329 protein-coding genes, 4 tRNA genes, 8 pseudogenes and 3 riboswitches (1 of these 344 only partly in view) are annotated in these 379,208 nt (G+C 64.1%); of the genes and pseudogenes, 152 read left to right on the top strand and 189 right to left on the bottom strand.

What is annotated here, in order from left to right:
• Positions 1–427 precede the first annotated feature (427 nt).
• The 7 genes from BBA01S_RS40625 to BBA01S_RS08765 all read right to left on the bottom strand — a co-directional run bounded on the left by BBA01S_RS40625 (position 428) and on the right by BBA01S_RS08765 (position 8,069).
• Positions 428–2,629 (bottom strand): O-linked N-acetylglucosamine transferase, SPINDLY family protein, encoded by a 2,202-nt coding sequence (locus BBA01S_RS40625; RefSeq protein ID WP_052391705.1) that lies wholly within the window; start codon positions 2,627–2,629, stop codon positions 428–430.
• A 201-nt stretch (positions 2,630–2,830) separates the two neighbouring features.
• Complete coding sequence (gene metF, locus BBA01S_RS08790; RefSeq protein ID WP_027816096.1) at positions 2,831–3,661, bottom strand: methylenetetrahydrofolate reductase [NAD(P)H]; 831 nt, start codon at positions 3,659–3,661, stop codon at positions 2,831–2,833.
• Between the two features lie 52 nt (positions 3,662–3,713).
• A complete protein-coding gene (locus BBA01S_RS08785; protein ID WP_027816095.1) occupies positions 3,714–4,067 on the bottom strand; it encodes a phage holin family protein in 354 nt (117 codons plus the stop codon).
• A 157-nt stretch (positions 4,068–4,224) separates the two neighbouring features.
• Positions 4,225–5,643, bottom strand: a complete 1,419-nt coding sequence (gene ahcY, locus BBA01S_RS08780; RefSeq protein ID WP_027816094.1) for an adenosylhomocysteinase — start codon at positions 5,641–5,643, stop codon at positions 4,225–4,227.
• A 33-nt stretch (positions 5,644–5,676) separates the two neighbouring features.
• Positions 5,677–5,796, bottom strand: a riboswitch (S-adenosyl-L-homocysteine riboswitch).
• Positions 5,797–5,871: 75 nt separating this feature from the next.
• Positions 5,872–6,642: a glycosyltransferase family 2 protein gene (locus BBA01S_RS40620; protein ID WP_042296394.1), complete on the bottom strand. Its 771-nt coding sequence runs from the start codon at positions 6,640–6,642 to the stop codon at positions 5,872–5,874.
• 169 nt (positions 6,643–6,811) lie between these two features.
• Complete coding sequence (locus tag BBA01S_RS08770; protein ID WP_027816093.1) at positions 6,812–7,534, bottom strand: LrgB family protein; 723 nt, start codon at positions 7,532–7,534, stop codon at positions 6,812–6,814.
• Positions 7,535–7,607: 73 nt separating this feature from the next.
• Positions 7,608–8,069 (bottom strand): CidA/LrgA family protein, encoded by a 462-nt coding sequence (locus BBA01S_RS08765; protein ID WP_027816092.1) that lies wholly within the window; start codon positions 8,067–8,069, stop codon positions 7,608–7,610.
• A 170-nt stretch (positions 8,070–8,239) separates the two neighbouring features.
• On the opposite strand from BBA01S_RS08765, the gene BBA01S_RS08760 reads away from it, so the two are divergent.
• Entirely contained in the window at positions 8,240–9,187 is a 948-nt protein-coding gene (locus BBA01S_RS08760; RefSeq protein ID WP_027816091.1) for a LysR family transcriptional regulator, read from the top strand.
• Positions 9,188–9,292: 105 nt separating this feature from the next.
• On the opposite strand, the gene BBA01S_RS08755 is transcribed toward BBA01S_RS08760, so the two are convergent.
• Both BBA01S_RS08755 and BBA01S_RS08745 read right to left on the bottom strand, forming a co-directional pair.
• Entirely contained in the window at positions 9,293–11,053 is a 1,761-nt protein-coding gene (locus BBA01S_RS08755; RefSeq protein WP_027816090.1) for an OmpA family protein, read from the bottom strand.
• Positions 11,054–11,300: 247 nt separating this feature from the next.
• A complete protein-coding gene (locus BBA01S_RS08745) occupies positions 11,301–12,932 on the bottom strand; it encodes a GMC family oxidoreductase (RefSeq protein WP_027816089.1) in 1,632 nt (543 codons plus the stop codon).
• 397 nt (positions 12,933–13,329) lie between these two features.
• Here BBA01S_RS08745 and BBA01S_RS40615 point away from each other — a divergent pair, with 397 nt between their 5' ends.
• Together BBA01S_RS40615 and BBA01S_RS08735 are read left to right on the top strand one after the other, a co-directional pair.
• Positions 13,330–15,096, top strand: coding sequence for an isovaleryl-CoA dehydrogenase (locus BBA01S_RS40615; RefSeq protein WP_084161992.1), 1,767 nt, complete (start codon positions 13,330–13,332; stop codon positions 15,094–15,096).
• A 43-nt stretch (positions 15,097–15,139) separates the two neighbouring features.
• Positions 15,140–16,591 carry a coniferyl aldehyde dehydrogenase gene (locus BBA01S_RS08735; RefSeq protein WP_027816088.1) on the top strand — a complete coding sequence of 484 codons (1,452 nt, stop codon included), beginning with the start codon at positions 15,140–15,142 and terminating at the stop codon, positions 16,589–16,591.
• 16 nt (positions 16,592–16,607) lie between these two features.
• On the opposite strand, the gene BBA01S_RS40610 is transcribed toward BBA01S_RS08735, so the two are convergent.
• From BBA01S_RS40610 to fliE, 5 genes are all read right to left on the bottom strand, one after another.
• Entirely contained in the window at positions 16,608–16,991 is a 384-nt protein-coding gene (locus BBA01S_RS40610) for an EscU/YscU/HrcU family type III secretion system export apparatus switch protein (RefSeq protein ID WP_084161989.1), read from the bottom strand.
• On the bottom strand, positions 16,988–18,493 hold the full coding sequence (gene fliK, locus BBA01S_RS08725; RefSeq protein WP_027816087.1) for a flagellar hook-length control protein FliK: 1,506 nt from the start codon (positions 18,491–18,493) through the stop codon (positions 16,988–16,990). The genes BBA01S_RS40610 and fliK overlap by 4 nt, the downstream gene beginning before the upstream one ends.
• A gap of 170 nt (positions 18,494–18,663) precedes the next feature.
• A complete protein-coding gene (locus BBA01S_RS08720) occupies positions 18,664–18,996 on the bottom strand; it encodes a flagellar protein FliT (protein ID WP_027816086.1) in 333 nt (110 codons plus the stop codon).
• Positions 18,993–19,439, bottom strand: a complete 447-nt coding sequence (gene fliS, locus BBA01S_RS08715; protein ID WP_027816085.1) for a flagellar export chaperone FliS — start codon at positions 19,437–19,439, stop codon at positions 18,993–18,995. Before fliS ends, BBA01S_RS08720 begins: the two co-directional genes overlap by 4 nt.
• Positions 19,440–19,591: 152 nt before the next feature.
• The gene (fliE, locus tag BBA01S_RS08710; RefSeq protein WP_027816084.1) at positions 19,592–19,933 is read right to left on the bottom strand and encodes a flagellar hook-basal body complex protein FliE; all 342 of its coding nucleotides are present in this window, start codon (positions 19,931–19,933) and stop codon (positions 19,592–19,594) included.
• A 321-nt stretch (positions 19,934–20,254) separates the two neighbouring features.
• Between fliE and fliF the strand changes: the two genes are divergently transcribed.
• The 15 genes from fliF (at position 20,255) to BBA01S_RS08635 (ending at position 33,621) form a co-directional block, all read left to right on the top strand.
• Entirely contained in the window at positions 20,255–22,045 is a 1,791-nt protein-coding gene (gene fliF, locus BBA01S_RS08705; RefSeq protein WP_027816083.1) for a flagellar basal-body MS-ring/collar protein FliF, read from the top strand.
• The gene (gene fliG / locus BBA01S_RS08700; RefSeq protein ID WP_027816082.1) at positions 22,035–23,030 is read left to right on the top strand and encodes a flagellar motor switch protein FliG; all 996 of its coding nucleotides are present in this window, start codon (positions 22,035–22,037) and stop codon (positions 23,028–23,030) included. Before fliF ends, fliG begins: the two co-directional genes overlap by 11 nt.
• Positions 23,023–23,712 carry a flagellar assembly protein FliH gene (gene fliH, locus BBA01S_RS08695; RefSeq protein WP_027816081.1) on the top strand — a complete coding sequence of 230 codons (690 nt, stop codon included), beginning with the start codon at positions 23,023–23,025 and terminating at the stop codon, positions 23,710–23,712. Before fliG ends, fliH begins: the two co-directional genes overlap by 8 nt.
• A complete protein-coding gene (fliI, locus tag BBA01S_RS08690; protein ID WP_027816080.1) occupies positions 23,706–25,349 on the top strand; it encodes a flagellar protein export ATPase FliI in 1,644 nt (547 codons plus the stop codon). Before fliH ends, fliI begins: the two co-directional genes overlap by 7 nt.
• Before the next feature lie 40 nt (positions 25,350–25,389).
• Positions 25,390–25,839, top strand: a complete 450-nt coding sequence (fliJ, locus tag BBA01S_RS08685; RefSeq protein ID WP_027816079.1) for a flagellar export protein FliJ — start codon at positions 25,390–25,392, stop codon at positions 25,837–25,839.
• Between the two features lie 140 nt (positions 25,840–25,979).
• Positions 25,980–27,506, top strand: coding sequence for a flagellar hook-length control protein FliK (locus tag BBA01S_RS08680; protein ID WP_027816078.1), 1,527 nt, complete (start codon positions 25,980–25,982; stop codon positions 27,504–27,506).
• Between the two features lie 344 nt (positions 27,507–27,850).
• On the top strand, positions 27,851–28,354 hold the full coding sequence (gene fliL / locus BBA01S_RS08675; RefSeq protein ID WP_027816077.1) for a flagellar basal body-associated protein FliL: 504 nt from the start codon (positions 27,851–27,853) through the stop codon (positions 28,352–28,354).
• A gap of 45 nt (positions 28,355–28,399) precedes the next feature.
• Positions 28,400–29,398: a flagellar motor switch protein FliM gene (gene fliM / locus BBA01S_RS08670; RefSeq protein WP_027816076.1), complete on the top strand. Its 999-nt coding sequence runs from the start codon at positions 28,400–28,402 to the stop codon at positions 29,396–29,398.
• Complete coding sequence (fliN, locus tag BBA01S_RS08665) at positions 29,391–29,918, top strand: flagellar motor switch protein FliN (RefSeq protein WP_027816075.1); 528 nt, start codon at positions 29,391–29,393, stop codon at positions 29,916–29,918. The genes fliM and fliN overlap by 8 nt, the downstream gene beginning before the upstream one ends.
• Positions 29,915–30,493 (top strand): flagellar biosynthetic protein FliO, encoded by a 579-nt coding sequence (gene fliO / locus BBA01S_RS40605; protein WP_084161987.1) that lies wholly within the window; start codon positions 29,915–29,917, stop codon positions 30,491–30,493. The genes fliN and fliO overlap by 4 nt, the downstream gene beginning before the upstream one ends.
• 60 nt (positions 30,494–30,553) lie before the next feature.
• Complete coding sequence (fliP, locus tag BBA01S_RS08655; RefSeq protein ID WP_042296505.1) at positions 30,554–31,372, top strand: flagellar type III secretion system pore protein FliP; 819 nt, start codon at positions 30,554–30,556, stop codon at positions 31,370–31,372.
• A gap of 11 nt (positions 31,373–31,383) precedes the next feature.
• Positions 31,384–31,653 carry a flagellar biosynthesis protein FliQ gene (gene fliQ / locus BBA01S_RS08650; RefSeq protein ID WP_027816073.1) on the top strand — a complete coding sequence of 90 codons (270 nt, stop codon included), beginning with the start codon at positions 31,384–31,386 and terminating at the stop codon, positions 31,651–31,653.
• Between the two features lie 55 nt (positions 31,654–31,708).
• On the top strand, positions 31,709–32,500 hold the full coding sequence (fliR, locus tag BBA01S_RS08645; RefSeq protein WP_027816072.1) for a flagellar biosynthetic protein FliR: 792 nt from the start codon (positions 31,709–31,711) through the stop codon (positions 32,498–32,500).
• A gap of 183 nt (positions 32,501–32,683) precedes the next feature.
• Positions 32,684–33,301 carry a type VI secretion system amidase effector protein Tae4 gene (locus tag BBA01S_RS08640; RefSeq protein WP_027816071.1) on the top strand — a complete coding sequence of 206 codons (618 nt, stop codon included), beginning with the start codon at positions 32,684–32,686 and terminating at the stop codon, positions 33,299–33,301.
• Positions 33,298–33,621 carry a hypothetical protein gene (locus tag BBA01S_RS08635; RefSeq protein ID WP_027816070.1) on the top strand — a complete coding sequence of 108 codons (324 nt, stop codon included), beginning with the start codon at positions 33,298–33,300 and terminating at the stop codon, positions 33,619–33,621. The genes BBA01S_RS08640 and BBA01S_RS08635 overlap by 4 nt, the downstream gene beginning before the upstream one ends.
• A gap of 160 nt (positions 33,622–33,781) precedes the next feature.
• Here the strand turns inward: BBA01S_RS08635 and flgL are convergent, their stop codons facing one another.
• The 12 genes from flgL to BBA01S_RS08570 form a co-directional block, all read right to left on the bottom strand.
• A complete protein-coding gene (gene flgL / locus BBA01S_RS08630; protein ID WP_027816069.1) occupies positions 33,782–35,023 on the bottom strand; it encodes a flagellar hook-associated protein FlgL in 1,242 nt (413 codons plus the stop codon).
• Positions 35,024–35,037: 14 nt separating this feature from the next.
• Positions 35,038–37,056 carry a flagellar hook-associated protein FlgK gene (flgK, locus tag BBA01S_RS08625; protein WP_027816068.1) on the bottom strand — a complete coding sequence of 673 codons (2,019 nt, stop codon included), beginning with the start codon at positions 37,054–37,056 and terminating at the stop codon, positions 35,038–35,040.
• A gap of 321 nt (positions 37,057–37,377) precedes the next feature.
• Positions 37,378–38,133, bottom strand: a complete 756-nt coding sequence (locus BBA01S_RS08615) for a flagellar brake protein (RefSeq protein WP_027816067.1) — start codon at positions 38,131–38,133, stop codon at positions 37,378–37,380.
• 328 nt (positions 38,134–38,461) lie between these two features.
• Positions 38,462–39,469 carry a flagellar assembly peptidoglycan hydrolase FlgJ gene (gene flgJ, locus BBA01S_RS08610; RefSeq protein ID WP_027816066.1) on the bottom strand — a complete coding sequence of 336 codons (1,008 nt, stop codon included), beginning with the start codon at positions 39,467–39,469 and terminating at the stop codon, positions 38,462–38,464.
• Positions 39,470–39,480: 11 nt separating this feature from the next.
• Positions 39,481–40,680 (bottom strand): flagellar basal body P-ring protein FlgI, encoded by a 1,200-nt coding sequence (locus BBA01S_RS08605; RefSeq protein WP_084161985.1) that lies wholly within the window; start codon positions 40,678–40,680, stop codon positions 39,481–39,483.
• Positions 40,674–41,345 carry a flagellar basal body L-ring protein FlgH gene (flgH, locus tag BBA01S_RS08600; protein WP_027816064.1) on the bottom strand — a complete coding sequence of 224 codons (672 nt, stop codon included), beginning with the start codon at positions 41,343–41,345 and terminating at the stop codon, positions 40,674–40,676. Before flgH ends, BBA01S_RS08605 begins: the two co-directional genes overlap by 7 nt.
• 179 nt (positions 41,346–41,524) lie before the next feature.
• Positions 41,525–42,313 carry a flagellar basal-body rod protein FlgG gene (gene flgG, locus BBA01S_RS08595; protein ID WP_027816063.1) on the bottom strand — a complete coding sequence of 263 codons (789 nt, stop codon included), beginning with the start codon at positions 42,311–42,313 and terminating at the stop codon, positions 41,525–41,527.
• 57 nt (positions 42,314–42,370) lie between these two features.
• Positions 42,371–43,129, bottom strand: coding sequence for a flagellar basal-body rod protein FlgF (gene flgF / locus BBA01S_RS08590; RefSeq protein ID WP_027816062.1), 759 nt, complete (start codon positions 43,127–43,129; stop codon positions 42,371–42,373).
• A gap of 32 nt (positions 43,130–43,161) precedes the next feature.
• Positions 43,162–44,424, bottom strand: a complete 1,263-nt coding sequence (gene flgE / locus BBA01S_RS08585; protein WP_027816061.1) for a flagellar hook protein FlgE — start codon at positions 44,422–44,424, stop codon at positions 43,162–43,164.
• A gap of 32 nt (positions 44,425–44,456) precedes the next feature.
• Positions 44,457–45,101, bottom strand: coding sequence for a flagellar hook assembly protein FlgD (locus BBA01S_RS08580; RefSeq protein ID WP_084162014.1), 645 nt, complete (start codon positions 45,099–45,101; stop codon positions 44,457–44,459).
• Positions 45,102–45,244: 143 nt separating this feature from the next.
• Complete coding sequence (gene flgC, locus BBA01S_RS08575) at positions 45,245–45,670, bottom strand: flagellar basal body rod protein FlgC (protein ID WP_027816059.1); 426 nt, start codon at positions 45,668–45,670, stop codon at positions 45,245–45,247.
• Between the two features lie 79 nt (positions 45,671–45,749).
• Entirely contained in the window at positions 45,750–46,265 is a 516-nt protein-coding gene (locus tag BBA01S_RS08570) for a flagellar basal body protein (RefSeq protein ID WP_027816058.1), read from the bottom strand.
• A gap of 227 nt (positions 46,266–46,492) precedes the next feature.
• Between BBA01S_RS08570 and flgA the strand changes: the two genes are divergently transcribed.
• The 3 genes from flgA to BBA01S_RS08550 all read left to right on the top strand — a co-directional run bounded on the left by flgA (position 46,493) and on the right by BBA01S_RS08550 (position 48,854).
• Positions 46,493–47,827, top strand: a complete 1,335-nt coding sequence (gene flgA / locus BBA01S_RS08565; protein ID WP_052391704.1) for a flagellar basal body P-ring formation chaperone FlgA — start codon at positions 46,493–46,495, stop codon at positions 47,825–47,827.
• Positions 47,828–47,997: 170 nt separating this feature from the next.
• On the top strand, positions 47,998–48,348 hold the full coding sequence (gene flgM / locus BBA01S_RS08555) for a flagellar biosynthesis anti-sigma factor FlgM (protein ID WP_027816056.1): 351 nt from the start codon (positions 47,998–48,000) through the stop codon (positions 48,346–48,348).
• Positions 48,349–48,407: 59 nt separating this feature from the next.
• Positions 48,408–48,854: a flagella synthesis protein FlgN gene (locus BBA01S_RS08550; RefSeq protein ID WP_027816055.1), complete on the top strand. Its 447-nt coding sequence runs from the start codon at positions 48,408–48,410 to the stop codon at positions 48,852–48,854.
• Positions 48,855–48,985: 131 nt separating this feature from the next.
• Here BBA01S_RS08550 and BBA01S_RS08545 read toward each other — a convergent pair whose 3' ends face one another.
• From BBA01S_RS08545 to flhD, 23 genes and pseudogenes are all read right to left on the bottom strand, one after another.
• On the bottom strand, positions 48,986–49,561 hold the full coding sequence (locus BBA01S_RS08545; RefSeq protein WP_027816054.1) for a PIN domain-containing protein: 576 nt from the start codon (positions 49,559–49,561) through the stop codon (positions 48,986–48,988).
• Complete coding sequence (locus tag BBA01S_RS08540; RefSeq protein ID WP_027816053.1) at positions 49,558–50,025, bottom strand: helix-turn-helix domain-containing protein; 468 nt, start codon at positions 50,023–50,025, stop codon at positions 49,558–49,560. Before BBA01S_RS08540 ends, BBA01S_RS08545 begins: the two co-directional genes overlap by 4 nt.
• A 179-nt stretch (positions 50,026–50,204) precedes the next feature.
• Positions 50,205–50,936, bottom strand: a complete 732-nt coding sequence (locus BBA01S_RS08535; RefSeq protein ID WP_027816052.1) for an RNA polymerase sigma factor FliA — start codon at positions 50,934–50,936, stop codon at positions 50,205–50,207.
• 374 nt (positions 50,937–51,310) lie between these two features.
• Positions 51,311–52,093: pseudogene (locus tag BBA01S_RS40600) on the bottom strand (MinD/ParA family protein); the annotation flags it as partial.
• Positions 52,086–54,155 (bottom strand): flagellar biosynthesis protein FlhF, encoded by a 2,070-nt coding sequence (gene flhF / locus BBA01S_RS08525; protein WP_027816051.1) that lies wholly within the window; start codon positions 54,153–54,155, stop codon positions 52,086–52,088. The pseudogene BBA01S_RS40600 and the gene flhF, both read right to left, overlap by 8 nt.
• Positions 54,156–54,466: 311 nt before the next feature.
• Complete coding sequence (flhA, locus tag BBA01S_RS08520; protein WP_027816050.1) at positions 54,467–56,566, bottom strand: flagellar biosynthesis protein FlhA; 2,100 nt, start codon at positions 56,564–56,566, stop codon at positions 54,467–54,469.
• A complete protein-coding gene (flhB, locus tag BBA01S_RS40595; RefSeq protein WP_084161979.1) occupies positions 56,566–57,861 on the bottom strand; it encodes a flagellar biosynthesis protein FlhB in 1,296 nt (431 codons plus the stop codon). Before flhB ends, flhA begins: the two co-directional genes overlap by 1 nt.
• A gap of 251 nt (positions 57,862–58,112) precedes the next feature.
• Positions 58,113–59,351 (bottom strand): DUF3443 domain-containing protein, encoded by a 1,239-nt coding sequence (locus BBA01S_RS40590; protein ID WP_042296497.1) that lies wholly within the window; start codon positions 59,349–59,351, stop codon positions 58,113–58,115.
• A 101-nt stretch (positions 59,352–59,452) separates the two neighbouring features.
• Positions 59,453–59,974, bottom strand: a complete 522-nt coding sequence (locus BBA01S_RS08505) for a DUF2844 domain-containing protein (protein WP_027816049.1) — start codon at positions 59,972–59,974, stop codon at positions 59,453–59,455.
• A gap of 429 nt (positions 59,975–60,403) precedes the next feature.
• On the bottom strand, positions 60,404–61,135 hold the full coding sequence (cheZ, locus tag BBA01S_RS08500) for a protein phosphatase CheZ (RefSeq protein ID WP_027816048.1): 732 nt from the start codon (positions 61,133–61,135) through the stop codon (positions 60,404–60,406).
• A 1-nt stretch (position 61,136) separates the two neighbouring features.
• Positions 61,137–61,532: a chemotaxis response regulator CheY gene (cheY, locus tag BBA01S_RS08495; protein ID WP_027816047.1), complete on the bottom strand. Its 396-nt coding sequence runs from the start codon at positions 61,530–61,532 to the stop codon at positions 61,137–61,139.
• A 161-nt stretch (positions 61,533–61,693) separates the two neighbouring features.
• Entirely contained in the window at positions 61,694–62,830 is a 1,137-nt protein-coding gene (locus BBA01S_RS08490) for a protein-glutamate methylesterase/protein-glutamine glutaminase (protein ID WP_042296494.1), read from the bottom strand.
• Between the two features lie 5 nt (positions 62,831–62,835).
• A complete protein-coding gene (gene cheD / locus BBA01S_RS08485) occupies positions 62,836–63,672 on the bottom strand; it encodes a chemoreceptor glutamine deamidase CheD (RefSeq protein ID WP_027816045.1) in 837 nt (278 codons plus the stop codon).
• Positions 63,669–64,658 carry a CheR family methyltransferase gene (locus tag BBA01S_RS40585; protein WP_042296387.1) on the bottom strand — a complete coding sequence of 330 codons (990 nt, stop codon included), beginning with the start codon at positions 64,656–64,658 and terminating at the stop codon, positions 63,669–63,671. Before BBA01S_RS40585 ends, cheD begins: the two co-directional genes overlap by 4 nt.
• Positions 64,655–64,831, bottom strand: coding sequence for a hypothetical protein (locus BBA01S_RS46745; RefSeq protein ID WP_156965891.1), 177 nt, complete (start codon positions 64,829–64,831; stop codon positions 64,655–64,657). Before BBA01S_RS46745 ends, BBA01S_RS40585 begins: the two co-directional genes overlap by 4 nt.
• 59 nt (positions 64,832–64,890) lie before the next feature.
• Positions 64,891–66,726, bottom strand: a complete 1,836-nt coding sequence (locus tag BBA01S_RS08470; RefSeq protein WP_027816043.1) for a methyl-accepting chemotaxis protein — start codon at positions 66,724–66,726, stop codon at positions 64,891–64,893.
• 235 nt (positions 66,727–66,961) lie between these two features.
• Entirely contained in the window at positions 66,962–67,501 is a 540-nt protein-coding gene (locus BBA01S_RS08465) for a chemotaxis protein CheW (RefSeq protein WP_027816042.1), read from the bottom strand.
• Between the two features lie 72 nt (positions 67,502–67,573).
• On the bottom strand, positions 67,574–69,901 hold the full coding sequence (gene cheA, locus BBA01S_RS40580) for a chemotaxis protein CheA (RefSeq protein WP_042296385.1): 2,328 nt from the start codon (positions 69,899–69,901) through the stop codon (positions 67,574–67,576).
• A 123-nt stretch (positions 69,902–70,024) separates the two neighbouring features.
• A complete protein-coding gene (locus BBA01S_RS08455; protein ID WP_027816041.1) occupies positions 70,025–70,399 on the bottom strand; it encodes a response regulator in 375 nt (124 codons plus the stop codon).
• Between the two features lie 123 nt (positions 70,400–70,522).
• Positions 70,523–71,680, bottom strand: coding sequence for a flagellar motor protein MotB (motB, locus tag BBA01S_RS40575; RefSeq protein ID WP_084161974.1), 1,158 nt, complete (start codon positions 71,678–71,680; stop codon positions 70,523–70,525).
• A gap of 10 nt (positions 71,681–71,690) precedes the next feature.
• Positions 71,691–72,551, bottom strand: a complete 861-nt coding sequence (motA, locus tag BBA01S_RS08445; protein WP_027816040.1) for a flagellar motor stator protein MotA — start codon at positions 72,549–72,551, stop codon at positions 71,691–71,693.
• Positions 72,552–72,831: 280 nt separating this feature from the next.
• Positions 72,832–73,455, bottom strand: coding sequence for a flagellar transcriptional regulator FlhC (gene flhC / locus BBA01S_RS40570; RefSeq protein ID WP_042296383.1), 624 nt, complete (start codon positions 73,453–73,455; stop codon positions 72,832–72,834).
• Positions 73,456–73,560: 105 nt separating this feature from the next.
• On the bottom strand, positions 73,561–73,878 hold the full coding sequence (gene flhD / locus BBA01S_RS08435; protein ID WP_027816039.1) for a flagellar transcriptional regulator FlhD: 318 nt from the start codon (positions 73,876–73,878) through the stop codon (positions 73,561–73,563).
• 601 nt (positions 73,879–74,479) lie between these two features.
• Between flhD and BBA01S_RS08430 the strand changes: the two genes are divergently transcribed.
• Complete coding sequence (locus tag BBA01S_RS08430; protein WP_027816038.1) at positions 74,480–75,547, top strand: glycosyltransferase family 4 protein; 1,068 nt, start codon at positions 74,480–74,482, stop codon at positions 75,545–75,547.
• A 196-nt stretch (positions 75,548–75,743) separates the two neighbouring features.
• Here the strand turns inward: BBA01S_RS08430 and BBA01S_RS08425 are convergent, their stop codons facing one another.
• Positions 75,744–76,046, bottom strand: a complete 303-nt coding sequence (locus BBA01S_RS08425; protein WP_027816037.1) for an H-NS histone family protein — start codon at positions 76,044–76,046, stop codon at positions 75,744–75,746.
• 300 nt (positions 76,047–76,346) lie between these two features.
• Here BBA01S_RS08425 and aqpZ point away from each other — a divergent pair, with 300 nt between their 5' ends.
• Together aqpZ and BBA01S_RS40565 are read left to right on the top strand one after the other, a co-directional pair.
• Complete coding sequence (gene aqpZ, locus BBA01S_RS08420) at positions 76,347–77,093, top strand: aquaporin Z (RefSeq protein ID WP_027816036.1); 747 nt, start codon at positions 76,347–76,349, stop codon at positions 77,091–77,093.
• Positions 77,094–77,240: 147 nt separating this feature from the next.
• Positions 77,241–77,966 carry a histidine phosphatase family protein gene (locus tag BBA01S_RS40565; RefSeq protein ID WP_156965890.1) on the top strand — a complete coding sequence of 242 codons (726 nt, stop codon included), beginning with the start codon at positions 77,241–77,243 and terminating at the stop codon, positions 77,964–77,966.
• A 15-nt stretch (positions 77,967–77,981) separates the two neighbouring features.
• Here the strand turns inward: BBA01S_RS40565 and BBA01S_RS08410 are convergent, their stop codons facing one another.
• Complete coding sequence (locus BBA01S_RS08410; protein ID WP_027816035.1) at positions 77,982–78,806, bottom strand: Cof-type HAD-IIB family hydrolase; 825 nt, start codon at positions 78,804–78,806, stop codon at positions 77,982–77,984.
• A gap of 81 nt (positions 78,807–78,887) precedes the next feature.
• Positions 78,888–79,778, bottom strand: coding sequence for a BadF/BadG/BcrA/BcrD ATPase family protein (locus tag BBA01S_RS08405; protein WP_027816034.1), 891 nt, complete (start codon positions 79,776–79,778; stop codon positions 78,888–78,890).
• Between the two features lie 187 nt (positions 79,779–79,965).
• Between BBA01S_RS08405 and BBA01S_RS40560 the strand changes: the two genes are divergently transcribed.
• Positions 79,966–80,619, top strand: a complete 654-nt coding sequence (locus BBA01S_RS40560; protein ID WP_084162010.1) for a DNA-3-methyladenine glycosylase I — start codon at positions 79,966–79,968, stop codon at positions 80,617–80,619.
• Between the two features lie 301 nt (positions 80,620–80,920).
• A complete protein-coding gene (locus tag BBA01S_RS08395) occupies positions 80,921–81,370 on the top strand; it encodes a hypothetical protein (RefSeq protein WP_027816033.1) in 450 nt (149 codons plus the stop codon).
• A gap of 130 nt (positions 81,371–81,500) precedes the next feature.
• On the opposite strand, the gene rpsU is transcribed toward BBA01S_RS08395, so the two are convergent.
• Together rpsU and BBA01S_RS08385 are read right to left on the bottom strand one after the other, a co-directional pair.
• On the bottom strand, positions 81,501–81,713 hold the full coding sequence (gene rpsU / locus BBA01S_RS08390; RefSeq protein WP_006401410.1) for a 30S ribosomal protein S21: 213 nt from the start codon (positions 81,711–81,713) through the stop codon (positions 81,501–81,503).
• Between the two features lie 474 nt (positions 81,714–82,187).
• Positions 82,188–83,129, bottom strand: coding sequence for an aldo/keto reductase (locus BBA01S_RS08385; RefSeq protein ID WP_027816032.1), 942 nt, complete (start codon positions 83,127–83,129; stop codon positions 82,188–82,190).
• 354 nt (positions 83,130–83,483) lie between these two features.
• On the opposite strand from BBA01S_RS08385, the gene BBA01S_RS08380 reads away from it, so the two are divergent.
• The 12 genes from BBA01S_RS08380 to BBA01S_RS48430 all read left to right on the top strand — a co-directional run bounded on the left by BBA01S_RS08380 (position 83,484) and on the right by BBA01S_RS48430 (position 98,871).
• The gene (locus BBA01S_RS08380; protein ID WP_027816031.1) at positions 83,484–84,647 is read left to right on the top strand and encodes a flagellin; all 1,164 of its coding nucleotides are present in this window, start codon (positions 83,484–83,486) and stop codon (positions 84,645–84,647) included.
• A 142-nt stretch (positions 84,648–84,789) separates the two neighbouring features.
• A complete protein-coding gene (gene fliD, locus BBA01S_RS08375) occupies positions 84,790–86,361 on the top strand; it encodes a flagellar filament capping protein FliD (RefSeq protein ID WP_027816030.1) in 1,572 nt (523 codons plus the stop codon).
• A gap of 30 nt (positions 86,362–86,391) precedes the next feature.
• Positions 86,392–86,691 (top strand): flagellar protein FliT, encoded by a 300-nt coding sequence (gene fliT / locus BBA01S_RS08370; RefSeq protein WP_027816029.1) that lies wholly within the window; start codon positions 86,392–86,394, stop codon positions 86,689–86,691.
• A 278-nt stretch (positions 86,692–86,969) separates the two neighbouring features.
• Positions 86,970–90,113 carry a tetratricopeptide repeat protein gene (locus BBA01S_RS40555; RefSeq protein WP_052391703.1) on the top strand — a complete coding sequence of 1,048 codons (3,144 nt, stop codon included), beginning with the start codon at positions 86,970–86,972 and terminating at the stop codon, positions 90,111–90,113.
• 142 nt (positions 90,114–90,255) lie between these two features.
• Positions 90,256–91,029 carry a glucose-1-phosphate cytidylyltransferase gene (gene rfbF, locus BBA01S_RS08360; protein WP_027816028.1) on the top strand — a complete coding sequence of 258 codons (774 nt, stop codon included), beginning with the start codon at positions 90,256–90,258 and terminating at the stop codon, positions 91,027–91,029.
• An 11-nt stretch (positions 91,030–91,040) separates the two neighbouring features.
• Entirely contained in the window at positions 91,041–92,129 is a 1,089-nt protein-coding gene (rfbG, locus tag BBA01S_RS08355) for a CDP-glucose 4,6-dehydratase (protein ID WP_042296489.1), read from the top strand.
• Between the two features lie 14 nt (positions 92,130–92,143).
• Positions 92,144–93,538 carry a lipopolysaccharide biosynthesis protein RfbH gene (gene rfbH, locus BBA01S_RS08350; protein WP_084161971.1) on the top strand — a complete coding sequence of 465 codons (1,395 nt, stop codon included), beginning with the start codon at positions 92,144–92,146 and terminating at the stop codon, positions 93,536–93,538.
• A 26-nt stretch (positions 93,539–93,564) separates the two neighbouring features.
• Positions 93,565–94,731, top strand: a complete 1,167-nt coding sequence (locus tag BBA01S_RS40550) for an NAD-dependent epimerase/dehydratase family protein (RefSeq protein WP_084162006.1) — start codon at positions 93,565–93,567, stop codon at positions 94,729–94,731.
• Positions 94,668–95,669, top strand: coding sequence for an FkbM family methyltransferase (locus BBA01S_RS08340; RefSeq protein WP_084161968.1), 1,002 nt, complete (start codon positions 94,668–94,670; stop codon positions 95,667–95,669). The genes BBA01S_RS40550 and BBA01S_RS08340 overlap by 64 nt, the downstream gene beginning before the upstream one ends.
• Entirely contained in the window at positions 95,666–96,472 is an 807-nt protein-coding gene (locus BBA01S_RS08335) for a transketolase (protein WP_027816024.1), read from the top strand. The genes BBA01S_RS08340 and BBA01S_RS08335 overlap by 4 nt, the downstream gene beginning before the upstream one ends.
• A gap of 4 nt (positions 96,473–96,476) precedes the next feature.
• Positions 96,477–97,388 (top strand): transketolase family protein, encoded by a 912-nt coding sequence (locus BBA01S_RS08330; protein WP_027816023.1) that lies wholly within the window; start codon positions 96,477–96,479, stop codon positions 97,386–97,388.
• A gap of 10 nt (positions 97,389–97,398) precedes the next feature.
• Complete coding sequence (locus tag BBA01S_RS48430; RefSeq protein ID WP_027816022.1) at positions 97,399–98,871, top strand: glycosyltransferase; 1,473 nt, start codon at positions 97,399–97,401, stop codon at positions 98,869–98,871.
• Between the two features lie 130 nt (positions 98,872–99,001).
• Here the strand turns inward: BBA01S_RS48430 and BBA01S_RS08320 are convergent.
• Positions 99,002–99,077 (bottom strand) — tRNA-Arg (locus BBA01S_RS08320).
• Positions 99,078–99,406: 329 nt separating this feature from the next.
• Between BBA01S_RS08320 and BBA01S_RS08315 the strand changes: the two genes are divergently transcribed.
• Entirely contained in the window at positions 99,407–100,306 is a 900-nt protein-coding gene (locus BBA01S_RS08315; RefSeq protein WP_027816021.1) for a c-type cytochrome, read from the top strand.
• A 91-nt stretch (positions 100,307–100,397) separates the two neighbouring features.
• On the opposite strand, the gene BBA01S_RS08310 is transcribed toward BBA01S_RS08315, so the two are convergent.
• Positions 100,398–102,488, bottom strand: a complete 2,091-nt coding sequence (locus BBA01S_RS08310) for a UvrD-helicase domain-containing protein (RefSeq protein ID WP_027816020.1) — start codon at positions 102,486–102,488, stop codon at positions 100,398–100,400.
• 389 nt (positions 102,489–102,877) lie between these two features.
• Between BBA01S_RS08310 and BBA01S_RS08305 the strand changes: the two genes are divergently transcribed.
• From BBA01S_RS08305 to BBA01S_RS08265, 8 genes are all read left to right on the top strand, one after another.
• Entirely contained in the window at positions 102,878–103,927 is a 1,050-nt protein-coding gene (locus BBA01S_RS08305; RefSeq protein ID WP_027816019.1) for an oxidoreductase, read from the top strand.
• Positions 103,928–104,103: 176 nt separating this feature from the next.
• Positions 104,104–104,460: a hypothetical protein gene (locus tag BBA01S_RS08300; RefSeq protein WP_156965889.1), complete on the top strand. Its 357-nt coding sequence runs from the start codon at positions 104,104–104,106 to the stop codon at positions 104,458–104,460.
• Between the two features lie 267 nt (positions 104,461–104,727).
• Positions 104,728–104,817, top strand: a riboswitch (glycine riboswitch).
• A 37-nt stretch (positions 104,818–104,854) separates the two neighbouring features.
• Positions 104,855–104,982, top strand: a riboswitch (glycine riboswitch).
• 101 nt (positions 104,983–105,083) lie between these two features.
• Positions 105,084–106,202 carry a glycine cleavage system aminomethyltransferase GcvT gene (gene gcvT / locus BBA01S_RS08290; RefSeq protein ID WP_027816017.1) on the top strand — a complete coding sequence of 373 codons (1,119 nt, stop codon included), beginning with the start codon at positions 105,084–105,086 and terminating at the stop codon, positions 106,200–106,202.
• A gap of 92 nt (positions 106,203–106,294) precedes the next feature.
• Positions 106,295–106,675, top strand: a complete 381-nt coding sequence (gcvH, locus tag BBA01S_RS08285; protein WP_027816016.1) for a glycine cleavage system protein GcvH — start codon at positions 106,295–106,297, stop codon at positions 106,673–106,675.
• Between the two features lie 72 nt (positions 106,676–106,747).
• Positions 106,748–109,720, top strand: coding sequence for an aminomethyl-transferring glycine dehydrogenase (gcvP, locus tag BBA01S_RS08280; protein ID WP_027816015.1), 2,973 nt, complete (start codon positions 106,748–106,750; stop codon positions 109,718–109,720).
• Positions 109,721–109,899: 179 nt separating this feature from the next.
• Positions 109,900–111,051, top strand: a complete 1,152-nt coding sequence (locus BBA01S_RS08275; RefSeq protein ID WP_027816014.1) for an alginate lyase family protein — start codon at positions 109,900–109,902, stop codon at positions 111,049–111,051.
• 104 nt (positions 111,052–111,155) lie between these two features.
• Positions 111,156–112,544, top strand: a complete 1,389-nt coding sequence (locus BBA01S_RS08270) for an L-serine ammonia-lyase (protein WP_027816013.1) — start codon at positions 111,156–111,158, stop codon at positions 112,542–112,544.
• A gap of 85 nt (positions 112,545–112,629) precedes the next feature.
• Entirely contained in the window at positions 112,630–114,357 is a 1,728-nt protein-coding gene (locus BBA01S_RS08265; protein ID WP_027816012.1) for a thiamine pyrophosphate-binding protein, read from the top strand.
• Positions 114,358–114,485: 128 nt separating this feature from the next.
• On the opposite strand, the gene BBA01S_RS08260 is transcribed toward BBA01S_RS08265, so the two are convergent.
• The 4 genes from BBA01S_RS08260 to hemE all read right to left on the bottom strand — a co-directional run bounded on the left by BBA01S_RS08260 (position 114,486) and on the right by hemE (position 124,072).
• Positions 114,486–115,634: a branched-chain amino acid ABC transporter substrate-binding protein gene (locus tag BBA01S_RS08260; RefSeq protein ID WP_027816011.1), complete on the bottom strand. Its 1,149-nt coding sequence runs from the start codon at positions 115,632–115,634 to the stop codon at positions 114,486–114,488.
• A 93-nt stretch (positions 115,635–115,727) separates the two neighbouring features.
• Positions 115,728–119,666, bottom strand: coding sequence for a trifunctional transcriptional regulator/proline dehydrogenase/L-glutamate gamma-semialdehyde dehydrogenase (putA, locus tag BBA01S_RS08255; protein ID WP_027816010.1), 3,939 nt, complete (start codon positions 119,664–119,666; stop codon positions 115,728–115,730).
• Positions 119,667–120,265: 599 nt separating this feature from the next.
• A complete protein-coding gene (locus BBA01S_RS08250; RefSeq protein WP_027816009.1) occupies positions 120,266–122,545 on the bottom strand; it encodes a primosomal protein N' in 2,280 nt (759 codons plus the stop codon).
• 438 nt (positions 122,546–122,983) lie between these two features.
• Entirely contained in the window at positions 122,984–124,072 is a 1,089-nt protein-coding gene (hemE, locus tag BBA01S_RS08245; protein ID WP_027816008.1) for a uroporphyrinogen decarboxylase, read from the bottom strand.
• Between the two features lie 216 nt (positions 124,073–124,288).
• On the opposite strand from hemE, the gene BBA01S_RS08240 reads away from it, so the two are divergent.
• The gene (locus BBA01S_RS08240) at positions 124,289–125,089 is read left to right on the top strand and encodes a transporter substrate-binding domain-containing protein (protein WP_027816007.1); all 801 of its coding nucleotides are present in this window, start codon (positions 124,289–124,291) and stop codon (positions 125,087–125,089) included.
• 753 nt (positions 125,090–125,842) lie between these two features.
• Here BBA01S_RS08240 and BBA01S_RS08235 read toward each other — a convergent pair.
• The 27 genes from BBA01S_RS08235 to BBA01S_RS08100 all read right to left on the bottom strand — a co-directional run bounded on the left by BBA01S_RS08235 (position 125,843) and on the right by BBA01S_RS08100 (position 157,398).
• Positions 125,843–127,594 (bottom strand): AMP-binding protein, encoded by a 1,752-nt coding sequence (locus BBA01S_RS08235; RefSeq protein ID WP_042296373.1) that lies wholly within the window; start codon positions 127,592–127,594, stop codon positions 125,843–125,845.
• A gap of 334 nt (positions 127,595–127,928) precedes the next feature.
• Positions 127,929–128,354, bottom strand: a complete 426-nt coding sequence (locus tag BBA01S_RS08225; RefSeq protein WP_042296371.1) for a F0F1 ATP synthase subunit epsilon — start codon at positions 128,352–128,354, stop codon at positions 127,929–127,931.
• A gap of 79 nt (positions 128,355–128,433) precedes the next feature.
• Positions 128,434–129,828 carry a F0F1 ATP synthase subunit beta gene (gene atpD, locus BBA01S_RS08220; RefSeq protein ID WP_027816004.1) on the bottom strand — a complete coding sequence of 465 codons (1,395 nt, stop codon included), beginning with the start codon at positions 129,826–129,828 and terminating at the stop codon, positions 128,434–128,436.
• An 86-nt stretch (positions 129,829–129,914) separates the two neighbouring features.
• Complete coding sequence (atpG, locus tag BBA01S_RS08215; RefSeq protein WP_027816003.1) at positions 129,915–130,799, bottom strand: F0F1 ATP synthase subunit gamma; 885 nt, start codon at positions 130,797–130,799, stop codon at positions 129,915–129,917.
• A gap of 84 nt (positions 130,800–130,883) precedes the next feature.
• On the bottom strand, positions 130,884–132,425 hold the full coding sequence (gene atpA / locus BBA01S_RS08210) for a F0F1 ATP synthase subunit alpha (RefSeq protein WP_027816002.1): 1,542 nt from the start codon (positions 132,423–132,425) through the stop codon (positions 130,884–130,886).
• Between the two features lie 67 nt (positions 132,426–132,492).
• Positions 132,493–133,032 carry a F0F1 ATP synthase subunit delta gene (locus BBA01S_RS08205; protein WP_027816001.1) on the bottom strand — a complete coding sequence of 180 codons (540 nt, stop codon included), beginning with the start codon at positions 133,030–133,032 and terminating at the stop codon, positions 132,493–132,495.
• A 2-nt stretch (positions 133,033–133,034) separates the two neighbouring features.
• The gene (locus BBA01S_RS08200; RefSeq protein WP_027816000.1) at positions 133,035–133,505 is read right to left on the bottom strand and encodes a F0F1 ATP synthase subunit B; all 471 of its coding nucleotides are present in this window, start codon (positions 133,503–133,505) and stop codon (positions 133,035–133,037) included.
• Positions 133,506–133,640: 135 nt separating this feature from the next.
• Positions 133,641–133,919, bottom strand: coding sequence for a F0F1 ATP synthase subunit C (gene atpE, locus BBA01S_RS08195; RefSeq protein WP_027815999.1), 279 nt, complete (start codon positions 133,917–133,919; stop codon positions 133,641–133,643).
• A 74-nt stretch (positions 133,920–133,993) separates the two neighbouring features.
• A complete protein-coding gene (gene atpB, locus BBA01S_RS08190) occupies positions 133,994–134,845 on the bottom strand; it encodes a F0F1 ATP synthase subunit A (protein ID WP_027815998.1) in 852 nt (283 codons plus the stop codon).
• Positions 134,846–135,041: 196 nt separating this feature from the next.
• The gene (locus tag BBA01S_RS08185; protein ID WP_084161965.1) at positions 135,042–135,653 is read right to left on the bottom strand and encodes an ATP synthase subunit I; all 612 of its coding nucleotides are present in this window, start codon (positions 135,651–135,653) and stop codon (positions 135,042–135,044) included.
• A gap of 297 nt (positions 135,654–135,950) precedes the next feature.
• On the bottom strand, positions 135,951–137,078 hold the full coding sequence (locus tag BBA01S_RS08180; RefSeq protein WP_027815996.1) for an SLC13 family permease: 1,128 nt from the start codon (positions 137,076–137,078) through the stop codon (positions 135,951–135,953).
• Positions 137,079–137,128: 50 nt separating this feature from the next.
• Complete coding sequence (locus BBA01S_RS08175) at positions 137,129–138,016, bottom strand: ParB/RepB/Spo0J family partition protein (protein ID WP_027815995.1); 888 nt, start codon at positions 138,014–138,016, stop codon at positions 137,129–137,131.
• 19 nt (positions 138,017–138,035) lie between these two features.
• A complete protein-coding gene (locus BBA01S_RS08170; protein ID WP_027815994.1) occupies positions 138,036–138,806 on the bottom strand; it encodes a ParA family protein in 771 nt (256 codons plus the stop codon).
• Positions 138,807–138,925: 119 nt separating this feature from the next.
• Positions 138,926–139,624, bottom strand: coding sequence for a 16S rRNA (guanine(527)-N(7))-methyltransferase RsmG (rsmG, locus tag BBA01S_RS08165; RefSeq protein WP_027815993.1), 699 nt, complete (start codon positions 139,622–139,624; stop codon positions 138,926–138,928).
• The gene (gene mnmG, locus BBA01S_RS08160) at positions 139,621–141,594 is read right to left on the bottom strand and encodes a tRNA uridine-5-carboxymethylaminomethyl(34) synthesis enzyme MnmG (protein ID WP_027815992.1); all 1,974 of its coding nucleotides are present in this window, start codon (positions 141,592–141,594) and stop codon (positions 139,621–139,623) included. The genes rsmG and mnmG overlap by 4 nt, the downstream gene beginning before the upstream one ends.
• A 184-nt stretch (positions 141,595–141,778) precedes the next feature.
• Positions 141,779–142,528 (bottom strand): ABC transporter ATP-binding protein, encoded by a 750-nt coding sequence (locus BBA01S_RS08155; protein WP_027815991.1) that lies wholly within the window; start codon positions 142,526–142,528, stop codon positions 141,779–141,781.
• A complete protein-coding gene (locus tag BBA01S_RS08150; RefSeq protein ID WP_052391701.1) occupies positions 142,525–144,312 on the bottom strand; it encodes a branched-chain amino acid ABC transporter ATP-binding protein/permease in 1,788 nt (595 codons plus the stop codon). The genes BBA01S_RS08155 and BBA01S_RS08150 overlap by 4 nt, the downstream gene beginning before the upstream one ends.
• Positions 144,313–144,316: 4 nt before the next feature.
• Positions 144,317–145,372, bottom strand: a complete 1,056-nt coding sequence (locus tag BBA01S_RS08145) for a branched-chain amino acid ABC transporter permease (RefSeq protein WP_027815989.1) — start codon at positions 145,370–145,372, stop codon at positions 144,317–144,319.
• Positions 145,373–145,520: 148 nt separating this feature from the next.
• Entirely contained in the window at positions 145,521–146,684 is a 1,164-nt protein-coding gene (locus tag BBA01S_RS08140) for an ABC transporter substrate-binding protein (RefSeq protein WP_027815988.1), read from the bottom strand.
• Positions 146,685–147,013: 329 nt separating this feature from the next.
• Complete coding sequence (locus tag BBA01S_RS08135; protein WP_027815987.1) at positions 147,014–148,180, bottom strand: ABC transporter substrate-binding protein; 1,167 nt, start codon at positions 148,178–148,180, stop codon at positions 147,014–147,016.
• 665 nt (positions 148,181–148,845) lie between these two features.
• Positions 148,846–149,817 carry a branched-chain amino acid ABC transporter permease gene (locus BBA01S_RS08130; RefSeq protein ID WP_027815986.1) on the bottom strand — a complete coding sequence of 324 codons (972 nt, stop codon included), beginning with the start codon at positions 149,815–149,817 and terminating at the stop codon, positions 148,846–148,848.
• Positions 149,817–150,701, bottom strand: a complete 885-nt coding sequence (locus tag BBA01S_RS08125) for a branched-chain amino acid ABC transporter permease (protein WP_027815985.1) — start codon at positions 150,699–150,701, stop codon at positions 149,817–149,819. Before BBA01S_RS08125 ends, BBA01S_RS08130 begins: the two co-directional genes overlap by 1 nt.
• Before the next feature lie 144 nt (positions 150,702–150,845).
• Positions 150,846–152,063, bottom strand: a complete 1,218-nt coding sequence (locus tag BBA01S_RS08120) for an ABC transporter substrate-binding protein (protein ID WP_027815984.1) — start codon at positions 152,061–152,063, stop codon at positions 150,846–150,848.
• 118 nt (positions 152,064–152,181) lie between these two features.
• A complete protein-coding gene (locus tag BBA01S_RS08115) occupies positions 152,182–152,955 on the bottom strand; it encodes an ABC transporter ATP-binding protein (protein ID WP_027815983.1) in 774 nt (257 codons plus the stop codon).
• Complete coding sequence (locus BBA01S_RS08110; RefSeq protein WP_027815982.1) at positions 152,952–153,731, bottom strand: ABC transporter ATP-binding protein; 780 nt, start codon at positions 153,729–153,731, stop codon at positions 152,952–152,954. The genes BBA01S_RS08115 and BBA01S_RS08110 overlap by 4 nt, the downstream gene beginning before the upstream one ends.
• Positions 153,732–154,137: 406 nt before the next feature.
• Positions 154,138–155,859, bottom strand: a complete 1,722-nt coding sequence (locus BBA01S_RS40545; RefSeq protein ID WP_042296364.1) for a GMC family oxidoreductase — start codon at positions 155,857–155,859, stop codon at positions 154,138–154,140.
• A gap of 15 nt (positions 155,860–155,874) precedes the next feature.
• Positions 155,875–157,398, bottom strand: a complete 1,524-nt coding sequence (locus BBA01S_RS08100; protein WP_027815981.1) for a CoA-acylating methylmalonate-semialdehyde dehydrogenase — start codon at positions 157,396–157,398, stop codon at positions 155,875–155,877.
• Between the two features lie 152 nt (positions 157,399–157,550).
• Between BBA01S_RS08100 and BBA01S_RS08090 the strand changes: the two genes are divergently transcribed.
• Together BBA01S_RS08090 and BBA01S_RS08085 are read left to right on the top strand one after the other, a co-directional pair.
• Entirely contained in the window at positions 157,551–158,438 is an 888-nt protein-coding gene (locus BBA01S_RS08090; RefSeq protein WP_027815980.1) for a LysR family transcriptional regulator, read from the top strand.
• A gap of 216 nt (positions 158,439–158,654) precedes the next feature.
• Entirely contained in the window at positions 158,655–159,182 is a 528-nt protein-coding gene (locus BBA01S_RS08085) for a class IV adenylate cyclase (protein ID WP_027815979.1), read from the top strand.
• A gap of 45 nt (positions 159,183–159,227) precedes the next feature.
• On the opposite strand, the gene BBA01S_RS08080 is transcribed toward BBA01S_RS08085, so the two are convergent.
• Positions 159,228–159,719 (bottom strand): Lrp/AsnC family transcriptional regulator, encoded by a 492-nt coding sequence (locus tag BBA01S_RS08080; protein ID WP_027815978.1) that lies wholly within the window; start codon positions 159,717–159,719, stop codon positions 159,228–159,230.
• A gap of 151 nt (positions 159,720–159,870) precedes the next feature.
• Between BBA01S_RS08080 and phhA the strand changes: the two genes are divergently transcribed.
• Together phhA and BBA01S_RS08070 are read left to right on the top strand one after the other, a co-directional pair.
• Positions 159,871–160,767, top strand: a complete 897-nt coding sequence (gene phhA / locus BBA01S_RS08075; RefSeq protein ID WP_027815977.1) for a phenylalanine 4-monooxygenase — start codon at positions 159,871–159,873, stop codon at positions 160,765–160,767.
• A 196-nt stretch (positions 160,768–160,963) separates the two neighbouring features.
• On the top strand, positions 160,964–161,308 hold the full coding sequence (locus BBA01S_RS08070) for a 4a-hydroxytetrahydrobiopterin dehydratase (protein ID WP_281176948.1): 345 nt from the start codon (positions 160,964–160,966) through the stop codon (positions 161,306–161,308).
• A gap of 154 nt (positions 161,309–161,462) precedes the next feature.
• Here BBA01S_RS08070 and BBA01S_RS08065 read toward each other — a convergent pair whose 3' ends face one another.
• Positions 161,463–161,693, bottom strand: a complete 231-nt coding sequence (locus BBA01S_RS08065) for a DUF3717 domain-containing protein (protein ID WP_027815975.1) — start codon at positions 161,691–161,693, stop codon at positions 161,463–161,465.
• A 136-nt stretch (positions 161,694–161,829) separates the two neighbouring features.
• Here BBA01S_RS08065 and BBA01S_RS08055 point away from each other — a divergent pair, with 136 nt between their 5' ends.
• Together BBA01S_RS08055 and BBA01S_RS08050 are read left to right on the top strand one after the other, a co-directional pair.
• On the top strand, positions 161,830–162,516 hold the full coding sequence (locus tag BBA01S_RS08055; protein WP_027815974.1) for a response regulator transcription factor: 687 nt from the start codon (positions 161,830–161,832) through the stop codon (positions 162,514–162,516).
• A 191-nt stretch (positions 162,517–162,707) separates the two neighbouring features.
• A complete protein-coding gene (locus tag BBA01S_RS08050) occupies positions 162,708–164,234 on the top strand; it encodes a sensor histidine kinase (RefSeq protein WP_027815973.1) in 1,527 nt (508 codons plus the stop codon).
• Positions 164,235–164,358: 124 nt separating this feature from the next.
• Here BBA01S_RS08050 and BBA01S_RS08045 read toward each other — a convergent pair whose 3' ends face one another.
• The 7 genes from BBA01S_RS08045 to mnmC all read right to left on the bottom strand — a co-directional run bounded on the left by BBA01S_RS08045 (position 164,359) and on the right by mnmC (position 174,268).
• A complete protein-coding gene (locus BBA01S_RS08045) occupies positions 164,359–164,862 on the bottom strand; it encodes an SET domain-containing protein (protein WP_027815972.1) in 504 nt (167 codons plus the stop codon).
• A gap of 318 nt (positions 164,863–165,180) precedes the next feature.
• The gene (locus tag BBA01S_RS08040; RefSeq protein WP_027815971.1) at positions 165,181–166,293 is read right to left on the bottom strand and encodes an NADH:flavin oxidoreductase/NADH oxidase; all 1,113 of its coding nucleotides are present in this window, start codon (positions 166,291–166,293) and stop codon (positions 165,181–165,183) included.
• Positions 166,294–166,490: 197 nt separating this feature from the next.
• On the bottom strand, positions 166,491–167,228 hold the full coding sequence (locus BBA01S_RS08035) for a glutamine amidotransferase (protein ID WP_027815970.1): 738 nt from the start codon (positions 167,226–167,228) through the stop codon (positions 166,491–166,493).
• A 276-nt stretch (positions 167,229–167,504) separates the two neighbouring features.
• Positions 167,505–168,143, bottom strand: a complete 639-nt coding sequence (locus BBA01S_RS08030) for a MarR family winged helix-turn-helix transcriptional regulator (RefSeq protein ID WP_027815969.1) — start codon at positions 168,141–168,143, stop codon at positions 167,505–167,507.
• Positions 168,144–168,896: 753 nt separating this feature from the next.
• On the bottom strand, positions 168,897–170,012 hold the full coding sequence (locus BBA01S_RS08025; protein ID WP_027815968.1) for a YbdK family carboxylate-amine ligase: 1,116 nt from the start codon (positions 170,010–170,012) through the stop codon (positions 168,897–168,899).
• A 110-nt stretch (positions 170,013–170,122) separates the two neighbouring features.
• On the bottom strand, positions 170,123–171,328 hold the full coding sequence (locus BBA01S_RS08020) for a cation:proton antiporter (protein WP_027815967.1): 1,206 nt from the start codon (positions 171,326–171,328) through the stop codon (positions 170,123–170,125).
• A 963-nt stretch (positions 171,329–172,291) separates the two neighbouring features.
• Positions 172,292–174,268 (bottom strand): bifunctional tRNA (5-methylaminomethyl-2-thiouridine)(34)-methyltransferase MnmD/FAD-dependent 5-carboxymethylaminomethyl-2-thiouridine(34) oxidoreductase MnmC, encoded by a 1,977-nt coding sequence (gene mnmC / locus BBA01S_RS08010; protein ID WP_027815966.1) that lies wholly within the window; start codon positions 174,266–174,268, stop codon positions 172,292–172,294.
• 422 nt (positions 174,269–174,690) lie between these two features.
• On the opposite strand from mnmC, the gene BBA01S_RS08005 reads away from it, so the two are divergent.
• Complete coding sequence (locus tag BBA01S_RS08005) at positions 174,691–174,969, top strand: HU family DNA-binding protein (protein ID WP_027815965.1); 279 nt, start codon at positions 174,691–174,693, stop codon at positions 174,967–174,969.
• Positions 174,970–175,089: 120 nt separating this feature from the next.
• Here BBA01S_RS08005 and BBA01S_RS08000 read toward each other — a convergent pair whose 3' ends face one another.
• Together BBA01S_RS08000 and BBA01S_RS07995 are read right to left on the bottom strand one after the other, a co-directional pair.
• A complete protein-coding gene (locus tag BBA01S_RS08000; RefSeq protein WP_027815964.1) occupies positions 175,090–176,484 on the bottom strand; it encodes a GTP-binding protein in 1,395 nt (464 codons plus the stop codon).
• A 162-nt stretch (positions 176,485–176,646) separates the two neighbouring features.
• Entirely contained in the window at positions 176,647–177,090 is a 444-nt protein-coding gene (locus BBA01S_RS07995) for a lytic transglycosylase domain-containing protein (protein ID WP_027815963.1), read from the bottom strand.
• 533 nt (positions 177,091–177,623) lie between these two features.
• On the opposite strand from BBA01S_RS07995, the gene gspD reads away from it, so the two are divergent.
• The 3 genes from gspD to gspF are packed head-to-tail and all read left to right on the top strand — an operon-like array spanning position 177,624 to position 182,677.
• Positions 177,624–179,960: a type II secretion system secretin GspD gene (gspD, locus tag BBA01S_RS07990; RefSeq protein ID WP_042296359.1), complete on the top strand. Its 2,337-nt coding sequence runs from the start codon at positions 177,624–177,626 to the stop codon at positions 179,958–179,960.
• The gene (gene gspE, locus BBA01S_RS07985; RefSeq protein ID WP_027815961.1) at positions 179,957–181,432 is read left to right on the top strand and encodes a type II secretion system ATPase GspE; all 1,476 of its coding nucleotides are present in this window, start codon (positions 179,957–179,959) and stop codon (positions 181,430–181,432) included. Before gspD ends, gspE begins: the two co-directional genes overlap by 4 nt.
• Before the next feature lie 27 nt (positions 181,433–181,459).
• Entirely contained in the window at positions 181,460–182,677 is a 1,218-nt protein-coding gene (gspF, locus tag BBA01S_RS07980) for a type II secretion system inner membrane protein GspF (RefSeq protein ID WP_027815960.1), read from the top strand.
• A 61-nt stretch (positions 182,678–182,738) separates the two neighbouring features.
• On the opposite strand, the gene BBA01S_RS07975 is transcribed toward gspF, so the two are convergent.
• On the bottom strand, positions 182,739–183,152 hold the full coding sequence (locus tag BBA01S_RS07975) for a hypothetical protein (RefSeq protein WP_027815959.1): 414 nt from the start codon (positions 183,150–183,152) through the stop codon (positions 182,739–182,741).
• Positions 183,153–183,408: 256 nt separating this feature from the next.
• On the opposite strand from BBA01S_RS07975, the gene gspG reads away from it, so the two are divergent.
• The 8 genes from gspG (at position 183,409) to BBA01S_RS07935 (ending at position 189,494) form a co-directional block, all read left to right on the top strand.
• A complete protein-coding gene (gene gspG, locus BBA01S_RS07970; protein WP_027815958.1) occupies positions 183,409–183,855 on the top strand; it encodes a type II secretion system major pseudopilin GspG in 447 nt (148 codons plus the stop codon).
• Between the two features lie 160 nt (positions 183,856–184,015).
• Positions 184,016–184,528, top strand: a complete 513-nt coding sequence (locus BBA01S_RS07965) for a GspH/FimT family pseudopilin (RefSeq protein ID WP_042296354.1) — start codon at positions 184,016–184,018, stop codon at positions 184,526–184,528.
• A 10-nt stretch (positions 184,529–184,538) separates the two neighbouring features.
• Positions 184,539–184,961, top strand: coding sequence for a type II secretion system minor pseudopilin GspI (gspI, locus tag BBA01S_RS07960; protein ID WP_027815956.1), 423 nt, complete (start codon positions 184,539–184,541; stop codon positions 184,959–184,961).
• The gene (locus BBA01S_RS07955) at positions 184,939–185,631 is read left to right on the top strand and encodes a PulJ/GspJ family protein (protein ID WP_027815955.1); all 693 of its coding nucleotides are present in this window, start codon (positions 184,939–184,941) and stop codon (positions 185,629–185,631) included. The genes gspI and BBA01S_RS07955 overlap by 23 nt, the downstream gene beginning before the upstream one ends.
• Before the next feature lie 2 nt (positions 185,632–185,633).
• Entirely contained in the window at positions 185,634–186,749 is a 1,116-nt protein-coding gene (gspK, locus tag BBA01S_RS07950; RefSeq protein ID WP_084161963.1) for a type II secretion system minor pseudopilin GspK, read from the top strand.
• A gap of 46 nt (positions 186,750–186,795) precedes the next feature.
• Complete coding sequence (gspL, locus tag BBA01S_RS07945; protein ID WP_027815953.1) at positions 186,796–188,166, top strand: type II secretion system protein GspL; 1,371 nt, start codon at positions 186,796–186,798, stop codon at positions 188,164–188,166.
• Complete coding sequence (locus BBA01S_RS07940) at positions 188,163–188,693, top strand: type II secretion system protein M (protein WP_042296352.1); 531 nt, start codon at positions 188,163–188,165, stop codon at positions 188,691–188,693. Before gspL ends, BBA01S_RS07940 begins: the two co-directional genes overlap by 4 nt.
• Positions 188,694–188,714: 21 nt before the next feature.
• Positions 188,715–189,494: a type II secretion system protein N gene (locus BBA01S_RS07935; protein ID WP_027815951.1), complete on the top strand. Its 780-nt coding sequence runs from the start codon at positions 188,715–188,717 to the stop codon at positions 189,492–189,494.
• 18 nt (positions 189,495–189,512) lie between these two features.
• Here BBA01S_RS07935 and BBA01S_RS40535 read toward each other — a convergent pair whose 3' ends face one another.
• Both BBA01S_RS40535 and BBA01S_RS40530 read right to left on the bottom strand, forming a co-directional pair.
• Positions 189,513–191,054: an efflux transporter outer membrane subunit gene (locus BBA01S_RS40535; RefSeq protein ID WP_042296350.1), complete on the bottom strand. Its 1,542-nt coding sequence runs from the start codon at positions 191,052–191,054 to the stop codon at positions 189,513–189,515.
• A 207-nt stretch (positions 191,055–191,261) separates the two neighbouring features.
• Positions 191,262–191,615 (bottom strand): hypothetical protein, encoded by a 354-nt coding sequence (locus tag BBA01S_RS40530; RefSeq protein WP_042296348.1) that lies wholly within the window; start codon positions 191,613–191,615, stop codon positions 191,262–191,264.
• A gap of 278 nt (positions 191,616–191,893) precedes the next feature.
• On the opposite strand from BBA01S_RS40530, the gene BBA01S_RS07920 reads away from it, so the two are divergent.
• Both BBA01S_RS07920 and BBA01S_RS07915 read left to right on the top strand, forming a co-directional pair.
• Positions 191,894–192,406: a MarR family winged helix-turn-helix transcriptional regulator gene (locus tag BBA01S_RS07920; protein WP_027815950.1), complete on the top strand. Its 513-nt coding sequence runs from the start codon at positions 191,894–191,896 to the stop codon at positions 192,404–192,406.
• Between the two features lie 184 nt (positions 192,407–192,590).
• A complete protein-coding gene (locus BBA01S_RS07915) occupies positions 192,591–194,159 on the top strand; it encodes a DHA2 family efflux MFS transporter permease subunit (RefSeq protein WP_027815949.1) in 1,569 nt (522 codons plus the stop codon).
• 54 nt (positions 194,160–194,213) lie between these two features.
• Here BBA01S_RS07915 and BBA01S_RS07910 read toward each other — a convergent pair whose 3' ends face one another.
• The 5 genes from BBA01S_RS07910 to ada all read right to left on the bottom strand — a co-directional run bounded on the left by BBA01S_RS07910 (position 194,214) and on the right by ada (position 199,898).
• Positions 194,214–194,927, bottom strand: coding sequence for an OmpA family protein (locus BBA01S_RS07910; protein WP_027815948.1), 714 nt, complete (start codon positions 194,925–194,927; stop codon positions 194,214–194,216).
• A 236-nt stretch (positions 194,928–195,163) separates the two neighbouring features.
• Complete coding sequence (locus tag BBA01S_RS07905; protein WP_027815947.1) at positions 195,164–195,646, bottom strand: hypothetical protein; 483 nt, start codon at positions 195,644–195,646, stop codon at positions 195,164–195,166.
• 190 nt (positions 195,647–195,836) lie between these two features.
• Positions 195,837–197,459, bottom strand: coding sequence for a glutamate--cysteine ligase (gene gshA, locus BBA01S_RS07900; protein WP_027815946.1), 1,623 nt, complete (start codon positions 197,457–197,459; stop codon positions 195,837–195,839).
• Positions 197,460–197,751: 292 nt separating this feature from the next.
• Complete coding sequence (locus BBA01S_RS07895) at positions 197,752–198,645, bottom strand: DNA-3-methyladenine glycosylase family protein (protein ID WP_156965898.1); 894 nt, start codon at positions 198,643–198,645, stop codon at positions 197,752–197,754.
• 86 nt (positions 198,646–198,731) lie between these two features.
• Entirely contained in the window at positions 198,732–199,898 is a 1,167-nt protein-coding gene (ada, locus tag BBA01S_RS40525) for a bifunctional DNA-binding transcriptional regulator/O6-methylguanine-DNA methyltransferase Ada (RefSeq protein ID WP_084161957.1), read from the bottom strand.
• 405 nt (positions 199,899–200,303) lie between these two features.
• Here ada and BBA01S_RS40520 point away from each other — a divergent pair, with 405 nt between their 5' ends.
• Complete coding sequence (locus BBA01S_RS40520; protein ID WP_042296345.1) at positions 200,304–200,759, top strand: VOC family protein; 456 nt, start codon at positions 200,304–200,306, stop codon at positions 200,757–200,759.
• A gap of 4 nt (positions 200,760–200,763) precedes the next feature.
• Here the strand turns inward: BBA01S_RS40520 and BBA01S_RS07880 are convergent, their stop codons facing one another.
• Both BBA01S_RS07880 and sap1 read right to left on the bottom strand, forming a co-directional pair.
• A complete protein-coding gene (locus BBA01S_RS07880) occupies positions 200,764–201,318 on the bottom strand; it encodes a YaeQ family protein (RefSeq protein WP_027815944.1) in 555 nt (184 codons plus the stop codon).
• A gap of 156 nt (positions 201,319–201,474) precedes the next feature.
• Positions 201,475–201,810 carry a surface attachment protein Sap1 gene (sap1, locus tag BBA01S_RS07875; RefSeq protein ID WP_027815943.1) on the bottom strand — a complete coding sequence of 112 codons (336 nt, stop codon included), beginning with the start codon at positions 201,808–201,810 and terminating at the stop codon, positions 201,475–201,477.
• Positions 201,811–202,157: 347 nt separating this feature from the next.
• On the opposite strand from sap1, the gene BBA01S_RS07870 reads away from it, so the two are divergent.
• From BBA01S_RS07870 to BBA01S_RS07860, 3 genes are all read left to right on the top strand, one after another.
• Positions 202,158–202,784 carry a LysE family translocator gene (locus tag BBA01S_RS07870; protein WP_027815942.1) on the top strand — a complete coding sequence of 209 codons (627 nt, stop codon included), beginning with the start codon at positions 202,158–202,160 and terminating at the stop codon, positions 202,782–202,784.
• A 204-nt stretch (positions 202,785–202,988) separates the two neighbouring features.
• Positions 202,989–203,150 carry a hypothetical protein gene (locus tag BBA01S_RS47515; RefSeq protein ID WP_027815941.1) on the top strand — a complete coding sequence of 54 codons (162 nt, stop codon included), beginning with the start codon at positions 202,989–202,991 and terminating at the stop codon, positions 203,148–203,150.
• A gap of 393 nt (positions 203,151–203,543) precedes the next feature.
• Positions 203,544–203,912: a hypothetical protein gene (locus tag BBA01S_RS07860; RefSeq protein WP_027815940.1), complete on the top strand. Its 369-nt coding sequence runs from the start codon at positions 203,544–203,546 to the stop codon at positions 203,910–203,912.
• A gap of 37 nt (positions 203,913–203,949) precedes the next feature.
• Here BBA01S_RS07860 and BBA01S_RS07855 read toward each other — a convergent pair whose 3' ends face one another.
• The 3 genes from BBA01S_RS07855 to mnmE form a co-directional block, all read right to left on the bottom strand.
• Complete coding sequence (locus BBA01S_RS07855; protein WP_027815939.1) at positions 203,950–204,987, bottom strand: S1C family serine protease; 1,038 nt, start codon at positions 204,985–204,987, stop codon at positions 203,950–203,952.
• Between the two features lie 419 nt (positions 204,988–205,406).
• Positions 205,407–205,622, bottom strand: a complete 216-nt coding sequence (locus tag BBA01S_RS40515) for a hypothetical protein (RefSeq protein ID WP_042296343.1) — start codon at positions 205,620–205,622, stop codon at positions 205,407–205,409.
• Between the two features lie 614 nt (positions 205,623–206,236).
• On the bottom strand, positions 206,237–207,637 hold the full coding sequence (mnmE, locus tag BBA01S_RS07845) for a tRNA uridine-5-carboxymethylaminomethyl(34) synthesis GTPase MnmE (protein WP_027815938.1): 1,401 nt from the start codon (positions 207,635–207,637) through the stop codon (positions 206,237–206,239).
• Positions 207,638–208,000: 363 nt separating this feature from the next.
• Here mnmE and BBA01S_RS07840 point away from each other — a divergent pair, with 363 nt between their 5' ends.
• Positions 208,001–208,423 (top strand): transcriptional regulator, encoded by a 423-nt coding sequence (locus BBA01S_RS07840; protein WP_027815937.1) that lies wholly within the window; start codon positions 208,001–208,003, stop codon positions 208,421–208,423.
• A gap of 202 nt (positions 208,424–208,625) precedes the next feature.
• On the opposite strand, the gene yidC is transcribed toward BBA01S_RS07840, so the two are convergent.
• The 4 genes from yidC to rpmH all read right to left on the bottom strand — a co-directional run bounded on the left by yidC (position 208,626) and on the right by rpmH (position 211,348).
• Complete coding sequence (gene yidC, locus BBA01S_RS07835) at positions 208,626–210,296, bottom strand: membrane protein insertase YidC (RefSeq protein WP_027815936.1); 1,671 nt, start codon at positions 210,294–210,296, stop codon at positions 208,626–208,628.
• Positions 210,297–210,326: 30 nt separating this feature from the next.
• Positions 210,327–210,557 carry a membrane protein insertion efficiency factor YidD gene (gene yidD, locus BBA01S_RS45805; protein ID WP_027815935.1) on the bottom strand — a complete coding sequence of 77 codons (231 nt, stop codon included), beginning with the start codon at positions 210,555–210,557 and terminating at the stop codon, positions 210,327–210,329.
• 107 nt (positions 210,558–210,664) lie between these two features.
• The gene (gene rnpA / locus BBA01S_RS07825; RefSeq protein WP_042296480.1) at positions 210,665–211,126 is read right to left on the bottom strand and encodes a ribonuclease P protein component; all 462 of its coding nucleotides are present in this window, start codon (positions 211,124–211,126) and stop codon (positions 210,665–210,667) included.
• Positions 211,127–211,213: 87 nt separating this feature from the next.
• The gene (gene rpmH / locus BBA01S_RS07820) at positions 211,214–211,348 is read right to left on the bottom strand and encodes a 50S ribosomal protein L34 (protein WP_004198824.1); all 135 of its coding nucleotides are present in this window, start codon (positions 211,346–211,348) and stop codon (positions 211,214–211,216) included.
• Positions 211,349–211,804: 456 nt separating this feature from the next.
• Between rpmH and dnaA the strand changes: the two genes are divergently transcribed.
• The 5 genes and pseudogenes from dnaA to BBA01S_RS40510 all read left to right on the top strand — a co-directional run bounded on the left by dnaA (position 211,805) and on the right by BBA01S_RS40510 (position 219,733).
• Complete coding sequence (gene dnaA, locus BBA01S_RS07815; protein WP_027815933.1) at positions 211,805–213,430, top strand: chromosomal replication initiator protein DnaA; 1,626 nt, start codon at positions 211,805–211,807, stop codon at positions 213,428–213,430.
• Positions 213,431–213,741: 311 nt separating this feature from the next.
• Positions 213,742–214,845 carry a DNA polymerase III subunit beta gene (gene dnaN / locus BBA01S_RS07810; protein WP_027815932.1) on the top strand — a complete coding sequence of 368 codons (1,104 nt, stop codon included), beginning with the start codon at positions 213,742–213,744 and terminating at the stop codon, positions 214,843–214,845.
• A 114-nt stretch (positions 214,846–214,959) separates the two neighbouring features.
• Positions 214,960–217,431: a DNA topoisomerase (ATP-hydrolyzing) subunit B gene (gene gyrB, locus BBA01S_RS07805; protein WP_027815931.1), complete on the top strand. Its 2,472-nt coding sequence runs from the start codon at positions 214,960–214,962 to the stop codon at positions 217,429–217,431.
• 243 nt (positions 217,432–217,674) lie between these two features.
• Positions 217,675–217,839 (top strand): annotated as a pseudogene (locus BBA01S_RS07800) (integrase); the annotation flags it as partial.
• Between the two features lie 52 nt (positions 217,840–217,891).
• On the top strand, positions 217,892–219,733 hold the full coding sequence (locus BBA01S_RS40510; RefSeq protein WP_322787814.1) for a TIGR04141 family sporadically distributed protein: 1,842 nt from the start codon (positions 217,892–217,894) through the stop codon (positions 219,731–219,733).
• A 152-nt stretch (positions 219,734–219,885) separates the two neighbouring features.
• Here BBA01S_RS40510 and BBA01S_RS48030 read toward each other — a convergent pair whose 3' ends face one another.
• Both BBA01S_RS48030 and BBA01S_RS48025 read right to left on the bottom strand, forming a co-directional pair.
• On the bottom strand, positions 219,886–220,149 hold the full coding sequence (locus BBA01S_RS48030; protein WP_042296338.1) for a hypothetical protein: 264 nt from the start codon (positions 220,147–220,149) through the stop codon (positions 219,886–219,888).
• The gene (locus BBA01S_RS48025) at positions 220,146–220,265 is read right to left on the bottom strand and encodes a hypothetical protein (RefSeq protein WP_245641443.1); all 120 of its coding nucleotides are present in this window, start codon (positions 220,263–220,265) and stop codon (positions 220,146–220,148) included. The genes BBA01S_RS48030 and BBA01S_RS48025 overlap by 4 nt, the downstream gene beginning before the upstream one ends.
• Before the next feature lie 778 nt (positions 220,266–221,043).
• On the opposite strand from BBA01S_RS48025, the gene BBA01S_RS07785 reads away from it, so the two are divergent.
• The 18 genes and pseudogenes from BBA01S_RS07785 to BBA01S_RS40485 all read left to right on the top strand — a co-directional run bounded on the left by BBA01S_RS07785 (position 221,044) and on the right by BBA01S_RS40485 (position 242,586).
• Complete coding sequence (locus BBA01S_RS07785) at positions 221,044–222,537, top strand: sigma-54 interaction domain-containing protein (RefSeq protein ID WP_027815929.1); 1,494 nt, start codon at positions 221,044–221,046, stop codon at positions 222,535–222,537.
• A 66-nt stretch (positions 222,538–222,603) separates the two neighbouring features.
• Positions 222,604–224,865 (top strand): type I restriction endonuclease subunit R, encoded by a 2,262-nt coding sequence (locus tag BBA01S_RS07780; RefSeq protein ID WP_027815928.1) that lies wholly within the window; start codon positions 222,604–222,606, stop codon positions 224,863–224,865.
• A gap of 25 nt (positions 224,866–224,890) precedes the next feature.
• Positions 224,891–226,534: a type I restriction-modification system subunit M gene (locus BBA01S_RS07775; RefSeq protein ID WP_027815927.1), complete on the top strand. Its 1,644-nt coding sequence runs from the start codon at positions 224,891–224,893 to the stop codon at positions 226,532–226,534.
• Complete coding sequence (locus tag BBA01S_RS46740) at positions 226,531–227,829, top strand: restriction endonuclease subunit S domain-containing protein (protein WP_156965888.1); 1,299 nt, start codon at positions 226,531–226,533, stop codon at positions 227,827–227,829. Before BBA01S_RS07775 ends, BBA01S_RS46740 begins: the two co-directional genes overlap by 4 nt.
• Positions 227,826–229,562, top strand: coding sequence for an AAA family ATPase (locus BBA01S_RS07765; RefSeq protein WP_027815925.1), 1,737 nt, complete (start codon positions 227,826–227,828; stop codon positions 229,560–229,562). The genes BBA01S_RS46740 and BBA01S_RS07765 overlap by 4 nt, the downstream gene beginning before the upstream one ends.
• Entirely contained in the window at positions 229,555–230,484 is a 930-nt protein-coding gene (locus BBA01S_RS07760; protein ID WP_027815924.1) for a hypothetical protein, read from the top strand. Before BBA01S_RS07765 ends, BBA01S_RS07760 begins: the two co-directional genes overlap by 8 nt.
• 317 nt (positions 230,485–230,801) lie before the next feature.
• A pseudogene (locus BBA01S_RS48610) lies at positions 230,802–230,999 on the top strand (transposase); the annotation flags it as partial.
• Positions 230,948–231,402 (top strand): annotated as a pseudogene (locus BBA01S_RS45790) (transposase); the annotation flags it as partial. The pseudogenes BBA01S_RS48610 and BBA01S_RS45790, both read left to right, overlap by 52 nt.
• 455 nt (positions 231,403–231,857) lie before the next feature.
• On the top strand, positions 231,858–232,286 hold the full coding sequence (locus tag BBA01S_RS07745; RefSeq protein ID WP_245641442.1) for a helix-turn-helix domain-containing protein: 429 nt from the start codon (positions 231,858–231,860) through the stop codon (positions 232,284–232,286).
• A 277-nt stretch (positions 232,287–232,563) separates the two neighbouring features.
• Complete coding sequence (locus BBA01S_RS07740) at positions 232,564–233,202, top strand: TnsA endonuclease N-terminal domain-containing protein (RefSeq protein ID WP_245641441.1); 639 nt, start codon at positions 232,564–232,566, stop codon at positions 233,200–233,202.
• 13 nt (positions 233,203–233,215) lie between these two features.
• Complete coding sequence (locus BBA01S_RS07735) at positions 233,216–235,177, top strand: Mu transposase C-terminal domain-containing protein (RefSeq protein WP_027815919.1); 1,962 nt, start codon at positions 233,216–233,218, stop codon at positions 235,175–235,177.
• A complete protein-coding gene (locus tag BBA01S_RS07730; RefSeq protein ID WP_027815918.1) occupies positions 235,167–236,105 on the top strand; it encodes a TniB family NTP-binding protein in 939 nt (312 codons plus the stop codon). Before BBA01S_RS07735 ends, BBA01S_RS07730 begins: the two co-directional genes overlap by 11 nt.
• Before the next feature lies 1 nt (position 236,106).
• On the top strand, positions 236,107–237,606 hold the full coding sequence (locus tag BBA01S_RS07725) for a TniQ family protein (RefSeq protein ID WP_167336004.1): 1,500 nt from the start codon (positions 236,107–236,109) through the stop codon (positions 237,604–237,606).
• On the top strand, positions 237,603–239,327 hold the full coding sequence (locus tag BBA01S_RS07720; RefSeq protein WP_156965886.1) for a hypothetical protein: 1,725 nt from the start codon (positions 237,603–237,605) through the stop codon (positions 239,325–239,327). The genes BBA01S_RS07725 and BBA01S_RS07720 overlap by 4 nt, the downstream gene beginning before the upstream one ends.
• 151 nt (positions 239,328–239,478) lie before the next feature.
• Positions 239,479–239,745, top strand: coding sequence for a hypothetical protein (locus BBA01S_RS40495; RefSeq protein ID WP_156965885.1), 267 nt, complete (start codon positions 239,479–239,481; stop codon positions 239,743–239,745).
• Positions 239,742–240,590, top strand: coding sequence for a metallophosphoesterase (locus BBA01S_RS40490; protein ID WP_052391698.1), 849 nt, complete (start codon positions 239,742–239,744; stop codon positions 240,588–240,590). Before BBA01S_RS40495 ends, BBA01S_RS40490 begins: the two co-directional genes overlap by 4 nt.
• A 137-nt stretch (positions 240,591–240,727) precedes the next feature.
• A complete protein-coding gene (locus tag BBA01S_RS07705; RefSeq protein WP_027815915.1) occupies positions 240,728–241,030 on the top strand; it encodes a hypothetical protein in 303 nt (100 codons plus the stop codon).
• 212 nt (positions 241,031–241,242) lie between these two features.
• Complete coding sequence (locus BBA01S_RS40485) at positions 241,243–242,586, top strand: hypothetical protein (RefSeq protein ID WP_052391697.1); 1,344 nt, start codon at positions 241,243–241,245, stop codon at positions 242,584–242,586.
• A gap of 359 nt (positions 242,587–242,945) precedes the next feature.
• Here BBA01S_RS40485 and BBA01S_RS46735 read toward each other — a convergent pair whose 3' ends face one another.
• Both BBA01S_RS46735 and BBA01S_RS07685 read right to left on the bottom strand, forming a co-directional pair.
• Entirely contained in the window at positions 242,946–243,764 is an 819-nt protein-coding gene (locus tag BBA01S_RS46735; RefSeq protein WP_156965884.1) for a hypothetical protein, read from the bottom strand.
• A 683-nt stretch (positions 243,765–244,447) separates the two neighbouring features.
• Positions 244,448–245,341, bottom strand: coding sequence for a WYL domain-containing protein (locus tag BBA01S_RS07685; protein WP_027815912.1), 894 nt, complete (start codon positions 245,339–245,341; stop codon positions 244,448–244,450).
• Positions 245,342–245,507: 166 nt separating this feature from the next.
• Here BBA01S_RS07685 and BBA01S_RS40480 point away from each other — a divergent pair, with 166 nt between their 5' ends.
• The 6 genes from BBA01S_RS40480 to BBA01S_RS07660 all read left to right on the top strand — a co-directional run bounded on the left by BBA01S_RS40480 (position 245,508) and on the right by BBA01S_RS07660 (position 251,115).
• Entirely contained in the window at positions 245,508–246,188 is a 681-nt protein-coding gene (locus BBA01S_RS40480) for a multiubiquitin domain-containing protein (RefSeq protein WP_042296324.1), read from the top strand.
• Positions 246,185–246,571, top strand: coding sequence for an E2/UBC family protein (locus tag BBA01S_RS07675; protein WP_027815911.1), 387 nt, complete (start codon positions 246,185–246,187; stop codon positions 246,569–246,571). The genes BBA01S_RS40480 and BBA01S_RS07675 overlap by 4 nt, the downstream gene beginning before the upstream one ends.
• A complete protein-coding gene (locus BBA01S_RS07670) occupies positions 246,568–247,890 on the top strand; it encodes a HesA/MoeB/ThiF family protein (protein WP_027815910.1) in 1,323 nt (440 codons plus the stop codon). The genes BBA01S_RS07675 and BBA01S_RS07670 overlap by 4 nt, the downstream gene beginning before the upstream one ends.
• A gap of 8 nt (positions 247,891–247,898) precedes the next feature.
• Positions 247,899–249,404 (top strand): aminoglycoside phosphotransferase/kinase family protein, encoded by a 1,506-nt coding sequence (locus BBA01S_RS07665; protein WP_027815909.1) that lies wholly within the window; start codon positions 247,899–247,901, stop codon positions 249,402–249,404.
• Entirely contained in the window at positions 249,397–249,933 is a 537-nt protein-coding gene (locus BBA01S_RS46730) for a DUF6527 family protein (protein WP_156965883.1), read from the top strand. Before BBA01S_RS07665 ends, BBA01S_RS46730 begins: the two co-directional genes overlap by 8 nt.
• 75 nt (positions 249,934–250,008) lie before the next feature.
• Positions 250,009–251,115, top strand: coding sequence for a hypothetical protein (locus tag BBA01S_RS07660; RefSeq protein WP_027815908.1), 1,107 nt, complete (start codon positions 250,009–250,011; stop codon positions 251,113–251,115).
• Positions 251,116–251,311: 196 nt separating this feature from the next.
• Here the strand turns inward: BBA01S_RS07660 and BBA01S_RS07655 are convergent, their stop codons facing one another.
• The 13 genes and pseudogenes from BBA01S_RS07655 to BBA01S_RS07600 form a co-directional block, all read right to left on the bottom strand.
• A complete protein-coding gene (locus BBA01S_RS07655; RefSeq protein ID WP_042296467.1) occupies positions 251,312–252,214 on the bottom strand; it encodes a plasmid partitioning protein RepB C-terminal domain-containing protein in 903 nt (300 codons plus the stop codon).
• Positions 252,211–253,113, bottom strand: coding sequence for a plasmid partitioning protein RepB C-terminal domain-containing protein (locus BBA01S_RS07650; RefSeq protein ID WP_027815906.1), 903 nt, complete (start codon positions 253,111–253,113; stop codon positions 252,211–252,213). The genes BBA01S_RS07655 and BBA01S_RS07650 overlap by 4 nt, the downstream gene beginning before the upstream one ends.
• Entirely contained in the window at positions 253,110–254,687 is a 1,578-nt protein-coding gene (locus BBA01S_RS07645) for a recombinase family protein (protein WP_042296319.1), read from the bottom strand. The genes BBA01S_RS07650 and BBA01S_RS07645 overlap by 4 nt, the downstream gene beginning before the upstream one ends.
• A 159-nt stretch (positions 254,688–254,846) precedes the next feature.
• Positions 254,847–255,290, bottom strand: a complete 444-nt coding sequence (locus BBA01S_RS07640) for a hypothetical protein (RefSeq protein ID WP_027815904.1) — start codon at positions 255,288–255,290, stop codon at positions 254,847–254,849.
• Positions 255,291–255,772: 482 nt separating this feature from the next.
• A pseudogene (locus BBA01S_RS40475) lies at positions 255,773–256,666 on the bottom strand (recombinase family protein); the annotation flags it as partial.
• Between the two features lie 167 nt (positions 256,667–256,833).
• Positions 256,834–257,277, bottom strand: a complete 444-nt coding sequence (locus BBA01S_RS45785) for a hypothetical protein (RefSeq protein ID WP_084161948.1) — start codon at positions 257,275–257,277, stop codon at positions 256,834–256,836.
• A gap of 491 nt (positions 257,278–257,768) precedes the next feature.
• Positions 257,769–258,578 (bottom strand): annotated as a pseudogene (locus BBA01S_RS40470) (plasmid partitioning protein RepB C-terminal domain-containing protein); the annotation flags it as partial.
• A pseudogene (locus BBA01S_RS40465) lies at positions 258,575–259,478 on the bottom strand (plasmid partitioning protein RepB C-terminal domain-containing protein). The pseudogenes BBA01S_RS40470 and BBA01S_RS40465, both read right to left, overlap by 4 nt.
• A complete protein-coding gene (locus BBA01S_RS07620; protein ID WP_027815903.1) occupies positions 259,475–261,040 on the bottom strand; it encodes a recombinase family protein in 1,566 nt (521 codons plus the stop codon). The pseudogene BBA01S_RS40465 and the gene BBA01S_RS07620 overlap by 4 nt, the downstream one beginning before the upstream one ends.
• Before the next feature lie 925 nt (positions 261,041–261,965).
• Positions 261,966–262,784: a nucleotidyltransferase domain-containing protein gene (locus tag BBA01S_RS07615; RefSeq protein ID WP_027815902.1), complete on the bottom strand. Its 819-nt coding sequence runs from the start codon at positions 262,782–262,784 to the stop codon at positions 261,966–261,968.
• Between the two features lie 35 nt (positions 262,785–262,819).
• Positions 262,820–264,043 (bottom strand): RtcB family protein, encoded by a 1,224-nt coding sequence (locus tag BBA01S_RS07610; protein ID WP_027815901.1) that lies wholly within the window; start codon positions 264,041–264,043, stop codon positions 262,820–262,822.
• Between the two features lie 103 nt (positions 264,044–264,146).
• Positions 264,147–265,283, bottom strand: coding sequence for a slipin family protein (locus BBA01S_RS07605; RefSeq protein WP_027815900.1), 1,137 nt, complete (start codon positions 265,281–265,283; stop codon positions 264,147–264,149).
• Positions 265,284–265,543: 260 nt separating this feature from the next.
• Positions 265,544–265,616, bottom strand: a tRNA-Cys gene (locus BBA01S_RS07600).
• Between the two features lie 338 nt (positions 265,617–265,954).
• Between BBA01S_RS07600 and rtcR the strand changes: the two genes are divergently transcribed.
• Both rtcR and BBA01S_RS07590 read left to right on the top strand, forming a co-directional pair.
• Positions 265,955–267,559: an RNA repair transcriptional activator RtcR gene (rtcR, locus tag BBA01S_RS07595; RefSeq protein WP_027815899.1), complete on the top strand. Its 1,605-nt coding sequence runs from the start codon at positions 265,955–265,957 to the stop codon at positions 267,557–267,559.
• A 45-nt stretch (positions 267,560–267,604) separates the two neighbouring features.
• Positions 267,605–268,465 carry a hypothetical protein gene (locus BBA01S_RS07590; RefSeq protein WP_245641440.1) on the top strand — a complete coding sequence of 287 codons (861 nt, stop codon included), beginning with the start codon at positions 267,605–267,607 and terminating at the stop codon, positions 268,463–268,465.
• A 355-nt stretch (positions 268,466–268,820) separates the two neighbouring features.
• Here the strand turns inward: BBA01S_RS07590 and BBA01S_RS07585 are convergent, their stop codons facing one another.
• The 3 genes from BBA01S_RS07585 to adh form a co-directional block, all read right to left on the bottom strand.
• Positions 268,821–269,300: an AraC family transcriptional regulator gene (locus tag BBA01S_RS07585; protein WP_027815897.1), complete on the bottom strand. Its 480-nt coding sequence runs from the start codon at positions 269,298–269,300 to the stop codon at positions 268,821–268,823.
• A 123-nt stretch (positions 269,301–269,423) separates the two neighbouring features.
• Complete coding sequence (locus tag BBA01S_RS07580; RefSeq protein ID WP_042296318.1) at positions 269,424–269,804, bottom strand: DUF779 domain-containing protein; 381 nt, start codon at positions 269,802–269,804, stop codon at positions 269,424–269,426.
• A gap of 86 nt (positions 269,805–269,890) precedes the next feature.
• Positions 269,891–271,411, bottom strand: a complete 1,521-nt coding sequence (adh, locus tag BBA01S_RS07575; RefSeq protein ID WP_027815895.1) for an aldehyde dehydrogenase — start codon at positions 271,409–271,411, stop codon at positions 269,891–269,893.
• 324 nt (positions 271,412–271,735) lie between these two features.
• On the opposite strand from adh, the gene BBA01S_RS07570 reads away from it, so the two are divergent.
• Positions 271,736–271,933 carry a hypothetical protein gene (locus tag BBA01S_RS07570; RefSeq protein ID WP_027815894.1) on the top strand — a complete coding sequence of 66 codons (198 nt, stop codon included), beginning with the start codon at positions 271,736–271,738 and terminating at the stop codon, positions 271,931–271,933.
• A 24-nt stretch (positions 271,934–271,957) separates the two neighbouring features.
• Here the strand turns inward: BBA01S_RS07570 and BBA01S_RS07565 are convergent, their stop codons facing one another.
• Positions 271,958–272,275, bottom strand: coding sequence for a hypothetical protein (locus BBA01S_RS07565; protein WP_027815893.1), 318 nt, complete (start codon positions 272,273–272,275; stop codon positions 271,958–271,960).
• Between the two features lie 315 nt (positions 272,276–272,590).
• Between BBA01S_RS07565 and BBA01S_RS40460 the strand changes: the two genes are divergently transcribed.
• Positions 272,591–272,875, top strand: a complete 285-nt coding sequence (locus tag BBA01S_RS40460; protein ID WP_063750528.1) for a hypothetical protein — start codon at positions 272,591–272,593, stop codon at positions 272,873–272,875.
• 102 nt (positions 272,876–272,977) lie between these two features.
• Here the strand turns inward: BBA01S_RS40460 and BBA01S_RS07555 are convergent.
• Positions 272,978–273,053 (bottom strand) — tRNA-Lys (locus BBA01S_RS07555).
• Between the two features lie 281 nt (positions 273,054–273,334).
• Between BBA01S_RS07555 and BBA01S_RS07550 the strand changes: the two genes are divergently transcribed.
• Complete coding sequence (locus BBA01S_RS07550; RefSeq protein WP_027815892.1) at positions 273,335–273,739, top strand: PaaI family thioesterase; 405 nt, start codon at positions 273,335–273,337, stop codon at positions 273,737–273,739.
• 35 nt (positions 273,740–273,774) lie between these two features.
• Positions 273,775–274,656 (top strand): patatin-like phospholipase family protein, encoded by an 882-nt coding sequence (locus BBA01S_RS07545; protein WP_027815891.1) that lies wholly within the window; start codon positions 273,775–273,777, stop codon positions 274,654–274,656.
• An 85-nt stretch (positions 274,657–274,741) separates the two neighbouring features.
• Here BBA01S_RS07545 and BBA01S_RS07540 read toward each other — a convergent pair whose 3' ends face one another.
• Positions 274,742–275,755, bottom strand: a complete 1,014-nt coding sequence (locus BBA01S_RS07540) for a D-2-hydroxyacid dehydrogenase family protein (protein ID WP_027815890.1) — start codon at positions 275,753–275,755, stop codon at positions 274,742–274,744.
• Between the two features lie 468 nt (positions 275,756–276,223).
• On the opposite strand from BBA01S_RS07540, the gene BBA01S_RS07535 reads away from it, so the two are divergent.
• Positions 276,224–278,074, top strand: coding sequence for a phosphoenolpyruvate carboxykinase (GTP) (locus tag BBA01S_RS07535; protein ID WP_027815889.1), 1,851 nt, complete (start codon positions 276,224–276,226; stop codon positions 278,072–278,074).
• Between the two features lie 157 nt (positions 278,075–278,231).
• On the opposite strand, the gene BBA01S_RS46725 is transcribed toward BBA01S_RS07535, so the two are convergent.
• A complete protein-coding gene (locus BBA01S_RS46725) occupies positions 278,232–278,444 on the bottom strand; it encodes a hypothetical protein (protein WP_156965882.1) in 213 nt (70 codons plus the stop codon).
• On the opposite strand from BBA01S_RS46725, the gene BBA01S_RS07530 reads away from it, so the two are divergent.
• Positions 278,443–279,561 carry a LysR family transcriptional regulator gene (locus BBA01S_RS07530; RefSeq protein WP_027815888.1) on the top strand — a complete coding sequence of 373 codons (1,119 nt, stop codon included), beginning with the start codon at positions 278,443–278,445 and terminating at the stop codon, positions 279,559–279,561. The genes BBA01S_RS46725 and BBA01S_RS07530 overlap by 2 nt on opposite strands.
• A 94-nt stretch (positions 279,562–279,655) precedes the next feature.
• Here the strand turns inward: BBA01S_RS07530 and BBA01S_RS07525 are convergent, their stop codons facing one another.
• From BBA01S_RS07525 to dprA, 3 genes are all read right to left on the bottom strand, one after another.
• Positions 279,656–282,319 (bottom strand): DNA topoisomerase III, encoded by a 2,664-nt coding sequence (locus BBA01S_RS07525; protein ID WP_027815887.1) that lies wholly within the window; start codon positions 282,317–282,319, stop codon positions 279,656–279,658.
• Between the two features lie 305 nt (positions 282,320–282,624).
• Entirely contained in the window at positions 282,625–283,002 is a 378-nt protein-coding gene (locus BBA01S_RS07520) for a thioredoxin family protein (protein ID WP_027815886.1), read from the bottom strand.
• Positions 283,003–283,081: 79 nt separating this feature from the next.
• Positions 283,082–284,302 (bottom strand): DNA-processing protein DprA, encoded by a 1,221-nt coding sequence (gene dprA, locus BBA01S_RS07515; RefSeq protein WP_042296316.1) that lies wholly within the window; start codon positions 284,300–284,302, stop codon positions 283,082–283,084.
• Between the two features lie 364 nt (positions 284,303–284,666).
• Here dprA and def point away from each other — a divergent pair, with 364 nt between their 5' ends.
• The 14 genes from def to BBA01S_RS07445 all read left to right on the top strand — a co-directional run bounded on the left by def (position 284,667) and on the right by BBA01S_RS07445 (position 297,662).
• Complete coding sequence (gene def / locus BBA01S_RS07510) at positions 284,667–285,170, top strand: peptide deformylase (protein WP_027815884.1); 504 nt, start codon at positions 284,667–284,669, stop codon at positions 285,168–285,170.
• Between the two features lie 41 nt (positions 285,171–285,211).
• Positions 285,212–286,210 (top strand): methionyl-tRNA formyltransferase, encoded by a 999-nt coding sequence (fmt, locus tag BBA01S_RS07505; protein ID WP_027815883.1) that lies wholly within the window; start codon positions 285,212–285,214, stop codon positions 286,208–286,210.
• Positions 286,211–286,351: 141 nt separating this feature from the next.
• A complete protein-coding gene (locus BBA01S_RS07500; RefSeq protein ID WP_027815882.1) occupies positions 286,352–286,999 on the top strand; it encodes a LysE family translocator in 648 nt (215 codons plus the stop codon).
• Between the two features lie 151 nt (positions 287,000–287,150).
• A complete protein-coding gene (gene htpX, locus BBA01S_RS07495) occupies positions 287,151–288,008 on the top strand; it encodes a zinc metalloprotease HtpX (RefSeq protein WP_027815881.1) in 858 nt (285 codons plus the stop codon).
• 197 nt (positions 288,009–288,205) lie between these two features.
• Positions 288,206–289,696 (top strand): 16S rRNA (cytosine(967)-C(5))-methyltransferase RsmB, encoded by a 1,491-nt coding sequence (rsmB, locus tag BBA01S_RS07490; RefSeq protein ID WP_084161943.1) that lies wholly within the window; start codon positions 288,206–288,208, stop codon positions 289,694–289,696.
• Positions 289,693–290,283 carry a DUF4390 domain-containing protein gene (locus BBA01S_RS07485; RefSeq protein WP_027815879.1) on the top strand — a complete coding sequence of 197 codons (591 nt, stop codon included), beginning with the start codon at positions 289,693–289,695 and terminating at the stop codon, positions 290,281–290,283. Before rsmB ends, BBA01S_RS07485 begins: the two co-directional genes overlap by 4 nt.
• On the top strand, positions 290,273–292,711 hold the full coding sequence (locus BBA01S_RS07480; RefSeq protein ID WP_027815878.1) for a sensor histidine kinase: 2,439 nt from the start codon (positions 290,273–290,275) through the stop codon (positions 292,709–292,711). The genes BBA01S_RS07485 and BBA01S_RS07480 overlap by 11 nt, the downstream gene beginning before the upstream one ends.
• Positions 292,712–293,401: a response regulator transcription factor EsaR gene (gene esaR / locus BBA01S_RS07475; RefSeq protein WP_027815877.1), complete on the top strand. Its 690-nt coding sequence runs from the start codon at positions 292,712–292,714 to the stop codon at positions 293,399–293,401.
• A gap of 84 nt (positions 293,402–293,485) precedes the next feature.
• A tRNA-Phe gene (locus tag BBA01S_RS07470) sits at positions 293,486–293,561 on the top strand.
• Between the two features lie 253 nt (positions 293,562–293,814).
• Entirely contained in the window at positions 293,815–294,549 is a 735-nt protein-coding gene (queC, locus tag BBA01S_RS07465) for a 7-cyano-7-deazaguanine synthase QueC (RefSeq protein ID WP_027815876.1), read from the top strand.
• 250 nt (positions 294,550–294,799) lie between these two features.
• The gene (gene queE, locus BBA01S_RS07460) at positions 294,800–295,432 is read left to right on the top strand and encodes a 7-carboxy-7-deazaguanine synthase (RefSeq protein ID WP_027815875.1); all 633 of its coding nucleotides are present in this window, start codon (positions 294,800–294,802) and stop codon (positions 295,430–295,432) included.
• A gap of 29 nt (positions 295,433–295,461) precedes the next feature.
• Positions 295,462–295,905, top strand: a complete 444-nt coding sequence (queD, locus tag BBA01S_RS07455; RefSeq protein WP_027815874.1) for a 6-carboxytetrahydropterin synthase QueD — start codon at positions 295,462–295,464, stop codon at positions 295,903–295,905.
• Positions 295,906–296,151: 246 nt separating this feature from the next.
• The gene (locus tag BBA01S_RS07450) at positions 296,152–296,934 is read left to right on the top strand and encodes an HpcH/HpaI aldolase family protein (RefSeq protein WP_027815873.1); all 783 of its coding nucleotides are present in this window, start codon (positions 296,152–296,154) and stop codon (positions 296,932–296,934) included.
• Positions 296,931–297,662 (top strand): tetratricopeptide repeat protein, encoded by a 732-nt coding sequence (locus BBA01S_RS07445; protein ID WP_042296313.1) that lies wholly within the window; start codon positions 296,931–296,933, stop codon positions 297,660–297,662. Before BBA01S_RS07450 ends, BBA01S_RS07445 begins: the two co-directional genes overlap by 4 nt.
• An 83-nt stretch (positions 297,663–297,745) precedes the next feature.
• On the opposite strand, the gene rodA is transcribed toward BBA01S_RS07445, so the two are convergent.
• The 5 genes from rodA to BBA01S_RS07420 all read right to left on the bottom strand — a co-directional run bounded on the left by rodA (position 297,746) and on the right by BBA01S_RS07420 (position 304,360).
• Positions 297,746–298,912: a rod shape-determining protein RodA gene (gene rodA, locus BBA01S_RS07440; RefSeq protein ID WP_027815871.1), complete on the bottom strand. Its 1,167-nt coding sequence runs from the start codon at positions 298,910–298,912 to the stop codon at positions 297,746–297,748.
• Positions 298,913–298,921: 9 nt separating this feature from the next.
• Entirely contained in the window at positions 298,922–301,378 is a 2,457-nt protein-coding gene (gene mrdA, locus BBA01S_RS07435) for a penicillin-binding protein 2 (RefSeq protein WP_027815870.1), read from the bottom strand.
• A gap of 104 nt (positions 301,379–301,482) precedes the next feature.
• Positions 301,483–301,995 (bottom strand): rod shape-determining protein MreD, encoded by a 513-nt coding sequence (gene mreD / locus BBA01S_RS07430; protein WP_027815869.1) that lies wholly within the window; start codon positions 301,993–301,995, stop codon positions 301,483–301,485.
• Positions 301,995–303,074, bottom strand: a complete 1,080-nt coding sequence (mreC, locus tag BBA01S_RS07425; protein ID WP_027815868.1) for a rod shape-determining protein MreC — start codon at positions 303,072–303,074, stop codon at positions 301,995–301,997. Before mreC ends, mreD begins: the two co-directional genes overlap by 1 nt.
• Before the next feature lie 242 nt (positions 303,075–303,316).
• On the bottom strand, positions 303,317–304,360 hold the full coding sequence (locus BBA01S_RS07420) for a rod shape-determining protein (RefSeq protein WP_004189550.1): 1,044 nt from the start codon (positions 304,358–304,360) through the stop codon (positions 303,317–303,319).
• Positions 304,361–304,741: 381 nt separating this feature from the next.
• On the opposite strand from BBA01S_RS07420, the gene gatC reads away from it, so the two are divergent.
• The 5 genes from gatC to BBA01S_RS07395 all read left to right on the top strand — a co-directional run bounded on the left by gatC (position 304,742) and on the right by BBA01S_RS07395 (position 309,987).
• Positions 304,742–305,041 carry an Asp-tRNA(Asn)/Glu-tRNA(Gln) amidotransferase subunit GatC gene (gatC, locus tag BBA01S_RS07415; RefSeq protein WP_027815867.1) on the top strand — a complete coding sequence of 100 codons (300 nt, stop codon included), beginning with the start codon at positions 304,742–304,744 and terminating at the stop codon, positions 305,039–305,041.
• Between the two features lie 171 nt (positions 305,042–305,212).
• On the top strand, positions 305,213–306,703 hold the full coding sequence (gatA, locus tag BBA01S_RS07410) for an Asp-tRNA(Asn)/Glu-tRNA(Gln) amidotransferase subunit GatA (RefSeq protein ID WP_027815866.1): 1,491 nt from the start codon (positions 305,213–305,215) through the stop codon (positions 306,701–306,703).
• Positions 306,704–306,706: 3 nt separating this feature from the next.
• A complete protein-coding gene (gatB, locus tag BBA01S_RS07405; protein ID WP_027815865.1) occupies positions 306,707–308,182 on the top strand; it encodes an Asp-tRNA(Asn)/Glu-tRNA(Gln) amidotransferase subunit GatB in 1,476 nt (491 codons plus the stop codon).
• A gap of 116 nt (positions 308,183–308,298) precedes the next feature.
• On the top strand, positions 308,299–309,144 hold the full coding sequence (locus BBA01S_RS07400; protein ID WP_027815864.1) for a polyphosphate kinase 2 family protein: 846 nt from the start codon (positions 308,299–308,301) through the stop codon (positions 309,142–309,144).
• Positions 309,145–309,204: 60 nt separating this feature from the next.
• Entirely contained in the window at positions 309,205–309,987 is a 783-nt protein-coding gene (locus BBA01S_RS07395) for an exodeoxyribonuclease III (RefSeq protein ID WP_027815863.1), read from the top strand.
• A 41-nt stretch (positions 309,988–310,028) separates the two neighbouring features.
• Here BBA01S_RS07395 and BBA01S_RS40455 read toward each other — a convergent pair whose 3' ends face one another.
• The 7 genes and pseudogenes from BBA01S_RS40455 to argB all read right to left on the bottom strand — a co-directional run bounded on the left by BBA01S_RS40455 (position 310,029) and on the right by argB (position 317,503).
• On the bottom strand, positions 310,029–311,168 hold the full coding sequence (locus BBA01S_RS40455; protein WP_084161940.1) for a M48 family metallopeptidase: 1,140 nt from the start codon (positions 311,166–311,168) through the stop codon (positions 310,029–310,031).
• Between the two features lie 71 nt (positions 311,169–311,239).
• Positions 311,240–312,694, bottom strand: a complete 1,455-nt coding sequence (locus BBA01S_RS40450) for an AmpG family muropeptide MFS transporter (protein ID WP_084161937.1) — start codon at positions 312,692–312,694, stop codon at positions 311,240–311,242.
• A gap of 81 nt (positions 312,695–312,775) precedes the next feature.
• On the bottom strand, positions 312,776–313,384 hold the full coding sequence (gene metW, locus BBA01S_RS07380) for a methionine biosynthesis protein MetW (RefSeq protein ID WP_027815862.1): 609 nt from the start codon (positions 313,382–313,384) through the stop codon (positions 312,776–312,778).
• Positions 313,381–314,526 (bottom strand): homoserine O-succinyltransferase MetX, encoded by a 1,146-nt coding sequence (gene metX / locus BBA01S_RS07375; RefSeq protein WP_027815861.1) that lies wholly within the window; start codon positions 314,524–314,526, stop codon positions 313,381–313,383. The genes metW and metX overlap by 4 nt, the downstream gene beginning before the upstream one ends.
• A 255-nt stretch (positions 314,527–314,781) precedes the next feature.
• A complete protein-coding gene (slmA, locus tag BBA01S_RS07370; RefSeq protein WP_027815860.1) occupies positions 314,782–315,447 on the bottom strand; it encodes a nucleoid occlusion factor SlmA in 666 nt (221 codons plus the stop codon).
• A gap of 186 nt (positions 315,448–315,633) precedes the next feature.
• Positions 315,634–316,424: pseudogene (locus BBA01S_RS40445) on the bottom strand (pyrimidine 5'-nucleotidase); the annotation flags it as partial.
• A gap of 179 nt (positions 316,425–316,603) precedes the next feature.
• Positions 316,604–317,503, bottom strand: coding sequence for an acetylglutamate kinase (gene argB, locus BBA01S_RS07360; protein ID WP_027815859.1), 900 nt, complete (start codon positions 317,501–317,503; stop codon positions 316,604–316,606).
• 324 nt (positions 317,504–317,827) lie between these two features.
• Between argB and BBA01S_RS45775 the strand changes: the two genes are divergently transcribed.
• Positions 317,828–318,055, top strand: coding sequence for a cysteine-rich CWC family protein (locus BBA01S_RS45775; protein ID WP_084161934.1), 228 nt, complete (start codon positions 317,828–317,830; stop codon positions 318,053–318,055).
• 23 nt (positions 318,056–318,078) lie between these two features.
• Here the strand turns inward: BBA01S_RS45775 and BBA01S_RS40440 are convergent, their stop codons facing one another.
• Positions 318,079–319,731, bottom strand: coding sequence for a hypothetical protein (locus tag BBA01S_RS40440; protein ID WP_042296309.1), 1,653 nt, complete (start codon positions 319,729–319,731; stop codon positions 318,079–318,081).
• Between the two features lie 116 nt (positions 319,732–319,847).
• Between BBA01S_RS40440 and BBA01S_RS07345 the strand changes: the two genes are divergently transcribed.
• Positions 319,848–321,200, top strand: a complete 1,353-nt coding sequence (locus BBA01S_RS07345) for an ATP-binding protein (protein WP_027815858.1) — start codon at positions 319,848–319,850, stop codon at positions 321,198–321,200.
• 105 nt (positions 321,201–321,305) lie between these two features.
• Entirely contained in the window at positions 321,306–321,848 is a 543-nt protein-coding gene (locus BBA01S_RS07340) for a response regulator transcription factor (protein WP_027815857.1), read from the top strand.
• A 95-nt stretch (positions 321,849–321,943) separates the two neighbouring features.
• Here BBA01S_RS07340 and hslU read toward each other — a convergent pair whose 3' ends face one another.
• The 9 genes from hslU to BBA01S_RS07295 form a co-directional block, all read right to left on the bottom strand.
• Positions 321,944–323,293 (bottom strand): ATP-dependent protease ATPase subunit HslU, encoded by a 1,350-nt coding sequence (gene hslU, locus BBA01S_RS07335; protein ID WP_027815856.1) that lies wholly within the window; start codon positions 323,291–323,293, stop codon positions 321,944–321,946.
• A gap of 24 nt (positions 323,294–323,317) precedes the next feature.
• Positions 323,318–323,854, bottom strand: coding sequence for an ATP-dependent protease subunit HslV (hslV, locus tag BBA01S_RS07330; RefSeq protein ID WP_027815855.1), 537 nt, complete (start codon positions 323,852–323,854; stop codon positions 323,318–323,320).
• Between the two features lie 379 nt (positions 323,855–324,233).
• Positions 324,234–324,653 carry an RNA polymerase-binding protein DksA gene (gene dksA / locus BBA01S_RS07325; protein ID WP_027815854.1) on the bottom strand — a complete coding sequence of 140 codons (420 nt, stop codon included), beginning with the start codon at positions 324,651–324,653 and terminating at the stop codon, positions 324,234–324,236.
• A 630-nt stretch (positions 324,654–325,283) separates the two neighbouring features.
• Positions 325,284–326,390: a CobW family GTP-binding protein gene (locus tag BBA01S_RS07320; protein ID WP_027815853.1), complete on the bottom strand. Its 1,107-nt coding sequence runs from the start codon at positions 326,388–326,390 to the stop codon at positions 325,284–325,286.
• Between the two features lie 208 nt (positions 326,391–326,598).
• Positions 326,599–327,801: a class I SAM-dependent rRNA methyltransferase gene (locus tag BBA01S_RS07315; protein ID WP_027815852.1), complete on the bottom strand. Its 1,203-nt coding sequence runs from the start codon at positions 327,799–327,801 to the stop codon at positions 326,599–326,601.
• 126 nt (positions 327,802–327,927) lie between these two features.
• Positions 327,928–328,881, bottom strand: a complete 954-nt coding sequence (xerC, locus tag BBA01S_RS07310; protein WP_027815851.1) for a tyrosine recombinase XerC — start codon at positions 328,879–328,881, stop codon at positions 327,928–327,930.
• A gap of 55 nt (positions 328,882–328,936) precedes the next feature.
• Positions 328,937–329,620 (bottom strand): DUF484 family protein, encoded by a 684-nt coding sequence (locus BBA01S_RS07305; RefSeq protein WP_027815850.1) that lies wholly within the window; start codon positions 329,618–329,620, stop codon positions 328,937–328,939.
• A gap of 201 nt (positions 329,621–329,821) precedes the next feature.
• The gene (gene dapF, locus BBA01S_RS07300; RefSeq protein WP_027815849.1) at positions 329,822–330,688 is read right to left on the bottom strand and encodes a diaminopimelate epimerase; all 867 of its coding nucleotides are present in this window, start codon (positions 330,686–330,688) and stop codon (positions 329,822–329,824) included.
• 180 nt (positions 330,689–330,868) lie between these two features.
• Positions 330,869–331,753 (bottom strand): lipid A biosynthesis lauroyl acyltransferase, encoded by an 885-nt coding sequence (locus tag BBA01S_RS07295; RefSeq protein WP_027815848.1) that lies wholly within the window; start codon positions 331,751–331,753, stop codon positions 330,869–330,871.
• A gap of 277 nt (positions 331,754–332,030) precedes the next feature.
• Here BBA01S_RS07295 and metK point away from each other — a divergent pair, with 277 nt between their 5' ends.
• Positions 332,031–333,218, top strand: coding sequence for a methionine adenosyltransferase (gene metK / locus BBA01S_RS07290; protein WP_027815847.1), 1,188 nt, complete (start codon positions 332,031–332,033; stop codon positions 333,216–333,218).
• A 120-nt stretch (positions 333,219–333,338) separates the two neighbouring features.
• On the opposite strand, the gene BBA01S_RS07285 is transcribed toward metK, so the two are convergent.
• On the bottom strand, positions 333,339–333,671 hold the full coding sequence (locus tag BBA01S_RS07285; RefSeq protein WP_042296305.1) for a hypothetical protein: 333 nt from the start codon (positions 333,669–333,671) through the stop codon (positions 333,339–333,341).
• A gap of 592 nt (positions 333,672–334,263) precedes the next feature.
• Between BBA01S_RS07285 and BBA01S_RS07275 the strand changes: the two genes are divergently transcribed.
• Positions 334,264–335,028, top strand: coding sequence for a phytanoyl-CoA dioxygenase family protein (locus tag BBA01S_RS07275; RefSeq protein WP_027815844.1), 765 nt, complete (start codon positions 334,264–334,266; stop codon positions 335,026–335,028).
• A 33-nt stretch (positions 335,029–335,061) separates the two neighbouring features.
• Here BBA01S_RS07275 and BBA01S_RS07270 read toward each other — a convergent pair whose 3' ends face one another.
• Positions 335,062–335,268: a DUF3185 family protein gene (locus tag BBA01S_RS07270; RefSeq protein ID WP_027815843.1), complete on the bottom strand. Its 207-nt coding sequence runs from the start codon at positions 335,266–335,268 to the stop codon at positions 335,062–335,064.
• Positions 335,269–335,377: 109 nt separating this feature from the next.
• On the opposite strand from BBA01S_RS07270, the gene BBA01S_RS46720 reads away from it, so the two are divergent.
• The 3 genes from BBA01S_RS46720 to BBA01S_RS40435 all read left to right on the top strand — a co-directional run bounded on the left by BBA01S_RS46720 (position 335,378) and on the right by BBA01S_RS40435 (position 337,816).
• Positions 335,378–335,539, top strand: coding sequence for a hypothetical protein (locus BBA01S_RS46720; RefSeq protein WP_156965881.1), 162 nt, complete (start codon positions 335,378–335,380; stop codon positions 335,537–335,539).
• Positions 335,517–336,560 carry an L-glyceraldehyde 3-phosphate reductase gene (gene mgrA / locus BBA01S_RS07265; protein ID WP_027815842.1) on the top strand — a complete coding sequence of 348 codons (1,044 nt, stop codon included), beginning with the start codon at positions 335,517–335,519 and terminating at the stop codon, positions 336,558–336,560. The genes BBA01S_RS46720 and mgrA overlap by 23 nt, the downstream gene beginning before the upstream one ends.
• Positions 336,561–336,766: 206 nt before the next feature.
• Positions 336,767–337,816 (top strand): fatty acid desaturase, encoded by a 1,050-nt coding sequence (locus tag BBA01S_RS40435; protein ID WP_042296302.1) that lies wholly within the window; start codon positions 336,767–336,769, stop codon positions 337,814–337,816.
• A gap of 61 nt (positions 337,817–337,877) precedes the next feature.
• Here BBA01S_RS40435 and BBA01S_RS07255 read toward each other — a convergent pair whose 3' ends face one another.
• Positions 337,878–338,063, bottom strand: coding sequence for a hypothetical protein (locus BBA01S_RS07255; RefSeq protein WP_027815841.1), 186 nt, complete (start codon positions 338,061–338,063; stop codon positions 337,878–337,880).
• Between the two features lie 292 nt (positions 338,064–338,355).
• On the bottom strand, positions 338,356–339,597 hold the full coding sequence (locus BBA01S_RS07250; protein ID WP_027815840.1) for an MFS transporter: 1,242 nt from the start codon (positions 339,595–339,597) through the stop codon (positions 338,356–338,358).
• A 725-nt stretch (positions 339,598–340,322) separates the two neighbouring features.
• Between BBA01S_RS07250 and BBA01S_RS07245 the strand changes: the two genes are divergently transcribed.
• Together BBA01S_RS07245 and BBA01S_RS07240 are read left to right on the top strand one after the other, a co-directional pair.
• Positions 340,323–340,535 (top strand): hypothetical protein, encoded by a 213-nt coding sequence (locus tag BBA01S_RS07245; protein ID WP_027815839.1) that lies wholly within the window; start codon positions 340,323–340,325, stop codon positions 340,533–340,535.
• A 156-nt stretch (positions 340,536–340,691) separates the two neighbouring features.
• Positions 340,692–341,756 (top strand): serine/threonine protein kinase, encoded by a 1,065-nt coding sequence (locus tag BBA01S_RS07240; protein WP_407668294.1) that lies wholly within the window; start codon positions 340,692–340,694, stop codon positions 341,754–341,756.
• Positions 341,757–341,801: 45 nt separating this feature from the next.
• Here the strand turns inward: BBA01S_RS07240 and BBA01S_RS40430 are convergent, their stop codons facing one another.
• Positions 341,802–343,772, bottom strand: coding sequence for a DUF3857 domain-containing transglutaminase family protein (locus tag BBA01S_RS40430; protein WP_042296300.1), 1,971 nt, complete (start codon positions 343,770–343,772; stop codon positions 341,802–341,804).
• A 331-nt stretch (positions 343,773–344,103) separates the two neighbouring features.
• Between BBA01S_RS40430 and BBA01S_RS40425 the strand changes: the two genes are divergently transcribed.
• From BBA01S_RS40425 to BBA01S_RS40420, 4 genes are all read left to right on the top strand, one after another.
• Complete coding sequence (locus BBA01S_RS40425) at positions 344,104–344,778, top strand: PepSY-associated TM helix domain-containing protein (RefSeq protein ID WP_245641445.1); 675 nt, start codon at positions 344,104–344,106, stop codon at positions 344,776–344,778.
• A gap of 333 nt (positions 344,779–345,111) precedes the next feature.
• On the top strand, positions 345,112–346,515 hold the full coding sequence (locus tag BBA01S_RS07225) for an L-lactate MFS transporter (protein WP_027815837.1): 1,404 nt from the start codon (positions 345,112–345,114) through the stop codon (positions 346,513–346,515).
• Between the two features lie 13 nt (positions 346,516–346,528).
• The gene (locus tag BBA01S_RS07220; RefSeq protein ID WP_027815836.1) at positions 346,529–346,669 is read left to right on the top strand and encodes an MFS transporter small subunit; all 141 of its coding nucleotides are present in this window, start codon (positions 346,529–346,531) and stop codon (positions 346,667–346,669) included.
• Between the two features lie 176 nt (positions 346,670–346,845).
• Positions 346,846–348,207, top strand: a complete 1,362-nt coding sequence (locus BBA01S_RS40420) for an HdeD family acid-resistance protein (protein WP_042296297.1) — start codon at positions 346,846–346,848, stop codon at positions 348,205–348,207.
• A 12-nt stretch (positions 348,208–348,219) separates the two neighbouring features.
• Here BBA01S_RS40420 and BBA01S_RS07210 read toward each other — a convergent pair whose 3' ends face one another.
• The 14 genes from BBA01S_RS07210 to BBA01S_RS45770 form a co-directional block, all read right to left on the bottom strand.
• Positions 348,220–349,242, bottom strand: coding sequence for an XdhC family protein (locus tag BBA01S_RS07210; protein WP_027815835.1), 1,023 nt, complete (start codon positions 349,240–349,242; stop codon positions 348,220–348,222).
• Positions 349,215–349,808, bottom strand: a complete 594-nt coding sequence (locus tag BBA01S_RS07205) for a CoxG family protein (RefSeq protein WP_027815834.1) — start codon at positions 349,806–349,808, stop codon at positions 349,215–349,217. The genes BBA01S_RS07210 and BBA01S_RS07205 overlap by 28 nt, the downstream gene beginning before the upstream one ends.
• Complete coding sequence (locus BBA01S_RS40415; protein WP_084162001.1) at positions 349,799–351,082, bottom strand: vWA domain-containing protein; 1,284 nt, start codon at positions 351,080–351,082, stop codon at positions 349,799–349,801. Before BBA01S_RS40415 ends, BBA01S_RS07205 begins: the two co-directional genes overlap by 10 nt.
• A 5-nt stretch (positions 351,083–351,087) precedes the next feature.
• Entirely contained in the window at positions 351,088–351,975 is an 888-nt protein-coding gene (locus BBA01S_RS07195) for an AAA family ATPase (protein WP_027815833.1), read from the bottom strand.
• A gap of 117 nt (positions 351,976–352,092) precedes the next feature.
• On the bottom strand, positions 352,093–352,893 hold the full coding sequence (locus BBA01S_RS07190; protein WP_027815832.1) for an FAD binding domain-containing protein: 801 nt from the start codon (positions 352,891–352,893) through the stop codon (positions 352,093–352,095).
• 13 nt (positions 352,894–352,906) lie between these two features.
• Positions 352,907–355,303: a xanthine dehydrogenase family protein molybdopterin-binding subunit gene (locus BBA01S_RS07185; RefSeq protein ID WP_027815831.1), complete on the bottom strand. Its 2,397-nt coding sequence runs from the start codon at positions 355,301–355,303 to the stop codon at positions 352,907–352,909.
• 12 nt (positions 355,304–355,315) lie between these two features.
• The gene (locus tag BBA01S_RS07180) at positions 355,316–355,837 is read right to left on the bottom strand and encodes a (2Fe-2S)-binding protein (RefSeq protein WP_027815830.1); all 522 of its coding nucleotides are present in this window, start codon (positions 355,835–355,837) and stop codon (positions 355,316–355,318) included.
• A gap of 416 nt (positions 355,838–356,253) precedes the next feature.
• The gene (locus tag BBA01S_RS07175; protein ID WP_027815829.1) at positions 356,254–357,657 is read right to left on the bottom strand and encodes an amino acid permease; all 1,404 of its coding nucleotides are present in this window, start codon (positions 357,655–357,657) and stop codon (positions 356,254–356,256) included.
• Positions 357,658–357,986: 329 nt separating this feature from the next.
• On the bottom strand, positions 357,987–358,643 hold the full coding sequence (gene rqpR / locus BBA01S_RS07170) for a response regulator transcription factor RqpR (protein ID WP_027815828.1): 657 nt from the start codon (positions 358,641–358,643) through the stop codon (positions 357,987–357,989).
• Positions 358,640–359,644 (bottom strand): sensor histidine kinase, encoded by a 1,005-nt coding sequence (locus BBA01S_RS40410; protein WP_052391694.1) that lies wholly within the window; start codon positions 359,642–359,644, stop codon positions 358,640–358,642. Before BBA01S_RS40410 ends, rqpR begins: the two co-directional genes overlap by 4 nt.
• Before the next feature lie 466 nt (positions 359,645–360,110).
• Positions 360,111–360,881 carry a ferredoxin--NADP reductase gene (locus BBA01S_RS07160; protein WP_027815827.1) on the bottom strand — a complete coding sequence of 257 codons (771 nt, stop codon included), beginning with the start codon at positions 360,879–360,881 and terminating at the stop codon, positions 360,111–360,113.
• 590 nt (positions 360,882–361,471) lie between these two features.
• On the bottom strand, positions 361,472–362,125 hold the full coding sequence (locus BBA01S_RS07150) for a LysE family translocator (protein ID WP_027815825.1): 654 nt from the start codon (positions 362,123–362,125) through the stop codon (positions 361,472–361,474).
• Between the two features lie 164 nt (positions 362,126–362,289).
• Positions 362,290–363,093, bottom strand: a complete 804-nt coding sequence (locus BBA01S_RS07145) for an endonuclease/exonuclease/phosphatase family protein (RefSeq protein ID WP_027815824.1) — start codon at positions 363,091–363,093, stop codon at positions 362,290–362,292.
• Between the two features lie 64 nt (positions 363,094–363,157).
• Entirely contained in the window at positions 363,158–363,745 is a 588-nt protein-coding gene (locus BBA01S_RS45770) for a hypothetical protein (RefSeq protein ID WP_407668298.1), read from the bottom strand.
• A gap of 449 nt (positions 363,746–364,194) precedes the next feature.
• Between BBA01S_RS45770 and BBA01S_RS07135 the strand changes: the two genes are divergently transcribed.
• From BBA01S_RS07135 to BBA01S_RS07125, 3 genes are all read left to right on the top strand, one after another.
• On the top strand, positions 364,195–364,434 hold the full coding sequence (locus BBA01S_RS07135) for a DUF4148 domain-containing protein (RefSeq protein ID WP_027815823.1): 240 nt from the start codon (positions 364,195–364,197) through the stop codon (positions 364,432–364,434).
• A gap of 236 nt (positions 364,435–364,670) precedes the next feature.
• Positions 364,671–365,777 carry an NAD(P)/FAD-dependent oxidoreductase gene (locus tag BBA01S_RS07130; protein WP_027815822.1) on the top strand — a complete coding sequence of 369 codons (1,107 nt, stop codon included), beginning with the start codon at positions 364,671–364,673 and terminating at the stop codon, positions 365,775–365,777.
• A gap of 207 nt (positions 365,778–365,984) precedes the next feature.
• On the top strand, positions 365,985–366,296 hold the full coding sequence (locus BBA01S_RS07125) for a high-potential iron-sulfur protein (RefSeq protein WP_027815821.1): 312 nt from the start codon (positions 365,985–365,987) through the stop codon (positions 366,294–366,296).
• A 35-nt stretch (positions 366,297–366,331) separates the two neighbouring features.
• On the opposite strand, the gene BBA01S_RS07120 is transcribed toward BBA01S_RS07125, so the two are convergent.
• Both BBA01S_RS07120 and BBA01S_RS07115 read right to left on the bottom strand, forming a co-directional pair.
• Positions 366,332–367,846, bottom strand: a complete 1,515-nt coding sequence (locus BBA01S_RS07120) for an amidase (RefSeq protein WP_027815820.1) — start codon at positions 367,844–367,846, stop codon at positions 366,332–366,334.
• 144 nt (positions 367,847–367,990) lie between these two features.
• Positions 367,991–368,689 (bottom strand): dienelactone hydrolase family protein, encoded by a 699-nt coding sequence (locus BBA01S_RS07115; protein WP_027815819.1) that lies wholly within the window; start codon positions 368,687–368,689, stop codon positions 367,991–367,993.
• Positions 368,690–368,969: 280 nt separating this feature from the next.
• Here BBA01S_RS07115 and BBA01S_RS07110 point away from each other — a divergent pair, with 280 nt between their 5' ends.
• Positions 368,970–370,070 (top strand): NAD(P)H-dependent flavin oxidoreductase, encoded by a 1,101-nt coding sequence (locus BBA01S_RS07110; protein WP_027815818.1) that lies wholly within the window; start codon positions 368,970–368,972, stop codon positions 370,068–370,070.
• 578 nt (positions 370,071–370,648) lie between these two features.
• The gene (locus BBA01S_RS07105) at positions 370,649–371,794 is read left to right on the top strand and encodes a branched-chain amino acid ABC transporter substrate-binding protein (protein WP_027815817.1); all 1,146 of its coding nucleotides are present in this window, start codon (positions 370,649–370,651) and stop codon (positions 371,792–371,794) included.
• A gap of 120 nt (positions 371,795–371,914) precedes the next feature.
• Here BBA01S_RS07105 and BBA01S_RS07100 read toward each other — a convergent pair whose 3' ends face one another.
• Positions 371,915–373,072, bottom strand: coding sequence for an MFS transporter (locus BBA01S_RS07100; RefSeq protein ID WP_042296442.1), 1,158 nt, complete (start codon positions 373,070–373,072; stop codon positions 371,915–371,917).
• Positions 373,073–373,383: 311 nt separating this feature from the next.
• On the opposite strand from BBA01S_RS07100, the gene BBA01S_RS07095 reads away from it, so the two are divergent.
• From BBA01S_RS07095 to BBA01S_RS40400, 3 genes are all read left to right on the top strand, one after another.
• The gene (locus BBA01S_RS07095) at positions 373,384–374,052 is read left to right on the top strand and encodes a HugZ family pyridoxamine 5'-phosphate oxidase (RefSeq protein ID WP_027815815.1); all 669 of its coding nucleotides are present in this window, start codon (positions 373,384–373,386) and stop codon (positions 374,050–374,052) included.
• A 436-nt stretch (positions 374,053–374,488) separates the two neighbouring features.
• Positions 374,489–374,797: an H-NS histone family protein gene (locus BBA01S_RS07090; protein WP_027815814.1), complete on the top strand. Its 309-nt coding sequence runs from the start codon at positions 374,489–374,491 to the stop codon at positions 374,795–374,797.
• Positions 374,798–375,071: 274 nt separating this feature from the next.
• Entirely contained in the window at positions 375,072–376,238 is a 1,167-nt protein-coding gene (locus BBA01S_RS40400; protein WP_042296293.1) for a cation diffusion facilitator family transporter, read from the top strand.
• Between the two features lie 97 nt (positions 376,239–376,335).
• Here the strand turns inward: BBA01S_RS40400 and BBA01S_RS07080 are convergent, their stop codons facing one another.
• The 3 genes from BBA01S_RS07080 to BBA01S_RS07070 form a co-directional block, all read right to left on the bottom strand.
• Positions 376,336–376,794, bottom strand: coding sequence for an Lrp/AsnC family transcriptional regulator (locus tag BBA01S_RS07080; protein ID WP_027815813.1), 459 nt, complete (start codon positions 376,792–376,794; stop codon positions 376,336–376,338).
• A 102-nt stretch (positions 376,795–376,896) separates the two neighbouring features.
• Entirely contained in the window at positions 376,897–377,532 is a 636-nt protein-coding gene (locus BBA01S_RS07075) for a 3'-5' exonuclease family protein (protein ID WP_027815812.1), read from the bottom strand.
• A gap of 56 nt (positions 377,533–377,588) precedes the next feature.
• Positions 377,589–378,260, bottom strand: a complete 672-nt coding sequence (locus BBA01S_RS07070; RefSeq protein ID WP_027815811.1) for an MBL fold metallo-hydrolase — start codon at positions 378,258–378,260, stop codon at positions 377,589–377,591.
• Between the two features lie 831 nt (positions 378,261–379,091).
• Here BBA01S_RS07070 and BBA01S_RS07065 point away from each other — a divergent pair.
• On the top strand, positions 379,092–379,208 hold the 5' end (the start) of the coding sequence (locus tag BBA01S_RS07065; protein ID WP_027815810.1) for a septal ring lytic transglycosylase RlpA family protein. The gene runs 489 nt beyond the window's last position; only the first 117 of its 606 coding nucleotides appear in the window; it begins with the start codon at positions 379,092–379,094; its stop codon lies beyond the right edge, outside the window.

Raw genomic sequence — 379,208 nt, 5'->3', positions numbered from 1 at the left:
GTTTCCTCCAGTTCGGTGCCAGCCTGGGCCAGCGTAGCGCGATCTTACAAGAGCGGGCCCCGCGCTCACAAGGTAGCCAAAAAGGCCCGTCTCTCGTGGAAAACGCCTGGTTGACAGGCTCGTCCAGGCCCGCCTTTGGTGCGGTTTTTCCGCCGTATCCTGCGGCTTGTTGTGCTTCGCCTCCTCCTTGCGGCAAGGTTTTTGCGTCTGTAGCGCGAGTTTGGGGCGGCCAATGCACACGATTGCCGCTGCATCGGCCGTTTTGCCTGCTTTTGCGTGCTAATTCACATTGCTGACGGCTTTGCGCCGCGCACTGCGCAAGCGCTGCGCCAGCCCGGGCCAGTAACCCGGAATCTCCTGCAATAACCTGCAATAACCTGCAATAACCTGCAATAACCTGAATACCCGACCTTATCGCACCGATATTTCACGCGCCCCGAGGCGTGCCGCGACCGTCCTGCCCGCACCAGTCGCGCCACATCAGGCGATAAGCCGCCTCGATATTGCGGGTGAAACGCTCGGCGTCCATCAGCGGCGAGGCCGCCATGCGTGCGCGCAGCCCAGCCCGCAACGCGGCCAGACGCGGCAGGTCGCGCGCGAGCGCCACGACGGTACGCACATACGCGGCATCGTCGCCCGCTGCCAGTTCCGTCAGGCCAAGATTGCTGAGCAGCGACAGCCCCGCGCGGCTCGCCGCCGAGCGACCCACGCGCGTGGGCACCGGCACGCCCATCCAGAACGCATCGAGACTCGTGGTGTGGCCGTTGTAGGGGAACGTGTCGAGCGCGATATCGACCTGCGCCCATGTCGACAGATAGTCCGCGCGCGGCTGGAAGCCCACGAAGCGCACGCGCGCCGCCTCGATGCCGTGCGCGGCCAGTCGTGCGAGCAGCCGCTCGCGTGCAGCGCCCGCGGGCGCCATCAGCACGAGCCGCGCGTCGGCAAGCGCCGCGAATACGCCCGCCCACAGCGCGAAGGTGGCATCGGTGAGCTTGCAGGGATTGTTCAGGCAGCCGAAGGTGATGTGCCCCGCCGTCAATGCGGGCAGTTCGTTCATGCTTTGCGCGGCCTCGAACGGCGCGTAACACCAGAAGGTATCGGGCAGGCGCAGCGACCGTTCGGTGTACTGCGCATCGATACCGGGCTCGCCGAGGGGATCGAGCCACGGATCAGTGAGCCGCCAGCCTGTCGCCGGACTGCCCGTCGTGCCGGGATAGGCGAGCCACGCGACCTGCACCGGCGCGGGCCGGCGCGCGAACAGCGCCCGCCGCGTGTCGGCCATATGCATGGTGAGGTCGACGAGGATATCGATGCCGTCATCGCGGATCTGCTGGGCAAGACGCGCGTCGTCGAAGTCGCGCACGTCGCGCCAGAGATCGACTAGCGTGCCGAGTCGCGCCGTCACGTCGTCGGGCTGCGCGACGCTTGCATAGCAGACGATCTCGAAGGCCGCGCGATCGTGCTGCGCGAACATCGGCAACGTGAACAGCGACTGGCAGTGATTGCGAAAATCGGGCGAGACATAGCCGATGCGCAGGCGCCGCGCCGGATCGGGCACATTCGCATGCTGCGCCGGAGCGGCCAGATAAGGCGCATCGTGGCGCGCCGCGTAACGCTGCGCCTCGGCGCGGATCGCCATGCCGTCATCTGTGGCGAACATCGTCGCGTAGACGAGATTGCAGTGCGCGCCTTCATTGTTCGCATCGCACACCAATGCGCGGCGGTAGGCGTCGATCGCGGCCTCAAGGTCGCCTGCGGCCTTCAGGGCATTGCCGTAGTTGCTCCACGCATGGGCGAAATCGGGGCGTATTTCGAGCGCGCGCGCGAATGCCTGTAGCGCGGCATCGGAGTCGCCCAGCTCGATAAAGACGTTGCCGTAGTTGTTCCAGGCATTGGCGTTGCCGGGCGCGAGCTCGACCGCGCGAGCGAGCAGCGCTTTCGCTTCGTCCATGCGGCCCACGTTGCGCAGCAGGACGCCGAGGTTGATCAGGACGTCGATGGAATCCGGCGCGAGCGCATGGGCATGCTCCAGCAGCGTCTGCGCCTCGGACTTGCGGTTGCCCGCGATGAGTACGCTCGCCAGGTTGTTCCAGGCGCTCACGTGGGCCGGTGCCAGTTCCACCGCGCGGCGCAATTCGGCTTCCGCGCGCGCGAGATCGCCCAGCGGCAGCAGCACACTGCCCAGGTTGTAATGCGCTGCGGCATAGTCCGGCTCCAGCGTCACCACGCGTTCGAGCAATGCGGCGGCCTGCGCGCGCTCGCCACGCGCGTCGTACAGATTGGCGAGATTGTTGAGCGCGTGCGTGAAATCGGGCTTCAAAGCCAGCGCGCGGGTCAGCGCGGCAACGGCCATGTCGTTCTCGGCGTGACGGTCGCAGGTGAGCGCGAAGTTCACCAGGAAATGCGGATCCTCGCGCAGCGCGATGGCGCGTCCGATCAGCGCGCGGGCCGCGAGACGGTCGCGCTCCAGGTCGCACACGCCGGCCAGATGGAGGGCGTCCGCGTTGTGGGGATCGGCGGCGATCAGTTGTGCGCAGTGGCTGCGCGCTGCGTCGTGTGCGCCATTGCGCCAGGCGGCGAGCGCATCGGCGAAGGTCGGTACGGCTTCTTGAGCGGAAGGAGACGTCATGAGAGCGGCCCGCATCGCATGGGAACGCCCTAGCGCGATCAGGCTATCCAGGAAAGATAACCTTCGATTATCGGCACCGTCTCATAAGTTCAATCTTGATGAACGTCAATGAGCGACCTGAAGCACAAACAAAAACCGCGCGGCCCGGACGTCCGGGAACCGCGCGGTTCGTATTGGCTGCAAAGTGCTGCCGGGATGCTATCAGAGCGCAAGCCGTTCGCAGATCGCCTTGGTCGCACCCGCCGCGTTGAGCGTGTAGAAGTGCAGACCCGGTGCGCCTGCATCGACGAGACGGCGGCACAAATCCGTCACCACGTCGAGGCCGAACGCGCGGATCGACTCGCGGTCGTCGCCGAAGCTTTCCAGACGCTTCGCGACCCAGCGCGGCACTTCCGCGCCGCACATTTCCGAGAAGCGCATGAGCTGCGAGTAGTTCGTGATCGGCATGATGCCGGGCACGATGGGGATATCGACGCCCTGCTTCTTCGCGTCTTCGACAAAGCGGAAATACGCGTCCGCGTTGAAGAAGTACTGCGTGATCGCCGAATCCGCGCCCGCCTTCACCTTCTGCGCGAACGCTTCCAGATCGTGGCGCGGCGAGCGCGCCTGCGGGTGGTATTCGGGGTAGGCGGCCACTTCGATGTGGAACGCGTCGCCGGTTTCCTCGCGGATAAAGGCGACGAGATCCGACGCGTAGCGCAGCTCGCCCATCTCGCCCATGCCCGAAGGCAGGTCGCCGCGCAGCGCCACGATGTGACGGATGCCGTGCGAGCGGTACTGGGCGAGGATTTCGCGCAGGCTGTCGCGGGTCGCGCCGATACACGACAGGTGGGGCGCCGCATCGACGCCTTCCTTCGCGATTTCGGCGACGGTGTCGAGCGTGCCCTGCTGCGTCGAGCCGCCCGCGCCGAAGGTCACCGACACGAAGCGCGGCTTGTGCGTGAGCAGTTGCGCACGCGTGGCGCGCAGCTTCTCGACGCCTTCCGCGGTCTTCGGCGGGAAGAATTCGAATGAGAGTTCGATCGGTTTCATGATCGCTTTTTGGAGAAGCAGGCCGAAGCGCGGGGCTTCGGCCATGCGAGCGTCAGCCGAGGCTGCGGTTGCCGAAGATCAGCGCCGACAGCAGCCACGAGACGATGCTGTAGAGGATCGAGCCAAAGAACGCCGACCAGAAGCCCGACACCTCGAAGCCCTTGAGCAGCGACGCGGCCAGCCAGAAGCACAGTGCATTCACCACGAGGATGAACACGCCGAGCGTGAGGATGGTCACGGGCAGCGTCAGCACGATGAGCACCGGGCGCAGCACGGCATTGATGAGGCCGAGCACGAGCGCGACGATGAGCGCGGTGCCGAAGCTGCGCACATGGATCGACGGAACGAGCCAGGTGATGATCAGCAGTGCCAGCGCATTGATCAGCCAGGTGAGCAGCACGGTCATGGATAGGTCCTCTTGCGTCGTGGTTATGCGGTGCGCCCGCGCACGTTAAAAATAGCGCGCGGGCGTGAGCACAGCATCGGGCTGGTCGCTTAAAGGTGGCTTAAAAAATCGGGCCACCTCGTAGCGCTTTTGTATCGAGCCGTAACGAGCCGCTTGCTTAGTAGCGGTAGTGGTTCGGCTTGAACGGGCCGTTCTTGTCGACGCCGATGTACGAAGCCTGATCGTCCGACAGCACCGACAGGTTCGCGCCGATGCGAGCCAGGTGCAGGCGCGCGACCTTTTCGTCGAGGTGCTTGGGCAGCACGTAGACCTTGTTTTCGTACTTGGCGCCGTCGACGAACAGTTCGATCTGCGCGAGCGTCTGGTTCGTGAACGAGTTCGACATCACGAACGACGGGTGGCCCGTGGCGCAGCCCAGGTTCACGAGGCGGCCTTCGGCCAGCAGGATCACGCGCTTGCCGTCCGGGAAGATGATGTGGTCGACTTGCGGCTTGATGTTGTCCCACTGGTACTGGCGCGTCGACGCAACGTCGATTTCCGAGTCGAAGTGGCCGATGTTGCAGACGATGGCGTTGTGGCGCATCGCCTTCATGTGGTCGTGGTTGATGACGTGGTAGTTGCCCGTCGCCGTCACGAAGATGTCGGCCTTGTCGGCGGCGTATTCCATCGTCACGACGCGGTAGCCTTCCATCGCGGCCTGCAGTGCGCAGATCGGATCGATTTCCGTGACCCACACGGTCGCGCCCAGACCACGCAGCGATTGCGCGCAGCCCTTGCCCACGTCGCCGTAACCGGCCACGACCGCGATCTTGCCCGCGATCATCACGTCGGTCGCGCGCTTGATGCCGTCCACGAGCGATTCGCGGCAGCCGTACAGGTTGTCGAACTTCGACTTCGTGACCGAGTCGTTGACGTTGATGGCCGGGAACGGCAGGCGGCCTTCCTTTTCCATCTGGTACAGGCGGTGCACGCCCGTGGTGGTTTCTTCGGTCACGCCCTTGATGTGCGACAGGCGCGTCGAGTACCACGCCGGGTCGATGTCGAGGTGAGCTGCGATCGACTTGTACAGTGCGACTTCCTCCTCGTTCGTCGGCTTCGAAATAACCGAGCGGTCTTTTTCAGCCTTCGCGCCGAGGATCAGCAGCAGCGTTGCGTCGCCGCCGTCGTCCAGGATCATGTTGGCGAATTCGCCGTTCGGCCATTCGAAGATGCGGTGCGAGAATTCCCAGTATTCGTCGAGCGATTCGCCCTTGAATGCGAACACCGGCGTGCCGCCCGCAGCGATGGCGGCAGCAGCGTGATCCTGCGTCGAGAAGATGTTGCACGAGGCCCAGCGCACGTCGGCGCCCAGTGCCGTCAGCGTTTCGATCAGCACGCCCGTCTGGATCGTCATGTGCAGCGAACCGGCGATGCGCGCGCCCTTCAGCGGCTGTTGCGCCTTGTATTCTTCGCGGGTCTGGACGAGACCGGGCATTTCGGTTTCGGCGATATCGAGTTCCTTGCGGCCCCAGGCGGCAAGCGACATATCGGCGACGACGAAATCGTTGGCTTGATCTTGCGGAATTGCGGCGTTCATCACGCCCTCCTTTCTAAAAGTGACTAGAAATTAAAGACGTGAGCGCCGTTTTTTCAGTGCGGGAATTCTGTGGAATTCACCGGATTGAGCGCCTTCGAGCCTGGCAGGTCATGCGGCTATGTACCGCGTCCTGTCGCAACGCTCCTCGAAGACGAGGCGTGATTGTAGCAAAACGAGATGACAGCCGCGCGCACGAATAGGGGCAGCGCGGCATTTAATGCAGCAGATTCAGGTGGCGTGGCTGACCCGTTCGACCGCTTGCAGCTGGCGCAGGTTGGCGAGCGCTGCATCGAGGAACGCCCGCGATGCATTCAGGGTCTCGTCGCCCGCAGGCGGGTCGACTTGCGCGAAACCCATCTGGATATTCATGAATTTCTCGGCGTGAATGCCGTCGTGGTAGTGCATTCGCACACGTTTCGCGTCCGTGAGGCGATGCTGCGCGAAGATCTCGCTGAGCGCCCACGACAGCGCGCCGTCCTCTCCGCCGTGGCGACGGAACACTTCGTCCATCGGGAAGCCGCCAAGCGCGAGAAAGACGCTGCGACGCATCACGAGACTGCTCGGCACCGTGTTGCTGAGCACGGCCGCATGACGCGCGAAGTCGGGATGCTGATTCAGCCGCGCCGGGAAGCCGACGAATTCGACGTCCAGGCGTACGACAGCGGCGCCCGGATGCTGCGCCAGGTAGTCCAGTGCCGGGCCCAGCGCGCCGGGCACATATTCGTCGTTGGCGTCGAGAAAGGCGATGAGCGGCGTGCCCGCATGCAGTGCCGCCCAGTTGCGCGCGCGAGCCGGGCCGCCGTTGCGCGCGGTCTGCAGCAGCCGGATGCGGCTGTCGTGCATGGCATAGGTGCGCACGATCGACGCCGAAGCATCGGTCGAGCCGTCGTCCACGACGATAATCTGCGCAACGTCGGGTTGCGAAAGACAGCTTTGCAACGCACGCGCAATCGTGGCGGCGCCATTGAAGCAGGGAATAACGATGGAAATGGGGGACATGATGGCAACGCGTATGAACCCGGCCAGCCATTCGGGCCGTTTGGGCCCGCTGCCGGAATGCCCAGCATCATAGGCGCGTCGCGAAATGACCGGCGGGCCTGGGCGTGCGTAGCAACTGCCCGAACCCGCAAATCGAATTTGCTCTAGACGCGGGCGGCCCGCGTCGGGCTCATACCGGCAGGAAACCCAGCGCCGGCGCGAGCAGCACCATCACCACGCCTGCAATCATCATCGTGAGGCTGGCAACGACGCCCTCTTCGCGTCCCAGTTCGCGGGCCTTCGCGGTGCCCACGCCGTGCGCCGCCGCACCGAACAGCGCGCCGCGCGCGAGCCGCGTGCGCAGCGGCACGAGACCCAGCACCAGCTCGCCGAACAACATGCCGCACACGCCCGTGGCGATCACGAACAGCGCAGTGAGGTCGCGCGGCGCGTGAATCTTGTCGGAGACGGCCAGCGCGAAAGGCGTCGAGATCGAGCGCGTCATCAGGCTGCGCTGCAGTTCCGGCGAGAGATGCAGCAGCTTGGCGAGCGCCAGCGAACCGCCCACCGCCACGATGATGCCGACCGTCACGCCCACCGTCAGCGAAATCCAGTGGCGCTTGAGCAGGTCGCGGTATTCGTAGATCGGCACGGCGAAAGCGACGGTCGCCGGGCCCAGCAGCCACATCAGCCAGCGCGTGTCCTGGAAGTAGACCGGATACGGAATATGCAGCAGCAAGACGAAGGCGGCCAGCACGGCGGGCACGGCCACGAGCGGCGTGAGCCAGGGCGAGCGAAAGCGCGCATAGAGCGACTTCGACGCGAAATAGAGCGCGACCGTCAGGATGAAGCAGCCTGCGGCGATCAGCCGCGAGGCATCGTCGGCGAACAGGGATGCGTAAAACGTGTTCATGACGGGATCATCCTTTGGGAGTGCGTAAGGTCAAATCAGGACGCGTCGATTCAGATGCGCGCTAGTCCAGCGCTCAGGCGCGCGCAAGATGGCGTGCGTGGCGCACGTTCTGGACGCGGCGCAATTCCAGGCGGCGTTCCAGTCGCGCTGCCTGCTCGACGGCGAAGGCCACGGCGAACATCACCATCAGCGTGCCGCCCACGACCACCAGCGCGAGGCGCCAGCCATCGGCGCGAAACAGGCCGCCGTACTGCACCGCCGCCACGGCGGCCGGGATGAAGAACAGCAGCATGTCCGAGAGCAGCCAGTCCGCGCCCGCCTTGACCCAGCGCGGCGTCACGCCGCCGCAGAACAGCAGCACGAGCAGCAGCACGAGGCCCACCACCCCGCCCGGCACCGGCAGATGCGCGGTGCGCGTGAGCGCGTCGGCGATATACCAGACACCGGCGAGCAGAGCCGACTGCGCCGCGATCCGGCCAGCGCGCGCCATCAAACCCTTTGCGGGGACGGAAGCGGAGGGAGTCGGAGCAGTCATGGCAAACCCTAAGTGACAGTGGAATGGATCTGAGTATAGGGTGCAGCGCAGCATAAATATAATGACTTGTAATCATCAACTTCATTCCATAATGGAATGCGAAGGGGTGCTTATCGGGTGTTTATCGGGTACGCATCGTCCGTGCGGGCCCAGAACAAGGAGAGACGACCGTGGAATTGCGCGCGCTACGCTATTTCATCGAAGTGGTGCGGCAGCAGAGCTTCACCGCCGCCGCCGAAGCGCTGCACGTCACCCAGCCCACCATCAGCAAGATGGTGAAAGCGCTGGAAGACGAGACCGGCACGCCGCTGCTGCTGCGCGACGCGCGCCAGATGGTGCTCACCGACGCCGGGCGCATCGTCTATCAGCGCGGCCAGGACGTGCTCGCCGCGCATGCGCAGTTGCAGGCCGAACTCGCCGATCTCGGCACGCTCGGGCGCGGCGAGGTCACCATCGGCATTCCGCCGATGGGCGGCTCGCTCTTCACGCCCGCCATCGCCGCGTTTCGCCAGCGTTATCCGCGCATCGAACTCAAGCTGTTCGAGCAGGGCTCGCGCGCGATCGAGGCCGCGCTGATTTCCGGCGAGCTCGAACTGGGCGGCGTGCTGCTGCCGATCGACCCGGAGCAGATCGACGTGCTGCCGATCTCGCATGAACTGTTGTGGCTGGTCGCGCCGCGCGGCTCGCGCTGGGACGGCGCGACGAGCGTGCCGCTCGCGGATCTCGCGACGGAACCGTTCGTGTTCTACGGCGAGAGCCTCGCGCTCAACGACGTCGTGCTCAACGCCTGCCGCGCCGCCGGGTTCACGCCACAGATCGTCGGGCGCAGCGGCCACTGGGACTTGATGGCCGCGCTGGTGCTCGCGGGCGTGGGCATTGCGCTGCTGCCCGCGCCGTATGTGCGCAGGCTCGACGCGGCGCGCTTCACCTGCCTGCCGGTCGCCGATCCGCAGATCACCTGGGACATGGCGATCGGCTGGAAGCGCAATGGCTATCTCTCGCATGCGGCGCGCGCGTGGCTTGCGGTCGCGCGTGAGGAGTACGGCAAGCCATCGACGTTCCTCGACGATTTCGTGCGCCCGCCCGGCCTGGAAAAGCCCGCCGACGAAGCGCGATAACCAGGCACGATAAATAAGCGCGATAAAAGTGAAAAAAGCCGCCCGGCTCGCGCCGGACGGCTTTTTCGCTTCTGCAGTTTCTACGGCCTGCGTCGCTCCGGAGGCTTACTTCGCGGCGAACGCAATGCGGCGGTTGTGGAAACGCCCGCCAGCGGTGTCGTTGCTGTCGACCGGGTTGGCTTCGCCGTAACCGGCGGCGCTCAGCGTCGATGCGCTCACGCCCTGCGCGACCAGATACGTCAGCACGGCCTGCGCGCGGCGCTTCGAGAGCGTGAGGTTAGCTGTCTTGTCACCCACGTTATCCGAGTAACCGGCCACTTCCAGGCGCACCGGCTTGCCCTGCTTCGCGCACGCCTTGAGCACCTTGGCCGACTGACGCAGATCGTCGCCCGCCGATGCCGGGATCGTCACGCTGCCCGTGGTGAAGTTCACGACTTGCAGGTTGAGCACCTTCGCCACGTCGTCGCCCGCACACGAAGCGTTGGCGCCGAACAGGCCCTTGAGTGCATCCTGGAACGACTGCGTGGCGTCGGCCACGGCCTTCTGCACATTGAACACGCCGATGTCGAAGCCCGAGCCGAACAGCGCCTTGAGCTTGTCGAGCCAGCCGAGTTTCGCGTCGGCGGCCGTGCCGCTCAGCTCGACGTGCGAGCCGTCGATCTTCACTTCCGCGCCGGGCAGCGCCATCAGCGGCAGCAGGCCGTCAAGGTGCGCGAGCCAGCCAGCGGGCTTCGTCGCCGGATCCACCGTCACGTTGGCCGTGAACTTGCCGTCGCCGAACTTCTTCGTGAGCGCATCCAGCAACTGCGCCTTTTCAGCGTCCGAACCGACCGTCGCGGCGATCGTCGGCACGCCGGCCTTGTCGACCGTGAACGACAAGTGCGAATCCTGCGTCGGCGCGGGTGCGGCGTCGCTTGCGGACGAAGCTGCAGAAGCTGCCGCAGCAGCGGGCACCGCCGAGGCATCCGACGCAGCCACCACGGCCGCCGATGCTGCCGATGCCTCGACCGGCGCGCTGGCGTCGGACGCGGCGACAACCGCGGGGGCGCTTGCCGTCGAAGCCGGCGTGGCCGCTGCGGTGTCCTGCGCGGCGTCGTCCTTCTGGCACGAGCGCAGCGCGAAGAACGCGAGAATCAGCGCAATGGCGGCCAGCAGCCACCAGAGCCACGAATGCTTGCGCTTTTCCGGCTCGATCGGCGGCGTCGACGTGCCGACGGTCTGCGGCGGCGCGGCGACCGGCACCGGACGCGCGACCGGCTGCGGATGCTCCAGATGCGCCGACGCGTCCTTCAGGCGCGTGAGAATCGAGCCTGCGAACGCTGCAGCCGTCCCCAGCCCGACCGCATGCGCGAGGCGATCCGACAGGCTGGCATTGACCGACGACAGTTGATGGCCGAGCAGCGTAGGCAGATGGCCCACCGCGCCCGACGACGACGTGAAGTGCTGCTTGAGAATGCCCATCAGCACCGCGCCGACCACGCCTGTCAGCGAGAACGCCGTTGACTGCGCCGCGCCGGTTTGCGCCGCGACCGCATCGGACAGCGCGCCCACGTTCACGCCTGCGGCGCGCTGGATCAGTTCGCGGCCCGTGGTTTCGAGCTGGTTCAGTCCCGTCGTGCTCGACAGCATCTCGGGGAGCTGCTTGCCGATCAGCGCGTTCGTGTCCGGCGACATGATGGTGGAAAACAGGCCGCGTGCGCCTTCGGCGGTGCTGCCGCGGTGCATGATGGCGGCGACGATCGCGGGCGCGGCGGCACCGGTGACCTTGCGGGCGAGATCCGGCGTAAGGCCGAAACGACCGGCCAGGGTGCGGACCACGTCATCGTTCATGACGGTGTCCAGCAGTTGAAAAACGTTGATGCTCATCGAGGCGGTTCCTCCAGTTCGCGGACGCGCCAACTGACACGCCCAAAGTGCCGCGCGATTATAGGGAGTCCGAAATCTCGAAAAAGCGGGAGGCGCTTATGCCGCACACTCTTTGACGAAAACCCCATGAAAAAGGCGGGTTTTCGTCAATGCAACGTCAAAAGCGAGGCGGCGGGTGCGGCCACCGCCTCGCGCTTGCATCGCTTTTGAGTCGTTAGTGTGGAGTGGGAATAGTCGAAGTCGCCTGTCAGGCAACGACGCCTGTGTCGTGAGTCGCCGTGCCCATGCGCCGGGTCTCGGCGATCAGGTCTGCCGCGCGCTCGCCGATCATCACGGTCGGCGCGTTGGTATTGCCGCCGATCAGCGTCGGCATCACCGACGCATCGGCGATGCGCAGATGCGTGACGCCGCGCACGCGCAACTGCGTATCGACGACCGAACGCGCATCGCCGCCCATGCGGCAGGTGGCGACGGGGTGATAGATCGTGTCGGCGTGGGCGGCGATGGTCTCGCGCAGTTCGGCGTCGCTCTGGCCCGCGTGCGTGTAGATCTCGCGCCCGCCCATCTGCGCCAGCGGCGCGGCGTCCAGAATGCGGCGAGCGAGGCGCGTGCCTTCCACCAGCAGGTCGAGGTCGCGCGGATCCGAGAAAAAGCGCGGATCGATCACCGGCGCGACGCGCGCATCGGCGCTTGCTAACGTGACCGTGCCGCGGCTCGCCGGGCGCAGCACGCACACATGCAGCGAATAACCGTGGCCCCAGTGCAGGCGCCGGCTATGGTCGTCGACGAGCGCCGTGCAGAAGTGCAGTTGCAGATCGGGCCGGTCGAGCTCCGGGCGGCTCTTGATGAAGCCGCCCGCCTCGGCGACGTTGCTCGTGAACATGCCGCGCTTTCTGGCCAGATAGCGCACAAGGCCCGGCGCCATCTTCGCCGCGCCGCGCAGCGAGTAGCCGACGGTCTCGCTCGAATGCACGCGCTTGTTATAGGTGAAGTCGATGTGGTCGATCAGGTTGCGGCCCACCTCGGGCGCATCGTGCAGCACGCCGATGCCGTGCGCGCGCAGTTGAGCGGCAGGGCCGATGCCGGAGCACATCAGCAGTTGCGGCGAATTGAACGCGCCTGCCGCGAGGATCGTTTCGGCGCGCGCGCGCAGTATTTCGGTGCGGCCGCCGCGTGCGACTTCGACGCCGCTTGCGCGCGTGCCGTCAAAGACGACGCGCAGCACGGTCGCATCGGCAATCAGGTGGAGATTCTCGCGCGGCTTGCCGTACAGATAGGCGCGCGCGACGGTGCAGCGCTCGCCGCCGCGCTGCGTGACCTGGTAGAAGCCGACGCCTTCCTGCTCGGCGCCGTTGAAATCGTCGTTGGCCGGGAAGCCCGCCTCGCGCGCGGCGGCGACGAAACGCTCGGCCACCGGATTGCGCTCGCACAGATCGGACACGCCCAGCGGCCCTCCCGCGCCGTGCCAGGCGTTGGCGCCGCGCGAGTTGTCCTCGGCGCGGCGGAAGTACGGCAGCACGTCGTCCCACCCCCAGCCCGCGCAGCCCATCTGCGCCCACTCGTCGTAATCGAGCCGATGGCCGCGCGTGTAGATCATCGCGTTGATGGCGCTCGATCCGCCGAAGCCGCGCCCGCGCGGCTGATAGCCGCGACGGCCCGCGAGACCCTGCTGCGGTTCGGTCTGGTACGCGTAGTTGTTCTTCGTGCGGAACGGCACGAGCGCCGCCACGCCCATCGGCATGTTGACGAAGAGATTGCGTTCGGTGTGCGGCCCGGCTTCGATCAGCGCGATGCTGACCTCGGGACACCGCTCGGCCAGACGCCCGGCGAGCGATGCGCCGCCCGAGCCGCCGCCTACGATGATGTAGTCGTATTCCATGCTGCTGCTTGCCTCCCTGTCTCCAGCGTTGCACCTGGCGTCGGGATGAGGCACGCTAGATGCACGCTCGTTCGATTTCGTTGTATCGCGCATTGTAGGAAGCGTCTGAAGCCTGGGTCAGCATTTATGTCAGAGCGCATCCTCTAATTCTGACGGGCTATCGGTGGCCAATCGGCGGCTACCATGAAGGACGGTTCAGCCGACAGAGCTGAAAGGTTCCGGCAAGCATCACAGGGAGCGTCGGGCCATCTTCGTGCCGCCATTTGCGGCACGTCCTGCCTCGGGCGCGTATCGCGCGAACCCGCAGCCGCCTCCCTGCCGCCAGACAGCATCGAGAACATCACGACAACACGACAGGCCGCGCCCAGCAGCGCGCCGCCGATGGAGACAGGTCACGATGGAACCGCTCGACTTGACGAAAACCGTGACGCAAAGCGCGACGCAGCCCGTCCCGCACCGTCCCGGCACGACGCACGAAGTCACGAATCAGGCGCCGCCGCTCGCCGATTACAACCTTTTTGCCTGCGACACCGCGCTGGGCGAAGCGCTCTCGCGCGCAGGCGCCGAATGGCATCGCGACGCGCTGACGCAACATGGCGCGAAACTCGGCGCGGCGGCCACGCTGGAACTCGCCGATCTCGCCAACCGTCACGCGCCCGAGCTGCACACGCACACACCGCGCGGCGAGCGCATCGACGCCCTCGAATTCCATCCGGCCTGGCACGAACTGCTCGCGCTGCTGCGCGCAGAAGGCCTGCACGCGCTGCCGTTTTCTGACCCGCGTCCCGGCGCGATGGCCGCGCGCTGCGCGGGCTACTTCCTGCACGCACAGCTCGAATCGGGCTCACTCTGCCCGCTGACCATGACGTTCGCGAGCATTCCCGTGCTGCAAAACGAGCCCGCGCTGTTCGACACGCTGCGCGAGCAGCTCTACACGCGCGAGCACGACGCGCGCGACGTGCCGCTCGCGCACAAGCGCTCCATGATGATCGGCATGGGCATGACCGAGAAGCAAGGCGGCTCGGACGTGCGCAGCAACCGCACCGAAGCGCGCCCGGCCGGCGCGGCGAGCGGACGCGGCGCGGACTATCTGCTGACCGGCCACAAGTGGTTCTTTTCCGCGCCGCAGTGCGACGCGCATCTGGTGCTCGCGCGCACGACCGAACAGGCGGGCCTGTCGTGCTTCTTCGTGCCGCGCTTTCGCCCCGACGGCACGAAGAACGCCGTCAACGTGCAGCGCCTGAAGGACAAGCTCGGCAACCGCTCGAACGCCAGCAGCGAGGTGGAATTCTTCGACGCCTACGGCGTGATGATCGGCGACGAAGGGCGCGGCGTGCCGACCATCATCGAAATGGCCAACTACACGCGCCTGGACTGCGTGATCGGCAGCGCGGCGCTCATGCGCGCGGCGCTGGTGCAGGCGATCCATCACGCGCGCCACCGCAGCGCGTTCGGGCGCGTGCTCGCGCAGCAGCCGCTCATGCAGAACGTGCTTGCCGACCTCGCGCTGGAATCGGAAGCCGCGACCGTGCTGTTCATGCGCCTCGCGCAGGCCTTCGAGCAAAGCACGCCCGATCGCGCCGATGAAACCGACCTCGCCCGCGTCGCGCGCGCCTGGCGGCGCATCGTCACGCCCGCCGCGAAGTTCTGGGTCTGCAAGCGCGCGCTCGCCTTCACGGGCGAGGCGATGGAAGTCTGGGGCGGCAACGGCTATGTCGAAGAAGGGCCGATGGCGCGCTTTTACCGCGAAGCGCCGGTCAACTCGATCTGGGAGGGCTCGGGCAACGTGATGTGCCTCGACGTGCTGCGCGCGCTGGAGCGCGAAGCCGATGCCGCACAGGCGCTCTTTCTGTCATGGCGGCGCGAGGCGGCGGGCCACCCGGTGCTGAGCGCGGCGCTCGACCGCCTTTCGGCGTTACTGGGCGGCGCGCCCGGCACGCGCGAAGCCAGCGCGCGCCGGATCGCCCAGCAGATCGTGCTGATCGCGCAGGCGATGCTGCTGCGCGGCGCGTCGTCCAAAACCGCGCCCGAAGTCGCCGAAGCCTTTATCGCCACGCGCCTGGACGAACACGACGCCGATTGCGGCCGCGTCTTCGGCACCCTGCCCGCGCGCTTCGATCTCGCCGCGCTGATCGAGCGCGCGTTTCCCGCTGCCGCCGGCTAAGGCGCGCCCGACGCCCTCACACACGGACTGACAAGGACTGACCATGAAGCACGATCTGCCCGAAGCCGTCGCCCGCGCCAGCAGCGATCCCGCCGATGCCTCCCCGTCGACGCTGGGCGCGCGGCTCGCGGCGCAGCGCGAAGCGTATCTGCGCGCGCCCTTCCCCGCGTGGAGCGAACGCGCGCGCAACCTGCGCGCGCTGCGCGACGTGCTGTTCGCCCACCAGGACGCGCTCGCCGACGCCATGAACGCCGACTTCGGCCAACGCTCCAAGGCCGAAGTCGCGCTCGCGGAATTCGTCGTGCTCAAGCAGGAAATCGACTCGGCGCTCAAGCACGGCGAGCGCTGGATGCGCGTGCAGCGCCGCCGCGCCGGCAAATGGCTGATGCCGGGCCGCGCGCGCGTGGTGCCGCAGCCGATCGGCGTCGTGGGCATTGTCGTGCCGTGGAACTATCCGCTGCTGCTCGGCGCGGGGCCGCTCGTGTGCGCGCTCGCGGCGGGTTGCCGCGCGATGATCAAGATGTCGGAGCTGACGCCGCGCACCTCGGCGCTGTTCGGCGACCTGCTCGCGCAGGCCTTCGCGCCCGATCACGTCACGGTCGTCAACGGCGACGCCGCCGTGGGTGCGGCCTTCACCGCGCTGCCCTTCGACCACCTGCTCTTTACCGGATCGACGCGCATCGGCCATGAGGTCATGCGTGCGGCGTCGGCCAATCTCACGCCGGTCACGCTGGAGCTGGGCGGCAAGTCGCCCGCGCTGATCGGCGAGCATGCGCGCTTCGACTACGCCGTGGACAGCCTGCTGCTCGGCAAGACGCTCAACGCGGGGCAGACCTGCATCGCGCCCGATTACGTGCTGCTGCCGCGCGGCAAGGAAGACGCCTTCATCGCCCGCGCGCGCGTGCGCTTTAACCAGCTTTATCCGGATTTCGCCAGCAACCGCGACTACACCTCGATCATTTCGACGCGGCACTACGAACGGCTGGAACGTCTGGCCGACGAAGCCCAGGCCGAAGGCGCGCGATTGCATGCGCTAGGCCCCCGCGACGCGGCCACGCGCCAGTTCGCGCCGGTGCTCGTGACGGGCGCGCCCGCGCACACGCAGTTGATGCAGGAGGAGATTTTCGGGCCGCTATTGCCGATCGTGCCGTACGACTCGCTGGACGAGGCGCTGCGCTACGTGAACGCGCGGGCGAGGCCGCTGGCGCTCTACCTCTACGCCGACGATGCGCGCACCGTCGATCGCGTGACGCACGAGACCATCGCAGGCGGCATGTCGGTGAACGAGACGCTCATGCACATCGCCGCCGAAGGGCTGCCGTTTGGCGGCGTCGGCGCGAGCGGCATGGGTTCGTATCACGGCTACGAGGGCTTCTGCACGTTTTCGAAGATGAAGCCCGTGTTCACGCAGGCGCGGCTGAACGCGCGCCACCTGATCGCGCCGCCCTACGGCAAGCTCTTCAACACGCTGATCCGCGTGATGCTGAAGTTTTAGCCGGCTTTCAGCCCTTTCAGCCCTTGAGTGCAGGGAAGCGGAACGGATTGACCGTCAACGCCTTGGCGTCGGGCGTCCTGGCTTGCGGCGACGGATCCTGTGCCTGCTTTTCGGCGATTTTCGCGTTGAGGTCTACTGCTTCTAGTCCATGCAGCCACGCGAGCAGTTCCGCCACGGCCTGATAAAGCTGCGGCGGAATCTGCGAGTCCAGATCCACCTGCATCAGCAGCGACACCATTTCCGGCGCCTCGTGCACGTAGAGGCCAGCTTCCCTCGCGCGCTGCACGATCATCTCGGCGACGAGGCCATAGCCCTTCGCGACCACGCGCGGCGCGCCGTCGCGCGAGGCGGGATCGTCGTAGGCGAGCGCCGCGGCGCTCTTGCGGCTTGTGCGGCTCATTCGCGCTCCCAATCTGTCGTGGCGGTGGTCGCGGAGGCCGCGGCGTGCGCCGTGGGCGCTTCCTGCGCCGGGGCCGCGGCGTTGCGCGCGTAGGCATCGGCGGCGCGCGCGGCGTCGGCGGCGCTCGCATGTGGCGACAACCCGCCGATCTCGCGGATCGACAGTCCGGCGAGCGACAGGCCGAGCGCTTCCAGCCGTCCACGCAGCGCTTCGCTGTTGTCGGTGAGGCGTTGCGCGCCGCCCGGGCTCGCCTGCACGCGCACTGCGAGCGTCGCACCGGTGAGCGTCAGCTCCGCATCGACGGTGCCCAGCGACGGCAGCGACAGCGTGAGCCGCGTATGCCACGGCGTCGCGTCGTCGTCCGGGTCGCGGCCGCCGTGCGGATCGCGCGCGTCGTAGTCTTCGGGCTGAATCGTCCAGTCGAGACGCACGCCCGGCCACGCCTCGCCAGTCCAGCGAAATTCGCCGGTTGCGAGCAGGTCGAGCTGCTGGCGCACCAGCGGCAGCAGCGACTCGTGCACGCCGACACCCGCGCCTGCGCCGCTCGCTACATGGACGGGCGGCAACAGCGTGTCGCCAAGCGCAGCCGCCGTGCCGCGCGCATTGTCCTGCGCGAATGCGGCGGCGCTGGCTTGCGCGCCCCGCGCGAAGGCGGCGGCTGGCTGCTGCTGCGCGCCCTGCGCGGCATTCGCCGCCGCGCGCGCGCTCTGCTGGCCCGCACTGGGCAGGTCAGTCCAGAAGACGTCATCGATATCGTCGGCGGCGTCGTGCCAGTCGAGCGGCAATTGCGAGCCGCCGGTCAGCCGGTTCTGCGGCTCGTCGGCGAGATCGCCGGGCGTGCGCTGGCCGCGCAGCCATTGAGCCAGATGGGATTCGTAGAACAGGCCGCTGGTCGCGACGGTCTGCGCCAGCGATGCGGCAAGCGCGGCAACCGGCCCCGATTGCGCCGCGAGCGCGACGCCTGCTGCGTTCTGCGCGCCTTGAGCCGTACTGGCTTGCGCGTTCTGGGCCGTCTGTGTGGCGGAGCCGTTGGCGCCATTCGCGCCATTGGCTCCATCGGCGCCTTCTAGATCCTGCGCACCGCCCGCCAGCCCAGCCTGAGCTTCGAGTTCGGCGAGCAGCGCGGCTTCCAGCGCCTGTGCGGCGGCGCTCGCGGAATTGGAATTCGTGAGCCCCGGCAACGGCAGCGTCTGCGCGTCGCCGCTTGAGGCATCGGCTTCGGGATCGGCCCAGACGGGCGCGCGGCCCACCACGGCGGGCGTGGCCTCGCCGCCCGAACGGATGATCGCGTCGAGCGCCAGCGCGACCGCCGACAGCACGGTCTGCGCCGATGCCTGCGGCGAGTCGGCGGCGCTTTGCGCGTCGGGCAGCGTGACGGCGCCGCCCGCGAGCGCCGAAACGCCCGTCTGCGCGGTGCCGGCGCTGCCTTGCGCGCCATTGGGGCCAAGCGCCCCTATGCGGCTCGCGAGCAGCGACGCGGCGCTGGTGTCGATTCCGTTCATCCGGAGCGTGGGCCTGGTCTAGCGCCGCGCGAGCCCGTCAATGCGGGCGGCGGCGCGGCTTTATTGTGTTTGCAAAGCGGAAAACGAGCCGTCCTGACCTGACGCACCGAAGACGCGGTGCCGGGGCGCAGAGGTCGATACAAAACCCCCAGCGCAACCCCAGCACAGCCTCAGCGCGCCCCGTACATCTCCTGCAACACTCTTGCAGGGTGCGCGGTGCCGTGAAAGAGCGCCGACAGGCGCGCCATGCACGGGCTGGCGAGGTCGCGGATCGCAGCGTCGTCAGCGAGAATCTGCCGGATCAACTCGAATTTGCGCGTCCGTTCGGCGATGGTCAGCCGCACGCCGAAATCGGCGTCCTTGAGCGCGTCAACGAGGTGCCGGTATTCCTCCTGAAGGCCAATCAACTCGTTCCAGTGTGCGTCGCGCGCGGCACTGAGCATCTGCCCCGAAACCGTCGCGATTGCTTCGTAGTGGGCGAAGTAGTCTTGTTTCGAACTCATCTCGTCAGTGAGCCGGACGATGGCCCGGAGGCCTGTGCGGCCATCCTTGCCACTTCCGGCGCAATCCCCAACCAGGCTTCCTCGAGCGTTGCCAGCAGGCCATCGACTTCGACCAGCATGGACTCGCTCTGTTGAATATTCGCTTCCAGGAGGCGTCGCGTCATGTAACTGTAAAGAGCGTTCAGGCGCTGGGCGATTTCGCCGCCCGCCTCGACGTTCAACGCCAGCTGGAGCCCGCTTTCGACAATCCGGATCGCCTTTCCGATTGCCTCGCCACGTGGCCCCACGTTGCCCATCTGCAAGTGCATGCGGGCCTGCGCAATCGCCTTGCGCGCACCTTCATAAAGGAGCGCGATCAGCTTGTGCGGACTCGCGCCCATCACCCCCGTTTCGACACCGACGCGTGCATAGGCGTTGGCTCCAGACTGGGCAGGGGAAAACATCGGCGCTTCTCCTTCAAACGTGCGGCTATGGATACGGTGCATCCGGCCCTTTGCGTTGACGCGCGAGCCGGTTCTAGCCGGGTTATCGGAAGAAGAAGCGGGAAGCTTTAATGAACATGGCAGACGCACGCGTGGGGACGCGTTTTTTTTCCTTACACCTGGATCTGCATGATGTCGGTGTAGGCGGCGACAAGCTTGTTGCGGACCTGGAGCCCGAACTGGAAGCCGATATTGGCCTTCTGCATGTCGACCATCACGTCGTTGAGCGACACGTTGCTGGCCCCCAGCTCGAACGCCTGCGACTCGCCGACGGCCTTTTGCTGGTCGCCGCTGATCTTGTCGATGGACGCCTTGAGCGCCGAGGCGAATTCGCCCGCGGTCGCCGCGCCCGAGCTGCCATCGCTCGCCGCTGCGGCCGAAGCGCCTGCCGCCTGCGTGGCCATCGCCTGCATCTGCGCGAGGGCCGACGTGAGTGGGTTGACTGGCACAGTCATGATTACTCCACGATTAAGAGTGTGTGCATGGCGGGCGGCGCTCGGCCGGGTTCCGGCTCGACTCGTGCGGCCCCGGTCCGGCCCGCACGGTGAGCTGATCTCGCCCGTCAGACCCGGCCTGCATACACATTTCCGAGTCTGGTCGAGAGCATATCAGCGCGCTATTTCCGAAAGCCCCGAAACTAGGGGGAAAACCCGGCTCTATTCGCGCAATCGGGTTGCCACGGGCTCCGGATAATCCACTGTCGTGAAAGTCTCCGCCGCAAGCCTCGATTCCTGAGCCCCGGCGGGACATGCAAGTCTCCCGGAGATACCCGTCGCATGGATTCGTCTGCCAACTCTTTGATCAACCCCGACGCCCGCATGGGCCTCGCCACCAGCGGCGCCGCGACCGGCGCGGGCGGCGCCATGCCCGGCGCGGCGGAGGACCTCGGCGGCGGCTTCGCGCAGCGCCTGGGTTCGCTGTCGTCGCTGCGCAGCGTGCGCGGCAACCCGCGTGCGCCGCTCATCATCGCCGTGGCGGTGCTGGTCGCCGTGGTCGCGGGCCTGATCCTCTGGTCGCGCGCGCCCGACTACAAGGTGCTCTACAGCAACCTGTCGGATCGCGACGGCGGCTCGATCATCACCGCGCTGCAGGCCGCCAATGTGCCCTACAAGCTGTCCGAGACCGGCAGCGCCATCCTGGTGCCGTCCGACCAGGTCGGCGAAATGCGCCTGCGCCTCGCCCAGCAGGGCCTGCCCAAGAGCGGCTCGGTCGGCTTCGAGCTGATGGACAACCAGAAGTTCGGCATCAGCCAGTTCGCCGAGCAGGTGAACTACCAGCGCGCCCTCGAAGGCGAGCTGGAGCAAACGATTCAGTCGATCCAGAGCGTGAAGTCCTCGCGCGTACACCTGGCCATTCCGAAGCCGTCGGTGTTCGTGCGCGAGCGCGAAGCGCCGTCCGCGTCGGTGCTCGTCAACATGTACCCGGGCCGCGTGCTCGACGACGGCCAGGTCGCCGCGATCACGCACATGGTCGCGTCGGCCGTGCCCGACCTGCCGGTGCGCAACGTCACCGTGGTCGACCAGGACGGCAACCTGCTGACCCAGAGCACGACCAGCGCGGGTCTGGACGCCTCGCAGCTCAAGTACGTGCGTCAGGTCGAACACGACACGCAGTCGCGCATCGACCAGATCCTCGCGCCGCTGTTCGGCTCGGGCAACGCCCGCTCGCAGGTGAGCGCCGACCTCGACTTCTCGCATCTCGAACAGACTTCGGAAAACTACGGCCCGAACGGCAACCCGCAGCAGGCCTCGGTGCGCAGCCAGCAGCAGAGCATCGCCACCGATTCCGCGCAGTCGAGCGCGGGCGGCGTGCCGGGCGCGCTGTCGAACCAGCCGCCGCAGCCGGCCTCGGCGCCGATCGTCGCCCCGGCGGGCGCGAGCGGCGCAGCGGCTTCGACGCCGATCTCGGATCACCGCGACACCACCACGAACTACGAGCTCGACAAGACCGTGCGCCACTATCAGCAGGCCGCGGGCGACATCAAGCGCCTGTCGGTGGCCGTGATCGTGAACTATCAGTCGAAGGTGGACGCCAAGGGCCACGCGACGATGCAGCCGCTCGACGACAAGCAGAAGGCGCAGGTCGAGCAGCTCGTGAAGGACGCGATGGGTTACGACGAGAAGCGCGGCGACTCGGTGAACGTCGTCAACGCCGCCTTCCAGCAGGACGTCGACCCGAACGCCAACCTGCCGTGGTGGCGCCAGCCGGACATCCTCGCGCTCGCCAAGCAGGTCGCGACGTGGCTCGGCATCGGTCTGGTGGCCCTGTTCCTGTACTTCGTGATGGTGAAGCCGGCACTGCGCCGCGCCTTCCCGCCGCCGGCCCCGCCCGTGGCAGCCGCGGCCCTGGGCGCAGACGGCAGCGAGCCGCTGCTGCTCGACGGCCTGCCGCAGGTCGAGAAGATCGAAGGCACGGGCGGCGAAGTGGAAGGCGATCCGACCCTCCTCGCCCTCGAAAACGAGAAACACAAGTTTGAACGCAACCTGGAATTCGCCCGCAGCATCGCGCGCCAGGATCCGAAAATTGTCGCAACCGTTGTCAAGAGCTGGGTGAACGATGAGCGCTGAAGGAGCTGTGAAGAGCGCGCTGCTGCTCATGTCGATCGGCGAGGAAGAGGCCTCTCAGGTCTTCAAGTTCCTCGGGCCGCGCGAAGTGCAGAAGATCGGCGCGGCGATGGCCGCGCTGAAGAACGTCAAGCGCGAGGAAATCGACGTCGTGCTGCAGGAGTTCGTCAAGGAAGCGGAGCAGCACACGGCGCTCTCGCTCGACTCGAACGACTACATCCGCAACGTGCTGACCAAGGCGCTCGGCGAGGACAAGGCGGGCGCGGTGATCGACCGCATCCTGCAGGGCGGCGACACGAGCGGTATCGAGGGCCTGAAGTGGATGGACTCGGGCTCGGTCGCGGAACTGATCAAGAACGAGCACCCGCAGATCATCGCGACGATTCTCGTGCACCTCGACCGCGACCAGGCGTCGGAGATCGCTTCGTGCTTTACGGAGCGTCTGCGTAACGACGTGCTGCTGCGTATCGCGACGCTCGACGGCATCCAGCCGCAGGCGCTGCGCGAACTCGACGATGTGCTCACGGGCCTGCTGTCGGGCAGCGACAACCTCAAGCGCAGCCCGATGGGCGGCATCCGCACGGCGGCCGAGATTCTCAACTTCATGACGAGCCAGCACGAAGAAGGCGTGATCGAGAACGTCAAGCAGTACGACGCCGAACTCGCCCAGAAGATCATCGACCAGATGTTCGTGTTCGAAAACCTGCTCGACCTGGAAGACCGCGCGATCCAGCTGCTGCTCAAGGAAGTCGAGTCGGAATCGCTCATCATTTCGCTCAAGGGCGCCCCGCCTGCGCTGCGCCAGAAGTTCCTCGCGAACATGTCGCAGCGTGCTGCGGAACTGCTCGCCGAAGACCTGGACGCGCGCGGCCCCGTGCGCGTCTCGGAAGTCGAGGCGCAGCAGCGGCGTATCCTGCAGATCGTGCGCAACCTCGCCGAGAGCGGCCAGATCGTTCTAGGCGGCAAGGCAGAAGACGCTTATGTCTGACGAAGCAACCCGGGAGGCTGCCCAGCGGCGCGCGCGCTCGGCGTATCAGCGCTGGGAGATGGCGTCGTTCGACCCGCCTCCTCCGCCCCCGCCGCCGCCCACGCCCGACGAGGAAGCCGCGTTCGCCGCGCAGCTCCAGCGCCTGCGCGACGACGCCCATCAGCAGGGCCTCGCGTCCGGCCACGTGGCGGGCCAGGCGCTCGGCTACCAGGCCGGTTACGACCAGGGCCAGAAGCAGGGTTTCGAGCAAGGTCTCGAACTCGCGCGCGGCCAGGCGAACCAGCTTGCGCAGCTCGCCCAGCGTTTCTCGGACGCGCTTCAGACTGTCGAGGCCGGTGTCGCCGAGACGCTCGTCGAACTGGCGCTCGATATCGCACAACAGGTGGTGCGTCAGCATGTGCAGCACGACCCCACGGCGCTGCTGGCCGCGGCGCGCGAAGTGCTCGCCCATGAGCCGCAACTGAGCGGTTCGCCCCAGCTCGTGGTGAGCCCCGCCGACCTGCCGGTGGTGGAGGCGTACCTGATGGAAGACTTGCAGGCGCGCGGCTGGACGGTGCGCACCGACGCCACGCTGGAGCGCGGCGGCTGCCGGGCGCAGGCTGCGACCGGCGAAACCGATGCGGGCATCGCGACGCGCTGGGAACGCGTGTCGGCGGCGCTCGGCAAGGCACGGCCATGGTAAATACGTCCCTCCATCAGACCGTGCAGCAGGCCATCCACACGGGCGGCCTGACGCCGCTCGAACAGGAACTGGCGCTCGCGTCGTTCGGCCCCGCCGCGCACGACCCGGCGCAGACGGCTGCCGTGCTGGTGGGCGACGAGGACGCGTCGCCTGAAGCGCAGGCCGACGCGACGACTGACAAAGCAGAAGGCGTAAGCGCAGCGGCTGAAATCCCGCCCTACGTGCCGCCCGCGAATTACGACCCGAACAATCCGCACCTGGGCGTCTGGAACGCTCACCTCAACGCCGTGCGCGCGCGCAACGCCCTCGCGCTGCCGCTGCGCGGCTGCGGTCGCCTCACGCGCGCAGCGGGCCTCGTGCTCGAAGCCGTGGGCCTGCGTCTGGCCGTGGGCGCGGAAGTGATGATCGAATTGCCGCCGGGCAGCTCGCTGCCGATGGCCGAAGCCGAAGTGGTCGGTTTCGGCGGCGACAAGCTGTTCCTGATGCCGACCACCGAAGTCTCGGGCCTGTTGCCCGGCGCACGCGTCTGGCCGCGCGAAAGCGCGCCCATCGCCGACCCGAAAGCGGGCGCGAAGCGCCTGCCGGTGGGCTGGGGCATGCTCGGCCGCGTGGTCGACGCGTCGGGCAGGCCGCTCGACGGACTCGGCCCGCTCAATACGGAAGCCGACGCGCCGCTCACCGCGCCCGTCATCAACCCGCTGAACCGCGAGCCGATCCACAAGGTGCTCGACGTGGGCGTGCGCGCGATCAACGCGCTGCTGACCGTCGGACGCGGCCAGCGCATGGGCCTGTTCGCGGGCTCGGGCGTCGGCAAGTCGGTGCTGCTCGGCACGATGGCGCGCGCCACCAGCGCCGAAGTCATCGTGATCGGCCTGATCGGCGAACGCGGCCGCGAAGTGAAGGAATTCATCGAGCAGATCCTGGGCGAGGAAGGCCTCGCGCGCTCGGTCGTGGTGGCGGCTCCGGCCGACGTCTCGCCGCTGCTGCGCATGCAGGCGGCCGCGTACACGACGTCGCTGGCCGAATACTTCCGCGACCAGGGCAAACACGTCCTGCTGCTGATGGACTCGCTCACGCGTTACGCGATGGCGCAACGCGAGATCGCGCTGGCGATCGGCGAGCCGCCCGCGACCAAGGGCTACCCGCCTTCGGTGTTCGCCAAGCTGCCCGCGCTCGTCGAGCGCACCGGCAACGGCCCGGAAGGCGGCGGCTCGATCACGGCGTTCTACACCGTGCTCACCGAAGGCGACGACCAGCAGGATCCGATCGCCGATTCGGCGCGCGCGATCCTGGACGGCCATATCGTGCTCTCGCGCGCGCTTGCGGAAGCGGGGCACTATCCGGCCATCGATATCGAGGCCTCGATCAGCCGGGCGATGACCGCGCTGATCGACGACCAGCACCTGAACCAGACGCGCGCGCTCAAGCAGATGCTGTCGCGCTACCAGCGCAATCGCGACCTCATCAATGTGGGCGCGTATGTGACGGGCCGCGACGCGGTGCTCGACCGCGCGATCCAGCTTTATCCGCGCATCGAGGCGTTTTTGCAGCAAGGTTTCCGCGAATCGGCGGACTATGACCAGAGCGTCGGCATGCTCGGCGCACTGCTTGGCAATGGCGGAGCGGGCCGCGCTTGACATCCCTGACGCGCCCGTCCACTGAGCGAGGAATTTCGACATGACCCAACAGACCGCGTTGCAGACCCTCATCGGCCTCGCGCAGGACGACGTGGACGCCGCGACGCAGCGCCTCGGGCGCGTGCAGCGCGAGCGCGGCGAAGTCGAGCAGCAGCTCAAGGCGCTGATCGACTACCGCGAGGAGTATCACGTGCGCTTCACCGAGTCCGCGCGCGCCGGCATGGCGGCGGGCAATGTACGCAATTTCCAGGCGTTCATCGACACGCTCGACGCCGCCATCGAGCAGCAGCGACGCATGCTCGACCAGGCGACCCAGCGCGTGGAAGCGGCCAAGCCCGAATGGGCGCGCACCAAACAGAAACTCGGTTCGTACGAAGTGCTGCAGTCGCGCCAGGACGCCGTGCAGGCGCGCAAGGAAGCCAAACGCGATCAGCGCGATTCCGATGAGTTCGCGGCCCGCGCGCTGCGCATGCGGACTTCGCCGCTGTAAGGCTGTGTGCTTTTTGCAGTTGCCTGTGCAAGACCAGCAAGACCTGCAAGACCGAATCCAAAAATTGACGCCGGCGCCCGCATCGCATAGCGTGCAGGGCGTCGCGATTTACACCGATCAAGTTATCCGGGGCAGACCTCATGTCGCTTCTTTCCGCAGTCAGTTCGCTCTTCGGGGCCGTGGATCCCGCCACGAGCGGCAACGCCACCGCCAGCCAGGCGGACCAGGCGAGCCAGGGCTTCGCGCAGACCTTGCAGCAAAGCATGGCCGCGCAGGCCAGCCAGGCCAGCAGCAATAGCCAGCAGGCGATCCAGCAGCAAAGCTCGCAGGCCTCGCAAAGCTGGAACAGCGCCAGCAATGCCGCGCAGCAAAGCTCGCAGGCTTCGCAATCGTCGAACTCGTCGCAGTCATCGCAATCGACGCAATCCAGCCAGTCGAGTGCTTCGTCGGGCAGCGGGTCGACGCAAGGCACGAAGCACGCGTCGAAGACCGACCATCGCGCCGACGATGCGCGCGCGCAGCAGGCGCAAGCCGATGCGGCCGGCCAGTCGGCTGCCGCGCAAGCCCAGCAGGCGCAACAGGCCCAGCAGGCCGCGCAGCAAGGCCAGGATCCGTCGTCGAGCGACGACGGCAGCGACGCCAGCCAGGCCAGCACCGACGCCACGCTCGCCAGCGTCGCCTCGGCGGCGGCTGCCGCAGGTGCGAACGCCGCCGGCACGGCAGCGGACGGCTCCACGGCCACCGCAACGGCATCGAAATCGGCCAGCGACGCACTGACGGCCGCACTCAACACGCTGCGCAGCGGCGCGGCCACGCTGAACACGCGCGGCGCGGCGACCACGACGGACGCCAGCGCGGCGGCAGGCGGCGCGAACATCGCCAGCAGCTTCGCGACTCATTTGGGCACGCAGGCGAAGGCGAAGACGCTCGACACCGCCATCGACGACAAGAGCGCCAGCGCCGGTGCGGCCAAGACCGTGGCGGGCGCAACCACCGCCGCGACCACGCAGACCGCCAACGCGGCGCTCGCTGCGGCGGCGCAGGCAGGCACCCCGCAGACCGATACGTCGAGCGCGACCAACGCCGTGACCGATGCGCTCGCCGCCGCCCAGGCCGCCGCTGCTGCGGCGCAGGCGCAGGCCACCCAGGCCGCGACTTCGGCGACCAACCCGACGGCCGCCGCCGCCGCGGCATCGACCACGATTTCGGCGCAGGTGGGCACCCCGGACTGGGAAGATTCGCTCAGCCAGAAGGTCGTGTTCCTGTCGAACGCGCATCAAAGCTCGGCGGAACTCACGCTCAACCCGAAGGATCTCGGCCCGCTTCAGGTCGTGCTCCAGGTCGCGGACAACCACGCCCACGCCCTCTTCGTCTCGCAGCACCAGCAGGTGCGCGAAGCCGTCGAGGCGGCCCTGCCCAAGCTGCGCGAGCAGATGCAGGAAAACGGCATCGGTCTGGGCAGCGCGAGCGTCACGGACGGTTTCTCGCGCCAGATGAACCAGCAGGCGCAGCAGGACAGCGGCAGTGGCAGCGGTTCGGGCAGCTCGCGTTCGTCGCGCTCGGGCAGCGGCGGCCTGGCCTCGACGGGCGGGGTGGACGACGTGGCGAGCAGCGCCGCCACCACGGCCACGACGCGCACCGTCGGCCTGATCGACACCTTCGCATAAAGCAACAAAGCGGCAACCAGACGGCAGAACCCGGGCGGCCCGGCGCGATATTCGCTACGCGCCGCGCGCCGCCATCCTGCCCGCAAATACAAGGAAAGGCACGGGGCTCGCCCGCTCCCGGCCTTCCTGCTACGCTCCTCCCCCCATTCCCGCAGCATCGTTTGCCTGGCATCCCGCACAAAGCCACGAGATAGCCGGAAATCCCCCGTCTATTCTTCCCATCGCTGTAAGGCAAAAGCCGGAACAATGCAGGCTGCCGGAAGAAATGCGAGCGCCGCGCCGACAAGGCCTGGCCCGCGATCCGAACCCCGACGTAATCGAACGCACCAGATCCGCACACCGACATGGCGACCACGACCGCAAACCAGCAAGCCGCCCCGCAAGGCGCAAAACCCGGACCGCTGAAGCGCATCCTTCTTATCGCGATCATCGCGATCGTTGCCGCCGGCGCAGCCGGCGCGGGCGTGTGGTTCTTCATGTCGCGCCACGCCGCGAGCGCCCCGGCTGCTGCTGCCCCGGCGGCGCCTGTCGTGCCCGTCTACTACGCGCTGGAGCCGATGACGGTGAACCTCCAGTCCGACGATGGCGAAACGCATTACCTGCGTATCGGCCTCACGCTCAAGCTCGACAGCCAGGCGACCCAGGACGCGCTCGTCGCGCGCATGCCGGAGATCCGCAGCCGCGTGCTGCTGGCGCTTTCGAACAAGCATCCGTCCGACCTCGCGCCGCTCGACGGCAAGCGCACGCTCGCCGCCGAGCTCGCGAAACTGATCGCCCAGCCGTCCGATCCGCGCGCCGAACCGGCCAAGGTCGAGGACGTCCTCTTCACCGAATTCGTCGTGCAGTAAGACCATGCACAGCGCGCAGTCAACAGAGGACACGGCATCATGAGTATGGGGCACGACGAGTTCATGTCGCAGGAGGAGGTCGATGCCCTCCTCAAAGGCGTCACCGGCGAAGTCGATACGGAATCGAGCCAGTCTGAAAAGCAGGGCGTACGTCCGTACAACATCGCCACGCAGGAACGCATCGTGCGCGGCCGGATGCCCGGTCTCGAGATCATCAACGAGCGTTTCGCGCGTCTGTTGCGCGTAGGCATTTTCAATTTCATGCGCCGTACCGCCGAAATTTCGGTCGGGCCGGTGCGCGTGCAGAAGTACAGCGAGTTCACGCGTAACCTGCCGATTCCGACGAACCTGAACCTGGTGCACGTGAAGCCGCTGCGCGGCACGTCGCTGTTCGTGTTCGACCCGAATCTGGTGTTCTTCGTGGTGGACAACCTGTTCGGCGGCGACGGGCGCTTTCATACGCGCGTCGAAGGCCGCGACTTCACGCAGACCGAGCAGCGCATCATCAGCAAGCTGCTCAACCTGGTGTTCGAGCATTACACGACCGCCTGGAAAAGCGTGCGCCAGCTCAATTTCGAGTACGTGCGCTCGGAAATGCACACGCAGTTCGCGAACGTGGCGACGCCCAACGAAATCGTGATCGTCACGCAGTTCTCGATCGAGTTTGGCCCGACGGGCGGCACGCTGCACATCTGCATGCCGTATTCGATGATCGAGCCGATTCGCGACGTGCTGGCCTCGCCGCTGCAAGGCGAAGTGCTCGACGTCGACCGCCGCTGGGTGCGGGTGCTTTCGCAGCAGGTGCAGGCCGCCGAGGTCGAACTCACCGCCGATCTGGCGCAGGTGCCCATCACCTTCGAGCAGATCCTGAACATGAAGAAGGGCGATGTGCTGCCGATGAACGTTCCCGAGCACATTGTCGCCAAGGTGGACGGCGTGCCGGTTATGGAATGCGGCTACGGTATTTTCAATGGTCAATATGCGTTGCGGGTCCAGAAGATGATCAGCGCAGCCGACACGATGAAGGAAGGTGGATATGAGTGACATCAACGGTACGAGCGCTGACGAACCGGTGCTCGATCCCAACGGCCCGGAGGCCGCGGCGCAGGCAGCAGCGATGGAAGCAGCGATGGAAACCGCCGGAGCTGCAAATACAACGACGAGTGCAACGAGCACGGAAGACGAAATGGCGATGGACGATTGGGCTGCCGCACTGGCCGAGCAGAACAGCAACGACGTACCCGCAGCACAACCCGCGGCGGTGTTCCAGCCGCTGTCGAAGGTCGATCAGAACTCGACGCGCAACGACATCGACATGATCCTGGACATTCCCGTCCAGATGACCGTCGAACTCGGTCGCACCAAGATCGCTATTCGCAACCTGCTGCAACTCGCGCAGGGTTCGGTGGTGGAACTGGACGGCCTGGCGGGCGAGCCGATGGACGTGCTCGTGAACGGCTGCCTGATCGCCCAGGGCGAAGTGGTGGTCGTGAACGACAAGTTCGGCATCCGCCTGACGGACATCATCACGCCGTCCGAACGGATCCGGAAACTCAACCGATGAAATCGCAGGCCGTGGCCGCCATGTTGCGCAGAACTTTTGCTTACGCCTCAGTCACAGTGGTCTCGCTTGCCAGCGTCGCGGCTCACGCCGCCGACCTGCAAGCCGTGAACCAGGCGGCACATGCGGCTTCGGGCGCTTCGGCTGTGGTCACCGGCAGCGCGGTGCCGTCGCTCGGCTTCGGCGCGGTGCTGCAAACGGTGTTCGGCCTCGTGCTGGTGATCGCCGTGGTGTTCGCCTGCGGCTGGCTCGCTCGCCGCCTGGGCTTGCAGCACGGCCCGAAGAACGCGCTGGTCAAGACCGTGGGCGGCGCATCGCTCGGCGGCAAGGAGCGCGTGGCCGTGGTCGAGATCGGCGATACCTGGCTCGTGCTGGGCGCAGCGCCCGGCAGTGTGCGCCTGTTGCACACCATGCCCGCGGGCGAATTGCCGAACGCGGCCGGTGTTTCCAATCCGGCAGGCGCCGGCGGCCCCGCACTTCAAGGCAGCTTCGGCCAGCGCTTTCGTGACGCGCTGAAACACGAAGCGGGCAAACGGTTCAACCCGCGTTTCAGGCGCCCCGACGACGGAGCGCAGTAAATGCACGGCCGTTCCCTTTCCGACGCGGCGGCGCTCGCACCCGCCCGCGCTCACTCCACCATGATCGTGACGCCTCAATCCGGCTTCTTCTCGCGCTTCAAGGCGCGCCTTTCGCGCTCGGCCCTGCCGCTCGCGCTGCTGTTCGCGCTGACCGTGGTCGTGCTGATGCTGCCGCATCTCGCGCACGCCCAGGCCGCGCAGCCGCAGGGCCTGCCCGCATTCAACACGAGCCCCGGCCCGGGCGGCGGGACGACCTACTCGCTGAGCGTGCAGACGATGCTGCTGCTCACGATGCTGTCGTTCCTGCCCGCGATGGTGCTGATGATGACGAGCTTCACGCGCATCATTATCGTGCTGTCGCTGCTGCGCCAGGCGCTCGGCACGACGACCACGCCGCCCAACCAGGTGATCGTCGGCCTCGCGCTGTTTCTCACGCTGTTCATCATGTCGCCGGTGCTCGACAAGGCCTATAACGACGGCTACAAGCCGTTCGCGGCCGGCACCCTGCCGATGGACGAAGCCGTGACGCGCGGCGTCGCGCCGTTCAAGACCTTCATGCTGCGCCAGACCCGCGAGTCGGATCTCGCCCTCTTCGCGCGCATCTCGCACGCGCCGCCCATGCAGGGCCCCGAAGACGTGCCGCTCACGCTGCTGGTGCCCTCGTTCGTGACGAGCGAGCTGAAAACCGGCTTCCAGATCGGCTTCACGATCTTCATTCCGTTCCTCATCATCGACATGGTGGTGGCGAGCGTGCTGATGTCGATGGGTATGATGATGGTCTCGCCCGCGACGATCTCGCTGCCGTTCAAGTTGATGCTGTTCGTGCTGGTGGATGGCTGGCAATTGTTGATCGGCTCGCTCGCGCAGAGCTTCAGCTAAGGAGACACGCGATGACGCCCGAAATGGTCATGACCCTCTCGCACGAGGCGATGTACGTCGCGCTGATGCTGGCCGCGCCGCTGCTGCTCGTGTCGCTGGTCGTCGGCCTGGTGGTGAGCCTGTTCCAGGCCGCCACGCAGATCAACGAAAGCACGCTCTCGTTCATTCCCAAGCTTGCCGCGATCGCGGTGACGCTCGTGATCGCCGGGCCGTGGATGCTCACCACGATCCTCGATTACATGCACCGCATGTTCACGAGCATTCCCGCACTCGCGGCCTGAATCCGCGCTCGCGCGCACGGCATTGCGCCGGCGCGAGCGCTCTCCTCCTCACGCGATGTTCACCGTCACCTACGCGCAGCTCAATCTCTGGCTCACCGCGTTCCTGTGGCCGTTCACGCGCATCCTGGCGCTGATCGCGACCGCGCCCGTGCTCAACAACCGCTCGATCTCCACGCGCGTGAAGATCGGCCTGGCCGCGTTCATCACGCTGATCGTCGCGCCCACGCTCGGCGCGATGCCGCAGGTCACGGTGTTCTCGGCCGAAGGCGTGTGGATCCTCGTGAACCAGTTTTTGATCGGCGTGGCGCTCGGCTTCACGATGCAGCTGGTGTTTGCCGTCGTGACGGCCGCCGCCGACCTGATGGGCTCGGGCATGGGCCTGAGCTTCGCCTCGTTCTTCGATCCGCAGGCCAATACGTCGTCGCCCGCGCTGTCGTCGTGGTTCAACATGATGGCGATGCTGACGTTTCTTGCCTTCGACGGCCATCTGCAGATGATCGCCGCCATCGTCGAGACGTTCACGAGCGTGCCGGTCTCGGCCAATGTGCTCAACGGCAACGGCTTTCGCCTGCTGGTGGGCTGGGGCGCGATGGTGTTCAATTCGGGGCTGCTGCTCTCGCTGCCCGTGGTGGTGGCGCTGCTCATCACCAATATCTCGCTGGGCATCCTGAACCGCGCCGCGCCGCAGATCGGCGTGTTCCAGATCGGTTTCGCGGTGACGATGCTGGTCGGGCTGCTGCTGATCCAGTTGATGATGCCTAGCCTGATTCCGTATTTCTCGCGGCTGTTCGACAGCGGGCTCGATCAGATGGGGCGGGTCGCGGCGGCGTTGAAACCGCCGGGGTGAGCGCCGAGGGTCGGCCGCCCTCGCGTTCCAGGATTTTTCTGATATCTCCTTCGCACGGTTTCAATCGACCATGCGCGGACAGGTGAAGCCTCACCTGCCCGCGCCGTCCGCGCTTTTCCGCGCCCGGACGGCTTCTGCCATGCAATCAGAACGCGCTCGCGAAGCGAAGCCGGAGATCCGCAGATGCCGAACCCCCGCACCGTTGTCAGAACGAACAACATTCCCGGTTCAATCAAACACGTGCAGTTACGCGTCGTCACCTTCCAGGAGTTATGGGACGCGTATCCGTCGGGCAATCCTTACGACAATCCCGACTACAAGGATCAGTGCGCGATACGCATGAGCGTGATGTTTCATCGCGTAGGGATCGAGATGAAGTCGTTCACGGACAGGCTGATCAAGCCGCTATCGGGTCAGCCGACCATCGGGCGCATTCTGCTCGACGGCAAAGCCACGGCCACGCGCGCCGACGAACTCGCCGAGTGGCTGAAGTTGCAGCCAATGGCGAGTCTGCCCAAGCCCGAGGACATCACAGGTTCCGATTGGCAAGCGAAGATCAAGGGGCGTACCGGCATCATCCAGTTCTCGCATTACTGGGCCCGCAAGGGTGAAACCGACAAGAATCCGAGCGGTGGCCATATCGATCTGTGGGACGGCAGGCGTTTGACGGTCAGCAGTCCCTTCAATGCCGTTGCCACGGTGAGCCGGATGTTTGGCCGTAGCTCGTTTCTTCCTGGTAGCCTGATCGGCTGGTCTGACCTCGGGAAGTCCACGCGCATTCTCTTTTGGGCAATCAAGTGAAGCGTCTGTTCTACGCGGCCACTTTCGCGGCGCTCGGGATCTTGAGCCTGTGGTACTGGATGGCTGCCGACGCATTGATATGCCGTCGCTTTCCGCAGTTCTGCGAAGTCCACGGATGTCGGGATATCGACAAATGCCCGATCGGCTTCTGGGAGGGTGCCGCGTTTTTGGCCGTTCTGGCCGGCCCGCCGATTGTGTTTGGCCTTACGGCATTTTTGTTTGCGAAACGACAACGAAGCTGGCAGGGCTGGTCGGCGCTCTCGGGCGGACTTGTGACACTGCATTGGTCGATCATGCTGATCGACAGGCTCTTCGGTTGAAAACGCGACGCGATTCTGGCAATGGCCTCGCCGTCGTGCGCCGCCATGTAGGGTTCAAAGTAGGGTTCCCGCCCATCGCCCCCCAAAAACAAAAACGGCGGCAGGCCCAAAGGCCTGCCGCCGTTTTTTTCACCGTTAAACCGCTACAACAACCGCGCTATCAAGGATTGATGTACTGGAACAGCGAGAGCTGCTGCGTCGCCGCGAAGCTCTTTTGCGACGCCGACAGCGCGTTCGTGATCTGCTCGTACTGCGTGATCGCCGCCACCGTATCCGTGCTCACCAGATCGTCGAGATTCGACGTCACTTGCAGCGAATTCGTCGACGTCACGGTTTGCAGCGCCTTCACTTCCTGCTCGCGCCCGCCCACCGACGCCTGCATCGTAATCACGTTCGACGTCGAGTTGCCGATCTGCGTGAGCCCAGCCTGCAACGCGTTCTGCAGGTTCGCCGTCGCGCTCGGGTTGCCCGTCGCGGAGGTCTGCAGCGCGGCAATCACGCTGTCGATGCTCGAAAACACGCTGCTGTTCTGCGCCGCCGTGGCCGGCGTCACGCCAAACTTGTCGCCCGCGACCGGCGTGCCCGTGATCGTCACGTTCATGCCCGAGCCGAGGTCGATCGTGCCGCCATCCGTGTACGGCTGGTTCGAGGCGAGCGTCGTGGCCGGCGAAGTCGAGTTGTCGGTCACCGTGTAGGTGAGCGCGCCGCTCGTGCCGCCGAACTGGATCGACAGGTTGTGGCCGTTGGTCGCCTGGGTCGGGTCGGTCACCGTGACGCCGCTGATCAAGCCGGTGCCGGTATTGCCCGAATCGCCCGCGGCCACCGCCGACGTGCCCACCGACGACACGCTCTGGAACACCGCCGCACCCGTGTCGCTAATGGCGATCGAGCGCGAACCCGCGACCTGCACCGTGCGCTGGCCGAGGTCGCCGTTGTACGTCACGCCGCCGCCCGACTGGTTCGTGAAGACCTGCGACGTGCTCTGGTAGCCCGAGAACAGGTAGTTGCCCGCGCCGTCCGTCGTATTGGCGAGCGTGAGCAACTGGCTGCGTTCGCCTTGCAGCTGCTTGGCGAGCGCCTGGCGGTCGGAGTCGTTGAGCGAGCCGTTGATGGCCGACTGGATCTGCTGGCTCATCGCCTGCAGCGTGGTCGTCACGCTGGACAGCGTCGAGTCCTCCAGCTGCAGCGACGACAACGCCGTGTTCTGGTTCGCCGCGTACTGCGTGAGGTTGGCGCTCGTCGCCGAAAGCTGCACGGCCTGCGCCGCGCCGAGCGGATTGTCGGCCGGGTTCGAAATGGCCACGCCCGTCGAGATCTGCTGCTGGACGGCCAGCAAACTGGACTGCTGGTTTTCCATCGTCGAGAGGCTCGACGCGTAAATCTGGGAAGTCGCGATACGCATGGTTGGTCAGCGCCTCACTGGAAAATGCCGATCAGGGTCTGGAACAGCGAAGCCGCCGTCTGGATCACCTTGCTGTTGGCCTGATAGAGCTGCTGGTACTTGAGCAGGTTGGCTGCTTCTTCGTCGAGGTTCACGCCCTGCACCGACTGCTGCTGCGACGTCAGCTGGGTGACGAGCGAGGTCTGCGAGGTGCTCGACGCCTTGAGCTGCGCCGCCGTGTTGCCGATGGCGTTCACGTAGTTCGAGTACGCGTTGGTGAGCGTCTGCGAATCGGTAAACGACGTGCCCGAGGTCAGGTTCGCCAGCGCCAGCGCGTTGCGGCCGTCCTGCGTGCCGCTCGTGTTCTTGCCGATGGTGAACGTGTCGCCCGTCGACGGCGTGCCCGACATCGTGAAGCTCACGTTGTTGGTCTCGCCCGCCGTGCTCGACGTGATCGTGAAGGTCGCGCCCGTGCTCGGGTCGTAGCTCACCGGCGTGTCGCCCGCCGCGTCGATCGTGTAGGTCGTCGGCGTGCTGGAGCCCGGCACCGTGACGGACACCGTCGAGTTCGGCGGGAAGCCGGACAGCGTGCCGCCCGTACCGGACGTGGCCGCCGTATAGGTGAGCGTGGTGGTGGTCGAGGACACCGTGTAGCCCGCGCTCACCGAGCTGCTGGTGATGTTGGCCGTGCCCGCATTGCCGGTCGCGCCCGCGACCAGCACCGGCGCCGCCGCCGCGATTGCCGAAGGATCGCTCGTCGCGACACTGAAGCTGTCGAGTGCGCCCGCGGTCGGCTGGATCGCGTAGGAGTCGCCGTTGGCCATCGTGCCCGTCGAGGTGATCGACAGGCCCGCCGCCGTGAACGGATTGGTCGAGCTGGGCTGCGTGGTCGTCGTGCCGACCACCGTGTTGGTGCTCGAATCGGTCAGCGTCCAGGTGCCGCCGGCCGTGCTCGAATACGACAGCGTGTAGTTGTCGGTCGGCGGGCTGACGGCGTTGGTTAGCGTCGCCGCCACGGTCGCGCTGCCGGTGTTGTTGCGGTTGCCCGTGACGACCGGCGCGCCCACGTTGAACAGATTGCCGCCCGCCGAGCCGCTCAGCGTCAGGCCGAGCGAGTTCTGGCCGTTCACCTGCGCGGCAAAGCTCGTGGCGATCGCGCCAAGCTGCGATTCGGCCGGGTCGAGCGTGTTCTGCATGAACGACACGAGGCCGCCCACCGTGCCGCCCGTCAGCGCCGCGCTGGACAGAGACTGCGGCGAGCTGGTCGAGCCGGGCAGGCCTTGCCACGCGACCGTCAGCTCGGACGGATTGGTGTCGGACGCCTGGGTCGTGAGGTTGTAGTTCTGGCCGCTCACCACGAGCGGCTGGCCGTTGCCGAGGAACACGCTGTAGCCGCTGCTGTTCTGCACGACCTGCACGCCCACGAGCTGCGAGAGGTTCGAGACCGCCAGGTCGCGCTGGTCGAGCAGCTGGTTCGGCGACTGGCCCGACGCGCTCGCCGTGGCGATCTGCGTGTTGAGCTGCGCGATCTGCTGCGAGTAGGTGTTGATCTGCGAAACGGCGTTGGTGAGCTGCGTGTTCACGCTCTGGCGCAGCGAGTCGTACTGTTCGCCGGCCGCGTTGATCTGGTCGGCGAGCGTCTGCGCATCGGACAGCGCGGTCTGGCGCACCGAGCTGCTCGACGGCGAATTCGACACGTTCTGCATGCCGGTAAAGAACGACGTGATCGACGACGAGATGCCCGACGTCGGGCTGCCGACGAGATTCGCGAGCGACGTCGCCAGCGTGTACGACGCGGTGAGCGAGCTGTTGCTCGACTGCGCGTTGTTGAGCGCGGTCGTGATGTACTGGCTATACGCGCGCTGCACGGTCGCCGTGTTGACGCCGCCGCCGAGATAGCCCGAGCTGGTCGCCTGGCCATTCGCCTCGCTGTACACCGCGCTTTCCACGTTGTAGCCCGCGGTCGACGAATTGCTGATGTTCTCGCCGGCTGTGGCGATGCCGATCTGGGCCGCCTGCAACCCGGAGAGACCGATCGAGAAAATGTTGGACATGCGTAATCCTCGTGGACGGCCTGCCCGACGTCTCGGTCGGAGGGGCCGCGTGGGTGAACTTATGTGATAACGGCAGCGCAGCGCCGAAATTAAGCTGCGGTAAGGGAGAATTTCGCGGGGGAAACGTTTGGCATGAAGCGCGTGCTGCGCCCCGCCGTGCGCCGTGAAGCACAAGCATGGGTGGCGCATCGGCGATGCACGCGGCGCACACGAATGGCGCGCCGCGAAGTACGGCACGAGGTGCTGTACGAAGTACTGCGGATCGACCGCGAACCTGAAGCCAGGCGGCAGCCGCGATGGCCGCCGCCGCGGCGTTGCCGCTTAAGCGCGCTGGAACGCGCGGCGCTTCATTTCGAGCTGCGTGATGTAGCGCTGCAGGCTGTTTTCCGCGGCGCCAGGCAGCGTCTCGAAACGCAGGCCCAGGTGATAGCGGCGATCGCCGTTGGGCAGGTCGATGAAGCGCAGCACCACGAGCGCGAGATCGACGCGCAGCGTGCCGTGACCGCGCAGCTCCAGCTCCACGTCCACGAGCTTCAGGCCCATGTCGAGCGCTGCCGCGCGTTCGTCCGTCGTGCGCAGACCCAGGCCGCCCAGCGAGATGTCGTGCACCTCGAACTGGAAGCGCTGGCCGTCCATCGGCAGCGCGCCGCGCACGATGCACGGCTCCATCACCGGCGTATCGACGCGGAAATACTCGCGGCGCTGCACGTAGTAGAGCACTTCGGGGAACGTGGCTTCGAACGCGGGACGCCCTTCGAAGGTCGTTTCGCGCGGCATGCCGGTCGTGAACTCCACGCGCACGCCGTCCGGCGACGCGTGAAACTGGCATTCCTGGGTGCCGAGCACCTCGCGGTTCTGCTCGGACACCGCGCCCCAATCGAACGTGAAGGTGCGCTCGCGCGAGTTGACGTCGAGGATGCGGGTGACCAGCTGGCCCCCGCGATATTGCAAGGTCAGGAAATCGCCGCGATTGGCGAGATTGCGCAACTGCACCCCGACTTCGAGCGGATTGCGACGGCCATAGTCGGGGCTTTCGCCATCGACTTCTTCCTGTTGATTCGACTGAGCGGTATTCATCGGCCTGCCGGAATTTCGTGGACATGCCGGCGCGCCTCGGAAGGTGTCGTGACGCGCCGTCCGGGCGGTCTTCGCCGCCCCTGATTCTTTTGGATCTCGCCTGCATTAGCGGCAGACTAGCGCGGAAATTTAGGGTTTCGGCGTAAAAATTCTGTGTCCTGCGAATCCGTCCGGCGAACGCCGGGCCAGCTTCTTGCGCGATCTTGCTGCGTTTGGCCGCCAAATCACCACCAACGCCGCAACGGCAACGTTTGCCGCCGATAAGCGAAGCGCGCGACATATTATGCGCGGCGCGTAGGTATTTCAGGCGGGGATCAGGCCGCGGCCATCAGGCCATGCGCTGCATGATCGACATGAGCTTTTTCGCGTAATGCGGGTCGGTGGCGTAACCGGCGCGCTGCATGCCCTGGGCGAAGCTTTCGGCGCTGCGCGAACCGTTGATGACCGAGGCGTAGCGCGGGTTGCTCTTGAGCACGGTGGCGTAGTCGGTCATCGCGTCTTCGTACGAGTCGTAGGCGCGGAACTTCTCCACCACGCGATGCGGCGCGCCGTTCACGTATTCGGTCGTCATGGTCGACACCGTCTTGCCCGTCCAGTCCTTGGTCGCCTTGATGCCGAACACGTTGTAGCTGGTCGTGCCGTCGGCCTTCATGATCTCGCGCTTGCCCCAGCCCGATTCGAGCGCGGCCTGGCCGACGATGAAGCGCGCCGGGATGCCGGTCGAGGCGCTCGCCTGCTGCGCGCCGTTGGCGAGCTTGTTGACGAAGGCGTCGACCTTGTCGTCGCCGCTGCTGCGCACGGGCGGCGTGAGCGCGCTGTTCGCGTCCCAGCCCTGGCCCTTGCCGAGCGCGCCGTTCGCCGAGGCGTTGCCGTACGCGCGACCGAGCGCGCTCAACATCGCCATGTTGCCTTCGTTGCCGCTGCCGCCCGAGCCCGACAGGCCCTGCATCGCGCCGGCGATGCCGCCCGCGCCGCTTGCACCACCGGCGCCGCCGAGGCTGTTGGCGTCGCCGCCCATGCTGCGCATGAGCTGCTTGATCATGGCGTTGGCCACGCCAATGCCCTTGTTCGACATCTGCTGCGAGAGCTGCTGATCCATCATCGACTGGAACGTCGCGCCGTCGTTGGAATCGAGCGGGCCGTCCGAGGGCGTCGCGTCGCGCATGCTCTTGAGCATCATCTGCGTGAACACGGCGTCGAACTGCTTGGCAGCCGCCTTCACGCCCTGTTGCGGCGAGGCATTGGCCGCGGCGCGCATCGCGTCGAAGCCCTGCACGTCCAGCGCGAAGCGGTTCGTGAGATCGAGATTGCCGTTGCCGATATTCGAGTTATCCATTTTTCACGTCCTTAGATAATTTCGAGGTCGGCACGCAACGCGCCCGCCGCCTTCATTGCCTGGAGGATCGACATCAGATCCGCCGGCGTCGCACCCAGCGCGTTGAGCGCCTTCACGACTTCCGCGAGATTGGCGCCCGCCGTCACGAGCTTGAGCGCGCCATTGTCCTGCTTCAACTGGATCTGCGACTGCCGCGTCGCGACCGTCTGTCCGTTCGAGAATGCGCCCGGCTGGCTCACCGCCGTCTGCGTATTCACGACCACCGAAAGATTGCCGTGCGCCACCGCGCAGGATTCGAGCGTGACCATCTGGTTCATCACGATCGAGCCGGTGCGCGCGTTCAGGATCACCTTCGCCGCCGGCTGGGCCGGGCGCACGTCGAGATTCTGGATCTGCGCGATGAAGCCCACCTGCGACGCCGGATCGGCCGGGCCGTGCACCTGGATCGTGCGGCCATCGACCGCCGCCGCCGTGCCCGCGCCGAACATATTGTTGACCGCCGCCACGATGCGCTGCGTCGTGTCGTAGTCCATGTCGTTGACTTCCATCTGCAGGAGACCGCCCGGCTGCGAGACCGGCGACGGCACCGCGCGCTCGACGGTTGCGCCTGCCGCGATACGGCCTGCCGCAAGCTGGTTCACCTGCACCTTGCTGCCGTTGGCCGACGCGCCCGCGCCGCCCACCGCCACGTTGCCCTGGGCCAGCGCATAGACCTGGCCGTCCGCGCCCTTGAGCGGCGTGAGCAGCAGCGTGCCGCCGCGAATGCTCTTGGCGTTCGCGAGCGACGACACCGTCACGTCGATCTGTTCGCCCGGACGCGCGAACGGCGGCAGCGTCGCCGTCACGATCACGGCCGCGACGTTCTTGAGCTGCATGTTGTTGAGCGTCTGCGAGGAACCGCTTGAGCTCGACGTGTTGTTGATCGAGATGCCCAGGTTCGCGAGCATGTTCGCGAGCGTCTGCGTCGTGAACGGCGCCTGGGTCGTCTGGTCGCCCGTGCCGTCGAGACCCACCACGAGGCCGTAGCCGATCAGCGGGTTGTCACGCACGCCCGCGAACGAGACGAGGTCTTTCACGCGCTCCGCGCGCGCGGGCGTGGCATACGTGAGCAGCGCCGAGCACACGACCACGAACCCTGCCAGCACGCCGAAGGCGGTCAGCAGGTCTTTCACGCGCGAGCGGCGCGTGCGCTGGAAACGGATCTTTACCATGGCGCGACATTCAGGAAAAAGCGTTGCAGCCAGCCCATGGTCTCGGCCTCGTCGATTACGCCTTTCGCGGAGTATTCGATCTTCGCATCGGCGACATCGGTCGAGAGCACGGAGTTGTCTCCGGCAACGGTGTTCGGGTTCACGACGCCGGAGAAGCGTACGAATTCATTGCCCTGGTTGATCAGCATCTGCTTTTCGCCCGATACCACCAGGTTGCCGTTGGGCAGCACGTTCGTGACCGTCACGGTGATGACGCCCGTGAACGTGTTGGAGGCGTTCGCGCCGCCCGTCGCGTCGAACTGGTTCGCGCCGGTGGCCGAGAGGTTCGCGCGCGAGAAGAAGCCCGGTGCGAAGCCCGCGGTCGGCACGTTGAAGCTCGTGCTGCCGCCACGCTTGGTGTTGGCGCCCGAGGACTTCGTCGCGTTGATGTTTTCGGAGATGACGATGGTGAGGATGTCGCCGGTATTGCGCGGACGCTGGTCTTCGAAGAGCGGACGCCCCACGTAGCCCGGGTTGTAGATCGAACCCGGCGAGGTGTTCATCGGCGGCTGCGGCGGCACGGCCGTCATCGGCTGCTGCACGATCGGCTGCCGGTTCGGGATATAGGCACAGCCCGCCAGCGCGGCAAGCACGAGGGACGCCGTCGCCATCGCGGCGCGCGGCATCGCCCGGCGCAGCGTGTGCTGCCGCCGCGAGCGAAAGTTGACTTGAACGGACTGGCCCATATTCCTCACCACTTCTCTTCCGTACTGCTATTGCTGTTGCTTCAGGTTCCCGGCGGCGCCGGGATCGTGCTTCAAAGCTGCGCTTTAACCTGCGCCTGAACCTGCGCCTGAACCTGCGCTTACACCTGCATCTGGCTCAAGGTCTGGAGCATCTGATCCGACGTCGTCAGCGCCTTGCTGTTGATTTCGTAGGCGCGCTGCGTCTGGATCATGTTCACGAGTTCCTGCACCACGTTCACGTTCGACGATTCGACGTAGCCCTGGTTGAGCGAGCCCGAACCGTTCAGGCCCGGCGTCGTCACCGTGGGCGCACCCGACGAAGCCGTTTCCGACACCAGGTTTTCGCCGTTGCTCTGCAGGCCGGCCGGGTTGATGAACATGGCGACCTGGAGCGAGCCGATCGTCGTGTTGCCCGTCGAGCCCGGCGTCGTCACCGTCACCACGCCGTCGCTGCCGATGGTGAGCGAGGTCGCGTTGGCCGGCACGGTAATGGCGGGCAGCACCGGATAGCCGCTCGCCGTCACCAGCTGACCCTGCGAGTTGGTCTGGAACGAGCCGTCGCGCGTGTATTGCGTCGTGCCGTCGGGCATCTGCACCTGGAAGAAGCCCGCGCCGTTGATCGCCACGTCCTTCGAGTTGCCGGTCTGCTGCAGGTTGCCCTGCGTGTAGAGGCGCTCGGTCGCGACCTGCTGCACGCCGGTGCCGACCTGGCTGCCCGACGACATTTCGGTGGTCTGCGTGGAGTTCGCACCCGGCTGGCGCAGCGTCTGGTACATGAGGTCCTCGAACACGGCGCGCGAACCCTTGAAGCCATTGGTGCTCACGTTCGCGAGGTTGTTCGAGATCACGTCCATCTGCGCCTGCTGGGCGTTCATGCCGGTGGCGGCAATGTAGAGCGATCGGTTCACGGTGTCTTTCTCCCGGCGCGTAGTCTGCTTCTTGCGAGACCGGCGGCCTAAATATGCTTAGCTGAAATTGAGCAGCTGGTTAGCGCTCTGGTCGTTCTGGTCGGCGGTCTGCAACAGCTTGGTCTGCATCTGGAACTGGCGCGCGTTGGTGATCATCGAGACCATCGCGGCGACCGGGTTCACGTTGCTGCCTTCGAGCGATTCCGTCGCGATCTTGACCGTCTGGTCGGCGTCGGCCGGATTGCCGTCGGACGTGCGGAACAGGCCGTCGTCGCCGCGCTGCAGCGACCCTGCGGCCGGGTTCACGAACTTGATCTGGTCGATCATGGCGATCGCGCTGGCCGGGCTTCCCGGGGCGAGCGCCGAAACCGTGCCGTCCGAGCCGATCGTCACCGCCGAACCCGGCGGCACCGCGATCGGGCCGCCGCCGCCGATCACCTGCTGGTTGCTGGCCGTCACGAGCTGGCCGTTTTCGTCCACGTGCAGGTTGCCCGCGCGCGTGTACGCTTCGTTGCCGTCGGCGGTCTGCACGGCCATGAAGCCGTTGCCCTGGATCGCGATATCGAGCGGATTGCCGGTCTTCGAGATCGCACCGGGCGTCATGTCTGCGCCTGGCGTCGCCGACAGCACGAACGTGCGCGTGGTCGAGTCGTTGACGGTGGAACCGTCGCCGAACGACATCGGCACGGAGCGGAAATTCGCCAGCTGCGCGCGAAAACCCGTGGTCGAGACGTTGGCCAGGTTGTTCGCGACGACGGCCTGCTGCTCGAGCGCCTGGCTCGTGCCCGTCATCGCGGTATAAATCAGTCGGTCCATGATGTACCCGGTGCGTAATTAGACAAACGTACTTACATCTGCAGCAGCGTCTGGTCGACGGTCTGCTGCGTCTTGATGGTCTGCGCGTTAGCCTGATAGTTGCGCTGCGCCGTGATCAGGTCGACGAGCTGGTTGGTCAGGTCGACGTTCGACGACTCCACCGCGCCGCCCGTGAGCGTGCCGTGGTTCGTGCTGCCCGGCGTCGAAACCTGCGCCACGCCCGAAGCCGCCGTTTCCTGGAACTGGTTGCCGCCCAGGTTCTGCAGGCCGTTCGGGTTGTTGAAGTTGGCGAGCACGACCTGGCCGAGCGTCTTGGTCTGGCCGTTCGAGTAGTTGCCCGTGATGGTGCCGTCCGAGCCGACCGTGAAGTTCGACAGTGTGCCGCTGGCGTAGCCGTCCTGCGCGAGGTTGTTCACGCCGTTGGTGCCGCCGTATTGCGTCGTGCCCTTGAAGTCGAGCGTGACCGCCATCGAAGCCGCGCCGTCCGAGAGCTTGCCGCCGGCCGTGCCGATCTGCAGCGTCATCTGGCCCGTGCCCGTCGCCACGCCTGCCGTGTCGGTCGACGACACCAGCGAGCCCGACGAATTGAACGACATCGTGCCGACTTCCGAAGTCGTGCCGCCCGAGACGCCCGAGTACACGGTGTAGAGCTGGTTGCCGCTCGCGTCCGTGCCGCCCTTCACGAAGTACATGTTGACCTGCTGCGTGCCGCCGAGCGAGTCGTAGGCCGTGATCGAGGTCGAGTAGTTGTAGCTCGCCGAATCGGTGGCGCTGAAGGTCGAGTCGGTCGGCGTCGCCGCCTGCGCGTTCAGGTTCAGCTGCGCCGTGACCGTCGAGGTCGTGACCGGTGCGATGTTGGTCGTCGGCACTTGCAGCGGCACGGTTTGCGCCGTGTTCACCACGCCGCTCGTACCGGCTGCGTAGCCCATCAGGTCGTTGCCGGCGGCATCGGTGATGTAGCCGTTCTTGTCGAGCTGGAACACGCCGTTACGCGAATACGTGACGGTGCCGTTGTTCGACATCTGGAAGAAGCCGTTGCCGTTGATGGCGACGTCGAGCGCCTGGCCGGTCGTCGTGATCGTGCCTTGCGAGAAGTTCTGCTGCACTTCCGAAAGTGCCGCGCCCAGACCGATCTGGGTGTTGACCGAGGTCGCCACGGTGTTCGCATACACATCGGCGAATTGCGCCTGGCTTTGCTTGAAGCCAACGGTATTCGCGTTGGCGATGTTGTTGCCAATGACGTCGAGGTCGTTCGACGAAGCGGCGAGGCCGCTCAATCCTTGCTGGTAGCCCATGAGTGTTTACTCCGCGCTGTCGTTTATCGGGTTCAGAGAATGCCGGCCACGCTCGAGAGCGGAACCGTCTTGCCGTTGGCGAGCGAAAGGCCCGCCGTGCCATCGGATTGCTGGATCACGGCGCTGACCTTGCTCGCGACGAGCGCCGTCGCGGAGGTGGCCTGACCGTTGACCGTCGCGCTCGCGCTGATCGTGTAGTTGCCGTCGGCCACCACTGCGCCCGACGAGTCGGTGCCGTTCCAGGTGACCGGCACGGTGCCCGCCGACTGCGCGCCCAGGTCGAGCGTGTTGACGACCTTGCCCGTCGAATCCTTGATCGTGAGCGTGACGTCCGACGCCGCCGACGTGAGCTGCACGCCGAGTTGCGGCGAGGTGCCGCTCGACACCGCGGCCGTGCTGCCGGCCGCCAGTACCGTCGAGCCGATCAGCAGCGCCGACTGGGCGTTCTGGCCCGCGGACAGCTGCGTCGACAGCGACGTGAGCGACGTGTTCAGGTTCGCGATGCCCGACACCGTATTGATCTGGGCAAGCTGCGAGGTCATCTGCGAGCTGTCCATCGGGCTGGTCGGATCCTGGTTCTGCAGCTGCGTCACGAGCAGTTGCAGAAAGGTCTGTTGCAGGTCGCTGCCGCTGGTCGCACTCGACGAGGTCGACGAACTCGCCGACGTGCCGTTCATGGTGTCGAGCAGCGTCTGCGATACGGTGGCGGAACTGCCGCCGATGGTGGTGTTGCTGGAGGTCAACGCGTTCTCCTCGGATACGCTGTCTGTAGCGGGTTAGCGTGTGGTGTGGTTCTCGTTCCTGCGCCGGCTTAGGTCTTTCAGGTGCCGATCGTCAGGGTCTTGAGCATCAGGGTCTTGGCGGTGTTCAGCGTCTCGATGTTGGCCTGGTACGAGCGCGACGCCGAAATCATGTTCACCATTTCCTGCACCGGATCGACGTTCGGCATGCTCACGTAGCCGTTCGCATCGGCCGCGGGGTTGTCCGGGTCGTAGGTCTGCTTCATCGGCGTCGGATCGTCGATCACGCCCGTCACCTTCACGCCGCCGACCTGCTGGCCCGACGCGCTGCGCGCGCCGCCAAGCGGGTTGACCGCGAACACGACCTGCTTGGCCTTGTAGGGCTGGCCGTCCGGGCCGGTCGTACTGTCGGCGTTGGCGAGATTGGACGCCGTCACGTTCAGGCGCTGCGATTCCGCCGACATGGCGGAACCGGCAACGCTGAAGATATTCATGAGGGATGGCATGGTTTCGTTGACCTCGGGTCGGTGCGTCTTGCTGCTGGCTTAAAACGTTTGCTGGGTGGCGCGACTAAAAGGCTTCGGTTTAGCTCGAACCCGACTGGATCGCCGAGAGCATCGTCTTGATCTGGCTCGATACCACGGTCATGCCCGATTCGAAGTGCAGCGCGTTATCGGCGAACTGCACGCGCTCGGTGTCGAGATCGACCGTGTTGCCGTCGAGCGCGGGCTGCGTCGGCGTGCGGTACATCACCGGGCTCGAATACGTATCGGCCGGGCCGCCGGTCGCCGCGAGCTTCACGTTGCCCGCGAGGTGGCCGGCTTCGGTGGTCGCCATCGACATGCCGCTCGTCACGCCCGCCGGCTGCGCCAGCGCGAGCGGCTGGAAGTTGCCGCCGGTGGACGGCGCCATGCCGCTGGGCGTCGCCGCGCCCGCGTGCTTGAGCGCACCGGCGAGCGAAGCCGAGAAGTCGACGTCGCGCGCCTGGTAACCCGGCGTGTCGGCGTTCGCGATGTTCGAGGACAGCAGCGCCTGGCGCGTCGCGCGCACATCGAGCGCTTCGCGGCCAAAGGCGAATTCGGCGTCGAGTTTGTCCAGCATCGGGCGTTCTCCGTTACACGTAATGAAAGGCTGCGTCGGCGCACTCATCGCGCATCCGTCATCCGGATCGATCGCGCAGGCCTTTTTGCATGGAGTTGAATGTTAGGCGCGCGACGCAAGAACCAATCGGACGAATAGCCGGTAACTCGCCCCTCTATTCGACGCCAGGATGCGCGGCGCGCCACCTAGAATGCGAGGCGTGTCAATGCAATAGAGGGAGAACGACCATGCCGCAGACAGCCAACCTCCGCGCGCGCCGCGCGGCAGCGCCAAGGCTCGCGCTCGGCCGTTCAGTTCGTCGCCTGGTCGGCCGGTCGGCGCTGCGCGCCGCCGTAGCCGCGCTGGTGGCGGCTTCTGGCGCGCTCGCGAGCGGCGCCGCCTGCGCGCAAAGCGACGCGGCAAACCAGCAGATTTATATTGCGGGCCCCGGCGACCGCGCCGGCGAGGACGCACAGCGCATGAGCGCGATGCTCGCCGAGCCGTCGAAGAGCAAGGCCGCGGCCAACGCGAATGCTTACGCGGAAATCGCGAAGTCGCTCGCGTATCGCGCGAACGTCCAGGCCCAGCAAGGGCAAGCGCCCGAATCTCAGGCCGGCATGATTTCGATTCCCGGCCCCGGCGAGCGCGGCACGGCCGCCGCCCAGAATGCAGCCGCTGGCGAAACGCCGCAGATCGTCACGATTGCCTCGCCGGGCACGCCTGCTCAGCCTGCGGTGCAGCGCCCCGCGATCGTGCGCGCCGTGCAGCCGATGCGTGCGACGCCCGCCACGACCCAGAACGCCAGCGCAAACCCCAACGCCGGCGGCTTCCAGCGCGTGAGCATGGCCGCGCCGTCGCGCGCGGTGGCGCCCGTCGTCGTGCAGAGCGCGGCGGCTTATGGCCAGGCCGCGCAAGCCGTCCAGGCGGCGCAGGCCGTGCAGCCGGCTCCCGTGCCGCCGGGCCAGGAAGACGGCGAGCGCATCCGCGCCGCTGCCCTCGCCTACTTGCAGCAACAGTCGGCCGGCCTGCCCGGCAAGGTCGAAGTGAGCGTCTCGCCGGTGTTCCCGCGCGGCCTCGCGGCCTGCGACGCGCTCGAACCGTTCATGCCGCCTGGTGCGCGCAGCTTTGGCCGCACGACGGTCGGCGTGCGCTGCGTGGGCGCGAAGCCGTGGACGCTCTACGTCCAGGCCCGCGTGGTCGTGCAGATCACCTATTACGTCGCGTCGCGCCAGATCAATCCGGGCGAGGCGCTCTCAGCCGTCGATTACGTGCCGCGCGACGGCGATCTCTCGACGCTGCCGCAAACCGTCGTCACCGATCCGAGCCAGGCCAACGGCGCCATCGCGCTCATGCGCATCACCTCGGGGCTGCCGCTGCGCTCCGACATGCTGCGCAGCGCCTCGTCCGTCGTGATCGGCCAGACGGTCAAGGTGATCGCGGTCGGCTCGAATTTCACGATTTCCTCGGAAGGCAGCGTGCTCAACAACGCCGCTCCGGGCCAGCTGGTGCGCGTGCGCACCCCCAACGGACAGATCATTAGCGGCGTGGTGAAGGACGCCGCAACGGTGCAGGTGCAGATCTAGGGATGAATCACGAGGCATTCGATGCCCGATGCATCGCGATCGGGCCCGAAAATGTTCAGGATGGCTATGTGCGCAAGCACACGTAACATCGTGTAACGGCTGGAGATTCGCGCTAAAGTTCGCGCGGCCCCTTGCCGTTATAAAGGCCATACGGATCAGGAAGCCCCATCGTGAAAATCGACACCTCCACCCGCAATGACGCGCTGCCGCTGCAGGATGGCCTCGCGCGCACGCAGCAAGGCGAAACCGCAAGCACCGCGACGACCGGTGGCACGGCGTCCAGCGCCGCGCCCGCAAGCGCCGCGAGCACTAGCGGAGACGCCAACGTGAGCCTTTCCACGCTTTCTTCCTCGCTGCGTTCGCTCGCGGCGAGCGGCTCAGCCGACATCGACACGGCCCACGTGCAGTCGATCAAGGACGCCATCAAGAACGGCACGCTACAGATCGACACCGGCAAGATCGCCGATGGCATTCTGGAAACGGCGCGCGGCCTGGTGAAACCCGCTGCTTCGGGCAGCTAGAGAGCCAGACAGCGCGGCGGCGGGCCGTCCCGCACAACCCGCTTTAACGGTGGTACCCGATGAAAGACGCTCTTCTCGCCACATTGATCGACGAACACGCTGCGGTGGAGGCGTTCGCCTCGCTGCTCGCCTTCGAGGAGAAGGCGCTCACCACGGCTGACGGCATGGATTCGCTGCCGCAGATCGTCGAGCAGAAGACGACGCTCACGCAGCGCATGGCCGGTCTTGAGAAGGTGCGCGACGCGCAGCTCAAGGGTCTGGGCCTGCCGACCGGGCGCAAGGGCATCGAAATGGCCTGCGACGGCGACGAACGCCTGTCGGGTCAATGGGCGCTGCTCAAGGGTTCGACCGAGCGCGCGCGCCGGCAGAACCTGACCATCGGCATGATGGTTCGCACGCGCATGGAGCACAACCGCCGGGCGCTGGCGATCCTGCGCGGCGAGACGAATACGGGCACGTCGATGCTGTACGGGCCGGATGGGCGCCTGCCGCAGTTCGGGCTGTAAGCTGGGCGAGTGATTCGATTGATGTGATTGATGCGATTGATGCGCGGGCAGCGATAGCCGCGCGACGCAGATGAGAAAGCCGAAGCCGGGGTGCTTCGGCTTTTTGCTTTTGGGGCGGTGCGGCCAGGCGCTCAGAGTAGCAGCCGGAAAGGCGCGAGCGATTTGCAGGTTTGCACCAGGCCCTGCTTGAGCAGGATCTCGAGGTAGCAATCGGCATCGATGGGCGGCTGACGAAGGCCGCGCCGCTGGCGTTGTGCGGCAAGCAATACGGCCGCCGCATCAAGATCGAAAAGATCGTCGATAAATACATCGGGATGCTGTGCTTCGATCCCGTAAGCCGCCAATATTTCGGCGGGAAAATCACGTCCATTGAAGGTGACGATCACGCTTGCATGGCAGCGGATCGCAGCAGCAAGAACATGGCGATCATCCTGATCGGGCAACGTCAAACCAGCGATCAAGTCTTCGTAGCCGGTGACGAGGCAATCCGGCACAGCCTCGTCCATCAAATCGGAGGTTCGATCGAGGCGGCGCTTATCGATATCCGGACGATTTTTGAGCAGATTGCGCTTCCATTCGTGATGGATCTGCGTACTCCACCGCGCACGAAACTTCCCGGTCTGGCTCAACCGCACCAGAAAATCCCGCAGCGGCGCGGGATACAGGACGCACGCGTCATAGACGGCCGTGAACGGTGAACTACTCATTCGTAACCCAGCCCTAGTTCTTGTGCTTCACGCGTGAGCTCGTCCATCGCTTGCTCGCTCCTCTGGTCGCGCTCGGCTTTGTAGCGCATCAGATCGTCAAAGCGCACGCGGCGGTGCTTGCCTGCCTTATGGAAGGGCAACGCATTGGCCTCCAGCAATTTCACCAGATGCGGACGCGAGACGTTGAGCAGATCAGCGGCCTCCTGCGTCGTCAGTTCAGCATGCACGGGCACCACCTTGACGGCATTGCCATGCGCGAGCTCAGCCAGGATGTCCACGAGCAGCCGCAACGCCGAAGTCGGCAACTCAACGACATGAGCGACATTGTCGCCGTCAAAAATCTGGATGCGCTGCGTGTCGAGGCCGGTCGTCAAATATGCCGCAAGAGCACGCTGGCCCGCCGCCGCTGCATGAACTTCGCGCTCGATCGGCAGCGCAGCTTCGGCCTGGTTGGAATGGGGCATGACGAACTCCTGGGAATCAATAACGACAATTCGACATTGTATTCGAAATATTCAACAAACGAAATAAACGAAACATCGACGACTTTGTCACACCAATTAAAAAAGCCGAAGCGCTCGCACGCTCCGGCTTTCCCCTCCCTGCTACCCCGTCAACGCCGTTGTTGCGGCGTCTTGCTTATTCAGTTCTCCGTGCCCGCCCACGCCATTTCGCGCAGACGCGTACGCAGACGCGCGACCGCCTGGCTGTGCAGCTGGCACACCCGCGATTCGCTCACTTCCATCACCGCGCCGATTTCGCGCAGGTTCATGCCGCGCTCGTAGTAGAGCGACATGAGCAGCTTTTCGCGCTCGGGCAGTCGCTCGATCGCCTCGACCAGCGCGCCGCGCAGGCTGTCGTCGAGCAGCGCCGACAGCGGATCCGAGTGATCGACACAATAACGGTCGAGGAACGGCTCGTCGTCGGCGGAGCGATCGAAGTCTTCGTAATAGATCAGCTGGCTGCCATGCAGGTCTTGCAGCATCGACTGGTACTCGTCGAGCGGCATTTCCAGATGGTCGGCGATCTCGGTTTCGCTCGCCGCGCGGCCCAGACGCTGTTCGACCTTGTGCACCGCGCTCTCCACCTCGCGCGAGGTGCGGCGCAGGCTGCGCGGCAGCCAGTCGTTGCTGCGCAGCTCGTCGAGCATCGCGCCGCGAATGCGCTGGCTCGCGTAGGTTTCGAATTGCGCGCCCTGGTCTTCCTTGTAGCGGTTGGCGGCGTCCATCAAGCCGATCATGCCGGCCTGGATCAAGTCATCCAGGTCCACGCTCGCGGGCATTTTCGCCACGAGTTGCAGACCCAGGCGCCGAACGAGCGGCGCGTATTTCGCGAGCACGTCGGCCTGCGAAATCTTTCCTTGAGCGTTATACATCGTGCTCTCCTGTCGACCGCAGCCTGGGCTTGTTGCCCCGCTGCGATCCCATGCAAATTAGTTGCTTGTTTCCCTTGCTGCGCTCTCGAAACCCCACGTCAAGCGTGCTGGGGCGTCGGGCGCGGCACGGGCGGGTCCGCCCGCCATCCTGCATGGGCCGACGCGGGCGCGGATGGAACGCCAGTGACGGTCGAAACAAATGATTCAGCGGCATTGCCCTGCCCGCTTGCCAGCGCCGATACCGCTGCCGCCGCCACGCCCGCAGGCGCGGTCTGCACGCCAACCTGCTGCGCAGGCGCCGAGCAGCTATCGGCCGCCACCGCTTCGGCGAAACTCGTCGAGCGGCCCGCGCCCGTCGAACGGGCCGACAGCGCGGGGCGCATCGGCCAGTGCGGCAGTTCGGCGGCCACGTGGCGGAAGTCGCGTGCGGCGGCCGTCGACGGGAACGCATCGACGATGCAGCGCGACAGTTGCACCGCGCGCGGCATGTGCGGATCAGCGGCCACGCAGCCCGCGTTTTCGAGCGACACGGCGAGATAGCGGCTGGCCACCCCGGCGAGGTTCTCGAACGCGGCCTGCGCGTCGGGAGCGTGTTCGATGTGGTTCACCAGCACGCGGAACTGGCCGATCGCATGCGCGAAGTGCAGCCGCTTCATGCAGGCGTAGGCATCGGTGATCGCCTGCGCGGACACGCGCATCACGATCAGCAGGTCGTGCGCGTGCATCGCGAGCGGCGACAGCGCGCCTTCGGCGTCGAGCTGCGCGTCGATCAGCACGAAATCGGCGGGGCCGCTCAGCACCTTGTTCAACTGCGCGCCGGTGTACTGCGCGCGGTGTTCGCGGGAAGCGGCCAGCACGCCGAAGCCGAGGGCGTGACGCCCGATTGCCTCGTCGAGCGCCATCTCGCCGCGCATCACCGCCGCGAAGTTGCCCGCGCCGCGCACGCCGCCGAGCAGTCCGCTGACGGAGCGCGGCCCGAGGCATTCGTCGATGACGAGCACGTCCTTGCCGTGGGCGGTCAGCGCGGCCGCGAGGTTGATGACGGTCGTCGTGCGTCCCGGCGCGCCGGGCCCGCCGGTCACCGCGATCACACGCGAACCTTCGCGCGCCAGCAGCCTGCGCAGGCCTTCTGCCTGATCGATCACAAACTTATCCAAACCGGACCTCGTGGGCTTGCGAATTCGAGCGGTTCGACAACGCCGACAGCAGCGCGGGAATGTCGTCCTCGTGCGGCACGAACGGCGAGCGGTCGCGCGGCACGCAGAAGGCGCTGCGAACCAGGAAGCGGCGCGTGGCCACATACAGGTTCTCCGGCACCTTCTGGCCGGTCGAGACGTAGTGCACCGGCAGCTTGTAGCGCAGGACGGTGTCGAGCGTGCTGCCGAGGTTGGTCGCCTCGTCGAGCTTGGTGAGAATGCAGCCGGTCAGCGGCGATTCGTCCGGGCCGCTCTGGTAGGCCTGCACCACTTCGTTGAGCGTGTCGCCGTGATTGGTCGCCGAGAGCAGCAGCAGTCGCTGCACCGGACGGCCCGTGCCGCACAGCATGGCGATCTGGTCGGCCACGGCGCGGTCGCGCTGGCTCATGCCGATCGTGTCGATCAGCACGATGTGCTTGCTCTTGAGTTCGGTGAGCGCGAGTTCCAGGTCCGCGCCGTCGCGCACCGCGTGCACCGAGACGCCGAGGATCTTGCCGAAGATACGCAGTTGCTCGTGGCCGCCGATACGGTAGCTGTCAGTCGTGAGCAGCGCGACCTTGCTGGCGCCGAAGCGCATCACGCAACGCGCCGCGAGCTTCGCCGTGGTCGTGGTCTTGCCCACGCCCGTCGGGCCCATCAGTGCGAACACGCCGCCGCGTTCCATCAGCGCTTCTTCGTCTTCGAGCACTGGCAGGTTCGATTCGAGCACCGACTGGAGCCACTCCATGCCGGCTTCTTCGGTTTCCACGTTGGGCAGGCGCTCAATCATCATCTTGACGAGCTGCGCCGAGAAACCCGCCGCGAAAAGCTGCTTGGTGAGCGCGCCCTGCACCGGCGTGCGGCGCTGGCGCTCGCCCCACAGCAGGCCGGCGAACTGTTCTTCCATCATGCCGCGCATCGACGCGAGCTCGTTCATCACGGTCTCGTTGACCACTTGTTCGATGCGCGAGCGGATCGCTTCGCTGACCGTTTGCGCCGTGTTCGATGCGGCGGCAGCGGCGGCTTCCGCGCCGGGAGCCGGGCCAGCGGCGTCGGCGCTCTGGCCGATGCTGCGCGCGGCGCGGCGGGCGGCGGCGTGGGCCGCTTCGAGCGCCCACTGCGGCTGGCTCGCTTCGACATCGGCGGGATGCACGGGGTCGGCGGTCATGCCCAGGCCCTTGGCCATCGCGGCGGACGGCGACATGCCGGGCGTCTTCGTGTTTTCTTGCTGGCTGGCGATGCGGCGCGCGTGGTCGATCAGCCAGGGGTTGGTATCGGCCATCGTGCGCGGCGCGCTCGCCGAGTCGCCGAACGGCTGCGCGACGGCTTGCTCCAGCAGCGCGGCGGCTTCGCGCGCGGCGGCCTGGTTCGAGACGGGACGGCTTGCGGCGTTCGCGGAAAACGTGCCGAACGGCGAGGCGGCCATCGTCTGCGAGGTCGGCGGCATGGTCGTTTGCTGCGCGGCCTGGCCGGCGGCGGCACGCGACGCGGCGAACGGCTGGCTGCCCGCTTGTGCGCCCGCCGATGCGCCGAGCGCGGCTTCCAGCGCGCTGGCAGCGGCCTTCGAGGGCTTCGGCTGAAGCGATTGTGCGAGCGAAACGGAGATGTCGTCGGCATGGTCGCCGTCGTCATCGCTGCCGGCGGCGCTCTGGCCATCGGCGCCTGCTGCGCCCGGCTCGACGCCCACTTCCGGGCTCGCGCCGAACACCGACGAGAACACGTCGGGCATGCCGCCGCTTGCGTACGGGTTGCCGAAGCTCGCCGCGGCCGCCGATGCGGCGGCTGCGCCTGCGCTCATCGGCGTGCTCATTGGCGTGCTCACGCCGGGCAGAGCGGGACGCTGCGTGCGCGGCGCGAGCGCTTGCAGCTGCGCCGCATCCGCCGGTGCGATCGCGGCGAGGTCGCTGTCCGCGAGTGCAACGATTTCGACACTACCGTCGTCGAGCGTGCGGTTCGACAGGACGACGGCGTCCGCACCCAGCGCTTCGCGCACGAGGCGCAGAGCGTCGCGGCTATTGCCACCGATGAATTTGCGAATGTTCAAGCTATGCCCCTGATGAGGTAAGCGGCCGTGCCGCCTGTCGTATGCCGATGAATGCGTCTGGATCACTGCAGGTTCCCGCACTGCGTGAACCCTTCTCCGATGTTGGAATTATTTCGAAGGTGAGCCCTTCACGATCGGTGGATCAGGAAGGGGAAATGTGGGCAATTCGGCCAATGACATGACGGGGGGGATGGGGGTGCGACCGTCACCATCGAGATCGACGCCCCCCGGAAACGCAAAAGCCCGCGACTGAGCGCGGGCCTTTGCCGATGAACCTGAAGGTGCGTTAAGCGCGTCAGCCGCGCCTACCCTCAGCCCACCCCCACCACATTCACCACCTTCACGTTGCGCGTATCCGGCACCTCGGCGTACGAGAGCACTTTCAGCTGCGGCAGGCTGCGGCGCAGGAAGCGCGAGAGCATCGGGCGCAGCGCGTGCTGCACCAGCAGCACCGGCGCCAGTCCCAGCACCTGCTGACGGCCCATGGCCATTTCGGTCTGCGTGAGCAGCGTGTGCGCCAGACCCGGCTCCAGCCCCGGGTTCGGGCCGGAGGTGAGCGTTTGCGACAGCACGCGCTCCAGGTTCGCGTCGAGCCCCATCACCTGCATGTCGCCGCTGCCCGGGAACCACTGCTGCGTGATCGCGCGGCCCAGCGAGATGCGCACCACCGCCGTGAGGTCGTGCGCGTCGGGCATGCGCTGCGCGTGTTCGGCGAGCGATTCCATGATCGTGCGCATGTCGCGGATCGGCACGCCTTCTTCCAGCAGGTTCTGCAGCACCTTTTGCAGCGTCGTGACCTGCAGGATCTTCGGCACGAGATCGTCGACGAGCGACGGCGTGTCCTTCTGCACGCGCTCCAGCAGCGCCTGCACTTCGCGGCGGCCCAGCAGCTCGGCGGCGTGCGTCACGACCAGGTGGTTCAGGTGGGTCGCCACGACCGTGCTCGAATCGACCACGGTATAGCCGAACACCTGCGCCTGTTCGCGCATGTTCGAATCGATCCAGATGGCCGGCAGGCCGAACGCCGGATCGGTGGTCGGCGAGCCCGGCAGCACCGCGCTCACCTGCCCCGGATTGATCGCGAGCCATTGGCCCGGATAGGCCTCGCCCGAGCCCACTTCGACGCCCTTGAGGGTGATGCGGTAGGCGTTCGGACGCAGTTCGAGGTTGTCGCGGATATGAATGACCGGCGGCAAGAAGCCGATTTCCTGCGCGAACTTCTTGCGGATGCTCTTGATGCGCTTGAGCAGTTCGCCGTCCGTGTTCTTGTCCACGAGCGGAATGATGCGGTAGCCCACTTCCAGGCCCAGCGTGTCGATGAGCGCCACGTCGTCCCAGCTCGCTTCGGTGTTCTCGACCGGCGCGGCCGCGGCCGGCAGGACGTCCGCCAGCACGGCGCTGGCCTTCTTGGCCTCGGCGTTCTTCTTCATCACGCGGCCAAGCTGGATCGCGCCGCCGCCCAGCAGCAGAAACGCGAAGTGCGGCATGCCGGGAATCAGGCCCATCATCAGGATGATCGAGCCCGTGATCATCAGCACGCGCGGGTTCGTGAACAACTGGCCCGTGAGCTGCGTACCGATGTCTTCGTTGGTCGCCACGCGCGAGACGATCACACCCGCGGCCGTCGAAATCACCAGCGACGGAATCTGCGCGACGAGGCCGTCACCGATGGTCAGCAGCGTGTAGGTCTCGCCCGCCGCCGCGAACGGCATGCCGTGCTGCACCACGCCCACGATCAGGCCGCCAATGATGTTGATCGCCATGATCAGCAGGCCGGCGATCGCATCGCCGCGCACGAACTTGCTGGCGCCGTCCATCGAGCCGTAGAACTCGGCTTCCTGGGCGATTTCGGTACGGCGCTTGCGAGCGGCTTCTTCGTTGATGAGGCCCGCGTTGAGGTCGGCGTCAATCGCCATCTGCTTGCCGGGCATCGCATCGAGCGTGAAGCGCGCGGACACTTCCGCGATACGCCCCGCGCCCTTCGTGATCACCATGAAGTTGATGACCATCAGGATCACGAACACCACGATACCCACGGCGAAGTTGCCGCCCACGAGGAAGTGGCCGAACGATTCGATCACCTTGCCCGCGGCGTCGGGGCCGGTGTGGCCCTCTAGCAGCACGATACGCGTGGAGGCCACGTTCAGCGACAGGCGCAGCAGCGTGGAGAACAGCAGCACACTCGGGAAGGCCGCGAAGTCGAGCGGCTTCATGGTGTACATGCTGACGAGCAGCACCATCACCGACAGCGCGATGTTGAAGGTGAACAGCAGATCCAGCAGGAACGGCGGCAACGGCAGGATCATCATGCCGAGGATCATGCAGATCAGGACAGGCCCGGCGAGTGCGCGCAGATTCGTGCCTTGCAGCATCTCCGGGCGCCGCGCGAGGAAACCAGTGCGGGCGTTCATTACGTTGCTCCTTCATTGCCGTCGCGCGCGGTGCCGGCGCGACCTGCGGTGCTTGCTTGATCCGTCGCTGCGCTGGCAGCGTTGTTCTTTGCGGCGCTCTTTGCCGCGCCTTCTTCAGGCGACAGCGTTTCGTCGGCTTCTTCGGCGGCGTCTTCGTCGCTCACGCCGCCCTTGTCCAGCTCCGCTGGCACGTCGAGATCGGTCGGCGCCATCGGCACGTCGCCGCCATGCTCGCGAAAGCGCTTGAGCTGATAGACCCACGCGAGCACCTGGGCGACCGCGCCGTAGAGCGGGCCGGGAATTTCGCGGTTCAGGTCGACGTTGTGATAAAGCGCGCGGGCGAGCGGCGGCGCTTCGAGCAGCGGGATGTTGTTCTCGGTGGCGATTTCGCGGATCCGCGCGGCCACCAGGTTCACGCCCTTGGCGACCACCTTCGGGGCGCGCATTTCGCCGTCCGCGTATTGCAGCGCGACCGCGAAGTGCGTCGGGTTGGTCACCACGACGTCGGCCTTGGGCACCTGCGCCATCATGCGGCGGCGCGCCATGGCGCGCTGCTGCTGGCGAATGCGGCCTTTGACGTGCGGATCGCCTTCGCTTTCGCGGTGCTCGCGCTTCACTTCTTCCTTCGTCATGCGCAGCTTGCGGTGGTACGACCACAGCTGATACGGCACGTCGATGGCGGCCAGCAGGAACATGCCCGCGACCGTCATGCCGCAGCACACCACGATCAGGTGGAAGGCATCGGCAAAGGCGCGCGGCGCGGGCTGCATGCCGAGTCCCAGGATCTCCTCGCGGTGGTTCCACAGCGCCGAGCCGCCGATCGCGCCCACCAGCAGCGTCTTCACCATCGACATGCCCAGTTGCACCGGCCCGTTCAACGAGAAGATGCGGCCCAGGCCCGTCATCGGGTTGAGGCGGTCGAACTTCACGCCGATCGACTTGGTCGAGAACAGCCAGCCGCCCAGCGCCAGCGGCGCGAGCAAGGCCGCCACGCCGGTCAGCGCCAGCACCGGCAGCACCGCGAAAATCCCCTCGCGCGCGGCGACGCCCGCGCCCGTGAGCATGCGTTTGGTCTCGAAGGCGCCCGCGTGGTCGAACGTCAGCGCGCCGCGCAACATCGCCTGCAGATGCCCGCCGATGCTGTCCGACAGCAGCCAGGCGCCGAAGCAGCCCGCCGACAGCAGCGCGAACGTGGAAAGCTCCCGCGAACGCGCAATCTGCCCCTCCTCCCGCGCCTTTTCGAGGCGCTTGGGAGTGGCTGATTCGGTTTTTTCGAGGTCGCTGTCCTCTGCCACAGATGCTCCGGTCGGCGGCGCACGCGGCCCGCCACCCATGTGGTGACGGCGTACGCCCTTTTTTCAGTGAGAGCGATTATTGCCTTGCGGCGCAAGCGACGATTGACGGAGTAAGGCAGGGAAACCCGGGTATTTCGCCGGATGGGGCTGCGCGGGCAGCCATGCGGAGGGAATAAGGGCGCGACCGGCGGTCTGCGCGGGGAACCCCTGCGCGCCGCCGCCGGATTGCCCGTGGCGGCGCGCAGGCCGGATCAGAACGCGACGTAAGGCGTCTGGGTGCCGCCGGTGGCGGTCTGGTCGATCCCGTAATAGACGTAGCGGCCGTAGAAGAACGGCAGGCCGAGGTCGAGGGACGAATTCGAGCCGAACTGCCCCGCAAGATCGTTGAACGCAAAGAAACTGCTGTTGCCGAGCAGCGCAGAGGCGTTCACCACGTTGAAGGTGATGCTGCCCGAGTCGTTGTTCTGGTCGACGAGCGTGGTGGTGAACGTGAGCGCCGTGGACGGGCAGTAGAACGAGCCGAGATTGCCGCCGCACTGGGCGATGGCGCTATCGGCGAAGAAAATGCCGTTCGATCCCGAATCGAGGAAGGCCGTCAGCGAGCGGCTGTTGAAGGTCGTCGACAGGTCGCCCCACGCGGTGGTCGTGAAGCGCTGCGAGGCCGCCATCGTGTTGTTCGACTGCGTGCCGATGCCGAACACCAGCGTGCCGGTGGCCGTGGCCTGGCCGCTGTTGGACACCGGCGGCATCTGCAGGATCACGCCGTTGTTGTCGGTGGCGAAGTGCGCGACCGGGTTGGCCACCTGCTGCTTGAGCGCGACCGCCGTCTGGCTGCAATTCGTGCCGTTCGGGCAGGCGAAGTAGTTGCTGTTGCCAGCCGTCACGCAATTCGCGCCGCAGTCCCACGGCGCGACGCCGATACCCAGAATGCCGTTCGCCCCCAGCGCCGAGGTCGTGTTCTGCGCCGCGCCGATGTTCGAGCACACCTGCGGCACGGTGGACGTGGCCAGGTCGCCGATCACCTGGATCGGGATGGCGCTGGCCGTTTCGCCGCTGATCTTGACGTCGGCGGTGCGCACCGTGCCCCAGGTATAGCCGTCCGCGAACGCCGTACATTCGGCGAGCGTGCTGGTGCCCGAGGTGACCTTCGGCAGCGCGCCCTGCATCGTGCTGTTGAGCGCCGAGTTCAGCACGCGCAGACCGTAGGAGCCGGTATCCACCTGCACGTTGCCGATCGTCTGGCAGGTGCTGGTGTTGGCCACGCACACCGTCACGCTGACGGTGGGAATGTTGGGCATCGAATTGGTGACGCCGCTGTTGACCGTCACGGCGACGGTGTTCGCGGCGGTCGCGGCGATCGGCTGCTGGGTCGGGCCGGCGGGCAGTGACGAGGTATCGCCGCTGTTGCTGGAGGTCGAGCTGCTGGAGCTGGAGCCCGAGCTGCCGCCACCGCCGCCGCAGGCCGCGAGCCCCGCCGCGAGGGCGAACAGCGCAGCGAGAGCGAAGTGACGGCCAGTGTTACCCGGCTCGCGCGAAAAGCGAGCGAGGGCGTTGAGGATTCCGTAGTTGGACACGCGTCGCCTCCCGTTCGTCATTGAATATCGGACGTGCTGAAGCCCGACGGCAACGCCGACGGCAGCCACGCCTGGCCCGAGAACGCGCCCATGTGGCCGCCCGAATGGACGACGAGCGCGCTGTTCTCGACCATGCCCGGCCCGCGCACGCCATTGGCGCGGCTGGCCTGCACGCCTGCGACGTATTGCGGGAAATACGTGCCGAGCAGCGCGGAAAGGTCGGGCATCTGCGGCCCGCTCCACGCGACGGCGAAGACCGTGCCCGCAGTCGTGAGGTACTCGCGCACCGCCGTGCCGTTGGCCAGCGTGGTTTCGCGCACGGTGTAGCTGCTCGACGTGCTGGAAGACGAGGTGCCCTGGGTGGCCTGACGCGCCACGGCAGCCGCACTCGGGCCCGACGTCGTGTTGACGTTCGCGCCGGACGGCGTGGTCATGGGCGCACCGCCTAGCGCGGCGCTGGCCGGTTGCGCCGCGCCCAAAACACCCATTGCGCAGATGAACGCGACCGCAGCACGCGATGCTGCGCCGCGCAAAGGCATGGGCGCGGGCGTGGTGCGATCGGAAAACGAGGTAGATGAAGCAGATGTGCCGACGGGTGATCCCGTCGCACCGGACACAATGGTCGATCGTTGCGGATTCAAGGCGGCCCTCCCTCTTTCGATGGCGCGTTCCTCCGCTCGGCGCACGACTCGCGCCAGTCCGCCAGCCCGGTTCAACACAGCAGGCGACGGCAGAAGGCGGACGACGGCTCGGCAGGGAACGGCAGGCTTCGCTTCGTTGCGCCGCCGCAGCATTCATGGATGCGGGCGTGCGGCGACCTTGAGCGAACGTCCTCTAGTATGCCTGTCCCACATGACATGCAACAGCATCCCAGCGGGCCGGAATACACCTGGCGAGAAGGTTGTTAAGCGCCGCGCATCATCCAGGGGCATTCCCCGGCAAACGCGGCGCCCAACTCCGCTAGCGCATCAGAAACCGAGGCTCGCGAGCAGGTCGTCGACCTGCGCCTGGTCCTGCACCACATCGGCCTTGCCTTCCGGATTGATCTGCGGGCCGTTGAGCAGGCCTTCGGGGCTGCCCGTGCTCGCCTGCACCTCGGCCAGCGCGGCCGCCGTGGCCGCGAACTGCTCGCGCCGCTCGGGCGCGATGTTCTCGACCAGCACCGTCAGCAGTTGCTGCTCGATCAGGTAGACCACGTCCATGATCTTCTTGATCACCTGGCCGGTCAGATCCTGGAAATCCTGCGCGAGCATGATTTCGAGCAGGTGCTGGTTCGTCGCCGCGGTCGCCTGCGGCACCACGTCGAGGAACTGGCGCGTGTCGTCCATCAGCGAGCGCACTTCCTCGCGCCCGATCGGTGCGCCGTACCAGGTCGACCAGCGCGCCGACAGCTCCTTCGCATCGGCCTCCAGCTTTTCCTGCATCGGCTTGGCGAGTTCGATCGCGGTGAGCACGCGCACGGCGGCCTGCTCGGTCATGTCGGCGACGTAGCGCAGCCGGTCGCGCGCGTCGGGCACCGCTTCGGCGGCACGCTCCACGGTCTTGTCGAGACCAAGCTCGCGCATCGAGTCGCGCAGCGTGCGCGTCAGCTGGCCGATGCGCGCGAGAATGCGGTCAGACGCGAACTCGCCCGAATCGGCGCCAGCGTCGTCATGCTGCCCGGCGTGCAGCGCCGCGGACGCATCAATGGGCTCGTTCACGTCAGCTCCCGGTCTTCGCCATCTTTTCGAGAATCTTGTTGAGCTTCTCGTCGAGCGTCGCCGCCGTGAAAGGCTTCACGACGTAGCCGCTCGCGCCGGCTTGAGCGGCGGCGATGATGTTTTCCTTCTTCGACTCGGCGGTCACCATCAGCACCGGCAGGTGCGTAAGCGTCGCGTCGGCGCGGATTTCCTTGAGCATCGCCAGACCGTCGAGGTTCGGCATGTTCCAGTCGGAAATCACGAAATCGTAGTTGCCGCCGCGCAGGCGCGCGAGGCCCGCTGCGCCGTCTTCGGCTTCGTCAACGTTCGCGTAGCCCAGTTCCTTGAGCAGGTTGCGGACAATCCGGCGCATCGTCGGAAAATCGTCCACCACCAGAATCTTCATTCCCTTATCCATCTCGGTTCCATTCTCCAGGCTAAAACCCGGGCAATTATCCAGACAAGCGCCGTGCCTATCCAGATAAATTAATCGTGATCGATCGCAGAGTCCTTACAGATTCGTGCGATCTCTCGAAATATTGGCCGACGGCGTAGCGAGCAACTGCCGCGCCGCTTACGTCAAACGCGCTGGACGCGGTCGCCCATCGAGGCCAGGCGCGTCATCACGCGACGGCTCATGTCCGACAGCGAGGCGATTTCATCGGCGGCGCCGAGGGCAATCGCTTCACGCGGCATGCCGAACACGATACAGCTCGCCTCGTCCTGCGCGAGCGTGAACGCGCCCGCCTTGCGCATCTCCAGCAGGCCTGCCGCACCATCGCGGCCCATGCCCGTCAGGATCACGCCGATGGCGTTCTTGCCCGCATGCTGCGCCGCCGAGCGGAACAGCACGTCCACCGACGGACGATGCCGGTTCACCGGCGGGTCGTCGGACAAATGGGCGATGTAGTTCGCGCCGCTACGCGCGAGCAACAGGTGAGCGTGGCCCGGCGCGATGTAGGCGTGGCCGGGCAGCACGCGTTCGCCGTGCTCCGCTTCCTTCACGGTGATGCGGCACAGGCCGTTCAGGCGCTGCGCGAACGACTTCGTGAAACCGGGCGGCATGTGCTGCGCGATCAGCACCGCGGGCGCGTCGGGCGGCAGCGGTTGCAGCACTTCGCGGATCGCTTCGGTGCCGCCCGTCGATGCGCCGACGATGATCAGCTTTTCGGTCGACAGCAGCGGGTTGTTGATCATCGGCGCGGCGGCGACCGGCGCATGCGCATGCGCGCCATGCGAGGCGTGTGCGCTGGCCTGCGGCGCTGCGCCCGTCGCGGCGGGTGCTGCGGCACGCGCGGGCGCGGCCGGACGCACGCGGGCGCGCGAGGCGGCGCGCACCTTGTCGGCGAGCTTTTCCGCGTAATCGAGCATGCCGTCGCGAATGCCGACCTTGGGCTTGGTCACGAAGTCGACCGCGCCCAGTTCCAGCGCGCGCAGCGTGATTTCGTTGCCGCGCTCCGTCAGCGACGACACCATCACGACCGGCATCGGGCGCAGGCGCATGAGCTTCTCGAGGAAATCGAGACCGTCCATGCGCGGCATTTCCACGTCGAGCGTGAGCACGTCGGGGTTGTGCTGCTTGATCAGCTCGCGCGCCACGAGCGGGTCGGGCGCGGTGGCGACGACGGTCATGTCCGGCTGGCTGTTGATGATCTCTGTCATCAGGCTGCGGATCAGCGCCGAATCATCGACGCAGAGAACCTTGATTTTTTGCACAGCGTTCACGCCTCCTCTACTGTCCTGGCGTTGTCATGGCCGAAGCCAGGACCTTGACTGGATGGCCGCGTGGCCGATGCACCCGTGCCGAACAACTCGATGCGCGGGCGCGCCGGCTGCGGCGCAGATGTTGAAAATGGGTTGCCGCCTGCGCTGGCCGCACCGGCACCGGCACCGCCAGCGCCGCCGCTACGCGACGCGCCGTTCAGGCCGAACAGCTCGACGCGGGCGCGGGCTCGCGCAAGCCGCTCGGCGCGCGCTTCGGCGCTTTGCTGGGCCAGTTGCTGCTCACGCTCGGCGACGCTCGTCTCCTGCGACAGGCGCAGCTTCTTGACCATCACCTGGCCCGTGCGCGGCAGGAACGCGACCTTGCGGGGGTGCGAGCCTTGCAGATCTTCGGCGGTGATGCGAATGCTTTCGGTCGCCAGATAGCGGCGCACGAAGGCGGAGTTGCGATCGCCGATGTTCATGGTCGTCATGCCCGCCAGCACGGCTGCGCCGCCGAACACCTTGGCTTCGAAACGCTCGCGGCGTCCGCCCGCCTTGATGAGCTCGTTGATGAGCATTTCCATCGCGTAGGCGCCGTAGCGCATGGCGTCGGAGGCGGCGTGCAGCGTGTGGGCGGCATCGGCGCCGTCATCGGGCAGCATGAAGTGATTCATGCCGCCAATGCCGGCGGTGCGATCCTGGATGCAGGCGGCCACGCACGAACCGAGCACGGTGACGAGCACCATGTCCTCGTTCGTGGTGAAGAATTCATTGGGCAGCAGCTTCACGCCGGGGCGGTGAAAGTGCGTGTCGAAATAGCGGTTGGTCGCGATGGGCAGACGGGCGGCGCTCATGCAGTCGCTCCCAGCACTTCGGCTTTCGCGGCCGGCTTCGCGCCGGCGCCCGTCGCGGCATTCGCGGCGGCTTTGCCGCGCGTCAGCTCGTAGACGGTCTGGCCGCGCAGACGGAACGCCTGCGTCACATACGTGAAGTTCTCCGAATGGCCCGCGAACAGCAGCCCGTCCGCCTTCATCAGCGGCTCGAAGCGCGTGAGCACCTGCGCCTGGGTCGGCTTGTCGAAGTAGATCATCACGTTGCGGCAGAAGATCGCGTCGAAGGTCTGGCGCAGGCCGTAATCGGCGTCGGTCAGGTTCAGCTGCTCGAACTTGATCATCTGGCGCAGTTCCGGGCGCACCTTCACGAGGCCCGCGTGCGAGCCCGTGCCCTTCAGGAAGAAGCGCTTGAGGCGTTCCGGCGAGAGGTGCTTGACCTGGTCGTAGGCGTACACGCCCGCGTCGGCCTTGGCGAGCACCTGGGTGTCCAGGTCGGTGGCGAGCACCTTCGCTTCGCGCGCGGCGCGGTCTCCCAGCGCTTCGATCAGCGTCATCGCGATCGAATACGGCTCCTCGCCCGTCGAGGCCGCCGAGCACCACACCGAAACCGGCTGCGAGCGACGCTTCACGAAGTCCGCGAGGATCGGGAAGTGATGCGCCTCACGGAAAAACGCCGTGAGGTTGGTGGTGAGCGCGTTGGTGAACGCTTCCCACTCGCTCGCGTCGTTGCGCTTTTCGAGTTCGTCGAGATAGTCGCGAAAGCTGTCGAGGCCGAGCGCGCGCAGACGCCGCGCGAGACGGCTGTAGGCCATGTCGCGCTTGTGGTCGGACAGCGAAATGCCGGCGCGTCGGTGGATCAGCGAGCGGATGCGCTCGAAGTCCGCCGAGGTGAAGTCGAAGTCGCGCGCGGCGCCTTCGCCACCCGTGCCGGGCGCACCGGCGCGCGGGGCATCGGCACGCTCGCCGCGCTCGTTGCGATCATTGCGGGAAAAACGCAGCGCGTTCATGCTGCCGCTCCAGCGCGCATTGCGCGCATACCTGCTGCGTTCATCGAATCATTCATGGCCGTTGCCGCCTGGCCGCCCGCCTGCAATGCGTGCGGCGCATACGCGGCGCGCGCCGCTTCCGCCGCCTTGCGGGCAGCGGCGCGGGACATCTCCGGCCGTCTCTGTGCGCTCATGTGCATTGCTGTGCTCGTCGCGATATCAGTGGTTCAAGGGTTCCGCTCGACGCGGCGCTTCAGAACGTTTCCCAGTCGGAGTCGTCCGATGCGGACGGCGCCGTGCTGGCAAGCTGCGCGTCGCTACGCGCAGCCGCTGCGGGCTTCGGCATCGGCTTGGCTGCTGCCGTGTCCGCGGCCGGTTTGGCCAGCGGCGCGCGCCTGGCTGCTGCGGGCTTCGGTGCTGCGGCCTTGACAGCGGGCGCGGCAGGCGCTGCCGATGCCACCGGAGCGTGTACCGCGGGCGTGGCCGCCGCGCGCACTGCACGCGCTTCGCCACCATTGCCACCACCGTTGCTGCTGCCATTCGTGCGCCACGTACCCAGCACGTTCTGGAGATTGCGCGTTTGCTCTTCGAGCGAAGCCGCTGCTGCCGCCGCTTCTTCCACCAGTGCCGCGTTCTGCTGCGTGACGGTGTCCATCTGCGTGACGGCGCGGTTGACCTGTTCGATGCCGCCCGACTGCTCTTCCGATGCAGCGCTGATCTCACCCATGATATCGGTCACTCGACGCACGGCCTGAAGGATGTCGTCCATCGTCGTGCCCGCGCGGCCCACCAGTTGCGACCCGCTTTGCACCTTCTCGGCGGAATCGTTGATGAGTTCCTTGATTTCCTTCGCGGCGCTCGCGCTGCGCTGCGCGAGGCTGCGCACTTCGCCCGCGACCACCGCAAAGCCGCGGCCCTGCTCGCCCGCACGCGCCGCTTCCACGGCGGCGTTGAGCGCGAGAATGTTGGTCTGGAACGCGATGCCTTCGATCACGCTGATGATGTCCACGACCTTCGCCGAGCTTGCGGCGATGTCCTGCATCGTCGACACCACTTCGCCCACCACCGCGCCGCCACGCGTCGCGATATCGGAGGCATTCACGGCGAGCTGGCTCGCCTGGCGTGCGTTCTCGGCGTTCTGGCGCACGGTGCCGGTCAGCTGCTCCATGCTCGACGCCGTTTCCTGCAGCGACGCGGCCTGCTGCTCGGTGCGCTGCGACAGGTCGGTGTTGCCCATGGCGATCTCGCGCGCGCCCACGTCGATCGAGCCCGCGCCGTTGTGCACGGCGGACACGAGCGAGACGAGCGCGTCCTGCATGCGCTTGATGCCCGCGAACAGGCGGCCAATTTCGTTGTTGCTGTAGACCTCGATGCGCTCGGTCAGGTCGCCGTGCGCGATGCGCTCGAACGACTTCACCGCGTCTTCGAGCGGCTGCACGATCAGGCCGCGCATCGCGAAGCGGATCGCCACCACCAGCACCAGCGCCACCGCGATCACGCCGCCGATCAGCGAGCGCATCAGTGTGATCTGCGAGCGCGCGCTTTCCTCGCGCGCCTGCGCGCCGTCCTGCAACTGCTGGGCGATGGGCGCGGCCGCGTTGTCGTAATCGACGAACATCGGGCTGATCTTCGTGTCGGCGATCGCGTGATAAGCGGCCTGGTCGTTCGCGCGCAGTGCGGCGAATTCGGGCTGCACGCCGTCCTGCAACAGCGACGAGCGCTTTGCGTTGAGCGCGTCGAGCGACGCGGCGTCGATGCCGTTCTTGGGCGCGGCGACAAACGTCTTCCACGCGTCGTTCGACTTGCCGAGCAGGAAGTCGGCGCGGTCGATGACTTTCTTCGCCTCGTCGTTCTGGCCTGCCGCGTACAGCGAATTCACGCGGTCGAGCGACACGCGCGAGCGCAGCAGATATGACGATGCGTCATTGAGCGAATGCATCGCGACGAGATCGCCGCGTGCGATGGTCGCGAGCGAATCGCTCGCGTTGCCGAGCGCGATAAGCCCGAGTGCGCCGACCAGACCGGTCAGCGCAAGGAGAATGACCCCTACGCCCGTGAGCGTCGTGCGGATCGACCACTTGTGCAGCATCTCGTTTGCTCCTGTCCTGTGCGGCTGAATCGGCGAATCGCGGGAAAAACGCGGGGAAATCGTGGTTGATTGCGGAGCGCACTGGAAGGAAGCGTGACAGCGTGGCGGTTTGGCCGCTCTTTGGCGGCGGCTTGTCCGCTCTTCCTCTAGCGCGGGCCTTGCGGCCTCACCCCCGTCGCAACAACCTTGCTCCGTCCCTGATGTCGATGTGCCTTGTCTCTTGCTGTCACGCGTCTCAGACGCCCAGCGCTTCGATCAGCGCCATTTCGCGGCTGGTCATGAGCTTCTCGATGTCCATGAGGATCAGCATGCGGCCGTCCACCGTGCCGAGGCCCGTGAGGTACTCGGTCGTGAGCGTCGCGCCGAATTCCGGCGCGGGCATGATCTGGTCCATCTGGAGCGTGAGCACGTCCGACACGCCGTCCACCACCATGCCGACCACGCGATGCGCGACGTTCAGGATGATGACCACGGTCTGGTGGTCGTACTCCACGCGGCCCAGGTGGAACTTGATGCGCATGTCCACGATCGGCACGATGATGCCGCGCAGATTGATGACGCCCTTGATGAAATCCGGTGCGTTGGCGATGCGCGTGACGCTCTCGTAGCCGCGGATTTCCTGGACCTTGAGAATGTCGATGCCGTACTCTTCCGCGCCCAGCGTAAAGACGAGGAACTCCTGACCGCCTGCGTCGGCCTGTTGCGCGTCGCGGCGGTGCGCGCCAGCGACAGCGCCCTGCGCGCCGCCGCCCTGGATGGAATGGACTTCTGCCACGTTAGCCCCTGAACGGTTGGGAAATGGTTGGTTGATGCTTGCTCATGCGTGTGCCTGTCTGCCGGCTCATGCTCAGGCGAATTCGGCGAACGAGCCGGAATTCGCGCCGCCATGCGAGCCGACGGCAACACCGTGCGACGCACGCGTTTCGCGGTTGAGCGCGGCCACGTCGACAATCAGCGCGACACTGCCGTCGCCGAGGATCGTCGCCGCCGAAATGCCGTGCACCTTGCGGTAGTTCGTTTCGAGGTTCTTCACCACGACCTGCTGCTGGCCGACCAGTTCGTCGATCAGCATGGCGAAGCGACGGCCCTCGGTTTCCATGATGGTGACGATGCCCTGCGTCGGGTCGGTGCGCGCGCCTTCGACGTTGAAGACGTTATGCAGCGCGACGAGCGGCAGGTATTCGCCGCGCACGCGCACCACGCGGTCGCCGTTGGTGACCGTGTAGATGTCCTCGTGGCGCGGCTGCAGCGACTCCATCACGAAGTTCAGCGGCAGGATGAAGATTTCGTTGCCGACCTTCACCGACATGCCGTCGAGAATCGCCAGCGTGAGCGGCAGCACGATGCGCGTGGTGCTGCCCTTGCCTGCGTGCGAGGTGATTTCGACGTGACCGCCCATCGACTGGATGTTGCGCTTGACCACGTCCATGCCGACGCCGCGGCCCGACACGTCGGTGACCTGTTCGGCGGTCGAGAAACCCGGCAGGAAGATGAGGTTCCAGACCTCGTCGTCCGACATCGTGTCGCTGACCTGCATGCCCTGCTTGGCCGCCTTGGCGAGAATCTTGTCGCGGCGCAGGCCCGCGCCGTCGTCGCTCACTTCGATCACGATATTGCCGCCGTGGTGCGCGGCGGAGAGCACGAGCTGGCCCGTGCCGTCCTTGCCCGCGGCGCGGCGCGCTTCGACGGTTTCGATGCCGTGGTCGAGCGAGTTGCGCACGAGGTGGGTGAGCGGATCGATGATGCGCTCGATCAGGCTCTTGTCGAGTTCGGTCGCCTGGCCGAACGTGACGAGCTCCACTTCCTTGCCGAGCTTCGACGCGAGGTCGCGCACGAGACGCGGGAAGCGGCTGAACACGTAGTCCATCGGCATCATGCGAATCGACATCACCGCTTCCTGAAGATCGCGCGCGTTGCGCTCCAGTTGCGCCATGCCGTTGAAGAGGCGGTCGTGCAGCGCCGGATCGAAGGTGCTGGTGGTTTCCGCCAGCATTGCCTGGGTGATGACGAGTTCGCCTACCAGGTTGATGAGCTGGTCGACCTTTTCCACGCCCACGCGAATCGAGCTGCCTTCCGCCGATGCGGCGGCGGCCGCGCGCGGCTTGCGCTCGTTGTCGACAGCGGCGGCCGGTGCTGCGGCAGGCGCGGCCGGAGCCGGTGCAGCGGCGACCGGCGCAGGGGCGGCAACCGGTGCCGGCGCAACCGGTGCGGGCGGCGCGACCGGGGCAGCCATGACGGGCGCAGCAGCGACCGGCGCTGCAGCTTGCGCGGCAGGCTCGGCGTCGCCCTGGGGCGCGGCGCCACGGCCAATCGAAATCTGGCTTTCGTCGATCACGAAGCAGCACACGGCGATGATGTCGTCCGACGACACATCGGACTCCAGCCACAGCGTGAGGTCTTCGCCGGTCTTCACCTGGCCGATGATGCGGCCCAGGTTGCCGAGTTCTTCGGCGAGCAGTTCCTGGTCCTTCGCGTCCACGCGGCGCAGCGTGATGCGCAGATGTGGGCCCTCGGCCGCTGCCGCCGCCGGGGCAGCCGCAGCCGTGCCGGCAGCCGGTGCGGCGGCGAGCGCTTCGTCGACGACGTGCTCGGGCACCTTCGCTGTGATGGCGAATGACGACGGACGGTTCGCTTCGAACGCGGCTTCGAGGTCTTCTTCCGAGTCCATGGCCGGTGCGGACGCAGCCATCACGGGCGCCGGGATCGGCACGATGGGCGCCGGAGCGGGCGCCACTTCGGGCGCGGCCATCGCGACCGGCGCAGCAGCCGGTGCGGGCACGCCCTGGCTTTCCGCGTTCAGGCGTTCGAGCTTGGCGCGCATCGCGGCGGCCGTCGCCGCATCGGGCTCGGCGCTCGCGCGGTAGGCCGCAAGCTGGTCGGACAGCACGTCCTTGGTTTCGAGGAACACGTCGACCATGTCCGTGCGCAGCACGATTTCGTTGTTGCGCGCGCGGTCGAGCAGCGATTCGAGCACGTGGGTCGTCTCGGTGAGCGCCGTGAAGCCGAACGTCGCCGCGCCGCCCTTGATCGAGTGCGCCGCGCGGAAGATCGCCGCCAGGTCCTCAGGATCGGGCTGGCCGACGTTCAGGTTCAGGAGAAGCTGCTCCATTTGCGCGAGCAGCTCGTCCGCCTCGTCGAAAAACGTCTGGTAGAACTGAGTGATGTCGAGAGTCATTGCTCTTTCACCGCGATTAATGCGTGGGGGGCGCGCCGCTGGTTCGCTTCCGGGTCCTGGTCCCTGCACTGCCGTCAGTGCAGAGGCAGGATCTGCGTGCGAACTACTGCAGAGCGCCTGATGTCATGGTTGCGTTTCGCCGAGCGCGCTCGCCAGGTCGACGAGCAGCTCGGGATCCACCGGTTTTTCGATCCAGCCAGTCGCGCCCGCTTCGCGCACGGCTGCCTTGAAGCCTTCGTCCGATTCCGTGGTGAGCACGAGGATGGGCGTTGCCTGGTACGACGGGTTCGCGCGCAGGCGCTTGATCAGGTCGAGCCCGCCCATGCGCGGCATGTACAGATCGGTGAGCACCAGGTCGAAGCGTTGCGCAAGCGCATGCTCCAGGCCGTCTTCGCCGTCGTTCGCCGTCGTCACTTCGTAACCCGCCGAGCCGAGCGCCGCACACAGGATCTCCCGCATGGACGCCGAATCGTCGATCGCCAGAATGTTTCTGATCATCCGTTCCTCGTTCGCGCTATTCGTTTGTTCGGTCTGTTCGGTCTGTTCGGTCTGTTCGGTCTGTTCGGTCAATCCGCTCTGTTCGCTCGCTGCTGCGCCCTGCTTTCCCGCGTGGCCCTCGCCTTACGGCGCGGTGGGCTTGCCGGGAATGCTGAGCGCGACGCCTGCCGCCACCGGCGCGAGCTTCACGCCCGCGGGGGCGACCGGCGCCACGCCAGGCGGCGCCTTCGTCACATCCGGCCCGGGAGCCGCTGCTCCGGGAGCCGCTGCTCCGGGAGCCGCCGCTCCGGGCGCCGCCGAAGTGGCGGGCGTCGCGCCCTGCGAAATCGCGGGCAGCAGCGACTTGCCCGAACCCGCGGCATCGTCCGAGAGCGTGGTGGCCGTGGAGTCGTCGTGCTCCAGAGCGTCTTCCGACTTCTTGTTGAGCACGATGATGCTGATCCGGCGGTTTTCCGGATCGAGCGGATCGGCCTTGTTCAGGTTCTGCGTGGAGGCCAGGCCCAGCACACGCAACACCTTCGATTCATCCATGCCGCCCGCGATCAGCTCGCGGCGCGAGGCATTCGCGCGGTCGGCGGACAGTTCCCAGTTGCTGTAGCCACTCTCGCCGCCGGCGTACGGCACGGCGTCGGTGTGGCCCTGCACGACGATGCGGTTGGGCACGTCGTTGAGCGTCTTGCCGATCGCCTGCAGGATGTCGCGCATGTACGGCTCGACCACATCGCGCGCCGTGGCGAACATCGGGCGCTTCTGCGAGTCGACGATTTCGATGCGCAGGCCCTGCAAGGTCGAATCGACGCGAATCTGCTGCTTGAACTGACGCAGCACCGGGTTCGCCTCGATCGCGGCCATCAGCTTGACCTGGAGATCGTGCAGGCGCACTTCTTCCTTGCGTTCGAGCGAGCCTTGCTGCTGCTTCGTCGCTTCGTCGTCGTTGTGCTTGACGCTGCTGCGGTCGGTGCGCTCGGTCATGCCGTCGCTGCGGCGCGTGATGCCGTCCTGCTCCGACGAGATGTCGCGCCCGCCGCCCTTCACGATCGACGAATCTTCGGCGCTGCGGTCGCCGCCCCAGAGCGTGACCTTCAGCGGCTGGTTGAAGTAATCGGCAATGCCCTTCAACTGCACCGTCGAAGCCGAGCTGAGCAGCCACATCAGCAGGAAAAACGCCATCATCGCGGTCATGAAGTCCGCGTACGCGAGCTTCCATGCGCCGCCGTGGTGACCGCCCTTCTTGGGGGCGGCACGCTTGACGACAATAGCGCGATCCTTGTTGTTGCTCATGGCGCGATCCTTACTTCGCCTTCACGCGGCGCACGTGCTCTTCGAGTTCCGAGAACGACGGACGCTCGGTCGAGAACAGCACCTTGCGGCCGAATTCGACGGCAATGGCCGGCGCGTAGCCGTTCAGGCTCGCGAGAATGGTCACCTTGATGCACTGGAACATCTTGGTGGACTCGGTCACGCGCTGCTCGGCGAGCGAGGCGAGCGGGCCGATCAGGCCGTACGAAAGCAGAATGCCGAGGAAGGTGCCGACGAGCGCCTGGGCGATCATCTCGCCAAGCACCGCAGGCGGCTTGTCCGCCGACGCCATCGTGTGCACCACGCCCATCACCGCCGCGACGATACCGAATGCCGGCATGGCGTCGCCTACCTTCGACAGCGCATGCGCGGGCGCTTCGCCTTCGGCGTGATGGGTCTCGATTTCCTCGTCCATGAGGCTTTCGATTTCGAAGGCGTTCATGTTGCCGCCCACCATCAGACGCAGGTAGTCGGTCAGGAATTCGACGATGTGATGGTCGGCGAGGATCTTCGGGTATTGCGTGAAGATCGGGCTCTTTTGCGGATCGTCGATATCGGCTTCCAGCGTGAGCGTGCCTTCCTTGCGCGCTTTCGCGAGCAGGACATAGAGCAGCGCGAGCAGCTCCATGTACACCTCTTTGCTGTACTTCGAGCCCTTGAAGAGTGCCGGCAGCACGCGCAGCGTGGCCTTGATCGTCTTCATGCCGTTGCCGAGGATGAACGCGCCGAGTCCCGCCCCGGCGATCATCAGCACTTCGACGGGCTGCATGAGTGCGCCAAGGTGGCCGCCCTCCATGGCATAACCGCCGAAGACGCAAACGAGCGTCACGAGTGTTCCAACGATAATCAGCACAGACGGGTCCTCACTGGAGAGATTGCGCTGCGAGCCGCCATTGGCCCGCGCCCTTAGATGGGTTTACGGCACAGGCGCGAAAAACTTTGGGCTTGGATGGGGTTGCGGATTACACCTGGCCGATATGCGGCTGATCTATCGCAAGCGAATCCGCAAAAGAATCGGGGCCGGTTCGTCGAGCCGCGCCGCACGGGCGTGGGGCGCAGGCGCAGCGGGGGTATTTGTCGGTGGAATGCAGCGTGAGTCTGTCGCCATTTCCCGGGATACCGGCGCGCCTGCGTCACAGGCTGCCGGTGCCCGACTGGAATGGAGCAGACAGTGACGAAACTGCGGGCGAAACCGCGGCCGAAGCCGTGGTCAAAGCCGCGTCGCCGGAAGCCGCAAGCGCATTGCGCCGTGTGCGCCCGGCGCGCGACGGCGGCTGGCACAGGCCGCACACGTAATGGCGCTGCGGCTCGTGAGCGTGCGCGACAAAACGCCCGCCGCAACGCGTGCAGCGCGTCATCTGCAACAGCCCCGAGGCAAAGTAGCGCACCAGCGTCCACGCGCGCGTGAGGCTCAAGGCGGGCTCGTCTTCCTGGATGCGCACGTGTTCGAGATAGAGCCGGTAGCTCTTCACGATCGCGCGGATCGAATCGCAGCGGCCCTGGCCGCTCATGAACAGATACGTGTTGTAGAACAGCGAGGAGTGGACGTTGGGCTGCCACGTCATGAACCAGTCGGTCGAGAACGGCAGCATGCCCTTGGGCGGGGATTCGCCCTTCACTTCCTTGTAAAGCCGGATGAGGCGGTCGCGCGAGAGCGAGAGTTCCGCTTCGAGCAGTTGCAGCCGCGCACCCAGTTCGATCAGCTCGATCGCGAGCGCGATCTCCTTGACCTCAAGCACCACACTCTTTGTCGCCATCAGGCTCCCGCATCGACCCGCTTTGGTACCCAAACGGTCCGCGCGCGGATCCGGGTGGAGGTGTGCGCGCGCTCGGCCCTGACGGGCGCCGCGGCGGCGCGGCCGTCAGCCGACCTGCTCGACGCTCTGGCCGGCCATCAGGATGGCGGAATGGGTCTGCGCGGATTTGCCCTTGTCGGCGAGCGCGCCCAGGATGGCGTGATCATCGAAACGGAAGCGGCAAAGCAACTGGTTGGACGCGGCAAGACGTGCGGTCTGCGCGAACGTGAGATTGGCCAGCACATCGGCCAGCTGGGCCGAGATGCCCATGCGGAACATGCCGGTCGGCCGGTCCTCGCGCAGCAGTCGTTGCGCGAGCAACAAGTACGACAGATTGACTTCCTTGATCTCGCTGAGCATGTCGCTTGGCGTCGTCGCGCTCATGGATTCCCCCGAATTCGAAACGTAGCGGCTGGTCAGGCCTGATACGGAAACGTTTGCCCGTCAAATACAGTGCGAAATGGGCGCACGGCAAAGCAAACGGCCCGTTTAGTGGTCGTGCCTGCATTGTGGCGAGCGCACTCGCAAAAGAAAATCGGAAGGATGCCGCGACGCGATGCCAGAAAAACTTCCCTTTTTGTGTAGGAATTTTTCTGACAATCAACGGAAAAGGAAGGTGGGAGGCCGAAAGATTAATGCCGGTGGCATATCAGGCAAATCCTCTGCTGATTATAAGAGGCTTTTCACGCAGGCGTAACAATCGGCAAGACGCATAAGCCAATGTATTTGCAGGGGTCGAAACGGTTTAACGCTTTCGGGTACGGGAATTGCGTTCCGCCCCCGCCGACAGGCGTCACGTCTTGCAACGCCCGCTTACAGCCGCTGTATCCCGCTGTAACAACTTTAAGCGTTTGCAAAACAGCTCGTCACACAGATTCAGACGTCCATAATCGGAATCAGGGATAACCCGATACCGCAGTGCCTACGTTTTTCCGAGGGATTTTCGTTGTCGTCACACGCGGTTTTTGCCAAGGAGATCAAGCCCATGCGAATCGCACAAATTGCGCCACTCTACGAAGCCGTCCCGCCGAAGCTCTACGGCGGCACCGAGCGCGTCGTGTCTTATCTGACCGAAGCGCTGGTCGAACAAGGCCACGAGGTGACGCTGTTCGCCAGCGGCGATTCGGTCACCTCGGCAAACCTGGAGGCGGCTTGGCCGCGCGCCCTGCGCCTCGACCCGACGGTTCGCGACGCGCTCGCGCCGCATATCGTGCTGCTGGAGCGCGTGCGCCGCATGGCGCATGAGTTCGACGTGCTGCACTTTCACCTCGACTATCTGCCGTTCCCACTGTTCTCGACGCTCGACACGCCGTTCGTGACGACGCTGCACGGCCGTCTCGACCTGCCCGAGCTGCAGCCGGTGTTCGATTCGTTCCCGCAGGCGCCCGTGATCTCGATTTCGGACTCGCAGCGCCAGCCGCTTGGCCAGGCCAACTGGCTCAACACGATCTATCACGGCCTGCCGAAGGATCTGCTCACGCCGCGTACGGACAAGAAGCCCGAGTATCTGGCCTTCCTTGGCCGCATCTGCCCGGAAAAGCGCGTCGATACGGCCATCAAGATCGCCGCGCTGTCGGGCTTGCCGCTGAAGATCGCCGCGAAGGTGGACAAGGTCGACCAGGAGTATTTCAAGAACGAGATCGAGCCGCTGCTGTCGATGGCGCACGTCGAGTTCATCGGCGAGATCAATGAAGCGCAGAAGCCCGAATTCCTGTCGGGTGCCAAGGCGCTGCTGTTCCCGATCGACTGGTCGGAGCCGTTTGGCCTCGTGATGATCGAGGCGATGGCCTGCGGCACGCCGGTGGTGGCGTTCAACCGCGGATCGGTGCCGGAAGTGATCGACCCGGGCGTGACCGGCTTCATCTGCGAAGACGTCCAGGGCGCCGTGGCGGCGCTTCAGAATATCGACTCGCTTTCTCGCGAAGCGATTCGCGCACAATTCGAGCGTCGTTTCACTTCGCACACGATGGCCAGCAATTATGTCGAAAGCTATTCGACATTGATCGAAGCCGCCCAGCGTCCGGTGCTGCGCCGTGTTGCCGCGGGTGCCTGAGGTTTGCCGAATCTGCATGCCAGATGAAATAAATCTGGCATTCTTGAGATAAAAGCACCACAAATGGGCAATGTGAATCGTTTGCGCACGCGTTAATCGCGCAATTATTCATCGTTTGTGAAAAGAGCCGCATGCTTCATGCGGCTCTTTTTTATTTCGCGATGTAACGCGATGTGCGCTGCTGTCTGCCGATTCGTCAGGCAATCAGATAGCGTTCGCGGTTCTTGCCGGCGATCCATTTGGGCGGCTTGCCGCGCCCGCTCCAGGTCGCGCCGGTCTTCGGATCCTGGTAGCGCGGCGGCAGCGGCGCCTTCTTGGGCGGGCGTCCGCGCCGGGCGGCGACTGCGACGGCGAAGCCGAGATCCTGGGCCGACAGCCCGTATTCGGCGATCTTCTCCCGGATCATGGCGATGACATCGGCGATTTCGGTGCGCCGGGCTTCGTCGGCCTGGGCCTGAAGCCGGGCGATCTGTGCCTTGAGTTCTGAATATTGCGACATTTTTTCCCTCCCCCCCTTCATTGTCGATCTAACTGACTCGATCGGAGATTAGACGTAAATAAGAGAATTAGCAATCGCTGCTAATACTGTTTTATCGCGATATTTCTCTAATTAAGGACGCAATGCCAACTGAATGCGGACTGCGAAATCCGGAACGCATCCAGCGCAATAATGAGAGCAATTACATCGGAATTGACAATCCTTGACACCCGTGCTTTTCACGACTGCCTAGAATCTGGCATTTCCCGGTGCCGGTGCTTTATTCGGCTCCCCGTCAAATGACTTTCGAGGCGTCTAACAATGCACTTATCCAAACGACTTCTGGCCGAAATGTTCGGCACCTTCTGGCTGGTTCTCGGCGGCTGCGGCAGCGCAGTGCTCGCCGCCAACTTCGCGGGCCCGGTTCATGGCCTCGGCATCGGTTTCGTGGGCGTGTCGCTCGCCTTCGGCCTGACCGTGCTCACCATGGCATTCGCCATCGGCCATATCTCGGGCTGCCACCTGAATCCGGCTGTCAGCGTCGGCCTCACCGTCGCGGGCCGCTTCCCGGCGCGCGACCTGCTCCCGTACATCGTCGCGCAGGTGATCGGCGCCGTGCTCGGCGCGGCGGTGCTCGCGTGCATCGCCACTGGCAAGCCGGGCTTTGATCTGGTCGCCAGCGGCTTCGCCACCAACGGCTACGGCGATCACTCGCCGGGCCACTACACGCTCGCCGCCGCCTTCGTCTGCGAAGTCGTGATGACGGCGGTGTTCCTGTTCGTGATCCTCGGCGCAACCGACGTGCGCGCGCCGGCCGGCTTCGCGCCGATCGCGATTGGCCTGTGCCTCACGCTCATTCACCTGATTTCGATTCCGGTCACCAACACCTCGGTGAACCCGGCGCGCTCGACCGGCCCGGCGCTCTTCGTCGGCGGCGAAGCAATCTCGCAGCTCTGGTTGTTCTGGATCGCGCCGATCATCGGCGCCGTGATCGCAGGCGTGGTGTATCCGGCGATCGCCGGCCGCCGCGAAGCGGTGGCGGAACTGGCCGCGCGCGTGAAGGCCTGAATACGCGCAGTGCTTGAGTGAGGGAAATGGGCGCTTCGGCGCCCGTTTTCTTTTGGCGCGGCGCTGGCGTGCGAGCCTCGCGATGAGCAGGACGACGCCACTGCTAGAATCGGCGCACCCTCCAAACTTCCAGGCAAGGCGCACGGCATGAAGCAATCACGATATTCACTGGGCCTGGGCCGCCTCGCCGTGATGCTCGCTGCGCAATGCTTCGCAGCGGCGGGCGGTCTTTACGCGGGCGCGGGCGTTGCACACGCCGCCAGCGCTTCGGGCAACGTTGCGGACGACACTTCGGACAACGCGAACGTCACGACGCTCATCTTCGTGCGTCACGGCGAAAAGCCCGCCGAAGGACTTGGCCAGCTCGACTGCAAAGGCTTGAACCGCGCGCTGGCCTTGCCCGCGGTGATCGCCGCGAAATACGGCAAGCCCGATGCCGTCTACGCGCCGGATCCCGGCGAGCAGAAAGACGATCGCGGCCACGCTTACTACTATGTGCGTCCGCTCGCGACGGTCGAGCCCACGGCAATCCAGTTCGGACTGCCGATTCAAACGCCGTACGGCCACTCTCACACCGACGCGCTGGAAAAGACGCTGCTCGATCCGTCCTTGCGCAATCGCACGGTGCTGATCGGCTGGGAGCATCGCGAGATCGAAACGATGGTGCGCAAGATCGTCGCCGGGCATGGCGGTGCGGCGTCCGATGTACCCAAATGGAAGAGCGCGGATTTCGACAGCATCTACGTCGTGCGCGTCGACTGGAGCAGCGGCGCGCCGGTCGTGCGCTTCAAACACGACCGCGAAGACCTGGACGGCGTGAGCGACGATTGTCCTTGCGCGGGGCTGCCCGCGCCCAAACCGTCCGCGCAGTAGTCGCTTCGGACTCGATCAGCCTGCGATCTCGTCGTCGATGGCAAACAGCTTGCGCAGATGATGCGCGACGCCGGCCTCGAAGTTGTTGCCGATGCGCGGCACCTTCGGCAGGCGTTCCATCAGCAGCGGATTCGCGTTGTTCATCATGAACGGATGGCCCGCTGTTTCGAGCAGGTCGATGTCGTTCATGTTGTCGCCGAAAGCGACGCAACCCGCCGTATCCAGATCGAGGCGATCGAGCACGACGCGCAGCGCGCGGCCCTTCGACACGCCCGCGACCATCACTTCCAGGCAGTCGGGCAGCGAGTACGTGATATAGAGCGCGTCGCCGAATTCGCGCGTGAGGCTCGCTTCGACATGCGCGAGATCGGCGGGCTCCCCGATATACAGCGCCTTGGCAATGCCCGCGCCGCCAAGCGCGCCCAGATCCCCAGTCACGCGGTAGGTGAAGCCCGAATCCTGATGGAACGCGAGCAGCTCGGGCGCGTCGCGGTCGATGAACCACTCCGTATCCGTATAGAGACTCACGATCACGCGGCCATGCTCGCCGACCGTATCGGGCGCGACGAGGCGGCGCACCATCGGCTCGGGCAGGTTGCTCGCATGGAGCAGCGCATCGTCGGGGCCGTGCACGCGCGCGCCGTTCGACGTGATCAGGTAGGCGGGGATGCCGAGAACCTCACGGATTCCGGCCACGTCGCTGTAATGGCGGCCGGTGGCGATGATGAACTTCAGGCCTTGCGCATCGAGCCGGGTGAGCGTGGCGACCGTGAACGGATCCAGCTGATGGTCGGCGTTGAGCAACGTTCCGTCGAGATCGGTGGCGATGACCTTGTACATGGCAATTCGGGCGGCTAGCGGGAAACCGTCAATGCTAGCACCCGACGACTTCCGCTGTGTTTTGGGATGGTCGCCCGCGCTTTACACGCCGCCCGCGCGCCTTTGCTGCCCCTCGCGCCATGCGAGCCGCAATGCGCCACTGGCCGAATCCGCAAGCGGCGCGCGCAGGCGCTCGCGCATGTCTTGCGGCACCCATTCGCGCAGCGGTTGACCCAGGCCGCCGGCGAGCGCCACCGGCAATGCCGCCGTGGGATCGAGCGCCGAGATCATGCGCGCGACCGCCTCGCCAGCTTCCGCCAGCAGTTTCGAGACGAACGGATGGTCGCGATGCGCGAGCACCACGGGCGCAAGGCTCGCGTAGGCGGTCTGATTGGCCGCGCACAGCCACACGATCAGGCTATCGCGGTCATTGGCGCCCGTATGGGCGAGCAACGCCTGCGAGAGCGCGTCGGGCGCGATGCGGCCGTCGAGCGACTGCTGCGCCCAGACAATCGCGCGCAGACCGAACCACGCGCCGCTTGCCTCGTCGCCCGACGGAAAGCCGAAGCCGCCTGCGATATGACACGCCCCCGACGCATCGAGCGCCGCCGCGATGCTGCCCGTGCCGAGCGCCACGACCACGCCCGCCTCGCCACCGTGCGCACCCAGCAGCGTCGTATAGGCGTCGCTTTCGACCGCCAGACCCGCCACGGGTGGCGCGGCGGCGCGAAACGCCGCGAGCCAGTCGGGATTGTTCACGCCCGCAAGCCCGCAGCCGAGCACGCACTGCGACCAGTCGAACGCGATGCCCGCCTGCGCGAACGCGGCACGCGCACCTTCCTCGATCGACTGCCAGGCGCGCTCGATCCCGAGCCCCAGCCCCGACGGGCCCGCCGCCGCACGCGCGAGCTCCTTGCCCTGCGCATCGCCGAGCGCGACGCGCGTGCCCGTACCGCCGCCATCGACGCCGATCAACCAGGAATATGTCTGCATATTTGAGGGACTGTGAGAATCGTTGAAGATCGAATCGTGCCGCAGAGACTAACGGCTCGGCGTGATTCGCACAATTGGCCGGATGGCCAGGTGGCGGCGCGCGGGCGATCCGCTATTCTTGCGAGGCTCGATTGACACACTGCCGCCGTACGCCGCACCGCCAGGGAGAACACAAGTGACGCAACGCGTGACACAACGCTGTAGCTGGGCGACAAGCGAAGCCCTTGCGCAATACCACGACGAGGAGTGGGGCGTGCCGTCGCGCGACGACCAGCATCTCTTCGAAATGCTCATTCTGGAGGGCGCGCAGGCCGGGCTCTCCTGGTCAACGATCCTGAACAAGCGTGAAGGTTACCGGCGCGCCTTCGCAAATTTCGATATCGACAAGGTCGCGCGCTTTACGCCGAAGCACGTCGAAAAACTCGTGGAAGACGCCTCGATCGTGCGCAACCGCGCGAAGATCGAATCCGCGATTCTTAACGCGCGCGCCGTGCAGCAGATCCAGGCGGAACACGGCTCGCTCGCGGCGTTCGTCTGGTCTTTCGTCAACGACACGCCGCTGCAAAGCGATCTGGCGTCGTATCGCAATGCCCCTGCATCGACCGATGTGTCGGACGCGCTCAGCAAGGCGCTGAAAAAGTACGGCTGCAAGTTTGTCGGCACCACGATCTGCTATGCGTTCATGCAGGCCGTGGGCATGGTCAACGACCATCAGCGCGATTGCGATTGCCGCGCGACCTGCGCCGCGCTCGGCGGCGGCAACGGTGGCGACGGGAAAACTCCAACGCAGGCGAAAGCCAAAAGCAAGGCGGCGAAGCCACACGCGGCACACAACGCCTGACACGGCGGATAGCCCGGGAAAGTCCCAGGCACAGCGAAGCGAATAGCGCCCGACCTTGCGCATCAAGGTGCGGCGCGATGGCGGCCGGTTTGCGCGAGGCCAGGATCGCATCGATTTCTCGCCGCGTGGGTGCGCAGGCCAACGGTTTTCCCACGGCACGCCGTTATAACTGACAACGGATGCGTCCGGGGCCATTCGTCATGACGAGCCGCAACAGGACGCAGGACGGGGAGCGCGCCGGAGGGCGTGCGACGGCGCGTCCGGGGAGACCTAACCGCTGTGCGATGCGCAGGGGGCAGACATGAAAAACGTACACTTCCTGAGCCACCAGGAAATCTTCGACCGCGCCGTGGCGCACCTCTTCGGCCAGGGCAGCGCAGCGCTGCTGCCATGCGGCGGCGGGGCCTATCGGGGCGGCTATAGCGGCGGCAGCTCGCATAACTACGGCGGCTGTCCGGTCGGCAGCTTTATCCGCCCGCGCGACTACATGAGCGCGATGGAAGGCATTCCCGTGCGCTACATCGCGCGCGATGCGGGCGAGGTGCCCGCCTATATGGATGTGGGCGTCGCCGCGCTCAGGAAGGCGCTGCTGCGCGCCCACGTCAACGTCTACGATCCCAACACCGTCAACCTGCTCAGCTGCCTGCAAAACGTTCACGACGTATTCGGCGTCTGGGAATGGCGCGAGCGGCTGCTCTCCATCGCCGCGCAGTTCCGGCTCTCGCCGCAGCGGCTGCTGGACGCCGCCTGAGCACGTGCGCGCCCGGTTTTTCGACAGAAACGGGCGCAAGAACGGACGCAAAACCGGACGCACAAATGCAAACGGCGGCGCAGCTTCTTTCGAAGCATGCGCCGCCGTCTGGCGGAAGCTGAATCGGCTCTTAGTGGAGCTTCTTCGGCAGCATCTGGCTACGCAGACGCTTGTGCAGACGCTTGACTGCAGCTGCCTTCTTACGCTTACGAACAGCCGTCGGCTTTTCGTACGATTGGCGCTCACGCAGTTCTGCGATCAGGCCGTTCTTTTCGATAGCACGGCGGAAGCGGCGGATTGCCACTTCGAACGGCTCGTTTTCCTTCAGGAGAATCGTCGTCATGTATGTCCTAACTCAATCACTTGATACGGTACAAAGGCGTAAACACAAAGGCGTTCACGCACCGGCCCTCCGGTCGTTCACCAACGTGGGGGTGTAACGAGAGGCAAGGCGGCCACGGAGGCCGGAAAAGAGAAGTAGGGGGTTCACAGCGGAACGCGGCCAGGTTGACCTTGCAGCAACACGCCTGACCGCCGGTTTGCGGCCGCCAACAGTAACGAACACGGCAACAAAACAGGCAAAGATCTCAATTCACTCTCAATGATATCAGGAAAAAATCCTGCCGACCAGGGGTTTCTCGCCTGGTTTTTTGAGTCTGTTCAGGCACTTGCGTGGCGGCCGCGGCCCGCGGGCGCGCCAAGCACCTTCAGGAGTCCTGGGTTAGCTCGATCCTGCCCGAGCTAAACTCGCCTGGATCCCCGCTTTAGACCCGCTTCACGCCGCCTCGGACGATCCGCCCCTTTGTTCCATCAACACTCATGCGCTCGCGTCGTTGAGCGCCTGAATGTCCGCCGGGTCGAGCTTCAGGCGCACCGCCGCCGCAAGGCTGTCGAGCTGCTCAAGGGACGTTGCGCTGGCGATCGGCGCCGTGATGCTCGGGCGCGCGATCAGCCAGGCCAGCGCCACTGCCGCGAGCGTGCTGCCGTGGCGCTGCGCCACGAAATCGAGCGCCGCAAGGATGCGGATACCGCGATGATCCAGGTACTTCTCGACGCGCGAGCCGCGCGCACTCTTGGCGAGATCTTCGCGCGAGCGGTATTTGCCCGACAAAAAGCCGCTCGCCAGACTGTAGTAGGGCACGACCGCGATTTTCTGCGCGAGCGCCACCGGCTCGATATCGGCTTCGTACTCGGCGCGGTCATACAGGTTGTATTCGGGCTGGACGATCTGATACGCGGGCAGACCGGTCTTGTGCGCCAGCGCCAGCGCTTCCTCGATGCGCGCGCCGGTGTAGTTCGACGCCCCCACCACACGCACCTTGCCCGCCTCGATCAGCTTCTGATAGGCGCCGAGCGTCTCTTCAAGCGGCACCTTGTGATCGTCCTCATGCGAGAAATAGACGTCGAGGTAATCGGTCTGCAGACGGCGCAGCGAATCTTCCACCGCCGCCGCGATATTGGCCGCCGAGAGTCCCGGCCGATGCGCGCTCTTGGCCACCTTGGTGGCGATCACCAGCTTGTCGCGCTTGCCGGTCTTCGCGAGCCACTTGCCGATGATGGTTTCCGATTCACCGCCCTGGTTGCCCGGCACCCATGCCGAATACACGTCGGCGGTATCGATGAAGTTCAGGCCGGCGTCGACGAAGGCGTCGAGGATCGAGAACGAGGTGGCTTCGTCGGCCGTCCAGCCGAATACGTTGCCGCCGAACATGAGCGGTGCGACCTGCAAGGAGGAAGTGCCGATCCTGCGTAGTTCCATGATGTCTCCAAAGTAGGGCGAGAGCAGAACCATCGAGGATACGCCGCCTTGGGCGTGGTTGCAGCGACGCGCAAACAGGAAGCGGAAATTGCACTAAATCGTTTGCGAGTGCTGCCGTAAACAGTCTTGCAAGAGGGAGAAAGCGGCAGGCAACCCGGCAGTACGCAGGAAGCCAGCGGTGCGCAGCGGGCTTTGATGCGTGTTGCAAAAGAGGTCTCGATAGTTTGCGCTTCCCCCTCAAGTTTTTTGCACCCACGCCGTCAACCTTTACTGAGGCGGCCAGCAGTGAACCAAGGCTTCCGCCGAAGTCATTGTGGCTTGTAACGGGCTAATCGCCCGACTAGGAGAATTTCCATGCTCGGAATTAACAGCAACATCAACTCGCTCGTCGCGCAACAGAACCTGACGAGCTCGGGCAGCGCACTGTCGCAAGCTATTACCCGTCTGTCGTCGGGTAAGCGCATCAACAGCGCAGCTGACGATGCAGCAGGTCTGGCAATCTCGAACATCATGCAGACCCAGATCAACGGTCTGAATCAAGGTGTGTCGAACTCGAACGACGGCGTGTCGATGGTGCAAACCGCATCGAGCGGTCTGTCGTCGCTGACCAGCAGCCTGCAACGTATCCGTTCGCTGGCAACGCAAGCGACCAACGGCTCGATGACCGACACCGACCGTGCAGCACTGCAACAGGAAGTCTCGCAGCAAGTTTCGGAAATCAACCGTATCGCTTCGCAGACGACGTACAACGGCATGAACGTGCTGAACGGCACGCTCGGCACGGTGTCGTTCCAGGTCGGCGCGAACGTCGGCCAGACGATCAGCCTGAACCTGTCGCAAAACATGTCGGCAGCATCGGTTGGCAGCGGCGTGCCGCAAGCTGGCCAGACGCTCGGCACGTTCAGCAACCTGAGCCTCGACGCAAGCGGCGGCGCAGTGACGAGCGGTTCGGCAGCAATCACGTCGATTAACGTCGTTTCGGACGGCAGCGGCGGCTTCTCGTTCACCGACCAGAACGACACGGCTCTGTCGTCGACGGCAGTCAGCAACCTGTTCTCGGGCGGCACGGTCAGCGGCAACAGCATCGTCGGTTCGGGCACGGCAATCACGCTGGGCGACTCGGGCCTGTCGGCTCTGGGTACGGCTGGCGGTTCGGCAACGGACGCAGCAGTCGTTTCGCAAGTCAACTCGTACAACCAGCCGACGACGGTTGCTAACGTCGACATCAGCACGCAAAGCGGCGCGTCGATGGCAATGGAATCGATCGACAACGCACTGAACGTCCTGAACAACCTGCAAGCAACGCTGGGTGCAGCCCAGAACCGCTTCACGGCAATCGGCACGACGCAGCAAGCTCAGTCGACCGACCTCTCGACGGCACAATCGTCGATCCAGGACGCTGACTTCGCACAAGAAACGGCTAACCTGTCGAAGGCTCAAGTGCTGCAACAAGCAGGTATCTCGGTTCTGGCGCAAGCGAACTCGCAACCGCAACAGATCCTGAAGCTCCTGCAGTAATCGCTTCTCGTAGCACGCGCCGCCTGCACCGCCCGCCATACCCGGTGCAAGTGGCGCAAACCAGTCGGGAGGCTCGCCTCCCGATTGGCATTTTCCCGATCTGAACCGATTCACAAGACTTCGCCCAAGCACGGAGCCTGTCATGTCCACCGTAAATTCGACCGCCAGCACGATCGCGAGCACCGTCGCGGCTACGACTGCGTCGTCCAATGCCGCTCTCCAGCAAGCCGCCCAGTCGATCATCAGCGGCTCGACCGGCAACTCGTCGATGGACGTGAGCTCGCTTGTTTCCGCGCTCGTGAATTCAAAGATTGCAGGCCAGGCCGCCACCATCGCGGCGTCGCAATCTTCCGATAACACCCAGATTTCCGCCTACGGCGCGCTCTCGGCAGCGCTCGGGGCACTCCAGGCGAGCCTCAGCACGCTTTCCGACGGCACGACCGTCAACGCCTTCTCGGCCAGCACGAGCGGCACCGGCATCACCGCCACGGCCGCCAGCGGCGCGGTGGGCGGCACCTACTCGCTCGACGTCGCCCAGGTGGCGCAAAACCAGGTGCTCACGTCGAAGGCCTTTGGCACATCGACCGCACTCGTCAGCGGCACGGGGACGATGACGCTGACCGTCAACGGCGCCAGCACCACGATTTCGCTGAACAGCTCGAACAGCACGGTTGCCGGCATTGCGTCGGCGATCAACAGCGCAAGCAACAATCCGGGCGTCACGGCTACCGTCGTCAATGGCGCGGACGGCGCCCACCTCGTGCTGCACTCGACCACGACGGGCTCGGGCAACGGCATCAGCGTCGCCGTCAGCGACTCGACCTCGGGCGACGGGCTGAACAGCCTCGCCGTGAACACGACCGCCGGCACGTCGCTCAGCGGCAACGCCAGCGCGACGTCGGCGAACCTCAAGGCGAACCAGTCGACGATCGACAACACGACGTCCTGGACGCAAACGTCCGCGGCGCAGGATGCGTATTTCACGATCGACGGCACCGGCGTGACCAGCTCCAGCAACACCGTGACGTCCGCGTTGTCGGGTGTGACGCTGAGCCTGTCGGCAGCATCCGTCGATACGACCGGCACCTCGCCCCAGACGCTGACGATTTCGCAGAACACCAGCGCGCAGTCGAGCGCGATCAACAACTTCGTCACGCTCTACAACACGCTCGTCACGACGATGGGCACGCTGACGTCGTTCAGCTCGACCTCGACGTCGCAAGGTGTCCTGCTGGGCGACTCGACGCTGAACCTGATCCAGAACCAGCTCGCGACGATCGTCTCGACCGGCGTGAAGAACGGCACGACGTCGACCGGCCTTTCCTCGATCGGCGTTTCGCTGGGTGCGGACGGCACGCTCTCGATCGACAGCACGGCGCTCAACAACGCGCTGCAAAACAACCAGTCGACGATCGCCACGCTGTTCAACTCGACCAATGGCGTCGCCGAGCAGCTGAACACGAACATCACGAGCTATCTGTCGAGCACGGGCGCCATCGCGACGCGCACCAACGCGCTCAACACCGACCTGACGAGCCTGACGACCCAGCAGACCAACCTGACGGACTATCAGACCCAGCTCACCAGCATGTACACGGCGCAGTTCACGGCGCTCAACACGCTGATGGCGACGATGAACAACAACCAGCAGTACCTGACGCAGCTGTTCGGCGGCACCAACAGCGCGGGCGCGCTGGCCACCAACAAGAGCTAACGCGAGCTAAGGGCACAAGGGGCGCGAACCATGGACGCACTGACCAGCATCGAACGCATCTGGCAATTCACCAAGGCCATCGAACAGGCCGCAGCCGTCGGCGAGTGGGAACGCGCCGCCGTGCTGGTGGACGAGCGCTCGCCGCTCCTGATGTCCATGGGTGCGAAGCAGCCGCCGGCCGTGCTCGCGCAGCTCCGGGAGATCATGGCGATCGACGCGCGTATCGCCGAAGCCGCGCAAGAGGCACAGCGCACGCTCGGCGTCGAGTACCAGGCGAGCATGCGCGCCACCCGCAACGCCAACCAGTACCAGCGGATCGCGCAGTTCTGACCCTTGCTTGAACCCTGCTTGAAACCCACGAGAGCGCCGTCCGCGGTGCACTCGAAGCATCCAGCCCGCCTAGCGCGGGCTTTTTGCTTTTTGGTTTTCGCTTTCTGGCCTTAGCGCCCTTTTTTGTCGCGCGCCCGGCGACGCCGCGCAACCTCGGTGCGCCGGACTACGCGTCAAATTGGCGGTCATTTTGACTCCATCTCGGCGCATCGCGGCTTGGCGCGCCCCCCCATAATTCCTCCAACTTCCGCTCCAGGACGCGTTCGCGCGCCTTCGTCATGACCGCTTTCCCCACTTTGAACGACACGACTACGCTCACCCCCGACGCGCAGCGGGAACAGGACATCGATCTCGTGATGCAGGCCGCGATCGAACATCATCGCAAGCAGGAATACGCCGAGGCTGCGGCGCTCTACGCGACCGTCCTCGACGCCGATAGCGACCACGTGGACGCGAACTACCACATGGGCGTGCTGCGCATGCAGACGGGGCTGCCCGCCGAAGCGGTTCCCCATTTCGAACAGGTGCTCGGCCACACGCCGAATTTCGCGCAGCTCTGGGTCTACTACTTCAATGCGCTGACCGGCAGCGGCCAGTACGAAGCGGCACGCGTCGCGCTCGAACTCGCGCTGCAATGCGGCGTGCCGGCGGACGCCATCGCCATCCTGCGCGAGCGTCTTGCCGAGGAAAGCAAACAGCCCGCGCTCGCTACCCCGGCGCCCGGCCAGCCGCAAAAGCAGCACGACGAACCGCCGCCGCCCGCCAGCGACGCCGATCCGCGCCGCGCCACGGCGGCGCAAATGCAGGAATACGCGGATCTGTTCAATGCCGGCAAAACCGAAGCGGCACTGGAAGTCGCCCGCCGCCTGAGCGAAGCCAATCCTGGACACGGCGAGTGCTGGCTCGCCCTTACGCACGCGCTGCAACGCAACGGCCGCTTTGCGGAGTCGGTGAGCGCCGCCGCATCGGCCGCGCGGCTGCTGCCCGACCAGGTCATTGCGCAAACCATGCTGGCCGACGCGCTCTACATCACGCGCCAGTTCCAGCGCGCGCAGGAGCACTGCCGCAAGGCGCTTGAACGGCATCCCGAATGCGCCGCCCTGTATCGCACGCTGGGCGCTACCTTGCAGGTGATCGGACGCAGCGCCGAAGGCATCGCCAATATCCGCCGCGCCGTCGAGCTCGCGCCCGACGATGCGCTCGAACTGGACGCGCTGGGCAACGCGCTGTCGCAACACGGCGAGTACGACGAAGCCGAAGTGACGTTCCGCCGCGCACTCGAAATGGCGCCGAACCAGGCGCCGACGAACAGCAACCTGCTGTTCAGCCTGATGCACAAGCATGACCTTGACGCGCCGCGCGCCTTCGCGGAGTTTCGCGCGTTCGCCGAGCGCTTCGAAGCGCCGCTGCGCGCCCAATGGCCGCAGCACGCCAATGAGCGCAATCCGGCGAAGCGCCTGAAAGTGGGCTTCGTTTCGGGCGACCTGTTCGATCACCCGGTTGCCTACTTCCTGCTTTCGGTGGTCGAGCACCTGGCGCTCGATCCCAACCTCTCGCTGCACTTCTATTCGAATTACGCGGCCAGCGATTCCTTTACCGGAAAGATCCGCGCCCACGCCGCGAGCTGGCGCGAAGTCTTCGGCATGAGCGACGCCCTGCTCGCGCAGACGATCCGCAATGACGGCATCGATATCCTCATCGATCTGTCGGGCCACACCGGGCGCAACCGCCTGGTCGCATTCGCGCACAAGCCGGCGCCGGTGCAGGTCGGCTGGATTGGCAATCCTGCGACGACGGGCCTCACGGCGATCGACTATTACATGTCGGATCGCTTCGTCACGCCGCTCGAACAGTTCGCCAGCCAGTTCTCGGAAAAGCTCGTCTTCCTGCCTGCGCTCGCGCCGTTCAAGCCGCATCCGGACGCGCCGGAGGTCAATGAACTGCCCGCACTGAAAAATGGCCACCTGACCTTCGGCAGCTTCAGCCGGATCGTGAAGATCGGGCCGGAAGTCGTGGCGCTGTGGGCCCGCGTGCTGCGCGAGCTGCCCACGTCGCGCATGCTGGTTGGCGCGATTGCGTCGACCGAACAGATGAGCAAGATCGCCGGCATGTTCGCGAATGAGAACATCGACGCGAGCCGCATCAGCTTCATGCAGCGCAAAGGCGTGACCGACTATCTGCGCCAGCATCACATGGTGGACGTCTGTCTCGATGCGTTCCCGTTCGCGGGCTCGACCACGACCATGCACGCGCTCTGGATGGGCGTGCCGACCATGACGCTGCCGGGCTATTCGATGGCAAGCCGCGGCAGCACGGGTTGGCTTTCGCATCTCGGCCTGGAAGATGCATTCGTCGCGACCGACAAGGACGATTTCGTGCGCAAGTGCGCCGCGCTCGCGGCCGATCCCGAAGCGCTCGCGGCCGTGCGTCGCGAGCTGCGTGCGCACTGCATGCAGTCGCCGATCGTCAGCGCAAGCACCATCGCCAATGCCGCTTCGCGCGCGCTGCGCACGATGTGGCAGCGTTGGTGCGATGGCCTCGCGCCGGAGCATTTCGAAGTGCAGGCGCAGGCGCAGGACGCATCGGTCGCGCAAATCGAGGCGCTCGCGCGCGACCTGCAGTCGCACATCGCCGCGCCCGCTCCCGTGACAACGGCGGTGACGTCGCCTGCTGGCGCTGCCACGCGCGCCAGCGCGCCAATCACGTCGCTCGCCATGACCACGGTCATGCCGTCCACGCGCAAGCCGATCCGTCTCGTGTGCGCCACCCGCAGCAGCCGCGACCGCTTCTCGACCGACACCGCGCTGGGCCGCTCGCTCAAGCTCTACGCGCAACTGCCCGACCTCGAGCTGCAGCTGTTCGACAGCAACTCGCGCGGCCTGTCGAGCATCTACAACGCCGCCATCGAGGACGCGAAGCAGAACCCCGCAATCCTCGTGTTCATTCACGACGATGTCTGGCTGCAGGACTTCTTCTGGGCCGAACGGATCCGCGAATCGCTTGCTCGCTTCGACGTGGTGGGTCTGGCCGGCAACCTGCGCCGCGTCGCGCGTCAGCCGTCGTGGGCTTTCACGCCGGAGTTCCAGTGGGACGAGCGCCAGTACCTGAGCGGCACCGTGGGCCACGGCAAGGGCTTTCCGTGCGATATCGCCTCGAACTTCGGCCCGTCCGGCCAGGAGTGCAAGCTGCTCGACGGCCTGTTGCTGGGCGTGGACAGCGAGACCCTGTCACGCAGCAGCCTGCGCTTTGACGAGCAGTTCGAGTTCCACTTCTACGATCTGGACTTCTGCCGTCAGGCGGAACTCAAGCGCCTGCGCATGGGCACCTGGCCGATTTCGGTCGTGCATGAAAGCGGCGGCGCGTTCAACTCGCCGGGATGGCGTGCAGGCTACGAGCAGTACCTGCGCAAATACGGCAACTAAGTCCGTCGCACACACGGACGTCAAAGCGGCGAAGCACATGCCATTAGCGCGATTTCCGGGGCATTCCGGCCTCTGACTCGCGCTTTGAACAGGCGGCTCGCCGCTTATGCTGCAACTATCAAATCAGTCTGAAAGGTGGCCAGTGAAAGCGGTAATTCTAGCGGGGGGACTTGGCACCCGGCTCATGGAGGAAACCGTCCTGAAGCCGAAGCCATTGGTCGAGATCGGCGGCAAGCCGGTGCTGTGGCACATCATGAAGATGTACGCCGCGCACGGCATCACCGAGTTCATCGTCTGTGCCGGTTACAAAGGCTATCTGATCAAGGAATACTTCGCGAACTACATGCTGCACAACGCGAATGTCACCTTCGACATCGCGCAGGGCAGCATGGAAGTCCATCGTCATAGCGCCGAGCCGTGGCGCGTCACGGTGGTCGACACCGGCGACACGACGATGACCGGCGGCCGTCTCAAGCAGATCCGCCCGTATCTCGGCGATGACGACTTCTGCATGACTTACGGCGACGGCGTGAGCGACGTCGATATCACGACGCTGATCCGCTATCACCGCAAGCATGGCTGCCTGGCGACGTTGACCGCCGTGCAGCCGCCAGGACGTTTCGGCACGCTGGAGCTTGAGCGCGATGTCGTGCTGTCGTTCAAGGAGAAGCCCAAGGGCGACGGCAGCTGGATCAATTCCGGCTTTTTCGTGCTCAATCCGCGTGTGCTCGACTACATCGACGGCGATCACATGCCCTGGGAACACGAGCCGATCGAGCGCATCGCCAATGAAGGACAGTTGCGCGCGCACTTCCACGATGGCTTCTGGCATCCAATGGATACCTTGCGCGACAAGAACTACCTGAACGAGTTGTGGGACAGCCGCGCCGCGCCCTGGAAGACCTGGGAAAAATGAGCCTGCAGAACATGAGCACATCTGAATTCTGGCGCGGCCGCCGGGTGTTCCTGAGCGGTCATACAGGCTTCAAGGGCGCATGGCTGGCATTGTGGCTCGCCGGCATGGGCGCGCGCGTGACCGGCTACGCCCTGCCCGCGCCGACGTCCCCGAGCCTCTACGAACTCGCCGGCATCGAGCGGCATCTGGAACGGTCGATCGTCGGCGACATCAACGACGCGAACCGGCTCGCCGGCGCGCTGGCTGCGGCCGAGCCCGAAATTGTGTTTCACCTGGCCGCCCAGCCGCTCGTCAAGGAAAGCTACCGCCAGCCCGCCGCAACCTTCGCGACGAACGTGATGGGCACCGTCAACCTGCTCGAAGCGGTGCGTGCGACGCCCTCGGTGCGCGCGGCACTCGTCGTGACGACGGACAAGTGCTACCTGAACCGCGAGTGGGTGTGGGGCTACCGGGAAACCGATCCGCTCGGCGGCCATGATCCGTATAGCGCGAGCAAGGCGGCGGCCGAGATTGTCGCGGCGTCGTATCGCGCATCCTTTTTCGAGACCGGTGCCGATGTCGCGCTCGTGACCGCCCGCGCCGGCAACGTGATCGGCGGCGGCGACTTCGCGCCCGATCGCCTGCTGCCCGACGTCGTGCGCGCAATCGAGCACAACGCGACGCTGGAAATCCGCTATCCCGACGCGGTTCGTCCATGGCAATACGTGCTCGAACCACTGCGCGGCTATCTCGATCTGGCGCAGCGCGCCTATGCGCGGGAAGCCGGTATTGCGGACGCCTGGAACTTCGGCCCCAGCGAAACCGGCGCACGGACGGTGCGCGACGTCGTGCAGCGCTTTGTCGACGTCTGTGCGGAACAACGCCCGGCCGTCGTCCAGTTCGGCGCGACGCAGCCGCACAGGCACGAAGCGAATCTGCTGCGCCTCGACATCTCGAAGGCGCGCGCGCAGCTTGGCTGGCACCCGTGCCTGGGCTTTGACGAAACGCTCGCCCTCACCGCCGACTGGTATCGCGCCTGGCTCGCGAAGGACGACTTGAAGGTATTCACCGAACGGCAGCTCGAGCGCTATCTCGACACCGTATCGAATTTCAGCATTTAGCGGTTCTCAAGACGATGGAACAGCACATCATCCCCATTCAGCCCACCTCCAGCGAACCGGCCCGTGCAGCGCAAGCGCCTACCGGCCGCGATACCCAGCGCGAGCAGGAACTGCGACGCGAAATCCTGGAACTGGTCGATCGTTACGCACAACTGAGCTGTGCGCCAGCGCCCTTCGTGGCGGGCGTGACGCCTGTGCCGCCCGCCGGCAAGGTGATCGGCGCGAGCGAGTTGAAGAACATGGTCGAAGCCTCGCTGGACGGCTGGCTCACCACGGGACGCTTCAACGACCAGTTCGAAGCCGATCTCGGCAAGTTGCTGGGCGTGCCTTATGTGTCGACCGTGAATTCCGGTTCCTCGGCGAACCTGCTGGCGTTTTCCGCGCTGACCTCGCCGCGGCTGGGCGATCGCGCGATCCGCCCTGGCGACGAAGTGATCGGTGTCGCGGCGGGCTTTCCGACCACCGTGAACCCGATCCTGCAGTTCGGGGCGGTGCCGGTCTTCGTCGATATCGACATCCCGACCTACAACGTCGATCCCGCGCTGCTCGAAGCGGCCATTTCGCCGAAAACCAAGGCGATCATGCTCGCGCACACGCTCGGCAACCCGTTCAATCTCGAAGTCGTGACGGCGTTGTGCCGCAAGTACGGGCTGTGGCTGATCGAGGACTGCTGCGACGCGCTCGGCGCGACGTATCAGGGCCAGCTGGTGGGCACGTTCGGCGACATCGGCACGCTGAGTTTCTATCCCGCCCACCACATCACGATGGGCGAAGGCGGCGCGGTCTTCACGCGCAATCCGGAACTCAAGGCAATCGTGGATTCGTTCCGCGACTGGGGACGGGACTGCTATTGCCCGCCGGGCCGCGACAATACGTGCAACAAGCGCTTTTGCTGGAAGCTCGGCGATCTGCCGGCGGGTTACGACCACAAGTACACGTATTCGCATCTTGGCTACAACCTGAAGATCACCGACATGCAGGCGGCCTGCGCACTGGCGCAGCTCGACCGTGTCGAGGAATTCATCGCCACGCGCCGACGCAATTTCGCCTTCCTGAAAGAGCGCCTGCGCGACAGCGAAGAGTTCCTCGTGCTGCCCGAAGCGACGCCGGGCAGCGACCCGTCGTGGTTTGGCTTCCCGCTCACGCTGCGCGACAACGCGCCGGTAACGCGCACCGACCTGCTCGGCTACCTTGAGCAGAAGAAGATCGGCACGCGCCTGCTGTTCGGCGGCAACCTGCTGCGCCAGCCTTATATGGCGGGACGCAACTACCGTGTCGCGTCCGAACTCACGCAGACGGATCGCGTGATGCACAACACGTTCTGGATCGGCGTCTACCCGGGCCTCGACGACGAGCGGCTGGATTTTGCCGCACGCGCCATCGAGGAATTCCTCGGCGTCGCGTTTTGAGCGCGCACGTCGCAAAGGCTTGGCGCATGCTGAATACGCAAAAGACCGAAGTGGCCGATGTAGCCGATGTAGCCGATGCGGCCAGTCTGGCCACTCAACCCGCAAGCGGCTTCGCTGCGGGCGGCGCGACGATGCTGTCGGTCTGGCAAGACGACGTTCGGAACATCGCCGCGCAGCCGCTGCCCTGGGAAAAACTGAGCGGGCGCCGCGTGCTGGTGACGGGCGCCGGCGGATTCCTCGGCGGCTATCTGGTGCGCACGCTGCTCGCGCTGCATGCGCTCGGCAAGGTGGCCCAGCCGGTCGAAGTCGTGGCCATGGTGCGCGATGCTGCGCGCGGCCGCGCACGTTTCGCGGATATTGCCGATGAAGCGGGCGCACAACTGCAGCTGCTCGAATGGGACTTGAATCGCATCGCGGTGCCGGAACTGGATGCCTGCGACTACATCCTGCATGCCGCCAGCCAGGCAAGCCCGCGCTACTACGGCTCGGATCCCGTGGGCACCCTGATGCCCAATGCGGTGGGTACCGCGGCGCTGCTGGAACTGCTGCGGCGCAGCCCGTCGGCGCAAGGCATGCTGTTCGTGAGCAGCTCCGAAGTGTACGGCTCGGTCGCGGGCGAACAGGCCCTCGCGGAAAGCAGCTATGGCGTCGTGGATCCAACAGCCGTTCGCTCGTGCTACGCGGAGAGCAAGCGCGTCGGCGAAGCCATGTGCGCGGCCTGGCATCATCAGCACGGCATTCCCGCGTACATCGTGCGGCCGTTCCACACTTACGGCCCCGGACTTCAGGCCGACGACGGACGCGTCTTCGCGGACTTCGTCTTCAATATCCTGCGCGGCGAGAACATCGTCATGAATAGCGACGGCAGTGCGCGACGCGCGTTCTGCTATGTCGCGGACGCGATCCTCGGCTTCTTTACCGTGCTGCTGCTCGGCGCTCCCGGCCAGCCCTACAACGTCGCGAACCCGGCCGGCGAACTGTCCGTGATGGAACTCGCGGAATTGCTGGCGGGCCTCTATCCGCACAAGAACCTGCGCGTGGAGCGGCGCGCACCGGCTGGCCAGAACGGCTATCTGCTGAGCACCTTCAACCGGCTCGTGCCCGACGTGAGCCGTCTCGAAGCACTCGGATGGCGCGCCAGCACGACACCCGAAGCGGGCTTCCGTCGCATGATCGAGGCTTATCAGGCATGACATCGACCACTATTGCCCAACTCAAGGCCCGCTACCGCGATGGCAGCCTTTCGAAACCAGACTTCATTCGCGAGGCACTGGACGTCCATCGCGCGCTGTTTCACTACATGGACGTGATCCAGACCACGGATATCCGCGAGATCAGGATTGGCGCGGACTCCGTCGTGTTCGTCATCGGCGAGGAAGGCATCCGGCTTCATTGTCCGGCGAACGAGGCGCGCGTCGCGCCCATTGAAGTGATGAATTTCGACCACTACGAGATTCACGAAACCCGCGTGATGGACTGCGTCGCGCAGGACTGCCGGAACCTTGTCGACATCGGCGCGAACATCGGCATGCATACGGTGCGCTTCGCGAAGCGTGCGCCGCAAGCCCGCGTTTTCGCGTTTGAGCCCATGCCGGGCAGCTACGCTTTCCTGCAACGAAACGTGGCGGAAAATGAAGTCGGCAGCCGGGTCTCATGCTTCAACTACGGCCTTTCCGACAAGACCGGAACCATCGAGTTCTTCATTGCGCCGACGGCAGGCACCAACGCGTCGCTGCTGAACGTCGCAGGTTCGGAGGACGCACAGCGGGTAGTCGGCCTCACCTTGACGCTGGATCAGTGGGCGGCCAATCAGGGCGTCGCACCGGACTTCATCAAGTGCGATGTCGAAGGCGCAGAGCTTCTGGTATTCCGTGGCGGCCAGTCGACGCTTGCACGTCATCGCCCCGTGGTCTTTACCGAGCTCCTGCGCAAGTGGTCGAAGCCGTTTGGCTATCACCCCAACGACGTGCTCGCCTTCTTCAACGCGCTCGGCTACGAGTGCATGGCGGTCGGGGAGTCAGGCGTGCGTCGCCTGAGCGCAGTAACCGATGAAACCATCGAAACGAACTATGTGTTTCTGCACCGCGAAGCGCATGCCGAAAAGATTGCCCGCCTTGTGAGCGCCGCGTGAAAACTCCGACGACCGAACTCGCCCGACGCATGCGCGTGGAAGCGCTGCACATGGTGCAACGCGCGCGTGCCTCGCATATTGCCAGCGCGCTGTCGATCTGCGACATCGTGGCGGTGCTCTATGGCGACATCCTCAACGTAGACCCGGCCGCACCCGACGCAGCCGGGCGCGACCGCTTCATCCTGAGCAAAGGACACGCGTGCGTGGCCGTCTACGCGGCGCTGGCCGAGTGCGGCTTTTTCGAGCACGCCGACCTGCTGTCCTATGGACGTGACGGCTCGCCGCTGATGAATCACATCAGCCACAAGGTGAGCGGCGTCGAGTTTTCCACGGGCTCGCTCGGGCACGGCCTGCCGTTCGGCGTGGGCAAGGCGCTCGCCGCAAAACGCAAGCGCGCGCCCTGGCGCACCTTCGTCATCCTGAGCGATGGCGAACTAGGCGAAGGCAGCAACTGGGAAGCGATGCTCTTTGCCGCCCACCACCAGCTCGACAACCTGGTCGCGATCGTCGACTACAACAAGCTGCAAAGCCTGACGAGCGTCGACCAGACACTGCGCCTCGAACCGCTCGCGGACAAGTTCACCGCGTTCGGCTGGAGCGTGCAGGAAGTGGACGGCCACGACCACGACGCGCTTCGCGCGGCACTGGGCACCACGCCCTGGCAGCCGGGCAAGCCCTCCATGCTGATCGCCCACACCATCAAGGGCAAGGGCGTCAGCGCGATGGAGAACAAGGTCGAGTGGCATTACCGGTCGCCGAGCGCGGATCAACTGGCCGGGTTCCTCGAAGAACTGAAGGATTAAGACGATGCGCAACGCGTTCATCGAAGAACTGGTGGCTCTCGCGGCCGACCATCCGCACGTCGCGCTCATCGTCGGCGATCTTGGCTATTCCGTTATCGAGCCCTTCGCGGATCGCTTTCCGGATCGCTTCATCAATGCGGGCGTCGCCGAGCAGAACATGACGGGCCTCGCTGCCGGCATGGCGTCCGAGGGCTATCACGTCTTCACGTATTCGATTGCGAATTTCCCGACCTTTCGGTGTGCAGAGCAGATTCGCAATGACGTGGATTATCACCGCCTGCCGGTCACCGTCGTGTCGGTGGGCGGCGGTCTCGCCTATGGTGCGCTGGGATACTCGCATCACGCAGTCCAGGACTACGCGCTGATGCGCAGCTTCCCGAACATGCTGATCGCCGCTCCCGGCGACCCGATGGAGGTACGCGCCTGCATGCGCTATCTCGTCGAGCACCCGCAGCCGTCATATCTGCGCCTGGGCAAAGCCGGCGAGCCGAATTTTCACGCGACGGTGCCGCAGGTCGCGCCCGGAAAATGGCTCAAGGTTGCCGACGCGGCGACGCCCGGCCCCGCACGCAAGACGCTGCTTTCGACGGGCGCAGGCATGGGTATCGCGATGAACTGGCGGCAACATCCCGACTATGCGGGACACGAAGTGCATTCGCTGCCGCTCTGGAGCATGGCGGCAAAAGCCGGACAGCCTGCCACGCTGAAGGACTTCGCTATCGTCGAAACGCTTGAGGATCATCTCACCGATGGCGGCTTCGGCTCGTGGCTCATGGAGTCGGCCATCAGAGCGCGCGGCGTTGCGGAGCTCAACATCCACGCCCTTTCCCACGCGGTGTGCGGAACCGTGGGATCGCAGGAAAACCTCAATGCGCTGGGCGGCTTGCCGCTGCGATTGCCCGAAGCGACCTTGTAAAAGCGACACCATGCAAACTGGCAACATCCTTCTCTCCCTCTGCATTCCGACTTACAACCGCGCCGCGGTTCTCAAGACCACGCTGGAGAGCATCGTCACGCAGGAGGCATTCCTCGCGACCGACGAAATCGAAGTCGTCATCGCGGACAACTGCTCCAGCGACAATACGGCGGCGCTCGTCACGGAATACGTGCAACGCTTTCCCGGCAAGTTCGTCTTCCATCAAAACGAAGTCAACATCGGGCCGGAGAAGAATTTCCAGCTGGTGTTGAGCAAGGCACGCGGACAGTTCCTCAAGCTCCACAACGACAGCCTGCTGGTGCGCAACGGCAGCCTTGCGGAAATCGTGAAGGTCGTCAGGGCGAGCGCAAACCTGAAGCCCACCATTTTCATGACGAACGGTGCGAAAGAGGCGCCGAATCCGATCGAACCGTTGGCCGACCTGGACAGCTTCATCCAGCGCGTCTCGTATGTGTGCACCTGGATTGGTGCATTCGGGCTCTGGCGCGAGCAGTTCCAGTCGATTCCGGATTTCCTCGCGAACGAGTCGTCGCGCCTCATCCAGACCGACATCCTGCTTAAGCTGATCTCGACGGGCAAAGGCGTCCTCGTCCTGCACGGCAACTACTTCTTCTCGCAGGAAGTCGGCCGCAAGAGCGGCTACAACCTCGCCGAGGTGTTCGGCAAAAACTATCTCGGGATGCTCAAGAAGTATGTCGCCGCGGGGAAGATTTCGCCGCAGACCTACGCAAAGGAAAAGCAGGATCTGCTGCTCAACCACATCCTGCCGTACTACATGGATAGCACCAATGGTTTCGGGAAGACCGACTTCTTCGAAAACATGGAGGACTATCGCGACGAGCCGTACTTCTACAAGGCGCTGGAAGGCCGCGCGGCACTGTTCTGGCGGCTGTCGAATCCGCATAACGCAACGAAGCTGGTCAAGCTTGCCCTGACGACATCGCTGCGCAAGATCAAAGTCGGCCGTCGTACCTATGGCGACCTGATGGTGCTCGATTTCGGCCATGAGGACGAGCGCCTGAGCATCGGCAACTTCGTGTCGATCGCCGAAAACGTCCGCTTCATTCTGGGCGGCAACCATCCACACGGCGGCCTGTCGACGTTCCCCTTCACCTTCAGCTACCACGGCAAGCTGGAGGCGCAAACCAAGGGGCCGATCACGATTGGCGACGATGTCTGGATTGGCTACGACGTCATGATCCTGTCGGGCGTCACCGTCGGCCAGGGCGCGGTGATCGCTGCGGGCAGCGTCGTGACGCGCGACGTGCCGCCTTACAGCATCGTGGGCGGGAACCCGGCGAAGGTCATCAAGTACCGCTTCGAGCCGGACGTCATTGAGAAGCTGTGCGCCTTCGACTTCTCCACGCTTTCCGACCAGAAGGTTCTGGCCATGGGCGAACAGATCTACGACAAGCTGGACAGCAGCAATGTCGATGAGGTGCTGGCGAAGCTCAGGGCGTAACAGGCGTTGACTTGCTGGGCGAAGCGGGAGGCGGCGTCATGCTGCTGACTTCGGCTTCGCCTGGCGCGACTGGACAGCGCAAAGCAGCAAACACGAAGAAGGGACGAAAACGGGAAATCGGTCTGAAGGGTGGCGCGCCCGGCTGGGATCGAACCAGCAACCCCTGCCTTCGGAGGGCAGTACTCTATCCATTGAGCTACGGGCGCGTTGCCATTTGAGCGTTGCGGCCGATCCGAAGAAGACGTAGGGCCACAAGCGTCGAGGAGACCGAGAGAATACCCGGTTTCGGTTAAACCGTCCACCGCGCGGGGCTTGCGGGGCGGTGCGGCGGCGAATCGGGGCCAGACTGGGCGCGGCAAGCCGAAACATGCGCCACCACGGCGCGGGCTTCGGGTAAACGACCGCTGAACACCCCTCGCGCGTGGCAACCAGCCGCAAAACCTTCCGTCTATAATCGACCCTGTTTGCTCAATCGCAAGGCTAATGCCGTCCTGCTGTACCGCTCACCAAAAAACCAACGGGAGACGAGACAAGCATGAGCGAAGCACCCCACGGAGCCCCGATCAAAACCCCCGGCCAGCTGATCGCCGCTGTCGTTGCCGGGTTTGCCGTCCCCATCGTCATCATCATTCTGCTCGCCTACTACGTCGACAACACGACGCGTACCGGCGCAGGCACCGACGAGCTTTCCGTCCAGCAGGTCACCTCACGCATTGCGCCGATCGCGCAGGTGTCGATTCGCGACGCCAACGCGCCGCGCGTCTACAAGACCGGCGAGCAGGTCTATCAGGCGGTCTGTTCGGCGTGTCACGCGAGCGGCGCGGCGGGCGCACCGAAGTTCGGCAACGCGGGGGACTGGGCGCCGCGCATCGCCCAGGGCTACGACACGCTCTGGCACACGGCGCTGTCCGGCAAGGGCGCCATGCCCGCGCGCGGCGGCACGAGCCCCGACGATTATTCCGACTACGAGATCGGCCTGGCCGTCGCCTATATGGCGAACCACGCGGGCGCGAACTTCCAGGATCCGCCCAAACCTGCGCCCGGCGCGGCCAGTGCAGCCTCGGGTGCGGCAGCAGCAGCGCCGGCGTCAGGCGCCGATGCCAACGCCGCCCAGGCAAGCGCCGCCGCAGCGGCCATCGCAGCGATCCCGCAAGCCGGTTCGGCTCCGGCAGACGGCGCGGCTAGCGCGGACGCCTCGCAGGCTGGCAAGGCGCTTTACACGCAGGTCTGCCAGGCGTGCCACGCAGCGGGCGTGCTGGGCGCACCGAAGTTCGGCAACAAGGCCGACTGGGCTCCGCGCCTGAAAGATCCGATGGACACGATCTATAACTACGCGCTGCACGGCAAGGGCCAGATGCCTGCCAAGGGCGGTTCGAACGCCTCGGACGCCGACGTAAAGGCCGCCGTCGACTACATGGTCAGCGCGGCGAAGTAAGCGACCAGCACGCACGTTCTGAAAAACAAAGGGCCGCATCGTCAACCGATGCGGCCCTTTCCTTTTTCTTTTGCCAGTGAGCCCAGCCCGCTCAGCCCTTCTGCAACAGCGCCTTCAGGCTGGCCAGCCGATCCTTCGGCGACATAGGCGCTTCCTCAGGCGTGGGCGGCGGCGCATCGTCCAGCTCCATTTCCGGAATAAAGCGCGACGCCTCGCACACCACCGTCTCGCGCGCCCGCTTGCGCTTCTTGCACCAGTTCAGATGCAGGCTGCGCTGCGCGCGCGTGATCGCCACGTACATGAGGCGGCGTTCTTCCTCGATGCGCCCTTCGTCGATGATGTCGTCTTCCGAGCCGCCGCGGTGCGGCATGATGCCTTCCTCGACGCCCACCAGGAACACGTGCGGATACTCCAGCCCCTTCGACGCGTGCACGGTCGACAGGCGCACCGCATCCGGATCCTCTTCCTTGCCTTCGAGCATCGACATCAGCGCGACGGTCTGGATCAGGCCCATCAGGTTCTTGCCGGTGTCGGCAAGCCCGTCGGTGTTGTCGTAACCCGTGGCCTCGCTGTCTTCGCCGATTTCCTGCTCGGGCTTGGTGCCCTTGCGCTTGAGCCACTCCAGGAATTCCAGCACGTTCTGCCACTTCGACTGCGCCTGGCGCTCGTCGAAGGCGTCATACAGGTACGCCTCGTAGTGGATCGCGTCCATCAGTTCGTCGAGCACGACCGTCGCCGGATCCTTGACCGCACGCTCGGCCAGACGCTGCATGAAGTCGCAGAACACGCGCATCGGCTCGACCTGGCGTGCGGACAGCCGCGCCTCGATACCGCCCATGTACACCGCCTCGAACAGCGACACCTTGGCCTGTCCCGCAAACGAGCCGAGCGCTTCAAGCGTCGTGTTGCCCACGCCGCGGCGCGGCGTCGTGATCGCGCGGATGAACGCGGGATCGTCGTCGTGGTTCGCGATCAGGCGCAGGTACGCGCAGATGTCCTTGATTTCGGCTTTATCGAAGAACGACTGGCCGCCCGAGAGCACATACGGAATGCGCTCGCGGCGCAGCACCTGTTCGAAGATGCGCGCCTGGAAGTTGCCGCGATACAGAATCGCGTAGTCGCGGAACTGCGCGCGGCGCTCGAACTTGTGCGCCGACAGCCGGAACACCACCGATTCGGCTTCGTGCTCTTCGTCGTTGCAGGGCGTGACGGTGATCGTGTCGCCCATGCCGTGCTCCGACCAGAGCTTTTTCTCGAACAGCTTCGGGTTGTTGGCGATGACGTTGTTCGCCGCCGTGAGAATGCGCACCGTCGAGCGGTAGTTCTGCTCCAGCTTGATGACGTGCAGCTTCGGGTAGTCCTTGCCGAGCTGCGCGAGGTTCTCGATCGTCGCACCGCGCCAGCCGTAAATCGCCTGGTCGTCGTCGCCCACGGCCGTGAAAGCGGCGCGCGGGCCCGCCAGCAGCTTGAGCAGCTCGTACTGGCAGGTATTGGTGTCCTGGTATTCGTCGACCAGCAGGTAGCGCAGCTTGTTCTGCCAGCGCTCGCGCACCTGCTCGTTCTTCGCGAACAGCTCGGCGGGCAGGCGGATCAGGTCGTCGAAGTCCACCGCCTGGTAGGCGTGCAGCGTCGCCATGTAGTTGCGGTAGACGATGGCGGCCTGGTGCTCGTCCTCGTTCGACGCGGTCGCGAGCGCCTCTTCGGGCATCACGAGACCGTTCTTCCACAGCGAGATGATCGACTGGATCTTGCGGATGAAACCCTTATCCGTCGAGCCCACCTGCTCCTGGATCATCGAGAAACAGTCGTCCGAATCCATGATCGAGAACTGGGGCTTGAGCCCAAGATGCTCGGCTTCCTGACGCAGGATCTGCACGCCCAGCGAGTGGAACGTACAGACGGTGAGCTGGTGCGCCGGCACCTTGCGGCCTTCCTTGCCAGGCGTCGTGAGCGTCTTGCCTTCGAGCAGCTTGCCCACGCGCTCGCGCATTTCGGCGGCGGCCTTGTTGGTGAAGGTCACGGCCGCGATATGGCGCGGCTCGAAGCCTTTCGCTTCGATCAGGTGCGCGATCTTCTGCGTAATGACGCGCGTCTTGCCGCTGCCCGCGCCTGCGAGCACGAGACAAGGGCCGTCGAGATAGCGCACCGCTTCGTTTTGGGCGGGATTCAGACCTGCGGACATCGTTGCCTGGATTTGGAAAAACGGGTGGTACGGCTGGGAGGCGCGGGCTTTCGTGGCGCGCGCTCACGCCGATGGACGGCGCAGCGCGGCGAGCCGCGCGGGCGAAAGGCAGACCGAAGTTACCAAGAAGCATCGGGCGCTGCCTGCATGGCGCACCCGCGTGGGCCGGCCTCTCGCGCGAGAGGTGCGATGTTAACACGCTCCGCCTTCCCGCCGATGTCGCCCCGCTAAGTGCAAATCGGGCACTTCGGGCGTCCGTCATCTGTCCCTTGCGCGCTGCCACGCACCGTGCGGCGCATGCCAAAATAGCCAGTTCCCTCCCCGGGGGCGTCGCTATCCGCGCCGCTGCCGGACATGCTGCATAACCTGCTGGAAAGAGGACGCGCTTCATGACTGCACCGCTGCAAATCGGCCTGATGGGCTACGGCTTCGCCGGCCAGACCTTCCACGCACCCGTGATCGCTCACAGCGGCGCAGCCACGCTCGCCGCCATCGCCACGAGCCAGGCCGAGCGGGCGCAGGCCGACTATCCCGACGCGGCCATCGTCCCCGATATCGACGCGCTGCTCGCGCTCGACGCCATCGAGTGCGTCGTGATCGCCACGCCCAACGACACGCACTACGAGCTCGCACGCCGCACGCTGGAGCGCGGCAAGCACGTGCTGGTCGACAAGCCGGTCACGCTCACCGCCGAAGAAGCGCGCACGCTCGCGGCCATCGCGAAGCAGCGCGGTCTCGTGTTCGCGCCCTTCCACAATCGCCGCTGGGACGGCGACTTCCTCACCGTCAAAGAGCTGATCGCCAACGGCGAACTGGGCCGCGTCACGCATTACGAATCGCACTTCGACCGCTTCCGTCCGCAGGTGCGCCAGCGCTGGCGCGAGGACGCCGCGCGCGGCGGCGGCCTGCTCTACGATCTCGGGCCGCACCTGATCGACCAGACGCTGGCGCTCTTTGGCGCGCCGGAATCGGTGACGGCCTTCGTCCATACGCGCCGCGACAACGCGAGCGCGCCCGACTATGCGCATATCGTGCTGCGTTACGACGGCCTCGACGCCGTGCTGCACGCGAGCGCGCTGGCGGCCTATGCGCCGCGCTTCGCGATTCACGGCACGCGCGGCAGCTACCTGAAGAACGGTCTCGATACGCAGGAGGATCAGCTGAAGGCGGGCCTGCGCCCCGGCCAGGCCGGTTTCGGCGAGGGCAACGAAGCGGGCCGCCTGCACGCCATGGCCGACGACGGCCAGGAGTCGGATCGCGAAGTCCCCAACGCGGCAGGCAATTACGCCGATCTGTACCGCGCGCTGGCGGCGGCGATCCACGACGGCCAGCCGTTCCCGGTGAGCCCGCAGGACGCCATCGACGTCATGACGATCGTCGAACTGGCGATGCGCAGCGCCGCGGAAGGCCGCTCGATCCCGTTTTCGCGTTCGGTCTGAGTCCGGTCTGAGTCCGCTCTGAGTCCCGGTTCCTTGCATTCGTCCGACACGACTGAAAGCTCCATACAAACGGTTACATCTGCGGCGCAGTGCGCCGTCATCGTCTCGCACGCGCGGGACGTTTGCCGACGTACAACGCCAAAAAGAGCAGCAATGACCACAGGAGAGTCACAACAATGACCCGTTTGAACCGTGCATTCCGGATTGCAGCAGCGAGCGCGCTTGTTTCCACGCTCGCCGCCTGCGTCGTCAATCAACCGGCGCCGCGCCCCGGCCCGAACCCGCATGAAGTGGCAGTAGACCGTCTGCACCAGATCGACGCCCGCATCGACAACCTGAGCCGCCGCATCGACATGCGCGTGAATCAGGGCTACTACCCGCCGCCCCAGGGTGGCGCGCTGCATCATCGCCTCGACACGATCCGCGGCGAAGCGCACGACATGGCGGCCCAGCATGGCGGCGGCATTTCCGGCGACGAGCAACACGTGCTGAACCAGGAACTCGATACGGCTGCGCGCGCCATCGGCGAATAAGCGCTTGTCGCGCAGTCGATCTGCATTAAGTCTGCAGTACGCCGAACGGGCCGCCTCGCGCGGCCCGTTTTCTTTTGCGCTGGCAAAGAACCTGAACGGGCCTAAGCGGGCCACATCCCAGGCCCAATTTCGCCTGCCCGCGCGATCCGCGTGTCTGCCGCGCAAGCCACGCCAGTGGCCGCTCCCGCGCTCGCGCCCCGTTCTCGCCGCGCGTTCCCGACCAGTTTTTTCCGCATTGACACAGCCCCGCGGCGTCCCGCACAATCGCTGCGCGCGTCGGGAGAGCGTGCCGTCGAATCAGGATGGCGCCGCCGAAGGGGCAACCCACAAACTCTCAGGCAAAAGGACCGTACGCGCCGAACCGCTGGATCGCCACAGGCGAACCGGCACTCAGGTTCGCAACTCTGGAGAGCGGCAGTAGGACGGCGGAGGGATCGTAACCCTGGCGTTCAGGCTGCCCACCGAAGGGGCGCGCGTCGACCACGACGCAATCTCTCAGGTATCGAGGACAGAGGGGCCATGCAGGAAACGACCACGGGCATTGTGCCGGCGGCGTTTCCTGCATGGCCTTTTTCGTTTTCGCGCGAAATGGCGCAAGAACGCTCGCGACCGCCTGAGGCCCCATGACCGAACTCAAACGCACCCCGCTGAACGATACGCACCGCGCGCTCAATGCCCGCATGGTCGACTTCGGCGGCTGGGACATGCCCGTCAACTACGGCTCGCAGATCGACGAGCATCGCGCCGTGCGCACCGACGCCGGCATGTTCGACGTCTCGCACATGTGCGTGGTCGACTTCGAAGGCGCCAAGGCGCGCGAATTCTTCGCCCGCGCGCTCGCCAACAACGTCGGCAAGCTGACGGTGCCCGGCAAGGCGCTCTACTCCTGCATGCTCAATCCCGAAGGCGGCGTGATCGACGACCTGATCGTCTATTACTTCGCCGACGACACCTTCCGCACCGTCGTCAACGCGGGCACCGCCGAAAAAGACATCGCCTGGTTCGAGAAGCTCAACGCCGAAGGCGGCTTCGGCCTGACCATCACGCCGCGCCGCGACCTGGCGATCGTCGCCGTGCAGGGCCCGAACGCCCGCGAAAAGGTCTGGCAGGTCGCGCCCTCCTCGCGCAGCGCCACCGAACTCCTCAAGCCCTTCAATGCAGCGAAGATCGAAGCAACGCCGTTCGGCGAGCTGATGGTCGCGCGCACCGGCTACACCGGCGAAGACGGCTTCGAGATCGTCGTGCCGGCTGCCGCCGTCTGCGAACTCTGGGACGCGCTCAAGCGCCAGGGCGTGACGCCGTGCGGTCTGGGCGCGCGCGACACGCTGCGCCTCGAAGCGGGCATGAATCTGTACGGCCAGGACATGGACGACAGCGTCTCGCCGCTCGACGCGGGCCTCGCGTGGACGGTCGACATGAAGGAGCCGCGCGAGTTCACCGGCCGCGCCGCACTCGAAGCCAATGGCACGCGCTCGACCTTCGTCGGCCTCATCCTGCAGAAGGAAAACGGCAAGGCGGGCGGCGTGCTGCGCGCCCATCAGAAGGTGCTCACGCCGCACGGCGAAGGCGAAATCACGAGCGGCACTTTCTCGCCGACGATGCAGGAATCCATCGCCTTTGCGCGCGTGCCCGTGGGCGTGCAGCCGGGCGACCTGGTGCAGGTGCAAATCCGTGACAAGGCCCTTCCCGCAAGCGTGGTAAAACTGCCGTTCGTGCGCAATGGCAAGGTGCTGGTCGCCTGATTCCGCAAGCATTTTTCAGCCGCTTGCAGCAATCGCGCCGCGCACGCCTCCCTCTTTTCTAGCCATACAAGCAACCACGCACTGGAGCAACCATGAGCATCCCGGCCGACCTGAAATACACCGAATCGCACGAGTGGATCCGCACCGAAGCCGATGGCACCCTGACCATCGGCATCACCGACCACGCACAGCAGGCGCTGGGCGACATCGTCTTCCTGGAACTGCCGGAAGCCGGCCGCACCGTCGCCGCCGGTGACGCCGTCGCCGTGATCGAATCGGTCAAGGCCGCATCGGACATCTACGCACCGGTCGCCGGCGAAATCGTCGCCTCGAACAGCGACCTCGCCGACGAACCCGAAGAAGTGAACAGCGAGCCGTACGCATCGTGGCTCTTCAAGATCAAGCCCGCCGCCGACGCGAAGTTCGACGGGCTGCTCGACGCCGCCGCCTACGAAAAGGCAATCGGCGCTTAACCCCCGCAACCGCAACGGCGCGACGACGCGAGGCTCTCACCGGTCTCACGCCGCGCGCCGGCAGGAATCTTCATGAAGCTCGAACACCCGGATCGTCTGATGAACACCTCGCCCTCGGCTATTTCGCTCGCGGCGCTCGAAGCCCACGACGCCTTCGCCGCCCGTCATATCGGCCCTGACTCGGCCGACCAGCAGGCGATGCTCGATGCGCTGGGCTTTGCCTCGCGCGCCGCGCTGATGGATGCGGTGATTCCGGCGCAGATCCGCCGCAAGGAAACGCTGCCGCTCGGCCCCTTCGCGCAGCCGCGCTCGGAAGCCGAAGCGATCGCTGCCCTGCGCGCGCTCGCCGACAAGAACCAGGTGTTCCGCTCGTACATCGGGCAGGGCTACTACGACACGCATACGCCGGCCGTCATCCTGCGCAACGTGCTCGAAAATCCGGCGTGGTACACGGCTTACACGCCGTACCAGCCGGAAATCTCGCAGGGCCGCCTCGAAGCCCTGCTCAATTACCAGCAGATGATCGTCGACCTAACGGGTCTCGCGATCTCGAACGCTTCGCTGCTCGACGAAGCCACCGCCGCCGCCGAAGCCATGACGCTCGTGCAGCGCGTGGGCAAGTCGAAGTCGAACGTGTTCTTCGTCGCCGACGACGTGCTGCCGCAGACGATCGAAGTCGTGAAGACGCGCGCCAAGCCGATCGGCATTGAAGTGAAGGTCGGCCCGGCTGCCGAAGCCGCGCAGGCTGGCGCGTTCGGCGTGCTGCTGCAATATCCGGGCGCCAACGGCGATGTGCGCGATTACCGCGAACTCGCCCAGGCCGTGCACGCGGCTGGCGGCTCGGTGATCGCCGCCGCCGACCTGCTCGCGCTCACCGTGCTCACGCCGCCGGGCGACTGGGGCGCGGACGTGGCCGTGGGCAACTCGCAGCGCTTTGGCGTGCCGATGGGCTTCGGCGGCCCGCACGCCGCTTACCTCGCGGTGAAGGACGAATTCAAGCGCCAGATGCCGGGCCGCCTCGTGGGCGTGACCATCGACGCGAACGGCAACCCGGCGCTGCGCCTCGCGCTGCAAACGCGCGAACAGCATATCCGCCGCGAAAAGGCCACCTCGAACGTCTGCACGGCGCAGGCGCTGCTCGCCATCATGGCCAGCATGTACGCGGTCTATCACGGCCCGCAGGGCCTCAAGCACATCGCGCTGCGCGTGAACCGCGTCGCGGCGATCCTCGCGGCAGGCGCGCAAAAGCTCGGCTACACGCTCGTCAACGCGTCGTTCTTCGACACGCTCACGTTTGAAGCCGGTTCGCGCACCCAGGCGCTGCACGACGCGGCGCTCGCACGCGGCATGAACCTGCGCCGCGTGAGCGAAACGCGCGTGGGCGTGTCCGTTGACGAAACCACGACGCGCGCCGACCTGGCCGACCTGCTTGCCGTCTTCGCGCAAGCTGCGTTCGCAGGCGAAACGCCGTCGGTCGACGCCATCGACGCCGAACTCGCCGCCGCCAGCGCCGCCACGTTCCCGGCCTCGCTCGTGCGCGAAAGCGCTTACCTCACGCATCCGGTCTTCAACCGCCATCATTCGGAAACGGAAATGCTGCGCTACCTGCGCAGCCTGTCGGACAAGGATCTCGCGCTCGACCGCTCGATGATCCCGCTCGGCTCGTGCACGATGAAGCTCAACGCCACGTCCGAAATGCTGCCGGTCACGTGGCCCGAGTTCGGCCAGATCCACCCGTTCGCGCCGACCGAGCAAACCGTCGGCTATCGCGAGATGGTCGACCAGCTCGAACAGATGCTCGTGGCCGCGACCGGCTACGCCGCCGTTTCGCTGCAACCGAATGCCGGCTCGCAGGGCGAATACGCCGGCCTGCTCATCATCCAGGCGTACCACGCCTCGCGCGGCGAAGCCGATCGCAACGTCTGCCTGATTCCCGCTTCGGCGCACGGCACCAACCCGGCGTCGGCGCAGATGGCCGGCATGCAGGTGGTCGTGGTTGCCTGCGACGCACAAGGCAACGTCGATCTCGCCGACCTGAAGGCCAAGGCCGAACAGCACGCCGCGAAGCTCGCGGCCATCATGATCACGTATCCGTCGACGCACGGCGTGTTCGAGCAGAACGTGCGCGAAGTCTGCGACATCGTGCACGCGCACGGCGGCCAGGTGTATGTGGACGGCGCGAACATGAACGCGATGGTGGGTCTCGCAGCGCCCGGCCAGTTTGGCGGCGACGTCTCGCACCTGAACCTGCACAAGACCTTCTGCATTCCGCACGGCGGCGGCGGCCCGGGCGTCGGCCCGGTCGCGGTCGGCGCGCACCTTGCGCAGTTCCTGCCGAACCAGCTTTCGTCGGGCTACAAGCGCGACGAACACGGCATCGGCGCTGTCAGCGCGGCGCCTTATGGCTCGGCGTCGATCCTGCCGATTTCGTGGATGTACATCGCCATGATGGGCGCGGCCAACCTCACCGCCGCCACGGAAACCGCGATCCTCAACGCCAACTACGTCGCCAACAAGCTCGCCCCGCACTATCCGGTGCTGTACAGCGGCCCGGGCGGGCTGGTCGCGCACGAGTGCATTCTCGACCTGCGCCCCATCAAGGATGCAAGCGGCATCACCGTGGACGACGTCGCCAAGCGCCTGATGGACTTCGGCTTCCACGCGCCGACCATGAGCTTCCCGGTGCCGGGCACGCTGATGGTCGAACCGACCGAATCGGAATCGAAGGAAGAACTCGACCGCTTCATCGACGCCATGGTTGCAATCCGCGAGGAAATCCGCGCTGTCGAAGACGGCCGTGCGGACAAGGAAGACAACCCGCTGCGTCACGCGCCGCACACGGCTGCCGTGGTGGTCGCGAACGAGTGGAACCACGCTTACTCGCGCGAACAGGCGGCCTACCCGGTCGCTTCGCTCGCCGCGCGCAAGTACTGGCCGCCGGTCGGCCGCGCCGACAACGCGTATGGCGACCGCAACCTGTTCTGCTCGTGCGTGCCGGTCGGCGAATATGCCGACGAAGCGGCCGCACAGGGCGCGGGCGAGTAACACGCGCCCTGCGCCGCGTCCCTTCGCGCCAGCCAGCCGCCCTTGCTGCAAGGCGCTCACACCGCCGCGCGCCCTTTGCGGGGCCGCGGCGGTTTTCGCGCAACGCACATTTGCTGCCGCAAACGCCTGCCAAACCGTTAACATCACACACCTGTCAGCCTTGAATCAGGGAGTCGCGCATGGCGCGGAAGGTGGGAACGGCGTTTGCCGGGCATGCTCATTCGGCCAATCAGGCAACGCCCGCGCGCAGCGCGCGCAAGCATCTGGTTGCCTGTCTCGTGAGCATGGGTCTTGCGGCCCTGGGCGCGGCGCAACCGGCGCGCGCGGCGATGAACTTCTGCGCGGCGCCCGCCTTGCAGACAAGCGAGCGCACCAACGCCGATCCCGGCGTCAAGGCGCTGGTCGCCGAGGTGCAGTCGCACGTGAACGACACGCCGCATCCGCTTGCGAAGCTGCATACGGAAGGCACGCTGCCGCACGAAGGCATTTACGACCAGAGCGTGGAGGCCGAGAAAGAACTCGACCTGATGCGCAATGCGGCGCTTGCCTGGCGCGCGACCAGCGACGACCGCTACCTGAAGCTCGTCGACCGCTTTCTGTTTGCGTGGGTCACGACGTATCAGCCGAGCTTCAACCCCATCGACGAAACCCGTTTCGAAGGACTGATCCTCGCCTACGACATGACCGCGAGCGCGCTGCCCGTGAAGACGCGCAACGCGACGATGGTGTTCCTGAACAAGTTCGCCAATGGCTACATCCAGCAGGTGGATTCGCAGCCGCGCCCGCTCAAGGGCACTTTCGCGAACAACTGGCAGAGCCATCGCGTGAAGCTGATTTCGATGATCGCGTTCACGCTGGACAACCGCAAGATGATTGCGACGGCGCAGCGCCTGTTCATCGAGCATATCGGCGACAACGTCGCGCCCGATGGCTCGACGCTCGATTTCACCGAGCGCGACGCGCTGCACTACGTCACCTACGATTTGCAGCCGCTCGTGACGGCCGCGCTCGCCGCGCGCCGCCACAACCGCAACTGGTTGCCGGAGCGCGCCGCCAACGGCGCGACGCTGGCGGGCGCGCTGGACTGGCTCACGCCCTATGCCACGGGCGAGAAAACGCACGAGGAATTCGTGCATTCGAGCGTGCCGTTCGACGCCAAGCGCCGCGAGGCCGGATTGCCCGGCTACACCGGCGCATGGGACGCGAAGAACGCCGCCGAGCTGTATCACCTTGCAGCGCGTCTGGACGGCCGTTACACGCCGATCGCGCTCAAGCTGGCGCCCACGCCACCCGCGTGGCTCGCCGTTTGCCTGCCGTTGCCGGCGCGCTGACCAGCGCGCGAGGGGTTGCAGCGGTGGCGCATTGAATTCGATGCCGCGCACCGCACCGTGCGGCATCCCCTGAAAACCGACACGATCAAGCAGGAGCAGTACCCATGGCAGTAAGCGTTTTCGATCTCTTCAAGATCGGCATTGGGCCGTCGAGCTCGCACACCGTCGGCCCGATGCGCGCCGCCCTGATGTTCGCCGAAGGGCTGGAGCGCGACGGCCTGCTCGCGCCCACCGCCTCGGTGAAAGTCGAGCTGTACGGCTCGCTCGGCGCCACCGGCAAGGGCCACGGCACCGACCGCGGCGTCATGCTCGGCCTGATGGGCGATGCACCCGACACCGTCGATCCCGACAGCATCAACGAACGTCTCGAAGCCGTGCGCACCTCGCGCCTGCTCGCGCTGCTCGGCCATCACACGATTCCTTTCGTGATGAAGGAGCACATCGCGTTCTATCGTCAGGCGCTGCCCGAGCACCCGAACGGCATGAAGCTGCGCGCCCTCGACGCCAACGGCGAGACGCTGCGCGAGAGCACGTATCTCTCCGTGGGCGGCGGCTTTGTCGTCACGGCCGGCGCGCCGAACACCAAGGTGCTGTCGGCCGCGCAGCAGATGCCGCATCCGTTCCGCTCGGGCGCCGAACTGCTCGCGCTGTGCGCGTCCACGGGCAAGAGCATCGCGCAACTGATGCTCGAAAACGAACGCGTCTGGCATAGCGACGAGGAAATCCGCAGCGGCCTGCTGCGCATCTGGGACGTGATGCAATCGTGCGTGTCGCGCGGCTGCGGCATCAACAATCCCGAAGCAGAAGGCACGCTGCCCGGCCCGTTCCAGGTCAAGCGCCGCGCGCCGCAGCTCTATCGCGCGCTCACCGCGCATCCGGAGCGCGCGTTGCAGGATCCGCTGTCGATGATCGACTGGATCAACCTCTACGCGATCGCCGTCAACGAAGAAAACGCCGCGGGCGCCCGCGTCGTCACCGCGCCGACCAACGGCGCGGCCGGCATCATCCCCGCCGTGCTGCACTACTACGTGCGCTTTACGCCCGGCGCGAACGAGCAAGGCGTGATCGACTTCCTGCTCACTGCGGCGGCGATCGGCATTCTCTACAAGCTCAACGCATCGATCTCGGGCGCGGAAGTAGGCTGCCAGGGCGAAGTGGGCGTGGCCTGCTCGATGGCGGCGGGCGCGCTCGCGGCCGTGCTCGGCGGCACGCCGCTGCAAGTCGAGAACGCCGCTGAAATCGGCATGGAACACAACCTTGGCCTCACCTGCGATCCGGTCGGCGGCATGGTGCAGATTCCCTGCATCGAGCGCAACGCCATGGCGTCGGTGAAGGCCGTCAACGCGGCGCGCATGGCGCTGCGCGGCGACGGCGCGCATTACGTCTCGCTCGACTCCGTCATCAAGACGATGCGCGAAACCGGCGCTGACATGAAGACGAAGTACAAGGAGACTTCGCGCGGCGGCCTCGCGGTGAATATCGTCGAGTGCTGATCGTGCGGTGACCTGAAGCACGGCAAGACCATATCGAAGCAGGATCGCAAAACCCGATTCAGGACTGAGAGGAGACAGCAACGCCATGCAGCAGCAGTCGAACGAAACCGCTTCAAATCTCGCATCGCAGACCGTCACCGGCGCGCGCCTCGTGGTGGACGCGCTCGTCGCCAATGGCGTCGAGCGCGTGTTCTGCGTGCCCGGCGAGAGCTATCTCGCCGTACTCGATTCGCTCGCGGACGAGACCGCGCGGATCGACACCATCGTGTGTCGCCACGAAGCGGCCGCAGCCAATATGGCAGAAGCGACCGGCAAGCTCACGGGCAAGCCGGGCATCGCGCTCGTCACGCGCGGGCCGGGCGCGACGCACGCGTCGATTGGCGTGCACACCGCCTTCCAGGATTCCACGCCGATGATCCTGCTGATCGGCCAGGTCGCGCGCGAGCAGATGGATCGCGAGGCGTTCCAGGAGATCGATTACCGGCGCATGTTCGGGCAGATGGCGAAGTGGGTCGCGCAGATCGATGACGCGCGCCGCGTGCCCGAATACCTGAGCCACGCGTTTCATATCGCGACCTCGGGCCGTCCCGGCCCCGTCGTGCTGGCGCTGCCCGAAGACATGCTCAGCGGCGCGATTCCCGCAGCCGAAGCACAGCGCACGCCGCCTGCGGCGCAGCGCGTGCAGGCCTCGCCCTCGGCCGCGCAGATGGTGCGTCTGCGCGAGTTGCTGGCGGGCGCGAAGAAGCCCTTTGTGATCGCGGGCGGCCATGGCTGGACGCCCGCAGCGTGCGCCGACCTGCAACGCTTCGTCGAGAACTGGCAGTTGCCCATCGGCCTCGCGTTCCGCTTCCAGGACACGCTGAGCAACGATCATCCGAACTACGCGGGCGACGTGGGTCTCGGCATCAATCCGGCGCTGTCGGCGCGCATTCGAGAAGCCGACGTGCTGCTCGCACTCGGCCCGCGTCTGGGCGAATCCACGACGGGCGGCTACACGCTGTTCGACATCCCCAAGACGACGCAGACGCTCATCCACGTGCATCAGGGCGCGGAAGAACTCGGGCGCGTCTATGCCGCCGATCTGCCGATCGTCTCGGGCCTCGCGGAAATGGCAGCGCTACTCGCGGCGCTGCCCGCGCCCGACATGCCCGCGTGGACTGGCGCGGCCACCGAAGCGCACGAGGCGTATCTCGCGTGGCGCACGCCGCGCCCGATGCCCGGCGACGTGCAGCTCGGCGAAGTGATGCAACAGTTGCGCGCACAACTTCCCGACGATGCCATCGTCACGAACGGCGCAGGCAACTACGCGACGTGGCTGCATCGGCATTTTTCGTATCGGCACTTCCGCTCGCAGCTTGCGCCCACCAGCGGCGCGATGGGCTACGGCGTGCCCGCAGCGATTGCCGCGAAGTCGCTGTATCCGCAGCGCGCCGTGGTGGCGCTCGCGGGCGACGGCTGCTTCATGATGGCTTCACCGGAACTCGCAACGGCCATGCAGTACGGCCTGAACGTGGTGTTCATCGTCGTGAACAACAGCCACTACGGCACGATCCGCATGCACCAGGAGCGCCACTATCCAGACCGCGTGCATGGCACGCAGCTCACCAATCCGGACTTCGCGGCCTTTGCGCAGTCGTTCGGTGCGCATGGTGAAGTGGTCACGGCGACCGCGCAGTTCGCGGGCGCACTGGAACGCGCGCTCAAGGCAGGCAAGCCCGCGCTCATCGAGATCCGCGTGACGAAGGAAGCGAGCACGCCGGCCGCGACGCTCGAACAGGTGCGCGACGCCGGCAGAAAATCACGCGGCGAATGACTGACAAGGAATCCTGAATAAGCTCACCTTTGCCGTTGTAGAAGGCGGGCACACAAAACAAAAGCCCCGCGGATCTTGCGATCTCGCGGGGCTTTTTACTTCTTCGCAGCGAAAGCTAGCTCAACAGCTTACTTGCCGCCCACGCTTTGCAGCGTCGTCCACTTGCCGTCGACGACCTTGTACAGCGTGATGCCGCCGTTCTTCAGGTCGCCCTTCGGGTCATACGCGAGGTCTTTCGACGTCACAGCCGGCATGCTGGTCTTCGCGAGGAACGGCAGGTACTTTGCCGGATCCGTCGAGTTGGCCTTCTTCATGGCGTCGAACAGGGCCATTGCGCCGTCGTAGGCGTACGGCGAGTACGTCTGCACGTCTTCACCGAAGCGCTTCTTGTACTTCGCGACGTAGTCCTTGCCGCCCGGCATTTCTTCCAGCGGCAGGCCGGCGAGCGATGCCACCGTGCCGTTCGCTGCGTCACCCGCGATCTGCAGGAAGGTCGGCGTGTGAACCATTTCGCCGCCCATCAGCGGAGCCTTCAGGCCCAGCGACTTCATCTGCTTGACCATCGGCGCAGCCTGCGAATCGGCGCCGCCGTAGTAGACCAGATCCGGGTTCAGCGACTTCACCTTCGTCAGGATCGACTTGAAGTCGACAGCCTTGTCGTTGGTGTATTCGCGGTCGATGATGTTGCCGCCCGCAGCCTTCGCAGCCTTGGCGAATTCGTCGGCGAGACCCTGGCCGTAAGCCGTGCGGTCGTCAACCACGACGATCTTCTTCATGCCCAGGTTCTTCACTGCGAACGTGCCCGCGACCGAACCTTGCTGCGTGTCCGAAGTCATCATGCGGAACGTCGTCTTGAAGCCTTGCTGCGTGTATTCCGGCGCCGTGGCCATGGCGATTTCGGGGATGCCTGCGTTCGCGTAGATGCGCGAAGCCGGGATCGTCGTGCCCGAGTTGAAGTGGCCGAGCATGCCCTTGATACCGTCGTCGACGAGCTTCTGCGCGACCGTCGTGCCCGTGCGCGGGTCAGCCTGGTCGTCTGCCGAATCCAGCACGAAGCGCACCGGCTTGCCGCCGATCACCGGCTTGGTCGCATTCATGTCTTCGACCGCCAGCGTGATGCCGTTCTGGAAGTCCTTGCCGTAGTGCGCCTGCGCACCCGTCATCGGACCTGCGAAACCGATCTTGACGTCGTCGGCCTGCTGCGCGTTTGCGGTCCCCGCCAGCGACAGGGCCGCAACCAGCGTTGCGCCTGCCAGCTGCTTCATCGTGTGTTGCATAGCTTCTCCTTGGTACCAGGTATCAAATGAGCGGCTTCGGCTCGTAGCTTTGCCGCTTCCTTGTCTTGAGACGACCGACAGTATGGACTGTGCTTAACCGATCGTCATCAGATTTGCATTGCCGCCAGCCGCAGCGGTATTCACGCTCACCGAACGCTCCGTGAGCAGTCGTTCGAGTGCGTAATCTTCGTCGCCATTGGCGAGCGCGTGTGCCGCCACGCCTTGCACCGACACGATCGGGCCAGCACGTTTAGCCACTTCCTTCACGAGGCCGAGCAGCTCGTCACTGTCGCCTTCGAACAGCACTGCGTCGAAGTCGGCATCAGCCGTTTTCTTGATCGCGACGTGTGCCTTGAGCGATGCGGGCAGCGCATTCACCAGCGCTTCACCCGCCGCGCCCTGGAACAGCGCACGATTGCCCGTTGCCAGAACGACGGCGAGTTGCGCACGTGCACCCGTCGGCGTCGAGGCCACGCACAGCACCGTGCCGCGCGCCGACAGCGTGTAGGTGTTGCGCTCGCCAGTCGGGCCAGCGAGCACCGCCGTTGCGCCTGCCAGCACGTATTGCAGATAGCCGTCGCAACGCGCTGCGAGTGCTGGTTCGCGCTCGCTGATGAGCCAGTCGCGCAGCGTCGTGAGATTCGCGTGCGCCGAATTGCCCGAAGCGTCGCCTTGCGGCTGGTCGACGATCAGCGAATCGGACAGCGACTTCGGCAGACCGGCCGGACGCTTGGCGAGCAGGCGCTGCAGATAAAGCGCACCACCGGCCTTCGGGCCCGTGCCCGACAGACCTTCGCCTCCGAACGGCTGCACGCCGACCACCGCGCCGATCACGTTACGGTTCACGTAGATGTTGCCCACATGTGCGCGGCCAACGACGTGCGCGATGGTTTCGTCGATACGCGTGTGGATGCCGAGCGTGAGGCCATAGCCCGTTGCGCGGATCTGTTCGAGCAGCTTGTCGAGCTGGCTGCGGCGATAGCGGATCACGTGCAGCACCGGGCCGAACACTTCGCGCTTGAGTTCGTCGAGGCTCTCGATTTCGATCAGCGTCGGCGGCACGAAGGTGCCCTTCGCGCAGTCGTCGCCCATCGCCATTTGCAGAACCTTGCGGCCCTTCTCACGCATCGTGGCCACGTGGCCATCGATGCCGCGCTTGGCGTCGGCGTCGATCACCGGGCCGACGTCGGCGGACAGGCGATCGGGGTTGCCCACCGCCAGTTCCTGCATCGCGCCCGTGAGCATTTCGAGCGTGCGATCGGCCACGTCATCTTGCAGGCACAGCACGCGCAGTGCCGAGCAGCGCTGGCCTGCCGAGTCGAATGCGCTTTGCAGCACGTCGGCGACGACCTGTTCCGCGAGCGCCGACGAATCGACGATCATCGCGTTCTGGCCGCCGGTTTCGGCGATCAGCGGGATCGGACGGCCGTCCGAATCCAGACGCTGCGACAGCGTCTTGTTGATGAGGCGAGCGACTTCCGTCGAGCCGGTGAACATCACAGCACGCGTGCGTGCATCGGCAACCAGCGCTGCGCCCACGGTTTCGCCGTCGCCCGGCAGCAGTTGCACGGCGCCTGCGGGCACGCCCGCTTCGCGCAGGATGCGCACGGCTTGTGCGGCAATCAGCGGCGTCTGCTCAGCGGGTTTCGCGAGCACGGTGTTGCCAGCGGCGAGCGCGGCGGCCACCTGGCCCATGAAGATCGCCAGCGGGAAGTTCCACGGGCTGATACAGACGACCGGGCCGAGCGGGCGATGCGTGTCGTTCGAGAATTCCTCGCGGATCTGCGTCGAGTAGTAGCGCAGGAAGTCGATGGCTTCGCGGATTTCGGCGATGGCGTTCGGCAGCGACTTGCCTGCTTCGCGCACGATCAGGCCCATCAGCGTATGCATCTGCGCTTCGAGCAGATCGGCGGCGCGCGACAGGCAATCGGCGCGCGCTTCCACGGGCGTGGCTTGCCAGATCGGCGCAGCGGCCACGGCGTGCGAGAGCGCGGCGCTCACGTGCTCGCTCGTGGCTTCCACCACGGTGCCCACCAGATCACGGAGATCGGACGGGTTGCGCACGTCGCGCGCGACGCCATCGGCGATATCGATATCGGCGAGCATCGGCGCAGCGCGCCACGGATGATGCGCGCTTGCCAGCAGCGCCGACGACAGCGACGCGAGACGATGTTCGTTCGAAAGATCGAGGCCCATCGAATTCAGGCGCTCGCTGCCATAGAGTTCGCGCGGCAGCGGGATCTTCGTGTGCGGCGCGCCCAGCGGCACGACCTTCGCGGCATCGTCCACCGGGTTCGTGACGAGTTCCGCGACCGGCACGGTTTCATCGGCGATGCGGTTCACGAACGAGGTGTTTGCGCCGTTTTCGAGCAGGCGGCGCACGAGGTACGCGAGCAGCGTTTCGTGTGTGCCGACCGGCGCGTACACGCGGCACGGACGGTTCAGCTTGCCTTGCGCGAGCGGGCCGGTGACTTCTTCGTACAGCGGCTCGCCCATGCCGTGCAGGCACTGGAATTCGTACTGGCCAGGGTAGTAGTTGTTGCCCGCGAGGTGATAAATCGCAGCCAGCGTGTACGCGTTGTGCGTGGCGAACTGCGGATACACCGCGTCCGGCGCGCCCAGCAGCTTCTTCGCGCAGGCGAGGTACGAGACGTCGGTGTAGATCTTGCGCGTGTAGACCGGATAGCCTTCGAGGCCATCGACCTGCGCACGCTTGATTTCCGTATCCCAGTACGCGCCCTTCACGAGACGCACCATGATGCGGTGACGGCTGCGGCGCGCCAGATCGACGATGTAGTCGATCACGAACGGGCAGCGCTTCTGGTACGCCTGCACCACGAAGCCGATGCCGTTCCAGCCCGCCAGTTCCTGGTCGAAACACAGCGCTTCGAGCAGGTCGAGCGAGAGTTCGAGACGGTCGGCTTCTTCAGCGTCGATGTTCAGGCCGATGTCATAACGGCGCGCGAGCACAGCCAGCGCGCGCACGCGCGGCAGCAGCTCGTTCATCGTGCGTTCCTGCTGCGCGCGCGAGTAACGCGGGTGCAGCGCGGAAAGCTTGATCGAGATGCCGGGGCCTTCGTAGATGCCACGGCCGCCGGCCGCCTTGCCGATTGCGTGGATCGCCTGCTCGTAAGCGGCGTAGTAGCGCTGCGCGTCGGCTTCGGTCGTCGCGGCTTCGCCGAGCATGTCGTACGAGTAGCGGAAACCGCGTGCCTCGAACTTGCGGCTGTTGGCCAGCGCTTCGGAAATGTTTTCGCCGGTGACGAACTGCTCGCCCATCAGGCGCATCGCCATGTCCACGCCCTTGCGGATCAGCGGCTCGCCGCCCTTGCCGATCATGCGCGTGAGCGCCGACGACAGGCCGGTTTCGCTATTCGTCGTCACCAGCTTGCCGGTGATCATGAGGCCCCACGTAGCGGCGTTCACGAACAGCGACGGCGCGTGCCCGACGTGCGACTTCCAGTCGCCCTTGCTGATCTTGTCGCGGATCAGCGCGTCACGGGTGGCGCGGTCGGGAATGCGCAGCAGCGCTTCGGCCAGGCACATCAGCGCCACGCCTTCCTGGCTCGACAGCGAGAACTCGTGGATCAGGCCTTCCACACCGCCGCCGGTGCGCTTGGCGCGCAGCGTCTCGACCAGCTTCGTGGCCAGCTTCGTGACGTCGCCGGTCAGGTTGGCGGGCAGGCGCGCTTCGCCGATCAGGAACGGCACGCACTCCGGTTCCGGGCGGCGGTACGCGGCGGTGATGGCCGCGCGCAGCACCGACTGCGGTTGCACGTTCTGGGCGAATTCGAGGAACGGGTGCGACGCGTACTCGTCGGGGCCGTCGGCGGTTGCGCCATCGGCCAGATCGGCGGCGCTCACGTGGCCGTTCAGTTCCGGCGGCAGCTGGCCGTGCTCGATCTTTTCGAGGTACGCGAAGATGGCTTGCTTGATGAGCCAGTGCGGGGTGCGCTCAAGGCGCGTTGCGGCATCTTTGAGCCGCGAGCGGAGGAGGTCGTCGACCTTAACGCCAAGGGTGGTGCTAGCCATGATTCCTTCGTATGCCGGCTGACCCGCACCGGCCAAAGACTAAAAAGTTGGCGAATCGTACCCCTCCCAAAAAAAAGGTGCAACCAATTTCGCGGATCGGTTGCACCCCGCCGAAAGCCCCGTGCAGCCTGGATTTGCGGCCGGTAGCGGCCCTCGGGGCGGGCGCAGGTTGCGCTCGGTATTTTCCCTGGGCGTGAATCTTTTTTGTCACCCTGTTCAAAACGCATCGTTTGCCGATATACAGGCATAACGGGGAGCCGGTCAGTCCGGCGCGAGGACCAAAAAATGGAAAAGTGGATGGTGGTGGCAGGTGTGTGGAGCATGTGCGCTGTGTGCGCCGTGCTGTTTATCCGGGGCGCGGCCGCAACGGCGTCCCGACGCGTCCGTGTGGCGCAACCTGAGAGCGGCGAAGCGGCCCACGCGGCCCAGCGCTGAAGCGTCGCCAGCGGGCCGCCCTTCGTCGTCTGGCGCGGCTTCGCGGCGACTAGCCGCAAGAATGGTGCAGTCCGGCGCATCGGCCATTGCCAGGGCCATCGCACCGGGAGCCCGTCTTGAGGGCGCATCGCGCGCCCTGCTCAGTCCATCGAGCGCTTCACTGCTCAGATATCGAGCGGATCGACTTCGAGATTCCAGCGCAGCACGCCGCGCAAGCCGCGCAGCGTGGGCAGCCACGCCCGCAACGTGGCCTGGAGCGCGGCGCGCGAGCCGCTCTCCACGAGCAGTTGCGCCCGATGGACGTTCATCACTTTCACGATCGTCAGCGGCACCGCGTCGTAGGCCATCACGCGCGACGCCGTGGGCATCGTCGTGAGCGCCTGCGCGGCTTCGGCGAGGAACGCCAGGGCCGCTTCCAGCGTGCGCCCTTCTGCGCGCAGCAAAGCCTGATAGACGAACGGCGGCAGGTGCGCGTCCCTGCGCTCCGCGATCTGCGAATTCGCGAAACCCACGTAATCGTGGCGCGCCAGCGCGTGATAGATCGCGTGGCGCGGATAGCGCGTCTGCACCATCACCTCGCCGGCCAGCCCGGCGCGGCCCGCGCGGCCGCTCACCTGCATGAGCTGCGCGAACAGGCGCTCGCTCGCGCGAAAGTCGTGCGAGAACAGTGCGTTATCGGCGTTCATCACCCCCACCAGCGAGACGCGCTGGAAGTCGTGCCCCTTGGCGACCATCTGCGTGCCGACGAGGATATCGACCTCGCCCGCGTGCACGTCCGAAAAGAGCGCCTGCGCGCTGCCCTTGCGGCGCGTGCTGTCGGCGTCGATGCGCAGCACCCGTGCGCCCGGCACCGCGCTCGCGAGCGCTTCTTCGATGCGTTGCGTGCCCCGGCCCATCGGCGCGATATCGACATTGCCGCAGTCCGGGCACGAATGCGGAATGCGCGATTCCCAGCCGCAGTGGTGGCAGCGCAGCGCGCGCTCGGGCTTGTGCAGCACCACGTAGGCGCTACAGCGCGGGCAGCCCGCCACCCAGCCGCAGGCGTCGCACGAGAGCACCGGCGCATAGCCGCGCCGGTTCAGGAAGATGAGGCTTTGCTCGCCGCGTTCGAGCCGGGCTTTCATCGCCGCGATCAGCGGGCCGGACAGCCCTTCGAACGACGCACGGCCACGGCGGCGCTCCTCCTCCAGGTCGATCAGCTTGACGGTGGGCAGCACGGCGGTGGCCACGGCGCGGCGCGACAGCGTGAGCCGCGTATAGCGCCCCTGCTCGGCCTGCCACCAGCTTTCCAGCGAGGGCGTCGCCGATCCCAGCACGACCGGCAATTCGAGCTGCTTGGCGCGCCACACGGCCAGATCGCGCGCCGAGTAGCGCAGCCCTTCCTGCTGCTTGTAGGCGGGATCGTGCTCTTCGTCGACCACCAGCATCGCCAGCCGCGGCAACGACGCCATTACGGCCAGCCGCGTGCCCAGCACGATGCGCGCACGGCCCGTGTGGGCGGCGAGCCAGTGACGCGCGCGCTCGCCTTCGGCAAGCCCGCTGTGCAGCGTGACGATGGCGTCGTCGGGCAGCACGCCCGCGAAACGCGTGCGGAAAGCCGCTTCGAACTGCGGCGTCAGATTGATTTCGGGGACGAGGACGAGCGCCTGGGCGCCGGGTTCGCGCTCAAGCAAACCGGCGAGCGCGCGCAGGTAGACCTCGGTCTTGCCGCTGCCCGTCACGCCGTGCAGAAGGAACGGCGCGAAGCCGCGCGATTCGAGGATTGCCTCTACGGCTTCGGCCTGCTCGTCGCTCAGTTGGTGCAGTGCGACTTGCGTACTGGATTGCGCGGCCGCGTCGGTAGTTTTTGCGGCCACGTTCGCGTGCGCCTGCGCCGCGCCGAACTCGACGCACTCGTACTCGACCCAGCCCGCTTCGCACCAGGATTCAAGCGTCGCAGCGGCCTTCGGATGCAGCGCGCGGGCGTCGGCCAGATCCAGCGCGCCGGCGGCCACCAGCGCCTCGGCGAGCCGTCGCAAGGCCTGCGCGCGTGCGGGCAGCGCATCGGGCAACGCCTCGCGTCCGGCAGGCAGCACGCGATAGCGCTCCTCGGGTGCGAGGAGGCGCGCCCAGCGCGCCGGATCGCGCAGCGCCTGCGGCAACGCGGGCAGCGCGACTTCACCGAGTCCGCGCTGGTAGTAATCGGCGGCAAAACCCACCAGCGCGAGCCATTGTTCCGACAGCGGCGGGCACGACGCGCAGACGGCACTCACGTCGCGCAGCTTGTTCGCCGGCACGTCACTGTGAGTGCTCACTTCGAAGATCAGGCCCACCGCCTCGCGCCGGCCAAATGGCACGCGCACCAGCATGCCGGGTTGCGGCGCTGGCGCATCGGGCGGATAGCGATAGTCGTAGAGCGCGGTCAGTGGATGGTCGAGCGCCACGCGCACGAAGCACGGCGTCATGCGCTACCCCATTGCCGACGACGCGTGGACAGTGCGCTGGCGCACGGACGGGCGAACTTCAAGCAGAACGTCACTTGTCGCGCTAAGTTTTGGATTCCGCTGAACAATCGCGCTCCGCGCCGACGCGCCTGTGGATAACTTTGTTAAGAACTTGGCTTGAGCGCCCGGCTGTCCGCCTGACGACGTCATTATGTGGGACACCGCACAAATGGCCGTGGAGCGGCGAAAGCCTTATCTGTCAAGGGTCTGATTAATTGTTCACAGCCCTTGATATCGCCCTGCGGCAATTTTTCCCTGTTGCGCGCCGCAACGAGACAAGTGTGTATAAGTCAAGTCTTGACAGCGGCGCGATGGCGTCTGGATGGCCTGTTGCGCCGCACGCGTCCCTGATGCCGAGAGCCCAGCTCGCTGCGGCGCAACAAAAAATTCACACTGAATTCACCCTGCCGCGTGCAGTGCGCGGCTGTGGCGATGCACCTCGTCGACCAGCTCAGCGACGCTTTCAGGCGGCGTGAACTGCGAGATGCCGTGGCCCAGGTTGAAGACATGGCCGGGGTGCGCGCCAAAGCTGTCGAGCACCGCACGCGCCTGTTCGCGGATCGCCGCAGGCGAAGCGAACAGCACGTTCGGGTCGAGGTTGCCTTGCAGCGCCACGCGGTCGCCCACACGCTCGCGCGCGCGGCCGAGGTTGACCGTCCAGTCGAGGCCAACCGCATCGACGCCGGTTTCCGCGATTTCGTCGAGCCACAAGCCACCGCCCTTCGTGAAGGTGATGACGGGCACGCGCTCGCCGTCATGTTCGCGCTTGAGTTGCGCGACCACGCGGCGGATGTACTGGAGCGAGAAGCGCTGATAAATACCATCGGCGAGCGCCCCGCCCCACGTATCGAAAATCATCACGGCCTGCGCGCCCGCTTCGATCTGCGCGTTCAGGTAGGCCGCCACGGCCTGCGCGTTGACTTCGAGGATGCGCGTCATCAGATCCGGGCGCGCGTAGAGCATCGACTTCACGGTGCGGAAATCGTCCGAGCCGCCGCCTTCGACCATGTAGCACGCGAGCGTCCACGGGCTGCCCGAGAAACCGATCAGCGGCACGCGCTGGCGCCCCTGGCCGTCGGTGAGCGCACGGCGGATTTCGCGCACGGCGTCGGTCACATAACCGAGCGTCGCGCCGATGTCAGGCACCGCGAGCTTCGCGACGTCTTCCTCGGTGCGCACCGGGTGCGCGAACTTCGGCCCCTCGCCCTGCTGGAACGACAGGCCCAGACCCATCGCGTCGGGAATCGTGAGGATGTCCGAGAACAGGATCGCCGCGTCGAGCGGATAGCGCTCCAGCGGCTGCAGCGTCACTTCGGTCGCGTAGTCGGGATTCTTCGCCAGGCCGAGAAAACTGCCTGCGCGGCTGCGCGTGGCGTTGTACTCCGGCAGGTAGCGGCCCGCCTGGCGCATCAGCCAGATCGGCGTGTACTCGGTCGGCTGGCGCAGCAAGGCGCGCAGGAAGGTGTCGTTCAGAAGAGTATGGGCCACGTGCGGAGGGCGCTTGCGCGCTAGATTCGGAAGCAGTCGGTCATTTTACCGGAGCTACCGCCGGCGCATGGCCCTGATGGCCGGGATAAGCGCAGTTGGCGCGCTGGCCTATCCGGAGTGTCCATGGTTATCGCGGGTGCGCACGCGGCATAAGATCGGCGATCAGTGCGCTTTAAAAACGTCGATATCAACCTCGCGCACGTGGAGACATCCGCTATGAAAAAGAACAGGATCGCCGCGGCTTGCTCGCTGCTTTGCATTGGTGTTGCGGCGCTGGCCGTCACGCCGTCCGCCTTTGCCGAAAGCGCTGCGCCTGCCTCGCGGCTTGACGACGTGATCGCGCGCGGCACGCTGCGCGCCTGCACGACCGGCGACTACAAGCCGTATTCGTTCTACAAACAGGACGGCACGTTCGAAGGCATCGACATCGACATGACCGAGTCGCTCGCGAAGTCGCTGGGCGTGAAGGCCGAGTTCGTGAAGACCACGTGGTCGAACCTGATGAACGATTTCCTCGCGAAGTGCGACGTCGCGGTGGGCGGCGTGTCCACGTCGCTCGAACGACAGAAGCGCGCGTTCTTCACCGAGCCGTATCAGGTCGACGGCAAGACGCCGATTGTGCGTTGCGACGACGTCAGCAAGTACCAGAGCGTTGCGCAGATCGACCAGCCCGCGACGCGTGTCATCGTGAATCCCGGCGGCACGAACGAGCGCTTCGCGAAGCAGTTCTTCACGCACGCGAACATCACCGTCTATCCCGACAACGTGACGATCTTCAAGCAGATCCTCGCAGGCAAAGCCGACGTGATGGTGACCGACGCCTCTGAAACGCTCCTGCAACAAAAGCTCAATCCAGGCCTTTGCTCCGTGCATCCCGACAAGCCGTTCCAGTACGGCGAGAAAGCATGGATGGTGCCGCGCGGCGATGTCGTCTTCCAGCAATACGTCGACCAGTGGCTGCATCTCCTGCGCGCGAGCGGCGAGTACCAGGCAATCTCGGACAAGTGGCTCAAGTGATTTCCAGTGCATCGATCATGCACAAGCGCTGCGTTTCGCAGCGCGACATCATTCGTTAAACCATATGACGAGTTGCAACCACTCGTTGCAATTGGGTATGACGAATCCTTGCATCGCACACATGAATGCGAACGTGAATGCCCGCTGCATCTGCGCTATGCGTAGGGCGTTTCATGTGACGTATCGCGCGTTTCGCCCATATTGCGGGGCTTTCATCATGCACGCGGAATGGCGCGCTGCAATGTGCTTTTTTAAGGCCTGCCAGCGCATTAAATTGCAGGTAAAAATGACTTCCGCAAAACGATCAGGATGGCAAAAAATCCCGCGGAGCCTTATAGGACGGGCGTTACAACCTGAAACACTTTGTTACCGCCAAGGTTCATTAATTCGCCCACAATGCCTTCAACGGTTTCAACACGGATGTGGCTCGGTGCAAAGTGTGAGCGGACACGATCACCGGCCGGTCGGCAGCATGCCGAAGCCCTTGCTTAAGGGGCATCCCTGCTGGAGCCGTGACCGGCGTTTTATACGTTTCTAGCCGGCTCCTCCTTTGGTCTCCTCGCGCTAACCCCGTAGCGTGTGGTTTTTAGCGGGCTCCAGGCCCGCTTTTTTTTCGTCCGCAGTTTCCCCACCCCATCGTTTCAGCGCCATCTGTCGATGCGATTCGACGCATTGGCAACGCCATCATTGCGAGCTTTGGCTTGAATGGGCTGACTTTATTGCCAGCCCATTCTTTCGGCATCCCGATTAATTTCAGGCGGTCTTCTGCTCGCTGATCTTGAGTTCGTCGATCATGCGCGCGCGCATTACGAACTTCTGCACCTTGCCGGTCACCGTCATCGGCAGCTCATCGACGAAACGGATGTACTTCGGGATCTTGTAGTGCGCAATCTGCCCCTGGCAGAACGCCTGGATCTCCTCGGCCGTCGCGCCTTCGCCGGGACGCAGCACGATCCACGCGCACACTTCCTCGCCATACTTCGCATCGGGTACGCCAAATACCTGCACCGACTGCACCTTCGGATGGCGGAACAGGAACTCCTCGATTTCGCGCGGATAGATGTTCTCGCCGCCGCGGATCAGCATGTCCTTGAGGCGCCCGACGATGTTGCAGTAGCCCTCGGCGTCGAGCGTTGCAAGGTCGCCTGTATGCATCCAGCCATCGACGATCGACTCGGCCGTTTTGGCGTCGTCGCCCCAATAGCCGCGCATCACCGAATAGCCCTTCGTGCAAAGCTCGCCGGTTTCGCCCACGGGCACGATGTTGCCCAGCGCATCGACGATCTTCACTTCCAGGTGCGGCTGGATGCGTCCCACCGTGGTCGTGCGCTTGTCGAGCGGATCGGTGGTCGCGCTCTGGAACGACACGGGGCTCGTCTCCGTCATGCCGTAGGCGATGGTGATTTCCGCAAGATGCATCTTCGAGACCACGCGCTTCATCGTTTCGATCGGGCACGGCGAGCCCGCCATGATGCCGGTGCGCAGGCGCGAGAGATCGAAGCTCGCGAAGTCGGGATGATCGAGTTCGGCGATAAACATGGTCGGCACGCCGTGCAACGCGGTGCAGCGCTCGTCGGAAACGGCCTCAAGCGTCGCGCGCGGATCGAAAGCCTCGCCAGGAAACACCATGTTCGCGCCCACCGAAACGCACGCCAGCACCGCGAGCACCATGCCGAAGCAGTGATAAAGGGGCACCGGAATGCAGAGCGAATCCTCTTCGGTCAGGCGCATCGCCATGGCGATGAAGCGCCCGTTGTTGAGCACGTTGCGATGCGTGAGCGTTGCGCCCTTCGGGTTGCCCGTGGTGCCGCTCGTGAACTGGATGTTGATGGGATCGTCGGGGCTCAGCGTCGCACCGATCGCCTCCAGCTCACCCTTGCCTGTTTGCGCGAGCCGCTCGCGGCCCTGCTCGATCACGTCGCTGAAATTGAGCATGCCGGGCGTATCGGTGTCGCACATGCGGATCACCGCGCGTAGCTCCGGCAGCTTCGCCGCATGGAGGTCGCCCGGCGTCGCGTGCGCGAGTTCGGGCGCGAGCGCCTGCAGCATCTCCAGATACTTCGAGGTCTTGAAACTCTGCGCCGCGACGATGGCCTTGCAGCCCACCTTGTTCAGCGCGTATTCGAGTTCGGCGAGCCGGTACGCCGGGTTGATGTTGACCAGCACCGCGCCAATACGCGCCGTCGCGAACTGCGTGAGCAGCCATTCCACGCGATTAGGCGACCAGATGCCGACACGATCGCCGGGCTCGATGCCGAGCGCGAGAAAGCCCGCTGCCAGCACGTCCACTTCGTCGGCGAACTCGCGCCACGTCCAGCGGATACCCTGCTCGCGAAACACAACGGCCGGACGTTCGGGAAAGCGCTGCGCGGTGTCGAGCAAGAACACGCCGATGGTCGCGTCGCTCAGAGGCGTGGCGGTGCTGCCGCGCACGTAGGAAAGCCCGTCCTTCGGCGCGATGAGCGCTTCGCGCGGGGCGTTCGCTGCGGCTGCGTCGATTGCCATGGTGGCTGTCTCCTGGGATTGTCGTTCCCGTTTGAAATCGATTTGAAATTCATTGTGCCACCGCCCTTGAGGCCAGCAGCATCAAGTTTTACCCGCAGCGCGTCCTTTGCCGGACGGCCTGCGAATCGCGTCGGTCAAGAAAGTCGGCGCCGGACACGAAGGCATGATTTCGCATTACCTTTCCGTAAACGTCAAGTGATTTTCCGATGTCGCTCCAAAGTTGGCCCGAAAGCCCGGGAAGTCCCTGAAATGCGTGGGCGAAAAAAAACGGGCTCCCGTTGGGGAGCCCGTTTCAAGCGACCAGCGTGCGCCCGAAGGGCACGCATTCGCGTATTTAGTGCTGGTTCATCTTGCGCAGGCGCTGGATCGCCGCGAGTTGCGCCACTGCGTAGGCCAGTTCAGCCTGCGCCGTAGCGTACTCGAGGTTCGAACCGGCGTTCTGCAGCGCCTCTTCGGCGCGCTTGCGCGCTTCGGCGGCCTTCGCTTCGTCGAGATCCTTGCCGCGGATCGCGGTGTCGGCGAGCACCGTCACGGCGCCCGGCTGCACTTCGAGAATGCCGCCTGCGACGAACACGAACTCTTCGTCGCCGTTTTCGGCCACGATGCGCACCGCACCCGGACGGATCCGCGTGATGAGCGGCGTGTGGCCCGGCAGAATGCCCAGCTCGCCGGCTTCACCCGGAAGCGCGATGAACTTCGCCTGGCCGTTGAAGATGCTCTCTTCGGCGCTGACGACGTCTACCTTGATGGTTGCTGCCATATGTGTCGACTCCTTGGGGATTAATTGGCTGCTGTAGCGAACAGGCCGCATGACCTGTTCGCACTTAGGCAACTAACCCTTACTGGATCTTCTTGGCCTTTTCGAAGGCTTCGTCGATCGTGCCGACCATGTAGAACGCCTGCTCCGGCAGGTGATCGCATTCGCCATCGACGATCATCTTGAAGCCACGGATCGTTTCCTTCAGCGGCACGTACTTGCCCGGCGAGCCCGTGAAGACTTCCGCGACGTGGAACGGCTGCGACAGGAAACGCTGGATCTTACGAGCGCGCGCAACCGCGAGCTTGTCTTCCGGCGCCAGTTCGTCCATGCCCAGAATCGCGATAATGTCGCGCAGTTCCTTGTAGCGCTGGAGCGTCTGCTGCACGCGGCGCGTGATCGAGTAGTGCTCTTCACCGATGACGTTCGGGTCGATCTGACGCGAGGTCGAGTCGAGCGGATCGACTGCCGGGTAGATACCCAGCGAAGCGATGTCACGCGACAGAACGACGGTTGCGTCAAGGTGGCCGAAGGTCGTAGCCGGCGACGGGTCGGTCAAGTCGTCCGCAGGGACGTACACGGCCTGAACCGACGTAATCGAGCCCTTCTTGGTCGACGTGATGCGCTCTTGCAGCTTGCCCATTTCTTCAGCCAGCGTCGGCTGATAGCCCACTGCCGACGGCATACGGCCGAGCAGTGCCGACACTTCCGTGCCAGCCAGCGTGAAACGGTAGATGTTGTCGACGAAGAACAGAACGTCGAGGCCTTCGTCACGGAAGTGCTCAGCCATCGTCAGACCGGTCAGCGCGACGCGCAGACGGTTGCCCGGCGGCTCGTTCATCTGGCCGTAGACCAGCGCGACCTTGTCCAGGACGTTCGAGTCCTTCATTTCGTGATAGAAGTCGTTCCCTTCGCGGGTACGCTCGCCAACACCGGCGAACACGGAGAAACCACCGTGTTCCTTAGCGATGTTGTTGATCAGTTCCATCATGTTGACGGTCTTGCCCACACCGGCGCCACCGAACAGGCCAACCTTACCGCCCTTTGCGAACGGGCAGATCAGGTCGATAACCTTGATGCCGGTTTCGAGCAGTTCAGCCGACGGCGACAGTTCGTCGAATGCCGGAGCCTTCTGGTGGATCGAACGCGTCGTTTCGCTGACGATCGGGCCAGCTTCGTCGATCGGGCGACCGAGCACGTCCATGATACGGCCGAGCGTCGGCTTGCCGACCGGCACGCTGATGGGCTTGCCCGTGTTCTTCACCATCGTGCCGCGGCGCAGGCCGTCGGACGCACCCAGACAGATCGTACGGACAACGCCGTCGCCGAGCTGCTGCTGCACTTCCAGGGTCAGTTCCGACCCGTCGAGAATCAGCGCGTCGTAGATCTTCGGCATGTGTTCACGCGGGAATTCCACGTCGATCACCGCGCCGATGCACTGTACGATCTTGCCTTCTACCAAAGCAGTTGTACTCATCGATTTTCCTTTAGATACCTGAATTCTTCACTCGCCTACCGGATACACCGGCGCGGTTTCGCAATCGGTTCGCGTCTATGCGTCGATCAAACGGCTGCTGCGCCGCCGACGATTTCCGAAAGTTCCTTCGTAATCGCGGCCTGGCGGCTCTTGTTGTACGAGAGCTGCAGTTCGTTGATGACCGTCTTCGCGTTGTCCGACGCTGCCTTCATCGCGACCATACGTGCGGACTGCTCCGACGCCATGTTTTCAGCCACGGCCTGATAGACCAGTGCTTCGACATAGCGAACCAGCAGTTCGTCCACGACGGTTTGCGCGTCCGGCTCGTAGATGTAGTCCCATTGCGACTTCGGCGTCGCGCCATCGTCTTCACCAGCGGCCAGGCGCTCGTTCGACAGCGGCAGCAGTTGCTCGATCACCGGCTCCTGCTTCATCGTGTTGACGAAGCGGGTGTACGCCAGGTAAACCGCCGAGATCTTGCCTTCCGAGTACTGGTCGAGCTGCACCTTGATGGCGCCGATCAGCTTTTCGAGGTGAGGCGTGTCGCCGAGTTGCACGACGTTCGAGACGACCTTTGCGCGCAGACGGTTCAGGAAACCGAGGCCCTTCGCGCCGATCGCAGTTGCCTCGATCGACTTGCCGGACGCTTCCAGTTCCTTGAACTTTTGCAGCGTCGCGCGCAGCACGTTGGTGTTCATCCCGCCGCACAGACCCTTGTCGGTCGTGACGAGAATCACGCCAGCGACCTTCGCATCGTTGTTTTCCACCATGAACGGGTGGCGATACTCGGGGTTCGCACGGCTCATGTGCGCAGCGATGTCGCGGACCTTGTCGGCATACGGGCGAGCAGCGCGCATGCGCTCCTGGGCGCGGCGCATCTTCGATGCCGCGACCATTTCCATCGCCTTGGTGATCTTGCGCGTGTTTTGCACGCTCTTGATCTTGCCGCGAATTTCCTTCATTCCAGCCATTGCTTGCTCCTTTGTCGACCTGAGTCAGCGCTAGAACGCCGACTCAGGCCCCAGTCCGTTTATCTAGATTGATTCCCGGACGGATCAGTATGCGCCGGACTTCTTGAAGTCCTTGAGAGCGGCGTGGAGCGCGTTCTCGTCGTCCTTCGACAGGTCCTTCTTGTCCTCGATGCGCGCGACGAGGTCGGCGTGCTTCGACTTCAGGTATTCGCGCAGGCCCTTTTCGAACGGCAGGACTTCGGCAACGTCGATGTCGTCGAGGTAGCCGTTGTTCGCCGAGAACAGCGCCACAGCCAGTTCCCAGACTTGCAGCGGCTGGTACTGGGGCTGCTTGAGCAGTTCGGTGACGCGGCGGCCGCGCTCGAGCTGCTTGCGGGTCGCTTCGTCGAGGTCCGATGCGAACTGGGCGAATGCCGCCAGTTCACGGTACTGCGCGAGGTCGGTACGGATACCGCCCGACAGCTTCTTGATGACCTTGGTCTGAGCCGCACCGCCAACACGCGACACCGACACGCCGGCGTTGATTGCCGGGCGGATGCCTGCGTTGAACAGGTCGGTTTCCAGGAAGATCTGGCCGTCGGTAATCGAGATCACGTTCGTCGGAACGAATGCGGTCACGTCGCCAGCTTGCGTTTCGATGATCGGCAGTGCCGTCAGCGAACCCGTCTTGCCCTTGACTTCACCGTTCGTGAACTTCTCGACGTAGTCGGCCGACACGCGTGCAGCGCGCTCAAGCAGACGCGAGTGGAGATAGAACACGTCGCCGGGGTAAGCTTCGCGGCCCGGCGGGCGGCGCAGCAGCAGCGAGATCTGACGGTATGCCCAGGCTTGCTTGGTCAAATCGTCATAAATGATCAGGGCGTCCTGGCCGCGATCGCGGAAGTATTCGCCCATCGTGCAGCCGGCGTACGGTGCGAGGTACTGCAGCGCAGCCGATTCCGAAGCCGAAGCAGCGACCACGATCGTGTACTCGATCGCGCCCGTTTCTTCGAGCTTGCGCAGCACGTTCTGGATCGACGAAGCCTTCTGACCGATGGCGACGTAGATACAGATGAGATCCTTGCCCTTCTGGTTGATGATCGTGTCGACGGCCACTGCGGTCTTGCCGCACTGACGGTCGCCGATGATCAGCTCACGCTGGCCACGGCCGATCGGCACCATTGCGTCGATCGACTTCAGACCGGTTTGCACCGGCTGCGACACGCCTTCACGCCAGATCACGCCCGGAGCGATCTTTTCGATCGCGTCGGTCGCCTTGGCGTTGATCGGGCCCTTGCCGTCGATCGGGTTGCCGAGCGGATCGACCACGCGGCCGATCAGTTCCGGGCCAACCGGGACTTCCAGAATGCGGCCCGTCGTCTTGACGATGTCGCCTTCCGAAATGTGTTCGTATTCACCGAGAATCACGGCGCCGACCGAGTCACGCTCGAGGTTCAGCGCGAGACCGAAGGTGTTGCCCGGGAATTCGAGCATTTCGCCTTGCATCACGTCCGACAGGCCGTGGATGCGCACGATGCCGTCGGTCACGGAGATCACGGTGCCCTGGTTGCGAACGTCTGCGCTCGCTTCAAGGCCCTGGATCCGGCTCTTGATCAGCTCGCTGATCTCAGAGGGATTGAGTTGCATTATTCGCTCCTGATGTTCAATTCTGTTGCGTGCCAGCCGCCACGCCCGATCCTTTGGATCGAGGCGTTCAGGCGGTCAGAGCCGACTGCATGCTGGCGAGCCGCGCGCGGACCGAGGTATCGAGCACTTCGTCGCCGACCGTGACGCGTACGCCGCCGATGAGCGACTTGTCGATCTCGACGGTCGGCTTCAGCTTGCATTTGAACTTGCGTTCGAGGCTGGCGACGAGTTCGTCCAGTTGCGCGCCTTCGAGCGGGAACGCGCTGACGATCAGCGCGTCAGCTGCACCGGCCTTGGCGTTCTTGAGCGCTTCGAACTGCGTGTGGATTTCCGGCAGCAGTTCCAGGCGGTGATTCGCGACCAGCATCTGCACGAGGTTTTTGGCCTCGGCCGAATCCTTGAGCGGGGACTTCACCGCCGCGAGCAGCAGCTCGACGACCTGGGCATGGCTGACTTTCGGGCTCGACGCGACCGACATCACGTCGGGCACGGACGCAACCTGTGCCAGCTCCGTAACGAGCGTGGACCAGGCAGCGAGGTCCCCTGCTTCGGCTACGCCAAAGAGGGCTTCTGCGTACGGGCGGGCGATGGTTGCAAGTTCGGCCATGATCAGAGCTCGGCTTTCAGTTGATTCAGCAGTTCGGCATGAGCCGACTGATCGACTTCGCGCTTCAGGATCTGTTCAGCGCCTTGCACGGCGAGAGCGGCGACTTCGGCGCGCAGTGCTTCGCGAGCCTTGACCACCTGCTGGTCTGCGTCCGCCTTCGCCGTAGCGATGATGCGGGCCGCTTCAGCTTGCGCCTGGGCCTTGATTTCTTCTGCGACAGCCAGTGCACGCTTCTCAGCGTCGGCAATACGGCTTTGGCCCTCGTTACGGGCCGAAGCGAGTTCTTCGCCTACGCGCTTGTGCGCCGCTTCGAGTTCCTGCTTACCCTTTTCAGCAGCCGCGAGGCCGTCAGCGATCTTCTTCGAGCGCTCGTCGAGGGCGTTGATCAACGGCGGCCACACGAACTTCATCGTGAACCACGCGAGGATCAGGAACACGACCATTTGCGCAAACAGGGTTGCGTTGAGATTCACGGTGTTTCCTTAATCAGCTATTCCGGGGAATTGAAACGGCAAGGCGCTCATCGGTTGTGAAACTCGATCAGCGCCTCGTCACCCGTTCCGCTCTGCGCCATTCCGTTATAGGTCAGGCGCATCCTTCCAGGGAACTTAGCCCGCGACCGCGGCGAGCTTCGACAGCAGCGGGTTCGCGAACGCGAACAGCATTGCAACACCAACACCGATCAGGAACGCTGCATCGATCAGACCAGCCAGCAGGAACATCTTCGTTTGCAGCGGGTTCATCAGTTCAGGCTGACGTGCGCACGCTTCGATGTACTTGCCGCCCATCAGGCCGATACCGATACAGGCGCCAATTGCACCCAGGCCGATGATGATGCCGATACCGATGGCCGTGAAACCCTGGATGTTGGCGATGAAAGCTTGCATGATCACTCCTTTGTGAGATTTTCTGGAACTGGGGATTTGAAACTTAAAACTGCAATTCTTGGTTCGACTGCCGCTTAGTGGCTGTCGTGTGCCTGGCCGATATACACCAGCGTCAGCATCATGAAAATGAACGCTTGCAGCAGGACGATCAGAATGTGGAAGATCGCCCAGACGCTACCTGCAATCACGTGGCCGATGAAGCCAAGCACCGTCGTGTCCGCACCGAAGGTCCAGAGACTGCCCAGCAGGGCGATCAGCAGGAACAGCAGTTCGCCTGCATACATGTTGCCGAACAACCGCAGGGCGAGCGAAACCGTCTTGGCGACGAACTCGATGATGTTAAGTGCAAGGTTCGGGATCCACAGCAGCGGGTGCGAGCCGAACGGAGCCGACAGCAGCTCGTGAGCGAAGCCGCCAGGACCCTTGATCTTGAGGTTGTAATAGATCATCAGCACGAACACGCCGAGCGCGATGCCGAACGTGCCGTTGAGGTCGGCGGTCGGGACGATACGCTGGTGCGGCAGTGCTTCGGACAGACCCAGCCAGCCGATCACGCGGCCCGGCAGGTCGACGGGGATGAAGTCGAGACAGTTCATCAGTGCAACCCAGACGAACACGGTCAGGGCGAGCGGCGCGATGAACTTACGATTGCCGTGGATGATGGACTTCGACTGGTCTTCGACCATTTCGACCAGCATCTCGATAGCGCACTGGAAGCGGCCCGGAACACCCGAGGTCGCACCGCGCGCTGCGAGACGCAGCAGGAAAATGGTCACGAGGCCGCAGAGAATCGACCAGAACAGCGTGTCGATGTTCCAGACGTGAAAATCGACGATCGACGTCTGATGCGAGGTGGAAAAGTTCTGCAAGTGGTGCGCAATGTACTCTGACGGATCCAGAGCGCGCGTGCCTTCGCTAGCTGCCATATCGTTAAAAGCCACCCAAATTGTCGAAAATCGGTTCCGGCCGCGCCCGCAATGCTGTATTGCGGGAACGCACCGCCGCGGAGTAAGTCTTATCTCCGCATGTGTCGCCTACGCGCAGTCCAACCGTGCACCGCTTCGATCGCCTCGACGCCTTCTACGTTGGCTACGTAGTGGGCGGCGCGATGTCGGCAGTGGGTCAGCGCAACGCGAGCGCGATCCAGTATGTCTTTAGTGCGATCAGGTACGTGACAAGCAACGGAATCCACTGCACGTCGTGATACCCAAACGCGATGGCGACGAACATCGCTATCGTCGCCCCCATCTTGAATGCTTCGCCGAGCACCCAGTTGAACACGGTCGCTGCACGGCTCAACTGCTTGAGGCGCGCCGCGAACAGCGCACCAGGCACCCAGCAGATCGCTCCGCCCAGAAATGCCGATAACGCAACGGCATTCGGCGCATGCACACCCGGCGGCTTATAAAACAGCCACCAGACCAGCGTAGCAACCAGGGACAAAACTACTTGCGCCGCCACGACACGAAAAGGTGTGACGCGGGAGGGGCGACTCACCTGTGCGCCGAAGATCTGCTCGGCTTCGGCCCGGGTGAGCGGAACGATGTCGTTGTTATCTTGCTGGTCGGCGTCCCACTCTGCGTTGTGGTCAGTGCCTGCGGCACCCACTCGCACAGTGGCGTCTGCTGCTTCCGGTTTCACATCCTGCCCCCGGCGGGATGTTTCGTTCTTGCGTTGCGGACCTTCGGGCCCTTCATGCGCCTGCGGCGCTTCGTCTGGCCTCTGACCCACCATCGTTTGATTCCGGATATTTGCCTTGCACGCGCTTTCTTGCAACGTGCTTACAGCATCGCCAACCAAATAAATCCGGGCGATTGTAAGCGATAGTTGCAGCCAATTCAAGACTTTAGCCCGCTCAATAACACCCGTGAAATGCTACTCCATCATGCGGAAAACACGCCATTACTCCGGGGGTAACGGAAACTGTAAGGCGGTGTCCTGCACGCGGTCTGCACTCAGGAGAGCCAGGCAAAACGGGGCGCGATTTTACCGTGGAACGGCGTCTGTGTCGCCGCTCTTGTCGTATTTCCGTCAGAAAAAAGACAATAAAGCTGCGCCGCCCAATACCGCAATTAACCAGAACGGTATGGAGATGAGGTGGAACGGCAGCCACACGCCACGCTCGCCCGACAGGCGCACGGCAATCAGGTTCGCCAGCGAGCCGATGGCGACACCAAAGCCCCCCACACTGACGCCGAAGGCGAGCGCACGCCAGTCGTGTGTGAAGCCCGCAAGCACGATTGCGGCGGGAACGTTACTGATAGCTTGCGACAGTACGGCGCCTGCGGCATAAGCGCGCAGTGGCGTCTGTAACGCGAGATCGGCGAGCGCGTGATGGATCATCGGCAATGCGGCAGCGCTTCGCAAAACGACGAACATCAGGACGAAGATCAACAAAAGCAGCCAGTCGATCTTCAAAACGATGCGCGCACGCCACAGCAAAAAGCCCGCCCCTACTCCGGCCAACGCAATGCCGGCACGATGCGCGTCGGCGAGCAGCACAAAGCCGACGAACAACACAGCGGCGACACCGGCCAACGCGCGATCGACGGGATGTTCGTCGGCGTCCTGGGTGAGGTCGAGTTGCTGCGGCTTGAACAGAAACGCCGCGAGCACGAACAGCAGCGCCATCAGCAACGCGCACAACGGCGCGAGCGCGGCGACGAACTGTCCGAACGACGCGCCGCTCAGTTGCCAGAGAAACAGGTTTTGCGGATTGCCGAGCGGCGTCAGCACCGAGCCCGCATTCACGGCCAGCGCAATCATGATGATGAGACGCTTGAGCGGCAGCGGCGTGAGCTGGTTCAGCGAGAGCACGAGCGGCACCACGACAAAAAGCGCCACGTCGTTCGTGACAATCGTCGAAAGCGCGGCCGCGAGCCCGATCAGCAGGAACGCGAGCGCGCGTTCCGAGCGGATCCGGTGCACCAGCCGATGCGCAGTCCAGGTCAGGAATCCTGAATATTCCAGCGCCTTGGTCAGGATCAGCAAACCGGCGAGCGTCATCACCGTTTGCCAGTCGACCAGCGCAGGCAGCCTGGACAAAGGCTGCGGTGCGAAAACCTGGAGCAGCACCAGCGCGACGACGAGAATCGACAGCACCGGTTCGCCGAGCATGAACGCGCCGACCCGCCGCAGCAGGCTCGGCGTCGCGTTCATGGAGCCGCGCTTCGCGGCATCGGATTCTCGCACCGGGAGCGCGTGGCGCGTCAGACTGCGGCTTCGCCGCGCAGGCGCAGCAGAATGCCCTCGAGAGAATCGAGGTCGCCGAAATCGACGGTCAACTGTCCGCGACCGCGGCGGCCAACCTTGATCTTCACCGTGGCGGCCAGGAGGTCAGACAACTCCTCTTCGAGACGGCGCGTGTCACGGCCACCATCCTGTGCGACTTTCGCCTTGACCGTGGGAACGGCTTTGGTTGTGGCCGCAACGAGTTTCTCCGTTTCACGCACCGACAGGCGTCGATTGACCACCTGATGCGCGAGCTGAACCTGCGTGGCCGCATCCACCGCGAGCAGCGCGCGTGCATGCCCCATGTCGAGATCGCCCGCAAGCAACATCGTCTGCACCGCCGTCGCCAGGTTCAGCAGGCGCAGCAGGTTCGACACGGCGCTGCGCGAACGCCCTACCGACTCCGCCGCCTGTTCGTGCGTGAAATTGAATTCGTCGAGCAGGCGCTGGATACCCTGCGCCTCTTCGAGCGGATTCAGGTCTTCGCGCTGGATGTTCTCGATCAGCGCCATTGCGGCGGCGGCCTGATCGGGCACGTCCTTCACGAGCACCGGCACTTCCGTCAGCCCCGCGATGTTCGCGGCGCGGAAGCGTCGCTCGCCCGCGATGATCTCGTAACGATCCGCTCCGATCGGACGCACGAGAATCGGCTGCATCAGTCCCTGCGCACGAATGCTCGCGGCGAGTTCCTGGAGTGCGCCTTCGTCCATGCGCGTACGAGGCTGGTACTTGCCCGCCTGCATCTGCGTGAGCGGAAGCGTGTTGGGTGCGCCTTCGATCTTCACCGCTTCGGTGATGTCCGCGCTGCCGCCGAGCAATGCCTCAAGTCCTCGGCCCAATCCTTTCTTACGTGCTACTGCGTTCATCGTGCTTCCCCAGTCTGCGTCAGAGCGCGCGCACGCGCTCGATCATTTCCGCGCCGAACTGCACGTAGGCCTGCGCACCGCGCGATGCACGATCGAACACCACGCCCGGCAAGCCGTAGCTGGGTGCCTCAGCAAGACGCACGTTACGCGGGATCACTGCGTCGAACACCTTGTCGCCGAAGTGTTCCTTGAGTTGCTCCGACACCTGTTGTTGCAGCGTGATACGCGGATCGAACATCACGCGCAGCAGGCCGATGACCTTCAGGTCGCGATTCATGTTCGCGTGCACCTGCTTGATCGTGTTGACGAGATCCGAGAGACCTTCGAGCGCGAAGTACTCGCACTGCATCGGGATCACGACGCCGTGCGCAGCGCACAGGCCGTTAAGCGTGAGCAGCGAGAGCGCAGGCGGGCAATCGATCAGGACGAAGTCGTACTGATCGTCCACCTGGGCCAGCGCATTCTTCAAGCGACGTTCGCGCTGCTCGACCGAGACGAGTTCCACTTCGGCGCCGGCGAGTTCGCGGTTCGCGGGCAGCACGTCGTAGCCGACATGCTCCGGGCTCTTGCGTGCGTCAGGCACCGAGATGCCGTCGACGAGCACTTCATAAACGGTGTAGTCGCAGGCGGCCTTGTCGATGCCGCTGCCCATCGTGGCATTGCCCTGCGGGTCGAGATCGATGAGGAGGACACGCTGTCCCTGCGATGCGAGGCTCGCGGCGAGATTGACCGTTGTCGTCGTCTTGCCGACGCCGCCCTTCTGGTTCGCAACGCAGAAGATTTTTGCCATCTTGTGTGTGTCCCTTTACTGCCTAAAAGTTTGCTTACGTTAGCGCAGCCAGAACGGCTGCGCTATTCGGCCTTTCGGCCAATGCTGCTGTGTTTCTGTGACGTTGCCGTTTACCGCAATCACGCTTGCGGCAACGGCTCAACCAGGACTTCGCTGAGGTGACGCTCCGCTTCGAGCATCGGCACCGAAAGACGAATCGTCTTCACTGCGCGCGCGCCCTCAGGCAAGCGTTCGATCTCACCATCCGGGCGTACGCCCTTCATGGCCCAGATCGCGCCACCGTCCGCGACGAGGTGACGGGCCAGTGTAACGAAATCGGTGAGTTCCGCGAATGCCCGCGAGACGATCAAGTCGAATTTTTTTGGCACTTCGATGCCAGGACGCAGTGATTCCACTCGCCCCGTCACCACGGCCAGGTTCGCGAGTCCCAGTTCGGCCTTGGCCTGCGACTGGAACGCCGACTTTTTGTGCACGATGTCGTTCAGCGTCACGTGCCAGTCCGGACGTGCTATCGCCAGCACGATACCGGGCAGGCCGCCGCCCGAACCGACGTCGAGCACCGTCGCGTTTTCACGTGAAGGCAGATGCGGCAGGATCGAAAGCGAATCGAGGATGTGCTGAATCATCATCTGGCGCGGGTCGCGGATCGCCGTCAGGTTGTAGACGGCATTCCACTTCGCAAGCAGCGTGACGTAGTCCAGCAGTTGTTCGTGTTGACGCTCGGTCAGTTCGACGGAGAGCGCGGCTGCGCCCTCCTTCAGCATGTGTGCGAGACCGTCGCGATCCGCGACGCCAGGTTGTCGTGCGCGTCCCGTCATTGAGCCACCGGGTTGTTATCGCCAGCCGCTGCGGGAGCAGCAGCATCAGCCGGGTTTTGACGACGACGACCGAGGCCGCGCTTGAGATGCACCATCAGCAGCGAAATCGCAGCGGGCGTGATGCCCGAGATACGCGACGCCTGGCCGATCGTTTCCGGTCGGTGCTGGGTGAGCTTCTGGCACGCTTCGAACGACAGACCGCGCACTTCCTTGTAGTCGATGCCTTCCGGCAGGCGCGTATTTTCATGCGCGCCGTTGCGCTCGATCTCATCGGCCTGACGGTCGATGTAGCCCTGGTACTTGATGCCAATTTCGATCTGCTCCTTGATCTGGTCGAGCAGGACCGCGTCGTCAGCAAGCGGAGCATCGGGTGCGCATGCGCCTTCGCGTAGGCCGACCACACCGTCGTAGCTCACGCCAGGACGGCGCAGCAAATCGGCGAGATTGTATTCGCGGTCAATCGGCTTACCGAGCAAAGCCGTCGCCTCTTCCGCGCCCAGCGTCTTCGGGTTCACCCACGTCGACTTCAGTCGTTCGGTTTCACGTGAAACAGCGTCGCGCTTGCGGCTGAACGCGTCCCAGCGCTCGTCGTCCACGACGCCGAGTTCGCGGCCGATCTCCGTGAGACGCATATCTGCGTTGTCTTCGCGCAAGCTCAGGCGGTATTCGGCGCGGCTCGTGAACATACGATACGGCTCGGAAACGCCACGCGTCACCAGGTCGTCGACCAGCACGCCGAGGTAAGCCTGGTCGCGGCGCGGGCACCAAGCGTCCTTGCCCTGCACTTGCAGACCAGCATTGATACCGGCCAACAGACCTTGCGCTGCCGCCTCTTCGTAGCCCGTGGTGCCATTGATCTGACCCGCAAAAAACAGACCGTTGATCACCTTGGTCTCCAGCGATGCCTTCAGGCCGCGCGGATCAAAGTAGTCGTATTCGATGGCGTAGCCAGGGCGCAGGATGTGCGCGTGTTCGAGGCCGCGCATCGAGTGCACCAGCTCCAGTTGCACGTCGAACGGCAGGCTCGTGGAGATCCCGTTCGGGTAGAACTCGTTCGTCGTCAGTCCTTCCGGCTCCAGGAAGATCTGGTGCGATTCCTTAGAAGCGAAGCGATGGATCTTGTCCTCGATCGACGGGCAGTAGCGCGGCCCTACCCCTTCAATCACGCCGGTGTACATCGGCGAGCGATCCAGGCCGCTACGGATGATGTCGTGCGTGCGCTCGTTCGTGTGCGTGACCCAGCACGGAATCTGCTGCGGGTGCTGCTCAGCGCGACCGAGGAACGAGAAGACCGGCACCGGATCGAGGTCGCCCGGCTGCTCTTCGAGCACCGAGAAGTCGATCGTGCGGCCGTCGATACGCGGCGGCGTGCCCGTCTTGAGGCGGCCTTGCGGCAGCTTCAGTTCCTTCAGGCGTGCCGACAGCGTCACGGCAGCTGGGTCGCCAGCGCGGCCACCCGTGTAGTTATTGAGGCCCACGTGGATCTTGCCGTCGAGGAACGTCCCGGCGGTCAGCACCACGGCGCGCGCGCGGAAGCGCAGGCCAACCTGCGTCACCGCGCCGACCACGCGATCGCCCTCAACCATCAGGTCCTCGACGGCCTGCTGGAACAGCCAGAGATTCGGCTGATTTTCCAGGCGTCGACGGATCGCGGCCTTATAAAGGATGCGGTCAGCCTGGGCGCGCGTGGCGCGCACAGCCGGGCCCTTGGACGAGTTGAGGATGCGGAACTGGATGCCGCCCTCGTCCGTCGCTGCGGCCATGGCGCCGCCGAGCGCATCGACTTCCTTGACCAGATGGCCTTTGCCAATACCGCCAATCGACGGATTGCAGCTCATCTGACCGAGCGTCTCGATGTTGTGCGTGAGCAGAAGCGTCTTCACGCCCATGCGGGCAGCGGCAAGCGCGGCCTCGGTGCCGGCGTGACCGCCGCCGACGACGATTACGTCAAACTCAGTTGGAAAAAGCATGGCGGGGATCTCACGCACGGACGAATTGACCGCGTGAGCCTTCTCAGAAAAAGTGGTATGCGCGAATTATAACGGTTTAGGGTTTTCGACCGATCACGCCCGTTTAAGGTTTAATCGCCGAAATAAAAAAAAAGGCGTGTTTCACGTGAAACACGCCGCCGATTTCTACAGAGCCTGACGAGGACTAGACCGGTTTCTTCACCAGCCCGAGGTATGTCTCGATCACCCGAGGATTTTGCGCCAACTCAGTTGCCGGGCCTTCCAGCGCCAGATCGCCGGTCTCCAGGACGTAGCCGTAGTCGGAAATCTGCAACGCCGCACGTGCGTTTTGCTCGATCAGCAGCGTTGCGACGCCAGTCTGCCGCAACGCGCTGATGATGTGGAAGATCTCCTTCACGATCAGCGGCGCCAATCCGAGGCTCGGCTCGTCCAGCATCAGCAGATCCGGCTTGCCCATCAGCGCCCGGCCAACGGCAAGCATCTGGCGCTCGCCGCCCGACAGCGTGCCAGCCGCCTGCGCGCGCCGCTCCTTCAAGCGCGGGAAAAGCTCGAACACGTGATCGAGCTGGTCGAGGAAGTTGCGCTCCCCTGCCCGCTTGCGTCGGTACGCGCCGAGCACGAGATTGTCCTCAACCGTCATCGACGCAAACAGCTCGCGCTTCTCTGGTACGAGGCACATGCCGCGCGCCACGCGGCGCTCGATGGGCATTGCGCCCACATCATCGCCGAGATAAGCGATGCGCCCGCTCGCGTGCCCCGTCACCGGCAGCGCGCCCATGATGGCGTTAAGCAGCGTGGACTTGCCCGCGCCGTTCGGGCCGATCACGGAGACAATCTGCCCCGCGCCGACCTTGATCGACGCCTTGTGCAGCGCCTCGATCTTGCCGTAGCGCACCGCAAGACCCGAAACTTCGAGGATGGGTGTCGTCATCATTCCACCCCGCCCAGATACGCTTCCAGCACCGCAGGATCTTGCTGCACATCCTGCGGCAGACCTTCGGCGATGCGCGTGCCGAACTCCATCACGACCAGGCGATCGGTGAGGTTCATCACGAAGTCCATATCGTGTTCGACCAGCAGCACACTCATGCCCTCTTCTCTCAGCTTGCGCAGCAAGGCGGCCAGTTGCTGCTTCTCCTGATAACGCAGGCCCGCAGCCGGTTCGTCCAGCAGCAGCAGGGTTGGATCGCAGCACAACGCGCGAGCGATTTCCAGGATCCGCTGCTGGCCGAGCGCCAGGCTGCCCGCTTCTTCATACATATGCTGCTCAAGGCCGACACGCCGCAGCTGGCGCGCTGCCTCGCTCATCAGCCTCCCCTCCTCCGCCGCATTGAGCTTGACGACGCTGCGCAGCACACCGGAATGGCCGCGCAGATGGGCGCCAATTGCGACGTTCTCCAGCACCGTCATCGTCGGCAGCAGCTTGACGTGCTGGAACGTGCGACCGATGCCACGCGCGACGATTTCACGTGAAGTCAGCTTGTCAATGCGCGCGCCACGGAAGGTAATCGCGCCGCTGGTAGGCTGAAGCACGCCCGTGACCAGGTTGAACGTCGTCGACTTGCCCGCGCCGTTCGGCCCGATCAGGCCGATGATCTGCCCGGCCTTCACCTCGAAGCTCACGTCGTTCACGGCGACCAGGCCGCCGAACTGCTTGCGCGCCTTGTCGACGCTCAGCAGCAACTCGCCAGGCGCTGGCTTGCTGCGTTGCGGCAAAGGCTCCGCGTGCTCGGGCACATGCGCCTGCGGCCCACGCGGGAAGAAGCGCGCCACAAATGGCCAGACGCCGCGCCGCGCGTACTGCAGCAGCAGCACCATCAAGATGCCGAAGACGATGATCTCGAAGTTGCCGTTCTCGCCGAGCAGCTTGGGCAGCAGCGTCTGCAGCCAGTCCTGCAGCACCGTGAGGATTGCCGCGCCCAGCACTGCGCCCCAGACGTGCGCGACGCCGCCCACGACGGCCATGAACAGATACTCGATGCCATGGTTCAGGCCGAACGGCGTCGGATTCACGGCGCGCTGCAAATGCGCGTAGAGGAATCCCGAGACCGCCGCCAGAACCGCCGCATAGACGAAGATCACCACACGCATCCAGGCCGTGTTGACGCCCATCGCCTCGGCCATCAGCCCGCCGCCACGCAGCGCCCGAATCGCGCGGCCCGTGCGGCTGTTGAGCAGGTTCTGGACAGAGATCACCGACGCCAGCACCACGACCCAGATCAGGTAATAGATGTGCCGCCCCGACTCCAGCTCGATGCCCAGCACGTTGAGCACCGGAATCCCGTTGATGCCGTCGTACTTGCCGAGCATGTCCAGGTTGCCGAACAGGAAGAACAGCGCGAGCCCCCAGGCGATCGTGCCAAGCGGCAGGAAGTGGCCCGAGAGCCGCATCGTCACGAGCCCCAGCACGAGCGCAACGAGCGCTGTGATGACGACGCCGACGATCAGCGCGAGCCACGGCGAGACACCGTACTGCGTCGTCAGATAAGCCGTCGCGTACGCGCCCAGGCCAACGAACGCGGCCTGCCCGAAGCTCGTCATCCCACCGATGCCGGTGAGCAGCACGAGGCCAATCGCGACAATCGAATAGAGCCCGATGTAGTTGAGCAGCGTGATCCAGTACTCGGGCACGCGCACGGCGCCGGGCAAAACCGGCAGCGCGAACATCACCACGAGGAACAGCCAGAAGAAGCGGTTATGCAGGACGAGTCGTTTCATCGCGTCACTCCTCTTCCTCTTCGGCGTGCGGCGTGGACAGGCTGCGCCACAGCAGCACCGGGATGATCAGCGTGAACACGATCACTTCCTTGTACGAGCTTGCCCAGAACGACGAATACGACTCCAGCAGGCCCACGAGCACCGATCCAGCCGCAGCCAGCGGGTAGCTCACCAGGCCGCCGATGATCGCGCCCACGAAGCCCTTGAGGCCGATCAGGAAGCCCGAGTCGTAGTAGATGGTGGTGAGCGGCGCGACCAGCACGCCACACAGCGCGCCCAGCCCTGCCGCAAGCGTGAACGCGAGCCTCCCGGCCTGCGTCGTGCCGATGCCGACGAGCCGCGCGCCCAGTCGGTTCACCGAGGTCGCGCGCAGCGCCTTGCCCGAAATCGTGCGGTCGAAATAGAAGTACAGTGCGACGATCAACACCACGGCCGTGCCGGTCACCCAGAGGCTCTGCCCCGAGATCGATAGCGCGCCGATGTTGAACGTGGCGTCCGAGAACGCCGTCGTGCGCGAACCTTCCGCGCCGAACATCACCAGGCCGAGACCGACCATCGCGAAGTGCACCGCCACCGCCACGATCAGCAGCAGCAGCGTGGTGGCCTCGGCGATCGGCTCATAGGCGAGGCGATAGATGAACGGCCCCATCGGCACGACGATGGCGAGCGTGAGCGCGATCTGCGCGAGCATCGGCAATGGCTGGCCGGCCACGCCGCGCGTGAGCGCATAGAGCGCGATGGGAAACAGCAGGTACTTGCCCGCAAGCGTGACGAGCGTGCGCGCGGCATGGCGGCGGCGTTCGGCATGACGCACGAGGCCGCCCGTCTCGACGAGGAAGCAGGCCGCCCCCAGCGCGACAAGCAACCAGCAGGTGGCGGGAAACTTCTGCGATTGCAGCGCGGCGAGCGTCAACGCGCCATACGAGACGAACTCGCCCTGCGGAATGAAGATCACGCGCGTGACGGAGAACACCAGCACCAGGGCGAGCGCGAGCAGCGCGTAGATCGCTCCGGTGGTGATGCCGTCCTGCGCAAGGATCGCGGCGATCGATAAATCCATAACCCCTCTTTCCTGAAACACATGAAACCAGCAACGTCAGGACGACGTTGGGAGCGATGCGGGAAGTTGCGGTACTGCGGGAAAACGCGCGGCGCAGCCAACCGGGCTGCGCCGCTTCAGGGAAAAGCAGACAGGGACGTCGCGCGGCTTAGTCGCCTTGCAGCTTCCACTTGCCGTTGACCACTTCGACGATCACGCGCGCACGATCGTCGAGGCCGTTATGGTCGCTCGGCGAGGTGTTCATGATGCCGTGCGAGACCGGCAGATCCTTGATGTTCTCCAGGGCGTCGCGCAGCGCTACGCGGAACGCCTCGGTGCCCGGCTGCGCCGTCTTGAGCGCAGCGGGAATCGCACGCTGGAGCATCTGGCCGGCGTCCCATGCGTGACCGCCGAAGGTCGCGACCGTGCCTGCGCCGTAGGCCTTCTCGTAGGCCGCCTTATAGGCGAGCGCCGACTTCTTGACCGGGTTCGAATCGGGCAACTGGTCGGCGACGAGAATCGGGCCGGCGGGCAGCAGTTCGCCCTCGCAGTCCTTGCCGCACACGCGCAGGAAGTCGTTATTGGCGACGCCATGCGTCTGATAGATCTTGCCCTTGTAGCCGCGATCCTTGAGCGTGGTCGCGGGCAACGCCGAAGGCGTGCCGGAACCGGCGATCAGCACCGCATCCGGATTCGCCGACATCAGCTTGAGCGCCTGCCCCGTCACCGACGAATCCGTGCGGTTATAGCGCTCGCTCGCGATGATCTTCAGGTTGTGCTTCGCGGCGGCCGCGGTGAACTCCCTGAGCCAGCTGTCGCCATAGGCATCCGTGAAGCCGATGAAGCCCACCGTCTTCACGCCATGCTTCTCCATGTAGCCCGCAATCGCGTCGGCCATCAGGCTGTCGTTCTGCGGCGGCTTGAAGGCCCATTTACGCTTGTCGTCCATGGGCTGCACGATCGCCGCCGATGCCGCGAGCGAGATCATCGGCGTCTTGCCCTGCGCGACGACGTCGAGCATCGCCAGCGAGTTCGGCGTCACCGACGAACCGATGATCGCATCGACGTGATCCTCGTCGATCAGCTTGTGGGTGTTCTGCACGGCCTTGCTGGTGTCGGAGGCATCGTCGAGCACGATGTACTGCACGCTCTTGCCGCCGATCTCCTTGGGCAGCAGCGCGATTGTGTTCTTCTCCGGAATGCCGAGCGATGCCGCAGGCCCCGTCGCCGACAGCGTCACGCCGATCTTCACCTGTGCGGCCGCGACGCCCGCCATGCTCATCAAGGCCGCTGCGAGTCCGGCATTGAGTGCGTTCACCGACCACTTCTTCATCGCCAACTTCGTTTTCATTGCGCGTCTCCAAACGCTTGGTCTGCGTGTCGATATTTGTTGTGCCGACGTCGTGTTGCTGCTTGCGGCTCAATGCGCCAAGGTGCCCGCCGCCGCGCCGGCCTTTGAGTGTAGTAACCGGGATCGCGCGTGTGACGCATGGTTTTCCCTGCCTGCGGCACTGCACAAGCCGCTGCGCGATCCTGCTGCTTTACTGCCGCCCTGCTCGCTTCACGCTTGAACGCATCGTTGCGACAGCAACAAAAAAGGCACGTCCCGGGGGAGCGTGCCTTTTGATGTCGAGTGCGATGCGTGTGCGTTCCTCGTGAAACTCAGTCGCCAGCCAGCTGCCACTTGCCGCCGACGATCTGCACCATCACGCGCGCCCGTGCATCGAGGCCCGCATGATCGGTCGCGCTCATGTTGAAGATGCCGTGCGCGCCAGCCACATCGTGCGAGCCTTCGAGCGCCTTGCGCAGCGCCTCGCGAAACGCCTGGGTGCCCGGCTGCCCCGCCTTCAGCGCGGCGGGAATCGCATGCTGCAACAACAGGCCCGCATCCCAGGCGTGACCGCCGAAGGTGGAAATGGAGCCCGCGCCATATGCCTTCTCATAAGCGGCCTTGTAGGCGAGTGCCGACTGCTTCACGGGGTTCGAATCGGGCAATTGATCGGCGACGAGGAGCGGCCCTGCGGGCAGATACGTGCCTTCGCAATCCTTGCCGCACACGCGCAGGAAGTCGTTGTTGGCAACGCCGTGCGTCTGGTAGTACTTGCCAGCGTAACCGCGCTCCTTGAGCGTCTTTTGCGGCAACGCGGCGGGCGTGCCCGCGCCGGCGACCAGCACGGCGTCCGGATGCTGCGAGATCATCTTGAGCACCTGGCCCGTGACCGACGCGTCGTTGCGCGCGAAGCGCTCGTTGGCGACTACCTTGATGCCCTGCTTCGCCGCTGCCGCGCTGAACGCCTTGTACCAGCTCTCGCCGTAGGCATCCGAGAAACCAATGAAGGCTACCGTCTTCACGCCATGCGCGGCCATGTGCTGTGCGATCGCGCCAGCCATCAGCTGGTCGTTCTGCGGCGTCTTGAAGACCCAGGCGCGCTTCGCATCCATCGGCTCGACGATCGAGGCGGCGGCGGCCATCGAGATCATCGGCGTGGAGGTCTCTGCGGCGACGTCGATCATCGCCAGCGAATTCGGCACGACGGTCGAGCCGAGCAACGCGTCCACGTGATCTTCGCTTGTGAGCTTGCGCGCGTTCTTTACGGCCTGGGTGGAATCGGTGGCGTCGTCGAGGACGAGATAGTCGATCTTCTGGCCCGCAATTTCCTTCGGCAGCAGTGCGATCGTGTTCTTTTCCGGAATCCCCAGCGAAGCCGCCGGCCCGGTGGCGGACAGCGTCACGCCAATCTTCACGTCTGCGTGTGCCATGCCTGCCGTGGCGGCAAGCATCCCCGTGGCGGCCATGGCCGCACTCATCCAGCGCCAAACCAACTGCATCTCCACTCCTTCGATCGTCGTTTTCTTTATTGCGCCGGAAAACCAGCATTTTCCGGGTTCGAATCAGGCAGGGGCCGCGCACCGATGCGCCAAAAAGCGAAGGTCGATAATGCTGACCGCATGGTCGGCGAATGGCGAGTGTAACGGAGCGATGTTTCGCGCGGCAAGCGCTTTCCATCGGCTTACAGCGTGGATGCAACGGTGGGTAAAACGAGCGAAAGACGAAGCGGTAACGACGATGTTTGGCGAATGCCAGAGAACAGCAGAAAGGGGGATAAAACGGAGGGGGGACGGATGAGAATGGAGAACGAGGCGCCTTGGCGATATGAGCCAAAGCTTGAATATTAAAAGCGCAGTTGGACTCTCATCCAACTGCGCTTCCTTGTCCGGGCACTTTGTGCCTCAGTTGTCTCCTCGTTCTCCACCTGCAAATTCGGTGCATCAGAACTAGGTGAAACTTTAACTTTCGCACCCCCGACGGGCAACTAGCATTTACCCTAGTGGTGCAGTGCGGCACCGAATTGGGGCGCACTGACACAGATTTGTCGCATTCCTTCGACGCATCCGGAGGCCGTGTGGGTCGCACACGAAGGCGCTTATTCTCACGCGAATTTCCACGTGAAGCAAGCCTCCATAACGCATCAATCAGACACCTCAGAGACACTTCAGGCGCGCAGCGGCCGCACCCGCGCCACGATCTCGCCGACAATGCCGCGCCGGAACGCCAGCACGCAGGCAATGAAAATCAGCCCCGTGACGATGGTTGCAGACTCACCCAGCGAGCGGAACCAGTCCACGCCCGTCACCGAGGCCAGCGCGGTGCCGATATCGCCCAGCCGGTCTTCGAGCGCGACAATCAGCGCCGCACCCAGCAGCGGCCCGAACAGCGTGCCCATGCCGCCCACGAGCGTCATCAGGATCACGAGGCCGGACATCGTCCAGTAGGCGTCGCCGAGCGTCTCGAAGCCCAGCACCAGCACCTTGAGCGATCCGGCCAGCCCCGCAAGCCCCGCGGACAGCACGAAGGCAAGCAGCTTGAAGCGGTCGGTGTCGTAGCCCAGCGAAATCGCGCGAGGCTCGTTCTCCTTGATCGCCACCAGCACCTGGCCGAACGGCGAATGCACGATGCGCACGATCAGCATGAACGCCAGCACCATCACCACCAGCACGACGTAATAGAGCGCGATATCCGAGTCGAGCGACAGCAGCCCGAACAGCTTGCCGCGCGGCACGCCTTGCAGGCCGTCCTCGCCGTGCGTGAACGGCGCTTGCAGGAACACGAAGTAGACCATCTGCGCGAGCGCGAGCGTGACCATCGAGAAGTAAATGCCCTGCCGCCGGATCGCGAAAAGGCCGACGATCATGCCCAGCAGCGTCGCCACCGCCGTGCCGCCCAGCACGCCCAGCTCCGGCGTGAAACCGAGCGACTGGATCGCGTAGCCGGTGGTGTAACCCGCGCTCGCAAGAAACATCGCGTGCCCGAACGACAGCAACCCCGTATAGCCGATGAGCAGGTTGAACGCCGCGGCGAAGAGCGCGAAACACAGCACCTTCATCACGAAGAGCGGATAGCCGCCCGCAAAAGGCGCTGCGACCAGACCGATCAGCAGCAGCGCATAGAGCACTTTTCTTTGCATCACCGTTCCTTGCCGAAGAGGCCAGCGGGGCGAACCAGCAGCACGATCGCCATGATGACGAACACCACGGTCGCGGACGCCTCCGGCCAGAATACGCGCGTGAAACCCTCGATCACGCCGAGCATCAGCCCGGTGAGGATCGAGCCCATGATCGACCCCATCCCGCCGATCACGACCACGGCGAACACTGTGATGATCATGGGCTGCCCCATGAGCGGCGACACCTGGATTACGGGCGCGGCCAGCACGCCCGCAAACGCGGCGAGCGCCACGCCGAAGCCATAGGTCAGCGTGATCATGAGCGGCACGTTGATGCCGAACGCCTCGACGAGCTTGGGGTTTTCCGTGCCCGCGCGCAGGTACGCGCCCAGCCGTGTTTTCTCGATCACGAACCACGTCGCGAAGCACACGGCCAGCGACGCCACCACGACCCAAGCGCGATAGTTGGGCAGGTACATGAAGCCCAGATTGGTTGCGCCCGCAAGCAGATCGGGCACATCGTAGGGCTGCCCGGACGCACCATAGATCGAGCGGAACACGCCTTCGACCACGAGCGTCAACCCGAATGTCAGCAGGAGTCCATACAAATGATCGAGCCGATACAGCCAGCGCAGCATCGAGCGCTCGATCAATACGCCGATCAACCCCACCACGAGCGGCGCGACGAAAATCATCACCCAGTACGGCAGGTTGAAATACGCGAGGCCCATCCATGTGAGCATCGCGCCCAGCATGAACAACGCGCCGTGCGCGAAGTTGATCACGTTGAGCATGCCGAAAATGATGGCGAGGCCGAGGCTCAGAATCGCGTAGAACGAGCCGTTCACAAGCCCGAGCAACAGCTGGCTGAGCATTGCCGGAAGCGGAACGCCAAAGATCGTCATGAAAACCGCCTCTGAAGGCACTGATAACAACGGTGTACGTACTCATGCGGCGCCTGGCGCGAAACGCTGCGCCGGGCACCGCATGCCACCCCGTATTGACGGCCCCTCACGTCGCGCGCGTGGGCCCGATGAAGATTGCGATGCTTACTTCCACAGCGCGCACTTCGATTCGGCCTTCGTCGTGTAGGCCTGCTCGCCCGGAATCGTCTGCACGACCTTGTAGAGATCCCACGGCCCCTTCGACTCGGACGGCTTCTTCACTTCGACCAGGTACATGTCGTGAATCAGCACACCGTCCTGGCGGATATAGCCGTTGCTCGTGTAGAAGTCGTTGATCTTCGTCTTCTTGAGCTGCGCCATCACCTTGTCGGAGTCGGTCGAACCGACGGCCTGCACCGCCTTCAGGTAGTTCGTCACCACCGAGTAATCGGCGGCCTGAAGCTCGGACGGCATCTTCTTGTTCTGATCAAAGTAGCGCTGCGCCCACTTGCGCGTCGCGTCGTTCTGATCCCAGTACCAGCCGCTCGTCAGCACGAGGCCTTGCGTCGTGTCGAGCCCGAGGCTCTTCACGTCGGGCAGGAACATCAGCAGCGCGGCGATCTTCATCGTCTTGGTGATGCCGAATTCCTTCGACGCCTTGATCGCGTTGACCGAGTCGCCGCCCGCGTTCGCAAGGCCGAGCACCTGCGCCTTCGACGCCTGCGCCTGCAACAGGAACGACGAGAAGTCCGATGCCGACAGCGGGTGGCGCACTTCGCCCAGCACCTGGCCGCCGTTGGCCTTCACCACGTCCGCGGTGTTCTTTTCGAGCGACTTGCCGAACGCGTAGTCGGCGGTCAGGAAGAACCACGACTTGCCGCCCTGCTTGAGCACCGCGAGGCCCGTGCCCTTGGCGAGCGCGACCGTGTCGTAGCCGTAGTGGATCGTGTACGGCGTGCATTGCTCGTTGGTCAGCGCATCGGTGCCCGCGCCCGTGTTGAAGTAGACGCGCTTCTTCTCCTGGGCGACCTGGTTCATCGCCAGCGCGGTCGCCGAATTGGTGCCGCCGAGCAGCATGTCGATGCCGTCGCGATCCATCCATTCGCGCGCCTTCGACGCGGCGATATCGGCCTTGTTCTGGTGATCGGCGTAGACGATCTCGATGGGCTTGCCGAGCACTTTTCCGCCAAAGTCCGCGACCGCCATCTTGATCGCCGCGAGGCCGCCCTGGCCGTCGTCGTCCGCATAGAGTCCCGACATGTCGGTGATGAAGCCGATCTTCACCGCGTCGTTCGCGGCCTGCGCACTCCCCGCGCAAAGCGCCGTAGCCGCTGCCGTGGCGGCTGCATAGGCCGCGAGCCGCGCGAACGTGGTTTTCTTCATTGCTGTCTCCTTCACTGGTGGCGTTGTGATGCAGCGTTGTTATTCAGGCAAGGCAAAACAGGACACAACAGCAGCCGTCGCGTGGCGCAAGCGCCCGCGCGTCGTGCTAATCGGGAAACTAGACCCCAAGCAGATCGTGCAGCACGGGCATTTTTCCTTCGAGTTCGGCGATGCCGAAGCGCTCGACGATGCGCCCGTGCTCCATCACATAGAAACGGTCGGCAAGTGGCGCCGCGAAACGGAAGTTCTGCTCGACCATCACGATCGTGTAGCCGCGCGACTTGAGCGTGATGATCATGCGCGCGAGCGTCTGCACGATGACGGGCGCGAGGCCCTCGGAAATCTCGTCGAGCAGCAGCAGGTTCGCGCCGGTGCGCAGGATGCGCGCGACGGCCAGCATCTGCTGCTCGCCGCCGGACAGGCGCGTGCCCTGGCTGTGACGCCGCTCCGCGAGATTGGGGAACATCGAATAGATCTCGTCGAGCGACATGCCCTGAACGCCGCCCTTGCCCCCTTTCGCGCCAATGGCCGGCGGCAGCAGCAGGTTCTCTTCGCAAGACAGGCTCGCGAAAATGCCGCGCTCCTCGGGGCAATAGCCGACTCCGCAATGCGCGATGCGATAGGTCGGCATCTGGATGGTTTCGCGCGCACCCACACGGATCGACCCGGTGCGCCGTCCCGTGAGGCCCATGATCGCGCGCAGCGTTGTCGTGCGACCCGCGCCGTTGCGCCCAAGCAGCGTCACGACTTCGCCGCGCTTCACCGATAGATCGACGCCATGCAGGATGTGCGATTCGCCGTACCACGCCTGCAAGCCCGCGATCTCCAGCGCGCTTTCGCCCTCCCCGGCCACCGCTTCCTGGTCGCCCCGCTGTTCGGTCACGGTGCTCATGCGTGCGCCCCTGCGAGCGCCGCGTCGGCGCTGCCCATATAGGCTTCGGCGACGAGCGGATTCTTCGAGACTTCAGCGTAACTGCCTTCGGCCAGCACCTCGCCGCGTTGCAGGACGGTGATGGTGTCGGAGATGCCCGCGATCACGTTCATGTTGTGCTCGACCATCAGGATCGTGCGACCCGTCGACACTTTCTTGATGAGCGCCGTCACACGATCCACGTCCTCATGGCCCATGCCCTGGGTCGGTTCGTCGAGCAGCATCAGTTCGGGTTCCATCGCCAGCGTCGTGGCGATTTCAAGCGCGCGCTTGCGCCCATAGGCCAGCTCGACGGTGGGCACATCGGCGAAATCGGTGAGGCCGACCTGGGTGAGCAAGTCCATCGCGCGATCGTTGAGTTCGGCCAGCGTACGCTCGCTTTTCCAGAAGTGATACGCGGTGCCCAGCTGCCGTTGCAGGCCGATGCGCACGTTCTGCAACGCCGTCAGATGCGGAAATACCGCCGAAATCTGGAACGAACGGATGATGCCGCGCCGCGCGATCTGCGCGGGCCGCTCGTTAGTGATGTCGATGCCGTTGAAGACGATGCGCCCCGCACTCGGCACGAGAAATTTAGTCAGGAGATTGAAGCAAGTGGTCTTGCCCGCGCCGTTCGGCCCAATGAGCGCGTGTATCGAACCGCGGCACACACGCAGGTTCACGCCGTTCACGGCCGTAAAGCCCTTGAACTGTTTCGTGAGGCCGCGCGTCTCCAGAATCGTGTCGCCGAGAATCATGTTCCCTTCCACGCGAAGTAAAGGCTGATGCTTCGACTGGCTTCGATGGGTTCGTGCGTGCTTCAGTCGCGCACGACGATGCATGACGCGCCATGTTCCGGCGCATGCCTCCCCCGCTTTTGTCATTCCGCGCCATTGTCTCGCCATTGATGCAGCGCAATCATTGGGATTTGCACTTACGGGTGAGCGGCAATTCGTATGAAATTCCGCCCGGCGATTTAGCGTCAAATAGACGCCCGATGACAGCACGATGCACGCAAGTTAAATACGTTGCACCTGCACCGTGGACGTGCAAAAGCACACGCGCCGCCGACGCGGCGCGTGTCCTGGATAGTGCTCCGAAACACCCGCTTTGCTGCGCGTCGCTCAGCCACCGCGGGCCGACGCGCACAGTTAAGCGCGCGCTTCAGCCGACGGGCGCGACGGGCGCGCGAGCCACGTCCTGCGTATTCACGGACACACCCGTCGTTGCACGCCGATCCTCGCGCATCATCTGCGCGGCGCGTTCGGCGATCATCAGCGTGGGCGAATTCGTGTTGCCCGAGGTGATGAACGGCATCACCGACGCATCCACCACGCGCAAGCCCTGCACGCCGCGCACGCGCAGACGCGCATCGACCACGGCATCGGCGTCGTCGGCGCGGCCCATGCGGCAGGTGCCCACCGGATGGAAGATCGTCGTGCCGATGTTGCCCGCCGCCTCGCGCAACTCGCTTTCGCTCTGGAACGCCAGGCCCGGCAGGATTTCATGCGGCTGATAACGCGCAAGCGCCGCCGACGCCGCAATGCGGCGCGTGAGACGCAACGCGTTGGCGGCCACGCGCAGGTCGTGTTCGGTCGAGAGGTAGTTCGGTGCGATCGCGGGCGCGTCCTCGGCGCGCGCGGAAACCGCATGAATGCTGCCGCGCGACGTGGGCCGCAGGTTGCACACAGACGCGGTGAACGCATTGAAGCGATGCAGCGGCTCGCCGAAGCGATCGAGCGAAAGCGGCTGCACGTGATACTGCAAGTCGGGACGCGCGAGCCCTGGATCGCTCGTATCCGATCTCGCGAACGCACCCAGTTGCGAAGGCGCCATCGACATCGGCCCGCTTTGCAGCAGCGCGTACTCCATGCCGATCATCAGCTTGCCCCACCAATGCGCCGACGCCGTGTTGAGCGTGCGCACGCCGTTCACGCGAAACGCCATGCGCAACTGCAGATGATCCTGCAGGTTCTCGCCGACGCCACGCAGATCCTGCACGAGTTGCACGCCAAGCTGCGCGAGGCGCGCGGCATCGCCAATGCCGGAGCGCTCCAGCAATTGCGGCGAATTCACCGCGCCCGCGCTCAAAATCACCTCGCAGCGCGCACGGGCGCGATACGGCACGCCAGCGGGTTGGGCCAGATAATCGACGCCCACGCAACGCTTGCCTTCGAAGATCACGCGCTCGGTGAGTGCGCCCGTTACGACGGTGAGATTGGGCCGCTTCATCGCCGCACGCAGGAACGCCTTCGACGCATTCCAGCGCACGCCGCGCTTCTGGTTCACGTCGAAGTAGCCGACGCCTTCGTTATTGCCGCGATTGAAGTCGTTCGTCGCGGGAATGCCCTGCTCCTGCGCGGCCTGTGCGAAGGTTTCAAGAATCTTCCATTTGAGGCGCTGTTTTTCCACGCGCCATTCGCCGCCCGCGCCGTGGAACTCGTTCGCGCCGCCGTGGTAGTCCTCGCTGCGCTTGAAGACCGGCAGCACCGCGTCCCACGACCAGCCCGAATCGCCCGTCACGCGCGCCCAGTTGTCGTAGTCCTCGCGCTGGCCGCGCATGTAGATCATGCCGTTGATCGACGACGATCCGCCCAGCACGCGCCCGCGCGGATACGACAGCGAGCGCCCGTTGAGCCCCTTCTCCGCAGCGGTCTTGTACAGCCAGTCCGTGCGCGGGTTGCCGATGCAGTGCAGATAGCCGACGGGAATATGGATCCAGTGATAGTCGTCCTTGCCGCCCGCTTCGATGAGCAGCACGCTCACGTCGGGGTCCTGCGTGAGGCGGTTGGCGAGCACGCAGCCCGCCGTCCCCGCGCCGACAATCACGTAATCGAAGTCCCCTTCGACGCGCCGCCCGCCTGAAGCCTCATGAGTGGCTGACATGATGACGCGCCCCGCTTACTTCGCCACCGGCATGGTGAATTCGGCGCCCTTGGCGATGCTGTCCGGCCAGCGCTGCATGATGCTCTTGTAGCGTGTGTAGAAACGCACGCCTTCCTCGCCATACGCGTGATGGTCGCCGAACAGCGAGCGCTTCCAGCCGCCGAACGAATGCCACGCCATCGGCACCGGAATCGGCACGTTGATGCCGACCATGCCCACCTTGATCTGCCGCGAGAACGCGCGCGCCACCCCGCCGTCGGAGGTGAAACACGACACGCCATTGGCAAACTCGTGCGCGTTGATGAGCTCGACCGCGCTCGCGAAATCGGGCACGCGCACGACCGAAAGCACTGGCCCGAAGATCTCCTCGCGATAGATCGACATATCGGTCTTCACGTCGTCGAACAGCGTGCCGCCGAGGAAGAAACCGTTCTCGCGACCGGCGACCGTATGGCCGCGCCCATCGACCACGAGCTTCGCGCCCGAGGCGACGCCCGCATCGATGTAGCCCTGCACCTTCGCGCGATGTGCCGCCGTCACGAGCGGCCCCATCTCCGACGCCTCGTTCATGCCGTCGCCGATATTGAGCGCTTTTACGCGCGGCGTGAGGCGCTCGATCAGTTCGTCGGCGACATGGCCCACGGCCACCGCCACCGAGATCGCCATGCAGCGCTCGCCCGCCGATCCATAGGCCGCGCCGATCAGCGCATCGACGGCCTGGTCGAGATCGGCGTCCGGCATCACCACGAGGTGATTCTTCGCGCCGCCCAGCGCCTGCACCCGCTTGCCGTGTTTCGTGCCTTCCGTGTAGAGGTATTCGGCGATCGGCGTGGAACCGACGAACGACAGCGCGGCGATGTCGGGATGCGCGATGAGCGCGTCGACGGCCATCTTGTCGCCGTGCACGACGTTGAAGACGCCATCGGGCAAGCCCGCTTCCTTGAGCAGTTCCGCAAGCCGCAGCGACGCCGAAGGATCGCGCTCCGAAGGCTTCAACACAAAGGTATTCCCGCACGCCAGCGCGACCGGAAACATCCAGCACGGCACCATCATCGGGAAGTTGAACGGCGTCACGCCCGCGACGACGCCCAGCGGCTGCCGCAGGTTCCAGTTGTCGATGCCGCCGCCGATCTGGTCGGTGAAATCGGTCTTGAGCAGGTTGGGAATGCCGCACGCGAATTCGACGATTTCGATGCCGCGCATCACCTCGCCTTTCGCGTCGGAGAACACTTTGCCGTGTTCGCGCGTGACGAGTTCGGCCAGTTCGTCGTGATGACGGTCGAGCAGTTCCTTGAACTTGAAGAGAACGCGCGCGCGCTTGATGGGCGGCGTTTCGCTCCAGGCGGGAAACGCGGCCTGCGCGGCGGCGACGGCCGCATCGACTTCGGCCACGCTCGCGAGCGGCACGCGGGCGCTGACTGCGCCAGTGGCGGGATTGAAGACGTCGGCGTAGCGGCCGCTGGTCGATTCCAGTGCACGGCCATTGACGAAATGCGTGAGGTCGCGCACGGGCGCCTCGCTTCGATGTGTCTCGCTCATGTATCCCTCTTCGATGGAGGTTTATCTGGTCGCGCGCCAGGCGCGCTGGCCTGCGCAAGATGCGCAGATCGGACTCAAGCGTAATCTCACGGCCCCGCGCCGATCCAATGATTAATCCTCAAATGCGATATAAGGCGCGTTAATATCAGTGCATGGATCTGACCTTGTTACGGGCGTTCGTGACGGTCGCGCGCGAGGGCAAGCTCACGCGCGCAGCCACCCATCTGCATCTCACGCAGCCCGCCGTGAGCCTGCAGATCAAGCATCTGCAGGAGACGCTGGGCGTCACGCTCTTCACGCGCACCGCGCATGGACTCGCGCTCACGCGCGACGGCCAGGCGCTGCTGCCGCACGCCGAGCGCGCGCTAGCGGCCGCTAGCGACGTGCAACGCGCCGCTGATGCGCTGCGTCATGAAGTTCGCGGCACGCTGCGCATCGGCACGATCCTCGATCCGGCGTTTCTGCGCCTGGGCGGCTTTCTGCGCCAGCTCGTGGAAACCTGGCCGCAGATCGAAACGGCGCTGCGCCACGGCATGTCGGGCTGGGTGCTCGACCAGGTGCGCGCGAGAGAGCTGGACGTGGGCTATTACATCGGCCAGCCCGCGCCCGATGCGGATGTGTTCCATACGCTCACGCTCACCCGCTTCCAGTACCGCGTGCTCGCGCCCGCCGGCTGGAAAGACCGCGTGAAAGGCGCACGCGACTGGCGTGCGCTAGCAGCGTTGCCGTGGATCTGGACGCCGCCTGCGTCTGCGCACAACCGCCTGTTGTCGGGACTGTTCGAAGCGGCAGGCGCGAAGCCCAACAAGGTGGCGGAAGTGGATCAGGAACCGTCGATGCTCGACCTCGTGAAATCGGGCGTGGGCCTGACCCTCGCTCGCGACGCCACGGCCATCGCGGAGGCGCATGCGCACGCGCTCACCATCGTCGAAGGCGTGACGGTGCCGACCGAGCTCACCTTCATCACGCGCGCCGACCGCCGCGACGAGCCCGCCATTGCAGCGGCGCTCAAGGCCATCGAAACACAGTGGACGATATGAGCCCCGCTCATGAACGTGGAGCATCGCTGCATTACGTCTGACCTTAACCGCCCGGCATCGGCAATCGATGAAACTGTCATCGATGTAACAGCGCGGTCACGCAAGTTTTGCTAGATTCGACATTCGCGCCGCGTTTTTTGCATGCTCCCTGCGGGAGGTTCGCTGCGGCGCGTTCGAGCCTCGCCCATCGTTCCCTCGTTCCAACAGGAGCCTTGCATGGCCCGCAACATCGAAATCAAAGCCCGCGCCCGTCACTTCGACGCCCTGCGCGAGCGCGCCGCCCAGCTCGCATCCGATGCGCCGCTGATCTTTCGCCAGCAGGACTTCTTCTACGATGTGCCGCGCGGACGCCTGAAGCTGCGTCAGTTCGACGACGGCACGCCGGCCGAACTGATCTTCTACCAGCGCGACGACCGCGACGGCCCCAAGGCCTCGTACTACACGCGCAGCCCCGTCACGAACGCCGAAGCCATGCACTCGCTGCTGGCCACGGCCCTGACCACGCGCGGCATTGTCTCGAAGGAGCGCCACGTCTACCTGGCGGGCCGCACCCGTATCCACCTGGATCGCGTGGACGGGCTGGGCGATTTCGTCGAACTGGAAGTGGTGCTCGCGCCCGATGACGACGAGCAGGGCGGCGAAGCCGAAGCGGCCGCCGTGTTCAAGAAGCTCGGCGTGGACGAGAGCGACCTGGTAGCCGTGGCTTACGTCGACCTGCTCAATACGCCGGCTCAAGCGGCCTGAAACCGCCCAGGCCAGGCAACAACGCGGCAACCGCGCGGCGCGCCTTCAAAGCGGCGCCGCGCCCGGCTCCAGATGCCCGAGCGGCAGCGGGCCATTGCGCTTGAAGGTCGTGAGCACGATGTTCGAGCGCACGCTGTCCACCCCGGGCACGCGCATGAGCTTCTTCATCACGAACGACGACAGCGCGTTCAAGTCCGGCGCCACGATACGCAGCAGGTAATCGGCGTCGCCCACCACGGCATGGCATTCGAGCACTTCCGGCAGCACGTCGATCTGCTGCTGGAACTGCTCGATGATCGAATCGCCGTGGTGCTTCAACTTCAGGCTCGTGAACGCCGTGACGCCCAGACCCAGCTTTTCGGGCCGCAGCACGACGCGATAGCCGTCGATCACGCCCGACGCCTCCAGCCGCTGCAAGCGCCTGCCGATCTGCGACGGCGAGAGCGGCACCTGCTCGCCCAGTTGCTGATGGGTGGCGCGGCCAAAGCGCTGCAATACGTCGAGCAGCGCGAGATCGAAGTGATCGAGTTCGAGCATGAAAATATCCTGCATTGAATAACTATTTGATGCACGATTATCGCATGACAAGCCGATAAGACACCCGAAACGCGCACCTCCCGCACGCACTCCGCTCTACACTTTCCTGTCAGCACATGTCAGCAAGTTGCTTTTAGTGGAGCGTCAAACAATGGCCATCGCCGCCACCGCCAAACTGCAGGAACAATTCGATGCGGGCCTGGAAACCCGTGCGGATTTCACCATCGACCAGCCGCGCGAGCGCTATGGCGCGGTCGATCACGCGGTCTGGGATCAGCTTTACCAGCGGCAAATGGCCTTGCTCGAAGGCCGCGCCTGCGACGCCTTCATCGAGGGCGCGCAGCGCATCGGCCTGAACGTCGCGCACGTGCCCGATTTCGAGGCCGTCAGCGAGCGCCTGATGGCCGCCACGGGCTGGCGCATCGTCGCCGTGCCGGGTCTCGTGCCCGATCGCATTTTCTTCGAGCACCTGGCCAACCGGCGCTTTCCGGTGACCTGGTGGATGCGTCGCCCCGACCAGCTCGACTACCTCCAGGAGCCGGACTGCTTCCACGACCTGTTCGGCCACGTACCGCTGCTCACGGATCCCGTTTTCGCCGATGCGATCCACGCATACGGACGCGCGGCGCTCGCCGTCGACGAATCCGCCCTGCCGCTGCTCGCGCGGCTCTACTGGTACACGGTGGAATTCGGCCTGCTGCGCGACGCCAGCGCCGCGCATGGCGTGAAGATCTACGGTGCGGGCATTGTGTCGAGCAAGGGCGAATCGCTCTACAGCGTGGAAAGCGCCGCGCCCAACCGGCTCGCGTTCGACCTCGATCGCGTGCTGCGCACGCGCTATCGCATCGACACATTCCAGAAGTCCTACTTCGTGATCGACTCGTTCGCGCAGTTGTTCGACGCTCTCGGCGCGGGCATTGCGGCGCGTCTGGGCGACCCCGCGCCGCTCATCGCCCTGCAACCGCATGGCGCTGGCGATGTGCTGGCGAGCGACACGGTCTACACACGCGGCACGCGCGAAGGCTGGCTTGAGGACGGCGACGTTTAAACGCTTTTTTAAACGGCGTCGCGCTTGCGTCAACGCAAGCCACCCGACGTACCGACTACGCCGATTGCCGCAGTCGGCGCGGCGTCGTCAGCACGTCCAGTCCATCCGTGGAAGAATCAATCATCGTTCCGGCGCGCGTTGAATGAGCGCAAGCACGCAAGCGTGCAAGCGCGCGTTCAATCGCCGGCTACGAAACATGAAACGCATAACGCATATAGCGCATACAGGTGCCAAGATGATCAACCGACTCACCTCCGAAGAGCGCGCCTCGCAACTGGCCGGCCTGCATGGCTGGCAAGCCGTCGCGGGCCGCGACGCCATCCAGCGTCACTTCCGTTTCGCCGACTTCAACGAAGCGTTCGGCTTCATGACGCGCGTAGCGATCAAGGCGCAGGAAATGAATCACCATCCCGAGTGGTTCAACGTCTATAACCGCGTGGAAATCACGCTCTCGACGCATGAAGCCGACGGCCTCACGACGCGCGACATCGAACTCGCGAGCTTCATCGATTCGATCGCGCCGGGCCCGCTCACGACCTGATCGTCGGGTCGGGCGCCGCGCGCCTGGGTATATCCGGAGAACGCGCAAGTAAGCGCAATGGATGCGTCGTGCGTTAGGCAAGGGTGCGCACGGCGCGCAACGGGCACATGCGCTGCAATGAAAGCATAATGCAGGGTATCGGACGTCGAAACCTTCAGCTTTGAAGGCCTTTCTTGAGGGACACGTAAGACTCCCAGGCAATGCGTGCGTGAGGGTCTAAACGTTCCGGTGAGAAGACGTTCTGACGCTGTACAATCAGCAGCGCATATGGCCGGGAGAGCGCACTTGCCTCCTGGCACAACGCGAGTTCGTCGCCGCTCGAAGGCGAGCGGTCGCGCCAGAAGTTGATCGCGGCTTCGAGTTCGGTGATGGAGATATCGGACATGTTGGTCGTGATCGTGCAACCGTTGCACGCGGCGCCGCTCAGTCGCTGCGCTGCCGATTTTGTGTCGTTTCACAAACAAGCGGCGCTTGCGAACTGCGTGCCTGAACGCTAAACCCATTGTACTTGAGCGAATCCCATGCGACTCCTTCTGATCGAAGACGACCGCCCCATCGCACGCGGCATCCAGTCCAGCCTCGAACAAGCCGGCTTCACGGTCGACATGGTCCACGACGGCATCTTCGCCGAACAGGCTCTCACGCAGAACCGTCACGAGCTCGTGATCCTCGACCTCGGCTTGCCGGGCATCGACGGCATGACGCTGCTGTCGCGCTTCCGTCAAAGCAACCGGCATACGCCCGTGATCGTGCTGACCGCGCGCGACGAGCTTAATGACCGTGTGCAAGGCCTCAATTCGGGCGCCGACGACTACATGCTCAAGCCGTTCGAACCGGCAGAACTCGAAGCGCGCATCCGCGCCGTGATGCGCCGCAGCGGCCCGCATGGCGACGTGCCGCGTCCTGAAGTGTCGCTCGGCGGCGTGCGCCTGTCGGGCGTCGACCGCCGCATCTTCAACGACGACAAGCCGCTTGAGCTCTCGCCGCGCGAATTCGCCGTGCTCGAAATGCTGCTGCTGCGTCATGGCCGCGTCGTGAGCAAGGCCCAGTTGCAAGACCACCTCACGCACTTCGGCGGCGATCTCGGCGACACCGCGATCGAAGTCTACGTGCACCGCGTGCGCAAGAAGCTCGAAAACTGCCGTGTCGAGATCGTCACGGTGCGTGGCTTCGGCTACCTGCTGCAGGAAATCCGCCAGGCCGCTTAAGCCTTTTGCGGTTCTACAAGGCGTCTCGCCCGAACGCGAGGCGCCTGTCTCTCCCTCCCCGTCTTACCCCGCTACCGCGCCGCGAGACCCAGTCTCTGCCGCACGGGCGTCCACCCGCGTAAAATGGTTCAGCCCCGCGTGGCTCGCCTTCCTGGCGCCGCGCCCACGTCTACCCTGAGCCTGAACCGATCATGTCCCTCCCGGCCGCAACGAGCCTGCGCCGTACGCTGCTGCGCCGCCTCGCCGCCCCACTCTCACTGCTCGCGCTGATGAGCGGCCTGATCGCCTATTGGCTCGCGTGGCAGTACACGCAGCACGTGGTCGATCGCTCGCTCGCCGACCTCGCCACCGCGATCTCGAAACAGATCCAGATTGCCGGCCCGGATGCACCCGTCACCGTCCCGCCGCTTGCCCAGGCGATGTTCTCCGACCCCGTCGAGCATCTCGTCTACCGCATCAGCAACGGCGAAACGGAAATCGCTGGCGATCACGACCTGCCGCTGCAAGGCACCAACGTGCGCCGCATGCACTATGCGTACGTGTTCGAGACCCTATATCAAGGCGTGAGCGTGCGCGTCGCCCAGGTGCGCGTGCCGCAGCCGCACGGCAACCCCATCGTCGTGGAAGTGGGCCAGCCGGTGCACCACCGCTTTCGCATCGCCGCCGAATTCCTCGTGGCGATCATGATGCCGCTGCTGCTCCTGCTGCTCGCGGGCTGGGTGATCGTGTGGCGCGTGGTCAACCAGCAACTCAACCCGCTCACCGATCTTGCCGATTCGCTCAACCGGCAGACGCACACGTCGCTGGAGCCGGTCGACGAGACCTATGTGCCCGTCGAGATCCGCCCGCTCACGGGCGCGCTCAACGCGCTGCTCGGCCGCCTGAAGACCGCACTCGACGGCCAGCGCAAATTCATCGCCGATGCCGCGCATCAGTTGCGCACGCCGCTCACCGCCGTGAAGCTGCACGCCGAGCAGGCCGTGAACGCGCGCGAACCGCAAAAGGTCAGCGACGCCGTACGCGAACTGCGCGCCGCCGCCGACCGCGCCGTGCGCCTGTCCAATCAGCTGCTGTCGCTCGCGCGCGCGGAGCCTGGCGAACAGGCCGCCCGTTTCGTGGATATCGACATGGCCGCGCTCGCGTTCGAAACCGGCGCGGAATGGGTGCCGCGTGCGCTCGCGTGGCACGTCGACCTGGGCTTCCAGCGCCTTGACGATCCCGAGAACGATACGCCGCTGATGGTGCGCGGCAATCCCGTGCTGCTGCACGAGGTCATCGCGAACCTGCTCGATAACGCGCTCAAGTACCTGCCGCCCGCACGCGCCGATGGCGGGCGCATCACCGTGACGGTTTCGCAGACGATCGCGGACGGTGTGCCGATGGCGGAAATCATCGTCGAGGATAACGGTCGCGGCGTGCCGCAAGGTCAGCAGGCGGATCTCTTCAAGCGCTTCTTCCGCGGCGACGGCCAGAGCGAAAGCGGCGTCGACAGCGGCGCGGGTCTCGGTCTCGCGATCGTGCACGACATCATGACCCTGCATCGCGGCAGCGTGCATTATGAAGATGCGCCCGAAGGCGGCGCGCGTTTCATCGTGCGCGTGCCGCTCAACATGAAGCGCCCAGGCGAGCCTGTGAAGCGCACGATCAGCGCAATGGACAGCGCTCACAGCGAAGAACCGGCGAAGAAGCCTGCGCATCAGGCGCCGATCGATCTCTGATCGACCTGCATTGACCTACGTCGACCTGCGTTGACCTGAGTCGACCGACCAAAAAAGCATGGGCCGCATTTGCGGCCCATGTGCTTTCCGGTCACGCTGAAACGCAAGCTTCAGCGTCAGCGCATCATTTCTTCTTCTTGCCCTTCTTCGCGCTCTTGCCCTTGGCTTTGCCGTCGCTATCGTCGGGCGGCGCGAGCATCGTGCCGCGGCACTTGCCTGCGCCGCAGCGGCATTCGTATTCGCGCTTGAGCTTCTTCGTCTGCTTCGCGTCGATCACGAGACCGTAGTCGTAGAACAGTTCCTCGCCCTGCTCGATGTCGCGCAGCGCGTGAATGTAGACGTGCCCTTCGATCTCTTCGGCTTCGCAGTTCGGCGCGCACGAGTGGTTGATCCAGCGCGCGCTGTTGCCCTTGACCTTGCCGTCGATCACGTCGCCGTCGTCGAGCGCGAAATAGAAGGTGTGGTTCGGTTCGTCGGGATTATGTGGATGACGCCGCAATGCTTCCTTCCACGAGATGCGCTCGCCCTTGTATTCGATCAGCCGTTCGCCGGCCTCGATCGCATCGGCTGCAAATACGCCCTTGCCGTGTACGCCCGACTGGCGCACGACGATCCTGCGTACACTCATTGATGGAATCCTTGTGAAGTACTGGGACTGGGGAGATGTTCCCGCTCGCGGCTCACGCATACCGCGACAAGTTGCGCGCGTCGCGCCGTGCAGAAAATGCCGCGCTCCACGCAAACGCGGCGCCTTGTCGGCGCCGCGCTCGTGAGCGTGCACGAACTGAACCAGCAATCGAGGCCAATCCGAGGCGCGCCACAACCGGCATCGTACACGCTCGCGCCTCTTTCGTTCAACCTGCTACGTGCAGCGCACAACACTCGCCGCACTGCCTGGCCACACATCGTGCATGCTCATTGCACACGCCACGCGTGAGCCTCGCGTTCAGCGCTGCCCAAGCGTCGTATCGCCGAACAGCTTTTTGAGCTCGCGCGGTTGCGAGCGCCAGTACTGCGGCGGCGCGCTCACGGTCGCGCCGAGTTGCGCGGCAGCGTGCCACGGCCAGCGCGGATCGTAGAGCATCGCGCGCGCCATCGCGATCATGTCGGCCTCGCCGTCTTCGATGATCTGGTTGGCCTGCAACGCGTCGGTGATGAGGCCCACGGCAATCGTCGTCATGCCGGTTTCCTGCTTCACCTTGCGTGCGAACGGCACCTGATAGCCGGGCTCAAGCGGGATCTTCTGCAGCGGCGACACGCCGCCCGAAGACACGTCGATCCAGTCCGCGCCGCGCGCCTTGAGCGCCTGCGCAAAGACGACGGTATCGTCGGGCGTCCAGCCGCCTTCGACCCAATCGGTCGCCGACACGCGCACGCCAACGGGCCGGTCATCGGGAAACTGCGCACGCACGATGTCATAGATTTCGAGCGGGAAACGCATGCGATTTTCGAGCGAGCCGCCGTATTCGTCGGTGCGCTGATTGGCGATCGGCGAGAGAAACTGATGCAGCAGGTAGCCGTGCGCGCAGTGGATTTCGAGCGCGTCGATACCCAGTCGCGCCGCGCGCCGCGCAGTCGCCGCGAACGCATTGCGCACGCGATTCAAACCGGCGGTGTCGAGCGCGAGCGGCGGCGTTTCGTCGTCCTTGTGCGGCAACGCCGAAGGCGCATGCGGCAGCCATCCACCATCGGCGACGCTGATCAGCTGACCGCCTTCCCAGGGCACGTGGCTCGATGCCTTGCGGCCCGCATGCGAGATCTGCATGGCGATGCGGATAGGCGAAAAACGGCGGATTGCGGCGATCACAGGTTCGAGCGCGGCTTCGGTGGCGTCGTCCCAAAGGCCGAGATCGCCTGGCGTGATGCGGCCATCGGGCTCGACGGCCGTGGCTTCGATGCACAGCATCGCGGCGCCCGAAAGCGCGAGATGACCGAGGTGGATCATGTGCCAGTCATTGGCTTCGCCGCGCTCGGCCGAATACTGGCACATCGGCGAAACGACAATGCGATTGGCGAGCGTCACGCCACGCAGCGTGAGCGGAGAAAAGAGCGTGCTCATGGGCAGGGAATGCGGACGGTGGTGGGGAGCGTCCGAGAATAGCACGCGCTTTTGACAGGCGCTTTCAAGGCCTCTGGGCGTGCAGGCAGGGCCACGTTGGACTTATCGGCCCGACTCGTCGGCCTGCGGGCGGCTGACGAAAACAAACAACGTGTGATCGGCTTTGCGGCTTTGCGACCTGGCGGCCGGGACGACGCCTACGGCTGCCTGGCCGCTGTGCCGGCAGCCTGCTTGTCGAGCACATCGAGCCATTCGTGGAACATCAGGCTCGCCTGGGTTTCCATACGCGGCGCGTGCTGGGCAGTCTCGGCGCGCAGAACGTTGATGTCGATGCCCGCAGCGTCGAGTTCGCCCGCGTTGCCGATCAGCCAGGGCTCGAAACGGTCGGCGCGCACTTCGGGATGGCATTGCAGCCCGAGCACGTTGTCGCCCCACGCGAACGCCTGGTTCTCGCACAGCGGCGTCGACGCAAGACGTGTCGCGCCCGGCGGCAAATCGAAGGTATCGCCGTGCCAGTGCAGCATCGACGTCGATGCGCCATCCACATGACGCAGCGGCGAAGCGCGGCCTGCATCGGTCAACGTGAGCGGCGTCCAGCCGATTTCCTTGTGATCCGCCGCATAGACGCGCGCACCGAGCACGCGCGCAATCAACTGCGCACCCAGGCAAATGCCAAGCGTGGGCAGTCCCGCCGCAATCCGCTTTTCGATCAGCGCGGCGATGGGTGCAAGTGTGGGATAGCGAGCGTCGTCGCAGGCATTGATGGGCCCGCCAAGGATCACCATGAGCGACGCGGAGGTGGGATTGAGCGCGCCGACACGGGCGAAGCCGACATCGACATAGCGAACCGGCCGCCCGCGATCGCCGAGCACGCGCTCGAAACTGCCGAGGTCCTCGAAATATACGTGGCGAATGGCCAATACTTCGCGATTCATCGGCAAATCCCTGGGTCAGCTACACAATTCGACGCGCGGCGCCGGCGTCATGCCGGACGCACATCGGGTACAGGTGAGAAGCACGCATGGCAAGCGCTTGCGACAGCCTGGCGCGGGCGCGATGCGTCGTGGACGCAGCGCCTGCCCGCTGGCGCCTGTTCCACGAAACCGTTCATGGCCGCCACACCGCGCACACCGCCGTCCACAGAGGAACGGCGCGGCGCCATGCAGGCGAGCGGCAGGCTTCGTGGGCGCTGCGCGTGCTACCGGGTGAGATCAGGCTGCGAAGATCTTCCAGTTTTTCTTCTGGGTCGTCGCGTCAGCCTGTTCGTACACCGAGCAATCGAGACGCAGATCGGTGTCGGACATCTGGATGCCCAGCAGCGCGCACTTGTGCGGCGTCTTCTTGGGGGTCTTGCTCGGCTCGAAGTGCGAGCACGAGAGGCACATGCGGTGCTGCGGCATGGCTTCCTGCGACTCGAGCACATAGACCGTCTTGAGCAACGTGCGATAGAACGCCGATTGCTCGTCTGCGCGCAGCGTGCCCACTGCCTTCGACAGGAAGTCCGGCCATTGCGCGGCCTTCTTCGCAGCCGTACGGCCACGCGCGGTCAGACGCACGGCCAGTGCGCGGCCGTCGTCGAGCGCGCGGCGCTTTTCGACGAGACCCTTGGTTTCGAGCGTGCTCACTGCATCGCTGGTCGTTGCGGCAGTCAGTGCCGTCTCGCGGGCGATCTCGCCGAGGCGCATCGGCCCCTTGCGCTGCATCAGCAGCACGAGAATTTCGCCCTGGGTCGGCGTGAGGCCTGCGCCTTCAGCCCAGTCCCACGCCTGGCTTCGCATTGCCGTGCTAAGTCGCAGCAGGCTATGGGTCACCCGCCCGGCTGCCTGCTCTCCGTATACGCCTTCGCTCATAGTCTTTCGCTGGTTATTTGGCAGCTTGCGCTGCATCGTCAGCCGCCGAATGTGCCGACGGCTTTGTGGGAAACCTTGCGGACGTTCTCAGCGAATCGTCCACACCATCTCAAAAAATTCCTGCTTCGCTCGCGCCGAAAACTGCCACATACGCGGACTGCGACGCGGACTGCGAACAGTCATTTTTCTTCGCCTGGCAGGCCCGGCGCTTCCTTCGTAACGCCTTGCCTGCGCAGCAAACCGACATTCTATGCGAGAGTAGCAAATCGCACAGCTAACTTATCAAACGGGAATTGTGGATAACCCGTTGGTAAGTACGCTAATGATATGTGGACAGGTTCTTGACGATGCGCAATCTTCGCGGGATCCGTATGTCGCCTGTCGTGCATTTTGGCCTGCCAGGCAAGCACGACGAAAACCACCGCGTATGCTCCAGGCCCTTGAGTTTGCAGGCATTTCAGCGGTTACCCACAGGCCAGCAGAGCCTCTTTTGCACACTATTGCCCATAACCGCGCAAAGATCAAAAAAATAAGCTCCCCCTGGTATCTTGCCTGGGACAAAAAAATCTTTGGGTGACCCCGCGCAAAACTCCATTGTGGGCTTCGGCGAGGTGTTCTGACGCACGGGAGCCGGCATTCATGGGCCAAAAGCAACGAGGGCAGCCCTCGGGCTGCCCTCTTTCGCTCTTAACGGATTCTTGACGCGCCACGCGCACATGACCGGATATCACCGCCCGCACGGCGCGTTTCCTGTCACGCGCGCCAGCGAAGACATTGCTGCCGCACCGCTTCGTGCAGCGACTTTTCGTCGGCGACCACGCTGCGCAGCCAGCTTGCGTCGTTGTTCTGAGAGCGTGCAATCGTGCCGATTTCGCTGAGCGCGCGCGTCGAGCCCAGCGCGTCGCCATGCGGCGCGATCTTGTCGAGCGTGGCCAGGATGTCCTCGGAGATGGTGCGGCGCTCGCCCGTCTGCGGATCGACGACCGTGCCCGCGAGGCCGAAACGGCACGCCTGGAAGCGGTTGAACGTGTAGACGAGGTAGTCGTCCTCCAGCGGCTGGATCGGCCGGTCGACCAGCAGATGGCGCGCGAGCGTCTGGATGTAGCAGGCGATCGCCGCCGCGCGCTCGACCGACAGCGGCGTGTCCATCACGCGCACTTCGATCGTGCCGAAACCGGGCTTCGGGCGAATGTCCCAGTAGAAGTCTTTCATGCTGTTGACAACGCCCGTGTGAACCATCTTCGAAAAGTATTCCTTGAACTCCTCCCAGCTCAGCACGAACGGCGCACGACCCGACAGCGGAAACGCAAACACGGAATTCAGTCGTGCAGAATGAAATCCGGTGTCCACACCCTGCACATAGGGCGACGACGCGGACAGCGCAATGAAATGAGGAATGAAGCGCGACAGCGAGTGCAGCAAAAAAAGCGCGCTATCGGCATCCGGACAGCCGATATGGACGTGCTGGCCAAACACCGTGAACTGCTTGGCGAGATAGCCGTACAGCTCGGAAAGGTACTGAAAGCGCGGCGTATCGACGATGCGCCGGTCGCTCCATTGCTGGAACGCATGCGTCCCTCCGCCGCACAGGCCGACGTTCAGACGGTCGGCCGCCGCCACCAGCACGTCGCGGATCTTGCGCAGATCGGCCACGGCCTGCTCGTGATGCGTGCAGATGCCGGTGGACAGTTCGATCATGCTTTCGGTGATTTCGGGCGTGATATTGCCGGGAATCTCCTGATCCTTGATGAGGCGCATGAGATCGCTGCCCGCCTTGGTCAGATCGTAGTCATGCGTGTTGACGATCTGCATTTCGAGCTCGACGCCGAAGGTGAACGGCTTCGAATCGACAAAAGTTTCCAGTGACATGACGTCCCCTCATTCGGCCGCGCCACGCGCCGCCGCTCGCTCGAAAAAGCGGCGGCGGCACACGTGACGGGCGGTGTTTCCGGCGGCGCGCGGCCGCCGCGTTCATTCGATCATTGCTCGCCGCGTTCGCCGACGAGCGCCAGCGCGCGGTACACGAGCCAGGGGCCGAGCAGCTGCAACACGACGATTGCACACATCATGATCGCGCGCAGGCTCGGGTCGAAGCCCGGATACAGATCGTAGGTGTCCTCCATGAGCAGCAGCGCGAGCGCCGACATCGGCGTGAGCGCCACCCCGAGCGCAATGCCCTGCTTGAGCTCAAGTCCGCTGGGCTTCGCGAAGATCAGCACGCCGACGAGCTTGGCCACCAGGCGCGCGACGATCAGCCCCGCCGCCGCCAGGCCGCCGACGAGGATGTTGTGCCACTCGAAGGTGGTCATCGTCAGCACGAACAGGATCACGGTGAGCAACCAGCCAGCCGTGCCGAAGTGCTGCGGCCACAGCTGCGGGCGCACTTCCAGGTTCTTCACGATGATGCCCGCGGCCAGCAGGCTCAGGATGGTCGAGAGCTTGAGCAGATGCGCAACGGCGATCGCCAGCAGGACGAGGCCGAACAGCGCCACGAACGAATGCTCGTCCTGCGGGCTCAGGCGCCGGTAGAACAAGGTGCAGGCGCGCGCGAGCACATAGGCGACCACGATCGAGCCAACCAGCAGATACAGCGGCTGCAGGATCGTGGCGAACACGTTGCCGTAGATTTCCTGGTGCAACCAGCTCGATGCGAGCTTTTCGATCACGACGGCGTACATGCTGTTGAGCGCGGTCAACGTGATGAGACGCTGCGTGACCTGCCCTTCGGCGCGCAACTCGGTCTTGAGCTGGATCACCATGGCAGGCGACGTGGCCATGGAAATCGACGCGACCACGATCGCCACCATGGCGGGCACGGAAAGAAACAGCAGGACGGCGAGCACGAGCACGAACGTGAGCGACGCCTCGGCGAGGCTCGACAGGATCAGCCAGGGATTGCGGCGGATCCAGCGCAGATCGAGCCGGCTGCCGAGTTCGAACAGCAGCAGGCCGAGCGCGACGTCGAGCACGGGCCGCGCGGCATTGGCCGTGTCAATGTCGATCACGCCAAAGCCCGCCGAGCCGGCTATCAGGCCGATGATCGCGTAACCCGAAATCCGCGGCAGACGCCAGGCGCGATAACAGAGCTCGCCGCACAGACCGGCAGCGAGCAGCGCGAGCCCGGCCCAGAAAATGCCGTCGGGGTGCAACGGCCACGCGGGAAAGAACGAAAACGCCGACTTCATCGTGAAGGCTTCTCCTTGGCAACACCTTCTTGCAGGGGACCGGATGGCGCATTCAAGCCCGCTCCGGCCGGCAGAAGACAAGTCCAGCTGTCCGACGTACGAGTACCGCTACGGCCCGGCTCACAGGCAAGCCGCGTGCCTCGCAGACATAACACATGCGTGGCGAATATGCGGCGAGCCGGGCGCGAGGCTGTCATCCGGCGACGCGCAGGCCCGCAGCCAGCGATGGCAGCGGCCAGATGGCGGCGAATGACAGCGGGAAACCTCGCACCGGTGCCGCTTGCGCGGCGAACAGCCGGTCCAGGCGCGTTCTTATGGATTGTCAGCGCCCGGGTTGGGTGAACGAACGCTGCCGGCTGTCCTGAGGACTGAGATTCAGTTCAGGCGGCATCCGTTCCGTGGACGCGTCGGCCAATTGGTGCAGCTTGTCTGGCGCTTGACGCGGAAAAGAACGGCGATTGTGCCATAGCTTTTTTGCAATTGTCCCACTTGACCCGATGAAGCCAGGCGTTGCCGGTAATTGCGCCCGTTTTCGCTGACGATACGGAAAAAATGACCGTCGCCATGGCGACGCCACTGAGTGTAGCGGCCAGACAGCGCGACAGCGCCTTTCCCGCTTTTCATGCCGATAGCGGTAGCACCAGCTTCAGGTTTACGGTTTACCGTATGTATACGTAGTAGAAGTTAACAAGGGCGGCACGTTCCTGTGGATAACCCCTGTATACCTATGTGAATCAGCGGCTTGGCGTTCGCACAACCGCTCGCATAGTGTGTGGCATGTTGCCTGGCAATCAAGAATAACTTTTTGAGGGCGCAAACCGGGTCGTGAGTTATCCCGTTTACGCCCACATCGCGCCCACACGAAACTTGTCCACAACTCGCGCAGTTATCCACATGCTCGCGGGGATAACTGTATTGGTCGCACTGTAAGGTTCGATGTAAGGTTTGCGCCGATAACTGCGACTAGAGGCTGCGCTGGCGTAAGGCGCGCTGCAGGAAGCGGGCGGGATCGATCTGTTCGGCGAGTTCGCGCTCGATTGGCCACGGCTCGCCTTCCAGCTGCGAGGCGATCAGCTCCGCGCCCAGCGACGCCCAGACCAGTCCGCGCGAGCCGAACGCAAACGCGCCAAAGAGGCCGGGCGTGCGCGGCAAGTCCTGCGGCCACGCGCCCGAGAGGCGCTGGGCGTCACGGCGGGCGGCTTGCTCGTCGCCGAGCTGGCCGATCATCGGCATGCGGTCGCTGGTGACGCAGCGCAACGCCACGCGGCCTCGCCAGCCGGTTGACGGTTCGGTGGCCTGGGACAGCTCGGGCAGCATCAGCGCGACGCGTTCGAGGTTCTCCAGGTGACCGGGCGCGCGCAGATCGAGATTCGTGTCGTCCACTTCGTAAGTCGCGCCGACGAGTGTCACGTCGCCGTCGAGCGGCACCGCATAGCCGTCGCCGATCACGGGCACGCGCAGCGCCGCGAGCGGGCTTCGATCAATCAGCGAGAGCTGGCCGCGCACGCTGCGCGTGGGCGCGAAGTCGAGCGCCGCGGCCCGCGCCGCGTCGTGCGCATTGGCGAAGATCACCGCGCCCGCTTGCGCGATCAGTGCGCCGGCATCGTCGAATACCTGCCAAGACTCGCCCGCTCGCGCGATGCGGCCGACCTGCACGCCATAGCGCGCTTCTACCTGCGCACCGCTGAAGGCGCTGGCTGCCGCGATCTGCGCACGGCACAGCGACGCGGGATCGATTGCGCCGCCGTGCGGATAGAACCAGCCGCCCTGCGTGAGTTCGACGCCGGCGATCCGCCCGGCTTCGCCGCGATCGACGCCATGGACAAATTCATTGGGATAACAAAACGATGCGAGTGCTCCGGCTACGGCGCGCGATTCGTCGTCAGTCGCCAGATGCAGGAGTCCTGCATGAGTGCGCTTTGGCGCATGACCCAGTGCATCGAGCGCGTTCCAGCGGCGCAGCGCGTAGAGAAAACCGGCGCGCGTAATCCGTGACGCGGTGCTGTCGTCACGCGAAATCAGCGGGTGAAACACGCCCGCCGGATTGCCCGAAGCTTCGCAAGCGGGCGCGGGATGACGCTCCAGCAGCGTGACGCGCCAGCCGCGCGCGGCGAGCCGCTCCACGAGCGCACTGCCCGCGAGGCCTGCGCCGATCACGACGGCATGGCGCTCGCCCAGTGGCATCGGCAGGGGCGGTTCGTAACGGCGCACGCGCCAGCGCGGTGCGAAGCGTCCGGTGAGCATCGCCCATTTGTCGCCGAAACCGGGCGTCTTGCGAAACTCGAAGCCGTTCTGCTCCAGCGCGCGTTTGACGTCGCCAGCGCTGCTCCAGGTGGCAAAGGTCGCGTCTTCGCCCGCGACGCGCGCGAGCGCCTTGAAGATTGCCGGCGACCAGAGTTCGGGATTCTTCGCGGGTGCGAAACCATCCAGATAGATCGCGTCGGCGCGCAACCACAGTTTGGGAAGCGCCTCGACCGCATCGCCGAAAACCAGCGTGAGCGTCACGCGGCCACCGTCGAATTCGAGCCGATGGGTGCCCGGCACGAGCATTGGCCACGCTTGAACCAGCTCGCGCGCGAGCGTGGCGAGATCGGCATTCGGTGCGTGCGCGACAATCGCATCGAGTGCCGTGCGCAGATCGTCGCGTGCGAACGGGTGCTTTTCCACCGAGACAAAATGCAGGCGCTCGCAACGAGCGGGGTCGTCGCGCCAGGCCGCCCAGGTCGTCAGGAAGTTCACGCCCATGCCAAAACCCGTTTCCAGCACCGTGAAAATGCGCCGCTTTTGCCACCGTTCAGGCAGGCCGTTGCCCTTCAGGAAGACGAAATCGGACTGTGCGAATGCGCCCGACGGGCTGTGATAGACGTCGCCGAAGCGTGGCGAAAACGGCGTGCCATCTTCGCGAAAGGCGAGCGTGGCGGGAATCAGGGTGGCGGTCATGACTAACGCGACGGCGGGGAAAGTGGGAAATGCCCGTGGGGTATGGGTTTGCGGCCGCAAAGCGTTGGCGCGACGCAACGCGCGAAGGTTAATTCGATGCGCGCCGGCTGCGTTTGGCGCGCGGCGCCCATCAAAAACGTAAAGACGTGCAAAAAAACCGCCGCGCACCCCTCGAAATCTTCGAAACCCTTGTCGTTATTGGGTTTGCGCTGCGCTATCATAGCAAGCGCCGCCCAGGGAAGCGGCAGCACGGACGTCACGGGACGATGCGGGTGCTTGCAGGAATCGGCAGGCGCCTCGAATCCGCGACGCAAATCCCCGGGGTGCTCCGGGTCCGCGCTGCTCGACGGCGCGGCACGCGTCCGTATAATCGGCGCGTTCGCGCTGTTCGTGTCAACCTAAACACAGAAAGGAATATCTCAATGAATAAACAGGAACTGATCGACGCCGTCGCAGCACAGACGGGCGCTAGCAAGGCTCAAACCGGTGAAACGCTGGATACGCTCCTCGAAGTGGTCAAGAAGGCCGTTTCGAAAGGCGACGCTGTCCAGCTGATCGGCTTCGGCAGCTTCGGCTCGGGCAAGCGCGCAGCACGTACGGGCCGCAACCCGAAGACCGGCGAGACCATCAAGATTCCGGCAGCCAAGACCGTCAAGTTCACGGCTGGCAAGGCGTTCAAGGACGCCGTCAACAAGCGCTAAGGCAAGTCAAGCAATACCGCTTTAAGTTGACACCCGCCCCTGGCGGGTTTTTTTTCGCCCGCTATTTGAGAAAAAAGCCGCCTCGAAAGGCGGCTTTTTTACGGGCGAAGAGTTCGGGCCTCAGTCGTGGCGATGGACGATTTCGCCTTCGCCGTCGTGGTCATGATCGTCGTCATCGTCGAAATCCCACTCGGGGAACGGGTCGGCGTAGGCCTGCCAGGCGTCGGGGCCCGCGGCGAATTCGGCGTCCGTGACGAGGCACGCGTCGAGCTTCGCGCGCCACGCCGCGTGATCGAGATTCACGCCGATCATCACCAGTTCCTGGCGACGGTCGCCGATGCGCGTGTCGGTCGCATCGCCGAACCAGTCGCGCGCGATCTCCTGTTCCAGCTCGGCGTCCTGCGGCCATTCCTCGCGCGGCTGCGCGGCCCACCAGGTGCCCGCCGGGCCGTGACGGCACACGCCGCCCGCCTGGGAAAGCTGACCGGCGACGTCGTTGCGCGTGGCGAGCCAGAAGAAGCCCTTGGAGCGCAGCACGCCTGTCCATTCCTGGTTAAGCAGCGCCCACAGACGCTCCGGATGGAACGGTTTGCGCGCGCGATAAACGAAGTTGCCGATGCCGTACGTGTCGGCTTCGCTGCGATGCTGGTGATCCGGATGGCTGCAATGCGCGCCGCAAGCGTCGTGACCGTGGCCGTGGTCGTGTTCATCGCCGTGTTCATGATCGTGCGCATGTTCATGCGTGTGACCGTGGGCGTGTTCGTCTTCATGCAGCGACGCGAGCCAGCCCGGCGCGCTCGCCGCTGCGTCGAAATCGAATCGGCCCGTGTTGAGCACCGCATCGAGCGGCACCTCGCCGAAACGGCTCACCACCTGCACCGCGCGCGGATTGATGCGCGCGAGGATGTGTTGCAGGCGCGCGAGGTCGTCGGCGCTCACGAGATCGGCCTTGTTCAGCACGAGCACGTCGCAGAATTCCACCTGCTCGATGAGCAACTCGACGATGGTGCGGTCGTCGCCCTCGCCCACCGTCATGCCGCGTTCGGCGAGCGGGTCGGCGCTGGCGTAGTCGCGCAGGAAATTGAAGGCGTCCACGACCGTGACCATCGTGTCCAGCCGCGCGATATCGGCGAGCGATCCGCCGTCTTCGTCGGTGAACGTGAAGGTTTCGGCGACCGGCATCGGCTCGGCGACACCCGTGGATTCGATCAGGATGGCGTCGAAGCGCTGGCCCGCCTGGGCCGGGTCGGCCAGACGGCGGATTTCGGTCAGCAGGTCGTCGCGCAGCGTGCAGCAGATGCAGCCGTTGGACAGCTCGACAAGACGCTCTTCGACGCGCGCGAGCGCGGAGGCGTCGCGCACGAGCGCCGCGTCGATGTTGACGGCGGCGAGGTCGTTGACGATCACGGCCACGCGCAGACCGGCGCGGTTCGCCAGGACGTGGCTGAGCAATGTGGTCTTGCCCGCGCCCAGAAAGCCGGAGAGCACGGTGACGGGCAGTGGCGTCGGATTCATCGCAGTGTGCAGTAAGGAAAACAGGAAAAAGCGGCAGGAGGCCGGGCCGCACGGGCGTTTCCGGCGGTGCAAGCCTGCATTTTGCACCATGCGCGAGCGCCACGCTGACGGCGCTGGCCGTCCGGCCAGGTCAATCCAGAGGCAAAGCCTCGCCCGCACTCGTCAGGGCATCAGCTTCCATTTGCGCAGGATGGCGGCAATCTGCTGGGCGTACTGGTCGCGCAGCGTGGGGGTTTCCGAGTGGTAAGCGCCCACCGCCGCCCAGGTATTGCCGTACTTGTTCATCTTCTGGCGCAAATGCCAGGCGGCAATGTAGACGTTCTTGCACGGCTCCATCAGCGTGCTTTGCGAGATACCGTACTGCGCGAGCGCGGGCAGATGAATCGAGTTGATCTGCATGACGCCGTAGTCGGTCGAACCGTTCGCATTCCTGTGCATTGCATCGGGCGTGTTGTGCGACTCTTGCCACGCGATGGCGCGCAGGATCAACGGATTGACCTTCTGATAGTGCGCCGCTTCGTCGAAACAATCGGCGCGCGCCGGTGCGCTCGCCATGGCGGCGAGCGTGGCAAGAACGGCGATCGTGGCGGACGCAACCTTTTTCATTGCAACGTCGAGTGGAGTGCGAAACAGTCTTGATGCGGTTCGGCGCGGGCTCGATCCGATATGTGTCGGAAGTCTCCGATATCGGGAAAACCCGTGCCCTGTAGGGGCAACCCGCAGGTTCACAGGCACCGCGCCGCCCGTATGATACCGGCAGTCCATGACACGTCAAACTGCCCAAACGGCCTGGGCACGGGCACCGTCAACCAGGAAAGATCGCAAGAGGCGCGGCCTCGATACGCGTCAATCCTTACAAATAGCTTTTGCGACATCGCACGCTTTAGAAGAAATCCCCAGACGTTTTGTCTTTGTGACAAATTCGACACGAAAAACTGCTACTGTTGCTCTTTTTGGTGAGCATCGGTTGCCGGGGAGGAGCGTCGGCAGTCTGCGGCGGTTTGGGGGGCCAGGCGGTTGCGTTGCAGGCAGCCAGCGGGCCGTTCGCACGGGCACGATGTGCACTTGAGCACGATAAGTACGACTAGCCGGCGGTGTCCTCTGCCGGCTTCGATATGACACCCATGAGAAGAAATCGTATGGCTTTGCGTCGCCTCGCCACGGCGCTGCTCGTGAGCGGACTGATTACGGCGCAGCTCGCGCATGCCCAGGTCACCCTCAACTTCGTCAATGCCGACATCGATCAGGTCGCGAAGGCCATCGGCGCTGCCACCGGCAAAACGATCATTGTCGATCCGCGCGTGAAGGGGCAGCTCAATCTCGTTTCCGAGAACCCCGTCCCCGAGGATCAGGCGCTCAAGACGCTGCAGTCGGCGCTGCGCATGCAGGGTTTCTCGCTGGTGCAGGATCATGGCGTACTCAAGGTCGTGCCTGAAGCCGACGCCAAGCTCCAGGGCGTGCCCACTTATGTCGGCAACGCGCCGGGCGCGCGTGGCGACCAGGTCATCACCCAGGTCTTCCAGCTGCGCAACGAATCGGCCAACAACCTGCTGCCGGTACTGCGCCCGCTGATTTCGCCGAACAACACCATCGCCGCCTATCCGGGCAACAACGCGCTCGTCGTGACCGATTACGCCGACAACGTGCGGCGTATCGCGGCGATCATCGCGGGCGTCGACACGGCCGCGGGCCAGCAGGTGCAGGTCGTGCCGCTGCACAACGCCAATGCGCTCGACATCGCGCCTACGCTGCAGAAGATGCTCGATCCGGGCGCAATTGGCGGCTCCGATCCCACGCTCAAGGTCTCGGTGCTCGCCGATTCGCGCACCAACTCGATCATGCTGCGCGCCTCGAACGCGCAGCGCCTCGCGGCGGCCAAACAACTGGCGAAGCAGCTCGACGCGCCGACCAGCATGCCGGGCAACATGCACGTCGTGTCGCTGCGCAACGCGGACGCCGTGCAACTGGCCAAGACCCTGCGCGGCATGATGGGCAAGGGCGGCAACGATTCGTCGTCGTCCGGCAGCAACGCAAATTCGTTCAACCAGAACGGCAACGGCGGCGGTGGCAGCGGCGGCAGCAACTCCACCGGCATGTCGGGCACGCCCCCGCTGCCCAGCTCGCTGGGCGGCAGCAGCGGCTCGTCGAACAACCCGATGGGCGGCAGCGGGTCGTCAAGCGGCAACAGCGATTTCCTCGGCGACAACGGCAAGGACAAGAGCGACGACAACTCGTCGGGCGGCGGCATGATCCAGGCCGACGCCGCCACCAACTCGCTGATCATCACCGCGCCGGATCCGCTCTATCGCAACCTGCGCACCGTGATCGACCAGCTCGACGCGCGCCGCGCCCAGGTCTATATCGAAGCGCTGATCGTCGAGCTGAACTCGAACACGAACGCCAACCTGGGCATTCAGTGGCAGATCGGCAGCGGCAATGTGCTGGCCGGCACCAATCTGTCCACCGGCAGCAGCAACAGCATCATCAACCTGACGGGCAGCGCCGTGCAGGGCGGCAGTCTCGTGAGCTCGCTGGGCAATCTCCAGCAGGGCCTGAACGTGGGCTGGGTGCACAACCTGTTCGGCGTGCAGGGCCTGGGCGCCCTGCTCCAGGCGCTCTCGCAGACCAACGATGCCAACGTGCTGTCCACGCCTAACCTGATCACGCTCGACAACCAGGAAGCGAAGATCGTCGTCGGCACCAACGTGCCGATCCAGACGGGTTCGTATTCGAACCTGACGAGCGGCTCCACGAGTTCGGCGTTCAACACCTATGACCGCGTCGATGTCGGTCTCACGCTGCACATCAAGCCGCAGATCACCGAAGGCGGCATCCTGAAGCTCCAGCTGTACACCGAAGACTCGGCGATCGTGAACGGCACGACCAACGCGACGACCAATCCGGCCGGCCCGGATTTCACCAAGCGTTCGATCCAGTCGACGGTGCTGGCCGACAACGGCGAAATCATCGTGCTCGGCGGCCTGATGCAGGACAACTATCAGGTCAGCAACAGCAAGGTGCCGCTGCTCGGCGATATTCCCTGGATCGGCCAGTTGTTCCGCTCCGAAAACAAGACGCGCGCGAAGACCAACCTGATGGTGTTCCTGCGTCCGGTGATCATTAGCGACCGCGATACGGCGCAGGCCGTGACGTCGAACCGCTACGACTACATCCAGGGCGTGACGGGCGCGTACAAGTCCGACAACAACCTGATGCGCGACAAGGACGATCCGGTCGTGCCGCCGATGCCGCTCGGCCCGGCCGAAGGCGGATCGGCGGTGAACCTGTTCGATCTCGACAAGATGCGCCGCGAACAGGCCGTGCGTACGCTCCCGGTTACGCCTGCCAATGCCGCGCAGATGCAGCCCGCGCAAACGGCGCCGGTGCAGACGGCCCCGGTTCAGGCCGCGCCGTTGCAGGTCGCGCCCGCCCAGCAGCAGCAACCGCTGACGACCTCGCCGACGGTGCAGCCGTGAGCACAGCAGAAACACCGCGCGCAGCCCCGTCGCCAATCGCCGCGCGGCTCGTGCCGTACGGCTTCGCGCGCAGCGGCCAGATTCTGGTGGCGCAGCAGCACCCCGAAGGTCTCGAAGTGTGGATCAGCGATCGCACCTCGGGCGCGGCCATCGCCGAGGTCGCGCGCAATTTCGGCGCATTCACGCTCGTGCGTGTGCCGTCCGACGAACTCGCCCAGGCGATCAACCAGGCCTACGCGCGCCAGGACGGCAGCGCGGCGCAGGTGGTGGGCGAAGTCGAAGGCGAGGTCGATCTGTCGCGCCTGATGCAGGACATTCCCGAAGTGGAAGACCTGCTGGAGTCCGAGGACGACGCGCCGATCATCCGCATGATCAACGCGCTGCTCACCCAGGCGGCGCGCGAGCAGGCTTCGGATATTCACATCGAGCCGTTCGAAAACGCGTCGGTGGTGCGCTTTCGCGTCGACGGCACGCTGCGCGACGTCGTGCGTCCAAAGAAGGCGCTGCATGGCGCGCTGATCTCGCGTATCAAGATCATGGCGCAGCTCGATATCGCCGAAAAACGTCTGCCGCAGGACGGCCGCATCACGCTGCGCGTGGGCGGGCGTCCCGTCGACGTGCGTGTGTCCACCCTGCCGACCGGCCACGGCGAGCGCGCCGTGCTGCGTCTGCTCGAAAAAGACGCGCAGCGCCTGAACCTGGAAGCCCTCGGCATGGCGTCCGACACGCTCGGCCAGTTCGACCAGCTGATCGCCAAGCCGCACGGCATCGTGCTCGTGACCGGCCCGACCGGCTCCGGCAAGACGACCACGCTCTACGCGTCGATGTCGCGGCTGGAAACGGCCACGACCAACATCATGACCGTCGAAGACCCGATCGAGTACGACCTCTCGGGCATCGGCCAGACCCAGGTGAACGAGCGCATCGGCATGACCTTCGCGCGTGCGCTGCGCTCGATCCTGCGTCAGGATCCGGACATCATCATGATCGGCGAAATCCGCGACCTGGAGACCGCACAGATCGCCGTGCAGGCGTCGCTCACGGGCCACCTCGTGCTCGCCACGCTGCACACCAACGATGCGGCTTCCGCCGTCACGCGCCTGACCGACATGGGCGTCGAGCCGTACCTGCTGGCGTCCTCGCTGCTCGGCGTGCTGGCGCAGCGTCTCGTGCGCCAGCTTTGTCCGCACTGCAAGGAAGCGCGCGTGGAAGAAGACGGCCGCACGCGCTATCACCCGGTCGGTTGCGATCGCTGCGGCAATTCGGGCTATTCGGGACGGCGCGGCGTGTACGAACTGCTGCTGATCGACGAGCCGATCCGCGCACTGATCCACCGCAACGCCGCCGATGCCGAAATCTTCGCCGCCGGGCGCGCGCAAGGCATGCGCACGCTGCGCGAGGACGGCGAGCGCTGGCTCGACCGCGGCACGACTTCGCTCGAAGAAGTGTTGCGCGTGACGGGCGGCGCGTAAGCGCACAACGGGAGGCGAACTAGCACCATGCCGGCATTCCGTTTCGAAGCGATCGACGCCGCGGGCAAAGCGCAAAAAGGCGTGCTCGACGCCGACAGCGCGCGCGGCGCACGTCAACAACTGCGCGGCCAGGGGCTCACGCCGCTGGTCGTCGAACCCGCCGCAAGCCGCACGCGCGGCGCGCGCCAGCAGCGTCTCGCGCTGGGCCGCAAGCTCTCGCAGCGCGAGCAGGCAATTCTCACGCGCCAGCTCGCGAGCCTGCTGATCGCGGGCCTGCCGCTCGGCGAGGCGCTCGCCGTGCTCACCGAGCAGGCCGAGCGCGATTACATCCGCGAACTGATGGCCGCGATCCGCGCGGAAGTGCTCGGCGGCCATTCGCTGGCCAACGCGCTCACGCAGCACCCGCGCGACTTTCCGGACATCTACCGCGCGCTGGTCGCGGCGGGCGAGCACACGGGCAAGCTCGGCATCGTGCTCTCGCGGCTGGCCGACTACATCGAGCAGCGCAACGCGCTCAAGCAGAAGATCGTGCTGGCCTTCACGTACCCGACGATCGTCACGATCATCGCGTTCGGCATCGTCACGTTCCTGCTGAGCTACGTGGTGCCGCAGGTCGTCAACGTGTTCGCGAGCACCAAGCAGCAACTGCCGTTTCTGACCATCGTGATGATGGGGCTGTCGTCGTTCGTGCGGCAATGGTGGTGGGCGGTGCTGATCGTCGTGGCCGTGGTGGCCTGGATCGTCCGCGCCACGTTGAGCCGGCCTGGCCCGCGCCTGTCGTTCGACCGCTGGCTGCTCACCGCCCCGCTCGCGGGCAAGCTCGTGCGCGGCTACAACACGGTGCGCTTCGCGAGCACGCTCGGCATTCTGAGCGCGGCGGGCGTGCCGATCCTGCGCGCACTGCAGGCCGCGGGCGAAACGCTCTCGAACAAGGCGATGCGCAACAACATCGACGATGCGATCGTGCGCGTGCGCGAAGGCACGTCGCTGTCGCGCGCGCTCGGCAATACGAAGACATTCCCGCCGGTGCTGGTGCACCTGATACGTTCGGGCGAAGCGACCGGCGACGTGACGACCATGCTCGACCGCGCCGCCGAAGGCGAGGCGCGCGAACTGGAGCGGCGCACGATGTTCCTCACGAGCCTGCTGGAGCCGTTGCTGATTCTGGCGATGGGGGGCGTGGTGCTGGTGATCGTGCTCGCGGTGATGCTGCCGATCATCGAACTGAACAACCTCGTGCAGTAAGGCTGCACGAGGCGGTTTTGAAGGCGCGACGCGAGCGACTCAGGCGCGCCTGGCGCTCGTTTTAGCGCACGTAGATGGTGGGGCCGCCGGCGTTGGCGGGCAGGAAGATTTCGGAGTGCACGCCGTGACGGTCGATCACGATGGAGCGCGGGCGCACTTCGGCGAGCTTCGAGTCCTGGCCGATCGGGCCGCCCAGCGAAATCGCCTTGGCCGGTTCGCCGCCGACGCTGACGATCGCCGCCGCGCCCTGCGACAGCGCGAGGATGCCGAACAGATGGATGTCCTGCGCGACGTTGTGTTCGAGCTTGCCGCCGAACAGCGTGCCGGCCTGGTCGAGCGAGATGGGCGGCTGGGCGGCGGCTGCCTGCACGGGGGCTGCGCGGGTGGCGGAGATTTCGAGCGTCCACCACGCGGCCGTGGCGCAAAACACCGCGAAGGCAGCGAGTGACAGAAGGCGGATTTGCAGTGGGTTCATGCGGCTCATTGTACGGAGTTATGTGTACGTTTTGATGGCAGCGAAGGCGGCACGAACGCTAGTAGAAGTACGTATCGAGTAGGGATCGGGTCATGCAGGAAGCACGAGCCCGAAAGAGGGTCGCAAAGGCGTCATCGTGTGACATTACAATGACCCGTCACACACGCGGGCATGGTGAACCATGCCGCAGCGACAAGCAACGATCACATCAGGAGGAAAGTCCCTTATGTCCATGTGGGCCAAATACCGTGGGCAAATGAGCCGCGACGTCATCGAAGGCCGCACGCGCCGTCAACGCGGCTTCACGCTTATCGAAATCATGGTCGTGATCGCGATTCTCGGCATTCTCGCCGCGCTGATCGTGCCGAAGATCATGAGCCGTCCCGACGAAGCGCGTCGCGTGGCAGCCAAGCAGGACATCGGCACGATCATGCAGGCGATGAAGCTGTATCGCCTCGATAACGGCCGCTATCCGGCCCAGGACCAGGGCCTCCAGGCGCTCGTCCAGAAGCCGACCACCGACCCGGTGCCGAACAACTGGAAGGACGGCGGCTACCTGGAGCGCCTGCCCAACGATCCGTGGGGCAATCCGTACCAGTACCTGAACCCGGGCGTGCATGGCGAGATCGACGTCTTCAGTTACGGCGCCGATGGCAAGCCCGGCGGCGAAGGCAACGACGCCGACATCGGCTCCTGGCAGTAGCCATTCCATTGCGATGACGCGATGACATACGCAGCGCGGCCCGGTCGAATCTTGCAGGGTTTTCTCGACCGCCGTGCCGCGATGCTTCGCCCGGTTTTTCAGCGAATCTTTCACCAGAGCGCGTCGCGCCCTCCTTTCCCGCCCTACGCGTTTTCAGCCCATGCGTTCCCGCCCTCTTCGCATCCCGCGCCGCAGTGACCGCGCGCCGACGCCTGCGCGTTCGGCGGGCTTCACGCTGCTGGAAATGCTCGTGGTGCTGCTGATCGCGGGGTTGCTGGTGTCGCTCGCGTCGCTCTCGCTTACGCGCAATCCGCGCACCGATCTCAACGAGGAAGCGCAACGTCTCGCGCTGCTGTTCGAATCGGCGGGCGACGAGGCGCAGGTGCGCGCGCGCCCGATCGCATGGCAGCCGCTCGACGGTGGTTTTCGCTTCGACGTGCGCACCGAAGACGGCTGGCGACCGCTGCGCGACGACCTGCTCGGCCCGCGCCAGTGGGAAGGCGGCGTGACGGGCGTGTCGATCACCTATCCCGGCGGCGACGACGATTACCACGCGAACCGCGTCATCTTCGGCACCGAGGCCGTCGAGCAGCCCGTCGAGATCACGCTCTTTTCGGCGGCGGGCCGCGCCACCATCGTCGGCACCGGCACGGGGCGCTATGAAGTCCGCTAAGTCCGCTGACATGCGCGCTCGCTCCGTTCCGTGGCGTGCTTTGCGCCGAACTTCGCGCCGAACCTCGCGGGGCTTCACCATGATCGAGGTGCTGGTCGCGCTCGCCATCGTGGCGATCGCGCTTGCGGCGTCGCTGCGCGCCGTGGGCAGCCTCGCCACCAGCGAAGCCGAACTGCACGACCGCCTGCTCGCGGGCTGGAGCGCCGACAACGCGCTCGGCCAGTTGCGGCTCGCGCACGCGTGGCCCGATATCGGCGAGCGCAGCTTCGACTGCTCGCAGGGCAACCTGCGCCTGACCTGCACGCAGCTGGTGGCGGCGACGCCCAATCCGATTTTTCGCCGCGTGGAGGTGTCGGTGACGATGCCGGGCCGCGACGGCATTCTTGCGCAACTCGTCACGGTGCTCGGCAATGAAACGAACCGGTCACTGTGATCGCGCGATGCGCGTGACATCCCGGCGCCGCGCCGCGGGCTTCACGCTGATCGAACTGCTGGTCGCCATCGCCATCATGGCCGTGGTGGCGATCCTGTCGTGGCGCGGCCTCGACCAGATCGTGCGCGGGCGCAACATCATCACGCAGTCGATGGCCGAGGAGCGCGTGTTCGCGCAGATGTTCGACCAGATGCGCATCGATACGCGCCAGGCCGTGAGCGACGACGAAGCGGGCTCGCCTGCCATCGCCGTCGACGGCGGCGCGTTGCAGATCGTGCGCGCGTTTCCGGTGCCGCCGGGCGCGCCGCCGCGCCTGCAAGTCGTGCGCTATCGCGTGGCCGACGGCCAGGTGGTGCGGTACGCGTCGCCGCCGCTCGCCCATGTCGGCCAATTGCGGGGCGCATTGCGCGGCGGCGAATCCGGCAACTGGAGCGCGTTGCCGATGATGACCGGCGTGACGTCGATCAACGCGCGCCTGTTCGTGCCGAAGGTGGGCTGGACGTCCGACATGGGCGACGTGCGCTCGCAGCTCAACGCGAACAACAACGGCGTGAAGGTGCCGCAGCTCGGCAACGCGCCGGTGCCGCGCGCCGTGACCGGGCTGGAGGTGAGCGTGCGTGCGCGCTCGCTCGCGCGGCCCGTGACGCGCGTTTTCATGGTGGGGGAATGAGCATGCGCCTGCGCTCACTGTCCCTGCGGATGCGCCGCACCGGCGCGAAACAACGCGGCGCGGCGATCATCAGCGCGCTGATGGTGGTCGCGCTGTCGGCGATCCTGGTGTCGGGCATGCTGTGGCGCCAGCAGGTGCAGTTGCGCCGCATCGAGAACCAGCGCCTGCTTGCCCAGGCGCAGTGGATCTCGCGCGCGTCGCTCGACTGGACGCGCCTGATCCTGCGCTCGGAGGCCGATACCTCGGCGGGCGTGACCTATCTGGGCGGCGCGTGGGGCATGCCGGTTGCGCGCACGCGGCTGTCCGACTTCCTCGGCCAGATCGGCGAGGCGCGCGCCGAACAGGGCGCCGACACCTGGCTGTCCGGCTCGATCGAGGACGCCCAGGCGCGCTTCAATCTGCGCAACCTGGTGACGGCGTCCGCGCCCGGCGCGCTGCAACTCAACCTCACGCAGATCCAGGCGTTCGCGCGGCTGCTGCAATTGATCGGCGTCGATGGGCAGCTGGCGAAGAACGCGGCGGTCTATCTGCGCTCGGGGCTGGCGTATTCGGTGACGCGTTTCCAGACTGCCGCGGCAGGCGTGACGGCGAGCGGCACCGCCGCGACGCAGCCGGTGGCGGGCGGTACGGGCGGCGGCGCGAATTTCACCAATAACCCGGGCATCAGCGACGGCGAAGGCGACAGCGGCAATGCGCCGATCCTCATGACGAGCGTCGACGGCCTGCTCGACGTGCCCGGCTTCACGCCCGACATCGTCGCGCGGCTACGGCCCTTCGTGACGATCCTGCCGACCACGACGCCCGTGAACATGAACACCGCGAGCGCCGAGGTGATCGCCTCGACCGTGCAGGGCATGAGCCTGTCGAGCGCGCAGGCCTTCGTGGCGCGGCGCCAGACGGTGTTTTTCCGCAACCTGAGCGACGTGCAACTGGCGCTGACCGGCGCGGGCACGGCGCAGACGAGCATCGATTCCACGCTATGCGACGTCAATACGAGCTATTTTCTGGTGCATGGGCGCGTGCAGCACGAGCGCGCCGTGGTAGACCGGACGACGCTCGTGTGGCGCGACTCCCTCACCCATACGACACGCATCGTGCGCGTGTGGGACGACTCCTGAAGCGAATCATGAAGCCGTACCAGTCCAACATCGAAAAGAGGTGCGTGTGAGCACGCTGATCGTCCTGATGCCGCCGCGCGACCCGGCGGTTCACTCGCAGGAATGGCAGTTGCCGGAACTGCCGTTCGTGCTGCTCGACAAGACGGGCCACACGCAGCGCGCGGGCCGCGCGGCGCTGGGCCTGTTGCCGAAAGCGTCGGCGACCGTGCTGCTGATCGCCGCGCGCGACCTGCTGATGGTCTCGACCACGGTGCCGCCGCTCAAGGGCCCGCGGCTGCGCCAGGCGCTGCCCAACGTGGTCGAGGATCACCTGATCCAGGATCCGCAGACCTGCCACCTCGCGCTCGATCCCGCACGCCAGGCCGATGGCCGGCAGACCGTCGCGGCGGTCGATCGCGGCTGGTTCCGCTTTATCGTCGAAGGCTTCACGGGCGCGGGCCACCGCAACCTGCGCGCGGTGCCGGTGGCGCGCTGCCTGCCGCTCGCCCAGAGCGTGGTCGCGCCCGCCGCGGCGGAACCGGTCATCGCAGGCGAACAGGGCGACGCCGATACGGATACCGCCGCCGAAGCCGCGCAGCGCGAGGCCGTGACGGCCTGCGTGCTCGGCCACGTGATGGCGACGGCGCCCGCGCTGCTGCCCGACATGGCGGTGGCGCCGACCACGCCCACCGCACTGCTCGAACTCGCGATCGTGCGCGGCACGGCTGCCGAAGGCTTCGCCGTACCCGCTGCAAGTGTGGCCGCGACGGTCGCCGCGCTGGCCGGCGACGCCGATGTGGCCCGCTACGTCCTCACCGGCCTGCCCGGCGAGCCGACCAGCGCCGCTGACAAGGCCGCGCTCGCCGCCGCCCTGCCCGGCGCGCAGCCGCTGTCCTTCGAGACGCTCGCCAAGCGCGCGCTCGCCTGCAAGTTCGACCTCTGCCAGTTCGAGTTCGCGGCCCAGCCGTGGCGTCTCGATCGCGCGACGCTGCGCCGTTTGCGTGTGCCGATCGTGCTGGTCGTCGCCTCGCTGGTGGTCGCGATCATCGGCGCGAACGTGCAGTGGCTGATGCTCGCGCGCCAGCGCGACGCCATGAACACGCAGATGACCGAACTGCTGCTCAACGCCTTCCCCAAGACCACGGTGGTGCTCGACCCGGCGGGCCAGATGGCGCGCCAGCTTTCGCAACTGCGCGTGGCCGCGGGCGAGCCTTCGCCTGACGATTTCCTCGCGCTGGCCGACGGCGTCGCGCGCTCGCTCGGCCCGGTTCCCGCGAACGCGATTGCCGCGCTCGACTATCACGACCGCCGCCTCGACGTGACCTTCAAGCCGGGCGTGAACGTCGATAGCGGCCTGACCCAGCGCCTCGCGCGCAACGGCCTCACGGGCACGCAGGACAGCAGCAGCGGCAAATGGACTATCAGGAGCGCGTCATGAAGACATCGACATCGGGCGGCGCGTTCGCCGAAGCCTTGCAGGAGCAGTGGAGCAACTTCTGGGAAGCGCGCACCACGCGCGAAAAGACCCTGCTGACGTGGGGCGGCGCAGTGCTGGCCGTCGCCATCGGCTATTCGGTGCTCTGGCAGCCGGCGGCGGACGGTCGCGCGAAGCTGCGCGAGAGCCTGCCCGCCTTGCAGCGCGAGCTGTCGCAGATGACGGCGCAGGCCGATGAAGCCCGCGCGCTCGCGGGCGCGGCGGCGAGCGTCGCGCCGGGTGGCCAGGCGCTCAAGGATGCGCTGACGGCCTCGCTCGCCGACCACGGCATGCCGGGCGCGCAGGTGCAGCTGATCGGAACGAGCGCGCAGGTGCAGATGAAGAACGCGTCGTTTCCGGTCTGGACGGCCTGGCTCGACGACGTGCGCAAGCAGTTCAAGGTGCAGGTGGTCGAGGCGCACATCACGGCGCTCAAGGCCGACGGTCAGGTCGACCTGAACGCGTCGCTGCAATCCGCGAACGCGCGCTGACACTAGCCAGAGGTCGATCAGATGTCTTACTGGATGCGGCGCGTGCGCGCCGCGCTGCCGTGGTTCTTTGTCGCCGTGCTGTCGGTGGGTATCGTGCTGCTCGTGCGTCTGCCTGCTGCCTGGATCGCGCCGCAATTCGCGCGCGCGACTCAGGGGCACGTCAATCTCGTCGATCCGCAAGGCTCGCTCTGGCACGGCTCGGCGACGCTCATGCTCGCCGCCGGTCACGATGTGCAGGGCGCGACGCTGCTGCCGGGACGCATCGAATGGCGCGCCTCGTTCTGGGCGCTGTTCACGGGCCGCGTGCGCCTGCAGATGCGGCAGACCGAGGCCATGCCCGACCCCATCGACGTCGAGGCCACGCCGCGCGGCGCCACGCTCACGGCGGGCACGATTGCCGTGCCGGCCTCGCTGCTCGCGGGGCTGGGCGCGCCGTTCAATACGCTCGACCTGGATGGCAACGTGCGGCTCGCGTGGAGCCCGTGGCGCGTGTTCGGCACCGATGCGTTCGGCCGTCTCACGCTCACGCTCGGCGACATGAGCTCGCGCGTTTCGCTGGTGAAGCCGCTGGGGTCGTATGAGGCCGTGCTACAGGCGCAGGGCGCGTCGTCGACGCTCGACCTGAGCACGCAGAAAGGGCCGCTGATGCTGGACGGTCACGGCACGTTCTCGCGCAACTCGTCGATGTTCAACGGCACCGCGAGCGCCACGCCCGATCAGCGCGACAACCTCGCGGGACTGCTGAACCTGCTGGGCCGACCCATCGGCCCCGGGCAGGTCGCGCTGAGCTTCATGCGCTGATTGTCGAACTGAGGACGCTTACTGCGTCCGCGCGTCCTGTGCCGTAGCGGCGGCCACGCCGCCGCTCTCGCGCGCCATCTGCGCGGTATCCCAGCCGCCGCCGAGCGCCTTCACCAGGCCCACCGACGACACCATCCGCTGCCCCGCGATACTGGCGAGCTTCTGCTGCGCCGTGAACGCCGTCGTCTGCGCGGACAGCACGTTCTGGTAATCGATCGTGCCCGCCTTGTACTCGTTCGTGACGATCGAAAGCGCATGCTGCGCCGACTCGACCGCCTGCTGCTGCACGACGATTTCCTGCGCGAGGATGCGCTGCGAGGCGAGGTTGTCCTCGACGTCCTGGAACGCGGCCAGCACGGTCTGTCGATAGGTCGCGACCTGCTGGTCGTAGGCCGCGCGCGCGGCTTCGGTCTGCGCGCGGCGCAGGCCCGCATCGAACACCGTGGCGGCCAGCGACGGCCCGAGCGTCCAGAAGCGCGACGGCATCTGCAGCAATTGCGAGAACACCGAGCTTTCGAAGCCGCCGCTTGCGGACAGCGTGAGCGTCGGGAAGAACGCCGAGATCGCCACACCGATCTGCTCGTTGGCGGCGGCGGCCTTGCGCTCCGCCGAAGCGATATCGGGCCGGCGTTCGAGCAGCGCCGACGGCATCGTCAGCGGCACGGTCGGCGGCGTGGCCGTGAGCGGCGAAGGTGGGAGCGTGAACGAAGAAGCCGGCTGGCCGACCAGCACCGCAATCGCGTGCTCATCCTGGGCGCGCGCCACGCCGTTATCGATGGCGGCGGCCTGCGCCGACTGCAATTGCGTCTGCGCCTGCACGACATCGGCGCGACCCGCTACGCCCTGGGCGTACTGGTTCTGCGTGAGCGTGAGCGACTTCTGATAGGCCGCCACGGTGTCGTCGAGCAGCTTCTGCTGGGCGTCGAGCGCACGCAGCGTGAAATACGTCTGCGCGAGCGTGGCCTGGGCGGACAGGCGCGCGTTGGCCAGATCGGCGGCGGCGCCCTGCTGGCCCGCTTCCTCGGCGCTCACGGTGCGGCTCACCTTGCCCCAGAGATCGGGTTCCCAGGTGGCGTCGAGCCCGAGGTTCACGTTGTTGCTGATGCTGCCGCTGCCCGATGAAAAGCTGCTGCTCGAACTCGACACGCGCGAGGGCGTGCGCGAACGCGTGCCCGAGAACGAGGCGCTCACGACCGGGAAGTATGCGGCGCGGGCCTCGCCGACCAGCGCGCGGGCCTGGCGATAAGCGGCGGCGTATTGCGCGACGGTCTGGTTGTTCGTATTGAGCTGATCCATCAGCCCGTTGAGCTGCGCGTCGTCGTAGATCAGCCACCACATGCCGCGATCCGCTGTGTCCGCCGGCTGCGCGACCTTGAAGCCTTCGGGCGCTTCCTTATAGGCGGCGGGCACGGCGGTGTCGGGCCGGTGATAGTCGGGGCCGACCGCGCAGCCGCTCAGCTGGAACGCGAGCGCGGCCGCCGCGCCGATCAGCGCCAGGGTGGGCGCGCGTGAGCGCAGTGAAGCGGAAAAGCGACCGGGGACAACGAGACGGCGGGACATGCGGGAATTCCTGTCGATGCGGCTGGCGAATGAGCAAACAGCGGAGCAAACTGCGAACGCATTGCGGCGCGGATCGGCTCTGAGCGTGCATCGCGCGGCGGCTGCGCCGGGGTGCGGCAATGGTAGCGCACGCGCGTTGCGCCGCGCGCAATCCGCAAGGTTAAGCCGGGAACGGGGACGGATGTGTTACGGCGCGTAAGGTGGAGTTTACGCGCCGTTACTGCGCCAGCGGCGCAGCGCATGGAAGGCGCCGTGAGCGCGCCCGCGCGCGCTGTGTGCGACGCCGGTGCAGGCGGCTTTTGCCGCTGCTGCGGTCTTGATCGAAGGGGCGGCGATGGCGTCGGTCGTGACGACCGCGCTTTGCGCGCCGCGCTGCGAGCGGCGGCGGTCGGCCCACATCATCAGCACGACGGCAATCGAGCCGCCGGGCAGCACGAACATGCCCGCATAGAGTGCGATCTTGCGCCAACGCGCTGCCCCGCCGGCATGCGCGAAGGCATGACGTGCTGTGCAGGTGACCGAGCGGCCAATGCCGCCGAGCGCGTTCTTGAGGTACAGCATGGCGCGACCAAAGAGGAAATTCGGGAATCCGATGAGTTTAAGTGCTTGCCTGCAATAATATTGACTATGCAATCAAATCACAACATACTTTGCGCTGCATCATTTCCGGTGTTGTTTTTACGCTGCGATAGCGACAGATCGATGAATGCGACGACAACACCGCGACCACCAGAACACCCGATCCGACACTTCAATTCCGAATATTTTTTCACTGCTCAGGCAGGGAAATAACCGGCTAGAATGCGCGTGTTTCCGCAATGGATGAAAACGTCTTTCCCATGAGTGACGGCCCATACGTGCCGGATGTGCCGGGCAAGGTCGGCGTCGTGCCGAGTCTCGGCTATTTCCTTTCGACTGCCCGCAACGTGCTGGCCACGCGCATGGATCGCGCGGTCGCGCCGCTCGGGCTGACGTCGTCGCAGATCGGCGTGATCATGCTGCTGTGGTTCGAACGCGCCCGTACGCCTAACGAGATGTCGCGGGTGCTGTCGTACGACACGGGCTCGATGACGCGCATGCTCGACCGCCTGGAAAAGAAGGGCTTTATCGGGCGGCAGCGCAGCCATGTCGATCGCCGTGTCGTGGAACTCGAACTCACGTCGCTCGGCCGCGACGCAGCGCAGCAATTGCCGGATGTGATCGCTTCGGTCATGAACGAGCAGCTCCACGGATTCAGCGCCGACGAAGTGACGACACTCATCAGCCTGCTGCAGCGCTTCATCGCCAACGATGCGCAGACGCAAGCGGTATGCGGCCACATGGAAAGCGCGGCGGATACGTCTGCTGAGTAACAAGCGGCTGGCCCGTCGAGGACGCGCTGGGTGCGTCAACACGCGGGCCGTATTGCCGTCAAATAACTGTCTGGGCAGACAATGCCCTGGCATATAAATACGTACGACCGTTCGCATGCTGTTTGTTGCAGCGGCAAGGGTCGACCTGTAGTCCCGACCAACGATCCTGCACAAGGACCTGAAGATGGACGCCTCAACCGCCGCGCCCGCCTCCGCCCCGGCCAGCGCCGGGCCCAAGCCCCTGTCTGGCGGCACGCTCGCGCTGCTGACCGTGGGGCTTGCGCTCGGCACGTTCATGGAGGTGCTCGACACCTCGATTGCCAACGTCGCCGTGCCGACCATCTCCGGGAACCTGGGCGTGGCCAACAGCGAGGGCACGTGGGTGATCTCGTCGTATTCCGTGGCCTCGGCAATCGCCGTGCCGCTCACGGGCTGGCTCGCGCGCCGCGTGGGCGAGGTGCGCCTCTTTACGCTCTCGGTGATCCTGTTCACGATCGCTTCGGCGGCCTGCGGCTTCGCGACGAACTTCGAAACGCTGATCGCCTTCCGGCTGGTGCAGGGTCTCGTCTCCGGCCCGATGGTGCCGCTTTCGCAGACCATTCTGATGCGCTCGTATCCGCCCGAGAAACGCGGGCTCGCGCTCGGCCTCTGGGCGATGACGGTGATCGTCGCGCCGATTTTCGGCCCCGTGATGGGCGGCTACATCACCGACAACTACACGTGGCCGTGGATCTTCTACATCAACGTGCCAATCGGCCTGTTCTCCGGCGTGTGCGCCTATCTGTTGCTGCGCGGCCGTGAAACGAAGATCACGAAGCAGCGCATCGACGCCGTGGGTCTCGCGCTGCTCGTAATCGGCGTGTCGTGCCTGCAGATGATGCTCGACCTGGGCAAGGATCGCGACTGGTTCAATTCGGGCTTCATCGTCGCGCTGGCGATCATCGCGGTCGTGTCGCTCGCCTTCATGCTCGCGTGGGAGGCCACGGAAAAAGAGCCTGTTGTCGATCTCTCGCTGTTCCGCGACCGCAACTTCGCGCTCGGTGCGTTGATCATCTCGTTCGGCTTCATGGCGTTCTTCGGCTCGGTGGTGATCTTCCCGCTCTGGCTGCAAACGGTGATGGGCTACACGGCCGGGATCGCCGGTCTTGCGACAGCACCCGTGGGCCTGCTCGCGCTCGTGCTGTCGCCCTTGATCGGGCGCAATATGCACCGGCTCGATCTGCGCCTCGTGGCGAGCCTGGCGTTCCTGGTGTTCGCGTTCGTGTCGATCTGGAATTCGACGTTCACGCTCGATGTGTCGTTCGGACAGGTGATCCTGCCGCGTCTGGTGCAGGGCATTGGCGTGGCGGGCTTCTTCGTGCCGATGACGACCATCACGCTATCGAGCATTTCCGATGAGCGCCTGGCGAGCGCGTCGGGTCTGTCGAACTTCCTGCGCACGCTGTCGGGCGCGATTGGCACGGCGATCAGTTCGACGTTCTGGGAAGACGACGCGATCTATCACCATGCGGTGCTCTCGGAATCGGTGAACGTGTATTCGCCGAATACCCGGGCGTATCAGGACGCGCTGGCGAGTATCGGCTACGCGGGCCAAAGCATGACCGCGAAGATCAACGACGTGGTGACGTCGCAGGGCTACATGATGGCGACCAACGACTTCTTCCGCATTTCGTGCGTCGTGTTCCTCGTGCTGGCCGTGCTGGTGTGGATTACGAAGCCCAAAAAAGGCGCGGGACCGTCGCTGGGCCACTGAAGGCCCAAGGACAGTCCGCGCCGTTTTCCTGGGTATTTGTCCCGGCCTCGCGACTTAGCGGGCCGTCACGCCGTTAGTCTGGATTTCGACCCGGCGATTCTGCGCGCGGCCTTCGACGGTCGCGTTCGAGGCGACCGGCTTCGCTGCGCCGTAGCCGTGTACTTCGTACTGACCGGCGTGCAGACCATGCGATTGCAGATAGTTGCGCACGGTTTGCGCACGGCGCAGCGAGAGGCGATCGTTCAGCGCTTTTGAACCCGTCGAGTCGGTATGACCGTCGACGATGACCGTGCCGATATTCACGCCGTCGCTGTCTGCGATGAACTTGTCGAGCGCCTGCTTGCCGGCCGGCAGCAGATCGTATTTGTTGATCGCGAAGTTGGCGTCTGCGTTTAGCGTGATTGTGCGCGGCGACTGGACTTCCGGAGGCGGAGGCGGCGGCGTTGGGGTCGTTTGCTGCACGACCGGCTGCGGCGCCTGGCAGACGAAGAGAATCTCGCGCGGATCGTTTTCAGGCTGGAAGCCGGAGGCGGCGCGGTCGACCGACGAAACGCGCAGCGGCTGCTTGTCGCCACAGATCTCGTTGACCTTCTTCATGCACGCCTTGGAGCTTTCGAACAGCCCCTGACATTGCACGCGATACGCTTGCGTGCCGTTGGCGAGCGTCACGACGTCGAGATTGTGCATAGGCCCCGACGCGGTGGTGCAACCAGCGGCGACGACGATCAGGAAACCCAGCACGCTGGCTGGCAGAAGTCGCATTTTCATTTTTGGATTCGAATGATTGAGGAGGAATGAAACCGTCCGGCGCACGCCGAAGCAGGCCCAAGATACGGGGCCTCGATAATTCGCCCAATCAGAAAATGCTTAAATCCGCAATCGGACTGATTCGATTCGGAGTCCATCTGAATCTGTCGAATTTGATTTCAGACGATTCCGACTTTCGATGCGCACGCCCCGGACAATCCGGGGCGTGAGGGGACGCCAGTTGCGTCGCAAAAGACTCAGGGCGCGGAAGCCGAGGCCGTGGGTGCAGCCGCCGAAGCGGGCAGCGGCGCAGCACCGGTATCGCTCTTGTCGCCGGAGTTGGGGATCGACTGTTCGATGCCGGTGCGCACGTATTGCTTGAACGCCGCGCCTGCGGCCCACGGGTCGGGCTTGCAGCCGATCGAACTGTCGCAATGGGCCGCGAAGCCGATGGTGGTGGTGCCGTCGCCGTTCGGCGTTTTGGTGATCTCGTAGGCGAGCGCGCGCTTGCCGCCGCCAGGGCCTGCGGTCTGGATCAGTGAATCGGTGACGGTTTGCACTTCATACATCGAATGGCCGCGCACCCAGTCCTGGGCGCGTTGCCACCAGATGTCGCACTGCGGCTTGTCGCTGCACATGAGCGGCGCCGTGGCGATCTGCATGACGTCGGGGTCGACCTGGCCGCGCGGCGCGCAGGCTGCCAGCGCCGCGCAGAGCAGGATCGGCAGGGTTCGTTTCATCGCGTGGGTTCCTCCCTTTAGGGGCGCGCGCTGCGCGGCCCGTCCGTTTTGTCGTTGCGTGACTCGTTGGAGTCCCTGCGTGACTATAAGGGATGGAAGCAGGATTAGACGCGCAGCGGGCGTCGTCCAAAGGCAATCTCCGCAAGTGCGATGCCCGCTGCGCGTAAGCCGACGTCGGAAAAACCCGAAGTCAGACGCTGAAGCGATTGAGCGTGTAGGCGCGATAAGCCGCCACGAAGGCGTCGAACGAACCGACTTCCTCGCGTTCGAGCTTGGCCTGCTCGTCGAGCGACTCGCGCGCCAGCGTGTCGAAATGCGCGGTCGTCTGCGCATCGAGCGGACGCGCCAGGAAATCCGCCGCATGGCGCTCGCTTTGCGCCAGCGCAAATTGCAGGAAGGTCTGCTGCTGGTCGCGCATCGTTTGCAGCACGCGCGCCGAAGGCGTCAGCGACGCATCGGCGAACTTCGCGCGCTGGGCCGCGAGGGCGCGCGCATGGGCGTCGCCGCCGTGCAGCGCATCGAGCGCCGCTGCGGTGCGCTCGATCTTCTCGAACAGCTCCGCCGCCCAGTCCTGCATCGCCACAGCCTGACCGCCGCGCATGAGCACGAGGCCCGGCTTGCGCCCTTCCTTGGTGACGAGGCCGAAGTTCTCGTTGGCTTCGGCGTAATCGGCTTCGGGCAGCAGCGGGCTATCGTCGAGCGCACAGGCCAGCAGGTAGGCGTCGAGAAAACGCGCCGCTTCGAGCGAGATGCCGGTCGGCTCGAACGGGTCGATGTCCATGCAGCGCACCTCGACGTACTGCACGCCGCGCGCGGCAAGCGCATGCAGCGGGCGCTCGCCGGGCCAGGTCACGCGCTTGGGGCGGATCGTCGAATAGAACTCGTTTTCGATCTGCAGGATGTTGGTGTTGATCTGCACCCACTCGCCGTCGCGATGCGTGCCGATTGCCTCATAAGGCGGATACGGCTGGCTCACGGCCTGCGCGAGCGCGTCGAGGTAACCCGGCAGCGTGTCGTAGTCGGCGCGCAGGGCGGACTGACCCGTCGTGTTCGAGTAGCCGAGGTCGCTCATGCGCAGGCTGGTCGCGTACGGCAGATAGAGCGTGTCGGCGTCGAGGCTTTGCAGCGTGTGATCGCGCCCGCGCAGGAAGCGCGCATCGAGCGCAGGCGAAGCGCCGAACAGATACATCAGCAGCCAGCTTGTGCGACGGAAATTACGGATCAGCGCGAGGTAGCGTTCCGACTGGTAATCCGTCTGCGTGGCCGTCGACTGATCGTGCGCATGCAGCACGCGCCACACTTCTTCGTTGAGCGAATAGTTGTAGTGAATGCCCGCGATGCACTGCATGGTGCGGCCGTAACGCAGCGCGAGACCCATGCGGTAGACGTACTTCAGCTTGCCAATATTCGAGCTGCCGTAACGCGCGATGGGAATGCCGTCGTCGCTGGCGGGCAGCAGGCCCGGCATCGATTCGTTCCAGAGCATTTCGCCGTCGCGCGCGAGCACGGCGTAGACGTAGCGATGCAGCTCGTCGAGCTTGTCGAGCGTGATGGACGCGTCTTGCTCGGCGGGCGTGATGATTTCGATGAGCGCTTCCGAGTAGTCGGTCGTGAGCGACGGATGCGTGAGCGCCGAACCCAGCGCCGCGGAATGCGGCGTCATCGCGAGATGGCCGTCGCGCGTGACCCGCAGGCTTTCCTTTTCGATGCCGCGCAGACCGCGCGTGAGCGCGTCGCGATGCGGCCCGGCGCTCAGCACGGAAAGGCGCTGCGTGAGAACGTCGTTCGTGCGTGTAGAGGTCGTGTCTGGCATTGAGGGATGGTCGGGCACTGGCCGGCAGCGGCGCCGCTATTGCACGCTGTTGCATACATGCGCGCGCCGCTGGCAGGGAATTTTTCGGTAGCGGGCACTTTAACATCTCGCCGAAAGACCTGCTTGAGGCCACTTCGGGCGTGCCTTTGCGACCAGTGCGACCTTGCCGGAAGCCAGAGCTGGCAAGGCTTTGGACGTTTTGTTAGCCGCCGCATGGGCGACCGGCGTTACGTTGTCGAAGCTGATGCTACGGCGTCGATCGCCGTGTGGTTGAGACAGATCAACCCGCGCCTCAACCGCCGCGCGCGGCGCCGGCGCGATCGGCGATTTCGTTCCAGAGATGCATGGCCGCGTAGGCGCGCCAGGGACGCCAGGTGTGCGTGCGGGCACGCTGCTGCGTGGCGCGCGCGAGCGCCGGGTCGCGCGCCGCGATGGTCTGCATCAGCACCAGATCGGTGGCAGGCCAGGCGTCGGCGTCGCGCCACGCGCGCATCGCCACGTATTCCACCGTCCACGGGCCGATGCCCGGCAGCGCGAGTAGCGCCGCGCGCATGGCGTCGAGCGTGGCGGCGTCGCTTGCAGCCGCGGTTTTGCGGCCTTTGCCGGGTGCCAACGTGCGTTCGATGGCGACTTCGCCGCTCGCCACGGCGGCCGCGAAACCCTGCAACGCCGCGACCCGCTTGCCCGGCATGCCAATGCCCGCGAGATCGGCCACGGCCAGGTCTGCGGGCGTGGGAAAACGCCACGCGGTGAGCGCATGCGGATGGCCCTCGATGGGCTTGCCGACCCGCGCCACGAGCCGCCCGACGATCGTGGTCGCGGCCTTCACGCTCACCTGCTGGCCAACGATCGCGCGCACCACCAGCTCGAAGCCCGACCACGCGCCCGGCACGCGCAGCCCGGGTGCTGCGTCGACGAGCGGCGCGAGCCACGGATCGGCGCTCAGCGCAGCACCGATCGCCGCAGGATCGGCGTGGATGTCGAACACGCGTGCGAGCGGCGCGGCGAGCGCGGCCGCGTGCGCGCTCACCGGCCCATCGATCTGTGCGACGAGGCAGTGCTTGCGTGCGTGCCGGCGCACGGCGAGCGTGCCGCTCGCGCCGTTGAAGTCGATGGCGCGCAGCCACGCGCCGTCTTCGACGGCTTCGACGCCGGGCGTTGCGCGGCCCGCCAGGAAGCGAAGCATGCGCGGCCAGTCGTAGGGCGCGCGGAAGGGCAGTTCGAGCGTCGCGCCCGGCACTTCGGAGGATTCGACGAATGGCAGGACGGCGCTCAAACAGTGGTCTCCGGCGGATTGCTGGCGCGCTCGCGCCGTTCGAGTTTCGTCGTGGGCTGCACGTTGTCCTGCGTCACCTGGACTTCGCCCGCGCGCGCTTCGGCGTCGATCAGCGCAGCCTTGCGCGCGAGGCCCCAGCGATAGCCCGCGAGCGAGCCGCCCTTTTGCACGACGCGGTGGCACGGAATTGCCAGCGCCACCGGGTTTGACGCACACGCGCTTGCCACGGCGCGCACCGCGCGCGGCGAACCCACGGTTTCGGCGATCTCGGTGTAGCTGCGCGTCTGGCCGTAGGGAATGCGCTGGAGCGCGTCCCAGACGCGCTGCTGGAACGCCGTCGCGGCGATGTCGAGCGGCAGCTCGATGCGCTCGCTGCGCCCGTGCAGATAGGCGTCGATCTGCGCGACGAAGGGCGCGAGACCTGCGGCGTCCTCGATACAGCGGGCGTTCTCGAAATCGGCGCGCAGGCTTTCGCTCAACGTTTTTGCGCTATCGCCGAAAGCGATCCGGCAAATGCCCTTGTCCGTCGCCGCGACGAGCACGCGCCCAAGCGGCGTGGCCGCGCCCGCATAGCGGATCGTCAGGCCCGCCCCCTTGCGCCGGAACGCCGAGGGCGCCATGCCGAGCTCCCCTGCCACGCTCTCGTAGAGTCGCGACGACGAGTTGAAGCCCGCATCGGCGCTGGCGCGGGTGACGTCGGCGCCTTGCGCGAGCGCGTCGCGCAGGACGGCGCCGCGTCTGGCCGCCTGATACTGGCGCGGCGACACGCCCAGCACGCGCTTGAAGAGGCGCTGCAGGTGGAACGGGCTCAGGTGCACCGCCTCGCCGAGCTGGGCGAGCGTGAGGCGCTCCTGCGGATCGGCGTCGAGGGCGGCGCAGGCGCGGCGCACGATCTCCAGCTCGCGCGGCAAGCCGCCCGGCCGGCAGCGCTTGCACTCGCGAAACCCGGCGGCGCGGGCGCTGTCGGCATCGGCGAAAAACTCGACGTTTTCGCGGCGCGGCAGGCGTGAAGCGCAGGACGGACGGCAGAACACGCCCGTCGTGCGCACGCCGTAGAAAAATGCGCCGTCAGCGCGGGCGTCGCGTGCGGCGATGGCGGCCCAGCGCGCGGCGTCGTCGGCGACGTCGAGGGTTTTGGGAGCGGCGGAGGGGACAGCGTTCATGTCAGGACTCCCGTGAGAGCGGATTCGATGGCCCCACTGTAGGCGTGCGCCGCTGCGCCGGCGCGCCGGATCTTGCGCTGTCGTTCGAGCGTACGGCTGAAGCGCTATTTTGCCCCTTCGGGCCACGTTGGTCAGGCGGCGAGCTTGCCCCTTTCAGGGGCGTCCATGATGCCCCACGGTGCACCTGCGACAATTTGGCACCATTGCGGGTTTTCCCTTAAAAACTTGTTGCAACGCGTCAGACCGCTGTGTATAGTGGTTCTTGTCTCCTCCATGTCTCCTCCTGATATGGATTAAGCCCGCTCACAGCAGCGGGCTTTTTTTCGTCCAGCGTTTTTGCACGCGCCGCGCCCGCCTTCCCTCTACACTGCCTCGATCCGTTCACGCGTCGCAGCGAGGCCCATCATGCAGATCCAGATTCGCGAAATCGATCATGTCGTGATCCGCGCGGCAGACCCGGCGGCCATGACACGCTTTTACTGCGATGTTCTGGGGTGTCGAGTCGAACGCGAAGAGCGCGAGTTAGGGCTGGTGCAGTTGCGCGCGGGGCGCTCGCTCGTCGATCTGATTACGGCGGGCGGCCCGCTCGACCGCAACGCGCAAGGCGGCGCTGGCCGCAACATGGATCATCTGTGTCTGCGCGTGGAGCCGTTCGACGGCGAGGCGCTGAAAGCCTGGCTCGCGCAATCCGGGGCGCAGCCCGGCGAGGTGGTCGATCGTTATGGCGCGCAGGGTCTGGGGCCGTCGCTGTATCTGTTCGACCCCGAAGGCAACATGATCGAGCTTAAAGGGCCTAATAGGCCTAATGGGCTTAATGGGCTTAATGGGCTTAATGGGCTTAATGGGCCGCCCGCGGCCTGACGGTTCAAACGTTCTCGGGCGCCTTGAGCACCGTCCATTCGACCGCCACCGGTTCGCTTTTCTCGCTGCCGATCCAGGCGGCGCCGTCCTGGACGGTGCATTGCAGGCGCATGGTGCGCTCCGCGAGCTTGCCCAGCGCGGCGGCCACGCCCTCGCCCAGCGACCACACGGTCACGTTGCGCAGGCGTTCCACCTTGCCGCGCACGCCCTGCCACCAGATGTCCGAGGTGCGGCCGCCGTACGCGATCACGATGACCTCTTCGGAACGCCCGCTTGCCTTGGCGATGCGGCGCTCGTCCGGCTGGCCGACCTCGATCCACGTCTGGATCGCGCCGGTGTAGTCCTTGCTCCAGAGATCCGGTTCGTCGGTGTCCGACAGGCCCTTGCAGAACTCCAGGCGCTCGCCCGCGAACAGCGCGAAGGCGGCGATACGCACCATCATGCGATCGTCGGTTTCCGACGGATGGCAGGCGATCGTGAGCGCATGGTCGGCGTAGTAATGCCGGTCCATGTCCGCAATCTGAAGTTCTGCCTTGAAGATGGTCGATTTGAGTGCCATGCCGAATCCCGCGCCGCGCAAAAGCCGCACATGATAGCGAGTTCCAGCACGTCCTGTGCCGCATTCTTCAGACGGCGGCATGCCGGGTCATCCGGCATGGTCTGACACGAAAATGACGGCGCCGTGACGCCGCAGCGGCTCACGCCCGGGCGGGCGTCATTGCTTGATGAAGCGGTCGCTGGTCCACAGGCCCTGATCGTCGGCGTTCGCGGCGTTCACGAACTCGATGTCGTGGCCGTCGACGCGCACCACGCGGAATGTCTGGCCATCAGGCGTCGAAAGGCAGCGGAAATCGGCGAAATACTCCTGCATCTGCTGACGCTCGCCGGCCTGCTCGTGCTGCGAGACCGCATCGAGCTTGTCCTTCGAAAGACAGCCATAGGAGCCAGGCTTGAGCTGCACGGTTTGCTGCGGCTTGACCGTGGCGTCTTCGGCTTGCGCGGATACCGCGCAGAGAACACCCGCGGCGAACAGGGCCATGGTCGATAGCATTTTCATGATTGCCTCCTGGCTCGCGCGCGTGGCGGAGCGGCGCAAATTATTTTCAGGTTAGCTATGTATTTAACTTCTCGTCCTGAGCCAACTTTCTGAATTTATAAGACAAGGAGCGGACTGCAAGAAAATAGTGTGTGCAAGCGCAGCAGGAGGGCGGGTCAAACGGCTCTGGCGGCTTATCGGATAAGGCTGGCGCGGCGCACATAAGCGGTTGGTACGCAGGCCCGAAAAAGCCGCTAGCTTCTCGCCGTCCGCTGAAGAAAAACGATGCCAGGCACCCTCTTGCGCCGCCGAAAACTTCATGGATAAATCGGATCTCCCTATCAAAGATCCCGGAGACCGTCATGACCCTTGCCCACTGGCTGCCGTTTGCGATCGCATCGGCCATTCTTGTCGCCATTCCAGGGCCGACGGTGCTGCTCGTCGTGTCCTATGCGCTCGGCCATGGCCGCCGCTACGCGCTTGCCACCACGGCCGGCGTCGCATTGGGCGATTTCACGGCGATGACGGCGTCGATGCTCGGCCTTGGCGTGATTCTCGCTGCCTCCGCGACGTTGTTTTCGATGCTCAAGTGGGTTGGCGCGGCCTACCTGATCTACCTGGGCATCAAGCTCTGGCGCGCGCCTGTCATGACCGCCGATTCCGCCGATACCTCGGAGACGCGCACCGGCCGCATCTTCGCGCACGCCTACGCGGTCACTGCGCTCAACCCGAAAAGCCTGATCTTCTTTGTCGCCTTCGTGCCGCAGTTCATCGACCCGCACGCCGCTGCGCTGCCGCAGATCGTTATTTTCGAGGCGACGTTCCTCGTGCTCGCCACGTTCAACGCCTTCGGCTACGCCTTGCTGGCGGCTGCCGCGCGCCGTGCCGTGCGCAGCCCGCGCGTGCAGCGCGTCGTCAATCGCACCGGCGGGTCGCTGCTGATCGGCGCGGGGCTGTTCGCGGCGGTCTGGAAGAAGTCGGCGGCCTGAGCGGCCCAAAGCGCCTGACGCGAAGCTTGAAGCGGGCGCTTTTGCGCGCCCGTCAACCCGGTTTTCTTCTGGGCACGTCACCTGCTCTAGCGATTGCGTGCGGCGGCGCACCCTGTTTCGGATGAATCAGTATTCGCCCCCAGTACAAGTTGTCGCTTTCCGGATACAATGAACTCGCAACCGCTTGACAACCAGGAGGTTATCGTGATCGAGCACGTAATACTGGGCGCGTTTCTGGTCATTCCCCTCGTCATTGTCGTTTTCCTGTTTTCGGACGAAATCCTCGAGGAACACCGGCAGCGCGTAGAAGCGGGTGCACCTCATATCGACTGGCGTCATCCGCTGCGCAGCATCCTGCACCACTGATCAACAGCATGGATGGCGGGCCGGCACCTGCCGCCGGGCCGCCGTTCATGCGCAGCGTGGGGGCGCGTCGATCGATCGTTGATCCGCTGATCGATGGAGGCACTCGTGGAATTCGAGTTCTCCTGGATGACGTATTTCGTCGCCCTCTTCGCGTTGATGGTTTGCTCCATCGCCCTATCCCTGCTTTGTCCCGGCGCCGGCAGGCGTCGCGATGAGACACCACCGGCCTCGCCCGAACCGGACGAGCATCCCGGCGCACATTCTTCCCCCTCGCCGCCTCGCGCACCGTAATTCATCGGCTGCGTAATTCGTCGTTACTACTTGCAGCACCTGTATCCGAGCTTCGCGGCGACAATCGCTCGCATGTTTTCAAAGGTTCTCGAGGAGAACATCATGCGTAAGATTGCAGCCGTACTGGTGGTGGCGGGATGTGTGATGGCGGCTGGCCCGGCCAGCGCGCACGATCATGGCGGCGACGTGGTGGGTGCGCTCGTCGGCGGCGCCCTGATTGGCGCCGTTGTTGGCGCGGCGATAAACGGCCCTGCCGTGGCTTACCAGGCGCCGCCGGTCTATGCCGAGCCGGCCCCGGCACCGATGCCCGTTTATGCCGAACCCGCTCCTGTCTATGCCGCGGCTCCCGCGCAAGGCGGCTGCTACGACCAGTATTCAGGTCGCTATGTGCCTTGCGCGCCGCCGCAGCCGGCTCCTCCGCCTGCGCCGTACAACGGCTATGGCGACGGCTACGGCCAGCCTGGCTGGTAAATCGGCGCGCGTTCGTGGCTGGCCTGCCCTCGTTCGGTCAGGCCAGCACGGCCTGCTCGACGGGCGTGATCTGCAGGTTCAGCTTCTGCGTGAGCCGCACGATCGTGAATTGAACCGCACGACCGATGCGTGAGGCGTCGAGCAGACGTTGAAGCGCATCGATTCCATCGACGGGCATGCCGTCGATCGCGACGATCGTATCGTCCACGCGCAATCCGCCCAAAGCGGCGGGGCTGCCCTTCACCACTTCCATCACGCGCACGCCGCTCGTTGCGGTGAGCTCGAAAAAGCGCTGCACCTTGCGGGCGATGGGCACCGTCGTGCCGGCAACGCCCACGTGCGCGCGCCGCACGCGCCCATGCGCGAACAGTTGCGTGATGACCCACTTCGCCGAATCGATGGCCGTCGCAAAGCAGATGGCCTGCGCGCCCGGAATGATTGCGGTATTCACGCCAATCACCTGTCCTGCCGAATTGACGAGCGGGCCGCCCGAATTGCCGGGATTAAGCGCGGCGTCGGTCTGGATCACGTCGTAAATCATGCGGCCCGAGTTCGAACGTAACGATCGGCCGAGCGCCGATACCACGCCCGTCGTCACCGTCTGCGCGAGCCCGAGCGGACTGCCCACGGCAATTGCGATCTGTCCGACGCGCAACTTCGCCGATTCGCCGAGCTGGGCGTGCGGCAACGCCTCGGAAGCGCCGATGCGCAGGACGGCGAGATCGGTGCTCGGATCGTCGCCCACCAGATCGGCGTCGTAAGTCGAGCCGTCGGCGAGCGTCACGCGCAGCGCGCTTGCGCCGTGCACGACGTGGCTATTGGTCAGCAGGTAACCATCCGGCGTGAACAGAAAGCCCGAGCCGGTGCCGCCGCGCGCCGCACCCTGGTTCGCGGCGCTTGCGCGACGTTCGACGGCGATATGGGCGACGGCGTGCTGAACGCGCTCAAGCGCGCCGATGACGGTTTGTGAATAGGCGTCGAGCAAGGCTTCGTCGCCGTGAGGACGAGGGTTCGCGTTATCGGCGGCTGCGAGGTCGCGTGCGAGATCGTCGATGAAGGATGGACGGCTTCCCACGATCAGAATTCTCCGATGAAAGTGCGCCGTACATGTAGGGGCGGCGGAATGATTTCAAGGGGCGTTTCTTAATCGCACACGCGCCGCGCTAAGGCCTTTCAAGGGTCGGATTGATTCCTGCTGGCGATCGTCAACGATTGTCAGATCGGCCTTGCGGCCATTGAAGCGCTACGACCGAGCTACGACAATGGTTTTGCGGCGACGTCCCCTCGCGCCGTGTTGTCAGTAGTTGGCAAGCTCTTTCGCCGCGGCCCCTGCCGCGGCTATTTTTTTGTCCGTCGCCTGACCGTGGCCGTTCCGCCGCCCAAAAGAAAGAAGCCCGCACTGTGGCGGGCTAATCCATGCTCGGGTTACATGGCGAGGTAAATCAAATCGGCATTGCGGCGCCCTTTTGTGCGGGCTGCGCGCCGACCGGCTCGTCAGGCTGCGAGGCGCGCCTTAACCTGCAGACGCTCAAGTTGCGTCATCAGCGAGTCGATCGTACGAAACTGGGTTTGCGAGAGCTGGGCCGAGTCGAGCAGTTTCGACAGGCGGCGATGCCAGTACTCGACGCTAAGGATAGGAACCGTGCCTTCGGTCAAAAGTGACGGCACCATGACGCGCATGATGTGCGCGATTTCCTGATCAATGAACATAACTGTTAGGCCCCCGGAACAATTCGGATCTCATTTAGTGGATCCGTGAAGTCACTCTAGTTCGCCGGTGGCCGGTGACTAGCTATCACAATTGATAGGGGGGTGAGAGGTACTGGCAGGTAGGGGGCGAGAAGCCCGCCAGAGGGCGCTTCCAGCGCCCTCATCGTTCGGTTGACAGGCTTGAGCCAGGAAATATCCTGGTGTTGCACGGTTGTCCTTAACGTCGCCAGCCGTGCCCATAATAGCCACCGAAGCCGACCCCAATATCGACCGCAGGCGCGGCGTAATATCCTGGAGCGTAACCGTAACCATACGCCGGTGCCGGGGCGTAAGCATAAGGCGGCGCCACGACACAGCCCGTCAACGTCGCAACCCCAGCGGCGGCGATCAAGGTACACAAGAGTCGAAACGTTTTCATGGTGTTCTCCCGAATGCTTTTATTGTCGGCAAAAGCACGGTTTGAAAACGAAACGATGTGTGACCAGTAGTTACGGCGGTAAAGATCGAGGGCCGCAGCGCGGCGGCCAGTTGTAACTCGATGCAATCCACTCACAACGTTTACTAATTGCCTACTACCGGAATTCGTTGACGGCGCAATTAGTTCGATATCCTGCTCATTTGCCGATGCAGAACCGGCTGAAAATCACGCCGAGCAAATCGTCGGAGGTAAATTCGCCCGTAATCGAATTCAGCGACTCCTGCGCAAGCCGCAGTTCTTCCGCGAAGAGATCGAGCGATTGAGCGTTGTTCTCTGCATGATCCGCTGCCAGCGCGAGTTGCTCGCGCGCCGCACGCAGCGCGATCAGGTGTCGTTCGCGGGCGAGATAGACGCTCTGCGCGTCGGCTTGCCAGCCCGCGATGCGCAGCAGTTCCGCGCGCAGCAGCGCAACACCGTCGTTCTTCTTGGCCGAAAGCCGCACTTCGCACAGTTCCGCGCCGTGATCCATCGCACGCTTTGCAACTTCGGGCGCCACGTCGGTCAGGTCGGTCTTGTTGAGCACACGCACGACCGGCACGCCCGCCGGGAAGCGAGCCGCGATCGTGTCGTCTTCCGCTGTCATGCCCACACGCGCATCGAGCAGATGCAGCACCACGTCGGCGCGACCGATTTCGCTCCACGTGCGCTCGATGCCGATTTTCTCGACTTCGTCCTCGGTCTCGCGCAGGCCTGCCGTATCGATGATGTGCAGCGGAATGCCTTCGATCTGGATAGTCTGCGAAATCTTGTCGCGCGTGGTACCGGCCACCGGCGTGACGATTGCGAGTTCCGCGCCCGCGAGCGCGTTGAGCAGCGACGATTTGCCGACGTTCGGCTGTCCCGCGAGCACGACCGCAAGCCCCTCGCGCAAGAGCGCGCCCTGCCGCGCTTCGGAAAGCACGTGGTCGAGCTGCGCGCGAATTGCGCTGAGCTTGCCGCGCGCGTCGGCGGCTTCGAGGAAGTCGATCTCCTCCTCGGGGAAATCGAGCGTCGCCTCCACGAGCATGCGCAGCGTCACGACATCGTCGACCAGCGCGTGAATGTCACGCGAAAACGCGCCGTCGAGCGATCGCCCTGCCGAACGCGCGGCGGCTTCGGTGCTGGCTTCGATCAGGTCGGCAACGGCTTCGGCCTGGGCGAGGTCGAGCTTGTCGTTGAGGAACGCACGACGCGTGAATTCGCCGGGCTCGGCAAGGCGCAGGCCGAAGTCGCGGCCGGCTTCGATGCAGCGTTGCAGCACCAGTTGCAGAACGATCGGGCCACCGTGTCCCTGCAATTCAAGGACGTGCTCGCCGGTGTAGGAGTGCGGCGCTGGAAAGTACAGCGCGATGCCGCGATCGAGCACGGTGCCTGCACCGTCAAGGAACGGGACGTAGCTCGCGTGGCGTGCGCTCAGTGTCTGGCCGGTGAGCGCCTGCATCAGCGCTTCGGCGGCAGCCGCGCCCGCACGGCCCGCCGAGACGCGCACGACCCCGATTCCGCCGCGACCGGGCGCAGTGGCGATGGCGACGATGGGATCGGTGTCGGTGGCGAGCATGGCAGGTGGAGTCGAGGTGATTCGGTGAGATGGGGCGGTGACGCTGCGCCAGAAGTCGTACTGGCGAGGACGCGCAAAGCTGCGTGGATTGTAACGCGTGGCCTCGGCGCATCCTGGGTGCCAGGCAAGGCCGAGAATTATCTTAATTTATCTCAAATTAGATAAGTGCTGTCTTAAACTTATCGGATTCATTTGAGATCGAAGGTGCACGCAAGCTCGGCAAATAACCGGCCAGCGTGCTTTTTCGTGTATGCGACAAATAGTTGAGGTAGTTGCGTTTTTAGGCGATTTATAGCCTTCACGGGCTATAAATCGCCCGACTGGTTGTCAACTTCGACGAAAGCCGATTGCACAATCAGCGTCATGCCAACCCCTGAAGAAAAAGCCGCCTTCTCCGAACGTCTCAGGTTCGCCATGAAGCGCGCTCCCGAAAAACTGCGCGGTAGCACCGATCTCGCGAACCGGTTCAACCTGCGTCATCACGGCGAGCAACCGGTTTCGCCGCAGACCGCTCACAAGTGGCTGAGTGGCCGCACCATCCCAACGAGCGACAAACTGGAAACGCTGGCGGAGTGGTTCGACGTGGATGTGCATTGGCTTCACTACGGCCCGTCGCCGGGTAAGACCACGCCAGCCGTACCGAAGCCGCGCAAGCCCGACGACAAATATCCGCTTTCCGAGGAAACCCTCGAACTGGCGTCGAAGATCGAGTCGCTGAGCGCACATCACCGATATCTCGTCGAAGAACTGGTATCGCAGTTTTACGGCGGCCCCGAGAAGGTCTAGCGGCGAGTATCGCCTGCTTGAGCTTTGAGCCGTCAAGCGGGCTCAAGCGGACAACGCCCAGAAGATTTGATGGCCGTCACGCTCGATGCGCGCGGCCATAAAAAAAGCCGCCTTGGCAGTGATGCCAGGCGGCTTTTTTTGCGGCGTAGAGGTCGCAGGCCGAAGGCGGCATCCAACCCCGCCTTCGCCAGAAGCTGCGCAGTTACGCGGCTTCCTTTTCCTTCTTCTTGCCCTTGCCCATCATGCGCGTGATGTAGTACTGCTGCGCGATCGAGAGCACGTTGTTCACGACGTAGTACAGCACCAGACCTGCCGGGAAGAAGAAGAACATGACCGAGAACGCGATCGGCATGAACATCATCATCTTGGCCTGGACGGGATCCGGCGGCGTCGGGTTCAGACGCGTCTGCAGGAACATCGAGACGGCCATCAGCACCGGCAGGATGAAGAACGGATCCTGCTGTGAAAGGTCGTGAATCCAGAGAATCCACGGCGCGCCGCGCATTTCCACCGACGACAGCAGCACCCAGTACAGCGAGATGAACACCGGAATCTGGATCACCACCGGCAGACAGCCGCCGAACGGATTCACCTTCTCGGTCTTGTAGAGCTCCATGAGCGCCGCGTTCATCTTCTGCGGGTCGCTCTTGAAGCGCTCACGAAGCGCCTGCATGCGCGGCGTGATTTCCTTCATGCGCGCCATCGACTTGTAGCTCGCAGCCGACAGCGGGAAGAACACCGCCTTGATGAGCAGCGTGAGCAGAACGATTGCCCAGCCCCAGTTGCCCACATAGCCGTGGATCTTCTCAAGCAGCCAGAACAGCGGCTTGGCGATGATCGTCACCCAGCCATAGTCCTTCACGAGTTCCAGGCCCGGTGCGATGCCTTCGAGCATGCGCTCTTCTTCCGGGCCGGCGAACAGGCGCGCCTGCACGTTGTCGGTCGCACCCGGAGCGATCGTGCCGAGCGGCTGCTTCACGCCAACGCGATACAGCGAGTTGTCGAACTTCTCGACGTAGATGTCACGCTTGACGCCTTGCTGCGGAATCCACGCGGTCGCGAAGTAATGCTGCACCATCGCGACCCAGCCGTTGTCGGCCTGGTTCACGAAATCGGCCTTGTTCTTGTCGATGTCGCTAAACGAGATCTTCTGGAAGTGATGCTCGTTCGAGTACACCGCCGGGCCGATGAAGGTGTGCGAGAAGCGCGGCGTTTCCACCGGCTCGCTGTCACGCACCAGCTCCATGTAGAGCGTCGGCGAAACCGGCGTGCTGCCCAGGTTCTGCACCTTCGTATCGACGCCGATCACGTAGCTGCCCTTCGTGAACGTGTAGGTCTTGGTGACCTTCACGCCGCCCTTTTCGGGCGAATCGAGGCTGATCTGGAACGAACCGGCGTCGCCGCTCAGCTCGCGCGGACCGGGCGCTGCCGTGTAGACATCGTTGTGGTTCGGGAAGTCGCCACCGAGCAGACCCGTACGTGCGAGGTACGTGTGGTCCTTGGTGTGATCGAACAGCGTGATGTACTGGTCGGGCTGCTTGCCGTCGCCTTCCTTCACGAGCGAGAGCTTCGTGAGCGTGCCGCCGCGCGTGTCGATCTCACCGTCGTAGACGTCGGTGTGGAAGTGCACGAGCTGGGCCGTGGCTTCGGCGGGTTGCGCCGTGCCGGTCGGCGCCTGGCCTGCGGCCGCGGCCGGCAGGTCGGAAGCGGCGTCAGGCGCGCTTGCGCCCGCGGCGCCGCTGGCGGCAGTCTGCGTTTGCGTCGCGCTCGGGAAGAACATCGACTGACGTCCGTGGTCGCGCTGCCAGTTGTCGTACAGCATGACCGCTGACATGAAGAAGATGACCCATAGGACGGTGCGTTTGATATCCATGCGTTGTCTCAGTGTCGATGGAATGGCGCATCAGCGCTTATTCGGGGATGCAGGCGGGACCGGATCGACGCCACCCGCCGAAAACGGATGGCAGCGGCACAGCCGCCGGGCGGCGAGGTAAGTCCCGCGCGCGGCGCCATGATACTGGATTGCCTCGCGTGCGTAATCCGAACAGGAAGGGTAAAAACGGCAGCGGTTGCCGAGATAGGGACTCACGGCAAGCTTGTAGAAACGCAGTAAAGCGATCAGTACCGTTTGCATGGCGTGGCGGCCGGAGTGCGCCGCGTGGAAAGACGGACAACGTGCCGCACCCGCGTGGACTGCGGATGTGGCGTGCGCGGCGCAAACATGCGGTTCGCGCGCTGCGCTCATGAAGCGTCGGGCGCGGCCGGCACTGCATTGCGCTTGGCGACCTCACGTGCCGCTTTTTCGAGCAAATACTCGATTTCGGTGCGGCACAGCGTCTTGAGCGGCGGCGACGAGGCGCCCGGCATGGCCTTGCGGTCGAATTTCGTATGCAGGCGCAGCAGCAGGTCGAAACCTTCGAACTGCGCGCGACGCACGCGAAACGCTTCGCGGGCAATGCGGCGCACCAGGTTGCGCGTGACCGCGCGCGGCGCGTACTTCTTGCCGATCACGAGCCCGAGCCGTGCTTCCTGACCCGTGTGCCGGCCGTACACGACGAAGTGCGCGGCGCGGCGCCAGGGGCGCAAACGAAAAACGGATGAGAACTCATCCGTTTTCAGTAGCCTTGCGGCCTTCGGGAAAGCGGCCTGCGTTCGCAGCGAGGCGGCGCACACATCGTCCGCTTTGCCCGATTGTTCCGGCAATTCCGGCTGTTCCGGCAGTGTCACGTCAGGCTCGCTATCGTCGATCGTGAAGATAGCGAAGCTATCGACAACACTGGGAAGCGTCGCTTAGATCGCGAGGCGCTTGCGACCCTTCGCACGGCGTGCGTTGATCACTTTGCGGCCACCGGCGGTCTTCATGCGCACGCGAAAGCCGTGGGTGCGCTTGCGACGGGTAACGGAAGGTTGGTAAGTACGTTTCATGTTGCTCTCACTTGTTGAGAAATGACCGCGGCGAGCATCGCGGAAAAAAGCAATGGCCGGTGGTACAAGGGATTGGTTTTCGCGGAACCCGCTATTTAATCCCGTTTTTCTTTGGTCGTCAATAGCTTAGGCCATCGAAGCGCGCGATTTCGCCCAGGTTCGACCCTGGCGACGCCGTGCTGAGTCCTTGCAGCGACCAGGTTGTGCGGATGGGGCACGAACACTCGACGCGTTGATCCGTCCCTGTGGATAACTCCCAGGCCAGGAGAAATCGGCGTTAGAATCTCGCCTATCCCAAGAATCCTGCATGCCGCTCCGGCCCGCCTGCTTGCCGCAAACCCTTTGCCGCGCGGGCTTCCGGAGCATTTGCCGTCGCCCCGTCAGGGCCCCGTTGCATTTGTGCGACACGCGCGGCGCGGCCGCAATGCCTGCAAACAAAACGACCACAGCAACTCGATGAATGAATTCTGGCAACACTGTTCCGCACTACTGGAGCGCGAGCTGACGCCCCAGCAGTACGTGACGTGGATCAAACCGTTGGCCCCGGTTGCCTTCGACGCTGCGGCGAATACGCTGCAGATAGCCGCACCCAACCGTTTCAAGCTGGACTGGGTCAAGAGCCAGTTCTCGGGCCGCATCACCGACATGGCGCGCGACTTCTGGCAGACCCCGGTCGACGTGCAGTTCGTCCTCGATCCGAAGGCGGGCATGCGCGCGCCCATCGCGGCTGCGCCTGCCGCACCGCGCGCGCCACTGGCCAGCGCGCCGGCCATGCAGTCCGCGCCGGTCGTCGAACCCGCATTCCAGGCAGCTCCCGCGTATCAGGCACCCCAGCAAGCAAACGTAGTGAGCCCGGCTGGCCCGGGTTCGGCAGCGCTGGCCGCTGCCCAGCTGGCGCAGGCCAATGCCGCGGCGGCCGCCGCCGCACGTGACGACGCCGCCGACCTCGACCTGCCGAGCCTCGACGCCAACGAAGCCGCCGCAGGCCGCCGCAGCTGGCGTCCGGGTCAAAGCGCGGCCGCAGCGGCCGCGAGCGGCGGCGAGCCGGATCCGACCTACGAGCGCTCCAAGCTCAACCCCGTGCTCACGTTCGACAATTTCGTGACGGGTAAGGCGAACCAGCTTGCGCGCGCGGCGGCGATCCAGGTCGCGGACAACCCCGGCATCTCGTACAACCCGCTGTTCCTGTACGGCGGCGTGGGCCTCGGCAAGACCCACTTGATCCACGCGATCGGCAATCAGCTGCTGGTGGACAAGCCGGGTGCGCGCATCCGTTACATCCACGCCGAACAATACGTGTCCGACGTGGTGAAGGCGTACCAGCGCAAGGCGTTCGACGACTTCAAGCGCTACTACCACTCGCTCGACCTGCTGCTGATCGACGATATTCAGTTCTTCTCGGGCAAGTCGCGCACGCAGGAAGAGTTCTTCTACGCGTTCGAGGCGCTGGTCGCCAACAAGGCGCAGGTCATCATCACGAGCGATACGTACCCGAAGGAAATTTCGGGGATCGACGACCGCCTGATCTCGCGCTTCGACTCCGGCCTGACCGTGGCGATCGAGCCGCCCGAGCTGGAAATGCGCGTCGCGATCCTGATGCGCAAGGCGCAGTCGGAAGGCGTGAGCCTGAACGAAGACGTGGCGTTTTTCGTCGCCAAGCATCTGCGCTCGAACGTGCGCGAGCTGGAAGGCGCACTGCGCAAGATCCTCGCGTACTCGAAGTTCCATGGCCGCGAGATCTCGATCGAGCTGACCAAGGAAGCGCTCAAGGACTTGCTGACGGTGCAGAACCGCCAGATTTCGGTGGAAAACATCCAGAAAACGGTGGCCGACTTCTACAGCATCAAGGTCGCCGACATGTACTCGAAGAAGCGCCCCGCGAACATCGCGCGGCCGCGCCAGATCGCGATGTACCTGGCCAAGGAGCTGACGCAGAAGAGCCTGCCGGAAATCGGCGAGCTGTTCGGCGGGCGCGACCACACCACGGTGCTGCACGCGGTGCGCAAGATCGCCGACGAGCGCACCAAGGACGCCCAGCTCAACCACGAACTGCACGTGCTGGAGCAGACGCTCAAAGGCTGATTCAAAGGCTGATCGAGCCAGAAAGGGCCCGAACGCCCTGGCTGGCAAGCCTGAAACAAACAGTGAAATGCGCGGGTGCCCCGGCGGTCTGGCTGCCGGGGCACTGTTTATTTCCCGGATCGCCCCCAATTTAGGGAAGTGGTCGGTTTTCAGGCACAATATGGGTTTAACCGCGGGCGGCCGGGCCGCCTGCGGAATTCACGCCGTGGCCTGCGCCGCAGGGCGGCGCCGGGGCAGGACACCACGTGTCGTCACGCAGGGTGCCGGCCCCGGACGGGATGCGCAGACCGCTACATCAACGAAGGAACTCTATGCAACTGGTCAAGACCGAACGCGATAACCTGCTGAGGCCGCTGCAAACGGTGAGCGGCATTGTCGAACGCCGCCACACGTTGCCGATCCTCGCCAATCTGCTGATCACCAAAAACGGGCCCGACGTCTCGTTCCTGTCGACCGACCTCGAGTTGCAGATCACCACGACCGCCGATTTCGGCGTCGGCAACGACCAGGTGGCCACCACCGTCGCCGCGCGCAAGCTGCTGGACATCCTGCGCGCGATGCCTGACGGCCAGGTCACGCTCACGCTCGCCGACAAGCGCCTCACGGTGCAGTCTGGCAAGAGCCGCTTCGCCCTGCAAACGCTCGCCGCGGACGAGTTCCCCACGGTGGCGCAGGCCAAGGACTTCGGCGCGAATCTCGCAGTGCCGCAGAAGACCTTCCGCCAGTTGCTCGGCATGGTGTACTTCGCCATGGCGCAGCAGGACATCCGTTACTACCTGAACGGCATGCTGCTCGTCGTGGACGGCGACCAACTGATGGCAGTCGCCACCGACGGTCACCGCCTCGCGTTCTCGTCGATGAAGATTGAAGGCTCGTTCGCGCGCCAGGAAGTCATCATTCCGCGCAAGACCATCCTCGAACTCCAGCGTCTGCTCGAAGACATCGACGACACGCTGAAGATCGACATTGGCTCGACGCAGGTGAAGTTCACGTTCGGCCAGGTCGAGCTGGTGTCGAAGCTCGTCGAAGGCAAGTTCCCCGACTTCCAGCGCGTGATTCCGAAGGCGCACAAGAACACCTTCGAAATCGGCCGCGAAGAACTGCAACGCTCGCTGCAACGCGCGGCGATTCTGACGTCCGACAAGTTCAAGGGCGTGCGCTGCATCATCGAGCCGGGCCAGCTCAAGATCATGTCGACCAACGCCGACCAGGAAGAGGCGCAGGAAGAGCTGGAAATCGCCTACCAGGGCGACACCATCGACATCGGGTTCAACGTCACGTATCTGCTCGACGTCCTCGCGAACCTGAAGGTCGACACGCTGCAAGTGAGCCTTGGCGACGCCAGCTCCAGCGCGCTCATCACGATTCCCGAGAACGAGGAATTCAAGTACGTCGTGATGCCGATGCGCATTTAAAAAGCGCGACAGAAGAAGAACACCAGGGGGCGCTGAGCCCCTTTGGCGTTTTTATGGCTTTTCGAAAAAGTCTAGAGCAGTAACACAGGCAGTACGCAGAACCGGAAAAAATCCATGACTGATACGAACAACTCGCAACCCGACAACAGCTATGGCGCCTCGTCCATCCAGATCCTCGAAGGACTGGAAGCCGTGCGCAAGCGGCCCGGGATGTACATCGGCGACACGTCGGACGGCACCGGTCTGCACCATCTCGTCTTCGAAGTGCTGGACAACTCGATCGACGAAGCGCTCGCTGGCTACTGTAACGACATCCACGTGGTGATCCACGCGGACAACTCCATCTCGATCACGGACAACGGCCGGGGCATTCCCACCGACGTGAAGATGGACGACAAGCACGATCCGAAGCGCAGCGCCGCCGAAATCGTGATGACCGAGCTGCACGCAGGCGGCAAGTTCGACCAGAACAGCTACAAGGTGTCGGGCGGCCTGCACGGCGTGGGCGTGTCGTGCGTGAACGCACTCTCCAGCTTCCTGCGCCTGACCGTGCGCCGCAACGGCAAGAAGCACTTCATGGAATTCCACCGTGGCGTGGCGCAGAACCGCATCCTTGAAGAGCGCGACGGCGTGACGGTCTCGCCGATGCAAGTGCTGGGCGACACGGAAAACCGTGGCACCGAAGTGCACTTCATGGCCGATGAAACCATCTTCGGCAGCGTCGAATACCACTACGACATTCTCGCCAAGCGTATCCGCGAACTCTCGTTCCTGAACAACGGCGTGCGTATCCGCCTGACCGACCAGCGTTCGGGCAAGGAAGACGATTTCGCGTTTGCGGGCGGCGTGAAGGGCTTTGTCGAGTACATCAACAAGGCCAAGACCGTCCTGCACCCGAACATCTTCTACATCTCGGGCGAGAAGGACGGCGTGGGCGTCGAAGTCGCGATGCAGTGGAACGACAGCTACAACGAAAGCGTGCTGTGCTTCACCAACAACATCCCGCAGCGCGACGGCGGCACTCACCTGACGGGTCTGCGCGCGGCGATGACGCGCGTGATCAACAAGTACATCGCCGACAACGAAATCGCCAAGAAGGCCAAGGTCGAAACCTCGGGCGACGACATGCGCGAAGGCCTGTCGTGCGTGCTGTCCGTGAAGGTGCCGGAGCCGAAGTTCAGCTCGCAGACCAAGGACAAGCTGGTGTCGTCGGAAGTGCGCGCGCCGGTGGAAGAAGTCGTGGCGAAGGCACTCGAAGAATTCCTGCTGGAAACGCCGAACGACGCCAAGACCATTTGCAGCAAGATCGTCGATGCCGCGCGTGCGCGCGACGCTGCGCGTAAAGCGCGCGAAATGACGCGCCGCAAGGGCGTGCTCGACGGCGTGGGCCTGCCGGGCAAGCTCGCGGACTGCCAGGAAAAGGATCCGGCGAAGTCCGAAGTCTATATCGTCGAGGGTGACTCGGCAGGCGGTTCAGCCAAGCAAGGCCGCGACCGCAAGTTCCAGGCAATCCTGCCGCTGCGCGGCAAGGTGCTGAACGTCGAGAAGGCGCGTTACGACAAGCTGCTGTCTTCCGAGCAGATCGTCACGCTGATTACCGCGCTGGGCTGCGGTATCGGCAAGGAAGACTACAACCTCGAGAAGCTGCGTTATCACCGCATCATCATCATGACCGACGCGGACGTGGACGGCGCGCACATCCGCACGCTGCTGCTCACGTTCTTCTATCGCCAGATGCCCGAGATGATCGAGCGCGGCTACGTGTATATCGCGCAGCCGCCGCTGTACAAGCTCAAGGCGGGCAAGGACGAGCGTTACCTGAAGGACGACGCCGACCTGAACGCGCACATGCTGCGCCTCGCGCTGAACGGCTCGGAACTCGTGCCGAGCGAAGGCGCAACGCCGATCTCCGGCGACGCGCTGGGCGAGCTTGCCCGCTCGTATCAGCTCGCGCGTGGCGTGGTGGATCGTCTCTCGCGTCTGTATGACGTGCGTGCGCTCGAAGCGATCATGGACGGCGTGGCGATCGACCTGTCGAGCGAAGAGTCGACCGCGGCTTCGGCGCGTGCGCTCGAAGCGCAACTGCGCGACGATCCGCTCAAGCCGGAAGTGTCGGTCGTGCCGATGTACGATTCGGTGCGCGAGCAACGTTCGCTGCGCGTGGAGCGCACTCATCACGGCAACGTGAAGGTGTCGGTCATCGACGAGGAGTTCCAGCTCACCGCCGATTATCAGCAACTCGTGAATACGGCCAATACGTTCAAGGGCTTGATCGGCAAGAACGCCATCATCAAGCGCGGCGAGCGCAGCATGGCGGTGAACGACTTCAAGAGCGCGATGAAGTGGCTGATTGCCGACACGGAGCGTAACGTTTCGAAGCAGCGTTATAAGGGTCTCGGCGAGATGAACCCCGAGCAGCTTTGGGAAACGACGATGGATCCGGCTGTGCGACGTTTGCTGCGCGTACAGATCGAAGATGCGATTGCTGCTGACGGTATCTTCACGACGCTGATGGGCGACGATGTCGAACCGCGTCGCGCGTTTATTGAAAGCAATGCGCTGCGTGCGGGGAATATTGACGTTTAAGCGTCGGTGTAGCCGTAGGGCGCCAGAGTAAATGCGACTGGCGCCACAGATTTGCGACTGGGCGACGAAGTTGATGCGACTGACCTACCCGTCGAGCGCCGCGGTTTATGAGAGCTCAGCTGCGGAATCATAATCCGCCGGTCCGGGGTTCGAATCCCTGATTCGCCACCAAATCAGCGCAGAGGCCCGTGTTCTCATGAACACGGGCCTTTTGCCTTGTGCACGCGGTGAGCCATCCGCCCGATGCACAAGTTGCCGCATCTTTATCAGAACCGCTTCGGCGTCTACTACCTCCGCATCATTCGCAACGGCCAGGAAGCCAAAAGGTCGCTGCGCACCAAAAACTTCGTCCAAGCTAGAATTTACGCGCTCGCCTTCAACTTTGAGATCGCGATGGGCAGCCCGAACGCGGCGGATTTAAGCGCCATGTTGCGGACCCGATTCCATTGATGGCTCGGCTATGCCAGCGGCGTCTTCGCAACGCATAGACCTGCGTCGACACGAATTTATTGACGCATTCCGACACCAAGCGCAATCTCGTGTTTCGTCGGCAGTCCGAGAGCAAAATCCCTGCCGCGAAGCCAAAAATAACTCGCTGGCGGGGTTAGGAATGAGAGAGCGCGGAACCAAGAAAGAGCGTCTCAGCATATATTTGGTGAAGGACGCTAAACTCGCTGACGACCAAATTATCAAAACCGATCAGGCGCAGCCAGCGATCGAGATAAAAATCGTATCCGGCGAGGCCACGCTCTATGTCAAAGATCCGCCTCCGCCGAGAATCCCCGAATGGGTCGATTTCTTGTTCTCCAATCAAGAGCGACCCGAGGGCTATTTTCGCGGCAATCGATCCGAAGGGGCAGTTCTGGTGTTCCGGCAAAATGATGCGGTTTTCGCGCTGACCTTCGGAATGGGATATCACCTGCTCAATCTCAACACGGTCGAGCGGGATTTTGGCTTGAGAGTCACGCTCAACTCCGTCAACCCGGACAAGCTGCGCAGCTTGGACAAAGCAAGCTACGAAGCCAATCCGCTCAACACGAGAAGCCAAAGCCCCAGAGACGTCGACATTTTCGATCTGAGGATGGACACCGAAAGCGACATGGTCTACGCGCTGACTGGCGTCTCGGAGGTCGCCGCTTTCGGGGAGCACGTGACAGGCCGCGACGCGCTGACCATCATGCCGGAAGCGCAGCTTCACGATCTCCCTACAATTCTCGACGAAGCGTTGGCTCGCTACCAACAGAAGCCGCCGGCAAAGTTTGCGTGGATCGAGGACGTTAATCGCGTGCGGAATCCGGACGATTTGGTGATTTTGGAGATGGAGCTCGATCAGTTGCTCCGCCAAGATCCGCCGCCGCCGAATGTTTGGCTCGGCGAACCTGAAATCGTGGATTGGGAAACTCAAACCGGCTATTCCTTTGACCGACGAGCCAGGACTCCCCGGCATCAGACACTAGAACTCGACCACTTGCTGGCCTATATGGCCGATCACGGGGTAACCCCAAGCTCGCAAAGCTTTCGAGACCAGACGGTGCATGTGAACGATGCCAACGACACATCCGTAAAGCAATGGTCGGCTTATCAGTGCCTTTATGCGGAAATACTGGACGGCGGGAAGGTCTATATCCTGCGCAACGGGGTCTGGCACGCGGTGAGCGACAACTTCGTCGCTCGGGTGGACGAGGCGCTGAAAAATCTCGAAATTGACGACAAGAAAATGCCCATTTACTCCCACGATGACGAGGGCGAATACAACGCCAGTTGCGCCAGCTCTGAATTCGGCTACGAGCTATTCGACTGCGACAATGTCTTTGTAGGCGGCCCATATGACAAGATTGAATTTTGCGATCTTCTCCGCGACGGACGCGACCTTATCCACGTGAAAATTTATCGCAGCTCCGCCACACTGAGCCACTTGTTCGCGCAAGGCCGCGTGTCAGCCGAGACGTTTTTAAAGCACGCCGACTTCCGCGTCCAGTTGAACACGAAATCGCCAGCGTCATTCAAGCGCACCGATCCCGCCTTGCGGCCGGACCCAAAAAACTACCGCGTCGTTTATGCCATCGCCACAACAAAGGACTTGCCGCATCAACTTCCGTTTTTCGCGAAAGTCGCTCTGAAAGGCGCGTTGTCGGAACTCGAGATGCTGGGCTTCGGCGTTGCAATCAACAAGATTGAAGTGGATGCCGCGCTCTTGAGAAAGGGGAAACTCAAAGCCATGGGCAAAGCGGCGCCCGCCGCCAGCAAGCGCGCAGCTTCGTCCGCCAAACGCCCCAACGTCCAACCGCCGGCAACACAGTGAGAGATCCACTGACCGCAGGCACGATTGGGGGTCAAGGGTGGGCGCAGCCGGCGAAGCGCACCCTTGACGCGCCGCCCGAGAGGACAATGACGAGAGGCCGAGGCTGCGCTTCTTCGCCCCGGCCTTGGAAGCCGCCTCGCCCTCGCTGCGCCTCACAGGCCCGGCCTCTTGCGCGGCGTCTTTGGCGCGGGCCGCAACGTCTCCGACAGATAGCGGCGTTCCGACTCCGCGAGCCGGGCGATCAGCGCCTCGTTTTGGCGCTTTAATTCATCCCTGTCCCTCGCCACCGGCGCGAACTCCGAGACCACGCGCAACGCGGCACGCCTCGCGTCCTCCGGCAAGTCCGCCAGAGCGGCGGCCACGTCCGCCGAATCCTCCTGCGCCTTGCCCCGATATTCGCCGAACAGGACGCTCATAGGCACCCGAAAAGCTCGGCGAACTGCTCGATGCGAAACAGGGTCGGCGTGATAGCCCCCGTTTCAATCCGAGACGCCGTCTCCTTCTCCAAGCCCAAGACGTCGCCGACGCGCACTTGTGTGTAGGGTGCATGCCTTGCAATAGGCTGGCCGAGTCGGGACGATGCACGCTACCTAAATGCTCCGTGCGACAGGCCGGCTCCGCAGTCCAGCGCAGGCATAGGGAAGCTGGTATCCCGACGTCACGCTGGGCTACGCGTATGCCGTTAAACAGGCTCGTCACAATGAAGGCAACGCACGAAGCATCGCGCACCGATAGCGCCAGCGATAAAGGCAGCAATGGCACCCATCGATTGCAACCGCCGAACTGTCGACCGAGAAGAAGAGGAAGGCCGCTGAAGCCGGCAAGCCACGACTAATCAACGTCATCACGTGTGTTGCTGTGGCTTGGCGAGGTGAAAGCCCTTGCCCGCCTCTATCAGCGATCTTGATCGGACTGTCGAGGCCGACCAAGGGAGGAGCCGCGAAGGCGGTACTTCCGAAAAAGTTGCGGATGAGGGGACACAAGTCCTCGACCGCTCGCTGCGCTATATCTGGATGTATTCCAGTGGCATGCAACTGTGCGTCTGAGCGAACATGGACTGGCACTGGTATCACGGCCGCGCGTGGGCGAAACAACGAATGGCTGAGTCAGTCGCAGCCACGGGAAATTAGGAACCGGGCAGTACCGCCGAAACGGGCAGGGAAACGGATGGCGTGGAGTACGCCGCGGCCTTAGTGGGGCATGCCCTCATTTTTGACCATCATAGTGGGGTCAAGAGGTTCAACAGTTATTCAACCGCCCATTCGCAAAGTATAATGTTTCTTATGCATCTATACAGAAAGTTCTAGTTCATGGCAATCCTGCTGACTTGGCTGGGCAATACTGACTTGCGCGCATCAGAAACGCCGTCCCTCGCTGAGCAAGGGCCAATCCTCAGTGCGGTCAAGTCGGTGCATATCGACGCGGTACATCTGCTGTCGGACCATCCCGCAACCAAGTCTCGTGCATACGCCAAATGGCTGGAAGCGCAATCAAACACTCCCGTAACGCTGCACCTCATCAAGTTAGCCGGTCCAACCAATCACGAGGAAATCTACCGAGCCGCAATTCAGATCGTGCAATCGGTGCGGGATACCTATCCGAGAGCCGAACTGGTGTTCCATCTGAGTCCGGGCACACCTGCAATGGCCGCCATTTGGCTCTTGTTGGCCAAGACGCGCTGCCCTGCCCGCCTCATCGAGTCCTCCAAGGAGCAGGGTGTCAAGGAGGTCAATATCCCGTTCGAGATGTCAGCCGAGTTTGTTCCTGTGGCGAAGGAAGCTGATGAAGTTCTGACAAGGCTCATGCAGGGGCTGCCGCCAGAATCGCCAGCTTTCACGGCCATCGTTCATCGTTGTGCGGCCATGAAGCGAACGGTTGTCATGGCCCATCGACTGGCGCTGCGCGACGTACCGGTGCTGATCCAGGGTGAGTCGGGCACTGGAAAAGAACTTTTTGCTCGAGCCATCCATCAGGCAAGTGCGCGCGGCAGTGGCACCTTCATTGCCGTCAACTGCGGCGCTATTCCGCAAGAGCTGATCGATGTCGAGCTCTTCGGGCATGAAAAGGGAGCTTTCACAGGCGCTACTGCAGCGCGTGCTGGTTATTTTGAGTCCGCCGACGGTGGCACACTGTTTCTGGATGAAGTCGGCGAGCTGCCGCTAGCCTCCCAGGTTCGGCTGCTGCGGGTTTTGCAGGAGCGCGAAGTCACGCGGGTGGGCGCAACCAAGTCGAAATCTGTCGATGTGCGCATCATTGCAGCGACCAACCGCACGCTTCCGATGGAAATCCTAGCTGGTCGCTTCCGGGAAGATCTCTTTCATCGCTTGGCGGTGGGCGTGTTGCTGCTCCCTCCGTTGCGTGAACGTGAAGGTGACCTTGGTTTGCTAATTGATTCGATGCTGGCGGCCATCAATGCGGAGGCTGCTTTCCAGCCTGGCTACAAGCATAAAAAATTGGATGGTTCCGCAAGAAATCTTCTTATTAGTCATTCGTGGCCCGGCAATGTGCGAGAGCTACACAACGCCTTGCTGCGAGCCAGTATTTGGGCATCGGGCGACAAGATCACCGGTGAAGATGTGGCAGCATCGCTTGCGGTTACCATACCCCCAAAGGGAGAGACATTGCTCGGGCGTTCCCTCGAACGGGGCATTTCCCTGCCGGACCTGATGGCAGAAGTGGCCCGCCATTACCTTGAACGGGCCATGGCGCACACCCATGGCAACAAGTCTGAGGCGGCTCGCCTGCTGGGCTTGGGAAGCTACCAAACTCTTAGCAACTGGCTACAGAAGCATGGGATTGGCTAACTGGCGCGCTTTTTGCGCATAATTCTGTCATCAGACAAGAAAATTTCATCATCACGGAGTATCAACTTGAATGCCCAGAACAACGAAGCGGACGCACGCATCCTGATCGATGATCAGTTGCGCGCTGCCGGTTGGAATCCGGCAGACAAGTCCCAGGTGCTCACTGAGATCAAGGTTAGCGGAAGCTCTTTTTTAGCCGAGCCAGGCACACTGGACTCCATACTTGGTCGACCTTACCGTAACACTATTCCCGACGGTCGTGCCGACTATGTGTTGTTGGATCAGCGCGGTCGCCCACTTGCCATCATTGAGGCAAAAAAGCGAGCCATTCAGCCGTACACCGCCAAGCAGCAAGCGTTGCCCTATGCCAAACAAATCGGTGCGCCGTTTATCTTCCTCACCAACGGCGATCTGATCTATTTCTGGGACTACCAGAACGACGACGCCCGTATCGTCAACTCCTTCTTCTCTCGGCGTGATATGGAGCGTTTGGTACACATGCGTGCCGAGCGCAAGCCACTGGCCACAGTGTCGATCCCAGATACCTACCAGCGCCAAGGCGAGACCCGCTCCCTACGTCCTTATCAGAAGGAGGCAATGCAGGTGCTCGACCGCACGGTCGAGCTGGGCAAACGCCGCTTCCTCATCGAGTTGCCCACTGGCTGTGGCAAAACCGATCTGATTGCACTCTACCTCAAACGACTCGTGCAGGCCGGACAAGCAGAGCGCGTGCTGTTTCTGGTCGACCGCGATCAGCTTGCCAAGCAAGCTATTGAGGCTATTCAAGATTTATTGCTTGGTTATTCCAGCTACTGGCTCAAGCCCGGCATGGTGCGGCAGGAAAAACAGGTCACGGTCTGCCTGCTGCAGACCATGATTGGCCGTTACCATGAGTTCACCAGCGGCTACTTCGATGTAGTCATAATGGACGAATGCCATCGCTCGATCTATGGCGCGTGGCAGGCAGCGCTGTCTCACTTCGATGCCCTGCACATCGGCCTCACTGCCACTCCTGCAATCTACATCGAGCGAAACACCTTCCAGTTTTATCACTGCAAGGACGACACGCCAGACTATTCGTATTCAATCCAGGACGCCTTCAAGAACGGCTTCCTTGTGCCCTACAAGTTCGCCACTGGCATCACTACATTGGTGTCTGAAGGCGCCAACATCGACGAGGAGCACTACGACCCCGCCGAGTTCGAGCGCAAATGGACCAATGAGGCAAGCAATCGGTTGATGATGGAGGAGTTCGACCGACTCGCCTGGCAAAACTATAAGGAGCTTGCGCCAGGACAAAAGAACGGACCAGGCAAGTCAGTGGTGTTTGCGATTACAAAGCATCATGCGGCGCGGCTAGCGCAATACTTGAACGAACTACATCCCGAGCACAAGGGCAGGTACGCTGAGGTCATCACATCCGACGTAGCCAATGCAGACGATCTGATTCGCCGCTTCAAGCAAGAAGAGCTGCCCATGGTTGCGGTTAGCGTGGGGATGCTCGATACGGGTTTTGATTGTCGAGAAGTGTTGCATCTCGTAATGTGCCGCCGAGTGCGCAGTCCGATCCTGTATCAGCAGATGCGCGGGCGTGGCACACGCACAGCGCCACACATCGGCAAAGAGAAGTTCGTCATTTACGACTTCTTCCGCAACCATGAGTACTTCAGTGACTCTGACACCGATGCCTTTTCTGGCAGCGGTACTGGCGGTCACACACCCAAGCCCAAGCAGCCCGGCGGCATGACCTCGCGCGAACTCATCGAGCTAGGTCTCGAAGACGAGTGGCTGGATGCTGTCCACTACATCGAAGTGGGGCCAGATGGGGAGCGCATCGATAAGCGAGACTACGTGACTGAGTGGGAAGCTACCGTCCAGCAGGAGGCTGAGGCCGACCCCGTCATCGCAAAGGTCAAAGCTGGCGATGCGCTGACGGAACAAGAAGAGATCCAGCTTGCTCAGCGCCTAAATCAGCCGCAGCGCTACTTCAACGAAGACAACCTGCGCCGTGCTTATCGCAATCCAGGCGGCAACTTGATGGACTTCATCCGAGCTGCTTTAGGCATGCTCAAGATTAAGAGCCGGGAGGAACGCGTGGAAGACAACTTCCGTGCCTGGCTCGTGGCAAAGAACCTCACTCCCGAGCAGGCGCAATACCTTGCGCTGCTCAAGAACCGTGGCTTGGTGAAAGGCAAGGTCTCACTTGATGACCTGTTCGCCCCACCGCTGTCCATACTCAATGCTGCCAACATCGGCATCGAATTGTTTGGCGAGCAGGGACTACGTAGCGTGTTGGACGAGATCAATCAATCCGTCTTGGTCGCGTGAGTCCAGACGAAACTAGGAAAGCAAAATGAATCAACAACTGCGGCGCAAGCTCGACCACATTACCAACATACTCTGGGCGGGTGGCGTTACCAATCCGGTCACCTACATTGAGCAAATCTCTTACCTCATTTTCCTAAAGCTGCTGGATGAGGAGGAGTCCGACCGCGAATTACGCGTCCGTCTCGGTGCAACCGGCGGCAACGCGGCTCTGTTGTACCCCGCACAATCCGAGCGCTACCGCTGGAGCCAATGGCGATTCAAGAGCGGGACCGAGTTGCGCGACTTCATCCGTGACGAGGTATTCCCCTACATGGCCTCGCTGGCCAAAGACGAGCCCGAGGTCGCGGAGTACTTCCGCGATGCCGTGCTAGAAATCGTTGATCCAAACGTTCTCAAGCAGGTAATCGACGAGTTGGATGGTTTCGAATTCCGTAAGCTCGGTCCCGATGTGAAGGGCGACATCTTCGAATACCTGTTGGTGCATCTGGGTGCCAGTTCACTCAACGGGCAGTTCCGCACCCCGCGCCAGATCCGAGCCTTCATGGTCGAGATGGTAGACCCGGATATCGGTGACTCGTTGTTTGACCCCGCCATGGGCACGGCTGGCTTCCTGATCGACGCCGTGGACTATCTATTGGCTAAGTATTCCGATCACGTCCATGAGTACCCGATTTATGGCGAGGATTGGCTGGAAAAAAAGGATAAGTCGCTGGCTGAATTGAAGGCAGAAATCCCGCGCCTGCAAACGTACCGCAAGGGGGCTGGTGAAAAGATTCCGGACTGGAGCCTGCTCGAGGCCTCGGTGTTCGGTACCGATGTGTCGCGCCAGATGCTGCGCATCAGCATGATGAATCTCGTGTTGCACGGTATTCGCCGAGCCAAGCTTAAGCGCGCCAACTCACTCTCCGACATGAGCGGGCTAACCGAAGACGATCTGCGCCGCCGCTACAAGGTCATCCTGGCCAACCCACCCTTTGCCGGTCAGTTGCCCAAGGATTCAATCCGATCAGACCTGCCTACTAATAGCAAGAAGAGCGAATTGCTGTTCTTGTCGCTGATGATGCAACACCTCGCTCCCGGTGGTCGCTGTGCAGTGGTGGTACCGGAAGGGCTGTTGTTCGGCTCCACAAACGCTCACGTGGAACTGCGCAAGAAGCTTGTGCACGACTTCGACCTACTAGCCGTGGTTAGCCTACCCGCAGGTGTATTCAAGCCGTATGCGGGCGTGAAAACTGCCGTGCTGGTATTCCGCAAGCCTGCATCTGAAGGTGCCAAACGACTGGACAAAGTCTGGTTTTACGAGATCCGTAACGATGGATACGATCCTGACAGGATTTCTGGCGGCGGCCGTGTGGAAACTCCCGAGAAGAACGACATCCCCGACCTGCTCACGCAGTGGAAGGTATATAAGGCCAGTGGATTTGTCATTCCACCCGGGCTGGAAGCAAATACCTTGCTGACGCATGGCAGCGAAGAACCCACCTGCTGGTGGACCACCCGCGAGAAATTGTTTGATGCCGACTACAACCTGGGAGCGAGCCAATGGAAACCGCGCGTTGCGGAAAGGACCAGCGAAGAAGATCCGCGTGATCTGGTGACCGAGGTGCTGGGTGATTACCGCGAGGTGGTGTTGGGGTTGGAGAAGTTGTTGGTGGAGTTGCCGCAATGACTTGGTTGACACCAACGATCGGCGACGTATGCCTGCCGACCCTTCAAGGCGATCCAGCACGAAATGGGCGTAAGTCTTTTCGCTACGTTGACATCGCCGGGATCGATCGGGACTCCAAGTCCATCTCACGTGCCGATGATGTGCCAAGTGATGATGCTCCTAGTCGCGCAAGGAAAATCATTGAGGCGTCAGACGTTCTGGTGTCGACGGTCAGACCGAATCTAAATGCGATCGCACTAGTTCCCGAAGGTCTAGATGGTGAAATTGCATCAACTGGCTTCACGGTTTTGCGTGCGAATCGACAGTTGCTCGATCCGAAGTACCTCTTTTATTGGGCACAAACCAAAGAGTTTATAGATTTTTTAACTGCGAACTCAACAGGAGCAAGTTATCCCGCCGTGACTGATGGGGTTGTCAAGCGTGCTCGCATTCTGCTAGCTACCCCGAGAGAACAATCCCGCATCGTTGAATTGCTCGACGAAGCTGCCCGTCTGCGTCGCCTACGCCGCGACGCGGACGCTAAGGCTGTGCGCATCCTGCCGGCCCTGTTCGTCAAGATGTTCGGAGATCCGGCATCGAATCCGATGGGATGGTCAGAAAAGCAACTGTCGCAAGTCATCAAGTCTGTTGACGCAGGATGGAGCGCATCAGGCGCTGGGCGACCGCGCGAGGGAATTGAGTACGGTGTCTTGAAGGTTAGCGCAGTCACAAGCGGTGTCTTTCGCCCAAAAGAAAATAAGGCTGTTATCGATACGGAGATCGATCGACCGCTGATTATCCCGAGGCGCGGCGATTTGTTGTTTAGTCGAGCGAATACGCGCGAACTCGTAGCAGCTAGTTGTATTGTTGAGGCGGACTATCAATACCTATTCTTACCTGACAAGTTGTGGCGGGTAGTACCTATTCCCGGCGAAGCGTCTGGAGTATTTCTCAAGGAGCTGTTTTGGCAAGATGGAATACGAGACAAATTTAGAGCGGCTTCGTCAGGTAGTAGTGGATCTATGCTGAATATCAGCAAAGAGGCGATGCTTAGGACCACGGCTCCTATACCCCCCTTTCACTTGCAGAAACATTTCGAGTCCTTGGCATGGTCAGTAGTGGCCGCCCTTAATCGCACCAAAGATGCGGCTGAAGGCATAGACTCGCTATGGTCGAGTTTGCTTCAACGCGCTTTCTCTGGGCAACTCACTGTCCGGTGGCGCGAGGCACACATGAAGGAACTACTAGTCGAGATGGCACACCAAGCCCATGCCCTGAATCTTCCGCTGCCGAAGGAACTGGAGGCCTTGCCATGAGCCGCCGCCTGCAGGCCCTGCGCGTAGCCAACTTCAAAGCTTTTGCCGACGCACAACGCATCCCGCTCAAGCCGATCACGCTGATTTTCGGCCCAAACAGTGCCGGCAAGTCTAGCTTCATCCACAGCCTTGCGCTGGCGCACGAGGCGCAGTTCGGCCGCGAAAAGCGCAGCCTTGCCCGTCTGGACGTGCATCACACCGATGTGGGCGGTAGTGCGATCGACCTCGGCGGTTTTCGCCAGTACGTGCACCGGGGTCAGTTGAACAAGCGAGTGGAATGGGGGGCCGAGCTGAAGGTCGCTGCGCTTGTCGCAGACAAGGACCAGCGGCTCGCGCAGCTCCTTGCACCCGTGAGCAGCGTGGCGCTGAACATCGCTCTCGGGATCGAGCTTGACGATCGGGACCGCCCCAAGCCGGGTACGGAGCCAAGGGTAGACTCTATCGAGATCACAAGCGATGGTGTGGAATTACTACGCATGAGTCGGCGCCCCACTGCGGTACGGCCCGATGCCAACGCGGGCCACCTTCGTTTAGATCGCCTCGCTAGCGACCATGTCGTGTTTCGGCATGTGCTCAAAGCTATCGTCGAAGCGCAGACAACCTCGGAAGAAATGCGCCCTGAAGATTTCGACGGCGCCAATGAAGCTATCGCCGCACTGCTGCCAGAGCTTGTGGTGCGCATCGATCAGTTCTTCCCGTCCGCAGTCGAATTACCCAAGAGCGACAGACCTGACATGGCGCCCGTCAGTATGTTGTTTCCGGTCAGCAAGGGCAACCGCAAGGAAGACATCGCACAAGCCGTGCGTTTCGTACTGCCGCGGACGCTCAATGACCTCATCAAGGGGCTAGCCGACGCGCTGGCTGGTGAGCTCAAGCACCTGCAATACCTAGGCCCGCTGCGCTCTTTCCCCCCACGCCATCTAGCCTTTGCCGAGCATGAAGACGCTAACTGGTACGCCGGCGGCGGTTACGCCTGGGACGTCGTGCGGCGCGACGATGTCGTGCGTGAAGCCGTGAATGGCTGGTTAGGGTCCAGTAAGTTGAAAACACCGTACAAGCTGGTAGTGCGCTCACTCGTAGCGCTGGACCAGTTGCAGGCGCCACTTGTAGAAGGCCTCGAGCGTTTGCAGGACGATGGACTCGACGTTGAGCATGAGGAGGAATCACGATACACCGCTGGTGGTGTCCGGCCTCTCATCAAAGATGTGGAAGCTGCAAGCAACGACTTGCTTAGTGCAGTGGACGCCTCTGACGCAGATCGTATCCGGGAGCTCGTGCTCGTCGATCAGCGTACCAACACGGTCGTCACCCACCGTGACGTTGGCATCGGCATATCTCAGGTGCTGCCGGTGTTAGTGATGGCTTATGGTTCACGTGAGAAGCTGCTGGCCATGGAGCAGCCCGAAATTCACCTGCATCCGGCACTTCAGGCCGAATTGGGGGACGTTTTTATCGAAGCCGCGCTGGGTGAGCGCAAGAACACTTTCATTCTTGAAACACACAGCGAGCATTTGATTCTGCGGCTAATGCGACGAATGCGCGAAACCTACCTGGGAAAGGAGACCGGTGTCCCACCAGTTACACCTGCAGACGTCTCGGTGTTGTACGTGGAGCCCGATGGCACACGAAGCATTGTTCGTGAAATGCCGCTCAATGAATTGGGAGAACTGGTCAAGTCATGGCCCGGGGGCTTTTTTGAAGAAGGTTTGAGGGAGCAATTCGGAGATGCTTGAAGAATACGTTATTGTTCCAGACGTCTTCGACCAAGCTGCATACTCCAACGCAGCCTTCATCGAGATGTGTCTGCCACATCTGAAAGAACCTTTGCTTCAAGAAGCGGTGGTTCGAGATTTGTACGATGGCGGCTGGAGCCAGTTCTGTATGACGAACTCAGGTAACCTGCATCGGCTTTGCAAAGAGATCGTCAAGAAGCTCGTACAGAACAATCGGCTGCGCCGTTTTCCACGCCAGGCTGGCGCTCTCCCTGGATCATCAGTTGACTGGTGCCAGGAGGGACTGAACACATCAGCACAAGATGTTCTGACCGGTGTTATTTCCAGCCACACCACTAAGCAGAGCTTCGCGCAGAAGAATGATGTTGCGTCGATTGAAAAGCTGACGGGTAGTTCGTGGTGGCAAAATCGCAGCCCTTCTGCCACAGTGGATCGCAAAACTGTCGAGTACCTGCGCGTGCTCCGTCGGGTCCTGTTGCAGGCCAATTCGCTGATGTTCATTGATCCGAATCTTGACCCTAGCAGTCACAACTATCGCGAGTTCATCCAGTTGTTTGCGCCGCTCACCGCTCGCACGGTCAAGCCCCGAATCGAGATTCATCGAAGCTTCTGCAAAGGCGATGGGCCTGCTCGGACGTTTCCCAACGAGGCCGACTGGAAGGTGGCCTACGCGTCATTTAGCAAGGATCTCGCCGCTCAGAATTTGACAGCAGATGTTTTTTTCTGGGATGATTTTCACGAGCGTTATCTCGTCACTGACGTCATTGGCATCAGCGTGCCAGCGGGGTTTGATGTCACTGCTAAGCCGAACGACTGGTCTACTTGGGGGCGTCTCGGCCGCGACGATAAGGACAAAATTCAACGCTTGTTCGACCCTGCTGCGCGGCAAGCTAGCCTGAAGTGGCACTTCACTATTGGTTGACCCTGTTGATGGGGAAACGAGCATCTACTTCTAGCCGCAGGACCGCGAATAGGCGGGACAAAGAATGGCAAGGGACGACCTACCCTCAGACCACAAAACCTCGCTCCCTTTTTGCATTTCTCTGACAACGGCACCACGAGCGACAGGCGCTTGTGCCGAGATTTCATCGGAATTCTCCTACCCATTTGTTCCCGTACTGTGGCTCGCAGCGCGTCGCTACGCCCCGATCGTTCGCGAGAACGATGTCGTGCGGCTGAACAGCCGTAAGCGGCTCGTGCCGGCCGTTATAGACGGTGGCTGAGGGCGACATCAAAGTGATGTCCATCATTTCCGATCTGATGGGCATCACTTTGACACAGTCTGCAGAGAAGACGCCGGGTACACGAACGGGGCGCCCGAATTACCCCCGCGAGCTACGTGAGCGACTGGCGGCGGCCGCTTGCGAGCCGGGCGTATCAGTCGCAAAGCTGGCGAGGGAGAATGGCATCAACGCGAACATGCTGTTCACCTGGCGGCGGCGATATCTCGCCGATCAGCAGAGAGCGGTCCACGCCCAGGCTATGACGGATACAAGCGCAAGAAAGGCAGTAAGGTGCACATGGCGATGGATACATTGGGGCAACTGCTTGCGGTGCATGTGACGCGGCCAATGAACAGGAGCGTGCACAGGTCGGGGAACTGGCGCGACAGGTCCAGCGGTCCACGGGGCAGACAGTGAGAATCGCGTTCGCTGACCAGGGCTACACCGGCGAAGAGCCTGCAGAGGCCGCGCGCGATGAAGGCAACGAGCTTCAGGTGGTCAGGTTGCCGGAGGCGAAAAAGGGCTTCGTACTGTTGCCGCGTCGTTAGGTGGAGCGCAGCTTCGGCTGGCTCAACCGCTTCCGCCGACTGGCCAGAGACTACGAGCGATTGCCCGAAACCTGAGGTGGCGATGTGCCGCAGTATGCTCCCAAGGTATAGAAGCCCTGAGTACGCTGAAGAAAATGCTACGCGGACGTTGGTCTCCGTACCTCGGTCAGCGCCACTCAACTGTTCTAGCGCCCCAATCGAGGGAAGATACATCCCGGTGTCACCTGACAATCCCCGACCACACGTTCATGTTCGGGCGTCTCACTGCGCAATGGGACAATTGATTTCTTATCTCGATGACGGGCGGCGATAGTCTCCATGACATGCTTCACATCGATATGAATTTACGTAGCGATACGTAAAACCGTTGAATTCGGACACGAAAGAATTCCAAATCGAACAAAAACATATTTGAATTTGCGTCCGCCACAGATTGCCGAAATATATGGATTTTGTTCCGCAGTCCTTCGACAAGATTGGTCATTGACCTTCACTCTTTCCGCTCTTATTCTGCAAAAATTCGAGTGAACATTGTCGTTGAATTTCACGTGACAGACTTTGGAAAATTCATCCGTGCTCGCCGCAAGGCGCTCAAGCTGACGCAGAGCGAACTCGCGCGGCGGCTCGGCGTGGATGACGCATACATCAGCGCTATCGAACGCGGCGTTCGCACGCCGGGTGACGTCGTTTTTATTAATCAGCTGGGACGAGCTCTTGCGCTCGATGGGGACGGCCAGGGCGCACTCGGGGCGGTCGCTGAGAGTTCCAAGCGGCTGCTGCGCCTGTCTGATCCGCTACCGCTGTACAAATATCAAGTGATCGCCGCTCTAGTCAGGGATCAATCTCTGACTGAGGCGGACATGGACACAATCGCGAAGGTACATGCGGCGATCGTCCAGATTAGAAACGCCACGGCAGGCGCCGTTAGCATTGGCAATGGAGGAATTATGTAAAGAAAAAGCGCCACAAACCAGAAGGCCTGTAGCGCTTTTGGATCAGAACCAGTAAAGATTCGTCCCCTAGACAAGGCGAGTCTCTACCTATCTGGCCTCAGCGTCAAGCCCTTCCGTTCTCTACGATTTGCGTCTCCCTCGGGATTCAATCAATTTTGATCGAATCTCCGGTATCGCACACCCGTTCTCCGGGCAGAAATTCGACAGCATCTCGTCGTCGAAGGGAGGCGTATTCCTGAAACGTGAGCGTCTCCTCAAGACGCGATGGAAAGAACTCGTGCCCGAAATTATCGAAACCCTCGTTATTCACTCGTCCCCACGTCGTAGCCGCCGCATCGTGACGGTCTCCGGTCTCGGGGTACGGGGAAAGTTTCCAAGTAGGAAATCAGTTAAACCTGCGGAGTTCGAAAGCCTCATCGAGGAGATGACACTGCGATTCCTAGAAGTAGCCCCTTCAGTCAAGTCGATCGCAACTCAGCCACAAGTATTTGAATATTCGGACGGCAAGTGCCGGCGACGTTACACGCCTGATGTGGCAATCAAAACGACCAATGGAACGGCATTTCTTGAGGTCAAGGACGACGCGTCGATCGCCTCGCACTCACCAGCCACCGCCCGACTAAGGGCTGCCACTCGGTATCTCCGACAACGCGGCGAGCGCTTTCACCTTGTTTTGCGAAGCGACCTCATCGCGAACGACCTCCAGGACCGGCTCCAACTACTCCTCTCCGTACGCCCCATGCGCGGCAGGTATCGAACCAACATCGATGCAACCCTCTGGGATCCGGAAAACGAAACCCACCCGTCTGAGGAGTTACAGCAGCAATGGAAGAGCGCAAAGCGCGAGTGTGATGCTCTGCTACAGCGGATCATGAAGCGCGATCCAGACGATCTTCTCCCCATCTCGCCTCGCTGACCGGAGGTACATCATGGCCAATTTCACCAAGGATCAAATCATCTTCCGGGGCGAAGGGAAATTCCGCATCGTCCGCGTACAAGAAGACATCGCTCAGTTGGAAAACACCGTGACTGGTGAGTTCTCAAACCACATCGAGGCGGATCTCCTGGAAGAATATCTGCGGGGATATCTTCGCACGTCCAACAGCAAGCAATATCAACGCGCCCCCAAGCACAGCATTTTCAAGGATGCATTGGATGACAGTGTATCCGCAGGTGAGCCAGGAGATTTCGAGACGCGCCGGCGAGTCAACTATCTGGTAATGCTCGATCGAATGGACGCGTTCGCGGGTCGCCAGTCGGCATTGCGTAAGGCCATTCAAAAAGTCGCGGTAGATCTTGCAGACCCTACTCCACCGCACGAAACCACGGTATATCGGTGGCGCCGCCGGTACCGCATCGCGCGGTGCGATATCCGTGCCTTGCTTGATCAGTCGGAGCATCGTGGCGGACAGGGGCAATCACGGCTTGACCCGATCGTAGAAGGCATCATCCACGAAAAAATCGAGACAGCCTTCCTAAATAGTAAAAGAGGAACTGCTGAGGGGGTCTACAACGCAGTCTTTCTCGAAATCGAGCGTCAAAACACGATGCGTATCGAGACTGAGTGGCTTAAGGTCCCTGCGCTCCGGACCATTCAACGACGCATCCATGATATCGACGCATATGACCACGCCGTTGCTCGGTATGGCGAGCGTGAGGCTCGGCGTAGGTTCGCGGATCAACATCGTGCACGGAAAGTATCCCGCATTCTTGAGATTGTCGAAATCGACCACACGCCGATAGATCTGATGTACACGGACGCAAGCGGCGTAGCCATCGATCGACCGATGAGCACCTTCGTCTTCGACCGATTCTCCAAATGCGTTCTGGGCTTCTGCATTAGTTCAGCCGGGCATGGGGTCCACGCCATATTCGAAGCGCTACGGCATGCCATGATGCCGAAGAGCTATCTGGAAGAGCGATTTCCAGAGCTGTCTCTGGAGTGGCCATGTCATGGCTGGCCTGAGCGCCTGCTCATGGACAACGGGCGAGAAATGCATGCCCGTGCGGTCGTCGACGCCATGACCAATTTGGGCGTGATCTGTGAGTACGCGGCATCGCGCGATCCAAACGACAAGCCGTTCGTCGAACGCTTTCTCAAGACGTTCAACTACTCCTTCATCCACAAACTTCCAGGAACAACCCTTGCCAAGGTTCATCAACGTGTCGGCTTCAAGGCGGAGAACGAAGCATGCATCACGTTCGAGAAGCTTATCGAAATGGTTCATGTCTGGATCACGGAGGTTTATCACAAGCGACCTCACAAAGGTCTAGGAGGCCGTGCACCGATCGACGTATGGAAAGAGGGGGCCTCGGCGAATCCTCCCTTGTTGAAATGCAACGCTGAGGATCTCAGCATCGAGTTTGGCGAACATGACGAGAGCGCACTGCAGCACTACGGTATCAACTTCAACACATTCCGGTACGTGTCCCCAGAGCTACTCGCCTTGCGGCGAATTTTGCCCTCAAAATCAAAGGTGCACATCAAGGCTCCGTATGAAAACGCGGGTCTGATCTACGTATGGGATCCAATCGAAAACCAATACATCCACGCCGTTAATACCGACGACCGGTACCACAATCTAACGGTCGAGCAAGCCAAATTGGTGAAGAACCAGTACAAGAATTCTGACGCTCATCGACGAACCAGGGCAAACGCTGAAGAAATGATTCGTGAGATGGCCAACGACGCGATACGATCGAAGAAGCTTAAGGACCGCAAACGTGGTGCACGTCAAGCTGGCGTGACATCGAAGACCGTCAATCGTCATCCACGATCTGTACCTGTACCGCAGAGCGACTCACTTCCAGCTATTTTTACTTCGGATTCCGATGAGTTACCCGGATTTGAAGTCGACACATTCGATGCCGAGGCCTATCGTGAAAAATAGCGCCGCGTGTGCAGCAACCGTCCAGAAGATCCGGAAAGAATTCATCAAACTGCCTCACGTCACACGAATAACGGCTTCATTGGACCGCATGTACGCATATCAGTGTTGCAACGAGGAAGCCGAGCATCTGATGCTGGTCGGTGAATCCGGGGTGGGAAAATCCACGTTGCTTTCCAGATACGCAGCAGAACATCCTCTGATCGAACACGAGGAGTTCACCGAGGTCCCAGTACTGTACGTGGTACTGGGTCCCTCCCCCACGCCGAAGACGTTGGCACACACAATCCTGCGCGTACTGGGAGACCCGAAATGGAACACGGGGCGGGAGGTGGAGCTGACTGCCAGGCTAGTGTTTCTCATCAAGCAATGCCGTGTGCGGCTCGTGATCGTCGATGAGGCCAATCACTTGATCGACCGCGGCGGAGAGAAAACGCTCCACACTGCCGCCGACTGGATCAAGCGGTTGGTCGATGCGACGCGAGTGTCATTTGTGCTAGCCGGCGTTCCCAGGATCACGCGCCTGCTCGACACGAATGACCAGCTACGCGAACGGTTCCGGGAGGTCGTCGGTATCAACCGATTGTCGGTGGCCAATCGTTCAACCGAATTGGAGTTCCGTAACGTACTGGCAACCTTCAAAAGATACCTGCAGGACCTCCAGGCGATTGACATCTCCAGTGCGCCTGTCACCCGCCTGTTTGCTTTTGCAACCGATGGGCGTCTTCGCGATATCCGGAGGCTCATGGTGCGCGCGGTCGAACTTGCTTACAGGCAGCCGGTTCCCCGACTGACAGACAAGGTTTTCGCGGAAGCATTCCGGACGGTCATCTACCCAGATGCACCAGATGAACGCAACCCTTTCCACGAGCGATTCAATGAGATGCCTCTCGTGAAAGGCGATGAACCGTTTGCACCAGTGGAGCGCTGAAATGATGACTTCTGAACCAGCCCGTCCGCCGCTGTGTCGTCCCAGGCTTCTTCCCGACGAATGGCTCGAAACTTATCTTTTTCGCGTCGCCAGGGCAAATGGTATTCGTCGCCCAAGGCTAAGCGATATCGAGCGGTTTCGCCCAACACTACCGGTCACGGCCCTGAGCAAGCCCGACGGCTATCCGGTTTGGAGCAACGCTGCCCTGCCTCGATGGAGCGTGGTGACCCGCGCAAACAAAATTCGCTATTGCCCACAATGTATGGTTGAATCCAGACATATTCGCTCTCGATGGCGTCTCACCCTACTCGATGTTTGCACGCTCCACCATATCCGGCTGAAAGATGATCTAGCCGAACCGGTGATGACGCGCGGCTATAAGCAGGAAGGCAGATATTTCGTTACTGATGTCACAGATGAGCAGCTCTGGGATGGTGCCGTGTGTCCAATGCCTGGCGAGCGTCAACACGTAGACCGATTGTGGTCGGGTTTTGAAAAATCAGTCGTCGGGAATGGCCTGTCCAGTGCGTTTCGACAACTCACTCATATCCTGTTTTTGGAGGCGATGCTTGACGCCTTGGCGGCAGTCACGTCCGAATCTGAATCATTGACCATAGGTGCACCAAGACCCACCCGACTGGCCGAAATGGTCGAGAAACATCGGTTTACTCTGAGCCCGGACGCCAGCGGAATCTGGGACTTCCTGGATCAGATTACCGAGTCGGCACATCGCAAAGCTGCGCTTGCGCGACTGCGACGCATGCTACTGGACGAGGCACAGAGACCCACATGCTTTTCCAGCCTGCCCGTGGCGGACTTGCGAACGCACCTGTTGAAAGATGGCCAGAGGCAACTTTCCCCGCAAACTGTGGGAGAACTCCATCCCGGCCATGGCGTACCGACCGGGTACGTAAGCTTTGAAAAGGCAGCGTCCCTTATCGGGTGCTCCAGGCATCTTCTGAGGCACTTCGTTCGGGAAAACACCCGTACCGTCGAGCACGGTCGACAACGCTACCAATATCTTCCATTCATTGCCGTGGAAGCGTGCCGGAGATGGTTTGCGTCCATTGCAAGCCGAGACCAGATGGCGAAGGAACTGCATATCGGCCGGCACGCGTGCGTCACTTTGCTGAAATCCGGGCTGCTGCGGCCGCTGATCATCAACGGGCAGACGTATTTTTACCGAACGCATTTTGCCGGTCTGTCGCGTCAACTGGACGATCTATCGCGACCTTGCCCCGCAAATTCCGAGCATTTGCAACCGCTATTCGGGACATGGTTGCCGTGGAGCGGCCGCTATATATCAAGCTCATACGAGGTGCTGAGGGAGATATTGCAGGGCAAATTCCCTGTCTTTCGTCGGCTCGGAAATCCAGGGCTAACTGCCTATTTTGTTGACTGGTCGGTGATCGAACGACTCCATCAGTCCAGGGTGGGCGCTGCCGCGGCGCGAACAAGACAGGAGCAGGCGGTCCGGCAACTGTCGCTACTACCAGAATGAGCCGCCGATCGCTCCACGATGCCGATTGGCGCCGAAGGGGCGTTGCGGTGTTCTCTGGGCGGCTTCTTGTGCGCCCGGCGGCCCGCCCGGACGAAAGCTTTCATGGCTATCGGCTACGCGTCGCGTTCGCCAACGGCCTGTCCAACCCTCTCTGGTTAGACAATCCGGATGTGAGCCTGCCAAAGGCCCACGGCATTGCGCGCTGGTGTCCTCATTGTCTGTCTGGTCCGCAGAGCTATTGGCGCGAAGCATGGTCAACCGGACCGGCAGCCTGTATCGCGCACCGTAGCTGGCTCATCTCGGAGTGTGTGGCCTGTCGACGGATGTTGCGCTGGAAGCAGGTCCGCTTCGCTTTTTGCACGTGCGGAGCTTCATTATGCGAAGCCGCAGTCGAGCCCTTTTCGGACGAAGTGTTGAAACTGTTTGACGAACAAGTCGGTTCGGGCCCCGTGTTGCTGCAGGTGAACGAGCGCTGGAACCTCGCCCGTTACCTTGGGGCCCTCTCGCAATTTGGACTTCGGGGCAAACCACTGAAGCGAGCCTCACGTCGGACACAGAACATCGAGCAGCAACTCGTCACAGCCGGCGCGTCACTGATCACCGACCGGTCGGCCTGTTTCGAATTGCTTGATCGCCTTCGTGTTCCGCCGGTCAGCATGAGTGACGTTCCCCTGCTCTCTGAAATCTTCCCGCAGTTGCTCGCGATGTTGCGCAAGCAGTTGAGCGAGGCAGAACGTCTCTGGATGCTGGACCTTCTGGGCACCTACGTCGAACATTCATTACGTCGCGGCACTCCGGTCCTCTGGGAAAGAAAGAGGCATGACTTCCAAGTTCCCGCGGAACTGGGCAGCCGGCCGAAGTTGCGAAATCCGGTCATCGCCAATCTGCTGGTGCAGGCGGCCGAATCCGTGCCCGTAAGACGGACCAGGGCCGGGCGGCGAAAATTCGCGATTAGCGACGAGCAACTATTGCGCCTCCGGAAAAGCCGGAACTCGTTAGTCGCGCTGAAGACTGCGGCCCGCTACGCCGGTATGTCGCGTAGACGTGTTCAGGCGCTGGTGGAGGCGGGACTGATCGCATCAAGCGATGCATGGATCGACACGAGGTCCATCGATCGTCTGCTCCACAAGGTTGCGACAGCGTGCGGCCAAGACGCAGCGGTTCTGGAAGATCCAGTCAGCCTCGCTGAGGCCTTGCGGCTTTATGTCCCTATCGAAGCATCATCGGCATTTTTTAGCGGCATCATGGACCGACCTGTACGCCTCGCCCTCAGTGAGCGCGGAAGATCAACCAGTGAGCGCGGAAGATCAACATTGCGAGATGTTTTCGTCGAGCGCAGCGACGTCATGTCCGTTGCCCAGAAAGCAGCCATGCCGGACTCCCGGCTATCCGTTGTTGACGCTGCCCGCCGGCTTGGCGTCAAGCAGGAAGTGATGTACCAACTCATTAACGCAGGGTTTATTAGGGCCCAAACCCGCAAATTGCGACACCGAACAGGTCGCGTGGTCGATATTGATGACCTGAGGAAGTTCGACGAACAGTTCGCACCGCTGGTCGCCGTTGCAAGAGCGATGGGAATTTCCCCGCGCAAAGCGCCCAGCTGGGCACGACAGCATGACATTGAGATCGTCACCGGACCGTCAATCGACGGTGGAAGGCAGTACTGGATACGCCGACAGACCGATGCGGAGAACTCACTTACCTCAGAAGATGAAGAATGAAAACTCGGCAGTCATCTAGATCCGGTGAAGCTTGCCTGCTGTCAAAAGCATAATATGGGAAATCTCGAACGAATCCCGATTGAACTGGAACCTGAATCCGGATTTCGATCCGTCTCTGCTTGTTGATATCTGAGTTTTAGGAAAGACGACCATGAATTCGAAAGTATCTGGCAGCGGATGGAGTGAATCTAATCAGCGGACCAAGCGTTGCCGGGTAATGTGCTATGACTTCGAGGGCGATCTGCCGTTGCTCGAATACCTGATGGGTCAAACCCAGCGAAAAACCCGGGAAATAGAAAAATTTTTTAGCCAGCTGATTGCTGATCGCCTCGCAGACGTCCCTGAGTTCGGGCGCGAGCATCACGCGCTATATGATGCGCGGCCGAATGCGTACGCGTTCGTACGAGGTCTACCATGACGAAGGATACTGGGTGCTACCAAGCCCTTCAGCATTATTCCCTGAACCCCTTGGGGCGAGATCTTGTCGTCGGCGACGTGCATGGCTGTTTCTCGTTGCTAGATGCTGCGCTGAAACAGTTAGGTTTTGACCCGACGCGTGACCGGCTTTTCAGCGTAGGCGATCTGGTGGACCGGGGCGATGAGTCACCGGCCGTACTGGATGCTGTGCGTCGCCATCAGATCAAGGCCGTGCGTGGCAATCACGAGCAGATGATCTTGGACTGGGCATTGAACGGTAGGCTAGAGTACGCCCGTGCACACAGGTCCTATCCAGTCAGCTCTCAAGCTAAATTCGACCAGATAGCCGCCGATGTTTCCCACCGCAAGGGGACAACGAGCGCGCTGATCGACAATGGCGGGGAATGGTTCATTGAGTTGCATTTTCGGGGAGACGAAACGGAAAAATGCAACGCGCAACACATAGTGAACTACTTCACTTCGATGCCGCTAGCCATTGAAGTCGAAACCGCGCATGGCCTCATGGGCATCGTGCACGCCGACGTGCCCGTCGACAACTGGTCCAGCCTGCGCCGAGCGCTAATCCATGGCGACAGCGAGATGTGCGAGACCCTGCTGTGGGATCGCAGGCGTTGGAAAGGTAGAGCAGTGTCTGATTGGATTGCCCATGTGACTGCTGTAGTTGTCGGGCACTCGCCTACCCATGATGTTGCTCAATGCGGGAACGTAATCAATATCGACACTGGCGCCGTTTACGGTAACAAACTCACGATCCTGAATTTTGTCGATATTCCAGAATGGCTTGCGCGCGGCGACAGGACGATCACCCGAAACCTAGAACGATGAACCTGTTTCTCGGCTGCGAATTCGCAGGTTTCATCGACTGCCACCTAACCAGTATCGGAATCGTGTCCGAATATGGTCGAGAGTTCTATGGTGAGTACAGACGTGTAGGTAAGCGCTGGAAAACGGGAGCGTAAGAGATGCTTCGGGACAAGTTGCGTGCGCTCATGTTCGGTATCCCGATCGGAGTGATCTCACACGATATTGAGGGGGAGAAAGTGGTTTGTCTTATGGATGTGCCGCTCGAGCTCGAATATTCCCTGCGTAGTTGGTTATGGTCGCAGCCTGAACTTGTGCGGGAAGATTCGCCAAAATATTCACTGCGGTTCGTCAACGAGGAGCGCATGGCGATTCCTTGGGACGTATGGGAACAGTATTTATCCTGGATGCAGGCTGCGCTCGCGCGGGCGGCAGACGCCACAGATGAGCTCGCTAGCCGATAAAATTTTATGATGGGCTGCAGGGATGGATATCCTGATCGATATTTGATTCGACATGATGTCGCGTTATGTTCTCCGATGTCTTCTGACTGGTTGATAGCACAAACAGCGGAGCGGCGACATACGAAAACGACTTGGCATAGGTCGCTAGCTGGGCGCTCTGCATAACGATGGGCTTGGTAGATCGCGCAATAGACCGCCGCAGGAGAGTAAGCGTGACATCCTCAGATGAAAACAGCGAGACTATTGCTGAAACGGCTAAAGTAGATGACAAGATTGTTACTCGAGAAAGACTATACGAACTCGTATGGACGGAGCCGATGCTCAAAATCGCGGCGAGATATGGTGTCTCCTCAAGTTATCTGGCGAGGGTTTGCAGCAGACTTCGAGTGCCACGCCCTGCGCGCGGCTATTGGGCAAAGCTGGCTGTAGGCATTCAATCCAAGGTTCCACCGCTGCCGGAGGCCCGGCCCGGTGACGAGCAAGCCTGGAGCCGAGAGGGGTATGCAGCAGTCCGCATAGCGTTGCCACAACCATCGATAGAACTCGATTCGTCATCGTCCCCGGACCATTCTAAATCGCGGGTTCGGCGCGCACGCTCAAGGCAGCATGGCCTCATTAGAGGCGCTAAAGAGCTGTTTGAGAGCGGTCGGGTCTCGTCCTACAGTCGCCCCAAATACCTCAAACCCGCAAAGAAGCTCCTGATCGATCTGGCCGTAACGAAGACCGGCTTGGGACATGCTTTGGTATTTGCCAATGAGTTATTCCTCGAACTCGAGGAGCGTGGTCATCGGGTCGTCATTGCGCCGCACGGTCAGTACTTGCATCGAGCGAGGATCGAAGAACGCGAGCATCCACCGAAACGTGAGCAGGGTTATCACCATCAGGATTTCTGGTCGCCTCTGCGATGTACGGTTGTGTACATTGGAACCGTCGCAATCGGTCTGACGATTGTTGAGATGTCGGAGTCTGCTCAGGCACGCTATGTCAATGGTGAATATGTCAGAGAATCTGAATACGTCGCTCCAAAGCGCCGATATGGCGCTGATCATACATGGACGACCGCCATTAATTTTCCAACGGGAAGAATTTGCTTACAGGCTTACTCCCCATATCCAGGCACTGATTGGATCAGAAATTGGAAGGAAGCGAAGGGCGAGAATCTGACGAAGTTGATTCCGTCAATCGTTCGGGAGCTGACGCAAGGAGCTAACGAGATTGCTCGGCTTGTTGCGGAGGCAGAACTCCGTGCAGAAGCACAAAGAAGGGAGTGGGAAATCGAGCGGCAAAAGCGGCTAAAGGAAGAGGCTGAACGCCGGGCCGCGATCGCCTTGAAAGAAAGCAAGGCAGATCTGTTGCAGTTCATTGCTCGATGGTCTGAGGCACGCAACATTGAACGGTTTCTTGCCGACGTGGAAAAAGACTTGTTGAAATTCGATCCTGAAGCTCGCGAGATTTTGAGTGGTCGTCTCCAGGCCGCCCGTAAATTGCTCGACGAGGGATCGGCTCTTGAGCATCTAAAGAGCTGGAAAACTCCTCAGGAACGTTTGGATGACTGATACCGCTTGCGTGTTTGGATCAAAGTTCCGCATGCACGGCCTCCCAAACGAGGTGTTATGCATGGCATTTACCGCAGCTCAACAGCAAGCAATCTCCGACGCCCACTGATCTTGACACGGGGGGTTCCGCTTGTTTTTGCTATTCCACAAGGAGCGTACAGAGATCGAAGGGTCGGATTTTATGGCGCTTTCACTGTAGATATCGTCGGCAGTCCGCGCACGTGCGGGCGGAGAAAATTTGGCCGAAAGCTGACGGCACCTAGGCAAACCTCGGCCAAAACTCCGCCTCTCTGCACTGAGCATTACCATGTTCTCGCTCCGCGGGAATGTGCACAAAGTTGTCTCTCGGTGATCGACGCTCAGGAAGAGAAATTCACTACCGGCATACCTTCCATTGATCTGTTGATACAGCGAAGTGAACCAACTGCTTTCCGGCTCGGATACCAAACGTCTCCCTGGCCGGTCGTATCAGCGTAGTGAATGAACACAACAGCGTAAGACGTTACTCGTTGGTCAAAGATGGTTCGATAGCGAATCCGAAGAAGCGTGCCGATTTCCTGCGTTACACGTTTCGGATGAAGCCGCCCATCATTATTATCAGAAGTCGCATCGGCCGCTCGGTGCTCTAAAAACGATTGAAATTCCGTGGCGCTCGCTTCTGTTTCATCAATCAGCGAAATACTAGCGTCGTATGGGCAATAGTTGGCGGGAATTTCGGGATGAACCTGCGCCCAGAGGTCGGGTACAGACAAGAGAGGGTATTCCCCCTGTTGCTTGGCCGCAATCGAGATCGCTCGCGCGCCCAAGCGTTTGAACACACCGCTTTCATGTAACTTGAAAGGACGGAGCACGGGATAGCTAGAACCGGTTCTTTCATTGAGGACGTCCACAGACACATCTAACGCAGGAACATCGGACTTGTTGTCCAATACCACCGTCAAGAACGGAGTTGTTGCGTCTTCGAACCAACTCTTAAATTGAAGATCAGCCACGGTCACCGTAGTCGGGTGCGACGCGACAAAAAAGGCCTCCTGAGCGGAGGAAAATCGATCGCCCGGGCAAATGTTGACAACCGCGTTGCCACCAATGGTGCCGAAAGTGGGGCTGCAGTTGCCATGCGTGGTTTGGGCAGACGCGGCAGAGCAGACCAGAAGCGAAAAGGAGATCAGATACTTCATCTATTTCCCGTTGATAGTAATCGTGCCACCAGACACGTTGCCGAAAATCGGACTATTGGGCCCGTACGTGGTCTGTACGCCACGGCCGTTACCTGTTGTCCCAAGAAGGGCGGGGGTCAGTGTCTGCAAAACCTTTAACTTGCAATTGTTGGCTTGTTCCGCCGCTGTCAGAACTTGCCCAGGAAGTACTCCGCTATGAATTTCCCCCTGCGCTTCAGCGCTGACGTCTGCCCTGGCGTTTACTAATCGGCGGAACAAATTGCTTAGCTCCGCGCCGACAGAGGCTTGCAACTTGGCTGAGTGACTTGTTCCGCCAGTGGCCGCTTGAGCGCAGATTCGGTCCGCCGTATCCGATATAAGTCTGGTTTGATCGGCCGGAGCAGCTGCATATGCAACGTGCCAAAAGGCTGTGATTGACAGAAGACTCGCTGCGGAAAAAATTCGTTTATTTGTGGCCATAGTTACCGTACTCATGAAGTTGAGATGCGAACTCAAAACGAAGTCTCGAAACGACAAAAGCTAACCAGAATCTAGTTCCTTGTCGTCTGTTGCGACTAGGCAGGAGGCGGTGTCGAGCCATCGGCCGTGCAGAGCGCCGTGTCGCAACAGATCATCGGAGCCCTTGTGCAAGCAGCGTCGATGCCGAATAAGACGGTCTTCCTACCACTCGTGGTCAGGCTCGCCTATGCGCCGACGGAAGCTTTCGCCTTTTCATATTCTTCTAAATTTGCGATGACAACTGGCGTTTGCTTAGGGTCGTCAGTTAGCGTGATTGGTCCTCGGAGTGCAAATTCGTTTCGCATCCGTTTGTCGAAGTAATAGAGCATTGCCATGCGTACCTGCAGAACCACGCGTCCATTGAACATGCCGTAGTCGAGCTCGATTGCTTTCTGCTCCCACTCAGATAGGCGAGGGTTTGGTACAAGCTCCACTGCGAAATTTGTGTGCCATAACTTGTCGTCAGAGGCGTTCGCACCCGGAGCTTGCTCGTCGCGCGCATCGCGACATCGGGACAGAAGGAAATCCTTGAACCGATTGTCACGATGGCAGAAAGCTCGCATGTGCCACCTAAATCCGTCCGAAGCGAATGCGTGCGGGGTAATACGACGCCAAACGGCGGTGGGGCCGGCGCTGCTGAGCGACTGATATTCAATCTCGAGCGACTGATTCGACCGGATCGCGTTTAGCACTGTACGCAGCAAAGACGCGTCGACGCGCCGTGTCGGTATAGGCAGCGTGGCTGTCACGGGGGCGTCGGTTAGCCACGTCTCCTCCTTGTCGACGGTATTCGCTGTCAAGGCTCCCAGTTGGGCGAGGTAGCGTTCGGCGTCCGGTTTTATGAAAGCACAATGAAAGCTTTCGGTGGCGAGATAACGCTTCGAACTGAGGTCATACCGAAGGTTTTCAGGTGCGACCTTCTGGTATTCGGTCAGATCATTCGATGCTTGCTGGGCTGAGACGCCGAAGTGGTCGACGATGTGAGACCTGTTTATTGCTCCCTGCCAGTACGCCGTAAAGTCAATAAATTCAAGGCGTTGCTCCGTGCCCCAGCGTTTTTTTGGAGATACTTCATTCATGTTGACTCTCGATAGGTAAAGAAACTTGATCCATCGTGTTTGTTTGCTGTATCATGTAATTGTACCTGTCGAGATCCGCTGTAGGGGAAAACCTGTGCTGTCGTGCAGCATGGGTGGTACGGGGTAGACGGGGGGGCATAGCCATTCCATATCCGAGGTGACCAACATGGCTGAAGCAAATCAAGTTTTTGGGTATCTGATCAACGGGAAGCCGGCCAGCACGGACGACCCGACGCCAACTAGCGCACAGATCCTGTCGGACGCCGGGTACGAGCCGGCTGATGACTATCTGCTGATCCAGCGCACCAGGTTCGGCTCGCGCGTCGTGTCCTCGGACGACGTCCTGAGCGTCGGCGATGGGCATGCCGAGTTTTTTGCGTTCGAAGGCGGTGAGGCATTCGAATTCACGGTGAACGAGCATTCGGTCTTCTGGGGCGAACAAACTATTTCCGTCGACCAGATCCGCCATCTCGCCAACGTAGCGGACGACGATGACCTGGTGTGGGTTCGCGAAGAAGCCGGCAACGCAGTCTTGAAGTCGGGCGGCGTCTTCGAACTGGGCGAGCAAGGTCTCGAACATTTGCGTACGCACAAGCGGCCTCCCCCGCCACCTCTCTACGTTTTCTTCGTCGACGGTGTCGAGTACGAGACCGAACACGAGCATCTGACCGGTGCGCAGATTACCGCCATGATTCCGGGTTGGAATCCGGCGAATTCGCTTGTGCTCGAGGGTGAGGGCTCGGAGCCGGACGAGGTGATTCACCCGGCGACCGTGGTTGAGTTCAAAGGGCGCGCAGCGCCAGCGCACTTCGCTATCGTCCCTCCGGCAACTTTTGGTGGCGTATGAAGAGCGTCGAGGAACAATTCGCCGACGTGCAGCGGATGTACCCTGATGCAACGCTCGCGCCGGTGGGCGGGGGCATGTTCCTGGTGCGAATTCCGCACGTGCCGTTGCCCGAGGGCTGGTCACAGGCTGCCACCGAAGTGCGTTTCATCGTTCCGAACGGCTACCCTTATTCAGCACCCGACTGCTTCTGGGCGAATAGCTCGCTTCGCCTTAAAAACGGTGGGATGCCGCAGAACACGAGAGTCGGGCAAACGATGCCGGGCCAGCCGGACACGAACACGTTGTGGTTTTCGTGGCACGTCAATCAGTCGTGGAACGCGTCGACATGTGCCTTGACGACTTACGTGAACGTTATCCTCAATCGTTTTAAGGCGGTGCAATGAGCGAGCTCGTCATCAGCGCACCGACGCTTCATTATCTCAATGAGTCCCTGGGCGCTGATGTTGAGCGCGGAGCGGTCCTCTACCTCACGCGAGACCTTGTTGGGGACCGTTACCTGGTCAGAAACGTCGAACTCGCTCGGCCCGAGGACTGCCTGCGCGCCTCGGCTATCGAGATCACGTTCGCGCCGCAATTCCTCACGCGCGTAACGAGGCGGGCTCGTGAGGGCGGATTTTCGCTCGCGGTTCTGCATACCCACCCTTCGGGATACGACGACTTTTCCCCCGTCGATGACGAGACCGAAGCCGGTCTGCTGGAATTCATGCGCGACCGTAACCCCGCGCATGCCTGCTTTTCAGTCGTGCTTTGCGACGGCCAACTTCTTGTGCGGAAGTTTGCCACCGCCGAGCGCGTCGATGTACGCGTGGTCGGCGCCGACGTGCTGCTTCCAGGCCGTGCTGGGGAAATCCAGCTGGACGAACGCTATGACCGCCAGATGCGGGCATTCGGCGAGGAAGGCCAGGCGATTCTTAGCTCGATGACGGTCGCGATTGTCGGACTCGGCGGGACCGGGTCTGTCGCTGCGCAGCAACTCGCTCATCTAGGCGTGGGCTCCTTCGTGCTCATCGATTCCGACGTGGTCGAGAAATCCAATTTGAATCGTGTTGTCGGAACGATGGAGAAGGCCGTGGGCCACAAGAAGGTGGACGTGGCGGCTCAGATGATTGAGCACATCAACCCCAAAGTGCGCGTCAACTGCTATATCGGCTCAGTCATCTCCGATGGGGCATCGGCGCTGCTGCGAAATGCCGACTGCATCTTCATTTGCACCGATTCCCATTCGAGTCGGGCGTTTGTTTCCGAGTTTGCCTATCAATACCTCGTGCCTGCCATCGACGTCGGCGTTGGCATCAACGCGCGCGACGGGGAGGTCCACGCGATGACGGGGCGCACGCAAATGCTCGCGCCCGGATTACCCTGCCTCGTGTGCAGCAACGCTCTCGACGCGCGACGTATCCGAGAAGAGCTGATGACAGACGCTCAGCGCGCCGCTGACCCGTATTTCAACGAAGACGGTGTGAAACAGCCTGCGGTTATTTCACTTAACAGCGCGATGGTGTCGTTGGCCGTGACGATGCTTCTCGGCGCATTCACTGCGATTCCAGCCCGTGCGCGTTGGCAGTCATACGACGCAGTAACTGGCACCGTCAGACTGCTCAGGACCGCACCGCAGCAGGATTGCGGCGTATGCGGTGCAGACGGCGTTGTTGGTTTGGGTGACTCGCGCCGTCTCGCCTTTCTTCCTGCGGAGGGCCGGTGAGCGTTGCAATGAACATCATCTGGTATGGGGTTGCGCCACTACCTGGCACGCGGGAAAAGCTCGAAATTCGCGGGTTCCAGATCATGGAGAATCCGCCGTCCGACTCAGTTAAAGACCCATTGCTTGGGAGGACATCGGTCGTTGTCGTCAACCAGCTGTCAGCAGACTCGAACGAGATTGCAGCAGTCTGCAAGCTGATCCCGAGGTTCATCGAACACGGCATCCGCATTGTGTTCTTGTCGGAGGACCGGGCAGAGCGATTGAAGATTCGCGAGCACGCTCTCGTACAGGTAAGCCCCGACTATCCGTGGGACAGAGAGGTTCGCTTCGCGCCCAATCTGAAAGGGATACATTTTGACCATATCATTCGGTTCGAACATGGGCCGAAGTGGAAGGGCTGCCACATCAAGGAGATAGGTCCGGAGGAAAAACTGACGGAGGACGAGCGACGCCTCGTCGACCGGGCTTTCCCGAAGGCGCAGGAAATACACTTGCGCAAGATCGCTCCAGGTTTTTCCGGTTCGAAGGTGTTTATGGCGTACGAGAAGCGTCTGGAGGCCGAGAGCTCGGTTGCCCATTGGACGCAGCCACGACTCGTGAAAATCAACAAGCGCGAGCCGCTGGGGAGAGAGGTTCGCGCGATGGAAGTAGTTTCTCCGTTTGTTCCATTTGAGTTGCGGCCGAACCTTGAAAGATTCGTCGAGGGGTTCCATAAAGCTGTGTACGTTGCCGATTTCGTGGACAAATCAGAGTCCATGCTTGACGCAGTACGCGCTGGGCGCGCCGAGACTGCCATCTCGAACCTCTTCAACCGAACACTGCATCGATGGCGGGACAGGGCAAGGCAGACCATGATGTCAGAGGAGCCGCTTGTTGCTGCGGCTGAGCGGTTGCAAATGATCTCCCCTCAGGAGATTCAGCAGGAGTATCTCGACTCAGAACCAATCCAGCGGGAGCAGATCAGCCCGGTGGCGCTCTGGCAACCCTTGCAGGATATTAAATTTCCGCATCGTGTCGCGACAATACATGGCGACCTACACGGCGAGAATGTTCGGGTGCGCGGGGATGACGCCATCCTGATTGATCTCGGAGCAGTCAAGGGGGATACCGAAGTGGGAATGGGGGCACCGCTGTGCTTCGACGTAGCGATGCTCGAAGTCGCACTTGTCTTCACCTATCGAGGACCTGAGGACGGAGCGGATGTCTTTGACCAGCCCCAATGGAAGAGTGAGATATCCCCGTACTACACTCTGGACGCAATACTGAGCAGCCCTCGTGCAGAACTGGAGCCGAAGCCGGATTCTTGGCTTTTTGGGTGTCTTCAGCGTATTAGAGCGTTCGGCATCTATGAGCAGAGCGATATTTTTGAATATCCGATTGCACTGGTTGTCGCGATGTGGCGCTGGTGCAAATTTCGGTCGACGTCGGAAGCAGACAGGGGGCGTCGCGTCGTCGCGTTGGAACTCGGCGCAAAGCTTATCGAAGAAATTATAAGGAAGAGGAATCGTGACTAAGGCACTGCGAGTTCGCGACCGGGGAACCGTCACGCACCGGCATGCGGCAGACGCGCTACTGGAAAGAGCGGGGGATTTTGTCCTTGTGAACCGGGGAGTGCTTCGATCGCTAGTGCTGGCGTGTCCCGACGGCTGCGGCGAAACGCTCACGATTAATCTTGATCCACGTACAGATAAAGCGTGGCGCTACTACCGAAAACGCAACCAGTTGTCGGTGTTCCCGTCGGTTTGGCGTGACACTGGTTGCCAGAGCCATTTCATCATTTGGCATCACACTATCCTCTGGTGCGATGGCTCAGATGACACGGAAGAAGTTGTGGTCGAGGATGAAATTGAGCTGCGACGACGTGTGTTACCCCTGTGCACGGATGCATGGCAGCACTTTACGGCGCTCGCCGAGGCGTTAGAGGAAGTGCCGTGGGATGTAAATCGGATCTGTACCCAGCTCGTGCGAAGAGGTTTTCTCGAAGAAGGGGAACGAAAACAACGCGGGTTTTTTAGACTTACCGCGAAAAAATTAAACCTCTAATCGTCCCCTCATATGCCGCAGGGACGACACAGCACGAATTGCCGATATCGTCCATCGCCTAGATGTTCTGAAACAATGAAAATTTCTCTTGAATATATCGTTGATCATGTTAAGTCACTGAAATCAAAACCATATAAGACGTTCGTGTCGAAGCTACTGGACCTGGTACATCAGATAGAGTCGGCCATGATGTTGCGCGGGCCATACCGACTGGTGCTGGATTCGAATATCGTTATGCGACTGGAGTCGCTGCGACAGGGCAAAATCACCGAGGGCGTTCTAGCCACACTGCTGGCATTCTTGTTCGTAAAACGTCTTCCATTTCACGTCGACCTGGTTATCCGGCCAGTTGTCTTTTATGAGTTTCTCCGGCAGAGGAATGTGCAAGATTTAAGGGAGCATTGGCAAGAAATTCGAGCGCTGAAGGAGATAGTGGAAGAGTCCCTAGAAGTTACTTTGTTCTTCGATGGAGTCGAAACCTATGAAGGGGCATCTCACTATATCGACATCATCGAGCGAGATGCTGACAAGATCAGCGCGACACTGCGTAAATATGCCGATGCGAACTGGCAGTTTGATTTTATACGCCCTCCTGGAGGATTCGACGGCTTCCCATTAACCGAGTTTGGTTTGATTCTTGTTACTCCTCAGTTCGCGGCCGAGGGTTTATTTGAGGAGATCGATCTCGAATACTTCAGCAACAGATCCGCACGAGTCTTTTTTACCGAGCATATAGAGCGACGGATTGCGGAGTGGCCGGGAAATGATCGTCAGGTTATCGAGCGTTATCCCAATGATTCTGGTTATCTTTTAACGAAAGTTCTTCATCTTACCCCCAAAGGGAATTTGAAGGGACTTGGTGACATCGATGTTTTCGGCACGTGCAACTTGCAGCGGCAGTTTTATGCACAGGCGCATGGTCGGTACGTTCCCGCGTCGATCGGTTTGTCGCTAGATGATGATTTGTCGTCGGCACTTCGGCATTTTTCCGCCTTAAACATCACGTCGAGGATGCTTGGAGGGGCCGCGGATGAGGAGACTCTGTCGCAACAACGGGCTGCCTTGGAGGCTTTTACGGAAGATAGCAGGCGGTTTCGAGAGGGCGAGAAAAGACTTCAGATGACTCGAAGCCAACTCTGCGTGTTCTTCGACGAACTTGACGCACTAGGTGTCTTTCGATGAGATGGAGTGTGGATGCCGGAGATTCGCGTTTCATTACGATACGCTTGGGTTTAGCACCGATTGGATCGCCTGATACACTTGAACGCTGTTGTTGTCCGAGACCGTGTGAGAACGCATTTCTTGGTAGCTGAACGCCGGTCTCGGCCGACAACAGACGATGACGTATTGCTGGCTGTGGAGTCCGCAGCAACCAGCTTTATGCCGGCGACTCCAGCGCGTGTTGATCCAAAGCGATGGTATCTACAATGGACTGGAACTCGGCAAGAACGTCGGTATGTTGTGCTTTCAGGTACTGACGCACTGCTTCGTTCTCGAGCAGCCTGGCGAGATAGCCCTTTGCGAGCACAAGGTTGAGCACGTCCTGCCCGTAGGTTTGCTCCACCAGCTTGTATTGCCCCTGCAGATTACTCATCTCCCGTTCCATTTTCGCCATCTGCTCAGGTCCCACACCCGTCAGTTTCTTCGGTTTCGTCCCGTCGACCAGCCGGGACGCCGGCGTCGCAACGAGCAGCGCTTCTGCATATGACACGGACAGGTTATTCGCGGCGGTCATCAGTTCCACGCACTCGACCTGCCGGGTCGTTTTCATCTTACGAAGCGCGCGGACCAGTTCAGGCGAAAACTGCCGATCCTTCAGCAGATCCGCCGCCTCCGCGCAGATCCCGTCCAGCAATGCTATCCGCTTGAGGATCTGGGACACGTCGACGGCCAGCGCCTTCGCTAGCCGTTCGGGCGAGACGCCGCGCTCGACTGCCCGTCGGATCATGTGATGCTCCTGGATCGTCGAGAGCCGGTTCACCCGATTGTTAAAGGTATAGCTCTCGTCGTCTGTTGCTACCAGACAGGCGGCCGTTTCGAGCCGCAGGTCCTGGAGTGCAGCCAGGCGAAGATGACCGTCGAGCAGCACATGCTGCCCCGAGGTGGCGTCGGCCGGCATGACTGACAATGGTTCGATCATCCCTACTTCTTCTATCGAACTCTTGATCTGCCTGAACTTGCGGGACAGGGTCATACCCGCCGACAAACGTCTGGACGGCAGGATATTGCCGATCGGAACTGTCAACGGTTCGGGAATAAATCCGAGCGCGATGGTGCTCATCCCGGGCTCCCGCTGGACCATACGCGCTCAGCCAGATACTTCGGTAGCGTGGCCAGCCCTTCGGCGCGCAGCAGATTCACAAAATTCTCGTCGACAAACAGCTGTCGCAGGGCACCCACTACGAACAGCAACCGTTGCTGCGTGAACGCAGCCTTCCTAACCATAGCCTTCTGGCGCTCGACCTCGCGCTGGTACGTCCGGACGAGACTGGAAGTCGTGATGTCTGCCACCTTGCGAGACATGTTCCGGCCCGCCCCCCGCCCGAGTGCCTTGCGGCGCTCAATGACCCGTCGGGCGTTCATCAACTGCCGGCCACGCAGCTTGCCGGATTCATACGCTTCCTGCAGTGCCGCCTGAACTGCTTCGTCGTTGTCACCAGCGCCGACAATCGACAAAGCGGCATTCAGTGGGACCTGCCCCTTCTCCACGGCAATGACAAGCCGCTCTTCGCCCTGGCGGAGCAGCGTCAGTATGCCTTGCACGTACTGCACCGTCAGTCCGGTCTTCTCCGCGATTGCCTTCGGAGCATAGCCACGTTCCTGCAAGTCACGGATTCCGGCCAGCAATTCGAGCGGCCGGCACTGCCGGCGCGCGATGTTCTCCGTGAGGCTCATGATGAATGCGTCTTCGTCGCTCACCGTAGCCACGAGCGCCGGAATGGTTGTTTCGCCGAGAGCCCGAAATGCCTTCACGCGGCCCTCTCCACAGACGAGCAGGTAGCGCTCGATGCCGCCGGCCGTCGCCCGCGGGGTGACGACAATCGGCTTTTTCAGGCCGATGGCCTTGATGTTGCCAACGATCTCGTCGAAGACGCGGCTGTTCCGCTCTCTCGGGTTGATCACCTCGATCTGATCGATCGGGATCATCCGGACCTCGGCTGGCTGCCGGTACTCGGTCATGCCGCTCTCCTCAGGCGGGCGCGCTGCGCCATACCGTACAGATAGTCGAGCGTGTCGAAGCGGTAGCTCTCGAACTCGATCGGATTCCAGTCGGCGAGATGAATGCGGGGTTGACCAAAATCGAGGCGTGGCAACAGGTAGTAGTCGAGGCTAGTCGCGTTGCTGCGATCGAGCCGGACGGCCACGGTGATGTCAGGCAGCAGGCTGGTGTCGAACCGGATTTTCCAGAGATTGCGGTCCGACTGATTCGTCTGGCAACGCGACAGGACTATACATGCCGTAAATTCGCTGTTCACAGTGAGCATATCCGTGGCCAGGTCACGTGTGACCGTTCCGCCCAATGCTGCGATCCGTTTCTCGGTCTCGGCCACGATTCCGGGATGTAGTTGCCGGAGGAACCGGTTAGCCTCGATGTAACGGTAATCGCGGCCCGGCGTGAACCCAACGGTCTGGTATGCACGGATCAGGCTGCCGAATCGATAGGCATAGACGGACGCGGATGGCATGCCCTCAGTTTCGTCGATCACGACGCCGGACAGGAAGCCACGGCTGCGATACAGGTTACGCAGGCGCTCAATGAGATCATCGTTCGAGTAGCGCCGGGCGCGCGCCCGCATGATGCCCTGCGCGGTATAGAACGTTTCACTGGGAACAACGGGTTCGAATGCCTTCTCCTTGCGGATCCACATGTCGGGAGGATTCACGACGTGTGCTTTTTTTAGTTTGAACGACACACGGTTGTAGACGTTGTTACCGATGTATTTCTCGTTGGTCAGTACCTCCCGGATGGTTGCCCGGGTCCAGTCCCGCCCGAGATCGGTCTGGATACGCATGCCGTTCAGGCGAGCGGCGATCTCATATTCGTTCAGCGACTCGTCGATGAACCAGCGGTAGATCAGGTTGACGGTCCGAACTTCGCTCTCCGGCCCCGGCATCAGGATGACCCGGTCCGTCTGCAGGCATTTGTGCTCGCCGCGTTGCAGTTCATTTTTCATGAGCCCGCTCTGGTCGAGGAGGATCCGGCGCAGACCGTACCCTGCGGGGCCACCCTGCCGGAAGCCCAGTTCGATGAGCCGGCACTGGCCTGCGAACACCTTTGCCGAGAGTTCCCGACTGTATTCGCCCGCCATTGCGCGCTTGACGCCCTTGACGATGGTTGAGACCGGCGAGCCGTCGTTCTCGAACTGCTCGGCGCAGTACGCCACCTGCATGCCGGCGCGTCGGCAGATGTACTCATAGTACGCGCTCTCGTCCGCATCCTGGAATCGGCCCCACCGACTCACGTCATAAACGAGGATCACCTGAAAATCCGCCGCGCCGCTTTCGACGTCCCGGATCAACGCCTGCAGCGCCTGACGCCCGTCAATACGCAGACCGCTCTTGCCTTCGTCGGCATACGTGCGCACGATCTCCAGTCCGCGTCGCTCGGCGTAGTCGCGTATGCGGTCGCGCTGATTTTCTGTCGAGTACTGCTGGTGCTCTGTCGACATGCGGACGTACTCGACCGCGCGCAACGCTGACGCCTGCGTGACGACTGGTTCGCCGATGCAATCGAGGTCCACGATCCGCTCCATCCAGCAATGTCTTCCGGTTTCGCCGCTCGGGACATGATCCGGCAACCGGTTTCATGTCGACGTCAGCGCTCTCCCGCGTATGGCGGTGGCTGATGCGAGCGGGCACACGATAAACGTAGCAGGTGCGCGGCTGAGATCAATCACGTCATCTCTTTTCAATCACGCCGTCGACAGCCGAGGGGCAGACAGGACGGCGATGTGAACCGTCCACGCGTTCATCTTTGCAATGCTCGCCTCGACGGCGTCGCAGAGCAGATAGAAGCCCGACGCGAGCGGCTGTAAGGGTCCCGACGCATCCATCTTTGCAACCGGCTGGGAATTTCGCCGGGCGTTACGCGTTCGCTGCATCGTGCGATTGCGATCACGACACGCCGGATGCGTTTCGCGGTAGTGCCGCGAATAGTCGGGGTGACGGGCACGCCAGGCAGCCTGAGCCTTCGCCTGGTTCGCCCGGTAATCGGGATCGGTTTGAAGGCGCTCGTGCTGCCACGCCCGTCGCCGCGCGAGCTGGCAGGCTGCCAAAGAGCAGTAGCGTTGATTCGGGACGTGAACGAGCGGGGTGAAGGCCGCGCCGCAGGCGGCGCAGGTGTGATTCGGCTTCATGACAGACCTCCGCGCACAAATGCGGGAGGGTCGATGACGTCAGGCAGCGGGAAAACCGGAAGCCGGGATCGCGCCGGCCCACCCTTCGTGATTTTCCGCTAGTTGCCGCGTATGTTGCGGTTTCCGCCGTGAATAATCGGGGTCGTACCAAAATGCGACTACTTTGGCGCGACCGTAGGTCAGTCGCAGGAACTCCGTCGCACCCGACAAGACATCTATGGCGCGACTTCGCATAAGTCTTTGATTTTTTAGTATGCGCCGTCGCATTAACTATGGCGCCCTACGGTATTGCCGCCCAAGCCGTAGAAGAAAACAAGGCGTTCGAGGTGAAGGCTGCGGCCGCCGATGCAACCGTTCCCGCCGAGCTGGAGGACAAGGTGAACCGGCACAAGCTAAAAGATATTTTCAAGGTTGAAGCCCAAGCTCTCAAGCTCCCGCAGTTCTTCATTCGGGTCGCGCAATCCGGCTGGTTCGCCGACGCCTCCCTCCTTTCGAATCCACATATCGGGCGTGTTGGTCACACGCATCTTCTTCAGCTTGAAGGACACGCGGTTGTACACGTTGTTGCCGATGTATTTCTCGTTGGTCAATATCTCGCGTACCGTGGCTCTCGTCCATTCGCGGTCGAGGTCAGTTCGCACGCGCATGCCGTTCAGACGTGCTGCAATTTCAAATTCATCGAGCGAGCCGTCGATAAACCATTCGTAGATGAGATTGACAATTCGCACCTCGCTCTCCGGCCCCGGCATTAAGACGACCCGGTCCGTCTGCAGGCTTTTGTGCTCGCCGCGGCGCAGCTCCGCTTTCATGAGGCCGTGGTCGTCGACCAGTACGCGGCGCAGTCCGTAGCCTGCTGGGCCGCCTTGCCGGAATCCCATCTCAATCAATCGGCACTGGCCAGCGAAGACTTTTGCAGACAGTTCGCGGCTGTACTCGCCGGCCATTGCGCGCTTCACCCCTTTGACGATAGTCGAGACAGGTGAGCCGTCGTTCTCAAACTGCTCAGCACAGTAAGCAACCTGGATGCCGGCGCGACGGCAGATGTACTCGTAGTAAGCACTCTCATCTGCATCCTGGAATCGCCCCCAACGACTGACGTCATAAACGAGGATGACGCAGAAATCTGCATTTCCATTGGCCACGTCGGAAATGAGATTCTGGAGCGCTTGACGGCCGTCGATGCGAAGACCGCTTTTTCCTTCATCAGCGTATGTGCGGACGATTTCAAATCCCCGGCGCGCCGCGTACTCCCGAATCCGGTCGCGCTGATTCTCGGTCGAATACTGCTGGTGTTCGGTTGACATACGGACGTACTCCGCTGCACGCCCGGCAGACAAGCTGGTGACGACCGGTGCATCCGCGTTTCTGAATGACATGCTGCACCCCGCAACTCAGACACAGACTCGCTGCAGGCAACTGACGCAACTGCGCGTCGGATGCGAGCGTCGCGGCTTCACATCAGGTGGTCGCGTTCGAAAGCGAACAGTGACAAGGCAAAGGTAGCAGGCCGGCTCTCAATGCGTATCAAATCATCTCTTTGCAATCATGTGGGAGGCGCCGTTGGCGCAGAAAGCACGGCAATATGGACGGTCCACGCGTTCATATTTGCAATGTCAGTGTCCCGCACGTGCGACAGTACATAGAAGCCGGAACCCAGAGGCTGCGGAAGTCTGATGACATCCATCTTTGCAATCGGCTTGAGACTTCGCCGCGCATTACGCGACCGCTGCATGCTGCGGTTGCGCTCTTCATAATCGGGATGCGTGGCGCGATATTCACGCCAGTAGCTTGAATGGCCTGCGCGCCATTTCGCCTGGGCTCTGGCCTGGTTGTCGCGGTAATCGGTGTCGGTTCGCAGCCGCTGGGTCTGCCAGTCGCGCCGACGGGCGCGCTGGCACGCTTTCAGAGAGCAATATCGCTGACGAGGAACGTGCTGCAGCGGCATAAATGCGTTGCCACACGCAAGACATAGGCGGGTCGATTTCATATGTGGCCTCCGCGCGGGATGCTTCAGGAGAACGCGGATGCTCGCGACCCGCCGAGGGAACGACCGGCGATGGGGTGGCCATGGAAACAGCTGATTCAGTAACTGCCTAGCTAAACCGCGGGTCACGAAGCTCCCCGGGCGCGACAGTCCGCTCACTCACATTTGTATTCTCCCCGGATACTCAGTTCTCGCTCACGCAATGATGGGCGACAGTGATGGGAGAATTCTGTCAGCACGTTCCACAACAATTGTGAGATTCGCTGACGACAAGAAAAATCTCACCCGTTGGTTCCAGAAGTCTCGTCCGATGCTTCTCAAAGACGCCGGAGCCTTGTCTGGTGGGTCCAAAAATCTCGCATTATGGGTCTTGCTACAGTCGGGCATCTGTCGGACGTCATATTTAGCGAAAAATGCGACGTAAATAGTGAAATTTTCTGACGCAATTCTTGAAAATTTCCGATGAACTTTCGTCGTGGCACGTCAGAGGACGCGTACCGGTGGAGTGATTCGTTCTCGAGCAACCTTGCGAGATAGCCCTTCGCGAGCACAAGGTTGAGCATGTCCTGCCCGTAGGTCTGCTCGACCAGCTTGTACTGCCCCTGCAGATTGCCCATTTCCCGTTCCATCTTCGCCATCTGCTCAGGACCCACGCCAGTTATTTTTTTTGGGTTTCTTCCCGTCGACCAAACGGGACGCCGGCGTCGCAACGAGCAGCGCTTCGGCATACGCAACAGAGAGGTTGTTCGCCGTAGTCATCAGTTCCACGCACTCGACCTCCCGCGTCGTTTTCATCTTGCGAAGTGCGCGAACCAGTTCCGGCGAAAACTGCCGATCCTTCAGCAGTTCCGCGGCCTCAGCGCAGATACCGTCCAGCAATGCCATCCGCTTGAGAATCTGGGAGATGTCGACGGCCAGCGCGTTGCCAGCCGTTCGGGCGAGACGCCGCGCTCGACCGCCCGCCAGATCATGTGATGCTCCTGGATCGTCGAGAGTCGGTTCACCCGATTGTTGAAGGTATAGCTCTCATCGTCCGTTGCAACGAGACAGGTGGCGGTTTCGAACCGCAGGTCCGTAAGCGCAGCGAGCCGAAGATGACCATCGAGCAGCACGTGCTGACCCGACGCGGTGTCGGCTGGCATGACCGACAGCGGCTCGATCATCCCCACTTCTTCGATCGAGATTTTGATCTGCCTGAACTTGCGCGATATCGTCACTCCGGCAGACAAGCGCCTGGACGGCAGGATGTTCCCGATCGGAACCGTTAGCGGTTCGGGAATAAACCCAAGCGCAACGGTGGTCATGCCGGGCTCCCGCCAGACCATATACGCTCGGCAAGATACTTCGGCAGTGTGGCTAACCCTTCAGCGCGCAGCAGATTCACAAAATTCTCGTCGGCAAAGAGCTGTCGCAGGGCACCCACCACGAACAGCAGCCGTTGCTGCGTGAACTCAGCCTTCCTGACCATCGCCTTCTGACGCTCGACTTCGCGCTGATACGTCCGGACGAGACTGGATGTCGTGATGTCCGCAACCTTGCGAGACATGTTCCGGCCGGACCCACGCCCGAGTGCCTTGCGGCGCTCGATGACCCGTCGGGCGTCCATCAGCTGCCGGCCACGCAGCTTGCCGGATTCATACGCCTCCTGCAGTGCAGCCTGTACTGCTTCGTCGTTGTCACCAGCGCCGACGATAGACAGGGCGGCGTTCAATGGAACCTGTCTTTTCTCCACGGCAATGACAAGCCGCTCCTCGCCCTGGCGGAGCAGCGTCAAGATGCCCTGCACGTACTGCGCGGTCAGCGCCGGTATTCTCGGCGATGGCCTTCGGCGCATAGCCACGTTCCTGCAGGTCACGGATTCCGGCAAGCAATTCAAGCGGCCGGCACTGCCGGCGCGCGATGTTCTCCGTGAGGCTCATGATGAACGCGTCTTCATCGCTCACGGTAGCCACGAGCGCGGGAATGGTCGTCTCGCCAAGCGTGCGAAACGCTTTTACGCGTCCCTCACCACAGACGAGCAGGTAGCGCTCGGTCCCGCCGGCCGTTGCCCGCGGGGTGACGACGATCGGCCTTTTCAGGCCGATGGCCTCGATGTTGCCAACGATCTCGTCGAAAACGCGGTTGTTCCGCTCTCTCGGGTTGATCACCTCGATCTGGTCGATCGGGATCATTCGAACCTCGGCTGGCTGTACGTGCTGACTCATGCTGCTCTCCTCAGCCGAGCGCGCTGTGCCATACCGTACAGATAGTCGAGCGTGTCGAAGCGATAGCTCTCGAACTCGACGGGATTCCCGTCGGCGAGATGAATACGGGGCTGCCCGAAATCGAGGCGCGGCAACAGGTAGTAGTCCAGGGTTGTCTCGTTGCTATGGTCGAGGCGAACCGCAACCGTGATATCAGGCAGCAGGCTGGTGTCGAATCGGATCTTCCAGTGGTTGCGGCCCGACTCATGGGCCTGACAGCGCGACAGGACGATACATGCCGTAAATTCGCAATTCACGGTGAGCATATCGGTAGCCAAGTCACGCGCGACACTACCGCCCAATGCCGCAATCCGCTTCTCGGTCTCGGCCACGATCGCGGGGTGCAACTGCCGGAGGAACCGGTTGGTTTCGATGTAACGGTAATCGCGGCCCGGCGTGAATCCAACCGTCTGGTAGGCGCGAATCAGACTTCCGAAGCGATAGGCATAGACTGACGCCGACGGCATGCCCTCGGTTTCGTCGATCACGACGCCGGACAGGAACCCCCGACTGAGATACAGGTTTCTCAGGCGCTCGATGAGATCTTCACTCGAGTAGCGCCGGGCACGTGCCCGCATAATGCCCTGCGCCGTGTAGAACGTTTCACTGGGAACAATGGGTTCGAATGCCTTCTGCTTGCGGATCCACATGTCGGGAGGATTTACGACGCGGGCTTTTTTCAGTTTGAACGACACGCGGTTGTAGACGTTGTTGCCGATGTATTTCTCGTTGGTCAGTATCTCCCGTACGGTTGCACGGGTCCAGTCACGCCCGAGATCGGTCTGGATATGCATGCCGTTCAGACGAGCGGCGATCTCGTATTCGTTCAGCGACTCGTCGATGAACCCGCTGTAGATGAGGTTGATCGTCCGGACTTCGTTGTCGGGGCCCGGCATCAGGATGACCCGGTCTGTCTGCAGACATTTGTGCTCGCCACGCTGCAGCTCGCTCTTCATGAGCCCGCTCTGGTCGACGAGGATCCGGCGCAGACCGTAGCCTGCAGGCCCGCCTTGCCGGAAGCCCAGTTCGATGAGCCGGCACTGACCGGCGAACACCTTCGCCGAGAGTTCGCGGCTGTATTCGCCGGCCATTGCGCGCTTAACACCTTTGACGATGGTTGAGACCGGCGAGCCGTCGTTCTCGAACTGCTCGGCGCAGTACGCCACATGGATGCCGGCACGCCGACAGACGTACTCGTAGTACGCGCTCTCATCCGCGTCCTGGAATCGGCCCCAGCGACTCACGTCATAGACGAGAATCACCTGAAAATCCGCCGCGCCGCTTTCGACAACCCGGATCAACGCCTGCAGCGCTTGACGCCCGTCTATGCGCAGACCGCTTTTCCCTTCATCGGCATAGGTGCGCACGATTTCGAGGCTGCGACGTGCGGCATAGTCGCGTATCCGGTCACGTTGGTTCTCGGTCGAGTACTGCTGGTGCTCAGTCGACATGCGGACATACTCGGCCGCGCGCAACGTTAAAGCTTGCGTAACGACTGGTTCGCCGATGCAATCGAGATCCATGATCCGCCCCATCCTGAAACGTCTGCCCGTTTCGTCGCTCCGGACATGATCCGGCAACCGGATTCATGTCGACGTCTGCTGCTGCATATGGCAGCAACTGATGCGAGCAGACACACGATAAACGTAGCAGGTTCGCGGCCGAGATCAATCACCTCATCTCTTTTCAATCATGCTGGTGAACGCCGAGGGGCAGACAGGACGGCAATGTGAACCGTCCACGCGTTCATCTTTGCAATGCCTGCCTCGAGTGCGTCACAGAGCAGATAGAAGCCCGACGCGAGCGGCTGGAAGGGGCTGCACGTATCCATCTTTGCAACCGGCGGGGAATTTCGCCTGGCGTTACGCGTTCGCTGCATTGCGCGATTGCGATCACGGCATGCCGGATGCGTTTCGCGGTAGTGCCGCGAATAGTCGGGGTGACGGCAGCGCCAGGCAGCCTGCGCCTTCGCCTGGTTCGCCCGGTAATCGGGATCGGTTCGAAGGCGCGCGCGCTGCCACGCCCGTCGCCGTGCGAGCTGGCAGGCCGCCAATGAGCAGTAGCGTTGATTCGGGACGCGTGCGAGCGGAGTGAAAAGAGCGCCGCAAGTGGCGCAGATCCGGTCCGATTTCATGGCGGGGCTCCACGAGCGTTGAGGCGGGCGTCGGCCGCTTTCAGGGCACCGGAGAGTTGGCGCGGAGCGTTGTCCCACGGGCCGTTGCGACACACCCTCGATAATTTTCACGTTTCGCGGCGGGTCTGCCGATTTTTTTCACTATTTCGGTCTCGTGACGCGGACGGCTGCGACGGAGTTAGTGGAAAAATTCCATAAACACATCAGTGCTATTTTCGACATCTCTGACGTCCGACACCATCGATATCGATAGCCGCATAAGCTAAAAAAGGCCCATAGGTTGCAAAACCTATGGGCCTTTTCCATTCCAAGCCTCACGACTCACCCCGCAGCACATCCCGCAAGAACCCGTCCAGCATCCCCACCTCACCCCACGGACGCTTGTATTCGCGATCATGCTCGGCTTCGGCAAGCATCGCTTCTATGAGTGCATGGATTGCAGGCCGACGCGGCCCATACTCGCCCTCGCCTGCCCGCATCTTCAGCGCCAGCAGCGCATCGATCTCAGCGACAGCCGCTGCCTCATGCACCGTCCCAGCCACCAGATCCGCAAACCGCATCGGCGGCATGCCTAAGCCCATATCGATCCAGCGCACCGCAAGCAACGGCCGCAGCACATACAGATACTTCTTGTACCGCACCGTATCGCCCTGCAGATAACCGCGAAAGTTCTTCTTCGCCATCGCGAGATAGTGATGCCGCCCACGCATCGGCGAAAAGAACGCCGTCGCCAGCGACCTCAAACGCGGCGCCCAACGCGCATCCTCGCGATACACGACCGGCGAATCGAGCCATTCCAGCAGCGTCGGATTCGAGCGATGCAGCAACTGCAACGCCTTGCGCAACTCCCAGCCACTGACGTCGAGCACATCGTCGAGTGGACGCTCGATCACATCGCGTTGCGGCTCGACGCGCAGATACCAGTCGCGCCGATGCACATAAACGAAGCGCACGTCGTAGTCGCTATCCGGTGAAGCGAAACCCCAACCGCGACTGCCTGATTCGCACGCAAACAGCACCTGCACGTCATGCCGACGCTCGACATCGTCCAGCTCGGCCAGCACGCGCTCGCGCACCTCGGGCGCCACGGGATGAGCGCTCCTCACCGCCCCAAAATTTTCAGTACTGCTCATCGTTTTTCCCCTTTGTTTTTCTAGCCCTTCATTTTCTAGCCCTTCACACACACCACCTGTCGCAGCGTGTGCACGACTTCGACCAGGCTGCGCTGCGCGGCCATCACGGCGTCGATGTCCTTGTACGCCATCGGAATTTCATCGACGACGCCCGCATCCTTGCGGCATTCGACGCCCTGCGTCGCCGCCACCTGATCTGCGACCGTGAATCGACGCTTGGCTTCGGTGCGGCTCATCGTGCGCCCTGCTCCGTGGCTGCACGAGCAAAAGCTTTCCTCATTGCCCAGGCCGCGCACGATGAAACTCTTCGCGCCCATCGATCCCGGAATGATGCCGAGCTGCCCCTTCTGCGCCGACACCGCCCCCTTGCGCGTCACCAGCACGTCCTCACCGAAGTGGCGTTCGCGCTGCACGTAGTTGTGGTGGCAGTTCACCGCATGCCCGTCGATCTCGAACGGCTTGCCGATCGCCGCGCGCGCCGCGCCGATCAACGCTTCCATCATCGCCTGCCGGTTCTGGCGCGCGAAATCCTGGGCCCAGCCGACTGCTTCGACATAGTCATCGAAGTGCTGGCTGCCCTCGGTCAGGTACGCGAGGTTGCGATCCGGCAGGTTCGCGATGTGCTGGCGCATGTCCTGCTGCGCCAGTTCGATATACAGGCTGCCGATCGCGTTGCCCACGCCGCGCGAACCGCTGTGCAGCATGAACCAGACGCGCTCGCTTTCGTCGATACAGACTTCGATGAAGTGATTGCCGGTGCCGAGCGTGCCGAGGTGCGTGTAGTGGTTGGTCTTTGCGAGCTTCGGCTGTTTCGCGACGATGCGCTTGAAGCCCGGCTCAAGCGTCTTCCACATTGCATCGACGGTGGCAGGCGCACGGTTGCCCCACGCGCCCGGATCGCGACGTCCTGGCGCGCGCCCGTGCGGCACCGCACGCTCGATTGCGCTGCGCAGGCCCACGAGCGAGTCCGGCAGATCGGCGGCCGTGAGCGTCGTGCGCGCGGCCATCATGCCGCAGCCGATATCCACGCCCACGGCGGCCGGGATGATCGCCCCTTGGGTCGGAATCACGCTGCCGATCGTCGAGCCCTTGCCCAGGTGCACATCCGGCATCACCGCCATATGGCGGAAGATGAACGGCATCTGCGCCGTGTTGCGCAACTGCGCGCGCGCTTCTTCCTCGACGGCCACGCCGTTCGTCCACATCTTCACCGGCTTGCCGTTCGCCAGTTCCATCACCTGATAATCGCGTTCACTCATTTCATTCACCTGATGCTTGCTAGCGGGAGGCGCGGCTTGCTTGCGCCGCGCCCAGCCGCTTTTACGCTGGTTTCTAGGTTGTATTGCGCTATGTTGTACCGCTTCAGGCCTTGATGCTGACCAACCCGTTGAGCACCTGATCCAGCCCGCCGAACACGGAGATGCGGTCGATCCGTTCCGCCACCCGCTCAAGCGTTTCCAGCTCCTTGAGGCGCAGCGCGGTCGGGTTCTCTTCCATTACCTTCGCCGTATTCAGCAGCGAGCGCGTCGCGGCTGTTTCCTCGCGGCGGCGGATCACGTTCGCCTGTGCGGCCTTCTCGGCTTCGACCACCTGCGCAAGGATCGTCTTCATATCGCCAGGCAAGACGATGTCCTTCACGCCCACGCTGCGGATCTCCAGCCCCGAATCCACGAGGCGCGAGCGTACCTGCGCGATCACGACCTCGTCGATCATCTGCTTGTCTTCCAGCAATTCGTCGAGCGTGCGTGTACCGACGGCCGCGCGCAACGCGAATTGCAGCTCGCGATAGAGATGATCGGCGGGCTTCTGCAACTGCCCGAAGGCGCGCAGCACGTCCGCGTAGCACCACGTCGCGGCCAGATTCAGGCGCAGTGCGACCTTGTCGCGCGTGAGGATTTCCTGGCCGCCGACTTCGAGCGCCTGCACCCGCAAATCGACGAGTTCGACCGCCACGTCGCGGCCAAAACGCCAGAACGCCGAAAGACCCGCTTCGAGCACACGCTCGACCTTGCCGTCGATCTTCAACACGCCGATGTGGTACGCGGGCACCTGCGCAAGCAGCACACTGTTCAACCCCGCGATGCCGCGCGCACGCAGCGCTGGCTGCATCAGGCGCTTCGTCAGCGACGCGTCAAGCTCGCCGTTCTGCGCGAAATCCACGCGATCGAGGCGATGCTCCACCAGTCCGCGCCAGTACAGGCGACGCGTGCCGGGCGGCAGGATCTCGACGAGCACGCCGTCCGCATAGCGCAGGCCCGCTTCGTCATCGGCGAGATCCATCGCGACAAAGTGCTGCGCGAGCACCTCCTGCGCGTCGCGGCGCAGCCAGTCGGCCAGCGCGGCGTCCGCGAGCGGCGCATCGAGCTGCGCGGTCTGCACCGAGAGGCGCTTGAAGGGATCCAACGCGCGGAACACACCCGGTTCCAGCACCTTCACGAAATCGCCTTCGTTCATCAAGAGCGCGCGTTCGTTCTTTTTCACTACATGACGCATCCACATATTCGTTGTCCTTATTCTTTCTTCTTTGAGGGCCGGTTGGCGCGCGCCGCACGGATCGTGACGCGACGCGAACGGGTGAGCGGGCGAAGAGTTCGCGCTAGCGGGTGCGGCGACTTCGTGTTGCATGTCGTCGCTTCCGTTTGCGCTGGCCGCTTCGGCCGCCCGGCCGTTCGCGCGGCGTCGCAACCGGCGCGACGCGCGGCGGGCCTGACGGCCCGCACCGGCGGGTACTGCTTATCGAGAATCTGCCCTTGCGGGCAGCGTTCGAGCGGGATTTGAACCCGCTACCGTCCGGCTTGCGCCGGCTGCTCTACCAGGTCGAGCTATCGAACAGGGTGGGCGCTCCGGGAATCGAACCCGAACACGGCACGCCAGGCGCGCCCAAGTGGCCATCACCTGTCCATAGCGACATGCGCTGCCGCGACGAAGCAACTCGGCGGCGGCGCACCAGCAAGGTTTTTGAACCTTGGCTCGTGGGGCAGCGGGACATCAGGCTGCGATCTATTTAGCGAGGAGCGTGCCAGTGGCGTCCATTTTCTCCATGTAGACGCGTAGGTCGTTGAAATAACAGGATAAATTATTTTCATCGCGCTAATTGAACAGGGCGCGTATCGATGCCGGATCAACGAATATCTATACAATCAGATCGCCTCTTATCTTTCTGGATAGTCGTGCGCAAGACGGTTGCGATTGGATTTCTCGGCACGGTGCTCGATCAAGGCGGCCGCGCGCCGCGTCGCTGGCAGAAGTGGCGGCCGACGATTTCCCTATGCTCGCAACCCGACTGGCCGATCGACCGGCTCGAATTGCTGCACTCGCCCGATTACGACCGCCTGGCCAATCGGATCAAGGAAGATCTCGCGCGGTTGTCGCCGCATACCGAGGTGTGCCTCACGCCGCTGGCCATCGGCAATCCGTGGGATTTCGAAGAGGTGTACGCCGCGCTGCACGACTACGCGCGCGCCTATCCCTTCGACCTCGAACACGAGGACTATCTGATCCACATCACGACCGGCACGCACGTCGCGCAGATCTGCTGGTTCCTGCTCGCGGAGGCCCGCTATCTGCCCGCGCGGCTCGTGCAGACCGCGCCCCCGCAACGCACCGACGAAGGCCCGAGCGGGCCCGGCACGATTTCCGTCATCGACCTCGATCTTTCGCGCTACAACCGCATTGCGCAGCGCTTCACGCGCGAGCGCGACGAAACCGTGTCGTTTCTCAAGGCGGGCATCGCGACGCGCAACGCCCAGTTCAACGCGTTGATTGCGCAGCTCGAACGCGTCGCTGTGCGCTCGCGTGCGCCGATGCTGCTGGTCGGCCCCACTGGCGCGGGCAAGTCGTTTCTCGCGAAGCGCGTGTACGAACTCAAGCGCGGGCGGCACCGTCTGGCGGGGCCGTTTATCGAGGTCAATTGCGCGACGCTGCGTGGCGACGCCGCGATGTCCACGCTATTCGGTCACGTGAAAGGCGCATTCACCGGGGCACAGGTGGCGCGCGCCGGGCTGCTGCGCGCGGCGGATGGCGGGCTGCTCTTTCTCGACGAAATCGGCGAACTGGGGCTCGACGAACAGGCGATGCTGCTCAAAGCGATCGAGGAGAAGCGCTTCTTTCCAGTTGGCTCGGATACCGAAGTAATAAGCGACTTCGAACTCATCGCCGGTACGCATCGGGATTTACGGCAGATGGTGGCGGCTGGAACCTTCCGCGAAGACCTTTACGCGCGAATTAACCTGTGGACTTACGAGCTTCCCGGCCTTGCGCAGCGCCGCGAGGATATCGAACCGAACCTCGAATTCGAGCTCGACCGTTTCGGGCGGGAGCAGGGCGAACGGGTGCGGTTCAATGTGGAAGCAAAGCGGCAATACCTCGCGTTTGCCACATCTTCGCGTGCAGCGTGGACGGGCAACTTCCGCGAACTCTCGGCGTCGATCACGCGCATGGCGACGCTCGCCGATGACGGCCGCATCACCGAAACCATCGCCGGTGAGGAGGTCGGGCGGCTCACAACAACCTGGTCAGGCAGGCGCGACGAAGGCGAACTGGTCGCAACCGTGATGGGCGAGGGCGCCGACGCACTCGATCTCTTCGACCGTGCGCAACTGGAACGCGTGCTCGACGTGTGCCGCGCGTCGGCGAGTCTTTCGGAAGCGGGGCGAGCATTGTTCGCGGTCTCGCGGCAAAGCAAAAAACAACCGAACGATGCCGACCGTCTGCGCAAATATCTCGCGCGATTCGGGCTGGACTGGGATGCGGTTCAGCAGGCGCTCAAATCCTGAAGCGTATCCACCCATCAAAAAACATAGGTATCCATAACAATGAACATGCCGTCAATTTTGCATCGCATTTCAGCGCTTGCCTTCGTTTGCGCCGCGAGCCCGATCCTGGCCGCGCAGACTGCGCCCGACGCCGCAGTACACGCCACGCCGTTCACCCAGATCAAGCCAGCAAACGAGCCCGACCACGGCTGGCGCAAACCTGCCTGCGCCGCCGCTCCGCAGGCCTGCACGCCGAGCGCCCATGACAACGGCCTCGACCCCGTGCTTTACCACGCGGCCGGCGAACCGGATAACCGCTTCTACGCCATTGTTCCGGGCCCGCAGCTCTTGCAGCTCGACTATCGCGCGGCCAGCCATGAATGGGCCGTGCTGGCGGATTGGGACTTCAGCAATTTCACGCCCACACGCGACGTGCAAGGCGACAGCGACAATCCGCCGTTGCAGATCTATCCCGCGCTGTATCCGCTCGGGCCGGATCGCAACGCCGTAGCGATTCTGTCGTCGTGGGCGGAAGCCTATTCAGGCGGCGGCGGTTCATGGTCATACGCCGACTTCGTCGAACTCAAGGCGGCGGGCCAGCACACGGACGCAGCCAGTGTCGCGGGCGTGCCTTTCAGTTGCGACAAGAGCATCCGGGCGTGCTTCTCGGAGCAAGACTACAAGTCCTCCCATTGCAGCGAGGATTTCGACGGCACGCTTCGTCTGAAATTCGTCGCCTCCGCCGATTCGCCCAAAGCCTACGACTGGATCGCAACGTGGAAGGAAACGCACTGGCCGGGACTCGAACCGAGGCGGTCGATGACAACCACGGCCAAAACCGTCCGCCTGCGCACGACCACCGGCCACGCCAACGACGCGAAAGCGCTCGACGATTCCATCTCATTCTGCGAGCCGGTCAACCGCTAACGCGTCGATCCGGCAGTCCGCGAATCTATCCACACACCCCAGCGGATAACTCGCGGACAACCCCAGGAAATCGCTGTGCACGAATCGGGGATAACTTTGCGGCTGGGAAAACTGTGGAAAAGTTGTCCTCGGCTGCCTGGGATTTTCCCGTTTACGCCCGCAGACTTATGAATTTTCCACAGCGTTGTTTACTCAATGGTTTTCCGCGGTTATCCACAGATTACCCAGGGGCTTGTTAACTATTACTACGTTTACGTATACATAAATCTTAAAACCCTAGAACCCATTCGCGTAAACGCAAAAACCGCTGGAAAACTTCTCCAGCGGCCTGCCGCCACAGCCCAGATCGCCCCACTCAAGCCAGCGGAATATAAAGCTCGGTCTTGAGGTCTTCTGGCGCAGCCTCATCCGGCGTATTCAGGTAGACCTCGAACGACGGCGCCGAAAAGTCCGGCTGACGCCCAAGCTTCTGCAGACCCTCGTTGTAGAACCACATCCACGCTTCCTGCAGTCCCTGGTACGGCCCTTTGTGCAGCACCAGCGCATGCGCGCCGCCGCGCAACTGCACCTGCTCGACCGGCGAGATCACCTCGACATCGGTTTCCTCGCCCAGATGGAGCGCGGCCTTCGAGCGCAGCTTCGACGCTTCGACCGTATTGGGATCGTCATAGTAGATACCGACCATCTTCGCGCCCGCCGTGCGCACGTTGCGCTCACTGAGCCATTGCGCGAGCGTGTAGAACGCGTCGCCGATCTTCATATACGGGCCGATGTGGCCGACGGCGAGCAGATCCATCGGCTCGAGGGTGACGAGTTTCACATCGCGGTCTTGCATGATGGCGTCTCCAGATTCGGCGGCCGCGACGGGCCGCGCAGGGTCGGGCGCGCGAAAGCGCATGGGTTGCGCTTCAAGATATCACCGCGCCCCTGGAGGTGTTCGCAAGCGGGCCGAGTCGTCTTATAGGCTCACGCGCGCGACCGGATGCGCGTCGAGCCACGCGTTTTCTTCATCGCTATAGAGCCGCGAGCGCGTGAGAAAGCGCAGCCCCGTGGGCCGCTCCAGCGAGAACATGCCGCCGTTGCCCGGCACCGCGTCGATGATGAGTTGCGTGTGCTGCCAGTATTCGAATTGCGCTTCGGTCATATAAAACGGCACGCCGCCGATTTCGCCGAGCTGGACGTCGGCGTTGCCGACCATGAACTCGCCGCGCGGGAAGCACATCGGTGCGCTGCCGTCACAGCAGCCGCCCGATTGATGGAAGAGCAGGGAACCGTGCTCGCGCGCGAGTTGCTCGATTAGCGCGAGCGCGGCGGGAGTGGCGATGACGCGTTCGACCATGTCGCGATGCTCCTTGTCGATGAAACGAGCCGGGCGCCGCACGATGCGGCGCCCGTATTAGCTGACTCGACTGACCCGGAAAGCGCTTAGAAGAAGCCGAGCGGCTTGTCGCTATAGCTCACCAGCAGGTTCTTGGTCTGCTGATAGTGGTCGAGCATCATCTTGTGGTTCTCGCGGCCGATGCCCGACTGCTTGTAGCCGCCAAACGCCGCGTGCGCCGGATAGGCGTGATAGCAGTTCGTCCACACGCGTCCAGCCTGGATCTCGCGGCCGAAGCGATAGGCGCGCGTGCCGTCACGCGTCCACACGCCGGCGCCCAGGCCATAGAGCGTGTCGTTGGCGATTTCCAGCGCTTCCTCTTCGGTCTTGAAGGTCGTCACCGACACCACCGGCCCGAAAATCTCTTCCTGGAAAATGCGCATCTTGTTGTGGCCGCGGAATACAGTCGGCTTCACGTAGTAGCCATCGCCAAGCTCCCCAGCCAGCGCGTTGCGCTCGCCGCCGATCAGGCATTGCGCGCCTTCCTGCTTGCCCAGGTCGATGTACGACAGGATCTTTTCGAGCTGCTCCTGCGACGCCTGCGCGCCGATCATCGTCTTCGTGTCGAGCGGGTGGCCCTGCTGGATCGCGGCGACGCGCTTGATTGCGCGCTCCATGAAGCGGTCGTAGATCTTTTCGTCGATCAGCACGCGCGACGGGCAGGTGCAGACCTCGCCCTGGTTGAGCGCGAACATCGCAAAGCCTTCGAGCGCCTTGTCGAAGTAGCTGTCGTCGTGATCGAGCACATCGGCGAAGAAGATGTTCGGGCTCTTGCCGCCCAGCTCCAGCGTGACCGGGATCAGGTTCTGGCTTGCATACTGCATGATGAGGCGGCCCGTCGTCGTCTCGCCAGTAAAGGCGATCTTGGCGATGCGCTTGTTCGACGCGAGCGGCTTGCCGGCTTCGAGGCCGAAGCCGTTCACCACGTTGAGCACGCCCGGCGGCAGCAGATCCTGGATCACTTCGACGAGCACGAGGAACGAGGCGGGCGTCTGCTCGGCGGGCTTGAGCACCACGCAGTTGCCGGCGGCCAGCGCGGGCGCGAGCTTCCAGGCGGCCATCAGGATCGGGAAGTTCCACGGAATGATCTGGCCGACCACGCCGAGCGGCTCGTGGAAGTGATACGCGACCGTGTCGTGATCGATCTCGGAAATGCCGCCTTCCTGCGAGCGCACGCAGCCCGCGAAGTAGCGGAAGTGATCGGCGGCCAGCGGAATATCGGCGGCCAGCGTTTCGCGCAGCGGCTTGCCGTTGTCGATGGTTTCGGCGACCGCGAGCTTGTGCAGATTCTGCTCGATGCGATCGGCGATGCGGTTCAGGATGTTGGCGCGATCCGTCGGCGAGGTCTTGCCCCAGGCGGCCTTGGCCTTGTGCGCGGCGTCGAGCGCGAGTTCGATATCGGCTTCGCGCGAACGCGGAATCGACGTGAAGGCGTGGCCGGTGATCGGCGAGATATCGTCGAAATACTCGCCGCCAAGCGGCGCCACCCATTCGCCGCCGATGAAATTGCCGTACTGCTTCTTGTAGGGGAACTCGGTCGTCAGAAACTGCATGTCCGCGTGATTCATCGATGTGCTCCTCGTTGTGCTCTGTTTATATGGATGGGCGTGCTTTGCGCGACGCGACCGGAGCAGGCTTACGCCAGAAGCGTGCCAATGGGCGCGCCGGCACGCAGCGGCGGGCGTTGGCGGGCGATCGGGGGGAAAGGCGAGGGCGATTCGGTGCGAGGCGCGGCGCAGCGGCGGGAAACCGCGCGAACGCACTGTATCGCCACGGCGCAACGCGTCGCGGACGTGCTCAAAAAGAGAACAGTGGGCGGCGAAAGGAAAAAACCGCCGCGCGGGGCGCGCTTACTGTAGGCTTTGCACCCGTAACAGCAAGGAGAGTCTGCAATGTCCGAAGAAACCTTCATCTGCCGCAACCAGTCGTGCGGCACCCCGTGGGAACAAACCGAAGTGGTGATCAAGAACGAAGGCCAGGGGCCGCTGTTCCGCTGCCCGCTGTGCGGCGCGCGCAATTACCTCGAAGTGTTCGAGGATGACGACGGCAATCCCGTCTATGAGCAGGTGGACGGCAAGCCGTTCCTGTGAACGCGGCGCGCGCCTGCGCGATCCTCAAAGGATCTCGGAGGCGAGCGAAATGCCAAAGATGATGCCGCCGATCAGTCCGAGCACGCGGCCCAGCAGCAACAGGTTCAGATCTTCGTCGAGCAGGTTGGGGTCGCGCTTCTCGCGCAGCACAGTCCGGTGCAGCAGGGGACGCGGGAACAGCAGGCACGCGGAGATGAGCGCCGGCACGGCCAGCCGGACAGTCGCGCTGTAATGGCGATCCGACGGAAAGTCGAGCCAGACCATCAGAACGACCAGTAGTGCGGTAAGAATGCCGCCGACGATCGAGCCGGCGACGAGTTTATCGGTAGGGTGCCCGTGCATGATTGCTGTCTCTTGGATAGCGCGATAGATGCCTCATGATCTGATTTCCGTCAGAAAAGACCTATCGGAGCAGTCCGAAAACGGGCGCCGCAATGCCTGAAGGCCGTGGGCGGATCGCGCAGAGCATCGGGCGTACCCGAACCACCCGCAAAGGGCCCAATTTCCCCCTATCTGATCGAATAGGCTGGCGCAGCCTCCCGGTAGTCCTACAGTTACGTCATACGATAAGAAACGCGCGTAGGACTCGTATGGCGGGCGGAGCTCGCAACACTGTCGAATAGATGCCGAATCGTCGAAACACACCGGGGGGTGGCCATGACATTCGTTGAACAGGAAATCGCGCACATTGCGCGCGTAATGCCGCAATCGCTGGCGGGCGACTTTGAGGAACCGGTGATGGGGCCCGAATACTGGCGCCGCCGTCTTCATGCGCTGCTCAGACAGAATCACCTGACACATGTGCAACTGACGACGGTGGACACACTGCTGCGCCAGCTCGACGGCTTCCAGACGCTTGGCCGCTGGATGCCGCAAACCCGCAAGGTGGAAAAGATGACGGTGCGCTCGCGCAGGGAGGCTCACGCGCCCGCTGCGATTTGAGTTCGCGCTGGGTTCAAGGGGAACCCAGCGAAGAAAGCAGAAATCAGGACGCAGAAAAGCAAAAAGCCCGGTCTTTCGACCGGGCTTTTCACATGAATTAGCTGGTGGGGCGTGAGTGACTCGAACACTCGACCTACGGATTAAGAGTCCGCTGCTCTACCAACTGAGCTAACGCCCCCAACAGAAGAAAGATTATGCCTGTCGTTTTGAGACTTGGCAAGTCCTTTTCGCAAATTTCCTAAAAAAACTTCGGACGGGGTTTGGCGACCCATCGTGACGACCCATGGGCAGGCTCCGAAACCACCAGTCCAGCCCCAATATCCTCCCCACTTTCCCTGCCTGATCAGCAATTCGCCGATCCCTGCCGATCCCAGCCAGTATCATGTCGCCACGCCGCGTGGCGCGACTCCCCGCCCGCGCGGCACACATCCCAACAAGATACGAGACAGGCAGGAAGCGATGGACGAAAAGGCAATCGACGCATTGCTCGAGCGCGTGCTGGCGCCGTGGGTGAAAGCGCTCGGCTTGAAACCGGTCGAGGTCACGGACGAGCACGCCACGCTGCGGCTGCCGTTCTCCGGCGAATTGCGCCATGCGGGCGGCGTGATCTGCGGCCAGGTGTTCATGGCGGCCGCCGATACGGCGATGATCGTCGCGATCTCCGCCGCGCTCGGCGAATTCAAGCCGATGACCACGGTCGCGCTCAACACCAGCTTCATGCGCGCGGTGCGCAAGGGCGACGTGACGGTCACGGCGCGCGTGCTGCGCATGGGCCGCAATCTGGTCTTCGGCGAAATAGAACTCTACGACGAAGACGGCCGGATGGCGGTTCACGCCACCTCGACTTACGCGCTGCTCGACTAAGCTATCAGACTCGGCATTCGGAAGAGACGAAGGACATGTTCGATCAGGTGGTCTTCGCCGGCGGCGGCAACCGCTGCTGGTGGCAGGCGGGTTTCTGGGACGTGGTGCAACCGCAGTTGCAGATCCGTCCGCGCGTGATTACGGGCATATCGGCCGGTGCGGCCACCGCCTGCATGATCTATACGCGCGATTCGCAGTGGGTCATGCGCTATTACGAGGAAGCGCTCAAGCACAACCGGCGCAATGCCTACTGGGGCAACCTGCTGCGCAGCGAGTCCGTGTTTCCGCACTACCGCATCTATCGGCAGGCGCTGCTCGATATCTACGGTTCGCAGTTCGGCAAGTTGCAGGACGCGCCCGAGATCCGTATTGGCGTGTCGCACGTGCCGCGCTGGCTCGGTGCGCGCAGCGCGGTGGCGGCCGGGCTGATCGCCTACAACATCGAAAAGCATATCCGCAAGACGCTGCATCCGACGCTCGGCCAGAAGCTCGGCTTCTATCCGGAGTTCGTGACGGCGCAGGCCTGCGAGCGCGTCGAGGATCTTGCCGATCTCGTCCTGCAATCGTCGTGCACGCCGCCTTTTACGCCGGTCTTGCGCCGCAACGGCCGCCCGGTGCTCGACGGCGGGATGGTCGACAACGTGCCCGTGGGCGCGCTCGACGATACGCCCGGGCGCGTGCTGGTGATGGTCACGCGTCTCTATCCGCGTCCGCAGACTTTCGTGGTCAAGCACCGCACACAGGCGGGCGGCGAGCAGCAGCGTCTCTATATCCAGCCGTCGGCGAAGGTGCCGATTTCGAGCTGGGATTACACGAGCCCGCAGCAGATGCAGCACGCCTACAACCTCGGCTACGAGGACGGCCAGCGCTTTCTGGAGCGCTTGCCCGATGTGCTGGACGCGGCAGCGCACGCGTAAGAGCCAGGCGCAAACGCTGGCAGCAAAACGAAAAAAGGCGGCCCGGTGTGAACCGGGCCGCCTTTTTCTTCAGGCAACGCGCCGCTTACTTGCGACGCCCGCCCTGCAGCGCGTCCGGATTCGCCACGTGCGAAAGATCGCCCGCGTCGAACGCCAGGATATTGCGGAAGGCCGCGCCGAAGTACAGCTCATAGCTCTCGCGCTCCACATAGCCGATGTGCGGCGTGCAGATCACGTTCTCCATGCGCAGCAGGCTGTAGCCCTGCAGGATCGGCTCGCTCTCGAACACGTCGATCGCCACCATGCCCGGGCGGTTGTGCGACAGCGCGCCCAGCAGCGCGTTTTCTTCCAGCAGTTCCGCGCGGCTCGTGTTGACGAGCAGCGACGTCGGCTTCATGCGCAGGAGGTCTTCCTGCGTGACGATGCCGCGCGTGTCGTCGTGCAGGCGCAGATGCAGCGAGAGGATGTCGCTTTCCTCGAACAGCGCTTCGCGGCTCGCGGCGGCTTCATAGCCGTCGGCGCGCGCGGCTTCGAGCGAGTGCTCGCGGCCCCAGATCAGCACGCGCATGCCGAACGCCTTGCCGTAGCCGGCGACCAGGCGGCCGATCTTGCCGTAGCCCCAGATGCCCAGCGTCTGACCGCGCAGCACCTGGCCCAGGCCGAAATTCGGCGGCATGGCCGAGGTCTTGAGCCCCGACTGCTGCCAGGCGCCTTGCTTGAGGTTGGCGACGTACTGCGGGATGCGCCGCTGCGCGGCCATGATGAGCGCCCAGGTGAGCTCGGCGGGCGCGACTGGCGAGCCGGTGCCTTCCAGCACGGCGATGCCGCGCTCCGAACAGGCGGCGATATCGATGTGCGGCCCGGCTTTGCCGGTCTGGCTGATCATGCGCAGATGCGGGAGCTTGTCGAGCAGTTGCGAGGAGATGCGCGTGCGTTCGCGGATCAGGACGAGTGCTTCGACTTCCGAGAGGCGGCTGGCGAGCTGGCCGAGGCCGCGCACCGTGTTGTTGAAGACCTTGACCTCGTGATCGGCGAGCAGTTCAAAGCAGTCGAGCTTGCGGACGGCGTCCTGGTAGTCGTCAAGGATGGCAATTTTCATGGCAGCAAGGGAAAAGGGTGGTGCAAAACGGGTGGTGCAATCTGGGGTGCAGCAATTTCGCGAGGCCGTTCGACGCAATGCAATACGGTGTTCATCTGGTGGTTATCCCACTATGCAGCAACGGCCAGGCTGGTATGAATATGGGGAAGGCTTTGTCGCGCGGCGCAGACTCGCAGATCCCATTACAAACGGGTATTCAATTTGCGTTCCGTGCGACGGCGCTCAATACGGCTGGCAACAGTTTGAACGAGAATTTTTCCCTTTTATCAGTTTGACGGGCCGCGATGCAAGCCGCTTTACAGACGGTTGCGAACCCTCGCTGATAAGGCCTTGACGACCTGCCCATCCACGCTAACCAGGGTGTCCGAAATACAGCGGAAGACACCGGTTCGCGGCGGTTGCGCCTCTCGCTAGCAGCGTTGAAAGGGCCTGAAACGATTTTTTATCAGCCCAGTTGGAGACACATCGATGAACCATCCCGATTTCCCCGCACAGGCCGCCGCGCAGGCGCCGGCCTGGGTTCGCCACCGAAAACTGGTGGAATGGGTGCAAAGCGTTGCCGCGCACACCCAACCGGAGCGCATCGTCTGGTGCGACGGCTCGCAGGAGGAATACGACCGCCTGTGCCAGCAGATGGTCGATGCAGGCACGATGCGCCGCCTGAATCCGCAGAAACGCCCGAATTCGTATCTCGCCTGCTCCGATCCCTCGGACGTCGCGCGTGTCGAGGATCGCACCTTTATCTGCTCGCAGAACAAGGACGATGCGGGCCCGACCAACAACTGGATGGCGCCGGCGGAGATGCGCTCGACGCTCGACGGCCTGTTCGCGGGTTCGATGCGCGGTCGCACCATGTACGTCGTGCCGTTCTCGATGGGCCCGCTGGGCTCGCCGATCGCGCACATCGGCGTGGAGCTGTCCGATAGCCCGTACGTGGCCGTGAACATGCGCATCATGACGCGCATGGGGCGCGACGTGTACGACGTGCTCGGCGAAGACGGCGAGTTCGTGCCCTGCGTGCACAGCGTGGGCGCGCCGCTGGCGGCCGGCGAGCAGGACGTGCCGTGGCCGTGCAACAAGACCAAGTACATCGTCCACTTCCCGGAAACGCGCGAGATCTGGAGCTATGGCTCGGGTTACGGCGGCAATGCGCTGCTCGGCAAGAAGTGCTTTGCGCTGCGCATCGCGTCGACGATGGGCCGCGACGAAGGCTGGCTCGCCGAGCACATGCTGATTCTGGGCGTGAAGTCGCCGCAAGGGCGCAAGTACCACGTCGCGGCGGCGTTCCCGTCGGCGTGCGGCAAGACCAACTTCGCCATGCTGATTCCGCCCGCCGCGATGAACGGCTGGGAAATCAGCACGATCGGCGACGATATCGCCTGGATCAAACCGGGCGCCGATGGCCGTCTCTACGCGATCAATCCGGAAGCGGGCTACTTTGGCGTGGCGCCGGGCACGAGCGAGAAGACCAACTTCAACGCCATGGCGACGCTCAAGGAGAACGTGATCTTCACGAACGTCGCGCTGACCGACGACGGCGACGTCTGGTGGGAAGGCATGACCGACACGCCGCCCGCGCATCTGATCGACTGGCAGGGCAACGACTGGACGCCGGAAGTCGCCAAAGAAACCGGCCGCAAGGCCGCACATCCGAACGCGCGCTTCACGGCGCCCGCCTCGCAATGCCCGTCGATCGACCCCGATTGGGAGAACCCCAAGGGCGTGGCGATCGATGCGTTCCTGTTCGGCGGCCGCCGCTCGACCACGGTGCCGCTCGTGACCGAGGCGCGCGACTGGACGGAAGGCGTCTACATGGCCGCGACGATGGGCTCGGAAACCACGGCCGCCGCTGCCGGGCAGCAGGGCGTGGTGCGGCGCGACCCGTTCGCGATGCTGCCGTTCTGCGGCTACAACATGGCCGACTACTTCGGGCACTGGCTCAAGGTCGGCGAACGCCTCTCGCAGGGCGGCGCAACGCTGCCGCGCATCTTCTGCGTGAACTGGTTCCGCAAGGGCGAAGACGGCAAGTTCGTGTGGCCGGGTTTCGGCGAAAACATGCGCGTGCTGGAGTGGATGGTGCGCCGCATCGAAGGCCAGGCCGAAGGGGAGGGCCATGCGTTCGGTGTCTCGCCGCGCTACGACGACCTCGACTGGCGCGGCCTGGATTTCACGCCGGCGCAGTTCGCCCAGGTGATTTCCGTCGATGCTGAAGCCTGGCGCGCGGAACTCGCACTGCACACGGAGCTGTTCGAGACGCTCGCGCAAGGCTTGCCGCAGGCTTTGCGCGACGCACGCACCGCGCTGGAAGGACGTCTTTGATTGCCGCGATGATCAATAATGTGAGCGCTCACTAACTGAGAATGTCAGGTTTTCGAGCGTCACTTGAAAAAAGGGCCGCCTCCGAGCGGCCTTTTTTATTTAAGGGTTGCAGCAACTGGCGAAAAAATCGGTCGAAAAGGCGCGCTTTCTGTTCGCATCAATCCCGGACGTTTCGCTGCATTGCGCAATATTGTTTCGCCATGGGAAACAATAAGCCACCTGCAGCTTCATATTCGGTGACAGTAGCGAAAATTTTGATGAAATTCATCGTAGTGGAGGCAACTTCTGCACGAATTCCGATGTCGTAGGAGAATTCCCGGTTTCCTCCGCCGGTTTTCGGCGGACAAGTAACACGCAGGAGTTGTCTCATGGATCATTTGCAGTCGATGCGAGTATTCGTCAAAGTGGCGGACCTCGGCAGTTTCGCCCGGGCCGCTTCGGCGATGGATATTTCCAATGCGGTTGCAACGCGTCACGTCGCCGACCTGGAAGGCCGGCTTGGCACGCGTCTGCTCAACCGCACGACCCGCAGCCTTTCCCTCACCGAATCCGGTCAGGTCTATCTCGAACGCGCACGCCAGATCCTCGATGAGCTGGAAGACGTCGAGCAGATGGTCGTGGCGCGCAACCACGAGCCCGTAGGCACGCTGCGCATCGTCGCTCCGGTGGTCTTCGGCTTGCACAATCTCGCGCCCGTCCTGCAAACCTACACGCAGCGCTATCCCCAGGTGATTCCCGACGTCACGCTGGTCGACCGTCAGGTCGATCTGGTCGAAGAGGGCTTCGATCTGGGCGTCGTGACCGCGCGTCAGATGCGCAGCGCAAGCATCGTCACGCGCCGCCTGACAACCGGTTGCATGACCGTGTGCGCGACGCCCGCCTATCTGGAAAAGCACGGCACGCCCACGCGTCCCGAGCACCTGATGGAGCATCCGTCGCTGTCGCTGCCTTCGGAATACTGGGGCGACGAGCGCGTGTTCACGGGGCCGGATGGCGAGATCCGCGTGCGCCCGAGCAACGTGATCGTGGCCAATAACACCGAAATGCTGCGCCAGTTCGCGCTGCTCGGCATGGGCATCGCGATCCTGCCGAGCTACCTGATCGGGCGCGACATGACGCGCGGCCGTCTGGTGCGTCTGCTGGGCGACTACCGCCTGCCGCAGGTCGAGATCAACGTCGCGTACCCGAGCCGCCGCCATTTGCCGGCCAAGGTTCGCACGTTCATCGACCATCTGGTCGAGCATTTCAGCCAGACGCCGAACAGCCAGCTCGGCGAGCAGTGGGTCAAGGACGGGCAGGCGCGTCCGGCCGACGCGATGGCGAGCGCGAATGGCGCGGCGCATCCGGTCGTGCCCGAAGCGTTCGACGGCGCGGAGCCGATCTCCGAGCTGCTCGATTCCAGCCGCAGCGTCGAAACCGAACGCGCCCCCAAGGCTGGTCGCGCGTCGACGGGCCGCACGCGTACTTCGGCGATTTCGCCGCTCTAAGTGCGATCTTGCGCCGCCAGGGCGCAACGACAGACGAAAAAAAGCGCAGCTTCGAAAGAAGCTGCGCCTTTTTGTTTATCGCGTCAGGCCGGAATTACGAACCGGTCTTGCGTGCGGGCGTCTTGCGCGCGGCGGTCTTGCGAGCCGGTGCGGCCTTGGCTGCCGTGGTCTTCGCGGCAGTCTTGCGCGCCGGCTTGGCCGGAGCCTCGGCGGCGTCGTTGGCCGCGTCATTCGCGGCTTCGCCCGCGTCCGCGCTGGCGGTGGTCTTCTTCGCCGTTTTGGCGGCCGTTTTCGCGCTCGGCTCTTTCTTCTCGAACTCGAAGCCGATCTTGCCGTCCGGCTGCTTGACGAGGAACGCCTTGAAATTACGGCCCGTGCGCGACGACTTGAAGTTCGTCAGCAGATCCGTGCGGCCTTCGGTCAGCAGCCTGGTCATCTGCTCGCGCGCGATTTCCTGCTGGAGAATCACCTTGCCCGAGCGGAAGTCGCAGGTCTTCGGGTTCGCGACCGAGTTCTCGCAGACATAGCTCATGCCGTGCTCGAACACGCGACCCTTGCACTTCGGGCAGGCGCCGACGGCTTCCTGCTGCGAGAAGTCCGGCGCTTCGCCGTCTTCCGTGCCCGAATCCTGGCCGAAGTCGAACTCAAGCTTGAAGTTCTTGATCTCGTCGTCGAACGACAGCTTCAGAATTGCCGAGAAGGGCCGGCCCATCTTGCTGCGGAAACCCGAAAGCGGCCCGATCGTCTTGTTCTGCAGCAGCTCTTCGACTTCGGGGATTTCGAACTGACGGCCGCCCGGAATCTTCGAGATCGAGAACTCGCACTTCGTACACGCAAAGCGGCGATAGTTTTCCTTCACCTGGCCGCCGCAATGCGGACACGGCGTTTGCAGCGTCGCGTAGTCGCCGGGGATCGTGTCGGAGTCGTATTCCTTCGCGCGTTTCACGATGGTCTGCGTCATGCGGGCAATTTCCTGCATGAACGCATCGCGCGCGAGCCTGCCGCGCTCCATCTGCGAAAGCTTGTATTCCCACTCGCCGGTCAGCTCCGGCGCGGTCAGTTCTTCCACGCCCAGGCCGCGCAGCAGCGTCATGAGCTGGAACGCCTTGGCGGTCGGAATCAGCTCGCGGCCTTCGCGCACGAGATACTTTTCACCCAGCAGACCTTCGATGATGGCCGCGCGCGTGGCCGGCGTGCCCAGACCCTTCGCGGCCATGGCCTCGCGCAGTTCTTCGTCGTCGACGAGCTTGCCCGCGCCTTCCATCGCCGAAAGCAGCGTCGCTTCGTTGTAGCGTGCGGGCGGCTTGGTCACGAGCTGGTGCGCGGCGATCTTGTCGGTCTTGACCTTCTCGTCCTTCTTCACCGGCACGAGGTTGGCGTCCTCGCCGGTGGTGTCGCGGCCGTAAATCTGCATCCAGCCCGGTTCGACCATCACCTTGCCTTCGGTCTTGAAGTGATGACCGGAGACTTCGGTGATACGCGTGGTGACGCGGAACTCCGCCGCCGGGAAGAACACGGCGAGGAAGCGTTTCACGACGAGGTCGTACAGCTTCTGCTCCGGCTCCGACAGGTTCTTCGGCGCCTGCAGCGTCGGGATGATTGCAAAGTGGTCGCTGATCTTCGAGTTGTCGAAGATGCGCTTGTTCGGCTTCACCCAACCCTTTTCGAGCGCCTGTTTGGCGAACGGCAGGTAGTTGTTGCTCTCCTTGAGCATCTCCATCGTCTCTTTCACGGTGCCGAGATAGTCTTCGGGCAGCGCGCGCGAATCGGTACGCGGATAGGTGAGCACCTTGTGCTTTTCGTACAGCGCCTGGGCGAGGCCCAGCGTGTTCTTCGCCGAGAAACCGAAGCGACCGTTGGCTTCACGCTGCAGGCTCGTCAGGTCGAAGAGCGCAGGCGAGAGCTGGGTGGACGGCTTTGATTCTTCGGTGACCGTGCCTTCGCGGCCATGACAGGCGGCGACGATGGTCTCGGCGGCCGGCAGGCTCCAGAGGCGCGAGTCGCGCTTTTCCGGATCGTGCTCATCCTTCTTGAATTTCGGGTCGTACCAGCGGCCTTCATAGAAGCCGCCCGCGCAGACGAATTCGGCGCGCACTTCCCAGTAATCGCGCGGCACGAAGCGGCGGATTTTCTCTTCACGTTCGACGACGATCGACAGCGTTGGCGTCTGAACGCGACCCACCGTGGTCAGGAAGAAGCCGCCGCCCTTGCTGTTGAAGGCCGTCATGGCGCGCGTGCCATTGATGCCGACGAGCCAGTCGGCTTCCGAGCGGCAGCGTGCGGCGTCGGCGAGCGGCAGCATGTCGTCGTCGCTGCGCAGGTTCGCGAAACCGTCGCGGATCGCCTGCTGCGTCATCGACTGGAGCCAAAGGCGCTGGACGGGCTGCTTCGCCTTCGCGTGCTGCGCGATCAGGCGGAAAATCAGCTCGCCCTCGCGCCCCGCGTCGCAGGCGTTGATCAGTTTGGTGACGTCCTTGCGCTTGAGCAGCTTCGTGAGCACCTTGAGCCGCGACTCGCTCTTGGCGATCGGGTTCAGGTCGAAGTGGGGCGGAATGACGGGCAGGTTCGCGAAGCTCCATTTGCCTCGCTTGACTTCGTACTCGTCGGGCGCGGCGATTTCCAGCAGGTGGCCGACCGCCGACGACAGCACGTAGTCGTCGCTTTCGTAGTACTCGTCATGCTTGGTAAATCCGCCCAGAGCGCGCGCGATGTCGTTCGCGACGGATGGCTTCTCGGCGATGATCAGAGCTTTGGACATGACTGGTTGTGTGTGGGTGTATCCGGGTGGGCGCCCCGCGGTTATGCCGTCTGGATTGGCCGCGTGGCCGTCGCGCCGTCGGGCGCCTCGTTAACGACCGCTTTATAGCACATGGCGCGCGGACGGCGATTTTCTTGTCATCGGCCGGGCGGTGCGCTAACCGGTATCGATGGCGTATTTGGCGCTTTCGTAAGGGCGCCAATCATAAAGGCGCTGCGCGCCGCCGGGCAAGCGGGACGGGCCTGACTGGCGACGGCAGGCTTGATCTGGCTTCCGGGGTTCGACAGGCTTCGCCCGTGTGGGTTTCAGGCTTCGAGCAGCGCGGGCCGCAGCTTGGGCGCATCGGCCACGCCTGGCAGCGCCGTCAGGTCGGCGAGCATGCGCTCGACCACGGCGGCGTGCGGCAGCACCGTGCCGAAAAAGCGTGTGGCCTTGCTGTCTTCAATCAGGATCGTGGGGAAGTTCTCCACGTCGAGGTCGTCGAAGCGGTCGGCGTGCGTCTCGATATCGATGTAGGCGAAGCAGATTTCCGGATGCGCTTCCGCGATCCGGTCGAAGGTCGCCCGATAGTCGCGACAGGTGCCGCACCACTGCGCGCACAGGCACGCGACGAACAGCGTGTCGCGGTCGCTGACGCGCTCGGCGATCTGGTCGGCGTCGGTGTCGAGGTCAAGCGCGGGCATGGTCGTTCCTTGCGGTCTCTTCTATATAGAATCGGCGTTGCACATGGTGCATTTGGCGCGAATGTAACACGGCGGCGCACTAGCGGCGGGACGCCCGCATGAAGCGTCCACCCGGCAGCGCGCTCACGTGACCGGCCAGTTCGAGCCGCAGCAGCGTGGCCTGCAACACCGCTTCGGCCATGTCGGTGCGCTGGGCGAGGATTTCAAGCGTCGCGGGGGCGTGGCCCAGCGCGGCGAGCAGGGCCTGGGCTTGAGGTTCGAGCGTGGGCGGGTTTGTTGCCGAGGGTGAATCGAGCGCAAGCGGTAGCGTCTGTTCGTCCCTGGTGCTGCGTCTGCGCGTTGCAGAACCTGTTCGCTGCGAGGGCACGGCCTGCGGCGATTGCGCCGGTTGCGTTGCTTGTGCCGCCAGGCCTAGCGCTTCGAGCACCTCCTCAGGCGTCTCGACCAGTTGCGCCCCTTCCTTGATGAGCCGATGGCACCCCCGCGAAAGCGGCGCGTGAATCGAGCCAGGCAGCGCGAACACGTCGCGCCCCATTTCATTGGCAAGGCGCGCGGTGATGAGCGAGCCCGAGCGCATGGCGGCCTCGACCACGATCACGCCTTCCACGAGCGCCGAGATCACGCGGTTGCGCTGCGGGAAATTGGCGGAGCGCGCGGGCGTGCCCAGCGGCCATTCGCTGAGGATCGCGCCCAGCGCGGCGATCTTTAGCGCGAGCGGGCGATTCGCGGCCGGATAGACGAGATCGGCGCCGGTGCCGATTACCGCGACGGTGCCGCCGCGTTCGTCCAGTGCGCCCTCGTGCGCCGCACCGTCCACGCCCAGCGCAAGACCGGACACGACCGCGAGGCCCGCCGCCGCGAACGCGCTCGCGAAGCGGCGTGCGTCATCCAGCGCCTGCGGCGTGGCGCTGCGACTGCCGACGACGGCCACGCTGCGCGCGTGCAGCAGCTCGATCCGACCCTTCACGTAGAGCAGCGCTGGCGGATCCGTCATCGTCAGCAACCGCGGCGGGTAGGCAGGATCGGCGAGCGTGATCAAGGCGTTGCCCGGCAACGCGCACCACGCCTGCAAGTCGGCCAGCTGCTGGCCGAAACCGGCGGGCTGCGGCGCGAGCGCGGCGTGCGCGGCTTGGGTTCCAGCGACTGCCGCAAGCGCCTCGAATGTCTGAGCCAGCACCCGCTGCGGCAAGCCGAAAGCGCCAAGCAACGCCCGCAGCGCCACGGGCTTGAGACCGCGCGCGTGAGCAAGGCGCAACCACGCGCCGGATTCGTCGGTAGACAGCGGTAAGGGAGCGAGCATGGGCGCAACTCTGGTCAGCGGGCGAAGCCTGGCCCGTCGTGTTAAAATTTTCACTATCCGAAATACATTTGCGGCGCTGTGACGCATCGTCACGGCGGGCTGCCGGCATGGCGCCGGACGGCCCCGTGCTCCCGTCGGGCGCCGCTTTGCCGCTGTGGCCAATTGTGTGTGCAAGGTGCGCGCAAGGTGGCCGGCGGTGCGTTGATTCCGGTCGATTTGTCCGTATATCGTCCGCATATCTTCTGTTTTCCGCATGGGGCTCACCAGCTGGCCGAACGGCCAACGCGCGCTTGAGTGACTTGAGTGACAAGCGCACAAGCCAGCGCGCCCGCCCCGCGGCGCCCAACGAGAAACCTGTCGAACCATGGCTCTACTGAACATTCTTCATTACCCGGACAAGCGTCTGCACAAGGTCGCCGCGCCGGTCGAGGTCGTCAACGACCGTATCCGCAAGCTCGTCGCCGACATGGCTGAAACCATGTACGCGGCGCCCGGCGTGGGCCTCGCGGCCACCCAGGTCGACGTGCACGAGCGCGTCGTCGTGATCGACGTGTCCGACACGCACGACGAACTCCAGGTCTTCATCAACCCGGAAATCGTCTGGTCAAGCAAGGAACGGGAAATCCACGAAGAGGGCTGCCTCTCCGTACCGGGCATCTACGACGAAGTCGAGCGCGCGGAAAAAGTACGCGTGCGCGCCCTCAACGAGAAGGGCGAGAGCTACGAAGTCGATTGCGAAGGCCTGCTTGCCGTGTGCATCCAGCACGAAATGGATCACCTGATGGGCAAGGTGTTCGTCGAATATCTGTCGTCGCTGAAGCAGACGCGCATCAAGAGCAAGATGAAGAAGCTCGAACGCGCGATGTAAGCGCGCCACGTCTTGACCTTGTTCGACTTGCCGATCTGCCCATGAGCCATTCTCTTCGCGTGATTTTTGCCGGTACGCCGGAATTCGCCGCCGCCGCGCTTGCCGCGATCCACGAGGCGGGCTTTCCCGTGCCGCTCGTGCTGACCCAGCCCGATCGTCCTGCCGGACGCGGGATGAAACTGCAGGCGAGCCCCGTCAAGCGCTACGCCGAAGAGCACGGCATTCCCGTCGCGCAGCCGACCTCGCTGCGCCGCGCGGGCAAATATCCGGAAGAAGCAACGGCCGCGCTCGACCTGCTCAACGCCACGCCGCACGACGTCATGGTGGTCGCCGCTTACGGGCTGATCCTGCCGCAGGAAGTGCTCGATATTCCGCCGTCGGGCTGCATCAACATCCACGCGTCGATCCTGCCGCGCTGGCGCGGCGCCGCGCCGATCCACCGCGCGATCGAAGCCGGGGACGCCGAAACCGGCATCACGCTGATGCAGATGGACGCGGGCCTCGACACTGGCCCGATGATCTCGGAAGTGCGCACGCCCATCGCGCCGACGGACACGACCGCTACGCTGCACGACCGCCTTGCGACGCTGGGCGCGCAGCTGGTGGTGGACTGGCTGACGCAGCTTGAGCGCACGGGGCAGTTGCCGATCACGCCGCAGCCCACCGACGGGGTGACCTACGCGGAAAAGATCGGCAAGCAGGAAGCCGCGCTCGACTTCCGCCGCCCTGCCGAAGCGCTCGCACGCCAGGTGCGTGCGTTCGACCCGTTCCCGGGCGGCGCGGCCACGCTGGACGGCGCGCTCATCAAGCTGTGGGCCGCCGAAGTCGCGCAGGACGTGACGGTGCCGGCCGGTGCGCAACCTGGCCAGATCCTCGACGTGTCGCCCGCCGGTGTGGTGGTGGCGTGCGGCGAGGGTGCGCTGCGCTTCACGCAACTGCAAAAGCCGGGCGGCAAGCGCCTGCCCGCGCGCGAGTTCCTGGCAGGTATGGCGCTGACGGCCGGTCAGCGCTTCGCGCTCAACGATTCCCCGGCGGCTTAAGCGCCGCGCCAGACGCTCCGGCAAAGCGAAGAGGGCGGCAACGCGCGTCAAGCGGCGCGCGTTAAAATCGGTCAATGCGTCGCCGCCCTTGGCGGCCGCGTTTTTTCAGCCGTTTTTTCAGTCGCTTAGTCAGAGAACGTCATGCTCGGCATCACCCACTTCGGCTTCTTTCTGGTCGCCGTCCTCCTCCTGAACGTCACGCCGGGCCCGGATACGGCCTACATCGTGGGCCGCAGCGTTGCGCAAGGGCGCAGCGCCGGTCTCGTATCGGCGCTGGGCATCTCGGCGGGTTGTTGCGTGCATGCGCTCGCCTGCGCCTTCGGGCTGACCGCGCTGCTGGCGGCTTCGGCTACCGCGTTTACCGTCATCAAGCTGGTGGGCGCGTGCTACCTCTGCTATCTGGGCGTGCGGCTGATCCTCACGAAGCAGACCGACGCCACACCCGCGGCACCGACGAACGCCGCAACCGGCGCCCAGCCGCGCCCGCTGCGCCAGTTGTTCCTCTCGGGCTTCTGGACTAACGTGCTGAACCCCAAGGTCGTATTGTTCTTCGTGTCGTTCTTCCCGCAGTTCGTGGCCGTCACGAGCCCGCACAAGATTCTGGCGTTCCTCGCGCTCGGCAGCGTATTCGTGCTGATGAGCACCGTCTGGAACAGCTTTGTCGCGTGGATCGCGGGCAGCGTCACGCAGCGCTTTTCAGGCAAGCCGGGCATCAGGAAGTGGCTCGACCGCACGGTCGGTTCGGCGTTCGTGGGGCTGGGCGTGAAACTCGCGACCAGCACGCGCTGAGATTGAATTTTTCCGATCCGTCCATATCTAACAAATCGCTTACAATGCGCTCGCTGCGACTGTCGTAGGTGTCACGAGCTTGTGACAGCGGTTGCGACAGCGGGCGTTTCGATGACTGATTCGATATCTGATGGGTGAAGGAGCACAGAACATGTTCAACTGGGTCAAAACCGCGATGTTGATGGCCGCGATTACGGCCCTTTTCATCGTCATTGGCGGCATGGTCGGCGGGCGCAGCGGCATGATGCTGGCGCTGTTGATCGCGCTTGGCATGAACTTCTTTTCGTACTGGTTCTCGGACAAGATGGTTCTGCGCATGTACAACGCGCAGGAAGTCGACGAGACCACGGCGCCGCAGTTCTACCGCATGGTTCGGGAACTGGCCACGCGCGCGAACATTCCGATGCCGCGCGTCTACCTGATCAACGAAGATGCGCCCAACGCGTTCGCCACGGGCCGCAATCCCGAACACGCGGCCGTCGCTGCGACGACCGGCATCCTGCGCGTGCTCTCCGAGCGCGAAATGCGCGGCGTGATGGCGCACGAACTGGCCCACGTGAAGCACCGCGACATCCTGATCTCGACGATCTCGGCGACGATGGCCGGCGCGATTTCGGCGATCGCGAACTTTGCGATGTTCTTCGGCGGCCGCGACGAGAACGGTCGTCCCGCAAATCCGATTGCGGGCATCGCCGTGGCGCTGCTCGCGCCGATCGCGGGCGCGCTGATCCAGATGGCGATTTCGCGTGCGCGCGAATTTGAAGCCGATCGCGGCGGTGCGCAGATTTCGGGCGACCCGCAGGCGCTGGCATCGGCGCTCGACAAGATTCATCGCTATGCGCAGGGCATTCCGTTCCCGGCCGCCGAGCAGCACCCGGCCACCGCGCAAATGATGATCATGAATCCGCTCGCGGGTGGCGCGATCGCGAACCTGTTCTCGACGCACCCGGCCACCGAGGAGCGCATCGCGCGGCTGATGGAAATGGCGCGCACCGGACGTTTCGACTAAGGCGTGCGCAACGCCGCGCTCAAAAAGGGCAGACCAAGGGCAGACCACGGTCTGCCCTTTTTCATTGCTTGCGCTGAAACGGTTTGCCTGTGGGTTTGCCTGTGTCCGGCCCCTGAGCGTTGCGCCCGCGCCACGCTACAATGGCTCGCTTGTGCACTATTCGCCGCGCCCCGGTGCGGCCTGCTTCCGGTTTCTCCATGACATCCAGTTCCTCCCGCCGCCCGTCCGGCCCAGCCCGCGCTAAACCCTCCGGCTCGCGCCAAGGCAAGCCGGGTGCTTCGAAGGCGGCCGCAAACGCCGTGCATCTGGCCCCCGACTCGCTCGGCTTCGCGCTCGATCAGGCTGCACACATCGTCGGCGCGGTGCGCGAAGGCGCGGCGCTGCCCGCTGCGCTTTCGAGCGCCTTTGCCGCGCTGCCCGCCGAATTCGCGCCAATGGCGCGCGGCGCGGTGCAGGACATCGCCTATCGCACGATGCGGCGCCTGGGGATCGTGGACTACCTGATCAAGCAGCGCGTGAGCAAGGCGCCGCCGGCGCAGGTGCTGAACCTGCTGGCGTGCGCGCTGGCGCTGCTCGTCGACGACGAAGCGCACGCCGCCTACACGCCTTTCACCGTGGTCGATCAGGCCGTGAGCGCGATTGGCGCGCGCCGTGAATCCGCCTTCGCGAAGGGGCTCGTGAACGCCGTCTTGCGCGGCTTCCTGCGCGAGCGCGAGAGTGCGCTTGCCGCCGCCCAGACCGACGAGGTCGCGCGCTGGAACTATCCGCACTGGTGGATCGACGCGACCCGCCGCGCTTGGCCCGATCAGTGGCAGGCGATCCTTGCCGCGGGCAACACGCATGGGCCGCTCACGCTGCGCGTGAACGCGCGCCGCAGCAACGCCGCCGATTACCTCAAGCGTCTCGCCGATGAAAACATCGCGGCGACGCAGATCGGCGAATACGCCGTGCGTCTCGCCTCGCCGCTGCCGGTCGATCGCATTCCGGGCTTCATGGCGGGCGATGTGTCGGTGCAGGACGCGGGCGCGCAACTGGCCGCGCCGGCGCTCGACGTGCGCGACGGCATGCGCGTGCTCGATGCGTGCGCCGCGCCTGGCGGCAAGAGCGGCCATCTGCTCGAACTCGCCGACATCGACCTGATCGCACTGGAGAGCGACGCCGCGCGCGCGACGCGCATCGGCGAGAACCTTGCGCGTCTGGGTTTCGCGCAGGGCGATGAAGACAATGCCAAAGCCCGCGTCGTGATCGGCGATGCAGGCGTGCCCGACGCATGGTTCGACGGCAAGCTTTTCGATCGCATTCTCGCGGACGTGCCGTGCTCCGCGTCGGGCATCGTGCGCCGTCATCCCGATATCCGCTGGCTGCGCCGTGCGAGCGACATCGCGGCGCTCGCGCAGGAACAGCGTCGCATCGTCGATGCGCTGTGGGGCCTGCTCAAGCCGGGCGGCGAACTGCTCTACGTGACCTGCTCGATCTTCCCCGCGGAAGGTGAAGACCAGGCGCGCTGGTTTGAAAGCACCCATGAGGATGCGGTACGATTGGACGCTCCGGGGCAACTGCTGCCTGCCGGGCGTGAGGCCGAAGCGGCTGTCGAACCCGATACCGCCGCTGGCGCGAACGCCTGCCCCGTTCCCGATCGCACCGCAGATCACGACGGCTTCTTCTACGCGCGCTTTCAGAAACGGTGACCATCAAACGCTTCTTCCCGCTGCGCTTCGCGGCTCTGATCTGGCTTGCGCTGGCCTTCGGCTTTTTCGCCGCCGCGCCCGCGCGCGCCGATTCGATCTCGGTGCAGCGCGCGTCGTTGCAGGCCGACGGCACCGGCTGGAGCCTCGACGCCCGCTTCGATTTCGAGCTCAACAGCAGCCTGGAAGACGCGGTCAACAAGGGCATTCCGCTCTACTTCACCACCGACTTCGAACTCACGCGCCCGCGCTGGTACTGGTTCGACGAACAGCCCGTGAGCGTCTCGCAAAGCATTCGCCTCTCGTTCCAGCCGCTCACGCGCGAGTACCGCGTGTCGACTGGCGGGCTGCAACTCGGCTTTTCGACGCTTTCGGATGCGCTCGCGGTCATCAAGCACGTGACTTCGTGGCACGTGATCGAGCGCAACCAGGTGCATACCGGCGAAACCTATACGGCGTCGGTGCGCATGCAGCTCGACGTCGCGCTCATGCCCAAGCCCTTCCAGATCGATGCGGTCAACAACCGCGACTGGAATCTTGCTTCCGACTGGAAGCGCTTTAGCTTCACGGTGACCGATCGTGCTAAATAAAGTGCGCCGCGCCACCGGAGGCAGCTTCAGCAGCTTCGTCGTCAGGCTGCTGGTGTCGACCGTCGCGCTCACCGCGACGCTGCTGCTCGTGCTGCTCGCTGCCGCGAGCGCCAACACCGAATTCTTCGACCGCTACTACGGCTGGCTTTACGCGGCCAACATCGGCGTCGCGATCATCTTCCTGTCGGTGGTGACGGCGCTCGTCATCGTGATCGCGGTGCGCTTGCGGCGCGGCAAGTTCGGCACACGACTGCTCGCCAAGCTCGCGTTCTTCTTCGCGCTCGTGGGCGTGGTGCCGGGCGGCATCATCTACATCGTCTCGTATCAGTTCGTCTCCCGCTCGATCGAGTCGTGGTTCGACGTGAACGTGGAAACCGCGCTCACCGCCGGCCTGAATCTCGGACGCGGCATGCTCGACGCCTCGCTGTCGGATCTGCAAACCAAGGGCCGCCTGATGGCCGAGCAGATCGCCAGCGGCGATTCCGCGGGCACGACGCTCACGCTCCTGCGCGCACGCGACCAGTTCGGCGTGCAGGACGCGACCATCGTCGAGCCGGTGCGCAGCATGTCGGGCGCGGCGCCGGACATGCACGTGGTGGCGCAGGCATCGAGCAACTTCTCCTCGCTCATGCCCGCCGACCTGCCCACTGCGCTGATGATCGACCAGGCGCGCGGACGCGGCTACGCGGCGATCGAAGGCGAAGTCGACGGCGATCCGCGCCTGCATGGCCCGAAGGGCGCGTTGCGGCTGCGCGTGGTGACGCGCATTCCCGACGGCAACACCACCGACCTGCAACCCGCCGAGCGCTTCCTGCAACTGGAGCAGCCCGTGCCCGCCGCGCTCGCGCGCAATGCGGACGCCGTGCAGCGCGCCTATCGCGAGTACCAGGAGAAGGCGCTGGGCCGCACCGGCTTGCGCAAGATGTACATCGGCACGCTTACGCTCGCGCTGTTCCTCGCGACCTTCGTGGCGATGATGCTGGCGCTCGCGCTCGGCAACCAGCTTGCGCGGCCGCTGTTCCTGCTCGCGCAGGGCACCAAGGAAGTGGCCGAGGGCGACTACACGCCCAAACGCGAAATCAAATCGCGCGACGAACTGGGCTTCCTCACGCAGTCCTTCAACGCGATGACGCGCCAGCTTTCCGAAGCACGGCTCGCGGTGGAGAAGAACCGCGTCGCGCTCGAACATTCGAAGGCGTACCTGGAGAGCATCCTCGCGAATCTCACGGCGGGCGTGTTCGTGTTCGACCGGCAGTTCCGCCTGACCACGGCAAACCCTGGCGCGGAACGCATCTTCCGTCATCCGTTCGAAACGCAGCTTGGCTTGCCGATCGATCACGTGGCGGCGCTGGGCGACTTCGCGGCGATGGTGCGCAAGGCATTCGCCGATCAGGAAGCGTCGCGCAGTCACGGCGAAGGCCACGACGTCGATCGCGGCCACTGGCAGCAGCAGTTCTCGGTGCCCGTTGCGGGCGAAACCGATCCGCTCACGCTGCTCGTGCGCGGCGCGCGTCTCATGTCCGACACGGGTCGCGACGCAGGCGACATGCAGACCTCGGGCTACGTGGTGGTGTTCGACGATATCTCGGACGTGATTTCGGCGCAGCGCTCGGTTGCGTGGGGCGAAGTCGCGCGGCGCCTCGCGCACGAGATCAAGAACCCGCTCACGCCGATCCAGCTGTCGGCCGAGCGCCTGCAGATGAAGCTCACGGACAAGCTCGCGCCTGCCGACGCCGAAGTGCTCAAGCGCGGCGCGACCACCATCGTCAATCAGGTCGCGGCGATGAAGCAGATGGTCGACAACTTCCGCGACTACGCGCGCACGCCGCCGGCGGTGCTCGCGAGCCTGCAGCTGAACGACCTCGTGAGCGAAGTCCTCACGCTCTACGGCGCGGAAGAACACAAGAGCACGATCAAGGTCGAGCTCTCGAACCTGCCTGTGATACGGGGCGACGCCACGCAACTGCGCCAGGTGATCCACAACCTGCTGCAGAACGCGCAGGACGCGGTGGCCGATACCGCCACGCCTCGTGTGACGCTGGAGACGCGGGCCGTAGAATACGGCGATCCGGATGCGGACGGCCACACGCGCGTCGCGGTGCGTCTCACGGTGTCGGACAACGGGCCGGGGTTCCCCGCGCGCATCCTCACGCGCGCGTTTGAACCCTACGTGACGACCAAGGCCAAAGGAACAGGACTCGGGCTTGCGATGGTCAAGAAGATCGTCGACGAGCACGGCGCGCGCATCGACATTCGCAATCGCATGAAAGCGGGCGATGTGATAGAAGGCGCGCAGATCTCGATTCTCTTTCTCCAGCTGGCCGACGACGCCACCCCGGACACCGCCGCGCATGCCGCGGGCGAGGGCCGGGCGCGTGCGGCTGCGGAGACAGGAACAAAAGCAACAGTGCAGACAAGGGCAGCGTAAATGGCAACCATCCTGGTGGTAGACGATGAAATGGGCATCCGGGAATTGCTCTCGGAGATCCTCAGCGACGAAGGACACGTCGTGGAGCTCGCGGAGGACGCGCAGCAGGCGCGTGAATTCCGTCAGCGTCAGGTGCCGGACCTGGTGCTGCTCGATATCTGGATGCCGGACACCGATGGCGTCACGCTCCTCAAGGAGTGGGCAGCGCAAGGCCAGCTATCGATGCCCGTCATCATGATGTCGGGGCATGCGACCATCGACACGGCGGTTGAGGCGACCAAGATCGGCGCGCTCAACTTCCTCGAAAAGCCGATCGCGCTGCAAAAGCTGCTCAAGGCGGTCGAGCAGGGGCTTGCGCGCGGTTCGGCGGCTCAAGCGCCTGCTGCGGGCGCGCCGGGAGCGAAGCCGGTCGCGGGCGGCCCGGCCGTGGTCGCTTCGGCGGCGGCGCTGCCGGTGCTGGGCAGCGACGGCTCGCCGGGCGTGAGCGCGGCGCAGACCGCGTCGATTTCGTTCGACATCCCGCTGCGCGATGCACGCGATGCCTTCGAGCGCGCCTACTTCGAGTACCACCTCGCGCGCGAGAACGGCAGCATGACGCGCGTGGCCGAGAAAACCGGCCTTGAGCGCACGCACCTGTATCGCAAGCTCAAGCAGCTCGGCGTCGATCTCGGCAAGAGCAAGGGCGAGTGAGATTTTCGGCAGGCCTTTTTCAGGAAGTTTTGAGAAGGGGCTTGCACAAACCGGAAAAGGCTTATATACTTTGCCTTCTTCGTTGGCCCGGTAGCTCAGTTGGTAGAGCAGCGGATTGAAAATCCGCGTGTCGTTGGTTCGATTCCGACCCAGGCCACCAGAATGCAGAGCCCCAGGAGATCGTTAGATTCCTGGGGCTTTTTCATTGGCGGTTCGAGGTGTTGGCGGGACGGCGGGACTCCGGGTCGAGACGATGCAAGGCATCCGGATATCAGCGGTATAAAGTGGCGCCGATATCGGCGACAGGGCTGCGGCCTATACTGCTTGGGCCGGCCGGCGACAGCCCGGACGGTCCGCCCGGCGGGTTTCGAAGGCTTGCGACCGCGCGGAACCTCTCAACTCGGAGTTTCACGGTGACTCGAACAGAAACCAGGAACGGCGCGCTCGTGCTGTTTTCCGGCGGCCAGGACTCGGCGACTTGCCTCGCGTGGGCGCTCGACCGCTACGACACCGTCGAGACGCTCGGCTTCGATTACGGCCAGCGTCATCGCGTCGAACTGGAGTGCCGCGAGGGCTTTCGCGCCGCTATCGCGCGCGAGTTTCCCGACTGGGCCGAACGTCTCGGCGACGATCACATGATCGACCTGTCGGTGCTCGGCTCGATCAGCGATACCGCCATGACGCGCGAAATCGAGATCGAAACGGCCGCAAGCGGCCTGCCGAACACCTTCGTGCCGGGCCGCAACCTGATGTTCATGCAGATCGCGGCCGCCATCGCGTATCGCCGCGGCCTGCGCGTGCTGGTAGGCGGCATGTGCGAGACGGACTTCTCGGGCTATCCCGATTGCCGCGACGACACCATGAAGGCGCTGCAAGTCGCGCTCAATCTGGGCATGGACACGCGCTTCGTGCTGGAAACGCCGCTGATGTGGCTCGACAAGGGCGACACGTGGCGACTGGCCGAGCAACTGGGCGGCGAGGCGCTGGTCGAACTGGTGCGCGTGGAAACGCATACGTGCTACGTCGGCGAGCGCGCCGAGCTGCACGCATGGGGCTTCGGCTGTGGCGAATGCCCGGCCTGCAAGCTGCGCAAGCGCGGCTACGAAGCCTATCTGGCGGGCGAGCAGGTCACGGAAGCGCCGGTCTGACGGCGCGTCAGAGCAAGGCAATCGCAGTACAGGGCAGAAAACGAAGCGGCGCACGGGCAGCGCCCTTCGGCCAGATCCCGCGGCGGAGAAGCGAAAAAACGCGCTCGCCAGGCAGACCCGCCGCAAACAAGACACAATAACGCCCGCAAGCACCGGCTCCCCACGAGCTTCCCAGTCGACGCCTCGCGATCGCGCTGAATCAAGCGTTGGATCGCGCCCAGGCAGCACAGGTATCAAACCAGGCAGCAGCATGACTTACGCGGTAAAGGAAATCTTCTACACGTTGCAGGGCGAAGGCGCGAACGCCGGGCGTCCGGCCGTGTTCTGCCGGTTCGCCGGCTGCAATCTGTGGTCGGGCCGCGAGGAAGACCGCGAGAGCGCGCAGTGCCGCTTCTGCGACACCGATTTCGTCGGCACCGACGGCGAGAACGGCGGCAAGTTCCGCACGCCGGAAGAGCTGGCGGCGAAGATCGCCTCGCTCTGGCCCGAAGGCGAGAGCAACCGCTTCGTGGTCTGCACGGGCGGCGAGCCGATGCTGCAGATCGACCAGCCTTTCGTCGATGCGCTGCACGCGCAGGGCTTCGAAATCGCCATCGAAACCAACGGTTCGCTGCCGGTGCTCGAAACCATCGACTGGATCTGCGTGAGCCCGAAGGCCGACGCGGAACTGGTGGTCACGAAGGGCAACGAACTCAAGGTCGTGGTGCCGCAGGACAACCAGCGCCTGGCCGATTACGCGAAGCTCGACTTCGAGTACTTCCTGGTGCAGCCGATGGACGGCCCCTCGCGCGACCTGAACACGAAGCTCGCGATCGACTGGTGCAAGCGCCATCCGCAATGGCGTCTGTCGATGCAGACGCACAAGTACCTGAACATTCCCTGATTTTGTCTTTTTCCGCTGAAGCAGCCGTGCTGACGATCACCCGAAAACTCGAATTCGATGCGGGCCACCGCATTCCCGACCACCGCAGCCAGTGCAGGAACCTGCACGGCCATCGCTATGTGCTCGAAATCACGCTGCAAGGCGATACCGTCGAGACCGAAGGCGCGCCCGACCGCGGCATGGTGATGGATTTCGCCGACGTGAAAGCGCTCGCGAACCAGCATCTCGTCGATCTGTGGGATCACGCGTTTCTCGTCTTCGAAGGCGACACGCAGGTGCGCGGTTTCCTCGAAACGCTGCCGGGCCACAAGACCGTGGTGATCGATCGCATCCCGACCGTCGAGAATCTCGCGGCCATCGCGTTCGAGATCCTTGCGAACGTCTATGACGCCCACTACGGCGTCAATCTGCAGCTGCACAAGGTGCGTCTGTACGAAACGCCGAACTGCTGGGCCGAAGTCATTCGCGACTGAACGGCCAGGGCATTGCGCTCGCAATGCCTGCCTGCATCACCTCTCCTTGAGCGCCACGCAAGGCCGGGTTTTCCACCCGGCCCGCGTACTTTTGGCGCGGTATGATCGCTTTCGCAGGGCCCCGCCGCCATTGGCGCGGCCCACATACAACGACCCATAACGAAAGCGAGACATGCCGGCCGTGGCGCTGCCGGGCCGCCGGCCCGCGCGCGCCGTGCGCCTCGCAGACTCGCCGGGAGCACGGCGATGAGCACCTTCACCAATCCCCTCAAGGAACGCCTTCAGTTGGCCGAGCCCTTGTTCGGCCTGTGGCTGTCGATGGGCAGCGAAACGGCCGCCGAGGCGCTGGCGCACGCTGGATTCGACTGGCTGCTGATCGACATGGAGCACGCGCCCAACGACAGCGCCGACATCTTCGCGCAACTGCGCGCCATCGCGGCGGCGCACCTGCCGACCGAGCCCGTCGTGCGCGTGCCGGCCAACGAGTCGTGGCTCGTCAAGCGCGTGCTCGACGCGGGCGTGCGCACGGTGATGTTCCCGAACGTGACATCCGCCGAGGAAGCCGCGCGCGTGGTGAGCTTCACGCAGTACCCCGATGCGAAGACGCCCGACGGCCAGCGCGGCGTCGCGGGCGCGGTGCGCGCGGCGGCGTACGGCATGCGCCGCGACTACCTGCAAGGCGCGAATGCGCAGATCGCCTCGATCGTGCAGATCGAATCGGCGCAGGCACTCGCTGAAGTCGAGAAAATCGCCAAGGTGCCCGGCGTCGATTGCCTGTTCGTCGGCCCGGCGGATCTGGCTGCGAGCCTCGGCCATCTGGGCGACGGCAAGCATCCGGACGTGAGCGCCGCAATGACGCGCATCGTCGCGGCGGCGCGCGCAGCGGGCGTGGCGGCCGGTATCTTCGCGATGGATGCGGCGCAGGCGAAGCAGTATCGCGAGATGGGTTTTTCTTTCATTGCGCTGGCCGCCGACGTCGTTTGGCTCGTGCGCGCCACGCGTCAGGCGTTGCAGGAGGCTCGGGCATGAAGCGGTCGAAAGCAGTACGGGTAGCGTTGGCGTTGAGCATTGCGCTGGCGGGCGTGGCAAGCGGTACGGCAAGCCGCCTGGCGAGTGCGGCAGGCACGGGCGGGCAGCCATCGGTGAGCGCGGAGTCCGATCCGCAAACGGCCAACGCCGTCGCCGATTACAACGCGGGCAATCTCACGGTCGCGCGCACGGAGTTTCAGTCGGCAGCGGCGCACGGCAACCGGCTCGCCGAATTCAATTACGCGATGATGCTGCTCAACGGCGAAGGCGGCGCCGCCGACGTGAGCGAGGGCCGCAAGTGGCTGCACAAGGCCGCCGACGCCAACATGTCTCACGCACAGTATGTGTACGGCAAGATGTACGACGATGGCGACTTCGTCGATCGCAATCCTGTCGAGGCGCACCAGTGGTTCCTCAAGGCCGCGAAGCAGGGTCACGTTCAGGCGGAACTCGCGCTCGCGAACCAGTTTCTCGACGGACGCGGCACCGGGCGCGACAACAAGCAGGCGTTCTACTGGTACAAGAAAGCCGCCGAGGGCGGCGACATGACCGCGCAATACGTGACCGGCTCGTTCTACGAGCGTGGCGGCGACGGCGTGCCGAAGAACCTCAACGTCGCCCGCGCCTACTACGCGGCGGCGGCGTCGCAGGGCGATCCGGTCGCGCGCCTGAAGTTCCAGCAGTTGAGCGCGCAACTGATGAAGGCGGCACCGGCGCAGCCGCAATAACACTTACACACGCGCGACCAGAAAAAAACGCGCCGGTCGAAACCGGCGCGTTTTTGTTTTCTGCGTACGTGTCGTGCAAGCCGTCAGCTCTGCATGAGCCGCTTCTGCCGCCCGACGCTCATGATCAGGCCGATGGCGATGCCGAGCGTCGTGAGCGCCGTGCCGCCATAACTCATGAACGGCAGCGGCACGCCCACGACGGGCAGAATCCCGCTCACCATGCCGATATTCACGAACGCGTAGGTGAAGAACGCCATCGTCAGCGACCCGGCCAGTAATCGGCCGAACAGGGTCGCGCCGTTAGCGGCGATATACAGCCCGCGCGCGATCAGGCACATGTAGAGCGTGAGCAGCACAATGCCGCCCGCCATGCCGAACTCCTCGGAGAACACCGCAAAGATGAAGTCGGTGTGTTTTTCGGGGATGAACTCCAGATGCGACTGCGTGCCCTTGAGCCAGCCCTTGCCGAGCGGGCCGCCCGAGCCAATCGCAATCACCGCCTGAATCGTGTGGAAACCCTTGCCGAGCGGATCGGACGTCGGATCGAGCAGCGTACAGATGCGATGCTTCTGGTAATCGTGCATGAGCGGCCAGTTCACCTGGGGCTGGCAGATCTTGTCCTGGAACGCGGCAATCGACGCCACAGCGATGATGCCCGCGATCAGCACCGGCACGATCAGCTTGAACGACAGCCCCGCGAAATAGATCACGAAGAAGCCCGAAGCGAATACCAGCACGGCGGTGCCCAGGTCAGGCTGCTTGGCGATCAGGCCGACCGGCACGAGCAGGATCACGAAGCCGACGAGAAAGTCGTACCAGCGCATCACGCCTTCGCGGCGCTGGTAGTACCAGGCGAGCATGAGTGGCGTGGCGATCTTGAGAATCTCCGACGGCTGGATGACGACACCCACGTTGATCCAGCGCTTCGCGCCCTTGCGCGTGAGGCCGAACGCGGCAACCGCGATCAGCAAGGCGATGCCGAAGGAGTAGATCGGCACCGCGAAGCGCATCAGCGTGGTGGGCGGCACATTGGCGAGCCCCCACATCAGCACGAAGGTGAGCATGATGTTGCGCAGCTGGTCTTCGACCCGGCCCGGCACGTCCAGGCTCGCGCTGTACAGCGTGACGATGCCTACGCACAGCAGCAGGAACACCGTGAGCGCGAGCGGGCGGTCGAAACCGAGGAACATCTTGCGCAGCGTGTCGAGCACGGCGCGCTTGTCGATCTTGTCGAACTGTAGAAGTGGCATGGGAACTCCTTACTCGTCGATGCCGCCCGTGGCGGGCTTGGGCGGCGGCGCGAGCGTGGCCGCTTCGGGCGCGCTGGCGGGGCGGCGCGGACGATGCGGGCCGGGGCCGAAGTGGCGCGGCAAGGATGCGGCGGCGGGGCGCTGGGCGGGCGTGTCGTCGCCTGCGACGCTGGTGCCGCCGTTCACGGCATCGGTGGGCGCTTCGAGTGCGGCGTGAGGCTGGCCAGGTTTGGCCGCCCTGGCGTTGTTCGTTGCTTTCGGTGTCGCGTTCGCCGCCGACGCCGCGTCAGCAGCGGAAGCCGCCGATGCAGCCGCCGCCGCCGAAGCCGCTTCGGCGGCCGAGGCCGCGCCCGGAATCGGCAGCGGCGTGAAGCCTGCGGCAACCTTGACCATCGGCTGTGCGACCGGTGCGGCGCCTGCGGGCGTGCCCGACGCCCCCGAAGCCGCCGATGCGGGCGTTGCCGCTGCCGCTGCCGCCGAAGCGGCCTGCGGCGGCTGGCCGATCACCGGTGCCGACGCATCCTGGGTCGCCGACGCCGCAGCCGCCACGGCGGCCTGCTGCGCGCCGGGCTTGAGGCGATCGACGAGCCAGTAGTCGAGCACACGGCGCGCGATCGGGCCTGCGGACTGCGCGCCCCAGCCGCCGTTTTCGACGATCAGCGCGAGCGCGATCTGCGGCTTGTCCACCGGCGCGAACGCGGTGAAGAGCGCGTGGTCGCGCAGATGTTCGGCGACTGCGTGCGCCTGATACTTCGCGCCTTGCAGCGAGTACACCTGCGCCGTACCGGTCTTGCCCGCCGACGTATAAGGCGCGGTCTGGAACAGCTTGTAGGCCGTGCCCGACGGATTCATCGTCACGTTTTCCATGCCGCGCTTCACGACGTCGATATCGGCCTGTTTGACGTCCAGGCGGCCGCTCTCGCTCGGCACGGTCAGGTGCTCTTCCTTCGTGATCGGATTTTCGATTTCCTTCACGAGGTGAGGCTTCATGAGCACGCCGTTATCGGCGAGCGTGGCCGTGGCGTGCGCGAGCTGCAGGATGGTGAACGAGTTGTAGCCCTGGCCGATGCCCAGGCTGATCGTTTCGCCTTCGTACCACCGTTGCTGCTCGGGCTTGCGGTAGGCCTTGCGCTTCCATTCGGTCGAGGGCAGGATGCCGCGCGCCTCGCCCGCGATGTCGATGCCGGTCAACTGGCCAAAGCCCAGCGGCTTCATGAAGTTGGCGATCGCGTCCACGCCCAGGTCGTGCGCGAGCATGAAGAAGTAGGTGTCGTTGGACACCATGATCGCGCGGTTCATGTCGACCCAGCCCTGGCCAGAGCGCACGTCGTTGTTGAAGCGGTGGCCGCCGAACATGTAGTAGCCGGGATCCGAGAAGCCCCAGCCCGGCGTGCGCTTGTGCAGCGTGAGCGCGGCCAGCGCCATGAACGGCTTGTAGGTCGAGCCCGGCGGATAGGTGCCGTGCAGCGGGCGGTTGAGCAGCGGGTGATCGGGCGAGTTGTTGAGCTCGTCCCAGGTCTGCTGGTCGATGCCGTCCACGAAGGAGTTGGGATCGAAGCTCGGCGCCGAAACGAACGCGAGAATGTCGCCCGTCGACGGCTCGATGGCCACGAGCGCGCCGCGCTTGCCCGCGAACGCCTGTTCGGCGACCTGCTGCAAGCCAATGTCGATCGACAGCACCAGGTTGTTGCCGGGCGTCGCCTGGGTGCGCGACAGCGTGCGCACCGGCCGCCCGCCCGCCGTGACTTCCACTTCCTCGAAGCCGGTCAGGCCGTGCAGCTCGGTTTCGTAGCTCTGCTCGACGCCGATCTTGCCGATGTAGTCGGTGCCGTTGTAGTTGTTCGCGTCCAGACGCGGATCGTAGTGCTCGGGATCGCTGTCGTTCTTGTCGGAGAGATCGTCGATGCGCTCCTGGTCGCGCTGCGAAATCCGGCCGATATAGCCGATCACGTGCGCGGCCGTCGGCCCGAGCGGGTACTGGCGGAACAGGCGCGCGCGCACTTCGACGCCGGGGAAGCGGAAGCGCTGCGCCGTGAAGCGCGCGACTTCGTCGTCGGTCAGGCGCGTGCGGATCGGCAGGCTCTCGAAGTTTTTCGAGTCTTCGAGCAGTTTCTTGAAGCGGCGGCGATCGCGCGCATCGATCGGGATCACGGTCGAGAGCTGGTCGATCGTGTTGTCGAGCGTATCGGTGAGCTTCGAGGGCGTGATTTCGAGCGTGTACGCGGAGTAGTTCTTCGCGAGCACGACGCCGTTGCGGTCGGTGATGATGCCGCGGTTCGGCACGATGGGCGCGACGGAAATGCGGTTTTCGTCGGCCTGTAGCGAGTACTTGCTGTGGTTCCAGACCTGCAGATAGAGGAAGCGGAACGCGATCAGCCCGAAGCAGACGAACACGAACAGTCCCGCCGCCGCGACGCGCAGGCGGTACTTCGTGAGCTGCTGCTGGGTGTCCTTGAATTCGGTCATGCGCTCAAACGCCGTGGCCCGCGACGCGCATGCACGCTGCGGCGGGCCGGTAGGAGGAGGGGATCATCGCTTGCGACTTTCGACGGTGAGCGGCGCAAGGCCGCTCAGATGGGCCGCGTATCGTCGGGGTCGACGGGGCGGCGCTGCGGCAGCAGCAACAACAGGCTGGTGACCGGCCACAGCACGGCTTCGACGAAGCCGCTGATCAGATAGCCCCAACCGGGGAAGGATGCGCCCATCAGAAGACGGATCACGAAGGGCACGACCTGCGTGCCCACGAGCATCGGCATGACAGCGAACATCTGCACGCCGAGCGACATCCACAGCACGCGGCGGTGAATGGTGATCGCGCCGAACGACAGCAGCGTGTACGCCAGCGCGTGTTCGCCAAGCAGGTTCGCATTGTGCACGTCCATCAGCAGGCCGAGGCAGAACGAGATGCCCATGCCCACCTTGCGCGGCTGGTGAATGTTCCAGAACAACAGCACCACGGCGACGAAATCAGGGACGCCTGGCAGCTTGCCCCAGGGCAGCAGGTTCAACAGGAACGCCGCCGCGAGACTGAACGCGATGAAGTACGGATTGACCGGCTGGAGGATGTATTGCGGACGCGCCATCAATGGCTCCCTTGTGCGGCGGGTGCTTTGGTTGGCGCATTCGTCGGCGCTTTGGCGGGCGCGGCTGGCGGCGTCGGTGCGGCTGCGGCTGCGGGTTTCGCCTGCGCCGGCGTCGGCGTGGGTGCCGACGCGGGTGCGGGAGCCGCAGCCTTCTTGTCCTTCGCGGCCTTTTTCTTCGCGTCCTTGGCTTCGGCTGCGCTGGCCGCTGCGGCGGCTTCCGCGGCTTCGACCGGATTCGGCGGCACCTGGCGCACGAAGTGCAGCACCAGCACCTGGCGCGCACCGCGCACGGCGGCGAGCGGCGCGCAGACCACGCGTGCGAAAGCGGTATCCGCCTGCTTGTCGACGCGCACGACCTTCGCGACCGGCAGGCCTTGCGGATAGACGCCGTCGAGACCGCTTGTCACGAGTTCGTCGCCGGTCTGGAGGTCAGCGCTGATCGGCACGAAGCGCAGATCGAGCAGGTCGCCCTTGGCCGTGCCATAAATCACGCTGCGCAGGCCCGTGCGCACGACTTCGACCGGCACCGCCTGATCCTTGTCGGTCACGAGTGTCACTTCGGACTGCATTGGAAAGACACGCGTGACCTGACCGATCACACCGTCTTCGCTGAGTACCGGTGCGCCGTTTTGCACGCCCTGCTGCGAGCCGCCGCCAATCACGACCTTCTGCGTGAACGGATCGCGCGTGTCGTATTGGATCTCTGCGGGGGTGGTCGGCGAGCCGATGCGCTGCGAGAGTTGCAGCAGCGCGCGCAAATGAATGTTTTCAGCGGCGAGCGTGGCGGCCTGGTTGGCCTGCTGCGACAGCTGGAGGTTGCGCGCGTGAAGCTGTGCGTTGTCCTGGCGCAGCGAGGCGCTGGTGACGGCCAGATCGGCGGCGCCCATGAAGAGATCGCGTGGCACGAGGGCCGCGCGTTGCAGCGGATAGAGGCCAGCGCCGAGCACGCCGCGCACGACTTCCAGAGTCTTGAAGCGGGCGTCGGAGATCAGCAGCGCGATCGACAGCACGACGAAGAAGAGCAGCCGTGCGAGTGCCGAGGGGCCTTGCTTGAATAGAGGCGGCGGACTGTATTCCATGGTCTGCGCCGGGGGCGTATGCGGTTCGGTGAAACTAACGGTGAAACGTGAGGCGCATCAGCGGCGTGGCCCGGAACAGTCCAGGACACCCCGCTGCGCGGCGGCATGCCTGCCGCCTCTCACGTTCGTTGCGCGTCGATGGTAGCGGATTTGCCGGTGACCTTGCGCCGCCGATTGCACGAGCGTCTGGATCGACATCCGGCTGTGCATCGACTGCGCCGCCCGCACCCGCGGCCCGGTGCTTACTCGTACGAGAAGATGCTGCCCAGCTTGTCCATGCGCTCAAGCGCCATGCCCGAGCCGCGCACCACGCAGGTCAGCGGATCTTCGGCGACCAGCACCGGCAGGCCGGTTTCTTCGGCGAGCAGGCGGTCGAGGTCGCGCAGCAGCGCGCCGCCGCCCGTGAGCATCATGCCGCGCTCGGCGATGTCGGCGCCCAGTTCCGGCGGCGTCTGTTCGAGCGCGATCTTCACCGACGAGACGATCTGGTTCAGCGGATCGGTCAGCGCTTCGAGGATTTCGTTGCTCGAAATCGTGAAGCTGCGCGGAATGCCTTCCGACAGGTTGCGGCCCTTGACTTCCATTTCCTTGACTTCGGAACCCGGGAAGGCCGAACCGATTTCCTTCTTGATGGCTTCGGCGGTTTGTTCGCCGATCAGCATGCCGTAGTTACGACGGATGTAGTTGACGATCGCTTCGTCGAACTTGTCGCCGCCCACGCGCACCGAACCCTTGTACACGATGCCGCCGAGCGAGATCACGCCCACTTCGGTCGTGCCGCCGCCGATGTCGACGACCATCGAACCCGTGGCTTCCGACACCGGCAGGCCCGCGCCGATTGCAGCGGCCATCGGTTCTTCGATCAGGTAGACCTGCGAGGCGCCTGCGCCGTGCGCGGCTTCCTTGATCGCGCGGCGCTCGACCTGGGTCGAACCGCAGGGCACGCAGATGATGATGCGCGGCGACGGCGAGAACATGCGCGATTCGTGTGCAGTCTTGATGAACTGCTTGATCATCTGTTCCGTGACGGTGAAGTCGGCGATCACGCCGTCCTTCATCGGGCGGATGGCTTCGATATTGCCCGGCACCTTGCCAAGCATCTGCTTGGCTTCCTTGCCGACTGCCTGAATCGTTTTCTTGCCGTTCGGGCCGCCTTCCTGGCGGATGGACACGACCGACGGCTCGTCAAGGACGATGCCCTTGCCGCGCATGTAGATCAGCGTGTTGGCGGTACCGAGGTCGATCGCGAGATCGTTGGAGAAGTAGCTACGCAGAAAACCGAACATTCAAAAATCCTGTCTCGCTTGTGGCCGACCTACGAGACGAGCGGGTCACGGGCGGCAGCGGAAAAAATAACAGCCTCAGGACGGGCGGAAAGCGCCGCCGCGAGGAGCCTGAAACTGCGGGAATGGTTACCGGAGGCGGCCCCGCTGCGCGCCAACTGGGCGCAAATTGCTGCGACCAGGCATGAAAGGCAGACGCAAGGCGGTCCGGGTTTGAGTCGAACGCGTAATGATACCTTATAATTTTGCCTGTTTTGCAGGATCCGGAAGCCAGTTTTTGACCTCGTCGAAGCTTTCTTGCACCCTCGGATCCGGCGCGATAAATCGCTGTTGCAGCACCGTTTTTTGCGCGCTGCCCCAGCCTCAATTTTTTCCGGTGACCGCATGGCCCTGACCCTGACCGATGTGAAGCGTATCGCGCACCTTGCGCGCCTCGAACTGGCCGATGCCGAGGCCGGCAATACGCTCGAGCGCCTGAATAACTTCTTCGGGCTCGTCGAGCAGATGCAGGCCGTGGACACCACGGGCATTGCGCCTCTCGCGCATCCGATCGAGCAGATCGAAGATGTCGCGCTGCGACTGCGCGAGGACGCGGTAACCGAAACCGTGGATCGCGACGCCTTCCAGCGCCCCGCGCCCGCGGTACAGGACGGACTTTACCTTGTACCGCGCGTGATTGAGTAAACAAACGCTCATTTTGGCGACGTTTTCGAAGAAGTTCGAGTCTTCTGACCTTAACTTTCGTGAACGCCGCCGCCCCCGAATTGGCGGGGCGCAGCCCGCGCATCGCGCGAGGCGCTCCCGGACGGTGCGATCGTTGTGGTCGCCCCGTTACGATCTTCCAGGAATCACGCAATGCATGACAAAAGTTTGACCGAACTGCGCGCCGCACTGGCCGCGAAGGCGTGCTCCGCAGTCGAACTGGCCCAGCATTTCCTCGGCCGGATTGAGGCGCATCAAGACCTGAACGCATTTGTCGACGTCAATCCCGAATTGACGCTCGCCCAGGCGAAGGCCGCCGACGCGCTCCTGCACTCGGGCCACGGCGGCCCGCTCGCCGGCATCCCGCTCGCGCACAAGGACGTGTTCGTCACGCGCGGCTGGCGCTCGACGGCAGGCTCGAAGATGCTTGCAAACTATGTGAGCCCGTTCGACGCGACCGTGGTTCAACGCCTTGAGCACGCCGGCATGGTGACGCTCGGCAAGACCAATATGGACGAATTCGCGATGGGCTCGTCCAACGAAAACTCGCACTTCGGCGCGGTGAAGAACCCGTGGGACAAGAACGCGGTGCCGGGCGGCTCGTCGGGCGGCTCGGCGGCTGCGGTCGCCGCGCGCCTCGCGCCCGCCGCGACCGGCACGGACACGGGCGGCTCGATCCGCCAACCGGCGTCGTTCTCGGGCATCACCGGCATCAAGCCCACGTACGGCCGCGTGTCGCGCTACGGCATGATCGCGTTCGCCTCGTCGCTCGACCAGGGCGGCCCGATGGCGCAAAGCGCCGCCGACTGCGCGCTGCTGCTCAACGCGATGGCCGGTTTCGACGAGCGCGATTCGACCAGCCTGCAACGCGATAACGAAGACTACACGCGCCACCTCGGCCAGAACTGGACGCCGGACGCCACCGCCGACAAGCCGCTCAAGGGCCTGCGCATCGGCCTGCCGAAGGAATACTTCGGCGCGGGTCTGGCCGACGACGTGCGCGCGAGCATCGACGCTGCGTTGAAGACGTACGAATCGCTCGGCGCGACGCTCGTGGAAGTCACGCTGCCGAAGACCGAACTGTCGATCCCCGTGTACTACGTGATCGCCCCGGCGGAAGCGTCGTCGAATCTTTCGCGTTTCGACGGCGTGCGCTTCGGCCATCGCGCGGCGCAGTACGGCGACCTGCTCGACATGTACAAGAAGTCGCGCGCGGAAGGCTTCGGCCCGGAAGTGAAGCGCCGCATTCTGGTGGGCACTTACGTGCTCTCGCACGGCTATTACGACGCGTACTACCTGCAGGCGCAGAAGATCCGCCGCATCATCGCGCAGGACTTCCAGGAAGCGTTCAAGCAGTGCGACGTCATCATGGGCCCGGTCGCGCCGAGCGTGGCGTGGGACATCGGCGCGAAGGGCGACGATCCCCTGCAGATGTACCTCGCGGACATCTACACGCTGTCGACCAGCCTCGCGGGCCTGCCCGGCATGAGCGTGCCGTGCGGCTTCGGCGCGGGTGCGAACGCACAACGTCCGGTCGGTCTGCAGATCGTCGGCAACTATTTCAACGAGGCCCGCATGCTGCAGGTCGCCGACGCTTTCCAGCGCGCGACCGACTGGCATCGCAAGGCGCCGGCAGGGGTGTAAAGCATGAGCACGCAATGGGAAGTCGTTATCGGTCTTGAGACGCACGCGCAGCTGTCGACGGTCTCCAAGATCTTCTCGGGCGCATCGACGCAGTTCGGCGCCGCCCCCAACACGCAGGCCTGCCCCGTCGATCTCGCGTTGCCGGGCGTGCTGCCGGTGATGAACCGCGGCGCCGTCGAGCGCGCGATCCAGTTCGGTCTCGCGATCGGCTCGACGATCGCGCCGCGCAGCATCTTCGCGCGCAAGAACTACTTCTACCCGGATCTGCCGAAGGGCTACCAGATCAGCCAGTACGAGATTCCGGTCGTGCAGGGCGGCCAGATCACGATCCAGGTTCCGGCCAACGAAAAGACCGGCAAGGAAGCCTACGAAAAGACCGTCAACCTGACGCGCGCGCACCTGGAAGAAGATGCGGGCAAGTCGCTGCACGAAGATTTCGCGGGCATGACGGGCATCGACCTGAACCGCGCGGGCACGCCGCTGCTCGAAATCGTTACGGAACCTGAAATGCGCAGCGCCGCCGAGGCGGTCGCTTACGCGAAATCGCTGCACACGCTGGTCGTGTGGCTCGGCATCTGCGACGGCAACATGCAGGAAGGCTCGTTCCGCTGCGACGCGAACGTCTCCGTGCGTCCGGTCGGCCAGAAGGAATTTGGCACGCGCGCCGAGATCAAGAACCTGAACTCGTTCCGCTTCCTCGAAGAAGCCATCCAGTACGAAGTGCGCCGCCAGATCGAGCTGATCGAGGACGGCGGCACGGTGGTGCAGGAAACGCGCCTCTACGATCCGGACAAGCGCGAGACGCGTTCGATGCGCAGCAAGGAAGACGCGCACGATTACCGCTATTTCCCCGACCCCGACCTCATGCCGCTCGTGATCGACGCAGCCTGGGTCGAGCGCGTGAAGGGCGAAATGCCCGAGCTGCCCGCGACCATGCAGACGCGTTTCGTCGAGCAGTACGGCGTGACGCCGTACGACGCAAACGTGCTGACGTCGAGCAAGGCGATGGCCGCGTACTTCGAAGCCGTCGTTGCAAAGGCCGGCGCCGCGCAGGCCAAGGCCGCCGCGAACTGGCTGATGGGCGAAGTCTCGTCGCAACTGAATCGCGAAGGCCTCGATATCGGCGCGTCGCCGGTGTCGGCTGCGCAATTCGCGCTGCTGCTCGCGCGTATCGCCGACGGCACGATCTCGAACAAGATCGCCAAGGAAATCTTCCAGGCGATGTGGGACGAGAAGGCGACCGACGAGGCCGCCGTTGACCGCATCATCGACGCGAAGGGTCTCAAGCAGATCTCCGACACCGGCGCGCTCGAAGCGATCATCGACGAGGTGCTCGCCGCGAACCCGAAGTCGGTTGAGGAATTCCGCGCAGGCAAGGAAAAGGCCTTCAATGCGCTGATCGGCCAGGCGATGAAGGCCACCAAGGGCAAGGCGAATCCGCAGCAGGTCAATGAACTGCTGAAGAAGAAGCTGGGCTGATAGCCTGATACGCTAGCAAGCGTTCAGGCTGGCGAGGCGGCGTCGCGCGAGAGGTGCGGCGCCGCCTTGCCGCTTCAAGAGGCGGATTCACGGATTCACACAGGAGAACCGTAGCGATGGCGAAGTCCCCCAGTTCCTCGACCCTTGATGATTTCCGCGTGCCGTATTTCGGCGACAAGAAGGCTGAGGCCTTCTCGCCCGAAACCATCGACCCTTCGGCAAAACCGTTCTCCACGGGCAGCAAGGACAGCGATCGTGAGCGGCTCGCGGCGATCGGCGACAAGCTCGACGTGCTCCAGGAGCGCCTGCACGCGCAGCGTCATCAGCGCGTGCTGCTGGTGCTGCAAGGCATGGATACGAGCGGCAAGGACGGCACCATTCGCGGCGTGTTCCACGAAGTCGATCCGCTCGGCCTGCGCATCGTGCCGTTTCGCGCGCCCACGCCCATCGAGGCGGCGCACGATTTCCTCTGGCGCGTGCATATGCACGTTCCGGCCGCCGGCGAACTGGCGATCTTCAACCGCAGCCACTACGAAGATGTGCTGGTGCCGCGCGTGATGGGCCAGATCGACGCCGCCGAGTGCGAGCGCCGCTACGCGCAGATCCGCGACTTCGAGCGCATGCTCGCGGAAAACGGCACGACCATCATCAAGTGCTGGCTGCACATCTCGAAGGACGAGCAGCGCCGCCGCATCCAGGCGCGCATCGACGATCCTTCGAAGCACTGGAAATTCGATCTCTCCGATCTCGAAGCGCGCAAGCACTGGGACGCTTATCAGGCGGCGTACCGCGACGCGCTCGCGGCGACGTCGAGCGAGCACGCGCCCTGGTACGTGATTCCCGCCGATTCCAAGACGCATCGCAACGTGATGGTCGCCGAGTTGCTGCTGCGCCTGATGGAGAGCCTCAAGCTCGAATTTCCGCCTGCGAAGCCTGAACTCGAAGGTATGACGATCGAGTAAAGCCCGCGCTTGAAACTCGACTCATTGCCTGAAAACGAAAAACCCAACAAGGATAGAAAAATGCTGCGTGTGATCACCGCGAACCTCAATGGAATCCGCTCGGCGGCGAAGAAGGGCTTCTTCGAATGGTTCGGCGAACAGAACGCCGACGTGCTCTGCGTGCAGGAAATCAAGTGCTCGCAGGACGACATGACGCCCGAATTCCTCGCGCCGCACGACTTCAAGGGCTACTTCCAGCATGCGGTGAAGAAGGGCTATAGCGGCGCGGGCGTGTATGCGCGCCGCGAGCCCGATGAGGTCATCATCGGCTTCGGCAGCGAAGAGTTCGACGCCGAAGGCCGCTATGTGGAACTGCGCTTTGGCGACCTGTCGGTGATCTCGGTGTACGTGCCGTCGGGTTCGAGCGGTGATGAACGCCAGCAGGCCAAGTACCGTTTCATGGACGTGTTCATGCCGCACCTGGCCGAACTCAAGAAGACGCGCGAAGTGATCGTGTGCGGCGATGTGAACATCGTCCACAAGGAAATCGACATCAAGAACTGGAAGGGCAACCAGAAGAATTCCGGCTGCCTGCCCGAAGAGCGCGCGTGGCTCACGCAGCTATTCGACGAAGTGGGTTACGTCGATGTGTTCCGCACGCTCGACCCGCGCCCCGAGCAGTACACATGGTGGAGCAATCGCGGCCAGGCGTACGCGAAGAACGTGGGCTGGCGTATCGATTACCAGATCGCGACGCCCGGCGTGGCCGCAACGGCGAAGCGCACGGACGTGTTCCGCGACATCAAGTTCAGCGACCACGCGCCGCTGACCGTCGACTACGACTGGAAGGTCAAGAAGAAGTAAGCGCCGCTGAAGCCGGCGTTAAAGCAGGCGCGCGCCCGGACTCAGGGCGCCGCCACCACCTTGCGCCGCTGCACCGCCGCGATGCCCTGATAGTCGGGCAGCTCGCCCAGCGGCTTGCCGACGGCCTTCGCGTAGAGCGGCATCATGTCCGCGAGACGCTTGGCGATATCCGCGCGCCGCGCCGGCGTGTACGGATGCACGTAGATGAAGCCCTGGTCGCGGTCGGACTTCGTCGCCACCGCGAGCTTGTCCCACAGCGTGAGCGCCGCGCGCGGATCGAAGCCCGCGCGGGCCGCGATATCGCTGCCGATCACGTCGGCTTCGGTTTCATCGGCGCGGCCATAGTGCATTTCCACCAGACGCGAGCCGATGCCGAGCGGGAACACGCCCAGATCGGCCAGACCGAATAGCTGCGGCACCACGCCCGATTCGATCTGCGCGGCCTGCTGTTCGCCCAGACGTTCGCGCACGTGCTCGCGCACCGCATGCGCGATCTCGTGGCCGAGCAGCATGCCGAGTTCGTTGTCGTTGAGTTTCACGCGGTCGAGCAGGCCGCCGTACACCACGATCTTGCCGCCCGGCAGGCAGTACATGCGGATATCGGGCGAGCGGATCACCGCCACTTCCCACTTCCAGTTCTTGACGCGATCGCTCCATTTGAGCGCATACGGCGCGAGCCGGTCGACGAACTGGCGCACGCGCAGCACGTGCGGATCGTTGTCCGGATAGAGCAGCTTCGAATGCGCGGCGCCGCGCACGATCTCGTTGTATTCGGCGGCAGCCTGGGCTTCGAGCGTGGGCGACGGAATCAGGTTGCGGAACACGCCGATATTGCCGAAACGCACCACGCGGCCCGTGTTCGGCCCGCCGTTCTGTGCCGCGCCCGGCGCATTGGTCGCATTGGTCGAGTTGGTCTGATTTGCCGGATTGGCGTTGAGCGACGTGCCGTTGCCAGGCTGCGGCTGCGGCAGGTTCGACACGTTCGCTGAGGCCGCGCCCGCCGTTTCGGCGGCGCTGGAGAGCGAGGCGGCCGACGGCACGGTTGAAGGCAACGCGGCCGGGCTGGCTGAATTGGCGGCAGGGTTTTCGCTCGCGTGCGCGAAACCGGCAGTCAGCGTCAACGCCAGCGCACACAAGGCGGTGCGGAGATCCGTCGACGTGCGCTTGCGTTGTGGCCCCATAGCGTGCGCGCTTCTCCCTCCCGGACGGCGGCGCGTCGAAAGGGAAACATGGGCGGCATGCTGAGGCGGGGTCACTTCCGGATTCTCCAGGGGGCAATTCGAATGAGCAGGAGCATACCCGGTAGAGCGAGTAGCGTGCAGGCGATGAAGTAGTCGAACCAGCCGATTTTCGCGACCACATAACCGCTCGCGGCGGACGCCAGCGTGCGCGGCACCGAGGCGAGACTCGTGAACAGCGCGAACTGCGTCGCGGTGTAGCGAGGGTCGGTCGTGCTGGCAATATAGGCCGTGAAAGCGGCCAGCGTGAGGCCGGTCGCGAAGGTCTCGAAGCCGTACACGAGCGCGAGCGCGACCGCGCGCGGATCGAGCGCAAGTTGCGCGTGCGCGCCAAACACGCCCGCGATCTGCGAGACGCCGTGACTCACCGATACGACCGCGTCGTAGATCAGCGCGAGCGTCGGCGAATCGGGGCCGAGCTGCGCGAGCCACGCAAAGCCGAGCGTCGACACCATTTGCAGCAGGCCGAAAATCCACAGGCCGCGCCCAATGCCGATCTTCACCAGTGCGATGCCGCCCAGAATGCCGCCCGCGAGACTCGCGCCGAACGCGGTCATCTTGGCGATCACGCCGATCTCGGTGCGCGAATAGCCGATATCGAGGAAGAACGATGTCGACAGCGTCGTCGCCATCGTGTCGCCGAGCTTGTACAGAAAGATGAATGCCAGCACGAACAGCGCAGCGGCGAGACCGTCGCGGTTCACGAATTCGGCGAACGGTTGCACGATGGCTTCGCGCAGGTTCCGGGGCGGCGCGCCGTGCACTTCGGGCTCGCGCACCACCAGCGTCATGAGCATGCCGGGAATCATGAACGCCGCCGTGACGACGAACACGGTGCTCCACGGCAGATGATCGGAAAGAATCAGCGCGAGCGACCCGGGCACGAGCGCCGCGATCTTGTATGCGTTCACATGAACCGCGTTGCCCAGGCCCTGCTCGGTATCCTTGAGCAGTTCGCGCCGGTAGGCGTCGATCGAAATGTCCTGGCTCGCACCGAAGAAGGCCACCAGCGCCGTGAGCGCGGCCACCGTCCAGATCGATTCTTTGGGCGATACGAAGCCGAGCGCCGCAATCGCCGCGGCCACGAGCACCTGCGTGACCAGCATCCAGCCGCGCCGGCGGCCAGGCTTCCAGCCAGGCAGGCGTGGCACGTAGCGATCCATCAGCGGCGCCCAGACGAATTTCCACGTATAGGGAAACTGAATCAGGGCGAAGAGGCCGATTTCCTTGAGGTTGACGCCTTCGGAGCGCAGCCAGGCCTGCACGAGGTAGACGAGCGTGAACAGCGGCAGCCCGGAGGTAAAACCGAGGAACACGCAGATCAGCATGTGCGTGTTCAGGTACGCGCGCCAGCCGGGGTGATCCTCGTGTGCATTGACGTCGTGTGCGTCGTGAGCGTCAGGAAAGCTCGGGGCGTCCTGAGTATCCTGAGCGTCCTTGGCAGGGGCCTCTTGGGGCGGTATCGGCATGTCGTCGGGCAGCGGCGGCGCGGTGTAACCGCGGTGTATCTAAAAGGAGGCGGTATAGAACGCGCGTCGCCGGTCCCGGCGTCAGCGTTTCTTCACGCGATAGACCGCAAGACTACCACGCCAGTTCACCCCCCAACGAACGGTCTGGCCCCCATGCAGCACGGCGCGGTCGAGAATTTCGATGCCCACTTCGGGCGCGAGCGCCTCGAAATCCTTGACCGTGAGCACACGCACGTTAGGCGTGTTGTGCCACTGGTAGGGCAGCGATTTCGACACCGGCATGCGGCCCTTGAGCACCGAAAGCCGATGCGGCCAGTAGCCGAAATTCGGGAACGACACGATGCATTCCTTGCCCACGCGCGCCGTCTCGCGCAGGATCGCCGCGGTCTGGTGAATGGTCTGCAGCGTCTGCGAAAGAATCGCGAAGTCGAAGCTGCCGTCCTCGAACAGGCGCAGGCCGTCTTCCAGGTTCTGCTGGATCACGTTGATGCCGTTCTTCGTCGAGGCGAGCACGCCCGCGTCGTTGATCTCGATGCCGTAGCCCGAGCACTCCAGCTCCTCGCCCAGCAGCGAGAGCAGCGCGCCGTCGCCGCAACCCAGGTCGAGCACGGTCGAGCGCGGCTCGATCCAGCGTGCGATGGTGCGAAAGTCGGGACGGGCGGAAAGACTGTCGAATGCGCTCTGGTTCATGCGCCCACCTCAGCAGCAATACGTTCGTAATAGGCGCGCACGACGTTGTGATAGCGCGCGTCGTCGAGCAGGAAGGCGTCGTGGCCGTGCGGTGCGTCGATCTCCGCGTAGGTCACCTGACGCTTGTGGTCGAGCAGCGCCTTCACCAGTTCGCGCGAGCGCGCGGGCGCGAAACGCCAGTCGGTCGCGAAGCTCGCCACCAGGTATTTCGCCTTGGTGTGGGCGAGCGCGCGCGTGAGATCGCCGTCGAAGTTCTTCGCCGGATCGAAATAGTCGAGCGCGCGCGTGATGAGCAGGTACGTGTTGGCGTCGAAGTAGTCCGCGAACTTGTCGCCCTGGTAGCGCAGGTACGACTCCACTTCGAATTCCACGTCGAAGTTGAAGTTGTATTCGTTTTCGGCGCCCTCGGCGCGGCGCAGCGCACGGCCGAATTTCTCGGCCATGTCGTCGTCGGACAGATAGGTGATGTGGCCGATCATGCGCGCGACGCGCAGGCCGCGCCTGGGCTTCACGTTATGCGCGTAGTAATCGCCGCCGTGGAAGTCCGGGTCGGAAAGAATCGACGAGCGCGCGACTTCGTTGAAGGCGATGTTCTGCGCCGAGAGCTTCGGCGTGGAGGCGACCACGATGCAGTGCGCGAGGCGATCCGGATAGCGCAGGCTCCAGGCCAGCGCCTGCATGCCGCCGAGGCTGCCGCCCATCACCGCGGCAAACTTCTCGATGCCGAAGCGGTCGGCCACGCGCGCCTGGGCGTCCACCCAGTCTTCGACGGTCACGACCGGAAACTTTGCGCCCCACGGCTTGCCCGTGGCGGGATCGATGCTCATGGGCCCGGTCGAGCCGAAGCACGAGCCCAGGTTGTTCACGCCGATCACGAAGAAGCGGTTGGTGTCGAGCGGCTTGCCCGGCCCGACCATGTTGTCCCACCAGCCGACGTCCTTGGGGTTGTCCGCGTAGACGCCCGCGACGTGGTGCGACGCGTTGAGCGCGTGACAGACGAGCACCGCGTTGCTGCGCGCGGCATTGAGCGTGCCGTAGGTCTCGACCACGAGGTCGTACCCGGCTAGCGCCGTGCCGTTCTGCAGTTGCAGGGGCTCGTCGAAATGCAGTGTTTGAGGAGCGACGACGCCGATCGATTCCATTCGTTCCGCCTGTGTTTTTCGGGCGGCTAAACGGCGTCGGCGAGCGCGGAGTGCGAATGAGTTGGCGCGGCTGACGACCTCTTTAGCCGCATTTATATCGAACTCCGCCAGACCCATGTCCAGGGAGTTCACGCGCCCGCAATCGAGTCAGCAAATCGGCGCGTAGGGATTGCAAATGTATTGCAAAAGGAACGCAGAGTATATCGGAAAAAATGCAAAGGGATCCGGCGCGCCCCGGCGAACCTGCTGCCCGCGTTAGAGCAGGATCACGCGGATCTGCTCCTCGGCGTGTTCGGCAGGCGAGCGCGTGAAGCCGCTTTGTGCATAGCGATGCCAGCAGCCGATCACGTAGCGCACCACCAGGCTGGCGCGCACGGCCGGGTCGTAAGTGCCCGGCGCAGGCGCATCGGCGCCGCTTTCGCGGCCTTCGGCGAGACCCACGCGCAGGCACTGGCGCAGCGACGCCTCGATGCGGTCGAGCATCTGGTTGACGCGCTCGGCGAGGCGTTCGTGCTCGCCCACCAGCGCTTCGCAGGTCAGCACGCGGGTCATGCCGGCGTTCTTCGCGGAAAACTGGATCAGCATGAGCGCGATCGCGCGCGCCTGGCGCATGCCGCCCGGCTCCTTCGCGACGATCTGGTTGATGAGCGCGAACAGCGTCTGCTCGATGAAGTCGATGAGGCCCTCGTACATCTGGGCCTTGCTCGCGAAATGGCGGTACAGCGCCGCTTCGGACACGCCGATCTTCGCTGCGAGCGCGGCGGTGGTGATTTTCTCGCCGCGCGGCGTTTCCAGCATCGAGGCGAGCGTCTGGAGGATGTGCACGCGACGCTCGCCGGGCTTCGGGCGGCTGCGGCGCGGCTCGGGTGTGTCTGCTGCTACGACTGCGTCACGCGGTTCCAACGAATGGCTCGGCTGCATGAATGTCGCCCCTGAGTGCGGCTGGCGGGCCATCGCTTCGAACGGGCCGCCGTGCCGCTTGAGTCTTGCCGTTTATTGTCGCCCCGCACGCCAATGCGTTGCGGGTGAAGGTCGTTCGCGTCGCCGGCTGCGCCCGTGGTCTGCCGGGCGTGGCGCGCGTTGCGGGCTGGGTCTGGTTGCGCGCGTTCAGGCGCGTGGCCGGCCCCGCAACGGCATGTGCTGCAGGCCGCGTTGCAGCGATTTTAGCGAACGAATGCGGTGATCGACATAGTGTGGCCGGCTGCAGCGCGCGAGGTGCGCGGGCAGGTGCCCCGTGATCCAGACCGTGCGGATCCCCAGGCGCCGGTAGCGCTTCAGATGGCCGTGCGTGTCCTCGACGAGGATAGCGTCAGCGAGCGGCGCGCGCGCCTCGCGCAGCACGGCGCGCAGCATGCCGTGATCGGGCTTGGCGCGCCAGCGCCCGCGCGTCTGCATGTGCTCGATGGCGACCACGCGCTCGAACAGCTGCTCGATGCCCAGTTCCGCGAGCATGGCGCGCGCGTAGGCCTCGGGCGCGTTGGTCAGCACGATCTTGCGGCCCGGGAGCGCCGCGAGCGTGCGCGCGAGACCGCGCTCGGCGTGAACCATGTTCGGCAGATCGGGGAAGGTGTGGACGACCTTGAGGAAGTCGTGCGGATCGATCGGATGATGGCGCGTGAGACCGAGCAGCGCCGCGCCGTAGCGCTGCGTGTAGCCCGTGCGCAACTGGTTGGCGACGTCGCGGCTGACGCCCAGCGAATCCATGATGTACTGCGTCATCCCCTGGTTGATCGCGGGGAAGATCGCGCGCGATGCGCCGTGCAGCGTGTTGTCGAGATCGAACAGCCAGACGGGCGTGTGCCGGTGGGCCGCGCACGCGCCACGCGCGCTGCGTGCGGCATGCGGACGGCGGCGCAGCGGCAGGGAGACTGGGGTCGTGCTGGGGGATTTCGTGCTGCGGTTCATGGTGCTGCGTTCATCGAGCTGCGTTTAGCGAATGAAGGCGCGGGCATGAAGCCGCCCGAACGCGCGTGCGCCGCGCAAGAACGCGCAGCGCCACGGGAATAACGACAGGGTGCCGGGAGAACGAACCGACGTCCGGCGGTGCGAGGGCGCCGCCGGAGGGATGCACTTTAGTTTAGTGCGAGCGGATCATCGTGCCGAACGGCTGCTCGGTCAGGATTTCCAGCAGCACCGAGTGCTCGATGCGGCCGTCGATGATGTGCACCGAACGCACGCCGCTCTTGGCCGCGTCGAGCGCCGACGAGATCTTCGGCAGCATGCCGCCCGAGATCGTGCCGTCTTCGAACAGGGCGTCGATTTCGCGCGCGGAAAGATCCGTCAGCAGGTTGCCTTCCTTGTCCATCACGCCGGGGATGTTCGTCATCATGACGAGCTTTTCGGCGTTCAGCACGACCGCGAGCTTGCCCGCCACGAGGTCGGCGTTGATGTTGTACGACAGGCCGTCTTCGCCAAAGCCGATCGGCGAGATCACCGGAATGAACGCGTCGTCCTGGAGCGCCTTCACGACCGCCGGGTTGATCGCTTCGACTTCGCCCACCTGGCCGATATCGATGTACTGACCTGGGTTGTCGCGATCCGGCATCATCAGCTTGCGCGCGTGGATCAGGCCGCCGTCCTTGCCGGTCAGGCCGACCGCATGGCCGCCGAAATGGTTGATCAGCGTGACGATGTCCTGCTGCACTTCGCCGCCGAGCACCCACTCGACGACTTCCATGGTTTCTTCGTCCGTGACGCGCATGCCCTGGATGAAGGTGCCCTGCTTGCCGATCTTCTTGAGCGCCGTGTCGATCTGCGGGCCGCCGCCGTGCACGATGACCGGGTTGATGCCCACGAGCTTGAGCAGGATCACGTCGCGCGCGAAGCCCTGCTTGAGACGCTCTTCGGTCATGGCGTTGCCGCCGTATTTGATGACGACGGTCTTACCGTGGTACTGGCGGATATACGGCAATGCTTCGGCCAGGATTTCGGCTTTCAGGGTGGGCGCGATCTGCGAGAGGTCGATGGGCTCGGACATGGCGGCGGGCTGGACTGGAAAACGGGGGCGAAAAACGCCCGAAAGGGCGCGCTAGCAAAAGCGCGGACGAAACAGGCCGAATTGTACACAACTGGCGCGCTGCAACAGGGTTTTCGCCAGGTTGGAGCGGTGGCGATGCGATGATGCGACAGATGCGGCGTCTGTGGCGGTATTGGCGGGCTTCTTCGGTGATTATGCGTCTATCGTTGTGAAATTTCCGCGACAGGCGCACTTGTGCGTTCTAATCTCTAACGGCAAGGCTCGTCGCCTGCTGTGGCATCATTTCTACATCGCCGAAGCTGGTTTTCCAGGGAGTGCGCCGCTATGACCGCCCCCGCTTCATCCACTCATGCCGTCAGACATGCGCGCTGCCCGCGCTGCGGCAACGCTTTCGACTGTGGACGCCATACCGAGCCGTTCGACTGCTGGTGCAAGGCGCTGCCCGCCGTGCCCGCGAAGCAGCTCGACCCGCGCGGGCGCTGCATGTGCCCCGAATGCCTCGCCGCTGCCGTTGCCGCTGGCGGCGTATCCAGAGGCGGCGCCGGTCATTGACCCGCACGCCGCCAGGGCGCGGCTCAAGCCTGCTTTGCCCGATGCGCGGCGGCGAGCTTCGCCAGATCGGCGCTCATTGCTTCGAGCACCGGATCCCACTGCCGGAAATGCTCCTGACGATACAGCGTGGTGTTCGGATACCACGGGCTGTCGCGGCGATCCAGCAGCCAGACCCAGTGCGGATTCACGTCGAGCAGCACCCACGAACGCTGGCCGAGCGCGCCCGCCAGATGCGCTGCCGACGTGCAGACCGAAATCACCAGGTCGAGCGCATCGATAAAGGCGGCGGTGTCGTCGAAGTTTTTCCACTCGCTGGTGGTGTCGATCACCTCGAAACCTGCGTTGCGCGCGGCGTCGATATCGGCCTGGGCTCCCGGTTGCAGCGAGTAGAACGCCACGTTGTCGATGCCGCCGAAATGCTGCGCCAGCCGTTCGAGTCCGACGCGCCGGAACGGATTGCGCTTGTGCGTGAGGCTGCCCGTCCAGGTCAGCCCGACCTTGAGGCGCGTTTCACCGGACAGACGCTCGCGCCAGTGCGCGGCGGCCGCCGGATCGGAGCTCAGGTAGCGCACCGGGCCGGGAATGGTGTCCTCAGCGGTGCCGAAGAGGCAGGGCAGGCTCACCAGCGAAATCTCGCAGTCGAAGGGCGGCAGCGCCTCGACCGGGCCGCCGGCCGTGTACAGATCGTAGTGGCCGTGCATGCTGCGCGCGAGCAGCGCGCCCATCTGCGGAAACGAATTCCACACGAGCTTGCCGCCTTCGCGGTGCACGCGTTCTGCGAGCATCGGAATATAGCGGCTGAATTGCAGCAGGTCGCCCATGCCCTGTTCGCCCCAGACCAGCAGCGTGCGGCCCGCGAGCGGCTCGCCGCGCCATTCGGGCCTGGGAAACACGGGGCGGCCCGCCGCAAGTTCGCTCGACCCTTGCCAGCGCAACTCATGATCGGCCCAGCCTTGCGCGAAGTTGCCGCGTACGAGCCGCGTCATCGACAGGTTCACGCGTACCGAGGCGTCGTTAGGGGCATACTGGCAGGCGGCGGAGGCCGCGCGCTCGGCTTCGTCCCACTGCTGGGCTTCCTTGCAGGCCATCGCGTAGTTGTTCAGGGCGAGCGAACTATGCGGCGCGAGTGCGACGGCTCGCCTGGAGGCTTCGATTGGGCGTGTGATATCGGTTTCTGTGGCGCGCAGGCGGCCTAGATTGATCCATGCGTTAGCGTCGTCGGGATCGGCCTCGACGCATTCCGCAAGCAGCGCTGCGACTTCATCGTCGTTTGATTTGACGTACATCAAGGCTGTCGCAAGATTGTTGCGCAGATTTGGAAACGTTCGATCGATTGCGAGCGCGTGGCGGTAAGGTGCTACGGCGTCGGCGTGGCGATTCGCCAGTTGCAGCGCGAGGCCTGTCGCAAACCACGCGGCGACGCGTTGCGGCGAGAGCCGCGCGACGGCGGCGCAAAGCCGGACGGCTTCCTGTGCGTACTCAGGCTGGCCGGCGCGCGCGGCGGTGATCATCAGCGCGTCGTCGTCGAGTTCGCTCAGCGTGGTGCGCGTGGCGTTCGCCACGGCATTCAGCGACGACATATCGCCGCAGGCAGCATCGACGAAATCGAGAAAGAGCGCGCGCGTCTTCTGCGCGGGATCGGACTTATTGCCCGTAAGTGGCTTAACGGAAGTCATCTGCTGCCAGCCTTGTCAGAAATGGTCGCCAGTTGTGCTGTCGGCGTATGTCAGATATTGGAACAGAGCTTTTCGAGACAATGAATAAGACAAGTCCGAACAGGTAAACTGACACCATGCATCGCATAACTGTCAGTGCCCGCGTCAATCTAAGCCATGTGTTCTGGCTGCGCAGCCTCGCCATCATTGGCCAGCTGTGCACGATTGCGTTCGTGCAATTCTTCTTCGGCGTGCAATTGCCGCTGCCCGCCATGTTGTTCGTGATCGCCCTCGAAGTGGCGTTCAACGGCGTCACGTGGTTGCGCGTCACGCAGGATCGCCCCGAATCCGATCTCGAACTGTTCGGTCAACTATGGGTCGATCTGGGCGCGCTCTCCGCGTTGCTGTTCCTCTCGGGCGGCACGACCAATCCATTCGTTTCGCTCTATCTGCCGTCGCTCGCCATCGCGGCCGCCGTGCTGCCGTGGTATCTCACGGCGTGGCTCGCGTGCTTCGCGGTAGTTTGCTATGTGTTGCTGGGCTTCGACAACGTCCCGCTCAATCTCGACAATCCCGCCAACCTGTTCGACTACTACCGCGCGGGCATGTGGGTGAACTTCATGGTGAGCGTGGCGCTGATCGTGTGGTTCGTGGCGCGTATGTCGCGCGCACTGCGCGAGCGCGAGAGCGCGCTCGCCGACGCGCAGCAGCGCCTGTTGCGCGACGAACGCGCCGTGGCGCTCGGCGTGCAGGCGGCCACGGTCGCGCATGAGATCGGCACGCCGCTGTCCAGCATCGCCATGCTTACCGAGGAACTGCGCGACATCGCCCGCAGCGACAAGGGCCTCGCGCCGTATTCCGCCGACCTCGAATTGCTCGACAAGCAGATCACGCTTTGCACGTCTGCGCTTGCGCGCCTGCGCAGCCGCGCGTCGTCCACGGGCAGCCGGCAGGTGGTGGGCGAATGGCTCGGGCCGTTCGTCGAGCAGTGGCGCCTGCGCCACCCGCACGTCAATTTCGAACTGCTTGGCAATGCGCCCGAGCACCTGAGCCTCGACGATACGGTGGCCGTCGGGCAGATCCTCACCATCCTGCTCGATAACGCCGCGCGCGCGAGCCGCGACTTTGTGACGCTGCGCGCCACGCCGCTGCCAGGGTATATCGATTTCGAAGTTTGCGACGCGGGGCCGGGCATTCCGCCGTCGTTGCGCGCATCGCTGGGCGCGGCGCCTGTGGACAGTACGCAGGGCGGTCATGGCGTGGGGCTGTACCTGGCGTTCTCGTCGGCGGCGCGTCTGGGCGGATCGATCGATCTCGCCGATGCCCCGGCGCAAGGCGCGAAAGGTACGGCGAGCCTCGAAGGCAGCGTGAGCCGCTCGCGCAAGACACGCGGCACGCGCGCGGTGTTGCGCGTGCCGGTGACCGAAGGGCAGGTGGGCGAGGCGAACCCGGCCGCTGGTTCGCGCAACGGCGCGGCAGCGGCGCTTTAGAACACGGGATCAGGCAAGCGGTCGACACGACGCAGGCGCGGCAAGACCGGCGCGGCGTAGCGGCCTGATCGTAACGGAACATCGGTGCAACACGGAGAAAGTGGCATGAGCGATATGAATTTTCTGGTGATCGACGACGACGAAGTCTTCTCCGACATCCTCGCGCGCGGTCTGACGCGGCGCGGTTACCAGGTGCAGCAGGCGCACAACGCCGACGAAGCGATCCGCTTCGCGAACCAGCAGAAGTTCGGGCAGATCACGGTCGACCTGCATCTGGGCAACGACTCAGGCCTTACGCTGATCGCGCCGCTGCGCGATCTGCAACCCGACGCACGCATGCTCGTGCTTACCGGCTACGCGAGCATCGCGACTGCTGTGCAAGCGGTCAAGGACGGCGCGGACAACTACCTTGCCAAGCCTGCCAACGTCGAAATGATCCTCACCTCGCTGCAAGGCGACGCGAGCACGCTGCAGGCCGAAGCCGCCATCGAGCACCCCGCGCCGCTGTCGGTTGCGCGTCTCGAATGGGAGCATATCCAGCGCGTGCTGTCCGAGCACGGCGGCAATATCTCCGCCACGGCGCGCGCGCTCAACATGCATCGGCGCACGTTGCAGCGCAAGCTCGCGAAGCGTCCGGTCAAGCAGTAAGCGCGTTCGAACCGGCGCCACAATGAAAAAAGCCCTGCAAATGCAGGGCTTTTTGTTTGCACAGCGAGATCTGCAGCAAGAGCCGCAGCGCGTACTTACAGCACGTAGCGCGACAGATCCTCGTCCTGCGAGACTTCGCCGAGCGCCTTGTCGACATAAGCTGCATCGACGGTCACGCTCTGGCCCGCGTGATTGCCCGCGGCGAACGACACGTCTTCGAGCAGCTTTTCGATGACCGTGTAGAGACGGCGCGCACCGATGTTCTCGGTCTTCTCGTTGACCGAGAATGCGATTTCCGCGAGGCGGCGAATCCCGTCCTCGGCGAAATCGAGCTGCACGTCTTCGGTCGCGAGCAGGGCCTGATACTGCTTCACGAGGCTCGCATCGGTGGCGACCAGAATCGCTTCGAAGTCCTTCACGGACAGCGATTCGAGTTCGACGCGGATCGGGAAACGGCCTTGCAGTTCGGGGATCAAATCACTCGGCTTGGCCAGATGGAACGCACCGCTCGCGATGAACAGGATGTGATCGGTCTTGATCATCCCGTACTTCGTGTTGATGGTGGTGCCCTCAACGAGCGGCAGCAGGTCGCGCTGCACGCCTTGACGCGAGACTTCGCCGCCACCCGCGCCTTCGTTGTTGCGCGAAGCGATCTTGTCGATTTCGTCGAGGAACACAATGCCGTTCTGCTCGACGTTCTGCACGGCCTTCTGCTTGACCTCTTCGTCGTTGAGCATCTTCGATGCTTCTTCGTCCGTGAGGAGCTTGAGCGCTTCCTTGACCTTCACCTTGCGGCGCGTCTTCTTGCCGCCGCCCAGATTGGCGAACATCGAACGGATCTGCTCGGTCATGTCTTCCATGCCCGGCGGCCCCATGATGTCCATGCCCGACTGCGGCATTTCAACGTCGAGCTCGATTTCCTTGTCGTCGAGCTGGCCTTCGCGCAGGCGCTTGCGGAAGGTCTGGCGCGTGGCGTTGTCGCCGTCGGCCGGTGCGGTTTCCGAGGCGGCATTGAAGCCCACCGGACGTGCGCTCGGCAGCAGGATGTCGAGGATGCGGTCTTCGGCCTGGTCGGTGGCCTTGCTGCGCACCTTGCGCATTTCCGTTTCGCGCGTCTGCTTCACCGAAATTTCGATGAGGTCGCGCACGATGCTGTCGACGTCACGGCCCACGTAGCCCACTTCGGTGAACTTGGTCGCTTCGATCTTGATGAACGGCGCGTCGGCGAGCTTGGCCAGACGGCGCGCGATTTCGGTCTTGCCGACGCCCGTCGGCCCGATCATGAGAATGTTCTTCGGCGTGATTTCCTGGCGCAGCGGCTCGGCGACCTGCTGACGGCGCCAGCGGTTGCGCAGCGCGACGGCCACGGCTTTCTTGGCCTTCGCCTGGCCGATGATGTGCTTGTCGAGTTCCGAGACGATCTCGGCGGGAGTCATGGTGCTCATCGTGATTCCTTGTCGTCCTGGGGGTTACTCGATGGTTTCGATCACGCGGTTGTGATTCGTATAGATACACATGTCGCCCGCGATTTCGAGCGCCTTTTCGACGATCTCGCGCGGCGAGAGGTCGGTGTTGTCGACAAGCGCCTTGGCCGCGGCCTGCGCGTACGAACCGCCCGAGCCGATCGCGCAGATCCCGCCTTCGGGATCGAGCACGTCGCCGTTACCGGTGATGACGAGGGTGGTGGTGGCGTCGGCGGCGATCAGCATGGCTTCGAGACGGCGCAGCATGCGGTCGGTGCGCCAGTCCTTGGCGAGCTCGACGGCTGCGCGCGTGAGATTGCCCTGATGCTTTTCGAGCTTGGCTTCGAAGCGGTCGAGCAGCGAGAACGCGTCGGCGGTGCCGCCGGCGAAGCCGACCATGACCTTGCCGCCGTAAATGCGCCGCACTTTCTTTGCGCCGCCCTTCATGACGATGTTGCCGAGGGTGACCTGGCCGTCGCCGCCGAGGGCGACCTTGTCGCCGCGCCGCACGGATACGATCGTCGTGCCGTGAAATTGCTCCATGTGCGTTCCTTTTACCGTTGATGCCAGGTAGAGACTGGCGCGGACTGGCGTGGTTCGTGCCGCCGTGCCGCGCCATCGGGATTCGGTACGCGCCGCGCGTGCCTGGAGGTTGAATCGCTGCCGGAAGGCGGCAGCGCCTGGGCGCGCGAGCGGGCGTGTCGGTAGAAGTTTAGGGCGGCAGCGGGCAGTTCAAGGGCTCGCGGCGCAGAAAGCGAGATAAAGGCGGGGGCAGTGCAGAGCGGGCGAAAGATCTGCGCACGTGCGTCGTACAGATAAGGTCGCGCAAATAAAAAAGCGCACGGAACTCCGTGCGCTTCTTCGAGAAGGCATTCGATCCAGCTCGCGCCTGCTTGAAACAGGCGGCGGAGCCGGCAGCCGGTCAGTCGCCGAACAGCTTCTGGCGCAGTTCGCGGCGCTCTTGCGCTTCGAGCGAGAGCGTAGCGGTCGGGCGCGCGAGCAGACGCGGAATGCCGATCGGCTCACCGGTTTCCTCGCACCAGCCATAGTCGCCCGATTCGATGCGCGCGATCGATTGCTGCACCTTCTTGAGCAGCTTGCGCTCGCGGTCACGCGTGCGCAGCTCAAGTGCGTGCTCTTCTTCGATCGTCGCGCGGTCGGCCGGATCGGGAACGATCACGGTTTCGCGCAGATTCTCGGTGGTCTGGCCCGCATTGCGGAGGATTTCCGCCTGGAGCTGTTCGAGCCGGTTCTTGAAGAAGGCGAGCTGATCCTCGTTCATGTAATCCTTGTCGCTCATCTTCAGGATTTCGGCTTCGGTCAAGAGTCGTTTCGTCGTCATCTGGCTTGCTTCTTCAATGAGTGAGGCAAAACTGGCACATCTTGCCTGCACTTTTGTGTTGCCCGCAGTGGCCTATACCACCCAAAACCGCGTTTTATCGCGCGCTTTTTCGCGCCAAGGTGCGCACCGACGGGCACGGACGGTGAATTGTCGTGACGCCGGAGCGCCGCTGCGGGGCCGAACTCCTCTGGAAACCGTGGTTCAGAAGCTTCTGAGGCATATTTCGTACCGGCTGCGCGCTGCGACGCGATGCGCGGCCGGGGAGGCACTTCTGTTTCTCGCCGGAATCTGCCGGAAATGGCCTTGAAACCGGTGGTGGGGAGAGCGCCTCTCTTCCAGTGGGGCCGTATTGTAACCGAACCGCAAACTCACGCCGCAAGCGGGAAATCCCTGCATTCGCGACGGCTTCGTCTGAGGTTCGTCTTACGTACGATATCCAGAAAATATAACGCGCCAATCGTGAAAAAGCGATGGTCGGGTACGTTATTTGATGCACAGCGCACGGAAATACCGAATTACGCGCACTGCAATGCCGCTAAAAACGACAACGCCCGGCGTTCAGTTCATCTGAAGCCGGGCGTTATCCGTCAAAAATGACTTATGCGCGATGCAAGTCGCACATTCGGTGCATTAGACGAGGCAGGCGTCGAGCCCGTCGGTGATCAGATCCTTCGGCAGGTCGATGCCGATGAACACCATCTTGCTGTTCTTTTTCTCGATCGGCAGCCACTTGGCGGCCAGGTCGCTGCCCATCATCTGGTGCACGCCCTGGAACACCACCTTGCGGTCTACGCCCTTCATGTAGAGCACGCCCTTGTAGCGCAGCAGGTGCTCGCCGTAGATCTGCAGGATGCCGCCGAGGAAGTCCTCAAGACGGTTCGGGTCGAACGGGCGGTCGCTGCGGTACACGAACGACTTGATCTTGTCGTCGTGGTGCGCGTGGTGATGGTGGTGACCGTGGTCGTGGCCTTCGTGCGTGCACTTGCCGTGATCGTGGTCGCAGTCGGCGTGATCGGCATGGTCGCCGTGAGCGTGGCCGTGGTCGTCATGAGCGTGCGCATGGTCGTGCGCGTGTTCATGCTCGTCTTCGGCGAGGAAGTCCGGATCGATTTCGAGCTTGGCGTTCAGGTTGAAGCCGCGCAGGTCGAACACTTCCTTGATGTCCGCTTCGCCGAAGTTGACTTCGCGCACTTGCGCCTTCGGGTTCATGTGCAGCACGCGGTGACGCAGGTCGGCGACTTCCTTCGCGTCGACGAGATCGGCCTTCGTGACGAAGATGCGGTCGGCGAAACCGACCTGGCGCTGCACCACTTCATGCTCGTCGAGCTGCTTGTTGCCGTGCTTCGCGTCGACCAGCGTGATGATCGCGTCGAGCAGGAAGGTGTCGGCGATCTCGTTGTCCATGAAGAACGTCTGCGCGACCGGGCCCGGATTCGCGAGGCCGGTCGTTTCGATCACGACGCGCTCGAAATCCAGCTTGCCGTCGCGCTTTTGCTGCGCGAGGTCGCCGAGCACGCGTGCGAGGTCGCCGCGGATCGTGCAGCAGATGCAGCCGTTGCTCATCTGGATGATCTGCTCGTTGCTGTCCTGCACGAGAATTTCGTTGTCGATGTTCTCTTCGCCGAACTCGTTCTCGATCACGGCGATCTTCATGCCGTGGTTCTCGTTGAGGATGCGCTTGAGCAGCGTGGTCTTGCCGCTGCCGAGGAAGCCGGTCAGGATCGTGACGGGAATCATGCTGTTTGCCATGCTCTGTGCCTGATGAGTGTCGGGTGAGGACGCGGCGCGTCGCGCGGTCTGCGCGCTCTGTCGCCAGTGTTACAACATAACTATCTATTGAATCATATCTGCGGCGCGCACGCAGGGCACACGCGGAATCGCCCTGATACGGGGTCGCATCGCGTGGCCGCTGCGTTCGTGTCAATCACGCGCAGATAAGGCCGCTTCAGGCGATTTGCAACAGCAGGCCCTTGAGGTATTCGCCTTCCGGGAAGGCCGTGAGCAGCGGGTGATCGACGCCCGCGCCCAGGCGCTTGATGATGCGGGCGTCGACCTTCGCGTCGGCGGCCGCGCCCGCGACGATCTTCTGGAACAGCTCCGCGTCGATCGCGCCCGAGCACGAGTACGTGAACAGCAGGCCGCCCGGACGCAGCAGCTTGAAGCCGGTGAGGTTGATGTCCTTATAGGCGCGCGCGGCGCGATCGACGTGCTCGCGCGATGCCGCGAACTTGGGCGGATCGAGCACGACCAGATCGAAACGCTCGCCTTCTTCGTGCAGGCGGCGCAGCGTCTTGAAGGCGTCCGCGTCGAGCCACGTGGCGCGTTCGGCGTCGAAGCCGTTCGCCTGCACGTTCTTTTGCGCCGTGTTCAGCGCCTCGCCCGACGAGTCGATCGAGACCACGCGTTTCGCGCCGCCCTTCATCGCCGCGAGCGAGAAGCCGCCCGTGTAGCAGAAGCAGTTGAGCACGTCGCGGCCCTCGGCATAGGTCTGCACGAGGGCGCGATTGTCGCGCTGGTCGACGTAGAAGCCGGTCTTGTGGCCCTTGCGCACGTCGACGTGGTAGCGCACGCCGTTTTCGCTCGCGATGAGGGTTTCGGGCGGCTCGTCGCCGGCCAGCAGGCCAGTGACTTGTTCGAGCCCTTCCTTTTCGCGGATCGACACGTCCGAGCGCTCATAGACGTTCGGGCAACCCGTCGCCTGGGTCAGCGCGTTCACGATCGCTTCTTTCCACGCTTCCACGCCCGCCGCCATGAACTGGCAGACGAGCTGGCCGCGCGGTTTCTGCGCGTCTTCCGTGTACCAGTCGACGATCAGGCCGGGCAGGCCGTCCGCCTCGCCGAAGATCAGGCGCACCGCGCCCGTGTTGTGCACCATCGCCTGGCGATGCGCGAGCGCGCGTTGCACGCGGCGCTTGAAGAACGCGTGGTCGATCGGCTCGTTTTCGTCGAAGCTCCAGACGCGCGCGCGGATCTGCGAATGCGGGCTGTACGCGGCGCGCGCGAGGAAGCGGCCGTCGTGCGCGCGCACGATCACCGTGGCGCCGGACGCGGGCTTGCCGTCGACGCGCTCGATCGCGTTGGCATAGACCCACGGATGGCGGCGCAGCAGGGATTTTTCTTTCGACGGCTTGAGAGTGACGATATTCATGATGGATGTGATGCCAGTGATGCGGCGGCGTCCGGTGGTTTCGCTCACGCTGTGTGAAAGCGCCGGACGCGCAAAAAATCGGTGGATGCGCGGTGAGGCTTTAGCTGCCTGGCGGGCCTGGCAGGCTTATGAGCCTGACTCGTCGCGCTTCTTCGCGCGTGGATGCGCGTTGTCGTACACCTTCGCGAGATGCTGGAAATCGAGCGACGTATACACCTGCGTCGCCGAAATGCTGGCGTGGCCAAGTAGTTCCTGGACGGCGCGCAGATCGCCGCTCGATTGCAGCAGGTGCGTGGCGAACGAGTGCCGCAATACGTGCGGGTGGACGTTCGCCGGAATGCCGGCGACCAGCGCGGCGCGCTTCACGCGCTCGCGCACGACGCCAGGCGCCATGCGGTTGCCGCGCACAGACAGAAAGAGCGGGGCGTCGTCGTGCTTGACCCAGGCGTCGCGCACCGCGAGCCAGGCGTCGATTGCGTCGATCGCCTTGCGTCCCACGGGAACGATGCGATGGCGGTCGCCCTTGCCGTGCACTTCGACTTCGGCGGCGTCGCGCTTGAACCAGCCCGCCGATTCGTAGCCATCGCGTTTCACATAACGCACGTCGAGGCCCACGAGTTCCGCAAGCCGCAGCCCCGACGAATAGAACAGCTCCAGCATTGCCTGGTCGCGCAGCGTCTCCAGGTTGCCTGCCGCGGCGTCGCTTGCGGCGACGGGCGCCTCCATGAGGCGCGTGGCGTCGTCGACGGAGAGCGCTTTCGGCAGCGTCTTCGCACGCTTGGGGGCGCGCACGGCGGCCACGGGATTCGCATCGAGTTCGATGCGGCCCGCCAACCAGCGATAGAACGCGCGCCACGCCGACAGCCGGTGCGCAATCGAGCGCGCCGACAGGCCGCCCGCGTGGGCGCGCGCCACCGCGCCGCGCACGTCGGCGGGCGTCACCTTTTCGAGCGGCCGGCCGTTGGCGAGTTTTTTAAGCTCGTCGAGTTCGTGCGCGTAGCCGCGCAACGTGTGCGCCGAGAGCCTGCGCACGTGCTCGAGCGTGTCGAGATAGTCGGCGATCGGATCGGTCGGGTTCACGGCGGCGGCGTCGGTGCGGGTCAAAACCGCTTCAATAAAGGATCAGTGCGGCCACTCAATGCGGCAACAGGCGCGCGAGCGCGCCGCTGGCAAGCGTGCCGATCTGGCGCAGGAAATCGGTGCCCATGCCGTCATGGAAGCGGCGCGGATCGGGCGAACCCATCACCAGCAGGCCGAACGGCTCGCCACTCGGGTCGCGCTCTTCGTCCGTCACGCGCTTGCGCAGCGTGATGATCGCGACCGACTGCGGCTCGCCTTGCTCGGCGTCGAGCCACTGCGCGGCTTCGAAGCCCGTATTCGCGCCGCAATACGGCGTCGCCAGGCTGCCTGCGAAGAGGCGCACTTCCTCGCCGGTGTGCTTCGCGAAACTTGCCTGCGCGTAGGTTTCGGCGACATCCCACAGGCGCAGCGCCGATTGCGGCACGTCGAACTCCTCGCGCAGACGCTCGGCGATCATGCGCGGCAACGCGTGCGGATCGCGCTCGGCTAGCACGAGCGAAGTCCAGTGAACCATCTTCGCGGCAATGCTGTCGTTCTCGTGGCCGTAGCGCAGCAGCTCGGACAGACGCAGTTCCAGGTGTTTGTTCTTCTCGCGCAGCATCTCCATCTGGCGCTCCTGGAGCGACACGGCGGCCTTGCCGTGCGGGTTGCCCAGCCTGAGCGAGACCAGCAGCTCGGCGTGCTCGACGAAGAAGTTAGGGTTGGCAAGCAGATAATCGGCGACTTCGCGATCGGTCATGTTTTTAGCACGTCAATAAGCGCGTTCGGTCAGGAAGCGGCGCGCGGCTGCGCGCCGGATGAGGCGATGTATCGTGGCCGCGCGCGGGATGCCTCACAGTGCGTGCAAAAGCATCGCGGCGCGGAAGGTCTTGCGTAGTGCTGGGTACCGCTGGGTGGTGCGTGAAACAAACCAATGCGGCGGATGAGACCGCCTGCGGGATCAGTCCTGGATGTCGATTTCGCCTTCGAACACGGTCGCGGCCGGGCCGGCCATGGTCAGCGCGGCGCTTTCGTCGCGCGCGCCGTCCCAGGCGATCGTGAGCTGGCCGCCGTGCGTGTGCACCTTGACCGGCGAATCGAGCAGACCGCGGCGAATCCCTGCCGCCACCGCCGCGCACGCGCCCGTGCCGCACGCGAGCGTTTCACCCGCGCCGCGCTCGAACACGCGCAGCTTCACCTCGTTGCGCGAGACGATCTGCATGAAGCCCGCGTTGACCTTGTTCGGAAAGCGCGCGTGCTTTTCAATCACGGGGCCGTCGTCGAGAACGGCGAAGGCTTCGGCATCGTCGACGATCTGCACCGCGTGCGGATTGCCCATCGATACCGCCGAAATCCAGCGCGTCTGGCCATTCACGTCGAGCGGCCAGAGCGTGTCGTTGCCCTCGCGGCGGCCTTCGAGGCCGCTCGCGTCGAACGGCACCTGCACCGGCTCGAAAACCGGGCTGCCCATGTCGACCACGACCTCGCCGTTGTCCTGCATGACGAGCGTGAGCACGCCTTTTTGCACCTGCACGCGCACCTGGCGCGCGTCGGTGAGCTTGCGGTCGCGCACGAATTTGACGAAGCAGCGCGCGCCGTTGCCGCAGTGTTCGACCTCGCCGCCGTCGCAATTGAAGATGCGATAGCGGAAATCGACGCCATCGACGGTCGGTTTCTCGACCACCAGCAGTTGATCCGCGCCGACGCCGAAATGGCGGTCAGCGAGCGCGCGCACGCGTTCGGGCGTGAGCGTAAGCGACTGGGTGTAGCCGTCGAGCACGACGAAGTCGTTGCCCGCGCCGTGCATCTTGGTGAATTTCAGCTTCACGGTGTACGTCGAGTCCTTGCTGCGAAAGGAGGTGCGGCGAGTTGCGCCGAATAGCGAATGATACACGCAGCCCCGGTGCCGGACGCGGGTGTCGAAAGCGCTCGCGCAGCAAAAAGCCGCCCGCAGGCGGCTTGCATCACGACATCCGGGACGACTTGGGGCACGGCCATTACGCCGGCTTCAATAGACCCCCGGCTGCCCCTCCGGGCGCGTCTTGAAGCGCTTGTGCACCCAGTAATACTGCTCGGGAATGCGCGGGATCTGCTCTTCGAGAAACGCGTTCATGCGGCGGGCGTCGAGCTCGTCGTCGCCGGTCGGATAATTTTCCCAAGGTTTGAAGACTTTCAGCCGATAACCCTTGTAATTGGGCAGCACCTCGCCGATGAACGGCACGACCTGCGCATGCCCCACCTTCGCCAGACGCCCGACCGCCGTGAGCGTACAGGCCGGCACGCCGAAGAACGGCACGAAGGTGGAGTTGCGCATGCCGTAGTCCATATCGGCGCCGAGCATCACCGGCTTCTTGTCGCGCAGCCAGCGCAGCACGGCGCGCGCGCTGTCCGCGCGGCTGACCATTTCGGCGCCGAAGCGGCTGCGGCCGGCTTTCGCGGCGGCCTCGAACTCGGGGTTCGAGAACGGCTGGTAGAGCGAGCCGCAGGGGCGGTGCAGCGAGTAGTTGAGGAACATCGAACCGGCCTCGATGCCGACAAAATGCAGCCCGAGGAACAGCGTCGGCGGCAAATTGGGGTCGTTCAGGTCGATTTCGCTGTCGAGCTGGACGAGCTTTTCGAGCTTTTTCGCCGAGCCGAACCACTGCACGCTGCGCTCCATGTAGCTGCGGATCGCCTGGCGAAAGTGCTGGCCCGCGACTTCCTCGCGCTTTTCGTCGCTCCACTCGGGGAAGCACAGGCGCAGGTTGGTGTGGACGACGCGCTTGCGGCGGCTTGGGATCTGGTAGAGCAGCCAGCCCAGCCCGTCTCCCAGGCGAGCGACGAAACCATAGGGTAGGATCGCAAAAAGTTTCAGCAGACCAATGGCGAAACGTGAGCCGAGTTTGCCTAGCATGCGGCGACTCCCGTGACGAGCCGGAAAGCAGTGGAGAAAACGATTGACAACACGCGGTGTGACTCTGCGACAAATTAGGGAAGTCGCTATAATACGGGCTTCGCCGAGTTAACTGACAACTTGCGGGGCGAAGCCGGTTCGTCATGTATCGCGCCACGGAGCTAAGTGTGCGGTCGTGACTAACTGGACCAGGTAATCCGCTAAAGCGTCGCCGCTTCAAAGCTCCCGAAGCTGGCTACGTGAAATTAACCGTCACCAGCTACAAGGAGCCTTACACGTGGCAAACGACTATTTCTTCACTTCCGAATCCGTTTCCGAAGGCCATCCCGACAAAGTCGCGGATCAGATCTCGGACGCGATTCTCGATGCCATCCTGACGCAGGACAAGTACTCGCGCGTTGCAGCGGAAACGCTGTGCAACACGGGTCTCGTCGTGCTCGCCGGTGAAATCACCACGACGGCCAACGTCGACTACATCCAGGTCGCGCGCGACACGATCAAGCGCATCGGCTACGACAACACCGACTACGGCATCGACTACCGCGGCTGCGCGGTGCTCGTCGCTTACGACAAGCAGTCGCCGGACATCGCTCAAGGCGTCGACCGCGCGCACGACAACAACCTCGATCAAGGTGCTGGCGACCAGGGCCTGATGTTCGGTTATGCGTGCGACGAAACGCCCGAACTGATGCCGCTGCCGATCCACCTGTCGCACCGTCTGGTCGAGCGCCAGTCGAACCTGCGCCGCGACGGCCGCCTGCCCTGGCTGCGTCCGGACGCGAAGTCGCAGGTCACGGTGCGCTACGTCGACGGCAAGCCGCACGCCATCGACACGGTCGTGCTGTCGACGCAGCACTCGCCGGACATCGACCTGGCCACGCTGCGCGAAGCCGTCATCGAAGAAGTCATCAAGCCGGTGCTCCCGGCTGAGCTCATCAAGGGCGACATCAAGTTCCTCGTCAACCCGACCGGTCGCTTCGTGATCGGCGGCCCGCAGGGCGATTGCGGCCTCACGGGCCGCAAGATCATCGTCGATACGTACGGCGGCGCAGCCCCGCACGGCGGCGGTGCGTTCTCGGGCAAGGATCCGTCGAAGGTCGACCGCTCGGCGGCTTACGCTGGCCGTTACGTGGCGAAGAACATCGTCGCCGCCGGTCTGGCTTCGCGCTGCCTGATCCAGGTCTCGTACGCCATCGGCGTGGCCGAGCCGACTTCGGTGATGGTCAACACGTTCGGCACCGGCAAGGTCTCGGACGCGACGATCACGAAGCTCGTGCGCGAACACTTCGACCTGCGTCCGAAGGGCATCATCCAGATGCTCGACCTGCTGCGCCCGATCTACGAGAAGACCGCTGCTTACGGCCACTTCGGCCGCGAAGAGCCGGAATTCACGTGGGAAGCCACCGACCGCGCGCTCGCACTGGCCGAAGCGGCTGGCACGGAGCCGGTTGGCGCGCTCGCTTAAGCCGCGACGCACGCAAAGAAAAACCCCGCAGGGCGCAAGCCCTGGCGGGGTTTTTTGTTTTCTGGCGCGTGCGGTATGTGTGGCGAGTGCGGCGCGTGCCGCCGACGGTCGCCGGCGCGCTCAGCGCATTGAGAAGCCGAACCAGCCCGCGCTGCTCGCAGTGATGCGGCGCGGCTGGCGCGCGTTGCGTGCGGTATGCACGGTCGAAGGCGCGGCGAGCGTGCGCAGCGTCGCGTTCGGCCGGTACAGCAGCGTGCGCAGCGAGAAGTGGCGCGCGCCCGCGCGCAGGCGCAGCACCGAGAAGAACGTGTGGAACCACGACCGCATGCTGTCGACCGGATGGGCGGCCCGCACCTGCTGGGCGAGCGCGCGCGTGCGCGCGGCATGGTGGCGCAGTGCGCGCATGACATGGCGGCGGGCGGGGCGGGCGGCCTTCAGGGCAGCATGAGTCATGCGACGAGTGTCGGAAAGGGTAGGCATGGTGTAGGCAGTTTCAGGTTCGACGCGAAATTCGTTGCGAGGTTCGTCGTTACGAGGTTCGCAGCGGGCCGCGTCGATTCGAGCAGCAAGCGTGCCTGTTTTCAGCGTGGTCACAATTAAGGGAAACGCGAGACAGGCCGCAAGGCGTGGACAAGGCTTGAGAGGGCGCGCGGTGACGGACTTGGGAGGGCAGCAGCCTTGCTGGGCAAGGGCTGCGCGGCAGTCCGCGAGCGCGATAGATATTCGTGGTCGAAAAACAGCATCCGGGCAGACTACACGCGAATCATGACGCCCGAAAGTCGGTTAATACCCGGCCCCGTCGATTTGCGACGCATCTTGATGCATGCGATCGCGCCCTTAGTCGCCATGGCGGTGCGGCGCTGCTTCATCGATGTGCGTCGATGTGAGCATCGATGCGTGCGAGCGCCGCTTCCAGCCGCGTGCGCGCGCTCTTACAATCGAACGCACGGCGCGCCCGAAACGCACAAAGCGGCACATAAGCGCGGCGCCGCTGCCGCGGCTCGCATGGCCGCGGCCCATGCAGGCCTCGAATAACGGAAGTCCCATGTCAGTCCAGTCAAAGAAGGAACAGGTGCAGGCGCTGCGCGAGCGCGGTTTCGTGGTCGTGCCGGGGCTCGTCTCGCCCGAACGGTGCGACGAGATCAAGCGCGCTGCGCAGGAACAGTTGGAGGCGGCCGCCGCGCCGCTCGAATTCGAAGCCGATCTGCGTTATCCCGGCGCGCCCGACTCGAAGGACGCGCCCGGCGGCCATACGGTGCGCCGTCTGCTCGACGCGTATTCGCGCCACCCGTCGTATCGCGCATGGGCGACCTCGCCCGAGGTCGCGGGCTGGATGGAGCTGTATTTCGGCGAGGAGCCGGTGCTCTCGCGCGCGCACCACAACTGCATGATGACCAAGCACCCCGCGTACGGCAGCCTGACGGGCTGGCATCGCGACGTGCGTTACTGGTCGTTCGAGCGCGACGACCTGGTGTCGGTGTGGCTCGCGCTTGGGCCGGAGACGGTCGAGAACGGCGGCCTGTGGTTCGTGCCGGGCTCGCATACCGCGCCGTTCACGTCGGGCAGCTTCGACAATGCGAAGTTCTTCCGCTCCGATCTGCCGGAAAACCAGGCATGGATCGACAAGGCGATCTCGCCGACGCTGCAGAAGGGCGATGTCGTGTTCTTCCACTGCAACACGCTGCACTCGGCGGGGCAGAACCAGAGCGACGACGTGAAGTTCTCGCTGGTCTACACCTACCACGGCGCGAGCAACGTGCCGCTGCCGGGCACGCGCTCGGCTTCGCAGCCGGAAGTGAAGCTTGTCTGAGCCGTCTAGCGGCGGCTCGAAAAGGGCGTCGGCCTAGCGCCGGCGTCCCGACACCACCAGGCCGGTGAGCCCGGCGACGGTCGCGGCGGCGCCCGCCACAATCAGGATCATCGTGCGATCGGTGGGCGCACCGGTGACGAGGCGCGACACGTCGTTCGAGAACGAATGAAACGACTGACCGCCGAAATAGAGCAGCGCAACGCCGCAGGCGATCAGCGCGAACGAAAGCGCTTTGACCATAAAGACCTCATGCAGAAGACGGACGCCGCAGTGTAGGCGAGCACGGTGACAGCGTCCATCGCCTGTCCCACATGATGGGCTTCTGCACGGAGTGCGCGGATCGGCTAGCATGGCAATCCGCGCGGCGCGCCACATCGCAGAATTTGACGGTTTTATGGCGCTATTGCTGCGTTTTTTGCGCGATATGCGCAAATTCCGCGCGCCGCCGCCGGATTTTCTGAAACCAGTTCCCGTTCGAGGATTCAAAGATGGCCTACGAAGCAGCTGCTGAACGCTATTCGGAAATGCAATACCGCTTTTGCGGCAAGTCGGGACTCAAGCTGCCGGCGCTTTCGCTCGGCCTGTGGCACAACTTCGGCGACACCACGCCGATTTCGACGCAGCGCGAAATCCTGCGTACGGCTTTTGACCTCGGCATCACGCACTTCGACCTCGCGAACAACTACGGCCCGCCGTACGGCAGCGCCGAAACCAACTTCGGCCGCATTTTCAAGGACGATTTCCGTCCCTACCGCGACGAACTGCTGATCTCGTCGAAGGCGGGCTGGGACATGTGGCCGGGCCCGTATGGCCAGGGCGGCGGCTCGCGCAAGTACGTGCTCGCGAGCCTCGACCAGAGCCTGCAGCGCATGGGCCTCGATTACGTCGATATCTTCTATTCGCACCGCTTCGATTCGGAAACGCCGCTTGAAGAAACCGCGGGTGCGCTCGCGACCGCCGTGCAGCAGGGCAAGGCGCTGTACGTGGGCATTTCGTCGTATTCGGCGCAAAAGACGCGCGAAATGGCGAAGCTGCTGGCCGAGTACAAGGTGCCGCTGCTGATCCATCAGCCGTCGTACAACCTGCTCAACCGCTGGATCGAGCATGAGCTGCTCGACACGCTCGAAGACATCGGCACGGGCAGCATCGCGTTCACGCCGCTCGCACAGGGCCTGCTCACCAGCAAGTACCTGAACGGCGTGCCGGAAGACGCGCGCGTGAACCGTCCGGGCGGCGGCTCGCTCAAGAACGAACACCTGAGCCCCACCAACATCGAGCACGTGCGCAAGCTCAACGAACTCGCGCAACGCCGCGGCCAGAGCCTCGCGCAGATGGCGATTGCGTGGACGCTGCGCGGCGGCCGCGTGACCTCGGCGCTGATCGGCGCGAGCCGTGCGGAGCAGGTGCGCGAGAATGTCGCGGCGCTGAAGAACCTCGAATTCTCGGCGGAAGAACTCGCCGAAATCGACCGCTACGCAACCGAAGGCGGCATCAATCTGTGGGAAAAGCCGTCGACCGATCAGGCGATCTGATCGCGCGGATCGCGCTGATCGCGGCGATCGAGTCGCGGCGCATTGCCTGAAAACCGCCTCGCTGCACGCGAGGCGGTTTTTTTTCGTCGATGCGATGGGCGCTTTGTTGCGCGCTTCGCAATCCGTAATGCGCCGCAAGATGCGCGTCCTGGCGCTGTCACGCGGCGCTGCTATTTTCGCGGCAATCTTTACCGCGAGGTATGCCGATGGAGTCCACGAGCGCCGTTCGTCCCCAGCCCGCCAGGGCGAGTGCGCAGGCCGCCGCAAAGCGTGCTGCACAGGTTGCCGCGCGCCGCCAACTCGACGTGCGCGCGAACCTCGTGCTCACTGGCGTGGCGGCGCTGGCGCTGGCCTATCAACTCATCGGCTTGCCTTTGCTGCTGCGCGCGACGGGCGGCATGTCATTCGTGCTGCTCGCGACGCTCGTGCCCGTCGTGCTGGTCACGCCGATTCACTGGGGCTTGATTCACGAAGGGATCCACGGCCAGTTGCTGCGCTCGCGGCGCGCCAACGAGACCGTCGCGCGGCTGCTTGCCATCGGTCTTGCCATGCCGTTCGACGCGGTACGTTTCGGACACCTGATGCATCACCGCTTTACGCGCGAGGCGTTCGACCGTCCCGACGTCGACGATGCGCGCGGCCCGCGCTGGCTGCGCCGCCTCTCCTGGTACGCGCGTCTGCTAGGCGGTCTGTATGTGGCGGAACTGCTCGCGCCGCTGCTCGCGTTCGTGCCGGTGCGCATGGCGTGCGCCGTGATCGAGCGGGGCGTGGCCGCGCAGGGCGACGAGGGCCGCCAGGTGCAGAAGCTCTTTGCGAACCACGTGCAGGATCCCGCGAAACGTCGGCGCGCGCGCCGCGACTGGCTTTGTTCGCTGGCGTTGTATGCGCTCGCGTTCGCGCTTTATGCGAAGGCCTGGCCGGTGCTGCTGCTGGCGATGTACCTGCGCGGCTTGTGGCTGTCGCTGGCGGACAACCTGCCGCACTACGGCGTCGCGATGAACGAGCCGGGCCGCGCGCGCGACTTTCGGGTGCCGCGTGGTCTGGGGCTGCTGCTGATGAATCACCATCTGCATCGGCAACATCATCTGCATCCGACGCTGCCGTGGGTGGCATTGCCCGCGCTGGTCGATGCGCCGGTTGACGCTCCGGTCGACGCTCCGTTTGACGCGGCGATGCCTTCGCCGAAGCGCGAACCGTATTGGCGCGCCGCGTTGAGACAGTTCCGGGGATTGCAGCCGGGCGTCGGCGTGCGTTGAGCGCAAAGCGCCACGCGCGCCCTGGCCGGGCGCGTGGAAATACAGCTGGAGAGAACGCTGGCTACATCAACGCCGGCAGTGTTTCGACGAGCGCGACGGCCGCGAGTGCGCCGAGCAACGCCCCGAAGATACGCAGCGAGTTGTGTCGAAATTCGGTTGCACAGGGCACGGCGCCGAGGAAGAGTGCGCCAGCGAGGGCCATCGGGATGATCATCACGAAGTCGCCGATCGTGAAATAACCTGACATGCTCGTCTCCTTGTATTGAGGGGCCGACGAGACGGCTGTGATGCTCGCTGCGTTCGTCCCCTAAGCCGCGATTGCGTCACGCGCGGCGCTGCGGCTTCGGCCCTGAATCGAGTATAGGTGAGGCTTGCAGACATGTCGGCGTGCAGTTGGCTTGCCGTGTCGTCCGTGCTGCGCCGCGCAGCCCCGCCGGGCAGGACTTTGCGCCGATGCTCATAGCGCGCCGCAGCACGCTTGCGCCTCATCGCCAGGGTTACGAACAGCTTTCGTCAGACGATCCGCGAGCGGTGCGCAATCACGCCGCGCCGGCCTTCTCGCGTGAGCGCAGCATGCGTGCGCCGAGCAGTCCCAGCACGAGCAGCACCGCGACGAGACCGGCCACGCCGCCCCAGCCCCACGCGGCCCAGAAGTGCCCGCCGACCGAGCCCATGATGCTCGAACCCAGGTAATAGCTGAGCAAATAGAGTGCCGCGGCCTGGCCCTTCGCCTCGCGCGCGAGACGCCCGACCCAGCCGCTCGCCACCGAATGCCCCGCAAAAAAGCCGATCGTCAGGCACGCAATGCCTGCCGCGATTGCGCCGAGCGGCGCGAACATCGTCAGCACGACGCCCACGAGCATCAGCGCGAGGCTGGCGAGCAGCACGCGGCCGCGCCCGAAGGTATCGGCCATGCGGCCCGACCACGGCGAGGCGACCACGCCGGTCAGGTACACGAGGAAGATCGCGCCGATGGCCGCCTGGCTCATGTTGTAGGGCGCTGCGATCAGCCGGTAGCCAATGTAGTTGTAGAGCGTGACGAAGCTGCCCATCAGCACGAAGCCGAGCGAGAACAGCACAGGGAGCCCTGGCCGCGCGAGATGGCGCAACAGCGCCGCGCGATGATGCGCGAAGCCCAGCCCGCTTCTGGGCACGAAATGACGCGAGGGCGGCAACAGCGCGCGGAACGCGAACATCGACGCGAGCCCCAGCACGCCGATCACCGCGATGGCCACGCGCCAGCCGAACAGGTCGGTGCAGATGCCGGTGATCACGCGCCCGGCCATGCCGCCGATGGCCGTGCCGCCCACATAAAGGCCCATCGAAAGACCGAGGCCGTCGGGGTGCATCTCTTCGGCGAGCCAGGCCATCGCGACCGCGGGCACGCCGCCGAGCGCAATGCCTTCGAGCGTGCGCAGCACCAGCAGCGTATGCCAGTGGGGCACGAACGCGACCGCGAGCGTGAGCAGCGACGAAGCCGTGAGCGAGGCCGTCATCATCGTGCGCCGGCTCCAGCCTTCGGACACGAAGCCCGCGATAAAGATCGCGCAGGCCAGCGCCGCCGTGCTGAACGACAGCGACAGGCTGCTCTGCGCGGGGCTCACGCCGAAGGTCTGCGAAAACGCGGGCAAGAGCGGCTGCACGCAATACAGCAGCGAAAACGTGGCATAGCCCGCGAACAGCAGCGCGAGACTGGCGCGCCAGAAGGGACGCGTGCCGCGCTCGATATAGGGAATGGCCGAAGGGGCGGCTTTGCTGCCCGCGCCCGGTGATGCACTCACGACAGGTACTCCTTACGGAAATTGCAAAGGCGCAACGATACGCCTGTTGGGCGATCCTTGCCGTCCCGGCCCGCAACGGCCTGCAATGGCCCGCATTTTCAGGGCCTGTTTTCGCGTGCGAAGCGCGGATGTGCGCTGCCGCATGGTTGCGTGCGCAACGGAACATGCCGGGATCGACGGTGCAAACGTCCTTTGATAACGTGGCCCACGGCGGACGACGGTCACGGAAATGTCGCCGTAATGGGTTATGGTCTGCCCTCTCGCGGCAACTCGTCAGCATGCTGAAGTTCAGGAAGCCGGTTCACCATCTGGTACAGTCAGCCTTTTGCCGAAGCGGCGGCGCGTGCGGGAATGCCTGCATGGACGCTGGCTTCGTGCGAAAGTGTCAGCGGGGATGAGCGCGCAAAAGTCTTGTCATGCGGCCTTGTAATGCGGTGCATTGTCAGGTGTTGCGTATGGATCGTCCCCCCTATTTTTTTGCTTTGCGCCAACGGGCAAAAAGGCAACAATGCTTAAACCGGTTTAGCACGCGCGTGCACTTACGCGGGTATCGGCACCATCGAGGCAACCTGGACGCAGCTTCGAACAAGCCGATGCAATGAGTGTGCGAACGAGCTGCCGGGCGCAGTTGAATGTGCGCGCAACCTCGTGTGCGCGCGGGTTTTTGTCAGCACACTGACCGGTCTTTCTTGCGAAGAAGCCGGCATTGGGAACGGGGAAACATCATGCAAATCGGTTCTATTGTTCGCACTGTTCATATCGCCGTGCCTCATGGCGCGCGTGGCATCGTGATGCGTATTCTCGGCGACATGGCCATGGTTACCTGGTACATCGGCGAGCCTGGCGCGTCGCGACAGCTCAATACCGAGCCCTTTTTTCTGGAAGACCTGATCGATACGGGCGAGCAGGTCATGCCCGCCGGCGCGAAAGTCCACTGAAGCAGTGACGTCCATCAGGCGGTCGCTCAGGCCGCTCTGACCCCGGCGCGCATCCCGTGCGCCGCTTCCTCCCCGCAGCGCATCGGCGCGGCGTGTGCGATCCGCACGCCGCCGCACATAGCGCCGCGCGCGCAACTCGCCGCGGCCGCCCGCAAGATGCACAATGCGGGGATGAACGATCTCACCTCCTCTACTTCCGGTACGTCTGACGAATCGAGCGATTTGTCCGCATCGAATGCACCCTACGCGCGCCTGACGCCCGAGTGCGTGCTAGATGCCGTCGACGGCGTGCTGATGCCCACGGGCCGTCGCACCGACGGACGCATGCTCGCGCTCAACAGCTACGAAAACCGCGTCTATCAGGTCGGCGTGGAGGACGAAGCGCCGCTCGTCGCCAAGTTCTATCGGCCCGAGCGCTGGAGCGACGAAGCGATTCTCGAAGAACACGCTTTCGTCGCCGATCTGGCCGCGCGCGAAATTCCCGCTGTGCCCGCGCTAGTGCTCGATGGCCGCTCGCTGCACGAGCACGAGGGCTTTCGCTTCTCCTTGTTCGAGCGGCGCGGCGGCCGCGCGCCCGATCTCGACAATCGCGAAACGCTCGAATGGATCGGCCGCTTTATTGGCCGCATTCATGCGGTCGGCGCGTCGCAGCCGTATCGCGCGCGCCCGGCGATCGATATTCAAAGCTATGGCTACGAGCCGCGCACGTACCTGCTCGAACAGGGCTTCGTGCCCGACAACGTGCGCGACGCGTGGCGAACCGCCGTCGATCTGGCGCTGGAAGGCGTGGAAGCCGCCTTCATACGCGCAGGCGACGTGCGCCAGTTGCGCCTGCATGGCGACTGCCATCCGAGCAACGTGCTGTGGACGGAGGCAGGCCCGCATTTCGTCGACTTCGACGATAGCCGCATGGGGCCCGCGATCCAGGATCTGTGGCTGCTGCTGCCCGGCGATCGCGCCGACGCGTCGCGTGCGCTCGCTGACCTGCTGGCCGGGTACGAGGACTTCTGCGAGTTCGACCAGCGCGAGCTGTATCTCGTCGAAGCGCTGCGCACGCTGCGGCTGATTCACTACTCGGCGTGGCTCGCGCGACGCTGGCACGATCCGGCGTTCCCCGCCGCGTTCCCGTGGTTCAACACGCAACGCTACTGGGAAGAGCGCATTCTCGAACTGCGCGAGCAGATCGGCGCGATGCAGGAAGGGCCGCTCTGGCCGGTTTGAATCCTGGGTGCGCCCATATGCACCCAGGCGCTCATCAATCACTCATCAATCGCGCGCGATATTGCCTTGCGCGCTTGCCCCCGAGGCCGTCCTCGCCTCGGGTTTCACGATCAGTTGCGCACGCAGGTCGCGCGCCATCGTCTCGAACGCGGGCCGCATCTGCGCGAAATCGGCAGCGCTACACACGTCGCTGGCGAAATGCGTGCGGCCCGTGCGCGTCACGCGCAGTACGTTCGCCTGCGCATCCATCGCATAGCTCGACTGAAAATCGATGAACGCATTGTCCGCATGCTGCGGCGAAGGCATGTCGAGCACGCGCAGCCCCGGCGGCAACGCGATGCGCGCGCGCTCGGTCACGGCCATGTTGCGACACACGAAAGGCTGGGTGCGGCGCGGCTCGCCCAGCCAGTAGCGCAGGCTCGCGTCGAGGCCGCCCACGAGGCTCGTGAGCGTCGGCACGGGCGTGGTCATCTGCGGATCGACGAAGCCGTCCAGCGTGCCCGTGAGCGTCACCACGAGCGGCCCCGCCGTGGCGTCGAGCGGACTCGACGCGAGCGTCGCATAGCCGCGCAGGTTTGCGTTGCGCAACTCCCATTGCATCGATTCCTCGCGCTGGGCGGGCGTTTGCAGGCGTAGCGCGCTGCGCGTCTGCTCGGCGGCCCAACCCGCGGATTCGAGCCGATAGATAAAGCGCGCCGAACCATCGGGCGCCACCGTGATGTCGAGATCGCTGTCGCGCGTCGTGCCGGCGGTCGAGGGCGTGCGCAGCAGCGTGCCGTCGCCGGCGAGCACGGTTTCGCGGTTCATGTCGGTCGAAGGCAGAAAGCCGAATTCGACGTTATTGGCCGTGGAATCCGCGAACATCTGCAAGTCGGGCAGCCAGGTGATGACGTGATTGATCACGCCGAAGCCGGGCACGGCGGGCAGCGTGTAGATGGTGCCGCTGTTCACGAGCGCGGGCACGTTGCGCACACCCACGGCGTCGAGCAGCGCGCCATAGAGCGCGACATGATCCTTGCAGTCGCCGTAGCGGTTCGCGAGCACGTCGGTGACATGGTGCGGCACGATCTCGCCCCGTCCGACGTTGATTGCCACATAGCGGATATTGCGGCGCACCCAGTCGTAGAGCGTCTGCGCCTTCGCGCGCGGCGTGGCGTCGCGCGCGGTGAGCGACTGCGCAAGCTGCACCACGGCGGGATCGTGCACGCTGGGATCGGCGGAGGCTTCGCGATAGACCTTTGCGAACGCGGCGTAGTCGGGGAAAGTGGAGACCATCAGCCGGTCGCCGTAGCTTACATAGGAAACCGAACCATATTCGATGCGATCGAAATTCGCCTTGTCGTAGCGATATTCGTAGCGCGTGCGGCCATTCGCCGAGACCGGTCTGAGCGCGGTAAAGCCGCGTGCATCGGCATGAAGCGGCACGTTTTCGGGCAGGTCGTAGATCACGCGGAAGTTGTGCGTGGGCGCCATGTCGGGCGGCGTGAAGTCGCTGAACCAGCCGGGCACGAGCGGCACGCGCTGGGTCTTGCGCCAGGTGAGGTGCACGCGCGCGCCGGGTTCGACGGCGGGGAAGACGATCACCTTGTCCTGCACGTCCTGGAACATCGGCGCGTCGAACGAGCGGACTTCCTGCACGTCGCGGATCTGCTCGGGACGCACATCGTGGCGGCCGCCCTGGGCGTCCTCAGTCCACGCTTCGAGGATGTCGACGTGCGCCATCTCGCGGTTGAACCACACGTAGTACTGGCCCGCGCGCGCGATGCCGGCTTCGGTGTTCACGCGCAGCGTGAGCGTGTCGAGCTTGGTGTAGGAGCCGTCGGCGTTGACGGTGAAAGTCTGGGTTTCCGCTTCGTTCGTATAAGGCGCCTGGCTGGCGGCCGCCAGGGCGGCAGACGAGGATGCGGCCGATGAGGCAGACGAGGACATCGCCTCGCCGCTCGCGTGCGCGCCGAAGCTGAAAGCCGTGCCGGAAATGCCAATGAGGGCAGTGCAAAGAACGAGGACGTGGCGCATGGCGGCGTTCCGTTGGCGGCGCGGCGGTTGTTGGGGGGACGGCGTGAATGGGGCTTGGCGCAACCCTCCTACTTAAAAGTCACCTGATTCGCTTGTCAAGCGGACTCCCCGCACAGGAATACGGAATCTCCCCGTGGTGCAGTTCGTCCCTCGAAATCTGTCAGTCGCCTTTCTGTTATGTAATAATAACCATTCTCAATTGTAAGCTGGGCGCCTGGTCTGTCCTGTTCCGCGTCGCGCCCGCCGTATCTGGAGTCGTGCCTTGAACGCCCGTCTTGACGAGCCTCTGATCGAATCCCCAGGCGTTGGCGCTCCCGCCGCTCCCGCCGATATTGCGCACCGCATTGGCCAGCCGCTCGACGCCGCCGATCTTGCGGCGCGCCGCAAGCGCTCGCGCCGCGCCAACTTCATCAAATGGCTGCGCAAGGTGCACGGCTGGGTGGGTTTGTGGGGCGCGGTGCTGGGCCTGCTGTTCGGCGTCACGGGTTTCCTGCTCAACCATCGCGCCGGGCCGATGAAAATTTCCTCGGGCACCGCACAGGTCAAGGAGATGCAGGTCGCGCTGCCCGCCGATCACCCCAAAACGCCCGAGGCGCTCGCAAGCTGGCTTCAGCAGACGCTCGAATTCGACGGCAAGCCGGGCAAGATCCGCCGCGAGAAGTCGCATCCGGTCGCGTGGGGCGATCGCAGCGTCGTGCAGCCCGAGTCATGGCAATTCGCGCTGATGGGCCCGCACGAGAGCATCGCCATCGAATATTGGGTGGGCAACAACACGGTTTCCGTGCGCCGCACGCAGAGCGCGTTCTTCGCCACGCTCAACAATCTCCATCGCGGCGTGGGCATGGGCATCGGCTGGGTGTTGCTGATGGACACCATCGCGGGCAGCCTGATTCTGTTGTCGCTCACCGGCGTGCTGCTCTGGACTGAACTCAACCGCAAGAAGACCGTGGGCGTCGTGCTCGTGGTCGGATCGGTCGCGGCGGCGTTCGCAATCGGCCTGCTTTAACGCGCCTCTCTTCCGCTTTTTCCCTTCCAGCTAGATCTTTCCTTCGCTCTCCTGCATGCCCCGATGCATCAGGAGAGCGAGGCCGTTGAGCGCGCAATCAGAACGACAATTCCGTCGCGCCGATCCCATATGCATCGCTATCTCATATTGCCAAGTGCCCGGTTGTCGCACTAACGTTCGGGCGTGCCGAATTTCCGGCATGTAAGTGCTACGTGCAGCAGCGCGCGCCCATCCGTTCGAAACCGCCCGAAAATGCCTTTCTGGCCGGTCTCCATAACAAACCGCGCGCCTGCACAGTGATGACGAACATACGCTTCCCAGGGAGACCGACCAATGAGCAGCGTTGCGGATTCGACGCGCGGCACCGCAGCCGCGCCCTTCTTTTCCAAGGAGGCCACCATTGCACCGCCCGGCTTTTCACGCTGGATGGTGCCGCCCGCCGCGCTGGCGGTGCATCTGTGCATCGGCCAGGCCTACGCCTTCTCGGTGTTCAACTCGCCGCTCACGAAAGTGATCGGCATTACGCAGTCGTCGCCTGACGACTGGACGCTCACGTCGCTCGGCTGGATTTTCTCGCTGGCGATCGTGTTTCTGGGCCTGTCCGCTGCGTTCGGCGGCAAGTGGCTCGAACGCGTCGGCCCGCGCCGCACGATGTTCACGGCGGCCTGCTGCTTCGGCGGCGGCTTCCTCGTGTCCGCGCTCGGCGTCTATCTGCATCAGATCGCGCTGCTGTATCTCGGCTATGGCGTGATCGGCGGCATCGGGCTGGGCCTCGGCTACGTTTCGCCGGTTTCGACGCTGATCCGCTGGTTCCCGGATCGCCGCGGCATGGCGACGGGCCTCGCGATCATGGGCTTCGGTGGCGGCGCGATGATCGCGGCTCCGCTGTCGGTGATGCTGATGAAGCACTTCTCCAGCGACACGAGCGTGGGCGTTGCGCAGACCTTCGTGGTGCTGGGCGTGGCGTACTTCATCTCGATGACGATTGGCTCGATCGCGATTCGCGTGCCCGCCAAGGACTGGAAGCCGGAAGGCTGGACGCAGCCCGCCACGACCGGCAAGCTGGTCTCGCGCTCGCACGTGCACATCGACCAGGCGCTCAAGACGCCGCAGTTCTACCTGATCTGGCTGGTGCTGTTCCTCAACGTCACGGCAGGCATCGGCATTCTCGGCCAGGCTTCGGTGATGATCCAGGAAAGCTTCAAGGACACCGTGACCGCGGGCGCCGCAGCCGGCTTCGTCGGCCTGCTGTCGCTGTTCAACATGGGTGGGCGTTTCGTGTGGGCTTCGGCGTCCGACTGGGTTGGCCGCAAGAACACGTACTTCATCTTCTTCGTGTTCGGCGCAGTGCTGTACTACGCGGTTCCGCAGTTCGCGCAGAGCGGCAACATCGTGCTGTTCGTGCTGGCTTATTGCCTGATCCTGTCGATGTACGGCGGCGGCTTCTCGACCGTGCCCGCGTATCTCGCGGACATGTTCGGCACGGCTTTCGTCGGCGGCATTCACGGCCGTCTGCTGACCGCCTGGGCGGCCGCGGGCGTCGCGGGCCCGGTGCTGGTGAACTACGTGCGCGCCTATCAGGTGGCGCACGGCGTGGCCAAGGCCGATGCCTACACGATGACCGTCCACATCATGGCTTCGCTGCTGATCGTCGGTTTCATCTGCAATCTTCTGGTGCGCCGCGTGCACGAGAAGCATCACATGAGCGACGCGCAACTCGCGGCCGCCGGCAAATAAGGAGCGCACGATCATGACGAATGCAAGCAACGCCGTCGCGGCGCCGAAGCAGTCGAACAAACTGCTGATGGCCGTTTTCTGGCTTTACGTGGTGGTGCCGCTCGTGTGGGGCGTGACCAACACGCTCGCGCAGGCGATGAAGCTGTTTGGTTGAGTTTGGCTGATGAAGCAGCACTAGCGCTCGAATGAGCCGCTAATCAGACGGGCCGCAAGCTTGAAGCTGCGGCCCGTTTTTCATGGGCGCGCGCTTCTGTACAGCTTCGGCGCGGCCTCGCCTGCGTGGGGCGTAGCATCGCACTGAGTTGACACGGCAAACGACGGAGCGTGGCGATGGTGCGGCTCATGATGATCCTGCTGGGCGTCGATTACCTGCGCGCGCGCTGGCGTGGCGTGCTGCTCGCGGGCGCGCTGAGCGCGTCGATCGGCGCGGCGCTGTTCATCGACGCGCTCGACGGCGTGCTGTATTTCCACATCGCGCCGTTCGCGTGGCTGCTGCTGGTCGAAGGCCTCGCGACGCTCGCGGTCGCCTGGACTGGCATGGGCGGGCAGCGCACGCTGCGCTACGTGAAGGGGCTGGCGTTTTGCTGCTCGGCTGCGCTCGTGCTGTCGGGCTACCGGCATGCGTCGTTCATTCTCTCGATGGTGTTCGCGACGCTCTTTCTCGCCGATGGCCTGTTGCAGATCGCCTCGGCGTGGGTCGTGCGCTATCGCACCTGGAAGTTCGCGGTCGCGGGCGGCGTGCTCGAAATCGCCATCGCCGTGTTCCTTTATCAGCCGTATCCGACGCACTACAAAGGCACCGTGCCGTACTGCCTAGGCCTCGTGCTCATCTTCGCGGGCTGGAACCTGCTGCTGCTCGCGCTGCGCGCACGGCGGCTGGGCGTGAATCCGGCGGCGGCGCAAACCGGCGCGGCGGCGCTCGCGGCCAGCGCCGCAGGCGTGACGGGCAGCATCGGCCCGAAGCTCGCGCAGACCGTGTTCGACGGGCCGCCCGAGGAACACGAAGCGGCGCTCACCGTGCACGTCTGGACGCCGGTGGGCACTTCCAGAAGCGAGGCGCGGCGGCAGCCGCTCATCGACCGCTATATCGCGGCCGTCGATCGCAACGGCGTGATCTCGACGGGCCACGCGGCGCTGGAGTCGCCCGAGTCGGTGTACATCAGCCTCTATCCCGCGGTGGAAATCGACCGCTCGCCGGAGGACTTTTCCCGGCTGTTGCGCGCGACAAGGGAGAACGATGTGCCGGGCCTGTTCCAGCCCGACTACGCGACCGAATCGACGGCGTGGTGCCCGTCGACGCGCAAGGTGCGTATCCGCAACTACGATCCGCAGCGGCTTGCGCGCTTCTGGCAGCACTACCGCGCCGATACGACCTACAACCTCACGCACCGCAACTGTTCGAGCACGGTCTCGCACGCGCTGGAAGCGGCGCTCGAAGGCTCGACGCCACGCGTGTGGGGCGGCGGCTGGCTCGCGTTCGCGCGCATGCTGGCGACGCCGGAGCTGTGGATCGCGGCGCAGTTGCGCAAGCGCGGCCAGACGATGGCGTGGACGCCGGGCCTCACGCTCGATTACGCGCGTGCGTTGAGTATGCTGGCCGATCCGCGTCCTTCGGGCTGGACGCGCGCCTGGCGCATTGCGCGTACGCGCGTGGGCCGCCTGGTGAGGCCGCGCAGCACGCGCGAACTTTAAGGCGCTGATGCGTCAGACGTCGCAGCTCGACCCGACGCTTGCGGCCTGCTCGCGCGCGGCCTTCGCGCCTTCGACCTTGAGGATGGTGGGCAGCGAGACGCCGTTCTTCGCCGCCGTGACTTCCGCGAGAATCGACACGGCGATTTCCGGCGGCGTGCGGCTGCCGATATAAATGCCCACGGGCCCATGCAGGCGCGCGAGTTCGGCGTCGCTCAGGTCGAACTCCTTGAGCCGTTCGCGTCGCGCCTGGTTGTTGCGCCGCGACCCGAGCGCGCCCACGTAGAACGCGCGCGTCTTGAGCGCCTCCATCAGCGCGAGATCGTCGAGCTTGGGGTCGTGCGTGAGCGCGATAACGGCGCAGCGCTCGTCGAGCTTCATGTCGAGCACGGTGTCGTCGGGCATGGTGCGCACGAGCGTCGTGCCGGGCACGCTCCACGTGTCGGTGTATTCCTCGCGCGGGTCGCACACCGTCACCTGATAGTCGAGCCCCACGGCGATCTGGCAGAGATAGCGCGAGAGCTGCCCCGCGCCGATCACCAGCATGCGATAGCGCGGGCCGTGGATCGTGAGCAGGCGCTCGCCGTCGAAATCGACGCCATCGGTGGCGCTGGCGGGGCCAAGCGTCGCGTGGCCCGACGCGACATCGAGCGTGCGCGCGACCAGTTGGCCGCGCTCGACCGTCTCCAGCAGCGTGCGGATGCCCGAGGCTTCGGTGAGCGGTTCCAGCACGAGCTGGATCGTGCCGCCGCAGGGCAGGCCGAAGCGATGCGCTTCTTCCGCCGTGATGCCGTATTTCACGGCTTCGGGCTTGACGATGTGAATGCCCTCGCGGCGCACGCGGTCGATCAGGTCGTCCTCGATACAGCCGCCCGACACCGAGCCGACGACGAGACCATCGTCGCGCACGACGAGCATCGCCCCTTCGGGACGCGGCGACGAGCCCCACGTCTTCACCACCGTCACCAGCAGGGCGCGGTGGCCTTCGTCGAGCCAGCGTACGCTGGATTTCAGGACTTCGAGATCCACGCTGTCCATGATCGTTTCCTTTTTTGCGGTTCTTCGCCGCCGTCGGCATCGGCGCTTTCGGCGGTTTGTGTATCGGGGGTATCGCTTGCTTCTTGCGCTTCTTGCGATGCTTCGGTTTCGCCCGCGCCTGGCTGTTCACCCAACTGCTCGCCAAAGCGCTTGAAGAATTCAGCGGCGATCTTGCGCGCCGCCCCGTCCACGAGGCGCGAGCCGATCTGCGCGAGCTTGCCGCCCACCTGGGCGCTGGCCGTGTAACTGAGCGTGGTGGTGTTCTCGCCCGCGGGTTCGAGCGTCACGCGCGCGTCGCCCTTGCCGAAGCCCGCCGCGCCGCCCTGGCCCTCGAACTGGATCGTGTAGCTTCGCGGCGCGTCGATATCGGCGAGCTGCATGCGACCCTTGAAACGCGCCTTCACGGGGCCCACGGCGGCGGTCAGCGCGACAGCATAAGTGTTTTCGCCGTCCGCTTCGATGCTCTCGCATCCTGGAATACACACCTTAAGTATCGCCGTATCGTTGAGCGCCTCCCAGGCGCGCGCCTGCGGCACCGGCAGCGTGTGGCTTTCGGTCAGCTCCATCGTATCGCTCCTTGCGTTGTCGCACGCTTAACAGCCTGTGCAATGTCCTGTTGCGCGCCATGCAACGGCGCGCGGCCCGGCGGCGCCTCGCGCAGGGCGCGCCCGAACGCTTCGAGGCTTTCCAGGTTGTGGACGGGGTAGTGCGCGTCGACGTGCGGCAGCATTGCCTGCACGCCGCGCGCCTTCGGCGTGAAGCCGCCAAAGCGCAGCAGCGGATTGAGCCACACCACGCGATGCGCGAAGCGATGCAGCCGCGCCATCTCGGCGGCGAGCGCGCCGCCCGGATCGTGGTCGAGGCCGTCGGTGACGAGCAGCACCGTGGCGCGCCCGCCCAGTACGCGGCGCGCCCAGCGCCGGTTGAACTGGCCAAGCGTTTCGCCGATGCGCGTGCCACCCGACCAGTCGGCCACAAGCGCGGCGAGCTGCGCGAGCGCCACGTCCGGATCGCGTTCGCGCAGCGCGCGCGTGGCGTGCGTGAGGCGCGTGCCGAACAGGAATACCTGCAGGCGTTCGCGCGATTGCAGCAGCGCGTGGCAGAAGTACAGCACCGCGCGCGAGTAACTGCTCATCGACCCCGAGATGTCGAGCAGCAGCACGAGCGGCAGCTTGCGCTCGACGTGGGCGCGGTATTTCCAGACCGTCCAGTCGCCGCCTGCGCGCACGGCCTGGCGCGCGCTCGCGCGCAGATCGGCGTGATTGCCGTGCGAAGCGGCTTTGAGGCGGCGCGTGCGCGCGGTGGCAAGCGGCAGGCGGCGCGCGCGGATCAGGTGGCGCAGCGTGCGCCATTCGTCGGCGGAAAGTGTGTCGAAATCTCGCTGGCGCAGGCGTTCTTCGGCGCTGAAGGTGGCGTGCGCGCGCAGCTCGTGTTCTTCGTGGCTGGCGGGCTGCTTCGCGCCCGCGCGAGCAGCGGGACGCGCCGCGAGCGCGTCGGCGAGGCGGTTGTTGCGGCGCGGCGGCGGCAGGCCGCCTTGCACCTTCGGCAGCAGCAGCGCGCGCAGCTTGTTTTCCCAGTCGGGATCGCGCCAAAAGAGCGCGAAGGCCGCGTCGAACAGCTCGCGTTCGTCGGGCGCGGCGGTGAGCACGGCGGCCAGCGCGGCGCGCACATCGTCGCGGCGCGCGAGGTCGATGTGGCTCAACGCTTCGAGCGCATCGACGGCGCGCGCGCTCGCCATCGGCAGGCCCGCGCCGCGCAGCACGCGCACGAAGTGCACGACGTTGAGCGCGAGCATGGGCGGGGCGCTTTCATCGGCTGTGTCGATTGCAGGTATCGCCATCGGCGTCACTCCGCGAGCGCGAGCGTGCTGGCGATCCGCTGCGCGTCGAGCTGCGCGAGATCGTCCTGGTACTTGAGCAGCACGCCCAGCGTGTCCTGCACCGATTGCGGATCGAGTTCCGTCACCGCAAGCGCTTCAAGCGCGCGGCACCAGTCGATGGTTTCCGCGATGCCCGGCGACTTGAACAGATCCATCGTGCGCAACTGATGCACGAAAGCCACGGCGCGGCGCTGCAAGGCGTGGCTGGTTTGCGGCGCGCGCGCGGCGACGATCGCGAGCTCGCGCTCGCGTTCCGGATAGCCGAGCCACTGATACAGGCAGCGCCGCTTGAGCGCGTCATGCACTTCGCGCGTACGGTTGGACGTGACGATCACGAGCGGGGGCACCTTTGCGCGCACCGTGCCGTATTCGGGAATCGATACCTGGAAGTCCGAAAGGAGTTCGAGCAGGAAGGCTTCGAACGGTTCGTCGGCGCGGTCGATTTCGTCGATCAGCAGCACACGGCGTGCGTCGGGCTGTTGCGGGTCGGGTTCCAGCGCCTGCAACAGCGGACGCTTGAGCAGGAATTCGTCGCGATAGAGCGTGTCGCTGCACGGCTTTTCGCCTGCGGATTCGGCCAGACGCAACGCCATGATCTGGCGCGGGTAGTCCCATTCGTAAAGTGCGCTGGCCGTGTCGAGTCCTTCGTAGCACTGAAGACGCAGCAACGTCGTGCCGCTCAGCGCGGCGGCGGCTTTGGCGAGTTCGGTCTTGCCGACGCCCGGCTCGCCTTCGAGAAAAAGCGGGCGCTCCATCTTGAGCGCGAGAAAAAGGGCGGTGGCCAGTTCGCGGCTCGCGAAATAGCGGTGCGCTTCGAGCTGCGCGAGCGTGTCGTCGATCGTGGCGGGGAGCATGGCGGGCCTGTCGGTGCAAATGCGTGCGGGTGCGTGCCGGTGCGTGAGTGCGAGCAAACGCCGCCGCCCGCGCCGCGCGTGACGTAACGCGGACGCGGGCGGCGTTGGCGAGCGTTGCTAGCCGAGCGCCTTCGCGACCGCCCGCGCCGCCAACACCGGAATCAGGTGCGCGCGATAGTCGGCGCTGGCATGCAGATCGGTGTTGAGATCGTCGGGCGCGATGCTGACCGCACGCGCGGCGGCGGGCGTGAAGCTTGCCTTGAGCGCGTCTTCCAGCGCCGTTGCGCGAAACACCGAAGACGCCGCGCCCGTCACCGCCACGCGCACCGAACCATCGCCGACTTGCGCGACGAACACGCCCGCCAACGCGAAATGCGAAGCCGGATTGCGGAACTTCTCATAGGCCGAGCGCTGGGGCACGGGAAACTCGACGGCCACGATCAGCTCGTCGGGTTCGAGCGCGGTCTCGTACATGCCCAGGAAGAAGTTGTCGGCGGCGATGCGGCGACGGTCGGTCACGACCGTGGCGTTCAGGCCCAGCACGGCGGCGGGGTAGTCGGCGGCCGGATCGTCGTTGGCGAGCGAGCCGCCAATCGTGCCCAGCGCGCGCACCTGGCGGTCGCCGATATGCGCCGCAAGCTGCGCGAGCCCCGGCAACGTGGCGACGATCTGCGCGTTCGCCGCCACATCGGCATGACAGACCGCCGCGCCGATCTTCACGACCTTGCCGTCCACCTGGATCGTCTTCAGCTCGGGAATGCGCGTGACGTCCACGAGCGTGGACGGTTGCGCGAGCCGCAGCTTCATCGCCGCGAGCAGGCTCTGGCCGCCCGCGAGATATTTCGCTTCGGTATCGGCGGCGAGCGTCTTCACCGCGCCTTGCGCGTCGCTCGCGCGCTGGTAGTCGAATGAATACATGGTGCGCCTCCGCTCAAGGTTGGGTCGAAGCTTGCGCTGCCTGGATCGCCTGCCACACGCGATGCGGGGTGGCGGGCATCTGGATGTCCTTCACGCCGAGTGGCCCGAGCGCATCCAGGATCGCGTTGATGACGGCAGGCGGCGAGCCGATCGCACCAGCCTCGCCGCAGCCCTTCACGCCGAGCGGATTGTGCGTGCAAGGCGTGCCCTTCGCGGTTTCGACCGTGAAGGGAGGCACATCGGACGCGTGCGGCATCGCGTAGTCCATGTACGAGCCGGACAGCAACTGGCCGCTCTCGTTGTCGTAGACGCAGCGCTCCAGCAGCGCCTGACCGATGCCCTGGCCGAGGCCGCCATGCACCTGGCCTTCGACGATCATCGGATTGATGACGTTGCCGAAGTCGTCGACGGCGGTGAAGCGTTCGATGCGCGTGACGCCCGTGTCGGGATCGATTTCGACTTCGCAGATATACGCGCCCGACGGATAGGTGAAGTTGGTCGGGTCGTAGAACGCGCTTTCGTCGAGACCCGGTTCGAGCGTCTCCAGCGGATAGTTGTGCGGCACATAGGCCGCGAGCGAAATCTCCGCGAAGCTTTTGGTGCGGTCGGTGCCCGCGACGCGGAACACGCCGTTCGCGAACTCGATATCCTCGACGCCCGCTTCGAGCATGTGCGCGGCGATCTTCTTCGCCTTCGCTTCGATCTTGTCCAGCGCCTTCATGATCGCCGATCCCCCCACGGCAATCGAGCGCGAGCCATACGTGCCCATGCCGAACGGAATGCGCGCGGTGTCGCCGTGGACGATCTCGATTTGCTCGATCGGCACGCCCAGGCGCTCGGAAACCACTTGTGCGAAGGTCGTTTCGTGGCCCTGGCCGTGGCTGTGCGAACCGGTGAACACGGTCACGGAGCCGGTCGGATTCACGCGGATCTCGCCCGCCTCGAACAGACCCGCGCGCGCGCCCAGCGCCCCCGCGATATTCGACGGCGCGAGCCCGCAGGCTTCGATGTAGCACGAGTAGCCAAGGCCGCGCAGCATGCCGCGCGACTTCGACTCATCGCGGCGTGCGGGGAAGCCTTTCACGTCCGCGAGTTCCAGCGAGCGCGCGAGACACGCCTCGTAATCGCCGATGTCGTAGGTGAGGCCCACGGGCGTCGCGTACGGGAAGGCCGTGATGAAGTTGCGGCGGCGCAGCTCGACAGGGTCGATGTTCAGCTCGCGCGCGGCGGTCTCCACCAGGCGCTCGACCACGTAGGTCGCTTCAGGGCGGCCCGCGCCGCGATACGCGTCGACCGGCACGGTGTTCGTGAAGACGGCCTTCACTTCGGCGTAGATCGCGGGCGTGGTGTACTGGCCCGCGAGCAGCGTCGCGTAGAGGATCGTCGGCACACTCGACGCAAAGGTCGACAGGTACGCGCCCATGTTGGCCGTCGTATGCACGCGCATCGCGAGGAACTTGCCGTCCTGGTCGAGCGCGAGTTCGGCCTTCGTTACGTGGTCGCGGCCATGTGCATCGGAAACAAAGGATTCCGAACGTTCCGCCGTCCACTTGACCGGGCGGCGAATTTTCTTCGACGCCCACGTGAGCGCGACATCTTCGGCGTAAAGAAAGATCTTCGAGCCGAAGCCGCCGCCCACGTCGGGCGCGACGATGCGCAGTTTCGTTTCCGGCAATGCCAGCACGAAGGCGGCCATCAGCAGGCGCTCGACGTGCGGGTTCTGGTTCGAGACGTAGACCGTGTAGCTGTCGTCGTGCTGCGTGTAGCTGGCGTTGACGGCGCGCGGCTCGATGGCGTTCGGCACCAGCCGGTTGTTGACGATGTCGAGCGTGGTGACGTGCGCGGCCTGCGCGAAGGCCGCGTCGGTGGCGGCCTTGTCGCCGTGGCCCCAGGTGTAGCAGGTGTTGTTCGGCACGCCGTCGTGCACGAGCGGCTGGCCAGCGTCGGCGGCGTGCGCCGTGTCGACCGATGCGGGCAGTTCCTCGTAGTCGACTTCGACGAGTTCGGCGGCGTCTTTGGCTTCCTTGAGCGAGTCGGCGATCACGAGCGCGACCTGGTCGCCCACGTGCAGCGCCTTGTCGTGCGCGATCACGGGATGCGGCGGCTCGTGCATGGGCGTGCCGTCGATGCTGTGGATCAGCCAGCCGCACGGCAGGCCGCCCACGTTTTCGGCGGCGAGATCCGCGCCGGTGAACACGGCCACGACGCCGGGCGCGGCTAGCGCTGCGTTCGTATCGATGCTTTTGATGCGGGCGTGCGCGTGCGGCGAGCGCACGAACACGGCGTACGTCTGTGCGGGCAGGACGACGTCGTCGGTGTACTGGCCTGCGCCGGTGAGGAAGCGATAGTCTTCCTTGCGCTTGATCGACGCGCCGATCATGTGCGGCGTCTGGGAGTCGGGTGCGTTCATGGCCGTCTCCCTTTACACCGCGGCGGCGGCGGGCTGCGCCGCCGTCGTCTGCATGCCTTCGGCACCCGCGAGCACGGCCTTCACGATATTGTGATAGCCCGTACAGCGGCACAGGTTGCCGTCGAGATTGGCGCGCACATCGGCTTCGGTGAGGCCGGGTTTCTCGTTGACCAGCGCGACGGCGCTCATCACCATGCCGGGCGTACAGAAGCCGCACTGCAAGCCGTGACACTCGCGAAACGCGGCCTGCATCGGATGCATGGCGCCGTTGGCGTTGCCGTTGCCGTTTGCGGCGCCGAGGCCTTCGATCGTCGTCACGCTCATGCCATCGCACTGCGCGGCAAGCGTGTTGCACGATTTGACCGCGCGTCCGTTCACGTGCACGGTGCAGGCGCCGCACTGGGCGGTGTCGCAGCCGACGTGCGTGCCGGTCAGGCGTCGCTGCTCGCGCAGGAACTGGACTAGCAGCGTGTGGGGTTCGATCTGGGCGGTCACGGGCTTGCCGTTGACCGTCAGGCTGAGACTGATCGTCATTGACTTGTCTCCTGTGTCGACGGCACCTGGCGCTTTCGCGCCTGGTTCCGTCCCATGCCGTTAGGGGCGAAGGCCAGAGTTGGCGCTTTAGCTCCTTCTCGGGTTCCACGCCCGTAGGGCGTCGCCTGAAGTCGCGCTGCGCTTCTCCCCGGTCATTGGGGGATAGAGACCAACCTGGGACACGCAATCGCCCCGGCTGGTGCGTTGCTGTTCAGTAATGCCTGGAATGCTGGAGCTTTTTTGCGTACTGCGAGGGATATTGCGATAAGCCCGATCAGTAAAGCACAAATCGCCGCCTGGCGCTGCGCGGGCTTTTACCCGTCTTTTTAGGTGCAGGTGCAAAGAAAAACGGCCCGCGCGGAAAACCGGGCGGGCCGTTGCAGTGCAGCGAAAACTGCTGACGCTATGCGCGAAATTTACTCGTGCGGCTGATGCGCCAGACGCGCGTGACGGCGCGAGTAAAGGAAGTAGATCGACAGGCCGATCAGCAGCCAGACGACAAACGCCACCCACGTGAGCCACGCGAGATTGAGCATCAGGAACAGGCACGACGCGACGGCCAGAACCGGCACCACGGGCACGCCCGGGCAGCGGAACGCGCGCGGCAGGTCCGGGTGCGTCTTGCGCAGCACGAGCACGGCGATCGACACCATCGAGAACGCGGCGAGCGTACCGATGTTGATCAGCTCGGCGAGCACGTTCAGCGGCACCAGCGCGCCGATCAGGCCGAAGAAAATACCGACGAGCCAGGTCGTGAAGAACGGCGTCGCGTAACGCGGGTGCACCTTCGAGAGCTTCGCGGGCAGCAGGCCGTCACGCGACATCGCGAAGATGATGCGGGTCTGGCCGTAGCTCATCACGAGAATCACGGTGAGCATGCCCAGCACGGCGCCCAGGTCGATGAAGCCCGCGACCCACTTTTCGCCCGCCACTTGCAGCGCGTACGAAACCGGGTGGCCGATGTTGGCGAACTGCTGCCACGGCACGATGCCCGTGACGACCGCGGCGACCGACACGTACAGCACCGCGCACACGACCAGCGAGGCAATGATGCCGATGGGCAGGTCGCGCTTGGGGCTTTTCACTTCTTCGGCGGCGGAGGACACCGCATCGAAGCCGATGAAGGCGAAGAACATCACCGCCGCCGCGCCGAACACGCCGCTCCAGCCGTGCGGCATGAACGGGTGCCAGTTCGCGGGCGTGACGTGGAACGCGCCCACGGCGATCACCAGCAGCACGACCGTGACCTTGATCGCGACCATGATGTTGTTGATGCGGGTGGACTCGCGCACGCCGATCGACAGCAGCGCGGTAATCCCCATCATCACGAGGAAGGCGGGCAGGTTGAAGAGCGTGTGCACGCCGGGCAGCGCACCGGGCGCGGCCGTCAGCGCGGCGGGCAGCGAAATGCCGAAGCCGGACAGCAGCGACTGCAGATAGCCCGACCAGCCGACCGACACCGCGGAGCTGGCAAGCCCGTATTCGAGCATCAGGTCCCAGCCGATGATCCACGCGATCAGTTCGCCGAGCGTGGCATACGAGTAGGTGTAGATCGAACCGGCGACGGGAATGGTCGAGGCGAATTCGGCGTACGAAAGCGCGGCGAAGCAGCAGGCCACGGCGGCGATCAGGAACGAGACCATCAGCGCCGGGCCGGCCTGCACGGCGCCCGTGCCGGTCAGCACGAAAATGCCGGTGCCGATGATCGCGCCGACGCCGAGAAAGGTGAGGTCCAGTGCGCCGAGCGCCTTCTTCAAGCCAGCGCCCTTGGCGCTTGCCTGCAGCATGTGTTCGACGTTCTTCTTGCGAAAGAGGGACATTTGGCGGGAACTCCAGGTGTAACGACGCGAGGGCGGGCGATCAGGAACATCGCGCCTCGCGTGCCGTATGTCGGGGAAACCCATAATTTTAGCCGATCGCGGCTTCGAACCCGATTGATTCGGGTCGATTCAGGGCGGAATGCGCTCCTGGGCGGCCAGTTGTCGCGGGCGATTCCGCCGCAAAGCGACTCTGCCGCGCGCAAACCTTGCCCGCGCGCGTCTCAAACGGCGAAATTCATTTCCGCATCAAGGGCTTATGGCGAGAAGGCCGCTTTAAGTGGCGAAGGCGGCCCTAACGTCGCTGGCTGCTGCGTCCCGCGTCGGCGCGCTCAGACCGCTGGCGCGGGAGACAGGTCGATGAGCTGGTTGCTCATGACGTAGAACGTCAGCTCGGCGTTGTTCGCGAGCTTCATTTTTTCGAGCAGGCGCGTGCGGTACACGCTCACCGTCTTCACCGACAGCGACAGCGTATGCGCGATATCGGTCAGGCGCTTGCCCGAGGCCAGCATGCACAGCGTCTGGTATTCGCGGTCGGAGAGCTTCTCGTGCGGCAGTTGCTCGCCGTCGATCAGCACGTAGTCGGCAAGCGCCTCGGCCATGGCGGGGCTCACGTACTTGCGCCCGCTTGCGACCTGCTGGATTGCGGCGGTCATCTGCGCGGCGTCCACCGTCTTCGACAGATAGCCCGACGCGCCCGCCTTGAGCGCGCGCACGGCGTACTGGTCTTCGCGATACATCGAGAACATCAGCACCGGCAGGCGCGGCGCCTTTTTCTTGGCGCGCTTGAGCACTTCGATGCCGCTCATGTCGGGCAGCGAGATGTCGAGCAGCACCACGTCGCAGGCGTGTTTGGCGATGGCGGTGAGCGCTTCCGCGCCGGTTTGCGCCTCGATCACTTCGCTGGCGATGCCGCGGTCGAGCAGCAGCTGGCGCACGCCCTGGCGCACCACGGCGTGATCGTCGACGAGCAGGATGCGCAGGGTCATGAGTGAATGCCTTTGACGTGATTCGGAACGAGGTCGGCGCCGGGCGTGCGCGAGAGCAGCGTGTCCCAGAAGAAGCGCGCCTCCACGGTCGTGCCGGGGCGCTCGCGTGCTTCGGGAGCCGCATCGGCGGCGAGCGGGTTGGCCGTGGCGCGCAGCGCGCCGCCAAAGGCCGCGCAGCGCTCGCGCATGCCCGCGATGCCGTAGGCGCCGCGACGGTTGATGCCGTCTTCCGACGAAGGTTGCGTAAGCTCGTCGCGCTGGCCGCTCTGCTTCTTGGCGCGCCGCGCGGCTTCGCGCGACAGGCCCACGCCGTCGTCGATCACGCTCAGCACCAGCGCGTAGGGCGTGCAGGCAAGGCGCACTTCGACGCGCGACGCATGGGCGTGGCGTGCGACGTTAGTGAGCGCTTCCTGCGCCACGCGGAAGATCGCGAGCGCGGCTTCGGCGGGCAGGTTTTCGAGCCGCTGCGTATCGGCTGCGCTGAAGCCTTTGCCGCCGTGCTCGACGGAAGGGCGGGCGCTGAACGTCGCTGCGAGACCCGTGCGCGCGCCAAAGCCACGCGTCCAGTTCGCCAGCGCCGTGGCCAGGCCTTCGTCGAGTTCCGGAGCATGCAGGCCGTCGAGCACGTGGCGCACGGCCTCGGCGGCGGCGTCGAGCGAGCGCACCACCAGTTCGAACGCCTGGGTGCATTGCGGCGAGGCATCGGCGGGCAGCCACGTTTGAACGTTTGCCAGCGCGAAGCGGGTAGCGGCGAGTTCGGCGCCCACGCTGTCGTGCAGCTCGCGCGCGAGACGGCGGCGAGCGGCTTCGTCGGCGTGCACACGGGCGGCGCCTGCCGCGACGATCTGCCGCTGCACGCGTGCGATGGCGTCGAGCGCCGCACGCGCTCCTTCGGCGTCGGCGAGGAAAGAGTGGCCGCCGTCCGCATGCGCGGCGAGCGGGCCGGACACGTCCGCGCGAGGCGGGCGCGCGTCAAACGCGGCGTAATTGGACGTATCCATCAATCCCCCGTGAATTCCATTAAGGAACCGATTCCTTGCTGATTCTTCCGCGTAGGCCGCCAACACCGGCACGGCGGGCGCCGATGCGGGTTTTAAGGCACTGCGCAGCGTAACGAAATTTACATACGGTAACAACCTGGCACTGATACCACCAGACGTACCGGTTTGGTCTATGTTGCGTCGCGATAATATCCCAAAAAGGGGAAACCTTCAGTCAGGACAAGGCTTAGCGACACAACGCTGAGAGCCTGCATGAAGTCGGCTCTTCGCGTATTTGTAGGAAAAACTCTGACACGGAACTTACGCGAATTCCGCGAAAAATGTAACCGCTGTGCATCATTTCACGCCCCGGTGTGGCGCGCAAGCCGCGAAAAAAAACCGGAGCGCATGGCTCCGGTTTTGGGGTCGGCGTGAACCGAAAACAGTCTGTAAGACTGTGGGCTGAACTTAGCCCAGACTCGTCGTATTAGCCGACGAAAGCCTTTTCGATCACGTAGTGACCCGGCTCGTTGTTGCTGCCTTCCTTGAGGCCGGCCTTTTCGAGCAGCTCGACGGTGTCGCGCAGCATGTGCGTGCTGCCGCACAGCATGATGCGGTCGCGCTCGGGCGTGAAGCCGGGCAGGTCGAGATCCGTGAACAGCTTGCCGGTGTCGATCAGTTCGGTGATGCGGCCGCGGTTGTCGAACACTTCGCGCGTGACGGTCGGGTAGTAGACCAGCTTCTCACGCACGATCTCGCCGAGGTACTCGTGTTCGCGCAGCTCTTCGGTGATGAATTCCTTGTACGCGAGTTCATCGACGAAACGGCAGGTGTGCGTCAGCACGATCTTGTCGAAGCGGTCGTAAATGTCCGGATCCTTGATGATCGACATGAACGGGGCGAGGCCCGTGCCGGTCGACAGCATCCACAGCACCTTGCCGGGCAGCAGGTTGTCCGCGACCAGCGTGCCGACCGGCTTCTTGCCGATCAGAACCTTGTCGCCGACCTTCAAATGCTGCAGGCGCGACGTGAGCGGGCCGTCCGGCACCTTGATGCTCAGGAATTCGAGATGCTCTTCGTAGTTCGCGCTCGCGAGCGAGTACGCGCGCATCAGCGGCTTGCCGTCCACTTCGAGGCCGACCATGGTGAACTGGCCGTTGTCGAAACGCAGGGCCTGGTCGCGCGTGCACGTGAAGCTAAAAAGCGTGTCGGTCCAGTGGTGGACGCTCAGAACGGTTTCTTCGGTGAATTTGCTCATGGTTCCTGAAGGTGCGAAACAAGGTCCGCCAAACGGGCGTTCCTTCCGGCCGCATGCAAGGCATGACGGACGCGGTCTTGACGATGCGCGGCGCGCGGTGTGCACCGCGCAATGCCGCAGTGCGCCCGTGGCAAGCCGCGAACGCCCACTGTTGCCCCATGGGTCGCCGGCCAGCCTCGCGATGGCGTACGAGGCGCAATCCGCCATTTTACCGCGTGCGCGCCTCGTGGGCGCCGCCGCGTCGAAAGGGGAAGAGATCCACGCCGGGTTCACGTCGCTGGCGAGGCGTTCTGCTGGCACCCGCACGCGGAGCGTGACGGGGATCGCTGGCATCGGCTGGGAGGCGGCGCCGTGGCGGGCGCGCTGGCCGCAATCGGCGTGCGTTCATTAGCGGATCGATACCCGAATAACGATGCACACCGGCGATTGTTCGAGCTAGATGATACCGGAACGTCTGTCAGGCCGCAGCATAGACCCTGCTGGCGAAGCCACTACAGCGTCGCTTCAGTGCGTGTTGCGCCGTGCATTACGCGGCGTTTTAGCGCATTTTTCGCGGCTGCAACGACGACTGTCGTGCAGCAGCAGGGCCGTCAGCGATCGGCGGCCAGCTTCGCCGCGAGGCCGATCAGCGCCGTGCCGCAGAACGCGTCGATGGGGCGGCGCAGGCGCTTGTAGCCGCGCTGCGTGCGGTGATCGGCGAACAGCAGCGCGAGGCTCGCGTGCCAGCCGAACGACATCGACGCCACGAGTGCGAGCGCCGCGCCGTAGAACCAGGTGGGCGGATGGGCGGGAAACACGGCCGCGAACACGCTGGTCCAGAACACGCAGGACTTCGGGTTGGTCAGGCAGGTGAGAAAGCCCGCGCGCCAGGTGCGAAACCACGTGCGCCGGTCGGGCGGCGGCAGCGGCGCGACCGGCGCGGCTTCTGCGGGATTCGCTTCGACTGGGGGCTTGCGCACGCCCGAGCGCAGCAGTTTCAAGCCGAACCACAAGAGATACAGCGCGCCCGCAACGCGCACACCCTGATAAAGCCAGTCGATTTTCTGCAGCACCGCCGCGAAGCCGAGCATGGCGAGCGCCGCCCAGAGCGTCGATCCCGCGCCGACGCCAAACGCTGAGGCAATGCCCAGGCCGCGCCGGCCCGCGAGCGATAGCTGCGTCACCATGAAGAAGTTCGGGCCGGGACTGATGAGCGCGAACAGATAGACGACGGCGATCTGGAGCAGCGTGGCGAGATGGTGCATGGCGGCCAAGGGAGCGGGGGGGGCGAGTGCGGGCGGCAAGGAAAAGCGCGCCGTTCAAGGCGCGCGACGCGTCATGGTAGCGCGGTTACATCGGTGTCCTGCCGATGTTTTCTGCGGCGTTGCACGCGCGCATCAACGCCGCGCCGCGAGAGCGCGCCGCAACGTCATTCGATGCGCAGCCGCGCCATATAGGGCAGGTGATCGGACAGCCAGGCCGTTTCCTGCGCGGGCTGGATCAGCTCGATCGGCTTGATGCCGCGCACGAACATCTTGTCGAGCGCCAGCGCAGGCGAGAACGCCGGGAACGTGCGCGCGGGCTCGCCCAGCAGCGTCGCCACTTCCTGCATGCCGTGCTCCGCGAACAGCGGCACCGAATCGTTGCGCCAGTCGTTGAAGTCGCCCGCGAGCACGAGCGGGCCGTCGGGCGCTTCCTTGGCGATCCAGTGCGCGATCCAGTTCATCTGACGCATGCGCGCGCTGCGCGTGAGCGCAAGGTGCGCACACAACAGGGTGACCGAATGGCCGCCGACGTTGGCGCGCGCAACCAGCAGCCCGCGCCGCTCGAAGCGGTGCGCCGAGATATCCCAGCGTCCCCCCAGATCGAGGGGATGCGGGGAGAGGATCGCATTGCCGTGCCGCCACGACGGCTTGAACACGTTCGGCCCGAGGGCGATCTGCAAGTCGAGCGCGTGGGCGATTTCGCTCGCCTGGCACTGCCAGACGTCTTCGAGCGGATCGCCGAGCGGCGCGCCAAACGTGGAGGACAGCAAAGGTTGCGGCAGGCGCCGCGCCATCGCTTCCTGGAGAAACCAGGCATCGGCGTGGGTGGACTGCACCCAGCGGCGCATCGCTTCCCAGGCCTGAAAGCCAAGCGGCGAGCGGCCCTTGTGCAGGTTCCAGCTCACCGCGACGAAGTCCCCGGCATGAGCCGGATCCACGTCGATCAGAGGTTGTTCGAAATTTCGCATGCGGGTTACGACAGGTTCTTACGACGGTTTTGAGCGGACATCGGCGTGCATTGCGGCGCGCCCATCAAGGCTGCGCCGACGGCGGCGCAAGGCTGGCGCGCACGCGATAGACGATCGTCGGATCCTTGTCCACGATCGTCCAGTTCACCCACTGGCCCGCTGGCACGCTCAAGCCCGGATGGCTCGCGCCGATCTGGCGCGGCTGCGGCGGCAGCTTGCAGCCGTCGGTGGTCTTGGGCGCGGCCGGGTTTTCGAGTGTTTCCTGGGCTTCGATCTGCAGCAGCGCCGCGCTGGCGTTGGCCTGCAAGGGCGACACGGTAATGGTGCGTTGCAGGTCGATGCTGCCCGCCGGCTGATCCTTGCAGCCGACGTTGTGCGTGACGACCTTGTGATGCGTGTCCGTGCGGGCCTGGCCGACGGTGGTGGTGCCTTCGAACGTATCGATCTGCTGGCCGTCACGCATCACCTGCAGCGTCCACTGCACGGTGGGCGGCGTGCCGCCAGGCGTGACCGGGGCGCTTGCCGGCGCCGGTTGCGCCGCGGCCTGCGAGGCTGTTTTCGCGAGCGCCGCGCTGGCGGCGGCATCGGCGAAGCCATTAGGCGCCGACGCCGGTGCGGCCGGCGCACTCTGGGCCTGCGCGTTCGCGCCCAGCAGGCCGGCGGCGGCGCATAGCGCGGCGGCGAGGTAAAGCTTCAGCGGGTTCCACAACGTCATATGCAAGCTCCATGCACACGTGCCGCATCGGGCAGCCGTGTCGGTTTATGACCATCGATCCTATACCGGGTTCGCAATTGCCGAACCGCAACAGTTCATTGCAGATGGGGACGACGCGCCCGCGCTTCAATCAGTGCGCATATCGACATTTGCAATGCATGCGCAACGATGGTGCATTTTTATCCGACTGAACAATCGCATTGTTATTCCAATTGCAACGGTGACTTGTCATTTATTAGGATGGTTTATCGATAGTACGTGTTTACACTGAACTCATTGCGATACCCCTCCCAAGCGCGAATGCCGGTACGAATGGCCAGATTTGCTCGCGCCGATTGTCGAAAGTTCACCGCTGGCTATGGCCAGTCAACGCTAAAGGATTCGCCTTGAAAAAGACCACCACCCTCGCTGCGCTCGTTTTTGCCGCTGCTACTGCTTTCGCCGCTGCGCCCGCTTTTGCCTCGTCGAATGTGGCGAAGACCCGCGCCGAAGTGAAGGCCGAACTCGCCCAGGCGCGCGCCAACGGCGAAATGCAGAACCCGAACTCGCCCGATTACCCGCAACAGTTTGCGACCGGCGGCTACACGGTGCCGCGCGTGCAGGTCGCCATGCCGCGCTCGCGCTGAGCGTTGACTCGCCGGAATAACCGATTCGCATTGCGGCACGATCCGGCGTGTTCGCCAGCGCGCCTTCGCGTGCGTTGCGCCTTCTGATGCGTCGCCGTCCACGGCGTACAATTTTCGGAAGGCGGCGCTGAGCCGATGCACGATTCGATGCACAGCGCCGCGCCCAACGCATAGACGCAGGCGGCGCGCAGAACCCATGCAGCGCCGCCGCATTCGCCGGAGGCGGGCGCAGCAACATGGATCAGATCGAATGTGTGGTGATCGGCGCGGGCGTGGTCGGCCTGGCCGTGGCGCGCGCGCTGGCCGCGCGGGGACGCGAAGTGATCGTGCTGGAGGCCGCCGATGCCATCGGCACCAGCACCAGCTCACGCAATAGCGAAGTCATCCACGCGGGCCTGTATTACCCGCGCGGCTCGCTCAAGGCGACGCTGTGCGTGCGCGGGCGCGAGATGCTCTACGAGTACTGTGCCTCGCGCAACGTGGCGCACGCGCGCTGCGGCAAGCTGCTGGTGGCGACCGCGCCCGCGCAGGTTGCGCAGCTCGATGCGATCCTCGCGCGCGGCAAGGAAAACGGCGTGTTCGACCTCACGCGCATCAGTGCCAGCGAAGCGCTGTCGCTCGAACCGGCGCTTGAATGCGTGGCGGCGGTGTATTCGCCGCAGACGGGGATCGTCGACAGTCATCAGCTGATGCTGGCCCTGCAAGGCGACGCCGAACGCGACGGCGCAGTGGTCGCGCTCAAGTCGCCGGTCGAATCGATCGACGCGACGGCCAACGGCTTCCTGATTCGCACGGGCGGCGACGCGCCTGCCGAACTGCGCGCATCGTGCCTCATCAACAGCGCGGGCCTGCATGCGACGGCGCTCGCCAAACGCATTCGCGGGCTCGATCCGCGCCACATTCCGCCGCTCTATCTCGCGCGCGGCAACTACTTCAGCGTGTCGGGGCGCGTGCCGTTTTCGCGGCTCATTTATCCCATGCCGAACGAAGCCGGGCTGGGCGTGCACCTCACGCTCGACCTAGGGGGCCAGGCGCGCTTCGGCCCCGACGTCGAATGGATCAAGTCGATCGATTACGACGTCGACGCGCGCCGCGCCGAAAGCTTCTACGCGCAGATCCGCAGCTACTGGCCGGGTCTCGCCGATGGCGCGCTGCAACCGGCCTATGCGGGCATCCGGCCGAAGCTCTCGGGCCCGGGCGAGCCTGCCGCCGATTTCGTGATCCAGGGCAGCGCCGCGCATGGCGTGCGCGGGCTCGTGAACCTGTTCGGGATCGAGTCGCCTGGGCTGACCGCGTCGCTGGCGATCGCGCAGCGCGTGTGCGAGATGTCGGGCAGCGCGTGACGCGTCTGTAGCAAGGCCCGGGCGGCCTTGCGTCAATCCGCCGCGCTGGCCGCGGCCGACCCCATTTTTCCCCGCTTAAAGCGCATCTTTCGCAAGATGCGCTTCCCTTATCTCCGGAATTTCGGGCGCACGCGCCGTGGCTGCGTTGCTATCCTTCACGCCACGCCGTCGTCAGAACGGTGTGCCCACAATACTGGAGTACGTCCCATGAAATCGTCCCGCCGCAGCTTTCTGATCACGAGCCTTGGCGTCGCCACGACCGTTGCGCTGTCGCGCCAGGCTTTCGCCGACGCGCCGAAGGCAACCGAAGCGGATCCCACCTCGCAGGCGCTCGGCTACAAGCTCGACGCCAGCAAGGTCGACAAGGCCAAGTTCGCCAAATACGCCGCCGGCCAGGATTGCAGCAACTGCACGTTCTATCAGGGCAAGGCCACCGACGCATTCGCGCCGTGCCCGATGTTCGGCGGCAAGCAGGTCGCAGGCAAGGGCTGGTGCAGCGCCTATAACAAGAAGGCCTAAGCCGCAGGCTTTAGCGCACGGCGCGTGGTTTCACCTCACACGCGCGCCATCAGAAGCGGCGGACGCCTGTCGAACCACGGGCGCGCCGCTTCCAGCTGCGCAGCGAGGCGCAGCAGCAACGCATCATTGCCCTCACGCGCCGCGAACTGCACGCCAATCGGCAGGCCGCGCGCATTCCACACGAGCGGCACCGTCATCGCCGGTTGCCCGGTCAGGTTGAACAGCTCGGTGCATCCCGCCCACGCGAACGCCTTGTTCGAGGCTTCGGCCAGCAGCTTTCTCATCAGCGCTTCCACCGGCATGGCCGTCACGGCGCGCATCTGCATGCGCTCCGCCTGCGTCGGCTTGAGTTCGCCGATTTTCACCGGCGGCCCCGCGAGCGTCGCGCACAGAATCACATCGAAACGCGTCATCAGGTCGGCGAGCTGCGCCGTGATGCGCTGCTGCACGTCGAGCGCGGCAGGCAGTTCGCGCTCGCCGAGCTTGCGACCGATATGCGCCATCGCCCACGTGGCGATTTCAAAGTCCTGGCGGCGCGGCTTGTTGCCCGTGATGGTGTCGGCGTTGAGCACGTATTGATCGGCGACCACCGACCACAACATCAAAAACGCCTCGCGCGCCGCCGAAAAATCGATGCCGAGTTTCACCGGCTCCACGTTGTGCCCAAGCGAATTCAGCAGCGCAGCGGCATCGTCGAGCGCGCTGCGCACATCGGGCGAAAGCGCATCGGCGAACAGCGGATCGTCGATATAGGCGATCGAGAGCGGCTTGCCGCCGTCGAGCGGTTCGCGCGCCGCCGCGAGATACGTGCCGGGCGCGCCCGGCGCGAGCGCCGGATCGCCCGCGAACAGGTCGAGCATCAGCGCGCTGTCACGCACGCTGCGCGACACGGCAAGATCGACGCCCAGCGCGCCAGGCGCGGGCGGCACATTGGACGGCGGCTGCTTGCCGCGCGTGGGCTTGAGGCCAAACAGTCCGCAGCACGACGCGGGAATGCGGATCGAGCCGCCGCCGTCCGACGCATGGGCGAGCGGCACGATGCCCGCCGCGACCGCTGCGCCCGCGCCGCCGCTGGAGCCGCCCGGCGTGTGATCGAGACTCCACGGATTGCGGCACGCGCCGAACAGTTCCGGTTCCGTGTACGGCATCTGGCCGAGTTCCGGCGCGCTGGTCTTGCCGAAGATATTGAGGCCCGCCGCGCGAATGCGCTCGATCACGGGGGCATCGACGCTCGGCACGTAATGGCGATAGTGGCGGCTGCCGAACGTCATGCGCAGGCCCGCGACCGCCGCGCCCAGATCCTTGACGAGAAACGGCACGCCCGCGAGCGGCCCTTGCGCGAGCGCCTCGAAGCCGTCGCCGCCCGCCTCGATACGCAGCGCGCGCTTGCGCGCGGCGTCGTAGTCCTTGAGCACGACCGCGTTGATGGCGGGGTTGGTCGCTTCGGCGCGCGCGATCGCATCGTCTAGCAGTTCGCGTGCGCTCACCTCGCGGCGCTGCACGAGATCGGCGAGGCCGATGGCGTCGTATTCCAGGTAGTCTGACCGCAAGTCGCACACTCCTCTCAGGATGGTGTCGGCCGGCAAAAGAAAACGGCCATCGCAGCGATTCTGCCGCAATGGCCGTTTTTCAGGCGCTAGTGTTGGGGTTGGTCGACGGTTCGATTGATGGGCCGACGCAAACCCACGCGCGATTTACAGATGCTCGGCGAGGAACGCGAGCGTGCGGCCATGCGCGAGCGCCGACGCGTTCTGGTTGTACGACGCGCGCACCGAGCAGTTGAAGCCGTGATCGGCGCCCGGATAGATATAGACCTCGGCGTTGTCGCGGCCCGCGAAGCGCTCCTTGACCTGGCCGACCGCGTCGAGCGGAATGCCGTGATCGAGTTCGCCGTAGTGGAACAGGATCGGCTGCTTGATCTTCTCGGCGAGATCGAGCTGCGTGTGAATGCCGCCGCCGTAGTACGAAACCGCCGCATCGACCGAGCCGCTGCCCGCCGCCATGTACGCGAGACGCCCGCCCAGGCAATAGCCGATGGCGGCGACCTGGCCCGTGCACTCGGGCAGCTTGCGCAGCGTGTCGGCCGTGGCGGCGATGTCCGCGACGACGTTATTGAAGTCGAGCTGTTTCATCAGTTCGATACCGCGGTCGCGGTCTGCGCCCGTGTATTCCAGCTCCACGCGCGGCGCGCTGCGCCAGAAGATGTCCGGCGCGATCGCCACAAAACCGTCCAGCGCGTACTGCTCGACGACGTCGCGGATATGGCCGTTCACGCCGAAGATTTCCTGCAGGATCACGATGCCCGGGCCCTTGCCGCCCTTGGGCAGGGCGAGGTACGCGCCGAAGCTGTCCTTGCCGGCCGGAATGTCGATCCACCTGGTCGTTACGCTCACGTTGCTCTCCTTCTTCGCGAATAGGGTGTTGCTGTCAAAACGGGGAGCCAGTTTGCCATACCAGGGTGTCAGCCCGCAGTGAGTCCTTCCGGTAGGCGCTTCGCGCCTTCGTTCTCGCAAGCGGATCGTAACGATCTCGATTATTCATTTTTCGTACGAGTAGGGCTTCGCTAGAGTCGTTGGCACGTTCTCACCTTGATTCGGGCTTCGCGGTTTTGATCATATTTAGATCTCGTGTCGTTCACGTCTCGCGCACTGTCCGATCCGCCAGGAAATCGCCATGACCTCAGCATCCTCCGCATTTTCCACGCCTTTCAGCCGACACTTCGATCTGCGTCTGCCGCTCGTGCAAGGCCCGATGGCCGGTGGGCCGACCACGCCCGCGCTCGTGTCCGCCGTGTCGAACGCGGGTGGCCTGGGCTTTCTCGCGGGCGCTGCGCTCGCGCCGGAAAAGATCGCCAGCGAAGTCGCCGCGATCCGCGCCCTCACGAATAAGCCGTTCGGCGTGAATCTTTTCGTACTCGATCCGGCGCAGCCCGACGACGCCACCGTGCGCCGCGCGCTCGGCGCCATCGACCCGGTGCGCGCGCAATTCGATTTGCCGCCCGGCGCGCCGCTTGCGGCCTATGCGCCCGACTTCCGCGCACAGCTCGATACGCTCGTCGAGCTGCGCGTGCCGGTCGTGAGCTTCACGTTCGGCTTGCTCGCCAGGGAAGATGTCGCGCGGCTGCACGCGGCTCGCAGCTACGTGATCGGCACGGCGACCCACGTGGCCGAAGCGCTCGCCTGGCGCGACGCGGGCGCGGATGCGATCGTCGCGCAGGGCGCCGAAGCGGGCGGCCATCGCGGCACCTTCATCGGCGAGGTGGCGCACGCGTTGATCGGCACGATGGCGCTGGTGCCGCAGGTCGCCGACGCGACCGGCCTGCCCGTGCTGGCGGCGGGCGGCATCATGGACGGCCGCGGCATCGCCGCCGCGCTTGCGCTGGGCGCGCAGGGCGTGCAGATGGGTACGGCGTTTCTCGGCTGCGCACAAAGCGCGATTCCCGCCGACTGGAAAGCGCGTCTGCGCACGAGCGCCGATACGTCCACTTCAGTCACGCGCGCGATCACGGGCCGCCACGCGCGCGGGATCCGCAATCCGCTGATGGCGCAGCTCGAAGCGCACGCCGATACGGTCGCGCCATATCCGGTGCAAAACGCGCTCACCCAGGAATTGCGCCAGCACGCGTCGCGCGCGAACGACGGCGACTGGCTGTCGCTGTGGTCGGGGCAGGGCGCGCCGCTGTCGCGTGGGCGCGAAGGCGGCATCGACGCCGCGCAACTCGTCGCTGAACTCGACGCCGAATGGCGCGCGGCGTTGCGCAGTTTTCACGCTTGATGAAGTAGAAGAAAACGTCGAATCGGCTCGTACACCCGAGCCGCCCTGGCGCGCTCGACGAACGCGCCAGGCAGTGAATCGAAGTCTGACTTTAAAGCGGACTTATCTACCGGTTCTCATGCGCCTGACACATTCGTTGCGCATTCAAAAAAGCAAACGTTGCCGAGCCCGTTCCAGGGCTTCCGGAATAGTTCGGATAACTCGCGCTTAACTCGCCAAAAATCCTGAAAATTATTCCGACGAGAATTTGATAAAGCTTTCGAAAGGATTGCAAACGTCCTTGGTGAGCCTTGCTGGGTAAGGGTTTCACCGAAATTGATCAGGGTTTCGAAGTACTCGGGTGAAAGCCTATTGGTACTCGCCCCGATATCTGAAAAAAGTCCCCCAAATTAATTTGATCACCTACACTTGCGCGCAAGTATGGTGCTCGATCGCTGTCACGAACGGCATTCGAAATCATGCTGGCCAGGTGCATCAAGGATGCATCCTGCGTGGTCGTCCGCACGGGGAGCGACACGTTCGGGGCGCGGGGGCACAGGGCGATTACGTTGCTTTTGGGTTCGAAACTGGAGACTTACATGAATATCAAGCTTCACAAGCTGTTGCCGATTAGCGCGGCAGTCGTGCTGTTCGCGTCGTTTGCAACGGCGGCGAGCGCAGACGAAACGATCAAGATCGGCCACGTTGCGCCGCTGACGGGCGGGATTGCTCACCTCGGCAAGGACAACGAAAACGGCGCGCGTCTCGCAGTCGAAGAGATCAACGCGAAGGGCCTGACGATCAACGGCCAGAAGGTCACGCTCGTGCTCGACGCACAGGACGACGCGGCTGACCCGCGTACGGCCACGCAGGTCGCGCAGAAGCTCGTCGACGACAAGGTCGTCGCCGTGGTCGGCCACCTGAACTCGGGCACGTCGATTCCGGCATCGAAGATCTATAGCGATGCAGGCATCACGCAGATCTCGCCGTCGGCCACGAACCCGGCCTACACGCAACAAGGCTTCAAGACGACGTATCGCGTCGTGGCGACCGACGCCCAGCAGGGCCCGGCGCTCGCGAACTACGCGTCCAAGAGCATGAAGGTGAAGAGCGTCGCGATCGTCGACGACTCGACCGCTTACGGCCAGGGCCTCGCGAACGAATTCGAGAAGACCGCCAAGTCGCTCGGCATGAACGTGCTGTCGCATGACGCGACCAACGACAAGGCTGTCGACTTCCGCGCAATTCTGACGAAGATCAAGGGCGAAAACCCCGACGCGATCATGTACGGCGGCATGGACGCCACGGGCGGCCCGTTCGCCAAGCAAGCCAAGCAGCTCGGCCTGCGCGCCAAGGTGCTGGCAGGCGACGGCGTCTGTACCGACAAGCTGTCGGATCTGGCTGGCGACGCAACCGACAACATCGTGTGCTCGGAAGCTGGCATGGCGCTCGAAAAGATGGCGGGCGGCAAGGCGTTCGAAGCGAAGTACGAGAAGCGCTTCGGCCAGCCGATCCAGATTTACGCGCCGTTCACGTATGACGCGGTGTACATCATCGTCGACGCGATGAAGCGCGCCAACTCGACCGATCCGGCCAAGATCCTCGCTGCCATGCCGAACACCGACTACAAGGGTGTGATCGGCGAGACGACCTTCGATTCGAAGGGCGACCTCAAGCACGGCGTGATCTCGCTGTACAACTACAAGGCAGGCAAGAAGTCGCTGCTCGACGTAGTGAAGATGTAAGTGCGCAGTCGACGCCGCCCGGCCTGGCCGGCTGGCGTCGATGCAAAAAAGCCCGCGGGTGTGAGTCCGCGGGCTTTTGTTTTTTGGCGAAGCTAGCGAGGTGGGGCGCGCAGGCCGCGCTCAAATCCCCAGCCGCCGCAAAACCTTCGGCCCTGCGAATGCCACGAGCGCCGCGCAGAGCGCGACGACGGCAAGGCCCACGGTGAGGTTCGTCACCTGCGTGATCGCGCCGATCACCACCGGCCCGAACAGCAAGCCGAAATACGCAATGCCCGCGACATGCGCGAGGCCTTCGGCGGCATGAATGCCCTTCACGCGCGCGGCGGCGGCGAACAGCACCGGCATCATATTCGCGAGGCCGAGACCCATCAGCGTGAAGCCGGTGAGCGCCGTGAACGAGTACGGCAGCACCAGCGCGCCGATCATGCCCGCGCACGCCAGCGACGCGCTCGCGAGCACGAGTTGCGGCGCGCCGAAGCGTGCGCGCACGGCGTCGCCCGCGAAGCGCGCGAGCGCCATGCCGCCCGAGAACGCCGCGTAGGCCGCGCTCGCGAGCGCGGGCGTCGCGATCACGACGTCGCGCATATAGACCGTGGCCCAGTCGTACATCGCGCCTTCGGCGATCAGCGCGATCAGGGCGATGCCGCCCAGCGCCCACAGCGCGGGCGTGCGCCAGCGGTTGCCGGTCTTGGCGTGCTCGCCGTGCGCCGCGTGCGGGACATGGGGCAGCACCGCGGGACACGCGACCCACAGCACCAGCGCCGCGAGCGCCGACGCCAGGAACAGATGCAGCGCGGGCGCCATGCCGCGCGCGAGCAGCGCGCCGCCAATCGCCGCGCCCGCCATCCCGCCCAGGCTGAACATGCCGTGCAGCGCCGACATGATCGGGCGGCCGATGGCTTCCTCGACGGCGCTGGCTTCGGCGTTCATCGACACGTCGAGCGTCGCCATGCCGATGCCGAACACGGCCAGCACCACGAGCAGCATCCAGTAGTACGGCACGACGAGGATCAGCGCGCCGCACACGGACATGGTGAGGCCGCCCGCGAGGCAGGCGCGCCGCGAGCCGACGCGCGCGATCCAGCCGCCGATCGTCGTCATCGCGGCGATCGAGCCGCCCGCGACGGCAAAGAGCGCGTAGGAGAGCATCGCGGCACTCAGGTGGAACTTGTCGCGCACGGTGGGCACGTGCACGCCCCAGGAGGCGTACATCATCCCGGCGATGAAGAACAGCGCCATGGTGGCGTAGCGCGCGCGGCGGCGCGTGGCGTCGGGCAGCGCGCGATGCGCGGCGGCAGGCGTGGCGGGCCTGGCAGGCGCGTCAGGTGTGGAGGAGGACGCTGCAAGCGCCGGATCGGTGAGGCGGTCGGACACGGATAATCCCGTCGAGAGAGGTTGCGCGCGGGCGGTGGGGCTTCACGCCCGGCGCTCATACTGGAAGGGACGGCGGCGCTGCGTGAACGTGAGCGTGCGCAGGCACAAGCCGTCTGAAAGGCAGCGATGATTCTAGCGAACGTGCGCAGGTCGTGCTGAAGCGCGCGCCGTCCTGCTTTAATAGTGCTGCCACTTCATCGACCGAGGACGATCCCTTGAAGATTCCCGCTCAAGCTCCGCTTCATCTGCTGCATCAGGCGCCCGCCGGCACGCTGGCCACGCACGCGCGCGAACCGCACGGCTTCCCGTACCCGACGCTGCTGCCGTTCGCGACCGATGCGCGCCATCGTCCGGTGATCCTCGTGAGCCGCCTCGCCGAGCACACCCGCAATCTTCAGGGCGATCCGCGCGCGGGTTTCCTGGTGGCGCAAACGAGCGGCGAAGACGTGCTGAGCGCACCGCGCATGACGCTGATCGGCCTGTTCGAGCCGTCGGGCGATGGAGCAGAGTCGGCCCTCGCGCGCCGTTATCTGCGCTACCACCCCGACGCCGCGCGTTATCTCGCGCTCGGCGATTTCGACTTCTGGACGCTGCATGTCGAGCGGCTGCGCTATATCGGCGGCTTTGGCGCGATGGGCTGGCTCGACGGCGCCGATCTCGACACGCTTGATCCGCTGCCCGCCGACGAAGAAGAGGCGCTGATCCAGTTCGCCACCCATCACCACGCGCGGCGCGACGGTTTCGCACTGCTAGGCGTCGATCGCCATGGCGCCGATTTCCGTATCGACGGGCAGCGCACCCGCCATGTATTCGAGACGCCGCAACTCGACACGACATCCTTGCATGCCGCGCTAGCTGATTGCCTTGCGCACTATTCAATCTGAGTATTTTCTCTAAATACCGGCGGCATCAGGCCGCCACGGGAAATGATGCGACGCGTCATTCCAGCATATTGAGCCGGATTCATCGGAAGTTATCATGCGATGAAATGTTTATCGCTTTTCCGTCAGATAATGTTCATGTCCTGCCATTTATGAGAAGCGAATTTATCGGTAAAAAGGCCCATTTAGTAAAAATACCGATTTGCACGAAATGAAAGATTCTTACCATTCCCGTGGCCCAGCAAACGTTGAACTAAGTGGTGCCAATCATCGGCAAACGTTTCGTAAAATATTTTGATTATTTTTATTGCCGCGCGCTTTTCGCGGCATTCGATTCTGTGTTAATCTCGCCTCCAATTTCCGAGGCAATTCAACTGTCAATCGGCATACTGGCATCAGATCGGTAGCCATTATCAACATCACCAGGGCACCAATACTCATGTCGTCATACAAGGAACTCCTCGCTCAGCGAGAAAAGCTGGAAAAGCAGATTGAAGAGGCGAAGGAGCGCGAGTACGCCGAGGTCCTCGACGAAATCAAGCAGAAAATGGCCGATTACGGCATTACCATCGCAGAACTCGGCGGCAGCCGCGCTGCTGGCAAGGCGGCAAAAGCTGCCAGCCGCTCGCGCGCAAGCGTTGCGCCGAAGTATCGCGATCCGGATAGCGGCAGCACGTGGTCGGGCCGTGGCAAGCCGCCGCGCTGGATCGCTGGCCAGGATCGCGATAAATACCTGATCCAGAAGTAATAGACCGTAATAGATGGACTTCACGGTTCATCGGTAAAAAAGCCGCGCTGTCACTGGGACGCGCGGCTTTTTGTTATTTGGCTTACCGAAGCTTTCTCTTTCTTACCAGCGCGGGTCGAACGACACAGCGTTGACTCCGGCGGCCGGTGTTGAACGCGAATAAGAAGGCTTCTCGTAGTCGCCTGATTTAAAAGAGGATTTCAGGGTTATCTCCTATTGGGGACGGCATCGCGATTACAATTGCGCCAATACCCTCGTTCGCTTCTGGATCAGCATGTCCTCTTCCGCCGCCGCGTTATCAGATAAACAGCAGGTCGCACGCAAGACGACGTTTGTTAGCGTTGGCTTGAATTCGATTCTGGTCGTGCTGCAAATCGCGGTCGGCGCGTTGGCGCATTCGCAGGCCTTGATTGCCGACGGCGTGCATTCGCTTTCCGATCTTGTCTCCGATTTCGTTGTATTGATCGCCAATCGGCATAGCGGCGCGAAGCCGGACGCCGATCACAATTACGGCCATAGCCGTTATGAAACGGTTGCTTCATTATTTCTCGGCGCATTGCTGATTGCCGTCGGCGTGGGCATGCTCGCGCGCGCCGGCACGCGTCTCGCGAACCTTGGCGATATTCCGCCCGTCCATGCGAGCGCTCTCGCCGTGGCCGTGCTGGTGCTGGTCTCCAAAGAGGCGCTGTTCCGCTACATGCTGCGCGAGGCGCAGCGCGTGCGTTCGGCGATGCTGATTGCGAACGCGTGGCACGCGCGCTCGGATGCAGCGTCGTCGCTCGTGGTGGCCATCGGCATTATCGGCAGCCTTGCCGGCGTGCGCCTGCTCGATCCGATTGCCGCTGCCATCGTCGGCTTCATGGTCGCACGCATGGGCTGGGTGTTCGGCTGGGACGCGCTACAGGATCTGTCGGATCGCGCGCTCGACGAATCGGCCGCCGCCGATCTGCGCGCGCTGCTGCTGGAGACGCCTGGCGTGCTCGACGTGCACGAGCTGCGTACGCGCAAGACCGGCGACCTCGCGCTCGTGGACGCGCATATTCTGGTCGATCCGTTTATCTCGGTATCCGAAGGGCACTTCATCGCCGAGGTGGCGCGAACGCGCTTGCTCAAGGATACGCGCGTGCTCGACGCGCTCATTCACGTCGATCCCGAGGACGATATGCATGTGCGCTCGGTGTCGAACCTGCCGCCGCGCGAACAGGTCGCCGCCACGTTGCGCGAGGCGCTTGCGGCCTATGACGTGCATATCGAGGCGGTGACGCTGCACTACCTGAGCACGGGGCTGGAAATCCAGTTTGCGCTGGCGGCGCGCGACGATGCGCGGCGTCTTGCCGACGTCGATCTGGAGGCGCTGCGCCGCAAGCTGGGCGCGAGCCGCCTGGAGGCGATGCAGATGACGGCGGACGCGCGGTTGACCACGTCGCCACGTATTGACTGAAGCGTGCATCGACTGAGCAATTGATCCGATCGAAATGAAAACGCCGCGCGGCCAACAAAGGCTAGCGCGGCGTTTTCACGTCGGCGTGCGATGCCGATTAAAGCGGCAACTGCGTATCGAACTTGATCTCGCGCAGCACGACGCTCGTGCGCACCTGCGCGACGGCGGGAATGCGGAAGATGCGTTCGTGCAGGAACGCGTCGTAGGCTTTGATGTCCGGCGCGACGATCTTCAGGATGTAATCCGATTCGCCGGTGGTGCTGTAGCACTCGGTCACTTCGGGGCAGGTGGCGATCTCGCGCTCGAACGCTTCGACGCCGCCTTCCGTGTGGCGCGTGAGATGGATATGCGCGAGCGCGCAGACATGCAGGCCGAGTTTTTCGCGATCGAGCAGCGCCGTGTAGCGCTGGATCACGCCGGATTGCTCCATGTCCTTGATGCGGCGCCAGCAGGGCGTGCTGGAGAGTCCGACCTGATCGGAGATTTCCTGCACCGAGCGGCGCGCGTCCAGCTGCAGCAGGCGCAGGATCTTCTGAGAGAACGTATCGAGTGTCAAATGCGCCTCCAAGTGCGTCGCCGTATTCCCGAATGTTAGAGGTCGGGAAAACGAAACGCAATGCAAACCGCAGATGACGAGGGAGATTACCTAATATCGCGCTCAGCTAGCGGCGTTTTGCCCTGAGGCGTCCCCTTCATCGGTCGCCGCGACGGCCTTCAGGGCGGCCTGCTGCGTGCGCAGGTCGGCGAGCATGTTGCAGAACAGCGCGCCTTGCTCGATGGCGTCGTCGAGCGCCACGTGCGTGTGGGGATGATCGTCGAACCAGTGCTTCGGGAAGCGCGGCTTGATGTTCTTGCGATAGGGCAGGCCCGTGATCGCGAAGGCGAGCGTCTTGATGTCGAGCGCCGACCACGAGAACGGGCAGCGCCCCGCGAAGCGCATCATGTACCAGAACATGAAGGTGAAATCGAAGCCCGCGGGCATTGCCACGAACACCGGCTTGCCGGGCAGCGCCTCGACCCAGTCGACGTAGGCGACAAGCGCCGCCGCCGGATCCTGCAAGTCCTTGCGGCAGGCCGCCCACGCCTCGGGCTGCGTTTCCCACCACGCGGCCTGTACCGGATGCGGCGCCGCGCCGTCGAGCGTCGCGAGATTCGCCGAGAACGTGGCGATCAGGCGCTTGTCGGCGGTATAGGCCGCCGAGGCGAAACTGAGCATCGAGTGCGGGCCGGGAATGGGCCCGTCGGCCTCGACGTCGGTGCTCACGTAGATTTCTTCGATGGCGGCTTGATTCATTGCTTCCTGTCGTTGGCCCGCGCGCTTCCGGATGCGCGGATTGTTGTGCTGAGCCTTTAGCCCCACTGCGCCTGGCTTGGCTGGTCGCCGACCACGCTGTCCGCGACGTAAGGGTTGGAGCGGCGCTCCTCGCCGAATGTCGACACGGGGCCGTGGCCCGGCACGAACGTGACATCGTCGCCCAGCGGCCAGAGCTTTTCGCGGATCGAGCGCACGAGATCGGCATGATTGCCGCGCGGGAAGTCCGTACGGCCGATCGAGCCGGCGAACAGCACGTCGCCGACCAGCGCCAGTCGATGCTCGCGGCTAAAGAAGACCACGTGGCCCGGCGTGTGGCCGGGGCAGTGATAGACCTCCATCTCCTCGTTACCGAAGCGCACGGTGTCGCCGTTCACGAGCCAGCGATCCGGCTCGAACGCCTGCGCGTGACCGAAGCCGAAGCGCACGCTCTGCTGCGGCAATTGCTCGATCCAGAAGCGCTCGTCTTCCTGCGGGCCCTCGATGGGCACGCCGAACTTGTCGGCCAGCGCTTTCGCGCCCGCGCAGTGATCGAGATGGCCATGCGTGAGCAGCACTTTTTCGAGCTGCACGCCTTGCTTCGCGATCTCCGCTTCGATGCGATCGAGATCGCCGCCCGGATCGACGACGGCGGCGCGCTGCGTCGCTTCGCAGACGAGCAGCGAACTGTTTTGCTGGAACGGCGTAACGGGAATCAGCGTGACTTTCATGCGCGCGGTCGGGTTCGGATCGTGGAGTGAGGAGAAGGTTTGTTGTCGTGCGGGCGGCCCTCGCGAGCATGCCGCGAGCCGACCCAAGGACTCGATTGTACCGGGCTGCGCAAGCGGCCGTCGGAGCTTGCCCGAGGGGTGCCCGCGCCCTGATCGACGCTTGTCCGCATCTTGTCCAGGTTCGGTGGGGGCTATCGGCGCAGCCCTTGTCTGACAAGGGATGCGGGCGACTCGCTGAACGGCTTTGTTGCATCAATAGTTAGAAATCATGGAGATTTCTGGGTTGCGAGCATGACAAGAATAACTTTTAGGTATAATGCGACCCAACAAGCACGTTTTCGCGTGCATTCACTGGGCGATGTGACCTGCAGTAAATAATGGGTCGCGATGCATCGCCGTCAAGCAGTGCAGTCGTACGGGCCAGCTAAACAGGCTGCCTTACAAGACGGCAAATCAGGTGCCGATCCGTTCGGCACCGCACGTCTTGCCCAGCCAGGCGCCACGCGCCTGCCACGACCTTGCTGTCGTGACGCTGGGTGGGGCCTACGCCGCCGTTCCTGTGCGCCGTGTGTTATCCGGCGTGCCTGAATGTGTACATCGCGTTCGATGGCGGCATGTGGGGTCTGGTCAGGCTGCCGGGGACAGGTTGCTCCAGACGTGAAAGAAAACCAGCGGTTAGCGGCATATGGGGCCGCATCCGGGTATCGGCACTCGTACGCCTTTTGTTCACACAAAAGAGCGCGCGTGGCGTCCTTTTGCCTGCGACCGCCGGGGTCATCCAGCGATGCACCACCAGGGTGCAGGACGGCCTCGAAACGTGATGGCTAACTTATGAACTTTGGACTATCTCGACGACGACTCGGGAGTCTCGCAGCCGTGTCCGTGCTGGCAGGTTGTGCCATGCCGCCCGGCCCGCAGGACCAGGCGCAAGGCAACGCGCTGAGCACG

It is taken from the genome of Paraburkholderia bannensis NBRC 103871, from assembly GCF_000685015.1.
In the GTDB taxonomy this organism is placed as follows: domain Bacteria; phylum Pseudomonadota; class Gammaproteobacteria; order Burkholderiales; family Burkholderiaceae; genus Paraburkholderia; species Paraburkholderia bannensis.
Note: the sequence above shows the minus strand (reverse complement) of the source record. Positions and strands in the feature narration are given on the sequence as shown.

What these genes read in the sequence shown, in the direction of transcription:
- phhA (WP_027815977.1), top strand. Translation starts at nt 159,871, where the DNA reads ATGGCCATCGCCGCCACCGCCAAACTGCAGGAACAATTCGATGCGGGC.
- BBA01S_RS07675 (WP_027815911.1), top strand. Translation starts at nt 246,185, where the DNA reads ATGAAGAGCGTCGAGGAACAATTCGCCGACGTGCAGCGGATGTACCCT.
- argB (WP_027815859.1), bottom strand. Translation starts at nt 317,503, where the DNA reads ATGTCCGAGCCCATCGACCTCTCGCAGATCGCGCCCACCCTGAAAGCC.
- BBA01S_RS08180 (WP_027815996.1), bottom strand. Translation starts at nt 137,078, where the DNA reads ATGAACGCGACGCCGAGCCTGCTGCGGCGGGTCGGCGCGTTCATGCTC.
- BBA01S_RS40555 (WP_052391703.1), top strand. Translation starts at nt 86,970, where the DNA reads ATGACCGCTTTCCCCACTTTGAACGACACGACTACGCTCACCCCCGAC.
- BBA01S_RS07395 (WP_027815863.1), top strand. Translation starts at nt 309,205, where the DNA reads ATGCTGCGTGTGATCACCGCGAACCTCAATGGAATCCGCTCGGCGGCG.
- rsmB (WP_084161943.1), top strand. Translation starts at nt 288,206, where the DNA reads ATGACATCCAGTTCCTCCCGCCGCCCGTCCGGCCCAGCCCGCGCTAAA.
- BBA01S_RS07940 (WP_042296352.1), top strand. Translation starts at nt 188,163, where the DNA reads ATGAAGACATCGACATCGGGCGGCGCGTTCGCCGAAGCCTTGCAGGAG.
- mrdA (WP_027815870.1), bottom strand. Translation starts at nt 301,378, where the DNA reads ATGACCGAATTCAAGGACACCCAGCAGCAGCTCACGAAGTACCGCCTG.
- BBA01S_RS07210 (WP_027815835.1), bottom strand. Translation starts at nt 349,242, where the DNA reads ATGGACAGCGTGGATCTCGAAGTCCTGAAATCCAGCGTACGCTGGCTC.
- BBA01S_RS40550 (WP_084162006.1), top strand. Translation starts at nt 93,565, where the DNA reads ATGCTGAATACGCAAAAGACCGAAGTGGCCGATGTAGCCGATGTAGCC.
- BBA01S_RS07420 (WP_004189550.1), bottom strand. Translation starts at nt 304,360, where the DNA reads ATGTTCGGTTTTCTGCGTAGCTACTTCTCCAACGATCTCGCGATCGAC.
- BBA01S_RS45775 (WP_084161934.1), top strand. Translation starts at nt 317,828, where the DNA reads ATGACCGCCCCCGCTTCATCCACTCATGCCGTCAGACATGCGCGCTGC.
- def (WP_027815884.1), top strand. Translation starts at nt 284,667, where the DNA reads ATGGCTCTACTGAACATTCTTCATTACCCGGACAAGCGTCTGCACAAG.
- BBA01S_RS40460 (WP_063750528.1), top strand. Translation starts at nt 272,591, where the DNA reads ATGACATTCGTTGAACAGGAAATCGCGCACATTGCGCGCGTAATGCCG.
- BBA01S_RS40440 (WP_042296309.1), bottom strand. Translation starts at nt 319,731, where the DNA reads ATGACTTCCGTTAAGCCACTTACGGGCAATAAGTCCGATCCCGCGCAG.
- BBA01S_RS46725 (WP_156965882.1), bottom strand. Translation starts at nt 278,444, where the DNA reads ATGAGACAACTCCTGCGTGTTACTTGTCCGCCGAAAACCGGCGGAGGA.
- BBA01S_RS08720 (WP_027816086.1), bottom strand. Translation starts at nt 18,996, where the DNA reads ATGAGTTCGAAACAAGACTACTTCGCCCACTACGAAGCAATCGCGACG.
- BBA01S_RS07610 (WP_027815901.1), bottom strand. Translation starts at nt 264,043, where the DNA reads ATGAGTGAACGCGATTATCAGGTGATGGAACTGGCGAACGGCAAGCCG.
- mnmG (WP_027815992.1), bottom strand. Translation starts at nt 141,594, where the DNA reads ATGCTTTTTCCAACTGAGTTTGACGTAATCGTCGTCGGCGGCGGTCAC.
- fliI (WP_027816080.1), top strand. Translation starts at nt 23,706, where the DNA reads ATGGTAAATACGTCCCTCCATCAGACCGTGCAGCAGGCCATCCACACG.
- rfbH (WP_084161971.1), top strand. Translation starts at nt 92,144, where the DNA reads ATGGAACAGCACATCATCCCCATTCAGCCCACCTCCAGCGAACCGGCC.
- BBA01S_RS08040 (WP_027815971.1), bottom strand. Translation starts at nt 166,293, where the DNA reads ATGAGCACGCTCTTTTCTCCGCTCACGCTGCGTGGCGTGACGCTCGCC.
- rsmG (WP_027815993.1), bottom strand. Translation starts at nt 139,624, where the DNA reads ATGACGGGACGCGCACGACAACCTGGCGTCGCGGATCGCGACGGTCTC.
- BBA01S_RS07905 (WP_027815947.1), bottom strand. Translation starts at nt 195,646, where the DNA reads ATGAAACGAACCCTGCCGATCCTGCTCTGCGCGGCGCTGGCAGCCTGC.
- BBA01S_RS07955 (WP_027815955.1), top strand. Translation starts at nt 184,939, where the DNA reads ATGAAACGAACCGGTCACTGTGATCGCGCGATGCGCGTGACATCCCGG.
- BBA01S_RS40520 (WP_042296345.1), top strand. Translation starts at nt 200,304, where the DNA reads ATGCAGATCCAGATTCGCGAAATCGATCATGTCGTGATCCGCGCGGCA.
- BBA01S_RS08005 (WP_027815965.1), top strand. Translation starts at nt 174,691, where the DNA reads ATGAATAAACAGGAACTGATCGACGCCGTCGCAGCACAGACGGGCGCT.
- flhA (WP_027816050.1), bottom strand. Translation starts at nt 56,566, where the DNA reads ATGAACGCCCGCACTGGTTTCCTCGCGCGGCGCCCGGAGATGCTGCAA.
- BBA01S_RS40515 (WP_042296343.1), bottom strand. Translation starts at nt 205,622, where the DNA reads ATGTTCATTGATCAGGAAATCGCGCACATCATGCGCGTCATGGTGCCG.
- BBA01S_RS07305 (WP_027815850.1), bottom strand. Translation starts at nt 329,620, where the DNA reads ATGACCGATCGCGAAGTCGCCGATTATCTGCTTGCCAACCCTAACTTC.
- BBA01S_RS07240 (WP_407668294.1), top strand. Translation starts at nt 340,692, where the DNA reads ATGCACAATGCGGGGATGAACGATCTCACCTCCTCTACTTCCGGTACG.
- fliE (WP_027816084.1), bottom strand. Translation starts at nt 19,933, where the DNA reads ATGACTGTGCCAGTCAACCCACTCACGTCGGCCCTCGCGCAGATGCAG.
- BBA01S_RS08305 (WP_027816019.1), top strand. Translation starts at nt 102,878, where the DNA reads ATGACTGCACCGCTGCAAATCGGCCTGATGGGCTACGGCTTCGCCGGC.
- BBA01S_RS08550 (WP_027816055.1), top strand. Translation starts at nt 48,408, where the DNA reads ATGAAAGACGCTCTTCTCGCCACATTGATCGACGAACACGCTGCGGTG.
- gspG (WP_027815958.1), top strand. Translation starts at nt 183,409, where the DNA reads ATGAGCCGCGACGTCATCGAAGGCCGCACGCGCCGTCAACGCGGCTTC.
- BBA01S_RS08605 (WP_084161985.1), bottom strand. Translation starts at nt 40,680, where the DNA reads ATGGTAAAGATCCGTTTCCAGCGCACGCGCCGCTCGCGCGTGAAAGAC.
- BBA01S_RS08100 (WP_027815981.1), bottom strand. Translation starts at nt 157,398, where the DNA reads ATGAGCGAGACACATCGAAGCGAGGCGCCCGTGCGCGACCTCACGCAT.
- BBA01S_RS07090 (WP_027815814.1), top strand. Translation starts at nt 374,489, where the DNA reads ATGTCGTCATACAAGGAACTCCTCGCTCAGCGAGAAAAGCTGGAAAAG.
- fliJ (WP_027816079.1), top strand. Translation starts at nt 25,390, where the DNA reads ATGACCCAACAGACCGCGTTGCAGACCCTCATCGGCCTCGCGCAGGAC.
- fliF (WP_027816083.1), top strand. Translation starts at nt 20,255, where the DNA reads ATGGATTCGTCTGCCAACTCTTTGATCAACCCCGACGCCCGCATGGGC.
- gatB (WP_027815865.1), top strand. Translation starts at nt 306,707, where the DNA reads ATGAGCACGCAATGGGAAGTCGTTATCGGTCTTGAGACGCACGCGCAG.
- BBA01S_RS07920 (WP_027815950.1), top strand. Translation starts at nt 191,894, where the DNA reads ATGAGTGACGGCCCATACGTGCCGGATGTGCCGGGCAAGGTCGGCGTC.
- BBA01S_RS07935 (WP_027815951.1), top strand. Translation starts at nt 188,715, where the DNA reads ATGTCTTACTGGATGCGGCGCGTGCGCGCCGCGCTGCCGTGGTTCTTT.
- BBA01S_RS08030 (WP_027815969.1), bottom strand. Translation starts at nt 168,143, where the DNA reads ATGAGCGAAGGCGTATACGGAGAGCAGGCAGCCGGGCGGGTGACCCAT.
- BBA01S_RS07655 (WP_042296467.1), bottom strand. Translation starts at nt 252,214, where the DNA reads ATGAGCACCATCGCGCTCGGATTTATTCCCGAACCGTTGACAGTTCCG.
- hslV (WP_027815855.1), bottom strand. Translation starts at nt 323,854, where the DNA reads ATGGAGCAATTTCACGGCACGACGATCGTATCCGTGCGGCGCGGCGAC.
- BBA01S_RS46740 (WP_156965888.1), top strand. Translation starts at nt 226,531, where the DNA reads ATGACTTGGTTGACACCAACGATCGGCGACGTATGCCTGCCGACCCTT.
- BBA01S_RS08155 (WP_027815991.1), bottom strand. Translation starts at nt 142,528, where the DNA reads ATGATGACGACACCCATCCTCGAAGTTTCGGGTCTTGCGGTGCGCTAC.
- BBA01S_RS08615 (WP_027816067.1), bottom strand. Translation starts at nt 38,133, where the DNA reads ATGAATACCGCTCAGTCGAATCAACAGGAAGAAGTCGATGGCGAAAGC.
- BBA01S_RS08120 (WP_027815984.1), bottom strand. Translation starts at nt 152,063, where the DNA reads ATGAAGAAAACCACGTTCGCGCGGCTCGCGGCCTATGCAGCCGCCACG.
- gyrB (WP_027815931.1), top strand. Translation starts at nt 214,960, where the DNA reads ATGACTGATACGAACAACTCGCAACCCGACAACAGCTATGGCGCCTCG.
- BBA01S_RS07195 (WP_027815833.1), bottom strand. Translation starts at nt 351,975, where the DNA reads ATGCTCCCCGCCACGATCGACGACACGCTCGCGCAGCTCGAAGCGCAC.
- BBA01S_RS45785 (WP_084161948.1), bottom strand. Translation starts at nt 257,277, where the DNA reads ATGAAATCGACCCGCCTATGTCTTGCGTGTGGCAACGCATTTATGCCG.
- ada (WP_084161957.1), bottom strand. Translation starts at nt 199,898, where the DNA reads ATGAACGCTGTCCCCTCCGCCGCTCCCAAAACCCTCGACGTCGCCGAC.
- BBA01S_RS40415 (WP_084162001.1), bottom strand. Translation starts at nt 351,082, where the DNA reads ATGGCGATACCTGCAATCGACACAGCCGATGAAAGCGCCCCGCCCATG.
- BBA01S_RS07915 (WP_027815949.1), top strand. Translation starts at nt 192,591, where the DNA reads ATGGACGCCTCAACCGCCGCGCCCGCCTCCGCCCCGGCCAGCGCCGGG.
- BBA01S_RS40585 (WP_042296387.1), bottom strand. Translation starts at nt 64,658, where the DNA reads ATGAACGCGCTGCGTTTTTCCCGCAATGATCGCAACGAGCGCGGCGAG.
- gshA (WP_027815946.1), bottom strand. Translation starts at nt 197,459, where the DNA reads ATGCCAGACACGACCTCTACACGCACGAACGACGTTCTCACGCAGCGC.
- BBA01S_RS07975 (WP_027815959.1), bottom strand. Translation starts at nt 183,152, where the DNA reads ATGAACCCACTGCAAATCCGCCTTCTGTCACTCGCTGCCTTCGCGGTG.
- BBA01S_RS07910 (WP_027815948.1), bottom strand. Translation starts at nt 194,927, where the DNA reads ATGAAAATGCGACTTCTGCCAGCCAGCGTGCTGGGTTTCCTGATCGTC.
- BBA01S_RS08770 (WP_027816093.1), bottom strand. Translation starts at nt 7,534, where the DNA reads ATGAACACGTTTTACGCATCCCTGTTCGCCGACGATGCCTCGCGGCTG.
- rpsU (WP_006401410.1), bottom strand. Translation starts at nt 81,713, where the DNA reads ATGACGACGATTCTCCTGAAGGAAAACGAGCCGTTCGAAGTGGCAATC.
- BBA01S_RS07185 (WP_027815831.1), bottom strand. Translation starts at nt 355,303, where the DNA reads ATGAACGCACCCGACTCCCAGACGCCGCACATGATCGGCGCGTCGATC.
- BBA01S_RS07735 (WP_027815919.1), top strand. Translation starts at nt 233,216, where the DNA reads ATGGCCAATTTCACCAAGGATCAAATCATCTTCCGGGGCGAAGGGAAA.
- fliL (WP_027816077.1), top strand. Translation starts at nt 27,851, where the DNA reads ATGGCGACCACGACCGCAAACCAGCAAGCCGCCCCGCAAGGCGCAAAA.
- BBA01S_RS46735 (WP_156965884.1), bottom strand. Translation starts at nt 243,764, where the DNA reads ATGAAGTATCTGATCTCCTTTTCGCTTCTGGTCTGCTCTGCCGCGTCT.
- BBA01S_RS40530 (WP_042296348.1), bottom strand. Translation starts at nt 191,615, where the DNA reads ATGCTGTACCTCAAGAACGCGCTCGGCGGCATTGGCCGCTCGGTCACC.
- BBA01S_RS08035 (WP_027815970.1), bottom strand. Translation starts at nt 167,228, where the DNA reads ATGAATCGCGAAGTATTGGCCATTCGCCACGTATATTTCGAGGACCTC.
- BBA01S_RS46720 (WP_156965881.1), top strand. Translation starts at nt 335,378, where the DNA reads ATGGCAATCCGCGCGGCGCGCCACATCGCAGAATTTGACGGTTTTATG.
- BBA01S_RS07645 (WP_042296319.1), bottom strand. Translation starts at nt 254,687, where the DNA reads ATGGAGCGGATCGTGGACCTCGATTGCATCGGCGAACCAGTCGTCACG.
- BBA01S_RS08140 (WP_027815988.1), bottom strand. Translation starts at nt 146,684, where the DNA reads ATGAAGAAGTGGTCGGTGAACGCACTCAATGCCGGACTCGCAGCGGCC.
- queE (WP_027815875.1), top strand. Translation starts at nt 294,800, where the DNA reads ATGACTTACGCGGTAAAGGAAATCTTCTACACGTTGCAGGGCGAAGGC.
- BBA01S_RS40535 (WP_042296350.1), bottom strand. Translation starts at nt 191,054, where the DNA reads ATGTCCCGCCGTCTCGTTGTCCCCGGTCGCTTTTCCGCTTCACTGCGC.
- flhC (WP_042296383.1), bottom strand. Translation starts at nt 73,455, where the DNA reads ATGGCGACAAAGAGTGTGGTGCTTGAGGTCAAGGAGATCGCGCTCGCG.
- BBA01S_RS08045 (WP_027815972.1), bottom strand. Translation starts at nt 164,862, where the DNA reads ATGAGTGTACGCAGGATCGTCGTGCGCCAGTCGGGCGTACACGGCAAG.
- BBA01S_RS07580 (WP_042296318.1), bottom strand. Translation starts at nt 269,804, where the DNA reads ATGGTCGAACGCGTCATCGCCACTCCCGCCGCGCTCGCGCTAATCGAG.
- fliN (WP_027816075.1), top strand. Translation starts at nt 29,391, where the DNA reads ATGAGTGACATCAACGGTACGAGCGCTGACGAACCGGTGCTCGATCCC.
- BBA01S_RS08570 (WP_027816058.1), bottom strand. Translation starts at nt 46,265, where the DNA reads ATGCTGGACAAACTCGACGCCGAATTCGCCTTTGGCCGCGAAGCGCTC.
- BBA01S_RS48430 (WP_027816022.1), top strand. Translation starts at nt 97,399, where the DNA reads ATGCAAACTGGCAACATCCTTCTCTCCCTCTGCATTCCGACTTACAAC.
- BBA01S_RS07450 (WP_027815873.1), top strand. Translation starts at nt 296,152, where the DNA reads ATGAGCACCTTCACCAATCCCCTCAAGGAACGCCTTCAGTTGGCCGAG.
- BBA01S_RS48030 (WP_042296338.1), bottom strand. Translation starts at nt 220,149, where the DNA reads ATGAGCGTCCTGTTCGGCGAATATCGGGGCAAGGCGCAGGAGGATTCG.
- BBA01S_RS08545 (WP_027816054.1), bottom strand. Translation starts at nt 49,561, where the DNA reads ATGAGTAGTTCACCGTTCACGGCCGTCTATGACGCGTGCGTCCTGTAT.
- BBA01S_RS07400 (WP_027815864.1), top strand. Translation starts at nt 308,299, where the DNA reads ATGGCGAAGTCCCCCAGTTCCTCGACCCTTGATGATTTCCGCGTGCCG.
- BBA01S_RS08430 (WP_027816038.1), top strand. Translation starts at nt 74,480, where the DNA reads ATGCGAATCGCACAAATTGCGCCACTCTACGAAGCCGTCCCGCCGAAG.
- BBA01S_RS07285 (WP_042296305.1), bottom strand. Translation starts at nt 333,671, where the DNA reads ATGACTCATGCTGCCCTGAAGGCCGCCCGCCCCGCCCGCCGCCATGTC.
- BBA01S_RS07520 (WP_027815886.1), bottom strand. Translation starts at nt 283,002, where the DNA reads ATGCCCGCGCTTGACCTCGACACCGACGCCGACCAGATCGCCGAGCGC.
- BBA01S_RS07565 (WP_027815893.1), bottom strand. Translation starts at nt 272,275, where the DNA reads ATGCACGGGCACCCTACCGATAAACTCGTCGCCGGCTCGATCGTCGGC.
- rpmH (WP_004198824.1), bottom strand. Translation starts at nt 211,348, where the DNA reads ATGAAACGTACTTACCAACCTTCCGTTACCCGTCGCAAGCGCACCCAC.
- BBA01S_RS07615 (WP_027815902.1), bottom strand. Translation starts at nt 262,784, where the DNA reads ATGAGCAGTACTGAAAATTTTGGGGCGGTGAGGAGCGCTCATCCCGTG.
- BBA01S_RS08785 (WP_027816095.1), bottom strand. Translation starts at nt 4,067, where the DNA reads ATGACCGTGCTGCTCACCTGGCTGATCAATGCGCTGGCACTGCTGATC.
- BBA01S_RS40410 (WP_052391694.1), bottom strand. Translation starts at nt 359,644, where the DNA reads ATGGATACGTCCAATTACGCCGCGTTTGACGCGCGCCCGCCTCGCGCG.
- BBA01S_RS40435 (WP_042296302.1), top strand. Translation starts at nt 336,767, where the DNA reads ATGGAGTCCACGAGCGCCGTTCGTCCCCAGCCCGCCAGGGCGAGTGCG.
- BBA01S_RS07585 (WP_027815897.1), bottom strand. Translation starts at nt 269,300, where the DNA reads ATGCAAGACCGCGATGTGAAACTCGTCACCCTCGAGCCGATGGATCTG.
- BBA01S_RS08185 (WP_084161965.1), bottom strand. Translation starts at nt 135,653, where the DNA reads ATGGTGGGTCAGAGGCCAGACGAAGCGCCGCAGGCGCATGAAGGGCCC.
- mnmE (WP_027815938.1), bottom strand. Translation starts at nt 207,637, where the DNA reads ATGCTCGCCACCGACACCGATCCCATCGTCGCCATCGCCACTGCGCCC.
- BBA01S_RS08330 (WP_027816023.1), top strand. Translation starts at nt 96,477, where the DNA reads ATGCGCAACGCGTTCATCGAAGAACTGGTGGCTCTCGCGGCCGACCAT.
- BBA01S_RS08205 (WP_027816001.1), bottom strand. Translation starts at nt 133,032, where the DNA reads ATGGCCGAACTTGCAACCATCGCCCGCCCGTACGCAGAAGCCCTCTTT.
- BBA01S_RS08540 (WP_027816053.1), bottom strand. Translation starts at nt 50,025, where the DNA reads ATGCCCCATTCCAACCAGGCCGAAGCTGCGCTGCCGATCGAGCGCGAA.
- yidD (WP_027815935.1), bottom strand. Translation starts at nt 210,557, where the DNA reads ATGCAAACGGTACTGATCGCTTTACTGCGTTTCTACAAGCTTGCCGTG.
- BBA01S_RS07785 (WP_027815929.1), top strand. Translation starts at nt 221,044, where the DNA reads ATGGCAATCCTGCTGACTTGGCTGGGCAATACTGACTTGCGCGCATCA.
- BBA01S_RS07530 (WP_027815888.1), top strand. Translation starts at nt 278,443, where the DNA reads ATGGATCATTTGCAGTCGATGCGAGTATTCGTCAAAGTGGCGGACCTC.
- BBA01S_RS07345 (WP_027815858.1), top strand. Translation starts at nt 319,848, where the DNA reads ATGCATCGCATAACTGTCAGTGCCCGCGTCAATCTAAGCCATGTGTTC.
- BBA01S_RS07275 (WP_027815844.1), top strand. Translation starts at nt 334,264, where the DNA reads ATGTCAGTCCAGTCAAAGAAGGAACAGGTGCAGGCGCTGCGCGAGCGC.
- BBA01S_RS08225 (WP_042296371.1), bottom strand. Translation starts at nt 128,354, where the DNA reads ATGGCAGCAACCATCAAGGTAGACGTCGTCAGCGCCGAAGAGAGCATC.
- BBA01S_RS07665 (WP_027815909.1), top strand. Translation starts at nt 247,899, where the DNA reads ATGAACATCATCTGGTATGGGGTTGCGCCACTACCTGGCACGCGGGAA.
- BBA01S_RS07525 (WP_027815887.1), bottom strand. Translation starts at nt 282,319, where the DNA reads ATGTCCAAAGCTCTGATCATCGCCGAGAAGCCATCCGTCGCGAACGAC.
- BBA01S_RS08735 (WP_027816088.1), top strand. Translation starts at nt 15,140, where the DNA reads ATGAAGCACGATCTGCCCGAAGCCGTCGCCCGCGCCAGCAGCGATCCC.
- flgF (WP_027816062.1), bottom strand. Translation starts at nt 43,129, where the DNA reads ATGGACCGACTGATTTATACCGCGATGACGGGCACGAGCCAGGCGCTC.
- aqpZ (WP_027816036.1), top strand. Translation starts at nt 76,347, where the DNA reads ATGCACTTATCCAAACGACTTCTGGCCGAAATGTTCGGCACCTTCTGG.
- BBA01S_RS07670 (WP_027815910.1), top strand. Translation starts at nt 246,568, where the DNA reads ATGAGCGAGCTCGTCATCAGCGCACCGACGCTTCATTATCTCAATGAG.
- metF (WP_027816096.1), bottom strand. Translation starts at nt 3,661, where the DNA reads ATGAAACCGATCGAACTCTCATTCGAATTCTTCCCGCCGAAGACCGCG.
- metW (WP_027815862.1), bottom strand. Translation starts at nt 313,384, where the DNA reads ATGAACCAGAGCGCATTCGACAGTCTTTCCGCCCGTCCCGACTTTCGC.
- BBA01S_RS07270 (WP_027815843.1), bottom strand. Translation starts at nt 335,268, where the DNA reads ATGGTCAAAGCGCTTTCGTTCGCGCTGATCGCCTGCGGCGTTGCGCTG.
- BBA01S_RS40450 (WP_084161937.1), bottom strand. Translation starts at nt 312,694, where the DNA reads ATGCCGATACCGCCCCAAGAGGCCCCTGCCAAGGACGCTCAGGATACT.
- BBA01S_RS07295 (WP_027815848.1), bottom strand. Translation starts at nt 331,753, where the DNA reads ATGCTAGGCAAACTCGGCTCACGTTTCGCCATTGGTCTGCTGAAACTT.
- BBA01S_RS08275 (WP_027816014.1), top strand. Translation starts at nt 109,900, where the DNA reads ATGGCGCGGAAGGTGGGAACGGCGTTTGCCGGGCATGCTCATTCGGCC.
- cheY (WP_027816047.1), bottom strand. Translation starts at nt 61,532, where the DNA reads ATGGATAAGGGAATGAAGATTCTGGTGGTGGACGATTTTCCGACGATG.
- gspI (WP_027815956.1), top strand. Translation starts at nt 184,539, where the DNA reads ATGCGCGCTCGCTCCGTTCCGTGGCGTGCTTTGCGCCGAACTTCGCGC.
- BBA01S_RS08070 (WP_281176948.1), top strand. Translation starts at nt 160,964, where the DNA reads ATGAAACGCATAACGCATATAGCGCATACAGGTGCCAAGATGATCAAC.
- BBA01S_RS08680 (WP_027816078.1), top strand. Translation starts at nt 25,980, where the DNA reads ATGTCGCTTCTTTCCGCAGTCAGTTCGCTCTTCGGGGCCGTGGATCCC.
- dprA (WP_042296316.1), bottom strand. Translation starts at nt 284,302, where the DNA reads ATGCTCGCTCCCTTACCGCTGTCTACCGACGAATCCGGCGCGTGGTTG.
- flgJ (WP_027816066.1), bottom strand. Translation starts at nt 39,469, where the DNA reads ATGGATAACTCGAATATCGGCAACGGCAATCTCGATCTCACGAACCGC.
- dksA (WP_027815854.1), bottom strand. Translation starts at nt 324,653, where the DNA reads ATGACGACGAAACGACTCTTGACCGAAGCCGAAATCCTGAAGATGAGC.
- BBA01S_RS08020 (WP_027815967.1), bottom strand. Translation starts at nt 171,328, where the DNA reads ATGAAGTCGGCGTTTTCGTTCTTTCCCGCGTGGCCGTTGCACCCCGAC.
- flgA (WP_052391704.1), top strand. Translation starts at nt 46,493, where the DNA reads ATGCCGCAGACAGCCAACCTCCGCGCGCGCCGCGCGGCAGCGCCAAGG.
- BBA01S_RS08085 (WP_027815979.1), top strand. Translation starts at nt 158,655, where the DNA reads ATGGCCCGCAACATCGAAATCAAAGCCCGCGCCCGTCACTTCGACGCC.
- BBA01S_RS40490 (WP_052391698.1), top strand. Translation starts at nt 239,742, where the DNA reads ATGACGAAGGATACTGGGTGCTACCAAGCCCTTCAGCATTATTCCCTG.
- BBA01S_RS08250 (WP_027816009.1), bottom strand. Translation starts at nt 122,545, where the DNA reads ATGACGCCGTGCTTCGTGCGCGTGGCGCTCGACCATCCACTGACCGCG.
- BBA01S_RS07180 (WP_027815830.1), bottom strand. Translation starts at nt 355,837, where the DNA reads ATGACGATCAGTCTCAGCCTGACGGTCAACGGCAAGCCCGTGACCGCC.
- BBA01S_RS08055 (WP_027815974.1), top strand. Translation starts at nt 161,830, where the DNA reads ATGCGACTCCTTCTGATCGAAGACGACCGCCCCATCGCACGCGGCATC.
- BBA01S_RS07550 (WP_027815892.1), top strand. Translation starts at nt 273,335, where the DNA reads ATGGACGAAAAGGCAATCGACGCATTGCTCGAGCGCGTGCTGGCGCCG.
- metX (WP_027815861.1), bottom strand. Translation starts at nt 314,526, where the DNA reads ATGGAATCGATCGGCGTCGTCGCTCCTCAAACACTGCATTTCGACGAG.
- fliQ (WP_027816073.1), top strand. Translation starts at nt 31,384, where the DNA reads ATGACGCCCGAAATGGTCATGACCCTCTCGCACGAGGCGATGTACGTC.
- BBA01S_RS08505 (WP_027816049.1), bottom strand. Translation starts at nt 59,974, where the DNA reads ATGCCTTTGCGCGGCGCAGCATCGCGTGCTGCGGTCGCGTTCATCTGC.
- BBA01S_RS07620 (WP_027815903.1), bottom strand. Translation starts at nt 261,040, where the DNA reads ATGGATCTCGATTGCATCGGCGAACCAGTCGTTACGCAAGCTTTAACG.
- fmt (WP_027815883.1), top strand. Translation starts at nt 285,212, where the DNA reads ATGAGCCATTCTCTTCGCGTGATTTTTGCCGGTACGCCGGAATTCGCC.
- flgC (WP_027816059.1), bottom strand. Translation starts at nt 45,670, where the DNA reads ATGCCATCCCTCATGAATATCTTCAGCGTTGCCGGTTCCGCCATGTCG.
- BBA01S_RS08025 (WP_027815968.1), bottom strand. Translation starts at nt 170,012, where the DNA reads ATGTCACTGGAAACTTTTGTCGATTCGAAGCCGTTCACCTTCGGCGTC.
- BBA01S_RS08150 (WP_052391701.1), bottom strand. Translation starts at nt 144,312, where the DNA reads ATGAAACGACTCGTCCTGCATAACCGCTTCTTCTGGCTGTTCCTCGTG.
- BBA01S_RS08235 (WP_042296373.1), bottom strand. Translation starts at nt 127,594, where the DNA reads ATGGCAATCGACGCAGCCGCAGCGAACGCCCCGCGCGAAGCGCTCATC.
- dnaN (WP_027815932.1), top strand. Translation starts at nt 213,742, where the DNA reads ATGCAACTGGTCAAGACCGAACGCGATAACCTGCTGAGGCCGCTGCAA.
- BBA01S_RS08265 (WP_027816012.1), top strand. Translation starts at nt 112,630, where the DNA reads ATGCAGCAGCAGTCGAACGAAACCGCTTCAAATCTCGCATCGCAGACC.
- fliR (WP_027816072.1), top strand. Translation starts at nt 31,709, where the DNA reads ATGTTCACCGTCACCTACGCGCAGCTCAATCTCTGGCTCACCGCGTTC.
- BBA01S_RS07765 (WP_027815925.1), top strand. Translation starts at nt 227,826, where the DNA reads ATGAGCCGCCGCCTGCAGGCCCTGCGCGTAGCCAACTTCAAAGCTTTT.
- BBA01S_RS40420 (WP_042296297.1), top strand. Translation starts at nt 346,846, where the DNA reads ATGGTGCGGCTCATGATGATCCTGCTGGGCGTCGATTACCTGCGCGCG.
- gcvH (WP_027816016.1), top strand. Translation starts at nt 106,295, where the DNA reads ATGAGCATCCCGGCCGACCTGAAATACACCGAATCGCACGAGTGGATC.
- mreD (WP_027815869.1), bottom strand. Translation starts at nt 301,995, where the DNA reads ATGGCGCGTCCGCAATACATCCTCCAGCCGGTCAATCCGTACTTCATC.
- BBA01S_RS40610 (WP_084161989.1), bottom strand. Translation starts at nt 16,991, where the DNA reads ATGAGCCGCACAAGCCGCAAGAGCGCCGCGGCGCTCGCCTACGACGAT.
- BBA01S_RS08125 (WP_027815985.1), bottom strand. Translation starts at nt 150,701, where the DNA reads ATGACGATCTTTGGCGTTCCGCTTCCGGCAATGCTCAGCCAGCTGTTG.
- BBA01S_RS08170 (WP_027815994.1), bottom strand. Translation starts at nt 138,806, where the DNA reads ATGGCAAAAATCTTCTGCGTTGCGAACCAGAAGGGCGGCGTCGGCAAG.
- BBA01S_RS07895 (WP_156965898.1), bottom strand. Translation starts at nt 198,645, where the DNA reads ATGCTTCGCTTCCTGGCGGGCCGCGCAACGCCCGGCGTCGAAGCCGTC.
- BBA01S_RS07445 (WP_042296313.1), top strand. Translation starts at nt 296,931, where the DNA reads ATGAAGCGGTCGAAAGCAGTACGGGTAGCGTTGGCGTTGAGCATTGCG.
- BBA01S_RS07535 (WP_027815889.1), top strand. Translation starts at nt 276,224, where the DNA reads ATGAACCATCCCGATTTCCCCGCACAGGCCGCCGCGCAGGCGCCGGCC.
- fliO (WP_084161987.1), top strand. Translation starts at nt 29,915, where the DNA reads ATGAAATCGCAGGCCGTGGCCGCCATGTTGCGCAGAACTTTTGCTTAC.
- BBA01S_RS40625 (WP_052391705.1), bottom strand. Translation starts at nt 2,629, where the DNA reads ATGACGTCTCCTTCCGCTCAAGAAGCCGTACCGACCTTCGCCGATGCG.
- BBA01S_RS08000 (WP_027815964.1), bottom strand. Translation starts at nt 176,484, where the DNA reads ATGAATCCGACGCCACTGCCCGTCACCGTGCTCTCCGGCTTTCTGGGC.
- BBA01S_RS08640 (WP_027816071.1), top strand. Translation starts at nt 32,684, where the DNA reads ATGCCGAACCCCCGCACCGTTGTCAGAACGAACAACATTCCCGGTTCA.
- BBA01S_RS07150 (WP_027815825.1), bottom strand. Translation starts at nt 362,125, where the DNA reads ATGCACCATCTCGCCACGCTGCTCCAGATCGCCGTCGTCTATCTGTTC.
- hslU (WP_027815856.1), bottom strand. Translation starts at nt 323,293, where the DNA reads ATGAGCACCATGACTCCCGCCGAGATCGTCTCGGAACTCGACAAGCAC.
- BBA01S_RS08175 (WP_027815995.1), bottom strand. Translation starts at nt 138,016, where the DNA reads ATGAACGCAGTAGCACGTAAGAAAGGATTGGGCCGAGGACTTGAGGCA.
- fliP (WP_042296505.1), top strand. Translation starts at nt 30,554, where the DNA reads ATGATCGTGACGCCTCAATCCGGCTTCTTCTCGCGCTTCAAGGCGCGC.
- htpX (WP_027815881.1), top strand. Translation starts at nt 287,151, where the DNA reads ATGTTCAACTGGGTCAAAACCGCGATGTTGATGGCCGCGATTACGGCC.
- fliM (WP_027816076.1), top strand. Translation starts at nt 28,400, where the DNA reads ATGGGGCACGACGAGTTCATGTCGCAGGAGGAGGTCGATGCCCTCCTC.
- BBA01S_RS08130 (WP_027815986.1), bottom strand. Translation starts at nt 149,817, where the DNA reads ATGCAAAGAAAAGTGCTCTATGCGCTGCTGCTGATCGGTCTGGTCGCA.
- BBA01S_RS07190 (WP_027815832.1), bottom strand. Translation starts at nt 352,893, where the DNA reads ATGTATTCATTCGACTACCAGCGCGCGAGCGACGCGCAAGGCGCGGTG.
- atpE (WP_027815999.1), bottom strand. Translation starts at nt 133,919, where the DNA reads ATGCAAGCTTTCATCGCCAACATCCAGGGTTTCACGGCCATCGGTATC.
- BBA01S_RS07880 (WP_027815944.1), bottom strand. Translation starts at nt 201,318, where the DNA reads ATGGCACTCAAATCGACCATCTTCAAGGCAGAACTTCAGATTGCGGAC.
- cheA (WP_042296385.1), bottom strand. Translation starts at nt 69,901, where the DNA reads ATGACTCTCGACATCACTCAGTTCTACCAGACGTTTTTCGACGAGGCG.
- BBA01S_RS07605 (WP_027815900.1), bottom strand. Translation starts at nt 265,283, where the DNA reads ATGTGGATGCGTCATGTAGTGAAAAAGAACGAACGCGCGCTCTTGATG.
- BBA01S_RS08535 (WP_027816052.1), bottom strand. Translation starts at nt 50,936, where the DNA reads ATGTATAACGCTCAAGGAAAGATTTCGCAGGCCGACGTGCTCGCGAAA.
- BBA01S_RS07760 (WP_027815924.1), top strand. Translation starts at nt 229,555, where the DNA reads ATGCTTGAAGAATACGTTATTGTTCCAGACGTCTTCGACCAAGCTGCA.
- BBA01S_RS08470 (WP_027816043.1), bottom strand. Translation starts at nt 66,726, where the DNA reads ATGCTGCACAAGTGGTCGATCCGCACGACGCTCACGGGCGTAGGGGTC.
- BBA01S_RS07995 (WP_027815963.1), bottom strand. Translation starts at nt 177,090, where the DNA reads ATGAAAAAGGTTGCGTCCGCCACGATCGCCGTTCTTGCCACGCTCGCC.
- BBA01S_RS08090 (WP_027815980.1), top strand. Translation starts at nt 157,551, where the DNA reads ATGGATCTGACCTTGTTACGGGCGTTCGTGACGGTCGCGCGCGAGGGC.
- BBA01S_RS08580 (WP_084162014.1), bottom strand. Translation starts at nt 45,101, where the DNA reads ATGAACGGCACGTCGGCGAGTTCGTCGACCTCGTCGAGTGCGACCAGC.
- sap1 (WP_027815943.1), bottom strand. Translation starts at nt 201,810, where the DNA reads ATGCTATCGACCATGGCCCTGTTCGCCGCGGGTGTTCTCTGCGCGGTA.
- BBA01S_RS07545 (WP_027815891.1), top strand. Translation starts at nt 273,775, where the DNA reads ATGTTCGATCAGGTGGTCTTCGCCGGCGGCGGCAACCGCTGCTGGTGG.
- BBA01S_RS40545 (WP_042296364.1), bottom strand. Translation starts at nt 155,859, where the DNA reads ATGTCAGCCACTCATGAGGCTTCAGGCGGGCGGCGCGTCGAAGGGGAC.
- BBA01S_RS46745 (WP_156965891.1), bottom strand. Translation starts at nt 64,831, where the DNA reads ATGAGCGCACAGAGACGGCCGGAGATGTCCCGCGCCGCTGCCCGCAAG.
- BBA01S_RS08080 (WP_027815978.1), bottom strand. Translation starts at nt 159,719, where the DNA reads ATGCTCGAACTCGATCACTTCGATCTCGCGCTGCTCGACGTATTGCAG.
- atpB (WP_027815998.1), bottom strand. Translation starts at nt 134,845, where the DNA reads ATGGCAGCTAGCGAAGGCACGCGCGCTCTGGATCCGTCAGAGTACATT.
- atpD (WP_027816004.1), bottom strand. Translation starts at nt 129,828, where the DNA reads ATGAGTACAACTGCTTTGGTAGAAGGCAAGATCGTACAGTGCATCGGC.
- BBA01S_RS08110 (WP_027815982.1), bottom strand. Translation starts at nt 153,731, where the DNA reads ATGATTCTCGGCGACACGATTCTGGAGACGCGCGGCCTCACGAAACAG.
- BBA01S_RS08745 (WP_027816089.1), bottom strand. Translation starts at nt 12,932, where the DNA reads ATGGAATACGACTACATCATCGTAGGCGGCGGCTCGGGCGGCGCATCG.
- BBA01S_RS08240 (WP_027816007.1), top strand. Translation starts at nt 124,289, where the DNA reads ATGAAAAAGAACAGGATCGCCGCGGCTTGCTCGCTGCTTTGCATTGGT.
- adh (WP_027815895.1), bottom strand. Translation starts at nt 271,411, where the DNA reads ATGAATCACGCGGACATGCAGTTTCTGACGACCGAGTTCCCCTACAAG.
- BBA01S_RS07125 (WP_027815821.1), top strand. Translation starts at nt 365,985, where the DNA reads ATGAAATCGTCCCGCCGCAGCTTTCTGATCACGAGCCTTGGCGTCGCC.
- flgH (WP_027816064.1), bottom strand. Translation starts at nt 41,345, where the DNA reads ATGCCGCGCGCCGCGATGGCGACGGCGTCCCTCGTGCTTGCCGCGCTG.
- BBA01S_RS08755 (WP_027816090.1), bottom strand. Translation starts at nt 11,053, where the DNA reads ATGAGCATCAACGTTTTTCAACTGCTGGACACCGTCATGAACGATGAC.
- BBA01S_RS07720 (WP_156965886.1), top strand. Translation starts at nt 237,603, where the DNA reads ATGAGCCGCCGATCGCTCCACGATGCCGATTGGCGCCGAAGGGGCGTT.
- BBA01S_RS40615 (WP_084161992.1), top strand. Translation starts at nt 13,330, where the DNA reads ATGGAACCGCTCGACTTGACGAAAACCGTGACGCAAAGCGCGACGCAG.
- BBA01S_RS08115 (WP_027815983.1), bottom strand. Translation starts at nt 152,955, where the DNA reads ATGAGCACCGTGACCGAACAGCGGGGCGACCAGGAAGCGGTGGCCGGG.
- BBA01S_RS08405 (WP_027816034.1), bottom strand. Translation starts at nt 79,778, where the DNA reads ATGCAGACATATTCCTGGTTGATCGGCGTCGATGGCGGCGGTACGGGC.
- fliS (WP_027816085.1), bottom strand. Translation starts at nt 19,439, where the DNA reads ATGTTTTCCCCTGCCCAGTCTGGAGCCAACGCCTATGCACGCGTCGGT.
- BBA01S_RS40400 (WP_042296293.1), top strand. Translation starts at nt 375,072, where the DNA reads ATGTCCTCTTCCGCCGCCGCGTTATCAGATAAACAGCAGGTCGCACGC.
- mreC (WP_027815868.1), bottom strand. Translation starts at nt 303,074, where the DNA reads ATGGAATACAGTCCGCCGCCTCTATTCAAGCAAGGCCCCTCGGCACTC.
- fliK (WP_027816087.1), bottom strand. Translation starts at nt 18,493, where the DNA reads ATGAACGGAATCGACACCAGCGCCGCGTCGCTGCTCGCGAGCCGCATA.
- BBA01S_RS07640 (WP_027815904.1), bottom strand. Translation starts at nt 255,290, where the DNA reads ATGAAGCCGAATCACACCTGCGCCGCCTGCGGCGCGGCCTTCACCCCG.
- BBA01S_RS40495 (WP_156965885.1), top strand. Translation starts at nt 239,479, where the DNA reads ATGAATTCGAAAGTATCTGGCAGCGGATGGAGTGAATCTAATCAGCGG.
- BBA01S_RS08260 (WP_027816011.1), bottom strand. Translation starts at nt 115,634, where the DNA reads ATGCAACACACGATGAAGCAGCTGGCAGGCGCAACGCTGGTTGCGGCC.
- fliD (WP_027816030.1), top strand. Translation starts at nt 84,790, where the DNA reads ATGTCCACCGTAAATTCGACCGCCAGCACGATCGCGAGCACCGTCGCG.
- gcvP (WP_027816015.1), top strand. Translation starts at nt 106,748, where the DNA reads ATGAAGCTCGAACACCCGGATCGTCTGATGAACACCTCGCCCTCGGCT.
- BBA01S_RS07110 (WP_027815818.1), top strand. Translation starts at nt 368,970, where the DNA reads ATGACCTCAGCATCCTCCGCATTTTCCACGCCTTTCAGCCGACACTTC.
- ahcY (WP_027816094.1), bottom strand. Translation starts at nt 5,643, where the DNA reads ATGAACGCCGCAATTCCGCAAGATCAAGCCAACGATTTCGTCGTCGCC.
- BBA01S_RS07245 (WP_027815839.1), top strand. Translation starts at nt 340,323, where the DNA reads ATGCAAATCGGTTCTATTGTTCGCACTGTTCATATCGCCGTGCCTCAT.
- BBA01S_RS08340 (WP_084161968.1), top strand. Translation starts at nt 94,668, where the DNA reads ATGGCGCGCCAGCACGACACCCGAAGCGGGCTTCCGTCGCATGATCGA.
- BBA01S_RS07500 (WP_027815882.1), top strand. Translation starts at nt 286,352, where the DNA reads ATGCTCGGCATCACCCACTTCGGCTTCTTTCTGGTCGCCGTCCTCCTC.
- BBA01S_RS08410 (WP_027816035.1), bottom strand. Translation starts at nt 78,806, where the DNA reads ATGTACAAGGTCATCGCCACCGATCTCGACGGAACGTTGCTCAACGCC.
- BBA01S_RS07145 (WP_027815824.1), bottom strand. Translation starts at nt 363,093, where the DNA reads ATGCGAAATTTCGAACAACCTCTGATCGACGTGGATCCGGCTCATGCC.
- fliH (WP_027816081.1), top strand. Translation starts at nt 23,023, where the DNA reads ATGTCTGACGAAGCAACCCGGGAGGCTGCCCAGCGGCGCGCGCGCTCG.
- gatC (WP_027815867.1), top strand. Translation starts at nt 304,742, where the DNA reads ATGGCCCTGACCCTGACCGATGTGAAGCGTATCGCGCACCTTGCGCGC.
- rfbG (WP_042296489.1), top strand. Translation starts at nt 91,041, where the DNA reads ATGAGCACATCTGAATTCTGGCGCGGCCGCCGGGTGTTCCTGAGCGGT.
- atpG (WP_027816003.1), bottom strand. Translation starts at nt 130,799, where the DNA reads ATGGCTGGAATGAAGGAAATTCGCGGCAAGATCAAGAGCGTGCAAAAC.
- BBA01S_RS07860 (WP_027815940.1), top strand. Translation starts at nt 203,544, where the DNA reads ATGCGTAAGATTGCAGCCGTACTGGTGGTGGCGGGATGTGTGATGGCG.
- BBA01S_RS07160 (WP_027815827.1), bottom strand. Translation starts at nt 360,881, where the DNA reads ATGAGCAAATTCACCGAAGAAACCGTTCTGAGCGTCCACCACTGGACC.
- BBA01S_RS07840 (WP_027815937.1), top strand. Translation starts at nt 208,001, where the DNA reads ATGCCAACCCCTGAAGAAAAAGCCGCCTTCTCCGAACGTCTCAGGTTC.
- slmA (WP_027815860.1), bottom strand. Translation starts at nt 315,447, where the DNA reads ATGCAGCCGAGCCATTCGTTGGAACCGCGTGACGCAGTCGTAGCAGCA.
- BBA01S_RS40430 (WP_042296300.1), bottom strand. Translation starts at nt 343,772, where the DNA reads ATGCGCCACGTCCTCGTTCTTTGCACTGCCCTCATTGGCATTTCCGGC.
- BBA01S_RS07255 (WP_027815841.1), bottom strand. Translation starts at nt 338,063, where the DNA reads ATGTCAGGTTATTTCACGATCGGCGACTTCGTGATGATCATCCCGATG.
- BBA01S_RS40455 (WP_084161940.1), bottom strand. Translation starts at nt 311,168, where the DNA reads ATGGGGCCACAACGCAAGCGCACGTCGACGGATCTCCGCACCGCCTTG.
- BBA01S_RS07590 (WP_245641440.1), top strand. Translation starts at nt 267,605, where the DNA reads ATGCCGTCAATTTTGCATCGCATTTCAGCGCTTGCCTTCGTTTGCGCC.
- rodA (WP_027815871.1), bottom strand. Translation starts at nt 298,912, where the DNA reads ATGCCACTTCTACAGTTCGACAAGATCGACAAGCGCGCCGTGCTCGAC.
- gspD (WP_042296359.1), top strand. Translation starts at nt 177,624, where the DNA reads ATGGCTTTGCGTCGCCTCGCCACGGCGCTGCTCGTGAGCGGACTGATT.
- BBA01S_RS07205 (WP_027815834.1), bottom strand. Translation starts at nt 349,808, where the DNA reads ATGGAGCTGACCGAAAGCCACACGCTGCCGGTGCCGCAGGCGCGCGCC.
- mgrA (WP_027815842.1), top strand. Translation starts at nt 335,517, where the DNA reads ATGGCCTACGAAGCAGCTGCTGAACGCTATTCGGAAATGCAATACCGC.
- BBA01S_RS07340 (WP_027815857.1), top strand. Translation starts at nt 321,306, where the DNA reads ATGAGCGATATGAATTTTCTGGTGATCGACGACGACGAAGTCTTCTCC.
- BBA01S_RS07870 (WP_027815942.1), top strand. Translation starts at nt 202,158, where the DNA reads ATGACCCTTGCCCACTGGCTGCCGTTTGCGATCGCATCGGCCATTCTT.
- BBA01S_RS07070 (WP_027815811.1), bottom strand. Translation starts at nt 378,260, where the DNA reads ATGAAAGTCACGCTGATTCCCGTTACGCCGTTCCAGCAAAACAGTTCG.
- BBA01S_RS08135 (WP_027815987.1), bottom strand. Translation starts at nt 148,180, where the DNA reads ATGCAGTTGGTTTGGCGCTGGATGAGTGCGGCCATGGCCGCCACGGGG.
- BBA01S_RS08270 (WP_027816013.1), top strand. Translation starts at nt 111,156, where the DNA reads ATGGCAGTAAGCGTTTTCGATCTCTTCAAGATCGGCATTGGGCCGTCG.
- BBA01S_RS07105 (WP_027815817.1), top strand. Translation starts at nt 370,649, where the DNA reads ATGAATATCAAGCTTCACAAGCTGTTGCCGATTAGCGCGGCAGTCGTG.
- BBA01S_RS07725 (WP_167336004.1), top strand. Translation starts at nt 236,107, where the DNA reads ATGATGACTTCTGAACCAGCCCGTCCGCCGCTGTGTCGTCCCAGGCTT.
- fliG (WP_027816082.1), top strand. Translation starts at nt 22,035, where the DNA reads ATGAGCGCTGAAGGAGCTGTGAAGAGCGCGCTGCTGCTCATGTCGATC.
- BBA01S_RS08315 (WP_027816021.1), top strand. Translation starts at nt 99,407, where the DNA reads ATGAGCGAAGCACCCCACGGAGCCCCGATCAAAACCCCCGGCCAGCTG.
- flgL (WP_027816069.1), bottom strand. Translation starts at nt 35,023, where the DNA reads ATGCGTATCGCGACTTCCCAGATTTACGCGTCGAGCCTCTCGACGATG.
- BBA01S_RS07685 (WP_027815912.1), bottom strand. Translation starts at nt 245,341, where the DNA reads ATGAATGAAGTATCTCCAAAAAAACGCTGGGGCACGGAGCAACGCCTT.
- BBA01S_RS07175 (WP_027815829.1), bottom strand. Translation starts at nt 357,657, where the DNA reads ATGTCCCTCTTTCGCAAGAAGAACGTCGAACACATGCTGCAGGCAAGC.
- BBA01S_RS07220 (WP_027815836.1), top strand. Translation starts at nt 346,529, where the DNA reads ATGACGAATGCAAGCAACGCCGTCGCGGCGCCGAAGCAGTCGAACAAA.
- BBA01S_RS08765 (WP_027816092.1), bottom strand. Translation starts at nt 8,069, where the DNA reads ATGACTGCTCCGACTCCCTCCGCTTCCGTCCCCGCAAAGGGTTTGATG.
- BBA01S_RS40510 (WP_322787814.1), top strand. Translation starts at nt 217,892, where the DNA reads ATGCCAGCGGCGTCTTCGCAACGCATAGACCTGCGTCGACACGAATTT.
- BBA01S_RS08455 (WP_027816041.1), bottom strand. Translation starts at nt 70,399, where the DNA reads ATGATCAGAAACATTCTGGCGATCGACGATTCGGCGTCCATGCGGGAG.
- gatA (WP_027815866.1), top strand. Translation starts at nt 305,213, where the DNA reads ATGCATGACAAAAGTTTGACCGAACTGCGCGCCGCACTGGCCGCGAAG.
- BBA01S_RS07315 (WP_027815852.1), bottom strand. Translation starts at nt 327,801, where the DNA reads ATGAATATCGTCACTCTCAAGCCGTCGAAAGAAAAATCCCTGCTGCGC.
- BBA01S_RS08145 (WP_027815989.1), bottom strand. Translation starts at nt 145,372, where the DNA reads ATGGATTTATCGATCGCCGCGATCCTTGCGCAGGACGGCATCACCACC.
- BBA01S_RS40565 (WP_156965890.1), top strand. Translation starts at nt 77,241, where the DNA reads ATGAAGCAATCACGATATTCACTGGGCCTGGGCCGCCTCGCCGTGATG.
- BBA01S_RS07965 (WP_042296354.1), top strand. Translation starts at nt 184,016, where the DNA reads ATGCGTTCCCGCCCTCTTCGCATCCCGCGCCGCAGTGACCGCGCGCCG.
- flgE (WP_027816061.1), bottom strand. Translation starts at nt 44,424, where the DNA reads ATGGGCTACCAGCAAGGATTGAGCGGCCTCGCCGCTTCGTCGAACGAC.
- mnmC (WP_027815966.1), bottom strand. Translation starts at nt 174,268, where the DNA reads ATGACCGCCACCCTGATTCCCGCCACGCTCGCCTTTCGCGAAGATGGC.
- BBA01S_RS07570 (WP_027815894.1), top strand. Translation starts at nt 271,736, where the DNA reads ATGTCCGAAGAAACCTTCATCTGCCGCAACCAGTCGTGCGGCACCCCG.
- BBA01S_RS07075 (WP_027815812.1), bottom strand. Translation starts at nt 377,532, where the DNA reads ATGAATCAAGCCGCCATCGAAGAAATCTACGTGAGCACCGACGTCGAG.
- yidC (WP_027815936.1), bottom strand. Translation starts at nt 210,296, where the DNA reads ATGGATATCAAACGCACCGTCCTATGGGTCATCTTCTTCATGTCAGCG.
- BBA01S_RS08425 (WP_027816037.1), bottom strand. Translation starts at nt 76,046, where the DNA reads ATGTCGCAATATTCAGAACTCAAGGCACAGATCGCCCGGCTTCAGGCC.
- BBA01S_RS08385 (WP_027816032.1), bottom strand. Translation starts at nt 83,129, where the DNA reads ATGGAACTACGCAGGATCGGCACTTCCTCCTTGCAGGTCGCACCGCTC.
- BBA01S_RS07225 (WP_027815837.1), top strand. Translation starts at nt 345,112, where the DNA reads ATGAGCAGCGTTGCGGATTCGACGCGCGGCACCGCAGCCGCGCCCTTC.
- BBA01S_RS07130 (WP_027815822.1), top strand. Translation starts at nt 364,671, where the DNA reads ATGGATCAGATCGAATGTGTGGTGATCGGCGCGGGCGTGGTCGGCCTG.
- BBA01S_RS08065 (WP_027815975.1), bottom strand. Translation starts at nt 161,693, where the DNA reads ATGTCCGATATCTCCATCACCGAACTCGAAGCCGCGATCAACTTCTGG.
- BBA01S_RS07660 (WP_027815908.1), top strand. Translation starts at nt 250,009, where the DNA reads ATGAAAATTTCTCTTGAATATATCGTTGATCATGTTAAGTCACTGAAA.
- gspK (WP_084161963.1), top strand. Translation starts at nt 185,634, where the DNA reads ATGCGCCTGCGCTCACTGTCCCTGCGGATGCGCCGCACCGGCGCGAAA.
- flgK (WP_027816068.1), bottom strand. Translation starts at nt 37,056, where the DNA reads ATGTCCAACATTTTCTCGATCGGTCTCTCCGGGTTGCAGGCGGCCCAG.
- dnaA (WP_027815933.1), top strand. Translation starts at nt 211,805, where the DNA reads ATGAATGAATTCTGGCAACACTGTTCCGCACTACTGGAGCGCGAGCTG.
- BBA01S_RS08380 (WP_027816031.1), top strand. Translation starts at nt 83,484, where the DNA reads ATGCTCGGAATTAACAGCAACATCAACTCGCTCGTCGCGCAACAGAAC.
- esaR (WP_027815877.1), top strand. Translation starts at nt 292,712, where the DNA reads ATGGCAACCATCCTGGTGGTAGACGATGAAATGGGCATCCGGGAATTG.
- flhD (WP_027816039.1), bottom strand. Translation starts at nt 73,878, where the DNA reads ATGAGCGCGACGACGCCAAGCGACATGCTCAGCGAGATCAAGGAAGTC.
- rqpR (WP_027815828.1), bottom strand. Translation starts at nt 358,643, where the DNA reads ATGACCCTGCGCATCCTGCTCGTCGACGATCACGCCGTGGTGCGCCAG.
- BBA01S_RS07650 (WP_027815906.1), bottom strand. Translation starts at nt 253,113, where the DNA reads ATGACCGAGTACCGGCAGCCAGCCGAGGTCCGGATGATCCCGATCGAT.
- cheD (WP_027816045.1), bottom strand. Translation starts at nt 63,672, where the DNA reads ATGAGCGCCGCCCGTCTGCCCATCGCGACCAACCGCTATTTCGACACG.
- BBA01S_RS07540 (WP_027815890.1), bottom strand. Translation starts at nt 275,755, where the DNA reads ATGAAAATTGCCATCCTTGACGACTACCAGGACGCCGTCCGCAAGCTC.
- BBA01S_RS07320 (WP_027815853.1), bottom strand. Translation starts at nt 326,390, where the DNA reads ATGATTCCCGTCACGATCCTGACCGGCTTCCTCGGCAGCGGCAAGACC.
- BBA01S_RS07705 (WP_027815915.1), top strand. Translation starts at nt 240,728, where the DNA reads ATGCTTCGGGACAAGTTGCGTGCGCTCATGTTCGGTATCCCGATCGGA.
- putA (WP_027816010.1), bottom strand. Translation starts at nt 119,666, where the DNA reads ATGGCTAGCACCACCCTTGGCGTTAAGGTCGACGACCTCCTCCGCTCG.
- BBA01S_RS40480 (WP_042296324.1), top strand. Translation starts at nt 245,508, where the DNA reads ATGGCTGAAGCAAATCAAGTTTTTGGGTATCTGATCAACGGGAAGCCG.
- motB (WP_084161974.1), bottom strand. Translation starts at nt 71,680, where the DNA reads ATGAGCAACAACAAGGATCGCGCTATTGTCGTCAAGCGTGCCGCCCCC.
- BBA01S_RS07775 (WP_027815927.1), top strand. Translation starts at nt 224,891, where the DNA reads ATGAATCAACAACTGCGGCGCAAGCTCGACCACATTACCAACATACTC.
- BBA01S_RS08300 (WP_156965889.1), top strand. Translation starts at nt 104,104, where the DNA reads ATGACCCGTTTGAACCGTGCATTCCGGATTGCAGCAGCGAGCGCGCTT.
- BBA01S_RS08310 (WP_027816020.1), bottom strand. Translation starts at nt 102,488, where the DNA reads ATGTCCGCAGGTCTGAATCCCGCCCAAAACGAAGCGGTGCGCTATCTC.
- BBA01S_RS40620 (WP_042296394.1), bottom strand. Translation starts at nt 6,642, where the DNA reads ATGTCCCCCATTTCCATCGTTATTCCCTGCTTCAATGGCGCCGCCACG.
- gspF (WP_027815960.1), top strand. Translation starts at nt 181,460, where the DNA reads ATGCCGGCATTCCGTTTCGAAGCGATCGACGCCGCGGGCAAAGCGCAA.
- gcvT (WP_027816017.1), top strand. Translation starts at nt 105,084, where the DNA reads ATGACCGAACTCAAACGCACCCCGCTGAACGATACGCACCGCGCGCTC.
- BBA01S_RS08395 (WP_027816033.1), top strand. Translation starts at nt 80,921, where the DNA reads ATGAAAAACGTACACTTCCTGAGCCACCAGGAAATCTTCGACCGCGCC.
- atpA (WP_027816002.1), bottom strand. Translation starts at nt 132,425, where the DNA reads ATGCAACTCAATCCCTCTGAGATCAGCGAGCTGATCAAGAGCCGGATC.
- BBA01S_RS08050 (WP_027815973.1), top strand. Translation starts at nt 162,708, where the DNA reads ATGTCCCTCCCGGCCGCAACGAGCCTGCGCCGTACGCTGCTGCGCCGC.
- fliT (WP_027816029.1), top strand. Translation starts at nt 86,392, where the DNA reads ATGGACGCACTGACCAGCATCGAACGCATCTGGCAATTCACCAAGGCC.